At 45.0% G+C, this 461,373-nt stretch carries 405 protein-coding genes, 5 pseudogenes, 3 riboswitches and 2 other annotated features (1 of these 415 running past the window's edge); of the genes and pseudogenes, 83 read left to right on the top strand and 327 right to left on the bottom strand.

Features of this window, described 5'->3' with window-relative positions; all coding sequences use genetic code 11:
• The 3 genes in view from MHI12_RS17090 to MHI12_RS17100 are tightly spaced (at most 30 nt apart) and all read right to left on the bottom strand, a layout consistent with a single transcriptional unit that may run on beyond the window.
• On the bottom strand, positions 1-339 hold the 5' portion of the coding sequence (locus MHI12_RS17090; RefSeq protein ID WP_405169843.1) for an NAD-dependent epimerase/dehydratase family protein. Its footprint begins 555 nt before the window's first position; 339 of the gene's 894 nt are visible here — the first part of the coding sequence; it begins with the start codon at positions 337-339; the stop codon falls past the left edge of the window.
• A 15-nt stretch (positions 340-354) separates the two neighbouring features.
• Positions 355-1,125 carry an SAM-dependent methyltransferase gene (locus MHI12_RS17095; RefSeq protein ID WP_405169844.1) on the bottom strand — a complete coding sequence of 257 codons (771 nt, stop codon included), beginning with the start codon at positions 1,123-1,125 and terminating at the stop codon, positions 355-357.
• A gap of 30 nt (positions 1,126-1,155) precedes the next feature.
• Entirely contained in the window at positions 1,156-2,136 is a 981-nt protein-coding gene (locus tag MHI12_RS17100; protein ID WP_405169845.1) for a Gfo/Idh/MocA family protein, read from the bottom strand.
• A 192-nt stretch (positions 2,137-2,328) separates the two neighbouring features.
• Here MHI12_RS17100 and MHI12_RS17105 point away from each other — a divergent pair, with 192 nt between their 5' ends.
• Both MHI12_RS17105 and MHI12_RS17110 read left to right on the top strand, forming a co-directional pair.
• Positions 2,329-2,913, top strand: coding sequence for a bifunctional transcriptional activator/DNA repair enzyme AdaA (locus tag MHI12_RS17105; RefSeq protein WP_405169846.1), 585 nt, complete (start codon positions 2,329-2,331; stop codon positions 2,911-2,913).
• Complete coding sequence (locus MHI12_RS17110) at positions 2,910-3,728, top strand: radical SAM protein (RefSeq protein WP_405169847.1); 819 nt, start codon at positions 2,910-2,912, stop codon at positions 3,726-3,728. Before MHI12_RS17105 ends, MHI12_RS17110 begins: the two co-directional genes overlap by 4 nt.
• Before the next feature lie 168 nt (positions 3,729-3,896).
• Here MHI12_RS17110 and MHI12_RS17115 read toward each other — a convergent pair whose 3' ends face one another.
• From MHI12_RS17115 to MHI12_RS17140, 6 genes are all read right to left on the bottom strand, one after another.
• Positions 3,897-5,003: a Gfo/Idh/MocA family oxidoreductase gene (locus tag MHI12_RS17115; protein WP_340935750.1), complete on the bottom strand. Its 1,107-nt coding sequence runs from the start codon at positions 5,001-5,003 to the stop codon at positions 3,897-3,899.
• Positions 5,004-5,099: 96 nt separating this feature from the next.
• Positions 5,100-5,825, bottom strand: coding sequence for a ThuA domain-containing protein (locus tag MHI12_RS17120; RefSeq protein ID WP_249912529.1), 726 nt, complete (start codon positions 5,823-5,825; stop codon positions 5,100-5,102).
• A gap of 69 nt (positions 5,826-5,894) precedes the next feature.
• Entirely contained in the window at positions 5,895-7,067 is a 1,173-nt protein-coding gene (locus tag MHI12_RS17125) for a Gfo/Idh/MocA family protein (protein WP_036613779.1), read from the bottom strand.
• A 54-nt stretch (positions 7,068-7,121) separates the two neighbouring features.
• The gene (locus tag MHI12_RS17130; RefSeq protein WP_405169848.1) at positions 7,122-8,171 is read right to left on the bottom strand and encodes a LacI family DNA-binding transcriptional regulator; all 1,050 of its coding nucleotides are present in this window, start codon (positions 8,169-8,171) and stop codon (positions 7,122-7,124) included.
• 469 nt (positions 8,172-8,640) lie between these two features.
• Complete coding sequence (gene glpX / locus MHI12_RS17135; protein WP_405169849.1) at positions 8,641-9,723, bottom strand: class II fructose-bisphosphatase; 1,083 nt, start codon at positions 9,721-9,723, stop codon at positions 8,641-8,643.
• Positions 9,724-10,414: 691 nt separating this feature from the next.
• Complete coding sequence (locus tag MHI12_RS17140; RefSeq protein WP_405169850.1) at positions 10,415-10,933, bottom strand: GNAT family N-acetyltransferase; 519 nt, start codon at positions 10,931-10,933, stop codon at positions 10,415-10,417.
• A 123-nt stretch (positions 10,934-11,056) separates the two neighbouring features.
• On the opposite strand from MHI12_RS17140, the gene MHI12_RS17145 reads away from it, so the two are divergent.
• The gene (locus tag MHI12_RS17145; protein ID WP_405173014.1) at positions 11,057-11,701 is read left to right on the top strand and encodes a YitT family protein; all 645 of its coding nucleotides are present in this window, start codon (positions 11,057-11,059) and stop codon (positions 11,699-11,701) included.
• A gap of 82 nt (positions 11,702-11,783) precedes the next feature.
• On the opposite strand, the gene MHI12_RS17150 is transcribed toward MHI12_RS17145, so the two are convergent.
• The 19 genes from MHI12_RS17150 to MHI12_RS17240 form a co-directional block, all read right to left on the bottom strand.
• Complete coding sequence (locus MHI12_RS17150; protein WP_405169851.1) at positions 11,784-14,363, bottom strand: X2-like carbohydrate binding domain-containing protein; 2,580 nt, start codon at positions 14,361-14,363, stop codon at positions 11,784-11,786.
• A 363-nt stretch (positions 14,364-14,726) separates the two neighbouring features.
• Positions 14,727-15,245 (bottom strand): (2Fe-2S)-binding protein, encoded by a 519-nt coding sequence (locus MHI12_RS17155; RefSeq protein WP_405169852.1) that lies wholly within the window; start codon positions 15,243-15,245, stop codon positions 14,727-14,729.
• The gene (locus tag MHI12_RS17160) at positions 15,242-17,767 is read right to left on the bottom strand and encodes a molybdopterin cofactor-binding domain-containing protein (RefSeq protein WP_405169853.1); all 2,526 of its coding nucleotides are present in this window, start codon (positions 17,765-17,767) and stop codon (positions 15,242-15,244) included. Before MHI12_RS17160 ends, MHI12_RS17155 begins: the two co-directional genes overlap by 4 nt.
• Before the next feature lie 32 nt (positions 17,768-17,799).
• The gene (locus MHI12_RS17165) at positions 17,800-18,714 is read right to left on the bottom strand and encodes an FAD binding domain-containing protein (RefSeq protein ID WP_405169854.1); all 915 of its coding nucleotides are present in this window, start codon (positions 18,712-18,714) and stop codon (positions 17,800-17,802) included.
• Between the two features lie 290 nt (positions 18,715-19,004).
• The gene (locus MHI12_RS17170) at positions 19,005-19,652 is read right to left on the bottom strand and encodes an NTP transferase domain-containing protein (protein WP_405169855.1); all 648 of its coding nucleotides are present in this window, start codon (positions 19,650-19,652) and stop codon (positions 19,005-19,007) included.
• Positions 19,618-20,904, bottom strand: a complete 1,287-nt coding sequence (locus tag MHI12_RS17175; RefSeq protein WP_405169856.1) for an XdhC family protein — start codon at positions 20,902-20,904, stop codon at positions 19,618-19,620. Before MHI12_RS17175 ends, MHI12_RS17170 begins: the two co-directional genes overlap by 35 nt.
• 50 nt (positions 20,905-20,954) lie before the next feature.
• Positions 20,955-22,277 (bottom strand): 5'-deoxyadenosine deaminase, encoded by a 1,323-nt coding sequence (locus tag MHI12_RS17180; RefSeq protein ID WP_036613764.1) that lies wholly within the window; start codon positions 22,275-22,277, stop codon positions 20,955-20,957.
• Positions 22,278-22,414: 137 nt separating this feature from the next.
• Positions 22,415-24,010: a gamma-glutamyltransferase gene (gene ggt / locus MHI12_RS17185; protein ID WP_405169857.1), complete on the bottom strand. Its 1,596-nt coding sequence runs from the start codon at positions 24,008-24,010 to the stop codon at positions 22,415-22,417.
• A complete protein-coding gene (locus MHI12_RS17190) occupies positions 24,004-25,245 on the bottom strand; it encodes a pyridoxal-phosphate-dependent aminotransferase family protein (protein WP_405169858.1) in 1,242 nt (413 codons plus the stop codon). The genes ggt and MHI12_RS17190 overlap by 7 nt, the downstream gene beginning before the upstream one ends.
• Positions 25,246-25,251: 6 nt before the next feature.
• Entirely contained in the window at positions 25,252-26,559 is a 1,308-nt protein-coding gene (locus MHI12_RS17195) for a Zn-dependent hydrolase (RefSeq protein WP_405169859.1), read from the bottom strand.
• The gene (allB, locus tag MHI12_RS17200) at positions 26,556-27,959 is read right to left on the bottom strand and encodes an allantoinase AllB (RefSeq protein ID WP_405169860.1); all 1,404 of its coding nucleotides are present in this window, start codon (positions 27,957-27,959) and stop codon (positions 26,556-26,558) included. Before allB ends, MHI12_RS17195 begins: the two co-directional genes overlap by 4 nt.
• A gap of 42 nt (positions 27,960-28,001) precedes the next feature.
• Entirely contained in the window at positions 28,002-28,379 is a 378-nt protein-coding gene (gene uraH / locus MHI12_RS17205; protein WP_047843326.1) for a hydroxyisourate hydrolase, read from the bottom strand.
• Complete coding sequence (gene pucL / locus MHI12_RS17210; protein ID WP_405169861.1) at positions 28,379-29,884, bottom strand: factor-independent urate hydroxylase; 1,506 nt, start codon at positions 29,882-29,884, stop codon at positions 28,379-28,381. Before pucL ends, uraH begins: the two co-directional genes overlap by 1 nt.
• Positions 29,885-30,123: 239 nt before the next feature.
• Entirely contained in the window at positions 30,124-31,746 is a 1,623-nt protein-coding gene (locus MHI12_RS17215; RefSeq protein ID WP_405169862.1) for a PucR family transcriptional regulator, read from the bottom strand.
• A gap of 426 nt (positions 31,747-32,172) precedes the next feature.
• A complete protein-coding gene (locus tag MHI12_RS17220; protein ID WP_405169863.1) occupies positions 32,173-34,917 on the bottom strand; it encodes a CHASE3 domain-containing protein in 2,745 nt (914 codons plus the stop codon).
• Positions 34,918-35,094: 177 nt separating this feature from the next.
• On the bottom strand, positions 35,095-36,483 hold the full coding sequence (gene fumC / locus MHI12_RS17225; RefSeq protein WP_074095411.1) for a class II fumarate hydratase: 1,389 nt from the start codon (positions 36,481-36,483) through the stop codon (positions 35,095-35,097).
• A 132-nt stretch (positions 36,484-36,615) separates the two neighbouring features.
• On the bottom strand, positions 36,616-37,626 hold the full coding sequence (locus tag MHI12_RS17230; RefSeq protein WP_405169864.1) for an aldose 1-epimerase: 1,011 nt from the start codon (positions 37,624-37,626) through the stop codon (positions 36,616-36,618).
• 179 nt (positions 37,627-37,805) lie between these two features.
• Positions 37,806-38,615 carry an MBL fold metallo-hydrolase gene (locus tag MHI12_RS17235; RefSeq protein ID WP_036673769.1) on the bottom strand — a complete coding sequence of 270 codons (810 nt, stop codon included), beginning with the start codon at positions 38,613-38,615 and terminating at the stop codon, positions 37,806-37,808.
• Positions 38,616-38,794: 179 nt separating this feature from the next.
• Positions 38,795-39,067 carry a hypothetical protein gene (locus tag MHI12_RS17240; protein ID WP_047843332.1) on the bottom strand — a complete coding sequence of 91 codons (273 nt, stop codon included), beginning with the start codon at positions 39,065-39,067 and terminating at the stop codon, positions 38,795-38,797.
• A gap of 210 nt (positions 39,068-39,277) precedes the next feature.
• On the opposite strand from MHI12_RS17240, the gene MHI12_RS17245 reads away from it, so the two are divergent.
• From MHI12_RS17245 to MHI12_RS17260, 4 genes are all read left to right on the top strand, one after another.
• Positions 39,278-40,510, top strand: a complete 1,233-nt coding sequence (locus tag MHI12_RS17245; protein ID WP_405169865.1) for an aminopeptidase — start codon at positions 39,278-39,280, stop codon at positions 40,508-40,510.
• A gap of 90 nt (positions 40,511-40,600) precedes the next feature.
• The gene (locus MHI12_RS17250; protein WP_036613751.1) at positions 40,601-41,833 is read left to right on the top strand and encodes an aminopeptidase; all 1,233 of its coding nucleotides are present in this window, start codon (positions 40,601-40,603) and stop codon (positions 41,831-41,833) included.
• A 247-nt stretch (positions 41,834-42,080) separates the two neighbouring features.
• Positions 42,081-42,671, top strand: a complete 591-nt coding sequence (locus MHI12_RS17255; protein ID WP_074095416.1) for an RNA polymerase sigma factor — start codon at positions 42,081-42,083, stop codon at positions 42,669-42,671.
• Positions 42,649-43,602 carry a hypothetical protein gene (locus MHI12_RS17260; RefSeq protein WP_405169866.1) on the top strand — a complete coding sequence of 318 codons (954 nt, stop codon included), beginning with the start codon at positions 42,649-42,651 and terminating at the stop codon, positions 43,600-43,602. Before MHI12_RS17255 ends, MHI12_RS17260 begins: the two co-directional genes overlap by 23 nt.
• A gap of 2 nt (positions 43,603-43,604) precedes the next feature.
• Here the strand turns inward: MHI12_RS17260 and MHI12_RS17265 are convergent, their stop codons facing one another.
• Entirely contained in the window at positions 43,605-44,117 is a 513-nt protein-coding gene (locus MHI12_RS17265; protein WP_405169867.1) for a hypothetical protein, read from the bottom strand.
• 233 nt (positions 44,118-44,350) lie between these two features.
• Here MHI12_RS17265 and MHI12_RS17270 point away from each other — a divergent pair, with 233 nt between their 5' ends.
• Positions 44,351-45,001, top strand: coding sequence for a hypothetical protein (locus tag MHI12_RS17270; protein ID WP_405169868.1), 651 nt, complete (start codon positions 44,351-44,353; stop codon positions 44,999-45,001).
• 70 nt (positions 45,002-45,071) lie between these two features.
• On the opposite strand, the gene MHI12_RS17275 is transcribed toward MHI12_RS17270, so the two are convergent.
• The 25 genes and pseudogenes from MHI12_RS17275 to MHI12_RS17395 all read right to left on the bottom strand — a co-directional run bounded on the left by MHI12_RS17275 (position 45,072) and on the right by MHI12_RS17395 (position 67,832).
• Positions 45,072-46,388: a hemolysin family protein gene (locus MHI12_RS17275; protein ID WP_341007829.1), complete on the bottom strand. Its 1,317-nt coding sequence runs from the start codon at positions 46,386-46,388 to the stop codon at positions 45,072-45,074.
• A 606-nt stretch (positions 46,389-46,994) separates the two neighbouring features.
• Complete coding sequence (locus MHI12_RS17280) at positions 46,995-47,519, bottom strand: hypothetical protein (protein WP_405169869.1); 525 nt, start codon at positions 47,517-47,519, stop codon at positions 46,995-46,997.
• Positions 47,509-47,931: a MerR family transcriptional regulator gene (locus tag MHI12_RS17285; protein WP_405169870.1), complete on the bottom strand. Its 423-nt coding sequence runs from the start codon at positions 47,929-47,931 to the stop codon at positions 47,509-47,511. The genes MHI12_RS17280 and MHI12_RS17285 overlap by 11 nt, the downstream gene beginning before the upstream one ends.
• Before the next feature lie 231 nt (positions 47,932-48,162).
• Complete coding sequence (locus MHI12_RS17290; RefSeq protein WP_405169871.1) at positions 48,163-49,743, bottom strand: sigma-70 family RNA polymerase sigma factor; 1,581 nt, start codon at positions 49,741-49,743, stop codon at positions 48,163-48,165.
• 227 nt (positions 49,744-49,970) lie between these two features.
• Positions 49,971-50,429: a spore coat protein GerQ gene (gerQ, locus tag MHI12_RS17295; protein WP_036673979.1), complete on the bottom strand. Its 459-nt coding sequence runs from the start codon at positions 50,427-50,429 to the stop codon at positions 49,971-49,973.
• A gap of 75 nt (positions 50,430-50,504) precedes the next feature.
• On the bottom strand, positions 50,505-50,927 hold the full coding sequence (locus MHI12_RS17300; RefSeq protein ID WP_074095421.1) for a cell wall hydrolase: 423 nt from the start codon (positions 50,925-50,927) through the stop codon (positions 50,505-50,507).
• A gap of 160 nt (positions 50,928-51,087) precedes the next feature.
• On the bottom strand, positions 51,088-52,773 hold the full coding sequence (locus MHI12_RS17305) for a hypothetical protein (protein WP_405169872.1): 1,686 nt from the start codon (positions 52,771-52,773) through the stop codon (positions 51,088-51,090).
• A gap of 204 nt (positions 52,774-52,977) precedes the next feature.
• Positions 52,978-53,727: a glucose 1-dehydrogenase gene (locus tag MHI12_RS17310; RefSeq protein ID WP_017688133.1), complete on the bottom strand. Its 750-nt coding sequence runs from the start codon at positions 53,725-53,727 to the stop codon at positions 52,978-52,980.
• A gap of 147 nt (positions 53,728-53,874) precedes the next feature.
• Complete coding sequence (locus tag MHI12_RS17315) at positions 53,875-54,267, bottom strand: DUF2500 domain-containing protein (protein ID WP_017688132.1); 393 nt, start codon at positions 54,265-54,267, stop codon at positions 53,875-53,877.
• A gap of 208 nt (positions 54,268-54,475) precedes the next feature.
• Positions 54,476-55,045 carry a hypothetical protein gene (locus tag MHI12_RS17320; protein ID WP_405169873.1) on the bottom strand — a complete coding sequence of 190 codons (570 nt, stop codon included), beginning with the start codon at positions 55,043-55,045 and terminating at the stop codon, positions 54,476-54,478.
• Between the two features lie 253 nt (positions 55,046-55,298).
• Complete coding sequence (locus MHI12_RS17325; RefSeq protein ID WP_405169874.1) at positions 55,299-56,402, bottom strand: collagen-like protein; 1,104 nt, start codon at positions 56,400-56,402, stop codon at positions 55,299-55,301.
• Between the two features lie 316 nt (positions 56,403-56,718).
• Positions 56,719-57,312: a C39 family peptidase gene (locus tag MHI12_RS17330; RefSeq protein ID WP_341007834.1), complete on the bottom strand. Its 594-nt coding sequence runs from the start codon at positions 57,310-57,312 to the stop codon at positions 56,719-56,721.
• 42 nt (positions 57,313-57,354) lie between these two features.
• A complete protein-coding gene (locus tag MHI12_RS17335; protein ID WP_405169875.1) occupies positions 57,355-57,897 on the bottom strand; it encodes a GNAT family N-acetyltransferase in 543 nt (180 codons plus the stop codon).
• A 44-nt stretch (positions 57,898-57,941) separates the two neighbouring features.
• A complete protein-coding gene (locus MHI12_RS17340; RefSeq protein WP_405169876.1) occupies positions 57,942-58,436 on the bottom strand; it encodes an AAA family ATPase in 495 nt (164 codons plus the stop codon).
• Positions 58,437-58,471: 35 nt separating this feature from the next.
• Positions 58,472-59,014, bottom strand: a complete 543-nt coding sequence (locus MHI12_RS17345) for a GNAT family N-acetyltransferase (RefSeq protein WP_405169877.1) — start codon at positions 59,012-59,014, stop codon at positions 58,472-58,474.
• Positions 59,015-59,042: 28 nt separating this feature from the next.
• Positions 59,043-59,789: a class I SAM-dependent methyltransferase gene (locus MHI12_RS17350; protein WP_405169878.1), complete on the bottom strand. Its 747-nt coding sequence runs from the start codon at positions 59,787-59,789 to the stop codon at positions 59,043-59,045.
• Between the two features lie 34 nt (positions 59,790-59,823).
• A complete protein-coding gene (locus tag MHI12_RS17355; protein WP_405169879.1) occupies positions 59,824-60,246 on the bottom strand; it encodes an NUDIX hydrolase in 423 nt (140 codons plus the stop codon).
• Between the two features lie 95 nt (positions 60,247-60,341).
• Positions 60,342-61,412: a CHAP domain-containing protein gene (locus MHI12_RS17360; RefSeq protein ID WP_405169880.1), complete on the bottom strand. Its 1,071-nt coding sequence runs from the start codon at positions 61,410-61,412 to the stop codon at positions 60,342-60,344.
• Positions 61,413-61,531: 119 nt separating this feature from the next.
• Positions 61,532-61,958, bottom strand: a pseudogene (locus tag MHI12_RS17365) (NUDIX hydrolase).
• A 58-nt stretch (positions 61,959-62,016) separates the two neighbouring features.
• The gene (locus MHI12_RS17370) at positions 62,017-62,796 is read right to left on the bottom strand and encodes a phosphotransferase family protein (RefSeq protein ID WP_405169881.1); all 780 of its coding nucleotides are present in this window, start codon (positions 62,794-62,796) and stop codon (positions 62,017-62,019) included.
• Positions 62,797-62,817: 21 nt separating this feature from the next.
• Entirely contained in the window at positions 62,818-64,611 is a 1,794-nt protein-coding gene (locus MHI12_RS17375; protein ID WP_405169882.1) for a serine hydrolase domain-containing protein, read from the bottom strand.
• Positions 64,612-64,679: 68 nt separating this feature from the next.
• Complete coding sequence (locus MHI12_RS17380; protein WP_405169883.1) at positions 64,680-65,714, bottom strand: hypothetical protein; 1,035 nt, start codon at positions 65,712-65,714, stop codon at positions 64,680-64,682.
• 71 nt (positions 65,715-65,785) lie between these two features.
• Positions 65,786-66,007: pseudogene (locus tag MHI12_RS17385) on the bottom strand (class I SAM-dependent methyltransferase); the annotation flags it as partial.
• A 191-nt stretch (positions 66,008-66,198) separates the two neighbouring features.
• Positions 66,199-66,408 (bottom strand): hypothetical protein, encoded by a 210-nt coding sequence (locus MHI12_RS17390; protein ID WP_405169884.1) that lies wholly within the window; start codon positions 66,406-66,408, stop codon positions 66,199-66,201.
• 146 nt (positions 66,409-66,554) lie between these two features.
• The gene (locus MHI12_RS17395) at positions 66,555-67,832 is read right to left on the bottom strand and encodes a YCF48-related protein (RefSeq protein WP_405169885.1); all 1,278 of its coding nucleotides are present in this window, start codon (positions 67,830-67,832) and stop codon (positions 66,555-66,557) included.
• A gap of 336 nt (positions 67,833-68,168) precedes the next feature.
• Between MHI12_RS17395 and MHI12_RS17400 the strand changes: the two genes are divergently transcribed.
• Positions 68,169-69,098, top strand: coding sequence for an L-lactate dehydrogenase (locus tag MHI12_RS17400; protein WP_076217081.1), 930 nt, complete (start codon positions 68,169-68,171; stop codon positions 69,096-69,098).
• A gap of 176 nt (positions 69,099-69,274) precedes the next feature.
• Here the strand turns inward: MHI12_RS17400 and MHI12_RS17405 are convergent, their stop codons facing one another.
• The 7 genes from MHI12_RS17405 to MHI12_RS17435 form a co-directional block, all read right to left on the bottom strand.
• On the bottom strand, positions 69,275-70,483 hold the full coding sequence (locus MHI12_RS17405) for a hypothetical protein (RefSeq protein ID WP_341007841.1): 1,209 nt from the start codon (positions 70,481-70,483) through the stop codon (positions 69,275-69,277).
• A 64-nt stretch (positions 70,484-70,547) separates the two neighbouring features.
• Complete coding sequence (locus MHI12_RS17410; RefSeq protein ID WP_405169886.1) at positions 70,548-73,394, bottom strand: hypothetical protein; 2,847 nt, start codon at positions 73,392-73,394, stop codon at positions 70,548-70,550.
• A gap of 165 nt (positions 73,395-73,559) precedes the next feature.
• Positions 73,560-74,492, bottom strand: coding sequence for a tyrosine-type recombinase/integrase (locus MHI12_RS17415; RefSeq protein WP_341007843.1), 933 nt, complete (start codon positions 74,490-74,492; stop codon positions 73,560-73,562).
• 277 nt (positions 74,493-74,769) lie between these two features.
• The gene (locus MHI12_RS17420; protein ID WP_405169887.1) at positions 74,770-75,849 is read right to left on the bottom strand and encodes a hypothetical protein; all 1,080 of its coding nucleotides are present in this window, start codon (positions 75,847-75,849) and stop codon (positions 74,770-74,772) included.
• Between the two features lie 256 nt (positions 75,850-76,105).
• Complete coding sequence (locus MHI12_RS17425) at positions 76,106-77,542, bottom strand: amino acid permease (RefSeq protein ID WP_405169888.1); 1,437 nt, start codon at positions 77,540-77,542, stop codon at positions 76,106-76,108.
• Between the two features lie 531 nt (positions 77,543-78,073).
• A complete protein-coding gene (locus tag MHI12_RS17430; protein ID WP_405169889.1) occupies positions 78,074-79,444 on the bottom strand; it encodes an amidohydrolase family protein in 1,371 nt (456 codons plus the stop codon).
• A gap of 120 nt (positions 79,445-79,564) precedes the next feature.
• A complete protein-coding gene (locus MHI12_RS17435; RefSeq protein ID WP_405169890.1) occupies positions 79,565-80,116 on the bottom strand; it encodes a CGNR zinc finger domain-containing protein in 552 nt (183 codons plus the stop codon).
• 145 nt (positions 80,117-80,261) lie between these two features.
• On the opposite strand from MHI12_RS17435, the gene MHI12_RS17440 reads away from it, so the two are divergent.
• The 6 genes from MHI12_RS17440 (at position 80,262) to MHI12_RS17465 (ending at position 86,325) form a co-directional block, all read left to right on the top strand.
• Entirely contained in the window at positions 80,262-80,762 is a 501-nt protein-coding gene (locus MHI12_RS17440; RefSeq protein WP_405169891.1) for a DinB family protein, read from the top strand.
• A gap of 84 nt (positions 80,763-80,846) precedes the next feature.
• Positions 80,847-81,000: riboswitch (FMN riboswitch) on the top strand.
• 144 nt (positions 81,001-81,144) lie between these two features.
• Positions 81,145-82,125 carry a DMT family transporter gene (locus MHI12_RS17445; RefSeq protein WP_405169892.1) on the top strand — a complete coding sequence of 327 codons (981 nt, stop codon included), beginning with the start codon at positions 81,145-81,147 and terminating at the stop codon, positions 82,123-82,125.
• Positions 82,126-82,474: 349 nt separating this feature from the next.
• Positions 82,475-83,971, top strand: coding sequence for an amidase (locus MHI12_RS17450; protein WP_405169893.1), 1,497 nt, complete (start codon positions 82,475-82,477; stop codon positions 83,969-83,971).
• Between the two features lie 135 nt (positions 83,972-84,106).
• Positions 84,107-84,715, top strand: coding sequence for a DUF1989 domain-containing protein (locus MHI12_RS17455; protein WP_074095440.1), 609 nt, complete (start codon positions 84,107-84,109; stop codon positions 84,713-84,715).
• 139 nt (positions 84,716-84,854) lie between these two features.
• Positions 84,855-85,481: a LysE family translocator gene (locus tag MHI12_RS17460; protein WP_017688112.1), complete on the top strand. Its 627-nt coding sequence runs from the start codon at positions 84,855-84,857 to the stop codon at positions 85,479-85,481.
• 82 nt (positions 85,482-85,563) lie between these two features.
• Positions 85,564-86,325, top strand: coding sequence for a YqcI/YcgG family protein (locus MHI12_RS17465; protein WP_341007849.1), 762 nt, complete (start codon positions 85,564-85,566; stop codon positions 86,323-86,325).
• A gap of 61 nt (positions 86,326-86,386) precedes the next feature.
• Here the strand turns inward: MHI12_RS17465 and MHI12_RS17470 are convergent, their stop codons facing one another.
• The 4 genes from MHI12_RS17470 to MHI12_RS17485 all read right to left on the bottom strand — a co-directional run bounded on the left by MHI12_RS17470 (position 86,387) and on the right by MHI12_RS17485 (position 90,719).
• Positions 86,387-87,733 carry an amino acid permease gene (locus MHI12_RS17470; protein WP_405169894.1) on the bottom strand — a complete coding sequence of 449 codons (1,347 nt, stop codon included), beginning with the start codon at positions 87,731-87,733 and terminating at the stop codon, positions 86,387-86,389.
• Between the two features lie 622 nt (positions 87,734-88,355).
• Complete coding sequence (locus tag MHI12_RS17475) at positions 88,356-89,249, bottom strand: aldo/keto reductase (protein ID WP_405169895.1); 894 nt, start codon at positions 89,247-89,249, stop codon at positions 88,356-88,358.
• A gap of 128 nt (positions 89,250-89,377) precedes the next feature.
• Positions 89,378-90,151, bottom strand: a complete 774-nt coding sequence (locus MHI12_RS17480; protein ID WP_127550538.1) for an SDR family NAD(P)-dependent oxidoreductase — start codon at positions 90,149-90,151, stop codon at positions 89,378-89,380.
• Between the two features lie 79 nt (positions 90,152-90,230).
• Entirely contained in the window at positions 90,231-90,719 is a 489-nt protein-coding gene (locus tag MHI12_RS17485; protein WP_036613700.1) for a GNAT family N-acetyltransferase, read from the bottom strand.
• Between the two features lie 177 nt (positions 90,720-90,896).
• Between MHI12_RS17485 and xerS the strand changes: the two genes are divergently transcribed.
• On the top strand, positions 90,897-92,003 hold the full coding sequence (xerS, locus tag MHI12_RS17490; RefSeq protein WP_076210138.1) for a tyrosine recombinase XerS: 1,107 nt from the start codon (positions 90,897-90,899) through the stop codon (positions 92,001-92,003).
• A gap of 245 nt (positions 92,004-92,248) precedes the next feature.
• On the opposite strand, the gene mobB is transcribed toward xerS, so the two are convergent.
• Both mobB and glp read right to left on the bottom strand, forming a co-directional pair.
• Complete coding sequence (gene mobB, locus MHI12_RS17495; protein WP_405169896.1) at positions 92,249-92,782, bottom strand: molybdopterin-guanine dinucleotide biosynthesis protein B; 534 nt, start codon at positions 92,780-92,782, stop codon at positions 92,249-92,251.
• A gap of 7 nt (positions 92,783-92,789) precedes the next feature.
• Entirely contained in the window at positions 92,790-94,079 is a 1,290-nt protein-coding gene (gene glp, locus MHI12_RS17500; protein WP_405173015.1) for a gephyrin-like molybdotransferase Glp, read from the bottom strand.
• Between the two features lie 194 nt (positions 94,080-94,273).
• On the opposite strand from glp, the gene MHI12_RS17505 reads away from it, so the two are divergent.
• On the top strand, positions 94,274-94,570 hold the full coding sequence (locus MHI12_RS17505) for an HNH endonuclease (protein ID WP_341007855.1): 297 nt from the start codon (positions 94,274-94,276) through the stop codon (positions 94,568-94,570).
• Positions 94,571-94,682: 112 nt separating this feature from the next.
• On the opposite strand, the gene MHI12_RS17510 is transcribed toward MHI12_RS17505, so the two are convergent.
• From MHI12_RS17510 to MHI12_RS17530, 5 genes are all read right to left on the bottom strand, one after another.
• Positions 94,683-95,423 (bottom strand): DUF4247 domain-containing protein, encoded by a 741-nt coding sequence (locus MHI12_RS17510; RefSeq protein ID WP_017688102.1) that lies wholly within the window; start codon positions 95,421-95,423, stop codon positions 94,683-94,685.
• A gap of 11 nt (positions 95,424-95,434) precedes the next feature.
• Positions 95,435-95,941: a DUF4178 domain-containing protein gene (locus MHI12_RS17515; RefSeq protein ID WP_340935671.1), complete on the bottom strand. Its 507-nt coding sequence runs from the start codon at positions 95,939-95,941 to the stop codon at positions 95,435-95,437.
• Between the two features lie 23 nt (positions 95,942-95,964).
• Positions 95,965-96,366, bottom strand: a complete 402-nt coding sequence (locus tag MHI12_RS17520) for a DUF350 domain-containing protein (protein WP_036613690.1) — start codon at positions 96,364-96,366, stop codon at positions 95,965-95,967.
• A gap of 95 nt (positions 96,367-96,461) precedes the next feature.
• Positions 96,462-97,133, bottom strand: a complete 672-nt coding sequence (locus MHI12_RS17525; protein WP_405169897.1) for a PspA/IM30 family protein — start codon at positions 97,131-97,133, stop codon at positions 96,462-96,464.
• 112 nt (positions 97,134-97,245) lie between these two features.
• On the bottom strand, positions 97,246-97,587 hold the full coding sequence (locus tag MHI12_RS17530; RefSeq protein WP_051447323.1) for a hypothetical protein: 342 nt from the start codon (positions 97,585-97,587) through the stop codon (positions 97,246-97,248).
• 154 nt (positions 97,588-97,741) lie between these two features.
• Between MHI12_RS17530 and MHI12_RS17535 the strand changes: the two genes are divergently transcribed.
• The gene (locus MHI12_RS17535) at positions 97,742-98,533 is read left to right on the top strand and encodes a polysaccharide deacetylase family protein (protein WP_405169898.1); all 792 of its coding nucleotides are present in this window, start codon (positions 97,742-97,744) and stop codon (positions 98,531-98,533) included.
• A gap of 119 nt (positions 98,534-98,652) precedes the next feature.
• On the opposite strand, the gene MHI12_RS17540 is transcribed toward MHI12_RS17535, so the two are convergent.
• The 3 genes from MHI12_RS17540 to MHI12_RS17550 form a co-directional block, all read right to left on the bottom strand.
• Positions 98,653-99,327, bottom strand: a complete 675-nt coding sequence (locus tag MHI12_RS17540) for a 3D domain-containing protein (protein ID WP_405169899.1) — start codon at positions 99,325-99,327, stop codon at positions 98,653-98,655.
• Between the two features lie 2 nt (positions 99,328-99,329).
• Positions 99,330-99,525, bottom strand: a riboswitch (cyclic di-AMP (ydaO/yuaA leader).
• Positions 99,526-99,742: 217 nt separating this feature from the next.
• Complete coding sequence (locus MHI12_RS17545) at positions 99,743-100,465, bottom strand: amino acid ABC transporter ATP-binding protein (protein WP_036613682.1); 723 nt, start codon at positions 100,463-100,465, stop codon at positions 99,743-99,745.
• The gene (locus tag MHI12_RS17550) at positions 100,452-101,915 is read right to left on the bottom strand and encodes an ABC transporter substrate-binding protein/permease (protein WP_081746001.1); all 1,464 of its coding nucleotides are present in this window, start codon (positions 101,913-101,915) and stop codon (positions 100,452-100,454) included. The genes MHI12_RS17545 and MHI12_RS17550 overlap by 14 nt, the downstream gene beginning before the upstream one ends.
• A 183-nt stretch (positions 101,916-102,098) precedes the next feature.
• Here MHI12_RS17550 and MHI12_RS17555 point away from each other — a divergent pair, with 183 nt between their 5' ends.
• Together MHI12_RS17555 and MHI12_RS17560 are read left to right on the top strand one after the other, a co-directional pair.
• On the top strand, positions 102,099-103,274 hold the full coding sequence (locus tag MHI12_RS17555; RefSeq protein ID WP_405169900.1) for a M20 family metallopeptidase: 1,176 nt from the start codon (positions 102,099-102,101) through the stop codon (positions 103,272-103,274).
• Positions 103,275-103,694: 420 nt separating this feature from the next.
• Positions 103,695-105,461: an alpha-glycosidase gene (locus MHI12_RS17560; RefSeq protein WP_405169901.1), complete on the top strand. Its 1,767-nt coding sequence runs from the start codon at positions 103,695-103,697 to the stop codon at positions 105,459-105,461.
• Between the two features lie 139 nt (positions 105,462-105,600).
• Here the strand turns inward: MHI12_RS17560 and glgA are convergent, their stop codons facing one another.
• The gene (gene glgA / locus MHI12_RS17565; RefSeq protein WP_405169902.1) at positions 105,601-107,043 is read right to left on the bottom strand and encodes a glycogen synthase GlgA; all 1,443 of its coding nucleotides are present in this window, start codon (positions 107,041-107,043) and stop codon (positions 105,601-105,603) included.
• Positions 107,040-109,046: a 1,4-alpha-glucan branching protein GlgB gene (glgB, locus tag MHI12_RS17570; RefSeq protein ID WP_405169903.1), complete on the bottom strand. Its 2,007-nt coding sequence runs from the start codon at positions 109,044-109,046 to the stop codon at positions 107,040-107,042. Before glgB ends, glgA begins: the two co-directional genes overlap by 4 nt.
• A gap of 193 nt (positions 109,047-109,239) precedes the next feature.
• Between glgB and MHI12_RS17575 the strand changes: the two genes are divergently transcribed.
• Positions 109,240-110,466, top strand: a complete 1,227-nt coding sequence (locus MHI12_RS17575) for a glucose-1-phosphate adenylyltransferase (RefSeq protein ID WP_074095458.1) — start codon at positions 109,240-109,242, stop codon at positions 110,464-110,466.
• 123 nt (positions 110,467-110,589) lie between these two features.
• Here MHI12_RS17575 and MHI12_RS17580 read toward each other — a convergent pair whose 3' ends face one another.
• The 5 genes from MHI12_RS17580 to MHI12_RS17600 form a co-directional block, all read right to left on the bottom strand.
• Positions 110,590-112,089: an ATP-binding protein gene (locus tag MHI12_RS17580; RefSeq protein ID WP_405169904.1), complete on the bottom strand. Its 1,500-nt coding sequence runs from the start codon at positions 112,087-112,089 to the stop codon at positions 110,590-110,592.
• Positions 112,086-112,784 (bottom strand): response regulator transcription factor, encoded by a 699-nt coding sequence (locus MHI12_RS17585; RefSeq protein WP_017688086.1) that lies wholly within the window; start codon positions 112,782-112,784, stop codon positions 112,086-112,088. The genes MHI12_RS17580 and MHI12_RS17585 overlap by 4 nt, the downstream gene beginning before the upstream one ends.
• A complete protein-coding gene (locus tag MHI12_RS17590) occupies positions 112,777-114,096 on the bottom strand; it encodes a hypothetical protein (RefSeq protein ID WP_143781232.1) in 1,320 nt (439 codons plus the stop codon). The genes MHI12_RS17585 and MHI12_RS17590 overlap by 8 nt, the downstream gene beginning before the upstream one ends.
• 22 nt (positions 114,097-114,118) lie before the next feature.
• A complete protein-coding gene (locus MHI12_RS17595) occupies positions 114,119-114,844 on the bottom strand; it encodes a phosphonate ABC transporter ATP-binding protein (protein WP_405169905.1) in 726 nt (241 codons plus the stop codon).
• Positions 114,845-114,927: 83 nt separating this feature from the next.
• Complete coding sequence (locus tag MHI12_RS17600; RefSeq protein ID WP_341007862.1) at positions 114,928-116,118, bottom strand: MFS transporter; 1,191 nt, start codon at positions 116,116-116,118, stop codon at positions 114,928-114,930.
• Between the two features lie 391 nt (positions 116,119-116,509).
• Between MHI12_RS17600 and MHI12_RS17605 the strand changes: the two genes are divergently transcribed.
• Both MHI12_RS17605 and MHI12_RS17610 read left to right on the top strand, forming a co-directional pair.
• Positions 116,510-117,430, top strand: coding sequence for a helix-turn-helix transcriptional regulator (locus MHI12_RS17605; protein ID WP_036613670.1), 921 nt, complete (start codon positions 116,510-116,512; stop codon positions 117,428-117,430).
• Between the two features lie 49 nt (positions 117,431-117,479).
• Positions 117,480-118,244: an HAD family hydrolase gene (locus tag MHI12_RS17610; protein ID WP_405169906.1), complete on the top strand. Its 765-nt coding sequence runs from the start codon at positions 117,480-117,482 to the stop codon at positions 118,242-118,244.
• A gap of 35 nt (positions 118,245-118,279) precedes the next feature.
• On the opposite strand, the gene MHI12_RS17615 is transcribed toward MHI12_RS17610, so the two are convergent.
• The 9 genes from MHI12_RS17615 to pdhA form a co-directional block, all read right to left on the bottom strand.
• Entirely contained in the window at positions 118,280-120,619 is a 2,340-nt protein-coding gene (locus MHI12_RS17615) for a DNA topoisomerase 3 (protein ID WP_405169907.1), read from the bottom strand.
• 125 nt (positions 120,620-120,744) lie between these two features.
• Positions 120,745-121,236: a Fur family transcriptional regulator gene (locus tag MHI12_RS17620; RefSeq protein ID WP_036613667.1), complete on the bottom strand. Its 492-nt coding sequence runs from the start codon at positions 121,234-121,236 to the stop codon at positions 120,745-120,747.
• 231 nt (positions 121,237-121,467) lie between these two features.
• The gene (locus MHI12_RS17625; protein ID WP_036673826.1) at positions 121,468-122,955 is read right to left on the bottom strand and encodes a glutamate synthase subunit beta; all 1,488 of its coding nucleotides are present in this window, start codon (positions 122,953-122,955) and stop codon (positions 121,468-121,470) included.
• Between the two features lie 617 nt (positions 122,956-123,572).
• On the bottom strand, positions 123,573-124,061 hold the full coding sequence (locus MHI12_RS17630; RefSeq protein ID WP_405169908.1) for a dihydrofolate reductase: 489 nt from the start codon (positions 124,059-124,061) through the stop codon (positions 123,573-123,575).
• Between the two features lie 50 nt (positions 124,062-124,111).
• Positions 124,112-124,906 (bottom strand): thymidylate synthase, encoded by a 795-nt coding sequence (thyA, locus tag MHI12_RS17635; RefSeq protein ID WP_036613661.1) that lies wholly within the window; start codon positions 124,904-124,906, stop codon positions 124,112-124,114.
• Positions 124,907-125,208: 302 nt separating this feature from the next.
• Positions 125,209-126,624, bottom strand: coding sequence for a dihydrolipoyl dehydrogenase (gene lpdA, locus MHI12_RS17640; RefSeq protein WP_036613658.1), 1,416 nt, complete (start codon positions 126,622-126,624; stop codon positions 125,209-125,211).
• A 3-nt stretch (positions 126,625-126,627) separates the two neighbouring features.
• Complete coding sequence (locus MHI12_RS17645) at positions 126,628-127,944, bottom strand: dihydrolipoamide acetyltransferase family protein (RefSeq protein ID WP_405169909.1); 1,317 nt, start codon at positions 127,942-127,944, stop codon at positions 126,628-126,630.
• A gap of 176 nt (positions 127,945-128,120) precedes the next feature.
• Positions 128,121-129,098, bottom strand: coding sequence for an alpha-ketoacid dehydrogenase subunit beta (locus tag MHI12_RS17650; protein WP_074095465.1), 978 nt, complete (start codon positions 129,096-129,098; stop codon positions 128,121-128,123).
• Positions 129,099-129,199: 101 nt separating this feature from the next.
• The gene (gene pdhA / locus MHI12_RS17655; RefSeq protein WP_017688072.1) at positions 129,200-130,267 is read right to left on the bottom strand and encodes a pyruvate dehydrogenase (acetyl-transferring) E1 component subunit alpha; all 1,068 of its coding nucleotides are present in this window, start codon (positions 130,265-130,267) and stop codon (positions 129,200-129,202) included.
• A gap of 256 nt (positions 130,268-130,523) precedes the next feature.
• On the opposite strand from pdhA, the gene MHI12_RS17660 reads away from it, so the two are divergent.
• Positions 130,524-131,258 carry an alpha/beta hydrolase-fold protein gene (locus MHI12_RS17660; protein ID WP_210108456.1) on the top strand — a complete coding sequence of 245 codons (735 nt, stop codon included), beginning with the start codon at positions 130,524-130,526 and terminating at the stop codon, positions 131,256-131,258.
• Between the two features lie 164 nt (positions 131,259-131,422).
• On the opposite strand, the gene MHI12_RS17665 is transcribed toward MHI12_RS17660, so the two are convergent.
• On the bottom strand, positions 131,423-131,893 hold the full coding sequence (locus tag MHI12_RS17665; RefSeq protein WP_339193715.1) for a low molecular weight protein-tyrosine-phosphatase: 471 nt from the start codon (positions 131,891-131,893) through the stop codon (positions 131,423-131,425).
• A 1-nt stretch (position 131,894) separates the two neighbouring features.
• The gene (locus MHI12_RS17670; protein ID WP_341007866.1) at positions 131,895-132,596 is read right to left on the bottom strand and encodes a trimeric intracellular cation channel family protein; all 702 of its coding nucleotides are present in this window, start codon (positions 132,594-132,596) and stop codon (positions 131,895-131,897) included.
• A gap of 182 nt (positions 132,597-132,778) precedes the next feature.
• Between MHI12_RS17670 and MHI12_RS17675 the strand changes: the two genes are divergently transcribed.
• Positions 132,779-133,420 (top strand): thiamine diphosphokinase, encoded by a 642-nt coding sequence (locus MHI12_RS17675; RefSeq protein WP_341007867.1) that lies wholly within the window; start codon positions 132,779-132,781, stop codon positions 133,418-133,420.
• Positions 133,421-133,716: 296 nt separating this feature from the next.
• Positions 133,717-134,217: a C40 family peptidase gene (locus MHI12_RS17680; protein ID WP_405157375.1), complete on the top strand. Its 501-nt coding sequence runs from the start codon at positions 133,717-133,719 to the stop codon at positions 134,215-134,217.
• A 109-nt stretch (positions 134,218-134,326) separates the two neighbouring features.
• On the opposite strand, the gene MHI12_RS17685 is transcribed toward MHI12_RS17680, so the two are convergent.
• From MHI12_RS17685 to metH, 26 genes are all read right to left on the bottom strand, one after another.
• Positions 134,327-135,031 (bottom strand): winged helix-turn-helix domain-containing protein, encoded by a 705-nt coding sequence (locus MHI12_RS17685; RefSeq protein WP_405169910.1) that lies wholly within the window; start codon positions 135,029-135,031, stop codon positions 134,327-134,329.
• Positions 135,032-135,150: 119 nt separating this feature from the next.
• Complete coding sequence (locus MHI12_RS17690; RefSeq protein ID WP_341007870.1) at positions 135,151-136,200, bottom strand: ThiF family adenylyltransferase; 1,050 nt, start codon at positions 136,198-136,200, stop codon at positions 135,151-135,153.
• The gene (locus MHI12_RS17695; RefSeq protein WP_341009873.1) at positions 136,197-136,964 is read right to left on the bottom strand and encodes a thiazole synthase; all 768 of its coding nucleotides are present in this window, start codon (positions 136,962-136,964) and stop codon (positions 136,197-136,199) included. Before MHI12_RS17695 ends, MHI12_RS17690 begins: the two co-directional genes overlap by 4 nt.
• A 2-nt stretch (positions 136,965-136,966) precedes the next feature.
• Entirely contained in the window at positions 136,967-137,170 is a 204-nt protein-coding gene (thiS, locus tag MHI12_RS17700; RefSeq protein ID WP_341007871.1) for a sulfur carrier protein ThiS, read from the bottom strand.
• Positions 137,167-138,339, bottom strand: a complete 1,173-nt coding sequence (gene thiO, locus MHI12_RS17705) for a glycine oxidase ThiO (protein ID WP_405169911.1) — start codon at positions 138,337-138,339, stop codon at positions 137,167-137,169. The genes thiS and thiO overlap by 4 nt, the downstream gene beginning before the upstream one ends.
• 17 nt (positions 138,340-138,356) lie before the next feature.
• Positions 138,357-139,019, bottom strand: coding sequence for a thiamine phosphate synthase (locus tag MHI12_RS17710; protein ID WP_341007873.1), 663 nt, complete (start codon positions 139,017-139,019; stop codon positions 138,357-138,359).
• A 224-nt stretch (positions 139,020-139,243) separates the two neighbouring features.
• Positions 139,244-139,353, bottom strand: a riboswitch (TPP riboswitch).
• Positions 139,354-139,428: 75 nt separating this feature from the next.
• Positions 139,429-140,979 carry an ABC-F family ATP-binding cassette domain-containing protein gene (locus MHI12_RS17715; RefSeq protein ID WP_036613631.1) on the bottom strand — a complete coding sequence of 517 codons (1,551 nt, stop codon included), beginning with the start codon at positions 140,977-140,979 and terminating at the stop codon, positions 139,429-139,431.
• A gap of 138 nt (positions 140,980-141,117) precedes the next feature.
• Complete coding sequence (locus MHI12_RS17720; protein ID WP_405169912.1) at positions 141,118-142,101, bottom strand: hypothetical protein; 984 nt, start codon at positions 142,099-142,101, stop codon at positions 141,118-141,120.
• Positions 142,088-142,639 carry a hypothetical protein gene (locus MHI12_RS17725; protein ID WP_405169913.1) on the bottom strand — a complete coding sequence of 184 codons (552 nt, stop codon included), beginning with the start codon at positions 142,637-142,639 and terminating at the stop codon, positions 142,088-142,090. Before MHI12_RS17725 ends, MHI12_RS17720 begins: the two co-directional genes overlap by 14 nt.
• Positions 142,636-143,034: a hypothetical protein gene (locus tag MHI12_RS17730; protein WP_341007876.1), complete on the bottom strand. Its 399-nt coding sequence runs from the start codon at positions 143,032-143,034 to the stop codon at positions 142,636-142,638. Before MHI12_RS17730 ends, MHI12_RS17725 begins: the two co-directional genes overlap by 4 nt.
• Before the next feature lie 16 nt (positions 143,035-143,050).
• Positions 143,051-143,536: a hypothetical protein gene (locus MHI12_RS17735; RefSeq protein ID WP_062834890.1), complete on the bottom strand. Its 486-nt coding sequence runs from the start codon at positions 143,534-143,536 to the stop codon at positions 143,051-143,053.
• Positions 143,537-143,598: 62 nt separating this feature from the next.
• A complete protein-coding gene (locus tag MHI12_RS17740; protein WP_405169914.1) occupies positions 143,599-145,665 on the bottom strand; it encodes a hypothetical protein in 2,067 nt (688 codons plus the stop codon).
• Complete coding sequence (locus MHI12_RS17745) at positions 145,655-147,481, bottom strand: ATPase, T2SS/T4P/T4SS family (protein ID WP_405169915.1); 1,827 nt, start codon at positions 147,479-147,481, stop codon at positions 145,655-145,657. Before MHI12_RS17745 ends, MHI12_RS17740 begins: the two co-directional genes overlap by 11 nt.
• 7 nt (positions 147,482-147,488) lie before the next feature.
• Positions 147,489-148,319 (bottom strand): hypothetical protein, encoded by an 831-nt coding sequence (locus MHI12_RS17750; protein ID WP_405169916.1) that lies wholly within the window; start codon positions 148,317-148,319, stop codon positions 147,489-147,491.
• On the bottom strand, positions 148,316-149,029 hold the full coding sequence (locus MHI12_RS17755; RefSeq protein WP_340914263.1) for a hypothetical protein: 714 nt from the start codon (positions 149,027-149,029) through the stop codon (positions 148,316-148,318). The genes MHI12_RS17750 and MHI12_RS17755 overlap by 4 nt, the downstream gene beginning before the upstream one ends.
• Before the next feature lie 77 nt (positions 149,030-149,106).
• The gene (locus MHI12_RS17760) at positions 149,107-150,126 is read right to left on the bottom strand and encodes an SAF domain-containing protein (RefSeq protein WP_405169917.1); all 1,020 of its coding nucleotides are present in this window, start codon (positions 150,124-150,126) and stop codon (positions 149,107-149,109) included.
• 26 nt (positions 150,127-150,152) lie between these two features.
• The gene (locus tag MHI12_RS17765) at positions 150,153-151,631 is read right to left on the bottom strand and encodes a serine/threonine protein kinase (RefSeq protein WP_405169918.1); all 1,479 of its coding nucleotides are present in this window, start codon (positions 151,629-151,631) and stop codon (positions 150,153-150,155) included.
• A gap of 227 nt (positions 151,632-151,858) precedes the next feature.
• Entirely contained in the window at positions 151,859-152,908 is a 1,050-nt protein-coding gene (locus tag MHI12_RS17770) for an SAM-dependent methyltransferase (RefSeq protein ID WP_405169919.1), read from the bottom strand.
• Positions 152,909-152,914: 6 nt separating this feature from the next.
• A complete protein-coding gene (locus MHI12_RS17775; protein ID WP_405173016.1) occupies positions 152,915-153,688 on the bottom strand; it encodes an ABC transporter ATP-binding protein in 774 nt (257 codons plus the stop codon).
• A 2-nt stretch (positions 153,689-153,690) separates the two neighbouring features.
• Entirely contained in the window at positions 153,691-154,008 is a 318-nt protein-coding gene (locus MHI12_RS17780; protein WP_074095486.1) for a thioredoxin family protein, read from the bottom strand.
• Positions 154,008-154,346 (bottom strand): cyclic-phosphate processing receiver domain-containing protein, encoded by a 339-nt coding sequence (locus tag MHI12_RS17785; RefSeq protein ID WP_017688046.1) that lies wholly within the window; start codon positions 154,344-154,346, stop codon positions 154,008-154,010. Before MHI12_RS17785 ends, MHI12_RS17780 begins: the two co-directional genes overlap by 1 nt.
• Positions 154,347-154,365: 19 nt before the next feature.
• Positions 154,366-155,214: a deoxyribonuclease IV gene (locus MHI12_RS17790; RefSeq protein ID WP_405173017.1), complete on the bottom strand. Its 849-nt coding sequence runs from the start codon at positions 155,212-155,214 to the stop codon at positions 154,366-154,368.
• Complete coding sequence (locus tag MHI12_RS17795; protein ID WP_405169920.1) at positions 155,204-156,025, bottom strand: Fpg/Nei family DNA glycosylase; 822 nt, start codon at positions 156,023-156,025, stop codon at positions 155,204-155,206. The genes MHI12_RS17790 and MHI12_RS17795 overlap by 11 nt, the downstream gene beginning before the upstream one ends.
• Before the next feature lie 6 nt (positions 156,026-156,031).
• The gene (locus tag MHI12_RS17800) at positions 156,032-156,841 is read right to left on the bottom strand and encodes a TIGR01457 family HAD-type hydrolase (RefSeq protein WP_405169921.1); all 810 of its coding nucleotides are present in this window, start codon (positions 156,839-156,841) and stop codon (positions 156,032-156,034) included.
• 356 nt (positions 156,842-157,197) lie between these two features.
• A complete protein-coding gene (gene rnz / locus MHI12_RS17805; protein ID WP_405169922.1) occupies positions 157,198-158,136 on the bottom strand; it encodes a ribonuclease Z in 939 nt (312 codons plus the stop codon).
• Positions 158,137-158,213: 77 nt separating this feature from the next.
• On the bottom strand, positions 158,214-161,654 hold the full coding sequence (gene metH, locus MHI12_RS17810) for a methionine synthase (RefSeq protein ID WP_405169923.1): 3,441 nt from the start codon (positions 161,652-161,654) through the stop codon (positions 158,214-158,216).
• 179 nt (positions 161,655-161,833) lie between these two features.
• Between metH and MHI12_RS17815 the strand changes: the two genes are divergently transcribed.
• A complete protein-coding gene (locus tag MHI12_RS17815) occupies positions 161,834-162,379 on the top strand; it encodes a cupin domain-containing protein (RefSeq protein ID WP_047843398.1) in 546 nt (181 codons plus the stop codon).
• Between the two features lie 96 nt (positions 162,380-162,475).
• On the opposite strand, the gene MHI12_RS17820 is transcribed toward MHI12_RS17815, so the two are convergent.
• From MHI12_RS17820 to MHI12_RS17855, 8 genes are all read right to left on the bottom strand, one after another.
• Positions 162,476-163,150: a GntR family transcriptional regulator gene (locus MHI12_RS17820; RefSeq protein ID WP_091020712.1), complete on the bottom strand. Its 675-nt coding sequence runs from the start codon at positions 163,148-163,150 to the stop codon at positions 162,476-162,478.
• Between the two features lie 102 nt (positions 163,151-163,252).
• On the bottom strand, positions 163,253-164,887 hold the full coding sequence (locus tag MHI12_RS17825) for an extracellular solute-binding protein (protein WP_405169924.1): 1,635 nt from the start codon (positions 164,885-164,887) through the stop codon (positions 163,253-163,255).
• A 100-nt stretch (positions 164,888-164,987) separates the two neighbouring features.
• Entirely contained in the window at positions 164,988-165,860 is an 873-nt protein-coding gene (locus MHI12_RS17830) for a carbohydrate ABC transporter permease (RefSeq protein ID WP_036613592.1), read from the bottom strand.
• Positions 165,861-165,872: 12 nt separating this feature from the next.
• Positions 165,873-166,802, bottom strand: a complete 930-nt coding sequence (locus MHI12_RS17835) for an ABC transporter permease subunit (protein ID WP_339177159.1) — start codon at positions 166,800-166,802, stop codon at positions 165,873-165,875.
• A 590-nt stretch (positions 166,803-167,392) separates the two neighbouring features.
• Entirely contained in the window at positions 167,393-168,184 is a 792-nt protein-coding gene (locus MHI12_RS17840; RefSeq protein ID WP_405169925.1) for an HAD family hydrolase, read from the bottom strand.
• Positions 168,185-168,212: 28 nt separating this feature from the next.
• Positions 168,213-168,722 carry a hypothetical protein gene (locus MHI12_RS17845; protein ID WP_017688037.1) on the bottom strand — a complete coding sequence of 170 codons (510 nt, stop codon included), beginning with the start codon at positions 168,720-168,722 and terminating at the stop codon, positions 168,213-168,215.
• 125 nt (positions 168,723-168,847) lie between these two features.
• The gene (locus MHI12_RS17850) at positions 168,848-169,057 is read right to left on the bottom strand and encodes a DUF896 domain-containing protein (RefSeq protein ID WP_017688036.1); all 210 of its coding nucleotides are present in this window, start codon (positions 169,055-169,057) and stop codon (positions 168,848-168,850) included.
• A gap of 95 nt (positions 169,058-169,152) precedes the next feature.
• A complete protein-coding gene (locus MHI12_RS17855; RefSeq protein WP_091020706.1) occupies positions 169,153-169,530 on the bottom strand; it encodes a LysM peptidoglycan-binding domain-containing protein in 378 nt (125 codons plus the stop codon).
• Positions 169,531-169,826: 296 nt separating this feature from the next.
• Between MHI12_RS17855 and lexA the strand changes: the two genes are divergently transcribed.
• Positions 169,827-170,453 carry a transcriptional repressor LexA gene (lexA, locus tag MHI12_RS17860; protein WP_017688034.1) on the top strand — a complete coding sequence of 209 codons (627 nt, stop codon included), beginning with the start codon at positions 169,827-169,829 and terminating at the stop codon, positions 170,451-170,453.
• A 105-nt stretch (positions 170,454-170,558) separates the two neighbouring features.
• Here lexA and MHI12_RS17865 read toward each other — a convergent pair whose 3' ends face one another.
• Positions 170,559-171,860, bottom strand: a complete 1,302-nt coding sequence (locus MHI12_RS17865; RefSeq protein WP_405169926.1) for an aldehyde dehydrogenase — start codon at positions 171,858-171,860, stop codon at positions 170,559-170,561.
• Positions 171,861-172,452: 592 nt separating this feature from the next.
• Here MHI12_RS17865 and MHI12_RS17870 point away from each other — a divergent pair.
• Positions 172,453-172,932: a hypothetical protein gene (locus MHI12_RS17870; protein ID WP_405169927.1), complete on the top strand. Its 480-nt coding sequence runs from the start codon at positions 172,453-172,455 to the stop codon at positions 172,930-172,932.
• Between the two features lie 924 nt (positions 172,933-173,856).
• Entirely contained in the window at positions 173,857-174,198 is a 342-nt protein-coding gene (locus MHI12_RS17875) for a hypothetical protein (RefSeq protein ID WP_405169928.1), read from the top strand.
• Between the two features lie 90 nt (positions 174,199-174,288).
• Here MHI12_RS17875 and MHI12_RS17880 read toward each other — a convergent pair whose 3' ends face one another.
• Complete coding sequence (locus tag MHI12_RS17880; protein WP_405169929.1) at positions 174,289-174,633, bottom strand: hypothetical protein; 345 nt, start codon at positions 174,631-174,633, stop codon at positions 174,289-174,291.
• A gap of 91 nt (positions 174,634-174,724) precedes the next feature.
• On the opposite strand from MHI12_RS17880, the gene MHI12_RS17885 reads away from it, so the two are divergent.
• Positions 174,725-174,946 (top strand): hypothetical protein, encoded by a 222-nt coding sequence (locus tag MHI12_RS17885; RefSeq protein ID WP_405169930.1) that lies wholly within the window; start codon positions 174,725-174,727, stop codon positions 174,944-174,946.
• 263 nt (positions 174,947-175,209) lie between these two features.
• Here the strand turns inward: MHI12_RS17885 and glnA are convergent, their stop codons facing one another.
• From glnA to MHI12_RS17985, 20 genes are all read right to left on the bottom strand, one after another.
• Positions 175,210-176,538, bottom strand: a complete 1,329-nt coding sequence (gene glnA / locus MHI12_RS17890) for a type I glutamate--ammonia ligase (protein WP_340962918.1) — start codon at positions 176,536-176,538, stop codon at positions 175,210-175,212.
• Positions 176,539-176,667: 129 nt separating this feature from the next.
• Positions 176,668-177,081 carry a MerR family transcriptional regulator gene (locus MHI12_RS17895; RefSeq protein ID WP_017687924.1) on the bottom strand — a complete coding sequence of 138 codons (414 nt, stop codon included), beginning with the start codon at positions 177,079-177,081 and terminating at the stop codon, positions 176,668-176,670.
• A gap of 82 nt (positions 177,082-177,163) precedes the next feature.
• Entirely contained in the window at positions 177,164-178,417 is a 1,254-nt protein-coding gene (locus tag MHI12_RS17900) for a methionine gamma-lyase family protein (RefSeq protein WP_341007897.1), read from the bottom strand.
• A gap of 83 nt (positions 178,418-178,500) precedes the next feature.
• Positions 178,501-179,787 (bottom strand): GTPase HflX, encoded by a 1,287-nt coding sequence (gene hflX / locus MHI12_RS17905; RefSeq protein WP_341007898.1) that lies wholly within the window; start codon positions 179,785-179,787, stop codon positions 178,501-178,503.
• A gap of 124 nt (positions 179,788-179,911) precedes the next feature.
• The gene (locus tag MHI12_RS17910; RefSeq protein ID WP_036613563.1) at positions 179,912-180,883 is read right to left on the bottom strand and encodes an AAA family ATPase; all 972 of its coding nucleotides are present in this window, start codon (positions 180,881-180,883) and stop codon (positions 179,912-179,914) included.
• 110 nt (positions 180,884-180,993) lie between these two features.
• Positions 180,994-181,557, bottom strand: coding sequence for a DUF402 domain-containing protein (locus MHI12_RS17915; protein WP_036672757.1), 564 nt, complete (start codon positions 181,555-181,557; stop codon positions 180,994-180,996).
• Between the two features lie 300 nt (positions 181,558-181,857).
• A complete protein-coding gene (locus tag MHI12_RS17920) occupies positions 181,858-184,518 on the bottom strand; it encodes a PBP1A family penicillin-binding protein (protein ID WP_405169931.1) in 2,661 nt (886 codons plus the stop codon).
• Positions 184,519-184,688: 170 nt separating this feature from the next.
• Positions 184,689-184,931, bottom strand: a complete 243-nt coding sequence (gene hfq / locus MHI12_RS17925) for an RNA chaperone Hfq (RefSeq protein ID WP_017687918.1) — start codon at positions 184,929-184,931, stop codon at positions 184,689-184,691.
• A 373-nt stretch (positions 184,932-185,304) separates the two neighbouring features.
• Positions 185,305-186,261, bottom strand: a complete 957-nt coding sequence (gene miaA, locus MHI12_RS17930; protein WP_036672759.1) for a tRNA (adenosine(37)-N6)-dimethylallyltransferase MiaA — start codon at positions 186,259-186,261, stop codon at positions 185,305-185,307.
• Positions 186,242-187,027, bottom strand: coding sequence for a class I SAM-dependent methyltransferase (locus tag MHI12_RS17935; RefSeq protein WP_340905269.1), 786 nt, complete (start codon positions 187,025-187,027; stop codon positions 186,242-186,244). Before MHI12_RS17935 ends, miaA begins: the two co-directional genes overlap by 20 nt.
• Positions 187,028-187,044: 17 nt before the next feature.
• Complete coding sequence (gene mutL / locus MHI12_RS17940) at positions 187,045-189,261, bottom strand: DNA mismatch repair endonuclease MutL (protein ID WP_405169932.1); 2,217 nt, start codon at positions 189,259-189,261, stop codon at positions 187,045-187,047.
• A gap of 21 nt (positions 189,262-189,282) precedes the next feature.
• Entirely contained in the window at positions 189,283-192,084 is a 2,802-nt protein-coding gene (gene mutS / locus MHI12_RS17945) for a DNA mismatch repair protein MutS (protein WP_405169933.1), read from the bottom strand.
• A gap of 385 nt (positions 192,085-192,469) precedes the next feature.
• The gene (locus MHI12_RS17950; RefSeq protein ID WP_405169934.1) at positions 192,470-193,720 is read right to left on the bottom strand and encodes a putative amidoligase domain-containing protein; all 1,251 of its coding nucleotides are present in this window, start codon (positions 193,718-193,720) and stop codon (positions 192,470-192,472) included.
• A 201-nt stretch (positions 193,721-193,921) separates the two neighbouring features.
• Positions 193,922-194,482 carry an outer spore coat protein CotE gene (locus tag MHI12_RS17955; RefSeq protein ID WP_017687912.1) on the bottom strand — a complete coding sequence of 187 codons (561 nt, stop codon included), beginning with the start codon at positions 194,480-194,482 and terminating at the stop codon, positions 193,922-193,924.
• Between the two features lie 75 nt (positions 194,483-194,557).
• Positions 194,558-195,535 (bottom strand): aromatic acid exporter family protein, encoded by a 978-nt coding sequence (locus MHI12_RS17960; RefSeq protein WP_405169935.1) that lies wholly within the window; start codon positions 195,533-195,535, stop codon positions 194,558-194,560.
• Between the two features lie 132 nt (positions 195,536-195,667).
• Positions 195,668-195,817, bottom strand: coding sequence for a hypothetical protein (locus MHI12_RS17965; RefSeq protein WP_167544411.1), 150 nt, complete (start codon positions 195,815-195,817; stop codon positions 195,668-195,670).
• A gap of 67 nt (positions 195,818-195,884) precedes the next feature.
• Positions 195,885-196,676 carry an ABC transporter permease gene (locus tag MHI12_RS17970; protein WP_405173018.1) on the bottom strand — a complete coding sequence of 264 codons (792 nt, stop codon included), beginning with the start codon at positions 196,674-196,676 and terminating at the stop codon, positions 195,885-195,887.
• A 38-nt stretch (positions 196,677-196,714) separates the two neighbouring features.
• The gene (locus MHI12_RS17975) at positions 196,715-197,509 is read right to left on the bottom strand and encodes an ABC transporter ATP-binding protein (protein WP_405169936.1); all 795 of its coding nucleotides are present in this window, start codon (positions 197,507-197,509) and stop codon (positions 196,715-196,717) included.
• A 29-nt stretch (positions 197,510-197,538) separates the two neighbouring features.
• Positions 197,539-198,543, bottom strand: coding sequence for an ABC transporter substrate-binding protein (locus MHI12_RS17980; protein WP_341007905.1), 1,005 nt, complete (start codon positions 198,541-198,543; stop codon positions 197,539-197,541).
• Between the two features lie 159 nt (positions 198,544-198,702).
• Positions 198,703-200,217 carry a carboxypeptidase M32 gene (locus tag MHI12_RS17985; protein ID WP_405169937.1) on the bottom strand — a complete coding sequence of 505 codons (1,515 nt, stop codon included), beginning with the start codon at positions 200,215-200,217 and terminating at the stop codon, positions 198,703-198,705.
• Between the two features lie 350 nt (positions 200,218-200,567).
• Here MHI12_RS17985 and MHI12_RS17990 point away from each other — a divergent pair, with 350 nt between their 5' ends.
• From MHI12_RS17990 to MHI12_RS18005, 4 genes are all read left to right on the top strand, one after another.
• A complete protein-coding gene (locus MHI12_RS17990) occupies positions 200,568-201,143 on the top strand; it encodes a carbonic anhydrase (protein WP_100527356.1) in 576 nt (191 codons plus the stop codon).
• A gap of 174 nt (positions 201,144-201,317) precedes the next feature.
• The gene (locus MHI12_RS17995) at positions 201,318-201,884 is read left to right on the top strand and encodes a PadR family transcriptional regulator (RefSeq protein WP_036613540.1); all 567 of its coding nucleotides are present in this window, start codon (positions 201,318-201,320) and stop codon (positions 201,882-201,884) included.
• Positions 201,885-201,982: 98 nt separating this feature from the next.
• Complete coding sequence (locus tag MHI12_RS18000) at positions 201,983-202,480, top strand: hypothetical protein (protein WP_036613538.1); 498 nt, start codon at positions 201,983-201,985, stop codon at positions 202,478-202,480.
• A 5-nt stretch (positions 202,481-202,485) separates the two neighbouring features.
• Positions 202,486-202,764, top strand: a complete 279-nt coding sequence (locus MHI12_RS18005) for a YxcD family protein (RefSeq protein WP_017687903.1) — start codon at positions 202,486-202,488, stop codon at positions 202,762-202,764.
• A gap of 156 nt (positions 202,765-202,920) precedes the next feature.
• Here the strand turns inward: MHI12_RS18005 and tyrS are convergent, their stop codons facing one another.
• From tyrS to MHI12_RS18045, 8 genes are all read right to left on the bottom strand, one after another.
• Positions 202,921-204,183 carry a tyrosine--tRNA ligase gene (tyrS, locus tag MHI12_RS18010; RefSeq protein WP_036613950.1) on the bottom strand — a complete coding sequence of 421 codons (1,263 nt, stop codon included), beginning with the start codon at positions 204,181-204,183 and terminating at the stop codon, positions 202,921-202,923.
• 116 nt (positions 204,184-204,299) lie between these two features.
• Positions 204,300-204,527: a binding site (T-box leader), on the bottom strand.
• A 99-nt stretch (positions 204,528-204,626) separates the two neighbouring features.
• Positions 204,627-205,076, bottom strand: a complete 450-nt coding sequence (locus tag MHI12_RS18015) for a DUF4375 domain-containing protein (protein WP_405169938.1) — start codon at positions 205,074-205,076, stop codon at positions 204,627-204,629.
• 20 nt (positions 205,077-205,096) lie between these two features.
• Positions 205,097-205,540 (bottom strand): Imm63 family immunity protein, encoded by a 444-nt coding sequence (locus MHI12_RS18020; protein WP_405169939.1) that lies wholly within the window; start codon positions 205,538-205,540, stop codon positions 205,097-205,099.
• A gap of 90 nt (positions 205,541-205,630) precedes the next feature.
• Complete coding sequence (locus MHI12_RS18025) at positions 205,631-207,100, bottom strand: protein adenylyltransferase SelO (RefSeq protein ID WP_405169940.1); 1,470 nt, start codon at positions 207,098-207,100, stop codon at positions 205,631-205,633.
• Between the two features lie 300 nt (positions 207,101-207,400).
• Entirely contained in the window at positions 207,401-208,717 is a 1,317-nt protein-coding gene (locus MHI12_RS18030; RefSeq protein WP_076328508.1) for a nucleobase:cation symporter-2 family protein, read from the bottom strand.
• Between the two features lie 311 nt (positions 208,718-209,028).
• Positions 209,029-209,808 (bottom strand): NRDE family protein, encoded by a 780-nt coding sequence (locus MHI12_RS18035; protein WP_405169941.1) that lies wholly within the window; start codon positions 209,806-209,808, stop codon positions 209,029-209,031.
• Positions 209,809-209,854: 46 nt separating this feature from the next.
• On the bottom strand, positions 209,855-210,154 hold the full coding sequence (locus tag MHI12_RS18040) for a Dabb family protein (protein WP_341007911.1): 300 nt from the start codon (positions 210,152-210,154) through the stop codon (positions 209,855-209,857).
• A gap of 54 nt (positions 210,155-210,208) precedes the next feature.
• Complete coding sequence (locus MHI12_RS18045) at positions 210,209-210,790, bottom strand: TetR/AcrR family transcriptional regulator (RefSeq protein ID WP_076317587.1); 582 nt, start codon at positions 210,788-210,790, stop codon at positions 210,209-210,211.
• Between the two features lie 223 nt (positions 210,791-211,013).
• Here MHI12_RS18045 and MHI12_RS18050 point away from each other — a divergent pair, with 223 nt between their 5' ends.
• The 3 genes from MHI12_RS18050 (at position 211,014) to MHI12_RS18060 (ending at position 214,142) form a co-directional block, all read left to right on the top strand.
• Complete coding sequence (locus MHI12_RS18050) at positions 211,014-212,129, top strand: NADH:flavin oxidoreductase (protein WP_405169942.1); 1,116 nt, start codon at positions 211,014-211,016, stop codon at positions 212,127-212,129.
• A 226-nt stretch (positions 212,130-212,355) separates the two neighbouring features.
• The gene (locus MHI12_RS18055) at positions 212,356-213,207 is read left to right on the top strand and encodes an AraC family ligand binding domain-containing protein (protein ID WP_405169943.1); all 852 of its coding nucleotides are present in this window, start codon (positions 212,356-212,358) and stop codon (positions 213,205-213,207) included.
• On the top strand, positions 213,204-214,142 hold the full coding sequence (locus tag MHI12_RS18060; RefSeq protein ID WP_405169944.1) for a DMT family transporter: 939 nt from the start codon (positions 213,204-213,206) through the stop codon (positions 214,140-214,142). Before MHI12_RS18055 ends, MHI12_RS18060 begins: the two co-directional genes overlap by 4 nt.
• Positions 214,143-214,212: 70 nt before the next feature.
• Here the strand turns inward: MHI12_RS18060 and MHI12_RS18065 are convergent, their stop codons facing one another.
• The gene (locus MHI12_RS18065) at positions 214,213-214,914 is read right to left on the bottom strand and encodes a pseudouridine synthase (RefSeq protein WP_405169945.1); all 702 of its coding nucleotides are present in this window, start codon (positions 214,912-214,914) and stop codon (positions 214,213-214,215) included.
• Positions 214,915-215,118: 204 nt separating this feature from the next.
• Between MHI12_RS18065 and MHI12_RS18070 the strand changes: the two genes are divergently transcribed.
• The 5 genes from MHI12_RS18070 to MHI12_RS18090 all read left to right on the top strand — a co-directional run bounded on the left by MHI12_RS18070 (position 215,119) and on the right by MHI12_RS18090 (position 220,764).
• Entirely contained in the window at positions 215,119-215,751 is a 633-nt protein-coding gene (locus tag MHI12_RS18070) for a hypothetical protein (RefSeq protein ID WP_405169946.1), read from the top strand.
• A 342-nt stretch (positions 215,752-216,093) separates the two neighbouring features.
• Positions 216,094-217,302 carry an MFS transporter gene (locus MHI12_RS18075; protein WP_405169947.1) on the top strand — a complete coding sequence of 403 codons (1,209 nt, stop codon included), beginning with the start codon at positions 216,094-216,096 and terminating at the stop codon, positions 217,300-217,302.
• Positions 217,303-217,391: 89 nt separating this feature from the next.
• Positions 217,392-218,630 carry an aspartate aminotransferase family protein gene (locus tag MHI12_RS18080; protein WP_076328498.1) on the top strand — a complete coding sequence of 413 codons (1,239 nt, stop codon included), beginning with the start codon at positions 217,392-217,394 and terminating at the stop codon, positions 218,628-218,630.
• A 275-nt stretch (positions 218,631-218,905) separates the two neighbouring features.
• Positions 218,906-219,955, top strand: coding sequence for a zinc-binding dehydrogenase (locus tag MHI12_RS18085; protein WP_405169948.1), 1,050 nt, complete (start codon positions 218,906-218,908; stop codon positions 219,953-219,955).
• A gap of 71 nt (positions 219,956-220,026) precedes the next feature.
• Positions 220,027-220,764 carry an HAD family hydrolase gene (locus MHI12_RS18090; RefSeq protein ID WP_405169949.1) on the top strand — a complete coding sequence of 246 codons (738 nt, stop codon included), beginning with the start codon at positions 220,027-220,029 and terminating at the stop codon, positions 220,762-220,764.
• A gap of 144 nt (positions 220,765-220,908) precedes the next feature.
• Here the strand turns inward: MHI12_RS18090 and MHI12_RS18095 are convergent, their stop codons facing one another.
• Positions 220,909-221,091, bottom strand: a complete 183-nt coding sequence (locus tag MHI12_RS18095; RefSeq protein ID WP_405169950.1) for a YjfB family protein — start codon at positions 221,089-221,091, stop codon at positions 220,909-220,911.
• A gap of 162 nt (positions 221,092-221,253) precedes the next feature.
• Between MHI12_RS18095 and MHI12_RS18100 the strand changes: the two genes are divergently transcribed.
• A complete protein-coding gene (locus tag MHI12_RS18100; protein WP_405169951.1) occupies positions 221,254-222,360 on the top strand; it encodes a hypothetical protein in 1,107 nt (368 codons plus the stop codon).
• Positions 222,361-222,473: 113 nt separating this feature from the next.
• On the opposite strand, the pseudogene MHI12_RS18105 reads toward MHI12_RS18100, so the two are convergent.
• A pseudogene (locus MHI12_RS18105) lies at positions 222,474-223,001 on the bottom strand (HAD hydrolase family protein); the annotation flags it as partial.
• Between MHI12_RS18105 and MHI12_RS18110 the strand changes: the two are divergent.
• Positions 222,998-223,621 carry an HAD family hydrolase gene (locus MHI12_RS18110; RefSeq protein ID WP_405173019.1) on the top strand — a complete coding sequence of 208 codons (624 nt, stop codon included), beginning with the start codon at positions 222,998-223,000 and terminating at the stop codon, positions 223,619-223,621. The pseudogene MHI12_RS18105 and the gene MHI12_RS18110 sit on opposite strands and share 4 nt — an antisense overlap.
• A 143-nt stretch (positions 223,622-223,764) precedes the next feature.
• On the opposite strand, the gene MHI12_RS18115 is transcribed toward MHI12_RS18110, so the two are convergent.
• The 11 genes and pseudogenes from MHI12_RS18115 to MHI12_RS18165 all read right to left on the bottom strand — a co-directional run bounded on the left by MHI12_RS18115 (position 223,765) and on the right by MHI12_RS18165 (position 251,706).
• Positions 223,765-223,947 carry a YjfB family protein gene (locus MHI12_RS18115; RefSeq protein WP_405173020.1) on the bottom strand — a complete coding sequence of 61 codons (183 nt, stop codon included), beginning with the start codon at positions 223,945-223,947 and terminating at the stop codon, positions 223,765-223,767.
• A gap of 561 nt (positions 223,948-224,508) precedes the next feature.
• On the bottom strand, positions 224,509-234,330 hold the full coding sequence (locus tag MHI12_RS18120; protein ID WP_405169952.1) for an amino acid adenylation domain-containing protein: 9,822 nt from the start codon (positions 234,328-234,330) through the stop codon (positions 224,509-224,511).
• Positions 234,331-234,365: 35 nt separating this feature from the next.
• A complete protein-coding gene (locus MHI12_RS18125; RefSeq protein ID WP_405169953.1) occupies positions 234,366-246,248 on the bottom strand; it encodes an amino acid adenylation domain-containing protein in 11,883 nt (3,960 codons plus the stop codon).
• A 272-nt stretch (positions 246,249-246,520) separates the two neighbouring features.
• On the bottom strand, positions 246,521-247,726 hold the full coding sequence (gene fabD, locus MHI12_RS18130; RefSeq protein ID WP_405169954.1) for an ACP S-malonyltransferase: 1,206 nt from the start codon (positions 247,724-247,726) through the stop codon (positions 246,521-246,523).
• 325 nt (positions 247,727-248,051) lie between these two features.
• The gene (locus MHI12_RS18135; RefSeq protein ID WP_405169955.1) at positions 248,052-248,273 is read right to left on the bottom strand and encodes a hypothetical protein; all 222 of its coding nucleotides are present in this window, start codon (positions 248,271-248,273) and stop codon (positions 248,052-248,054) included.
• A gap of 18 nt (positions 248,274-248,291) precedes the next feature.
• Positions 248,292-248,474: a hypothetical protein gene (locus MHI12_RS18140; RefSeq protein WP_405173021.1), complete on the bottom strand. Its 183-nt coding sequence runs from the start codon at positions 248,472-248,474 to the stop codon at positions 248,292-248,294.
• A 6-nt stretch (positions 248,475-248,480) separates the two neighbouring features.
• Positions 248,481-248,555: pseudogene (locus tag MHI12_RS18145) on the bottom strand (hypothetical protein); the annotation flags it as partial.
• A 41-nt stretch (positions 248,556-248,596) separates the two neighbouring features.
• Positions 248,597-249,556, bottom strand: coding sequence for a YncE family protein (locus tag MHI12_RS18150; RefSeq protein ID WP_405169956.1), 960 nt, complete (start codon positions 249,554-249,556; stop codon positions 248,597-248,599).
• Between the two features lie 180 nt (positions 249,557-249,736).
• Positions 249,737-250,594 (bottom strand): Cof-type HAD-IIB family hydrolase, encoded by an 858-nt coding sequence (locus tag MHI12_RS18155; RefSeq protein WP_405169957.1) that lies wholly within the window; start codon positions 250,592-250,594, stop codon positions 249,737-249,739.
• Positions 250,595-250,668: 74 nt separating this feature from the next.
• Positions 250,669-251,127 carry an SMI1/KNR4 family protein gene (locus MHI12_RS18160; RefSeq protein WP_036613499.1) on the bottom strand — a complete coding sequence of 153 codons (459 nt, stop codon included), beginning with the start codon at positions 251,125-251,127 and terminating at the stop codon, positions 250,669-250,671.
• 57 nt (positions 251,128-251,184) lie between these two features.
• Positions 251,185-251,706 carry a GNAT family N-acetyltransferase gene (locus tag MHI12_RS18165; RefSeq protein WP_341007924.1) on the bottom strand — a complete coding sequence of 174 codons (522 nt, stop codon included), beginning with the start codon at positions 251,704-251,706 and terminating at the stop codon, positions 251,185-251,187.
• 220 nt (positions 251,707-251,926) lie between these two features.
• Here MHI12_RS18165 and MHI12_RS18170 point away from each other — a divergent pair, with 220 nt between their 5' ends.
• The gene (locus tag MHI12_RS18170; protein WP_341007925.1) at positions 251,927-253,084 is read left to right on the top strand and encodes a S8 family peptidase; all 1,158 of its coding nucleotides are present in this window, start codon (positions 251,927-251,929) and stop codon (positions 253,082-253,084) included.
• Between the two features lie 120 nt (positions 253,085-253,204).
• Here MHI12_RS18170 and MHI12_RS18175 read toward each other — a convergent pair whose 3' ends face one another.
• The 11 genes from MHI12_RS18175 to MHI12_RS18225 all read right to left on the bottom strand — a co-directional run bounded on the left by MHI12_RS18175 (position 253,205) and on the right by MHI12_RS18225 (position 267,076).
• A complete protein-coding gene (locus MHI12_RS18175; RefSeq protein ID WP_341007926.1) occupies positions 253,205-253,603 on the bottom strand; it encodes a RidA family protein in 399 nt (132 codons plus the stop codon).
• A gap of 314 nt (positions 253,604-253,917) precedes the next feature.
• The gene (locus MHI12_RS18180; RefSeq protein WP_405169958.1) at positions 253,918-255,360 is read right to left on the bottom strand and encodes a 6-phospho-beta-glucosidase; all 1,443 of its coding nucleotides are present in this window, start codon (positions 255,358-255,360) and stop codon (positions 253,918-253,920) included.
• Between the two features lie 34 nt (positions 255,361-255,394).
• Positions 255,395-257,308 carry a beta-glucoside-specific PTS transporter subunit IIABC gene (locus MHI12_RS18185; protein ID WP_341007928.1) on the bottom strand — a complete coding sequence of 638 codons (1,914 nt, stop codon included), beginning with the start codon at positions 257,306-257,308 and terminating at the stop codon, positions 255,395-255,397.
• Positions 257,309-257,753: 445 nt separating this feature from the next.
• Positions 257,754-259,691: a beta-glucoside-specific PTS transporter subunit IIABC gene (locus tag MHI12_RS18190; RefSeq protein ID WP_405169959.1), complete on the bottom strand. Its 1,938-nt coding sequence runs from the start codon at positions 259,689-259,691 to the stop codon at positions 257,754-257,756.
• 167 nt (positions 259,692-259,858) lie between these two features.
• Complete coding sequence (gene licT, locus MHI12_RS18195; protein ID WP_074095537.1) at positions 259,859-260,701, bottom strand: BglG family transcription antiterminator LicT; 843 nt, start codon at positions 260,699-260,701, stop codon at positions 259,859-259,861.
• A gap of 224 nt (positions 260,702-260,925) precedes the next feature.
• Positions 260,926-261,231 (bottom strand): hypothetical protein, encoded by a 306-nt coding sequence (locus tag MHI12_RS18200; RefSeq protein WP_405169960.1) that lies wholly within the window; start codon positions 261,229-261,231, stop codon positions 260,926-260,928.
• Positions 261,232-261,288: 57 nt separating this feature from the next.
• Positions 261,289-261,849: a shikimate kinase gene (locus MHI12_RS18205; RefSeq protein WP_405169961.1), complete on the bottom strand. Its 561-nt coding sequence runs from the start codon at positions 261,847-261,849 to the stop codon at positions 261,289-261,291.
• A gap of 165 nt (positions 261,850-262,014) precedes the next feature.
• Positions 262,015-263,103, bottom strand: coding sequence for an acyltransferase (locus MHI12_RS18210; protein WP_405169962.1), 1,089 nt, complete (start codon positions 263,101-263,103; stop codon positions 262,015-262,017).
• Positions 263,104-263,243: 140 nt separating this feature from the next.
• A complete protein-coding gene (locus MHI12_RS18215) occupies positions 263,244-263,783 on the bottom strand; it encodes a GNAT family N-acetyltransferase (RefSeq protein ID WP_405169963.1) in 540 nt (179 codons plus the stop codon).
• The gene (locus MHI12_RS18220; RefSeq protein WP_405169964.1) at positions 263,758-264,231 is read right to left on the bottom strand and encodes a putative immunity protein; all 474 of its coding nucleotides are present in this window, start codon (positions 264,229-264,231) and stop codon (positions 263,758-263,760) included. Before MHI12_RS18220 ends, MHI12_RS18215 begins: the two co-directional genes overlap by 26 nt.
• 115 nt (positions 264,232-264,346) lie before the next feature.
• Positions 264,347-267,076 (bottom strand): family 78 glycoside hydrolase catalytic domain, encoded by a 2,730-nt coding sequence (locus tag MHI12_RS18225; RefSeq protein WP_405169965.1) that lies wholly within the window; start codon positions 267,074-267,076, stop codon positions 264,347-264,349.
• A 134-nt stretch (positions 267,077-267,210) separates the two neighbouring features.
• Between MHI12_RS18225 and MHI12_RS18230 the strand changes: the two genes are divergently transcribed.
• A complete protein-coding gene (locus MHI12_RS18230) occupies positions 267,211-268,095 on the top strand; it encodes a helix-turn-helix domain-containing protein (RefSeq protein ID WP_405169966.1) in 885 nt (294 codons plus the stop codon).
• Between the two features lie 9 nt (positions 268,096-268,104).
• Here the strand turns inward: MHI12_RS18230 and MHI12_RS18235 are convergent, their stop codons facing one another.
• The 4 genes from MHI12_RS18235 to licT (MHI12_RS18250) all read right to left on the bottom strand — a co-directional run bounded on the left by MHI12_RS18235 (position 268,105) and on the right by licT (MHI12_RS18250) (position 273,259).
• The gene (locus MHI12_RS18235; RefSeq protein ID WP_036613472.1) at positions 268,105-268,671 is read right to left on the bottom strand and encodes a 5' nucleotidase, NT5C type; all 567 of its coding nucleotides are present in this window, start codon (positions 268,669-268,671) and stop codon (positions 268,105-268,107) included.
• Between the two features lie 168 nt (positions 268,672-268,839).
• The gene (locus MHI12_RS18240) at positions 268,840-270,303 is read right to left on the bottom strand and encodes a glycoside hydrolase family 1 protein (protein ID WP_405169967.1); all 1,464 of its coding nucleotides are present in this window, start codon (positions 270,301-270,303) and stop codon (positions 268,840-268,842) included.
• A 49-nt stretch (positions 270,304-270,352) separates the two neighbouring features.
• Positions 270,353-272,272 carry a beta-glucoside-specific PTS transporter subunit IIABC gene (locus MHI12_RS18245; protein ID WP_405169968.1) on the bottom strand — a complete coding sequence of 640 codons (1,920 nt, stop codon included), beginning with the start codon at positions 272,270-272,272 and terminating at the stop codon, positions 270,353-270,355.
• A gap of 132 nt (positions 272,273-272,404) precedes the next feature.
• Positions 272,405-273,259 carry a BglG family transcription antiterminator LicT gene (gene licT / locus MHI12_RS18250; RefSeq protein WP_405169969.1) on the bottom strand — a complete coding sequence of 285 codons (855 nt, stop codon included), beginning with the start codon at positions 273,257-273,259 and terminating at the stop codon, positions 272,405-272,407.
• 272 nt (positions 273,260-273,531) lie between these two features.
• Between licT (MHI12_RS18250) and MHI12_RS18255 the strand changes: the two genes are divergently transcribed.
• Entirely contained in the window at positions 273,532-274,554 is a 1,023-nt protein-coding gene (locus MHI12_RS18255; protein ID WP_405169970.1) for a hypothetical protein, read from the top strand.
• A 168-nt stretch (positions 274,555-274,722) separates the two neighbouring features.
• Here MHI12_RS18255 and MHI12_RS18260 read toward each other — a convergent pair whose 3' ends face one another.
• From MHI12_RS18260 to zwf, 4 genes are all read right to left on the bottom strand, one after another.
• Positions 274,723-275,826 (bottom strand): metallophosphoesterase, encoded by a 1,104-nt coding sequence (locus MHI12_RS18260; protein WP_405169971.1) that lies wholly within the window; start codon positions 275,824-275,826, stop codon positions 274,723-274,725.
• 246 nt (positions 275,827-276,072) lie between these two features.
• Complete coding sequence (gene gndA / locus MHI12_RS18265) at positions 276,073-277,491, bottom strand: NADP-dependent phosphogluconate dehydrogenase (RefSeq protein WP_105599284.1); 1,419 nt, start codon at positions 277,489-277,491, stop codon at positions 276,073-276,075.
• A gap of 60 nt (positions 277,492-277,551) precedes the next feature.
• On the bottom strand, positions 277,552-278,217 hold the full coding sequence (gene fsa / locus MHI12_RS18270; RefSeq protein ID WP_341007942.1) for a fructose-6-phosphate aldolase: 666 nt from the start codon (positions 278,215-278,217) through the stop codon (positions 277,552-277,554).
• Positions 278,218-278,253: 36 nt separating this feature from the next.
• Complete coding sequence (zwf, locus tag MHI12_RS18275) at positions 278,254-279,777, bottom strand: glucose-6-phosphate dehydrogenase (protein ID WP_339297188.1); 1,524 nt, start codon at positions 279,775-279,777, stop codon at positions 278,254-278,256.
• Between the two features lie 112 nt (positions 279,778-279,889).
• Here zwf and MHI12_RS18280 point away from each other — a divergent pair, with 112 nt between their 5' ends.
• Positions 279,890-280,774: a LysR family transcriptional regulator gene (locus tag MHI12_RS18280; protein ID WP_036672843.1), complete on the top strand. Its 885-nt coding sequence runs from the start codon at positions 279,890-279,892 to the stop codon at positions 280,772-280,774.
• Between the two features lie 96 nt (positions 280,775-280,870).
• Here MHI12_RS18280 and MHI12_RS18285 read toward each other — a convergent pair whose 3' ends face one another.
• The 7 genes and pseudogenes from MHI12_RS18285 to MHI12_RS18315 all read right to left on the bottom strand — a co-directional run bounded on the left by MHI12_RS18285 (position 280,871) and on the right by MHI12_RS18315 (position 289,010).
• Positions 280,871-282,886 carry a chemotaxis protein CheW gene (locus MHI12_RS18285; protein ID WP_405169972.1) on the bottom strand — a complete coding sequence of 672 codons (2,016 nt, stop codon included), beginning with the start codon at positions 282,884-282,886 and terminating at the stop codon, positions 280,871-280,873.
• 14 nt (positions 282,887-282,900) lie between these two features.
• Positions 282,901-283,326, bottom strand: coding sequence for a chemotaxis protein CheW (locus MHI12_RS18290; protein ID WP_017687852.1), 426 nt, complete (start codon positions 283,324-283,326; stop codon positions 282,901-282,903).
• A 24-nt stretch (positions 283,327-283,350) separates the two neighbouring features.
• Positions 283,351-284,940, bottom strand: coding sequence for a methyl-accepting chemotaxis protein (locus MHI12_RS18295; RefSeq protein WP_405169973.1), 1,590 nt, complete (start codon positions 284,938-284,940; stop codon positions 283,351-283,353).
• A 548-nt stretch (positions 284,941-285,488) separates the two neighbouring features.
• Complete coding sequence (locus MHI12_RS18300) at positions 285,489-286,169, bottom strand: hypothetical protein (protein ID WP_341007947.1); 681 nt, start codon at positions 286,167-286,169, stop codon at positions 285,489-285,491.
• A 207-nt stretch (positions 286,170-286,376) separates the two neighbouring features.
• On the bottom strand, positions 286,377-286,973 hold the full coding sequence (locus MHI12_RS18305; RefSeq protein ID WP_341007948.1) for a cupin domain-containing protein: 597 nt from the start codon (positions 286,971-286,973) through the stop codon (positions 286,377-286,379).
• A gap of 138 nt (positions 286,974-287,111) precedes the next feature.
• Positions 287,112-288,068 (bottom strand): annotated as a pseudogene (locus MHI12_RS18310) (aldo/keto reductase).
• A 135-nt stretch (positions 288,069-288,203) separates the two neighbouring features.
• Positions 288,204-289,010, bottom strand: a complete 807-nt coding sequence (locus MHI12_RS18315; protein WP_341007950.1) for a helix-turn-helix transcriptional regulator — start codon at positions 289,008-289,010, stop codon at positions 288,204-288,206.
• Positions 289,011-289,171: 161 nt separating this feature from the next.
• On the opposite strand from MHI12_RS18315, the gene MHI12_RS18320 reads away from it, so the two are divergent.
• The 3 genes from MHI12_RS18320 to MHI12_RS18330 all read left to right on the top strand — a co-directional run bounded on the left by MHI12_RS18320 (position 289,172) and on the right by MHI12_RS18330 (position 292,360).
• Positions 289,172-290,710: a hypothetical protein gene (locus MHI12_RS18320; RefSeq protein WP_405169974.1), complete on the top strand. Its 1,539-nt coding sequence runs from the start codon at positions 289,172-289,174 to the stop codon at positions 290,708-290,710.
• Positions 290,711-290,981: 271 nt separating this feature from the next.
• A complete protein-coding gene (locus tag MHI12_RS18325) occupies positions 290,982-291,590 on the top strand; it encodes a type II CAAX endopeptidase family protein (RefSeq protein WP_341007952.1) in 609 nt (202 codons plus the stop codon).
• Positions 291,591-291,613: 23 nt separating this feature from the next.
• Entirely contained in the window at positions 291,614-292,360 is a 747-nt protein-coding gene (locus tag MHI12_RS18330) for a MerR family transcriptional regulator (RefSeq protein WP_341007953.1), read from the top strand.
• A gap of 243 nt (positions 292,361-292,603) precedes the next feature.
• Here the strand turns inward: MHI12_RS18330 and MHI12_RS18335 are convergent, their stop codons facing one another.
• From MHI12_RS18335 to MHI12_RS18365, 7 genes are all read right to left on the bottom strand, one after another.
• Positions 292,604-293,950: a glucoamylase family protein gene (locus tag MHI12_RS18335; RefSeq protein WP_405169975.1), complete on the bottom strand. Its 1,347-nt coding sequence runs from the start codon at positions 293,948-293,950 to the stop codon at positions 292,604-292,606.
• 289 nt (positions 293,951-294,239) lie between these two features.
• Positions 294,240-294,731 carry a hypothetical protein gene (locus MHI12_RS18340; protein WP_405169976.1) on the bottom strand — a complete coding sequence of 164 codons (492 nt, stop codon included), beginning with the start codon at positions 294,729-294,731 and terminating at the stop codon, positions 294,240-294,242.
• A gap of 87 nt (positions 294,732-294,818) precedes the next feature.
• The gene (locus tag MHI12_RS18345) at positions 294,819-295,190 is read right to left on the bottom strand and encodes a hypothetical protein (RefSeq protein ID WP_341007956.1); all 372 of its coding nucleotides are present in this window, start codon (positions 295,188-295,190) and stop codon (positions 294,819-294,821) included.
• 86 nt (positions 295,191-295,276) lie between these two features.
• Complete coding sequence (locus MHI12_RS18350) at positions 295,277-295,657, bottom strand: hypothetical protein (protein ID WP_278294514.1); 381 nt, start codon at positions 295,655-295,657, stop codon at positions 295,277-295,279.
• 18 nt (positions 295,658-295,675) lie between these two features.
• The gene (locus tag MHI12_RS18355) at positions 295,676-296,419 is read right to left on the bottom strand and encodes a hypothetical protein (protein WP_405169977.1); all 744 of its coding nucleotides are present in this window, start codon (positions 296,417-296,419) and stop codon (positions 295,676-295,678) included.
• Positions 296,419-297,726 (bottom strand): SPFH domain-containing protein, encoded by a 1,308-nt coding sequence (locus MHI12_RS18360; protein WP_405169978.1) that lies wholly within the window; start codon positions 297,724-297,726, stop codon positions 296,419-296,421. The genes MHI12_RS18355 and MHI12_RS18360 overlap by 1 nt, the downstream gene beginning before the upstream one ends.
• A gap of 283 nt (positions 297,727-298,009) precedes the next feature.
• Positions 298,010-298,279, bottom strand: coding sequence for a DUF6809 family protein (locus MHI12_RS18365; RefSeq protein WP_405169979.1), 270 nt, complete (start codon positions 298,277-298,279; stop codon positions 298,010-298,012).
• A 252-nt stretch (positions 298,280-298,531) separates the two neighbouring features.
• Between MHI12_RS18365 and MHI12_RS18370 the strand changes: the two genes are divergently transcribed.
• Complete coding sequence (locus MHI12_RS18370; protein ID WP_405169980.1) at positions 298,532-299,518, top strand: serine hydrolase domain-containing protein; 987 nt, start codon at positions 298,532-298,534, stop codon at positions 299,516-299,518.
• A 91-nt stretch (positions 299,519-299,609) separates the two neighbouring features.
• Here the strand turns inward: MHI12_RS18370 and MHI12_RS18375 are convergent, their stop codons facing one another.
• Entirely contained in the window at positions 299,610-300,632 is a 1,023-nt protein-coding gene (locus tag MHI12_RS18375) for a serine hydrolase domain-containing protein (protein ID WP_405169981.1), read from the bottom strand.
• 148 nt (positions 300,633-300,780) lie between these two features.
• Entirely contained in the window at positions 300,781-301,374 is a 594-nt protein-coding gene (locus tag MHI12_RS18380) for a TetR/AcrR family transcriptional regulator (RefSeq protein ID WP_405169982.1), read from the bottom strand.
• Positions 301,375-301,558: 184 nt separating this feature from the next.
• Here MHI12_RS18380 and MHI12_RS18385 point away from each other — a divergent pair, with 184 nt between their 5' ends.
• A complete protein-coding gene (locus tag MHI12_RS18385) occupies positions 301,559-302,497 on the top strand; it encodes an alpha/beta fold hydrolase (RefSeq protein WP_405169983.1) in 939 nt (312 codons plus the stop codon).
• 140 nt (positions 302,498-302,637) lie between these two features.
• Here the strand turns inward: MHI12_RS18385 and MHI12_RS18390 are convergent, their stop codons facing one another.
• Both MHI12_RS18390 and MHI12_RS18395 read right to left on the bottom strand, forming a co-directional pair.
• On the bottom strand, positions 302,638-303,366 hold the full coding sequence (locus tag MHI12_RS18390) for a DUF1361 domain-containing protein (protein ID WP_405169984.1): 729 nt from the start codon (positions 303,364-303,366) through the stop codon (positions 302,638-302,640).
• A gap of 29 nt (positions 303,367-303,395) precedes the next feature.
• On the bottom strand, positions 303,396-303,932 hold the full coding sequence (locus MHI12_RS18395) for a hypothetical protein (RefSeq protein ID WP_405169985.1): 537 nt from the start codon (positions 303,930-303,932) through the stop codon (positions 303,396-303,398).
• A gap of 323 nt (positions 303,933-304,255) precedes the next feature.
• Here MHI12_RS18395 and MHI12_RS18400 point away from each other — a divergent pair, with 323 nt between their 5' ends.
• Complete coding sequence (locus MHI12_RS18400; protein ID WP_405173022.1) at positions 304,256-304,897, top strand: spore coat protein; 642 nt, start codon at positions 304,256-304,258, stop codon at positions 304,895-304,897.
• Positions 304,898-305,137: 240 nt separating this feature from the next.
• The gene (locus tag MHI12_RS18405) at positions 305,138-306,091 is read left to right on the top strand and encodes a hypothetical protein (protein ID WP_405169986.1); all 954 of its coding nucleotides are present in this window, start codon (positions 305,138-305,140) and stop codon (positions 306,089-306,091) included.
• A gap of 100 nt (positions 306,092-306,191) precedes the next feature.
• Here MHI12_RS18405 and MHI12_RS18410 read toward each other — a convergent pair whose 3' ends face one another.
• Both MHI12_RS18410 and MHI12_RS18415 read right to left on the bottom strand, forming a co-directional pair.
• On the bottom strand, positions 306,192-307,127 hold the full coding sequence (locus MHI12_RS18410) for a sigma-70 family RNA polymerase sigma factor (RefSeq protein WP_405169987.1): 936 nt from the start codon (positions 307,125-307,127) through the stop codon (positions 306,192-306,194).
• A 34-nt stretch (positions 307,128-307,161) separates the two neighbouring features.
• Positions 307,162-307,608 carry a carboxymuconolactone decarboxylase family protein gene (locus tag MHI12_RS18415; protein ID WP_405169988.1) on the bottom strand — a complete coding sequence of 149 codons (447 nt, stop codon included), beginning with the start codon at positions 307,606-307,608 and terminating at the stop codon, positions 307,162-307,164.
• A 408-nt stretch (positions 307,609-308,016) separates the two neighbouring features.
• Here MHI12_RS18415 and MHI12_RS18420 point away from each other — a divergent pair, with 408 nt between their 5' ends.
• Positions 308,017-309,063 carry a Rieske 2Fe-2S domain-containing protein gene (locus tag MHI12_RS18420; RefSeq protein WP_405169989.1) on the top strand — a complete coding sequence of 349 codons (1,047 nt, stop codon included), beginning with the start codon at positions 308,017-308,019 and terminating at the stop codon, positions 309,061-309,063.
• 467 nt (positions 309,064-309,530) lie between these two features.
• On the opposite strand, the gene MHI12_RS18425 is transcribed toward MHI12_RS18420, so the two are convergent.
• Both MHI12_RS18425 and MHI12_RS18430 read right to left on the bottom strand, forming a co-directional pair.
• Positions 309,531-310,340, bottom strand: coding sequence for a cupin domain-containing protein (locus tag MHI12_RS18425; RefSeq protein WP_405169990.1), 810 nt, complete (start codon positions 310,338-310,340; stop codon positions 309,531-309,533).
• A gap of 151 nt (positions 310,341-310,491) precedes the next feature.
• A complete protein-coding gene (locus MHI12_RS18430) occupies positions 310,492-311,562 on the bottom strand; it encodes a leucine-rich repeat domain-containing protein (protein WP_405169991.1) in 1,071 nt (356 codons plus the stop codon).
• 80 nt (positions 311,563-311,642) lie between these two features.
• On the opposite strand from MHI12_RS18430, the gene MHI12_RS18435 reads away from it, so the two are divergent.
• Positions 311,643-311,978, top strand: a complete 336-nt coding sequence (locus tag MHI12_RS18435; protein ID WP_405169992.1) for a hypothetical protein — start codon at positions 311,643-311,645, stop codon at positions 311,976-311,978.
• 102 nt (positions 311,979-312,080) lie between these two features.
• Here the strand turns inward: MHI12_RS18435 and MHI12_RS18440 are convergent, their stop codons facing one another.
• The 7 genes from MHI12_RS18440 to MHI12_RS18470 are packed head-to-tail and all read right to left on the bottom strand — an operon-like array spanning position 312,081 to position 317,128.
• A complete protein-coding gene (locus MHI12_RS18440; protein ID WP_405169993.1) occupies positions 312,081-312,686 on the bottom strand; it encodes an SMI1/KNR4 family protein in 606 nt (201 codons plus the stop codon).
• Between the two features lie 21 nt (positions 312,687-312,707).
• A complete protein-coding gene (locus MHI12_RS18445) occupies positions 312,708-313,130 on the bottom strand; it encodes a hypothetical protein (RefSeq protein ID WP_405169994.1) in 423 nt (140 codons plus the stop codon).
• A gap of 32 nt (positions 313,131-313,162) precedes the next feature.
• Positions 313,163-314,464 carry a hypothetical protein gene (locus MHI12_RS18450; protein ID WP_405169995.1) on the bottom strand — a complete coding sequence of 434 codons (1,302 nt, stop codon included), beginning with the start codon at positions 314,462-314,464 and terminating at the stop codon, positions 313,163-313,165.
• Positions 314,465-314,485: 21 nt separating this feature from the next.
• Complete coding sequence (locus MHI12_RS18455) at positions 314,486-315,220, bottom strand: SMI1/KNR4 family protein (RefSeq protein ID WP_405169996.1); 735 nt, start codon at positions 315,218-315,220, stop codon at positions 314,486-314,488.
• A 45-nt stretch (positions 315,221-315,265) separates the two neighbouring features.
• Positions 315,266-315,826 (bottom strand): hypothetical protein, encoded by a 561-nt coding sequence (locus MHI12_RS18460; RefSeq protein WP_405169997.1) that lies wholly within the window; start codon positions 315,824-315,826, stop codon positions 315,266-315,268.
• Positions 315,823-316,473 (bottom strand): hypothetical protein, encoded by a 651-nt coding sequence (locus MHI12_RS18465; RefSeq protein WP_405169998.1) that lies wholly within the window; start codon positions 316,471-316,473, stop codon positions 315,823-315,825. Before MHI12_RS18465 ends, MHI12_RS18460 begins: the two co-directional genes overlap by 4 nt.
• Positions 316,474-316,519: 46 nt before the next feature.
• Complete coding sequence (locus MHI12_RS18470; protein WP_405169999.1) at positions 316,520-317,128, bottom strand: hypothetical protein; 609 nt, start codon at positions 317,126-317,128, stop codon at positions 316,520-316,522.
• A gap of 277 nt (positions 317,129-317,405) precedes the next feature.
• Between MHI12_RS18470 and MHI12_RS18475 the strand changes: the two genes are divergently transcribed.
• Positions 317,406-318,398 carry a multicopper oxidase domain-containing protein gene (locus MHI12_RS18475; protein ID WP_405170000.1) on the top strand — a complete coding sequence of 331 codons (993 nt, stop codon included), beginning with the start codon at positions 317,406-317,408 and terminating at the stop codon, positions 318,396-318,398.
• Positions 318,399-318,454: 56 nt separating this feature from the next.
• Entirely contained in the window at positions 318,455-319,156 is a 702-nt protein-coding gene (locus tag MHI12_RS18480; RefSeq protein WP_405170001.1) for a Crp/Fnr family transcriptional regulator, read from the top strand.
• Between the two features lie 130 nt (positions 319,157-319,286).
• On the opposite strand, the gene MHI12_RS18485 is transcribed toward MHI12_RS18480, so the two are convergent.
• Positions 319,287-320,009, bottom strand: a complete 723-nt coding sequence (locus MHI12_RS18485) for a ZIP family metal transporter (protein ID WP_405170002.1) — start codon at positions 320,007-320,009, stop codon at positions 319,287-319,289.
• A 177-nt stretch (positions 320,010-320,186) separates the two neighbouring features.
• Here MHI12_RS18485 and MHI12_RS18490 point away from each other — a divergent pair, with 177 nt between their 5' ends.
• From MHI12_RS18490 to MHI12_RS18515, 6 genes are all read left to right on the top strand, one after another.
• Positions 320,187-320,888, top strand: coding sequence for a Crp/Fnr family transcriptional regulator (locus tag MHI12_RS18490; RefSeq protein ID WP_405170003.1), 702 nt, complete (start codon positions 320,187-320,189; stop codon positions 320,886-320,888).
• Positions 320,889-321,190: 302 nt separating this feature from the next.
• Positions 321,191-321,424: a DUF2249 domain-containing protein gene (locus MHI12_RS18495; RefSeq protein ID WP_036613358.1), complete on the top strand. Its 234-nt coding sequence runs from the start codon at positions 321,191-321,193 to the stop codon at positions 321,422-321,424.
• Between the two features lie 17 nt (positions 321,425-321,441).
• Positions 321,442-321,816 (top strand): hypothetical protein, encoded by a 375-nt coding sequence (locus MHI12_RS18500; protein WP_405170004.1) that lies wholly within the window; start codon positions 321,442-321,444, stop codon positions 321,814-321,816.
• Positions 321,803-322,408, top strand: a complete 606-nt coding sequence (locus MHI12_RS18505) for a DUF2249 domain-containing protein (RefSeq protein WP_341007981.1) — start codon at positions 321,803-321,805, stop codon at positions 322,406-322,408. Before MHI12_RS18500 ends, MHI12_RS18505 begins: the two co-directional genes overlap by 14 nt.
• Positions 322,409-322,421: 13 nt before the next feature.
• Complete coding sequence (locus MHI12_RS18510) at positions 322,422-323,654, top strand: hypothetical protein (RefSeq protein ID WP_405170005.1); 1,233 nt, start codon at positions 322,422-322,424, stop codon at positions 323,652-323,654.
• Positions 323,655-323,685: 31 nt separating this feature from the next.
• On the top strand, positions 323,686-323,985 hold the full coding sequence (locus tag MHI12_RS18515; RefSeq protein ID WP_036613395.1) for a metal-sulfur cluster assembly factor: 300 nt from the start codon (positions 323,686-323,688) through the stop codon (positions 323,983-323,985).
• A gap of 228 nt (positions 323,986-324,213) precedes the next feature.
• Here MHI12_RS18515 and MHI12_RS18520 read toward each other — a convergent pair whose 3' ends face one another.
• The 9 genes from MHI12_RS18520 to MHI12_RS18560 form a co-directional block, all read right to left on the bottom strand.
• On the bottom strand, positions 324,214-324,555 hold the full coding sequence (locus MHI12_RS18520; RefSeq protein ID WP_405170006.1) for a cupin domain-containing protein: 342 nt from the start codon (positions 324,553-324,555) through the stop codon (positions 324,214-324,216).
• A 143-nt stretch (positions 324,556-324,698) separates the two neighbouring features.
• Positions 324,699-326,657, bottom strand: a complete 1,959-nt coding sequence (locus tag MHI12_RS18525; protein ID WP_341007984.1) for an ABC transporter permease — start codon at positions 326,655-326,657, stop codon at positions 324,699-324,701.
• Positions 326,632-327,402: an ABC transporter ATP-binding protein gene (locus MHI12_RS18530; protein WP_341007985.1), complete on the bottom strand. Its 771-nt coding sequence runs from the start codon at positions 327,400-327,402 to the stop codon at positions 326,632-326,634. Before MHI12_RS18530 ends, MHI12_RS18525 begins: the two co-directional genes overlap by 26 nt.
• 189 nt (positions 327,403-327,591) lie before the next feature.
• Positions 327,592-328,590, bottom strand: a complete 999-nt coding sequence (locus MHI12_RS18535) for a sensor histidine kinase (RefSeq protein ID WP_405170007.1) — start codon at positions 328,588-328,590, stop codon at positions 327,592-327,594.
• Positions 328,587-329,300 (bottom strand): response regulator transcription factor, encoded by a 714-nt coding sequence (locus MHI12_RS18540; RefSeq protein WP_405170008.1) that lies wholly within the window; start codon positions 329,298-329,300, stop codon positions 328,587-328,589. Before MHI12_RS18540 ends, MHI12_RS18535 begins: the two co-directional genes overlap by 4 nt.
• An 83-nt stretch (positions 329,301-329,383) precedes the next feature.
• A complete protein-coding gene (locus MHI12_RS18545; RefSeq protein ID WP_405173023.1) occupies positions 329,384-330,358 on the bottom strand; it encodes a sugar kinase in 975 nt (324 codons plus the stop codon).
• Between the two features lie 71 nt (positions 330,359-330,429).
• Positions 330,430-331,473, bottom strand: coding sequence for an SPFH domain-containing protein (locus tag MHI12_RS18550; protein WP_405170009.1), 1,044 nt, complete (start codon positions 331,471-331,473; stop codon positions 330,430-330,432).
• A 444-nt stretch (positions 331,474-331,917) separates the two neighbouring features.
• Complete coding sequence (locus MHI12_RS18555) at positions 331,918-336,297, bottom strand: glycosyl hydrolase 53 family protein (protein WP_405170010.1); 4,380 nt, start codon at positions 336,295-336,297, stop codon at positions 331,918-331,920.
• Positions 336,298-336,555: 258 nt separating this feature from the next.
• Positions 336,556-337,272, bottom strand: a complete 717-nt coding sequence (locus tag MHI12_RS18560; RefSeq protein ID WP_405170011.1) for a YceI family protein — start codon at positions 337,270-337,272, stop codon at positions 336,556-336,558.
• Positions 337,273-337,464: 192 nt separating this feature from the next.
• On the opposite strand from MHI12_RS18560, the gene MHI12_RS18565 reads away from it, so the two are divergent.
• The gene (locus tag MHI12_RS18565; protein ID WP_036613325.1) at positions 337,465-338,151 is read left to right on the top strand and encodes a response regulator transcription factor; all 687 of its coding nucleotides are present in this window, start codon (positions 337,465-337,467) and stop codon (positions 338,149-338,151) included.
• Entirely contained in the window at positions 338,136-339,602 is a 1,467-nt protein-coding gene (locus MHI12_RS18570) for an ATP-binding protein (protein ID WP_405170012.1), read from the top strand. The genes MHI12_RS18565 and MHI12_RS18570 overlap by 16 nt, the downstream gene beginning before the upstream one ends.
• Before the next feature lie 105 nt (positions 339,603-339,707).
• Here MHI12_RS18570 and MHI12_RS18575 read toward each other — a convergent pair whose 3' ends face one another.
• Positions 339,708-340,520 carry an AAA family ATPase gene (locus MHI12_RS18575; protein WP_405170013.1) on the bottom strand — a complete coding sequence of 271 codons (813 nt, stop codon included), beginning with the start codon at positions 340,518-340,520 and terminating at the stop codon, positions 339,708-339,710.
• 345 nt (positions 340,521-340,865) lie between these two features.
• On the opposite strand from MHI12_RS18575, the gene MHI12_RS18580 reads away from it, so the two are divergent.
• Entirely contained in the window at positions 340,866-341,018 is a 153-nt protein-coding gene (locus MHI12_RS18580) for a DUF1540 domain-containing protein (RefSeq protein ID WP_076209985.1), read from the top strand.
• A gap of 202 nt (positions 341,019-341,220) precedes the next feature.
• A complete protein-coding gene (locus MHI12_RS18585; protein WP_405170014.1) occupies positions 341,221-342,678 on the top strand; it encodes a 4-hydroxyphenylacetate 3-hydroxylase family protein in 1,458 nt (485 codons plus the stop codon).
• Between the two features lie 20 nt (positions 342,679-342,698).
• Here the strand turns inward: MHI12_RS18585 and MHI12_RS18590 are convergent, their stop codons facing one another.
• Genes MHI12_RS18590 through MHI12_RS18600 form a run of 3 tightly spaced genes read right to left on the bottom strand, consistent with a single transcriptional unit; the run spans position 342,699 to position 344,582 of the window.
• Positions 342,699-343,265, bottom strand: a complete 567-nt coding sequence (locus tag MHI12_RS18590; RefSeq protein ID WP_341007993.1) for a nitroreductase family protein — start codon at positions 343,263-343,265, stop codon at positions 342,699-342,701.
• 52 nt (positions 343,266-343,317) lie between these two features.
• Positions 343,318-344,124: a hypothetical protein gene (locus MHI12_RS18595; RefSeq protein ID WP_405170015.1), complete on the bottom strand. Its 807-nt coding sequence runs from the start codon at positions 344,122-344,124 to the stop codon at positions 343,318-343,320.
• 5 nt (positions 344,125-344,129) lie between these two features.
• Positions 344,130-344,582: a flavodoxin gene (locus MHI12_RS18600; protein ID WP_017687802.1), complete on the bottom strand. Its 453-nt coding sequence runs from the start codon at positions 344,580-344,582 to the stop codon at positions 344,130-344,132.
• Between the two features lie 292 nt (positions 344,583-344,874).
• Between MHI12_RS18600 and MHI12_RS18605 the strand changes: the two genes are divergently transcribed.
• The 3 genes from MHI12_RS18605 (at position 344,875) to MHI12_RS18615 (ending at position 347,010) form a co-directional block, all read left to right on the top strand.
• On the top strand, positions 344,875-345,738 hold the full coding sequence (locus MHI12_RS18605) for a class I SAM-dependent methyltransferase (protein WP_017687801.1): 864 nt from the start codon (positions 344,875-344,877) through the stop codon (positions 345,736-345,738).
• A 2-nt stretch (positions 345,739-345,740) separates the two neighbouring features.
• Entirely contained in the window at positions 345,741-346,472 is a 732-nt protein-coding gene (locus MHI12_RS18610) for an RluA family pseudouridine synthase (protein WP_405170016.1), read from the top strand.
• Between the two features lie 193 nt (positions 346,473-346,665).
• Positions 346,666-347,010 (top strand): MGMT family protein, encoded by a 345-nt coding sequence (locus MHI12_RS18615; RefSeq protein ID WP_036613313.1) that lies wholly within the window; start codon positions 346,666-346,668, stop codon positions 347,008-347,010.
• A gap of 106 nt (positions 347,011-347,116) precedes the next feature.
• Here the strand turns inward: MHI12_RS18615 and MHI12_RS18620 are convergent, their stop codons facing one another.
• The 28 genes from MHI12_RS18620 to MHI12_RS18755 all read right to left on the bottom strand — a co-directional run bounded on the left by MHI12_RS18620 (position 347,117) and on the right by MHI12_RS18755 (position 387,677).
• The gene (locus MHI12_RS18620) at positions 347,117-348,628 is read right to left on the bottom strand and encodes a DHA2 family efflux MFS transporter permease subunit (protein ID WP_405170017.1); all 1,512 of its coding nucleotides are present in this window, start codon (positions 348,626-348,628) and stop codon (positions 347,117-347,119) included.
• On the bottom strand, positions 348,625-349,071 hold the full coding sequence (locus MHI12_RS18625) for a MarR family winged helix-turn-helix transcriptional regulator (RefSeq protein ID WP_405170018.1): 447 nt from the start codon (positions 349,069-349,071) through the stop codon (positions 348,625-348,627). Before MHI12_RS18625 ends, MHI12_RS18620 begins: the two co-directional genes overlap by 4 nt.
• 275 nt (positions 349,072-349,346) lie before the next feature.
• Entirely contained in the window at positions 349,347-349,787 is a 441-nt protein-coding gene (locus MHI12_RS18630; RefSeq protein WP_105599342.1) for a MarR family winged helix-turn-helix transcriptional regulator, read from the bottom strand.
• Between the two features lie 228 nt (positions 349,788-350,015).
• Positions 350,016-352,478, bottom strand: a complete 2,463-nt coding sequence (gene gyrA / locus MHI12_RS18635; protein ID WP_405170019.1) for a DNA gyrase subunit A — start codon at positions 352,476-352,478, stop codon at positions 350,016-350,018.
• A gap of 12 nt (positions 352,479-352,490) precedes the next feature.
• Positions 352,491-354,470: a DNA topoisomerase IV subunit B gene (gene parE / locus MHI12_RS18640; RefSeq protein WP_221820406.1), complete on the bottom strand. Its 1,980-nt coding sequence runs from the start codon at positions 354,468-354,470 to the stop codon at positions 352,491-352,493.
• A 76-nt stretch (positions 354,471-354,546) separates the two neighbouring features.
• Entirely contained in the window at positions 354,547-355,536 is a 990-nt protein-coding gene (locus MHI12_RS18645) for an ABC transporter permease (protein ID WP_036613298.1), read from the bottom strand.
• On the bottom strand, positions 355,529-356,494 hold the full coding sequence (locus tag MHI12_RS18650; protein WP_105599344.1) for an ABC transporter ATP-binding protein: 966 nt from the start codon (positions 356,492-356,494) through the stop codon (positions 355,529-355,531). Before MHI12_RS18650 ends, MHI12_RS18645 begins: the two co-directional genes overlap by 8 nt.
• Complete coding sequence (locus tag MHI12_RS18655; RefSeq protein ID WP_405170020.1) at positions 356,495-357,367, bottom strand: GDSL-type esterase/lipase family protein; 873 nt, start codon at positions 357,365-357,367, stop codon at positions 356,495-356,497.
• A 290-nt stretch (positions 357,368-357,657) separates the two neighbouring features.
• A complete protein-coding gene (locus tag MHI12_RS18660; RefSeq protein WP_405170021.1) occupies positions 357,658-358,473 on the bottom strand; it encodes a CAP domain-containing protein in 816 nt (271 codons plus the stop codon).
• A gap of 259 nt (positions 358,474-358,732) precedes the next feature.
• On the bottom strand, positions 358,733-359,191 hold the full coding sequence (locus MHI12_RS18665; protein WP_017687788.1) for a GNAT family N-acetyltransferase: 459 nt from the start codon (positions 359,189-359,191) through the stop codon (positions 358,733-358,735).
• Entirely contained in the window at positions 359,181-360,368 is a 1,188-nt protein-coding gene (purT, locus tag MHI12_RS18670) for a formate-dependent phosphoribosylglycinamide formyltransferase (RefSeq protein WP_047843517.1), read from the bottom strand. Before purT ends, MHI12_RS18665 begins: the two co-directional genes overlap by 11 nt.
• 252 nt (positions 360,369-360,620) lie before the next feature.
• Entirely contained in the window at positions 360,621-361,643 is a 1,023-nt protein-coding gene (locus MHI12_RS18675) for an NAD(P)/FAD-dependent oxidoreductase (protein WP_405170022.1), read from the bottom strand.
• Between the two features lie 62 nt (positions 361,644-361,705).
• Positions 361,706-362,695, bottom strand: a complete 990-nt coding sequence (locus tag MHI12_RS18680; RefSeq protein WP_405170023.1) for an ABC transporter substrate-binding protein — start codon at positions 362,693-362,695, stop codon at positions 361,706-361,708.
• Between the two features lie 131 nt (positions 362,696-362,826).
• Positions 362,827-364,467: an AraC family transcriptional regulator gene (locus MHI12_RS18685; RefSeq protein ID WP_405170024.1), complete on the bottom strand. Its 1,641-nt coding sequence runs from the start codon at positions 364,465-364,467 to the stop codon at positions 362,827-362,829.
• Between the two features lie 210 nt (positions 364,468-364,677).
• Positions 364,678-366,528 (bottom strand): ABC transporter ATP-binding protein, encoded by a 1,851-nt coding sequence (locus MHI12_RS18690; protein WP_221820399.1) that lies wholly within the window; start codon positions 366,526-366,528, stop codon positions 364,678-364,680.
• A complete protein-coding gene (locus MHI12_RS18695; RefSeq protein ID WP_405170025.1) occupies positions 366,525-368,297 on the bottom strand; it encodes an ABC transporter ATP-binding protein in 1,773 nt (590 codons plus the stop codon). The genes MHI12_RS18690 and MHI12_RS18695 overlap by 4 nt, the downstream gene beginning before the upstream one ends.
• A gap of 271 nt (positions 368,298-368,568) precedes the next feature.
• The gene (locus tag MHI12_RS18700; RefSeq protein ID WP_405170026.1) at positions 368,569-372,309 is read right to left on the bottom strand and encodes a dynamin family protein; all 3,741 of its coding nucleotides are present in this window, start codon (positions 372,307-372,309) and stop codon (positions 368,569-368,571) included.
• A gap of 308 nt (positions 372,310-372,617) precedes the next feature.
• Complete coding sequence (locus MHI12_RS18705; RefSeq protein WP_017687779.1) at positions 372,618-372,890, bottom strand: hypothetical protein; 273 nt, start codon at positions 372,888-372,890, stop codon at positions 372,618-372,620.
• Between the two features lie 23 nt (positions 372,891-372,913).
• Entirely contained in the window at positions 372,914-373,609 is a 696-nt protein-coding gene (nth, locus tag MHI12_RS18710; RefSeq protein WP_036607558.1) for an endonuclease III, read from the bottom strand.
• Positions 373,610-373,772: 163 nt separating this feature from the next.
• Positions 373,773-376,511 carry an S-layer homology domain-containing protein gene (locus MHI12_RS18715; RefSeq protein WP_405170027.1) on the bottom strand — a complete coding sequence of 913 codons (2,739 nt, stop codon included), beginning with the start codon at positions 376,509-376,511 and terminating at the stop codon, positions 373,773-373,775.
• 72 nt (positions 376,512-376,583) lie between these two features.
• The gene (locus MHI12_RS18720; RefSeq protein ID WP_036671957.1) at positions 376,584-377,264 is read right to left on the bottom strand and encodes a GerMN domain-containing protein; all 681 of its coding nucleotides are present in this window, start codon (positions 377,262-377,264) and stop codon (positions 376,584-376,586) included.
• A gap of 35 nt (positions 377,265-377,299) precedes the next feature.
• Positions 377,300-378,709: an N-acetylmuramoyl-L-alanine amidase family protein gene (locus MHI12_RS18725; RefSeq protein ID WP_341008007.1), complete on the bottom strand. Its 1,410-nt coding sequence runs from the start codon at positions 378,707-378,709 to the stop codon at positions 377,300-377,302.
• Between the two features lie 258 nt (positions 378,710-378,967).
• Positions 378,968-380,374, bottom strand: coding sequence for an N-acetylmuramoyl-L-alanine amidase (locus tag MHI12_RS18730; RefSeq protein WP_405170028.1), 1,407 nt, complete (start codon positions 380,372-380,374; stop codon positions 378,968-378,970).
• Between the two features lie 597 nt (positions 380,375-380,971).
• Positions 380,972-381,574 (bottom strand): 3-isopropylmalate dehydratase small subunit, encoded by a 603-nt coding sequence (gene leuD / locus MHI12_RS18735; protein ID WP_036607574.1) that lies wholly within the window; start codon positions 381,572-381,574, stop codon positions 380,972-380,974.
• Between the two features lie 31 nt (positions 381,575-381,605).
• On the bottom strand, positions 381,606-383,027 hold the full coding sequence (leuC, locus tag MHI12_RS18740) for a 3-isopropylmalate dehydratase large subunit (RefSeq protein ID WP_036607575.1): 1,422 nt from the start codon (positions 383,025-383,027) through the stop codon (positions 381,606-381,608).
• A gap of 372 nt (positions 383,028-383,399) precedes the next feature.
• On the bottom strand, positions 383,400-384,857 hold the full coding sequence (locus MHI12_RS18745) for a glycoside hydrolase family 1 protein (RefSeq protein WP_405170029.1): 1,458 nt from the start codon (positions 384,855-384,857) through the stop codon (positions 383,400-383,402).
• A 45-nt stretch (positions 384,858-384,902) separates the two neighbouring features.
• Entirely contained in the window at positions 384,903-385,742 is an 840-nt protein-coding gene (licT, locus tag MHI12_RS18750) for a BglG family transcription antiterminator LicT (RefSeq protein WP_405170030.1), read from the bottom strand.
• A gap of 36 nt (positions 385,743-385,778) precedes the next feature.
• A complete protein-coding gene (locus MHI12_RS18755) occupies positions 385,779-387,677 on the bottom strand; it encodes a beta-glucoside-specific PTS transporter subunit IIABC (RefSeq protein ID WP_405170031.1) in 1,899 nt (632 codons plus the stop codon).
• Between the two features lie 367 nt (positions 387,678-388,044).
• Between MHI12_RS18755 and MHI12_RS18760 the strand changes: the two genes are divergently transcribed.
• Positions 388,045-388,965, top strand: coding sequence for a LysR family transcriptional regulator (locus MHI12_RS18760; protein WP_076318119.1), 921 nt, complete (start codon positions 388,045-388,047; stop codon positions 388,963-388,965).
• Between the two features lie 234 nt (positions 388,966-389,199).
• On the opposite strand, the gene MHI12_RS18765 is transcribed toward MHI12_RS18760, so the two are convergent.
• The 4 genes from MHI12_RS18765 to MHI12_RS18780 all read right to left on the bottom strand — a co-directional run bounded on the left by MHI12_RS18765 (position 389,200) and on the right by MHI12_RS18780 (position 393,192).
• Entirely contained in the window at positions 389,200-389,385 is a 186-nt protein-coding gene (locus tag MHI12_RS18765) for a hypothetical protein (RefSeq protein ID WP_017687767.1), read from the bottom strand.
• A gap of 91 nt (positions 389,386-389,476) precedes the next feature.
• On the bottom strand, positions 389,477-390,298 hold the full coding sequence (locus tag MHI12_RS18770; RefSeq protein ID WP_405170032.1) for a carbon-nitrogen family hydrolase: 822 nt from the start codon (positions 390,296-390,298) through the stop codon (positions 389,477-389,479).
• 73 nt (positions 390,299-390,371) lie between these two features.
• Complete coding sequence (locus tag MHI12_RS18775; RefSeq protein ID WP_405170033.1) at positions 390,372-391,994, bottom strand: ABC transporter substrate-binding protein; 1,623 nt, start codon at positions 391,992-391,994, stop codon at positions 390,372-390,374.
• 202 nt (positions 391,995-392,196) lie between these two features.
• On the bottom strand, positions 392,197-393,192 hold the full coding sequence (locus MHI12_RS18780) for an ABC transporter substrate-binding protein (RefSeq protein WP_405170034.1): 996 nt from the start codon (positions 393,190-393,192) through the stop codon (positions 392,197-392,199).
• 261 nt (positions 393,193-393,453) lie between these two features.
• Between MHI12_RS18780 and MHI12_RS18785 the strand changes: the two genes are divergently transcribed.
• The 7 genes from MHI12_RS18785 to MHI12_RS18815 all read left to right on the top strand — a co-directional run bounded on the left by MHI12_RS18785 (position 393,454) and on the right by MHI12_RS18815 (position 400,880).
• Entirely contained in the window at positions 393,454-394,662 is a 1,209-nt protein-coding gene (locus tag MHI12_RS18785; RefSeq protein ID WP_405170035.1) for a pyridoxal phosphate-dependent aminotransferase, read from the top strand.
• A 64-nt stretch (positions 394,663-394,726) separates the two neighbouring features.
• Positions 394,727-394,941: a binding site (T-box leader), on the top strand.
• 82 nt (positions 394,942-395,023) lie between these two features.
• Positions 395,024-396,127, top strand: a complete 1,104-nt coding sequence (proB, locus tag MHI12_RS18790) for a glutamate 5-kinase (RefSeq protein WP_340963084.1) — start codon at positions 395,024-395,026, stop codon at positions 396,125-396,127.
• A 57-nt stretch (positions 396,128-396,184) separates the two neighbouring features.
• The gene (locus MHI12_RS18795) at positions 396,185-397,432 is read left to right on the top strand and encodes a glutamate-5-semialdehyde dehydrogenase (RefSeq protein WP_405170036.1); all 1,248 of its coding nucleotides are present in this window, start codon (positions 396,185-396,187) and stop codon (positions 397,430-397,432) included.
• Positions 397,433-397,468: 36 nt separating this feature from the next.
• The gene (proC, locus tag MHI12_RS18800; protein ID WP_339783023.1) at positions 397,469-398,329 is read left to right on the top strand and encodes a pyrroline-5-carboxylate reductase; all 861 of its coding nucleotides are present in this window, start codon (positions 397,469-397,471) and stop codon (positions 398,327-398,329) included.
• Positions 398,326-399,549 (top strand): 2,3-diketo-5-methylthiopentyl-1-phosphate enolase, encoded by a 1,224-nt coding sequence (locus MHI12_RS18805; protein ID WP_405170037.1) that lies wholly within the window; start codon positions 398,326-398,328, stop codon positions 399,547-399,549. Before proC ends, MHI12_RS18805 begins: the two co-directional genes overlap by 4 nt.
• Entirely contained in the window at positions 399,546-400,223 is a 678-nt protein-coding gene (locus MHI12_RS18810; RefSeq protein ID WP_405170038.1) for a 2-hydroxy-3-keto-5-methylthiopentenyl-1-phosphate phosphatase, read from the top strand. Before MHI12_RS18805 ends, MHI12_RS18810 begins: the two co-directional genes overlap by 4 nt.
• 3 nt (positions 400,224-400,226) lie before the next feature.
• Positions 400,227-400,880 carry a methylthioribulose 1-phosphate dehydratase gene (locus MHI12_RS18815; RefSeq protein ID WP_036607600.1) on the top strand — a complete coding sequence of 218 codons (654 nt, stop codon included), beginning with the start codon at positions 400,227-400,229 and terminating at the stop codon, positions 400,878-400,880.
• A 152-nt stretch (positions 400,881-401,032) separates the two neighbouring features.
• Here the strand turns inward: MHI12_RS18815 and MHI12_RS18820 are convergent, their stop codons facing one another.
• The 25 genes from MHI12_RS18820 to MHI12_RS18940 form a co-directional block, all read right to left on the bottom strand.
• Positions 401,033-402,334, bottom strand: coding sequence for a multi-tm2 domain protein (locus MHI12_RS18820; protein ID WP_405170039.1), 1,302 nt, complete (start codon positions 402,332-402,334; stop codon positions 401,033-401,035).
• A 28-nt stretch (positions 402,335-402,362) separates the two neighbouring features.
• Entirely contained in the window at positions 402,363-402,815 is a 453-nt protein-coding gene (locus tag MHI12_RS18825) for a hypothetical protein (RefSeq protein WP_405170040.1), read from the bottom strand.
• Positions 402,808-403,308: an RNA polymerase sigma factor gene (locus MHI12_RS18830; RefSeq protein WP_405170041.1), complete on the bottom strand. Its 501-nt coding sequence runs from the start codon at positions 403,306-403,308 to the stop codon at positions 402,808-402,810. The genes MHI12_RS18825 and MHI12_RS18830 overlap by 8 nt, the downstream gene beginning before the upstream one ends.
• A 246-nt stretch (positions 403,309-403,554) precedes the next feature.
• Complete coding sequence (locus tag MHI12_RS18835) at positions 403,555-404,259, bottom strand: DnaD domain-containing protein (RefSeq protein WP_081745877.1); 705 nt, start codon at positions 404,257-404,259, stop codon at positions 403,555-403,557.
• A 20-nt stretch (positions 404,260-404,279) separates the two neighbouring features.
• Positions 404,280-405,575: an asparagine--tRNA ligase gene (gene asnS, locus MHI12_RS18840; RefSeq protein WP_017687752.1), complete on the bottom strand. Its 1,296-nt coding sequence runs from the start codon at positions 405,573-405,575 to the stop codon at positions 404,280-404,282.
• Between the two features lie 101 nt (positions 405,576-405,676).
• Positions 405,677-406,882, bottom strand: a complete 1,206-nt coding sequence (locus tag MHI12_RS18845) for an acetate/propionate family kinase (protein WP_036671987.1) — start codon at positions 406,880-406,882, stop codon at positions 405,677-405,679.
• Entirely contained in the window at positions 406,879-407,751 is an 873-nt protein-coding gene (locus MHI12_RS18850; RefSeq protein ID WP_017687750.1) for a 3-hydroxyacyl-CoA dehydrogenase family protein, read from the bottom strand. Before MHI12_RS18850 ends, MHI12_RS18845 begins: the two co-directional genes overlap by 4 nt.
• Positions 407,752-407,884: 133 nt before the next feature.
• The gene (locus MHI12_RS18855) at positions 407,885-409,387 is read right to left on the bottom strand and encodes an AAA family ATPase (RefSeq protein WP_341008021.1); all 1,503 of its coding nucleotides are present in this window, start codon (positions 409,385-409,387) and stop codon (positions 407,885-407,887) included.
• Positions 409,380-409,907: a hypothetical protein gene (locus tag MHI12_RS18860; RefSeq protein ID WP_017687748.1), complete on the bottom strand. Its 528-nt coding sequence runs from the start codon at positions 409,905-409,907 to the stop codon at positions 409,380-409,382. Before MHI12_RS18860 ends, MHI12_RS18855 begins: the two co-directional genes overlap by 8 nt.
• Before the next feature lie 302 nt (positions 409,908-410,209).
• The gene (locus MHI12_RS18865; RefSeq protein ID WP_341008022.1) at positions 410,210-410,740 is read right to left on the bottom strand and encodes a DUF5590 domain-containing protein; all 531 of its coding nucleotides are present in this window, start codon (positions 410,738-410,740) and stop codon (positions 410,210-410,212) included.
• 37 nt (positions 410,741-410,777) lie between these two features.
• Positions 410,778-412,085, bottom strand: a complete 1,308-nt coding sequence (locus MHI12_RS18870) for an amidohydrolase (RefSeq protein ID WP_405170042.1) — start codon at positions 412,083-412,085, stop codon at positions 410,778-410,780.
• Positions 412,072-412,725 (bottom strand): redox-sensing transcriptional repressor Rex, encoded by a 654-nt coding sequence (locus MHI12_RS18875; protein ID WP_405170043.1) that lies wholly within the window; start codon positions 412,723-412,725, stop codon positions 412,072-412,074. The genes MHI12_RS18870 and MHI12_RS18875 overlap by 14 nt, the downstream gene beginning before the upstream one ends.
• 218 nt (positions 412,726-412,943) lie before the next feature.
• Positions 412,944-415,805: an ATP-dependent DNA helicase DinG gene (gene dinG / locus MHI12_RS18880; protein ID WP_405170044.1), complete on the bottom strand. Its 2,862-nt coding sequence runs from the start codon at positions 415,803-415,805 to the stop codon at positions 412,944-412,946.
• A gap of 142 nt (positions 415,806-415,947) precedes the next feature.
• Positions 415,948-416,595 (bottom strand): tetratricopeptide repeat protein, encoded by a 648-nt coding sequence (locus MHI12_RS18885; protein ID WP_405170045.1) that lies wholly within the window; start codon positions 416,593-416,595, stop codon positions 415,948-415,950.
• A gap of 93 nt (positions 416,596-416,688) precedes the next feature.
• The gene (gene panD, locus MHI12_RS18890) at positions 416,689-417,072 is read right to left on the bottom strand and encodes an aspartate 1-decarboxylase (RefSeq protein WP_017687742.1); all 384 of its coding nucleotides are present in this window, start codon (positions 417,070-417,072) and stop codon (positions 416,689-416,691) included.
• Positions 417,065-417,961: a pantoate--beta-alanine ligase gene (gene panC / locus MHI12_RS18895; RefSeq protein WP_405170046.1), complete on the bottom strand. Its 897-nt coding sequence runs from the start codon at positions 417,959-417,961 to the stop codon at positions 417,065-417,067. Before panC ends, panD begins: the two co-directional genes overlap by 8 nt.
• A complete protein-coding gene (panB, locus tag MHI12_RS18900) occupies positions 417,958-418,836 on the bottom strand; it encodes a 3-methyl-2-oxobutanoate hydroxymethyltransferase (protein ID WP_036607625.1) in 879 nt (292 codons plus the stop codon). The genes panC and panB overlap by 4 nt, the downstream gene beginning before the upstream one ends.
• Positions 418,837-419,179: 343 nt before the next feature.
• Entirely contained in the window at positions 419,180-420,157 is a 978-nt protein-coding gene (locus tag MHI12_RS18905; RefSeq protein WP_036672005.1) for a biotin--[acetyl-CoA-carboxylase] ligase, read from the bottom strand.
• The gene (locus tag MHI12_RS18910) at positions 420,144-421,442 is read right to left on the bottom strand and encodes a CCA tRNA nucleotidyltransferase (RefSeq protein WP_405170047.1); all 1,299 of its coding nucleotides are present in this window, start codon (positions 421,440-421,442) and stop codon (positions 420,144-420,146) included. The genes MHI12_RS18905 and MHI12_RS18910 overlap by 14 nt, the downstream gene beginning before the upstream one ends.
• Positions 421,443-421,504: 62 nt before the next feature.
• Complete coding sequence (gene bshA, locus MHI12_RS18915; RefSeq protein ID WP_076209934.1) at positions 421,505-422,665, bottom strand: N-acetyl-alpha-D-glucosaminyl L-malate synthase BshA; 1,161 nt, start codon at positions 422,663-422,665, stop codon at positions 421,505-421,507.
• 99 nt (positions 422,666-422,764) lie between these two features.
• Positions 422,765-423,463 (bottom strand): bacillithiol biosynthesis deacetylase BshB1, encoded by a 699-nt coding sequence (bshB1, locus tag MHI12_RS18920; RefSeq protein ID WP_405170048.1) that lies wholly within the window; start codon positions 423,461-423,463, stop codon positions 422,765-422,767.
• A complete protein-coding gene (gene mgsA / locus MHI12_RS18925) occupies positions 423,460-423,900 on the bottom strand; it encodes a methylglyoxal synthase (RefSeq protein WP_017687735.1) in 441 nt (146 codons plus the stop codon). Before mgsA ends, bshB1 begins: the two co-directional genes overlap by 4 nt.
• Positions 423,901-423,911: 11 nt before the next feature.
• Positions 423,912-424,715, bottom strand: a complete 804-nt coding sequence (gene dapB, locus MHI12_RS18930; RefSeq protein ID WP_036607633.1) for a 4-hydroxy-tetrahydrodipicolinate reductase — start codon at positions 424,713-424,715, stop codon at positions 423,912-423,914.
• An 80-nt stretch (positions 424,716-424,795) separates the two neighbouring features.
• Entirely contained in the window at positions 424,796-425,320 is a 525-nt protein-coding gene (locus MHI12_RS18935) for a tetratricopeptide repeat protein (RefSeq protein ID WP_405170049.1), read from the bottom strand.
• 50 nt (positions 425,321-425,370) lie between these two features.
• A complete protein-coding gene (locus MHI12_RS18940; protein WP_017687732.1) occupies positions 425,371-425,700 on the bottom strand; it encodes a nucleotide pyrophosphohydrolase in 330 nt (109 codons plus the stop codon).
• Between the two features lie 171 nt (positions 425,701-425,871).
• On the opposite strand from MHI12_RS18940, the gene MHI12_RS18945 reads away from it, so the two are divergent.
• A complete protein-coding gene (locus tag MHI12_RS18945) occupies positions 425,872-426,741 on the top strand; it encodes a YitT family protein (protein WP_221820340.1) in 870 nt (289 codons plus the stop codon).
• Between the two features lie 118 nt (positions 426,742-426,859).
• Here the strand turns inward: MHI12_RS18945 and MHI12_RS18950 are convergent, their stop codons facing one another.
• From MHI12_RS18950 to mtrB, 32 genes are all read right to left on the bottom strand, one after another.
• Positions 426,860-427,729 (bottom strand): sporulation protein YpjB, encoded by an 870-nt coding sequence (locus MHI12_RS18950; protein ID WP_405170050.1) that lies wholly within the window; start codon positions 427,727-427,729, stop codon positions 426,860-426,862.
• A 66-nt stretch (positions 427,730-427,795) separates the two neighbouring features.
• Positions 427,796-428,422 (bottom strand): DUF1405 domain-containing protein, encoded by a 627-nt coding sequence (locus MHI12_RS18955; protein WP_091018277.1) that lies wholly within the window; start codon positions 428,420-428,422, stop codon positions 427,796-427,798.
• Between the two features lie 112 nt (positions 428,423-428,534).
• Positions 428,535-429,419 (bottom strand): menaquinol-cytochrome c reductase cytochrome b/c subunit, encoded by an 885-nt coding sequence (locus MHI12_RS18960; protein WP_237174715.1) that lies wholly within the window; start codon positions 429,417-429,419, stop codon positions 428,535-428,537.
• Positions 429,420-429,440: 21 nt separating this feature from the next.
• Entirely contained in the window at positions 429,441-430,112 is a 672-nt protein-coding gene (qcrB, locus tag MHI12_RS18965; RefSeq protein WP_017687726.1) for a menaquinol-cytochrome c reductase cytochrome b subunit, read from the bottom strand.
• A gap of 15 nt (positions 430,113-430,127) precedes the next feature.
• Complete coding sequence (locus MHI12_RS18970; protein ID WP_036607648.1) at positions 430,128-430,667, bottom strand: ubiquinol-cytochrome c reductase iron-sulfur subunit; 540 nt, start codon at positions 430,665-430,667, stop codon at positions 430,128-430,130.
• 192 nt (positions 430,668-430,859) lie between these two features.
• A complete protein-coding gene (locus MHI12_RS18975; protein WP_405170051.1) occupies positions 430,860-431,282 on the bottom strand; it encodes a DUF2487 family protein in 423 nt (140 codons plus the stop codon).
• Between the two features lie 154 nt (positions 431,283-431,436).
• Positions 431,437-431,616: an IDEAL domain-containing protein gene (locus MHI12_RS18980; RefSeq protein WP_017687723.1), complete on the bottom strand. Its 180-nt coding sequence runs from the start codon at positions 431,614-431,616 to the stop codon at positions 431,437-431,439.
• A gap of 23 nt (positions 431,617-431,639) precedes the next feature.
• A complete protein-coding gene (locus tag MHI12_RS18985) occupies positions 431,640-432,146 on the bottom strand; it encodes a gamma carbonic anhydrase family protein (protein ID WP_036607653.1) in 507 nt (168 codons plus the stop codon).
• Positions 432,147-432,190: 44 nt separating this feature from the next.
• Entirely contained in the window at positions 432,191-433,309 is a 1,119-nt protein-coding gene (locus MHI12_RS18990) for a hypothetical protein (RefSeq protein WP_405170052.1), read from the bottom strand.
• A gap of 237 nt (positions 433,310-433,546) precedes the next feature.
• Entirely contained in the window at positions 433,547-434,146 is a 600-nt protein-coding gene (locus MHI12_RS18995; protein ID WP_074095634.1) for a histidine phosphatase family protein, read from the bottom strand.
• A 43-nt stretch (positions 434,147-434,189) separates the two neighbouring features.
• On the bottom strand, positions 434,190-434,825 hold the full coding sequence (locus tag MHI12_RS19000) for a hypothetical protein (RefSeq protein ID WP_341008031.1): 636 nt from the start codon (positions 434,823-434,825) through the stop codon (positions 434,190-434,192).
• On the bottom strand, positions 434,822-435,415 hold the full coding sequence (locus tag MHI12_RS19005) for an RNA polymerase sigma factor (RefSeq protein ID WP_036607662.1): 594 nt from the start codon (positions 435,413-435,415) through the stop codon (positions 434,822-434,824). Before MHI12_RS19005 ends, MHI12_RS19000 begins: the two co-directional genes overlap by 4 nt.
• 726 nt (positions 435,416-436,141) lie before the next feature.
• Positions 436,142-437,236, bottom strand: a complete 1,095-nt coding sequence (locus MHI12_RS19010) for a prephenate dehydrogenase (RefSeq protein WP_017687717.1) — start codon at positions 437,234-437,236, stop codon at positions 436,142-436,144.
• 26 nt (positions 437,237-437,262) lie between these two features.
• On the bottom strand, positions 437,263-438,363 hold the full coding sequence (hisC, locus tag MHI12_RS19015) for a histidinol-phosphate transaminase (RefSeq protein ID WP_405170053.1): 1,101 nt from the start codon (positions 438,361-438,363) through the stop codon (positions 437,263-437,265).
• An 86-nt stretch (positions 438,364-438,449) separates the two neighbouring features.
• Positions 438,450-439,256 carry a tryptophan synthase subunit alpha gene (trpA, locus tag MHI12_RS19020; RefSeq protein ID WP_076328309.1) on the bottom strand — a complete coding sequence of 269 codons (807 nt, stop codon included), beginning with the start codon at positions 439,254-439,256 and terminating at the stop codon, positions 438,450-438,452.
• Positions 439,253-440,452: a tryptophan synthase subunit beta gene (gene trpB, locus MHI12_RS19025; RefSeq protein ID WP_047843556.1), complete on the bottom strand. Its 1,200-nt coding sequence runs from the start codon at positions 440,450-440,452 to the stop codon at positions 439,253-439,255. The genes trpA and trpB overlap by 4 nt, the downstream gene beginning before the upstream one ends.
• Complete coding sequence (locus MHI12_RS19030; RefSeq protein WP_076210319.1) at positions 440,449-441,150, bottom strand: phosphoribosylanthranilate isomerase; 702 nt, start codon at positions 441,148-441,150, stop codon at positions 440,449-440,451. Before MHI12_RS19030 ends, trpB begins: the two co-directional genes overlap by 4 nt.
• 35 nt (positions 441,151-441,185) lie before the next feature.
• A complete protein-coding gene (trpC, locus tag MHI12_RS19035) occupies positions 441,186-441,974 on the bottom strand; it encodes an indole-3-glycerol phosphate synthase TrpC (RefSeq protein WP_405170054.1) in 789 nt (262 codons plus the stop codon).
• Positions 441,964-443,004: an anthranilate phosphoribosyltransferase gene (trpD, locus tag MHI12_RS19040; RefSeq protein ID WP_091034830.1), complete on the bottom strand. Its 1,041-nt coding sequence runs from the start codon at positions 443,002-443,004 to the stop codon at positions 441,964-441,966. The genes trpC and trpD overlap by 11 nt, the downstream gene beginning before the upstream one ends.
• A gap of 68 nt (positions 443,005-443,072) precedes the next feature.
• The gene (gene trpE, locus MHI12_RS19045) at positions 443,073-444,641 is read right to left on the bottom strand and encodes an anthranilate synthase component I (RefSeq protein ID WP_405170055.1); all 1,569 of its coding nucleotides are present in this window, start codon (positions 444,639-444,641) and stop codon (positions 443,073-443,075) included.
• Positions 444,642-445,332: 691 nt separating this feature from the next.
• A complete protein-coding gene (gene aroH / locus MHI12_RS19050) occupies positions 445,333-445,710 on the bottom strand; it encodes a chorismate mutase (protein WP_047843558.1) in 378 nt (125 codons plus the stop codon).
• 5 nt (positions 445,711-445,715) lie between these two features.
• Complete coding sequence (aroB, locus tag MHI12_RS19055) at positions 445,716-446,810, bottom strand: 3-dehydroquinate synthase (RefSeq protein WP_047843559.1); 1,095 nt, start codon at positions 446,808-446,810, stop codon at positions 445,716-445,718.
• A 1-nt stretch (position 446,811) separates the two neighbouring features.
• On the bottom strand, positions 446,812-447,981 hold the full coding sequence (gene aroC / locus MHI12_RS19060; protein ID WP_017687707.1) for a chorismate synthase: 1,170 nt from the start codon (positions 447,979-447,981) through the stop codon (positions 446,812-446,814).
• 179 nt (positions 447,982-448,160) lie between these two features.
• A complete protein-coding gene (locus MHI12_RS19065) occupies positions 448,161-448,955 on the bottom strand; it encodes a protein-glutamate O-methyltransferase CheR (protein WP_047843560.1) in 795 nt (264 codons plus the stop codon).
• Between the two features lie 25 nt (positions 448,956-448,980).
• On the bottom strand, positions 448,981-449,424 hold the full coding sequence (ndk, locus tag MHI12_RS19070; protein ID WP_405170056.1) for a nucleoside-diphosphate kinase: 444 nt from the start codon (positions 449,422-449,424) through the stop codon (positions 448,981-448,983).
• 154 nt (positions 449,425-449,578) lie between these two features.
• On the bottom strand, positions 449,579-450,553 hold the full coding sequence (locus tag MHI12_RS19075) for a polyprenyl synthetase family protein (protein ID WP_017687703.1): 975 nt from the start codon (positions 450,551-450,553) through the stop codon (positions 449,579-449,581).
• Between the two features lie 343 nt (positions 450,554-450,896).
• Positions 450,897-451,517 carry a UbiX family flavin prenyltransferase gene (locus MHI12_RS19080; RefSeq protein WP_017687702.1) on the bottom strand — a complete coding sequence of 207 codons (621 nt, stop codon included), beginning with the start codon at positions 451,515-451,517 and terminating at the stop codon, positions 450,897-450,899.
• Positions 451,518-452,384 carry a UbiA-like polyprenyltransferase gene (locus tag MHI12_RS19085; protein ID WP_341008036.1) on the bottom strand — a complete coding sequence of 289 codons (867 nt, stop codon included), beginning with the start codon at positions 452,382-452,384 and terminating at the stop codon, positions 451,518-451,520.
• On the bottom strand, positions 452,377-453,105 hold the full coding sequence (locus MHI12_RS19090; RefSeq protein ID WP_036607690.1) for a demethylmenaquinone methyltransferase: 729 nt from the start codon (positions 453,103-453,105) through the stop codon (positions 452,377-452,379). Before MHI12_RS19090 ends, MHI12_RS19085 begins: the two co-directional genes overlap by 8 nt.
• A 15-nt stretch (positions 453,106-453,120) precedes the next feature.
• The gene (locus tag MHI12_RS19095) at positions 453,121-453,984 is read right to left on the bottom strand and encodes a heptaprenyl diphosphate synthase component 1 (RefSeq protein WP_253501387.1); all 864 of its coding nucleotides are present in this window, start codon (positions 453,982-453,984) and stop codon (positions 453,121-453,123) included.
• A gap of 101 nt (positions 453,985-454,085) precedes the next feature.
• Positions 454,086-454,637: a hypothetical protein gene (locus MHI12_RS19100; protein WP_076209915.1), complete on the bottom strand. Its 552-nt coding sequence runs from the start codon at positions 454,635-454,637 to the stop codon at positions 454,086-454,088.
• 121 nt (positions 454,638-454,758) lie between these two features.
• Positions 454,759-454,980 carry a trp RNA-binding attenuation protein MtrB gene (gene mtrB, locus MHI12_RS19105; protein WP_017687697.1) on the bottom strand — a complete coding sequence of 74 codons (222 nt, stop codon included), beginning with the start codon at positions 454,978-454,980 and terminating at the stop codon, positions 454,759-454,761.
• Positions 454,981-455,127: 147 nt separating this feature from the next.
• On the opposite strand from mtrB, the gene MHI12_RS19110 reads away from it, so the two are divergent.
• A complete protein-coding gene (locus tag MHI12_RS19110) occupies positions 455,128-455,289 on the top strand; it encodes a hypothetical protein (RefSeq protein ID WP_341008037.1) in 162 nt (53 codons plus the stop codon).
• Between the two features lie 66 nt (positions 455,290-455,355).
• Here MHI12_RS19110 and MHI12_RS19115 read toward each other — a convergent pair whose 3' ends face one another.
• The 5 genes from MHI12_RS19115 to spoIVA form a co-directional block, all read right to left on the bottom strand.
• The gene (locus MHI12_RS19115) at positions 455,356-455,628 is read right to left on the bottom strand and encodes an HU family DNA-binding protein (protein ID WP_024630670.1); all 273 of its coding nucleotides are present in this window, start codon (positions 455,626-455,628) and stop codon (positions 455,356-455,358) included.
• A gap of 217 nt (positions 455,629-455,845) precedes the next feature.
• Positions 455,846-456,832 carry an ABC transporter permease gene (locus MHI12_RS19120; protein ID WP_017687695.1) on the bottom strand — a complete coding sequence of 329 codons (987 nt, stop codon included), beginning with the start codon at positions 456,830-456,832 and terminating at the stop codon, positions 455,846-455,848.
• Positions 456,829-458,346, bottom strand: coding sequence for a sugar ABC transporter ATP-binding protein (locus tag MHI12_RS19125; RefSeq protein ID WP_341073528.1), 1,518 nt, complete (start codon positions 458,344-458,346; stop codon positions 456,829-456,831). Before MHI12_RS19125 ends, MHI12_RS19120 begins: the two co-directional genes overlap by 4 nt.
• A 112-nt stretch (positions 458,347-458,458) precedes the next feature.
• A complete protein-coding gene (locus MHI12_RS19130) occupies positions 458,459-459,556 on the bottom strand; it encodes a sugar ABC transporter substrate-binding protein (protein WP_074095648.1) in 1,098 nt (365 codons plus the stop codon).
• Positions 459,557-459,773: 217 nt separating this feature from the next.
• Positions 459,774-461,252 carry a stage IV sporulation protein A gene (gene spoIVA / locus MHI12_RS19135; RefSeq protein WP_017687692.1) on the bottom strand — a complete coding sequence of 493 codons (1,479 nt, stop codon included), beginning with the start codon at positions 461,250-461,252 and terminating at the stop codon, positions 459,774-459,776.
• Positions 461,253-461,373: the final 121 nt, after the last annotated feature.

The following is a 461,373-nucleotide window of genomic DNA, read 5'->3' on the forward strand; positions in this document are numbered from 1 at the left end:
TTCCTTAAATCCAGGTCTGGGATCACCGTACACCGAAAGTGTGGATGTCAGAACGTATCTTTTGGTTCGTCCTGCAAAAGCGTCACATGCCGCTTTCGCCGCATCTGGGGAATAACAGATATTGTCGTACACAACATCCCACATGTCTGTCTGCGCAACCTGTGCCAGAGATTCCGGGTCTTCACGATCCATCTTGATTCGGTTTACTTCGGGTCCGAAGTCAACATCCGTTTTACCACGAGTTGCGACTGTGATCTGAGACTTCCCTTCCCACAGCAAGTGATCCACCAGACGTTTACCGAAAAAACGTGTACCCCCAAGTATAAGAACTTTATTCATCCAAAAAACCTCCTATCATGTTCGATTATATTTAACAATTTGAAGCATGGTGTGAGCATTCCGTTGAAACTCATATGAAGTTGGTTCTTCGGATACCGTGCACCCACGCTCTTCGAGTATTAATTTTAACTCATCCATGTGCTTGTAACGTTCGCCAGACAGATCCACTGTTGGAAAAATGTGAACCTCTCGTTTGCTCACACGCAGCAGCTCCATTATGGTTGCAATATGAAAATCAACATCCAATCGATCTGCATACGTAAACAGGAAATGGGCGGATAACGTCAGATCGAATTGTTCATCGGCAAAGGGTAGATCCGGGAGCACAGACGCCACATAACGGTCAGGAATCTTTCTCATATCTGCGATGCAATCTGTGATGGCATGAGTTCGCTCTTCCTTTAACCCCTGGATTGATCCAAATTGATCCCACACATATATGCTTTGCACCGGTTCCATCTGTTTCATCGTATGCTCAATGTCCTGAAATCCCTTTACTTCAAGCTCGTCGATCTCGTATTTGTATGCCATATCCACGGCCACGGGATCAGCACCCAACTTGCGCGCTTGGCTACTGAATGAACATGCTCCGCCGGGACAATCCAAAATGGACTTGCCTGTAAGATCCTCCACCGTTAAGTTGAACATCTTCATATATTCCTCGAAGGTTCTCCCGATGAATACAATCTGTGACAGTTCCAAACCGCCATAATTGTTGAACCGATTACCTTCTCTGCTGTTCTTCTTCTTCTCTACTCTACTGTTGCTCTGCTCATCTCTACTCATCTCGTCTCAGCTTCCTTTCCTGCGCTTGAATCAATCGTTAGGGAACACAAGCCCAATCTGCTTCCGAATCTGATCCATAACCTGCATCGTCACATAAGAGCGTTCATACGTGTTCATGTCAGACTCCTTTTGGCCCTGCTCAACCAGATTCACGAACTCCTCCACTTCATAATACATCGCCGGATGGTTTTGTTCGACTGTGAGCTGCTCCACCGTACCGTCATTGTAACGTATCTCTGCATGTTCCGGTGAACCAATCTTATCAATGATGATGCTTCCCCGTTCCCCCATAATTTCGCTTGGTAGATGAGAGTTTGAGATTTTGGAGTATGTAACGACCGCATCCATCCCATCATAGTCCAGCAACACACTGCCTTGTCCATCCACGCCAGATTCCAGCATCATCGCTTGGGACTGAACCCGGTTAGGTGCACCGAACAATGTAATCAATGGATAGAGACAATACACACCGAGATCCATTAACGCACCATTGGCGAGTTCAGGCTTGAACGCGTTCAGGACAATCCCCTCTTTGTACTTGTCGTAACGCGAAGAATACTGAGAGTATCCTGCTACGTATTTGCGGACAGGACCGATTTTATGCAGGCTCTTCTGCACCATTTTGAACTGGGGAACAAGGGTAGATTTCATCGCTTCCATGAGCAGAACCTGATGTTCTCGTGCTGTATCGATCATACTTCTAACTTCCGCGCTATTCGCAGCCAGAGGTTTCTCACACAATACATGTTTGCCGTTTCTCAGAAAAAGTTCAGCCTGCTCCGCATGAACCGTATTCGGTGTTGCAATGTAGACTGCATCAATCACATCACTTGCGGCCAACTCTTCCAGATCGGTGAAACGGTGTTCAACATCATATTTATCTGCAAATGCGTTAGCCTTATCTTCAGTTCTTGAATACACCGCGGTTAATTTGAATCCTTCAACCTGTGCTGCAGCTTCAAGAAGCCTTTCCGTAATCCAGTTGGTACCCACTAAGCCAAAACGAACCATGCCTACCTACCTCTTTCATCTATAAATTTCATCTAAGTTCAAAACCTTTATACCATCTTGTATATTGTAGCTCAAATTTCGTTCAGATTGAAGGAAGGGGCCATATCCCCAAATATTGATATCTTGCTTTTTAAGTTGAAACTTCGTCCATCCCTTGGAATCAAGGGTATAATTAGAGATGAGGTGATCACCGTGGAAAGTCCAGATCAAGATCGCATACTGCCCAAATCTATAGATGAAAAATACTGGCATGCCATCATCAACAACGATAATTCTTATGATGGAACGTTCTTTTACGGTGTGCAGACAACGGGTATCTTTTGCCGACCTTCCTGTAAGTCCAGAGCACCCAAAGCTGAAAATGTGCTGATATTTCAACATGTTGAAGAAGCATTGGCACGAAAGTTCAGACCCTGCAAACGTTGTAAACCTACAGGCGAGCGGGTACCTGATCAGGAGTGGATATACGGGATCACGGATTACATCGAACATCATTACGCCGAACCTCTAACCTTGGATGTCCTTGCCACTGTAAGTCATGGCAGTCCTTATCATCTGCATCGTGTGTTCAAGCGGATTACAGGCCGCACACCGGTTCAATATATTCAGGATAAACGAATTACCGAAGCCCGGAAGTTGCTTGAACATACCAGACTTACCGTCACCGATATTGGCCGCCATGTCGGTATACCTAACTCAGCTTATTTCATTACTGTATTTCGCAAACACACAGGTCTCACACCTGCACACTACCGCGAAAGGCATGAGAACTTATGAAGACAAATCTTACTTACAAAGTACCCAAAACGTTACTCAACAAGGGGACAGGGTTCCTTAATGGATATACACATACGCTGAATCCTTACACAGGCTGCGCCTTCGGTTGTTCCTATTGTTATGTCAGACAGATGCCTGTCTCCCTCTTTCGCAAAGAGGATTGGGGGAGCTGGGTGGATGTGAAACAAGATGCCTCCCGAGTGTTCGCCAAAGAGTTGCAACGTGCCCTGAGGAAAGGGAAAGTCACTCTTTTCATGTCATCCAGTACCGATCCATATCAACCCGCTGAGTACAAGGAGTGTATCACGCGTTCATTACTTGAAACGATGGTACAGCATCCTCCAGATTTCGTATTAGTCCAGACCCGCAGTCCACTCGTTACCCGGGATATAGATCTGCTACAGCAGTTAGGTGACCGGGTTCGGGTCAGCATGACGGTAGAGACGGATCTGGACGATATGCGCAAGCATTTCAGTCCTTCCGCTCCCCCAATTGCAGGCCGATTACGTGCACTGGAACAGTTGCGGGATGCCGGAATACCCACGCAGGTTGCGATTGCTCCCGTATTACCCAGCAGTGAACAGTTTGCAGCCATCTTGAGACCTCTGGTTCAGCGTGTATGCATTGACGATTATTTCATGGGTGATGGCAGTGAGGGCAAGCGCACCCGCCGACTCGGTATGGAGTCGCTCTATCAGCAAGTGGGGATGGAGCATTGGTATCATCCAGATGCGTATCAGACTGTAGTTCAGCGGATGAAAAACGTTTTTGCCGAGGATGAGATCTGGATCAGTCAGGCGGGATTTGAGCCATAAATGGCTATATAAGTTGGACTAAAGAATATTTACACTGGACACTCCAATGACAGAACAACCCTCCGATCGCTGTTATTCCCAGATTTTTTTGATTTAATAAAAAACAGCCCCTTTCCTTGTTCAAAGGAAAAGGGGCTATTTATCATGACATAAGCCATAATGGCTATCTTATTTATCCAATGTATACAATGGCAGATCCACCGGCAATGCAGCTGGGCGCTGACACGAGCTTTTCATCTGGTAGAACGTCTGTTCATCTGATGAATCATGGAATGCCCACATGGCCTCAAGTACGTGGTATGCCAGTTCCCCACTCGCCCGGTGTGCACGTCCACTATGTGCTGCATAGGCCATATCTGCCACACCGATGCCGCGTGTATTTTCCTGATATCCTGGGAGAAGCGGAACTTCCGTCCATTCATGTTCACCCAGCAAGCGATAACGAACCGGACCACCAAAGGTGTTGGGGTCAGGTACCTGCAACGTACCGTGCGTGCCATATATCTCAATCGGTGGCAGTGCACTTCCGCCAAATACGTCAAAGCTCGTAATCAGCGTGCCAATGGCTCCCTGTTCAAACTGCAACAGACCCGTGACGTGAGTTGGAATTTCGACGGGAACCACCTGGCCTCTCTTTTTCTCACTCGTAATCGTCCGTTCGTTCATGGCTTTACCTGTCATACCCGCAATCGACTTGATCGGTCCCATTAGTTGAACCAATGCGGTGAGATAGTACGGACCCATATCAAACATTGGCCCACCGCCTGACGCGTAATAAAACTCCGGATCTGGGTGCCAGTGCTCATGACCACGACTCATCATAAATGCGGTCGCCGCCACCGGCTTGCCGATTACCCCTTCTTCCACCAATTGAAGTGAAGTCTGGATGCCTGAACCAAAGAACGTTTCTGGTGCACAACCCACGAGCAATCCTTTACGCTTCGCTGTTTCGAGCACGGCCTGCCCTTCTTCACGGGTAACAGCGAGTGGTTTTTCTACATAAACATGTTTGCCAGATTCAAGCGCCCGCAAGCATACATCCGCATGAACGGAAGGAATCGTCAGGTTGATAATCAGCTCAATCTCGGGATCAGCCAAGATTTCGTCGACGCTGTATACGTTAGGCACGTTATAGGCTGCTGCCTGCTCCTCGGCACGTTTACGGTCGAGATCCGCAACAGCAACAAGTTCCAGCACCTCGAACCGGTGACAGTTTTCCATATAAATACCGCTGATTTTACCGCAGCCAATAATGCCTACTTTCATTGTTTTCATACCTGGGGCTCCCTTCGCCGTGGATCAGAAATGGTTTATCCATTGAGGATGAATGGTTAACACTGAAGTTACGTTTGCAATTCAACTACAATCTCATTAGTTCTGGTTGTCCGCCATACCTGTGTACACTTCGGTTGCTGAACTTACTCGACTCTTGGCAAGCTCTTTGCCTGCTGCTGTCCATTTGAATCCACTGCGCATCATTTCAGTCACGGGTTTCATGTCTACAATGTCTGCATGGTGTCCCAGTGAGTTGTAGAATACCCGCCCTGCGCCCCATCGTTTCGTCCAAACAACAGGCATATCTACGGGGCCATTCGCCGCATGCGGACCAGTCACCACTGGAAAACGAGTTGTTGCCAACACTTCCACTGCCGGGTCTACGTGCAGGTAGTACTGTTCACTTTTCACCTGAAAATCTTCAATATGATCCAATAACGGGCTAGAGCCACGCTTCATGTTCACCATATACTCCACACCATCATTGCCTGGATGAGCAACCCATTGTCCACCCGTCATAAACTGCCAGTCTACGTTATTTCGGAAGGCATCACACATCCCGCCATGAAGACCAGCCAAGCCTACACCGCTCTGGACAGCCGCTGATACGTTGTTGACCAGTTCCTGCTCAATCTGTCCCATCGTCCACAAAGGCACGATCAGATCCAGACCCATCAGCTTCTCTGCATCCGCATAAGAATCCAACGTATTCGAGACTTCAACCTCAAACTGCTCTTCCTTCAAAATACGCTCAAAAATCGCTGCTACCTGCTCCGGTTCATGTCCATCCCAGCCGCCCCATACAATCAGTGCTTTACTCATCGTTTATTCACTCGCTTTCGCCTAGTTTTATGTGTTCAACCTTATTTCTGACGTCACTGTCTTGCTTGCTCACATCTCTTCAAGCGTCACCCAGCGTCGCTCTGTCACCGAACGTTCTACCGCTTCCAGTACAGCCTGACAAGCGACCCCGTCGTGGAAACTCGGTGATGGTTGGCGTCCTTCAGAGATCGCTGTTACCAGCTCCAGCATTTCATGGGTGAACGTGTGCTCGAATCCAATCGTATGTCCGGCAGGCCACCAGGCTTCGGCATATTTATGTGCCGGATCGGTTGCCAGTACACGGCGGAATCCCTGTACGTCCTCTTCATCCTTTGTGAAATAGACTTCCAATTCGTTCATCCGTTCAAAATCAAATCGTACACTGCCGAGACTGCCGTTAATCTCAAACGAGTTCGTACTGCGATGCCCCGCTGCAAAACGTGTAGCCTCGAAGCTGCCCAGCGCCCCTCCTGCGAATCGTGCCAGGAACAACGTAGCGTCGTCGACGGTCACTTCTCCTTTGGGTGCATCCGCATTCGAACTGCCCTTGGCACTCAGACCGGTCATCTCGGCTGCAAGCGGCCGTTCTTTGATGAAAGTTTCGCTCATGCCGATGACTTCCTGGAATTCACCAACGAGGAAACGAGCCAGATCGATTAAATGCGCGCCCAGATCCCCGTGGGAACCAGAGCCAGCCACTTCTTTTTGCAAACGCCATACCAGCGGGAACGAAGGGTCCATAATCCAGTCCTGAAGGAAAAATGCACGGAAATGATAGATCTTACCCAGTCGTCCGCTCTCCACCAGATCCTTCGCTAACTGCACCGCTGGTGAGAAACGGTAGTTGAACCCGACCATATGTGCGACTCCAGCATCCTCTGCTGCCTGAAGCATCTCACGCGAATCCGCAAGCGACAGAGCCAGTGGTTTCTCACAAAACAGATGTTTGCCCTGACGAGCTGCTTCCAACGCAATTTCCTTATGGGCATCACTTGGCGCGTTAATATCAATCAGATCGATATCATCCCGCTTCACCAGTTCGCGCCAATCCGTTACACTTTCGGACCAACCGAACTGATTCGCTGCCTCCTGCACTCCCTGCTCGTTACGTCCACAGATCACAGACATCTCAGGCTGCAACGGAGCAGACGGGAAAAACATCGGCAAACTGCGATAGGCATTACTGTGGGCCTTCCCCATAAACTTGTATCCAACCATTCCGACACGAAGACGATTTGACATGGTCATTTCCTCCTTTGGAATAATAAAAAGTCTTTCAATATGTGTACCAATAAACTATTGACGGATAGAAGAAGCACGGATGATCAGTTCGGTAGGCAACAACGCTCTCGCTGATTCGGTTACCGCTACAACAGAGTTATTCGCTTTATGTGTGTCATCCACAGACCCATGCATAAGCTTCGATGCTGCAAGTTCACCCATCTCGAAAAATGGAACCCTGACGCTGCTCAGCGGCGGAACCGCCATCTCGGCGGCATCGGAGTCGTCATAACCCACAAATGCCGGAAAATCCTCCACCCGGATTCCCCGCTCACGCAAACCATGCATGACACCAATGGCCATCCGGTCATTGGCCGCAAATACAGCATCAATCTCATGTAGGCGATCTGCTACAATCGCTGCCGCCTCAATGCCACTTCTTCTACTATAATTCCCCTCAAGCAACAGACTCGGGTCCAGATCCATACCTGCTTCTTGCAAGCCAAGACGGACACCTTCCATTCGCTCCTGGCTGTTGGAATAGCTGTCTGGACCATTGAGAAAAGCGATTTTGCGATACCCCTGATCCGTAAGATGACGTATGGCAAGCCTGCTTCCTTCCACATGATCCGCATCCACTTCCGTGAACGATTGGCCCTCAAAATGCTGATTCATGACACAGAACGGGTGTCCTTCCCGGTGAAGCTGCTGCATAGCCGCCAGTTCTTCATGATCATCTCTTGCACCAAGGATAATACAGGCGTCCACTTTCTGACGCCGAAACAGATCCGTATAATTCATCACTTCACCGGGTGTCCGAAACATAACCAACAGGTCCATGCTATTGTCTCTGGCTTTGCTTCCAATCCCGCTCAGCATTTCCGAGAAAAAATACGCCGAGAACAGATGCGCCTTCGGAACATAAGGTAATACCACACCAAGGTTCCCGCTTTTACTTCTGGCAAAACTGCGAGCAAGAGCGCTAGGCACATAGCCTAACTGTTCGGAAGCTTCGAGAACCTTGCGGCGTGTCTCTTCTTTAATTGGACCTACCCCATTAAGCACCCGGGAGACCGTCGCCTCGGAAACACCCGCAAGATCAGCCACTTCTTTACGAGATGCCATGAATTTCACCCCCTTTTATATAAGTTGAACTAAAGGTTATTTACAATGACACTACGATGACAGAATAACCTTCCAATCGCTGTTATCCCCAGATTTTTTTGATTCCCTTTTCTTAAGGGAAAATCCGGTGATAAAGGCGAACGCTTCGCTTTTTCAGGTTTTTTCTATCCTCTCCGTTATCGTGCAAATGATTAGTTCAACATATATAGCTCATCAATAAATCAAATAGTAATTAAAAATCAATATTTATGTACGCGCGTACATTTTCTCATGCCATGTAACCGTTGTCAATGCTTTTAACACAAAAAAATAATGAGGGTTTGGGTTAATCCAAGCCCTCATTATTATCTTACCAGAGATGGTACTTTCATTAACTCCATGCCCTGTAACCTTAGGGGTTCAAGTTACTTATCAAACTCACTACAAGGATTTCAATTGATCCTGTTTGTTCAATTATGGGGAGTGCAGCTCACAACGTCGTTGTAACGCCAAGATCAACGGAGGATTGACTAAACTCAGCCTGCTCCATCGTTTTCGCATGACTCAGAATGCGATCCGAGGGTTCTGGCGTGGATTGGAGCTGTCTTACTTTGTGCAGCACTTCTTTGTTAGGCAGGAAGTGTTGGGAACGAATGAATCGAATTGTTTTGGTTTTGGCACGCATAACAATCGAATCCGTCTCGGCGCGATCATCCGCAAGATACCGTACCCCTCCCAAGATCTCACCTGGCGTCACACCTGTTGCTGCAAAAATGACGTCCTCCGTGCCGATCATATCCTGCATCGTTAACACTTTGTAAGGATTATCAATTCCCATCTGCAAGCAGCGCTGGAATTCGTCTGCGTTGGCAGGCATCAGACGACCTTGAATCTCACCCCCAAGGCAAGATAGCGCTGCGGCAGCCAGCACACCTTCTGGCGCTCCTCCAGATCCGACGTAGAGATCGATACCCGCCTCCGGGAAGGCCGGTGCCATCGCCCCAGCAACATCACCGTCACTGAGGAACTTGATCCGCACTCCGACCTTGCGTAGCGTCTTAATTGTGCTCTCATGTCGCACACGATCCAGAATCATCACAGTAAGGTCTGAGATGTTTTTGTTCAATGCGGCAGCGGCTTTCTCCAGTGTGACTTCAACCGGGTCTTCAATGCTGACCTTGCCTACAAGCGCAGGCCCTACCGCCAGTTTCTCCATATACATGTCCGGTGCGTGGAGCAGGTTACCTTTTCCCGCCACTGCAATAACCGATAGAGCGTTGTTTAGTCCTTTGGCCACGATTTCTGTACCTTCGAGCGGGTCTACAGCCACGTCAACCTCAGGCCCCTCAGCGTTGCCCACTTCCTCGCCGATGTACAACATGGGTGCTTCATCCATTTCTCCTTCACCGATTACCACCGTGCCGCGAATAGACACGGAATCGAACATGGCGCGCATGGCCAAAGTAGCCGCTTCATCTGCACTGTTCTTGTCGCCTCGTCCCATCCAGGGTGCTGAAGCTAACGCAGCCAATTCTGTTACTCTGACAATTTCTAACGCCAGTTCGCGTTCCATTTTTCCCACTTCCTTTCCAATTTCCAAAAGCATAACGTGAAAGCGGTACTAAATCCATCGCAAATCCATATGAAATTGATCTATAATCGGCGTAGTAGCGCCTTTTTAACGATTAATCCCTTATTTATCCAATTAATATATCGATCGATTTCGCTCCTTTTTTCGGCTGGTTTAAAGAGTCCAATCCTCCTGATTTCTCACCTGAAATATTAATTTTTATTTCCATTTTCCGCTCTAAAACTAAATAATTCAACATGGTGGATTAACACATCCGTTTCATTCGCAAAAAGTTCTTTTAACATGAGGTATATACAACTTATTTACTGATTATTAAGAACGTAACGCTATCTAACAAAATACGAACGAAAACGATTTTCGGCTGACTGTCCAAACGTAGAAATAAACTAATAAATTGTATTGGTGATCCTTGAGATCAGCCTATTACCTTCACGATTATTGAGCAAAATTATACTGCTAATTATGTATTAATCAGGCCTTTAACTTTTACTAAAGCCATAGATGCAGCTTATGAAGGTCATCGAAAATAATAAGTTTACATAATATTTATTATGTATTAAATTTCATCGATTTCTTCATTTTATTATTCAACGGTTCTGGCAAAACATAAAAAAGCTCAAAAGAATTCTGCTCAATAGCATTTTTCTCCCAAGCTTTTCCCTGGATGATCCAGTTACAGTAGCATTTTGGTCATTATAAAATCAATCTGTTCCTCATCTCCCATAACGAAAGTGTGAGCTCCTGTCTGTACAAACCCCATCTTTTCATAAAATGCGATGGCATTTTCATTTTTCTCCCACACGCCTAACCAAATATTCGTTTTTTGATGTTCGGTTGCCATCTCTATGGCTTTATGGAGCAATACTTTACCAAGGCCATGTTTTTGGAACTCTTTCTTGATGTATACCCGCTCGATCTCAAGGGATTCCACACCCACCTTCTCAGACTGAGCATCATTGATATTTACCTTCATGTACCCTGCCACTTTGTGGTTGACATAAATAAAAAGAAATTGTGAATCCGCAAGGGACAGTTCCGTTTCTAATTGCTCCCGATTAAACGCCTTTTCCAGATAAGCTTTCATATTTTCGGGTGAATTTTGCGCTTTAAACGTTTCATCAAACGTCTCATAACTAATCTCCTGCAGTTCACATACATGTTCAATGGTACATATCTCTATACGAATCGTCATCTATATTCACATTCCTTTAACAAGTTAATCGTTTGTTGCAAATGCAATAAAAAAGGGTTACATTGAATTTAGCTCAATTTTGTTGTATTTGCAACATAATATTAAAAAAGAGGTTGAATGAATTTGAAATATGTACTTTTTGTCGCAGGTATTCTAATCTTAACGCTTGGCATTTTCCTTACCATTCAATCTGAACTGGGTACCTCACCGTTTGATGCACTTCTGGTAGGGCTGTCACATCATGTAGGGTTAAGTGTAGGAAGCTGGGAGGTCATCATTGCTTTCCTATTAATTGGATGTAATTCGCTTTTGAAGCAGCAAAAACCCGAGTTTTTGGGGCTCGTCACCGCATTCATTACTGGTGTCGGGATTGATATCTGGCTTTATGTATCTGATTCCTTGATCACACCCGAAGTTTGGTACAGCAAATTAATGACTTTTGTCATTGGTTTAGTGATCATAAGTATTGGCACGGCAATTTATTTACAGACCAATTTTGCACCCATTCCGATTGACCGCTTAACATTAATCTTGCATGAAATCACTCAAACGCCCTTATTTGTATCGAGAACATTCATTTACCTTGTATTTTTAATTCTGGCGTTTCTGCTCAGTGGGCCAATCGGGCTTGGAACGTTGATAACCGTATGTTGTGCAGGTGTACTTCTTCAGTTCATCATGGGCCATACGAAAAAGATAATAGATCGCATATTAACAGACATGGATACATCGTCACATACTAAAAGTGAAAAAGAACATTCGGTCTAATCGGTGTACTCCTTCTACACCATAAAAAGGCTGGATCAGAGGTTCAATCCCTGATCCAGCCCATTAAACGTGCTACCTACCTTTACGGCTCAATTCCCCATACCAGCTGACCGTTCACATACCCGGTAACCTTATCATGGTTTGCGAACTGACTACCGGATGCCTTGAACGAGTAATCATTAGTCTGTGTGTAATTCGTCCAATTGTTTTTGGAAAAGCGTGTTTGAACCTCTGCGCTCTGGCCCGCATTCAGTGATCCCGCCGCACTTGTAAAGCCCACTTCAAGATAATGATCCGCTCCGGCAACTGGAGTCGCTAGTTTAACGAAATTGCTCGTTACATTCGCACTGCCCATACTGGCCCAGTCGGACCAGAAACTCTGAGCTTCCTCCCCGTCAATTGTATAGTAATACCGGAGTTTTACATCACTCAACGGAATAGCCGAATTGCCTGAGTTGACCAATTTGAACTTGGGTGAGACGCCGTTGGTGGATGCACTTGTATTGCCGTTAAAAGCTTGAATCGTCAAATCCCCTGCTGGCACAGTAACCGTGCTATCTACGACGTTCACTGTTAGCACAGCGTTATTTCCTCCATTGAAGTGAAAGGTCAATACGTTCTGGCCCAGCGGAAGCGTAGCGAGATAGGATTTATTCAGAACTACAGCAGAGCTGGATGCTGTATAATTCTGACCTGATACAAGCGTAACATCCCCCTTTGTGATGCTTGTAAGCTGACGGCCGTTTAAGGTGAGAGATACGGTAACATCCTGCGCGGGATTCGTCGCTTTATCAAATGTTGCATTTACAGGAGAAATTACAGCATTTGTACCCGGTGTTGAATCCACAATTTTGACTTTTAACACAGGGTCCTGACCTTGATTAAAATCCAGAACAATCGAATGCTCGCCAACTGGCAGGGTTGCCAGATAAGCTTTTTTCAACAGCAATGTGCTTCCGTTCAAGGTATAATCCGTCGTTGCGGTCAACGCATTGTTGCCTGCCCGGAGAGCAGTTAGCGTATTGCCGTTTGCATTCACAGTTACGGTTTTGTCACTTTGATTGGGTGTGTATTTGTCAAATTCAACGTTTCCAGGTGTGATGGATGCACTGGGGTTGGGATTGTTAACTTTTAGATTTGGCAGCTCATCCAACGTAATGACATAATCACTTTGATAAAGCGTTTTCAATGTTGCCGGGTAATTAAAAGCAGAACTCATCAGATGCTCGCCATACCAAGGACAGAAGTACAACCATCCTGATTTCTCCTCTGTCAGATTTTTCACGCTTGGAATCGTGTCGTTCTCCGTCATGGCTACCATTTTCGTACCGTTCGTCAACTCAACAAGCTTATAGAAAATCGAGGTAATTGCATCCTCATTCGGTACGCCGGACAAGCCGTCATAACGGTTGTAGATCGTATTGTATTTATCATATCCGACGAGATCTACCTGATCATCGCCCGGATACCAGGCAGGAGAAGTACTGTATACGTAGCTGTTGTAGGTCCAGATCAGATTGTGCAAGCCATACGTCTCAGTCAGTTCGGTATAAAGCAGATCCCATAGCTCTTTGTACACTTCTGCGCCTGCCGAAGCCCACCAGAACCATGCACCTTCCCCGTTCAGCCCGCCGTTGCCTTCTGCTTCATGATACGGACGGAACAGAACCGGCACGTTGTTGTCTTGCAAAATCAATAATTGTTCTGCCAGATCCTCGATGGTCATCATCACGTATTGATACTCTTTCGTACCGGGAATTACCGCATTTGCTGTATTAAAATTCGTTTCGGTTGGCTTGTAAGTAGCCTCTTTCCAATCCACAAAGTCCCCAAGCTCATACGTATTGAAATTACGAGGTACATTGATATGCCAGGAAGCTGTTGCAATACCTTCACGGTTATTCACCCAATCAATCATGCGATCGGTTGTACCGTCCTCCCAACCATACAACGGATTATAATTCATCAGATCAAAGCCACGGATTGCAGGATACTTTCCGGTCAGATCATGAATCCATTCGAATTCAAGCTCTGTATCTCCGTCATTCCCTCCTCCATAGATCTCTTGCTGACCAGAAATAATGTTGTTTCCGTATACCTCCGTTAAATAATTCATCAAAATTTGAGTTTCCGGTGTAGCTTCAGGATCAGTGAGAACTGGCTGCACATTCAAGGGATCCAGATCAGCATGATCCACTGTAAAAGTATCAAAATACGCGAAGCCCCAGCCAGCCTTCAGCTCAATCGTGTTGGCACCCTGATTCAACTTGTGAAAGCCAAAATCGAAGTCTGACCATGTTGTCGTGTAAGGCAGCATGTAAGCACCTTTCGTAACACCATTCACGATTAAATTTTGTGACCTTCCATCTGCACTGAGCTCCTGCATATATCGTGTGGAGATTGCGTACATGCCGGTTTCCGGGACAGTTACTGTGAAGGTTAATGTGCCAGAGTTCTGCATCCAGACAAATCCGGCCCCTGAGAATCCGGGCTTGGGTTGTCCATAGATTGAAGTAACCACTTGAAGATCCGGGGTGAGCTGCGCATCTTCGCTTTCGATGGTGAACAACGGTGTGTCTGCATGAACGGGCGCTGTCATTAATCCAATCAGTAGGGCCAATGCCAGCATCATTGCGGTTGCCTTTTTGAGCAAATTTTTCATCAATTCCATCTTCCTTCCCAAGTGAAATATGATAATGAAATGTCAATGAACCCATTCATGATGGCGCTTTCATTTTAAACATAGCACGCACGCCAATATTTGTAAATATATGGTGAATGAGAATGTTTGAAATTCTTTTGTACCAGTACTTTGAACATTATATCTCCTTTCTCTCATCCGAATTGATAATTGACGAAAACGGTTCATAATCTAATCAAATTTAGCGTATGAAACTTCATCTCACATTAGATGTGTACTTGAAAGAAAACTGATAAACAACAAAAAAAAGCATTCCTATTCGGATGCTTTTTCACGTATGTTTCTTCAATTGCCCTTGCTTATATCTTCGGCCTAGGTCCCGGCTCAACTTACATTTTCCTCGGTAGACGTTTCTTTTACCACACAGCGTTCCCCCGCCTTGCGTACCGCCCGAATAATGCCACCGTAGCCGGTACAACGACACAGATTCCCGCACAATCCCGTTTCAATCTGTTCTTGAGAAGGCTCAGGATGTGCATCCAGTAATGCCTTGGTTGAGATCACCATGCCCGGAGTACAGTAGCCGCACTGAAAGCCACCTTCCTCTACAAAAGCCTGTTGAATCGGATGCAGAGTGCCTTTCTCATCCCCGTGCAGACCTTCAATGGTCATAATGTCACTGCCTTCACATTGATAAGCCATGACAAGACAGGAATTCACAGGCTCTCCATCCATCAGAACCATACATGCGCCGCAGCGACCAACTTCGCAGGATACTTTGGTACCCGTTAGCTGCAAATGAGTCCGAAGCACATCGACAAGTCGGGCCGTTTGCGCGATCTCCAGATGTTTCTGTTCGCCATTCACAACGGCTGTCCAGTGATTCTCAAGTGGCTTACTCATGATGGACTCACTCCTTCCTGCAAAGGTACATTTAAAGGTCTGACCAGTTGTTCCCTCGGTACAGGAAGACGGTTAACCCATACGCCTGTCGCCTGATGAATTGCAGCTGTTATGGCCGGCGCAAGCGCAACGGAGCCTATCTCACCGATCCCCCTAGGGCCAAACGCATCACCTTCGGGTAAGTCTTCAATAGCCTCAACCTCCAGATTGGTATGAATATCCTGAATGGTTGGGATCAGATACGTGTCGAGGTTCGTGGTTACATAACGGCTGTCCTGCATGACCGCATCCTCCGTTAACGTGAATCCAAGTGCCATGACACTGCCGCCTTCAATCTGTCCAATGTAACCCATAGGATTGATAACTGGACCTGCCGCAACAACATGGCGCGTATCAAGAAGCTTGGTTTCTCCGGTCAAAGTATTTACTTCCACCTCTGCCGCAACCGCCGCATACGTATACAAATAATGCCCGCCTACCACATTGTCCGGCGTAGTTGGGTAATCAAACTTTGTATCAAAAATCCATTCATCGGCTTTGCCCTGCGTCACGAGTTCAGCATACGAGATCAATAAGCCTGATGAAGCTCCCTCTTTCGCCAAGTATGGAGATGCACCTAAATAACTTTCAGCATTTTGATCACTTTCAGTCCCTCCAGCAACGATCTCAGCCACTTCAATTCTTTCAGCCTTCTCTAGTTTTCCTGCTTCTTCAGACGTTTGATTTACGTCTTCCAGAGCCAATACTACTTCCTTCTCGCTCTTTCCCGTTCCTCGCACATCTGTTTCCACTTCTGAACTTTCGGCAGGAAGCTGGCCTTTGCGCCATATACCACCAGGTCCTGTTACCAGTTCATCCGCCGGAATGCCCGACATTTCAGACGCAACAGCGAGAACACGGGAACGAAATGGAGACTGCAAACGTTGAAGAGCCATCCAGGCCATCGTTGTTGAACGTGAAGCTGTACTTGATCCGCTGTGTGGTACACGATCCGTGTCTCCAATGATGATACTGAGATCCGATGTACTGCATTGAAACAGATCACATAACATAATTTCCAGCGTTGCAATAAGCCCCTGACCAAATTCCTCGTAGCTGAACGCCACCTCAATCTTGCCTTCGTTATTCAGAGACAGGCGGCCTCCCGCAGGGTCTGGAATGCCATAACCCAGCCCTGCACCGTGCATGGCGATGGCTGCTCCGACTCCGCGTTTGATCCACGGCGGCAGAGTAGGATCTGCCGGGGGACTCTGATGTTTTTGCCACAGTTCGGAGCGATCCAATGCCTCCCATACTTGGGACAGTCCATCCGTAACCAGAATGCGTTGATTTAGCGGTCCGGGATCATTCTTTTCCCTCATATTACGTCTGCGGAACTCCCAAGGGTCCATGTTCATGATTGCTGCAAGCCGATCCATCTGGCCTTCCATCGCAAAAATCGCCTGATTCCCGCCAAATCCGCGAAACTCACCTGACAGCCCGTTATTCGTATATACAGATACGCCTTCCACATCCACATTTGGAATAGCGTACGGTCCAAGGCAATGCTCGGTACAGAAGTTCAGTACGGGTGCACCAAGTGTGGCGTACGCTCCGGTATCTGCTGTTATACGGACACGATGCGCTTGGATGATGCCTTCTCGACTCATGCCGGTCTGCATTTCAATCTTCATTGGGTGCCGTTTCAACCCTGCACGCACGGATTCTTTACGTGAATTATGCATTTTCACAGGACGTCCGCATCTTAAAGCCAGTAATGCACCATAGGGCTGTACGTTGAGTTCATCTTTTCCGCCAAATGAACCACCAATCGGTGAAGACACCACCCGGATATCTTCTTCAGAGCAACCAATAATGCGCGCAAGCTGCATCCGGTCTTTATAACCGTGTTGCGTTGCCGCGTATACATTCAGCCTTCCCTCTTCATCCGGGACAAACAGGCCACCTTCTGTCTCCATGTACGCATGCATCTGACGAGGCGTATAATACGTCTCTGTCACGATATGATCACACGTGGCAAAAGCTTGCTCGACATCTCCACGTTTAATCTCCGTCCGATGTAACACATTACCTGGACCATGCTCATGCAGCTCTGGTGCGCCGGGAGCCAAGGCAGCGTCTGTACTATTCAGCGGAGTAAGTTCCTCATACTCTACGCGAATCGCATCCAGCGCAAGTGCCGCACGTTCTGGAGAATCCGCAGCAACCGCTGCAATGGCGTCACCGACATAACGAACGATATCCTCGCAGAACACAGGCTGATCCGGAGTCGCTATGCCAAAACGATTCAGACCAGGCACATCTTTGGAGGTCAGAACCGCATAGACACCTTCCAACGCCTCAGCTTCTGAAGTATCTATAGACAGAATGCGAGCATAAGGATATTCGCTTCGCAATACTCTGCCATGAATCATGTCAGGTAACGTCATATCCGTCAGATATTGAAGCTGGCCTGTTACTTTGGGTGCCCCATCTGGCCGCAGGTGCCAGCGTTTCCCGCTCTGTTTCCGATTCAGCAGCATGATCCCTCTCCCCTTTGCTTGATTCCATTTATCTATTCGTGAAGTGCCTCCCATAGCCCGGCGCCAAACATGTTGCCTGCGGTCTGCTTGCGATAATGTTCTGTTGCAAATGCATCGCCATACGTCGTAAACTCTTCAACCACAGCAGCTGCAAGAGTTGCCGCTTGCATGAAAGAAGCTTCGCTACCAAAAAGCCGTTGTTCCGACTCCAGAAGTCGCATCGCCATGCCTGAGCCTCCACCAGCCGCAATCGCAATCTTGGTCCAGCATTTATCCGAATTAATCTCTCCATACAACGCAACCGTCACCAGCGATGCACTGAACGTCTCCCGTCGACCCAACTTGCGGTAAAAGGAAACTTCTCGTGCAGCAGGCTTGTGCCCACTGTCCACATCAAGCAGAGAGGACGATCTCATCGGGATATGAATCGAGATTAATACATCCCCTGGATTACGGCTTCCATCCCGTCCACCCTGAAGCCAGGAAGACACACTGCGGATCTCAATTCCGCTATCCGTCAACCAGTGCAGCTCCGCATCATATACAAGCAAAGCAGGCAGCGTATCCCCTACTCCGGACACAATGTTCCCGCCAATGGTTGCCACATTTCGAATGGAAGGAGCAGCAATTGCGTTCACCGCTTCTTGCAGGATCGGCAGTTGATGCAGCAACGCTTGTGCAGCACATTCCTTTAATCGGGTCATTGCGCCAATGACCATCTCATCTCCACGAATAGATATACCGCTCATTCCATGAATACGAGCCAGACTAATCATGTGTTCAGGCACTGGAACCAAGCCGCCCTCCCACTGGGTTCGTAGCAATGTTCCACCTGCCGTGAAACAACATATCCCCTTGAGTCTACTTCTCAACGTTTGCAGTTCTTGCAGGTTCTCAGGCTGCCATACCGATGGCATGGCTCCAGAACCGTATGCCGGTGTTACCATCGCTGCATCCCCTTTCTCTCTCTTCCTTGGGCAGGAAATTCAACCGTCTGATCCAAATAATTCTTCAAATCATATGAGAGTTCAGCAGCAACGTCAATTACCTTTACATCGTTTTGGATAAATGTATAAAACCTGCGTTTTATTTGTGCCTGATGCATCACGATCTATTGAAATCTAACACAGACTCTCTTTCATCACATGATAAAAGAAGACAAACAGGCCAACCAGACTGCCTGGCTGACCTGATCATGTCATTAAATTATACATAGTCATTAATCTTCTCCTGTTATTTAGTCTGTCTGCTGCGATTCATATACATGATTCAGAATACGTTCCAATTCCGGTTCTGTATCCGCATCCCAGAAACTAGTCTCAGACAGTGGTACATGTACACCTGAATAGTTAGCGCTGCGCATAATCTTGCGCGCCCCCTCATCTCCATGCAAGGACAACAGAGGTCCGAACATGTGAGAGCGAAAAGCAACGGGCGGTTTACCTCCCTCACCGTCGGTAGCTGCGACATAGTCACTCAGCTTGTGGGTAGCCAGTGCTGTGGTCACTAGATTGATATCCTGTGCTTGTAATAAAGGCTGATCCCCCAGAAGCATGAGGATGCCCTCCGGTTTATACTCCATGGCGGACAATACGCCAGAATGAAGAGAATTAGCCATACCGCAGGCATAGTCAGCACAGACCACGATACGAAGTCTTGCTGTGGGATGATAGGCATACGTGGCGGAATCAAACCATTTTACAGGCAGCCATGTCAACGAATCTTCCGGTTTGACCACACAGACCACTTGATCTAGCTTCGAATTCAACGCAGCTTCCAATGACCATGCAGCCAGTGACCTTCCGTCAGGCATGACAACCGAGAGTTTATCTCGACCAAGGCGACAACTCTTACCTGCTGCCAGAACTATGCCCGTCATTCGCATGTGCAACGCTCCCCTTCTGCACATCGGAACTCAAAGAAGAGACCTTATGTTTACATGCGATCAATTCCGCTGCAATGCTGATGGCAATCTGTTCGGGACCGTCTGCTCCGATGCTCAAACCAACGGGAGAATGCACATATTTCAACGGTGGTAAGCCATCCAGCAGACGGGCTGTTCGTGTTTTGGAACCCATGATGCCAAGATACGCGTACTCACAGTCCACTAACATCTCTAACAGTTCACGTTCGCGGGGAAAATTGTGACTCATTAAAATCAAATAATCTCCGTTGTGCACGTTTAACAAAGGCATGATCTCAGATGGGAAACCCATTACCAGTTCAGCTTCTGGGAACCTTTCCGAGGTGCATAAGGACTCTCGCCAATCGGCTACCACAACACGGAATCCTGCGGATTGGGCAAGTCTGGCAACAGGAATAACATCATTCCCGGCTCCGATGATAATCAGGCGAGGTTTAGGCGTGTACAGCGAAGTAAGTTGCTGCGGAAGCTCCCAGGGATTTGTTGAAACCGTGTTGTTTGTCGCTATTTCAGCATCAGCATCAGAGAAATGTTGTGAATCACCGGATAGATGGGAAGAGTGAGATTCGTTTGACGTAGCAGTTACCATTTCAGGCACAGGCACAAGCGTAAGGCGAGGTATGTCGGGAGAATGTTGTTTTGATGCCGAATGTTCATGCTTGATATTACCACTGCTGTGCTGTACATCAACCTGCAATGAAGTTAGATTATAATTCGCCACGCGATCATGAGGAGGGACGAGCGAAGGACGCAAGATTGGCTGGCGCCGAGTACCCGTTGGTTCAATCCGTTTCCAGCCATATTGAACCTTCGTGTAATCATCTTGGAACGTTCGGGTTAACGCTGTTGCAGCGCCGGATTGAAAACAATCATACATCTTCTGCAACGTATACCGGAGTTCATCACACACAGGTTCAAGCAACACAACAACGAGTCCGCCGCAGCCAATAGTCTCACCCCAGGACAGATCATCCTCGGGACGCATGTCGTATTCCGCGAATTCCATCTGGTTTGTATCCAGTACATGGCTCACCCGGGCCTGAAGATCACTCTCCAGACATCCCGGACTGATACTGCCAACCATTTTGCCATCCTCGGTCAACAGCATAGAGACTCCCTGCTTACGGTAAGCATGACCCTCTACCTTAATCGCTGTTGCGAGCACGCAGCGCGGTTCACGGGCTGCAATTGCACACAGATCATGCATTTCCATAGCGGTCCCCATCCTTTCTGGAATTACGGAATTGCATAAACTTCCTTCGATCAGATACGTTTCATCAATCTCGCAATACTTTTATCCGACTCACGCAGCACAATGCCACGATCTATCGTCTGAATCTTACGATTTTTGAGCACGATACTCCCGTCAATAATAACGGTATCCACACAACTACGTGTTGCGGAATACACTACGCGGGAATAGACATCCGTCTCATAGGAAGGGTACGTGTGGAAATCATCCAGATCCAGCAACAGCATATCTGCCTTTTTGCCCACTTCGAGACTGCCAATTTCTTTTGACAAGCCAAGCACCTCTGCACCACCCATAGTAGCCATGCGCAATACGGTCCGGGCATCCATCACGGTTGGACCATGAGGAATCTTCTGCATCAGCGCTGTGAGGCGCATCTCCTGAAACATATCCAGATTGTTGTTGCACGCCGCACCATCAGCCCCAATCCCAACCGCGATCTGCCGATTCAGCAGATCCGGAATATCCGCTACCCCGGAAGAAAGCTTCATATTCGATCCAGGACAGTGGGTGACTTTGACTCCGCGCTTGCGGATGATCTCTTTCTCTTCCTCACTCAGCCATACACAGTGGGCCAGCACCAATCTTGGGGTAGCCAGACCAATATGATCGAGGTATACGATGTTGCGCATTCCGCGTTCGTGTTCTACCAGCTCGATCTCTCCGCGATTCTCGGAGGCATGGGTATGGACTTTGACATGATATTTATTGGACAAGTCGCGCACCTCTACCAGCAATTCTTCGGTACACGATACAACGAAGCGTGGACAGAAAGCATATTGAATGCGACCTCCGCCAAACCCGTTCCATTTCTCCAGCAGATCCACACTCTGTTGCAGCGAAGTTGCTGTATCCTCACGCAGGGGTTCCGGAACCTCGTCCCCATGATCCATCATCACCTTGCCAGAAATGACCCGGATGCCGCTCTGTGCCATCGCCTGAAACGCCGAGTCCGTGTGATGTACCGTCTCCATATCCAGAATGGTTGTGGTTCCGCTGGATATCAATTCGCCCAATCCGAGCATTGCTGAATAATACACGGACTCCTCATCATGTGCTGCTTCCAACGGCCAGATACGTTGACGAAGCCAATCCATCAGTTCCAGATCGTCTGCACGTCCACGGAACAAGGTCTGACACAGATGAATATGCGTCTGGATGAAACCTGGCAATAGCACTTTGCCACGAGCATCAATGACTTGGTCAGCTTGCACGTCGATGTGCGCTGCAATCTCCTTGATTTTATTATCCTCGATCAACAGATCTCCGATGAACACTTCCTCTTCTGCATTCATCGTCACAAGCTGTGCGCCCTTTAGCAGGATCGTTCCCATGCCAATCTCCCCTATCTGTGTCTGTCTATATCGTTCAACTCATACCTATTTACACCTGCACTCCGATTACAGACTAATCTTCCGACCGCTGTTATCGTGTAAATATCTAGTTGAGTTTATAAGTGTTCTTATAGCTGTTACCACCCAATAGCCATGCCATCGCCTCTCGGATCTGCCGCGCCGCTAATCATGCCGTCCTCACGAATGACAATGCCTTGCGACTGCCCCATAATACCGTCCCACGGCGCTCTGGCTTCAACGTTATGTCCCCACTGGGCAAGGGTTGCACATACGTCATCATGATATCGGTTCTCCACACGCATCGTATCGCCTTCTTCACCCCAGGTACGTCCGTACACCCAACGCGGCAGGCTGATCGCTTCCTGGATGTTGAGCCCGTAATCAAGAACTCCGGTAAGCACGGATAATTGCGTCTGCGGCTGACCTTCGCCTCCCTGCGTGCCCACGAGCATATAAGGTTTGCCATCTCGTGTAACGAGGCCCGGCATGAGGGTATGAAATGAGCGTTTATTCGGTTCCAGCACGTTGGCATCTCTCGGATCTAAGGAGAAAAACGATCCCCGGTTCTGCATGATAACCCCCGTATCCCCTGGAACATAGGCTGCACCGAAGTCGAAATACAGGCTTTGGATGAATGAAACGGCATTGCCTTCGCTATCAACAACCGCTGCATACGCCGTGTCCTGACCTATTGTTTTGGACAAAAACGGTTGTGCCACAGGTGGAGCAGACTGAATCTCATTCCACAGTTGGTCTCCATAACCCTTGGATAACAGATGATCCAGCGGAATGTCCCTGAAATCCGGGTCCGTCAGATAACGGTCACGATCCCGAAACGCCTTTTTCACCACTTCCGCCATCAGATGATAGAATTCCGGTGAGGTACGTGCTACAGAGGACAGATCCGTATGCTCCAGCATATTTAACATCATCAGCATCGAGAATCCCTGTGAGTTGGGCGGCATCTGATGAACTTCATAGCCACGATACCCCGTACTAACCGGTTTCACCCACTCGCCCCGATGCCCTGCAAAGTCTGCTGGTGCAAGCATGCCCCCATCCTCACGAATAGCCGAAGTCAGACGATCCGCAAGCTCCCCTGTATAAAAAGCATCTCGCCCTCCCGTCTGAATCAGACGAATGGAGGCAGCAAGATCAGGCTGGACCAGCAGCTCGCCTTCCTGCAAAAGTGTACCCAAAGGCGCAAATACCGCTCGCAGCGGTGTATGCCCCATAATAAAGTCTTCATCTCTTTCCATCCATAAGCGGAGATTTCGGGATACAGGGCATCCTTTTTCCGCATACTGCGCGGCAGGTTCAAGCAGTTTCTCCCACGGTAACTTGCCGTACCGGGACCAGACTTCCCACCACGCATCCACCATTCCTGGAACCGTAATGGCACTAAGCACTCCGCGCTGAGGGATGGCACTCATGCCCATCGCTTTGAACGTATCGGCATGAATGCCTGCGGCTGAGCGGCCACTTCCGTTATAGGCGGTAATCTCACCGCTGGCTCCGTCATGAATCAGGAAGAAGGCATCCCCTCCAAGTCCGGTCATATGCGGATATACCACACCCAGTGCTGCACTGACCGCAACAGCAGCGTCATAAGCATTCCCGCCTTGCTGGAGGATGGAGCTTCCCACTGCACTCGCCAGATAATGAGGAGTAGTAACCATGACTTCTCTGGAGATTGGCATCTGATTTAACATAAAGCGCCCTCCTTCCCAGCATACACATCCATTGCTGCCTGCACCGCTTCACCGGCAGGTAGTACATGACGATGACGTAATAGAACAGCTTCCAGTGCTCCCAGCACATGAAGTACGTTCTTGCGTTGGCAGCTGAATCCCATTGTACCGATCCGCCAGATTTGTCCTTTCAACGGTCCGAATGAACTGGCAATCTCAATGCTGAAATCGTTCAGCAACATGCTGCGCACCGACTCACCATCAATCCCCTCCGGAATCGTGATACAAGTGACCACCGGAAGTTTACTGGACATATCCCCATACAATTGCAGTCCCATTCCCTGAATTCCAGCGACCAACGCACGTTCATTCACCAGATGTCTCTGGAACCTGGCCTCTAATCCTTCTTGCAGCAGAATGCGTAATCCTTCGTGAAGACCGTAGAGCATGGAGGTGGCCTCCGTATGGTGGTTCAACCGTGCTGAACTCCAGTAATCCTGCAATTGGCTCAGGTCAAAATAATTACTGGCAATCGTGCGGCCTTCTGCCCGCGCACTGGTTGCATCTCGCAGTCCGCGTTCAACTGTTTTGCGACTCATCAATTTCTGTTCCACACGACTGTTGTACGTGAGAGGTGCCATCCCTGAAGGAACGGACAGGCATTTCTGCGTACCACCCATTACCGCATCCAGATGCCAGGCATCCGTCTCCACCGGAGTCCCACCAATGGTAGCCACAGCATCCACGACGAGTAAGATATCAAGGTCACGACAGGCTTTGCCAATCTCGGCAAGGGGCTGCATCTGTCCGGTGGAAGTTTCACCGTGAACCATCGCAACCAGACTCGGTTTATGGGTATGGATCGCCTTGATCACCTCTTCGGGATCAAATACCGTTCCCCATTCCGTTTCAAAAAAGACAACCTCGGCACCACAGCGTTCCGAGATTTCAACCAGCAGATGTCCGAATCGTCCATAGATTGGGACGAGAACTTTGTCGCCGGGCTGGATCAGACTAACCAACACCGCTTCAATGCCTGAACGGGATGTACCATCAACTGGATAACACCACTCATTATCTGTCATATATAACTCCCGCAGCATTGCCATCGTCTCGTTCATTAAGGATGTGAACTCCGGGTCAAACTGACCCAGGATCGGAAAGGATAATGCTCTGAGAACACGTGGATCAACTTCAACCGGTCCCGGGGTCATAATGGTCCGCAAGGACGGAGATAATTCTTTATAGTTGGACATCTACATTCAACTCCCGTAACCGTATTTATAGAGTAGCCGGACCAGAACCTGAAAACCGTGCATCAGGTCTGCTTCAGCTGTATATTCAAGTGGATTATGACTAATACCGTCCTGGCTCGGCACAAAGATCATGGCCGTCGGACAAGCCGGCTGAAAAATCTGCGAATCATGTCCCGCGCCGCTTGGCATTGGCCAATAGGACAATTGCTCCTGCTCACAGATATCTTGAATGTCCGAGATCATCTCTGCATTCATAGGAATGGGCGTCACTGACAGATGTTCTTCCCAGTCCAGTCCGAGCTGCTGCTCGGCTGCGATTCGACTAAAAGCCTGAAGCATATCCTGCCAGCAGCGATCAATACTTTCCTGCCGAATATGGCGGATATCCAGTGAAAATACCGCCCGTGCTGCAACCACATTTCCAACACCCGGATCAGCTGTGATTCGCCCAACTGTGGCTACCAACGGTTCTCCTGCTTCCAATGCGATATTCCTTACTGCAGCAATCATCTCGGCTGCTCCGGCAAGTGCGTCTTTGCGCCAGGACATCGGCGTCGTTCCTGCGTGATTCGCTTCCCCGCTTACGGTAATATTGAACCGCTTCTGACCTACGATATCGGATACAACTCCAATCGAATGTCCAAGGCGTTCCAGAACCTGACCTTGCTCAATGTGAAGCTCAATAAAGGCACCGTAATTTTTCGCGGCAGGTGTATATGCACTATCAGGTCCAAAACCCGCATCCCGGATCGCTTGTGCAAATGTAACGCCGTCTTGATCCTTCAAATGCTCTACATCTTCCAGAGACGTTATTCCAGTTATACTGCGTGAACCCCAATACGCAAAAGGAAAGCGACTTCCCTCTTCTTCACATAACGATACCACTTGAAGTGTGCGCTTCGGTGCTCCGAAATTCTTCTGCAAATACTCCAATGCCAGGACTCCCGCCACCACACCGTAAGCACCATCATATTTGCCGCCATACACCACCGTATCAATATGCGATCCTGTCACTATCGGTAATTCTTCAGCACCAGCCGCTGATTCCTTACCCTCGGCTTTGAGTGTTCCATACAGATTACCAGACTGGTCAAATTCGGGAGACAGCCCTTTCTCCTGCATTTTGGCTGCAAGGGCAACCTGTGCTTCACACCAAGCCGAGTCATACAACAGTCGTGTAACGCCACCCTGTGCATCCGCACCATATGTCGACAGCCAGTCAAGCATGGCTTGCAACTCCACCTGTTCCACATTCGGCAAAGGAAGTGGGGCATTGTTTGTACCGGATGACCGGTATACTCCAGATTCTGTCATGGCGTCTCCCCCGTTCTCGCCTCGATGGGACTAGAGGAGTGGGCTGCAATGTGCTGTCCGACAGGCACAGGAGATAATCCGGATTCCGAGTTGTAAACACGCTGCCCACGGCAAAATACGTCTGCAATCTGACAGTTAAATGTACGTCCCACATAAGGGCTCTGTTTATGCGTATAGAGCAGATCCTCCGTGTTCAGGATTGTGCTCTTCTCCCAGTCAATCAGGACCAGATCTGCATCCTTGCCAATGGCAATCTCTCCTTTACTCTCCAGACCAAGCCTTATGGCAGGTTGCAGGGAGAGAACTCTTCCGAGCAACGGGAGGTCGATATTACGCCGAAGATGTCCATCCTCCAGCATGATTAGCAATGTGCTTTGCGCACCGGATATACCGCCCCAGATTTCGAAGAAGTTATCGGATTGTTTCATGGATGGCGGACACGGAGAATGGTCTGAGGCAATAACGTCAATCAATCCCGATGTCAGTGCATCCCATAACTGCTGCTGTTCGGAAGAGCTACGAAGCGGTGGAGCGCATTTCGCTACAGCACCCAATCGGACCACATCCTGATCGATCAGCGTCAGATAATGAGGGCATGTCTCCGAAGTGACGTCTTGCCCACGCCGCTTGGCCTCTGCAATCAGATCCAGCGCTTCCCGGGTGCTAATGTGTACAAAATGCAGCGCACACCCAGTCTGTTTGCCATATTGCAACGCCCGGGCAACGGCAATGACTTCAGCTTCTACAGGTCGGGACCGGACATAATCCATCGGTTCAGTCCTTCCCTGCGCAATGCTTTTTGCACCGAGTTCGGCAACGATGCCTTCGTCCTCTGCATGAAGTGCCAGCACGCGGTTTAATTTGGCAAGTTCATTCATCCCATCCAGCAGTGTATGGTCATCGGCTCTGGCAAAGATGTCTTCCCCTTCGCCACCCGGCTCAGACATAAATGCCTTGAATCCGGCAGCACCCAACCCTGCCAGTGGAGCAAGATCACCACGATTGCCGGGAACCAAGCCCCCCCAGAAGGCATAATCAACATACGATTGGTCTGTTGCTGCTTTCATTTTCATTTCCCATGCTTCCGGCCTTGTGGTTGGCGGTACGCCGTTAAGTGGCATATCGACATAGGTCGTGATTCCCCCGGCCGCAAGGGATGCCGATCCAGACCTGAACCCCTCCCAACTGGCGAGTCCGGGTTCATTGAAGTGTACATGAATGTCCACCACTCCCGGCATCACTGTAAGGCCTTCAGCTTCTATAATGCAAGTCGCTTCACCAGCGGTCAGCCGCGTGGATAGTTCCGTTATTTTTTCACCAGTAATGCCAATATCCAGTTGCTCTACCCGATCTCTCAGCACCACCCAGGCCCCCCGGATGATGGTATCAAATGTTGTCATGTGGATGACCCTCCCCTGAATCAGAACCGGATGTGTGCATGTTCAGCTTCCCCGGTATGTACTGTAACCTCCTGGAGCAATTAATAATGGAATATGGTAATGGCTTGAGGCATCAGATACGGCAAAACGAATCGGAACAATCGTCCATAATGCCTGCCCCAGTTCCTCCAACGAACGCTGTGCGTAATAACTCTCGACATGGAATTGAAGCTCATATATGGCTGGCTCCAACTTGCCTCCATCCAGCAGCGGTGCATCCAAACGCCCATCCGCATTTGTCACCGACTCAGCCACTTTTGTCTTGCTTTCCTGTTCTCCATCCCTCTTCAGGGTATACAGCTCGATCCGAACACCCGCAGCAGGCACGCCTTTGGATGTATCCAGCACATGTGTTGTAATTCGTCCACCAGATATTGACATTAGACGCCACCTTCTTTCCCGAAGTCATGGCCGTCTGTTCCCAGATCATCCCTTGTCATCGAAAAACCCTGGAATCCATAAGGTGGTCTCGGCTCGGTAAATACTTTGCCTTCTCCCTCTTTCACTTCCTCCAGCACTGTCTCCCAAGTCCGATTGTTGGACTCAAATGAAACCTCACTCAGTTGCTCAAATCGACTTAACAACCTTCGTCCAATCTGGTAGATCAGATGTTGAATGGAAGCGGATCGACACTCATGAAATACCGCAGCAGCCAAATCTCTGACCTGTTCCGCCGCTACATACCGTCCACGTTGATCATCCATGCCATCTCTCGGATCTTCATAACGCCAATTGATGTTCAGGAAAATAAATAATGGTCGATCCCATGTCTCTGGAAGAGTGGTATATTCATCCTGCATAAATCCGGCAAATTCACTGCCTTTGACCTTGATCAGTCTCAGATCGGCTACACCACTGAAATGGTTGCTGAGTTCAATCGAGTCTCCTGTTCGTTCCGCTTCCACGGCAGCTGTCGCACGATCATTCTGCGAATAACGAAATACGAGCGCACTCGGTCGATAACTCCCTTCCAATCCAATCGGTATATCTTCAAAAGGAATCTGGTCCGCTGTCATCTGAACCTTGCTCATCTGCGGATACGTCTCCAGAAAACGCCGACTTACCAGCGCAAGAAATCCTTCCACCGTCGCTCCTGTGTAATCCGCTGCATGTTTGAGAATGAAATTTTTCATCGAATCGGTTGCGACCACCAGCGAATTATCCCCTTCTGCAAAAGAAGGCAAGAATTCATCCCCCTGCACAGCCACCTTGATGTTCAATCCAAACAGAATATTGCTGCGTCCGATAAAAGGAGATTCCGGAATGGACTGTATACCCGTCAACGGTTTGGCGTAGGAACGGTACATCCACACATCCCCTTTGCCGTAATACATCGTCCGCTGCTGCACTGCGGCTGGCTTGCTCACAAACTCATGTTCATGACCGATCTGTGCGAGCCACTGCTCCAAACGAATGCCCGCTATCTTGAATACTTCCTTCAATGCAGTCTCGAATTCTTCTTCCCTGCCTCGGCGATGACGTTGCCTCATGGATTCGAGGATGGAGCTTGCGGTATGGCCTTTAACGGCCAATATGAAAGGAAAGCCAAATTGGCTTGTATATACTTTGTTTAATTGTTGAAGTTCGTTGTATTGCTCCTGTGAGAGTGAATCAAGCCCCGCACCAGCCTGCTCCTGAACGGAGTTGCTGCTCATGCTGATTCGTGCTCCAAGATCCGGGTGATTTCGAAGCAACTGCAACTTCACCTGGTCATCCGATGCCTGAACCACGTTTTTCATCACTTTCATCATCTGTTCAAATGAATCGAAAGGTCGTAAAAGCCCGGCCCGCTCAGCCACCCATGGTGATTCCTCAAATAAGCCGCCAAACGTATGCACAAACTGTGTGATAGACCAGTTGTTAACAAGTTTAATTAAGTCGCTCATGTTAGAACCTCCGGTCTGTTGTGGATTATTGTTCTTCATTCTAAGTGTCGTTCAATGTCGCGACAACAATATTTACGCAATTTTGTAATATAACATAACATCAGAGTTGCGATTTGTTTGCTGTGCACGGGAAATTCAGTTTTTGTTGCCCTAGAACATGAAAAAACCGCATTCCATTAAGGGAATGCGGTTCTTGGGGGTCTGACCCGGTAGCATTGTCATGTTGCACAATGTGTGGTCTAGAGTTGGACATTGTGGGGTCTTGCAGCTGCTTTGTCCCGTACAAACTTGCGGAAGGTGAATACCAGCTTTAACTTAAGCAGATCATTCGTTTTCTTAAAGTCCATTTGCAGCAAGCTGCCGACTTTCTCCATCCGATAAGTGACCGTGTTGCGATGCACAAACAGCTGTTTGGCAGCTTCATTGATCAGTCCATCATTTTCGATAAAGGACTCCAATGTATTCATCAATACCTGATTGGGGTCACCGTCCCTGGCAAGTAACGGTTCAAGTACTTTATTGCAGTAATTCTCCATGATGTTATCCGGTACGTGCTGGAACACATAGGCAAATTCAAGCATTTCAAATTGCAACGCACGGTCTTTCATGCCGAACCGACGAGCCAGTTGTCGAGTATCGAGACACTCCTGGTATGCTTCACGGAGCGATTTGGGTTCATGTTTCATTTTGCTGATCCAGAAACGCGGAGCCGGTGCTCCTTTCGCTTCTTGCGCTGCCAGAACATCACCGAAACGGCTCAAGAGAAAACTTGATAGCTCCTCTCCATAATCTCGCCCTGTTGGGCAGGTGTAGATGGACAGAATCCCATCTTCGATCTGAAAATGCTGTGAGGCCGTGAATTGCATCAGCGGATTGTACTGCAACTCACGATGAATCTGTTTAAGCAGCTTACCCTCGGCAAACAGAGTCGGCTCAAGCGTGATCAACACGCACTGATAGGTTCCCTGGAACAGATGGATTCCTTTGTTTTCACTCAAGGTGGTCAATTCCTGAACAGTCATTTTGTTATCCAGATACTGTGACAGTAGTGTTCGCATCTCATCTTGCACGGTCGGATTAATATGCTCACGATAAGTCATATCCATATAAAATGCTAGTACATCGGCAGCCTGTTGGAACAGCTCTTCCTCCGCCCGAAGCGACAAAGCGGAATCCGTAAACACAAGCAACGATCCGTATTCTTCATCATTTTGCTTGATGGGTACGCGATGACAACTTCCCTGATTCCATTTCACTCGGTGCATGACGGATTTCCAAGGCCAGCCTTGAGTTACCGCATCTCCTGCAATGCCTTCACTACCATACAGTACATGCCCACGTGAACCAATGACGGCAAGCGGATAGTTCAGCACCGTGGCAAGTTCGGCAAACACATTCCGATGTGGCTGCTGTTGCAGTGCAAACTGCATTAATTTTTTCTGCTTTTGCACGACCTCATGCAGCAATCGGTTGCTACGTTCATGTTCAGCCTTGAACAAGGCATTCATCTGGTCGGAGAAGGTGAATTGGAAAGGGAGCTCAAGCAGCGGCAAACGAAGCCGATCAGCTTCCTCAACAATGCCTTGGGGAATGGACTGCCAGAAACGTCCCAGTTTGATGCCGAGTCCTGCACAGCCACGTTCATTCAAACGTCGCATCAAACGTAATGCATCTGTTTCACTGTCTTTCATAATAAAAGCGGTGGTGAACAACATTTCTCCGGATTTGATCCAATCCGCGATATCAGGAGCGTCCATGACGTTAACGGATTTCATCATCCGTGAAGTCCCTTCTCCACCCGCAACCAGTTTGGCCTCTGACAACGGGTACACCTGTAAAGCCTCTTTAACCGTAAGTTGCATGGACACTACCTCCCATATATCTAACACAAAATTGTGTTATTGTCGTTTCCGTAGACTCTATTCTGGATTATACTTCTAATTAAATCTATATTCATCCATTTAACTTTGTTTATTGTTAAGTATTATAACATCAATTTTCTAAATAAAGCTTACACGGCAAAAAAATAAAACCTATGACCTAATTACAGCGCAATTTCCTGTAATCGGCATAGGTTTTATAAGTTACTATGATCCACATAACGTTGAAGTAATCCATTTACACGATAACGGAGAGGGCAGAAAAAACCTGAAAAAGCGAAGCGTTCGCCTTTATCCCCGGATTTTCCCCTTTAAAAAAGGGAATCGAAAAAATCTGGGGATAACAGCGATTGGAGGGTTGTTCTGTCATCGTAGTGTCAGTGTAAATAACTTTTAGTTCAACTACGATCAGATTTCCATGGTTTCGTGATTCATCCATAATTTCATACGGGATAATACCTCTTTGATATTCAGTGGTTTGCTGAGATAGTCCGAAGCACCTGCTGCAATACATTTCTCCCGATCCTCTTTCATGGCCTTGGCTGTCAGCGCAATAATTGGAAGCTGAGTCATGCCAAGCCGTTCACGGATCTGGCGAGTTGTCTCATAACCATCAAGTTCCGGCATCATAATATCCATCATGATGATATCAGGCTTGACTCCTCCACGCTCCAACAATTCCAGACACTCGTACCCGTTCTGCGCTGAGATGACATTCATACCGTATTGCTCAAGGGCGTTAGCCAGGGCATATACATTACGTATATCATCATCAACGACAAGTACTTGGCGTCCGCTGAGCAGCGCTTCTTCCAGAGGTGTCAATAAAACATCGGATTGTCCGGAAGTTATTGAAGGAAGCTTATTGACCTCAGGTGTAGTGGTAGCCACCTCATTCAGGAACAACCGCGATGCATTCATAGTCTCAGGTTCATCTCTTCGCAGTGGTAGGAACAGCGTGAACACACTGCCATGTCCTTCACGACTTGTAGCCGAGATTGACCCCCCCAGCAAATTCGCAAGCGATTGAGAGATCGACAGGCCAAGTCCTGTTCCGCCATATTTACGTGCGGTAGCCCCATCCGCCTGTTTGAATGCATCAAAGATCTGTAGAAGTTTGTTTTCCGCAATTCCGATCCCTGTATCACTGACGGAAAAAGCAATCACATCGGTCTCTTGATCTTTCAATTCAGGATGAGCCAGACTCATTTTGGAGATGGTTAAAGCAACTTCACCCTCACTCGTGAACTTGAATGCGTTCGAAAGCAGATTTCGGAGAATCTGGTGCAATCTCATCTCATCCGTCACGATGGTTTCCGGTAAAGGACTTTGGAGCTGAATCCGGAAGTCTATTTTTTTCTGTTCCGCTGTTTTCAGGAAATACTGGTTCATGACTTCAGGAACACTGCCCAGATAGACATCATCGAAATCCACTTCCATCTGTCCGGCTTCCACCTTGGATAGATCCAAAATATCATTGATCAGATTCAGCAGATCTTTACCTGATTTGTGAATGACTGAAGCATAGTTCTGCTCTTCACTATTCAAGTGTTGGTTTTTATTCTCAGACAATATTTCGGATAAAATCAGCATGCTGTTAAGAGGTGTCCGCAGTTCGTGGGACATGTTTGCCAAGAATTCGGATTTGTACCCTGAGCTTGTTCGTAACTGATCTGCCACAACTGCAAGTTCATTGGCTGATGTCTCAGCAGCACTCTTCTGTATTTCCAGGCGATCATTAAGCATATGAAGCTCTTCGGTCTGCATTTGCAGTTCCTCCGTCTGAGACAGCATCTCTTCGGTCTGAGCCTGAAGTTTCTCCGATTGTGCCTGTAATTCTTCATTCAGAACTTGTGACTCATCATATAATTGCTGTAATTCCATGCGAGTGACGGTCGAGTGTAGTGAAACACCAAAAATGTCCGTCAGTTCTTGCATCAGCTTCATATCATTCTCTTGCAATGGCTTCATCGAAGCAAGCTCGATTACCGCAATCGTTCTGCCTTCGAACAGGATCGGTACTACAGTAAGTGATGTGGCAGATGTATACCCGAGTCCCGAAGAGATTCGGATATAGTTCTGGGGCAGATCATTCATGCGTAGAACTCGCTTCTCGACAGCACTTTGACCTACAAGCCCCTCACCCGGGGCAAGCGACACTTTACCGAGCGAACGTTCTTTCTCTCCATCCCCAGCATATGCAGCCACGAGCAGCAGTCGATTGTCTTTCCAGTAATATAAGACGCTATATGGAACTTCAAACAACTTGGCAAGCTCGTTCAGGAACAAGCGGGACAATCCTTCCAGATTGGTCGGGTTCTGTAAGAGTGTGGCAATGCCTGTGATCTGGTCCTTGACCCGATTCTGTTCCTGTACTTCATCCAATAATTTGTTGGTTTCGTGGCCCAGGTCTCCCACTTCATCATGTGTACGCACCTGAATCCGCTGCTTCAGGTTTCCACCTTTGGAGATATCACTGATGGTTTGCATAACATCTCGCAACGTTTTGACGATATTTCCTGATATCACAATCGCGGCTGCAATGGATAATGCTGCAATAATACCCCACAGCGTGTACATAATCGTCAGCAGTGTGGAACTGCGTCTGGCAAGTTCAGTCACCCTCGCCTCGGTCAGAGCGATCTCTGTGTTACGGAAGGTTGTAAGTTGAGAGCGCAGTAAATCAATTTCAGTTTTACCCGGATCAGATTCGAAGAATGCAACAACTTTCGCTTGATCCCCTTGCTTTTTCAAGTCCACCGACGGCTCCCCAGCAATCTCAATCCAGCGTGTAATATGAGCTTTGATGTTTTGCAGACTCTGCTGCTGTGAAGGATTATCGCTAATGAGAGCATTCAACTGATCATAGTTGGAACTCCACTGGGATAGGCCTTGGGAATAAGGCTCCAAGTAACTTTCATTGCCTGTAATCATGAATCCACGCTGTCCTGTCTCCATGTTCAAGACATTTTTTTCAATCGCGTTGGTCAGATTATGTACTTCCAGATCATGATGGGAGATAAAATCATTTTCCTTCTGTAACACATTAATTTGGGCCGTAAGCACTAGCAGAACAGCACCAAACAAAAGCACAACCACAAGATAGCCCAATAAAATTTTGGAGCGTATCGTAAATCTTCTCGTTTTTGACAACGCGGAAACCTCCAAATATATACGTATCCCATTCAATTAAATTAAAACGGTGCATATGTAGTTTATATGTATACGTATAGTCTGACAAGCTTTAAGTTCATCGGTAAGCATGAGAAAAACGACCTGCTTGTGCAGGTCGTCCTCTTCATTGATCTATATTGCTCATTTTGGCTGATTTTAGGCCTTTGGAGCGATCATTTTGGCTGGATCGACATATTGATCAAATTGCTCTTCGGTAAGCAGGCCCGTTTGTAACGTCGCCTGTTTCAAAGACAAGCCTTCTTTATGTGCAAGCTTCGCGATTTTGGCTGCATTCTCATAACCAATATGCGGGTTGAGCGCTGTAACCAGCATAAGCGAGTTGTTCAGATTATGTTCAATCTGATCCAGGTTAGGCTCAATGCCTACGGCACACTTGTCATTAAACGCAATAATGGAGTCCGCCAGGAGTTGCACGGATTGCAAGAAGTTATAGATGATAACCGGTTTGAATACATTCAGTTCAAAATTACCCTGACTTGCCGCGAAACCAATCGCTGCATCATTACCCATGACCTGCGTAACCACCATAGTAATGGCCTCGCTCTGAGTTGGGTTGACTTTCCCCGGCATAATGGAGCTGCCTGGCTCATTCTCAGGAATACGGATCTCGCCCAATCCACTACGTGGGCCACTGGCCAACCAGCGGACATCATTGGCGATTTTCATCAAATCAGCTGCAAGCGCTTTAACGGCACCGTGCGCATACACAACTTCATCATGACTTGTAAGTGCGTGGAATTTGTTTGGTGCAGATACAAAATCTTTCCCCGTATGTTTGCCAATCTCCTTGGCAGTGAAGTCTCCAAAGTCCGGATGTGCATTAATGCCCGTTCCGACAGCCGTACCGCCGATCGCAAGCTCCTTCAGGTACTGTACACTTTCACGGATCATACGCTCACTCTTGCCCAGCATGGCTTCCCAACCACTAATCTCCTGGCCAAGCGTAATTGGTGTTGCATCCTGGAGGTGGGTACGTCCAATCTTGATAATATCCTTGAATGCCTCCGACTTGTCTGCAAAAGTGGCTTTCAAGACCGCAATGGCCGGCAAGAGTTGATCCTCAACAGCCAGAACACCTGCGACATGCAGAGCCGTTGGGAATGTATCGTTGGAGCTCTGGGACATATTCACGTCATCATTTGGATGCAGACGCTCTTCCTTGCCCTTTTGCTCTAGCAGTTGGTTCCCCAGATTGGCAATCACTTCGTTCACGTTCATATTGGATTGTGTTCCGCTTCCAGTCTGCCACACGACCAGTGGGAAATGGTCATCAATTCGACCTGCAATAATCTCGTCTGCTGCATAAGCAATAGCATCGGACTTCGCCGCAGATAATTTACCTAATTTATGGTTACTGGCCGCAGCACTTTTTTTCAAAATGGCAAGGGCACGGATAACTTCCATCGGCATATGTTCACTGCCAATCGGGAAGTTTTCCTTGCTGCGCTGCGTCTGAGCTCCCCACAGCCTGTCGGCTGGTACTTTCATTTCGCCTAACGTATCTCTCTCAATGCGGTATTCCACTTGCTTGTCCTCCTCCAAAAAGATGGTTTGGGTCTCTACAAAGCTTGTGTATCTCGTCATATTATACATGATTTGCGAGCAGGTTTTCACCTTTTCGACAAAATTGTAAGCGTAGCGCAAAACGAGCGTGAATTATTTTTGTGATGCAATTGGATACAATCGGCTGCTTTGTTCGAATAGTTCACCTGGTTCCAGACCGACCAATCCGATTTCTTCTGCCGGGATGCCTTCAACATTAGGAGCGTTAACCAGGTTCATCTGTGGTTCAGGACAGAAGAATTCGCCACCCATGTTATTGTTCCAGATCATCCAGTGTTTGTACGATGTACCCACATCATATACCAGTTTGTCTCCAGTACGGTTGTCCGTAAGTTCCATATAGTTACGTCCATTCTGCGGTTCCGCAGTGTAGTGATTATCCATCGCAGCAAAGAACGGACTAACCCCGTCTTTCTTCAATTGTTCTTCCTCAGGTGTAAGCGGTTGAAATTGTCCTGTTGGCAGAGAACGCTCATTCAATTCACGTCGTTGTCCAATCGTAACTTTGGCCGTGTAATCCGAGGCTTGACTGTCCGGTGCAAAAGGTACAGCAATCGCTGTGTGGAAAGCAAACAAATTCGGCATGTATTCAGTCCCGTTGTTGCGGACGGTCAATTGCTGCTGAAGTCCTTGGCTACTCAATGAGTAACGAAGCGTCACCGTGAATGTAAACGGCAGGTACTGATGGAATGTATGTCCTTCTCTCACGTCCTGGCTAAGCAAGACATAGCTCTCCAGCTGGTCAGAACCGTATCCCTCGACCTTCCACTCGGCATCATGCAAAAATCCATGCAAATGGTTACCTGTAGCCGGTTCGTTCACAGGCAACTGATAGACTTTACCATTCCAAGGGAAACGTCCATCCTCATAACGGTTCGGTGGAGAAAGAATCGGAATTCCATAGACCGCTGGTGCAGCCATAAACTCATCCATCTGATCCTGATTCGGCTCTCTCAAGTAACGGAAACCCTTTTCTGTATCACGGAAAGCAACAAGGTTGGCACCCACGCTTGGAATAACTGCCGCTTCAAACTGATTAAAACGAAGCCAAACGGCCGGTATCCCTCCAAATTGTTCTTCAAATGCTGCATTTTGCTGTGTCATCGTTATATGTACCTCCTGCATACTAAGGTTATATTATACGGCTCGACTATATCATGCCCGAGCGCAAAATACCAATCTATGATAGAGAACAAATTCATAATAGAAAAACAAAAAAGACAGGAAAAAGACAGCTGCAATGCGCTACGGCTGTCTCTGCTGTCTTTCATATGATAGTTCAATTAATCCACATATTTGCCATGATCCGGCACAGTGCTCTCTTCAAAGTCCAGATCAAGCCGCTTCAAGGATTCACTCAGCATATCTCCGCTCAAGGCATGCCCATGCCCGGTAATTGCAAGTTTCGGCTCCAGATGCCTGATATGCTGGACAGATTGATGAGCAGCCTGCCAATCGGTTGTGAAATAAGATGGTGGGCCATGCAACTGTTTGTCCTGAAGCAACACACTCCACAGCGACTCCTGCTTCACTGTGATGATTGCGTCTCCCGCAATTAACAAACGGTCTGCTTCTCGAAACAGCGACACATGTCCAGGCGTATGACCTGGCGTGTGCACCCACTCCCATCCTGATAGACCTGGCACGGAATGATCTTTGGGTAAACTGAATATCCGATCATCCAGATTGATTGCCTCATTGGGATAAGCGAATGACAACCTGGACATTAGACCTCCACCTACCGAAGGGTCCGCTGGCGGGTAATCTTTTAATCCCGTTAAATACGGAATTTCAAGCGGATGGGCATACACTGGCACACCCCAGAATTGTTCCAGCTCAATAACCGTTCCTACATGGTCGAAGTGACCGTGTGTCAAAATGATCGCAGACGGCGGACCTTGAAATCGTTCTGTTGCAACCTGAACAATATGATCTGTGAACCTCGCCATTCCGGTGTCCACGAGGACCCAGTTCCTGCTTCCTGGCTCTCCGATGAACACGACATTAACGAATAGTGTACGTAGACTGAGAATATCGGGCGCGACTTCTTCAAGTCCCGTCAACCCTTCTGTAATCAGATTGTCAGATGCCATTCACGGTTACCTCCCATTAGGCGGATTGTCTCTCTGGTTCCATCATCTCGTAGACTTCCCTTTTCTGGATCATCTATTCAACATTTCCAATAAAATAGACGGTATACACCCTGTTTCGGGCATACACCGTCTAGTATAGTCATCGACACAACACAATAGAACAAGAACATCTCGGCCAGTTAAGCCGGAAATGCCTCCAGAGCAGCATCGAGCAATTGATTGTACAGATCGTCATCATTCTCAAGCAGCTCGTCCATACGCAGTAACTCTTCTTCATCACCGGATTGCTCCGTGAAATGTAAGCTATAGTCCCAATCTTTTCCGTTCTTGCTCATGAAGGTAATCTCATATACTGACTTTTCGCCTTCTGTGCGGTAAACGGTATTTCCCACGTATCCTTTTTCACCTTCACGGCGCATTTCAGCACTTATAATTTCAATATTCACAATCATTCTCTCCTTTAATCTTTCATCTACAGTCGGTCTCCAACATTTCTGGTAAACCTAGTTTGGTAATTATTATTGGTTAATTGTACAATATATAACGTAGCAACGTATACCTTATTCAATGAAGGAACCATTCTGAGTCCTTACATAGTTGTAATGAGGACTATAATAGCCAACAAGCTACGATATTATTATCACATTGGAGGAAAAAATAGCATGAATACTTTTGAAACGAATCTGCAGCAATATGCTGAATTGGCTGTACAAGTCGGTGTCAATGTCCATCCTGGACAGACACTCGTGGTTAACGCTCCAATCTCGGCAGCACATTTTGTACGACTGATTGTCAAAGCAGCTTACGGTAAAGGTGCGAAATTGGTCAAAGTAAACTGGAGCGATGAAACTGTTACACGTCTTCATTACGATCTTGCCCCTGATGAAGCCTTCTCCATTGAACCAAAATGGTTTGCAGCTGAAATGACTGAACTCGTTGAAGAAGGTGCCGCTATTCTGCACGTCATCGCTGAAAATCCGGATCTGCTGAACGGTGTAGCTCAGGAACGGATTGTTACTAGCCAAAAAGTGCGCGGCAAAGCGCTCGAAAAATATCGTTCTTATCAGATGGCTGACAAATTCAGCTGGTCTATCGTAGCCGTTCCTTCTCCGGAATGGGCAGCTAAAGTGTTCCCGGATCTGCCGGAAGCGCAACAAGTGGACCGCCTGTGGGATGTCATTTTCAAAACAGTACGGATCGGTGAACAGGATGCTGTTGCCGAATGGAAAACCCATTTGCAAAACCTGGATTCCCGCGCTGATCTGCTGAACAACAAGAAATACAAGAAGCTTCACTATACAGCTCCAGGCACAGACTTGACCATCGAACTTCCAGAAGGCCATATCTGGGTATCCGGTGGAAGTGTGAATGAGCAAGGGCATGTCTTTATTGCCAATATGCCTACGGAAGAAGTATTCACGGCTCCGCTGAAAACGGGTGTTAACGGTACAGTTCGCAGCACGAAACCACTGAGCTACGGCGGCAACCTGATTGACGGATTCTCCCTTACATTTGAGAACGGTCGAATTGTTGATTACACCGCTGAGCAAGGACTGGATGCACTCAAAAACCTGATCGAGATGGATGAAGGTGCACACTATCTGGGTGAAGTAGCCCTCGTTCCACATCAGTCCCCAATTTCCGATACCAATATTCTGTTCTACAATACTTTGTTTGATGAAAATGCCTCCAACCATTTGGCGATTGGTAATGCCTATGCCTTCTGTCTGGAAGGTGGTAAAACGATGTCCAAAGAAGAGCTGATTGAACGTGGCATGAACTCCAGCCTCACTCATGTAGACTTCATGATTGGATCCGGAGAAATGAACATCCACGGAGTGACCTCCGAAGGCTCGGAAGAGCCGATCTTCCTGCAAGGAAACTGGGCATTTTAATCCCGTTTGATGTGATTTAGGAGAGAGGAGATTACTCCTCCCTTTTCCTGCGTCAACAGGTCACCAATTCAACAATTGGAGGGAACTCATATGTTAAGTTTTGAACAAAAACTGGATCGTTACGCCGAACTTGCTGTAAGAGTAGGTGCTAACGTGCAACCAGGACAAGTATTTGTCATCTCTGCGATGATTGATACCGCTGAATTCGTACGTTTGCTGGTACGTAAGGGATATGAAGCTGGAGCCAAGCAGGTGATTGTAAAATACGGAGATGAAACCGTCAATCGATTGCGGTTTGAGATGGCCCCTGAAGAATCCTTCCAAGAGCCGCCGAAATGGCATGCAGCGGAGCTTGAAGAACTGGCAGCCAATAATGCAGCCTTCCTGACCGTATTGTCATCCAGCCCAGACCTGATGAAAGGTATTGACCCGGAGCGGATTTCCACTCATCAGCGTACATATGGTCAGGCGATGGCTAAGTACCGTCAGTATCAACAGGCGGATAAAATGAGTTGGACGGGTGTGGCTTGTCCTTCCCCCGATTGGGCAGCCAAAGTATTCCCGGATCTCCCGGCAGCTGAGCAGGTTAGCCAGCTGTGGGAAGCCATTTTCGCTGCGGTGAGAGCCGATCTGGAGGACCCTGTAGCGGCTTGGGAACAGCATATCGAACGACTGGAGACCAAAGCCGTTGCCCTGAACAACAAGAAGTATCAAGCATTACATTTCCTCTCCCCGGGGACGGATCTTACTGTCGAGCTTCCAGAAGGTCATATCTGGGCGCAGGCAGGTAGCGTGAATGAGCAAGGCACCCCTTTTGTCGCGAATATCCCGACAGAGGAAGTATTCACCGCTCCAGCCAAACATGGCGTTAATGGCAAAGTGTCCAGCACCAAACCACTCAGTTATGGCGGCAGTATTATTGATCGTTTTTCACTCACATTTGAGAACGGACGTATCATTGATTTTCATGCTGAAGAAGGTCAGGATACGCTGGAAAGACTCATTTCCATGGATGAAGGATCTCATTACCTCGGCGAAGTCGCTTTGGTTCCCTTCCATTCACCGATCTCTGAGAGTGGCATTCTGTATTACACTACATTGTATGATGAGAATGCGTCTTGCCATCTTGCGATTGGAAGCTCCTATGCATTCAATATCGAAGGTGGCAAAACGATGTCTCCTGAAGAGCTTGCAGCTCGTGGCATGAACACCAGCATCACCCATGTGGACTTCATGATGGGCTCTCCCGAGACGGACATCTACGGTATCACGGCAAACGGCGAACGTGAAGCCATCTTCCTTAAGGGAGACTGGGCATTCTAACTGATTACGGAGAGTTATCTCCCGTAATGTATTTTCTCTGAACAGTCGAAAAGGCTGTCTTGCAACCATGTATTCATGGTTCGCGAGACGGCCTTTTATTAATTTTCAGCAAACTTTCCCGCATGTTATACACACTTCCCTCATCTGGTTTTTCCCGGACCAACCTCCCATTGTACCGTTTCCATATTATGTTGTAAAATGTAATGATACCAATGTTTGTGGATTGTTCACCAGAAAGGAGAACATCATGGCCAATCGGCTCCAGTTATTACTAGCCTCAGATTTCCATAATTTAGGCTCTGCACTTCAAGAAGAAGTGTATTATGAATATTATAATATGGTACATGGTCTTATCGTTTATATCATCAAGGAGCGTGCTGCTGCAGAAGATATTATTCAGGAAGCTTTTATCAAAATCATTAAAAACAAACCCATCTTTGAAGACGAGGTCAAACTGAAAGCCTGGCTCAAGGTTGTCACACGTAACACAGCTATTAATTATCTGAGAAAAAATAAAAATAACCGTAACCAATTGGATACGGATAGTGTTTTTATAGATATGGAGACGATGAATCAGACCGCAGCTTCCGTGGAAAGCATGGTAGAAACGCAGATGATGGAAGAGTCTATTGAATATTATCTCGGACAGCTCAAACCGGAATATCGTGTACTTGTTGAGTTACGGTGGAAAAAAGGTCTCTCTTACCGAGAGATGGCCGAACTACTGGATACCTCCGAAGACATTGTGAAGCAACGCTTGTTCAGAGCCCGTGGCAGTATCAAGAAGAAATTACATAAGGAATGGGGTGGAAGCATTGAGCAAAGGCAAGTCCGATAAAAACGTGGAGCGATTCGATTCAGAGCTGGAAGACGAATATTTCGACGCTACGTTTGACCTGGCTTTTGATGAAGCTTTCCATCAGGCCGTCTCTGCCCCTTCCGCCTCCCATACCGAATCCATGCAGCAATCCTGGCAGAAGGTAAACAGGGAAATTAACAGAATCGGTTTACGTAAAAAAAGAATACGTACCTTGCGACTTTCAGTCGTCGTAGCTGCGTCCGTGACCATCGGGGCCGTTATTTTCAGCCTGCCGTCAGGTACGCAAGCGGTATCCCCTTTTGTGCAATCCATCAAAGATTGGGGTAATGGCATGAAATCCGTTATCATTGAGGATCGCACGACCCAACTGGGGGCTGATCCGTCAACAGCCAAAACGCCTCCACCACCGGAAACCAGCTTAGACGACATTCTTAAAGTACAAGAAGAAGAAGCTCTTAATACACCTTCGTATGAGTTATCGAGCCATCTGTTTCGTCCAGTACTTGTTACGGAAGAGATCGCACGCGAAGGGTTCATGGGTGACTTTCTGTTATCCAATGCCATTCCCGAGCGATTCAACAAGGTCAAATTCGAACTCGTGCTTGATACTGAAAACCCTGTGAATCCAGACGATTATTATGAGTCCACACAAATGAGAGTTCAATATACCAGTGAAGGCAAGAGCATAGAGGATGAGATTATCCAGTTTGATTATGTCCATGTCATGCCTGGGGAGAAAATTGAAGGGGCCATGCTTCGTGACATGAGCACCGTAAAGCTGGCGGATGGCTCGGAAGCACTGATGTATATCGGCCCACCCTATAACTCCTTTCAGTGGATGATGGGTTCCAACAATATGAGTCTGTTTGGCACCCTTTCGGAAGAAGAAATGACTGCTATTGCCAACGATTTTCAAGAGCAGAAGTTTCCGGGCAGCACCCGTCGATAAGATCAGAATAACACGGTGCCAGAGACATGTTTGCTTGTTTCCGTGGTACTTCCATCATACGCTGTATGAATACTGGTAACGCGATAATAATATCCTGGCATAACGGTCCAATCCGATGCGGCATTCAGTAAGTTTGTATTCGTTGCATTGTTGGAATTCGTTTTAAAAGTTACCCATGCTGTTCCTGTCCAGCGCTCAAGTCGATAATCTACGGAAAGTGTCTTCATTGCTGTATATGTCATGGTCTTGGTATTGACGATAGCCGATAGTCCACCCCCAGGAATGACTGCACCGACCGCTTGATAGATATGTCCAAGTTCTCGAGTGTTAGCAAGCGAGTGGATGGATGGTTCCGGCGGAGGTGGGGGTGTAAGGGCACCAGAGGACACGTTGATCATCGGGCTTGCAACGGCTGGTTCGGACGTAGGTATAGCCAGCATTGTTGGCACCATTAACAAGGCAACAAAGGCTATTTTTAGCATAGATGCTGCACTCTTCGTTCTCATTTTCCGCATATTGATCCATCCTCCGCTTCCATACTTGATTTTGTGTAAGGGTATAAACGGACGGATCGGGTGACAGGTTTCAAAAAAAAATTAGACGCTCCGATGTTTCTGTCGGCAGCGTCTTTTATCTTTGCATGCATCTCCAGCATGGTTGAAACCTAAATTATTCCAGCCCGTATGTATTGGGTAATGAATACACGAAACCATATTAACCAACCAGATTTGCAAATGAGGTGTGTAACTTGAGTAAATTTCAATCCAAATCCAGAAGGCATCGTCACAGCTCCAATCCGAATCAACTACATATCGAAGTTTTCGGCTCGTTCAAACGTTGGCTTGTTATCTTGGTGAGTGCACTTACCGCAGGGACCTTAATATATTTCTTGGCTACAGCTCGGGAAAGCTGGATAAGTATGGGGATTGACCGCTATGTATTGCCCTTTATGATCTGGGGACTTGTACTGTCCCCCATCCTTGCTTTTCTTTTCCTCAAGCAGAGCGGACGAACCCTTTCCCATGTCAAATTTTTACGTGTTTTCGGGATTGCTTTCTGCCTTCTGCCTCTGGTACTTCTGTTTTATGTGTTACCCGTAACACTCGGCATGGTGAATGATCACCTGACCCAGTTTAAGCAAAATCCGGTGTTATCCACCACTAAGGTGGGGGACTACAATTCTTACGAGGTTACTTTTGTCGATACGCCTATGTACGCCATCATCACCATTAAGACACCGACAACAACCCAATCCACTCGAAAAAAGCTGAATATTCAGTATGATCTCGCTCCTGGAGAGAATGTTTACGTCACTTATAAGCGAATTTCTATCGAGAATAGCTTGGTCACGGAGAATCGTTACGCCGATGTTGTCATTCATGCACCCAAAGAATCATGAGCATGCAAAAAAAGCTGTACGATGACCATTACGTCACCATACAGCTTCATTTGTTACAATTTCGATCCGGCTACGCGCCTTCTTCTTCAACCAACAGTTCCAGCTTAATCACATTTACTCGGGAAATCCGCTTATGTTCTGTCTCTTGAATGACAAATACATAACCCCCATACTCAACCGATTGACCAACCTCAGGTGGAATGGCATCTACTCTGGAGTATAACCAGCCCCCGATGGTATCATAATCGGCACGATCCATCTCCAGTCCGAATCGTTCACTGACTTCTTCAATCAGCATCAATCCATCAATAGAGTATTCCATCTCATCCACTTGTTCAATGACAGGACGCTCATGGTCGAATTCATCCTGAATCTCGCCTACGATCTCTTCCATAATATCTTCAAGTGTGACCAGCCCGGAGGTTCCTCCGTATTCATCAATCAGTATAGCAATCTGTGTCTTGCTACGCTGCATTCGCTTGAGCAGATCACTGATCAGGGTGGTATCTGGCACAGCCAGGATGGGCCGGATTACGGAGATGGTATCCGTAAGCTGGGATCGCATCAGATCCTTAATGTGAATAAAGCCGATAATATGATCCTTGTCTCCGTTATATACCGGATACCTTGTTCGCATACTTTCACTGGCAATCTCCAGATTCTCCAACATGGACTCATTGGCATTCAGACAGATCATCTCCGTCCGCGGAATCATAATTTCACGGGCGGTTGTATCCGTAAAATCAAATATATTATCAACAAGTGCTAATTCAGTGTTATCAATTAAACCGCTCTTATTGCTTTCTTTCATGAGAATACGTAATTCATCTTCACTATGCGCGTCGTCCATCTCCGAAGCTGGTGCCATTCGGAACAGTCTCAACAAGCCGTTAGCCATACCGTTCAGTGCCCATATGAATGGATACATTAACTTGTAGAAGAACGTTAGCAAAGCCGCAGACCACAACGTGATCGTCTCAGACTTTCGAATCGCCATCGTTTTGGGAGCAAGTTCTCCCAGTACAATGTGCAAGATCGTAATAATCACAAATGCAATGGCAATAGAGATTCCATGAACGTAGACTGGTCCCAGTCCAAATGCGGTAAACATGGGCTCTAACAGATGTGCAATTGCCGGTTCTCCCAGCCACCCGAGCCCCAGTGAAGCCAAAGTTATACCTAGTTGGCAAGCTGACAGATATGCATCCAGATTACGTACGATATTTGAAGCATAGATGGCATTTTTGTTGCCTGTTTCCACCAAAGCCTCAATCCGACTTCCACGAACCTTCACCATCGCGAATTCCGCCGACACAAAGAAACCATTCATTAATACAAGTAAACCAATGATTACTAAATTTAAAATACTCGGTAAGGGGTCACTCAAATTTTCATCCTATTTGCCGTCATTCTTCGGCAAATAGGTCCACCTCCTTCGAAAATGTAGGATATTTGCCATTCTGCCGTTCATATGCAATTTCAACTTCCCAATGCTTCCACCTCCACCTTGTTCTGTCGAATAACAAAGATATGCTTCTTTTATTATATAATTCTACACTACACAGTCAATCCGTGTCCTATGACAACGAAATGGCACAAACGCCTTTTTTCTTTAACGAAAGTCTCGATTACGCTGTTTCCCGGAAATAATTTTTACTCAATACGCCGTTATGCTTCCTATTTTCTCAGTTGTATTGATAAGTGATTAACTTTGAGTTCATTAGATAGTTAATCACTTATCATTTTGTGTAATACGTGTGACTGCTCGAACTACAACATCAGGATAGTTATTTTGAATGATAATTTTGGCTTCAGCTATACTTTCAGCTCTCAATTCTCGAGTGTATATGATCCCATAAGAATCTTGGAATTCTACGGAATATTCGATTACCTCTCGGTCCATTTTTATCACCTGCCCATTGTTATTGTGCTTTACATATCACATTATCAATAAGTTTACGCATTCGTAAAATACGTTGAGCGCTCCCTTCCACTAGTAGTTTATTCGATAGTCCTTTTCAAGATAAGCATATTCACTGTCCCTTATTTGATACGTCCTTGGTCTGATAACTAATAATTCCTTATCTGAGCCAGCCTTGTGAGACGAATTAATTTCGAGTTTCATCACTCGTTCAATGACTTGATGGTCGATATGCTCATCTTCTACATCTTCTTCGTCTACAAAGCGAACTGTTATGCCCTGTTTTATTGCTTTCCAATTATGATGACTACTTTGATAACATAATTCCACATTAATCAATGCCTCATCACAATCTATTCCGGACTGTGTGTAAAACTCAATAAATACGTCTTTATCTTGTGAACCTAATTTTATTTCATCTGTTTCTGTTTCAAAATTCCCATTCAAATTCAAACCTCGATAAAGGCCTTTTGGGAGATGAATACGTAATAATGCATTTTCAGTTAAATTATTGGCATAGGTGAGCTCAATCCATAAATGGTTCATTCCTTCTTCTTTTTCCATCTTTTTTTTAGCCAGCCGTAGATTAAACATCATTAGATTCCCCCCTTAAAACCTGTGAAACAGAATCAATAACCTTCTGTTTTAATTCGGCAGAAACTCGAGGACTTAATGTAATTGAAACATCATCTGTTATTGTCAGAGTTTCGTTTTCCAAGACACGGTCTGGACTATATAAACTCATCAATTGGCCGATTTTTTCCACTTCATCTAAAGAAAGAGAATTTAATTTTTCTTGGATGGACGCTAAGTTCTCACCAGTTCTTGATAAAGTTATAATTGCTCGAAAATAATGAATGTGTTTATCGGTGTATACTCTTTTATTTCCTACCAACTCTAACGGAGGAACCATGCCTATTTGTGTATAGTACCGAACCGTCCTCAGATTCATCTTAGTATCATCTTCTTGAAGAATTTCTGAGATACGCTTTGCAGTGTACTGATTCATAACCTCACTCCTTTACACTTTAGTTTATACCTGTACAGTAAACTGTAATATGTACAGTTTACTGTACAGGTATACATCTAGTCAAACAAACTATTAAAAAAGGAAAAATCATTTTGAGAATCACAACTAATTCCTAAGCAAACCAAAGAGAGCATCCTCGCTCATGCTTCCGCATGGCTGGATACTCTCTTTTTGTAATACGTTATTTTCTCAGATTCTATCCGTTAATTCCTATGTCGACTCAATCTCCACTACGGTTTCCGAAGCGGGGTTCCAGCGCCACTTGGCTTGTTTCCCGCTTGCGTTATGCAATCCACCGATCCAAAATTCATCCTGCTTCAGCAGTGCCCAATCGACTTCTTCATTCAACACCTGAATTCCGAGTTCCGTTAGCGACAGGACTCCGTCACGGAATTTTTCATCATGCTGCTTGAAATTAGGGAAAGTTGTTGCACCGCTCATCTGAAGAAGGGCATGAGGTCCTTCTGTCATCCGCTTCAGATGTGCCCAGTATTCTAGATCACCCATTCCGAGAATGTGCAGCTTGTCACCTACCTCGCGAAATAATGGATACGGACGCTCTACCCCTGCTCTAATGGTCTCCAGTGTGGTCTGCTCAATCAGCCCCAGACCGTTCGATACAGATGGCAGACGGGACAAATGTGCCTTAAAGGCAGCTTTCGCAAAGGGTAGCGCAGAAGTGTCTGCCTGCAAGTAATCCAGATGATGCCGGAAATCAGTCGACGTATAGGCTTCCCAGAACTGTGCACCAGCTTGTAACTCGTTTTTCTCAATCACATGCCAACTACCGGACAGACGTTCAATCTGTGTGGAGGTAAGCTGTCCCAGTCCTCTAAAGTGCTCAATCTCTGGATACGAGTCAATGCAGAGCAGATTCAGTTTTGTATTCTGGAGTGCTTGTCCTTTGAAATAATGCAATAGATACGATAACATCGTCTGATCATAGAGATCGTATTCAAACCATAAGACAATTTCTTTGTATTGTTGAAACGAATGCAACTTGCGTTCAAGTTCCTCAATCTTCAAGTATTCCGCCTGTGGAATGCCCAACTGTTGTTCTAACACGGATGCCCGATTCTGCCGCTCCTTCGTATCTCCCATCTCTTTGGCTACCGGGCCGAACGTGTACAACTCTCTCCATACCAGGATGTCTCCCTGAATTCCACTCTCTCTTAGACGATTGGCAGCGTGATCCCCATTCATAATGTGTAACAATCCTTTTCCCCCTTCATACAAGTCACTGAATACAGAGACCAGATCCCTTACTGGCATAGAGCGCTTGAGTTTGGATCGGGCATCGAACAGTCTTTTCTTTAATGCAGGTACCTTCACCCCGAGGAAATCCGATATTTCCTTGAGCGAGTATCCTTCCAAATAAAACAGTTCAACAGCAATCCGCATCGATGATGGCAGTATTGCAATGGAATCACGAAGCGTACGATGCATTTCATTTTGCACCGCTTGTTCTTCCGGATTATGCGCCTGATCCTCTTCATGGAATACATGCTCCAGCTCCTGAACTGGAATCATGGTATGCTGCTTGCGTCTTAGCCAGCGATAACACTGCCTCTCCACGATTACCTTGAACCACCCAGGAAAAGCCTCAGGAGCTTCCAGCTTGGACAGATTGCCAAAAGCTTCAGTAAACGCCTCCTGCACGACATCTTCTGCCCAAAATGTATCCCCCAGTCGGTGGTAGGCAACAGCAAGTGCCATCCCGCGATATTGAGACATCAGTTGTGCGTAAGCTTCGGTTTCGCCCTTCATCGCTCCTTCAATCCATGAATTCAATGCTATGGACTCCCTTCATATAAGCATGCTGCTTGTTCTATTCATGTATAAGTGCCATGTTATCGCCAAAAGGTTACGTCTGACTCTAAACCTAGAGTAACCTCCGTATATATGTTTATGTAAAAAACTGTCCTGTTTGCGGATTACCTCCACATTCAGGACAGCGAAGTAAATTCAGTATGTGTTAGACATGTCAGTTATCAATCAAAATGATGAAGTGCCAATGATTATCTGCTTGGAGCTTGCGGGTAATTGCCTACTACGCCCGGATATTGATACAACAACGGCTCATCAAATGTAGCATAGTCGAAGTTGACCATCAACAGCATGATTCGTCTACCTGTCTTCGGATCACTGATGATAATATGATCACGGCCCGCTGCTTCAATAATACCTTGGAATATGCGAGCGTTCCATTCTTTGTTGCCTTCATATGTCATGTAGAATGTACCGAATTTACCAAGATTCAAACGTAAAATATTCTCAATGTATGACTGCTCAAACTGTGGAGCTGTTGTTGTAATCACTGCACCTGTTGGTGTCATTGGGCTTCCACTGGATACAAGTGGGGGTACACTTGTGGAGCTTGGTGATACCATCCCTGGCGTTGGTGACATGGCAGGCATTCCGTTACCGATTTTGTAAGACGTACCTTGAACCTGAGAATTGGCTTGTTGACCCATCACAGAATTTGCTTGCTGACCCAGTGTTTGAGTTGTTGGTTGATAAGGCTGATTAATCATGGTGATTCCTCCCAAAATTTAATATACTTCCGGACAGTCATCGCCTGTCGGACTGAAGAAACAATGCGCTTTGAAACGTCCTGTATTTTGCTGGTCATACCACGTTGGTGGGCAGTCGCCCACAGGTCGGAAAAACCACAATGAATTGCTCGCTGGCCAGATGCGCTCTCCATTGATCACCCGTTGTGCGAGACGAATCTCGGACTGTCTTGCCCGTTGGTAGAAGTACCCCTTCTGTGTTGACTCGTAGCCTCCTGGATTCTGGAATACCATACGATTGATATCGCGAATATCCTTAAAATCCAGACAATCCACCAGCACCCGGTTCACACCTACATTGCCCACAAGCAACATACCCTGTTCGCCGTCACCTTCAGCCTCTGCCCTCATGAGCCTAGCCAGCAGCTTGACGTCCTCTGAGTTGGCTTTAATAACAGCCATAGTCTGTTTCCTCCCTTGTTTCAGCTGTTCATCACCGTACATCGTATTGTGCAGGAGCCCATTCGGTGACACGATTCCATCTTTTTTCCATAAAAAAAAGCCCGGAACCTCACCCAAGGTGAAATTCCGAAGCAACTTGTTTCTTATAATACTCGCCTGTTTAAGGCTTGGCTTCAATCCAATAATCATAGGCATGAACAATGTTGCCTTGGTAAGCCTGATGTTCGGCCAGAAGATCCGGAAGCTTGGCAAGCTGAAGTTCCATCTCCGCTGCCCCTTTCTCATAAAAAGAAATATGAGGACCTTCATGGTTCTGCTTCATTTCTACCGAAATCATTAACCTTTTTCCCAAACGATCCGCGATCTCCATCTCCTGGCTCACAACAGCAGCAATGCCATTGGAACCTTCTGCGTTGTTACGGAAAGCCATCAGCGACACATGATCGAGTGTACGGATCATAAATTCAGCCACAGATGTATCCTTTCCTGGCAACGCGAAGCTATCCAGCCATACAGCAAGGTCTGCGCTTGTTTCGAGATCACTGTCCTTCTTTGTTTCTTCCTGGAAAAATGTAATGTTGGCAGCCCATTCCGTCAACAGGGCGTCCCGACTATTCTCCCACTCTGGCAAAGTGTACGGCTCAATATCCAGATGGATGCCTTCAAATCGTTCATCCGGCTCGGATTCAGCATTATAGTTTTTCACATAATCAATCAATCGCTTAATGCGTGGACGATTCTCCTTTTTGCCCCAGATGGGATGTCCACCCATCGCATGGATCTCAATGCCCTGCGCTTTTGCCCGTTTCACAAAACTGCGATAGCTGGAATAGGGTTGATCCAGATCCAAACGGACATACAACCAGTTAATATTCTGCTCTCTAGCAAACGCTAGTATGTGCTCTCCCCCGTCATTCGTCACCTGAGAGGCCTCCCAGATATACGTTCCCCGAATCTCAGGCTGATTGGATGGAATCTCCGGTGATGGCAGTTCCGACGGCTCCAGTTGTCCCCAGTATACGATGTCATGTACAGCAGAACCTGCGTAGGAACTATGCTCGCTGAATGCGGAGGCAACTTCTTCAATAACGCTTTCCAGTTGCGCTGCACCTTTCCCGGCAAATGACGTGAACTCCTCGCCAGGCATGGGCTTGGTGTTCAACCCAACCGTGACGCTCACATTGCTGGCATCTGCCCAGTTCATTTCCTGTTCAATCAAACGTATGATACCATTGTTCCCTTGCGCATTATCACGGTAAGCGAGTAAAGTGACATGATCCACTTGGTCAATGAACCAACGTGACAATGGTTCGTTATCTGCATCTTCAGAAACTCTATTTCCTGTAACGGTATAGGAATCCAGCCAAAATGGCAGGTCAATATTCACTCTAACTGCGCCATCCTGTCTTACTTGCTCAAATAACAGATTCATATTGGCTACCCAGGATTGTACCAGTGGCTTAGCATCTTCTTTCCAGGATGGTAACACATAGGGCTTGATATCCAGATGTATGGCATCAAATTGCTCGTTGGTTTCAGCAGCTTGATTGTAATCACTTACCCACGACGCTAATCTGAGCATGGGGCCTTCACGACCACTGAGTGCCCAGGATGGATCGCCTCCCAGCGCTTCAACCGCAATACCTGCACGGCTTGCTTTGGCTATAAACGTCTGGTATACCTCCTTGGACAGCGTCATGTCTACATTCACGTACAGCCTGTTTATCTTATGTTTAGCTGCATTGGCCAACAGCTCATCTCCGTTGCTAACAGACTGTGCCTGCCATACCCAGGCCGCCCGTATATCTGCGCCGTCTGCTTCAGCAGGTGACTCATTCCCTATCATTATCATCCCTCCGATCAGCAGTAACAGCCAAAATACCTTCCGGGATTGTTTCCCGAACATATACTCCCTCCATTCCTCTACTGTTGTAAAATCACATTTATTATAGCAACCGAGTTATTAAAAACAAATAAGCCCAAGTGCTTAACTTGGGCTTATTACTCTTATGTTGGATAATCTTAGGGCTTGCCCGAGTCAATCCCGGTTCTAGTCCTCATATATCATTTTTCGGGTCATGCCTCCATCAATAACGAGGTTGGTCCCTGTGACAAAGGTATTGCTTGGGTCAGACAAATATAGACAAGCACGGGAGATATCCGAAGGAACACCCACACGACCGGAGGGATGCTGTTCATGATCCTCCTTTTTGAGTTTTTCCACGTCACCTGTCTCAATCCATCCCGGACTGATACAATTGACCCGAATTTGGTCCTTGCCCAGTGAGACCGCCAGCGCATGTGTCAGAGCTACAATCGCTCCTTTGGATGCGGCATAAGCTTCGGTATCCGGCTCAGACATCAGCGCACGGGTAGAAGCCATGTTGATAATGGCACCCCCGTGTTCATTGCTTTTCATATGTTTGGCTGCTTCCCGACTCGCCAAAAAGCAACTTCTCACATTGGTATTGAGTACATCGTCCCATTCTTCCAGTGTTAACTCATAAGGGGACTTCCATTTTGCAAGTCCTGCGTTATTCACCAGAACATCGATTTGCTTGAATTCTTCCACGGTTGTACGAAAAAGATTCGTAATATCCTGCTCGCTGCGAACATCACATTGAACAAAGATCGCTTCTCCGCCTTCATTGCGAATGGAAGCTGCAGCTGCCGCCCCTTCTGCTTCCTTGTAGTCGGCAAGTACAACTTTGGCTCCAGCGACTGCATAAGCCTCGGCCACGCTTCGTCCTATTCCCTGAGCGGCCCCGGTTACAACAACGACCTGATCTGTAAATGACATATTGATTGCCTCCTCTATGGTAATGATCCTATGATCATAATCTCATTAAGCCTCTTCTTATATAAAAACACGTTAGCCCCATTAAGAAACGCTTGTCCAGCAAATAATCAAAAAAAGCTCACGCCACCCTGGCGCAAGCTGCTCAGTTTAACCACGTAGGCGTTCAGAATATACGCGATTATATCGCTCGAAGCCTACATAACGTGTTCCTTTGAACGAGAGCCGTCCTTCATCCCCCTCAGCACACAGGCCATACTCTTCGCCATTGACTTTGAATTCGAGCCGATCTCCGCTTTCTACTTCAAAGGTGACGTAGTATAACGTTCGTGCTGTACTGCCCGGTTCAGATTGCGACTGACTCATCTTCATCCGTCTGCTGGTGATTCGTGAAGGCACGGTCAATAGGGGCTCCGAGTTGTTGCGTCCCCACCTCCATACCTCCTTTCCCATCGACAGAAGAACTATACCTATAATCAGAACAAATACAACCGGAAAGACGGTTCCAAACAAATCAAACATCCAGGATGATTCAATGCCCATGTCTCTCCCTCCGTTCATACAACTTAGGACAGCCGGAGTCTTGACCCGTCTCCTGTAATGTATATGCACGTAAACAAGGAACTTGTTATCCGGATTGAAATCCAACGATGTGAAGGGAAAAACCCTCCGGCAGAATACCGAAGGGTTGCTTCATACGAAAATAAATACTATTTCATTATCTAATACCCTGCTGCCTGGCAGCCATGTTTTACTTAAAGGTTGTTGCAAATCGTTGATCCGACAATATAACCTGATTAACCTGTCCCTCTTTTGTCAGCATGAACGATGCACGATAGATAGCCAAATCATCTTTTTCCGCTTGCAGCGACTTCTCATCCAGGAATGTTTCCTTCTGAATATGATAGGCATAATCGATATTACGTTCAGACTCGACTAAAACATGTTCCTTGCCATGCAGATCGAGAATCTCTTGATGTGTCATCCCCGCCTCTGCCCCGCGAGCCGTCTTAAAGTGCCCTTTCGAGTCCTTATTCAAGATGATACTAACGACTTTGGCATCCCTATAGCCAATCGTGATCCCGTTATTGTATTGATAGGATTGACCCACACCGGTTGATGTTCCCTCACCGAGGATTTTCTCCGCTTCTTCCTGACTCATTCCATACGCAATCTTATCCTCACTGTCGGTTTTCGTCACAGCCAGATCCTGTTTTGAAAATTCGTTTGGATTGAACTTGCTATTGCTGCAAGCCGTGATCATGATTAATAATAATGCCGCAACAACCCATGTAATTTTTCTCCAGTGTCCATTCTTCATGCACTCACCTCTGATGTTTTTCCAATATTTTATCATATTAACTACTGAAAAAATAATTAGTGGTGAAGTTTTTGCCATTCCTCACAAAATAAAAAGGGTATCAGATATGTAGTTACTCCTGTACCATTATCCGCTCCAACTGAGATAACAGCCTCAGGTAAAGCACTGTTATCTCAGTTCAAGCAAACCCATGTTACCGTTGTGGATGCATATTTAATAAAGTTGAGGAGCGTTTGCTAGCCTCTTAACGGATTCACGCTATTTGTGTGATCACAAGATGTGCCGATACAGGTCTTGTTCCGCCTGCAAGAGGCGTCATGGTTAATGCAGTGGAATTACCGGCTGGATTTCGTATGGTTAGAATTGAATTAATTACTGTTGTTTGCACGAGAGCCATTCCTGGCATCTGACTTGTACCTGTTGCCCGTCCCACTACTGAAGTGGAAAGATCAGCACCATTGAGTGTTAACATAAGTTGCCCAGCTTCATTCATACTCCCCTGGAACATAACTAAATACGTACCAATAGCTGCCAGATTGAATGAACTAGGGCCCGTGCGAGAGATCGTCGTTCCACTTGTTGGACCATCTTGAGGGAAGTTAACATCTGCACCTGGAGCAACCGTTGCAGCATTATCAGGTGGCATCAGCGCGAAAAAGTCAGCAAACCCCAGTACGCCTCCAGCTGCTCCTGTCGCACCTGTAACTCCCGTTGCTCCAGCAGGACCCGCTACTCCTGTCGCACCTGTCGGGCCTACTGCTCCAGCAGTACCTGCCGCTCCTGTTGCACCGGCTGGGCCTGCCGGGCCTACTGCTCCAGCGGGTCCTACCGCTCCTGCTGCACCGGCCGGGCCTGCCGGGCCTACTGCTCCTGCAGCTCCTGTCGCACCCGTCGGCCCAACAGCTCCAGGAAAACCTTGAGGCCCAATTGCTCCAGCAGGTCCGGGATTACCTTGCGGACCTTGTGGCCCTACAGCCCCTGCTTCTCCCGGAATCCCCTGTGCTCCCATAGGTCCAGCAGGTCCGACCGGACCTTGAGAGCCTACCGCTCCAGCAGGACCAGGCTGTCCCTGAGGTCCTTGTGGTCCAGGTGGCCCCCCCGCTGGTCCTTGAGCTCCAGGTGGCCCTTCAACCCCTTGTCTACCTGGAATACCTTGTACGCCCTGTACGCCTTGTATACCTTGGGGTCCTGTTGGGCCAACAACAGTAGGGGTAGATATATTCACTTCTGGAGGCGGACATTTTACTTGAACAAACTTTTTGACCACTTTTAATCGGCGTTCTTTTCTTTTAACTTTACACGGATGTAATATTGCCTTTTTTCTCTTCATACCTTTCTTCACTTCTGAATGACTCACAGTGTGGACACCTCCCTATAGACATAGTTTAATGTACGTATGTAGATGAAAAGATGCGTGGACGAACAACCATTTTAGTAAAAAACTCAGCTAATTCCCAGAAAAAACAATAAAATGGATATCACACCGCCCATACGGTTGATCTAAATTGTTCATAACCATTAATTGAGGCGAGCTGGTTTGCGTAGCGATATTTGTTCAAAAAAACTCATGCCATTTGGGCATGAGTTTCATGGTTTAACCACGCAGACGTTCCGAATAAAGCAGATTAGTTCGTTTAAAGCTAATATTTCATGCCCCTTGAAAGAGGGTTGTCTTAAATCTGCGTCGGATGTACGACGATATAGGAGTTTTGAGAAAAGGGCAACCATGACCTCCATAACGTGTTGAGTTCACTTATGCTGATTTTTCGATTGTAATATTCTTCATCACAATTAATCTTGTGATCTAAAGATTCAGCCAAGTAAAAATGCGTTTCATCATAACCAACGACGGGAACAAAATGCAAATAACGTTGTTTGGGATGTACTCTAATAAATAAAATAACAGGTACACCCTGGCTGATCTGTCTTTTCAACGTATTCTCATTACCACGTAAGTACATTACCTGATATCCTAGCTTCCTGAAAAAAACAACGACCGCTTTGGGATATACCGTCCCATCCAGTAATTTGCGAGGATAGGTTTCATAAAGCTTTGTTCCGTTGGACTCCAAACCGAAATGTCTTAAGACAAACGCACTGGAAAATGCAGCGCATTCGTAGTTTTTCTGAATATCCAACCGATTTGAAGATTGAATGTAATATGTGCTTGGCACATTGACTGTGTACATGCGATCTTTCTTAGGAAAGCTGAAATAAAGGGAGATCACCCAGAGAATAATCAACCAAAGTAATACATTGAGAAACAATTCGTGACCTCCTTCGTCTCATCAGACGATGTACTCTAACGTTTAAGTATGCCATTCACTAGACAGCAGACTATACGTCACAATATTCTCATAATGATCGTAAACCCATTGAGCTTCTCTGGATGTACCTTCATATGAAAATCCGATTTTCTCAGGTATAACCCTGCTTTTAAAATTGTTTTCTGCACATTGAATAATGACACGATTTAACTTCAACTCGTTAAAGAGGTAATTAAGCAATTGCTCTATTGATTTCGTAATGATTCCTTTGCCCTGTGCTGACTCAGCTAAAAAATATCCAATGCTCGTTGCTCGATTATTCCAATCAATATAATGCAACCCTAACATCCCAACCAATTGTTCATTGAACCATATCCCGGAATCAAAACCGTTTTTCTCTTCATAATTATGTGTCCATACTTCTATTACAGAATCTAAATCGCTGGGCGATTGTCTTTTATCAACCCAGAGTAACCACGCTCTCAAGTACTTTCTGTTCTCATCAATTAACGCATACAACTCATCTCTATCTCGAGATTCGATCAGCTTTAATACAATAGATTCATTCACTTGAAAAGGTAACATCCTGTTCCTCCCACTCAATCTAACTATGAGGTTAGTTTAGGTGATTATTCCTCACACCAATTTTTTAGAACCCATTCCTTGATATGCTCTGCTACGATTTCAACTGTCAGTTCAGTGGTATCCAAGTTCAGCATTGGCGGGTCAAACGCAGTTTCTGAATTCTGGAGTAACCAGTTGGCAAAATTCTTGTGATCTTCAACCAGGTTCTCGTCCCACCCACGGGCTCTTAAACGCGTCTCGCGAGTAACATCGTCACAGTGCAAATTCATATATAGAATTCGATCAAATCGATCGATGTAATCGGACGATGCAATGTTTTCCGGCACCATCGTTCCACATAAAACAGTCCCTCGTCCACTTAGCGATATGTTATACGCAATCCTCAACCAATTCTCTTTGGCAATCTGCCAATCCACGTTATCGATGATATCCATATCAAAGACGTCCAATTCGGGAAGTTGCTTGCGAACAAGCGAAGAGATCGTTGTTTTTCCTGTCCCACTTGCGCCTGTCACTACAAACAGCGGTAATCTTCTCATAACTAGCTCCTTTAGTTAAAATAAAATTTGATTTATTACGCTCTCCATTGATCTGCTTTCAACCCATAAATAATCCTGTTTAAATATGCACCGTTAATATATTCGTAATCTCTTAATTCACCTTCACGTTGAAAGCCTAATTTTTCAGGAATTGCGCGGCTTTTGAGATTGTCTGTTGCTACGCCAATTTCAACTTTATTTAATTCAAGTTCATCAAATGCGTGAGCAATTAACACTTTAATCGATTTTGTAATAAGTCCCCTACCCTCATATTCCTGACCTAGCCAATATCCTATTTCAGTCTTCTTGTTTTCTTGATCAATGTATAAGTATCCAATAGAACCAGCAAGCTCGTCTCCACACCAGATTCCTAACCAATAACCATCATCTTGAGCATAGCGTATACGTGTTCCCTTGATGAAATTTCTTGAATCCTCTTCTGTTAATGTCATACTGGGGAACTTCAACCACGCTCCTATATGATCCCTGTTTCGATCGATCAGATTATATAATTGGGGTGCATCTTTCATTGCCAATAGCGATATATAGGTAGCAGTATCCACTTGATATTTAAACATAGCCCACTCTCCGATTCATTTCATTTAATCACCGTTTTCTTGCTTTAATCACAAAGGATACAGGTAACATCTTTGCTCTTTTAAGGAGACTATCGCTATTATTATGTAATTGCATGATATCCTCATCGGATTCTTCTATCATTTGTTCAATGACAAATCCCGCTTTCGCTAACGCATTGACATAGGTTGATAGTTGACGATCAGCCAAGGTTAATTCACCCTGACAAAAATCAGGAGATACCGCATACCACGATTCATCAGAATATGGCTTATTGAAGACAAATCTATCATTTTCTTCAACGACACATCTATGAATTGGATGAGACCAACTGAAAATAAAAATACCATCTTTCTTTAAATAAGAAGCGATTCGGCTGAAAGTACCTTCAAGATCGGTTGTCCAACCTATGGCATAAATCGAATACACAGCGTCAAAATAATTAGTAGGAATACCACATCCCTCTTCCATGGGTGAACATATCAATGTTGCAGGAATTCCGTATGTCCTCAAGTGTTGTTGTGTCTTTTCTATCTGTTTCTGGGATATATCCATACCCCACAGTTCACCTGCTTTGCGGTCTCCATGATACTGCAAGGATTGACCATTTCCACAGCCCACCTCTAACATCTTTAATCCTGAGACATCACCAAAAAGTTGGTGTTTTTCTTCTGAGATAAATGCTCCATAATGTGGAAGCACGATTGCTCTCAAAAAGTCATTCCCTTTTGTATCCCAATAAAAGCTGTTTGTTTCATAAACACTGTACTTGTTCATCTGATAGCCTCCTTTATACACTACATTCAGAACATTACTTGTTACCTTCGTTGAAATATGTAATCTCATTGCCATTAAGTAAGCTTTTAAAGCCGTTCTTGTAATAAGGCATAAGCTCATCTGCCTGTGTTATATCCAACCATGCAATTTCAGAGATTTCATCTGGTCTTGATATCTCCTCATTGCCTCCGACGATTTCCGCTCTGAATGTGATAAAAATGGTATGTTCTTTGAGTTCTTCAAATTTACACTCGTTTATTGCTACAATTCCGTGGACGCCAACATCAAGTCCTGTTTCTTCTTTGGCTTCCCTGATTGCTGCTTGTTCCCATGATTCATCGGCTTCAACAGCTCCGCCAGGCAGCGACCAGCTTGAACGCCCTACATTTCTTACTGCAAGCACTTTAGATTTGGATGGATTGGTTAGTAGTGAGTATACAACATCGACTCGTTTCATTGATTGAACTTCCTTTCTGATATTGATCTTCCTATGTTTTTGATATAAAATTCATAACCTCAAGATACATAAACTAGCACACCCATGTATATCAACTAAGTTGGTCTATACTCTCCTTGAAAATTAAATTGATAGCTTTCATCTACACGGATATATCCGAGAATACAATGTCCTCTTTCTCTGTATAAAACGCTAGAGTAGTTTTTATTGTCTGTGTTCCCCTCTGCAACCAATAATTGATCACCGTCACAGGCCAAAACAATTCCAATGTGATCGTGAGAATTATCCGTTAAGAGTTTCTCATAAATGACTATATCACCACGCTCTGGTTCAAATCCTTCTTGCATATCCTGATAAAAGAATTCTGTTTCAGCTAGCTGAGCCCAGTCCAACCAAGCACCCACCCCAGCTAATCGATACATTCGATTAGGATATCTAATAGGGAGTTTTATTCCAACTTTCATACAACAATGATATACGAATGCGGCACACCAATTGGCTTCAAGTACTTTACAGATATCAGAATCCGGCCAATACCTGCAAATTTCCTGATATCGTTGATCCCCTGAAGTACCAATAATATTTTGCCTTGCCAGCGTTTCTGCTAAATCAGCTAACTTAGAACGCCGCTCTTCAGTATTTATGTGAACTGTTTGCACATTAACATTAACGTCTGCTTTTATATTCTCCTTCGAAATCCCCAATTCAGTAAATACATTCTGTATTCTACTTATCTCTGCCTTTGATAAGTTTCTATTTGGATTCTGGAAGTATATCTGAAACAGTATGGCATCTTTAATAACTTCTTCATATGGGCCATGAACTAGATGTGTATCTTCCTGATAAAAGATTGATTTAAGAATGATAGACAATTCATCTGTCGTAAAAATTTCAGCACTGCGTAATATCGGTCTAACAGCATCCGCACTATTAGGACCAGGAAAGTCTTCGATTCCTGTTTTGTAGAAATAAAAACCGTGGAGTAACCCTGCAATCGCAGTAATTTCCGAATCCTGTACTCTTTTCATAGCAAGCATGGAAGCAAAATTAGAAACCCCATAAAGATGAACCAACATACCTTCCTTGTTATTACTTTCCTCAAGAAGCATTTCATGAACGAGACTACGAACAGTGTCCAGCCGTTTAGATTTCTTTCCTGAACTCAAACTTTGGCCTCCCTACCTTTCTTGACTGGGTCATATTCGGCTTTATTCCTAGACCCATATCTATGATGAATCTGCAATTAAAAGTAATATTAGAGAATACACTGTAATATGTAACACGCTTAAATATTATTCTTATCACTGAATTCAATGCAAAAAGGTTGCATCTCAGGTTTTAAACAATACTCTATTCTTTCTCTGAAGTTTTTCCATTCGACTTTTAAAATGGCTTCTTCGATTGAAAAAAAACCAGACTCTAAGCTCTCCGATGATGTCGTTAATTCTCCTCCTATTGGTTTGGCTAGAAATAATGTATTACATATTGAATTTTCGATATTTTGAAATATTCCACAAAATTTGATGATTTCAATGTCGATTCCGGACTCCTCTTTCGTCTCTCTGATCGCAGCTTGACTTAGGGATTCTCCTTCTTCCACTTGACCACCTGGCATTTCCCATCCTCTTCGGGGTCCTCTAATTAAGTAATAATTCATTTTTGTCGTTTATCACGATTGCAGCGGCAGATAAGATATGTTTTGGAGGGCTCATTTATTCGACTCCTTCTAGAGAGATTGGATATACGTTTGAAGAACAATTTTTAGCCAGACTAAAAGAAGTTATATATCCCATCTTCAAAATAATTATATTCTTCATCCGTTATTCTTAACTTTCCATATCCGTTATAAAATATATCCCTATCTTTTTCATTATCAAACGCATTATGTTTCGGTCTAATGGCTAATGCTACATCATATCTTGGATCGCCATAAGCTGCTCCTGCCCAGTCAATAACTCCAACAATATTGCAATCATTAACTAGCACATTATCTATAGTAAAATCTCCATGAATGAAAGTGTTCTCTATTGGTTTTGGTCTTGCTTCTTTTAACTGTTGAAGTAGTTCTGCTGATCCGTCTACAGCAAAGTGAGTTAGATTATATTCTGCTTTGTTAAGCATTGTATCTAACCAAGGACTGTTATTGTTCAATAATTCAACAGGACAAGAGCATTCATGTATTTTCTTTAAACAAAGCCCAAAGTTAAAAATCGTTTTTTCTTTACTTTGGAGGTCAGGCATCTTAGAGAGAAATTCTCTTAAACTTATTCCGTCAATATAATCCATCAGAAGCCATCTCGATGTGTCCTCAGTATGAAATGAATATACCTTTGGAACAGGGAGTCCCGTACGGTAAAGGTATTGGAGCACCTTATATTCATCTAATAACCATTCATTATAAAGATCGTTTTCTGTCTTCTTAATGATGTACTTTTGGCCGAACGTATCCAGAATAGCCACAGTAGAAGTATGACCTTGCTTAGGAAAAGTGATTTTCTGAACTTTCCCTATATGTTCTTTTATTTCAATTGGGAGATCCTGAATATTCATGGTTTCATCCTTTCTACCGCTCTAAAAGTACAAATCCCATCCCATAATAAAAGCAGCAAATAGGAAAGCCGACATGCCAGACATGATGTATACCGCCTTTTGCTTTTTACTATAGCTTCTTTTCAGCAGTTTGTAGAACAACAAGACAAGATACGCCACAGCTAGAATCACATAAATCAGGTTCAAAATGAGATGTATGCGCAATGAAGAATACGGGGAGAAGCCTAAGGCGCGCATAAACAATAGGATCGTATTCAAAATTAATGCCAGACTAGCAATATTAATAACAATATGATATTTATCAAATCCCGTACCGGGCCTTTCCCAGTTTTTTAATTTGTATTTGGATAACCGAATAAAATAGCCGATTATCGCTCTCAAACTGAGCAGGATCGCTATTGCAAGAGCGATAAAAGATGCTTTGATCAAGGTTATCGTTAAGTTGGATACGGGCAAAAAGTCATTATAAGGGATGGAGACCTTCTCAATAGCACCGTTACTCTCAACAACATTTGCAAAGTTACTAAGGTCAAATGTTGTATACTTCTGCAGACTTAACATTGAATACGCCTTCGTAAAACCGGAAACGACCCGTCGCGCAGGCAGATAATATCCTCCACTCTCAGATTCAACTGAATTCGTGCTGAAACTACTTCCAAACACCTTCTGGACAAGACCAACGTTATAAGCCATTTCATTTGACTGGTTTGTCATGACTACTAACCCAAAATTAGACTCCGGGTCAAAAACAAATTTACTTGAAAATCCCGCCGTACTTCCAGCGTGTTCTAATGCAGGCACCCAGTACTCTACTTCAAATAAACCATGTGCAATTCGTGGAGTAGAAGTCCCATCGTAATATAGACTTGTTGACAGCATCTCGTCTAACGTGTCTTTGTTCTCAAACAATAAATTGCTACGATCCACAGGCATCAAGGCTGCGAGAAATTTAGCTGCATCCTCTGCTGTGCCAATGGCGCCCCCCGCAGGGTATAAGCTTATGTATGCTCTGTTCTTAGGAATTAGTTTCAGATTCGTAGTGTATCCTTGAATCTCATTTCTTCGTTTCAAGACGTTTAGATTATCATACTGTGACGGGTGAATCGATGTGTCTTTCATGTTCAGTGGTTTAAATATATGTTCGTTGACATATTTGTAAAAGGGTTGTCCGCTTTGCACTTCAACGATGTAAGCAGCCATAGCCGTACCATAGTTTGAATAAGCAACAACACTCCCAGGTTTATTGATCTGCCTTGGTTCAAATTTTTGTGAAGCTTCACCTAATTCCACAATATCACTCTCGGATGAATACCATAAATCGATCAATCTATCCTCCCATCCTGCGTTATGATGCATAAGGTTCATTAGGGTAATGGGAGCATCGTATTCAAGCTTCTTTAGAAATCCTTCCGGCAAATAGTCCTGAATATCAGTATCCAAATCAAGCTTTCCCTGTTCTACAAGCTGCATAACACTCGTCCAGACCAATAGTTTAGAAGTTGAACCCCATTCAAATACAGTAGAGGTGTCTGCCTTTCTCTGTTGCTCAAGATCTGCGTATCCATAGGCCTTATTCACAATAGTCTCACCGTTCTTGATAGCTACAACCGAAACGGCAGCGGTGTTCTTCTGATTAGTAGCCACATATGAATCAATCGTTTCCTCTAGCGAAGACAATGCAATCCTAGAGGGCGTAGTCTCCACATTCTCTACCTCAGCGTGCACAGGTACCGCACATGTCATAATGAGAAGTATGAGGGGCATAACACAAGCGATTGCTTTATTAATATGGTGATATCTTCGATTAATCTTCATTAGCCACTCTCCTTCAGATTTTTTATTCATTGTAGATTGTTAGTTCTATGGGTTAAATAGCGCTTAATTCATTTGTTGAAATGAGGAAGTCTCAACCAGTTAATTACCAAGTAAGAAGTGGTGAAGTACCAAAGCTTGAATAACTTAGTAAACTGCTGATCGGTCGGAAATATGCCGTTTTTTCTCCAATCTGTAACAATATCTTTACAACTAACATTTTCTTGTGTGTTTATTCCGTTAATACTTTTGATTTGGTGACTGCTGTGACGTGAATAAGGACCAAATAAATCAGAAGCATTGAACATACCAAAAAAGCACCCCTTATAATGAGAATTACTATGAATTTGTTTATCTAGCGAATATACCAAACGGTTTACTTCAGGTCTGGTAGACTTTTTATCATATAAGCTTTTGTTTCGAGTTATATCCATATTTATGGTCTCTAGAATATTGCTTAGCCTTTTAATAAAATCAGATTGTGTGTAACTATATAAGTTAGCCCATTCATACAGTACTACGCTAATTTCTTTTTTTACTGTTGCACCCTTAAACAGATAAGAACTATTGAATATGTCTTTATTATTGATCGTAACTTTTTCAAATGCGGACAAATTATATGTTCGAAGAAGCTCGGTCATCTGAATTGCCCATAAATACTCTTGAAATGAATTTGCTTCTACGTAATGTTCTTTTCCTTTGTTCATGATATGATTTGCATACTTCAAAGCTCTTGAATCAGCGATTTGAACATCTTTTGTTTCTAGCACATTCTCTATGTCGCTTATATTAATATGCTCCCCCTTTTGTACAATTTCTTTAGTAACCTGATGACTCCAAAGGTGTCCTAATTTAGAGTGCGCTTCATAGTAGCTTAGGAACACGCGATGTAATGAAAAAAAATTACTTTCACCTACACTTGAAATCATGTTATCCACATCTTTATGATGAACCCGAAATAAGCGCTTTTGCTTGGTAGCGTACCCATCTTCTACATTAATTGTTTCTCCATCCTCAAAATCAATATAAAAAGAATTTAACGCAGGTAATGTATCAAAATGAGCAGAAACAATAAGTCCGGAATTTTCTGAAGATAATCTATGCAAGTTAATTTCTCCTTTTAATTCGTAAATTCAATTCCAAGTAGATTCAATTCATTTATACTAACTTCATGCCCCTATAGTTTTCGTGCCTTTATCACAAAGGTTACAGGGAGCATCTTTGCTTTATTGGCAAAGTCATCATTTTGCAGTTGCAGCAATTCATCATCAGATTCCTCAAGGACAAATCCTGCTTTTGCCGACGCATTCACATAGGTCGATAGTTTACGGTCTGATAATGCTAGCTTACTTTCGCCAAGAGTTACCGAGTACCAAGATTCATCAAAGTAACACTCTTCTCCTTGTGATCGTTTCCAAACTAAGAGTCAATAAACAATTCCACATTTTGAGTAATTTACCTTAATTATTTCTATAATAACCCATGCTGCAATATTTGCGAAGTAAATTTAAAAGCGCATACATTTCTCTCCAAATTAAAAAGAACCCTCCCGCAGGAGCGTTCTCCGTGATTGATCCGTGTATCATTAGCCTATGCGTACATTAGATCTATAAACCCTCGAGTTACTTCCCCACCTTCGGCTGGTTCGGGCTGGTCTGCATGTGCGTGTTCTGCCATGCAAGCCTTCACTGCTTCCTCTGTTGTACAACGATTCGCATCGTCACATGTGTAGCATAATTGAAGCATATATCTGGTTAATTCATCCGCCTGCGTGAATTGAGTTTGACCGTTGGTTCTCATCTTCATCACTCCTTCTCTTGTTGAGTTAAATATATCACCTTCTAGTGGATTTATTTGTGATTTATTTCACAAATCAAGCAAAAAAGAAAAGGAACCCTTAGGCTCCTCTCCTTTCTCCTATCTATTCACATCGATAACACTCTACTTTAGAGTACTTTCCAATGTCCACCGCCATCTACTGTTTGCAATAACAACGATCTTTTGGCATCTGTATTTTCAACCAATATCCAGCCAAGCTTGGGGGTAACCATCTGCATCTTCACAATTTCCGGATAATCTTCGAGAATTTTCTCCAGTACACTGCTTGCAGGAAGAGCGCTCCACGTTTTGCCCGCATCCTTGGTGTGGTAGGTTATGCCCTTTTGCATCGCCCAACCTTCCGATGCGTTCAGAAATACCGGTGAAAGGTTACGATTCGGACCCGTTTGTTTGTTTAAAGTGAAATTGGACAGCTTCCAGCTCTTTCCGCCATCGGTGGTAAAAAATCCATTGAATGTCGTGCTCTCCCCTTTAGAACAGGACATTGACATCCAGGCTGATTGCGCTTCACGTCCAAAAAATTGTGGTGAACTAACACTGAAATTCCCACACCCGTTGAATTTGTTTCGATCAAAGAAAGATGGTCCAGTATCCCAGTTCTCTCCACCGTCTGATGTTACATACAGCTTCGGTGTACCGAACTCAAGCGCTGTTAAGAAACCATGCTTTGGATCCGAGAAAGTCATCCCCGTGGTGTACCCACGTTTGGAAATCTCTTCTGCTTCCTGTTTGCCGTCTTCATTACTCGATGACATGCGGTTCCAGGTGATTCCACCGTCCTCGGTAAAGTAGAGTTTCTTCTCCTGTTTACCAATAGCGGTATCGACCGTAGTGAGAATCCAGCCTTTTTCAGGAGATACAAATGAGATCGCAGTCACTTTATCCGTCTTGGACAGAGAAGACAGACTCCATGTTACGCCCCCATTGTTGGTGCGAAGCACCATGGTATCTGTTCCACCCATGCCTTCACGAACAATCCAACCGTGCGCACGATCTACAAAATAAATGCTTTGTCCATATTTAGGGTTAGCCGGAAATTGTACATTTTCCGAAGGTGAAATATTGGTCCAGGTCTTTCCCTGATCCTGAGTGTAGTACAGGCGCAGCGCATTCCTCGTCACACCCCACGCCAATCCTCCGTTGTCATTGAGCAACTGAAAATCGGTCAAACGGGTCTGTATTTGGTACTTGGCCATATCTGCAGATTCTGTACTGTTCACAGGGGGAACGACAGTTAACGTCTGCCCTGTATTCCCGGCGTCCTCCTGCTGCTGCGGAGGTTCTGCTACCGGAGGTTGATCTGAGTCGGTGCATGCAGCCAATACAGCTGCTATACCTATAGACAGCAATGCTGTCTGCGCGATTTTAATCCATTGCGAACGCAAGTGGGTTCCACCTCTCTCATCCAATATACAGGCGCGCATGCCTGTCCTATGGCGTTTTATTTACGATTCATCAGAATCCACTGCTCCTATTCTACCACAAACCTTATGTAAAAGGCTCATTGCCCACTCATGGTCGGCCCGCTCCCTTTTTCCAGCTCATACTCTGGGCTATAGGTCGCACACATATTACCATTAATTTTATCCTAAACTGTTTTTCGACGGAATAATTGGTAAAAAGACATGAAATGTGAACTATTTTATAGACAACACTCGCTTTATATTCTCTAATCCCTTAATATGGATGGGAGTATAACCCAAAAAGGAGAGGATATGAACATGACAAATAGTGCAGCTCTGAAACCAAGTCGTGTCGTGATTGTAGGCATGGGTGCGGTGGGAACAACAACGGGATACACGCTAATGTTGAGACAGCGTTCGTCCGAGTTGGTATTTGTGGATGTGAATCATGATAAAGCAACCGGCGAAATGCTGGATATGAACCACGGTCTTCCATTTACGGGAGGCGTGAAAGTATGGGCTGGCGATTATTCCGACTGCAAAGATGCAGATATCATTATTATTACAGCCGGTGCTTCCCAGAAGCCGGGCGAAACTCGGATTGATCTGCTGAAGAAAAATGCAAGCATTTTCAAAGATATTATTGAGCGCATTACTGAAGTGAATTCTCATGGTATTTTACTGATTGCAACCAATCCTGTAGATATTTTGTCCTATACTTCATGGAAACAAAGCGGATGGCCTGCTTCCCGTGTCATCGGTTCAGGTACATTGCTCGATAGCGCACGTTTCCGTTACCTGATTGGTAAAAATAAAGGGATCGACCCGCGTAGTATTCACGCACACATTATTGGTGAGCATGGAGATTCCGAAGTACCGGTATGGAGCCTGGCTAACGTTGCAGGAACAGATCTGGAATTGGATGAAGAAACACAACAGGATATCTTCGACCGCACCAAAAATGCAGCGTATGAGATTATTAATGCCAAAGGCGCGACTTCCTATGCAATCGCCCTTGCTCTGGACCGCATTGTAGCTGCAATTCTCGGCAACGAAGGCTCCGTTCTGAACGTATCCACGTACCTTGAAGACTACAATGGTGTATCGGATGTTTATCTGGGTGTTCCATGTGTCGTAGATCGCAACGGTGTGCGCGAAATTCTACCTCTTCCACTGAATGAATCCGAGAAAGTGGCTTTCCAGGCATCTGCTAACAAATTAAAAGAACAAATCGCTGGATTGGAATAATCCAAGTATAAAAAATAACCACCTGTATTCCTGTATTAAGGAGTACTCAGGTGGTTATTAGCTTTCTAAATTTCATTCAGTTTACATAACATTTGTTCCGTTAATATTTATCTTTGAACATTTTTTAATTCAAAATTTTGAATCATTCGATGTCGATCGTTACAGTGTATTACTAATTACCAACTCTCCGTTACTCTAAATACCACATCAACTGTGTTCGAGCCTGGACCACCAATATTCGATACGGCTAAAGTTACAACCTGATTTTCCGGAAGAGTGAAATCCAAAAGTTCTGAAGAAGCCAATATTTTGGTATTCCCTGCTCCCCCTCCTGTAATGCCTTGAAACACCACTTCTCCACCTGTAATTGTTGTAGAGGTATTGTTGACTAGCAGTGCGGTCTCGCTATCAGGAATAATCGTTGTAGCTGTGGGATAATTAACAAAAGTTCCATTTAACGTCCCTCCCACAAGCACTTGGTAACTTAGATCTACGGATGAAATAACATTAATTTCTTCCAAATTCACCTGTACCGAATTCGTTCTAGCCGAACCCGCTGGAAACACAGCTTTTCTTGTAAATGAAATGACGGGTGTTAATGTTGATGTAACATTTGTTATTCTTCTTCTTTCGGAAGTGACTCTATAGGTTGGTTCATATTTTCCGATAATACTATATTGTCTTCCACCCACAAATATACTATAAGCAACACCGGTTCCATTATTGGCGACTTGCGCTCTTAAGGGAAGATTTGGATCAACAAAGCTTGTTTGACCTGTTGGGGAGAATCGATGAACGGTAACTACCTCTTGGGCTAACGTTACGGGATCAGGGATAACCACTCTAAATTCGATCACTCCGTAACCATACCATGTAAACACAATTTGGTATATATTTCCTTTTGATAAGTTTAGTGTAGCTCCGCTTGGTCCTGTCCCGTTTAATGGATCTACATTCCATAAGCTTTGAGGAACTGTCGTATCAACTCCTGCTCTACGTACGGTTACAAATACCGTAGTACTGTTCACTCCAAAAAAGGCTCCGTTTTGAGTATCAAATAATCCCCATTGTGCCACTTGGTTACCTATGGGCAGAGAAGGAATCCGTACGCCTATCCCCGCCTCTCCTGCATATCCCGGTTCATATCGTCCTCGCAATACACTTTCTAAAACGGCCGAATCTACGCCACTGGCAGTGTTGCTCAAATTATACTCAGTCGCGTTATTTGTAACCGTGCCAGCCCCAGTAGTCGTAACTGCATCTCTAAGGATCGATAGACCATACACAGAGGTTAGCTCCACAATTGGAGTTTTTTGTGCTACACGCAACTCATCGAATTGCGAACTGACATTTGGTCCAATATTGGAGATGATAATATCTGACAATGTTTCTCCTCCTTTGCAGAAAGAGGGAGAAGAAGTGAATATTCTTCTCCCCGCTTTTTATTGACTACCATTCTTCAGTGACACTAAAGGTTGCGGTGACAGAATTCGTACCACCACTTAAGTTAGCTACAGCCAGCGTGACAAATTCAGTGTCTGGTAATTGAAAATCCAATAATGACGCAGAAGCTAAAATTCTGGCACTGCCTTCTACGCCAGCTGCTAAGCCTTGTAGTAGTACTTGACCTCCAGTAATGGTCGTTAGCGTACTATTTACTAACAGACCTGTCTCCGAGTTTGGAATATTCGTCGTTGCCGTTGGATACGTTGCAAAGGCTCCATTAATGGTTCCGCCTAATATGATCTGGTAGTATATATCGTCTGAGGTTACAAGGTCGATTCCTTCAAGTTTTACACTGACTGAATTCGTTCTGCCTGAACCTGCCGGAAAAGTTGCTTTTCTTTGGAAGGCCAAAATCGGTGTCAGAGTCCCGGTTGCAGTTACAGTTCTTCTTTCAGAAGTAATTCTGAATACCGGACTATATCTGCCCACAATGCTATATTGTCTTCCTCCAACAAATAAATTAAGTGCAGATGCTGTTCCACTATTCGAGATTTCAGCACGAAGAGGAAGATTAGGATCGGCCAAACTTGTTTGCCCGCTTGGTGAGAATCGTTGAACGGTGATTACTTCTTGCGCTAAAGTCGTAGGATCAGGAATAACGACCCTAAACTCAATGACCCCATAACCGTACCAAGTAAATAAAATTTGAAATATATTCCCCTTAGCCAGACTAAGCGTAGCTCCGCTAGGACCGGTTCCATCTAATTTATCAACGTTCCAGGAAGCCTGAGGAATAATCGTGTCAGATCCTGCTCTTCTGACTGCTATAAATATTCCGTTTGCCACACTCTGGCCAAAAAACAAACCATTTTGGTCATCAAAAAGTCCCCATCTCACCACTTGTGTTCCAGTAGGGGCAACAGGCAATCGCACACCGATCCCTGCTTCTCCAGCATACCCTGACTCATACCTTCCCCGTTCTGAGCTTTGAAGTATTGCCGTATCTGCTCCAGATGCTGTCGTGGTTAATTGAAACTCTGTGTTGTTGGTTCCAACCGTTGCAGCACCCAAAGTAGAGACGATGTCTCTTAGGTTAGATAGACCATATACTGAAGTCAATTCAATAATCGGCGTTTTTTCACTTGCTCTTAATTCGCTAAATTCAGAACTAACATTTGGGCCTACTCCCACTATAGTTACGGTAGGGTCTACTGTACCAGTTACTCCGGTTGCTCCAGTTGCACCAGTTACACCAGTTACACCAGTTACTCCGGTTACACCAGTTACACCAGTTACTCCGGTTATACCAGTTACTCCAGTTGATCCGGTTGCTCCAGTTACTCCAGTTGCACCAGTTGCACCAGTTGCACCAGTTGCACCAGTTACACCAGTTACTCCAGTTGCTCCAGTTACTCCAGTTACTCCAGTTACTCCAGTTACTCCAGTTACTCCAGTTACTCCAGTTACTCCAGTTACTCCAGTTACTCCAGTTACTCCAGTTACTCCAGTTACTCCAGTTACTCCAGTAGCTCCGGTATCTCCAGTAGCTCCGGTATCTCCAGTAGCTCCGGTTACACCAGTTACTCCAGTTGCACCAATAACTCCAGTCGCCCCAGTTTCTCCAGTTACACCAATAGCTCCGGTTACACCAGTTGCTCCAGTTGCCCCAGTCACTCCAGTTTCTCCGGTTGCTCCGGTTGCTCCGGTTGCACCAGTTATTCCGGTTGCACCAGTTATTCCGGTTACACCAGTAGCTCCAGTTTCACCAGTTACTCCGGTTGCTCCGGTTGCTCCAGTTACACCAGTTACTCCAGTTGCTCCGGTTGCTCCAGTTACACCAGTTACACCAGTTACTCCAGTTGCACCAGTTACTCCAGTAGCTCCGGTATCTCCAGTAGCTCCGGTATCTCCAGTGGCTCCGGTTACTCCAGTTGCACCAGTCACTCCAATTACTCCGGTTACTCCAGTTACTCCAGTTACTCCAATTACTCCGGTTACTCCAGTTACTCCAGTTGCCCCAGTCACTCCAGTTACACCAGTTGCTCCAGTTGCTCCAGTTACTCCGGTTACTCCGGTTACTCCGGTTGCACCAGCTACTCCAGTTTCACCAGTTACACCAGTTACTCCAGTTACTCCAGTTGCACCAGTTACTCCAGTTGCTCCGGTATCTCCAGTAGCTCCGGTATCTCCAGTAGCTCCGGTTACTCCAGTTGCACCAGTCACTCCAATTACTCCAGTATCTCCAGTTGCCCCAGTCACTCCAGTTACTCCGGTTACTCCGGTTACTCCGGTTGCACCAGTTTCTCCAGTTACACCAATAGCTCCGGTTACTCCAGTATCTCCAGTTGCCCCAGTCACTCCAGTTGCTCCGGTTGCTCCAGTTGCCCCAGTCACTCCAATTACTCCGGTTACTCCAGTTGCACCTGTTGCACCAGTGGCTCCGGTTACACCACTACTTCCAGTAGCTCCAGTCACCCCGGTAACTCCCGTGGACTCATTTGCACCTAACAATTCTGAAGATACAATACGATGGGGCGTTACAAGCTGCCCAGCAGAATTTTTTCCCCAAACTGATATTTCTACTTGCTGCTCTGCGAGACCACTTGTTGTAAAGATAAATTCAAATACATCCAGGTTTGCAAAGTAATTCTTCGTTATTGCTTGATTCGGACTTATACTAATAAGTTCAAGTACATATAGAGTTCTGATTCCATTCAGATAATATCCTTGAATTAAGATGCTCGCATTATTGACCAGATCTCTATTATCGATCTTAATCGTCAACTGTTGTGTTGGCCTCACGCCACTAACTGGATTATTCTCAATCGGTCCAGTTGATAAAGTAGCCATGTCATCCCTCCCCTCACATGCATATTAATTTTTGGCATCACCTAACTTCTTTACATAAGGTATTCCAATTATTGCTTAGGGTGAGAGTGATCGCATAATTCAGTATTTGAGAACTCAAAAAGCCTGTCACTTGGACAGGCTTCTCTAAATCTAATTATTCAATAGCTAATTGTTCAACCCAAATGCGGGAAGTTTAACGTCCAGCAGAGCCATAGCCTCTTCTTTCTCCCGGCTGGTTACGTGAGTGTACACGGTTGTTGTTTGAATCGACGCGTGACCAAGCAGCTCCTGCACGGTACGCAAGTCGGCTCCACGCCGTAACATCATGGTCGCAAACGAGTGACGTAGCTTATGACTGGAGTAATTTTGACGTTGATTAGCCGGTGATTCCTGCTGGAAACGTTCAAAGGTTTCTGTAGATATGAGCTGGATGCTGCGAATCGACAGCCTCTTCCCTTTCTGCGAGACAAATAGTGCTTCCTCTTTTGGCCGCCAAGGATCGAGACGCTCAGCCATAGCTTGAGATAACACATCCGCCACGGTCTCTGGTACAGGGAGCGAGCGCCATTTACGACCTTTACCGAATACGTCCAATGTACGCCGCGCCGCGTTATAGTCTTTGCAATCCAGAGCATGCACTTCTCCAACCCGTAATCCCATATATCCCATCAATAGAAAAACAGCCAGATTACGTGTGCGATACTTCCCATCTACCGACTCCAGAAAACGTGTCAGCCCACTTTCATCAAGGAAAACGGGCGCACGGTTTTTCTCGGTTTTGGATTTTTTGATCCCAAAAGCCGGATTATTGGTTAACAATTCGAGTTCAATGAGGGACTTGTAAAAACAGTTCACCGCCGCATGTTTGCGATTTCTCGTGGCATCACTAACCCCACGCTCCCGAGCGCGGGACAGAAAAGACAGCACATGCAACTTTTTGACCTGCTCCAGTGATTTTCCTTGAATGGAGACCAGGAATTCCACCACGTCACCCGTGTATGATTTTACCGTATGGCCTGTATATCCGGCGTCCTTCATCCATATGTGAAAAGCTTCTAGCTCGTCCGCATATTGCTCCTGGATCTCCTCAGTCATCATCTGTCTACGTCACCTCGATTCGATTCTTTATAAATTGACTAAGATTATTTACACGGGCACTGCGATGACAGAACAACCTTCCAATCGCTGTTATCCCCAGATTTTTCTGATTCCCTTTTCTCAAGGGAAAAATCCGTGGATAAAGGCGAAGCGTATGCTTCCGAAGTAGCTTTCTTGCAGAAAGCTTTTAGCTTCACTTTTTCAGATTCTTTCTATCCTCTCCGTTTTTTCGTGTAAATGATTAGTTAAATTTAAAAATTTATTATAAACAGTGCTCCTATGCTTCATCCACAATGACAATGTCAATCAGCGGAATGATCGCTTCGGGTTTGCCTTGACTACGGGTAAGTACAAACGATGGCAATGGATTCTCGTGCAGCCCATTCACGGATTCGCAGATCTGAGTATACAAATCCATCTGCAACGTCTCGCCTTCGCCCGCCACATCAATAACAGGCCAATCGTTCTGAACGCAGGCAGGCCAGTAAGCTAGCTCATTCGCAGGTACGATACTTAATTGCTGAATGGACTGATCAAGACGGTAAATCCCTTTCCGTTCAGGTTCATCGCCCAGCTTGTCCACGGCAAGTATTCGAGCAGACTGCTCATCTGGTGCAGAATAGAGTGAATAACACCACGGAGTCACGCCCCAGGCAATCGCCATCAGTCCCTCTTCCAGCAACGTATCTGACAGATTGCCTTCGGCAAATTGCTCGATCAGATTATGGTTACCTGGTCCAATCAGCTCTTCCACACGCTTAGCGAGCCTAGGCAGGTCAGCAAGAATGAATCCTCCTTTGCCATAGGAGTCAAATACATGATGGTTTCTGCTCCACACAGCTTGGGATGGCGAACTCAGCGACGCTGCTTCTGCCGGGAAAAGCGATATATATACGGTAATCACCTGCGCGTATTTAACCATTGCAAGTTGTTCAGGTTCAAGCGTGCCTTCAGCGATACGAGGTGTTTTCATATGCAGGGAGATTCGAAGTTCGTATTCTCCTTCTGCCAATGCTGACCAACCAAGATCTATAGGCTGTTCAACGCCTTCAATAGAAGCAATGGAGATCGTGCTATCCGGTTTCAGTTTGACAGCATATTGTACGTATGCTAGCTCCTGACCATAGATGATATTGGCATCTTGACGATCAACGGGTGATTCCAACTGTTGTGCAATGACAGATACTTTACGTCCATCCTTCAGAAGGCGCTGCGGATCAATATCCAACTGTAAGGTTTGTGAATCCTCTAATTGTGAAACAATTAACTGCGCCTCGGCAAGTACAGCTGAGTCAGCCAGCGCAAATCCAAAAGCTGCATTTTGATGATCTGAATTCGTATGTAATGGTGTGTTCATGATACATCCCCTCTCTTATGTATGATGGCATGTCACATCCCCAAATATATTTCATATTTGGCTTAGCCGCAACCCCGCCCCCGTGATTATGTTCGTCACGCCCCTTATTACTTACCCATATATGAAGAAAATTCCAACCTTCCCCTGCTGTTATCATCCTTTATCTTTCTATATAAAAAAAATCCCCATCCCGCTTCGCCTAAGCGATACGAAATGAGGAAAAATGAAGATGTTCTCGGTTAAAGACTCGACTAATCTATTTATCCTTCGCTCTGAAAGCACTCGAGATCCGGCGTGCCGGATTCAGATGACTGTAATGCCGTCCATACGCAAAGTAAATGATCAATCCGATGATCAACCAAGCAAAAAACGTAATCCATGTCAGAGCCGCAAGGCGTGTCATCAAGTATACACAACCCAATGCACTCAGAATCGGAATCAGTGGCACAAGTGGAACGCGGAATCCGCGTTTGAGATCCGGGTTATTTTTACGCAACACAATAATGCCCAGACTTACGACTGCAAAAGCAAACAACGTTCCGATGTTCGTTAGCTCCGCCAGATGTCCCAGCGAGATGAACCCGGAGAACAGAGCCACGATAATTCCCGCAACCCATGTCCCTACCGCTGGTGTCTGACTTTTGCCACTAACCTTGGAGAAGACTGGCGACAGCAGTCCGTCACGAGACATGGAATAGAGCAAACGTGTCTGACCATACATCATGACCAGCAATACAGTCGTAATGCCGGCAATCGCTCCAAGAGATACAATCCAGGACAAACCCTTCAGTTGAACAAATTCAAATGCAAACGCAACCGGATCACTTACATTCAACATGTTATACGGCACGATCCCTGTCAGGATTAACGATACAACAATGTAGAGAACGGTACAGATCGCCAGTGATGCAATAATTCCGATTGGTAAATCTCGTTGTGGCCGCTTAACTTCTTCTGCCGCAGTGGAGACCGCATCAAATCCGATGTAGGCAAAAAATACGGTAGCTGCTCCCGCAGTCACACCTGAGATGCCAAAGGGTAAGAATGGCTGCCAGTTCGTTGGCTCTACATAGAAGACACCTACACCAATGAAGATCAGTACCACAATGATTTTAATCGCAACCATGATGCCGTTTGCACGAGCCGCTTCCTTCACCCCTCGGGTAAGCAGGAAAGTGATGATTAACGTAATGACCGCAGCTGTGATGTCAAAATAAGTACCCTTTTCCGGACTGAACGCACTCGTTAGCGCATGAGGTAACTCCAACCCAAATCCGGATAATAACGTTTGGAAATATCCTGACCACCCACTGGCTACCGCCGCACTTGCGAATCCATACTCCAATATCAGATCCCATCCCAGAATCCAGGCAATCACTTCTCCAAAAGCCGTATAGCTATACGTGTACGCACTACCCGATGCCGGTATGCTTGATGCAAATTCCGAGTAACACAATGCCGCGAAGGCACATATGATACCTGCCAGTAAAAATGACAGTACAAGGCCCGGGCCAGCATACGTTGCGGCAGCTACACCGGTCAGCACAAAAATCCCGGTACCGATAATAGCTCCTACGCCAAGTGTGGTTAAGTCCAACGGACCAAGTGCCCGTTTCAATGCACTGTTGTTATCGCCCCCGGTGGCAATTGGTTTTTTACGAAATAATGAAGATCGTTGTTCGTTCTCACGCATAGTCATGTTCCTCTCGTCATGAATCTTGAATGTGCAATATGTGCTATGGATGTAGCAGAGATTGGATGGCTTCCCATCTGTTCTATGAAAAAGTCATTTGTTCTATCTTATCGATCACCTATAAAAACTTATCGAATTCTACACGTTATCGCGTTGCTTGGTTAAATTTATTTTTGGAGATCACTTATTTTGTTCTTTTTTCGCGAAAATTATCATGATCTGTTGCACGTGGTTGAATATGAAAATGGATTTAAAACAAAACTGCGTATAATTTATATTATGCGCAGTTTTTATGAGCCTTAATTTTCGTGAAAAACACTTTATCAGCCTTGTTATCTGAAGTTAAGAAAAAGAGAGCTCTTTTCGTCTTTTTCCGCTGTATCTTCCTCCCTTATCCTGTCTAATTCGACGATATGCAAGCATGTAAAAGAGCCACATCGCATGATATGGCTCTTCCTTTCCTCTTTATACAGCTAGAGGTGTATATGAAAATACGAACTGATCTTATATAGGCTTTTATGAAAAAGTAAATTATGAGAAAGCAATTCTCTCTGCATCTGACATCCGGTATTGGGATAACAAATACTCTTTGCTCTGCATCGCCGTATGACGAATCGCATCCAAATCAACATGCAACAGCTTACCCTCTCGCTTCACGAGTCTACCTGCCACAAAGACCGTATCCACATTGGATGGATTGGCAAATTGCACAACAGCGCCGATTGGATCATGAACAGGGAACATATTCAGATCGGTGGTACGAATCATGATCAGATCTGCTTCCTTCCCTGGGGTCAACGTACCCACCTTCTGCTCCAATCCCAATGCTTGGGCACCAGCCGAAGTTGCAAATCTCAGTACTTGGCTGGACTGCAAGTTCAACTCACCAGGCATCTCACCCTGCTGCAAAAGTTGTTCATTGGCTCTGGATCGTTCAGCCTGAAGTGCAAACTTCATCTGCGAGAACATATCTCCGCCTGTGGACGTTACCACATCTACACCAAGTGTAGGGGTTCCCCCATGTTCAAGAAAATAGCCGGTGGCCGGATATCCATGACCCATCATCATTTCAACCTCAGGTGTGACCGACAAGGAAGCACCGCTATCGGCCAGCATTTTGTATTCATCCATGCCCATGGTGTTACCATGAACGATATTCACTCGTGGACTTAACAGCCCCGCTTCGTACAATTGACTAATGGAACGATCCACAGACCCCCAACTGCCAAATCCGGCATGCATGGAACAGATCGCATCCAGCTCTTGTGCTAGTTCGATCTCTTTCACGGTTGTATCCCAATGACTGAATTCCGGACCACGAATGGCAAGCCCATAAGTAAGCAATTGATCCCGTGATGAAAAATAACGTTCTTTGACTCTTCTCACATCATTATTCGAATACGTGAGTTGGCTATCCCGATTCCAGTAGTTCGTCTCACCAGGGACTCCGTGAGCAAATACCGCCCGAATGCCAGCATCCTGAAGTCCACGAATCAGTTCATCCGTATGGTCAGGTGAATACGGCATGCTCCAATCCAACACCGTTGTCACTCCTGCATTAAGCGCTTCCAAGGAACCGAGTAAGTTGGCAATATAACTATCTTTTGGACGGAGCTTGCTTCCCATCGCACCATAATAGAGATTTTGCAAATAGACTGGCAAGGACCAGTTGGTTCCCGCTGTTTTGACCAGTGATTCCCACACATGCCGATGTGTGTCCACCAGCCCAGGCATAATAATCATCGATGAAGCATCAATGATCTCCGCATCCGGAATATCCAGGTCGGGCTGGATAGCCATGATCAGTGAATCCTGAATCAGAACGTCCGCCCTCTTATACTGTCCAATTTTAGCATCCATCGACAACACACAGCCATTTTTCAACAGATAACTTGTCCGCACAAGAAACATCTCCCATCTATTTTGGTTTGAAAGACGATCACATCCTGCTTACGAATCTGTACTGCTTCTGACTATTTTTTCGCTAGTATATATACATTATATAGTTATTGTTAGTATTTATCAATTTTGGGATTTGCGTTTCGCCCGAAATCTTCTGACCTTCATCAGATTTCCACACATCTTATCATCACAGTACTTCTGTGTTCTGCTTCGGGTATCATCATAGAACATCCAGCGACAATCCGAATTATCACAGATCCGAATCCTGCCCCCTTCTCCCTCCACCAAAGTCAAAGCAAAATCAGCAGCTACTTCAGCCATAACTTGATGCCAATGCGCTTCCACAGCTACCAGTTGGAGTTTCAGTTCCTGATCAATTGTATTCAATTTTCTTCTCACATGCCCTGCTTCCATAACGCCATTCAACCATTGTTTTTCTATATCCGTTAATGATGTTCCTGAAGACAAGCGGGCTCCAAGAGCCATCAATTCGTTCCTGAAGTTTCTCATCGACAACTCATCTTCTGGAGATGCAGGGACAGAAGCGTTAAGTTGCCATCGATCCAGAAAGTCTTGCTGCCAGCTCGCCTTCCCTAGCCTGTCCTCCGATCGATCTCCCCCACGCCAGTCATGATAATCGCTGTTCACAAAATCGGTCCATAACCTATCCATATATATACCTCCGTTTATTGTAACTATCTAATTTAACAAAGAAGGTTACAACTCATCTTTGATGTGTTATATTAAGTGTAACCTCATTAATCAGTTTTAGCTAGTTACATCACAAATCACAATTATACGCAAGGAGGAAAAGACAATGACAAAAACAACAGCACAAGATGTGTTACTTATTCAAAAGGATGATACTTGGGATCAATGTAATTGGATTGTACCTTTGTCGAAATCCTTGGAGGGTCTTACAGCAGAACAAGCAGCCTGGATTCCACCCTCAGGGGGATTAAGCATCTGGCAGTTGGTTAACCATATGTATTATTACAACCATCGCTTATTGTGTCGCATGCAAGGTAAGGAGCCTACCCTTCCTGCTGTAGACTCCAATGAGTACACATTTGGGAATCCGGGAGATGCAACGGACGCAGCCGGATGGAATACACTGCTACAGGGTACAACTCGATTAGCCCAACAGTTGCGAGATCAATTGGCTGCACTACAAGAGTCTGATCTTGAAGCCGCATATATGGACTCCGGAGAGAAATGGGCACACGAACTAGCTCGCTGGATACTCCATGATGCGTATCACGCAGGTCAGATCGTGCTCCTTCGCAGACAGCAAGGAAGCTGGAAAATCATTTTCTAAAAAAAATGCTTGAACTGCTAGCGCTTACAGGAATAAGATGAACTTATTAATGTTACAGCTTGTTCAACACACTATATAATTGAATAGGATCTTCGGGGTAGGGTGCAATTCCCAACCGGCGGTGATGTTCTTCGGAACCAGCCCGCGACTCGCTATATGTTCTTAACGAAGGACATTTAGCGACTGACTTGGTGTGAATCCAAGGCCGACGGTACAGTCCGGATGAGAGAAGATCAACACATTGACATGCCGTTCACGGAAAGGCCTCTTTCCTGACGCATGTCCTTGGATGAGCCCCCGTTTATTTGGTTTATACCAAAACGGGGGCTTTTGTCGATTTTGCCAACTGAAGATTCCGTGTTCTGACGAAGGAGTCCTGAATATGGAAAAGACATCAGCAGCATCACCTGTTTACCGCAAGGAACGAAGTAATACCGGATTCTGGCTTGTAGTTCTCGGCGCCGCTTTATGGGGTGTCGACCCACTCTTCCGCATTATTTTGCTAAATACGATGACATCCACGCAGATTGTACTGGTGGAACACATCATCGTCAGTCTTATTGCCATTCCCGTACTGTGGAAATTTCGAGCTGATCTGAAAAACCTGCGTGCTCGCCACTGGATTGCCGTGATTTTTATTTCATGGGGAGGATCAGCACTCGCAACGGTATTGTTCACCATGGCACTAACACATAACGATCCGAATACGGTGCTTTTATTGCAAAAAATGCAACCACTCTTCGCTATCGTGCTGGCTAAACTGTTATTAAAAGAAACGTTACCACGCCGCTTCGGTGGATTGTTCTTCATTGCATTAGCAGGAACCTACCTGCTTACATTTGGCTTCACATTGCCATTAGGTAACTGGGACAACTGGATTCATGCTGGAAGCTTGTTATCCCTTGGGGCTGCTGCCTTATGGGGAGGTTCAACCGTTATGGGCCGATTGATGCTGGGGCAGGCGCGTTATGAAACGGTAACCTCCCTGCGCTTTGTCGTTGCTCTCCCGCTCCTGATCTTTATGACGTGGAACGAAGGTGCGGCATGGACATTTCCGTCCGGAACGGGTGAACAGTCTGCTGTCATCCTCAACATTCTCGGTCAGGCATTGTTGCCAGGTTTGCTCAGTCTTCTGTTGTATTACAAAGGTCTGTCGTCAACCAAAGCCTCTGTTGCAACACTCGCAGAACTTAGCTTCCCGATGGCGGGTGTGTTGGTGAACTGGATTGCTTTCCGTACACTGATTACATGGGAGCAGCTGCTTGGTTTTATTCTGATCTGGGTGGCCCTCTTCGCCATTTCCAGACAGCAGGAAAGATCATCAACTGCGGCCGATGCTGCACCGAAGCTGCGTACAGAGTAAGTGGATATATCTGAGGTTCACATATAAACAAATAGTCAAATATAAAATAAAACCATTGCACATCAAATTAGATGAGCAGTGGTTTTTTATTTCCATGACTCGATATTACTCGTTCATTTTCTCAATTAGCAATATGAGCTATTAACCCTTTGCTTTATCTCTATTTCGCAAATGCAAATCCCCCTCTTTTCCCTCCAACCTCATAACGAGTATGCATATCATCGCACTACGTCTCTTCTATCTTTTGTCTTTTGTCTTTTGTCTTTTGTCTTTTGTCTTTTGTCTAATCCGGTGGTACGATGACATATGGAATAAACAGATGAAATATATTCAGAGAGGAACGATCATAATGTCTTCATTCTCATATACCTCCTACGACGCCGTAGGTTTGGCTGAACTGATCCGATCCCGGGAAGTATCCCCGGTTGAAATGCTTGAAGCGGCGTTTGCACGCCTTGAAGAAGTGAATCCGCAACTTAATGCGGTTATTCGTACATATGAATCTCGTGCACGGGAGGAAGCCGGTTTGGTTCGACCTGGAGAACAACCTTTTGCCGGTGTTCCCCTGCTCCTGAAAGATATCTCGCAATCCTTGGAAGGTGAATTTCTGACTTCAGGCTCCCGTTTGTTCAGCGAGCATCGTGCATTACGCAATTCCAATTTTGTCACTCGACTCCGTGATGCAGGCTTTATCTTCATAGGACATACCAATACGCCTGAATTTGGTTTGAAAAATATTACCGAGCCCCGTCTTCATGGTTCCACTCGCAATCCATGGAATATCAATCACTCCCCGGGTGGTTCAAGTGGTGGTGCCGCTGCTGCTGTAGCTTCGGGTATTGTTCCTCTTGCCGGAGCCAGTGACGGAGGAGGTTCGATTCGTATCCCGGCTTCCTTTAGCGGATTGTTTGGGTTAAAGCCAACCCGCGGGCGCACACCTGTAGGACCGGGAGTTGGTCGTCAATGGCAAGGCGCATCGATTGATTTTGCCCTCTCTCGCTCGGTTCGGGACAGCGCTGCATTGCTTGATACGTTACAAGTCATTCAGCCCGAAGCTGCGTTCCATGCTCCACTCTTTCCAGGCAGTTACTTGGCTGATATGAGCTATCCACATCAACGCAAACTGAAAATTGCATACACAACGGATTCGCCCGTGGGAACACCTGTCAGCGCAGAAGCCAAAGAGTCTGTATACAAGCTCGTTCGCTGGTTGGAAAATCAAGGTCATCATGTTGAAGAAAAGCTGAGTCCCGTCAACGGAGTTCGGTTGATGGAGAATTATTACATGATGAACAGCGGTGAGATGGCTGCGATGATCTCTTCCATGGAACGATCCATGGGCCAGGCTCTGACCTCCGATGATATGGAGATCGAATCTTGGGTTCTGGCTGAAGCAGGCAAAAAGGTGTCCGCTGCGGAATTTGTACATAGCTTAGCTGAATGGGATGTAGCTGCAGCTCAGATGTCCACTTTGTTCGAGCGTTATGACTTCTACGTCACACCTGTTAATGCTTTTCCTGCGCCTAAGATTGGTGAATTAACGCCTCATGACAAACAGATCCGTAATCTGATGCGAATTAGTGAATTGGACAAGACCCAGCAGCAGCAACTCATCTATGAAATGTTTGAGCCAAGTCTTACGTATACACCGTTCACCCAGCTTGCAAATCTGACAGGCCAGCCTGCGATAAGTGTACCTCTGCATATGACACCTGAAGGTTTGCCAATGGGCGTTCAAGTGATGGCAACCAAAGGACGCGAAGATTGGTTATTACATCTGGCTGGACAGCTTGAACAATCAGAGCTTTGGATTGGAATGAGAGGTAATCCACTGTTCCCTGCATAAAGGCATATAATGTGGTTTGTGTTTAATTTCATCATTAGATGTTTCTGCCTGAGTAGAGTACGTCGCCATAACAGTGAATGAAAGCTTCATCTGCTCCGCATACTGAAAGCAAACAGTAGCGGAGGAATGTGACAGATGAATACAAATCAGCGCCATAAACAATCTTATCGTATCCCTGCCAAAACGGGATATGCCCTGAAAGTAAACAAGGGTTCTTTACTACGCATAACGGATCTGGAGGGACAACAAGTCATTGATTTTGTGGCATACGATGCAACAGATGCTAACCATCGCTTGGACCCCGGCGTGACAATGGACGTATTGCGTACTTACCGAATTAAACCAGGACAGTTTGTGTATTCCAATCAATATCAACCTTTACTCAAGATTGTCCGTGACACCGTTGGGGTACATGATTTCTTCAACTCTGCTTGTCGTCCAGAGATGTATGAGGTGTTATATGACAAAAAGGATCACGCCAGTTGTTATCACAATCTGAACACGGCACTGGAACCCTTCGGGATTCTACCACCCGATCAACACTATCCGTTTAACTTGTTTATGAAGTCCGTTGTAGACAGTGAAGGCAAGATTGATGTTGTAGCTCCCGACTCTCGTGCAGGTGATTATATCGAGATGGAGGCATTAATGGATCTCACAATTGGACTCTCTGCCTGTCCTTGTGAAGAAAGCTCATGCAACGGATACAACTGCACCCCAATTCAATTGGATGTGGAACTTTAACAGAATAACAAGGCCTTGACGCAGTATGAGATAAAAGTAGTTTGTTCTAATTCACTCCTTGCGGGAATACGATGACTTGTACCCATTTTCTGTGACGACTGGTACAATTCATCGAACCCGTTAAGGAGTGAACGTGTTTATGTCTGTACTGTTCAGTTATATCATTCTGGGAATATCATTGTCCGCTCCAATCGGTCCGATTAACGCAGCTCAACTCGACCGTGGAGCCCGACATGGATTCATGCATGCCTGGATTCTAGGACTCGGAGCTATGTTTGCAGATTTGGTGTATATGCTGCTGATTTATTTTGGAGTTGCCCATTTTCTGGACACGCCGTTCATGCGCTCTTTTCTCTGGTCATTTGGCAGTTTTATTCTGATTTACACGGGAGTGGAAACGCTCTCGAAGCTAAAGCAAGGCATTCAAGGTACATCAACTGCGGAAGCGACTGTTCGAAAATCGTTTATATCCGGATTTTTGATGGCCCTGTCCAATCCACTGAATATTTTATTTTGGCTGGGGATCTATGGCTCTATTCTCGCGACAACTGTGAAACATACGGATACCGCTCATTTGCTGCTCTACAGTTCTGGCATATTCATTGGTATTCTGGTGTGGGATGTCATTATGGCTGGCATGGCCAGTCGATTCCACAAACATAGCAGTGAAAATGTATTACGCTGGATCTCCATCATATCGGGAATCTGCCTGATCGGATTTGGTTTGTATTTTGGGTATGAAGCTGTACGTTCCATTTTTTTCTGACAACAAAATCAGACTGGACAGTCACCCAACTTCCCCCACATTAATACTGTAACGGTATCATGTGGAATGGAGTTGGGAATCAATGGCGGAGCTGTATAGTGCCGACGAAATAAACACCTTGTTTGAGCGTCTTCCATCTTGGCAGCAGGACGCTTATTCGCAATTTGGTAAAATGATCGCCGACGAAGATAATACGTATCCATGTGTACCTGGACGAATGGGATTTCTGTCAGGACATTTGAGGTACGGCTTTACGTGTGACCCCCGATCTGAAAATGCTGCCGAAGATATGGCCGATCTGCTTAGACAATATGGTCCTGTCTCCAGAGACACTGGTCATTACGCTTCCATGGTTGTGATCTGTGAGACGCCAAGTGATCTGAAAGATCATACAACGGTAGAGCAATATCAGACGTTATTCTGGCAAATGCTTAATCGGGTAAGTTCACACGATACCGAGCCGTGGCCGGAACATATTTCAACCGATCCTCATGATTCATCATGGGAGTTTTGCTTTGGCGGAGAGCCTTACTTTTGTTTCTGTGCAACTCCTGCACATGAACTCCGAGCCAGCCGGCATTTTCCTTATCTGATGTTTGCTTTTCAACCACGGTGGGTATTCGAATCCATTAATGACAACACCCCTCTTGGCCGTAAAATGAAAACCTTAATTCGCAAACGTCTTGCTGCGTATGATGCTGTACCTGCTCACCCTTCGCTGATGTGGTATGGTCAGCAGGATAATCTGGAATGGAAACAGTATTTCCTGCCTGATGATGAGCAGACACCTTCCAAATGTCCATTCATGCGGATGAAGCAAGCCTTAGGCAAGTTGACGAAATAATCTTAAAGCACTCATTAATCCGTTATACGACCTCCACAAGAGTTGCTGAGAAGAGAGTTGCTTATGGTTTGGATGGTGCTGACTGCGGTGGTTTCGAGCCACGTACCTTATGAACAACATACGTGATGATCCCAAGGAACACCACAAGTCCCATACTTGCCAGCAGGCCCGTTCTGCTGGCTTTTTCCATCGCTGTCCCAGCCACAGCAGCCACAATTAATACTATGGCAATCCACACTTTGATGCGATTCCACTTCACAGGCTTCATTTTTTTAATGTACGTGATGCAGATGAGCAGCCATGTATACATTAATACCAGACTACCTGCTGTCGTCACATATTCAAACAAACTCTTGGGCATCCATAATGCCATCAACGTAGACAGGACTAATCCAGCCGCTGTGCAACACAATGCCTGAAGTGGCATGTCCTTTTTTCCCCAGGTCTTCGTGAACAGCTTTGGTGCATCTCCATCTTCCGCGAGTTTCACCAACATGGACGTAATGGCATATAACGAAGCCACCATCGTCGAGAAACCGGCTATAATCAGAATCCCGTTGAGAATGTGGACCACAACAGTGAATCCAATGGTTGACATGGCTTTGACAAGCGGACTTTCATCTGGAGTTAACTGAGCTGAAGGCACAAGCAACAGGATCAACGCAATTGCAATCACATAGAGTGTACTCACCGATAATAGCATCACTCGACCTGATTTCACTGCATCTTTTGGTTCTTTCAGGTTAGCTGCCATCAAGCCCATAACCTCTATCCCGGCAAAAGCAAAGAATGCATAGATGAAACCGGTCCATACGCCTTTACCTCCATGCGGGAACCATTCATTCTTCAATTGCTCTGGTGTTACTTTTACAGGTAACCAACCCAGACAAGCCGCTCCTGCTATAGCTATAAATGCAACCGTTGCAGCAAGTTTGATTACAGCAAGAACATTCTCCGTTTTGGTTAATCCCTTCGCTCCCAGTGCAGCGATGAACAGACCTATAGCGGCATAGATCGCAACAAATGCCCAAAGTGGAAACTTGGGAAACCAGAATTGAGAGAACAGCCCAAGTGCCGTTAATGAGCTGCCCATGATGAGCATTTCAGAGAACCAGTACATCCATCCACTACCAAAACCAGCCCAAGGTCCGAATGCTTCGCCCGCATACGTTCGAAAAGCGCCTTCCTTAGGATCTTCTGCCGTCATCTGTGCCAGCGCACCAAATACAAAGTAAGTACCTGCCGCCGCCAGCACCAACAATATAAGTACGGATATGCCAGCCCAATGAATCGCCAGACTGGTCCCTAGAAAAAATCCCGTTCCCAGTGTGCAACCCGCGCCAAACAAGGATAGGCTGAACCAACTTAGTTTTTCGTCGTCGTTTTTACGGTGTTGCTGACTTTTCATGAAGCTCCTCCTTCTGCCTTATCCCCTTACGATTTACAGGTCATGGAGGTTTTATGTCTGTATTGCCAAAAGAATTATTATTTGTTTACATAATAATTAATATGTTAAAACTATTCTGATGATGAATTTAAGCTGTATGCTTTTTAAGCTTTATTCATAAAGATATATTTTCAATTTGATTTAAATCCGCAAAAAAAGGGGTTGACTTCAATCGCTTAAAATGGTTTTCCTTTTAAACTTGGTGGTGCGTCAATGTGGCTATATGAGAGATGGTAACTAAGGTGAGAAAAGGATCTTTCTATTGTGAATTTTTCATATATTGAAATATTATAACTAAGTCGTTATTTCTTTTAAATAGAACGTAGATTTCCTATTTTTCGTATTTTCTCAATATCTTCGTCGTTTTTTATAAATTTAGTCGCTTATAAGAAGGGATATTTCCTGGGATTTTTCCTCTTTCATCCTTCACCCGTTTCGGACTAAGCTGACATATAGGTATTATTCCCTAAAATTTTTCGCAGCCCCTGATCCGAAAGTTGTTGTGAATTTTTCATATGTTGAAAATATTTTATGTTTGTCATAAAAAAAGCCGCCATATGGCGGCCTCGCTAATATTTCTGATTTAAGTCCGGCCAGTCCAATCTGCTCCGGCGATTTCTTTCCATCGTGCTCTAATCTCATCATATATTTCCTGTGGTAATGCGCCTTTAGCCACAAGGTCGGCATTTTGCTGCCAGCGATTGGGCTTGGCTGTTCCTACAATAGCCGTATCTATACCTTCCGTACTTAGCGTAAAACGCAGTGCTGTCTCCACCGCTGCCTGGGCATCTTCACCCAGAAAACCATAGTTAAGTTCGCTTAAGCGCTTCCAGTATATAAATGGATAAGCCTCTTCCGAAAGTGTTTCATACATCCAGGCCGCATTGGCAATAGGTCTTTTGGCGATTACACCCATGTTTCTCTTCCTTGCCTCAGGCAACGTAAGATCAATTGCTTCCTGATCTGCGATATTTAATGAAGTCTCCAGGCTGTCAAATACTCCGGTCTGAATCGCATATAGCGCATCTGTTGTATCCCCACTGTATCCGATAAATCTGGTCTTACCTGATTCTTTGGCACGCTGCAGTACTTCGATCACTGCTCCTTGTCGGAGTACTTCTTCCGAGCAGCTATGCAAATGGATAACATCCACATAGTCGGTTTTCAGCCGTTTCAGACTACGGTCAATCGTTTGCTCCAGTACTTTGGCATCCCAATCCGGACCTTCGATCCCGGCAGCATGTCCACATTTGGTGAACAAATAGTAGTCATCACGCCGATGTGACAGCACCTCACCGATTAATTCCTCGCTGTCACCGTAACATTCAGCCGTGTCTATCACGTTTAATCCAGCATCCAGGGCACTATTCAGCAATGTCGCTACATCCGTTTTGGATACATTTTTGCCTATTTCCGCTCCGCCAAATCCAAGTGTACTTACGTTCATGCCAGTATTACCGTACTTGCGCGTTTCCATGGTTATCTTCCTCCAAGTTCAGTGAATTGGGTACAGATAAATAGAAATATTGATTAACTTTCCCTATGTTATTACCCATGAGTGGGTTATGCCACCCACTTTTCCAAAATGTAACCAACTTCATTTATTTAAAATCCATAAATGGACATTCCACCGTCAACCAATAACGTCTGACCCGTTATGTATCCCGCTGCATCTGATGCCAGAAATACAACCGGCCCTACCACTTCTTCCAGTTCTCCCACTCGCTGTAGCGGTGTGCGGCTTACAATTTCCTGCAAATACTGGGGATCATCCAGCAGTTTTTCAGTAAGAGGTGTTCGGAAATACCATGGCCCTACTGAATTGACACGGATTCCATACTTGCCCCATTCCAGCGCGAGCACTTTGGTCATATGAATTAATGCAGCTTTGGTCGCACCATATACAACCCCGGTCCGCAAAGCCGTATGGCCGCCTACCGAAGAGATGTTAATGATCTTCCCGGTCCCACGTTCTTTCATATGCTGACCCGCCAATTGCGAAGCGAAGAAAGCCGATTTTAAGTTTGTCTGCATGATGGTCTCCCACTGCTCGTCCGTTACTTCAAGTGCTGGTGTCCGTATGTTCATACCTGCGTTATTCACCAGAATGTCCAGACTACCCATCTCCGAGATCGCCTCTTGAAACGTCTCTTCCATTTGTTCTTTTGATGTCACATCCGCAGTCAGAGCGAGCGCTTTACGCCCTGTCTGTTCATAGATGTAGGCTGCTGTCTCCTCAATTTCTTTCATCGTTCGGGATACAAGGACAACGTCACTGCCTGACTGGGCAAGTCCAATCGCAATTGCTTTTCCGATTCCTCTCCCCGCACCTGTCACCAGTGCTGTCTGTCCATCGAGATGGAATGTGGGTACGTTCATGTTACTCACTCCCTTTATCAGATTCTTTATTTCAGCATTCAAGCAGAATGCTTTATATGTAGGTAAACCCTGATGGGAATCAGGTTACAAAATACTGGCTTGGATTGCCCAGTTCCGGATGGAACTTTTCTCGAAAACGGCCTCCGGTATAATCCCCTATAATTTTTCGCCAGAACGCTTGGGCAATAACATTGTTACGAACCTGGGTCACTTTCCATCTTCCAGGAAAACGTTTGAACAGCTCATAGGCTGCTCGAGTGCCTACTCCACTGCGCCGATATTTTTGCATCACAAAAAACTCAGTCAAATAGTAGTCATTATCCTTACTACCAGGCTCCAATTTCTCCACCAGAGCAAACCCTGCAGGTGCCCCATCACTTGTAATCAAAAAAGGAAACTTGCGGTCCTTTTCTGCCCAGAATGCCTCCAGACCGGGATATTCCGGAAAAATGCCGTTACTGTCCACATCAATATTCAGGTATTTGGTAAAATCATATAAATAAAATTGCATTAAATGCCGAATCACCTGACTGCGTTCCCGGGGAACCAGTTCTATTTTCATATTCATCCGGTTCACCTCCTCTGCTTTACGTATACTAATTACTTTAAAGGTTTACGCGCCGAAGGGCAAGGAAGCATACCCTATTACTGACTACTTCCGTGAACAAGCTGTGAGCATGTAAATTATGGTACACTAGAGCATAGAATACTAGCACATTGAATATTAATTTTATATGTTTTTCACATGGAGGTGTCGAACTTGACCAACGTGCAAAAAGAGATTGATCGACGCAAGCTGGATGACAAACTACCTTCCATGCCTTGGTTCGTTCAGCAATTCATGGACTACAAGCTGCCTGACCTGTCCCCCTCTACCCTGCTCGAATATCTGAGAGATTACGAAGCTTTCTTCGGATGGTTGCGAGCAGAAGGGCTGTCCGAGGCAAGTTCTAATAAAGAAGTTACGTTGACTGAACTGGAAGTCCTACGCATGGATTCAGTTACCGCCTATCGGTTATTTCTCACAACCAAACGGGAAGGAACCAATTCCAGAATCACCGTCTCTCGCAAACTCTCTTCCCTCCGCTCCCTTTTTCATTACCTGAGCCAGATTGCGGAAGATGAAGACTTTTATCCTTTGCTAAAGCGGAACATTATGGCCAAAATTGAGATCAAGCGTACCCATAAACCCAAGGACACCGCTGCCAAACTCAAAGGTAAAATCCTGGAGGAAGAGGAACTGCTGGAATTTATCGGCTATATCCTTGAAGGTTACGCGGTCGATATGGAAAAGAACAAACAGGCACTGTATTCCCATGAGCTCAATAAAGAACGGGACGCCTGCATTGCCAGCCTGATTCTGAATTCCGGTTTACGGGTTTCGGAAGTTGTGAACCTGAACGTCGATGATCTCGATCTGAACAACAAACTCCTGTATGTTTATCGTAAAGGTAATAATGATGAGACGTACAAAACACCCGTTTATTTCAGGGAACAGGCCAAGGACGAACTCGCAACTTATATGAACCTGCGGCAATCACGTTACCGCACGCCCAAGCGGGAGAAAGGTCTGTTCATTGCTTTGCGTAACGGAGATTCAGAAGGAAGTCGAATGACCAAAAGAGCGATCCAGGCCATGATTATGAAATACGCCAAGCGCTTTGGCAAACCATACTTAACTGTGCACAAATTACGCCATTCATTCGCAACCGATTATTATTTGCAAAATGATATTTACAAAACGAAGGAGCAGCTTGGACACGCTTCTACGGAAACAACCGAGATCTATGCTCACCTTACCGACAAAACGATGTCCGAAGCCATCGAACGTCGTACTGATGACGGGATGTAACATCCCGAACAACATAAAAGCAGCAAGCCACATCAAGGATTTCGATCCGAGAAAGGTCTGCTGCTTTTTTGTTTTTTGCATCATTCAAAAAGAAGAACATAAGTAGAATTAATTATAGTTTACATAATAAATATTACGTTATATTTAAAAAAGAATCAATCACGCTCTCTGTACATTCAATCATGTGTAGCCACCATAATATCCCACTTCTTGACGTTTCCACGATTCGAATCCACGATTCTGCCTTACTCGCTCTCAACCATCGCTAACAACGCTTTGGCTATATCCTCCGTTTCATGAACCGAGTAACATGTTATATCTCTGCTTACGGTGCTCCGCTCTATAAACTGCTCTGAAGGTAACCATGAGATCATACCGATTACCCCTTCAAGCTGATCAACCAAGGTCAGATCTTCCTCTTCTCGAACCATCACGAATTTGGGATAAGAAGCATCCTTGAATCCTTCAATGACAATCCAATCATAACCGGACAGATGACTTAACATATCCTCCAACTTGGTTGCCTGTCGCTCCATAATCGCAGTACGTTTCTCTGACATGACAACCACCGCCGAGGCCCCAGCCTCTCCAAATTGATACGAATCCGTTCCTTCTTGATCCATCTCAAAATGGTCATGTCCATCATGCTTAATCGCAGCTACCTTAAGTCCCAAGGAAGAAAAGTGCCCGATCAACGCGGCTGTCAGGGTTGTCTTGCCCGTGTTCTTGTATCCAACAATCTGTATGATATGTGGTTTTGTATCACTCATTGTAGTCATCTACCAACTACCTCACATGACCTGTGGGAAGTTTAATAATACGTACCTGCTCACCCGCAGGAATACCTTTTTTCTCAGGTGGAACAACAATCAGGCAATCACTGTCCTTAATGGTGATCATCACGCTGGATTCATCTACACGGGCGGCAGCCGGTATCGCGTACACCATGCCGTTGCGGATCTCTGTGCGTCCACGAACGAATCGTGTAAAATTGTTCACTTTGGTGTACTCTTCTTCCAAGATCGCAGTCCATTCTTCCAAATAAGGATGAGCATCCGCCTGCATGGAACGAATGGTTGGACGAACAAACAAACTAAAGCCCACAAAACAAGCCCCAGGGTTACCGGAAAGTGCAAATAGCAATTTATCTTTATATACAGCAGCTGTGGTCACACTGCCTGGTCGCATCGTCACTTTGTTAAACAACATCTCCACATGTTCTTCCAGCACAAGTTCGCCCATAATATCATAATCCCCGACGGATACACCACCTGTGGTCACCACGATATCATTATCTTGAATGGCTTCTTCCAATTTGGCCCTTGCTGTATTCACATCGTCTGCAATGGAACCATACATCACAGGCTCTCCTCCTGCTTCAACAACCAGAGAGCGCAGCATGTAACTGTTGCTGTTTCGAATCCGACCTGGTTGCAATGGCTCATCTACATCAAGCAATTCCGTGCCGGTTGCGAATATCGCCACCTTTGGACGTTGAAATACGGGAACTTCTGCTATGCCAAAAGTAGCTAACACGGACTGCTCTCCTGCCCTGATGATCGTTCCTGCTTCGAGCAGTTGCTGTCCCTCTTGGACTTCCAGTCCAATGGGGGTGATGTTAGCACCCGACAATATGTGCCGTTTCAATGCAATCCATTGTTCTCCATTCTCTACCTTGCTCTCGGTCATCTCCATCATAACTACCGCATCCGCACCTTCCGGAACCTGTGCACCGGTCATGATGCGAGCCGTCGTACCTGAAACAATGGTGTGATCCGAGGTGTAGCCGCAAGGAATTTCGTCAATTACTCTAAACCAAACTTGATGTTCGCTGGATGCATCTATGGTATCTGTACTTAGAATAGCGAATCCATCCATACCCGATCTCCGGAAGAATGGATACGGATGAGGTGCCTGAATCGTCTCTGCAAGTGTGCGGCCATGTGCAGATTCAAGATGAACTTTCTCTACGGAGCCTACAGTAACTCTTGCAGCTATTTTGGCTTGGGCATCCGCTACCTGTACAGCTGTTCGATTGAATTTGGCAGTTGTCATATCATGTGAATGTGAGTTCATTTTCAAAAGTATTCTTACCTCCTAAAGACTATCATCCTTTAAGAAAGTGTAGCCCGAATACTGTAAGATAACAAGTACATCACTTATTGAATCCTGTGACAAAATCTTATTTCTTACAGGTGTAACATTCCTTGATCTATATTCAACATGAAAGGCATCTTGTCTGCCCATAATATAAGTGACAAAGGGAGGCGATGATCATAAGTAATCGATGTGAATTATGCGGAAGAGAACCTGTGAACACGACCGTTCATCATCTGACACCCAAAGAAATGGGCGGAACATTTCTGCCAACGGCCAACCTGTGTATCCCCTGTCACAAACAGATTCATTCGCTATACACCAATCGCGACATTGTAACCCTTGGTCTCACGGATCTGCAATCCTTGAGACAGGATGAACGAATGATTCCATTTATCCGCTGGATTCGCAAACAGCCTGCTTCAACGATTCCCCGCGTACGCAAGTCCAATCATGTTCGCAAATCGTAAACCAAAAAGAACAGCTCCAAGGTCATGTGCCGGCGAGGTGAATCCGCCTTCCCTTGTCACTGTTCTTAAATGAACTATGCGATTGGCAGCCATCCTTATGATTAGATGTTTATTATCTTCGCCTCTTAATTCGGCCGCCGCCCACTCTGGTTTTTGGTTTTTTGTAGGATTTCTTAGGTGAATCAAACAACCCACCACTGCTCTTGTTGCGATCAATAGTTCCCTTGCTCTGATCCTTGTTGCGGTTGAATAATCCTCCGCCAGATCCCACGCTTGAATCTTTATCGCTTCCGCGCCTTGTAATCGTACCTTTCCGATCAACAGTAATAGGTGGAGCAAGCTTCTTGTCATTACTTGTTGGTGCACGATAAGATCCTGCACTCGGTTTATACGTATCTTTATTGGTATATCCCCGATAGTTGCCATAACCTCGCCCGCCAAAAGAATCGAACAGATTACCAATTAATGTAGCGGTGAGGTAACCTTGTAAAAAAGATGAATCGTAGTTCTGCCGAACATATTCCTTGGAGTCCACCTCAACCAAGGTATCCTCCGGCTTGTTCGGGTCTTGTTGCAGGTGATAATACTCGTCCTGATAGACGAGGAACATACGCTCTGTGTTCTCTGCCGAGATCTGATCCGGTTGCCTCTGGTCAGACAATTCCTGAGCCACTTCCGGAACGGTACGGTCCGAAGCCCGGTACACATAGGACGTTGAGTTACCACTGCCGTTAACCGATTCAAGCGGATATGTGTCCTGAACAGAAGGTGCTGCTCCGCACGCGGACAACAGAGACATCACAAGGCTGAGGACCAGCATTAATTTTAATCCATGTGCCAAGCGTTTTTTCATTGGAACCTCTCCTAGCTCGAACGAATCACTTTGATATCCGCAGGAAGAATGGACTCACCCTCATACAGTGTAAATCTTCTGTCTTGCCACTCCACCCGAAGAAGCATATTATCATCCGACTGATACTGCCATACCAATTGTTCTCCAGCCTGGCCATATGGAGTTCTACCTGACGTTGATACCATGCCTCCATACTCTTCCTCCAGATGATATGCGCGTCCATCCAGGTCCAGCAATGTGGGCACCTCATCAGGTGCATCAAGCCTGCCATCAATTGGTGTATATAGGGCGTAACGTGTGAGTTCCCGTTCTTCGATATGCAAATATCGAAATGCGGTACCATCCTGCAGCGTGAGCACAACTGCATTTCGAGCACGATTTTGTACCCGACCAACGACTTCATAAGTGACCAGAGAAACCTCACAGATATCACCAGGTGCAAGCTGAAGCATCGTTTTTTCTGCCTGCGGTGGTTCAGGTTTCGTTAGTATTCCTTTAATTCGTTTCCATACACTCATGAGAATTACTCCTGTTCCTTATCTTATAAACAAGCTGCAATAATCAGTGCGCCCACGATATGTAAAGCGCCAGAGAACAAACCGTAACCTGTCTTCCCTTGCTGAATTCCCGTATCCAGATCCAGATTGGCCCATTTGCGAATCATAAAGTGTACAACACTCTCCAGAATTAACAAAATGATAAAGGATACAACGGAGACCAGCAGTGCTTCTCCCAGGTGACCAGCCGTAGAAATGGACGTAGCGAGTACATATCCTTGTGCAAATAATTTCATAACCATACGTGTAGTAACGGCCATATTGCCAGCCTTAACTTCAGCAAAATCCTTATACTTCGTAAACAGTGAATCAACATACATCAGGACAAACAGCAAAACCGAACCAGATCCGGTCCAGACCAGCATCGCCAAAATGTTCAAATCCATTTACACAGCCCCCACATATCAACATGAACCGCATTTAAAAGCGAAGGAGAAATACTCTTCTCCTCCGCTGGTTAACCTTGCTGACAACCAAGGTATTAGTTCTTATTATCGTACTGTTTCATCAATGCTGCGAGTTCGTCTTCAACTGCCTGATCTTTACCCAACTTCTCGAACTCTTCATCCAAAGATTTTCCTTTGGAAGACATTTCGTTACTTGCTTCGGCCTGTGCTTCCATCTGCATCATTTTCTCTTCCATACGCTTCATACCAGCACTTGCAGTATCGGAGCCAAACCCATTCAACGCTTTGTTGATTTCCGTTTGGGCTTTTGCTGCATTGTAGCGGGCTACCAGTGTTTCACGTTTGTTCTTCATTTGAGTCAGTTGCTTACGCATCTCGTCGAGCTTGCCACGCAGGTTATCTGCAGAAGCCTTATTTTGGTCATAGCTGGTTTTGTACTCAACCATCTTCTCTTCAGCAGCCTTTTTCTCTTCCAGGGCACGCCGAGCCAAATCCAGATTCTGAGCACGTGCCGCCGTATGCGCCTGCTCTTCACGTTTCTTCACAAGTGCTTCCTGCTCTTCGAATAACTGCTTGAACTTCTTCTCAATGGCGATCTGTTGAGCTACTGCTTTCTCCGCATCTTCCAGATCCTCTTGCATGTCACGGATATATTGGTCCGTCATCTTGATTGGATCTTCCGCTTTGTCAATAATGGCGTTAACGTTAGACATGGTTAAATCACGCAATCGTTTGAAAATGGACATTATGTTATTCCTCCTAGTCGATATTACATCGTATATAAACATACATACGTAACAATCTACAACTCGTTTCAATTTTAGCAAATAAAATCAAAACATGCGATTGCTCTTTATGTTAGGAAGATCGTTTATCCTTGTTCAGATGATCCTCCATCAGCCTCTCTGCAGTCTGCACGATTTCGTCGATCTGCATCCGCGTGATGGAATCAAAATGAATACCCATGATCACCGTAACGGTTACTTTCAGCTGCAGGGCAGCCTTTCGGGCAAGCCGCTCACACAGCTCTTGTTCCTTATGCCCAGGAATATGTACCGTCGTCCCGCTTACGCGCTCATGATCCACGTAGAACGTGGCTACGGCGCCAATATGCGCCTTTCCTCCGGTAACGAGAAAAACCTTATCCTCTCCTGCTTCAATCACCTGTAAACGTATGGATTTCAAATCATATGTACTCATATCCTATCCACCTATCCTTTTCTATATGTTATATATGGAGGAATTATGGCTGTCATAAGCTAAATCCGCAATGAAACTTCTCACACTACGCATATTTTATGGAACCCTCGGGCATACCAAGGAGAACGTCATTTTGGAAAAGGAGGCCGTTATTATGCGCGTACGCCTCATTATGCTGATGGTTATCGTTATTTTTCTCGGGGGATATCATGCTCCAGTTTCATCGCGGGATGTTTCAGGCCCGTCAATTGAATCAGTATCAGGTTCGGATTCTGCGGAAGAAGAACAACTGACATTGGGACAGTTACGTCAAAAATATGCGGATACGTTCAAAACCAATGGTCCTTCAACCAAGAAGGTTGCACTGACTTTTGATGATGTACCTGATCCACGATTTACTCCACAAGTGCTGGATGTATTGAAGAAATACAATGTCAGAGCTACATTCTTCATCGTGGGTAGTCGTGCTGAGAAACATCCGGATCTGGTGAAACGCATCGTTAAGGAAGGGCATATGGTTGGTAATCACAGCTACAATCATCCTGAATTCAGTAAGCTGTCGATGAATGCCTTTCGCAAACAAATTTTACATACCGGGGATATTATTCGACGTTTGGCGGGATATACGCCCAAGATGATTCGGCCACCTTATGGAGACATTAATGAAGAACAGCTGAGATGGGCTGCCAAACAACACTATAGCATTGTGAACTGGAACGTAGACTCCCTGGACTGGAAAGGCCTCTCCAAGGAAGAGGTGAAGGATAACGTCCTATCTGCCGTGAAACCTGGCTCCATCGTTCTGCAACATGCAGGAGGCGGTGTGGGATCTAACCTGAACGGTACGATTGAGGCATTGCCTGAAATAATTGAAGAACTGCGTAACCGGGGATATGAACTGGTCACCTTGGACGAAATGCTGGGATTGCCAAAGGCCAAAGATTAGGATGACCGTGATAACAAATAATGAGAATATTAATGAGAATATTAAAAGGGTGCTGTTCAATCGCAAATTAGCGACTGGCAGACACCCTGTTTGAATTCATTTTAAATGTTATTTTCTCTCTACTTCAGAATGTACAGTTCGACATCCTGAAAACCAAATGAGCTTACAGACTGTTTGCTACCCGGGATAAAAATATCAATCCGGTGACCCTTGATTGCACCGCCCACATCACGTGCTGTGGCTACAAAAGCCTGTTTTGGCAATCCTGGATGGCTGTGACCAGTTACCAGTACTTTGGTTCCAAGTGGAATTACACTTGGATCAACTGCAATCGTACCCAGTTCAAGGTCATTTCCGAAATAATCGACTGCACCCCAGCCTCCATTTTCAGACGGATCTGCTGAGTATGCCGTTGCTTTCACGTTCACAGCTTTGCTGTAATCGAATGTTTTACCCCAGGCTTGAACAACTTTGTTATCTGCGTTAACGTCCAAGCTCGCTGTAGTAACAGTCTTCGCTTGGGCCTTGCTCTCCGTTGCCGCAGCGGCTGCAACATTGTTTGCCTTACCGGGAATCGTAATTTTCAAACCACCATAAATGTTGTAAGCCGAAATGTCGTTGTTTGCTTTAACCAACGTGTTGAGTGCTACTCCATATTGTTTCGATAAGGTGTAGAAGGTATCCCCTTCTTTGGCCACATGAACTGAATCGGCGTGAGCCGGAACGGCTTGAATGAGCATTGCTGTTGTCATTAATGCTACTGCTGTTTTGGCTATACGTTTCTTGTTAATCATGGTCTTCCTCCCTCATTGTGCCTGCGAAGTTAGTTGTCGGATTCGGATGAGGAGCCCACCCTATAGGTTCTTCGTTACATCTGAAACGTTATGTACCCTAATTCACCCCAAGCAGTGTGCCGTAGATCTTCCCCCTGCACAATCTGCATCGTTACATCCCCCACACTCCCTGTCCGGAAGTTTCGGCAGAGTTCAATATATCACAATTTTGTAACCTGAACTTGTAGTAATTCTTACCAAATGGTTTTTAGCATGTCATCATATTTAAGAATACTGCATTCTTTAGAATTATTGGATGACCTGATTCCTTTACATCTGGTAACAGAATAGTTACTTTTCAAATCTATAAATGATTAATACGCACAAAAAAATAGCGTTACCGACTCGATGTCAGTAACGCTATTTAATCTTTCATTTAGAGTACTTTGGCAAGAAAATCACGTGTACGTGAATTTTTGGGTGCTCCAAACACCTCATCAGGTGTTCCCTCTTCCACAATAACCCCGCCATCCATGAACAGGATGCGGTCTCCCACTTCACGTGCAAAACCCATCTCATGTGTCACGATGACCATCGTCATCCCGCCTTCTGCAAGACGTTTCATGACATCCAGCACTTCGCCGACCATCTCAGGGTCCAGTGCTGAAGTAGGCTCGTCAAACAGCATCACATGCGGCTGCATGGCCAATGCTCTAGCAATGGCGATCCGCTGCTTCTGTCCACCTGACAGCTGATTCGGGAATGTATCTTTTTTATCGTACAAGCCCACGGTGTTAAGCAGATCAGCGGCGATTTTCTCCGCTTCCTGAGTGGATTGTTTCTTCACTTTAATCGGAGCAATCGTAATGTTTTGCTCTACCGTTTTGTGTGGGAACAGGTTGAAATGCTGGAACACCATACCCATCTTCTCACGAGTCGCATTGATGTTGTGCTTCGGATCGGTGATTGACACGCCTTCAAAATCAATCTCACCCGAGGTAGGCTGTTCCAGCAGGTTCAGACAACGTAAGAATGTACTTTTACCCGAACCGGAAGGACCGATAACCACGACAACCTCACCTTTGCCAATCGTCACGTTAATGCCCTTAAGTACATCGTTATTTCCATAAGATTTGTGTAATTGTCTAACGTCTATCACTTGCACTCAACTTCCTTTCCAGTCGTCCCAGCAGCTTGGACAAAATGAACGTCATTACAAAGTAGATGGCTGCTGCAATCAAAAATGGACTCAAGCCTTGGTACGTAATGTTTTTGACTACACTTGCCTGATACATAATATCCACCATACCGATAACGGAGATAATGGAGGATTCTTTGATGATAGTTATGAATTCATTACCGATCGCTGGTAATACAGCTTTGAAGGCTTGTGGCAATATGATATAACGCATCGCGGCGCCTCTTCCCATACCTAATGAACGCGCTGCCTCCAACTGACCACGATCCACACCTTGAATACCCGCACGGAAAATCTCTGCCAGATACGCACCACTATTAATGGAAAGCGTGATGATACCTGCCTGAAGGGCAGTGAAGTTAATGCCAAAGGACAGGGAGAAACCATAGTAAATAATCATCAACTGTACCAACATCGGTGTGCCACGGATCACTTCAACGTAAGCAGTACCGATCCAGCGCAAGATTGCAGCGTCATGCAAACGGAACAAACAGATGATCAATCCAATAATTACCCCGAAGATAACCCCAAGTGCAGACAACAGAAGTGTGTATCCTACACCTGTAGCATAGAAACTTTTGTACTCCCAGAATACTTGGAAAATATTTTGTGATTTGTTCGCTTTATCCGCCATCAAGAGGCTGGCGTCCGTCACCATCTGATTGATTTTATCTTCACTTTTCAGTCGCTCCAGTGTTCCATTTACTGCAGCTAGCAGCTCGGTATTCCCTTTACGAATCCCGATTGCCGCTTCTGCTTGCTCTTCGTCCGGAACAGCAGCAGCAAGTCCAATGATATCGTCCAGATAACCTGCAGCAACGGTATCTTCAACGATTGCCGCGTCAATGCGTTTTGTTTGCAGTTGAAGCACGATATCCGAGATTTTATCCAGCGCAGTAAGCTTCGCTCCTGGAATACTCTGTCCGATCGTTTCCTGAATGGAGCCTTTCTGAACGCCAATCTTCGCATTTTCAAGTTCTGCCATAGTTGGATATTTGTCTTTATCCACATTGCGAACCATAATCACTTGTTTTGATTTATAATAGGTGTCGGAAAAATCGATACTTTTCTTCCGCTCATCCGTTGGCGTCATACCTGAAATCACCAGATCAACACGCCCGCTCTGCAATGAAGGCAGAAGACCGTCGAATCCCATATCCTCAATCACAAGCTCAGCGCCAAGATCTTTGGCAATCTCTTTGGCGATCTCAATATCGAAGCCGACGATTTCATCTTTGCCATTAATCACTTTATGGAATTCGTATGGTGCAAAATCGGCACTTGTACCGAGCACCAGCTTTTTACTGCTTGAATTATCTGTAGTTCCACTTGCAAGTGCCACAGGAACGGCAGTCGTCAGCAGAATAACAAAGGTCAACAGCATCATGGTGTAACGACTTATTAATTTCAACCTTTTTCTCTCCCCTTACAATACTTTGTATGCTTCTCATGTTGATGACTGAGTCATTATAAAGTACAATGCATGATTATGCAATGCATTTTGACATTACAAATCTTGACTTGTTTCTGAAAAAATGAAGCAAACATGATATAATCAATGAATTATTTTCATTTTTGCATAAGGAGTACACTAATGACATCTAACAAATCACAAATTCTGTCGGTTATTGATCAATATGCTTCCCGTTTTAAAGCCATTTCATCATATATCGGTGCCAACCCTGAACTGGGAAATGAAGAGTATCTCGCTTCTGCCCGTTTGAAAGAAGAACTGGTCTTCCACGGTTTCACTGTAGAGGCTCCAATCCTCGGTCTGGAGACAGCCTTTATCGGAACCTATTCAGCTGCCAAACCCGGCCCTACCATTGCCTTATTATGTGAATATGACGCCTTGCCGGAGATCGGTCACGCTTGTGGTCACCATCTGATCTGTATGATGAGTCTTGGTGCTGCTGTTGGGCTGAAATCCATTCTGGATGAAGTAGGTGGAACCATTAAAGTGTTTGGTACCCCCGCTGAAGAGACACGTGGTGCTAAAGTACCGATGGCGGAAGCAGGGTTGTTCGATGACTGTGATGTCGCTCTCATGGCGCATCCGTATTATGCCTACGAAAAGTCAGGCAGCTCACTGGCTATTGATGCTGTGCAATTTGAATTCCATGGCCGATCTTCACATGCTGCTGCAAGCCCGCACGAAGGTATTAATGCACTTGATGCCGTCATTCAAACGTTCAACGGAATCAATGCATTCCGGCAACAAGTGAAAAGCACCGTTCGGATTCATGGTGTGATCAACAACGGAGGTCAGGCAGCAAATATCATTCCTGACTATGCTTCTGCGCAATTTTATGTACGTGCAGCAACTCGCAAAGAACTGAATATCCTCACAGAACGTGTGATTCAGATCGCTGAAGGCTCTGCTTTGCAGACAGGTTGTAAGCTCGTGACATCCAACTATGAAACATCCTATGACGAGATGGTTACCAATGAAGCATTCTCAGCTGCGTTTAGTCAAAATCTGATGGAACTTGGTATCCCGCAAGAAGAGATTGTGAGTGGTAATGATCACGGATCTATGGACATCGGTAACGTTTCCCTGAAATGTCCTGCAATCCATCCCTACATTCGTGTTGTAGACGAGGTGCATACCCTGCACTCCATAGCCTTCCGTGACCTTGCACTACAGGAGCGTGCGCTGGATGGCATGATTCTGGGAGCAAAGGCACTTGCAACAACAGCCTATGACGTACTGAGCCAGCCAGAGCTGCTTCAAACCATCCGCACGGAGTTTGAGCAAGCTATTCGCTAAAATTTGATTTTATCATGTTATATAGGGGTGCCCTGAACAATCTTGAATTCCAAGCTGTTCAGGGCACCCTTTTTTCTAAATTAGCTGTAAGTATATTCAGCACAAAGCTGGAAATGCTGTGAAAGAAACCTTTGAAAACGATGAAAATAATACATTTTATTACAGTAAATGTGATTCGTTTGCTGGCTAACTTGGTTAATTATAACTATAAGTGCATGTTCAAAAGACCGGTTTTCAGTACCGAGAAGATGGGATGAAGCTAGAAATGGAGTAGCGGAGCGTAGGCAAAACTACGTGAGCAACGGACATTTCGGCTGAATTCCATATTCGATGCCAATGATGCCGATAGGCATCACTTGTAATCAAAAGCGGGCTTTTGAACAACCTTTATAACTTATCCTATATTCAGGAGGTGCTGTCATGCTGCTCGAAGCCATGTATCATGTTCCTCGTGACAAATGGGCTTATGCTTATAATTCGTCTACCATACATCTGCGCGTACGAACCAAACGTAATGATGTACAATACGTGACTGCACTGACCGGAGATAAGTACGATTGGAATGGAACATACAAGGAAATTCAATTGGAGAAGGCTGCTTCGGATAACATGTTTGATTATTGGGAGGCTGCCGTCAAGCCACAATTCAAACGTCTCACTTATATATTTCGGATAACTGCCGGTTCAGAAGATGTGTTTCTTGCGGATAATGGAATTCATTATGAGACCCCCTATCCAATTGGAGGATATTATGAGTTCTCGTATATACATGAAATTGATGTGTTTAAGGTGCCCGAGTGGGCCAAAGAAGCCGTCTTTTATCAGATCATGACGGAACGGTTTGCTAATGGAGATCCCAAGCTCAATCCAAAAGAAACCCATGATTGGGGTGGCAAACCTGAGTTAGACAATTATTTTGGTGGAGATCTGCAAGGTGTGCTGGATCATCTGTATGACCTAACTGAACTTGGCGTGAACGCCATTTACTTTACCCCGTTATTCCAGGCCAATTCCTACCACAAATACGACACGATTGATTATAAAAAAGTCGACCCCCATTTCGGTGATAATGCCCTGCTCAAACAATTGACAGAAGAATGTCATCGCCTGGGTATACGTGTCATGCTTGACGCGGTGTTTAACCATTGCAGCGAAGACTTCCCTCCTTTTCAAGACGTTCTCCAGAATGGAAAAAACTCCAAGTATGCCGATTGGTTCCACATCAATGAATATCCGGTTCAGATCAAGGACGGTATACCAACCTACGATACATTTGGTTTCTATGGCAACATGCCCAAGTTCAATACAGCCAACCCTGAGGTTAAGGCATATCTACTTGATGTGGCTGAGTACTGGATCAAGGAAATCAAGCTGGACGGCTGGCGGCTGGATGTAGCGAATGAAGTGGACAACCATTTCTGGCGTGATTTTCGCAAGGTTGTGAAAGCAGCGAATCCTGAAGCCTATATTGTTGGTGAAGTATGGAGCGACTCCTTGACCTGGCTTATGGGAGATCAATTCGATTCGGTCATGAATTATCCTTTTGCCGACAAAGTGCTTCAGTTCTTCTGTGGATCAATGGATGGTTATAACTTTGCCAACGAGATGGGTTCACTGATTATGCGCTATCCGCAACAAACCAACGAAGTGATCTTTAATATGCTGTGCAGCCACGACACCCCACGACTGCTCACCCGGTTAGGAGAAGACAAACGCCGATTAAAGTTGTCGGTTGTATTTCTTTTCACCTATATCGGTACACCTTGTATCTTCTACGGCGACGAAGTTGGGATTAGTGGTGATGCTGACCCGGATTGTCGAAAATGTATGGAATGGGACCCGGCCAAGCAAGACAGAGAATTGTATGATTTCTATCGTCTGATGATTGATTTACGCAAAAGTAATGAAGCCCTGCGCAAAGGACGCTTCCGATTCCTCAAGGCTGATCACAATGATCCCTGTATCGTGTACGAACGTGTGGATGACAACCTTCACTTTACCGTATGGATGAACAATACACCTCAAGATCGAACGCTTTCTCATCCCATGGAAACAAAAGACTGGAAAGATGCATTAACTGAAGAGCCTGTGTTTCCAACCGATGGAATGATGAATATTAAGCTTGACCCCTATGGGTACCGCATTTTGTACAGACAACTTGATCCGGCAACTATCCAACACAACTGAGGTTTAAATCAGACAGTCATATTAAAAAAATAAAAACACTTCCACCGTCTCAGATGATACTTCATTCTGAACTTTGGAAGTGTTTTTTTGGATGAGAAAAAGCCACAGCATCATATGCTGTGACTCATTCAAGACTACATCATTTTAGAGGGTCAAGTGTGATCCGACGATAAATGTCCATATATTCTTCAGCTGAGACGTTCCAGCTGTATTCTCCGCCCATTGCATTTTTCACGATTTTCTTCCAGTGTTCTGGCTGTTTGTAGATCTCCTCAGCACGCCGAATGGTATTCATCATGTCATGTGCATTAAAACTTGTGAATGAGAAACCATTCCCTTCTCCAGTAAACTCATTGTATGCCTGCACAGTGTCGTTCAGACCGCCTGTTTCCCTTACGAGAGGCACACTACCGTACCGCAGAGCCAGTAGCTGACTAATACCACATGGTTCGAACCTCGATGGCATCAGGAAGATATCACTGCCTGCATAGAAACGGCGGGATAACCCATCGTTAAACGTGATCTGGGCAGACATTTTGAGCGGATAACGATTAGCGGCTTCACGGAACCAGTGTTCATACATAGGCTCTCCTGTTCCCAGTACCGCGAATTGAATGTCATCATAGTACAGCAATTCATCCAGGATGCGGCAGACCAGATCAAGTCCTTTAGAGTCCACGAGCCTTGTCACCATCACCATGAGTGGTACATCAGGACGAACAGGAAGTCCAAGTTCCTTTTGCAGCTCAATTTTGTTCTCCGTTTTCTTGGACAGACTGGTTCTGTATTTCACTGGAATTTTGGTGTCCGTTGCCGGGTTGTAACTCTTGGTATCAATCCCGTTCACAATCCCGCTGAAACGATCTCCAAGTGAACTGAGCAGTCCGTCCAGTCCGTATCCATAATAAGACGTTTGCACTTCCTGTGCGTATGTTGGGCTTACGGTTGTCACATGGTCAGCATACACAATTCCTGCTTTCAAGAAATTGACGTTACCGTAATATTCGGCTCCATCCACGGTGAAATATCGATCGTCCAGCTCAAGGATATCACTGAATAACTCATGCGGGAATACCCCTTGGTACAACAAGTTATGTATGGTGAATACCGTACGAATATCACTGTAGAATGAATCATGTCTGTAGTGGGCTTCAAGCACCAAAGGAATCATTCCTGCATGCCAGTCATGACTGTGCAGCACGTCAGGCTTGAAATCAATCTGTGGCAACACTTCGAGAACTGCACGGTTGAAGAAGGCGAAACGCTCGCCATCATCCATATAACCGTACACTCCATCACGCCCAAAATAATACTCATTATCCACAAAATAGACTGGAATCCCATCATGAACCAGCATTTCTATTCCACAATAGGGTCTGCGCCAGCCAAGAGGCACATCCGTTGTAATTACGGGCTGTAACGCGTCTTTATACTCATCGGGAATCCCCTTGTACTTAGGCATAATCACCCGCACATCTGCCCCGCTCTTCTTCAAAGCAAACGGGAGAGCACCGATTACGTCAGCAAGGCCTCCTGTTTTGATAAATGGATGTACTTCAGCAGCAGCAAATAGAATATTCATGCCTTTGTCCTCCTCTTCGGTTTGAGCGTGTTGCTTTCATTTTTATTCTTCGTTTTTGAACTGACGGAAGTTATACTCGCAGGTGATTCATCCGTTTTCCGACGTGTGTTCTTTTTTAGAATCACGATGCTCAGCGGAGGCAATACCAAGTCGAGACTATGCGGATGCCCATGAAAAGGAATCTTTTCGGTAGGCAGTTGCATATCATTAGTAATGCCTGAACCGCCGTAAACGGAATGGTCACTGTTCAGTACTTCGGTATACATACCGGGACGCATGACACCAATCCGGTAACGCTCCCGCTTGACCGGCTGAAAGTTAATGAGCACAAGGAGTGTATCCGCAGGTTTTTTTCCTTTGCGTACGTATGAAATGACACTCTGGTCCTGATCATCCGGGGTGATCCATTCATAACCGTCCAAGGAATGATCAAGCTCCCACAAAGCTTTTTCACTCAAGTACAGGTTAGACAGCTCACGCTCAAACTTATGCAAATTGCGGTGACTGTCATAATCCAGCAAGAACCAATCCAGTTGATCCTCATCTTTCCATTCGATGAACTGGCCAAATTCTCCACCCATAAATAACAGCTTTTTCCCTGGGAAAGTCATAAAATAGCCCAGAAAAGCACGCATGCCGGCAAATTTCTGCTCATAGGTTCCTGGCATCTTGTCGAGGAGCGACTTTTTGCCATGAACAACCTCGTCATGTGACAGAGGTAGCACATAATTTTCAGCAAAGGAGTATACGACCGGGAAAGTCAGCAAATGATGTTTGGAAGGACGCTCATGAAAATCAGATTCCATGTAATCAAGCGTATCGTTCATCCAGCCCATGTTCCATTTGTAGTTGAAACCCAGACCACCTTCATCTACAGGCAAAGTCACCATTGGCCATGCACTGGATTCTTCAGCCATCATCAACGCATAAGGGAAATACTTGAACACCGTCTCATTCAGTTGCTGCAAAAAAGCTACAGCTTCCTTGTTCTCAAGACCACCTTCATCATTGGTACGATATTGTCCTGGCTGCTTCTCAAAATCAAGCCGAAGCATACTCGTAACCGCATCAACACGGAGTCCGTCAAAATGATACATCTCCATCCAATATAATGCATTGGAGATCAGAAATGAACGAATCTCAGGTTTCGAGTAGTCAAAGCTGAGTGTACCCCAGCCTGGCTTCTCTGCTAACATCGGATCTGCATACTCATACAAAGGCGTACCATCAAACATACGCAACCCATGAGCGTCTTTGGCAAAATGTGCAGGTACCCAATCCAGCAATACGCCAATCCCAGCCTGATGTAGTGTATCCACTAGATACATCAGATCTTTTGGATGCCCATAACGACTGGTTGGCGCATAAAACCCTGTGTTTTGGTAGCCCCAAGAAAGGTCATATGGATGCTCACTAAGGGGCATCATTTCAACATGTGTATATTTCATTTCTAATAAGTAAGGAACAAGCAAATCAGCCATCTCGCGATAACTATAGAGGCTTCCGTCTTCTTTGCGCTTCCAGGTTCCCATGTGCATTTCGTAAATATGTAGAGGTTTGTTATACATGGCACGTTGTTTGCGTCTCCAGGCTCCATCATTCCATTTGTACCCTTCGATTGAACTGGTGACAGAGGCTGTCTGAGGTCGAACCTCTGCTTGAAACGCATATGGGTCCGCTTTGAGCAATTCTGTTCCATCTTCCGTTAATATACGGAACTTGTATAAAGTTCCTTCGCTGATTTCCGGAAAAAAACGACTCCAAAATCCTGATTCGGGTATCTTATATAAAGGTTCCTTTTCGCCTTTCCATTCATTGCGGTCCAGAGCCAGTCCTACTTCTACGGCATTTGGTGCCCACACGGTAAAGCGATACCCCTGAAGGCCATCGCAAGTCTCAGGCTGCGCGCCCAACATTCGATAACTGTGATGAAGATTACCTTCATGAAATAAATAAATATGCTCCGGCAATATGTCCGGGTGTGCTAACGGTTGAATGGCCAAGAGATCACCTTCTTCTCAAGAAAATAGATATAACAGTAACCATTACCCCATTCTAGCCAAGTTGAAAAGAAAAATGCGGTGAATTAGAAAATGTTGTACATTTTCAGAATTTTTACAGTAACAATCGTTTCATTTGCTCTACTTTGCGTTAATGATGTACTACAATGCACAATATTTTGGGAGGGAAACGATTATGTTTAATAAAGATTGCATCGCTATGCTGTTGGCGGGAGGAGAAGGGAAGCGATTAGCCCCTTTAACCTCGAGTATCGCAAAACCCGCTGTACCGTTTGGCGGGCACTACCGGATCATCGATTTTCCTCTCAGTAACTGCGTAAACTCAGGGATCGATACTGTAGGAGTATTGACGCAGTACCAAGCGGAATCTTTACACGATCACATCGGTGGAGGAGAACCATGGGGACATGGTAACTCAAGTGAGGCAGGAATCTCCTTGCTTCCATCTTATCATACAGGAAATGACGAATACTTGGGAACGGCGGATGCTATTTATAAAAATATCGACTATATTGACCAACAAAACCCCGAAAATGTTCTAATTTTGTCGGGTGACCATATTTATCATATGAATTATCGTGATATGTTGGAGGCTCATCAAGCCAATAATGCCGCAGCAACGATTTCAGTTATGGAAGTTCCTTGGGATGAAGCACATCGCTTTGGGATCATGGCTGCCGATGCTGATTTGCGTGTAACCGAGTTTGCCGAGAAACCGGCTGAACCAAAAAGTAATCTGGCTTCAATGGGCATTTACATGTTCAAATGGGATTATCTGAAACGCCATCTCTTGCAAGATGCCGCTAACCCTGAATCCAGCCATGACTTCGGTAAAGATGTTATTCCTCAAATGTTGAACGAAAATAATCCCCTCTTTGTCTATAACTTTAATGGTTATTGGAAAGACGTAGGTACGGTTAAGAGCCTTTGGGATGCACATATGGATCTGTTACACAACGAGGAAGACTGGAGTCTGCAAAAAGAAAACTGGCCGATGTTTACTCGCGACTGGCGCTCCAAGCCAAGTGCTTACAAAGCAAGACATACAAAGATCGAACATGTTACTTCCATGATTCACGACTCTTGTGCAATCGAAGGTCGTTCAGAACGTTCCGTTATCTTCTGCGGTGCTGAAGTGGGTAAAGGCTCTGAGGTTAAAGACAGTGTCGTTATGCCTAACGCACGCATAGGCCGTGGGGTTCACATCGAACGTGCCATCATCGGTGAAGGTGCAATAATCAAGGACGGTGCAATCGTTAAAGGTACGGCAGATGAAATTGTGGTCGTTGGACCTAACGAGATCGTCTCTGCCAAACCGGCTGTCCGTACGCAACCTGTTCGTATGTTGAAAGAAGTATATGAGAAAAGTGGGCGCCTGCGCGCTGGTGAACTTTCTTCATAATGAAGTAAACATAAGATGAAAAAGGCGAGCCTCAGATGGCTCGCCTTTTTTTGTGTTGATATGGATGTTATAAAGCGTACATGCTCGATCATCAGGTAGAAAAATCTCTTATCTTTTAAAACCTTAAGACTTTTCTAGATCCGATTTAGCATCGCTTGCTGTTCGCGCATCTGTGACTTCAGCATCACCAGACGCGGTTACAGATTCTTCTGGACCCATCTCCTCAGACACAGCCGGTAATGTAACCGTAACGGTTGTACCAGATCCAAGTTCACTCTGCATCGTGATGGTTCCCTCATGCAGTTCTACCAGTTCCTGCGTAATCGCAAGCCCCAGTCCCGTTCCCCCATTTTGATGATTTACCTGGAAGAAGCGGTCCCGTACTTTGATTAGGTGTTCTTCACTAATTCCGATACCAGTGTCCTGAACAGCTGCAATGATCTGACCATTCTCCTCTTTGACGGACAAGAAGATCCAGGAATTCTCATGTGAAAATTTGATCGCATTATCCACAACATTCAGGAAGACTTGTTTCAGTCTGTTACCGTCTCCATGGACATTATAAGCACGAGTCTCGTCAGTCTCCAACTTGAGATGGACCTGTTTTTGTTCCGCTTTGGCCCAGACATTCAACATCGTTTCCTGTACAATTTCACGAATGTTGACGGTTCCTTTGACAAGCTTCATCTGATTCTGCTGCAATTTGGAGAAATCCAGCATCTCTTCAACAAGTCCAATCAGCCGTTCGGTTTCCTTGGAGATAATACCCATACCGATACGGGTTTCTTCCGGATCATAACCGCCTGAATCCAGTGTCTCGCTCCAGCCTTTGATACTGGTCAGAGGTGTTCTTAATTCATGTGAGATCGAAGAGATAAAATCATCCTTGATCTGATTACTGCGCACAATCTCATGTGCCATGAAGTTAAGTGTTGATGCCAATTCGCCCAGTTCGTGCTTATAATTCCCTTTAACCCTGACATCCAGCCGTCCTCTAGCCATTTGGGCAGATACTGCGGTGATGTTGTTAATTGGACGTACAATGGAATTTGCCATACCAATACTGATGATCAACACTATAGCAAGCACGCCAACACCGACCGCAGCGGCAAGTAGTCCCATATTTAACAGCTTTGAATTCACATCTTCGAGTGATGTCAGATATCGAATAACATAAGTATTTTCGCCGCCCAGATCAAACTTGTGTGAAACGGCCATGACGGATTCTCCAGTACCTGGTTGTCTTCCAATCCAGCGTCCCATATCCCCATTCAGAGCCTGCATAATATCACTGGTTTGCAGCACAGCCCGGTCAGATTCGAAAGCAGTTGAACTCGCCAATACGCGCCCGTTCAGATCCAAAATTTCCAATTCAGTATTGGACAATGCCAAGTTCACAAGGAGTCTGGACAGATTATTGCCATCCTCTGTAGTATTTTCACGGGCAATCGGCTCGAAAAAATCCTTTGAATTAGAAATGTGGGTACTAATCGTATTGTAGATACTCTCATAATAATACCTTTGAACTGCCAACATAAATACGAATTCGACCAACAGCAGAGCGAGAAATACTACAAAGAAATAATGTAGTACGATCTGCCGAGTAATGCCTTTTTTAATCATTGCTCCCGGCCCTTCCATTTGTACCCGTGACCCCATACTGTCTGCAGGTATTCGGGCTCGGAAGGATTGTTCTCAATTTTCTGACGCAAACGACGAATGTTGACATCCACAATTTTGGGATCACCCATGTACTCTTTTCCCCATACGTGATCTAACAATACATCGCGGCTGAGCGGTGTATTTTCTTTTTCCAGGAAAAACTGAATCAGGGAAAATTCCGTTGGAGTTAATTCAATCGCTTCATTCTGTTTTTTGAATTGCTTCGAGATCAGATCTAGGGAAAATGGCCCTGACTGGAACGTAACCTTTGCCGCGGTTTCCCGATGCACGTTCACTCGACGTAATAAAGACTGAATACGCGCAATCAACTCGGTAGGGCTGAAAGGCTTGCTGACGTGATCATCTGCACCAACGGAGAGTGCGTACACTTTATCCTGTTCCTGCACTTTCGCGGTCAAAAAGATGATGCCCAGACGTTCATTGGTTTCACGGATCCGTCGACACACCTCGAATCCATCAATACCTGGTACCATGACATCCAGCAGAGCCAGATCAATATCCGGTACTGTCTGCAGTATGCGAAGCGCTTCATGACCGTCACCTGCTTCAAGCACTTCGAATCCGTTTCTCTTTAAATTAATCACTATAAAACTGCGGATGGATTCTTCATCCTCAAGAATAAGTACTTTACTCATTAAGTTCTCCCTTTCTATTCAGCTGAGAAGTATTGCTCAGTGCATCTTTACCCGCCTCTGATTGTGCTACCCGTGAAGCAATAACCCGATCTTTGGTACGCGTAATTTCCTTCCAGCTTTTACCCTTCTCCTGTTCCCACTTGGAAAGGGTGAAATATTTGATCTCTGCTACGGTTTCGTCCGTATCAATCATTTTAAATCGAATATATTTTTCCTTTTCCGATTTGGTGTCAATAGTGATCTTACCGTACCACTCTGGCTTGAGATTTAGATGGAATAAATCAGCATCATCCCGGAATTGGAATGAGACAAATTTCTTGCTGTCTTTACCATCCCACTGATAATAGGTGTAAAACCACAACCGAGAGTCAAATACGTAATGCTCCCAACCTTTTGGAGTCTCTTTAAGTCCAAACTCAATAATACCATCATTATCGACATCACCGCTTAAAATTTTGTCATCTCTATACGTTTGATCCGGTGATTTGAAAGCATTGACTAACTTGTTATCTTTAACATACATAATTTGCGAGAAGGAACTCCGATCATCCAGCTCGGCATCCAGTACAATGCCCATCTGTCCTTTGGCGATCTCTCCGCCCAGAGCATTATAAACTTCTTTAACGGTATAATCGGTCTGCACCCGATCAACTTCCTTGAAGCTGCCATCTTCGTACTGGTATAACGCAATCGTTGCAAAACCGCTGTTGTTCAGCGAAATGATAACAAAATCACTCTTACCATCTCCGCTCAAATCCAGCGTGTTCCCCTGCGCATCATCAATGATATATTGATTATACGGAACTCCACCCAAGACCTGCTCCAGTGCCCCGCCCTTGTAGGAATATGCAGTCAGGGCCTTCTGCTCCTGCAGACTTACACCAAGAATAATATCCGGATTTCCGTCATTCGTAATATCCAATACTTTAAAGGATTGCAACTCATTTCCCGGCACATCAAATGTAAGTTTTTTAACCCATGTGCCTCCCTGCTCTTCCAAAATCATGCCATGGATTCGCACATTCTCATTAGGTGTCTCATAAAAAACAATCGCTTCCCGAGTTCCATCCCCATTCAGGTCTTCCACCCGAATCATGCTGGTATTATTCATATCCTTGGGACGAATCAATGTACTCTCTGGCGGCAGTTTAACCTGTACCACGTTGTACAGTTTCTCCTTATCGGTGGACATCATTGGTTTTCTCATCAAACCCTTGGGGTCACTTATGACTGTGCATCCGCTTAGAACAGAACCAAGCATAATCGCCATAGTTCCTGCTGCTACAAAGCGTCCCCACCGTGAATTAAACAATCTCATCACTCTTTTCAATAGTTTAAATCTGGTTTTTTTCTTGCTGTGTCAGTCTTCGTCCACGAATATCAAAAGCAATCTTGCCTTCTGCCAATCCCCAGATCCGTGTGGCATGTTTCTCAGCAAGTTCAATAGGCAGTACTGCAATGACTGTTGCACGTTCTTCTTCACATAATTTGCGCAGCGTTTCCAGCACCGAATCTGCTGTGTGAGGGTCAAGACCAATCACTGGTTCATCGGCCAAAACCACTTTGGCACCATGAGCAAGTGCTCTTGCAATAGCAACACGCTGCTTCTCGCCACCACTGAGCTTCTCTGCTATTTGATGTGCTTTATCAAGTAATCCCAATCCTTCGAGATAATCCATAGCACCCATATAATCATCAGAACGTACCATGCCGGTCACCATTCTCCATACGGGAGTCTGACCCGATCGTCCGATTAATACATTTTTAAGAGCCGTACGTCTAGGAAATAATTCTGGATTTTGTTCCAAGTATGCCCATTCCCGTTTGATTTTCCGTTTTCCGGACCAGCCTTCTTTCAAAATCTCTGCACCATCCACCGTAAACCGGCCGGAATCCCATTTTTCCATCATGGCCAAACATTTAAGCAACATGCTTTTACCGCTACCGCTTGAGCCAACTACAGCTATCATTTCACCCTGTTGCATATCAAATCGAATATCCCGTAGAACGGGAACGTGGTCCACGCCAACGGATTTACTCAAGTTCTCTACTCTGATCATCGCGATGTCTCCTCTTGTCCATGTTTTTCCCTACCACTAGTGTACTCGGAAATGGACATCAATTTCCATGCGAACACCAGCTTCTATTTTAACACAGATTCGAACTCAGGTTTACGACGAAATAATATACCTGCCACGCCGAAAAGAAGGTACAGGATTCCGAGCAAGGTGAACATGCTTCCGGGTGAAATCCAGTTGATCATCTGACCCCCCAGATTCGGCCCAATAATACTTCCAATTGTGAAATGAAAGGATGCCACAACGTTGGCTGCAGGCAGCAACACTTTAGGCAAAATGTCTGCGGCATAGGCCAGGCCCAATGAGAAAAAGGAGCCAACCAAGCCTCCCGCGATTGTTAACAATACAAGCGTCCACCAGAAATGCGTACCTGCGACTGGAACCAGCATGAAGATGATTCCCCCGCTGATGCCCGCAAACATCAATATCTTCTTCCTACCGTATCGGTCACTCAACATCCCGAGTGGCAATTGTAGGAACAAACCTCCAATCCCGATAAAAGGAAGCAACGACGAAATCTGATTGGTATCGAATCCAATACGCAGCCCATACACGGGGAAGTTACTATTCATACCTGCTTCCATATATCCGTATAAGAGTGCTGGTAAAAGTGCATACCAGGCCCATGCCAGACTACGACGGAAGCGACGTTCCGGCAGTTGGCCATGCTCTGCTTTTTCCGGTTTCGTATCCGGAAGCTTCATTAATACAAGCATAAGTACTGCTGCGATACATATGAACAAGACCCAGAAAGGCACTGCATCACCGAATCCAAGCAGCTTAATTCCCAGCGGTCCAATACTGAATCCCAGCCCGTAGGACATGCCATATAGTGATATGTAGCGCCCACGCTTTTCAGGTGCAGTAACGAGCAACACCCAGAGCTGAGCCGCATAATGAAGTGCACTATCTCCTATTCCAACGACCAGACGCAAAATGAACCATATTTTAATATCTGGTAAGTACGGAAACAATATTAAAGGGACCATGACTAATATCAGGCCGCCCACTATAAGCTTTTTGAACCCGAGTGCTCCCAATAGTCGCTCCGCAACGAGAGTCATGGCAAAAGAGCCAATGTACAACGCGGCGGCGTTTAATCCGTTTAAACCTGGTGAAACTCCTTTTTGCTCCAAAAAAATCGAAAGCACAGGCAGCAAAAGCCCCTGACTTATTCCCGCCACCACAATAACCGTAATCAAAATGAGATAGTTGGCTGTCGAGTGTGATAGTTTGGGACGAGTAATCGATGACACGAATTCAATCCTCCTGCGAGCACACAAAGAAAAATCGCCATCGCTGACGACTTTTGTATGGTATACATATGGTTTTAAACTGCTATTCAAAGATCGGGGCTTTGCCCCGGACTTGAACATTATAGTGGACAACGCCCTGCAAAACAAGCCATAATAGAGGTTGTTCAAAAAGTTCACTTTTGATTACGAATCATGCCTAGTGGCATCATCAGCTTCGAAGATGAAATTCAGCCGAAATGTCCGTTGCTCACGTAGTTTTCCTACGCTCCGCTACTCCATTTCTAGCTTCATTCCATCTTCTTGGTACTGAAAACCAGACTTTTTGAACACGCACTAATCGTACTTAAGTCGCTGCGTACATTTAGATGTGACGGGAGGATTCTGCAACATTATGGCTTATCATGTGAAAATTGATGTTTCACCGATATATGAAATGCTTAACAGCTTTCTGGTTTATGTCACGAAAAAATGGATTCAGCATCTGGATATTGGTCCTGAATGGATTCTGGAAGTGGAAGGCAAACTAAGTTCCAATGTACGAGCTGCGCTCGCACCTGCTGCCACTTGGCCTTTTGATGATTTTGATGTTTTGTTTGCATGGGCAGCTTATCAAAATGATACATCGGAGAATCGTGATTTCCTGGACATGCTTGCCGGAATGACAGCGGAAGACCTGTTTGCACGTGTGTCTCCTCTTCTGCCGGCTCTTACAATAGAAGAATCTACGCGCATTCGGAACAGTTATGTCCCATTATTGCGACTATGGGATGAACACTACTGTCAGAATATGAGCGAAGATCAGCGTGTGTGGCTGGAAGAAGATGCCGAAGAAAAACGCATTTTGCTTGATAAAATGGGCTCTGAACTGCTTATTGAATATGCTACAGCGGGCGTTCTTGTTGAACCGATGCCGGGACTGAACGAAGTCATCCTCTTCCCAACGGTGCACAATCGTCCTATTAATATGTACTGCTTCTATGAGGGGATGATGATCATGCAGTATCCCGTAGATGCACCTGAAGAGAATGAAGACCAGCCGCCAACATGCCTTTTACGTTTCACCCATGCGTTGGCTGATCCCGAAAGACTTCGCCTGCTTCGTTACGTATCGGATGAACCCAAATCCCTCGCTGAGATGTGTGAAGAATTGGGTAAAGACGAAGACACGGTCAAAGACCAGGTTATGGCGCTACGCATCGCAGGTCTGCTACGGACCCATCTGCTCGGAAGTAACCGTAAAGAGAAATACAGTATTCGGCCAGATGGCGTATCTGAATTGAATATGTTCTTGGAATCCTATATTCGCATTTAATTTAGTTGAACCATTGTGGATTTACTGGCTACAAGGAGTGAGTTAGATCATGAAAATAATGAAACAACATATTTTGTTTGACCTTGATGATACACTCGTATATTGCAACAAGTACTTCAACCTGATTTTGGGAGAATTCTTTGAGAATATGCAAGAGTGGTTTGATGGACATTCTCTGACAACACAGGAGATTCGGGAAAAACAGCTGGAGATCGATGTAACCGGAGTGAACAAGCTTGGTTTTGCGAGTCATCATTTCCCGCAATCCCTGATTGATACCTATCGTTATTTCTCCGGCAAGTTCGCTAGATTAACCTCTCCAAGAGAAGAGTCTTATCTGAGCAAGTTGGGTATGAGTGTGTACGATCAGGAGGTTGAACCCTACCCTCATATGGTTGAAACGCTTGAGAACCTCAAAAGTGCTGGACATTCCCTTTACTTATATACCGGCGGCGAAACCGTGATTCAGCAGCGCAAGATTGATCAGATGAAACTCTCGGCTTATTTTGATGATCGGATCTATATCCGACAACACAAAAACGTCGAGGCACTGGAAGGCATTCTGTCTAATGGTCCGTTTGATCGTCGTGCAACCTGGATGATTGGCAACTCACTACGCACAGATATTATGCCTGCGGTAAAAGCCGGAATTCACAGCATTTATATCAAACAACCGAATGAATGGCAATACAACATCGTAGAACTTCAACCTAATCCGGAAACGTCAATGTATACCATCACTGCACTGGAAGAAGTACCGAAAGTGATACACGAAAATATACAACAGCAGCAACAGAAAAGGACCCTTGGATAAGGGTCCTTTTGCTGTATGTTAACTGTTAACTAAGATCAAGCATCCTGCTTCTCGCCAGATAATTTGCCTGTTACTACGTCCTGCAAAATAATACGTGCTTTCACCGTACTCCCGTCTTTTCGTTTGAACGACAGTACTTGTGTACTCCCCTTCTCAATCAGCGATTTTAACATCGTACTGGTGATTTTCTTGCCTGCATACTCTTTCCAGACCACAAATGAACAGCCTTCCTTGAAACGTGAGCATCCATAACCCTTCTTGCCCTCTATAATCTGACCCGTACAGCCGGGAGAAGGGCAAGGTGCCAGTAACTCTCTCACTCCGGTTGGGCTCACAGTTGAAGATGGCGCCTTGGTGGCCGTACTTTTCCCACTGCCAGCTCTGGACGAAGATGCCGAAGTCTGACGGGACGTTTTTACAGTTGAACCACCACTAGCCGTCTTGGCAGATGTCCTTGTGTTCCCGGCCTGGGTTCTGGCTCCCTTGCCTTTCCCTCTGCCCGCACGTGAATCTTCTCCAAAAGCATCTGCTGGAGCAGGAGCTTGTACACGCACTTTCTCAATGATGGACAAGGTGAATTTCTTGACGTTCTCCATGAACTTGTCCTGACCCGCCTCACCTTTGGAAATCTGATATAACCTTCTTTCCCATTGCCCGGTCATCTCAGGTGAAGTTAACAGATCTACACCCGCGCGACGAATCAACTCAATAGCCGTTCTGCCTTTGAGCGTTAACTGCATTTTCTTCCCTTGCAGCGTAATGTAACCTACATTTTTGAGGCGCTCAATTGTAGCCGCACGTGTAGCCGGAGTACCCAGACCACTATCTTTCATCGCATCTCGCAACTCTTCATTCTCGATCTGTTTGCCTGCACTCTCCATCGCTTTCAGCAATGTTCCCTCGGTATAACTTTTGGGAGGCTGGGTCGCCTTCTCCTTGAACTCACTCTTCGTACATTGAACAGGCAAGTCGGGTTGTACAGCAAAAGCTTTATCCGTCCATTCTTCAGCTTCCTCTTCCTCATTGCCGTTTTTCTTGCTCTTCTTCTTGCCTGCACCGCCCTGTTCCTGATCTCCAGAACCGAGAACCACTTTCCATCCGAGGGACAGCAGCTCTTTGACAGATGTCTTAAACTGATGTTTCTCCACTTCGGTGAGCACGGTATGTTGCTTATACTCCGCCGGAGGATAAAAGTGAGACAAGAAACGTCTGACAATCAAATCATAGATGTTCTGCTCATCCTTGGATAAGGTACCTGGTCGCTTCAAAGTAGGTAGGATCGCATGGTGATCCTCAACTCTGCTCGGATTACATACCCCTTTATTATTCTTATGAACAAGCTCTGGCTTGGCCCCTTGCGCAAGCTCACTATAGGTACCATTTTTAAGCAGGTTTAGTGTTTTGTGCATACCTTCAATATTCTGTTCTGTAACATAGTTGGAGTTTGTCCGCGGATACGAAATCACCTTGTGTTTTTCATACAAGGCCTGTGCAATATCCAGTGTTTTTTTGGCACCATATCCAAACTTGGCATTGGCTTCACGCTGTAAAAGGGTCAGGTCATACAAACGATACGGATACTCCTTCGTCTGCTTTGCTTCGTATTTGGTAATCTGCCCTGTCTTGCCCTTCACACTGGCTGCAATGGCCTCTGCTGCCTCCGCATCGGTCAACTTATCTCCCTGACGCAGTCCCCGGTACTCGACACCTTCCTGCCGAAACCAGGCGGCTACTTCATAAAAGGTCTGTGATTGGAACGCTTCAATCTCTATTTCCCGATCGTAGATTAGCGCGAGTACCGGCGTCTGCACACGGCCTACAGACAACAATGCATTATGACGGGTTGTAAACGCACGTGATGCATTCATCCCAATCAGCCAATCGGCTTCACTTCTGGCGCGAGCAGCATGGGTCAAATTTTCAAATTCAGAGGCATCCTTCAGACCATCAAAACCACGTCTAATGCTCTCTGCTGTCAAATCCGATATCCATAAACGCTTTACAGGCTGACGCAGCTTCAATTGCTGTTGTATGAGGGCGAAGATGTACTGACCTTCTCTCCCTGCATCACAAGCATTAACGATCGCTGAAGCCCGTTTTGCCAGTTCTCCAATCATTTTAAGCTGATCTTTAGTCCTCGGATTGGGTACAATCTTGAACTGATCGGGTATGATCGGCAGGTCCGCTATATTCCAACGCTTGTACTTTGTATCATAGGCATCCGGTTCAGCCAGTCCAAGCAAATGCCCTATCGCCCAAGTGATGATGTAATGCTCACCCTCCAGATACGTGCGATTGTTCTTGGCCTTTGGTTCTATGACGGCGGCAATGGTTCGACCCATGTCGGGTTTTTCCGCTATAACCAGTGTCTTCATCCGTCCATCTCTCCTCCTTCACCGTCCGCATGACGGCAAAAAGGGGCATTCCGCCGACGGAAGCCCCTTGCTTCTGAAACTCATTATATCAGATTTTGGATTCGGGAGCACCTTCCCGAAATGAATTATCCTGCTGCCTGTTCTTTTAATACATGCTTTTGTCTGCACTCTTTGCATACACCCTGGAAATCCAGACGATGATCCGTAACAGCAAAGCCATACTGACGCTCGATTTGTTGTTCCAAACGAAGCAGACCATCTTCCATAATCTCTTCCACTTTACCACATTCTGTACAGATCAAATGATGGTGGTGATGGGAACCGTCTGTACTTCGCAGATCAAAGCGCGCAGCGCCGTCACCAAAGTTAATCTTTTCAACGACCTGAAGGTCACTGAGCAGTTCGAGAGTGCGGTAAACGGTAGCCAATCCAATCTCAGGGAACTGCTCCTTAACCAGGAGAAATACTTCCTCTGCGCTAAAATGATCCTTTTCATGTTCAAGCAATACACGTACAGTAACTTCCCGTTGTTGTGTTAACTTATATCCTTTTTCAACCAATTGATTTTTAATGTGAAAGATCTGTTCTGAAATGGACTTGTCCCGGTTACTTGCCATAGCAGGTCGCACCTCCGATTTATATTCATTGAAATTTACTTTTATCGTACGGATTCATGGTTTCAGTTAATCCTTATTTATAATCATTATAATATAATAATAAATCTTTATCACTTAAAAAGCAATGATGTTGCTCACACTTACATGAAATATGTAGTCAAATTGGTTAAAATAACAGCAAACAACCCTCGCTGATCGCGAAGGTTGTCATTTATATCTTGTTCTATACTTTTACACCAGAACCGAAGCACCCATCAAGTATTTGTCCACTTCACGAGCAGCCTCACGGCCTTCATTAATTGCCCATACAACCAAGCTTTGACCACGACGCATGTCACCTGCTGCAAATACTTTATCCACATTGGTGTTGTATTTGCCGTAACGTGCCTTAACGTTTGTACGACGATCTGTTGCAAGTCCCAGTTGCTCTACCAACGTTTGTTCCGGTCCATCAAATCCAATCGCAATCATGGCCATTTGAGCCGGGAATACACGCTCTGTACCTGGAATCGGCTGATAAATCTTGCGACCAGTCTCATCCACAATACGCTCGATCTGTACGGTATGCAATTCTTTGAGGTTCCCCTCATCGTCTCCGACAAATTTTGTTGTCATGATGGAGAATTCACGCGGATCTTGACCAAACAACGCTTTGGCTTCCTCTTGCGCATAATCAAGTGTGTATACGTTCGGGAATTGCGGCCAAGGGTTGTTAATGCGATCACGCTCCATAGGCGCTTGTGTATGCGTACCGAATTGAGTGATCGTACGACAACCATGACGCAACGATGTAGCCACACAGTCAGATCCTGTATCACCGCCACCAATGACAATAATATCTTTATCCTTAGCGGACAGATATTGACCATCTTCCAGATTGGAATCCAGATAACTCTTAATGCTACCATTGAGGAAATCCATGGCGTAATGAACGCCTTTCAAGTCGCTGCCTTCAATATTGAATTCACGCGGCTTCGTTGCACCACCGCACAATACAACAGCGTCATATTCATCCACCAGTTGTTGTGCTGCGATATCTTTACCAATCTCGGTGTTCGTAATGAATTGAATGCCTTCTGCTTCGAGCAGATCAACACGACGTTGAACTACGTTTTTATCCAATTTCATCGTTGGGATACCGTACATCAGCAATCCGCCGACACGGTCCGAACGCTCATATACGGTTACCGAGTGTCCTGCTTTATTCAACTGAGCCGCAGTAGCTAATCCCGCTGGACCTGAGCCTACCACAGCTACACGTTTACCCGTACGTTTTTCAGGAGGTTGGGGAACCACCCATCCTTCTTCGAAACCTTTTTCAATAATTGCTTCTTCAATCGTTTTGATGGTTACAGGCTGACCAATTAAGCCAACTGTACAAGATCCTTCGCAAGGAGCTGGACAGACGCGACCTGTAAACTCTGGGAAATTATTCGTTTTGTGAAGGCGCTCAAGTGCTTCTCTCCACAGTCCGCGATATACAAGATTATTCCATTCTGGAATCAGGTTATGCACGGGGCAACCTGACGTGCCGCCAATCATATCTATACCTGTATGGCAATACGGGGTACCACAATCCATGCATCGTGCACCTTGTGTTCTGAGCTCTTCTTCAGCCATATGTTTATGAAACTCTTCCCAATCCTTAATCCGCTCCGCTGGCTCACGATCTGTTGGCAGTTGACGTTTGTATTCCATAAATCCAGTAGGTGTAGACATCTTACGTTTTCCCCCATCCGTTCTTGTCTTAATCCCTTCATGTGCATGGTTCTATATGAAATGGATTACTCATTACTTGAGTTTTTGTATATTGTATCACAAAATCTTCTCGAAGATATTTCAATTATAGTAGCATTTACTGTGCTGAATATTAAATGGATTATCCGCATAATTATTTGTATTTTATACATCATATCTTTCAAGTCTACCCATGGTCAATACCCTTATTTTGGTGTTAAATGTGGTTTTGAACTGCGAAATCTGGTGTGTGTTAAAGAAACAAAAGATCGAAACGTTAAGTAAATGTAAGATAATTTGTCATCAAATTCAACATATTTTGCTATAAATCGTTCTCAATTCCGAATATCAGACCTGTTTTAGGGCTTCACAACGTTAAAACCCCAAAACTTTTACACTTTTTTACTGTTTAATGCTTGGTTACATGTATATTATACATAAATATTAATTATTAATGTTATATTAATGTTATATGTATTCCAATCTAAACAAGTGACTCATTTTTTTTATAAAAGAAAAGACGCTGTTCACGAATATTTCGCAATCAGCGTCTCTCATTATACAAATACGACCCAAGTCAGGAATTTCTTATGCCATATTTACCGTTTACGTTCGTAAAATTCGAATGTATACGCATGAACATTTTTTTCATCCTGTTCGCCTTCAATCTGTTCAATCAGTTGCCATTCGGACCACTCCACTTCAGGGAAAAACGTATCTCCCTCAAAATTCTCATGAATTTTGGTCACCACAAGACGATCTGCAAGTGGCAAGAACTCGCGATACACTTGGGAACCCCCAATTACACACAGTTCCTCACCTTTGGTTACACTCAGACCCTCTTCAATCGTATGTACGATTTCGGCCTGTTCCACCTTGTAGTTCAGATCTCTAGTCACCACAATATTACGGCGCTGAGGAAGCGGCTTACCACCAAAAGATTCCCACGTATTACGGCCCATGATAATCGTTTTGTTTAACGTACGTTGTTTGAAAAAGGCCATATCTTTGGGTAAACGCCATGGAATCGAATTGTTTAATCCGATCACACCGTTTTCTCCCATGGCCCATACCAATTCAATACTCAAGGATAATACACTCCTTCAATCCAAGTCTCTTATCGAGATTGAACACGTAATTAGACTGCAATTGGAGCTTTAATGCCCGGATGATGCTGATAGTTCTCAAACTCGAAATCTTCAAACTTATAATCAAAAATAGAATCCGGCTTACGCTTGATTACCAGCTTAGGTAAAGCATAAGGTTCACGCTCCAGCTGAGTTTTAACCTGATCTACATGGTTAGAGTAGATGTGAACATCCCCTCCAGACCAGATGAAATCACCCACCTCAAGATCACATTGCTGGGCAATCATATGAGTCAAAAGCGCATAACTCGCGATGTTAAACGGCAATCCGAGGAACGTATCCACGGAACGCATCGTAAGCATACATGATAATTTACCCTCTGCAACGTAAAACTGAAACGCAAAATGACAAGGTGGAAGCTTCATATTGTTGATCTCAGCCACATTCCATGCGCTGACAAGGTGACGACGCGAGTCCGGATTATTTTTGATCGAATCAATGACTGCAGCGATCTGATCAATTTTTTCTCCGTTTGGTGCTTCCCATGTACGCCACTGCGAGCCGTATACCGGACCGAGATCCCCATTTTCGTCCGCCCAGTCGTCCCAGATCTTCACACCGTTTTCTTTTAAATAAGATATATTGGTATCGCCACTCAAAAACCACAACAGTTCATGAATAACCGATTTGAGATGAATTCGTTTGGTTGTTACCAGCGGAAATCCTTCGGAGAGATCATAACGGAGTTGTCTGCCAAAGACAGATTGTGTTCCTGTTCCTGTACGGTCTCCTTTATGCACGCCGTTGTTCAGAATATCCTGCAATAAATCGAGATAGTTTTTCATGTTGATATCCCCTCACACTTTTTTTCGTAAGTATAAAAGTTTAACTTAAATACTAAATACATAGACCGTGATTGGCTTGGAGCCACATCATGACTGATCATTACTACAGTGTACCACAATTGAGTTGTTGGATAAAATCAATTCACTGAAACTTATGAGCGTGTAACTTTTCATCATGTCACATACACGAGCATCTTAATTTCTCGGCTCTTGCTCAGAAAAAAGAGACGAATAACGCGTTAGCGTCATTCGCCTCTTCTCATATACGTATAATGCCGGACGAATCCGAAGCCTAGATGATCTTAACGGGAGATGATGTGGATCGGGTGACCCATAACCAATTCCGCAGCTTCCATCACGATTTCGCCCAAAGTTGGGTGAGCGTGAATTGTAAGAGCCAGATCTTCCAAAGTTGCGCCCATCTCAATTGCCAAACCAAGCTCAGCAATCAAGTTGGAAGCTTCCAGACCTACGATTTGGCAACCCAATACAAGGCCGCTTTCTTCGTCAGCTACGATTTTCACGAAGCCTTCAGCGTGGTTCAAAGATACAGCACGGCCGTTACCCGCATAAGGGAACTTGCCTGCTTTTACTTTGTAACCTTTTTCTTTAGCTTCTTTTTCAGTGTAACCTACGCTGGAACACTCTGGATCTGTGAACACAACAGCTGGCATACATTTGTAGTCAACTACAGATGGTTGTCCTGCGATTGCTTCAGCAGCCACTTTACCTTCATAAGAAGCTTTGTGTGCCAGAGCCAGACCAGATACGATGTCACCGATAGCAAAAATGTGAGGAATGCTGGTACGACCTTGGTGGTCAACTTTGACAAATCCACGCTCGTCAACGTCAACACCAATCATGTCAAGACCCAGTTCTCCATCTGTGTTTGGACGACGTCCAACAGTTACCAGCAGGTAATCTGCAGTTACTTCTTTGGACTCACCATTTACAGAGTACTTAACAGTTACATCTTTATCCGTTTGCTCAGCACTTTCAGCTTTTGCACCCGTTACGATTTCGATGCCTGTTTTCTTCATGTTTTTAGCCACGAGGCTAGTCATGTCTTTATCGAAACCTGGCAGTACTGTATCCAGACCTTCGATGATTGTTACTTTTGCACCGAATTTGGAGTACATTTGACCAAGCTCAGCACCGATATATCCGCCACCGATAACGATCATGCTTTTTGGTACTTCAGGCAAGTTCAGAGCTTCTGTCGAAGACAGAATGCGTCCGCCAAACGGGAAAGGTTTCAGTTCGATTGGACGGGAACCTGTTGCAATAATTGCATTTTTAAATTTATAACGTGGAGACTCGTGGTCATTAAATACACGAGCTTCGTTTTCGTTGATGAACATGCACTCACCGTTGAAAACTTCAACTTTGTTGCCTTTAAGCAAACCAGCTACGCCGCCAGTCATTTTCTTAACAACGCCGTTTTTGAACTCTTGAGTTTTGCTGAAGTCCACTTTTACGTTCTCAGCAGAGATACCAAAAGCTTCACCGTGAAGTGCAGACTCATATTGGTGTGCAGCAGAGATCAGGGCTTTGGATGGAATACATCCACGGTTCAAACAAACACCGCCCAGTTCGGATTTGTCTACGATCAATACGCTTTGGCCCAGTTGAGCAGCGCGGATGGCAGCTACATAGCCGCCAGGACCCGCACCAATTACTAATGTGTCGATATTGAGAGAAGCGTCGCCTACTACCATATCTTACACCTCCATAACAAGCAGCTCAGGGTTAGCGAGCAGCTGTTTAATGTAATTCATAAAGTTTTGTGCTGTTGCGCCATCGATGATACGGTGGTCAAAGCTCAGGGAAAGAGCCATTACAGGTGCTGCAACTACTTCGCCGTTTTTAATCACTGCTTTTTCGCTGATACGTCCTGTTCCGAGAATAGCAACTTCAGGGAAGTTGATGATTGGAGTGAAGAACATACCGCCAGCAGAACCGATGTTACTGATGGAGATTGTGCTTCCTCTCATTTCATTCGCGCTCAATTTGCCCTCACGACCACGAGCAGCCAGATCACGGATAGAATCAGCAATCATCCAGATGGATTTACGGTCAGCATCTTTGATAACAGGAACGATCAAGCCGTTGTCTGTATCTGTAGCGATACCGATGTTGTAGTATTTTTTGTAAACAATTTCGTTAGCTTCTTCATCAATCATAGCGTTCAGAGCCGGGAATTGGCGGGAAGCCGCAACCAGTGCTTTAACGATGAATGGCAAATAAGTAACTTTTGTTCCTTTTTTCTCTGCAATTGGTTTCATGCGAGTACGGAAAGCAACCAATTCAGTTACGTCCACTTCGTCCATGATTGTAACGTGAGGTGCTGTGTAAGCCGATTTAACCATTGCATTCGAGATCGCTTTACGGATACCTTTGAATGGTACGCGCTCTTCTTCAAGGTATTGATCAGCTGCTGCTGGTGCTGCGGATTTTTTCTCTTCTTGAGCCGGAGCTTCGGAAGATGCCGATGCGGAAGAACCGCCACCGTTTTTGAAAGATTCAACATCTTCTTTGGTTACTTTACCGTTGTTGCCAGTGCCGTTAACTTGAGCGATGTCTACACCTTGTTCGCGAGCAAATTTGCGCACGCTTGGTGTTGCCAGAACGTCTTTGGCAGGTACTGCCGGAACGCTGTTATTGCCGCCTTCTTTAGCTGCATCCGTGCTGGAAGCTGCTGCAGAAGAACCGCTTGTGTCAGCTCCGCCTTGAGCTGCATCTTTCTCTTGCTCGCCTTGGTCGCCAGCAGGAGCGTCGTCTTGCTCAGGAAGTTCGCCTTCTGCATCGATGATCGCTACAACTTCACCAACGTGGCAGACTTGACCGTCTTTAGCGAATACTTCTGTAACTGTTCCGTTAACCGGACAAGGTACTTCTACAACCGCTTTGTCATTCTGTACTTCCATGATGATGTCATCGTCAGTTACTTTGTCACCGACTTTGATGTGCATCTTGATGATTTCGCCTTCGTGTAGGCCTTCGCCCAATTCAGGGAATTTATATTCAAATTTAGCCAACTGAAAAACCTCCTTGATTATGTGCTCAATCCTGAAAACAACCCTTAACTCCAAGAAACAACTGTTACTGCTAATGCAAATAACTGTTACTCAAGGGGCTAATGGCTGTTTACAGTGCAGCTTGCGCTGCGGTGTGAATCACCATACTGCGCCTTGCGGCATGTCAGATGATTAAATTAGAAATTTACGACTTTATTAACCGCAGCAACGATACGTGCTGGGTTAGGCAGCCAAGAATCTTCGATTTGTGCAAAAGGATATACAGTATCCGGACCAGCTACACGCAGAACCGGCGCTTCCAAGTGCAGGATTGCTTTTTCATTGATTTGGGCAATGACTTCAGCTGCAACACCTGCGCTCTTTTGAGCTTCCTGTACAACAATTGCACGGTTTGTTTTCTTAATGGAAGCAACGATGGTATCGATGTCGATCGGGCTAACCGTACGAAGGTCGATAACTTCAACTTTGATTCCTTGTTTTTCGAGTTCTTCTGCTGCTTTCACAGAAGTGTGAACCATCATACCGTAAGTAATGATCGTTACATCGGAACCTTCACGAACAACGTTCGCTTTGCCCAACTCAACAACGTAATCTTCTTCAGGCACTTCTGCACGGAAAGCATGGTACAAGTTCAAGTGCTCCATGAAGAATACAGGGTCGTTATCGCGAATAGAAGCGATCATCAGACCTTTTGCATCGTAAGGGTTAGAAGGAACAACGACTTTGATACCTGGTGTTTGCGTGAGCAGACCTTCCAGGGAATCTGTATGCAATTCTGCCGCTTTTACACCGCCACCGAATGGTGTACGGAATACGATTGGAGAATTGTATTTTCCACCAGAGCGGAAACGCATACGAGCAGCTTGCACTACCATTTGGTCAAGTGCTTCGAAGATAAAACCAACGAATTGGATCTCAGCAACCGGACGGAAGCCTTGTACACCCAGACCTACAGCCAGACCACCAATAGCGGACTCAGCCAGTGGTGTATCAAATACACGCTCTTCGCCAAACTCTTTTTGCAGACCTTCCGTTACACGGAAAACGCCGCCTACATTACCTACGTCTTCACCGAAGAGCAGAACGTTAGGATCACGTTTCAACTCCACGCGAAGCGCATCACGGATTGCTTCTTTCATGTTCATTTGTGCCATTTGCTTCATTTCCTCCTTAAACATTGACAGTTCACATTTGAATTCGTACATGTATACCGGGACATTAAAGTCGCGGATGTTTATGCTTTATCGGAAAAAACTTATTGGAAATCAGCTTTTTGCTCTTCCAAGTGCTTAGGCGTTTGTTCGAACATGCTGTCGATCAAGCCTGAAATCGTCATTTTCTCGGTTTTTTCCGCTTTTTTGATTTCTTCATTTACTTTAGCTTTTGCTTCTTCTTTCACACGTGCTGTATCTTCTTCAGTCCAAAGACCTTTTTTCTCCAGATATTTAGCGAAACGTGCGATAGGATCTTTAGCAGACCATTCTGCCTCTTCTTCTTTTGTACGATACTTGGAAGCATCATCCGAAAGGGAGTGAGGACGGAAACGGTATGTTACTGCTTCGATCAATGTTGCGCCTTCTCCGTTACGTCCGCGCTCAGCAGCTTCCTGAACAGCTTTGATAACAGCGAAGATGTCCATACCGTCAACTTTAACACCTTTGATACCTGCTGCTACCGCTTTGTGAGCGATGGACAGAGCTGCTGTTTGTTTAGCAAAAGGAGTTGTGATGGCATAACCATTGTTTTGTACGAAGAAGATAACAGGCAGTTTGTATACACCAGCGTAGTTCAGACCTTCATAGAAGTCACCTTCAGAAGAACCGCCATCACCTGTGTACGTGATAACAACTTGTTTTTGTTTCTTCAATTTGTAACCCATAGCGATACCCATTGCATGCAGAATTTGTGCACCAATGATGATTTGTGGCATCAATACATTAACGCCATCTGGAATTTGTCCACCATGTTGGTGTCCACGGGAGTACAAGAATGCTTGATAAAGAGGAAGTCCATGCCATACGAGTTGCGGAATGTCACGATAGCCAGGACATACAAAGTCTTCTTTTTCAATTGCAAATTCACTACCAACCATTGTCGCTTCTTGACCAGATACTGGAGCATAGAAACCAAGACGACCTTGACGGCCCAGGTTTACTGCACGGTCATCCCAAGTACGGGTAAATACCATGCGGTACATAATTTCTTTTAATTGATCATCGGAAAGTGTAGGCATCATGTCTTTGTTAACAATTTCGCCGTCAGGAGACAGCACGGACAGAGCTTCTACATCCTCTGTATACACTTCATAAGGAACCTTGCTCATTTTTTTCTTCACCTCAACAAAAAATTTGAATATCAAGTTCCGCTGTTATAATATTATTATACACCTGTTTCACTCCATACGTCAAAGAAATCCGTAATTTTTTTATGTTTCCTGCCGGATTGTATGTATAACAGGGGCTTAATATTGGTATAACAGCATAATACATGATTGCGTGTTTGACCTAACCCCGCACAAGGGTAATCTTACCGTATTGCGCGGTCGAATGCAAAAAATTAACCGAGAAAGGTGACGTTTTATGACGGATTCCCGCTATTTGAAACGCACGATTGTGAAGGAAGAGATTGAAAGTCGCTATCTCGAAGAGAAGCGAACACTCCGTATTTACCTTCCTCCGGGCTATAACGAATTACTTAGCTACCCTGTCGTTTATTGTCAGGATGGCGAAGAATTTTTTAATTTCGGACGAATTGCTACAACAGCTAACCAAATTATTCTGGACGAAGGAGCCGAACCTTTCATTATTGTAGGGGTTCAAGTCGATGTTTCTGTGAGAACGCAGGAATATGCTCCATTTGGAGATCGGTTCAAGGCATATACCGCTTGCTTCGCTGAAGAGATTATTCCCTATATAGAAGAGAAATATCCTGTGCGCCGTTCTCCGCAGGAACGCATTCTTGCCGGAGACTCGCTCGGTGGCAGTGTTTCACTTCATCTTGCTCTGTTATATCCGGATCTGTTCACACGTGTGATCAGCATGTCTGGCGCCTTCTACTCTGCTTCTCAGGAAATCTATGCCGCAGCTGAAGATCTGTCTTGGCTCTCGATCTGGATGATCGTTGGTTTGCAGGAGACTGATTTTGAGGCAGACACGGGTACGTATGATTTTGTTCAATTAAATCGGGATACTCGAGAATTACTGGAAAAACGTGGTGCCCTCGTCTCCTACCAGGAGAAAGACGGAAAACACCAATGGGGTTTTTGGCAGAAGGAGTTGCCCGAAGCATTACTTTATTTTCTCCAGGAAAGATAAAAGACCACATTAACAGGCGGCTGAAATGCCGCTATTGTTTTTCATTTTAATGATACCGCTTACAATTGTAACCTGAAAAAGAAGCAGGATATCCTGCTTGCTTTAAGTGCTCTAATCCTGCTTCTTTGTCGAATTACAAATTAAGCATGAATTTCGTTTACTTTTTAGGCTAAGGAATGTTCCGCTTCAATCTTACTCAACAGAACATCGCAGCCTGCGTTAACCAGCTCGTACACCTCTTCAAAATTGCCCGTGTAATATGGGTCAGGTACTTCTCTGAGTTTTTCCTCGGGAAGCATGTCCATGAACTTGATGATGTCCGCCTCAGCTCCGCCTGGAACGTTGCGCACATTATCTGCATTGGAATTATCCATACACACAATGTAATCAAATTGAGTAAAGTCTTCGCTGGCGAACTGTCTTGCTGCCATGTTGGCATAAGAAATCTGGTACGAATCAAGCAATTTTCGAGTCCCTTCATGCGGAGGTTTACCAACATGCCAGTCTCCTGTACCCGCTGAGTCCACACGAATCTGGTGTTCAAGCCCCTTCTCCAGGACTTTGTGACGCAAAACGGCTTCAGCCATTGGTGATCTACATATATTACCCAGACATACAAACAAAACATTAATCATATTAATCCCCTTTGCTTAACGTACCTTGAAGTACCGACGATGTTGGCTGTGTCACAATGTTCTCCGGCTGAGGACTGACGTTTCCGGTCTCAGATGGTACGAGCGAACGACGTGGCAGTTTCCATTTATAATGTACAGAACACATCCGGAAGAACACAACGGCCGCAAAACAAAATAATAATCCGGCATTCGTTGTTAACCAGCCCATACCTATAACAAAACCGGCTGTCATTGCCCATACAGCATAAATTTCGTCACGCAATACAAGCGGTTTACGTCCAGCAAGCACATCACGAATAACGCCTCCACCAATACCGGTCATTACTGCTGCAACGATAACTGCGCTAATGGGATGTCCCATGTTCGCCGCGTACAGTGCCCCTTGAATTGCAAATGCTGCGAGTCCAATTGCATCAAACAACGCCTCTGTTCGCTTCCAGTGACTAATCCACTTGAGAGGCAATATAAACGCAACCGCTACAGATACTAAGGCTAACATAATAAGTGATCCCTGACTCCACAGTGTCGTTACAGGTATACCTATAAGTACATTCCGGATAATCCCGCCTCCGAATGCCGTGACAAGTCCAAGCACTAGTACACCCAGAATGTCATACTCCTCTTCCATTGCCACGAAAGCGCCGGACATTGCAAATGCGATAGTGCCTATAATGCTGAATACTTCAAAAATGTGTAAGTCCAACCTGTTCAAACCTCACTTTTCAAGTCATCTCCATGTCGCTCTACCCATTGTATCCGCGAGCACTTAAATTGTGCAACCACATTTTGTGGATTATACTGGTTTGGTGAATATATTTGTACAGGTTCCAACATTATGTTTGGACTATGAACTATTTTTCTCTGAATTAGGAAGGATGAAATAAAATGACGGCGAAACGGATTGTTATTTTTACAGGCGGAAACTTATCTGTAGAATTACTTCAGGAAATACGAGAAGATGATATGATCATCGCGGCCGATCGCGGTGCATTATTTTTAATTGAACACGGCATTCAGCCACACATTTCAGTTGGAGACTTCGACTCCATTAATGAAGAGGAACGTATCATTGTAAGTAACAATAGCATTCGATTCATTACATGTGACCCTGTTCATAAGGATCTTACTGATACAGAAATGGCTTTTGAGACAGCGCTAGATTACGAACCTTCTCACATCTTAATGTTAGGTGCTACAGGTACACGTATGGATCACACACTCGCCAATGTACATATCATGGTTCGCGCGATGCAGCATCATATCTCCTGTGCCATTCAGGACAAGCACAATTACATGACACTGACCACATCCAAAGCTGAAGTTGAGCACCGTGACTATAAATATGTTTCTCTGCTCCCCTTGACTCATGAAGTTACAGGAATAACTCTAGAGGGTTTTATGTATCCGCTAGATCAAGCCACCATACGCATGGGACAATCCTTGGGTGTAAGCAACCAGCTCTTAGGTTCCTCCGGTACAGTCACTATCGATAGCGGCTTATTACTGATTATTCAGAGCAAAGATTGAATCTATTCGAATGCTATATAGTTATTTATTACGTTTTTGTAACCAGTGATTCAATGAAGAAAATAGGTTCACACATAATAAAGACCCTTGATATTCAAGGGTCTTTGTTGTTTCATCATTATTCTTCATCCGTCAATGATTAATTTTTTGACATTTTTAATCATATTTTAATAAACATACCCAAACCATTGTGGCGCAAGGGATTACACTCCCCTATCCAATTTCTAGGTTGTTACAAAGCTGTTATACTCGCTCTAGCAACTTAACGAAAACGAATTTTGGAGGTACTAACTAACATGAAAACAAACATCTTTGTCCAAAAGGCCGTAACCGTCGGGTTGTGCGCTACACTAGGTTTTGGAGCTGTATTAATGACTAACGCACCTGTTGCACAGGCAGCAACTGCTTCTGTATCCACAGGTCAACAGATTGTTAACTATGGTAAACAATTTACTGGAACTCCATATAAATTTGGTGCTTCAACTACAACAACCAAAGTTTTTGACTGCTCTTCTTTTATGAAATATATTTTCAAAAAGTATGGTGTAGATTTGCCGCGCACTTCCGTGAAACAATCCAAAGAAGGCACAGCTGTGTCCAAAGCTAATCTGCGTGTCGGCGACCTGGTATTCTTCTCCAGCGGTAGCCGTTCTACCGGTTCCAATGTCACTCACGTAGGCGTTTATGCGGGAAATGGTAAGATTCTGCACACGTACGGATCTCCAGGCGTAACCCTCTCTGATCTGGACTCTGGTACTTGGAAGAGAACGTATGTTAAAGCCCGTCGTGTACTTTAGAATTCTAAATTGCTAATAAGTAAAGGCCGGACGATATGTTCCGGTCTTTTATTTTTACCCTCTTTTTGCCACACTTTAAACTGGTGATTCATGGAACTAACTTCGTAATCTAATTTTTATCATGCAACATATAACCGATCCCACGCACAGTATGAATCAGTTTCACACTTCTTCCCTTATCCACCTTAACCCTTAGATGTTTGATATACACATCCACAACGTTGGTATCCATCGCATACTCATATCCCCATACTTCCCGCAAAATATCACTCCGGGTACATGCTTCATTCACATGCAGGGCCAGAAATTCCAGCAATTCGTACTCTTTTGGTGTTAATGTCAGGTATTCACCCGCACGATTTACCCGTCTTGAACGTAAATTCACTTTAAGATCATGAACTACAATTACTTCTTCGCCCTCTGGTGTTGCATTCGCAAAAACACGCAATAAGTTTCGTATTCTGGCAAGCATTACGGTCATGTGGATAGGTTCCTCCATCACGTCATTAGCTCCATAATCCAGCCATTCCACGATGAACTGAGGAAATGCATTTGAAGTAATAACCAGTAGAGGTATAACCTGACCTTTATCTAACCATCGTTTTAATTCTAATTTCTGATCCTGGCCACAATGTTTCGTCCCCTCTTCCCGGTCTACCAGGATGATCAGATTAATATGCAACAACGAAGGCTCGACGGATTGGTTTAGTTCGGACCACTCCATTCGTTGCACCTCATACCCTTCGCTACATAAAACATCCTGAATAAGGCTGACCTGCTCTCCTGCTCCAATCAGCAAAATGGCTGTTTTCACTCTTTTTCACCCGGCCTGTCTCTATCCCCACTGCTCGCAGCAATGGTTGGTACAGTTAGCATGCCGTAAAATGAAAAAGTCCATTCCCTCAAGGGAACAGACTTTGCTTCTTTCTTGCTTTAACCAAAGTAACGATGGACGAGCGTACGTGCTTCAGCTGTGTCTTTTGTTCCGTGTACGAGGACACGTCCATCTTGGAAAATGACCATTCTATGGACTCCTGTTGTAAAAGAAACCAGAAACGGATTGGATTCCACTTTTCCTTCTTGAAGCCTGTTCAGGCGATCTGCTGTATGTTGAAGATCCAGATTCATGCGCCGTGCAGGTCGGATCTGAACGGTGTCCCTGCCACACAACACATCTGTTTTCTCCAGATTGGACGCAGAAAGATATGGATACGTTGCCGAAGTACCGCAGGAAGGACAGTCTTGCTTTTTCGCACCATCCACATTGATGGATATGTATTCGTTCCTCCACACGTCAAATGACAATAACTTACGTCTCAATGCATTTGCATTGCCACTAAGTAACTTCATCGCCTCTGCGGTCTGATTCGCCGTTACCATCTGTACGGCTTGAGGTATGATGCCAGACGTATCACAGGTATCTCCACCCAGAGGGACTTCACCCAGCAAACAATTTAAACATGGCGTATCTCCAGGCATAAACGTATAGGTGATGCCGTAACTACCTACGCATCCACCATAAATCCAGGGAATACGGTGCTTCTGTGCCATATCATTAATGAGTAATCGGGTATCAAAATTATCCGTTGCATCCATGATCAAGTCTGTATGCTGAACGAGTTCTTCCAACTCATCTACTCTGACGTCCAACACTTTCCCTTCCACATGAACCGTGGAATTAATGGCAGATAAACGTTTTTCCGCCGCCATTGCCTTCGGTATCCGCTCCATCGCGTCCTGTTCTACATATAATTGCTGCCGCTGCAGGTTACTCCACTCCACATAATCACGATCCACAATCGTTAAGTGTCCGACTCCTGAACGAACTAACGTTTCTGCAATTCCTGTTCCGAGTGCGCCAGCGCCTACAATTAAAACTCTGCTGCCCTTTAATCTGGCCTGGCCTTCCTTGCCAAGTGGCGCGTACCGTTCCTGTCTGGAATACCGATCGGCCTGCTCGGAAGATGTTATTTGATCTGTCATGTATGAACCATTCCTTCCACCGGACTACTGGCTGCTGCATAACGCTTTACGGGAATCATGCCTGCCTCATATGCCAATCTACCCGCTTCTACCCCCAATCGCATCGCTTTAGCCATGTTCACTGGATCCCCTGATCCGGATACGGCTGTATTTAACAAGACGCCATCGGCACCAAGTTCCATCGCATAAGCAGCATCTTTTGGGGAGCGCAATCCTGCATCTACAATTACAGGAACAACGGCCTGCTCTATGATGACTTCAAGGTTATATGGATTGATGATGCCTCTGCCAGCTCCGATGGGAGAAGCGCCAGGCATTACAGCATGTACGCCAAGCAATTGCAGCCTTTTGGCCAGAATGACATCATCCGAAATATAAGGCAATACCGTGAAGCCCTTTTCAAGCAAAATTTCGCAAGCCTTGTACGTTTCAATCGGATCTGGGAGTAACGTCATTCCATCTCCGATGACTTCGACTTTTATCATATCACAAAGTCCTGAAGCCCGTGCAAGCTCGGCAATCCGCACCGCCTCTTCCGCAGTGGAAGCCCCCGCCGTATTCGGAAGAAGTGTGTATTTATCCAAATCCAACGTATCCAGGAAATGCTTCTGATTACGTTCCTCCAAATTCAGACGACGAACAGCAAAGGTCAAAACTTCCGTTTCAGATGCTTCCACAGCCTGACTTTGCACTTCCAGATCCGAAAACTTGCCTGTTCCGAGCAACAATCTGGACTCAAACGTATATTTACCAATGTTCAACATCATCAACCGCCTCCTACAAAATGTACAATCTCAATTCGATCGCCTTCTCTTAATGCTGTCGTTTCATGATACTCGCGGGTTAAAATATGCTTGTTCAGCTCTACAACTACAGTCTTGACTTGCAGATCTAAAGATTGAAGCAGTTTATCCACACGATTCAATCTGTCTTCAATCTCCATCCGTTGACCATTAACGATGATATTCACTGCACCACTCCCTTTCTGTTCAATCGCTCAGGGCTCAGCGCCTCAATTCCGAGCTCTTCTGAGCTTTTGCCCGCGAGCAATTCAGCGATAAGCCTGCCAGTTATCGCACTAAGCAAGATACCGTTGCGGTAATGTCCAAAGGCGGCAAACAGCCCGGGAACACTTTCGCAAGCACCTATATAAGGCAGACCATCCGGAGTTGCCGGTCTTACGCCTGCCCACGCTCGTATAAATTCTGCTTCTTTCATCCCAGGCACCCAGTGGGTAGCCGCTGTTAGCAGCTTCTGAACACCCTGTACAGAAACGCTCAGATCCGTTCTGCCTGGCAGACTGGTTGCCCCGAGCCAAACCTCTCCATTGGCTTTGGGAACAATATAGATATCCTCTGCATACACCGTTCTATCAGGTCTGTACCCTGCATGTTCATCTAAGAACTGAACGGCGGCTATTTCACCTTTTACCGACCACACAGGCAAGCTCAGATTCACATGTCTCATCAGCTCTTCACTCTGTAATCCAGCCGCTATAATGACATGTTTGCATCTCATCTCACCGATCGATGTGGTGATCCCCTGCACGCCGTGTTCGTTTGCTTGCACACGTATATCCTGTATGTCCTCCATAACCCGCGCTCCCAGTGCTTGAGCGGATTCAGCATATGCCTTCGTTAGATGGACGGGAATAACCTCACTCTCGTAAGGTTTGTAGTAGGCCCCATACGTATCTCTGTTAAGCCATGATGCCTCCTGTTGCACAACGGAACGATCCCACCATACCTCATCAGCAGAAGCAGACAACGCAGACTTTCGATTGTCCTTGTAACTACTTAATTCACTGTATGAACGAAAAGGATTTAGGAATCCCTGACGTTGCAGACCAACCTCTACCTCACTGAGTGTAGCCATTAGCACCTGTTGCTCAATAAGTAACTGTCTACTCTGCCTGGCGAGCTTAGCCATCAAAGGATGAGCAAAAGCCTCACTATCTGCCGCCAGCATTCCAGCCGCCGCGCAAGAAGTGCCTCCTGCAATCGCCGAACGCTCCAGCAACAGCACATCCTGTCCACGGGAAGCAAGCTCATACGCAATGGCACAACCAACAACGCCTCCGCCTACAATAATCGTTTCTGCATGAATCTTATCTGGTCTATCTGTAATGATCTTTTTCATCCTCTCATCTCCTTGATTCAGCGACTCAGACTTTCTGTAGCAACGATAGCCTGCCTTAATAATGCAGCCGCCCGATCCGGGGAATCGCTCGCCCATACATTCGAGATCACAGCGACTCCCTGTGCGCCTGCAAAGCGAATAGCGTGAATGTTTCCCGGTTCGATGCCCCCAATCGCCATGACAGGAATGGAGACACCAGAGCACACTTCAGCCAGAGCATATAATCCTCTTGGTTCAAGATCCGGCTTACTGTTGGTTGAGTAGACATGCCCGAAGAATAGGTAATCGGCTCCCCGTTCTTCAGCGAGTTTTGCCTCATCGATTGAATGAACAGATATACCCAGACGAAGGCGTTGCACATTGCTTATAACAGCAGGGTTATAGTTTCGTATCGCATCTTGCCCCCAATGTACACCGCCATAGATGTCATTCTGTGAAGGCAGCTCTGAACCATTGATAACGATACGACAAGATGGAACGCCAACACCACGCAGACTTTCAGCCCAACCGATCTTTTGTTGCCACGAGAGTTGTTTCTCTCGTATGTGAATATAGTCCACCCATGGCCAAACGTCCTTTGCAGCTTTTACAAAAGATGCTTGATCCCCTGCACCCGTAGATACAACATGCAATTCAAATGATTCTTGAACATGTTCATGAGAAATTACCGTACTGTTCATCTCCTTCCATGCGTGAATGCTATGAAAACACAAAAAAGCCACTCCCGTAGGGGAGTGGCTGCGTATTAATTATAGGACCAGATGACTGACTGATACATACAGTTCATTTCGTGCAATAAAGCTATAGACCCTATAGCCTTAACGTTATACACGCAACTGCATGTTTCAATTCGTTAAACAGACGGTTGAATCCTTCGAATTGCCGTTTGCTCAAGTCATTCACTGAAACGCGCTCGCCACTTCCCTACGCTGGTATGATCCAGATCAGGTGCAAAGGGTCCAGAATCGCATTCTTCCATCTCAGCCGCATCGTGCGGCCCCCCTAGTGTTCATATGAAGTTGTAGCCTATATTACCATAGACGGATTTTTTTGTCACCGTTCATTTCTATTAAGCATTGCTTGAATTGTCTAGTTTTTCTCAGACCATTCTTCAACATTCCATGTTTTGGTGACCCAACCCTCGTAGAAATCAGGTTCATGAGATACCAGTAACACCGTTCCCTTGAATTCTTGCAAGGCACGCTGCAACTCCGCTTTGGCTGTGACATCGAGATGGTTTGTCGGCTCATCGAATAAAATCCAGTTGCTTTCACGCATCAAGAGTTTGCATAAACGAACCTTGGCTTGCTCTCCACCACTCAGCATGTTAAGCGGACGGGTAATATGCTCATTTTTCAACCCACAGCGAGCGAGATGACCACGGACCTCATTCTGGGTCAAATGTGAAAACTCATTCCAGACATCCTCAATCGGCGTGATATTCCCAGCACGAACTTCCTGCTCAAAATAGGCCGTTTCCAGATAATCTCCCAAGAAAGTCTTTCCACTGAGTGGAGATATTTTTCCCAGGATGGTTTTCAACAGCGTCGATTTACCCACACCATTACAACCTACGATGGCAATTTTTTCACCACGTTCAATCGTCATTGTCATTTTAGGCAGCAAAGGATACGTATATCCAATTTCAAAATCAATACCCTCAAAGACCGTTTTGCTACTCGCGCGGGCATCCTTGAATTTGAACGTTGGTTTAGCTGCTTCATCTGGGCGATCAATACGTTCAATTCTGTCCAGCTGTTTCTCCCGGCTCTTCGCTCGACCTGAAGTTGAAGCACGTGCCTTGTTACGCTGAATGAAATCTTCCTGCTTCTTGATGTACTCTTGCTGCTTCTCGTATGCATCAATATGCTGGGCTTTATTCATATCAGCCATCTCGAGGAACTTGTTATAGTTCGCTGCATATCTCGTTAATTTGGCAAATTCCAAATGATAAATGACATTTACGACTTCATTCATGAATTCCGTATCATGAGAGATTAAGAGAAACGCGTGCGGGTAGTCCTTCAGGTAACGTGACAGCCATTCAATGTGCTCTACATCCAGATAGTTGGTCGGCTCATCCAGCAAAAGAGCTGTAGGTTTCTCAAGCAGAAGCTTGGCAAGAAGCACCTTGGTACGTTGTCCACCACTTAGAGCTGCGACATCCCGATCAAGACCAATTGCGGACAAACCAAGACCATTGGCCATCTCTTCCACTTTTACGTCAATCAGATAAAAATCGCCCTGCTCCAGTTGTTCCTGAATATCGCCCATCTCTTCCAGCAACTGCTCCAGCTTATCTGGATCTGCATCTGCCATCTGGTCCGTAATATTCATCATTTCTTTTTCCAATTCAAGCAACGGAAGGAATGCATCTTTAAGCACGTCACGTATGGTTTTGCCTGGCGTAAGCTTCGTGTGCTGATCCAGATATCCATAACGGACCTTAGGTGTCCATTCCACTTTTCCACTATCTTTAAGCAATTTACCGGTAAGAATGTTCATTAATGTGGATTTACCCACACCATTGGCACCAACAAGTCCTACGCGCTCTCCGGCAAGTAAACGAAACGATACATTTTTAAATAACGTGCGATCTCCAAAATTGTGACTTACGTTCTCTACTGACAATAAACTCATAAGATGAGGTTGCTCCTATCTATTAGACATTACTTTTGTGATTGTTCCGAAACCCTATTCTAGCACAGGTCCCGTCTTTTCTGAAAGTAATGTAAACAGTTCAGGAACCTCTTCCATAATTTTGTCATACAGGGTACCCTAACGGTTAGAGCATTTATATTCGAAATAGCCTTGTGCAGCTGCTTGTCTCGCGTCTGTGAACACCTCTTCAGCACGGTAACCATTACCACATGTGGAGGGGTAGTAGTACTTGATACCCGTTAAAGGATCTACCCCACCTACTATCGCCGTTTTCTTCACAAGTCTGCCTCCACCAATTGCGTAATTGTTGATCTTCTGGTCACCCACAACTATACCTTGGATAAAGGCCATAATCCCTGTATCATTTATGGAGTTGTACCAATCTTCCTGCGCAATCAGGGGCATCGTAAACGTATAGGAAATACCGTTCTTTCTGGCAAACTCATTATGGCGGTTAATCACATCAGCCAGATCATCCTGCACCGTAGTCACAATCCGGCTTTGTCTAACTTGCTCAAATACGCTGGTATTCTGAAGTAAAGGAATCTGTGTGCTTGAAGCCAGTTCTTTTTGGAATCCCTCAATCCATCTCCCTGCACTTGCATCAAAGGCATATACGTAGTCATCCAGTGTAAAGTTAATACTGTTACCATTAGAATCTGAATATGTATAAGGTTTCTTGGGGCTCCACACTTGCCTTAAAGAATCTTCACGATTACCTGTCAACTCTGTTTCTGTGGACAACATATAATAGCCGTCATAATCCAGAATAACCACGGCAGGAATGTAATTAAACATGTTTCGAATAGCTGCGGGATCATCCTGAATCCCCATATTCAAAGCCATCGTCTGAGTGAATGTCAACAAGGCAAGCTCTTTGTCCGCTTTAACAAACTTGGTTGAATCATAACCTGCTTCATCATTTTGTTTCTCATTCTGATGCATGACTGCGCCTGCATCCATGACTGCGGTTTGAAGTGCAGATCTGTATCGTTGACCAAGATATTGAGCCTCTTCGGCATCTTGGGTATGGAGTGAGATGATCCAGAAGAGCGGGAAAAAGATCAGCACGAATACAATGGATAGCTCAGTAATCTTCATTGAGGACCATACCTCCGTATGTTACAAATACCGCTGAAGCCTGAGCCGTACCACTTAACCATTCACGGATGAGCATGGAAGGTGTACGATTTGTATTTTGGAGCGTCACGGTGAAAAAATCCCCTGTCGTCAACGTATATCTTCGGCCAGGATCATCAACCGGTATCACACCTGAGGATGGGAATAGTCTTTCTCGAATCTGAGCTGCATAATATCCATCCTGCACTACCTCATAGGTCCCGTTAAAACTGTTATTGTCCATCGGGTCTGTATAATGAGGTACATATTTCTTATGCAAATGTTCCATCGACACCTCATACAGATTGCCCGTCTGGGCCAGTTGCTCCTCAAACTCAGCCAACATTCGAGGTGAAATATATCCTTTCGTTCGGACAGTATCAACAAAGCGTGTTACATTCTGAACAGCCGTCATACGTGCTATATCATCCTGCCGATCGGCTGTTTCAGCAGCTGGGTACACATAGAGCAAAAGGACTGCGAGCAATACGGCAAGCAGCTTGGATGCGGCATTAATCAATTCACACTGGTCTCCTTCCAAAAAACAATCTTGAGCAGTTCTCCAGTTTCATTTCGTATAAACTCCGGTCTGTAGGTGGCATCGAGCTGGACAGGAATAGTCGCTGTTTTGCTGACAAGTGGATCGATCACATACGAAGTTCCATCTACCTCCACAGGGATGCCTGTACCTGTCATCTGTCTAACGGTATGCAACACTTCCGCACCACTATACTGATACGGATTGGTGGTATGCAGTGTTGTTGTCAGCCGACCTTCCATGCCTGCTGTTGTCTGTACTCTGTCGTTCAATGAAGCTGATAAAAGCTTAACATTCTGTTGCCCGTACAGGCAGGCTGTCACAAACAGGACAACCGCCGTACAAAACAACATGAGATGCTGGGTATTCCGGGACATGTTAAACCAACTCCTGTCAGGATTGCTGGAAGATCAGCCCTCTTACCACGTTGGAACGGTCTTTTACGATAATGGCTTTGAATTTACCACTTGGATTGACATATTGATTGTCTTTTTCACTCATGGTCTGGTTAATAATTCCCACTTTATCGTCAGGTGCAATAACCGAGCCATAGTCCGCATTATTGAGATCCTGTGAAATGTTTAATTGATTGCCATACCATTGACCCGCTTTATTTTTACCTGTAATAACTTGAATACCGAACTGATCTTTGTCCGCGTATTTACGCAGCGCATTCGTTACCTGTGATCCACTGATGGTTGTTCCGTCATACACCGTAAATGCTGCTTGGGACAACTCGGTTTGGATATCAGCAAAATTGTTCTGGGCCGTCTTGGTTGCCTCCTGAGCCGAAATAAACAACAGAACTACAATTGTGATCAGAGCGATTGTTAAGAATATCCCTGCTGCCACCTTTAAAGCGCTTGATGCATTGTTCATGATAAATCCTCCCAAGTTATAAGTTATTAAACTATTTCAGACTGTCACACAGATGAATTGTGCTACAGTTTCTGAATTTGCTCATAATAAATGTTCATCTGCAAGAAGCTCATACCGACCAATGGAATAACCAGATACAAAAAGATGAGGGCATACATAGGTGTAAATCCAATAGTTCTCCCCCATGATGCTTTGACATCTATCATTTTGCTGTACTCCTGCTTGCGTTGTTCAAAATAAAATGCCATCATGCTCTCGAGATCATCGAAGGCTTCACGTATTGAGATTTTGCCAAGGGCAAGCTGCAATTTATCAACCAGTCGCTGGAACTCGGGCAAGCCCGCCTCTTCCTTTAATTGTTCAAGTGCAAGCTCTGGCCCATGTTCAAAATGCAACAAACATTTTTGCAGCGGGCGCTTGAAAATGACGGCAAATCGATTTAGCCACTCCAATATCTCCTCGACTGACATCCGGTCCATCTCACGCAAAATGGAAATCACTGTCTGGAATTGATATATTTCATGTCGCATATCCAACCTTCGCATTTTCCGCTGAAATAACATGAGCCATACGGGCATGTAGTACCCAGCTCCACCCATAAGAATGGCTATAATCATTTCCCACCAACGTACATATTGCTTGTTATACACCTCAAGTTTCTGCATAATGCGCGTGATGGTCTCATTCTGGGTATCAAGGTCCATCTGAACGGGAGATAAATGCTGTAATGCGTTGGCGACTTCTTCGTATGTAGCTCCTCGGTTCATTTCTACACTTTTCAGCACGGATTGATCCAATGCTGTTTTTTCCTCAGCTTTCCTGAGATCCGCTTCAGCCATTGCACCAAACATTCGATCATCGCGAATTGGATCATACAAGATGTGGTTACGTTCAACCTGATGCAACAGCAAGATGCAACCCATTGTAAGAACCAAACAACCTGCGAATAACATCACTCGTCGAATGGCAAGCCATTCGTATTTCAACTCTGAGCTGCTCTCCCTCATGAGCCGTATCGTTTGACTGTACTGTGCACTACCAGGTTTTGCTGCAAACAACATCGCCAATTTCCGTATGAAGGTCTGCCTGTACAGAAACTGATCCAACCATGAATGCTTATGCCCTGACCGGTAACGTGTCTCATCGTATTGCTGGAGCCTTTGCAGAAGCAAATAGGCAAGGATGATGATCACATAGATTGATATTTTGGTAACAAAACCGATTTTACTGCGATAAAATTCATCCATCGTTGGGAAACTGACTCTGGCCCAACGTTCGATTGGAGCGGTGAACAATACCGGAGCTAGCGCGATGATATTAAGTCCTTTGAGCAGGTAATCCAATTTATCACGCCGCAAAATCTCCAGATGGATCTCCTGAGTCAGGTTACCAAGTCCGTTAAGATAAATAGAGCCTTGTGCTCTGTCCTTATCCCCAAACTCCATGACCATATAGGAAACGCCGGCAAATCCTTTGAGAAAACGGTTGGGAGCCACTTCATAATAACGTTCAAGTGCTTCATTCGGATCTGGAGAAGTCAGAGCTTCGTAGATCAGTCTTACTTGTTCTGCTGCTTCTCCTGTACCTGCTTCAGCGGCTTCATAGAGCGCTTCCTCAACCATGCCATGCTGATGATACCGATGCCTTACATCTGCGAAGAGATCCAACATCTGCACCAGCAACCTTTTCTCCATACGACTGAGGCACATATCCAATACCAGGCTGTTTAGTACCACAGCACAGAGCACGGAAAGTATTACAAAAGCGATACCCGGCTGCAGAAGAAATAGAATGACACTTATGCCTCCATAACCTCCAAGAATAATCAGAACCACTGTCATCGTCAGCCTGCGAAGTGAAGGCTCATCCCCAACATGGCGGAATGAAATACGTTTTTGCACCTGTAGAATATAAGCTGATAGCAGTGGCACTTTCATTCCAAAACGGTAGGACTGCAACAAGAGTGATCCCAGTCCCTTGAATCCCTTCCCGCCGGAAGTTAAAATAACGCCGGATTGACTTGTTGAACCACCTCCTCTGTGACGTAACATACTTAAAACCAGAAGTGTGATCAGCAAACCTCCTGCACAAATACTTAATACGAGGAGCAAAATCCATTTAATTGTCATGCTGATCACCCCAGTATTGCTTCATAAACTGTTCAAACTCCTCGGCATCCTTTAATGTCATCTGTTCTCGCATATCCACCATGCTTCCAGAGGAGATTGGAGCTGTTGCAACATACGCTCCATCTCTGTACTCCACAACATTACGAAATGTAAAACCTGCCCTCTCTTCCACGCTATCACCTTGATTCGCACGAGGAAGACACTCCGTAATTCGTTCGATATATCTTCGTCCCTCAGCATCTTTCTTCATATGAACATCGAAGTTGATTACACTCACAACCTGCTCCTCAGCAATATGCTCATGCTGGAACATACCTGTCTTGAGCAAGGAATTACGGAGGGAGAAGACCAGATCACGAAACGTTTTGGCATGGTGGGTAAACAGGGTGAACAGACTGGCAACCTGAGACATTTGAATCATCCATGCGGCCACCTCATCACTCGCAACCTCACCGAGAATATTGACGGTACCATCCGTTTTTTTCTGCAAATCAAGCCCTTGTTGACCTGAAATGTGTTCAGTCTCTCGGAAACTCAAAATATTACGTCGGCTATAGATCCGTCTTAATTGAAGTTCAAACGCCATCTCCTGCACCCGAAGGGTGTACGATGCATAGATGTGTTTGACCATAGCCATAAGCAACGTTGTTTTACCAGAACCTTGGGCCCCGGTTACAGCTGTAATCCGGCTTCCTTTCATCAGGTATTGAAGCAATGTAATTGGCAGTTCTGCGTTGTTACCCGTAATCAATTGTTCAAGTGAAGCATTCGGAATATCGAACTTCCGGACGAAGAACGCCCATGATTCTGCAAAAGGAGGACGAACAACAACAACACGGGAGCCGTCTTTCATCTCGTTCACCTTGTATCCACTTGCTTCCGACAACTGTCCCGGATAATTGTATTTGTATATATTCTGGCATACCCTTTTTAGTTCACGGATGCTTCCGAATGACAGAAAGGATAGATGAATGGACTTACCTTTATAGAAAATCCAGACACTTTCCATGCCGCTAAGCGGTTCTTCATGTGCATCATCCTCCAGTCCTTGATCCAGCAAATCATTCCATGATGCCGGTTTTCGAAGTCCCATATTATGAACAGCATCAAGCATACCGCTGACACCACCACTAACGCCGTCAATACGTTGGTCCCTTATCTCATCAACAACCGAGAACCCTTTATAATGCTGATAGATACGTTGCACGATGATATCCGTCTTTTCTCTGAATCCAAGCTCTCGATATTCGCACTCGAAAACATACTGAATGTCCTCCTCAGAGATATAATAACTTCCTCCATCGTCCGTACTTTCCTCCATTCTCAGTCTGCCAAGATCGTAGGTATCAATCATGCGGGAGAGTGCATCTACACCGAATTGCTGTCGGTACAGATAAAACACAATTTCGAATCGGTCCTGGATCGTCAACAAATCTGGTTCTGCAAACAAAATAACTTCATCTACATTTGATTTGTTCAGCCCTATGCTTCGGGTAAGCAGATCCCCTATCAGATTTTTGACATACGTTTTGTCGCTGATACTGCCTGAGACACAGCCCTTCAGTGCTTTTCTCATCTCGGCACGTTGATTAATTCTTCGACGATATTCTTCTTCGTGCAGACCTGCATCCGCGAGTTGACTATGACTAAGCTCATGAAGTGAGTTCTTCACCTTCTCAATCAACATGTCTATCGTGAATGATTCCTGTTCAGGAACACGAGCATTCTTTTCACGAAGAAACGTTCTATACTTGAACCAGATATAAGTCAGGCATAGAATCAAAATTAAACTTATCCATATGGTATTCCAGAGCATCGGAGGTTCAGGCTCCCCTTTCCAGCCTCTTCAGAACTGTGCGCATACCTGCACCGTCCATAATCAGGCGAGCGAGTTCGCTCATGCTTGCAGCAAAGCTCCCTTTACGAATATCCTTATCCTCAGTCAAACTCTCCAACTGCAAGTATCTAGCGACATCTCGCCGATTCATTGCATCCAAGTATCCGGTTGTATACGGTATCGCAGATATCGTGCCTTTGTATTTGAACTGGCGCCGAATATTGGAAAGCGTTGCACGGGAATGCAAATCGTATTTGTTAATGACAACATGTATATTCTTATTGTTCATTCGTTCTGGCAGGATCTCTTCAAAGAACAACTCCAGATTTCGCATATTTTGATCGAGATTAATTACAACATAGTCCGCCTGTTGCAGCTTGAGCTGTGAATCAACACCAGCATGATCCGCATCCAGAAGAACCAGATCATAATACTCGTTAGCTACATTTAGCAGCTTTTTCACTGTCTCACCATGTTCCTGCGGGGAACGTTCCATCTCATCAATTCTTCCGGTTAGGAAATCAAGTCTTTCCTTCAGAAGTGGCTTGGTATAATCCCTGAGATTGTGCTTATTCAGACTGCCACTCGAATGCAGCCGTTCAATCGCATCCCAGCCACCCTCTTCAAAGGAGAACATAAAATCCGCTGAATCCGTATCTTTGGATGGTAGAGCAGCTTCTGTGCCAGTTCCGGCAAGGCCTGCATTAACAAGTAACACTCTTGTCCTGTAGTGAAGTGCCATCGCATAAGCACTAATTAATGTGCTTGAAGTGCAACCTGTTCCTGCAAAAGGGCTCCAAAAGGTAATGGTGCTCATGCTCTCATCCTCTCTGCTTCTTTCATCGCACGGCGACTGCGAACACTTTCCCAACCTGTTAACTGCTCGACCACGCGACACAATGATTTTTTGTAATTTCGTGACAAAGGTCCAAGATGAACTCGGCGATGATGCTCATTCTCAAGTTTAACCGCAGCTGTTAACTCATCCCACGGAAGCACTAAGGATTCTCCTGTCCACACAAACGGACTGCCCTCCAGATACGCCCACAGATAACGAGCTTCAAGCTTGCAGTCAACCCCGTTAATTAAGAGCCGCTGAAATGACAGCTCACCCGGCAATGACTGTTCTTCAAGCAACCGCTTCAACCAGCCCTTGCCACGTTCCAGATTGTAACGCTCATAATCACTCACCCAGACTCTTACATCAGCGGTTAGCCAGAGATTACGTGAAGCAAAATGTGAAGTCTCCATGTCATATAACACATAATCATAACTGTCCAATCGCTCTCCATTTACTTCAAGATGATTCTCTACAGCTGCCGAAGTGACAAAATGACAAGCGATATCAAATCCTTCAAATTCCGTAATTCGCAAAGACTGCTGACCGTCACCTACACCGTACCCATACTTCTGTTGTAAGGTTCCATCTACGAGCAAGACCTTGTTGCCTGTCGAAGCCAATATCTTGCAAAGATATAACATCAGATCATTCTTCTCACATAAACCCGCAAAGATCCATGTATGCATAGATGTTACAACTCCTTTCTGTTTCTTTAAACCTTTGTTATCTGAATTATCTTAATGTGAAAACCTTAGATTAATCTCTACTCTCCACCCGTTAGCAAGCTCTGCTGTTCTGTTTGTGAAGCTTCAGCAGGATCATTTACGCTTCCAGAATTAGCTCCTGCTCCGTTTCCTGAACCATCATTCCACATCACTCCACCCGACGTTGCCGAATCATTTGATGATGGACGACTGTTATATGTAACTGAGGATTGGGCCACATCCTGTTCAACCCCTTTTGACGGTGCTGTCACGGAGGCGGCCAGTGAACTTTCAAGCGAACTTCTCACCTGTCTGGATAACTCCTGTTCGGCTCGTCGGACAATATTCGGATCACTCTCCAGCAGTTTTAACACTTCTGAATTGGCAGGATACGTCGCGATTGCAGGTGTCTGAAACTGTGGTTCTACATAGGTTAAGGCATAGATTGAAGCTTTATGTAAATAGGCATCTACAATTGCACTTGAGAGTGACAGAATCTCTTCCTCCGTCATCGTAATCCATAAGGTAGCTGCATTGAGTCGTTCCACTTTTTTCTTCGATAAGAGAACATAGTCTTGTCCGGTAGGGAATTGGATACGAACATCAATAATATCTCCCTTAACAAGTGAGGACGGCAGTAATACAACTTGCAGCTCTCGATTTCTTAAATCAGGCGGAGCCGGTACATCCTCATACACCATCTCGGTGGTAATTGCTGTTCCTTTTTTCAACTCTATTTTGGCAACTTGGCCTTCCATCTGCTTCGTACTGGACCAGAGGTTTCGCGGTGCTTGTGCATCCGGAACAGCAATGAGCTTCAGATCCTCCGCTAATATCGGTTCACCTGCTTCAATATCCCGAATCGTAACCCATCCTTGTGCTCCCGAATCCCATTGTTGCTTTAATTCAGCTTCCTTTTCCTCATATGCCGATAAATAACGGGCTTCTACAGCTGACCTGACATCCCCCATCGTTTTGACATTGTAAATAACATATCCTCCGAACACCAACCCTACAGCTCCTGCTCCGATAAGTCCGGCATAGATCAGTTGACGGCTTTGTTTTCTTAATTTAGACAAAAGAGGCTCTCCTTTCGTAATCTCTTCTAATCATGTACTTTCCTTCGTGAAAAGAACGAACGTTTCTTGGGCTGCTGTGCCATCATATGCATTAAAATATGAGAAAACACTTTATCCATCTGTGCGTCCTTGTCAAAAGGGTCGATATGTAACGGCAGACCATATACACTCGATGTATCCAGAGCTTTCCGAATGCGTTGAACTGCTTCACTTGCTGCAAGGGGCAAACAATATATCCATTTCTCTCGTGGATACCGATGATGTGATCGAACAAAAACGCCAATCTCCGCCTGTCTCCATTCGGCACCTGAGCCTATCACAATAGGCAGATCTGCACGAAGGAATTCTTCCAGCCGGTTCTGGTCCTGACCACTACCGAGATCCATCACAATGAACTGATAACTCCCCCCAAGCAAAGACAAAATATCCGCTCGCCCGGATTGTTTCCAATAATGCACACCATCCACTGCAAACTGTCTGCCTGCCGGCACCGGTTTACCCGCTTGAGCGATTTGTTGAATTCTTGCAAAGGATTGAGAGCGAGGTGACATTTCAATCACAGCTACTTTGAAGTTTTGCCTTTCGAGATAATGACTGATAGCTATAGCCGTGTGGGTAACCCCTACACCAGATGAAGCACCAGTCAAGGCAATAACTCTTGTTCCGCCATTCAAGGTCATGGTTGCATCCCCACCAGGCGTTGTTCCACCGGGTATTCGGAGCAGTTCCTTCCGCACCTCATCGGCAGATTGGAATCGCTCTTCGGCATTATATCTTAACAGTCTCCTTGCCACAGGGATGTACGTCCGTGGAACATCACTCCGGATAGAGCTTTCTACACCCTGAATCCATTCCGTATAGGCCCCACTTGTCATAAGATACAGCAGCAATGCTCCGAGTCCATATAGATCTGAACGCGCATCGGTCTGACCCGAGCCATATTGTTCTGGAGCGGCGAAACCAGCTGTTCCCAGCTTAACGGTATCTTCGGCATTTTGCGGTTTGTGACTCCTTGCGATGCCAAAATCAATTAATCTTACTTCATGTTCCGGAGTGATCATGATATTTGATGGTTTCAGATCCCTATAGATGACAGGTGGATTTAGATTATGCAGATAACTCAACACATCCAGCAATTGTAGCATCAGCTCCGTCAACTGCTCCATCGGGATCTTCCCACGACACTGCTTGAAATACTCACTGAGCGTTAACCCGTCGATGTATTCCATCACCAGGTACGTGTACCCATCTTCATCGGGGACAAAAAAATCAACAATTTGCGGCAATCTTGGATGGCGAAGTGATGTCAGAAGAGCGGCCTCCGTCTCCATACTGCCTTCATATGGCATAATCGTTACGCTTTCTTTAATTGCCCATATCTTGCCCGGCAACTTCAGATCCTCCGCCTCGTATACATGGCTCATTCCGCCTGTTCCCAGAATGGATACGATACGATATCTACCTCCCAGCAGGCTTCCGCGTTCCAGCCTGGCCGGATGTCTCATATCAATTCCTCCTTCAATACACAACAAAAAAGGGAAAGCTTCACCGAAGAAGAACAGACCGGATATCCGGTTTTGTTCGCTTCGGGATGCTTTCCCTCAGATTTGTTATGGTTAATATTGGTATCATTATAGTACAGGCAGGAATAGATTGTAAAGCACAAAAATTAATGAGCTTAATCGAATCAATTTCATAATACCTTTAGCAGCTTTAATCAAGGCTAGATCTCTTAATATTTGACCATATAAAGTGTAATCTCTTCCCGGTTATGGAACAACTGCTTGGAACGTTGAATCTGCATCCGCGAACGCTCAAACGTATCGATAACATCCTTAATGAGTGCGAGCGGTTTTTTATGCAATAACTTCACGGTAACAATCGCTGTTCCCCCAGGCTGAAGGCTATATAGAAGATCCGACACAAGTCGGCTCATCAGCTTCGGACTCCAACTCATATCACATACGAGCAAATCGAACTCTCCTTCGCGGAAGCGCACATCCCCTGCATTCTTTTTCAAGAAAGTCAGTTTGGGTGATGCCAGCAGTGTCGCATCCATCTTCGCCGGATCTACCGCCGTTACTTCAAGCCCGCGTTCAAGCAGGAACGAAGTCCATCCACCTGGTGCAGCGCCGATATCAAGTGCTTTATGAAATGAAGTAAAGTCAATGCCAAACGTTTGCTCGGCTTCAAGCAATTTGAATTTGGCCCGCGAGATCTGCCCATCTTCTTTTTGAAAACGTACGGCTCCCCCGCTCCAGTCTGACAGGTTCTGTTCAGGTCTGGATATGCCAGCATACAACATATCATTGGCAGCAAATACAGAAATGACATATTCAGCATCACGTACAACCCATTCACAGCCTAGCTCATCCAGCTTTTCAGTCAGCAATTGCTTCAATGAGGCTGAATTTTCTTGCCAAAAAGCCCCTTCCGTCTTCCGTACCTGCAGTACGACAGAAGCACCGGTCAGTTCCTTATGATTCAACACAAATGCAATCAATCTCTCGATAGATTGCTCTGAATCTTCTGTATTCTCTTGAAACTGAACAGGCTGGATATGACGTAAAAACGTTGGATATTCTTCCAACAGTTTACCTGCAACTTCTTCCTCTGCTACAGGCAGACCCGCAAGCAAAATTTCTCCTGGTACGAGTACTGTGCTCTTAACCGCACCAAACGTACGGCGTAATTCTTCCTGTGCATAAGGAGCAAAGCCATGATTGGCTGTGCAGATAAAACGGGAGAAGTTGCCTTCTTCCCAAGACGATTGTGTACTCAAATTGTGTTACCCTCCAGAACGTACGCGTATCCACGGACGACCGTCATCCCACTGGATATCGACCGGGACATCGTACGTATGCTTAATTGTATCTTGTGTCAAAACTTCATGCTTAGGGCCAGCCGCCGCAATACGTCCATCGCGGATCAAAGCCACATGCGTAAATAAAGGTACGATCTCTTCAACATGATGTGTTACATACACAACTGTAATGTTACGCTGGCGCAGACGATCAATCTCAGCCAGCATCTTCTCACGTTCATATAAGTCTAGCCCGGCACAAGGCTCGTCCATAATCAGCAATTTTGGCTCAGCCATTAATGAACGAGCAAGCATGACTTTTTTGCGCTCCCCTTGGGATAATGTTCCAAGCGGGTTGTTAGCCAGATTGGCAAAGCCCATATCATCTAACAAACTCATTGCCTTTGCTTTGACTTCATCAGGAATTGTCTGATAAAAACGCAAAAAAGCATAAGCTCCTGTAGCGACGACCTCCCATACCGGATCCCTGGGTGTAAGTTTCTCAATCAACGTTTGGCTGATATAACCGATTTCCTTACGAACTTCCCTGACGTCACATTGTCCATACAGATTACCGAGTACTTCAATGCGCCCCTGGCTTGGAAACATATATCCATTCATCATTTCCAGTAACGTTGTTTTGCCAGAACCATTCCGGCCCAGAATAACCCAATGTTCGCCTTGTTCGATGCGCAAATGTACATTATCCAAAATCTGATTATCTTCTCGTCTAAGTGAGACATGTTCCATCGAGATTATACTCATTTCAGCACCGCCTTCCGGATCTCCGAGAGCAAATGCTCTACAGAGCTCATCCGATAAACCATTTTTGGAACATCTAACTGGCCATCAAAGAGCATCACTGCTGGAACGCTTGAAATTTTAAATTGTTGTACAAGTTCAGGAATGTCATGAATGTTCATTTCGAATAAAATACCTTCTGGCAGCATGTGCTCAACGACCTCTAACATACGCCGTGCTGCCGCACATGTTCCACATAAAGGGGTATATATAAATACAGCCTGTGGCATGCCTTCCCATACACTGCGCATTAACATTTTGGATGTAATTGGCTTCATTAACTTTCTTCTCCCGCGGCAACACGCAGCATGACCTCACCTGTCATTGGTCCATTATGAATGGTTACCGAATCCGGTTTATTGCTATATAACATCTCGTACATCTGGCGTTTCCCAAACATACTGGACGTATGCAAATAAATCTCACGCGGAAATAAACCTTCTCGTACAATGGATGCCGCAACCTCTCCGCCATTAGGCGAATCCGGACCAAGCTCATAATCCAGAGACAAAATGTCCACGTCGCCTTCTCTTAGCAGCATAAGGCACTCTTCTGCATTCGTTGCCAGAACAAATCCTTTCGGACATGCCCGATAGTCATCCAAAAAAACATGCATACAATCGCTCCTCTCCCCATTATAGCCAGGAACGCATGAGCGCTATATCATCACGGTGCGTTCCATCTTCGCCCGTTTCTGTCTCGAGCACAACAACCGCTTTTTGGAACTCAGGCGCAGTTAACAATACTTTCATTGATTTATTTCCAATATATCCCTGTCCAATCCTCGCATGTCTATCCTTACACGAACCAGATGCATATTTGGAATCATTAAAATGTACAGCAGCAACATTATCCCAGTATCCGAGCATCCTGCCCTTATCAAGCATCGCCGCTTCGTTGCCTGACGACCACAAACCTGAAGCAAAAGCATGGCATGTGTCAAAACAAAAAGCAATATGCTCCGGATATCGGCTCAATTTGCGAATCTGTATCATTTCTTCCATTGTCGTGCCCATCGGGCCATGATCACCTGCCTGATTTTCAATCAGCACCTTCGAATGTCCATTCCAATTCTCCAAGGCGGTATCCAGACAATGAATGAGATTCTGATAACCCTCCAGCGGATCGTTTGTTTTGATATGTCCAAAATGGACTACCGTCCCAACAGAACCGCAAGCATCCGAAATTTCAAGATCATTGCGTATAGAAGCTATTATAGCATGAAAGCCCGCCTCTCCACGGGTCATGCCCAACACCGGATTCGTAGGATAGGGTGAATGCGCAATCGAAGCCAGTCCATGCTGTTCACACCAATCCCTGCACTGCTCAGCATCCTTGAGATCTAAATTTTTCAGACCAAGACTACGCGGGTTCTTCGGAAAATACTGAAACGCCGTTGCCCCCATCGCATGTGCTCTCTTGGCTGCCTGAAGAAATCCACCTCTCGTGCTGACATGTGCCCCAATTCCGGTGTTAGGCCTCATGCTGGCATTTCGGACAGAAGAATGCCTTCTTGCCCGTAATTTCCACTCGTTCAATCGTTCCCCCGCAACGTGGACAAGTCTCGCCTTCCCGGTCGTACACCCGACATTGCTCGTCAAAGCTTCCGGTCTTCGTATCCCCTTGCATCAGTGGCATTTCCATATAACCACCCTCAGAAGCTGCTTCGCGCAACACGGACTGCATCGAATGGAACAAGCGCTCCGTCAACTCAGGTGAAGTCGCGATGTTCTGCGTTTTGGAGCTTGGTCTCAGACCAGCAGCAAAAGCAATCTCATCCGAATAACAGTTGCCAATCCCTGCAATGATATGCTGGTTCACCAACGTTGTCTTAAGGGTACCCCGACGACCTTTCAACAGGGAAGCAAAACGTTCCACGTTCATCCGTCGATCCAAAGGTTCAGGTCCAAGATCAGACATCGCCTCTTCGGTTTCTTTTGAAGTAAGCAGATGTAAATAACCCAAGCGCAGTCCAATAAAGAATAAAATGTGATCCCCAAACTGGATTTCCACCTGTGTGGAACGATTAGGGCGCTCCTCTTCGGTACCCCAGAAAATCATACCGCCCAACATGAGGTGCAGCACCAGACGTTTGCCATTAGCCAAGTGGAAAATCAGATGCTTCGCTCGGCGCTCAACAAATATGATGCGATTACCTGTAAGTTCATTGATAAACAGATCAGGCTCCGTATTTATCGTTTTATCGCGATTAATCACAACACCTGTAATCGGTAGATCAAGTATTTTCTCGGACAGCAAGGTCCGGTAATTTTCCATTTCCGGTAGTTCCGGCATCGTACATTACCCCTTTTTGGAAGTTTGGTCTGCCTCTTGTGACAGCCACTCCATCAATTTATGCAAATCTTCAAACACATGATCAGGTCGAGCCTTCGCTGCTTGTATGTGTCCATCCATATTATCTCGTGTTGTTACACCGGTAAGTACCAACAGCGTCTCACACCCTGCTGCCACTCCAGCTGCAATATCGGTTCGCATATTATCTCCGATCACTGCCACTTCATGAGACGCCAGGTTTAGCCGGCTAATGGCTGATTTCATTATAACACTCGATGGCTTGCCTATAACGGTAGGATGAACTCCGGTCGCGGCTTCAATTGCTGCTCCAATAGTCCCCGCCCCAGGTGTCAGCCCATCATCGGAAGGAAGCTGCAGATCCGGGTTGGTCATGATGAATTTTGATCCCGCATTAATCCACCTTAACGCCTTAGTCAGCTTATGATAGGAAAATTCACGGTCAATCCCCTGTATCACGTAATCTGGTGCATCTTCCGTCAGCTGTAGTCCCGCTTTTTCTATGGCTTCCAGCAGTCCTGCTTCTCCAATACATGCCACTTTTGCACCTGGGGACTCTTCAGCAACATATTCAGCAGCCGCCACAGCAGAAGTACATACTTGAGACGCGTCGGCAGGTATGCCCATCCCGTTCAGATGATCTGCCACACCTTGTGGTGTACGGGAAGAATTATTTGTTACGAATAAATACGGCTTTCCTAGCTCTTGCAGTGTTCGAATAAGCTGATCGGCTCCTTCGATACGATGTCTGCCATGATAGAGCGTACCATCCAAGTCAATCAGATAGGCCTTAATCACACATAGCACTTCCTTTCTTCATTCCATTAACGTTTCATGTCCTTAATCATTTACCTCGAACTTGACCGCGAACCTATGTATTCAGGCAAAAAATAATGGCTTGCTGACATATGCACGCAACAAGTCGAACCGGATCGAACACCGACGGTTTAACTCGCGCGTCTTCTGTACAAGCTTGTCATTTCCTGCGCTTTCCCGGAAAATAATTTGAATCATTTCCCTCTTCATATTGCCCATCCTACACGCTTTCTGACCAGATTGCAAAAGGGACCGTGGGAGTTCCTCTCCCTCAGTCCCGTGCAATTACCCGGATCTTTATATGACGTGTTTAACCGTGCACTGGTTCGCAATCCGGGTTAAGATTCTTGCTTGCGATGCACGACAGGAATAAGCTGGTGTTCGTTTGCAAGTCTGGTATTCGGGAATACGGACTGCGCCTCTTCCAAAAGTGGCTGAAGTTGATCCTCATCCTTATAGCGTGAACTGAAGTGAGTCATGATTAGTTGCCCTACATTGGCTGCTCTAGCCGCTTCTGCCGCTTGTTTAGAAGTACTATGATAGTACTCATGCGCTGTATCGGCCAGATCATGCATGAATGTAGCTTCATGCACAAGTACATCTGCATCGATGGAAAGAGGCTGTACATTGTCACATGGACGTGTATCACCCAATATGGTGATCACCATGCCTCGTTTTGGCGCTCCCAATACATCTTCTGGACGAAGCGAATCACCGTTATCCAGCGTAATGGTTTCTCCACGTTTCAGCCGGCCGAACAATGGGCCTGGTTTCAAACCATATTCCGCCAGTTTGGCTGGGTCCAGGCTTCCTGGACGATCTTTTTCTGTGATCCGGTATCCATAACTGTCAATCCGATGCTCAAGCAAAGCAGCTTCCACGATAAAACTGTCATCCTCGAACAGGACGCCGCCCGTATGTTCCACGATATTCAGATCATAGTTAACCCGGGATTGGCTCAGCTCCATTGTTGTACTGATCATTCGTTCCGTACCTGGCGGACCATATACGGTTAATGGTGTGGTGCCACCTTGATAGGCTCTGCTCGAAAGCAGTCCTGGAAGTCCAAATACATGATCCCCATGCAGGTGAGTAATGAATATTTTCTCCAATTTGCTTAGTTTAAGCGGAGAACTTAAAATCTGGTGCTGCGTTCCTTCCCCGCAGTCAAACAACCACAAAGCTCTGCGCTCATCCAACATGCGTAGCCCAATGGAAGTTACATTCCGTTGAAGCGTAGGTACACCAGCATTAGTTCCCAGGAAATATAGTTCCATTCTGGATCGCACCTCTTTCTGTTGCCAGCAAAAAACCTCCGACAATGCGGAGGGCTTTGCCTGACACTCTACTGAATTTATGCCTTCTCTACATTAAAATACTTAGCTTGCGGATGGCTGAATACCATCGCTGATACGGAAGCTTCAGGTTCCATCATGAAACCTTCCGTCAATTCCACACCGATATCCTCAGGCTGTAGTAACTTGAACAACGGCCCTTGGTCTTCCAGATCCGGACAAGCCGGATATCCAAAAGATACCCTGATCCCTTGATAACGTGCACCGTGACGTTGCTTCATGGTCATCTGGGCAGAATCCGGGAATCCCCATATATCTCTCATCATATGATGCACACGTTCAGCTAATCCCTCTGCTACTTCAAGCGCTACGGATTGCAGAGCATGCGAGCGAAGGTAATCCCCTTGATCTTTCCACGCAGTGGATAGTTCACGCACACCGTGTCCGGCCGTAACAACCATGAAACCAACGTAATCCATCTGACCGGATTCAACAGGTTTCAGGAAGTCGGACAGGCACAGGAACGGCTCGACTTTTTGACGTGGGAACGTAAATGTATGCAAAATATGACTGGTGTCCTTTGGATCATAGATAATGACGCTGTTACCACTGGACTGAGCCGGGAAGAAACGATACATGGCATGTGCCTGAATAATCCCGTCACGAACAGCCTCTTGCATGATATCATCCACGACTGCTTTCAGGTCGGTAGCCTTCTTATCACCTGAAGCAAGCAGTTGTTCTACTGAACCGCGCAACCCCAGATGATGTCCAAGCAACATCTGCATGTTCACGTATGGCAGGATATGTGATAAAGGATAGTTACGCATCGTATGCCGCTCCAGATCAGGCGGTACAAGAACCGGATGATCTACAGCAATATCCGAACGCTCCACTCGCGTAAGCTCTGGAAGAGTCTGAATAGCTACAGCACCTGAAGCATCAGCTTCTTTTTCTGCTTCCATCTCCAGTTGCATCACTTCACGTGAAACGGGATTCATCAATTTATTCGCCAGATCCAGACCATCCATCGCATCTTTGGCATATACAACCATTCCGTTATATTCAGGACGGATACGATTTTTGGTGAATTTACGTGTTAGCGCCGCTCCGCCAACCATAATAGGCACATCAATACCTGCTGTTCGCAAATCCTGAGCGGTAAGAATCATCTGCTGCGCTGATTTTACCAATAGACCCGAGAGGCCGATCGCATCGACTTTTTCTTCTCGGTATGCCTCAATGATACGTTCTGGTGGTACTTTTATACCCAAATTAATGATCCGGTAACCGTTATTGGACAGGATGATCTCAACCAGGTTCTTCCCGATGTCATGCACATCGCCCTTAACCGTGGCGAGAATGATCTTACCTTTAACTGATGTCTCGTTCTTCTCCATGAATTGCTCCAGATATGCTACAGAAGCCTTCATAACCTCCGCACTCTGCAACACCTCAGCTACAATTAACTCATTGTTGTTAAAGAGACGACCTACTTCCTCCATCCCCCGCATCAGTGGACCGTTAATCACTTGAAGTGCTGTATATTTGGCAAGTGCCTGTTCGAGATCCGGCAGCAATCCCTCTTTGCTTCCTTCCACAACATATGAAGCAAGACGCTCTTCTAATGAAAGGTTCGAGATTTTTTCCTTCTTCTCAACCTTCTTGTTACGGAACGCCGCTACGAATGCCGCCAGAGTGTCATCATTCGTGTTATATAAAAGCTCTTCCGAGAGTCTGCGTTCTTCTTCCGGAATGGACGCATAACGCTCCAGTTTCTCTGTATTCACGATGGCATAGTCGAGACCTGCTTTGGTACATTCATACAAAAATACAGAGTTCAGCACCTCACGGCCTGCTTCAGGCAGTCCGAATGAAATGTTACTAATCCCGAGGATCGTATGACATTCAGGCATCGCTTCCTTAATCACTCTTATACCTTCAATGGTTTCTTTGGCTGAACCGATGTACTGTTCATCTCCCGTACCTACTGGGAACACTAACGTATCAAAAATGAGGTCTTCTGGTTTGAGACCATATTTGTTCACCAGCAAATCGTAAGAGCGCTTGGCTACGTCAAGCTTGTCTTCCCGACTAATCGCCTGACCCCGTTCGTCAATCGTTCCGACAACAACTGCACCACCATATTTATGAAGCAACGGTGTGATCAGCTCAAATTTCTCTTCGCCATCCTCAAGGTTAATGGAGTTAATTATCGCTTTACCTTGCGAGTACTGGAGAGCCAGATCAATTACTGAAGCATCTGTCGTATCGATCATGAGAGGAACCTTAACTTTTTTCACAACCAATTCAAGGAACTTCACCATGTCTTCAGACTCTTCGCGGTCTGGATCTTGTACACACACATCGACAATGTGCGCTCCATTTTTCACTTGAGCACGTGCAATTTCCGAGGCTTCTTCATATTTGCCTTCTACAATGAGGCGTTTGAATTTCCGTGATCCCAGCACGTTCGTACGCTCACCAACCATATATGGACGATTGTCCTGTTCAATATAGATTGGTTCTATACCAGACAATGCTGGTGGATGTGTTCCGTTCATTTCTCTTGGGGGGTACTGGGCAAGTGTATCGCGCATAGCCCGAATATGTGCAGGGGTAGTCCCGCAACATCCACCAGCAATATTCAACCAGCCCTGTTCGGCAAAAGCACCAATCTTCTGTGCAAGCGAGTCTGGTGACTCATGGTAATTACCATTCTCATCCGGAAGACCCGCGTTCGGGTAACAACTAACGGCAACCGATGCCATAGCGGACAGTGAACGAATGTGATCACGCATGAACTCTGGACCCGTAGCACAGTTTAGTCCTACCGAAATTGGGTTAAGGTGTTCTAAGGATATATAAAAGGATTCGATGTTCTGACCTGCAAGGGTCGTTCCCATCGGTTCTATCGTTCCTGATATCATCAGGGGCAGTGTAACACCACTCTGTTCGAAGGCATGCTGAATTCCAATGCTGCCTGCTTTTACATTGAGGGTATCCTGTGAGGTTTCGAGTAGTAGCGCATCAACGCCTCCCTCTATTAAAGCAAGCGCTTGCTCCAAATAACTGTCGATAAGTTCCTGGAACGTTACTCCCCCAGTTACAGACAGTGTTTTGGTTGTTGGTCCCATCGCACCTACCACATAACGTGGAGATTCAGGTGTAGAGAAACGATCAACCGCAGCTTTCGCAATTCTGGCTGCTTCCAAGTTGATCTCGCGTGCCCGATCCTGAATATCGTACTCAGCAAGCACAACGGATGTGGCACCAAATGTATTGGTTTCAATTAAATCAGCGCCCGCCTCCAGATATTCTTCATGAATGCGCTGGATCAGTTCTGGACGAGTAAGCACTAACATTTCATTACATCCATCCAGATCTTCGCCGCCAAAATCTTCGCCAGTCAGATCAACTTGTTGAATCATGGTCCCCATTGCACCGTCGAGGATTAATATTCGTTGTTTTAATGCATCGTGTAGACTAATCTTATCCAATATCTTCACCCCCGCAAAACGTTAGCTCTTAGTTTAACAGAAACTAACTTAATGTGAAAGATCGGGTTTGGTCCCGAAACATGGCGGGTTTGCACGAATATGAACGGAATTTGAGAATCGACAAAAACAAAGCAATCCGATATAATTCAATTAAACCAAGTGGAAAAGAGGGAAAGAACATGGCTGAAATTGTTATCCGAAATACGAACGAACGCATCACTGGTGACGAAAATGTTCGAAATTTCTTGAACAAATACGAAGTATTATATGAGAAGTGGGACGCATCCAAACTGAACACTGATCTGCAAAATAACTTTGGATTAACTGATGAACAGAAAACCGAGGTTTTGGAAACTTACGATTATGAAATCAGAGATTTGGCTGCACGTCGCGGATACCAGATCTGGGATGTCATCACGCTGTCCGAACAAACACCAGATATCGAAGAAAAGCTGGCCAAGTTCGAAGAGATCCACACCCACGCTGAAGATGAGATCCGTGCAATTGTTGCTGGTAAAGGAATCTTTGTTATCAAAGCTACAGATGATGTGGGCTACTTTAATGTAGAACTGTCTCCTGGAGACGTTATCTCTGTACCTGAGAATACACCGCACTTCTTCACTTTAATGGAGAACAAACAAATTATTGCTGTACGTCTGTTCATCGAAAAAGATGGCTGGATTGCAGATCCATACCCTGATCCTACTTTTATCAAACAAGCCTAACTCTCTCGTGTTACAACTTGCTTAACCAAAACCCCTGTTCAATTGAACAGGGGTTTTCGCATATGCATATGGAGAGTAGTATACAACATCGGTGCATTATATAAAATAATGCGGGTATTTCGCCTTAATCGATTCCTGTTCAATAACAACTAGTCTAAGATGAGCTTCCATCACCTGAACAGCTTGCTCGGTCTGACGCTCTGTGATAAGACGATAAATCTCTTTGTGTTGGGAGATAATGACCTCCAGGTTGGAGTCCTCGGCTAGACGTAATAAACGCAATCGATTAAACGGGATATTCAGTTGTTGCAACATTTTCCATGTTCTCAGCTTACCCGTGCCCTGGAACAAAATCTGATGAAACTCTTCATCCAGTTCAAAAAGCCGATAGAAATTGTTTTTTCCTATACAGACTTCCTGCATTGCAATGTTGGTTTCAAGTCGAAATCTGAACTCTTCAGGAAAAGAAACACAAGCCAAAGTCACGATTTCCTTCTCCATCTTCTCCCGCATAAACCTGCCTTCTTCCACATGCTCCAGATTAATATGAGAGACGATCGTTCCACTCTGGGGAATAATGTCCAGCAGTTCTTCTTCAGCAAGCTTCATGAATGCTTCTCTAACGGGTGTTCTGCTCACCTGCAGTTCATCTGCAATCTCTTTCTCTGAAATCTTGGTGCCCGGCTTAAGTTCCAGGTGAAGAATTCGTTCTTTTAACAGGTTATATGAATATGCCCGGGTCGAGCCTCTAATTTTTTGATTAAGTGACATGCCTAGACCTCTTTCTATCAGCCGTATTCATTCATCTTAGCACAAATTACCGTTCCACTTATATATCGGTGTGAAACGGTAATCTGGCCAACATCAACTATATTATTTCTTGTTTTCTTTGTAAGCTTTGTACGTATCATTTGCCAGCTTCAGATAATTAGATAATCCTTGACTCTCCAGCTCTTTGGCAAACGTATCGAATTCAGACAAGTCCCGCTCACCCAAGATAAATTTAAGTGTATTTTGATCCGAATAGTCTTTCAGTGGTGTACTCAGAAGTGTCACCCGTTCACGGTCCTCTGAAGAGTAAGGAATTGGTGGTTCTGCCGGGATCACTTCCTTGGTATCCTTCATGTCTTGCTGGAATTTCAACTCTTCTTCACTAAACATCGATTGCAGCAGATCTGTGGTACCCCCGTAGGCAAATACTCCACCAGAGAAACCAAAGTCAATACGCAGATCCTTCGTGCCTTTAGGATTCAAGCCATTGTAGTTCACATCTTCTACCAATTTACGTTTTCCGCCCTCTTTGGTAAATGTTTCGCCTTCAACGCCCCATTTAGCAAACTCTTGACCCTCATCACTGTAGTATAACCAATCCACAAATTGCATAATGGCTTTGAAGTTTTCGTTTTTTTGAATTTTCCCGGATATCATGACACCGTTTTCAAGTCTGGAGCCAGACATTAATTGCCCTTTTGGCCCACCAGGAACTGTAATCTTCGCAACAGAGTATTTACCTTCTCCCAGCGTTTTGTTCATATCATTTCGGTGCAGCACCACCGTTTGGGAATTACCATTAATCATGAATGATTTGCCGGATACAAATTTCTGTACAGCCTGATCATCATCCTGTGTGAAACTTTCTTTGTCCAGCAATCCTTCGGATACCAACTTGTTAAAGTAGGTTAGCATTTCTTTGTATTCTGGTGTTGTAGCCGTGTATACAAATTCATCCTGATCTTCCTTATACGTCAATCCGTTACCAAAACCCCATCCAGCCTTGGTACCAAAGCCAGTAGCAGCGATGTTCAACGTACTATTAAATTGGAATCGGTCCGAAAACGGAATGGAATCCGGATAAATCTCTTTCAGTTTCTTCGCTGCATCATACAATTCGTCCCATGTCGTCGGAATCGTGATGTTATTTTCTTCAAAAACATCCGTTCTTACGAGTAGTGTGTAATCTGGCCATACTTCTTCATGCAGACCCGGGAGTACATAGTATTTCCCATCTTCCTGTCGAAGTCCTTCAAGTTCATCTTCCAATCCCCATTTTTCCACTTTATCCTTGAAGTTTGGCATCAAATCAATATAATCACTAATTGGTAAAATCGCACCGGAGGACACAAATGCAGACTCTTCACCTGGATACGTTTTAGGAATAACCAGTGGTGCATCACCGGAGCTAATCAACAGAGATCTCTTCTGAGGATAATCACTCATGGGTACAATCGTTGGCTCAAGCGTAACACCCGTCAGTTCGGTAATTTTATCAAAAAGTAACCAGTCTTTTTTATATGGATAACTAGGTTGATCACTATATAGTATGGAGAGATTAAATGGCTCGGTCGCCTTGAATGTATCCCCTACATTGTACGTCTCCATCGCTGCCTTGGTTTGAACTTCTGTGACGTCACCTCCAGCTCCGGTACCGCTGCTACATGCTGCCAGAACAACGGTCATCATTGATGCCAACACCATTTTACCAACAAACTTACGTGGCTTTTGATTCATTTAGGTTATCCCCCTGAATTTGGTTTAGGTTGACCTTGCCTTAAAACTTTTTAAACAACCTCTAAAAGTTAATCATGTGAATCAATTTGTCTGGTACGCATTACTGTTTGACAGACCCCAACATGATACCGGTTACAAAGTATCTTTGGACAAATGGATATATGGTAAGTATCGGCAAGATGGTTAATACCATCGTTACTGACTTAATATTGGCAGCAATCTGTGTCAGGTTATCAGCTGAGGTTGCACCGGCAGATGCCCCACTTGTCGCTCCTGCAATCATATTGCGCAAATAAATGGTGACCGGGAACAGTTCTTTTTTGTCCAGATACAGAAAGGCTGGGAACCAGGAATTCCAATGACCTACTGCGTAGAACAGCACCATGGTTGCCATAACTGCTTTACTAAGCGGCAATATAATGCGTAACAAAATCCCGTATGTGTTCAAGCCGTCAATGGAGGCAGCTTCCTCCAGTTCTTCAGGCATATTTTCAAAAAATGACTTCATGATCAGCATGTTATATATGCTAATTGCGCCAGGAACAACAAGTGCCCACATGGTGTTGTTGAACCCAAGGGAATTAATCAACACATAGTTTGGAATCAATCCACCACTGAAGAACATGGTGAATACGGCAAACATCGTCAGAAACTTGCGACCCATCAACCTCTTTTTGGATAGGGCATATGCGAAAATGGTCGTCATGAACATTGAGATTAACGTACCTACTACAGTGTAGATAATCGTATTTTTATAATTCGTCCAGAACATGCTGTCACGTGAGATGGTTTTGTATGTCTCCACATTGAATCCTCTTGGGAACAAACTAACCTTACCCGAATTAATATAGGACTCACTGCTGAAGGATTGTGCCACGACATTTAAGAATGGATAGAGCGTTATAAATACCACGAACAGCAGAAAGATGACATTGAATACTTTAAATACCTTGTAAGATCTGGATTCCTGCATGATGCTCCTCCTTTACCATAAGCTTCTTTGTGTCAGTCTGCGTGAGATGGCATTTACGGAGAACACCAGAATCAGACCGATCAGCGATTCGAACAAGCCAATTGCGGTAGCATAACTGAAGTTACTCGATTCCAGTCCGACCCGATACAGGTAAGTGGAGATCACATCAGATGTCTCATAGATAAGCGGATTGTACAAGAGTAAGATTTTTTCAAATCCAACTGCCAGGAAGTTACCCATGTTCAAAATCAATAACGTCACAATCGTTGGCAAGATCCCTGGTAACGTTACATGAATCGTTTGCTTCCACCGATTGGCACCATCGATACGTGCAGCTTCATACAAAGAATCATCAATGGTTGTCAGAGCAGCCAGATACAGAATCGCTCCCCAACCCATACCCTGCCATACCTCAGAAGTGATATAGATTGTTCTGAACCACTCAGCCCGCTGCATAAAAGGAATATTGTCTCCGGTGAAGAAAGCCACCAGTCCATTAATGGAACCATTCACTGCTGTCAGCTGCAGGATCATACCCGCAACGATAACGATGGACAGAAAATGAGGCAGATAAGACGCGGTCTGTACAAACTTTTTGAATCGTTTACTCTTCACTTCGTTAAGCATCAAGGCAAAAATGATTGGAACCGGGAATGTAAAGAGCAATGCAAGTCCGCCCAACATCAGCGTATTACCGAATACTCTCCAGAAGGTAGGGTCCTCAATGAACATTTTGAAGTACCTTAATCCAACCCACGTTTCTCCAAATATACTTCCCCCGGGAACAAAACGTCTGAACGCAATCACATTACCGATCATCGGCCCATATTTAAAGATAAGTAGATAGATGATGGGAAGGATTAATAGTGAATACAACTGCCAGTCTTTGCGGAACAAAGTTGCTGCCGTTCGTAATCTGCTCTCTTTACGTAAAGATGTCATGGTTAACGTTGTTTTAGCGGTTTCCGACTCCATGTGTTTTCACTCCGATCCAGGACTTGATAAGTAAGAGTAATTCAGGTACATTTCCCATCGTTTCTCCTCTTGTAGAAGACAACAACTCCTTTAACTTCACCCCCACTACCAAATAGATAATTGCTAAAATGTAAGCGATATCAATTTGATGTATTATGTAGAATCACACAATCCAAGGTGCTTCACATCATTAATTAGCACTTACTAAGTGGTGTGATCTCCAAATCGAAAGAAGCTTTTTCAAAATATTAAGCGCTTACAATCAATCGAAAATAATAAGCAATAACTCCCTGCTTCCATTTTAATGAAGTAAGTCAAAAAGGAATTGCTTTAGGACAATCTAAATACTAGTCATACTAGTATGTTAGTTATATTCTAATCCAGCTTCCCCCTAATTTCAATAACTTTTAGCAAAAAAAATGGAGATCTCATTTAACAAGGTAATTTAGTCAATAAGTTCAAATAAAAAAACATTGGTAACTTCAAGAACGACATCATCGTTCATTGAAGCTTCCAATGTTTCAGGGTGCTGAGGAAAGATGTTATAGCTGATCTGCTTAGAAATTAGCAATAAGCTGATTTAATTCCGATAAATGTGTTATTTCATGGTCTGGCGCATACGTTTCATTGTTGGTCTTATGCTCACGGTTAATCCATACGGATTGGATGCCAGATGATAAAGCACCACGAATATCAGTCGTTAACTTGTCTCCAACCATCATGCTCTCTTCGGGTTTAACACTCAGTTTACTCAAAGCATGTTCAAATATCGACGGATCTGGTTTTCCTTTTCCGAAGTTACCCGAGATAATAATCTCATCAAAGAATGGAGTCAATTCAGGTACACCATCCAACTTCTCTTGTTGCAAAGCAGGACAACCGTTCGTTAACAGCAACAGTTTGTACTTTCCTTGTAACTGACGCAAGGTATCCATCGTTTCTTCGTATACATGAGGTCTGGATCTCCGTTCTACTCCAAACTGCGCGGCCAGTTGTTCAGCAAGATCTTCCCGATCTATACCCAACTTCAACAAGCCACGACGCCAGGATTCTTTACGGTATACTGGAGCAAGTTGTTCCAACTGACGGAATTCGGGTTGATCCCCACCAGTAAAGTTCGCCCATAGGCCTTCAAACGGATTGATTCCAATCATTTTGGTAAAAGGAAAGGTTTCATATGATTCATACAGTCCACGTGCCTCATTACGCACAGCTTCTTCAAGTTCTTCTGGTTTGACCCCAGTCTCTTGCGCTGCAATTAGACAAGTCTCATGAAAAGCTTCTCGAACACTACGCTCATCCCACAATAAAGTATCATCTAGGTCGAACAAAATCGCTTTTAACGCCATTCCGATCATCTACCCCTTTATGCAATAATTACTTTTCGACGGTTTCCACGGTGATCTGGTGTGCTTTTGCAAACTTCAGTAAACGTTCTGCAATCGCATCTGTATCGTAACGGTTCAATAACTTGGTAAACACCCATCTTTTCCCGCGACTGTTATGTTCGATTACAACCGTACCTGGTTCAATTCTGAATTTAACGATATCGTCAACCCCAATTGAACGTTCACGATTACCCTTCGTCGTTATAATCCGATTACTGCTAATCTTGATGTATGGACGGCGAAGCATGAAGATGACTGCCAAAAATACGTAAAGCAGCATGGTCACCCAGTCCCAAGTTGTCATTGGAGCTTGCACAAGGAATGTGCTCATAAACAGATACAAAAAGGCGAGACCGATCAAAAATATTGGGAACAACAAGCTGCGTCCCTTAAAGACTTCTTCACCTGGTGTACCAGTGATTGGTTGACCACTTTTTTTGCGTTGCTGATTTAACTGCTTGGAATTTTTCTTAACCGTTCTCTCGAACGAACGCGACATGAGAATCCCCCTTATGTGTCTTTGTATCGGCTTACATAACTGTAAACCAACATTTCCCCCTATAAATTGCACACTCAAAATAACAGGAAGAAACCTAAATATCATAATGATATCATTAGGTTTCGTTAGTGTTTGAGTTTGCCTTGGTGGCCTTTGTCATTCTCATCATCAACAATCTCAATGGTATCCAGTTGTTGTCTGAAATTGCTGCGAATATTGCTCAAATAAATCTCTCTTAGCTCGGCACGTTCAGCAAGTTCTTCCTCCGACAATCCAGTGGACTTTTGCTTACGAGCCAATTCGTTAATGCGTGCTACCAGACTATCTATATCCAAGCTTGTCCCCTCCAAAAATACAAAGTCATATTAACTTTGCCATGATAAAGGCAGCTTGTCAAGCTGACACGCGCTAACACTCATTGATGTGCATTTTATTCTGCAAATTGCGGTAGAGCTAGTACTTGACCCACTTGGATGGAAGTCGTATGAAGTTGATTCACTTTCTTAATTGCTTCTATATAAATACGTGTATCCATATTCGTCGGTTTATGTTCCAAAGAAATACTCCATAAGGTTTCCCCTTGTGAAACGGCAATCTTCCCTCCAGGCAGAACATCATTCTCATTGCCAGCAAATACAGTTAAAACAGTGCTGCATCCAATAAATATAATCAAAGAGGTAATGGCTACCTTTAACATCCATGAAGAAATCTTGAAACGCGCTAAAACCTTCTTGTAGTTCCCTATGTTAGACTTCACCAGTTCCGAATTCATCGGTTCATAAATGCTTTGATAAGTAGAATATCTCATTAAATACCCGCCTCCAAACGTTTGTTCCTATCTGTTGAAATCAATATAACACGAACACTTGTTTTGTTCAATAGATTTTTAGAACAATTGTTCGCTTCTTTTTTGAAGGAGAAATATCTTCATTGAAGTTCTTTTGCAAAGTATTTGCAGTATTATGCTCTGCCTTTTGGACAAATTCGGTTCTAAAAGTTAAAAAACACTGATTTAATGCTATTTTATTTAGAACTTATGTTTGTACGAACGGAGGTTCTATGTTATAATTTTCCCAAACGTTACTAAAATGGGGTTGATACGGTATGTCGAAGATATCCAGCAGGCAGCAGGCTATTCTGGAGTTTATACGAAATGAAGTCCGGTTGAAGGGGTATCCTCCTTCCGTACGGGAAATTGGTGAAGCTGTTGGACTGGCTTCCAGCTCAACAGTACATGGACATTTGGATCGTTTGGAGAAAAAAGGTTTGATCCGACGCGACCCTACCAAGCCAAGAGCCATTGAGCTTTTGAGCCAGGAAGAATCTGAGCATTCTCATCAATTTGCTCATAGCGTTGCACGTATTCCTGTCGTTGGTAAGGTCACAGCCGGGGTTCCAATCACTGCAACCGAGAACATTGAAGACTACTTCCCTCTTCCTACACATTATGTAGGCGAACAGAAAGTGTTTATGCTTTCAGTAGTGGGAGATAGTATGGTGGAAGCTGGAATCGTTAATGGAGATTACGTTATTGTCCGTCAACAGCAAACTGCTGATAACGGTGATATCGTCGTTGCAATGACTGAAGACGATGAAGCTACAGTGAAAACGTTCTATAAAGAGAAAGATCATATTCGCCTTCAACCGGAGAATGCGACCTTCGAACCTTTACGTTTGAAACATGTTAGTATTCTGGGTAAAGTCATTGGCCTTTTCCGAGATATTCATTAATATTTAACTTGAGTAACAAAACTAGATGTAATGAAATACGAAAGAGGTTGCCCTGATGAACAGGACAACCTCTTTTTTTCATGTTTATGTTATTTTAGCGGCTAATTATTCACTGCGTTTCAGAACACTTTTGTGATGCGAGAACACATCAAAGCTCTGTTGTCCGTGATATGAGCCCATCCCACTCTCTCCTACACCACCAAACGGGAGATAGTGTGAAGTCATATGAGAAAGTGTGTCATTAATACATCCCCCACCGAAGGACACTTGATTCAGAACCTGCTCCTGCAGTTGCTCATCTTGTGTGAAGAGATATAGCGCCAATGGTTTTGGCCGGCGAACAATCTCATCCAGCATTGGGTTCAGGTCACTGTACGTAAATACAGGAAGAATCGGACCGAAGATCTCTTCTTGCATGACAGCTGATTCCCAGTTCACATCTCCAAGTACAGTCGGCTCAATGAGCAACTGCTCACGTACAGAACGTCCACCAATCAGCGTTTTGCCATCTGTGAGGAATCCCGACAACCGATCAAAGTTACGCGCGTTAACAATATGCGGGAAATCAGCGTTCAATAACACATCATCCCCAAATTTATCTTTGATCTCTGCGCCAATCATATCGATCAGTTCATCATGAACTTGTTCATGCACAAGCAAGTAATCCGGAGCAACGCATGTTTGCCCCGCATTGAGGAACTTACCACGAACAATCCGCTGGGCCACCAGCTTCAGATCTGCATCGTTATGGACAATAGCAGGACTCTTACCACCCAACTCAAGAGTTACAGGAGTCAGATGCTCCGCAGCTGCCTTCATAACAATGCGACCAACACCCGTGCTTCCTGTGAAGAAAATATAATCAAACTTCTCTTTCAACAATGCGGTGCTGGCTTCAACTTCCCCTTCCATAACGGCAATATACTCCTGAGGGAAAATCTCATGAATCAGATCATACGTCAGACGAGATACGGCTGGTGTTAATTCAGAAGGCTTGATAACTGCACAGTTACCGGCTGCAATTGCTCCAATCAGTGGACCAAAGGCCAGTTGGAAAGGGTAATTCCAAGGTGCAATAATAAGCGCCACTCCGTATGGTTCCGGATAAATGGTGCTCACCCCATCCGGCATAGCCGAATTGGTTGGGACTTGTTTAGGTGCAGCCCATTCCTGCAGGTGTTCTAATGCAAAATCCAGTTCACCCAAAACAATACGAATCTCTGAACCGTAAGCTTCCGCCTCTGATTTGTTCAAATCTGCCCGAAGTGCATCTTGAATCCGTTGCTGATACTTTTCAATTCCTTTTCTAAGCTGTTGAAGCGCATTAATCCGATACTTGATATTTTTAGTTTGTCCTGTATAAAAAAATGTACGTTGTTCTGTCACTAGTTGTTTTGCTTGATTCATATTAACATCTCCAATTAATTATTTAAAATTAAATTGCTCAAAATTTAATTAAAGTATACCTCTTCTATATGAAACTTTCAACATACAAATGAAACATTGATTTGTATGTATTTGGACGATGTTTGCAATTTTAAATGTGTGAATGCTAGAATTCCTTTCTATCTCGTGGCTTTCAAGTTGCCTTATGAGGGTGCTATGTAAGTCTTTCATTCTATAGACAGTATCAGCTTACTGCGATAGTAGGTGAGTTTTGGTTTTAAATTCAACAGTCTCATGGAATACATCTATTATCGTAGCAGGTTATTCTAATATCTGAGTAAAAGGATGAATGGCTAAGGAGAAATGAATAAATGTTCAGTCGTTGCCTGATAAGAACAACTGAGATGTCTAAAGACAAGGTGCCGCAAGAAGTTAGAAGTTCGCGACTATTTAGGACAGACTGACTGATACAATGACCTTTATTAAGGTTTATGAGAGGCTATCCTCTTCTAGTTGCGACTCCACATGTATTAGCTTTTCCTCTCATTTACATAGAAAAATATACCTAGGTCTGATAGACTATATGCAGAATACATATATTGGAGGAATCATCTTGAAAAAAGCATCACTTTTATTGTCAGCCTTAATGTTAACAATAGCAATAACAGCTTGTGGAAGTGAGACAGAAAAAACAGCCAATACAGTGCCTGTGAAATCAACTGAAACAGAACTAGTAGAAACGAATGTATTAGTAGACACTGAGCAAGCAAAAGAAGAAACTAAGCAAGATGAAGTAGCAGAAACAGTTGAAGCAATCGAATATGAACTTGATGGTTTAAAAATATCGGAAGTGTCCGTCAAAGATGATAATGGGATGTGGTCTTTAACAGCCTCTATTGAAAACACTGATAAAGAATTCGAAGTTGCTTTGCTCAAAGCGACCATTAACGACAAAGACGGAAAACAAATCGGTACAGCAGACGGTACGGCTGACTTCCTGGGAAAAGGTGAAAGCAAAACGGTTGAGTTTTACTCAATGGATGATCTTACGGGTTACGATTCTTTCAAATTTCAGATTGACAGTAAAATGTAATGAAGATCGGATTGTGAAGCCCAGCCTGAAAGAGCATTTGCCAGCTCAAACCAATATAAATAAGTCATCGTTCATCTAACTGGATATGGATAGCTATGAAATCCGAAATGGGCATTTTATAACTAAGTTTACCATCAGACGAAAATCGACATTGTTAAGAAAAGTCTAATTAAATGAAAATAAGGCCTGTCAGCTAAGTGCTGATAAGGCCTTATTCTATTTCTAAACGCCTGGAAGTATCTCTTATAAAAATTATCTACATTTAGCGATAAAGTAGCACTCATAATTTTTCAATTACTTAGTAAATTACTCTGAAAAATCTCTTTGATTGATCTTGTTAATAACTATTTTTGCTCATTTATTTCGCACAAATAGTGAACTTTTGTGGGCAATTTGGTTTTTGATTAAGTATGTTGAGAATTGTCCACAAAAAGAAAAACCCCTCAGCGCTAGAGCACCAAGGAATTTAGCTATTAGTACAACTTGATATATTGATCGCGTTCCCATTGATGGACTGGTATGCAGTTTATGTACGATCGCTTCATATTATAGTTTCTTTCAATATTTATGCGCTATTTACGAAATAGAATAGGAACTAAAGTTCGTAGTCGATCATAGCTTTTCACGACATTGGGGACATTTAGGAGACAATTTGGGGGATGTCCCACAAACTTTAAATGAACCGTCAGTACAGCTCCAATGGATCATAATCATATATCAGAAACACCCCTTTATAATAAGCGGTCTGGCGATGCCGATTGCCACACTCAAAAGCATCGACTAAAAGGTTAGCGAGTTTTCTTATTTATCAAAACAAAAATAGTAGTGTAAAAACTTAAATTTTTAATTATTGTATATATTTTCCATATAAGGTATGATATATTTACCGATCGGGATAAAATAACTAAAGGGAGAGTAGATTAAATGAAAAAGAAATTACTTGCTGGATTATTAGCTGTATCTGCATGTTTTTCAGTTGGATCCACGTCCTTCGCTGCTGATGCAACTATTTCAACACCTAATTCTTCACCATCGGAAATGTCCCAGGTGATAGCACCTCATGCTTTTTTTGAGCGCGATATTTACCTAAAAGTAGGCCAACCTGGACAATGGTATAGCGGCTACACTTATGATGTAATCTATAGCGATGGCGCTTGTGATATTGGCCCTGACTTTTTAGTTACTCCTATTCAACCTGGGCTTACAGTTGTAAGTGCAAACCACGGTACTTATACGATACTTTTCAAATTCCATGTTAGCTATTAGTATCAACGAACAATGACAAACTTTAGTGCACCCATGCCAGATGCACTATAATAACAGGCGCTGTCAGAAGTCCCTCCGACAGCGCCTGTTTTAAATCGAACTGGTTTTTCCTATTCTTTCATTACGATAGTTAATAACTAACAACCTCCAAAAATCATAGAAACCTATATTATCATCTATGCAGTCCTTGTAATACTCATAACCTTCTTCTGTCCATTTAGGATATTCCATGTTCTCCTTTGCCTTCTGAAGTGTAATCCACTTGGTCTGCGATTTAACAATGGCCTTCAGATCCTCCAACTGTTTCATCACTTCTATCGCCATAGGCTTCTCCCCCTTCACGGATTTAGTCTTTAGTCCCAGGTATGCCACAACACCATGAACATGACCGTCAATAATCGCATCAATCAACGAAGCCTGCTTGAGACGATCCAAAAAGGAAGTCCACTTTATTGATTCCGATGATATACCATTGTTTATGCAAAACTAACGTCATTATGGTTATGTATACTGGATATTTTTCCGAGTGTTAATTGAAACTGGTATGCGAAAAGGCGAAGCAGTTGCTCTAAAATGGATCGATATTGATTTTGATAATCATTTCATTACAATTGATGAAACTCTAGATTTTACAGCGAAAAACAAAGAAGAATTTTTCGGTGACACCAACAGACAGTGGCAGGAACATAACAAAGGGATACTTGGGGATAGCTACCACCATGACCTTGATCTGATTCTATGTAGGTAAGATAGAAACTTTATGCCTAAATCTTCATTATCTCGCGCATCACAAAACTTTGTGGTCTCCTATCCCTCCCCATTCACTCTCTCCGACATACCTGCGCGGTGCTTTTACTTGACTCTGGGGCACAGAAATTCACTGAGGAAATTTTCGATTAGAAAAATATTTTGTGGGCATTTTGTGGGCACTCTGGTTTTTCTCTAAATATATAGGTACTTGCCCACAAAAAGAAAAACCCCTCAGCGCTAGAGCGCCAAGGGATTGAGCTATTAGTACAACGTGATATATTGATCGCGTTCCCATTGGTGGACTTGTGTGCGGTACATATCCCACTCAATTTCTTTCAGCTCATAGAAGTGAGCCAAGGCGTGGTCGCCGAGAGCATCACAGATGACTTCGCTGCGGATCAATTCATTCAATGCTTCTTTCAGATCAGCTGGCAAGCTTGGAATGCCTTCTTCCACACGCTCTTCTTCTGACATGATGTAGATATTACGGTCAATTGGAGCTGGTAAGGAAAGCTCACGTTTGATTCCGTCCAGACCTGCTTTCAACAGAACAGACAAAGCCAGGTAAGGGTTAGCAGCCGGATCCGGGTTACGAACCTCAACACGTGTACTCAGACCACGGGAAGCTGGAATACGAATCATTGGGCTACGGTTACTAGCAGACCATGCTACATAACAAGGTGCTTCATAACCTGGTACAAGACGTTTGTATGAGTTCACAGTTGGGTTAGTAATTGCTGCAAATGCACGCGCATGCTTCAGAGTTCCAGCCATGAAGTGACGAGCAGTTTTGCTCAGACCCAACTCGTCCGACTCATCAACAAATGCGTTCTCATTGCCTTTGAACAAGGATTGGTTACAGTGCATACCGGATCCGTTCATACCAAACAACGGTTTCGGCATGAATGTAGCATGTAAACCATGCTGACGTGCAATCGTTTTAACAACGAGTTTGAACGTTTGGATCTGGTCAGCAGCTTTCAGAGCATCAGCATATTTAAAGTCGATCTCATGCTGACCTGGAGCTACCTCATGGTGGGAAGCTTCGATCTCAAAGCCCATTTCTTCAAGTGTGATAACGATGTCACGACGACAGTTTTCACCAAGATCCGTAGGCGCAAGGTCGAAATAACCACCTTGGTCATTCAATTCGTTAGTTGGGTTTCCTTTTTCGTCTGTTTTGAACAAGAAGAACTCGGGTTCAGGACCAACGTTAAAGGAAGTGAATCCCATATCTTGGGCTTCCTGCAGGTTTCGTTTCAAGATGCCACGTGGATCTCCTGGGAACGGATTACCATCCGGAAGATATACGTCGCAAATCAGACGTGCAACACGGTTCTCTGCAACCCATGGGAAAATAAGCCAAGAATCTAGATCTGGATAGAGGTACATGTCGGACTCTTCAATACGTACATAACCTTCAATGGAAGATCCATCGAACATCATTTTGTTATCCAGAGCCTTAGTCAACTGACTCACAGGAATCTCAACGTTTTTGATAGCTCCAAGCAAATCAGTAAATTGCAATCGAATGAATCGTACGTTTTCTTCTTTCGAAATGCGGAGAATGTCTTCTTTTGTATAACTCACTATAACCTCTCCCTTTCTTATCTGCGTATTTGGCTTGCCTGTTATATTTGTACATTAGAAAGTTCCACGGGTCAAGGAGTCTCACACCAAAAGTACGTGTTTTCCCCTCACTCGCCAAGTTATGCGAATTTAATTTTTATTAAAGAATCGGGAAAGCTCTCCCTGAATGAGAGATACTTGTCCTGGTCTCTTACCTGATACTAGCTGCTGCTTCAGCAAGCGGTGCAACTGCGTATCGGACAGCTCTCTGCGTTTAACTTCAGTATCTGGCGTGATCACTGTAGCTTCCTCGGATTCTTTTGAAACAGGATTCATCACTTGTTTGATGCCCGCGATGTTAACTCCTTTTTCAATCAAAGCCTTGATCTCTAGCAATCTCTCTACGTCATTAAAAGAGAATAACCGTTGATTACCTGACGTTCTCGCAGGAACGATCAAGCTGTGCTGCTCATAGTAACGAATCTGACGTGCAGACAGATCCGTAAGTTTCATTACAATACCAATTGGGAATAAGGCCATATTTCTGCGGATTTCATCACCCATGTTCATCAACCTTCCAGTCATCTATTCTTCACCCTATTGTACATTTAGTTATTACCAAGTGTCAATGACGTGTTAGATAAACTCACAATAATTTACGATCTTTCATCGTCTGTAACGCCATCAAAACGCCATATTTGACATGAGAGTACGTTAATCCGCCTTGCATATACCCGATATACGGCTCCCGAATAGGCGCGTCGGCTGATAATTCCAGACTTCCACCCTGAATGAACGTACCTGCCGCCATAATGACAGGGTGCTCATAACCAGGCATATCCCACGGTTCAGGAACCACATGACTATCCACAGCTGCTGCACGCTGAATCCCCTGCACGAAGGCAATCAGATGCTCGGCAGAGCTAAACTTAACAGCCTGGATCAGATCTGTGCGAGCTTCATTCCAGGCGGGTTTGGTTACAAATCCGGATTCAGCAAACATCGCAGCAGCAAACGTACTTCCTTTGATAGCTTGTCCTACAATTGTCGGTGCCATGTAAAGTCCTTGGTAGATGCCACGTGTTGTCCCCAGCATTGCTCCAACCTCTCCCCCAATTCCAGGGGCTGTTAGACGATAAGCTGCCAGCTGTACGTATTGTTCCTTCCCACATATGTATCCACCGGTTTCCGCAATGCCTCCACCAGGATTCTTGATGAGTGATCCGGCCATCAGATCAACTCCGACTTCTGTCGGTTCAAGTTCCTCCGTGAATTCACCGTAACAATTATCTACGAATACGATGACATCTCCCTTAAGCGCTTTAACACGCGTAACCATGTCAGCAATCTCAGCAACACAGAAGGAGGAGCGCCAGTCGTAACCACGTGAACGTTGAATTCCAATGACTTTTGTAGCTGGTGTAATGCTTTTTTCAACTGCTGTCCAGTCCACTCCACCTTCATCAGTTAAGGCCGTCTCACGGTAACCGATGCCAAAATCGCGTAATGAACCTGTGCCATCACCGGGTTTGCCAATAACTTTATGCAATGTGTCGTAAGGCTTACCCGTGATGTACAATAATTCGTCACCTGGACGCAAAACTCCAAAGAGAGCTGTACTAATCGTATGAGTACCTGAAGCAAAATGAGGACGCACCAACGCGGCTTCCGCGCCGAATACATCAGCATATACTTCATCAAGCACTTCACGCCCACGATCGTTATAGGCATAACCTGTTGAACCTGCAAAGTGAAAATCACTTACTTTTCGCTGTTGGAAAGCATTAATCACCTTCCATTGATTGTGATCTGTGATCCGATCAATCTGTTGCAGTTGTCCTTCAATCTGACGCTCCACTTGACGTTGAAGTTCAGATATTTCTGAATCAAAGCTTACCATCTTACTTCATTCCCCTTCATAGCACGAATCTGACGTCGAATATCCATTATCGTGTAACTTATCACATCAATATGTCATGAATATTACAATTCAATGAATTCTTCAAGCATATAACCAAATTTCTCATATTCACCTTTTTGCAATTCAACTTCATAAATGACATCATTCTCTTCAAAGCTGGTCTCCACAACATCACCAATTTTATAGAGTACCGACGTAAGATCACCACGTTCTGCTGGAATACGGAAGCGCTTCGTATCACCTGTCAACTCTGTCTGAATGAATTCACGGATTTTAAGCAGATCCTCCGAGTCCAATGCGCTTACTTTAATATGGCCTTTATCCAATGGAAGCATCTCAAGCTGCTCTGGTGTGCACGCATCTTTTTTGTTATACAGGACTAACTGCGGCTTGTCCCCTGAACCAAGTTCTTGCAGAATCGTATTAACCGTCCGCATCTGATCTTCACGCATAGCTGATGAGGCGTCCACAACATGCAGGATCAGGTCTGCTTCATTCACTTCCTCCAGCGTTGCACGGAATGCTGCAATCAGATCATGCGGTAGATTTTGAATAAATCCAACCGTGTCGGTAAGTACGATTTCTTTTCCACTTGGAAGTTCCATCGTACGTGATGTGGGATCCAATGTAGCGAATAGCTGATCTTGAATATACACATCTGCAGCCGTCAACTGCTTGAGCAAGGTTGATTTGCCAGCATTGGTATAACCAACAAGGGCTACCTGAACAATACCTGTTTTTTTACGGCGTTCACGATGCAATTTACGATGACGAGTCAATTCTTCCAGATGACGCTTCAGATCATCGATACGACCACGAATGTGACGGCGGTCTGTCTCCAGCTTGCTTTCACCCGGGCCTCTTGTTCCGATTCCGCCCCCGAGTCTGGACAGGTTCTTACCATGACCCGACAACCGTGGCAGCAAATAGCTATGTTGAGCCAATTCCACTTGAATGATACCTTCTCTAGTGTTGGCACGTTGTGCAAAGATGTCCAAAATCAATTGGGTACGGTCAATAATTTTGAGGTCGAGTGTTTCTTCCAGATTACGAACCTGTGCACCTGACAATTCCTGATCAAAAATAGCCGTAGTTGCTCCCAGTTCCTCTGCAATCGCACGGAGCTCTTCCACCTTACCTTTACCAATGAACCATTTGGTATCACGTTTTTCCCTGTTCTGAGAAAGTACACTTAGCACTTCCACTCCAGCTGTCTCGGCAAGTTTCACCAGTTCCTCTAAAGAGTACTCAGGGTTGATACCTGTACGTTTTACATCATCCGTAACAAGACTCACCAAGACGGCACGATCTTTTTTGACCATATCTGTATCATGTGTACCATTTGTCATGTATATGTTCACTCCCTCTAATTACTAAATTAATCCATTGATCTACATTGCCACGAATATGCCATGGCATACCTTAAGCCGAACCGGTTGGCCCGGCCGGCTGGTGTAAAAACTATATTATCGCTTACTTTCGCTCAAAGTTCAAATCCTCTGTACGGATTGTCATCAGCTCCAGTTTTCCTGGACTGCCTTCCGAGTATTGTTCCAACAAACGAACCGCCTGATGCCTGATCGAACGCTCAATGGCATTACGAACGTATCTGGCGTTACTGAACGCATGCAGCGAATCATTTTTTTCCTGAAGCAAATGCTGCTTTAGTTTGAGTATGGTCTGTGGCATTAGAATATAATCGCGCTCTTTGGCCATAATCTCAGAGATTTGAATCAACTGATCAATGCTATAGTCTGGAAACTCCACTTGAATGGGAAAGCGGGAAGGTAATCCGGGATTGGTCTGGAGAAAAAAATCAATTTCATCTGAATAACCAGCCAATATGAGGATAAATTGGTTTTTATTGTCTTCCATTGATTTTACAAGCGTATCAATAGCTTCCTTTCCAAAATCTTTCTCTCCACCGCGGGCCAAACTGTAAGCTTCGTCAATGAACAATATCCCACCGAGTGCCTTCTTAACCAGATCTCTTGTTTTCTGCGCCGTGTGACCGATATATTCTCCAACCAGATCTGCACGTTCTACTTCAATAAGATGACCTTTACTTAACACACCCATCTTCTGAAAGAGTTTGGCAACGATCCTAGCCACGGTGGTCTTACCGGTTCCCGGATTGCCTTTGAAGATCATATGATACACGTGCGCACCACTAAGTAAGCCTGCTTCGGTACGCATCTGAGCAATCTGTAGAAAAGCATAGATCTCAAACACCAAGTCTTTGATATTTTCAAGTCCAACCAGTTGCTCCAATTCACCCTGTATCTCTTGGAAGTGCGCATGTTTGGTTATACTCTTGGCTGCCTGTACTGCCGCTGCTTCATCTTTGACCAACATCTGAGGTTCCTGGTTACGCAACACAATATTAATTTGTCTGGATGGTCTGCCTCCTGGTTGCTCTCCTGCAGCCATGACCCGTCCGTTCATTCGCCATCACCTCTATTTTATCGGGCTGAACTCTCCTGATTATTAATGTATTCTATCAGGTGCTCCAATATTAGAAGGATCATGAAGAATTCTACGGATAAGTAGATGTCTCAAATCTGAATGTTTTTTCGAAACTCTCCGTTCTCAAACAAACTCGGCCTATGCTTCAGTGATAACTGAAAGTATGGGAATACATGTGCATCAATGGCATGCAGCAGTTCCTTAGCCGTCTTGTTAGCCAAGTCATAATCACCCGTTGTAATATGCTTCCGTGACAGTGCGTCTTCAAGCTCATCTTCATCCAGCAAAAATACTTCTCCATCTTTCAGTACAACGACATCCAGATACAGGTCATCAAACCAAGGAACACCCTGATCGGTTATCCCCTGACTACGACATGTATCAATATACCACTCTACAATTCGTTCCTGATCGTCAAACATCGCTGTAACAACAAAGTGCTCTCCCTTCGGATAGTATTGCAGCCAGGAATAACCTTTATCTGCGATACAGAAGGTACTGCCTCCATATGTTTTCCACAGAGGTTCTTTCAAATCCTGTATGGTGTACAACGTAATATAACCTGTGAAAATTTTGGATTGAACGAACCGGCATGTGAATTGTCGGTTCGTAATCCGGCGCCAGTTCGCGCGATCCCCGAATTTCCGTTTCATACGAACCCCTCTTTGCCGACTACAGGTCCGTGACCTGCTCTGATGTTATTGGTGAACAATGTAATAACGTCCGCCTGATGGATTCCAGCGCTCTGGGCCCGCCCTTGCACAACGTATTACGAATAGCTACAGCTTACCATATTTAAGGTTTACACTCAAAATCAAGCTTTGTCCCACCTATTCATCAAATCAGCTTCCATTACAGTTGGTTCCGTATAACACAAAAAACTGCTTCACCGGTTTCCCGGGAAGCAGTTTTTTCAATGTAGCTATAATGTAGCTATTTAGTGATTCATTCGCTTAGCCGCCGGTGCCAGCTTGAGAATCTGCAGGTGCATCTGTCCCTCCAGTATCCCCACTTGTTCCGCTGTCCGGAGTTACAACCTCGCCTGGCGTTGTTACGGCCCCATCATCGGGACCTTCACCATTTCCGCCAGGATCTGTTGTGCCCTGACCAGGCGGGGTCGTATTGCCTTCCCCAGGTTGACCGTTTCCGCCGTTATTACCACCGTTGCCATTGTTTCCGTTATTACCATTACCATTTCCGTTGTTGCCATTTTCATTTCCATTACCGTTATTACCGTTCGAGTTGCCATTATCCGGTGAACCATTGTCCGGATTCTCCGTACCTGGCTGCTCAGGATCTATCTCTGTTCCAGGGTCTATACCAGGATCAGGTTCCTCCGGCGGCATTTCCTGTGCTTCAATCATCAAGGAAATGGTGTTGGAAGGATCCGTCTCAAGTCCTGATGCCAAGTCGTAAGCTGTCACATAGTACTCATAGGTTAGACCAGGCAACGCACTTAAATCTTGTGCATTGGTCGCTCCTATTGCATCAATGAGATGAGTGAACTGGGCTTCAGATGTTTCTTTCCGATAAATCCGATATTGCGTACTCGCGTCACCCGTTCCAGTCCAACTCAGGGAGACGGTTTGTGCATTTGGATCGTACGATCCACTCAGCCCACTAACGGACAGAGCCGGCTTTTCTGGTTCTTCTACTGGCGGAGGTGCCTGCCCTCCAGCTGGTGCTTTGAATTGCTTCACTGGAACGCCTTTTAAAGCATCTCCCATGACTTTGGCAAAGAAAGCTGCTGACAGCTTACTGCTGTTCTTAAGCATATGATTGGCATCCGGATTGTCATAGCCCATCCAGACTGCGGCAGTCCATTCCGGTGTGTATCCAACAAACCATACATCACGGTTGGCACTGTTGCCAGAGATACCACTTTGAACTGTTCCTGTTTTACCCGCTACCGGACGATCCAGACGCGCTGAACGCCCTGTACCGTCATTAACAACGTTCTGCAGCATCTGTGTAAGCTGATACGCATTTTGCTCGCTCATGACACGCGTTGTGTCCGAGTTATCGTGTTTGTACGTGGTTTTGCCTGCGCTATCCTTGATTTCCTTAATCGAATAGGCTTGTCGGTATTCTCCGAGGTTGGCAAATGCACTGTAGGCTTGCGCCATTTCCAGTGTATTTGTACCTTTACTTAGACCACCGAGGGCAATCGCCAAGTTTTTGTCTTCATCTGTCAGCTGTATACCTACACTCTTGGCAAAATTAATGCCTGTGTTAACGCCTATTTTATCAAGGAGCCAAACCGCAGGAATATTTTCCGATTTCGTAATGGCATCCGTCATACTGATCGTTGAAGAATATCCATGCAAGTTACCAGGGCAGTAGTTACCAAAACATTGCTTCGCATTACTCAGCGACGAGTTGGCACTGTAATTTCCTGATTCAAGCGCCGGTGCATAAGATACAATCGGTTTAAAAGCTGAACCCGGTTGTCTGCGACTCTGCGTTACACGGCTATAACCCTTGGTCTGATAATCCCGTCCGCCCAGGAGGGCAACGAGGCTACCATTCTCATGGTTCATGATAACCATGGAGCCTTGGACTTGTTGATCGTCTTTGCTTGCCTCGAACAGATTATCATCTGTGAAGGCAGTTTCCATGGCTGTTTGAGCCTGAGCATCCATAGTTGTATAGATTTTGTATCCGCCGATATTCAGATCATCTTCCGTTTTGCCTGTTACACGTTCAGCTTCACGGAGAACATAATCAATAAAGGCTTGATATTTCTGGTCTTTTTCTGGTCGCTTGTAGTTATAATCTACCGCTTTAGCTTTATCCATCTCTTCCTTCGTAATGTAGCCTTGATCATACATTAGTTGGAGAACAACGCCACGTCGTGCCTTGGAATCGTTCGGATTGCTTACAGGATTGTAGGCAGAAGGCCCCTTGGGCATCGCTGCTAGTGTGGCAATTTCCCACAATTCAAGTTTATTCAGATCTTTTTCTCCAAAATAAAATTCAGATGCCGCTTTAATCCCGTAACGCTGATGACCGAAGAAAATCCGGTTCAGATACATCGTCAGGATTTCGTCTTTTGTGTACTTGCGCTCTAATGCCATGGCAATCGATACTTCCGTTGCTTTACGGAAGAACGTTTTGTCACGGGACAAGAACATGTTCTTGGCAAGCTGTTGGGTTAATGTACTACCACCTTCCACCATGGAACGAGCCATGACGTCCTTAACCGCCGCACGCCCAATGGACCAGATATCCACACCTTGGTGATCATAGAAGCGTTTATCCTCCGTCGCAACAAAGGCTTGCTTCACCAGCTCAGGAATATCGTCTTCTTTGACGGGGTCCAGCTTCTGAATGGATAGCTCCCCCATTAATTGGCCATTGCGATCATATACTTTTGAAGTTTCATTAATTGTGGTTTTGTCCTTATTGGCTTTGAGCAGATTTTCACCACTCACCATAATAAATAAATATCCGCCTAGTGCACAGAATATGGCGATTGCCATTGTGAAAAATAGTGTCCATCCAACGCGTTTACCCGTAATTTTTTTCTTTTTAGAGGTCTTTGGCTTCGCTTTTTTGGGTGACTTGTTATTGTTGTTGCGATTGTTAGACCTCGACAACGGATCGTTTGGCATGTTACCTCCTGACTCCCTTTCGGTTGCATAATTTCTAATCGTCTATAGGCTCAGGCATAAATTAAACATATTTTGCCCGGAATGAAAAGAACAACCCTTTATTCAGGTTGCTCTGTTTCAATACCTATACTTGTAGACGAAATGGTTGGTGAAAAGGTTTCGTAATTTTTTTAAGCTTCGCCGCTGTTATCTTGCTGCATCAGCGATACGCTGCGTTGCGGCGTGAACGTGGAGATGGCATGCTTGTAGACCATTTGCTGGCGTCCGTCGCTGTCAATGACGATCGTAAAATTGTCAAATGCCTTGATCGTCCCGCGGATTTGGAAGCCGTTGGTCAGATAGACCGTAGCAGGAATATTTTCTTTCCGCAGTTGGTTCAAGAACGTATCTTGGATGTTGATGGACTTGTTCATTAGCCGTACCCCCATTGGTTCATTTGAATTCGTGTTCAAGTAATATTCAATATCGCTGAGTAGCTTTCGTGCTATTATATCATGAACAGTTTCATATAATCCACAAAAACCCCTTGTCTGCTATTTTACCCCCATTCTTAGCGAGGTGAACAAATAGAAGACTTATCCATTATACACCGCTTGTCTGTTTTGCAAAAGAGGGACAAATTCTTCATTTTAAAGCACATTTATTCGTTGTTTGCCGAATACTTAATCTCTACCATCTGTTCTAGTGATAAATAAAAACCTCTATCCTTTTGATGACTAAAAGGTAGAGGTTTACATATCTTGATCTAATCGATGCCTGTCAGAAGAATACTAATCATCGCTCAAATCAATCAAATTTCCGTGTAATCAATTCACTTATCTGCTTGTATTTCCCTTCAAAATCCTGGGTATCGGTCATGTCCACCCATTCAATATCCTTCATATGGCGGAACCAGGAAAGCTGCCGTTTGGCAAACCGACGCGTATCCCTCTTCAACCACTCCACCGCAGCTTCCCAACTCACTTCCCCTTGCAGGAACGCTGCAATCTCCTTATACCCCAGCCCTTGCATGGAAATATGACCTCTGGCCACTCCGCGTTCCAACAGGGACTTCACTTCATCCACCAGACCTTGTTCGATCATCAGATCAATCCGCTCTTCTACCCGGGCGTACAACTTCTGCCGATCCATTGTCAAACCAACAATAAGAAGGTCATATGGCGACTCTTTCTTCTGTACTGCCAGCTGATCCGACCACTTCTCTCCTGTGAGATGGTGGATCTCAAGCGCACGTACAATTCGCCGTTGGTCATTCGGATGCAGACGATCCGCACTAACGGGATCAACTTCCCTCAGTCGATCATGAAGGGCCTGAGCTCCATTTAACTCAGCATAGCTGAATTGTTCCTCTCTGAACGCTTCATCTGAACCGCTATCCGAAAATTGGAAGCCGTAACATACCGATTCCACATACAGACCGGTGCCACCAACAATAAAAGGCATTTTACCGCGTTCATGGATTTCACTAATCAATCGTGTACAACTCTCCTGAAACTCGGCCACAGAATACGGATACTCCGGTTCATGGATATCAATGAGATGATGAGGTACACCCTTCATTTCTTCAGAGGTAATCTTGGCTGTTCCGATATCCATTTCACGATATACCTGCATCGAATCGCCTGAGATAATCTCACAATTGAAAGCTTGTGCAAGCTCGATGCTCATTCTTGTTTTGCCTACTGCTGTTGGTCCAACCAACACAAGCAGTTTAGGTTTTGGTTTAACTTCCACTTTCAACATTAATCACTCCGTACAGGGTTTTTGCATTCGCCCGATCAAGTATTTCAAATCCGAGCCTGTCAAACTCCGCGCTGCCGCGCTTTTCTTTCATGACTACCCGTTTACGGGCAACCCGTTTTGCTTCCATAATGCTCTGTTCATCCAGCGCATGAGCATTTGCATAATCTCGCAAGGGCTGTATAGCACTTGAATCCATCATTGGTTCACGGAACATGGGGTCAAAATATACGGTGTCGCAGCTTCGATCCGGCAACGATCGAAGCAAATCGAGATGATTCGCATGATGCAGCTCAATACGCCGGAAAGCTTCATTTACCGCTGGCTTGATCGTCTCATATTGAGACATCCCCTCCACTAGTAGTGTATATAGCGGAAGAGAGCTCTCACATGCAATCACCCGTCCACTTTTGCCCACTGCAACCGAGAACACCAGTGCATCCGTGCCCAGTCCGGCTGTACAATCGATGATGGTATCCCCTTCATTCACCGCCCCCGCCTCCAGCAGTGGATCAGGTTCTCCTCGCAATATACGTTTGGCACGAACAAATCCCATGCTGGGGTGGAACTCCAGCAACGGTGAATCCTTCCGAAATAGACGCACTTTACCCTGGAGTACAACCAGAACCTCCTCCGCCTCATAGTGTTCAATCATCATGGGCAGAGACATTTTATTACGGCGCACGTAAGTACCCCCTGTTGTTTCAGCAAGGTTTCGGGCCCGCTCCACAAGTAAAGCCGCTTCCTTTTCACCGGTTGTAATATACATAGATTCCTCCTAAATAGCTACATAACACGTTTGAACAATTTTTCCAGATCATATGTTGAAAATGAAATCACAATCGGCCGCCCATGAGGACAAGTGTAGGGCTGACGACATGAACCCAGACGCTGAATCAACACTTCCGCTTCCTGATCCGTCAACTTTTGGTTTGCTTTGATGGACGCCTTGCAGGAGCACATAATGGATGCAGCTTCTCGCATCTTGGCCACATCTATGCTGCGTTCACTAAGAACCCATTCGGACATTTCTTCGATAATGTCTTTCTCGTCCCCTTTGGGGAACCAGAACGGATGGGAGCGCACACGGAACGTCTGTCCACCAAAATGTTCCAAATATACACCCGCCTGTTCGAACCAGGCCAGCCTTGTTTTCAGTTTTTCCGTCTCCGAAGGTGTAAATTCGAGCGTAATAGGCAGCAGTAACTCTTGTGAGGCCTGGGCAGGGTTACCAAATTTCTCGTAATAGTACTCATAATTCACGCGTTCATGAGCGGCATGCTGATCAATCAAATATAAACCTTGGTCATTTTGCGCAATCAAATACGTACCATGATGCTGTCCGATCAGACTCAGCTCCGGAAATGCGGGCATGGAAGCATCCGATTTAATGGCAGCAGCAAGTTTAGTAGCATCAGGCAGACCTGAAGTTTTCCACGTCCGTTCACTTCTCGGAACTGAAGACGGATTATACGATGAACGTGCTTCCCTAACCCGTGAATATACGGATTCGGAGCGATACGTAGCTGGTTTACCTTCAGCCAACGGTTTTTCTGTTGCTCCACGATCCCCACCATCTTGAGAAGAGAGGTCAGATTTGGGAACAGTTTCGGTAGAACTTGTACTTACATCCTTAGTGCCTTCTTGCACGTTAACAGATGTCTGCCCCCCGTCATGACTAGCAATCTTCTGCAAAATATCCCCGTTCCAACTTTCTAACTGCACAGGGGGATGTGTAATCTCAGGTGGAGCTTCGGGCAACGGCACCGACTGACCCTGTTCAGATACTGACTGTGCTGTGGACACATCCGCCGGAGCATCCAAATCCAGATCATCATCTTCGGCAGTCAACTTCAGCGGTGCAACAGTAGGTTTCCCGAGTGGACCTTGTTGCCCATATGCTTCTGCATCAGATGCATCTTTCAGCGGACCACGTGGAAAGAGGAATTGCTCCTGAATAAAGGAACTATCGTCCCCACGTCGAATCTGCTGTTTTTTGACCTGTGGAATCAGTACCTCCTGCCGGAGTATACCCCGCAACGTCGTCTCTATAAATTCATACAGTTCTGGTTCCTTGCTGAAGCGAACCTCCAACTTGGCCGGATGCACGTTCACATCCACAAGAGAGGGGTGCATCTCCAACTGCACCACGACAAGTGGGAAGCGATTAATGGGCAGCAAGGTATGGTAGGCTTTGAGAATCGCCTGATTGAGACCGTAATTGCGAACAAATCTCCCATTAACAATCGTTGACATACCATTACGATTCGCTCGTGTCCATTCTGGCAGGCTGATCAGCCCGCTCACCCGGTAATCCAGACTTTCTCCCTGTATGGGAAGCATCGCTTTGGCAGCACTTGTACCATAGATCGCTGCAACCACTTGCAGCAGATCGCCGTTGCCCAACGTCTGAAGCAACACATTCTCATTATGGCGCAGTCTGAACGAAATATTTGGGTGAGACATCGCCATCCGGTAAAGGACATCGGATATATGTCCCAGTTCCGTCTGGATCGTTTTCATATATTTAAGTCTGGCTGGTGTATTGTAAAATAGCTCTCTCACTGCAAAATCTGTACCTTGGGGTGAGGTTGCATCTTCATGAGAGACAAGGTTCCCGCCTTCAATCACGATGCGGCGCCCCCGCCCATCATTGTCACTTGCCGACAATACCTCTACCTTGGATACTGCGGCAATACTCGCCAAGGCTTCGCCACGGAATCCAAGACTTGTGATCTGGAACAGATCTCGGCCATGTGCTATTTTACTGGTCGCATGACGATAAAAGGCAGTTTCCATATCCTCTGGCTCGATACCTGAACCATTGTCTTTGACACGAATACTGAGGAGTCCGCCCTCTTCCACCGTCACTTCAATCTTGGTGGCGCCTGCATCCACCGAGTTTTCGAGCAACTCTTTGACAACCGAAGCAGGCCGTTCGACCACTTCACCCGCCGCAATCTGGTTGGCAATATGTTCATCAAGCACATGTATTTTCGCCACAGGTTTTCCCCTCCCTTATACTCAGGATAATTGCTGTGCCTTCAATTTGAGTTCATTCAATATCTGCATCGCCTGAAGAGGCGTCATATTCATGACATCGATATCTTTCATCGTACGGATGAATTCTCGCGCTGGTTTATCCACCGCAACTACATCCGGTTTCGTTGCCACACTTGGCTCATCATCCCCAAAGATGGACAGTTGAACCACATCCGAATGGTTTGCGCTGGACTGTCCTTTGCTGTTTGATTTCTTGGTATGCTGCTTCCCGGCCGACTCTTCAATAGAAGGTGTGTACTCTGCACTCTCCACAATCTCATGCTCACGGATCAATGGTGCTGAATCCGTGTGTTGGAATTCTACACCTTTTACGTTCAGGCCCGCTTCCTGCTTTTCGTTTCCGATATATTCACTGCCCACCGCTACCTGAGCAGCCGCATGTTCAAACCCATGCAATAGTCCATTCGCCCGCTCAATAATGCTATCAGGCAGACCTGCAAGGCGTGCACAATAGATACCATAACTGCTGCTGGCTGCCCCGGCAATCAATTTGCGCAGGAAATTAACTTTGTCACCACTCTCCTGTACCGCCATCGAGTAGTTGGCCAGCTTGTCCAGACTCTCCTCCAGATGAGCAAGTTCATGGAAATGAGTTGATACAAGGGCTTTACAGCCGATAATATCATGTACATATTCAATAACAGACTGAGCAATCGCCATACCTTCGCTGGTCGATGTCCCACGTCCCAATTCATCGATAATAATCAGACTGCGTGGTGTGGCTTTGTCCGTCATGACCTGAATGTCGGCCATCTCCACCATGAATGTGCTTTGTCCGCCAATGAGATCATCCGCGGCACCGATCCGTGTGAAAATGCGATCCATGATCGGCACTTCCGCCTGACCCGCAGGTACAAAACAACCCACTTGTGCCAAAATGGAGATTAAAGCGACCTGTCGCATATACGTACTCTTACCAGCCATATTTGGTCCAGTAATCAGCAGAATACGTGCCTCTTCCTTGGTCATTGCGGTGTGATTGGCAATAAATGCGCCATCTCGCATGACCGCCTCAACGACCGGATGGCGTCCTTCTTCCACAACCAGATCATAACCGTCGGTCAACGTAGGTCGTACAAAGTTGCGCTCAGCACTGATCACCGCAAAAGATTGATACACATCAATTTCTGCTACCTGTTCGGCCAGCTTCTGCAATCTTGCAATCTCTTTATTCAACCGCTCGCGCAGCTTTGCGAACAGCCCATACTCAATATCAACCATTTTGTCCTGAGCTTCGAGAATCAGCGTCTCTTTTTCCTTCAACTCCGGCGTAATGTAACGTTCTGCATTGGCGAGTGTCTGTTTACGTTCATAACGTCCCTCTGGCAACGCGGACAGATTGGACTTGGTGATCTCGATATAATAACCAAATACTTTGTTATATCCAATCTTCAGTGATCGAATGCCTGTCGCCTCACGCTCTCTCGCTTCAAGCTCCGCAATCCACTGTTTCCCGTTAACCGAAGCCTCACGCAATTCATCCAGACGTTCATGGTACCCTTCACGGATCAGGCCTCCGTCCCTTACCGATACCGGCGGCTCGTCCACAATGGCTTGCCCGATGGCTTCACGCAGATCATTGCAATCATCCATCGTTTCGGCAATATGCTGCAATGTTGCGGAAGATGATCCTGCGCAATGCTGACGAAGTCCTGGAATTTTCTCCAGCGATGACTTGAGCGCATTCAGGTCACGACCATTGGCATTACCAAACGCAATCCGGCCTACCAAACGCTCCAGATCATAGATGTCTTTAAGTTCTGCCCGCAGGTCCTCACGCAATATAAACTGGTTGTACAGCGTATCCACTGCTTCAAGACGCTCATTAATCTTCCCTTTTTGCAATAATGGCTTATCGACCCAGCGACGCAGCATTCTTGCACCCATGGACGTCTCCGTCCGATCAAGTAACCAAAGTAATGAACCTTTTTTGGAGCGTTCACGCACAGTTTCAACCAATTCCAGGTTCCGGCGGGTAAACGGGTCCAAGATCATGTAATGATCGGGCTCATACGTTGAGATTTGAGATAATTGCCCTAGAGAACGTTTCTGTGTCTCACTCAGATAGGAGAAAAGACGTGCAATGCACGCTTGACGTTCAGGCTCTAATCTTGCCCAGACAGCCTCGCCAAACTGTTGGCGAACCAGATCTTCCTTATTCTTTGTCCACGACGTGTAGACCACAGGGCGACCGATTGGAGACGCCTCGGCTTCTACCGTTTCAAGCAGCGCTGCATCCCCTACCAGCTCTGATGGTTCGTAGATGCCGATTTCATCTTTAAGCCATTCCTTGGAATAGGGCACCGATGTCACATACAACTCACCCGTTGACAGATCACAGGCCGCCAGCGCCAGCGTATTTTGATTACCTGTAAGACAGACCATGTAGTTGTTGGACTTGTCACCGAGTGTCTTGCCTTCCATTACCGTTCCCGGTGTAACCACACGTACAATTTCACGTCGTACCATGCCTTTGGTTACACTTGCATCTTCCATCTGTTCGCAAATTGCAACTTTATATCCTTTTTCAATCAGACGCTGTATGTAATTGTCAGCCGAATGATAAGGTACACCGCACATCGGAATTTTGTCATCCGTGCCTCCGTTGCGCGCGGTCAGCGTGATCTCAAGTTCACGAGCAGCATTAATCGCATCCTCGAAGAACAGTTCATAGAAGTCACCCAGTCTAAAAAATAGAAAAGCATCTTGTGCTTCGGCCTTCACTTGCAAATATTGTTGAATCATTGGCGTATACTGAGCCATGATGAATATCCTCCATCCTGTTCCTATAATGTCAGGAAGAAACGCGTCCTGGAAGGACAATAAGACGGTCAGGCACTGTGTTAGCGCCTCCGCCTTATGTGTTGGCTATTCGCCACTTCCTTCAAGGGTTGCTGCTCCATATCTTCCGTAGCTCTCACTTATAAAGGTTGTTCAAAAAGTCCGCTTTTGATTACGAAGGATTCCTAGTGGCATCATCAGCGTCGAATATGGCATTCAGCCGAAATTTCCGTTGCTCACGTAGTTTTCCTACGCTCCGCTACTCCATTTCTAGCTTCATCCCATCTTCTCGGTACTGAAAACCGTTCTTTTTGAACTCGCACTTAAAAAGACTTGTTTCTTATTATATCAAAAAAACGTCCGTACTTCATGAACCTGCCCGAATATTCCAGAGTTTACGAATATCGCGGCTCTCATCCCAAGTTCTTCCCAGTTTTAATTGAAGGATTAACGGAGACGCATACCGTTCATAACGTGCATATCCATCCAACCTCTTCAGATCATCTACGAGAGCTGGAATGTGTTCCTTAATCACTTCACGCTTTCCTTCATAAAAAGCGGTATGAACCTCAGCTTTCGCCAACGGACGCTGCCGTAATTGAGTATACCCGCTCGCGATCAGACCTGCCAAGGCCACAACACCTTTTGCAACAAGGGGCGACACAAGAAAGCTGGGTAACGTACGATACTCAAACCCACCATAGGATTTCAGGCGAAAATCACCAAGTGCTCCATAACGGGGTCGTCTTCCCGATCCACGGGGGTCTTGCAGAAATGCCAGTGGCAATGCCAGATAATTGTCCAGTGCACGAAGCAGTTCCCCGGTAAGATTCACCCCGCTAAAATGAATATGACCACCCAGAGGTAACCCCCGTTGTGGCATTCCTCCTGCCTGCCAGATGAGCGAGTGATCACTGATGCTGCGGGAAGCGGCTGCGAATGCCCTCATCAGATGGGCCAGCAGTTCTCGTGGTTCGGAGCTGGGAGCCGGTCGCAGTTCGGCAACCGGATATATGCGCCGTCCACCAATCGTCACGGAATCACAGCCTGCCATTCCTGTACGTTCAAGAAATCTAGAGGCGGGTACGATTTTGGATTCCGGCATCTGCACCAGAAGAAACTCCGGGTCCATGCCGAGTATTGGAATGGGTCTGTGACTCACTTCCTCATCCAGCAGTTCCTGATGCTGCTTCCAGCTTTCCCTATAGGTAGCAGCAAGGTTGGTCACCCCTTTCCAGGGACATGGATCAATCGAAATCACTGCACAACCGCCGTTCCCTGAGGATTCCATTCGAACAGCTCCATGATCCAGTCCTAGCGTATACAGCGTTTTGATCGCAAGTCGTTCTATGCGCTTGAATAAGGTTGAACTCGCTTCACGCTCCAACAGAGTTTCCTGTGCCCCTCCCATGCCACTAGTATCCTTGCGTTTGATCCGAATCGCCTGCAGACAGCTTATCTCTACGTCATAGCGTACACGCAAGCCTGGTTCACGTTTGCGCCGATCGTGCAGTGACAATACTTCAATGCCTGCCTGTTTCAACCGTTCTGCACGTTCTCCAGAAGTCATCCTTTCATATCGGCGCAGCGCTTCCTCCGCTTGTTCCATCACATTCATTACGTCCCCCCTCCCGGATCATGCAACTAAAATAAAAATAACCCCGCAATGCGGAGCCTTCCCGTGAAAGGTATTCCAGGCACATTGCGAGGCTCGTTACCACCCATTTTTTAATATTTAAGAAGAAAGAGGGCTCACGCCCTCTTCACCGCGCCTTCTGGCGCATATGATACCTTAGGTTATCAAATACAGGCGTCAAACTCACAGCTCATCGTCGAGCAGATCGGGATCGAGATCGTCATAATCTCCATCGGCACTGCCAAAGTCATAGTCCTTGTCTTCGTAGTCACCGCAACCATCTGTGCAGACCTTCACACAAACTTTGGTTTCGGCAACGAGTTCCACAGCGAATTCCCGTTCTACCCGGATAATTACACTGCTTCCACCTGCTGATACTGTGGCTTCCACACAGCTAGGTTCCTGCGTTGCATCCGCAGATACCTCCACTGTGGAAGTCCGGTGTTTCGGGTCCAGATAGGACAAAGGCACATGTTCTACATACGACACCGTTTCTTTGGCTACATCCGTCTGCGAATTCTTGTCATAGGAATACCAAATGTTGATATCGTAAGTACCAATAACTTCAATTCCGTCACCCGCTGATACGGCTTCATATTGGTGGTTGATAATCCAAGCCCCCAAAATACTTGTCGGACCATTTGGCGGAGTCACGGTATGTGTTACGGTAGAGAACTTACGACCTTTGCCGCAGATCGCCTTCGTGATAATCTCTCTACATTGATGTTTATGACTCAATGACATCTTTAAACCTCCTCCATACAATCATTCACTACAAGTGTATGCAGGGCATTCGTCTAGGGTGACAACTATTTTCTATTATTCGTTTGTAGATTGGGACCGGTCCGAGATTGGGGACGGCGCTTTGTCCTTCTTCGCGACTTTCAGATACAGCGCGAGTTCACGGCACAGCTGGAGAATTGCGGAACGAATCTCGAATTCTTCCCTTGTATCCGGCAGCTCCATACGTTTGAATTCTTCTTGCACATCTGCAAGAAGTTTTTCAGTTCGTCCGGTGTAAGATTCAGTAAGTACATCCTGACTAAGCTGATCGAACAGCTCCGAGACCATTTCCGCATGTGGCATCTTCTGATAGATCTGGGACACCAGATGCATCATGTGCTGGATGGAGTCCAGCTGCGTTTTGCGCATATAGAAGTAGACACTCCATTCCTCATTCGGATGAATCACCTGATTCTCCAGAGAACGCTTGGCAGCATCAATACCGCCAAGTATTGCTTTATCTGCTTCAATCAGCTCTCTCCCCGCCCACGCTTCATTGGGATTACGCAGCGTGGCTGCAAATTCCTTAAAAATCTTCGAGAAGAGTTCATCAATTCGTTTGCGAATGCGCAGCATCTGTGGATCTGCTGCCGGCATATAGGCCAGGTTCACCGCCATTGCGGAACCAAGACCAATCAGTAACAAAGCAATTTGTACGAGGACAACATTCACGTCCATCTCTCCGCCGCTGAATACCCGAAACACAACGACTGAACCTGTTACAATACCTTCTTTGAAGCCTACCCGGACAATAGCCGGGAATGCGATCAATATGTATACCGCCAGCACCCAATAATGGAAGCCTAGAAAGTGAAAAAGTACACTTGCAAATAAAAGTCCAACCACGGAAGCAAAGAACCGCGCCGATATGGTGCGAATACTTCGTTTTCTCGTTACATCCACGCCAAGAATGGCAAGCAATCCCGCTGATGTTGGTCCCGGCAAGCGACACCAGTCTGCAATCAATACAGCCATTAATGCGGCGATTGCAGTTTTAATTACCCTAAAACCCATTTAACATTCCAACTCCTCTAAGCTACAAAAAAAATTCTTAGCCAGCTCGTCGCCTCATTCATTTATCATGACTAGTATGTCTCATCCAAATATAAACTAGACGACATCAACCGACATGCGCATGCATGCCGGTCACAGCAACACGCCCCGAATGAGGGACGCTGGCAAGTTAGATCGTTGCGACAGAACCTCAAGGCCCTCTTCTCCAATCATCGCATTCATTCCGGATCTGCGCGGAATAATCATACTAAATATGGTACTTGATTTTACGGTATCGGGCAACGTGACACCCCTTGTGAAATTGTATACATATCATACCCGGTCACATTTCGAGTAAAACACGTCCGAATCACCTGCGGCCAGCCAGCATTTTGCGTTCTGCATAGACAACAAGTTGGTACATGGCTGTTGCAACTGCAGCAATAATTAACAGACTCGATAATACAAGTGTGAAGTTGAATACCTGGAATCCGTAGATAATGAGATAACCAAGCCCTTGTTTGGCGACCAAAAACTCACCCACAATTACACCCACCCAAGCCATGCCAACGTTCACTTTCAAAGTGGATACAATCGCCGGAAAAGAAGCAGGTAATACAACTTTTGTAAAAATCTCGGAACGGTCTCCACCAAACGTACGAATGACTTTAATATAATTGGGATCCACTTCATTGAAGCTGTTATACACGACCAGTGTCGTGATAATGACCGTGATGGACAATGTGGTCATGACAATCGCTGTAAAACCCGCGCCGAACATCACAATAAAGATCGGGCCAAGTGCTACCTTTGGCATACTGTTGAACACAACCATATAGGGGTCCAACACTTTGGACAAAAAAGGAGACCACCAAATTAAAACCGCAAGCAAGGTTCCCACCAGAGTTCCGAGTAAAAAACCAACTGCCGTTTCCCCCACGGTTACCCCAACATGTGCCCACAAATCGCCACTAGCGATGTCCTTGCCAATCTGGGCAAAAACCTTACTCGGATAACTGAATAACAGTACATCAATCCAACGGAGTCTGCCTGCGACTTCCCATAGCAAAAACATACATACTAGCATAGATAACTGTACGGCAAGCACTTGATGTCGCCATCTGGCCACCTGCTGAATATGATTCCGATGCAGCTGCCCCATCCATTCGTCACGCTTTTCCTGCTTCGGATTCATTGGATTCACGCGTCTTCCTCACCTCCCCCGGACTGATCCAGTTCACTCCACAACGCCTGAAACAACGCATTGAATCCTTCTTGCTCCCTGGCATGGAAGGGCTGAGCCTTCCGAATTTCATCGGGGATGATAAACTCACGACGGATGCGGCCGGGATTACGATCAAGCACAATAACGCGGTCACTGACCGCAATGGCTTCAGACAAATCATGGGTGACGAGAACAGAGGTTTTTCCAAACTGTTTTAACGTGTCCGAGACCAGATCCTCCAGTTGCAGCTTGGTTTGATAATCAAGTGCTGAGAATGGTTCATCCAACAATAAAATTCCCGGGTCGGTTGCCAACGTGCGCACCAGAGCCACTCGCTGTCTCATACCCCCTGAAAGTTCTGATGGGTACTGATTCTCCGTTCCGGCCAACCCCATACTTACCAGCAGTCCCCGTACACGCTCACGGCTCCGTTCATCCAGTCTGCCTGTCAGTTCAAGACCGATCAAGGCATTATCCAGAATGGTCCGCCATGGAAACAGATAGTCCTGTTGAAGCATATAACCAATCTGTGCTGAGGGGCCGCCAACGAGTTTGCCTTTAACCTTAACCTCTCCTCGGGTGGGTGTGAGCAGCCCGGCGATGATCGACAACAATGTCGTTTTACCGCATCCACTCGGTCCAACCAGACTGACGAACTCTCCTTTTTGGATCTCCAGACTCAAGTCCTCAATCACCAAGGAAGCTTCCCGCTCGCTGACGTATACTTGAGAGATCCCCTCCAGTCGGATCACACTTTCGGATTCAGGCATTCTGCTCACTTCCTTTCCTGAATACCCCATTACTTTGATTTCGTAACTTCTTCCGCATAGGCATTATCCACAATGGCATTCAAATCCACGCGTTCTTTCAACTCTCCGGCGGCACTCATGACATCAAGCAGATTGTTCCACTCTTCCTCATCAATGATTGGGTCCGTTGCATAGCTGCCCTGTTCCTTATAACGATTCACACTGCTTACCATAATGGCTGGATCGATGTCTTTGAAAAAAGGAGAAATGACTTCAGCAATCTCTTCAGCCGTATGGGAATCCACCCATGCCTGCGCTTTGTGCAGACCATTCGTAAACTTCTGTACGATATCCTTATTGTCGTTAAGATAACTCTGTTTCGTCATGAAGACGGTGTAAGGCAGAAGACCACCTTCTGTGCCAAACGATGCAACAACCTTACCCCGACCTTCTTGTTCAAAGATGGATGCCTGGGGTTCAAACAGTTGAACATAATCCCCCGTGCCTGAGGCGAAAGCAGACGCAATGTTGGCAAAGTCCACATTTTGAATCAGCTCCAGATCACTTTGAGGATCAATGCCATGTTTGTTCAGTGCGAACTCCCCTGCCATTTGCGGCATGCCGCCTTTGCGTTGACCGAGAAATGTGGAATCCCTCAGTTGTTCCCAATCGAAGCTGCCTTCTGTGTTACGAGCGAACAGAAATGTACCATCCGTCTGGGTGAGCTGGGCAAAGTTAATGACCGGATCTTCCGCTCCCTGCTGATAGACGTATATGGACGTCTCCGCTCCTACCAGTGCGATATCCACCGAGCCTGCGAGTAATGCCGCCATCGTTTTGTCACCACCAGCAGTCGTTTGAATATCCACCTCAAGTCCCTGCTCTTCAAAAAAACCTTGAGCCACAGCCACATACTCCGGTGCGTAAAATACCGAACGAGTCACTTCGCCAATCGTAATCTTGGCTTCATTCTCTTCCTTATTACAGCTGGTGAGCGCCACAATGATAATCAGCAGAATAACGATTCCCCGGACGAACCATGGCGTGTATTTCATGTTGTTTCCCTCCTTCACTGGTTTCAGCAGTTTCTCTCTATTATGGATATGCCGATGCCCAACAAAAGGTTAAGAACTTAAATGCAAAAAAGAGCCGGGCAATGATGCCCGACTCTTCAGCTCTTCGAAATGTTATTCAATATGTTATATATGGGATATCTACAGCTTGTAAATCTCGGCATATTTGGCTTCCAGATAATCAGCCAGATAATCCGGGTTCAATTCTTCACCCGTTACGGCAACAATCAATTCGGACGGTGTGCGACTTCTACCATACTGGTAGATCTTGTCTGTAAGCCATTCCTTGATTGGAATCAGATTACCTTCGGCAATGAGGGTATCAAACTCCGGCATTTCCTTGCGCAATGTATGTAGAATTTGAGCTGCATACATATTACCCAGAGAATACGAAGCAAAGTAACCAAAGTCACCACCGGACCAGTGAACATCCTGAAGAACGCCGTCTCCATCATTCATTGGCATAATACCGAGGTATTCCTTGTATTTTGCATTCCAGGTCTCTGGCAGGTCTTTCACTTCCAGACCATCGTTGAATAACATTTTCTCGATCTCATATCGGATAATAATATGCAGGTTATAGGTTAGTTCATCCGCTTCAATCCGAATGAGTGAACTCTCCACCCGGTTGATTGCACGATAGAAATCTTCCAGTTCAACCTCGCTCAATTGCGGGAAATGCTGCTGCAAATCTTTGTAATAACGTGTCCAGAATGGCAGGCTGCGACCAATCATGTTTTCCCATAGACGGGACTGAGACTCATGAATCCCCATGGACGTTCCTTCGGCAAGAAGGGTACCCGCCAGACTGTCATCAATATTTTGCTCGTATAGGGCATGTCCGCCCTCATGCAGTGAACTGAAGACTGCGCTTGCTACATCATCTTGCAGATAATGTGTTGTGATCCGCACATCACCCGGGTTAAGACCCGTTGCAAAAGGATGAACACTCTCGTCCAATCGTCCAGCTTCAAAGTCATAGCCCATTTGTTCCAGGATGAACAGACTGAATTTTTCCTGATGTTTGGTGTCAAACAACTGATTCAGGAACTCTGTATTTGGCTTGTTTTCTGAAGCATTAATCTTCTCTTGTAGAGGCACCAAACGTGCTTTGAGGCGGGCGAACACAGCGTCCACTTTCTCAACCGTCAGATCCGGTTCATACATATCAAGCAACGTATCATAACGGGTATCCTTCACACCCCAATAATCAATAAACTCCTGTTTGAGCTTAACGATATCTGTCAGATAAGGCGAGAAACCTGCAAAATCACTGTTATGCTTGGCATCTTCCCATGCCGTTTCAGACTTGGCTGTTAGCACGGTATATGCTTGTACTTTTTCCGGTGGTACGGATTGACTGCGATCATATTCTTTCTTGCAATCTTCAACCAGACGACGATCTATATCTTCGAGCTGTTCCAATACTGCTGGAGTCGTTAATGCATCCAGGTAAGTCTTCATGTCAGCCGAGGTTTGCAGCTTGAATGCTTCGGTGGACAACATACCCAGCGTCTCCGAACGAGTCGGAACGCCTTTTTTCGGCGCACCTGTACGCAGATCCCAGTGAAGCAAACCAATGGCTTCATGATAGCTCTTAATTTTACGAGCCAGATTACGGAAGGATTCCAAATGTTCCTGTGTTTGTTTATCCATTGTTATCGTTCACCTCTTCAAAAAAAATGTTATACCCTATTGATGATACTTTTTGCATTGCGTATAATCAACTTTTAACAGATGAAAAATGCATTGTTCTCCTAAAGATACGTGTTCAAAAAGTCTGGTTTTCATTACCGCGAAGATAGAAATGGCGTTCAACTTCGATGCTGATGATGCCCTCAGGCATGATTTGTAATCAAAAGTGGACTTTTTGAACAACCTCTAAAGGGTTGGAGTAATGCCATCTGCTGACCGTGAAATACTATTTAAAGCAAAGGCGCGTAGGACAAGCTGCATCATATGCAAGTGGCCGTGCTCGTCGTATTGGATAACAGGAGGCAATGGACATGAACAACATTCAAGAGATTTTGGCTTACAACAAATCATTTGTCGAGACCAAAGAATACGAAAAGTATACGGCTGGCAAGTTTCCAACCAGAAAGATGGTTATCATCACTTGTATGGATACACGTCTTGTGGAATTGCTGCCCAAGGCCATGAACCTGAAAAACGGTGATGTGAAAATCATCAAAAACGCAGGCGCAATTATCTCTCAGCCTTTCGGGAGTGTAATGCGTAGTGTACTTGTCGCCATCTATGAACTGGGTGCAGATGAAGTCCTGGTAGTGGGGCATACGGAATGTGGTATGGCTTCCCTTCACGCTGAGACCATGATTGGACATATGGTTGAGCGTGGCGTATCTGAAGAAGTCATGACAACCCTGGAGAATTCAGGCATCCGTTTGCAAAAATGGTTGCGCGGGTTTGACAGCGTCGAAGAAGGGGTAAAACATACTGTGGAAGTGATCAAGAAGCATCCTTTACTTCCTCCCAATGTACCCGTCCACGGCATGGTTATCGATTCTGCCACAGGTGAGCTTGATCTTGTCGCTGAGGGGTATGGACAACAGGCATCTCTCTAAATGGTTTGGAGTGCGGACCTTATGGTTCGCACTTTTTTTTGTCTAAATTAAGGCAGTTGTTCTGTCAGGTTGTCAAACCATACAGTTTCAGTGTACACTTTTTATGAAAGCGGTCAAAGAAAGTAAAAACGATTGTTCTCTCTGACCTAGCCCTAATATTAAGGAGACATGTGCATGAACATACTTTCCTACGGATTGCTCGGGCTGCTTACCCGCGAGGAGTCATCGGGCTATGATCTGATGCTGAAGATCCAGCCACATTGGCAGGCGAAACACAGCCAGATCTACCCACTCCTGTCCAAGATGGAAAACGATGAGTTATTGGCCTCCCGCTGGGTACAACAGTCTGACAAACCGGACAAGAAAATGTACGCAGTTACGGAAAAAGGCATTGAAAAGCTCTTGGAATGGATGATTACTCCTGTTACCGCACCGGTTACACGCGATGAATTTAATTTGCGTATTTTGTGTGTTGGCATAGCGGAAGACGGAAGCATGAGACGCATTCTTAACGAGCGTAAAAGCTGGTTTATGGAACGCATACGTTATTTCGAGGATCTGAAGTCACGTATACCTCAGGATAATCTTCGTGTAGGCAACCGAGATTTTGGAAGCTACATCCTGGTACAAAAAGGGTTAATGCACGCACAAACAGGCCTGGAATGGTGTCATTGGGTTACCCAATTGCTTGATGGCCAAGCTGCAATTCAAGACCCAAGTCCAAGCGTTTCAGAAATTTAATAAAATTTGAAACGTTCCTGCAAGTTGACCGTATTACATGAGTAAGGCCCATTTTTGGGCGATTCAAACAAATTAATCGGGGGGTTACGATCTTTACAATGAAGAAAAAATTCGGAGTTAAACATCTAATGATGGTATTTATGGCCTTTACATTATTGTTCGCAACAGTGGGAGTAACGAATCCGGATTCTGCAGATGCAAGACGTGGTGGCGGATTCAAATCCGGTACAAAAAGTTATAGCAATACACCTAAGAAATCCGACAGCAATGTAAGCAAATCGAATACGAATAACAACTCCAGCAATGGAGCAGCTACAACGAACCGTGGCGGATTCTTCGGCGGTGGCGGCGGATTCATGAAAGGCATGATGCTTGGTGGTCTTGCTGGTATGATGTTTGGCGGATTGTTCGGTGGCATGGGCGCTCTGGGTAACATCCTTGGATTGCTCGTGAACGTTGCAGCAATTATGTTGATTGTTATGCTGGCTATGGCACTCTTCAGAGCCATCTCCAATCGTCGCAAACCTGCAGCGGATGGTCGTTATGACCGTCGCAATGATCGTGATGATGACCGTAACAGAAACGGACGGTACTAATCTCTATGGTTCTGAGCATGGATGAAATTGTGAATGCAATCTGTATTCATATGGCAGAACGTAAGGGTGTACGTCCAACGGATGTGAACGTAGAACTGAGCTGGGAAGAAGATACAGGTTATTCCGCTGAAGTTTGGATTCAAGGCCGTAGTCAATATCTGGTGGAGTCCAATATGATTGAAGCGATTCTTCGTTACCTGCACAGTGAATACAACATCCGGGCGTACCGTGAGAACGTACGACTTGATCTGGATGAAGAGATCACAGCGATCGTTAATCAATAAGATAGGTCACTCACTGGCCTGATATACGAAAGACCGCCTCCCCTCTGTCGCCTGACAGAGATGGAAGGCGGTCTTTTTGTTTCTGTATTTGTAGCTTTATTTGTGCGTCTATTGTAGTCTCTATACGTCTCTGTGTTACGTTCTAATTCTTGGAAACTACGATTGAAGTTTAACCAGGCTGTAGTTCTTCTTACCTTTACGGATAATGATGAATTTACCGCCGATGGCATGCTCTGCCGAGACTGTGAATTCAAGCTCTGTGATTTTCTCACCGTTCATGGAGATAGCGCCTTTAGTGACATCCTCACGCGCCTGGCGTTTGGATGGTTCCAGACCCAGATCTACGAGCCAGTCCACGATATTTTTGGCTTCGCCGTCCGTTTCGAATGTTGGCATTTCCTTGAAGCCCTGCTCGATTTCATCTGCTGTCAGGGAACGAATATCACCACTGAACAGCGCCGCTGTAATACGCTTAGCCTGTTCGAGCATTTCTTCGCCGTGAACAAATTTTGTCATTTCTTCCGCGAGTGCTTTCTGTGCTTCACGTCTGTGCGGTTCTGTCTCTACCTTTTCAGCCAAAGCTTCAATTTCTTCTTTGCTCAGGAAGGTAAAGTATTTCAAGTATTTGATCACATCACGGTCATCTGTATTTGCCCAGAACTGGTAGAATTCAAATGGTGTCGTTTTGTTCGGATCAAGCCAGATTGCGCCGCCAGCTGTTTTACCAAATTTCGTTCCGTCGGATTTGAGCATGAGCGGAATAGTCAGACCGTACGCCTTCGCTTCAGATCCTTCTTTTTTACGAATTAGATCAAGACCACTCGTGATATTCCCCCATTGATCGGAACCGCCGATTTGAAGCTGTACATCTTCGTTCTGGAACAGGTGCAGGTAGTCGAGTGATTGAAGGATCTGGTAGGAAAACTCGGTGAACGAGATTCCGCCTTCCAGTCTGCTCGCAACTACATCCTTAGCCAACATTGTATTGAGGTTAAAGTTTTTGCCGTAGTCACGCAAGAATTCAATGACATTGATTTTGTGCGTCCAATCGTAGTTGTTCACCATGCGAACCTGATTATCACCGTCTGTTACAAACAACTTCTTCATCTGTGCTGTCAGTGCATCCACATTCTCCTGCACTTGCTCCATCGTTTGCAAAGAACGTTCTGCCTGCCGACCACTTGGATCACCAATCGTACCTGTAGCTCCACCAATCAGAATGACTGGACGATGTCCTGCCAGTTGAAAACGTTTCAGCATCATGAATGGAATGAGATGTCCGATATGCATGCTATCCCCCGTAGGGTCAACGCCGCAGTACAGTGAGATTGATTTGGTTTCAGTCAACTCACGCAGTCCCTCTGCATCTGTCTGCTGGTTAATGGCGTCACGCCACTGTAGTTCATCAATAATATTCATTTGTATAACCCCTTTTCTATCCTCAAGATTCAGTCATGATCTACGTTAAATTACGAAATAACACCCTGGAACGGCTTTTTTGGACACAAAAAAATCGCCTCCTTGTCTTCATTAGACACAGGGACGATTATCATAACCGTGGTACCACCCAAATTGCATGGACAACACGTGAGCTTAACACGTTATCCATACCACTTTTGGCAATATATCGTTTGCCCATCCGCTTGGCATTACCCAAGTACTCCAGAGTGTAATTCGCAGCCCTTGTATGTATCAGGTTCCATCAACCCCTGACTTTCTGTAACAGGGACAAAGCCGCTACTGCGCTCTATCAACGTGATTCATGTATTCAATTTATAGCAAGTATAGCCGAACGTTTCAGTCATTGCAAGACCAAGTATGCAATCTTTGAACAGAAGATCGGATGCATAGTTGAAACCAGATTATATAATCATCATGTTCAATTTTCCGTGATAATAACCATAGGCTTTCTCCGCGATCTGATCCTCATTGTTCCAAAACTGCTGATCCAGCGCATCTAAATGCTGCTCTTGTTCCTTGGTCAAGAATTTAGGAATATCCCACAGTTCGGTAAGCCTTTCATCCTCTTTCAAGTGCTCAATACAGCCGTATGCCAACGTTATAATCTCCACGACTTGAGTCGCATCAATGATATGTAATGCCCGCAACGCGTAACGGTATACCTCTTCCCCCCAGTTACAGAAAAACTGAATAAAACCGCCGTTAAAGATATCCGCCTCTAACAGCCATAAAGCAACAATGTCCTGCTCGTTCGAAGTCAACGAAGCCCAGCCCTGTTCAGATTCATTCTTTTTTTTGACAAATAACACAGCATAGTCATACCATACATCATTAATATCTTGCTCGCTCATGTAACACACCTCATTTTTATTTATTTCATGCCCTCTAACTCCTGACGTTTACCCGTCTGATGCCAATGTAAATACGGATTACCGATCTGCTGGAAGGCTTCCAGAACACCCCTGTTCAGGTCCTTCATCACATCATTTGTATAGTTCAAATGCGTCTCTTTATTATCCACACCATGTCTTTCCAACAACCCTACATGCGTCGCAGTGAAAATAATATCTTCCAGCAACCAATAGATGACTTCATCTAGATGTTTCACCCGTTTCTCCAATGAGACGAGACCACGTTCGTATATTCGAACGATATACGTATCTTCTCCACTCTCTACATAGGGCACCCCATCCCATTTAAAGCTCTCAAACAAGCGGTTAACATAGTTCTGCATCTGTTCCCTAGGGAAAGACGTACGCTCTAAAAGCTGTAAAAGGATGTCTGCCAATTGTTGTTTGCTTAACATGTTGGACATGAATGCACCTGCCTCTATAAAGTAACATCGATGACAGAATGAAAAAATGAAAAAGCTGCCGAAGGCAGCCTCTTCTTCCGTATTGTTCAATCAGGTCCCACAAAAAGTTTGGTACGAAGTATTGCATTGTGCAGGTAGTTCGGCATATTCAGCCTGCTCAGGTGAGTGCGCGAACGGATCTGAAAGAACTGCCAAAAGCTTCTCCATCACGCTAAGGTCTCCGTGATTCTCCGCTCGCTCAAGGGCTTCCTCTACCCGATGATTGCGGGGGATGACGGCTGGATTGCTTGTTCTCATCAACTGTCGAGAGACTTCCTTCTCCTCTTGCTGTCTGTCCAATCTTGCTTGCCACCGCTCATTCCATTCAGCAAATTCTGGCGTGCCAAACAAAGCTGTCCCTTCCAACCTATCAAAGGTCAATGCCAGGAACGTATTGGTGTAATCTGCACTATGTTTCTCCATGAGTTCAAGAAGATCCTTAATCAGCGCTTCATCTTCGGCCTCTTCATCCAACAAGCCCAGTTTGGCACGCATTCCCTTGAGCCAATGATGATGGTACAATTCAGAAAATTGTGCGATAGCATCCTGAGCGAGTTGCACAGCCTGTTCTTCATCTTCATGCAACAACGGCAGAAGCGTCTCGGCAAAACGAGCCAAATTCCACCCGGCAATATACGGTTGATTACCATAAGCATAGCGACCTTGCCTGTCAATGGAGCTAAATACCGTTGACGGATTGTAAACATCCATAAAAGCGCATGGACCATAATCAATGGTCTCACCACTAATGGCCATGTTATCCGTGTTCATCACACCATGAATGAAACCAACACGCTGCCATTGGGCAATGAGAGCCGCCTGCCGCTTAATCACTTCCTGAAGGAGCAAAAGATAACGATTCTCAGCTTGAGCAACATCAGGAAAATGTCGATGCAACGTATAATCAGCCAACGCCCGAAGATCGTCGATAGACCCCCATCTGGCTGCATACTGGAAGGTTGCTACCCGAATATGACTGGAAGCCACCCGGGTCAATATGGCCCCAGGCCGCTCTGTTTCGCGGATAATGTTTTCTCCTGTTGATACCACCGCCAGACTGCGTGTCGTTGGAATACCTAGTGCATACATCGCTTCACTAATAATATACTCTCGCAACATGGGCCCTACAGCAGCACGTCCATCTCCTCCACGAGAGTAGGGTGTTCTCCCTGAACCTTTCAGCTGGATATCCACTCGCTCGCCCTGTGGCGTAATCTGTTCACCCAGAAGCAAAGCGCGTCCATCACCAAGCATGTTAAAATTGCCGAATTGATGTCCTGCATAGGCCTGAGCCAAAGGCTCGGCCCCTTCCGGAATCAGGTTACCTGCAAAAATTTCCGCTCCTTCATCACTGTCAAGAGACTCCACATCCAGACCCAAGCTGGATGCAAGCAGTCTATTGAAAATAATCAGCTTTGGTGATTCAACAGGCACTGCGCCCTGACTTGTAAAAAAGGGTTGCGGCAACTGCGCATAACTATTCTCCAAGTTCCACCCTTTGTTCAACGTTTCTTGTTGCATGGTGATCACAACTCCTTTTCTGTACCCAAGGGATATCCCCTGGTTTTATTTTAGCCTTGTGAACCGATGCTCATTTATGTAGTCGCATGGAAATTCAATGTAGGGAACATCTAAAATGTTCTTGATGAAACTTTAGCATATTTGCATGCCTTTTGCATTCCTCATGAATCGTAAGCACCAAAAAATCCAAGAGGTTTCTTTGCCAAGTGGAATCATTGTCTTGCATTCCACTTCCCAGAAAACCATCTTGGATCTATTCCGCTTACTTACTACCAGATGACACGTCTGTTATTACAAGGATTACGTGTGTGCTTCCTGAGCCTGTACAGGCTGTACTGGCAAGCTCTCTTTTTTCCAAGCAAGGTTAAAGAAGACATTAAGCAGGATCGCTGACAGGCTTCCCGTGATAATACCATCGCTAACAATAATCCGAATACTTTGAGGAAGCTGGGCAAACAGGTCGGGTACAGCAGTAACACCGAGCCCAAGTGAAACGGAACAAGCCACGATTAATAGATTGGATTGTTTGCCAAAGTCGACGTTTTGCAGCATTTTGATCCCGGATGAGACGACCATTCCGAACAATACGACTGTCGCTCCACCTAATACAGCACTCGGAATAATCGTTGCAAAAGCAGCAACCTTGGGAATAAGTCCGAGAAAGACCAGAATGCCTCCGGCTGCAACTACAACATTGGTCGTTTTCACTTTGGAGAGCTGAACCAGACCGACATTCTGAGCAAATGTATTGTATGGAAAAGCATTGAATATGCCGCCAAGGACAAACGCGAGACCTTCTGCACGATATCCCCGTGCCAGATCGTTTTCGTTGATCGGTTGATCACAGATTTTGCTCAAAGCCATAAATACACCTGTAGATTCGATGATAACCACCGTACCTACAATAATCATTGTAATGATTGGGCCGATTTCGAAGGTAGGCCATCCGAAGTAAAAGGGTTGGGGCAAATGGAACCAGGAGGCTTCCTGTACAGAGGCAAAATTCACTTTTCCCATGATGGCTGCGATGAGGGTTCCCACAATAATACCAAGGAGAACAGCCAGGGATTTAACAAACCCGCGAGCATATCGATTCAGGATTAGAATGAACAGTAATACACCAAATGAAAGCGCCAAATTGTCCAAACTTCCGAAATTCTCGCTGTTTGCTCCACCCGCCATGTTTTTAATGCCGGTTGGGATTAGCGCAAGACCGATAATGGTTACCACTGTACCGATCACAACTGGCGGAAACAATTTGACGATTTTGCTAAAAAATACGGCAAAGATGACGATAAATAACCCCGCTGCGATGATCGACCCATATATGGCAGGAATTCCGTATTGCGATCCAATCGCAATCATAGGTGTCACCGCTACAAAAGAACTTCCGAGCACCGCTGGCAAACCAATACCCAGATACTTCCCTTTCCGAGCCTGAAGCCATGTTGCAATCCCACACGTTAACAGGTCAATGGATACCAGATACGCCAACTGCTCTGCAGTCAGATTTAGTGCTCTGCCCACAAGCAAAGGCACCAGAATTGCTCCCGCATACATCGCGAGTACGTGCTGAATCCCCAGTGAAAAAACTCTCATCTTTTTGGTTTCTTTCATCCCACGTTGCCCCCCTGAAATTAGAATCAACAGAACCGCTGCAAAATCATGTTATGTTGATTCACATTATATAAACTATTCAGGGAAGTTCCATGATTCATAACATAGAATTGTGATAAGAGATAAAGAGCCCAACTAAAATTGGGCGTGTTATACAAAAGGTACTCTCAAACGGTTTACGTCGCGTTATATTAGTTAACACAAATAACGAAAGTACTCTTTACACTCAGAAGCAATGAAACATGAACTTTGGATTTAACTTCAGTGATTCATGTAAATGCATAATGTCAGAACATCAAATTTTCCTATTCTCAGCTTGTCGAGTTAAGAGGTTTGATGTTAAAACGTTGCTCCATTACCTCTCCGTTCTGGTGAACCCTCTCCGTAAAAAACACTTCTTCTCTGTTCATCAGAACAACGGATGAAGCTCTGGTCCCATAGTCGAATTTCTCACTTTTAACGAAGATGGGAGAAAGCAAACGTTCCCATTCCAATGGAACACCTGTATGGGGTAAAAGCTCATCTACTGAAGGGTCTGCCATTTGCAGCAAACCTAATATTTGTTCTGTCAGGGTAGCTTCGTCCTCCCCTTGGATGATTTTCTCCAGCCCTTCTTTCCCACGTTTCACCTTCGGCCAATCCGTATTAATCAAGTGATTACTAATCCCGTATATTCCCGGTTCCAACTTCATCACAACATTACCTACATTAGAATAATAATAGAGGTCGTCAGGATCACCCACTAACAAATTGTAGCCAGGATAATCATTTCGGCTTTGCTCCACATGTTGCATATATTGCTTGGGTGTGGACGTTCCCTTCAAAAAATCAGCAACCAGATCTCCTCTTGAGCCTATGGCATGTACATCTTCATTCGGATCACGATAATTCGTGACAGCAGCCAGACGCCCCTCTGTGGTTACGCCCATCCAGGTTCCCATTTTCAACAAATCCCGACCAGCCAATATATGAGGATGATCTTCCCAATAGTGTGCTTGAGCCGTAGGTCTATGAAAGAATTCATCCCTATTTGATCCCAATATAAGCGGATACTTTGGATGCATGTTGTAAGCAAATAAAATTAAACACATGGGAATCTTCAACTCCTATATTCGTTAAACCTCTAATTTCGCGCCTTTATATCGCATAGTCAACTACAACTACATCTTCCACCCAACCATCCAGGGAAGCTACAAATGCCTGATGAGCAGGATGTGGACCATAGGCGCGCAATGCCTCCTGATCTTCAAACGTCACTCTCAATCCAATGGTATAACCTTGAATACGGTCCGTTTCTTCCGTTGTATTGATCCCTGCAGTCAGCGCGACAATCCCCGGGATTTGTTCCTGTAACGCGAGTAATTGATCCACCAATTCCTGCTGTTTGGCTAGTGTAGTTTTATCGTTAAATTTAAAAACAACCAAATGTTCAAACATCTTTTTATTCCTCCAATGTCCATTCGAATAGTAAGGCAATTTCGTTAAATGAAGTCAATTCAACAATTCCAATCCGCCCATCATATAGGGGACCACTCTGTTGGCTAATTCAGCAGGGGATTCCTGCCCGCCTTCAATATTCCATCGATAGGTCATTCCATAGATCGACCAGCTTAGCATGGTTGCCGTAATTTTCAGCGTTTTGGGATCTACATCCCCCGCTACTTTGCTCATTAATTCAAGAAGGAATTGCTCCAGTTGAGTCTTGATGTTCTCTTCAATAATTGGTGCAACCGTCTCATATTTTTTGATGCATCCATTACTTGAGACGTGATAGTCACATAATGAAAATATAAGCTGCTGTATGGTTTCGGCTGATAACCGGGCATCCGGGTCCACCCTTTTCGTTACATATTCCATAAAAGCATCCGATAACAAGGCTTCAAGCAGTGCATATTTATCCTGAAAATGGGCGTAGAATGTAGCCCTGTTAATTGTGGCTTGCTCCGTAATGTTTTGAATCGTAATGCTGTTGAAATTTTTAAGATTCAATTGGTTTAAAAACGCATCAAGAATTAATTGACGTGTGCGAATCACACGCGGATCATTCGAGTTTGGAGACAATACACCAGACATGTACCAATCCTCCTTTGTACACAAAATATTTGGTTAGACTCCTTCATTATAGATAAGTGTTATTTGTTCAACAAGTGAAAGTAAGTACAAAGACACCATACAATAATCCGTGTCTTTCGCTTAAGCAACAAAATGCTCCGATTGTTGGTTGAGCATGCCTATAGACCTTGTTAAGATTGCACTCGTACCCGCTTGATGGTGCATAATAATGGAGGTGCTTAGTTTGAGTAATCAACAACATAATGTTATTTCTACGGAGTTTCTGTTCCAACCATACACTGTTCAAAAATTAACCCTGTCCTCGCGCATCGTTATGTCCCCCATGGCTCGTGCCTTCTCCCCGGATGGTGTCCCGGGCCCCGATGTAGCCGCATATTATCGCCGACGCGCCGAGCATGGTGTTGGACTCATTATTACAGAAGGTGCGACGATTGAGCATCCATCAGCATCAAGTGAGCCTAGAATCCCTCATATGTATGGAGAAGCAGCTCTTCAAGGCTGGGCTGAAGTGGTCAAACAAGTCCATGAAGCCGGCGGCAAGATTTTCCCGCAAATCCTGCATATGGGCATTGTCCGTCCTTCAGGATCTCAACCTCACCCGGAAGCCGCGTCGCTTAGTCCATCAGGACTCGATATGGAGGGTACTCAGGTAAGTGCACCTATGACGGAGGAAGAGATCACAACAGTGATTCAAGCTTATGCCGATGCAGCGGCCAATGCGCAAAGCATTGGTTTTGACGGAATTGAGCTTCACGGTGCGCACGGTTTTCTGATCGATCAGTTTTTCTGGAAAACAACGAATAGGAGAACGGACCGCTATGGCGGTGACCTTCAGAAACGAACTCAATTTGCAGTTGAACTTGTAATGGCAGTTCGTGCTGCGGTAGGTCCTGATTTCCCTATTGCGATGCGGATTTCCCAATGGAAGATGAATGATTATCAAGCCAGACTGTTCGACACCCCCGAACAATTGGAACAATTCCTTCGTTTGTTAGTTGATGCGGGTGTAGATATCTTCCACTGCTCGACACGACGCTTCTGGGAGCCCGAGTTCGAAGGATCTGAGCTTGGATTTGCAGGTTGGGTAAGAAAACTGAGTGGTCAAACCACAATTACAGTCGGTTCTGTGGGCATGCCAGATGAGTCTGAAGCTGGAGCAGATAAAACAACACATCCAGGTATGGGCGAACTCATGAAGCGATATGAGCAAGCGGAATTTGATCTGGTAGCTGTGGGACGTGCACTCCTTGGTGATCCGGCGTGGGCTGCCAAAATACTCGAAGGCCGCATATCTGAGATACAGGCTTTTACACCTGAAGCACTCGCTACGTTACACTAAGAACAATTACTTATTGTTCCAGAGATTTTTTCTCCCCTATATATAGGTTTGAACTCATGAATCAACTATACTAAGCAAAGGGCTCGCTTTCCCTCCGGGATTGCGGGTATTTTGTTTTTTGGAGATATCTGTCCGATCAGACACTTCGAGCAATAGCAATATCGTTCAAGAAAATTCCTTCTTTGCAACCTATAATGATCTTAACTTACCAGAAAGAAGGTGCATCATGACTCGGGAAGTCCGGACTGTCGTTTTTGATAGCGATTTACAGCTAGAAGCTTATCAATTTGAAGGCATTATGCAGAAGTTTCCCAATCATTTTCATGACTATTACGTCATTGGATTCATTGAACAAGGCAAGCGACACCTCGTCTGCAACAACGAAGAATACATTCTGAATAGTGGTGACATGATTGTCTTTAATCCACATGATCCTCATGCCTGCGAACAGGTCGATGGCAGAACCCTCGATTATCGCTGTATCAACGTCCAGCCTGAGATTATGCGAGAGTATGCAAAAGAGATTACTGGACAAGCTTACTTGCCACGGTTCACATCCCCCGTTCTCTATCAGAGTGAACTTGTGGGTTCCCTGCACGAGCTTCATCAGATGATTCTGGAGGAGCAATCGGATTTCTGCAAAGAAGAATTGTTACTCTTTCTGCTGGATCAATTAATGCGAGATTATTCGGATGCTGAACCGCCTGTTTCCACACAGGATGTTACCTTGGAGATCAGACGCATATGTGATTACATAGAAGCTCATTACATGGAAAGCATCTCGCTGAACGAGTTAGCCGATTTGACGGAGATGAGCAAGTATCACCTGCTGCGTTTATTCACCCGCCAGAAAGGGATATCACCTTACCGTTATCTGGAGACAATTCGCATTAATCAAGCCAAACGTCTGCTGGAACAAGGTCTGCTTCCGATTGAAATAGCCGCACAGACAGGATTCAGTGACCAGAGCCATTTCACGAATTTTTTCAAAAAACTGATCGGGCTGACGCCGAAGCAATACAGACGTATCTTCAACCATGATTCGGAGTTGAAACGAACCATCGACAACCTCGTATGACGAGTCATCATGGTCATCAAAACACTAAAGCCCCTACCGGACATCTACTCGCTTTGTTTACTATACTGATCTGGGGAACTACGTTTGTCTCAACCAAGGTTCTGTTGATTGACTTTACTCCAGTGGAAATTCTATTTTTCCGTTTCCTGATCGGATATTTGGTACTGTTATTGATCTATCCACGTTCACTGCGGATCGCCTCATTCAGAGAAGAATGGTTATTTATCGGGGCAGGACTATGTGGGGTGACGTTATATTTTCTTATTGAAAATGTAGCACTGGTGTACACAACGGCTTCCAATGTGGGTGTTATTGTCTCCATTGCACCGTTCTTTACTGCCGTACTCGCACACTTCTTCTTAGATGGTGAGAAGTTAACGCGCCGCTTTATCATCGGATTCGGGATTGCCTTGAGCGGCATCCTACTTATCGCCCTGAACGGCAGTTTCATTCTGCAACTGAATCCGATAGGTGATCTGCTTGCTTTCATAGCACCTGCGGTATGGGCGATCTACTCTGTGTTAATGCGGAAAATTGGCCAGCTTCGTTATCACACCATTGGCGCGACTCGTAAAGTGTTCTTCTATGGCCTGATCTTCATGCTGCCAGCTCTATTCCTGTTTGAATTCCATTGGGGACCCGGACGCTTCACAAACATGACCAATCTCTCCAATATTCTATACCTCGGTCTGGGTGCCTCCGCGCTGTGTTTCGTGACCTGGAACCGGGCAGTGAATCTTCTCGGAGCTATCAAAACGAGTGTATATATCTATCTGGTGCCTGTCATTACTGTTGTGTCATCTGCACTGATTCTTCAAGAGCAGATAACCTGGGTGATTGTACTCGGTGCGTCCTTAACCCTATTTGGCTCTTACATTTCAGAACAAAAAGGACACAAGCTTAACAACAAAAACACTAATCCGCATAGGGGTTAGTGTTTGCTTCATTTTTCACTGATAAAACTGAACATCGTGGTTGACCACCGTTGACATGCGCAGAAGTCATTCATTTTATCTCATTTAATTGAGACAGCAGAATCTCCAGTTCCTCTTGCTCCAAATGACGCCATTGCCCCCGCTCGAGTTGATCCAGCGTAATATTCATAATTCGCACGCGCTCCAGCTTCAGGACTCGGTACCCTAAGGCTTTGCACATTCTGCGGATCTGCAGGTTGAGACCTTGTGTCAGAATAATACGAAATACATTGTCACTTTGCCTATACACTTCGCAGGGCTTGGTCACCACGTCCAGAATTTCAACGCCATCAGACATGGACTTTACGAATTCGTCAGTTATGGGTTTGTCTACAGTCACTACATATTCTTTATCATGATTATGCTCCGAACGCATCATCTTGTTCACAATGCCTCCGTCATTCGTAAGCAAAATCAACCCCTCAGATGCCTTATCCAACCTGCCTATCGCAAATATGCGAGAAGGATAATTCATATATTGAATGATGTTCCCCTCCACATGTTCTGCTGCTGTGCAGACAATACCAATGGGTTTGTTCAGAGCAATGTAGACAGGTTCGCTGTCATTACGAGGAATCTCCTTGCCATCAATGAGGACCACATCGGTAGGCTCAACTTCCGCCCCTTTTTCACATACCCTGCCATTGATCGTTATACGTCCAGCTGCAATTAAACGGTTCGTTTCCCTGCGGGAGCAGAATCCCGTTTCACTTATGTATTTGTTAATTAACATGTGTCACCACTTCTCATCTGTAATATTTCTGGTGGTTCATTGAATTAATGATACGTTTATTTACTTCAAGCAAGAGTTAGTACCTTGTACTGATTCTCATTCCACATCATCTCATTTATACTGAAACGAAGCAATGAATGGTTATATAAAAACACATACAACGTTACATAGGAAAGCCAAAATACACTCTGAAAGGAGTTTCTCATGTACAAAGTTACTCGATTTACAGTTGATCCCGATGATCCAAACCAAGACTCTGGCATGTGGATTGGTGGAGAGACTGCATACGTTTCCGACTGGCCACTCAACCCTGAGGGTCAGCCTTTATTACATCTGTTCTCCATCAATTGCAATACACTTTCACAGCAGGTCCATATCCCATCTTTACCACAAGATAAATATATCTCGGTCTTCTCAACCTACTCTGCCTCCGAATATTTTCTGGATCAGGTAACCTATACGGGAGATGAGCTGGAATGGAACGAGAATATTGTTGCCGGATGCACTTATGTCTCGGTATCTTCGCATCCACTCACTTCCGTATGTCCCGTTCCACCCATTCCGTTAAGCGGCGTACGTTTAATTGAGATGGAGTTAGACGATCAGGAGTTCCCTGCATTTTCATTTTTCTCTCCCACTGTACCAAACGGTGTGAAAGGAATTGACCATTTGCTAGAAGAACATCAACTGGTTTGTCAAATATATTCCGGAGATTTTCCTGAGCCTTATCGGGATATATTGGGTCTTCCCGATGCAAACGGTTATTTATTTTTGCGAAGGGGTCCCGCGTCTGCTCACGCACCATTCGATGGAATTTTCTTTGTACAGACTGCTTAATAGCGATACGTGGAAGTCAGGTTCATCATATAGAAAAATTAATTAGAACGTTTCCCGTCTACTCAGACAGGGAACGTTTTTTATATATGTACGTGTTACTATCTTCGATCAATACAGATACCAAACACTGTTAAAAAGTCATATGGATTGAATCATATCTACCCTTTCGACACGAAATCGTTTTAGAAAAAAATATAACACAATAAATATTTTCAACCTTCAAAACTTAACATTATTTTACAATAAAAAGCATGTACATTTGTTCATTTATGGTATAAGTTATATATGAAATAAACATTAATTACATAATATAAAATTTTTATCCAACTAGGAGGCGGGCTTTTGAAAAGAATATTCGCTCTAAGCTGCGGTTTTTATCTGTTAATCGGCATAACCAGCGTTGTGCTCGGTGCACTTCTCCCTGTTTTATTGTCACATTATGAGCGCGGTTACAGTGATGGCGGATTTTTGTTATTTCTGCAGTTTCTTGGATTTCTTGTCGGTGTAATCGCAGCTCCTGCCCTGACAGCCCGTATCGGAAGAAAAGCGATGCTGACCCTTGCTCTGATCTGTATTGTAGCCGCCTATATAGTACTCGGTTTTCTGCCATCTTGGTCTGTAGTTCTTCTTCTCACAATTATCGTAGGTTTCGGTTCAGGTATCATCGAACCCTCTGTAGGTGCATTCACGATCGAATTCACTGAGAATCAAAAGGCGGTCGCCATGTCCAAGCTGGATGTCTTCTTTGCTCTTGGAGCACTTCTCATCCCGGCTGTCGCTGCTTTATTCATCTGGATGGATCTGTGGCATCTTACTTTTTATACGGTGGCCGTGTTGTCACTGGTTCTCATGCTGCTGTGGATCACTATGCCCCGGCCAGCCGCACTGTATCTGGAGCAGGCTGGCGAGAACACAGTGGCACATGCAGCAGGTAAAGCCCGATATTCAAGAAAACATCTGGGTCTGCTGACAATCTTCGTTATCTTCTTTTTCATCTACATGGGATTGGAATTGGGATTGATGAACTTCCTGCCCTCCATTCTCGTAGAACGATTGCACCTTCAGGAATCTGTCGCATCGCTGAGTGTCTCCATCCTCTGGATTGCGATGATCATCGGTCGTCTTTTCTCCGGGAAGATAGCCGAATCCGTCAACTATATGCCATTCCTGATCTGGAGTACGGTTGGCACGCTTTTGTTTACGGTCGCTATGGTATTTGTAACTGGACAGTGGACAACGTATGTACTCATTTTCGGAACCGGTCTGTTCATGTCGGGGCTGTTCTGTATCGCACTGGTCTATGCAAATGTTCTGATTCCCGGTATGACCGAGCGGACAACCAGTATCCTGATCGCATCGGGGGGTATTGGGGGTGCCATCTTGCAGTATGTGACCGGATGGAGTATGAGTACATGGCCTGTCGTGAATACAATCTGGATTTTGGCCGGATTCTGTCTGATCCTACTGCTCACATTGATGATCTCTCATCTATGGACTGTAAAAAATAATGCAGTACGTACTGCTCTCGCACAACATAGCAAGGAAATGTAAACATCGTTTCTTAAGGGAGGTGATGCCCGCATCATCCGGATTGTTGAGCTTCGTTCGAGCTAGTACACCATTATATTGGAGGAAATCGTATGCAAACTTTAACCAACAACCGCTTCATAGCCGGAAAAGGGATTAAGTTGATTGACGATTCAGGTGTTGAATACCTGGATGGCGTGTCGGGCACGTTCAATCTGTCACTGGGCTATAATCACCCACATGTTGTCAGCAAAATTCAGGAACAAGTCGGCAATCTGACGCATATGTCTTCCTCCTTCACCGAACCGTACGTAAATGAAGTACTTGATCACTTAATCGAATATGCTCCAAACGACATTAATGCCGGATGGATGCGGGATATCACTGGTTCAACTGCCAACGAATGTGCAACCAAAATTGCACAGAAGTATACCGAATCAACAGACATCATCAGCCTGTATCTGTCCCATCATGGGCAGACCCAATTTGCCACCGGGATTTCGGGAAATGCCTTCCGGCGGAAACGCTTCCCCAATTCGGCTGTTGCTAACGCTGTCCATGTACCTGCCCCATACTGTTATCGCTGCCCATTCAAATCCTCAAATGGAGACTGCGGCTATCAATGCGTTGAAGCTATATCTGATGCGATAGAATATGCAAGTTCCGGCTCAGTCGCATGCATGATTATCGAACCCATTCTTGGAAATGGCGGCAACATCATCCCTCCCGCCGGGTATTTCAAACGTCTGCGTAAACTGTGTGATGAGTACAATATTATTCTCATTGCCGACGAAGTGCAGACCGGAATCGGTCGTACCGGAACCATGTTTGCCAGCGAACTGTTTGATATCCAGCCTGATATGATTACCCTTGCAAAAGGTCTTGGCGGGATCGGCGTACCTGTTGCTGCGGTGTTAATGCAATCCCGGCTGAATGTGCTCGAAAAGCACGAACATTCCTTCACCTCAGGAAGCAATCTGATCTCCGTAACTGCTGCCAAATCCACCTTGGAAGTGGTATCCGAACCCGGGTTTCTGGATGCGGTGAAACGCAAAGGTGAAATTTTGGGTGAGTTGCTGCATGAATTGGCTATGAAATACCCAAGTATCGGTGAAGCTCGTGGTGTCGGGTTAATGTGGGGGTTGGAGATTGTAGGTGACGGTAATGAACCGGATACGCTCAAAACCAATGCCATTGTTGACCGCGCTTTTACAGATGAGCATCTAATCTTGAGAAGTTCAAGATATGGCTTCGGCAACGTTGTTAAGGTCCGGCCTTCCCTGACCACAACCGAAGACGAACTGGTTGAGATTGTGGAGCGGCTGGATTCAGTGCTCGCCAGCGTTAATTAAAACATTTCAATGCAACTGTTCGAAGTGGTCGTTTCGGTTACGAATCGTTCTTATGATCGCTGTTATCCACGGATTTTCTTGATTTCCCTTTCACAAGGGAAAAATCCGTTGATAGCGTATGCTTCCGAAGCAGTTTTCTTTCAGAAAGCTTTGAGGCGAACGCTTCGCATCTCCAGAATCGATCTCGTCCCTTCAATAACTTCTTATCTCGTCTGAAACTATTTTAAGATGAATCGCTATTTTTATATTTTTTATAATTACAAGGAGGTTATATCATGCTTGCATTGGTATACAAATCGGCTTGGGATGTGGCTCTTGAGGACCGGCCTGTTCCGGAAATTACAAGAGATAATCAGGTGTTGGTTCGTATTCGGGCGACAGGTGTATGTGGTACCGATCTCGGTATTGTCAGCGGCAAATATCATGCGGTCCCTTCTGTCATTCTCGGTCATGAGTCTGCCGGGGAAGTCATTGATGTTGGCTCTGCGGTAACGACATTACAACCGGGCGACCGTGTTGTGATCGATCCTACCTACTATTGCGGACAATGTGACATGTGCAGAACAGGCAGACAAAATCATTGCATACATAAGTCTGTTACCGAGACAGGTGTGAGTGCTGACGGAACATTTACAGATTATTATGTGACCGAAGATCGCTTTTTGTACAAATTGAAGGATCATGTGAGCTATGAAGAAGCAACTTTGACGGAACCGCTCAGCTGTATGCTGACGGGGATTAATCAGATTCATCTACTGCCGAATTTCAGAACAGTCATCCTGGGTGCAGGCCCGATTGGCATTCTGTACAGCTACGCGCTCGCTTCCAAAGGGGTTACCGGCTGTCTGGTCGACATCTCCGAAGAACGCTTAGCCATTGCCGGTTCCATTGCACCTGATCGTTGGGAAGTTCATTCATCCTTCGAAAATGCAATAGAATCACTGTCACCCGCAACCCAGCAAGTCGATATGATTGTGGATACAACTGGCGTTGTGGGCACACAAGTACTTTCCCAGCTCGCCAGCGGCGGTTACCTGATGCTGGTTGGTCTGAGAGATGGAAACACATCCTTCAATCCCAAGGAAGTTGTGGACCGTAGTCTAAAAATTATTGGTTCCATCGATTCTCTGGGAACATTTGCAACCGCACATTATATGATTGAACAAGGGATTATTCCGGCAAAAAAAATCATCACCCACTCCTTCCCGTTGGAGGATTACGAAGAGGCATTCCGTACACTTGGCTGCGATATTCAGGGGCGCACACTTCAAGCCTCTTCACATGCCATTAAAGTTGTGCTGCAATCCAGCGGTTCCAGTTTCTAAAGTGGAAGGTTAACCATGAATGGATTACATTAGAGATATATGTATACACAATCCTGGAGGAGGAATACAACATGGCAGCAAACAAAGAATCTAACGGACTGGGAGCGCCCAATGAAGACATCATTCAAGCAGTCATTTTTGACATGGATGGTGTACTGATTGACAGCGAACCGATTTATTTCGAGATTGAGCGCAGCTCTTTTGCCCATTTTGGAGCAAGGGTGACTGATGAAGAACATCATACTTATGTTGGAGTTACACTGGAATCCATGTGGCAGCAAGTATTGGACAAACATCAGCTGACCGCTACGCTGGAAGAAATATTTGCTTATCATCAGCATAATGTGATGCAAACCATGCTTGCCCATCCGAATCTGACGGCAATGCCTTCCGTGGAACGCTGGTTAAGCTGGCTGCATGAGCAACACGTACCCATAGCCGTTGCTTCTTCCTCTCCACGTGCACTGATTGATTTGATCATGGACAAAACCGGACTTGGACAATACTTTGAGGTGCGAATGACAGGTGAGGAAGTTACAAACGGCAAGCCGGCACCAGATATTTTCCTGACCACAGCTGAGATGATTGGTGCATCTCCTTCGAATTGTCTGGTGATCGAGGACTCGCGCAATGGTGTTCAAGCCGCCAAAAGTGCAGGCATGCGCTGCATCGGATATCGTAATCCGGGATCAGGGAACCAGGACTTGTCCAAAGCCGATCTTCAGATTTCCAGTTACGATGAGTTATGGACATTGAAGGATACGCTGCCCTTTGAAGGCAGATTGCCAAGTTTGTCGAAGTTGCGCTGAGAAGATCGTAATAAAAAGATCGTAATTTCGGAATGAGAATTTAGAAAAAAACAACCCAAACGGCTTCAATTCATTTGAATTGGAGCTGTTTGGGTTTTGCTTGCTGCAATGGGTGTTACATAAGGACACATGCTGTAATTTCAACTAAACCGAAAGATCGAGACTTCCACCCAGATTGGGATGAGGAGCAGGCATTGACTTCAACATTTCCGCCATCTGCTGCCCTTGCTGCTGTGCCATGTCTTTCGTAATCGACATCACCTGCAAACTCGCCGATTGTGCTACGGATGCCTGGCTCATGGCCATTGATAATGCTGCAATATCCATGCTATGTGCTCCTTTCTCTATCTTATCATTTGGGCGTACTTAATATATATCGGAAAGTGAGGATCAAATGTTGAGCAGCTCAGATCAAGCAAATAATTACCTGTTATGGCTGTTAGCTTCATGCTATAGTTTTAAGGTAGAAAAATAAAAGGAGAATCTTTAATGAAAAGTCTTAGGAAATTGACATGTATTTTTATTAGTTTTAGTTTACTGTTCGTATTACTTCCGCCTCACATGTTAGCGGCTAGTAATCCTCTAGCTGAGTCTTACCGAGATATTGAATACACTATATTCATTGATGGAAAGCTTGCGAGTTTCAACAATCAAGCATACCTAGCGGATAACGATACCGTCTACATTCCTATCAAAATGTTCAAACAAATCGGTTCACTTATTGCTGTAGGAAATGGATTTGAAGTCAAAACCAAATTAAATAAAGAACAAGTAAGTAAGAAAGACACCATTTTGTACAAAGGAATAACCTACATATCATTCGAGAAGTTTCTAAAGGTTTCCGGTTACTCAGGCAGGAATGAAGATAATTTAATGGTAGCATTTATATGGGGAGACGAGGACGGAGCAACACGGACTAAGAAATTAATGAACGGAGTCCTTAGTGTTCCCAAAGCATATCGTTCCGTTTTTGGATCAAAAGTATACTCTTATGCACTAGATCAACCTGGCTGGATCGTCAGCATGACCCAACTTTATCAACTCACGGAAGTAACTATACAATCAGCAAATGGAAAGACCGTCACAGAATACATATATAAGGACATTGGATTTTCGAATTTTTGTTATTATTTTGATTACGAATATTTCATACATATCGCTTTTAAGGGGGGCGAATATTGGGCTAACAAAAATAATTTACCTTCTTCAAATCCGCTTTATCATTTAGAAAAAATAAAAATTCTTTCCGTTGATATTAAAAAAAATAATGTAATTGTGAAAGCCAAAAGAGCTAGTGGGAAGTCGATTACGTTCAAGTTGCCTGTTACAGACGATCCAAATGATTTTATTAATGGGTTGTTCTATGACAGTGATCCTAAAAAAGATTACCCAGGCTGGTCTTCAAATGTCTGGAAACTTATTAGTCAGCAAAAGATCAAATTAGGGATGACGTTTAATCAAGTGTTACTTTCTTGGGGGAGTCCAAATAGCACCAGTAACTCTACTAGTTCATTAGGTTCTATTGATATTTGGGTCTATGGAAATACTTACGTAACCTTCTACAATGGACAGATATATTCATGGTCCGATTACTAAAATTCGAGAGCAACTAGGTTGCTCTCTTTTTATTAGCTGTTCATTAGTGAATCCGTATGCACTTACCCTTCAATCAATCCATACTTCACAAAACTATGATACAATCCATCTTCCTATACTGTTCCAGTAATATCATCTGCAATGGCTTTCAGTCCAGGCTTTGCATTACCCATGGCAATTCCGATATTACAAAATTACAACATCTCGGCATCATTCATGCCATCACCGATGGCGAATGTATCTTCTTGGGACATGCCCAGTTGCTCCAACAAATCGGCGATCGCAATCGCTTTGTGAATGCCAGGGATCATTAGCTCACCACTTCCTTCACCAAAGATCGGCACAGTGCACTGAATGACTTCGAATTTCCCTTCAAACTCTTGCTTGATCCGCTCAAACGGGATGGCTGAGCTCTCCAAGAAACATACTTTGTTCACATCATCCTTATACAGGTCGGCCTCTCCATACGTTAATCCGGCAATAAACGGGTGCGGTTTCAGCTCCTTCTTCTCTCTGGCTACAGGGTCATTCTCCACATCACCATAGATGCGGCGTTCCAGGTGAGGTTGAAGATTGCTACTCGCATACAGAGCCGAATTGAATTCAAGGTAGAAGTCAATGCCGTTTTTATTTCGAGATTGAACGCAGCTCTTTTGCCTATTTTGGCGCTGTGGTGACTGATGAAGAACATAATACTTATGTTGGAGTTACACTGGAATCCATGTGGCAGCAAGTATTGGACAAACATCAGCTGACAGCTACCCTGGAAGAAATATTTGCTTATCATCAGCATAATGTGATGCAAACCATGCATGCCCATCCGAATCTGACGGCAATGCCTTCCGTGAAACGCTGGTTAAGCTGGCTGCATGAGCAACACGTACCCATAGCCGTTGCTTCTTCCTCTCCACGTGCACTGATTGATTTGATCATGGACAAAACCGGACTTGGACAATACTTTGAGGTGCGAATGACAGGTGAGGAAGTTACAAACGGCAAGCCGGCACCAGATATTTTCCTGACCACAGCTGAGATGATTGGTGCATCCCCTTCGAATTGTCTGGTGATCGAGGACTCGCGCAATGGTGTTCAGGCCGCCAAAAGTGCAGGCATGCGCTGCATCGGATATCGTAATCCGGGATCAGGCAATCAGGACTTGTCCAAAGCCGATCTTCAGATTTCCAGTTACGATGAGTTATGGACATTGAAGAATACACTGCCCTTTGAAGGCAGATTGCCAAGCTTGTCAAAGTTTCGCTGAGAAGGTTGTAATAAAAAGATCATAATTTCGGAATGTATTTAGAAAAAAAACAACCCAAACGGCTTCAATTCATTCGAATTGGAGCTGTTTGGGTTTTGCTTGCTGCAATGGGTGTTACATGAGGACACATGCTGTAATTTCAACTAAACCGAAAGATCGAGACTTCCACCCAGATTGGGATGAGGAGCAGGCACTGACTTCAACATTTCCGCCATCTGCTGGCCTTGCTGTTGTGCCATGTCTTTCGTAATCGACATCACCTGCAAACTCGCCGATTGTGCTACGGATGCCTGGCTCATGGCAATTGATAATGCTGCAATATCCATGTTCTGCACTCCTTTCACTTTCTGATTACATAGATGTACTTATTATATATCGGTCAGAAGGGAGGAATTGTTAAAAGGTCGATCAAAATGTATACGGAGGATTCTTTCGTTTCCACGATTTGTTGAATGAACTTCCGCAGTTTCAACAGCTGATCTGCCTCGCTTGTGACATCACAATGTTGATCCGACCACGTAAGAATCTTTATTTCTCCATCTACAGTAATTTTCCAGCTATCATCATTAACAGAGCACTAAAAGGGGCGTCCCATAAGTCATGAGCATGACTGAGGGCACCCCTTTTTAACGTTATTTTATTCTAATGAACCTGGCACACGCTATTCACTCTGATTTGCACAGGTCTGTGGTGTAACGAATCACAGAGACGTTATTTCATCGATTGGGTCGTTTTTTAGGATCTGACACCCTGATATGATGAAATAACGTTACTGAGGTTCGTTAAAGATTGCTATTCAAGTCGATCTACCTCTTAAGACGCGTCAGATTCGTTAGCGCTTTGAGTGAGGAGAAAACTCACTTTTGGAGCGGCCCATTACTTGTCCATTAATAACTGTTCGATGTACTCAACGCAAGTTTGTTTATTTTAACTTCCGGGTTACTTACCACCTGTTGAATCATGGAAATAAAGTGTTTTTGTATCTGTTCAACGGTAGATGGATCATACACATTGGCATTGTACATCAATATGATCTTCATATTTTCATGGGGCTTGACGATCAAAGTAAAATCAAAACTATTGTGTTCTGTACCCCCAACATTGATAATCTCAAGCGGTATTTCACCTTTCTGACCCAGACTCTCCATTCGATGATCTACCGGGAAGTTCTGATATACAACAACATGGTTAATCAGAGATTGTTTTTGCTTGGTCAGATTTTGAATATCATATAACGAATACGTATCATATGCATGTGACTCCACAGCTTGTGACTGATTCCTTTTCATTAGAGATATAAATGACTCATTGGCCTGAGCCTGGATACGAACAGGAATCGCATTAATAAATAATCCAATCATGCTTTCGATCCCAGGAATGACAGGCGGTCTGCCCGATACAACACTTCCGAATACAACATCATTGCTTTCATTATATTGCTGCAACAATACACCCCAAGCAGTCTGCACTAACGTATGGAGCGTTACATGCTGCTGTTCCGCAATCTGTTTCATCTGCTCGATTAGCACATCATCCAAATAACAGTTTAGCGTTCTGGAATCCTGTCTTTCATGTTTCGGTTTGATTTTCTCTCCAGGCAATTTCGTTTGCCCTTCATAACCTTCCAGGTAATGACTCCAATACGTTATTGCACCTTGATGATCTTGCTGTTCCAGCCATTCAATGAATTGACTATAAGGTGTTAATAGAGTCACTTGAGGTTTTCTATTTTCCCGAATCGCAAAATAATTTTCAAATATCTCTTTGCTTACAAGAGACATACACCAGCCGTCCATCAAAATATGGTGAAAACTCCATATGACGCGGTATTCCTCAGGCTTTATTCGTAAAACAGACATACGTATTAGCGAATCTCGTTGTAAGTCAAATCCTCTCGCCTTGTCCTGCTCGATATACTCGTCAACATACGTTTTACGTTGCAGCTCACTTGTGCCAGCTACAACTTGATAGTGAAATTCAAATTTCTTCTCTTGATACACGATTTGAAGAGGGATATCCACGAAATCACTGTAAAAATTAGTTCTTAATATCGCATGCCTTTGCATTAATTGATCCAAACTTTGCGCAAAAGAGGTAACATCCAAATCTCCACGCATGTCAAACATAATTTGTACAAAATAAGCGCCCGAAATTGGATTCCGTTCACTTTCGTACAACATTTCCTTCTGTAATGGTGTAAGTGGGTACACATTTTCGATTCGACCGATGTGCTCGGTTTGTTCCACGATTTGATCCAATTGATCAATGGTTAATGACTTGCATGAAATATCACTTGGTGTAAGTTCGGTTTGCTCCTTCGTTACACAATGTTCAACGACTCTATTAAGACCTTCCTTATAGAGACAAGCCAATTGCTCCATCGTTTCCCGGCGATATTGTTTTGAACTATAGTTAATGGACAGCGACAACTGCCCCTCTTCAACAATGCCATTGATATTAAGTACAAATGGTCTCTTGTTGTTCTCACTTACGGATGGCCCGCTGGAATAAGGCGAGAATTTAATGCCATCTTGGCCCGAATCCTGATTCACCTGTCCCATATAGTTGAAACTAATTTCAGGATTTTTCTCTAACCTGAATGCTTCATTTCCATGTGACAAATACCTCGAAATTCCGTAACCAATGCCCTTGGTTGGGATCTGGCGCAGTCCTTCCTTGACGGTCTTAATCTTCCTTGATAAGTCAGCCCCGGACTCCATCGTAATCATAACGGGGTACATGCTCGTAAACCATCCCACTGTACGCGTAATGTCCAGCTCTGGCAGGATGTCTTCTCTACCATGCCCTTCCAGATTTACGAGGATTTCTCCCATGCCTGTCCAATCATGAACAGCCATTCCTAATGCCGTTAGCAATATATCATTAATTTCCGTATGGTACGCATGATGTGTCTGCTTTAATAATTGCTCGGTTTCCGCAGCGGTCCAATGAATGGTGATCGTTTCACTATCTTTGCCAATCGTCTCTTCACAATCCATATCTTTAGGCAGCGGGCTTAGCTGGGCCTGCTCCACACGGCTCCAGTATGGATTCTCTTGCTTCATCGCCGGGCTGTCTGCAAACGTAGACAATTGTTCTGCCCATTGTTTAAACGAGGTCGTTTTTTGGGGAAGCCGAATTTCTTCACCTCTTAAGAACTGGTCTTGCCCTGTCTGAATATCTTCATATAAAATACGCCATGATACCCCGTCTATCAACAAATGATGAATGGCAATAAGCAGGTGATCCCCTTCAGCACATTGGAACAAACCAAGTTTGATCAAAGGTCCGTGAGACAGATTCATACCACTCTGAATTTCTTTTGCTTTATTTTCAATGAACGATGCAGGATCTGCTTCTGTTTTGAGGTCAATGATTTCAAGGCTGTATAATCCATCTTCGTCTGCCCCTCGATTCCACGCTTCATATCCGCCTTCAGGCGCTTGTCGATAAAGGATGCGGAGAGCATCATGCTGTTTCACGATCTTATCCATGATGCTGTGAATGAAGCGGACATCAAATCCTTTTTCACGAAAGAACATCATTTCCTGATTGTAATGATGTGGGTCCACCATATGTTGTTCAAAGAACCAGCGCTGAACAGGTGTCAGCATCACTTGTCCCGTAACTTCCCCTTGGTCAAAAATAGTGCTCACGGATGTAACGTGTTCACTCAACTCTGCTACTGTCGGATAGGTGAAGAAATGCTTCATTTCCACTTTATACCCTGCTTGAAGCAGTCGTGAAGAAACTTGAATACATTTAATCGAATCGCCCCCGAGTTCAAAGAAATGATCTGATGTGCTAACCTTTTGAACACCAAGCACAGCTTCCCAGGCAGAGACGATCGCTTGTTCTACAGCGTTTTGTGGTGCCATATACTCGGTGCCTTTTTGCATATGTTCTTGTGGAGATGGCAATGCCTTTCGGTCAACCTTTCCATTGGATGTTAATGGTATATGCTCTAATTGAACAAAATAAGACGGGATCATATAATCCGGAATTTCATGAGATAATGCCATTCTGATTTTCTTCGCTGTCAGTGAGCTGTCGCCTTTCCAATACGCACACAACTGCTTCGAACCATCCTCATGTTCACGGGCAATAACGACTGCTTCCTGAATGGAGTCTATTTGCAAAAGTGCAGTTTCCACTTCGCCAAGCTCAATTCGGTAACCGCGGATTTTCACTTGATGATCGATTCGTCCCAGATATTCAATATTTCCATCAGGCAGCCATCTTGCTGCATCTCCTGTGCGATACATTTTCCCTTCTGTAATCCAGGGGTGATCCACAAATTTCTCTGCGGTTAAATCAGGCCGGTTCAGATAACCTCTGGCAAGGCCCTCACCTGCTACAACTAATTCTCCCTGAACACCGATCGGTTGAATGCGTTGATGTTGATCCAAAATATAGGTCTGCAACGTCGGGATTGGTTTGCCAATATTGCTCTTTCCAGCATGTATTTCAATGTCGGTTATTTCCTTATAAGTTACATGAACCGTTGTTTCGGTTATCCCATACATATTAATTAACTGGATCAATGGATATTTCAGCTTCCAATCCTTCAATAACACGGGATTGAGGGCTTCTCCTCCAAAAATCACTTTTCTTAATTTCAGATCTGCTGCATGACCTCCCAGTTCTTCCTGAAGAAGATGATAGAAGTAAGTCGGCGTTTGATTCAATATCGTCACTTGCTCGTTTTTTAACAATTGTAGAAATTGTTTGGGACTTTTTGCCGTCATTTGAGGTACGATAACCAGTTTTCCGCCATAGAGCAATGCCCCATACATTTCCCATACCGAAAAATCAAAACAAAAAGAATGGAATAATGTCCACGTATCTGATGCATTAAAATCAAACAAATTTTTACTGTTGAACAACAATCGCACCACATTTTTATGTTCAATACATGTCCCTTTTGGTTTACCTGTCGTTCCTGAAGTATAGATCACATAGGCCAAGCCTGTTGGTGCAGCAGTCATTCCCAAATCGGAATGATCTTCATGATAGGACTCAGGTTGATCCAGGCAAACGACCTCTCCTGCAAAAGAGATGCGTTCTTGCAAATGACTTTGCATTAATAATACATGTACACCCGAATCCTCAAGCATGTAGTTTATACGATCCTCCGGATATTCAGGATCAATCGGCACGTATGCGCCACCCGCTTTCAAAATCGCAAGGATTCCTACAACCATGTCTAGCGAACGATCAGCGATGATCCCGATTAACTGATCATTTTGAATACCTTTGGCCTTCAGCGTTCTTGCCAATTGGTTGGCTTTCTCGTTCAGCCCTTGATAGGTCAAATGTTGATCCTCAAATACAACCGCAACGTGTGCAGGAGTCCTTGCCGCCTGTTCCTCAAACAGTCCATGAATCGTTTTGTCCATTGGATATTCAGCCATAGAATCATTAAATTGTTCCAAAATTTGTGTTTTCTCCTGTGTTGTAGTCAAGTCAATGTCATGGATCGGAATATTCGGATTGTTGACCACTTGCTTCAACATCTGAATCAAATGACCTTGAATGCGTTCTACGCTTGCCCGATCATAGACGTTAGCATTGTAATAGAACATACATTTCATGGATTGGCCTGGTTTAATAATCAGATTAAAGTCATAGTTCGTTTGTTCATCTGCTTCTATATTCGTAATCCGAAGAGCTGTCTCCTCCTGATCCCCAAACTGTTCCATAATGCCCTGTACAGGATAATTCTCGAATATCAGGATATGATCAATCAAATTTTGCTTTTGCGATGTTTCCGCTTGAATCTCGTATAACGGATACGTGTCATGTGGATGAGAAGCAACAGCATGTTCCTGATTCCGCTTCATAATCGCTGCAAATGTCTCATTACCTTGAGTCTGAATGCGTACAGGAATGGTATTGATGAATAAACCAATGATTCGCTCCACTCCAACAATCGCCGCAGGTCTGCCCGACACCACGCTTCCGAATACAACATCCTCACTGTCGTTATATATCTGTAGCAACATTCCCCATGCTGTCTGCATGAACGTATTCAGCGTCACCTGATTCTGACTGGCCACTTGTGCGATTTGTCCGGTTAATTCCTGACTAAGTGTACAAATCATATGCTCTGAATGATATTCATCACTCTTCGTAATTGAATGTTCTTTTGGCAAAGTGGTCTGCTCATCATAACCTTGCAAATAGTCACGCCAGTATTTAAGGGACTCTTCATGATCTTGGTTGTCCAGCCATTCAATATAGTGTTTATATGGAATCGTACTCTTTGTCTCCAGTTTTCGTTGTTCCTGAATTGCAAAGTATCCATCAAACAACTCCTGGATGACAAGAGACAGGCACCAGCCATCCATCAAAATATGATGATAATTCCAAATGAAACGATAGGTTTGGTCATGCGTTTGCAAGATCGAAATACGCATTAACACATCCTGAGACAGGTCGAAACCTTTTATTTTATCTGCTCTTGTATAGTCTGCCACGTATGCTTCACGATCTTTTTCATTCATCTCACGCAAATCTTCGTATATAAGCCCATTCCGTTTATGACGGTATACCACTTGCAGAGGTCCATTCTTCCATTTGCTATGAAAATTAGTTCTGAGAATCGAATTACGCTGCATCAACTGATCCAGACTCTTCGTAAAAGCTCCCACGTCTAACGGACCATGAAGATCCAGTGTGGTTTGAAGGAAATACGCTTCCGATTTTGAATGAAGCAAATGATGAAAGAACATCCCATTTTGCATCGGTGATAAAGCATATATATCTTCGATTTCACCAATGCGTTCCGATTCTTGAACAAATCCTTCTAATTCTTCAATCGTAATTCCTTTTAACGTTAGATCACTTGGTGTACATTCCGGCTTCTCTTTTGTCACACAATGCATCACTATTTCTTGCAGATGATCTCTAAAATATGTTACCACTCGCTCCATCGTTTCTTTTTGATATTGGGTGCGACTATACCGAAGGGACAACGTCAATTTGCCTTCCACAATTAAGGCATTCATATCGATAAGAACATTTCTTCTGTGATTGTCGCTTGCTGTTGCTCCGCCTGGATAGGGAGAGATCTGCATCCCACTATTCTGAAGATCCTGATCAAATTGTCCCAAATAGTTAAAACTAATTTCAGGATTTAAGGTATAGGGCGTTTCTTGCTGATGTGCACTTAAATATCGTAAAATACCATAACCAATCCCTTTTTTAGGAATTTGACGAATCATTTCTTTGTTTGTTTTGATGAAAAGAGACATATTTGAACTTGCTTCCATATCAAGTACAACCGGATACTGGCTCGTAAACCATCCGATCGTTCGTGTAATATCGAGATCCGGTAAAATTTGTTCTCTTCCATGTCCCTCCAGATTGACCAGCACTTGATCCATGCCCGTCCATTGGTGAATAGACATGCCTAATGCATGGAGCAGCAAATCGCTAATCTCCGTTTTATACGCACGATTCGCTTGTTTTAATAATTGCTCCGTTTCTGCCGCTGACCATTCCATCATGATTTCTTCACTGTCTTTTTCCAGTGCATGATCCGCTTTAAAATCTGTAGGTAACGGCTTATAGGTTGCTTTTTCAATTTCATTCCAATATGCAATCTCTTGCGTTATCGCATCACTGTTCGCATACAACTGGAGCTGTTCTGCCCATAATTGGAATGAAGCCGTTTTTTGCGGTAGTTGAATCGATTCTCCCTCACTTAATTGTTCATATCCTCTCGATAGGTCTTCAATCAAAATTCGCCATGAAACCCCGTCGATGATGAGGTGATGAATAACGATGAGTAAATGATCTCCGTCTGCACATTGAAATACGCCCAGCTTCATCAAGGGTCCACGTTCCAAAGTGAACGTGCTTTGCATTTCATTTGTCTTCTTCTCGATTTCTTGAGACGGATCTGCTAATGACTTAAAGTCCATCACTTCAAGTGTATATAAGGATTCCTTTTCCTGCCCTTCATTCCACGCTTCATACCCCCGCTCCGTATGGCGATATACCATACGAAGTGCATCATGATGCTCACTCAGTTTATCGAATACACGGCGAAGTGTGGCTTCGTGAAAACCTTCTTTCCGATACAACATCACGGACTGATTATAATGATGGGCGTCCACCTTGTATTGCTCAAAAAACCAATGCTGGATTGGAGTCAGCATCACTTTTCCAGTGATGATTCCCTGTTCTGACATGGTACTTATGGGTTGGACATAGGGAATCAAGCTTGCTATGGTTGGATTTTTAAACAGATGATCCATCTGCACCTGGTAACCTGCTTGATATAATCTTGAAGAGACTTGTATGGATTTAATTGAATCTCCACCTAGCTCGAAGAAATTATCCAAAATCCCGATGTTCTCTACCCCAAGTACCTCTTCCCAGATCGATACAAGTTGTTGTTCCACCATCGTTCGGGGTGCTTCGTACTCCATGCCCTTCAACATATGTTCTTTGGGAGTAGGCAAAGCTTTGCGATCGATTTTCCCGTTAGACGTGAGCGGCATCTGATCCAGCTGTACAAAATAGGACGGAATCATGTAGTTTGGCAGCTGCTGGGACAGCGCCTCCCGCAGTTCCCCGATCGTGATTGCATCCTCTCCTACCAGGTACACACATAATTGTTTGGTTCCCGTTTCATCTTCTCTGGCTATGACGATGGCCTCTTTTATCTGGGTACTATTTAGAAGAGCCGTCTCCACTTCACCAAGTTCAATCCGGTGTCCACGAATTTTCTCTTGATGATCTACCCTTCCTATATACTCTATGTTCCCATCGGGCAGCCATCTTGCGAAGTCACCTGTCTTGTACATTTTTGCTCCCGAAACAAATGGATCATCCACGAATTTCTCCGCAGTCAGATCTGGACGGTTCAAGTAGCCTCTGGATAGCCCTGCTCCGGCTACACATAATTCTCCCTGAACTCCAATAGGCTGCAATTCATTCCGTTCTCCTAAAATGTAGACTCTATTGTTCGCAATAGGCTTCCCGATTGAGATATTTTGATCTACCGACTTGATCGACAGAACTGTGGATACAACACTATTTTCAGTTGGACCGTATTCATTACACACTTCGATGCGTGGATTGATGCGCTGCAATTTGTGTATTAAGGCAGGAACAATCTTCTCTCCCGCAGCCACCACATTTTTCATGGATGCCCAATCTTCCGCGCTTACTTGTTCCAATAGGGTCATCAAGAAACTGGGTGGACTTTGGATGTGCGTGATTTGCTGTTTTTTGACCATCGTATTGATGGCCACAGCATCTTTACACTGTTGCTGGTTTAACAAATACACTGTCGAGCCAGATATCATCGGACCAAAGAAATGAGTAATAAATGAATCAAAAACGAAAGGATTCAGCATTAATACCCGATCATCTCCGGTAAAATGATAAAAATCGGATTTCCATTGCAGGGAATTCACAATGCTGGCATGTTCAATCATTACGCCTTTGGGATGACCTGTTGTTCCAGACGTGTAGATCATGTATGCCAAATCACTGGAGGTCGCTCCATCTACCAAATTTAAATGATCCTCATAGTGATTTATTTCAGAATCCAGAATGACACATTCCCCTGCAAAATGTTCAGGTTCCTGTATATGACTTTGATGCAGCAGCCAATCCACTTTTGAATCCTCAAGGATATAGTGAATACGGTCTGCCGGGTATTCCGGATCGATTGGAACATAAGCTGCCCCAGCTTTTAAAATCCCGAATAAACCTGTGATCATCTCAAGTGAGCGCTCTGCCATAATCCCAACGAATTCACCCACTTGCACCCCCTTTGCTTGAAGCAATCGGGCCATTTGGTTGGATTTTTGATTTAACTCTCTGTACGTTAACTGTCTATTCTCAAATACGACTGCCGGATGGTCCGGTGTTCGTTCCACCTGTTCTTCAAATAATTGATGCATCGTCTTGTTCTGTGGATACCCCACCCTTGTATCGTTAAAGTCAAATAACAGCTTGTTTCGATGAAACTCCGATAACATATCGACATGACTTAACTCCAGATCAGGTTGGTTCAGCACAACGGATAACAATTGGTCAAGATGTTCTACAACTTGGACCATATACTCTCGATCATAACGATCATCATCATAAACTAATCTTAACTGAATGGAGTCGTTCTCCAGATCAAAGTGGAACATCGTCGCCGCTTTCACATGATTTTCATCAAGGGTGAGATGAATTTCATTCAACGAAACCAAGGTATGAATTAGAGGTACATGGTTCGAATCATACTGAACATTTAAACGTTCAACCATTTTTCTGAAAGGGATTCGTTGATGCTGAATGGCTTCGGTTAAACTGGTCTTCACTTGATTAAATAAGGACTTGAATGACATCGCATGATTGATATTATTTTTTAAGACAAGAACCTTATTCGAGAGCGATAGATCATTGTTCTTTTCTTCCATCGTTGGTATGCCAATAATCATCTTGGTTTCATTCGAGTATTTATATAACAGACACTGAACTCCCGTTAATAAGATCGTATATATCGCCATAGGAGCATTTCGCGACATGGACTTGATTTTATATGAAACATCGGCTGACAAAGACTTATATATATCATTCTGGTGCTGCGTATCGTCTGGGTGTTTGGAGGTTGTCTTGCAATAAGGCAAATGAACAAGATGATCATCATCTTCAAATCGGCTTGCCCAATACGATTCCTGTTTCTTAAAAATAGACATACGGCACCCCGATCATTTTGTATTTTTAGATTATTTTAGAAATCTACTTCAATTAGATCAGCCAGCGTATCCCCATCTATTAATTCTTCAACCAATTGAATCTTGTTGATTTCAATATGAGGGTCGTTGGCAATGGATGTTAATATGACCAATAGATTTTGTGACATCGCTTCAATCGTTGTTTTCTCAAATAAAATCGTACTGTATTCAAAGGCCACTTCTAACTTGTGTTGCAATTCGGTAACATACAACGTTAAATCGAATTTGGATACTCTCGTATTTGGAGCATAAGGCTTACAGGTTACTCCATCCATCTGAATCTCTGAAGCATCTGTATTCTGCAATACAAACATGGTGTCAAACAACGGATTCCGCCGAGCATCTTTGATTACATTCACTTTCTCAATCAATTCTTCAAACGGATAATCCTGATTCTCATATGCGTTCAACATATTTTCTTTCACTTCCAGCAGATACTCCGTAAAAGTTTTATCCGCCGAAGGATAATTTCGAATAGCCAGTGTATTCACGAACATCCCCATAACCGGCTCCAGCTCGGCATGTGTCCTTCCTGCAATCGGCGTGCCCACGATGATATCTTCTTGTCCGCTGTATTTGGACAACAGAATGGTATAGGCGGCTAATAGAATCATGTATAACGTTGTTCCTGTCCGTGCTTCCATGTTTCTCAAGCCTGGAAGGATGTCTTCCTGCAAAACAATGTCCAATACATCTCCCGCATAGCTTAGCGTTTCAGGTCTTTCGTAGTCTGTTGGCAGATCCAATAGCGGGATAGTCTCATCAAACACAGTAAGCCAATACTTCTCCTGCTTTTTCATCCGCTCACTATGAAGCTGCATTTGCTGCCATTCAGCATAGTCCTTATACTGAATTCGAAGAGGAGATAGCTCCTCTCCCTTATAGAACTGGCTAAGTTCAGTCATCAGAAGATGCACGGATAGTCCGTCTGCAATGATATGGTGGAGATCTACCAGCAATACATGACGCTCCTGCTGAAGTTCAATAAGTCCCACCCTCATAAGAGGTGCTTGCCCGAGATCAAATGTGCGAACAAACTGTTCAATTCGATCTTCGATCTCTTCTTCCGTTGACTCGATCAATTCAATTCCAAAGTTAACTTTAGGGTATACGATCTGTTTCGGTTCTCCGTGTATGACTTTGAATCCAGTCCGAAGCGATTCATGACGATGAATCAATTGTTGGAATGCTTCTTCCAATCTGGTCCGATCAAGCGATCCTTCCAACATAAACATACCTGACATGTTGTACATGAGTTCCTTGCCAGCTTTGATGCTCATAATGTACATTCTCATTTGCGCCGAAGAAATAGGATAATATTCTTTTTCCTCCACTTGAGGAATGGACACTGATACTTCCTGTTCCATTTGTTCAATAGATTGAGCCATCTGTTCAATGGTCTGCCATTCAAAGACGTTTCTTACCGATATGTGGATATTCAGCTTTTGATTGATTTTGGCGGCCAGCTTGGTCGCACGTAAAGAGTTGCCTCCTACATCAAAAAAACTGTCTTTTACACTGATTTTTTTCACGGCAAGCACATCCTGCCAAATAGGCAGCAACTGTTTTTCCACCCCAGTTTGGGGTTCTATATATTCACTTCCCGTTTGTATGTTCTCTTCTGGACTCGGAAGCGATTTGCGATCGATTTTCCCGTTCGCTGTGAGAGGCATGTGATCCAATTGTATAAAGTAGGCTGGTACCATGTAATTTGGCAACACCTTAGAGAGGCTCTGTTTTAACTCTCCCACCGTCAGCGTGGAATCCGCTGTAAAGTATGCACATAACGATTTGTCCCCATGATCATCCTCATGTGCAATGACGATAACTTCTTTCACACACTTTAGATCTAACAACGCCGCTTCGACTTCTCCTACTTCGATCCGATATCCGCGAATCTTAATCTGGTGATCCATTCTTCCCAAATACTCGATATGGCCATCGGGAAGCCATCTCACCAAATCTCCCGTTTTGTACATTGTCGCTCCCTGTACATACGGATCACGCACAAATTTTTCTGCTGTCAGCTCAGGTAAATTCAAGTATCCTCTACCAACCCCATCGCCAGAGATACATAATTCCCCTACGACGCCTACAGGCTGAACTTTGCCATGTTTGTTCAATACATACAGGCGATTATTTCCTAATGTTCGACCAATCGGTAGGTGAGCTCGTTGATTCGCTGTATCCAGGTGTTCTGGAAGTACAGGGTATGTCGCAACATCCACACAACATTCTGTTGGACCGTACACATTAATTATGGTTGGAGGCGTTATATGACTGAGAGCAAATAATGATGTGATTTCATTTACACTTTGCTGAGAAAGAGCTTCACCGCCAATGAGCATGTATTTTAGCGATATGCCTTGAACGTTTTTTGCCTTCGAAAGCAATTTCAGGTGCGCAGGTGTTCCGTCCGTCAAATCAATTTGGTGGTGCTGATAATAATTCATTAAATCTTGTCCATCCAGTACCGTGTCCTTGTCTACAATAAACAAAGCATGTCCTGATAACAGTGCGCCAAAAATCTGCTTCACAGATGCATCGAAATAGTAAGGCGCAAGTAGAGCGACATGCATGCTGCTATGCTGATCATCTATAACTTGACTGTACAACGCTTTAACCAAGTGATGAACCTGACGATGTTCGATCATTACACCTTTTGGCATGCCTGTTGTGCCTGAAGTATAGATCACATAAGCCAACTGCTCGGAATCCCCGGCCGGTTCCAGATTCGAAAGATTAGCTGCATAGGTTTTTTCATCGTCCAAATCAATCATTTTTCCATTAAACGATACCAACTGCTTCAAATGCTTTTGCGTGACTAACAACGTTGCCCCCGAATCATGCAGGATATAGCGGATACGCTCTTCAGGAGAATCCGGATCAATCGGTACATACGCCCCGCCTGCTTTTAGAATGCCAAAGATGCCAACGATCATCTCAATTGAACGATCTGTCAGAATACCTACAAATTGATCCTGCTGCACTCCCTCAGCTCTCAGCGTATATGCCAACTGATTCGCCCGTTCATTCAATTGACGATACGTCCATTGCTCATTTCCAAAACTAACAGCCAATTGATCAGGTGTCCGTTCCACCTGTGCTTCGAATAACTCCTGAATGGTCTGATCCCGGGAATATTCTAAGTTGGTATCATTAAAGTCATATAAAAGAACGTTCTGCTCATGTTCAGACAGCATTTGAATATCGGACAAGGCAATATCAGGTTCGATCACAATGTCTCTGAGGATGTTGAACAGATGTGTTTTCATTCTGTCGATGGTATCCCGTTCAAACAGCTCCGTCTTGTAATTAAAGTGCATTTCCAGACACTCGTTATCATCCTCAACGATGAACATCAGATCATACAACGATACACCGACATTTAATTCTCTAACTTTAAAGCTGCAATCCTGTTCTTGCCGTTGATTCAACGCGGTATTTAAGAAGATATACATCGTATTGAAAAGTGCTGTCCCGGTTGTATCCCGATGCGTGTTTAATTTCTCTACAAGGTTGTCAAAAAGATAGTCCTGGTTATCCAATGCATCTAGGGATTGTTTTTTAATTTCCTCGAGATAGGATCGAAACGACTTATTTCCCACCGGCTGTGATCGAATTGCTACCGTCTGGATAAAGACACCTATCATATTCTCGACATCCGGATGGTTTCTTCCAGATGTTGGCGTGCCTACAATCATATCTTCTTGATCCGTATATTGATGAAGCAGCACATTATACGCTGCCAATAACACCATAAACATCGTAGTTCCCGTTTGTTTCGCAAGTTTCTCCAGCGACTGCTTCAAGTGTGCGTCCAACACAAATGACAATCTTGAACCTGCCGAAGTCAAATGAGGTGCCCGAACAAAATCAGTAGGCAGATTAAGGTTTGGGAGTTCTCCTTTGAATTGATCCAGCCAATATTTTTCTTGCTGCTTATAAGACTCCCCCGCCAGAAATTCTTTCTGCCAAGCTGCAAAGTCTTTGTATTCAACCTCAATGTCCGACATGCTTCTTCCGTCATACGCATCAATCAGTTCATTCGCAAGAATGCCAACGGAATATCCGTCCGATATAATATGATGCATCTCGATGAGAATCTCTGCATGATCATCGTTTACACGAATGAATTCGGCACGTATTAATGGCGCTTTGGAGCAATCAAATGGTTTGGCAAACGCCTTAACATGTTGTTCGAATGAAGCAGAGCTTTCCTGAGAACGTTTCACTTCAAAATCAATCGTTGGAGCAATACGCTGGTAAAGCTCTCCATCCATCAGATGGAAACTGGTGCGAAAAGCTTCGTGACGGTGCACGATTTGTTCCAATGACGAAATTAGTTTAGCTTCATCGATTTTTCCTGTGACCGTGATATGACCGCACATGTTCTGAAACACACTATTCGGCTCAAATTGATCCAGAAAGTAGATTCGCTGTTGTGCAGCTGACGTCTCATAGAACTCATTCACGTCCAATGCCTTGATTGGAATGAATGTTTCCTCGTTCTCGCCTGTAATCAGACTGGCAAGCTCTTTCAGACGTTGGTTTTGGAAGAATTGAACGATTGAAATTTTATGTTGAAACTGCTCATGTACCTTGGATAGCATTACAGTCGCCTTGAGCGAGTTACCTCCGAGATCAAAAAAGTGATCATGTCTCCCCACTTGATCGAGGGATAATACGTCCTCCCAGATCAAAGCCAGCTTTTTCTCCACGTCATTAACTGGAGGCTCGAACATGGCTGCATGATTAACGTGAGGAAGACGCTCTGTAACAAACCGAGTATACATTTCCTGTAATTGGTCCTGTTGCTCGGATGAGAACAACGTCAAAGACGAAATTTCAGCCTCTGGATGACTCACCATACGCTGCAGCAAACCTTTAAATCCTTCAGACCACAGTTTCATCATCTCAGGTCCAATGAGATCGGTATTGTAATCAAAATCCAGGTACAATTCATGACTAACATCCGTAATATTAAGAAACAAATCGTAAGAAATATGTTTAATTGGATAAGACATGAATTCAGTCTTGATATTTTCAAATTGGAGATGATGAATGGTTCTGTCCATATTGAATAAAATCCGGGTATCCGGTGCAGTCATATGAGCAAGCTGTTCGGATACGAGGGTCAATGGAACATGCTGATGCTTCATGACAAGAGCCAGCGTTTCCTTGAGCTGAAGAAGATGGTCTACAACGGATTGCTTCGTTAATAAGGCATGTTGAACAGGTACAATATTGACACAGTTGCCAATCAGCGCATTTTTTCGCATATGAGACTGACCCGCTGTAGGCACGCCGATGACAAGGTGAGACTGCCCTGTTAGTTGATGCAAATATAAATGAAACGCTGCAAACATCGTTACAAATAAACTGCTCTTATTATTGATGCTTAACGTTCGCAATGACTCTGTTAATTGATGATCCAGCTTGATGGAATATCTTTCTCCGTCATATCCCTTAGGCACATCATAGGACGATGCCGTTGGAAATGTAATGTTGGGATAGGATAAGGAAAACTGTTCTTTCCAGAACTGGACTCCTTCGGTAAATGACCCTTTTTCATGTTCAAGTCGTTGCCATCTTAAAAATTCACGGAATGGAGTGGCTTCAGGTAATTGAACCGGAACTCCTCGGACCAGAGCAGAATAGGTATGTTCCAACTCTTGAATGAATACAGCAATCGACCAGCCATCTACAACAATATGATGAAATGTCAGTACCATAAGGTATTGATCGGCTTCCTTTTTAAGCAAGGTGATTCTAAATAGAGGTTCCCCAGACTGTAAATCGAAGGCTTCATTTGCATCGGCAGATAACCAATTGGAAATTTCCCGTTCTTGATAATCACCCGCATATGCCGAGAAATCCAACCATGTACATTGAAATTCCATTACGGATCTGATTTGTTGTGTTTCACGATCAGCATGAATGACTGTTCTCAGGGCTTCATGACGGAATGCGATCTGATTCACGGCCTGATCCAGTGTGGAAGGCTTTATTCCGCCTGTCATTTTTAAAATAACACTCTGGTTTAATGCAGCATTCGCATCTTCCCCATGTAATGAAGTTAACAATAATTGTTTTTGCTCTAAAGAGAGCGGATATTCCGAAACAGGCGATTCACCAGGGATAAACCCCCACTCGCGTAGTTCATGGATCGTCTCTTTCACGATTCTGATTATCGTATCCATGTCACCCATGGAATGCACAGTCGATATAAAACAGTTACGGCCTTCCCAAATATATAAACCTTTATAAATTAAATGGTAGAAGAATAATTCCATATCTCCAAATGATATAAATCGAAATAAAGATCCATAGTTCACCATTTGCATCGGTACATTCGCTGTTTTGAAAAACGCATTTAATTCTTTAACAAGATAATCTGTTTTTTCATTTAATTCCTTATATAAAGTTCCTGCTTCGGATTGAAGATACTGCAGTACCGTTAACGTCACTCTCATCGTAAGAGGGTGTGTACAGAAGGTTCCACCGACAAACGTTTTCTTATCTGCATCGGAAGGGTAAGAATCATCACCAAAGTTCCAGGTTCCACCATCTACCGGATTCATAAATTCAGCTTTACCCGCGACTATGCCAATAGGCAGCCCGCCACCGACCACTTTCCCATACGTAACCAAATCTGCTTGAACCCCAAACCAATCCTGTGCTCCACCCAGACCAATTCTAAATCCAGTGATGACTTCATCGAAAATAAGTGCAATGCCAAACTGTTTCGTGATCTCTCTAAGTTCCCGTAAGAATTGTGTTGGCTGCATATCAGGTCTTCGACTTTGCACCGGCTCTACAAGCACAGCGGCCAATTCATCACCCAGGTTCTGAATCATATCCAGTGATTGCGGATGGTTATAATTAAGAATAATCAAATCATCCATAGCGCTTTGTACAATACCAGGAGCCATAGGCAGCGCAGACGATAAAGCATCCCCAGGATTCGCTACACCCAACACGCCGTCATGTGTACCGTGGTAAGATCCTGAAAATAATACAACTTTGGAACGCCCTGTTGCTGCCCTCGCTAAACGAAGTGCAACCATGACAGCTTCTGTTCCTGAATTATAAAATGCGACACGTTCTACACCTGTCAGCTCGGAAATTTTAGCTGCGACATCACCTGCCAAGTCTGACATAGGGCCCAATGGAGGCAATTGTTCCTGGAGGCTGTCTGCTATTATATTTTGAATAAACGCTGGATTATGGCCAAATAGATTTACACCAAATCCCATCGTCAGATCCAAATACTCATTCCCATCCATATCCCATAACTTTGCTCCCTCTGCACGCGTTGAAATAATCGGATACACCATTTCCTTCCAATACGAGCGAAATCCGGATACATTGCGATTATTCGCATGAACTAAACGTGTTTGGCCTGTTTTTAATTTGGAGCCTTTGGTTCTTGCGGTATACTTGGCTATAAATTGTTCAACATACTGGTTCTGAAGCGGTGATAATCCGCTCTCTTCATAAATTTTCAACGATTGATAGGGTATAAAAGGTTTGGCTTCCTTCGAATCCGAATTGGGTTGGATCTCTTTGGTTGGTTTGGTTTCATGATGTTTCATTTCCAAAAGCGGGGATTGAACAGCATTCATTTGCTCGCCTAACAGCACATTCAAACTTTTTAATTGGGATTCCATGAGCTGAATGGCAGACATCACAATTTGCTCCGACACATTCCCTGATAATTTTGCCGTATTTATATTGTTCACAGATGCCAGATTTTGTTGTTCAGTATGCTCCTGAACTGTTTGATTGTTTATGTTTTTAGATACATCATGATGCTTGATATTCTCTGACACATATTTAACTAAGGAATTAATATTTGTAAGGGTTTCAAAAAACATTTCCATCGGGATATCCAAACGGAACAGCTCTGAGATCTCCTTCTGAATTTGCACAAGAATGATGGAATCCAATCCCATCTGGAGAAAATGAGCTTGATGATCCAGCTCTTCCAACTTCAAACCAGATGCACGACTGATGCTTGTTTTAATCTTTAATTCAATATCGTTTGTATTCATCTCCATTTGAACCTCACTCCTCCCAGACCTATGCTCCTCTGGTATCGGCTGTTTAACTTCAATCCAACACCGTTTCTGTTCAAATGGGTATAACGGCAATGGAATTTTCGAAATGACTTCATGGTTATAAAACCTTTCCCAATCAATCACTGCCCCAAGTATAAATAACTGACCGAGTTCATTTAAAGATTCTGCCTTTCCCCGAGCATAGAGATGATCGCTAACAAGCATCTTGTCTTTTTTGGCATAACCAAAATAAACATTTGGCAGTTTACCTTCTCCGCTTGCAATTCGTTTCAATTTTTCATGTAATTCATGTGTACTCGTGACTACGATGGCAAGCCGATAATCCAGATTAGCCCTTCCCGTACTGACTGTATAACAGATTTGTTGAATGGAAACATCCGTATGATCGGTTAGATATTCATGATACGTTCTGACCAATTCATCCAGCGCCCGTTCCGTGGCAGCAGACAGAACAAATAGATTAGGCTCTTTGGACATCCTTTTATCTACTGTCTGGGAGGGAACATATTCTTCGAGGACCACATGCGCATTGGTACCACTAAAACCAAAAGAACTAACCCCGCATCGTAATGGGCCCTCTTCTTCACCAAAAGCCATTAATTCCTGATTCACATAAAAAGGTGAAGCTTCAAACTTAAGCAGGGGATTGGGCTTGTCAAAGTGAACTAATGGTGGAATCTTTCTATGTTGAAACATAAGAATAGATTTAATTAATCCAGCGATCCCCGCTGCTTCAAAGCCATGTCCAATGTTAGCTTTGGCAGATCCGATTGCACAAAATTGTTTCCGATCCGTATATTTCTCAAAAGCTTTACGCAAAGCATTGAACTCAACCGGATCACCTAATTTTGTCCCTGTTCCATGTGCTTCAATAAAGTTAAGCGTATCAGGAGAAATGCCGGCTTCTTTCCATGCCTGTTCGATCACATTGGTCTGTGACTCCGGGTTAGGTGCTGTGATTCCTACCGTCTTGCCATCCTGATTAATCGCACTCCCCTTAATCACACCATAGATATGATCCCCGTCCTTAATCGCTTGCTGCATTGGCTTCAACATGACCGACCCAACACCTTCACCAAATCCCGTGCCGTTGGCATCTTCGCTAAACGTTCTCGTCAATGCATCTGGAGATTCCATATCCAGTCCGATACTAATCGGTAATAATGCTGTTCGAATGCCTCCTGCGATTGCCATTTCGCAGTCTCCAGCGAGCAATCCTTTACATGCCATGTGAACAGCAACAAGTGAGGAGGAACAAGCGGTATCAATCGTTAAGGCCGGGCCTTTTAAATTCAAGAAATATGCAATTCTGCTCGCAAGTACAGATGGTAAATTTCCAATGATATAATTTTTGAGTTCTGCGGGGTAACTCGCCGTCACGAGCCGTTCGTAATCATATCCAACTTTGGAATACCCCACGTAGACGCCCACATTTCTTCCATTAATTCCTTCCCCTGCATAGCCAGCATCTTCAATCGTATGCCATGCCGTTTGCAAGAACATCCTTTGATTCGGGTCCATAAATTGTGCAGTTTTTGGGGTTATGCCAAAGAAAGAATAGTCGAATTGATCAATTTGATCCAAGTAACCACCCTTGATCCATTGAATTTCGCTCATTTCACTTTGCATGGATTGTATATAATCCGCTGCGTCTTTTATCCGACTTTCCGGGTAGTCCCGAATGTTATGCGTTCCATTTTCCAAAACACGCCAAAAATCGCCTGCATTTGATGCACCAGGGAGATTCAAAGACATACCGATAATTGCAATATCTTTAGATGGCGTATGATCCTCTTGAGTTTTGTTGACTTGCATGGTCTCGCTGTAGCCTCTAGCCAGATATGCTGCCAGTTCAGTTATCGAGGGATAGGTAAAGAGGTCCGTAACAGCAAGTTCTTCTCCGTATTTTTGTTCTATACGTTCAGCGATTTGGGCCAACTGTAATGAAGTTGCACCCATATCAAAATAGCTATCCTCAAGTTCAACCTTTTTCCCAACCAGCACTTCAGAAAATAGTGAAGATAATTCACGTTCTATGACTCGAACCGAAACAGCAGCCTTTTCTTTCGCCTTGTCATTGTCATTCTTGATCCAGTCATGGATGAAAGCAGATTCTGTTGAGAATTTGCCTGCTTCATACTGCTTGGCTAACTGATACCGCTGGATTTTCCCACTTGTTGTTTTGGGTAATTTTTTGATGGGCAGTACCTCTTTGACACTCCATCCTCCCTGTTTATATAGGTGTCTTTTGATTTCTTTAACAAGAGGCAGGAAGTGTTCGATCTTTTTTTTGTACACGACAAACACAATAATTTCTTCACTTTGACTATTCGAATCATACACACCACAAGCAGCAACTCTTCCAAGTTCAATATCATGTAATTGTATGGCAACACGTTCAATGTCATGGGGATATACATTTTTACCATTGATAAAGATAATGTCTTTTTCTCGCCCTGTTACAACCAGTTTTCCATTCATCATGAAACCCAGATCGCCTGTATTCACCCATCCGTCGTGCGTTAATAACTTCTCCGTTGCTAGTGAATTATTATAATAACCTTGGGTGACGTTATCCCCCTTGATTTGAATTTTTCCAATAACCAAATCGGGAACACTGTTCATTTCCTCATCGCAAATTCTAACATGGCAATAATCAACTGCCTCGCCAACGGCAACAAATGATGCCACATGTTCAGCATGTTTCTCGACTTCGATGACACGCTCCCCTAAGTTCAGATGATCCCGGTGAACGTACACCGCAGTAAATTCTTCTTCCACCTTGGGAAAGGAAACAGCAACAGAGGCCTCTGCTAATCCATATACGGTAAACATGGCTGTTTTCTTTAAGTGATATGCTGACAATACATTTAGGAATTCATCACACACTTCGGGTAATATAGGTTCCGCCCCATTATAGATGACTCTGACAGATGACAGATCCCATCCCTCCGCTTTGTCTTCGCGAAAGAAATTCAGGAAATATTTATAACCAAAGTTAGGGGAAGACAGTATGGTTGCTTTGTGTTCATTTACTTTTTTCATCCATAGAATCGGTTTGCGGATAAATAATTCCGTTGGGAGCAAGTACTGATGAATTCCTGCCACAAGGGGTACGAGATGAAATCCAATCAAACCCATATCATGGGTAAGGGGCATCCAGGAGAGAAAACTATCTTTTGAACTAATTTGTGTGCCATTAATAGCAGCACTAGCATTATAAATGAGGTTTCGATGGGTCAGCATAACGCCCTTGGGGTCGCCGGTTGATCCGGAAGAAAATTGAATAAATGCAAAGTCATCTGGCTTAGGCTCATCATATTTTACAGATTTATAATCATATACGTGGTCTTGTATCATTTCCGTTCTAGACTCTAGTTGATGATGCAAATCCAGTAATTCATGTTCTAAAGCGAACTTTATCAGTTTATCCAGTACCTTTTCAGATGCAATCATGAAGGGGTTATTCAGTAATTCCCATATACGGCATACCTTCAAGTTTTGTTCTTCATCTTCACCAATACTTACAGGTACGGGGATCATTCCACCTAGTAAACAAGCCCAGAATGCGACTAAAAAGCGTTTGTTCTCTTGGATCTGAAAAATAATCTCTTGTTTAGGTTTAATTCCGATGGCTTGTAGATAACCTAAATACCCATGTGCTTCAGTAAATAATTGATGATAAGATATAAAAGTTTCACGTTTGTCCGCATCGATAAAACGAATACCGTGGTCCGTTATTTTACCTCTGTCGCGGATCACATCCACTAATGTTTGAAACTGGCTAGTATACATATCTCTCCTCCAAATATATCTTCTCTATCATGCTTATCTAATTATTTACACATATTTCAAGCAAAATTTTACCATAGAAATATATGTAAAATCAATCAATTTATTGTTACTATATGGTAAAATATAGAGATTGAATAGCTCATTTTTTTACATATTGATGACAAAACGTCTGAATATTCAACAACTTCAGAGCGTATCCAACGACAAACAGACCACCTCATAATGAGACAGCCTGGAATGTTCTAGAGGTCTTGTGAGCAAACAAAATCGTACTAAATTGCATTAATTAACGCAGTTTCATCTATTGAAATTTGTTTCGCTGTAAGAATCGAATGACATACCTGTAGAGCATCATTTATCTCTTCTTCGCTAAGTTTGTATCCATTCTTGTGTATTTGTTCCTTTACCCGTTGTAATTGATGAAATAACGGCTCAACCGTTTGGGTATATGCTATCGAATCTTGGTTATAATTCCGTGAAATGAGTGCGGTTACCATTAGTTCTGATAACAACTTTTTACGAATCGTTAACCGCTTATTTTTCCTTTCTTGTGTATTTGTAAGCATTAGTAAATCGGAAGGCTGACCAAGGGAATAAGGTACAGTACGCTTCGTTATTTTACTCATAAGACTAACTAACACATGTTTAGAACCCAACTCTATAACTTCAGTAACCCCATTTTCAACCAGATAAAGCATGGACTCTGACCATCTTACAGGCATCGTCATCTGCATGTTTAAGTAATCCACGACAGATCGATCACACTCATAGGGTGCTGCTGTAACATTTGAAATAATCGGGTATTTTGCATGGGCATATTGATATCGATCCAATTCAACTTTGAATTGTTCTGCTGCGGTTTGCATCATGGGAGAATGATAGGGACCACTTACATTTATATAAGAATGTTTCGTTCCCAGGGATTCTGTCCTTTTAATAATTTTTTGTATAGAGTGCCGATGTCCCGAAATGACAAACTGTTGGTCAGCGTTCATACAAGCCACACAGGCAGGGTGTTTTTTTGTTGAAACTTCTTCGCATATGTTTTGAAGTGTGTCTAATTGAATGTGTGAAATGGCCACCATGGTCCCTTGCTGATGCGGGTCTGCATTGTGCATAATGATCCCTCGTTGTCTCACAAGTTTAATAGCGTCACGAAAAGATAGAACACCAGCGCATACCAGAGCCGAATATTCTCCCAAACTATGCCCAGCCAAATATGTGGGTCCCATCCCTATTTCTTGCATATAAACTTGATAAGCAATGACACTTACAGTCAAAAGTGCAGGCTGCGCGTTCATCGTCATTGTCAAATCATTCAGACTGCCTTCAAAACAAAGTTTTCTTAAATCGAAAGAAATAGCATAACTGGCTTCTTCAAATAGCTTTTTAGCTACATCGAAGTTATTCCAAAAGTCTCTACCCATCCCAACCACCTGAGAACCTTGTCCAGGAAACAACAGAGCTACATTACTCATCCAGCATCCTCCATGTATCAACTTTATATTCCATGCACTTCGACAAATTAAAACCAATAAATTCCTTGTTTGCAAAATTTATAATAAACTTTCATTGGGAGTTATGCAATAATAAAGTCAAAAGGAGGGTCATCTATATCTATGAACGGAAAAAAATTCGTGATTCTTTTTGGGCTCCTCGTTGGCCTCTGTGTTGGAACATTTAGTGTTGTTCTTTACTGGATCTTGTCTGTAGTCTGAGTACTAATGCAAATAGACACCTCCATTGAGGAGATGCCTGTTCCATTCTGATCTGATCATTCAAGACTCACGATTCTCCTTATCCTCAGAGAAACGGATTCCTCTTTATTTCAGATCCGATTTTTTCGCTCACTTCGTTCTCTTTATCACTCAACATCTGATCTGAAGATGGCACAGTTGAATAGTCGTCCTGTAATACAATTACATACAGCCCATTACCTGGAATCCTAACTTGACATACAGAATTTTCTTTGTTCATGTTGATCAGCTGCTCCATTAAGTCTGAAGCCGTTATAACTTCTTTCATCCGAATCCCCTCACCTTTCTACGGATTTACACCTACTGCGAACGGACGTGCCCCCACCGGAATGGTAGCAATCACAGTATTCGTTTCGCCATCGATCACAGAAATGGTATTGTCATCTTGATTGCTTATATAAACTCGATTGGTTAACGGATTGGCGCCCGCTCCGTTTGGATTAATTCCGACAGGAACAGTAGCAATCACCGTATTGGTTAATCCACTAATTACTGAAACATTATCCGTATCTCGATTTGGGACGTAAATGGCGTTTGTGGAGGTATTCACCGCTACTTCAGCTGGCGTAACGCCGACCGGAATGGTATCAATTAGGTATTCGTCACACCATCAATAACGGAAACCGTATTACTGGTAAAATTCGATACATAAATACGGTTGGTGGCTGGATTGACCCCTACACGGAATGGATTAACCTGAACGGGTATCGTAGCAATCACCGTATTGGTTACTCCATCGATCACAGACACAGCATCAGAATTAAAATTTACTGCATAGATCCGATTGGTTAAGGAATTGACGCCTATACCCGTTAAAAAATTGAGTCCCGGAATAGTGATAGTATCAATCACCGTGTTTGTCAATCCATTAATAACGGTTACATCTTCAGTTGTATCCAATGAATTAAAATTTGCCGTATAAATAGCATTGGTCGCTATATCGACCCCTACGTCACTTGGCTCGCTCCCAACAGGAACAGTAGCAATCACAGTGTTGGATACACTATTAATGACGGAAATGGTATTGCTGCCTCTGTTTGAGACATAAATACGACTCGTTAATGGATTAACATCAATCCCTGCAGGATTCGTTCCCACAGGAATCGTAGCAATCACCGTATTGGTTTCGCCATTAATGACGGAGACATCGTTACTATTAAAATTCGCAACATAAATGCGGTTGACTGGTGTGTTATCTCCCTCCATTTCAAGTTCAGAAGAGACTAATCGATGTGCGGCAACTAGCTGACCAGTTTCATTTTTGCCCCACACGGAAATCTCCGTCTGCTCCATAGCTACACCTTCAACTGTAAAGACAAATTCAAACGCATCAAGATTGGCAAAATAAGTTCTTGTCACTACCTGATCCGGAGCAAGTGAAATCTGCTCGCTGACATATAAAGTCCTCGTAGCGGTCAAATTATACCCTTGTATCAAAACAACGGATTCATCCAGAGAATTCCTGTTATCAATTTTAACGGTAACTTGTTGTGTTGGCCGTACATCACTGACGGCATTATTCTCAATAGGTCCGGTTGATAGAATGGCCATTTCGATTCTCTCCTTCACTTAGATGTTATGGTTTGATTAGAGAACCCTTTTGTAAAAATATAAATTGATCTGTTTAAACCAAAATAAAGACCCTGCAATAATATATGCAGGGTCTTAAATAAGGTTTGGGACAAAGGATGTACGTATTACCCGTTTTTATCTCTCACCTTGTTAACTTTATCAAGTGATCAATCCATACTTCACAAAACTATGATACAATCCATCTTCCTCTACTGTTCCAGTAATATCATCTGCAATGGCTTTCAGTCCAGGCTTTGCATTACCCATGGCAATTCCGACGTTACAAAATTCCAACATCTCGGCATCATTCATGCCATCACCAATGGCGAATGTATCTTGCTGTGACATGCCCAGATGCTCCAACAAATCGGCGATCGCAATCGCTTTGTGAATGCCAGGGATCATCAGTTCACCACTTCCTTCACCAAAGATCGGCACAGTGCACTGAATGACTTCGAATTTCCCTTCAAACTCTTGCTTGATCCGCTCAAACGGGATGGCCGAGCTCTCCAAGAAACATACTTTGTTCACATCATCCTTATACAGGTCGGCCTCTCCATACGTTAATCCGGCAATAAACGGGTGCGGTTTCAGCTCCTTCTTCTCTCTGGCTACAGGGTCATTCTCCACATCACCATAGATGCGGCGTTCCAGGTGAGGTTGAAGATTGCTACTCGCATACAGAGCCGAATTGGATTCAAGGTAGAAGTCAATGCCGTTTTCATTGAAAAAATCGACCATATGTCGAACATCTTCCGCTGTTACCCTTTTGTGATATAACACGTCATTGCCAAACTCCACATAACCCCCACCTGCACCAATCAGACCATCGAATCCGACATCCCAGATGGAATCATAAATTTCTGCTTTGGATCTGCCTGTACATAAATAGAGCAGATGTCCGTTCTCTCTGGCCTGTTTACAAGCCTTCTGTGCTGACAACGGAATACTTCCGTCATCATCTACCAGTGTGCCATCAATATCAATAAAAACAATTTTCCGCTTCGTTTCGTTCATCTGCCTAGCCCCCATCATGTATGTTGTCTATGTCTAAACGAGCGAGTGCCGACAGGCATTTTCCTTATACAAAATTACCTATTCCGTGGTGTTCGCTGATCGATCAACTTCTCCAAAAATTCGGCAAAAGAATCCGCGTATACTTCAGGTTCCCCATTAAAGTAATCCAAACGCATCACTTTGTACTCTCCAAGGTGATCTGCCGTCCGCGTATCAAAATAGTAATATTCATCTTCGTCCGGTACAAACAGTTCCAGCTTCCCTTCCTTCTTCGCGTCTTCGTCGGCAAGTCGGTATCTATACAAAATATCAGTGTCCGCATACTCTCGGTGTTCTGGAGGCGATATGGTCAGAATTCCGGTTCCACTTAACATCGCTATACCATAATTCAGAAGCCACCAGCGATAGGACGGAGGTAAAGGAAAGCCCAACTCCTGTTCAATTTCGGTAATCCAGCTCTCTTGAACTTGATGATTCGGGAACCAGCGTATAACCTCGGTATGCTCCAGTTTCTCAATCAGACTTGAATACATGGATAGATCTCCCCCATTACCATCATAATGTCATTTTCCTTCAATAAATTCCAATGGTTACTTACATGCCAACTTGTCCATATGTACGGTTTGCCAGTCATCATCCTGCTCAGCAATAACCGTAAACCCTTGGCGTTTCCAAAAATCTACGGCTCCTGGCAAGAAGCGATGTGTATGCAAATACAGCGTCGTATAGTGCATATCCTTTACCACGCTCTCCAGTTCGTTCATCAACATCGAGCCAATGCCAAACCTACGATACGCGGGATCTACATAACATTTTACTATTTCGGCAGCCGATTGAGCTGCATATCGACCTTCCACAGCTTCAATACGTCCATCATATGGTAATATCCCAATAGAACCGACGATCCCCGCATCCCCCATCATTGCAACAAGAAAGATCGAACCATCTGAGTCCAGATAATGTTCTCTGAACTGCTCGAAGTCCACAGGCAATTTCGTATGATCCATCATCGGAAACACTTCTTTGCGTACACGCATGGCAAAATCAATGGCATCCTCAATCTGGTGTACCTGAACTGGTGTGACTGTCGGTATATTCTGAAGTTGTGTCAATGAAACCACATTCCTTATCCTCTGTATTAGGAGCCACCTCTCGGCCCTGCCTTAAATCTTGTTCATGCCAAAGCGGCTCTCTTCATATCATCTTACCGAATTTATCCCTTCCTATCAATCTATCTACACTACTATCCAAATTGCAAGAGTGCCCGCGCAGTCTAATAGAGTTCGCATACGATAAGGCGTGTCACAATTCATATTGGAGGGATAAACGCTCATGTGGTTATGGTTAGGTGTTTTTGCTTTCATTTTGCTAGTAATCGGGTTCGTGTATCGTTATCTGGACCAACTTGCCGAGAGCAAGTTTCACCCTCACGCTCCCAAGCAGCTCTTAGTCAAATTCAAGGAAGGGACAACCGAGGATGAGATGCACACCCTTCACAAAAAAGGGAGATGTAAAGTCGCTGAGACCTATGAAGATTTAGGCTGGTACCGTGTGGAATCCCGCAAAAAAATGCACAGAATGCTGAAACATTACAAAGATCATGAGCTTATTGAACATGCAGAGCCGAATTACCTCGTTGAAGCATCCTTCACTCCTAATGACCCTTTCTTTCCTTATCAGTATAACCTGTCCAAAATCAATGCACCCGCTGCATGGGATATTACTCAGAGTAACAGCTCTGTCAAAATCGCCATTATCGACACCGGTGTACAGCTAAACCACCCAGAATTGGCTTCCAAGCTCCTCCCCGGTTATGATTATGTTGATTATGATAACATCCCTGAGGATGGGAACGGCCACGGCACCCATGTAGCCGGGATCGCTGCCTCCGTTACCAACAATGGTGTGGGCATCGCAGGCGCTGCACCACTCGCATCCATCGTTCCGCTCCGGGTACTGGATAACAACGGACAAGGAACGATAGGTAATGTCGGTAACGGGCTTGTCTTTGCTGCCAATAACGGTGTACAGGTTGTTAACCTGAGCCTTGGTGGGCCGATGGGAAATGCTTTCCTTCAAGCTGCCGTACAGTATGCTTGGGATCGTGGAGCTGTGATTATTGCCGCAGCTGGTAACGACAACACTTCATTCCCAATCGTACCCGCCTCGTATCCCAACGTGATTGCTGTCGCTTCAACCAATCCCTCCGATCTCAAATCCAATTTCTCCAACTATGGCTCTTGGGTGGATATGGCCGCACCGGGTGATACCATTCTATCCACATACGTGGGTGGTTCCTATGCCTACCTTAGCGGTACGTCCATGGCTGCCCCTCATGTGGCTGGAGTAGCTGCACTTCTTGCTGCACAAGGAAAAACAAATGCTCAGATTCGGGATGCGCTGTGTTTCGCTTCTGATCCGGTATCAGGCTCCGGGATCTACTGGACATATGGTCGACTGAATGCTTATCAGAGCTTGCAGGTGCCATAATACACCTACTATCGCTCATAATTGCACACATGGCATATCCTTTCCATTTTTCACAAATAAAAAAACGAAGGGGCATCTGTAAGTGAGATGCTCCTTCGTTTGGTTAGAAAGTATTCGATGTTACACTTTTGCTGCCCAAAGCTCTATTTCAATTTTAATCTCTGGTAGACCTAATGCCGTAATATATCCAATCGTCATTGCAGGATAATCCGTACTAAATAATTGTCCCCACTCGGCATATAAGAAATCCCAATCGATTTCCTCGGTTGCCCATACGTTCACTTTGATAATATGTTCAGCATCTAAGCGCTCAGATTCGAGCACTGTTTTAATATTATTAAATGTATTAATGACTTGCTCATTCAGACTCTCTGGAAAGAGTCCATTATGATCTGCTCCAATTTGACCCGAAGTCACAAATAATTCTGCATTCCTCGGGATTCTTGTAATATGCGTGTACTGACCTACAGGAGCTGGCATATTTTCTGGATTTGTTCTAGTAATTTTGTCAATATTCATCTGGATTACCTCATCATTCTTAAGATTTTTCTGCGTTATTTCCTAGTTTTCCTCCGATTTTGGGCAGACTTCACCCTTGGAATAGATTCTAGAAAAAGACAGCAGTGGAGTATCCATATCCCGAAGATATAAACGCAAGTGATTTTTTCTTCATGAGTGGATGCTCCTCCCTTCTTAAGTGACAAGATTCTCTTAATCTCTTTATTATATCTGAAAGCCACATCATGGGTCAAATTCATCCCCTCATAAACAAAGAGCAATCCCGTAATAACGAGACTGCTCTTTGTCTATTCTATAGCGCCGGAGACCTTGTATCAGAAATATTGTGCGCCATTACTCGCAATGACATCTTTGTACCAGTGAAAACTCTTCTTTTTCACTCTGCGAAGTGTGCCCGTACCATCATTATTTCGGTCTACATAGATATAGCCATAACGTTTCTTCATCTCTCCGGTACCCGCACTGACCAGGTCAATCGGTCCCCAGCTTGTGTAACCTATGAGCTCTACACCGTCTTGAATCGCTTCAGCCATCTCGGCAAAATGACTATTCAAATATTCGATGCGATAGTCATCTTCAACAGAGTCATTATCTAACAACACATCGGTTGCCCCAAGTCCATTTTCTACGATAAACAACGGTTTTCCATAGCGGTCATGAAGCTGATTACACGTAATCCGAAGCCCCTTCGGATCAATGGTCCATCCCCACTCGGAAGCTTGCAGATAAGGGTTCTTCACCGAACCAAATACATTGCCTTCTGTCGAATCTTTCAAAATCTCAGGGTCCGTACTGGTGCACCGGCTTGCGTAATAGCTAAAACCGATATAGTCGACCGTGTTCTGCATCAAAATATCTGCATCTTCCGGTTGCATGTCAATCCAAATGTCATTTTCTCTGAAAAATCTTTTTGTATAACCCGGATATGCTCCCTTCGATTGTACGTCGATGAAGAAGAACGATTCACGATCTTTCTCCATAGCCTTCCACACGTCATCCGGGTTAGAGCTGTATGGATACACCATTCCAGCGGCTAACATACAACCAATCTGTGCACCCGGAATGATCTCATGACAAGCCTTAACAGCAAGCGCACTCGCTACCAATTCATGATGTGCTGCCTGATACAGGACCTGATCTTTGTTTTCACAATCCTGCAGAACAATACCCGCTCCAATGTACGGGAGATGCAGCAACATATTGATCTCATTAAACGTCATCCAGTACTTCACTTTATTCTTGTATCGATTGAATAGCGTCGTCGCATATTTCTCAAAGAAACCAATCATCTTACGATTCTTCCAACCGCCGTAAGTCTCGACCAGATGTACAGGTACATCGAAATGGCAGATCGTTACCACAGGTTCAATGTTGTATTTTAATAACTCATCAAAGACATCATCATAAAATTGCAAGCCTGCTTCGTTTGGCTCCGCTTCATCACCATTAGGGAAAATCCGTGCCCAGGCTATGGAAAGCCTGAGGCACTTAAATCCCATTTCTGCAAATAACGCAATATCTTCCTTATATCGATGATAGAAGTCAATGGCTTCATGTGAAGGATAGAATTCCCCTGTTTTTGGTTCATACGAATCCAGGTTACCCAGAGCAATATTCCATCGATTGGCACCAATCGGAATCAGATCTACCGTTGTTAAACCTTTTCCACCTTCCAGATAAGCACCTTCCAATTGATTCGCTGCGGTTGCTCCTCCCCAGAGAAAATTCTCCGGGAAGGCTGTAAACTTTTCATTCATTGAGGAGTTCCTCCTTAACCATCCTTAGTTTCAATTAGCTTAATACCGTGATCAATTTATCTTTCTCATGAACGGATGCATCTTTTGTTCCTACAACGTCCAGATAATTTGAAGTATTAGTCACAATGATCGGTGTAACCGTCTCATACCCTGCATCCTTAATGGCTTGCAGATCAAACTCAACAATCAGGTCACCTGCGTTAACACGGTCTCCATCTTTCACATGGGTTGTAAAATGTTGACCTTTCAGCTTGACCGTATCCTGTCCAATATGGATCAGCATCTCTACACCATCATCGCTTACAAGACCAATGGCGTGTTTGGTACGATATACGGTTTGAACAACACCTGTGATTGGAGATACCACTCTACCACTGGTTGGACGAATTGCAATCCCTTTACCCATGTGCTCACCTGCAAACGTTACGTCATTAATTTCATTCAGTGCAACAACTTCACCAGCCATTGGGCTGACGATTTCGTATCTGCTGTTCGGATTTGGATCAAGTACTGGTGCTGGAGCTGGTGTAGCTTCTACTTTGTCTTTAAATCCAAACACGTACGTCAAGACAAAACCAACGATGAATGCTACCAATACTGCAACGATGGACATATAGAATCCGGAATCAGGACCTGCTTCTTTGTTGATAAAGCTTGGAATACCGAAGATACCCAGTCCACCAAAGACGTAAAGCTTTGAGCCTGCCCATCCTAAAATACCACCACCGACAGCACCACCAATACAACTCATGATAAACGGCTTTTTCAATGGAAGAGTTACGCCATAGATTGCCGGCTCAGTTACTCCGAATATACCGGAAATAAACGCTGGAATGCTTAATGATTTCAACTTGGAATTTTTTGTTTTGAGCAGAACTGCAAGTACTGCACCCGTTTGGGCAAAGGAAGCGCCGAAGGACATTGCAAGAACTGGATCAGCCCCCGATGTACTTAAGTTAAGAAGCATAACTGGTACAAGTCCCCAGTGAAGTCCAAACAGTACTAGCACTTGCCAGAATCCGCCGAGAACCAAACCTGTAATAATCGGACTCAATTCATAGATACTTGTTGTACCTGCACCAACCAATTGACCTGCCCATGTGGCTATTGGACCAATTACAATGAAGGTTACCGGAACAATCACGAGCAAAGTGAAGAATGGAACCAAAAATGTGCTAACGACTTTAGGAATGATGTTTTTGAAGAATCTTTCAATCTTAACAGCGAAGAACGTAGCAATAATGATCGGAATAACCGATGTTGAGTACGTCATCAATATAACCGGGATACCTAAGAACGTAATGTGAATCGGTGATTCAAACAATGTACCTGTGAACAAAGTGTATAGTGGATCTCCTGCAGTCAAACCGGACAGCGTAGGATACACTAACGAAGCACCTATCGCCATACCCAGGAACGGTGAACCCCCAAATTTCTTGATTGCCGTGTATCCAAGGAAGATCGGGAAGAAGTAGAACAGTGAATCACCAAGTGCATTCAGCAAATGGTATGTTCCTGATGTATTTTCGACCCATCCAAATGCTACAAACATGGCTGTGAAACCTTTGATCATACCTGTAGCAGCAAGCAAACCGAGCAGTGGTGTGAACACACCGGAGATCATGTCGATAAATCGGCTGAACAATCCTACTTTTTTGCCTGAGTTGTCCGTCTCCTCTTCAACTTGTCCCTCACTTGGGAAATTTCCTACTTTAACGACTGCTTTATATACATCCGGCACTTCGTTGCCGATAACGACCTGATATTGTCCACCACTTTGCATAACGGTAATAACACCTGGCAGATTTTTAAGTTCTTCTGTTTTGGCTACGCTTTCATTTTTCAGTTTAAACCGCAGTCTTGTTACGCAATGGAATACACTATTTACGTTCTCGCGACCACCTACACGTGCCAGAATGTCCTTAGCCAATTGATCGTAGTTGCTCATTGTAATTCTCCCTCTCTAAGTAGACTCCCCATGACTTTTGAAACAAATAAAACCTGAACCACTGAACATACACAACATACCGGATCGTCCGGAAATCAGTCGTGTTATTCAGCAATTCAGGTTTTGCCCTTAACGGTTGCAACCCTGTAAGGCTGTACACATTGGTATTTAATTATTTGGATAACGAAAGTAAGTTACATTCCATACCCTCTGAACTGAGGATGGTCGGCATTGCCTGATTGAACAGTTACAATCCGATTGATGTATGCGCTTACTTCTTGAACTCATCATAGTACATCTGAACTACGTTTGCAACACTTATTTTTATTAATTTCACAAATACATTGGAGTGACCGAAAATGAAAAAAAGAGACCACTCCGAAAACATCAAAGTGGTCTCTATAAAGCTAATGTTCAGATTAATAAAATACGCACTAAAGCAGAATTAACCTATAACCGTAACCAATTTATCCTTTTCTTGCACTTCACGATTTGTTGTAGCAACCACGTCCAAATAATCAGCCGTATTAGTTACAATTATCGGTGTTACGGTCTCATATCCCGCCTCAATAATGGCCTGCAGATCAAATTCAACGATCAGATCGCCAACACTCACACGATCTCCATCTTTCACATGTGCAGTGAAATGTTGACCTTTGAGCTGTACTGTATCCTGACCGATATGGATCAGAATCTCTACACCTTGATCATCTACAAGACCAATTGCATGTTTGGTACGGTAAATCGTCTGTACCACGCCATTAATCGGGGATACAACTCTCCCACTGGTTGGGCGAATAGCAATTCCTTTACCCATATGTTCACCAGCAAATGTAGCATCGTTAATTTCTTGCAAAGGAACCACCTCACCCGTCATCGGGCTGGCAATTTCGTAACGATTGTTTGGATTAGGCTCAAGTGCAGCCTTCTCTTCTTTTACTGGCTCTGGAGCCTGTTTGGCAGCCTCCGGATTAGCAGGATCTTTGAATCCTACAAAATAAACGAGAACAAAACCTAGTACAAAAGCAATGATAGTGGCAATCATGGCCATCCAGAATTCATAGTTAATCCCTGCTGTCGGACTAATAAGCGCTGGAACACCAAAGATGCCTGAAGCAAATACAAACATTTTGGAACCTGCGAATCCAATAATACCACCAGCTACTGCAGAAGAAATACAACTCATAATAAATGGTTTTTTCAGTGGCAAAGTAAGTCCATAAATAGCAGGCTCAGTAACACCAAAAATCCCGGACACAAAGGCAGGAACCCCCAGTGATTTGAGTTTGGTATTTTTCGTTTTAAGCATAACGCCAAGAACGGCACCAATCTGAGCAAAAGAAGCAGCAAACATCATGGCCAGAATCGGATCTGCTTTCAGAGTGGACAGATTCAGCAACATGATGGGTACGATACCCCAGTGTAACCCGAAGATCACCAATACTTGCCACAATCCACCAACAACAATACCGGTTACTAACGGACTCAAGTCATAAATGCCCGATACCCCGGCACCAATCAGCTGACTTGCCCATGTTGCGATTGGACCAATCAAGAGGAATGTTACAGGTACAACAATCAGAATTGTGAAGAATGGCGTAAGGAACGTTCTCACAACAGAAGGAATGATCTTTTTGAAGAACGCTTCTACCTTTGCTCCAAAATAAGCAGCAATAATAATCGGAATGACGGATGAGGAATAACTCATCAAGATAACGGGAATACCCAGGAACGTAATATGAATCGGTGATTCAAACAATGTGCCTGCAAACAGCGTATAGAGCGGTTCCCCACCACTAAGACCGGATAAGGTCGGATATACAAGCGATGCTCCGATGGCCATCCCGAGGAATGGAGATCCACCGAATTTTTTCATAGCTGTGTAACCCAGGAAGATTGGGAAGAAGTAGAACAGACAGTCTCCTGCAGCATTCAACAATTGATATGTTCCTGAAGCCGGGTCCAACCATTCGAGAGAAGTAAACATGGACAGGAAACCTTTGATCATCCCTGTTGCAGCTAGCAATCCGAGAATTGGTGTAAATACACCTGAGATCAAGTCGATAAACTGACCCAAGAGACTCTCTTTTTTACCGGAAGATTCTGAATCATCACTTGAGACCGGTTCATCCGCATTCATATTACCCACCTGTAACAAGGCTTTATACACATCAGACACTTCGTTACCCACAACTACCTGGTATTGCCCCCCACTTTGCATTACTGTTATGACTCCAGGCAGATTTTTGAGTTCGTCTGTTTTGGCATTATTGTCATTTTTTAATTTGAAACGAAGTCTGGTCGCGCAGTGCACCACGCTGTTAATGTTCTGTTTTCCACCAACACCAGACAGAATGTCTTTGGCTAATTGCTCGTGTTTCATGAAGTCTTTTCTTCCTTTCTGGCTAGACACGGATTCAAAGCATATTGGAGAGAATAAAAAAACCTGAACATCTGAATGTATGGAACATCCGGTTAACGGTATGTTCTGTCATTCAAGCGTTCAGGTTTTGCCCTAGTGGTTGCAACCCTGCAAGCTGATCTATGGGATTATTCAGAAGTTGCATTCACAACTCTCTCAATATGAATCGTTAAGTACATTAATTCTTCGTCAGTTAGTTGATACGTGTAGTTGCTTTCAATGAATTTCTTAATTTTCTCCGAGCACTTATGCGCTGCTGGATACTTTTTCTGAATCATCAGGAACAGTTCATCATCGTTGTTGCTCTTGTAATGTTTTCCCTTAACCAAACGTTGGGCGAAAAACTTCAAATGCGTCACAAAGCGATAAAATGTCAGTGAGTTTTCATCAAAATCAATCTTGAAATGATACTTGATGATTGTCAAGATTTCCTGCATGACCTGCGTCATACTCTTGATGTTGGGCATTTCTTCGTTCAAAGCTGCATTGACAAAATGAAGTGCCATAAAACCGGCTTCGTCCTCGGGCAAGATCACACCAAACTGATCACAGATCATATTGAGCGCTTCCATTCCGACTTCATATTCCTCTTTGTATAACTGCTTTGTCTCCCAGATTAACCCGTTGCGTATGGGCAGATTCTTGCGATACCGCTCAATGGCAAAGTGAATATGGTCTGTGAGATGTAAGTAAATGCTCTCATTTAATTTCTTGCCAAGTTTTAATTTGGCGTAAGCGATGATTTCCTCGGATACTTTCATGTATTCCAGAGGAATGCTTGAGATTAATGCCTTGAAGTTTTCCTGAATATCTTCATTCTGTAAAGTAAATATCTTGTCGATATGCTGCTCGGAAACCATATCACCCGCCCGCTTCTGATAAGCAATCCCCCGGCCAATGATAATAACTTCCTGTTGTTCGTCATTCATCGCAACTACAGCATTATTGTTCAGCACCTTCTCGATTTTCACTTTATCACTCCAATATACAGAAAAAGACAAACCAATCCCTTTTCTCAAGGTATACGGCTTTGCCTGATTCAACAGTTACAACCCGATATGTTGTACGCGCTTCCCTCATATTATTACAAATTTCTACACAGTGCAACAAAAAGTTAATATCGTATTAGCATGACTCCCGATCTAGGTAAATATACTCACAGGAGTGAGCAAATCAAGAATTATTTTACAGGAATTCACGGTTTATTGTTTTTGCTTTCTTTCTCCAGTTCCGCTTCAATTCTTCGATTAATCATGTCCATTTGTTCTGAATCCAAACGATCAACTTGAGTGTATTCTTTATCCAACTCGTACTCTTGCGCCTCGCCTTTGTTCATTAGCCCCAGATGATTCTTGATGTCTCGGATATCTTCACGCATATGTATCGTCTGACGGTATTGGTCTACAACAAGTGCAAAAATAATGCCCCCGGCCACTATTGGACCAAATGGGATCAGATAACATAAAACAAGTCCTATGAGCAAAAATATAACAAAGTACATGATGTAGTGCCCCTCTCATATAAAGTATCTACTTTGCTAAGTTAGACGTTTCTCAGATTACAAATTAAAGCGTTCCTGGATTAACTGTGCCACTTCATCCGGGCTCTTGTGCGTGTTATCAATCCGTATGTAGTGCTCATGCATGATTTCCCCCGGTTCCGAATTCAATCGATAAAGCTTCATCGTATCAAGCAACTCTCGCTCAGACCACGCGATGTCTCGCTTTGTTGGCTTATGTAACAGGCGATGCGGACTTTTATTGCGCTCCAATCTTTCCGATGCATCGGCTTCCAGTTCCACATAACAGACCTGACCCCCATTAGATTCGAATAACTCGCTGATCTTACGGATGTACTCTCCGTCTTGCTTCAGGTCAAAAGCCCATACAAACGTAAAAATTAGACCCGGTAGGTCACTCTTCGCCACTTCTTCAAAAATCTCCTGACGGAACAGATTAACCAGTCTTTTTCCCTGTGGTGTACCATAGCTGAAATAAGGAGACACCAATTCAATGGTCATATGGTTATGAAACAATTTAAGCTTTGTTATCTTCTCCAGTTCTTGCCCAACCGTCATTTTGCCCACAGCCTGCGGACCAAAAATAATCACCAATTTCATTCGATCACTCCTGACAAGGTAGTGTTCATTCCATTAATTCAATTTTATGGATATTAAACTCTATAATACCTTCTTTAGAGCAAATAAAAAAGAGGTTTCAAGTGATTCTCTCAACGGGTGAGGGCTTGAAAACTCTTATCTTTAATTAAGTAAATTTATTTTAACTTAACGTCCGATCAGTACCCATCCCCACTTCATCCGCCGCAATCCCATCGCGCAGATCCATGAGATCAGGAGCGCCACAACATAAGATAGAATGATGCCCACACTGAAGTGCCGAGCCAGTTCATCTGTGAATTCACGTCTCCAGAAGAGCAGTACGAGTGGATGCATTAAAAACACACCGAACGCAACTGTACCCAAGGAGTCCAGAACACGCGTAGCTTTCCGAAACTCGGTATGTTTTCCTGTGCCCATTCGTTCACTGAAGATCAACAGGAGCAAGCAGGCTGACAACGTAAACAGATTTCGGAACAAGAACAGCACAGTATAGGTTACCACCGGGTATGCAGCAAAAGCGGTTTTGATATAAGCATTACCATATATAAAAATGGCACCTCCACCTAACAACGCAGCTATGAGCACATAACGGTGAGTATACAGTTTGTTCAATGCCCACTCAAAGTTCAACCCAACCCATGCGCCAAATCCAATCACGATCAGATAACTGGGTAACAAACTTCCTGTCCGTTCGAAGTGAAACTGCAAATGTAGTGCATAGAAGATCGCTTGGCCAGCAATAAAGAATAATGGCAAGTACCGATTAAAAAAACGATGGCGTGTAAGGGACAGAAGCCATGGAAAAACGATATAGAATTGAAGAATAATCAGAAAAAAGTACAAGTGCGTATGAGCGGTTCCCATCACTAATTGTTTGGCAAATTGAACACCATGGGTCAAAGGTTCTTTGCCCGCAAGCAACTGTTTAATGGCAAAGTAGATAAGGGACCACACCACATAGGGTACAAATACATTAAATAAACGCTTCTTATAAAAAGTGAGCATCCAACCCTTCTCATTCACCTTGGAGCTGTAGTTGTAGAACAAGACCAGGGAGGACAGAAACAGAAACGCTGGAACGGCAAATTGCAAAAACGTGTTCCAGAAATAATACACATCATGATCTAATGTATGCTTGGGGTAATGCGCGACTGCTGTTGAAGTTGCATGAATAGCTACCACTGCCATGATGGCAAAAGCACGATAGAGATCCAGATACTCAATTCGCCGGGGCCGATTAACCGGTTGATTCATAAAGATAACCTCACTTGTGCCTGATATGGGATGATAGTTTCCGGCCGCAATCCAGATTCTATGCTTCATTTTAATCAGCACACGAGGGTAATACAATCATAATCCATATTATTTTCGTTATATTACATCATTATTCTGCATTATTCGACATTTTCTATCCAGAATCGTTCAACAATGTTGCCATTGGACTCCACATAGTCTTCATCCCGAATGCCACCATTTCGAAGGATAACCCTTCTGGAAGGCTCATTAACCGCATCGCATACGACCAATACTTTGGAAATTCCAAGCTCTCTCGTTTTCTCCAAAGAAAGCCTGAGAATTTCGGAACCATAGCCATTGTGCCGCTCTCCTGGACAAATACCATATCCAATATGCCCTCCACTGTTGAACAATTTATCGTTAAGCTCATGCCTTATATTCACAGCACCCACGATTTGTTGACTCTCCGTGACCAGCCAATATGTACTGTCTTTGACCCAGCCCTCCGGGATGTCGATCCCTTGTTCATTACGCTGCAAAAACGCCAACATCTCATCGAACGCATAAGGATCTTTGGAAATGACCCAAGGAACCATCAATTCTCCACTTCTGACCCAGTCTTCATAAAATGCCAAATACGCATCCTTATAGGCTTTTGATGGTTTAATTAATCTAACGTGTTCTTTCCCCATGATCATTACATCCTCCCAACAGATATTGATACTGCCACGTTCTCTCTTCTAGGACACGACGTTCTTGCTCTTCCATCAAACAGTCATAAAAGACAGCTTTCACTGCATACGTTGCGGCATGCACCGCATGGCCTTTCACATGTGCCGTTGCTGCTGCGTGCCCCGCCGCACGAGATGCAGCAGAGGCAGCGACATGATCGGCTTCCCGTGCAGCAGCATGAGCTGCAAAAGCCGCCTTTCGAGCATCAACCATGGCAATCTCTCCACGGATCCAACCTCTTCCTGCGTCAATGGCATCACGGGCGCGGAGATCATCCGTCTTCTTCTCAAATATATACAAGACACGTGCCGCACACTCCGCAGCCCAACAGGCCAATGTATGGTGATCCTGTTGCTTAGCCAAATTCTCTATTTCACTACGTAAAGGTGCATCTTTGAATGCAGGTTTTGCCATGGTCATGCTCCTTTCATTGTTCAAATACTACAAATTCACTCTCAGACAAGTTCGAAAAAGGACCTGCGTGTGTGCAGATCCTCTTCAAGTGTACCTTTTACCGCTTATTCTATCATTATACGGACTCTGTCAATTCAGCCTCCTGAACATCCCGATCCTTTTTAGCATCCGTGTCTTTGTACGTAAATTGGTAACTTCCAGATCCAAGTGTGACCTCAACATCGTCTCCAATGTTTTGAATATCCTGAACTCCACTTATCTGATCCAACTGATCCAACGGTTTCCCTTGTTCCAGCACGATCTGTGCACCTGCTCCAGGAAGACGTACCGTACCTCTCGTGTTGGCGGGAATATGCACCCGAATCTCCATTTCACCCTCCGCCAGCCGGTGCCAGCTTGAAGCAACTTGACCATACATCGTCTCCAGACTCGCTTCCACCCAATCCAGTCCAGGTCCGGGTTGCGGCTTGATATGCACCATTCGGAATCCTGGCTGATGTTCATCGGACCGAATGCCGGCAACGTAACGATACAACCATTCTCCAATCGCTCCGTACGCATAGTGGTTAAATGAGTTCATATCAGCACTCCAGAGACTGCCATCCTCTTTGATCCCATCCCAATGTTCCCAGACGGTCGTTGCGCCTTGAGTCACCTGATACAGCCAGGACGGATAATCCTCTTGAAAAAGTAATGTATATGCCAGGTCGTGAAGACCTGCATCACTCAATACCGGATTTAAATAAGGTGTGCCCACGAAACCTGTAGTAAGATGATTGCCCGCCTCTTTCACGAGTTTCGTCAATTGTTCAACTGCACGAGTTCGGGCAGTGGCTTCCAGCAGGTCAAACTGGAGTGCAAGAACATGCGCTGTTTGCGTTGGGACAGCAATTTTCCCAGCTGGAGTCACGAATTCATCTCGAAACGCATGAACAATGTTGGTATGCAACTGCTTGTAATATTCAGCATCATCTGTCTTTCCAAGGACTTCAGCCGCTTTTTGAGTTAACGACACCGAATAGGCATAGAATGCAGTCGCCACATAATCCGTGTCTGTTGCGCCGACATAACTATTGGGCTTGGAATCCAGTCCCAACCAATCGCCAAAGTGGAATCCCGTGTTCCACAGATATGGATTGTCACCCTGTACGTGAATGTATTCAATCCACCGCTTCATACTCTCATATTGCTCGGCCAGTAACCTGGCATCTCCATACATCTCATAGATGGTCCATGGACAGATGACTGCTGCATCCCCCCAAGCCGCAGAAGAATGACTGGTGTCTCCCCATCCTTCTGACGTGGAACTTCTCAGATCGGGAACGAAGAATGGAATACCGCCATCTTCTCCCTGATCCGCTTCCAGATCCCGCAACCATTTGGTGAAGAAGGGCGCCGTGTTCATCAGGTAAGAAGACGTGCGGACAAACATCTGTGCATCCCCGGTCCATCCGAGTCGTTCATCTCTCTGTGGACAGTCTGTCGGCACGTCAAGAAAATTCCCCTTTTGCCCCCACAATATATTGTGATGCAGTTGGTTCACCAGTGGACTAGAGCATGAAAACTGACCTGTTGGCTCCATATTCGAGTGCAGCACTATTCCGGTGAATTCATCCAGACGAATGTGTTCCGGGAAGCCAACCAGCTTAACATAACGGAACCCTTGGAACGTAAAATGCGGTTCAAATGTTTCCACGCCATCCCCCTTGCACGTGTAGCGAATACACTGCTTAGCGGCGCGAAGATTATCGGTGTAAAAGTTGCCTTCATGATCCAAGATCTCAGCATGGTGCAGCTCAACCGTCTGACCTGCCTCACCTTGAATGCTGAATCTCACCCATCCCACCATATTCTGCCCCATATCTATTACACGATCTCCCTGTGGGGTTGTCAGCAAAGCAATTGGATGTAGCTGTTCTACTTGGGTGACGGGTACGTTCTCCTGTGCAACGATGATATCTTTGGGATGCTCCAGTACATTCACGGGTGACCAATTCGTCTGAGATGAATCCGACCAATCGGACTCCATTCGTGCATCATACGTCTCCCCCATATAGATGTCCGACATACGAATGGCACTAGGAGCAGCGGTCCAATCCCCATTGGATAGAATACATTCCTCTGATCCATCTGCGTATTTCATATGCAGTTCCAGCAGCAATGCGGACGTTGAACCAAATATCTCCCGTTCTTTGTTCCAGCCAAGATATCCTCGGTACCAGCCATCTCCCAGATTAACACCTAAAGTATTCTGTCCATCCTGAAGCAGGTGGGTAACATCATAAGTTTGATATTGTAATCGCTTACGATAAGAGGTCCAACCAGGTGTAAAATAATCTTCTCCTACTCTTGTGTTGTTCAGATGCAACTCGTATAATCCAAGTGCTGTTACATATATTCTGGCAGAAGTAATCGCTTGTTTCACATTAAACTGCTTACGCATACGCGGGCAAGACGTATCTCCACCATCTGATGGTTGAGCTGTGATCCATTCTGCTTGCCACTTGTTATGACTATCCATAAGCCCCATCTCGAAATAAGCCATTTCAGACCAGCCCGAATCACTTCCTGCATCATCCCATGCCTGAATCCGGTAATAGTATCGCGTTTGTGGAGAAGGCTGAAAATGGTTTAATTCCACATGTATGGATTGATCCGTACTTATCTCGCCAGAATCCCATGCAATTCCATCAAAATCTTCCGTCAATGACAGCTGAATCTGATAAGCGGATTGCATGCAGTTCCGACGATTGGATTGCAGCTGCCAGCTTAATCTCGGTGATTGGACATCAAGGCCTATCGGATTGATTCTATACTCGCAGCGAAGGTGACTTACGTTGAACATTAGCAGATCGTCCTTTCCATCTTGGCTTCCCATTCGGGGTTACGATATAATTATATCGATCCTGTTGCCCTAAATACCCGGTTTTCAGGACTATTTCACCCGGTAATTCAGCCATCTGTGCGAGGAGGTTGCTTGTGAATTCATCTGTACAACTCATGAAAAGCGAATACTTTCTGCATAATCATCTGCAACTTTTTGTCAATCGTTGCTCTGAAGATTTTGTGCTTCCTTTTCACGCACATGATTTTATTGAGTATAGTTATGTTGCCGAAGGAAAGGGCTTTCATCATATCGGTGAAGATGTCATTCCGGTGACAAAGGGGATGCTGTTTGTTATTCCTGTCGGCGTTCCTCATGTCTTTCGTCCTGTGAGCACCAACGTAACCGAGCATCCGTTAATTCTATATAATTGCTTATTTAATGCTGAATTGATCCACACGCTGACAGCAATCATTCAGGAAAAAGAAATCATTCAACATCTGATGGATCTGGCACAAAATCAGGTTCCTTATATATCCGTTGTGGATCACAACGATCGGATTGAAGAACTAATGGTGAAGCTATATCGTGAATCCTCCGTTCAGGGGATAGGTTCGTCTACCATGTTATACACCTTGGTAAGCCAGTTGGTACTGATGACCTACAGACAACTTTATCAAAAGGAACATGATGAAGAGCATCATTCCACCGGTTTTGATTACATTCTTCATTATCTCAAACAACACGTAAGCAATCGTATTCGGATGTCTGATCTGGTCCGTGTATCAGGCTGGAGCGAGAAGCAAATTGGACGAATGTTTCTGCGACATACCGGCCAGACCTTTAGCAGCTACCTTCAACACCTGCGTATACAAAAAAGCTGTGAACTGCTTAAGAGTTCACAGCACAAAGTCAGCCTGATTTCAGAACTGGTCGGATATCGGGATATGGATTCATTCTATGCTACATTCAAAAAAATAACAGGCGAAACACCTCTCGCCTATCGCAAAAAATCCAGAGCACAGCACTCTGGACAATAAGATTTACTTTCAGACACCAACAACTTGTAACACTTCATCTATGTATGCCTTGGCCTCTTTCCATGAAGACATCAACGGAAAGTTGTATCGCTCACGCTCCTGTATATTCCACGGATGTGGAATACAGATGACCTTTTTGCCGTCCTCATGCGCGGGAATCAGGTTATGTGCTCCATCATCAATGAGCAGATCGAAACCGAGCAAGTTTTTTCTTTTGCATGTAATAAACTGTTCTGCGGTTATAAAAGGCATATGCTGCTGAAGCCAGTTCCACTTCTCAACGACTGTTCTTGGTTCTGCTGCCGTCACAACAATAACATCATAAGCATCGTTCAGCTTTCGCATCTCATCTACAACATATTCGTCGTATAACTCCAATTCCTCGAACAGACCCGGCCGACCATAAAATACATCATGCGTGCTCTCTGGATGACGCAAATGGGATGTATCCCAATGAATCATATCCTCGTAGCGCAACGGATGGGTCGGGAAGTTGAGGTTGTTGTGATATATAGCCCGCTTGACCAGATGACATATCGTGTCATCCATATCTACAGCAATAATAGGCTTCTTCATGGTTATCCCTCCCCCAATACGATCACAGTATACCATCCAGAATGTTATGTAGTCATCTTTTTTACCTTGAAATGCCAATAGCGTTGATGAGAATTCTACCTGATTATATTAAAAAGGCGCCCCGGCGCCGTAATACCAGCTACGCCCGGGGTGCCTTTATAGATTAATCTATTCCAAGTTCTCGCCATTTGAGGCAATGACTTTTTGGTACCAGCCAAAGCTCTTTTTCTTATACCGATTCAATGTGCCTTGTCCGTTGTCATCCTGATCCACGTAGATCACGCCATAACGCTTGGACATTTCCGAAGTGGATGCACTGATGATATCAATCGCTCCCCAGTTGGTATATCCCATCAGGTCCACACCATCCATAACGGCTTCTTTCATTTGTGTAATATGTTTTCTCAGATAATCAATCCGATAATCATCGTTGATGGAACCGTCTGCTTCAACGGTATCTTTGGCACCAAGGCCGTTCTCTACCACAAACAATGGCAGTTGATAACGGTCATACAGCTCTTTCAGTGCAACGCGCAGACCGATCGGATCAAGCTGCCAGCCCCATTCCGTACGCTCCAGATTCGGGTTCTTAATCGTACTGTACAGGTTTCCTCCAGTTACTCCATATTCCTCTGGGTTCACTGCGGACACCAAGGATGTGTAATAACTGAACGAGATGAAATCAACCGTATGCTCACGCAGGATCTGCTCGTCCCCCGGTTCCATGGCAATGGTAATTCCGTTCTCTGCCCAGTACCGAGCCATGAACGTTGGATAACTACCACGAACTTGTACATCTGTATGCAGCAGGTTCAGCTGATTATCGATCTGTGCTTGCAGCACATCCTCTGGCTTCGATGTCGCCGGGTAATGAATCATACGTGCAAGCATACATCCGATCTGGAAGTTCGGGTTAATCTGACGTGCTTTTTCTGTCACCAGGCTGCTAGCTACAAATTGATGATGAAGTGCCTGATAAGAAGCCTGCATTGTGTTCTCAACCCGGTCTTCAATAATACCGCCACCTGTGAACGGTTCAATAATGGTTGTGTTAATCTCATTAAACGTCAACCAGTATTTAACCTTGTCCTTGTACCGGGTCATCACCGTTTCCGCATATCTTACAAAATGTCCAATCACTTCGCGGCCAGCCCAGCCGTTGTATTTCAGAACAAGTGCCATAGGCATCTCATAATGCGAGAGGGTTACAAGTGGTTCGATATCGTTTTTCCGGAGTTCATCGAACACTTCGTCATAGAAACGCAATCCCTCTTCATTTGGCTCGGTATCATAACCATTCGGGAAAATACGCGGCCAGTTGATGGACAGACGGAATGTCTTGAAGCCCAGCTCTGCGAACAGCGCAATATCCTCTTTGAAACGGTGGTAAAAATCAATCCCGTAACGCTTCGGATAACCTGCTGCACTGTGATGTGCCATTGCTTTCTCAACCGTTGCACTGGTAACATGCATTAGTTCTCTAAGGTTGGTGTAGTCCTTTTTCTCAAAATAAGGAACCATGTCGGCTGTTGACCACCCTTTGCCGCCAGCGTCGAATCCACCTTCAGCCTGGTTGGCGGCAATAGCGCCGCCCCATAGAAAACCTTCCGGAAACCCTTGTCGATTAATCATTCGAATCTCTCCTTCTTTTGTTGATATTGTTAGTCCTAAGACGGACCGTTTAGATCTCAGCTTTCAAGACGTCTTCACCCATCGTGATTTCGCCCAATTTCACAGGTAAAACCTGCTTGTAATCAGCCGTATTGGTAACAACCATAGCGGTTGTGATGTCGTATTCTTTTGCAATCTCGGCCAGTTCAAATGTGAGTAATTTGTCTCCAGCCTGTACACGTGCTCCTGTAGCAACATGTGCATCAAAATACTGTCCACGCAGCTTCACCGTGTTAATTCCAACATGAATCAACAATTCCATTCCGTTATCACTGCGGACAACGATCGCATGTTTTGTTTTGAACACATTCATGATGGTACCTGTCACTGGAGATACCAATTCGCCCACCGTTGGAACAAATGCCACACCTTTACCCATCAATTCATCACCAAATGTTGGATCGTTGACTTCTTTGAGCGGGATGGATTTACCTGTCATCGGTGCAACAGCTACTGCATCACTCGTTGGTGTTGGATCGCCCATGTCGTCTACATTTACGGTTGCAGCATCGTTAGAAGTTACTTTCGCTGGTGCTGTAGAAGCACCCGGTGAGAATTGAGCCAACGCCTCTGCGTCTCCTTCTTCTTCCTTGATACCAAATATCGTAGACATGATTGCACCCACGATAAAGGCCAAAATCATACCCCCAAAGGAATACCAGAAGGTCTGTCCGATCAGGGAAGGAAGTCCTGGGAGACCACCGTTACCCGCAAGTACATACGCTTTCGCGCCAAAAGCAAGTGCAAATCCGCCACCCACTGCACTACCAATCATCGCTGCGGCAAATGGTTTTTTGTATTTCATGTTTACACCGTACATAGCTGGCTCCGTTACACCCATCAGAGCTGTAAAGCTCGTGGACAATGCCACCGTTTTGAGTTTTTTATCTTTTGCCCGGAAGAATACGCCGAGTGTTGCACCAGCCTGACCCATATTGGAGATAAAGGTCAATGGCAAGAATTTATCAAAGCCCAGTGTAGCGATATTACTCAGGATGATCGGCACAAGTGCATAGTGCATTCCTGTCATAATAATGAGTGCCATCGCGCCGCCAAGAACAATACCTGCAATCAATCCGCCTTCATTCAGCAGCCAGTTGATACCGCCAGACAATCCGCTACCTACAAATGTACCCAATGGACCGATCGCAATCAGCGTTACCGGAACCATTACAAGCAAGGTAATCAGTGGCACAAGCAATAGCTTGAGCGCAGCAGGGATAACACGGTCAACCCATTTCTCAACATAGGACATCAACCATACTGCAAGAAGAATCGGGATAACCGATGAAGCATAACTTACTGCTGTAACCGGGATTCCCAAAAATCCAACCGATTCACCGCTAGATAACAATGCTGTCATGTCTGGATACATGAGTGCCGTACCTAGTGCAATCGCAACAAACGGGTTACTGCCGAATTTACGAGCAGCGCTGACTGCAATCAGTAAAGGCAGGTAGTGGAATACGCCGTCACCAATGGCTGAAAGAATACGATACGTATCCGTTCCAGCAGACATCCAACCTACGGACACAAATAGTGCAAGTAATCCCTTGAGCATACCTGCCGCAGTAATCGCTGGAAGCATCGGAGCAAAGACACCTGCGATTGTTTCAAAAATTTTCAGCACGACATTTTGTTTTTTATCCGACTTTGGCTCTTTCTTTTCTGTAGTTTGCTGGATTGCCGGATTTTCCTTCACCATGGCATCGAACACTTTTGCCACATCATTACCGATAATGACTTGGAATTGGTCGCCGGAAATATTTGTTCCCATGACCTTATCCAATTTCTTGAGTGAGCCATTATCGACTTTATCGTTATTCTTCAAATCAAAGCGTAGTCGAGTAACGCAGTGATAAACTGAGTTAATATTGTTTGTTCCCCCAACGGCTTTGATGATTTCCTGCGCCGTTTCCTGATGTTTCATGATGTTTTCCTCCTCATTTTTCCAATAAAAAATACCCGAACGAATCTAGCGCACATTGATGGCGCCATCTCATTCGGGTATTGCCTGATTGAACAGTAACAAGCCCATAGGATATCCAGTTGTAATTTGATTCTATTGCGCGGACTTCTCGTCCCGCTTGGTTTTCATCAAACGTTCCAGATGGAGCGTTAGATATAACTGCTCAGAGTGAGTCATGTCATACTGATAGTTCTTATGGATAAAAGTCTCGATCTTGCCAATACATTTGAATGTCTCCGGATAGTTTTTCCGAACCACTTCATATAAATACTCCTCAGCATCATCATGTGAAGAATGAGTAATGACACGCTGACAGAAATATTTCAAATGGGTGATGAAGCGGAAATAATTGACGCTATCTTCATCCAATTCGACGTTGAAGTGATATTTGATGATATTCATAATCTCCTGCAACAGCTGCATCAGATGGGTGACATCGTTCATGGAATCATTCACTTCCGCATTGATGAAATGTAAGGCAATATTACAGATTTCATCTTTTGGAAACTCAATATCCAGTCTTTCCTTCAGCAAGGTCAGTGCTTCTCTGGCCACATCATACTCCGCCTTATAGAAGTGCTGAACTTCCCAAGAAAGTGGATTACGAGTAATCATTCCTTTTTCCAAGCGTTGAACAGCAAAGTGAATGTGATCAGACAGCGAGACATAGATCCCGTCACTGATGGTTTTGTTCAGTTGCGTTCGTGCCAGTGTCACAATATCATCTGTTGCCTGCAGAATCTCAATCGGCACTTCAGCTACGATGGATTTGAATTTCTCATAAATCGATGCATCCTGAAGACGAAATACCTTCTCAATCCGCTCTTCATCAATCTCATCGCCTGCTTTGAACTTAAATCCGATACCCCGGCCGAGGATCAGTAGTTCCTGATTTTTGTCATCCACGGTACTGACAATATTGTTATTAAATATCTGTTTAATAATCATTACGGACCCACCTGGTTTTTTTTGAGGAATAAAAAAGGGCAAAACCAAAACAGAAATAATAAAATCATTTCCATAGTGGTTTTGCCCGCATTACCGGTAACAAGCCTCGGATCTAATTTATCATAACCTGAAAACGGTGTCAACCCAAAAATACTACCGCTCTATTCCACTTTTTTAGGTCATATGAAACATTTACCTTTTATGTTATTTTGAAATGAGATATAACCTTTGATATTTAATAATATGACCCAATCTAATCAGGAGGATTCACCTTGAAAAAAATCACTTCGTTTACCGCCGTCATTGCTGCCATCTCGCTATTGTTATCAGCGCCTCCCACCTTGGCCGCAAAATCCAATGAACTCTCGTTAATAGAGAATTACGAGTCCGCCGACCAGCTGGATCGGAAGACACAAAAACTTTTGAATGATGAAATAGTTAAACTCGTGGGGAAACAGAACATTCAATTCATCAAAATAGACACATCATTTGATCCGTGGGTCATTAACGGAACTATAGATGGAACTGGATTCGCAGATTTCACACAAAGATACGATCCTGATACAAATCATGTCGCGTCCACCCTTATCATGTATGATACCGCTGATCTCAATAAAGTCATGAATAATGCGCTACGCCTGAAGCTTGATGCCTTCTTAAAAACGTTTGAGGATGAAGATATCTTCATTAAAAGTGGATTTTTGCGTTTCAAAGCCAATGATCAGGACCATGGACATTTACTCCAAAACTACTGGGTCATCTTTGGACCAAGTCAACAACTTTACATCGATGTGGACAAAGATAATCAAATGTCGGCAATTCTGCAATATAAAATCGATGATTCCTATGCCTGGATGACAAACATAGCACGAAATTCACTCAAAACACTTGGAATACCCACAGTAAAAGCTTTTGATTACACCTTATTTACCGTAGAAGGAAAAGATATGTTATGGCAGTATCGAGATGACGACAATCTAAATTACGTACATATCGGCAGCAAGACCGGAAAGGTATGGAAAGTCACCAACGAACTAGGTATTAACTGGAAAAACGATACTCATTTCAAGAAGTTTTTTGCCAAGCCCAAGCTCAGCAAAAACAAAGCACTATCTATTGCTATACCTACAGTCAGATCTATATTTGATATTGAGCTAAAAGGTTATTCCGTTCGTATCCAAGAGAACGAGTACACCTTCACGAAAAAAGGAGCCACAACGCTTATCGGTAAAATCAATACAAAAGGCGCATTTTATTCGTTTGAAGCCATTCCTTCAAAAGGGGTAAGAAACTAACTTACATATTAAAAAACAAGCTGCTTGAAGCGCCGATTTAAAATTGCATAAGAAATACTCCGCTTTATGACGACAGTCGATTTGATCTTGTCATCATACAGCGGAGCCAGTATCATCAATCTACGCTTGACGTGCTTATAACGAGCCCTTTTCTCGAAGGGCCTTTCATCATTGCTGGAAGGTCACATTAATCTGTACAATCTCCGAACGACTACTAGTACGAATTGGAGGTCCCCAGAAGCCAAATCCTGAGGTTACGATGGAGTGCATAGAACCCTTTTGCAGATAACCCCAATCATTCTCGTAAATCGCTTTTGTGATGAACTGAGCCGGCGCAATCTGTCCACGGTGGGTGTGACCGGATACGACCAGATCTACATTGTTCTGCTCCGCAATATCCAGATCATACGGTTGGTGATCCATCATAAATACCGGTTGATTCAAGTCAGTACCTTGCATTAAAGTAGCTACTTCTGCACGATCCTTCTCTGTTCGGTCTTTCCGACCAATGAGGGTGATCTTGTCGTCCAGTACAATCTTGTCATCGTACAAAACTTGCATGTTGCTCTTCTCCAGCGCAGCAATCAGATCTTCAATCGGACCATCGAACTTATCGTGATTCCCGAGTGAAGCATAGACGCCGTATGGAGCCTGAATGTCACTGATAATATCAGCAATTCCGCTATTGAGGTACATATCCAGATTGTCATCAATAATATCTCCAGGGTACAGCACCAGATCCGGCTTCAGAGCATTAATCTCTTCCACCATGCGTTTGGCATGAGCAGGGCCAGATAGAAGTCCGAAGTGCATATCGGCAGCCATGACAATGTTGAGCTTGTCTATACCATCTACTTTTTTATCAATCTGGATATTATATGTTCTCACTACCGGGCTGTAAGCGTTGAAAATTCCATAACTCATTGTAGACACTAACAATACCAGTGTAACAACACCTGCCCATTTCTGAGTGTGATGTCTCGGAATACGGGTTAATCTCAGCAACCACATCGTCAGGTGAACGACGGGCAGGATTAGCAATAACAACGAGAAGATCGCCAGCCAGTAAGAACCGATGATACTGAGAAACGAGATACTTCCAAACACACGTGCCAAAATGAAGGAAACAGCAAGGAATACAAGCGCTATAATATAAAACCATCGAAATCTGGCGGACACGACTGGTTTCATCCAACTCCAACCGCTCCAGCCTATGTAGAACACTAATAAACCGTATACGACCAAAAACAATATACCTGCTAATACAAACATGCCCGGTCTAACCTCCACGTCAATAAGTTGTATTCTGAATTTTCATCACGGATGTAGTTCCGTCTGAACAAGTATAACGTAGTTGAAGAGTCAGATCACCTGTTTGCCAAACCCAGATTCGTACATTTTATTACAATTTGATAATATTTAAATTCAAACCATTAACCAGAAAAAGCATTCCCGCAGCCGCCCTGAATAGTTAAATTCAAGGACAACTGCAGGAATGCTATAATTTCGGAATTAAAATTACTCGTTTGTGTCCATCCACTGGAAGTGGAATGAACCTTCTTTGTCCACACGTTTGAATGTGTGAGCACCGAAGTAGTCACGTTGAGCTTGCAGCAAGTTTGCTGGCAAACGCTCTGTACGGTAGCTGTCGTAGTAAGAAAGAGCGCTGGAGAAACCAGGTACTGGAATACCTTGTTTTACAGCAGCCGCTATAACTTCACGCCATGCGCCTTGATAAGATTCAACGATGTTTTGGAAGTAAGGATCCAAGAGCAGGTTTTTGAGTTCTGCATCTTTGTCATATGCTTCTTTAATGTTTTGCAAGAACTGCGAACGGATGATGCAGCCGCCACGGAAGATCATGGCAATGTTGCCGTATTTCAGATCCCAGCCGTATTCATCGGAAGCTGCACGCATTTGTGCAAATCCTTGTGCATAGGATACGATTTTACTTGCAAACAATGCTTTACGCACGTTCTCGATGAACGCTTTTTTGTCGCCAGAGAATGCTTCAGTTGCTGGTCCGCTAAGGATTTTGCTAGCTGCTACACGCTCGTCCTTCATGGCAGACAGGAAACGGGAGAATACGGATTCTGTGATCATGGACAATGGAACGCCGAGATCCAGCGCACTTTGGCTTGTCCATTTACCTGTTCCTTTTTGTCCAGCCGCATCCAGAATAACGTCAACCATTGGTTTTCCTGTTTCTGGATCGTATTTGGAGAAGATATCTGCCGTGATTTCGATCAGGTAGCTGTCCAGCTCCCCTTGATTCCACTCGGTGAAGATTTCATGCAATTCTTCAACGGAAACGTTCAATACGGATTTGAGCAAGTGATAAGCTTCACCAATCAACTGCATATCTCCGTACTCGATACCATTATGCACCATTTTCACATAGTGTCCGGCACCGTCTGGTCCGATATATGTGCTGCAAGCGTCATCGCCAACTTTAGCGGAGATCGCTGTCAGGATCGGTTCTACCAACTGATAAGCACTTTCCTGACCGCCTGGCATGATTGCCGGGCCTTTCAGTGCGCCTTCTTCACCACCGGATACACCTGCCCCGATGAAGCGGAAACCTTTTTCTTCCAGTTCTTTACTGCGACGTTGTGTGTCAGGGAAGTAAGCATTACCACCATCGATAATAATGTCGCCTTGATCCAGATGAGGAAGCAGTTGCTCAATCGTTGCATCTGTTGCTTTTCCTGCTTGGACCATGATCAGAATTTTACGCGGAGACTCCAGGGATTCCACGAATTCTTCAATGGTGAACGCACCTGTCAGGTTTTTACCTTCTGCTTCTTTCAGAAGATCGTTCGTTTTCTCCGGGGAACGGTTAAATACCGCTACCGAGAAACCTTTGCTTTCAATATTCAAAGCCAGGTTTTTACCCATTACTGCCAATCCAATAACACCAATCTGTTGTTTACTCATTATGTCCTCCCAATACTCCATTATTTATATAGTAAGTTGAAACGAATAAATGTTCAGTGATTATTGTACTGTTTTTTTCCAGTCCGCTGCAAATTTGTCCATACCTTGATCTGTCAGTGGGTGTTTGGAGATTTGTTCAATGACGGAGAATGGAACAGTAGCGATATGTGCTCCCGCCATTGCTACACGTGTAACGTGATCCGGATGTCTTACAGAAGCCGCAATAATCTGTGCATCCAGGTTATGTGTACGGAACAATTCAGCAATTTTGGTAACCAATTGTACGCCATCTTCGGAGATATCATCAAGACGTCCCAGGAATGGGGATACATATGTCGCACCAGCACGAGCAGCCAGAAGCGCCTGGTTCACAGTGAAGATCAACGTTACATTGGTTTTCACGCCTTTTTTGGTCAAGTAACGGCAAGCTTCAAGTCCTGCAAGTGTCATTGGCAATTTGATCGTAATGTTTTTGTCGCTGTTGTTAATTTTGATCAATTCGTTCGCTTGCGCGATCATTTCTTCAGCAGTAAGGGCATCTGGTGTCACTTCCGCAGAAACGGACTCCACTTCAGGTACCAAACGCAAGATTTCTTCAATACGATCTTCGAATTTCACGCCCTCTTTGGCTACCAAAGATGGGTTTGTTGTTACACCAGACAATACGCCGATTTTGTATGCTTTTTGGATATCTTCCACGTTAGCTGTATCGATAAAAAATTTCATGATTTAATTACCTCCAGATATATTTTTTATTTTGGTTTAGAGATTCGCATTAACCGCCAAGGGTATGCTATTTGTAACTACAGACTCCTGATCCGCCGGCTCATCAAACCACCAGTGGTGACCTTCTTCTTCAAGCATAACATCTGATTCAGCCGGTCCATAGCTACCCGCAGGATACAGGTGAAGTGGCAACAGATTTTCCTGGAATGCATCCAGAATTGGCTGCACCCACGCCCATGACAATTCTACTTCATCCCAGTGGGCAAAGAATGTTGGATCACCCAGCAAAGCATCACGAATCAGATTCTCGTAAGCTTCTGCGAGGTCACCTTTATCCGGAGAAAGATCGATGTGAACCGGTTTGAATTCACCTTTATTCTCAGGATCACTTGCATTCAGTTGCAATGTCATACTCTGATCCGGACTCATCTCAATGACGAGCAGGTTTGGCTTGGAACCCTTGTTTTTCAGCACATTTGTCTGTCCTGAAGGTTCTTTGAATTCAATCACGATACGTGTTGATTTCTCCTTCATTCTTTTACCCGTGCGAATGTAAAACGGAACACCACGCCAGAAGAAATCATCAATTTGCAACTTGGCAGCAATGAATGTGTCATTCATCGTATTCTCGGCTACACCCGGTTCAGCAGTATAAGCATTTACCGGTTTACCTTGAATATTGCCTTCTGCATACTGTCCACGGATGATGTTTGCGCCCACAGTTTGTTTTTGTAACGGCTGGATCGATTCCATAATGTGTTTTTTCTTCAATCCAACTTTTTCGGAAGTACTGTTGTATGGAAGCTGGATCGCCATCATCATGAGCAATTGCAACATATGATTCTGGAACATGTCTCGCACTGCACCAACATGATCATAATAGGATGCACGTTCTTCGACACCTACAGTCTCATTTGCTGTAATTTGCACATTGGAGATGTAACGGTTGTTCCATAACGCCTTCATGATTGGGTTACTCTGATGCAACGTCTCCAGACGCTGTACCATCGGTTTGCCCAAATAGTGGTCAATCCGATAAATCTCTTCCTCCGTGAACGATTCGCTTAATTTGCGATTAAGATCTCTCGCGGACTGTAGATCGTGACCAAATGGCTTCTCGATGACGAGGCGTTTCCAGCCCTCTGTGGAACCCAGTCCACTTTCTTGAATGTTCTCGGCAATCGGTTCGAAAAATTCCGGACCAACCGAGAGATAAAACAAGCGATTGGACGGAATACCAAGCTCAGCTTCTCTTTGTTCAACTAATCCCAACAGCTTTATATAATCTTCCTTATGGCTTATATTCAATACACTGTAGCGGAAAGCTTTCACAAATGACTTCACAACTTCAGGATCAGCTTGGCGTCTGGAAAATTCATTTAATGATTTTTCCACTTGTGCCTGAAAGAATTCATCAGACCACTCTCTACGCCCCAGACCAATCAATGAGAAGGTTTCAGGAAGCTTCTGCTCAAGATATAAGTTATATAAGGCAGGATATATTTTTCTTTTGGCTAAATCGCCAGTAGCACCAAATAAAACAATGGTAGTTGGTTCCATCTCACCGTTCTCCTTCCAAGTAACTCTGGTTTCTTTGTTGTAGTTACACTATAATACGTTTTATAGCTATACAAGTAATTAATATATTTCACAGGAGCTATAGACCACATCTATGACAACAAATTACGAACTATATAAAGTCTTTTACTGGGCCGCCAAAACGGGAAGTTTGACACAGGCTGCAAAAGCACTGTATATCACTCAACCCAGCGTCAGTCATGCCATTAAGCAATTGGAAGAGAGCTTTGGTCTTACCTTGTTTTATCGAAATTCCAAGGGTGTAGCGCTGACACAGGAAGGTGCCAGTCTGTACTCCTATATTGAACAATCCCAGATTCTGATCTCACTTGCAGAAGAAAAAATGGCCGCACTGAAGAATCTCGACAATGGTGAACTCCGGATTGGTGGCAGTGACTCCCTGTTCAAGCATTACATGCTGGCGTATCTAGAGGAATTCCACACCTTGTACCCTAACATCAAGCTACATCTGAGTCATGGAACTACGCCGGAAGTAATTACCTTCCTGAAAGAAGGCAAGATCGATCTTGGTGTTGTTCGGATGCCCATTGTTGATCCACAGCTAGAAGTCAGGGAAAGTATTCAGTTGAAAGACTGTTTTGTAGCCGGGGAACGTTATGCTCAGTTGAAGGGTAAAGTCATGACACTTGAGATGCTTCTGGAGCATCAACTGATCCTTTTCTCTCGGAACAGCCGGGTTCGGATGGCTATAACCGAGTTGTTTAACAGCTATAATTACACGTTGAAACCTGAGATTGAGGTTGGTAGTGTTGATCTGTTGATTGAGTTTGCGCGTCGAGGACTGGGGATTTCCTATGTCACACGTGAATTTATATCCAAAGAACTGGAGGAAGGTTCTCTCTTCGAAATTCAGCTTGATGTCCCGCTCCCCCCTTCCCATGTGGGGATTATGACCAAACGCAATATGCCGATTTCTCTGGCTGCCAACCGGTTTATGGATCTCATTTTCAAATCCTAAGTGGTCATAATGCCAAAAGGTACAATGAAGAGCCCCACCGTCCAGTTATGGATGATGAGGCTCTTTGGCCTGCCTAAAGTTTGTGTTATCTAACGATTAAAGACTCACCAGATAGGACGCGTCCAATATAAGAGCAACTTTACCATTGCCGAGGATCGTTGCTCCAGATAGATGGTTCATCGCTCCCAGATACGTACCGAGTGTCTTAATAACGACTTCCTGATTTCCTATAATCTCATCTACTGCGTAAGCTGCAATTTTATCAACGGAACGCACGATCACCAGTGGAATGGTCTTGGATTTGCGGTCTGTTCGTGGATAGTTGAGCCTGTCGCACAGTCGGTGAAAAGGTACAATTCGTCCATGATTCAGGATCGCTTGTTGCCCCTGGATCATCTGAATATCTTCAGGTGAAATTCGAACAATCTCAGCAACATTATACATTGGCAAGATCAGCACACGACCTGATACTTTGACTAACAGACCTTTAATAATCGCCAGTGTGAGCGGTAGACGAATCGTAAACGTGGTACCCACACCAACCTCCGTATCAATATCAATTATACCGTTGAGTCGCCCGATCTGACTACGCACGATGTCCATTCCAACACCGCGTCCTGATACTTCACTGACAGAAGAAGCCGTCGAGAAGCCAGGTTCAAATATGAGATGTACAGCTTCCTGTGTTGTTAGGCGTGCAGCCTGTTCTTCACTAATGATACCTTTGCCCAAGGCTGAAGCTTTGATCTTCTCACCATCGATACCTTTGCCATCATCCGAATAACGAATGACGACATGGTTTTCTTCATGAAATGAAGTTAAGGTAATACGTCCTTTGGACGGCTTACCGTTCTCCGCCCGAACCTCTGCACTTTCAATGCCATGATCTGCACTGTTGCGGATGAGATGGATCAGCGGGTCACTCAGTTCTTCAATAATCATCCGGTCAAGCTCAGTCTCTCCACCTTGAATAACCAGTTCCAGATCCTTACCCAGCTTCTGTGATAGGTCACGAACCAATCTCGGGAAGCGACTGAATAGTTGATCAATGGGTAACATCCGTGTCTTCATTACACCTTCTTGGAGTTCCTTGATTACCCTGCCCATATGATCGGATACACCACTAATACTCCGGATGAGTGTTGAAGACTCCTTACGCGCACCCGATCCACTCAGATCTGCAAGGGATGTTTGATCAATTAACAGTTCACCGACCAAATTCATCAAATGGTCCAGACGCTCAACACTCACACGAACTGTAGGTTGAGCAGCTTTCACTTTCTCATCCGGCCCAGTTGTATTCACGGTAGGCAAGCTTTGTTTCGATTGCTCTGTTTCAGAGATTAATTCAAGTGGTGCAGACGTCGCTGCAACCTCATTGGATTCCAGCAGATATGGATCAATCTCCAGCATATGAATATCCGAGTCTGAAGACAGCTCTGCCTTAAGCTGCTGTGGGTCCTTCGACGTTGCTACGATGATGATGAACTGACCATAATGATCATCTTCATTTTGCGCGCCCGGTTGACTCTCCATGAGCGAAGTAGCGACAACCGTACCACAGATGTCCTCGATACGTTGTCGTAAAATATGATATCTGGCCGCTTTCATCATGCACTTCTGCTCCAGCACGATATGAATGGACAATAACTGCTTGCCTGACACTATAGCCACCTGTGCCATAATCGATTCTGCTGGTTGCAATTGAGGTACTTTAAGTTGCCCGACTACTGCCGGGGTCTGAATTAAATCCTTTATTTCTCGTACTACTGCTCGAAAGTCTGCATAGGCTTCCCCACGGATGTACTGATCACGAAGCACCTTCATGGCGTCCAAAGAGCGGAACAACGTATCAATTAGCTCAGAAGTCATCTCCGGTTTTTTCTCCCGGACCCATTCAAGAGCATACTCCACTTCATGCGTGAGGTCGCTTAATTCTCGGAAATCCATAGTGGATGCCGATCCCTTGATGGTATGGGCTGCCCGAAACAGCGTCTGAACTAGTTCTACAGAAGGCGAAAGCTCCAATGCCAATAAAGACTGATCCATACGTTCCAGTTGATCATTCAGTTCTTCGATAAAGATGTCACGGTAGGCAGACAAATCCATCATTCGTATATACCTCCCTAACCGCCCAATATTTCGTCCAGTTTCAAAATGCCCACAAGCTTGTCTTCCTGTTGACCCACACCATGGAATAAACCTTCACGGTTACGACCATATCCGCCTGTTGGCGGATGAATTTCCGAATATGTGGTTACCTTGTTCACGCGATCCACGATCAAGCCAATATATTCTTCCTGATGCCGAACTACGATAATTCGAGTCGCTCTGGTGTCCGGTTCATCCGGCATACCCAGCAGGTTCCGCAGACTCATCACACATACAACCTTGCCACGAAGATTAACTACCCCTTTGATCTCTGGGCGGCTGAATGGAATATCTGTAATGCTAAGCATTTTAATAATTTCGTGAATTTCTTCGATTCGAATGGCGCAAGTCTCTGCACCTACAGACAGTTCAATATATTGTTCCTTCTGAAGTGAAGACATCAATTCACCCTCAATTCAATTTTATTAATTTGTTTTGAAGGCCGCTGCCGAATTCGCCAGTTCTTCCGCCAGATGTGCCAAAGACTGGCATGTTGCCGCTGTCTCTTCAGACGCTGCAGCGGATTCCTCACTGGAAGCCGAGATGGATTCAACAGAGCTCATCACCTCTGCAGCTTGGGCTGCTTCTTCTTCACATGCAGCAGCAATTTCGTTTACTTTCTGTGAAGAGTTATTGACCATATCAATGATCTGATCAAACGCCTGTCCAGTCATGGAAGACTGCTCAACACTGGCTGCTACGGCTTGCACACTTTGTCTCGTGTTTTCCTGCATTGCTTTGATGATGGCTGTAATTTCTTTGGTCGCCTCGCCACTTCGTTCGGCAAGCTTCCGGACTTCATCTGCTACTACGGCGAATCCTCGTCCTTGTTCTCCGGCACGTGCCGCTTCAATTGCAGCATTCAGCGCGAGCAGATTGGTCTGCTCAGCGATATCGTCAATCACTTCAATGATGTCACCGATTTTACGAGAATCATCTTCAAGCTTGGTCATTTTTGTATTAACAGCTTGCATACCTTCCAATGAAGTCTGTACAACAAGTCCACCTTCACGAGCAGTCTTCACCGTATCGTTGGATAGTTCAGCCGCTTCTTCCGCACTTGCAGCGACGGAGTTGATGGCAAGTGAAAGCTCCTTGAACAATTCGGAGATATTTCCCGCCTCACTGGATTGGCTTGTGCTGGTGCTCGCAATTTCCTGTGTGCTGGCTGAGATCTGTTCCGAAGAAGCAGCAACACTTTGGGAGTTCATCACGATATTGTTAATTAACTCTTTCAGATTATCGACCATTCGATTCAGTGCCGCGGCTAGTTGACCCACTTCATCTTTGCTGGAGATGTTTGATTTAAGGGTCAAATTTCCGTTGGCAACTTCCGTAGCTAGACCCAGCATGGCCATGAGTGGCTTCGAAATGGAGCGAGAGATGATATATCCAATGAGAATACTGAAGAGTACGGACAGAACCACAAGAATTATCGTTACTTTAAATGCTTGTGAATAGGCAGCCTGAGATTGTATATTCGCCTGTTCAGCCAAACTTTCATTAAGGTCGATCAAATTGGTAAGGAGGTCAACAATTTTGTCCCCTTGTGGTTTAAGTTCAGATTTAAGGTAGGTATTAAAGGCACTTTGATCATCTGCGAGAGCCAGATTAGTTGCTCGTTCAAACATTGTTAAATATCCTGGATATTCCGCATCAAAATTACGGAGTAATTCTATTTCTTCAGGGGTTGTTGCAAGCGGACGATAGATGGTCAGGCGATCATTCACACTCTGACGGATCGAAGCGATGTTCTCCGTGATCCGAGTTTTTTCGGTTTCGACGGTTTCGAAGCTCAAATCACGCACGTTCACACGCATTCTTTGATAATCAATCTGAGCAGAGGATAATTCTTTGACAGAGATTAGATTGTTGTTATACATCTCTTGCATTCGTTCATTCGTACTTCTCAATGTTACTACAGAGTAGACGCCAAGCGCCGCAAGGATTATCGACACAACTAAAAACGCTGAGATAATCTTTGTTGCTGTTTTCAAATTTCCAAACCACTTCATGTAATCTCCTCCTAGGCATCGTAGTGTCCAGTTATGTATATAACGCTTGGTAAACCCTTCTCTTGGTCGCGCTCCAGACAACTTACGATCTATTTCGACATAAATATATTAAAACTGAATAGGAGATTTTTATTTCTATAAATTTGCACTATTACGAATTTTTATTTCAGATATAAAGAATCTTCTTTTAAATATAATTTATACTTTTTACCTATTAAATTGTTATTTTCATTTACATATATACGTATATTGAACATTCTGCATTGATTTCAACATACATTCTCCATACAAATTTTCATGTGACATGGTTTTCTTATATTTACATAAGAAGTTGTATAGTTCTTACGTCTAACACATATCATTTTCATGCAAAAAAATTATGTATTTTGCTGTACACGCTCCACATTTCAAGACTTAAGTCTAATAAATGTTTAGCTATACTGAGTCCATTTTCCCATTAAAAAAACCAAACCCGAATCAACAAAGTTTGGTTTTGAAGCGAAAAAATACACTTTAAATTAACACAAAATCCATTTAAAACTAATCACTTATGTGTTATATAACTGCTCCAGTTCCATTAAGCGGTCCTTAATCCTGAGTGGAATAATACTAAACAGGTTATTCCACGTCATGAACATCTCCGGTTTTAGTAAATATTCTTCGAACTCCATGGTAGGTACAAACGCTTTGGTCTGCAGATAACGCTCCACCTGAGCATCGATCTGTTCATTTGTTTCAAAATAATCTTGAAACAACTCATTCACAAGTAGCCCATCACATCCAGCTTCGGCACCTGCTGCACTATACAGGTTTGGCAATAACTCAAATACAACCGGAAGTGGTGAGAAAGCATGTTTGCCAGGCTGTGAGTACAGACATACATGATGTCCAACCACATTGACCCGTTCCTTCAATAATCCACGCAGCACCTTCCCATGAAAGCTGGCTTCACAGTCTACTACCTCTCCGTCATGACCCACATAAACCCATACATGCTCCATTTCATACAGATGTCCAATCTCATAATCCCACCAGATTGCATATTCAATTACATATTGTACTACCTCGGTCGGAAACTTAATGTCCCTTCTGAACGATGGTGAAGGCCCAGTTTGATGCAACACAGAAATGCCAATAAAATCAGGATAAAAGGGTTCGGCTCTGTCAAACATCAAAATAGGTGCATAACTCATTGCAGTTTCAAGCGTTTTCATTTCTGACATGTTCATTCATGAGTCCTCCGTTTTGGTTGGATGTTCATACTATACTAACAGAGAACGTAACACACTGACTCAGGCATTTTGAATTTTTTTCTAATATAATACCAACCCCTCCATGGACTTCATAAGATTATTACATCGACACATCAAAAAGCCTGCAACTGATATTCTCCAGTTACAGGCTGTGTACTTTGATAATAAATAAGGAATCTTAAATTAAGATTTCAGCTTATTGGATGGTGACACGGACGTCTTGGAAGGTGAAGTCGATTGATCAGAAACCTGCGTATCACACCCTATTGGAGGGCCCAGAATCGCATCATTTTTAATGGAAGCAACAGCTCTCGCATATGCCTCTTCATCCAAACAGTACGCGCGGTGAGCCACCTCCGGCGGTGTAGCTGCCAAGAAATCCGCTCCAAATACAATATCAGGCGTTGGTTGATCAAAGATTGTTAAGACATATACATCATCTGTCTCAGCGACAAACCAGTGAAACCAGCCTTTCGGAAATACCACAACCTGACCTGGTTTCAGACGATATGTCAATCGTTCACGCGTAAACGGATTGAAGACTGACGCTGTAATTTCACCGGTGATAACCACAACCATCTCCGTGACATTGGTGTGCCAGTGCGGCTGCACAATAATTCCTTTGCTTAAGTGCACGTTGAAGAAACCATTCGCAATGGTCGGCAGCTGTTCTCCAAACAACTGGGTTACATAGTTGCGTGAATCCCTCTGATAATTGACAACCGCATTGGAATCGGCTGCCAGCGGAACATTCGGGGCTTGTAAAATCGGATTCATCATACGATCATTTCTCCTCCTTGGGCATACATCTCATTGTTGTACTGTATGCCGGAGAATAGAAAGATAATACCGTTGACACATGTTATATATTGTTTTTAATCCTGAACTTTAGGTTTCTTAGAATCATGTATAAACAAACTAGACTTGACCAGGGAATCTGCCTCCGGCTGCAATGCCCTGGGGTGATATGCGATCGATCTGGTTCATCTCATCATCCGTAAGCGAAACCTGTAGCGCTCCCAAGTTCTCGTGAACTCTTTCCAGATTGCGAGTCCCCGGGATCGGAACGATATGTTCTCCCTTTCCAAGCAACCAAGCCAGAGCAAGTTGAGAGACCGTACACCCTTTTTGCTTAGCCATCTCTTGGATCAATCCAACAACCTCCAGATTTTTCTGAAAGTTCTCACCTTGGAAACGCGGATAGTGACGACGATAATCATCTTCCGGCAGATCGTCTATAGATCGGATCTGACCAGTCAGGAAGCCCCGCCCCAAAGGGCTGTATGGAACCAATCCAATGTTCAATTCATGCAGGACAGGCATAATCTCATCCTCAAGCTCTCGACTCCATAATGAATATTCGGTCTGCAACGCTGTAATCGGATGAACAGCATGTGCACGTCGAATGATCTCTACTGGCGCTTCGGACAAACCAATATATCAAATCTTCCCCTGTTGAACCAGATCGGCAAGTGTGCCTACGGTCTCTTCAATGGGTGTATTCGGATCAGGACGATGTTGATAATACAGATCGATATAATCCATTCCCAGGTTGTAGAGACTCGCATCTACTGATTTTTTGATGTAGGCTGGATCTCCCTTGGGGCCCTGCGTGTGTGTTATACCAAATTTGGTGGCAACGATTGCCTTGGATCTTCGACCCTTAAGCGCGCGTCCAAGCAGCTTTTCATTCCCTCCAAATCGCTGTTTTTCATACTCTCCGTACAGATCCGCCGTATCAAACATGGTAACTCCTGCATCCAGGGCACCCTGAATGGTATGTACCGATTCGTCATTATCCGGCATCATCATCACACCCAAGCCAAGCGCAGATATTCGTAATTTATCATTTCCCAGTGTTCTTGTTTTGAGCATGTGGCTCCCTCTTTTCATCTTGAAATAGAAACGTTAATTAGATACGTATGAACTTGAGTTCATTCTATTTCACTTCCGAGACCCCAACCACACTCTGTTTATGCTAGTAAAGAAATTACCAGTTTGATTAACTTTCTATATGGCAACAGGAACGTAAATACAACAATGAATGCCTGATTGGCTGTTCAGATTATTCATGGAAAAGATATCGTATGCATGCACAACACCATCTGCCCGATCCGTCGTTTCAAGCAGGACACGATTGACTTGTTTGAATTCAACTTGGTGCAGATTCCAGATCGTTCGGAAGTCTATACTTTCTTCACTCAATTGTTTCACGATTCTGCTGAATTCGGGGTCACTCGGATACTTGTCATAATACGTACGGAATACGGCTACCGAGTGCCGCGCGAATTCCTCCCAATTGTGCATACGCTCCCTGAGCGTTGCATCCAAGAATAGAATCCGCATCATTAGACGCTCATTCATATTCATCGACGAGAAGTTAAAGATGTTCGTATCAGCTGCTTCATTCCAGGCAAGAACCTCAGAACGTTCATTGGTAATAAAGGAAGGATGCGTCAACTGCCCAATAATACTCTGCCAACCTGGCTCCAGTTGTGAATACGAAGCAAGGAATTCATGTTCCGTATTAGGGTCCCATAAGTCAAACAGATGACTCTTCTCTTCCAGTGTTAAACGGAGCGCATTCGCTATACTCTGCATCACTTCTCGTGAAGCCGCCAACTCCCTCCCCTGTTCGAGCCACGTGTAATACGTTGCACTGACACCAGCCAATACCGCTACTTCTTCCCGCCGTAGACCAGGTGTTCTTCGCTGTCCATAAGATCCTGACAATCCAACTTGTTCCGGTTGAATGCGGCTTCTCCGCGATTTCAAAAACTCACCCAGTTTTTTGTTACGGCTCATACTTGTATCCATAGACATCGTTCCTTTTTATAAAAGTATTCAAGCCTATTCGACTCTATCCAAAATGGTAGTCTCTGAATGACTCTGATATAATCCATCTATTATTAGTTCTACAGAATACTTGGTTTACAAGTAGCTTAGCATCGATTGATACAGAGCGAAAGGAGCATAACATGATTCCCAATGTTGGAGATGTGTACTGCGTGTACGTCGAAAAATTACAACAATATACAGCCTGCCAGGTAACTGGACTGAAAGAAACAGAGGGTAAAACTTCTGACACGCTTGCCTCCGTCCTTCAGTTGGATTGGACTGGTGATCAACTGCCTAATGAAATGCAGCTTCATCAGATGAAACCACTGATCTGTAATTTTTATTTCTGGAATGATCGACTTGCCCATAGTTTCGTGAGTGCTAATGTTCCTTCACAGTATGTGCTTGCAGGCAATATCCCTCCGCTCTACACCGAGGAAACGAATACGTATGGCGGAGGCTGGCCGATCGGAGAAAGTCTCTATCTCCAGCGTGAATGGGAAGGTATCGATGCGATCCGAAGAGCGCAGTTCAAACAAGCTGCGGATGATGACGAAGAAGTCATGGTTGGCAATCGTGTAGTGCGGCGCAGTACGAGTACACTCCGCAATTTCAGCCCTAAATCTTCTGAAGATGTAGTCGAACTCGCAAAGCTACCTTGTCTGACACATATTGAAATGGATGGTTATACGGAATCAATCTTTCCATTTATAGAGGACAACCCGTTCATTAATGAACTTCATATCTTACATCATGGTCAAACGATGCTCGATATCAGCAAGAGTCGCCTGACCAAACTTATCGTGGATGTCAGCGGGTTGAAGGAGTTAGTTTTAAACACAAAGATGAAAAGTCTGAATTTCACAGGAGAGTTGTCTCCTGATCTACGTATCGTGGCTTATGAAGACGGTAAATACATCACTCTCAATGTTCCATCGGGCCTGCCACAGGTTACGGGTATCTCACGACTTGAAGGTCTGTATATCAGAGATATCACGGAGCTCAATCTGGAGCCACTTGTGCAGTATTATCCTGAGCTTTCAGAGTTGCGACTGTGGGGTAAACCCGGCAATGTATCCCATATAGAGTCGATTCAGCATTTGGCAAATTTGCAAACCTTCACTACATATGACCTGTTCGGCTTCAAAGGTGAACAATTCCCTGATCCAGAGCAACTTCCAAAATTGGCTAGGCTGTGGCTAACCAGCCTGCCTGTCGATGCAGCCAAATCGATCAAAACAAGATATAAGAAATTCGCCGCTGCCGGACTTGATATAGAAATCACCAAAGCACGCAAACCGGAATGGCTTGCGGAGAACCTGAACAATCCGTTTCGGGATTGGGATGGGCGGGACCACATCAAGGCAGCACATGCCAAAAAAGCAGCTCAATTGTACAAGCAGTGCTTGAAGGAAATCCGCCAATTAAGTCAAGATTTTAACAATCAGGAAGCTATGCACAAACAGCTCGTCTCCATGGTTGAGAACTACACACAGACCTTCAACAAGATGGATGCCAAGACCGGTTTTATTGAAACTGTTGAGCGGGAAGAGATTTATGTTGTGCTAACGGAGTTACTGAATCAGTTACAGGAGAATTTGGAACTGCGTCAAGATGATTTGATTAAGGTCAATCACGAGGATTTATATGAGATATTTGATCGTTTGAGGGATTTCTAGGTTACTCAAAAAGGGTCCTGTTATGAAAATGACAGGACCCTTTTTTGCATGAATAGAATTTCTTACACTCTATTTTCCCCTTAATTCAAATTTAATAAGATATCAACGAGTATAAAGCAGTGCTAGGAAGTGGAAATTTTAAATGCAGTCTAGTCTGTTGCACGATATGTCTAAGTAACTGCTGATCAATATTCTGATAAAAAAAAGCTGTTGCGGGGGACGCTGCGTCACAATCTATAATGAAAAAAATATGATAGAAAGAGTTTTCATTATGTCTGAGCCCCATGCAAAGGAACAGTATAAAATACTGTTGATCGCATTACTAACGCAATCAGCTTTTCTATTTATTGGATTGATTTTTATTGGGTTATTTAAGTGGGGAGGAATGTTACCATTCATAGCTTCCTTATTCATGCCAAACGAGATTAGTATGTTACCCACAATCATCATTGGTCTTATTTTTAGTTTTTTTATTACTACAATAGCTCTAATTACATTCATCAGAACAAGAACAGAACTCCCTACGACCGAGGGGTCAGATATGATTAAAAAAATAATGATCAGACCAAGTGGTATAGCTTTAACCGCGATAGGTGGTATGTTTGAAGAATTCTTTTTTAGAGGTGTCCTGATCGGATTATTTATTGGATATTCTTTCGTCGTGGATTGGCTCGTCATTCTAATAAGCACTTTTCTATTCTGGATAATACATGTTCCTCAATATAAAGGAGCTACGGGTATCCTTATCGTTGTGTTTGTGAATGGTTTGATTTTTGCACTACTCTTTTATTTTACGGGGTCGTTAATTCCACCAATCCTTGCTCATGTGATTTATAATATTTCTATTGGAATTTTTCTGGAAAGAAAGTACAAGAACTGATTATTTGAAAAGAGGGACGTTAGATGCAATTAACCGTGAGTAAGTTTGCTAAGCTGGCGGGCACAACAGTTCGTACGTTAAGACATTATCGACAACTTGGCATATTGGTTCCCTCACAAAAGAACGAAAATGATCATCATGTATATATAAATGAAGATTTTAAAAGGCTGCATGAAATTCAATTATTGCAGAGTCTAGGACTTTCATTAAACGAGATTAAAGCCAGCTTGGATAATCCGCAATATTCTTTTGATGAAATAGTTAGAGTTCAAGAACAATCGCTTAAACATAGGAGAAAAGCTATTGATTGTTCTTTAGCATTAATTAAACGAATAAAATGGTTAAAGGAAAAAGATCAATTCAATGAATTAAACTCAGAATTGCTCATGCTACTTATGAACTCGATGCGTGTTGAGGAGGACCAAAAAAAGCTGCTTCAAAAGTATGTTTCTACGGATATTATTGAGAAGGTGTTCCCAGAGGATATCTCTAAGCAAACTTACTTGGATGAACAATTATTCAATTTGGTATTGCTTGTCCATCGAGCTACCATACACGATCTTAAACCAGATCATCCTTCCATACAGCAACAGTTGAAGGTTATCATTGCAAATACCCAATTAAATCACCTGATTCTCCATGACGAAGAAAAGAACGAAGAACTTTATAAAAACGTAAAACCCTATGAATCGTTGATACCTAAGCATACCATAGATTTTTTGACAGAAGCATTTGAGGTATTAAATACGAAGAAGCAATCTTCCATATAGGATCGATAACTACCATTAAAAATCTGGAGGTCACGGACACCATTCATGAGAAAAACCACTCCTTTCACCTAGCCTAAACATCTCAAGTTTACCGGGAGGCTCTTGGTGGTTCTCGCTACGGATACGAGGTTTGATCTCTTGAGCTGTACCTAAGAGGCGGTTCGTTAAACGCAAATGGAACGAAGCAGAAAACACGCTGCTTCGTTCCGGTAAAACAATCGATATGGCAATTTTTTCTCCCCTTCATTGAATAGAAAACACTTCTTTTTTCAATAATTCTTCTGGCGTCTGCCCTATCACATCACTGTGAAAATAATCGCGTATAACGCCATCTTGAAGATAGTTGGCGATCGATACCATAATCATCCCTTGATCCAGTGCCAGATAAGCTTTTGCGAGTTCTCCCGTTTCAACATTGACTGAGTCATAGAACCCATACTTGCCAAACATTTTGAAGTTCTTTAAAGCTTTAATGTTCTTTCGAACAGCTTCAGGGGCATAATCCAGGGCAAGGAATGTTGCGTGTGCTGTTACCGTTGCTCCATCTTTGTAACCTGAGGTCCCTAACGGCGTTGCTGCAAACTCACTGTAACCTGTCGGAGTTGCAGAAGGTGAAAAGCCCCATGCGGCATACCCTTTTTCTTTGGCATATTCGATTTGCAATTCAACATGACGCTGGTTGTTCAAGCCCAAAGCTTGAGTACCCAGTTCTTGTTCCTTTATAACCATCCCGGGCATAAGAGCTTCAAACATACTTCCTCCCCAGCTTGGTACGAACTTTTTGTCCTTGTATACATAACTTCCTTCAAACACATCCACTCCATCGTACTTAACGGATTTGCCTTGAGGAATCTGAGCTTGCCAATCCCATTCTTGAGGTAATGTGCGATACATCTTCCACCAATGATCTTGGGGAACATCACCTTTCCCAATGGCAATATAGCTGCCTACACGTGGTTCCGTATAAAACATTCCATAATGGTGGTCCGTCAACGCGCCTTTAGCCACATCATAACCTCCGCGGAATTGGCCGACTTCAGGATCATATAGCGGAGTATAATTCATATTTTTAACCAGCTTGCTTGTTTCCCCTTGAAGTTCTTCATAGGCTTGCCCAACAACAATTAAACCAGCGGATAACCAGCCATTATCGACTTGGGAAATAAATTGTCCCCAATCTTTCTTCACTGAACCGTCATCTGTGTTATACCAGTTATAAAATAGACCGTTCCACTTTTCTAACTTCTCGAGGGAATGTATAGTCGTTTGCAGGCGATGTACAGCTTCTTTCTTTGAAATAATGCCCAATTGTTGCGCTGAAACAGTACTCATCATATACATTGCGATGTTTGTGGGCGAAGTACGTTTAGCTTCTTCTGTTCCGTTTTCAGTGTGCCGTACTTCATCGTAAGTCAAGCCAGTGTTCTGATCCGTATAGTCCTCAAAAAACGTATAAGTCTTATATGCAATCGCTTTCAATTCTGCTCGAAATCCATTGTTTGAGCCACCTGCTGAAGCCATAGGAATTAAAGCTAGATTAGCTAACAGACAAAAAGTTAAAATGAAGCTGAGTTGTTTTACTTTTTTCATGATTTTCTCCCTTCAAATGGATTCGAAACGTTTCGTGTATATGTTATCATAAATTTCCCATTTCCGTAAACAAGAAAATGAAACGCTTACAAATTCTATATATATTATGGATCAACGATAGATATTAACTCGAAACGTTTCATTATTGAGGCAACATGAGAGTAGCACACGCAGGATAATATGACGTATTAGTCCGTATGAAGGTCTGTTATATTCTAAATTGAAAAGAAAAAAGCCTGACTCCATAGGAATCAGGCCTAATCCTTTCTCGTACCCATTCTGAACCGTCCTATGTTGCTACAACTATTGTTCCACAATACTCGCAGTCCGTTGATTGCTTGGGAAGCACTTTTACCTTCGCCCCACACCCCGGGCAACTTACTGAAATAGGCCTTTGTGGCTCTTCTACTTTTTCTTCGACCTTCTCTTCAGCGTCTTGCTTATCTGAAAAATTAATCTCTGTATAGTTAATGGTATTATGACTACTGTAACTCACGGTGTTGCTATTGTAGCTTGAATAAGTATGCGGATTCGCATTCTCGCGATCAAGATGACCGCCATAATCTCCCCCATAAAACTTTCGTTCAGGGACATGCTTTTTCTTAACACGTTTTTTCCTAAGCAATTTAATGCCAAAAAACACAAATAAAAATTCAACGATTAAAATTTCAACGACAAGAACTATATTCAATTGATCTACGATATTATCTTCCATAAGTATTCGTATGGGTATAGCTATCGCATAAAACATAAAAAACAGTCCGAAAAACTTCCTTAACAACACATTTCCTCCTTAAAACATCACACTCTACCTAGCAGTGTATATTACAACTATCCGTAAAAGAAGTCATTTAGTCAGCTACACGGTTTACGAGATCCTCATCGTTGTTCCGCAATATTCACAATCCGCAGACGAAGTAGGATATACCCTTACCTTGGCTCCACATCCTGAACAATTCACGGCTACAGATTCGTGAGGTGCCTCGTCATATTTCACACGATGCTGATCTTCCTGATCTTGCTTATCATTAGAATCGTAATGCTGATATGGATTAGTCTTAGAATGAGATTTAGGTCGACCACACATTTTAATGCCTGTAACAAGTACGATAACACCAGGGATAAAAAGAATAATTGTACTGATAATGGCCGTTTCTGTTCCTTCGGATATTAATATTAAAGATAACAGGATCGTCACGGACGAAAGGATAATGAATAAAATGCCAAAAAATTTCTTCACCGCGTTTCCTCCTTAAAACATCATACTCTACCTAGTAGTGTATATTACAAGCATCCGTAAAAGAAATCATTTAGTCAGCTACACATTTACGAGATTCTCATCGTTGTTCCGCAATATTCACAATCCGCAGACGAAGTAGGATATACCTTTACTCTAGCTCCACACCCTGAACATATTAAGGATAAAGGTTCTTGAGATTCCTCGACTTCTTCATACTCCTCGTGATAGTTACCTCGGTCATATTGCACATTACTACTAGAATCGTCATCATAATGTTGATCGGCTTTAGGTTGAAATTTAGGTCGACCACACATTTTAATTCCTATTACAAGCAAAACAATTCCACTAACAAAAAGTACAAATGCATTAATAATTGCCACATCAGTTCCCTCAGATAGTTCAAATAAAGAGAACATAATTGTTATACATGAAATTATAATAAATATAATCCCAATTTTCTTTTTCAAAGTTTATCCTCCTGCAATTTATGATTTACTTATCAAGATCTGTTGATTGCGCTCTTTCAAACGGAACTTTAACTGGGATAGTTGCGAAGCAAAACGTTCACTATTTACCAATTCCCCTGCTTCGTACTGATTTGCAAGTTCACTGTTCATCAATTCAATGTCCATCAAGATCTGGCGGTCATTTTTCTCAAGGGAATCCGGTGTGATCGGGTCACTATACTTTACAAGTTCAATTAATGATTCAACGCTTTTGCGCTCCTCTTCCACAGTTAGGACGGGATGTTGCACCATGGTATGAAGCAATTGTTGTAAAGCTTTTTCGATTAATTGTAAGTTTGCGATTTTTGTATGTTCATCTGTTTCATGACGGCGCGCACTCTGAATATAGATCATAATGATTCCGCACAAAATAATTGCGATCGCAATCGTTACCGTGTGTAACAATACGAACCAACGAAGCGCATGATCTGCTGAACCTGTTAATAACGTGTAGATCATCACACAAATCAGATAAATAACCAATACTACTCCTAACGCTGTGTAACCTGGAACAAACCGTTTAAACCGATCCATATTTTGCATGATGAACCGTGCGTAGATCCAAATAGCCGTAATCGCTACATAAGAAGCAACGAGATTCATCCAAAAAGAAAACGATAGTAGCGCATGATTAAACAGCGTAAAAGAAACGATCGACGATACTAACATGCATATTAAATAGACGACATCCAAAATCAAGAGATTGCTCCGTTTTACCATCACTATGCCTGTCCTCCTTCTTGCAGATTGTTTCCGCAATCGAGACAGAACTTCTGGCCTAGTTTTACTTCATGTTGGCACCGACTACATTTCAAGCTCAAACTTGTGCCACAGTTGCCACAGAATTTTGTATGACCGGAATTCATATGGTTACAATTTGGGCATGGGCTAGGCATCGGTTGATGACATTGGATACATTCCAATGCGTTCTCCGCATTATCCGCCCCACATGAAGGACATGCATGGTATTTGTCACCACAGTTAGGACAGAATTTGGTTCCCTTTGGCAAGGCATGTCCACAATTGTTGCAATCTGTTGTTGCTACCGATTTTTCGGCTAATGGATTGCCACATTTGCTGCAAAAAGAGCTGTTCTCCTGGTTCGGATGATGACACTGCTTACATATACTTACTGCAGGCGTTTCCTTAGTAGACATCACTTTAGACATCTGGGACATCTCGCTACTGAAAGAACCCCCCAGACCAACCCCCATGCCCATACCAAGCCCTGCGCCCATGATGTCTGACTGCATGCTTCCTTCATTCTTCGCTGCACCTTCAAGCGTATCAAACGAACGTTCTTGCTGATATGTGTAGCCAATGATATCCATCTCAGCTTTGCGTGCCAACGCTTCTCTTAATCGAATGACGGAAGGGTCTTCTTCGGGCAGATTGACATTGTGAATATACAGGTTAATTAACTCAATACCAAATTCTTCAAAAGTAGAAGCTACCGTATCTGCAAAATGTCGTGATATCTCGGCGATATATGCATTGATCTCCAAAACACTTACTTTTCTATGTATTAGATATGATGACAACATGGAGTTAATATTCATGATAATCAACCCACGGAAGTAATTAATCATATTAACTTGGTTAAACTCAGGCAGTGTTCCCACAAGTTTGACCAAAAATTTTCGTGAATCCGAAATTTTAATTCCCATTTGTCCAAATGTTCTTACGGGAACAATAATATTATACTTGGGATCCTGGATCTGAATTGGATTCGCCGTTCCCCATTTAACATCCAATGCACTTACTTGATTGACATACCAGACTTCTGCTGCAAAAGGTGACTTTCCTCCGAACGGAAGGTTAACGAGTCGGTTCAAGATCGGGATATTCGCAGTACTCAGCGTATGCCTTCCGGGTCCAAACATATCAAGTGCTCTTCCATCCTTAAAAAGAATTGCTTGTTGAGATTGATTCACAATTAACTGGGTCCATGTTCCCAGTTCAGTCTCGGGATGTTTCCATGCAAACACATCAGGTGAGCCATCATACTTAATTACGTCAATAATCGCCATGTTCAATTCCTCAATTCAGTATTAGATTACTATAATTTACTAAAAAGTTCTTTTGCTAAAACACTGATTCTACAATATTTCCTATATTTAATTATCTTTCATCTACTTGTTCCATGTTTAGGCATTGATATTTTACCATTTCTAACCTTAATACGCACTAACATAGTTCATTTTTCATATGATATTTTTCCTATATTGGCATGTTCATAATGGTAAAAACCTCTTCCATATGTTCATAGGAAAGAGGTTAACTATATAACTACAAGTTGTGAAAAATCAAATATTAGCTTGAGTATCCACTCTCGATCATAATCAACGTCCCAATTTTGAAACCACTCGCAAAAGCCTCTTTTGAATGTATAGAGTGAACTTGATCCATCATATCAAACAATACCTCCAACTGTTTAAAGTCATCCTCCGAAAGCTTTTTCTGAAATTTTTCGATATAAACTGTAATCTCCTTATTAATAGATCGATACTCCGAATCTTTAGGAACAATATTCTCCTCTGGTCTCAGGTTACCGTAATATAATTCTTCTATTATATTTCCCACATCACAGCCCCCTTTCTCTTATACATGTCTGGTACTCTTCTCCTGACAATTATATAAGATTGACAGACAATACTGGGGATTTATGCGATATTCGCATGGGTTTCTTATCGCTTTCATCGAAAATCGCATTTTACATGCTTGCTGTAACATAATAATGTAGCGCTTGTTGAGCCCTACCTCGGGAGTATGCTACGATATGGACACCTATTTCTACAAAATCCTATAACAAATCAACCGCACAGAAAGGACACTATGAATCCTCCATCACTGTCATCCAAGTTACAACAGATCGTTCCACCGCTGGATCTGCGAAGCTGCCTCGTCAGCGTACGCGGTGAGATCATATACGAACACTACCGCAACCAAGAGGCTGCGACCGATATTGCAAAAATCAATTCATGTACCAAGAGTGTGCTGTCCGCACTCATCTGTATAGCGATGGATAAAGGCTTGTTGCCAGAGGCATCAACCCCAATCTCCACCTTTTTTCCACAGTTGACATCCGATCCTGATCCTCGCAAACCAGCGATCACACTGGAACAACTGCTTACCATGACAGCTGGATTCAACTGGGACGAGTTCGGCGGGCAGAATTCATTCCCTCGCATGACCCGCACCGATCATTGGGTGGATTTTGCGTTGGAACAACGCCTAAGCCATGTACCCGGTACATATATGGAGTACAACTCTGGAGTATCACAGATCCTATCCGCCATCCTGATGCAAAATGCAGGTATGAACGTAGCCGAGTTCGCAGAACATTATCTTTTTGACCCGCTGGGAATTAAGGATTATGAATGGGAAAGGGACCCTCAAGGTGTACATACTGGCGGATTTGGTCTTAAGATGTTACCCGTAGATCTGCTGAAATTCGGTCAGCTCTTTCTACAACAAGGGATGTGGGAAGGGCAGTCTCTCATTTCAAGTGATCTCGTATCCCGTTCTACGCAGCCTTTCATTACGGTCACTCCACCAAATCACGGCAGTTATGCTTGGCATTGGTGGGTGGATGTCTATCCAAATGAAAAGTCTGCCGCTGAAGATATTGCTGCTGTAGACGACAAACCCAATCTCCATTATTATTACGCGCGAGGATTTGGTGGTCAGTATGTATATATTGTCCCAGAGCTCGAACTTGTTACGGTGTTAACCAATGACAAACGAAAGAAAGAGAAACCTCCGCTGGATGTTTTCCCTCGTTTAATCGCTCCTGAACTATGGAAAATGTTATACATGTAAGCCGTACTTTAATCTTGTTCGACCCATGGTTAGACCAATGAACCCTCAACCTGTTGTAGGATAACCAACCCATAGGCTGAGGGTTTATTCGTCATACGAATGCCTCTTCGATGGCAACCGTGATTGGATACGGACCAGACTCTTGATTCGAGAGCACAACCAGTTGTAGATCATAGTCTGGATACACGGAAGACATAAACGACACCCCTGGATCAAAGCCCATGACATGAAATTTGAAAATCTCTTCCCCCTTGTGATCAATCCAGATCCCCTGCCCATAGTGCTCTTCATCCTCTTGATGAGCGTGTGGAGTTAATAACTGCCGTGTTGTCTCTTCATTCAACAATTGGTGACCCCGCAAAGCATCCCAGAATCGAATCATATCCGGTGCTGTAACATAGGCTCCACCATCTGATCCACCTTTGACAGGAATGGAGAACATATTGGTGTTCCAGGAGCCGTCTTCATGATCGATATACCCTAAAGCTGTGTTGCGCGGAAGCTGATCTGTTACGAAATAACCGGAGTCCTTCATGCCACAACTTTTGAAAATATGCTCTTCCACATAATCTGTAAACGACAGTCCTGAATGTTGTTCCACGATAAGCCCCAGCACAATGAAACCCGCATTATTGTAATGAAAACGTTCACCCGGAGCAAACTTCATTGGCAGATGCTGAAACATGGGCAGAAAGTCACTTAATCGCCGCATCGCGTAGACGGGTCTGTCTTTCCACAATTCTGAAAAGTCATCCATCACTTCTTCATCGAAATAATCTGGAATGCCTGCTGTGTGGGTTAACAACTGCTGGATGGTGATCCCTTCGTCCCACAGTGGAAACTTCACATCCAACACATCATTCAGCTTGGAATCAGCAGATAACTTACCGGCTTCAATTAGTTGGCATATACTCACTGCCGTGAAGATCTTACATCCTGATGCAATGCCAAAGCGTGTATCCACCTGATTGGCCAGCTCTTCACTACGATTCGCATAACCACGTTTCATATTCAAAAGGGTTTTCCCGGCTTGCTGGAGCAATACTACACCCGAAAAATTCACGCGTTCCATGACTTCTTCTACTTTTGTTGTCAGCTCTACTGCATTTAACATTTTGTTGTTCACCTACTTGTCTATGTATTCATCACATTACATTCTCATTCTTAATTCTTCGTCATATCCTGCATACCTGCCAAATTTTCATAAAAAGAAGGATTACCCCCTTATAAAAGGAAATAACCCTTCTTCAGACAACGTAAGATTAAGTTTGACAAAGCATACTCAAATGCTGTTCGATCACTTGTTCCACTCGTTTTACCGTAAGTCTATCTGGCTGCATTAACATATGAATGGCGAGTCCATCCACAAGAGCATATAACTTCTCTATCTCCATCTCGGCATCCAGTTCAGGATGTGTCATCCCCTGCTTCTGCAACTCCTGTATTACCCATTGAACCGATCGATACATCCCCTGATGCATCTGATCACTTAACTTTTTTAATTCGGGGTACACCAATAATTTGGCTGTAAACGAAAACCAGACCTCCATTTCCATCATTCTATCTTCGTCCAACGGGAGAAATTGCAAGAGCAGATTCTTCATATCCTGCAGTACAGATCCACTCATCTGTAACGCCTCCACCCTTTTCTGTACCCGCTCTGCAAAAAGATTCATACAAAAGGTGAACAATTCGGCCTGTGTGGCAAAATAATGACGCATGGAGCCTACAGATAGTCCAGCTTCCTTCGCTATATTCCGAACTGTAGCATGCTCCAGTCCGTGCTCTTGTATGACCCGGATTGCTGCATCAGCAACGATTTTCCTTTGAGCTTCATGATCTACGATTTTTGGCATGACAACATTATACACCAAACTTCTCTTTTAGTAATACACTGTGCCATAATACTTTTTAATACATTGTACTAAATAAAAAAACAGCTGTAGGAGAGGAATTCATAAGACCATGCATACAACTATCCCCGCCTCAAAACGTAAGAAATTCAAATTTTCCATCTTCATAATAAGGCTGTTCTGCACAATGCTACTACTGATAGGTGCCGCTTTCCTCTATGAGTGGTTTGCTTCATCACAGGCCAAAAAGGACTTTCCACCTCCAGGTACGTTAGTTCAAGTCGACGGTTACCAACTACACATGCATAAACAAGGCAATGGTTCACCGACCATACTCATGGAGGCTGGAAGTGGTGAGACCAGTTTGTCGTGGAGGGACATTCCTGCGGAACTAGCCCAACATGCAACGGTAGTCACGTATGATCGCGCAGGATATGCCTGGAGTGAATCTGCACCCACAGAACGTACAGGTGCAAATATCGTCAAAGATTTACATGCAGCTCTGGAGAAGGAGAATATCCGCGGCCCTTACATTATGGTAGGTCATTCCCTTGGGGGTATGTATGCCAGACTCTTCGCACAGACTTATGCAAATGAGGTTCAGAGCCTTGTCCTCATTGATGCGAGACCTGAGGATGATGAACGGGATACAAAGGCTTTGTTGGAACAGGCTCAGTTTCAGGGAAACCCGCCTGCCTCCTTATTATCTTTACTGAAGGTATCTGGCACTTTCAGATTATTTCCAGACTTTATGCTTGATGGTCTGGTTGCCAAGCAAGATCGGGATACTTTTGTTAATGTGATTGCTACCCCCTCCTATTTTCACGCCAAAGAAGAAGAAGCCCTCCACGCCCATTCAACAGAAGATGCGATTCGTGGCCAAAGTCTTGGATCGATCCCTGTACGTATCATTGCACGCGGCCGTCCTCAAGACTATGCTCAAGCAGGGATTCCGGTTGAAATTGGGCAGAAGCTCGAATCCTTATGGCAATCGGGACAGCGTAATATGTTGAATATATCGAAGGATAGTCAGCTCATCATGGCCACCCGCAGTGGTCATATGGTTATTCATGATGAACCCGAACTGGTTGTGAAGACAATCCTTGATTTAATCTCTGATAAGTAGAAGTATTTTTCTTCAGAACATCCTGCGCTCGATACAATGTTAAAGGGCTGTTCCAATAGCCATGAATATGACTTGGAACAGCCCTTTAAGCAATATACATTAAGATTAGATCGAATGAGTTCGGCCTTAAAAAACATACGTTAGCGTAACGCTTGCAGGTCTGACTCAGGACTTCCTGCACTCTTCTTCATTTCACGGGGAGCCCTCATATTGATCAGATAATACAAAGTGGCGTAGATTGTAGTAATAAACGTGCCAAAAAACAGGCAAAACGCCAGAGACGGGCGGCTAACACTTTCGTGCATCAGCTCAATCAGCGTCTCGCGATTCGTCAGTGCATCCCAACTATTCAGTCGATATACACGTCCAAGCAATACCCCATAACTCCCCAAAGCACAGCCAGCCAGTACAAAGATCCAGGATGCCCAGCGTCCAATTCGGTGATAGATCACTTCCTGAAGCTGATACATTGACAGGAAGCCAAGCAAGAGTCCAGTCCAGACAAACATTAATACAACACTCAAGTCGTACCAATATGTGTAGTCCACTCCGTTCCCACCATAATACCGGGAACTTCTCGCTGTCAGATGAATCAAATCCGTAACAATATAAGAAGAGTTCGGGAAAAATAGCAACCACAGCAACCCACTTGCGACTGCAAGCCATGCGGCACCTTTCCATTTCACATCACTTAGAAGATAGGCTGCATAAGAGAACACAAAAGGAATCCAGCCCAAGAACAGATTCCAGATCAGGAAGCGGAAATAACGCTGATCCAGCCAATCTGCGGCTACATAGTACAAACCAAGCGTTACTATTGTGACCACACTTAGGAAAATAAATATGCGAATATAATTCAGTTTTCTCAACGTTTCTGCCCTCACTTGATAAAATTCAATTAGTTTCGAAAATATCGGATGATTTCTTCTTTATTCTTTTCCACACGCAAATTCAATCCTCGTTTATCCTTTAATCCATACTGCTGTAATTCATGGCCTGGATCAAGCACCAACGGTTTAGTCGCCACATCAACCAGCAAGTCCATCGTCAGTTGATAGGTTTCCCGTAACTTGTCCATAGGCAGAGAAGATTCATACCGTTTGATCAGCTCAATCAGACGTTCAGCATACACAAGACGAACCATACTGTCCGCACTCTTCAACTGTCTTGAAGCAAATGCTGTAATGCCCTTAATTATACTTGGTTCTGTCCGATGTTTGGCAATCAACGCAAGTTCATCCACCGCATCCCAATTCATGATAGACAGCTCGGAACTTAATTGTTGAATCCGCTCCCCTATCCATTGTTCCTCTAACTCTTGGGCTACGTCCCATCGCTTATAGTCGGCATATACGCCTTCTCGATGCATCTGTATAGCGCTCCCGTAATGTTTGACGAACAACTCCTTTGCTACACCCCAATCGGTCTCTTCCATCTTAACCACCACCATGCCTATTCCTATTTGTGCGTATACTCCTAACATATTACATAAACTTACTACTCTCCAAGCATACTATAGAAGTTGAACTATACATTTGCACGAGAACGCAGAGGACAGAAACAAACTACAGAAGCGAAGCGTTCGCATTTATCACCGGATTTTCACCTTTGTAAAATTGAATTAAAAATCTGGGGATAACAGCGATCGGAAGGTTGTTCTGTCATCGGAGTGGCAAGTGTAAATATTCTTTCGTTCAGCTTATATAGAATCATACCATTTACCAAAGGAGAATCAAATTTACAATGAATCCAAATTCCATGAACCCTCAGAATGCAGTACAACCCACATTGAACACCAATCCAAATATCAGTCCTAACATGAATCATGGTGGTCATGAGATGTTCGATGTGCATGAGATTCTGTCCTCCACCATTAACGTGCTGGACCAATATATGATCTTTCGTACATTTGTGCAGAGCCAGGAATTGATTGGTATTCTGGACCGGCAGTACAATTTCATATTATCCCAGTACAATCTCACAGCAGAGTGTTTTGCATCCGGACAGAAGCCTCATCAAGAGACGGCAACCTATATGATCCCCAACATCGTACCACCGGTATATGGCCTTAAGCCATCAGCACCAAAAAAACCAAACCAGAGCTTGGCCGATGTAAAGGATGCCGGGATTAGCGCTCATATGCTGGGACTGATCAAGTCACATGCGAGTCTGCTCGGCATGTCCTGTAGCGAGATCACAAATGGAACGGTTCGCCGGGTCATCGCTTCGCAGATCCAACATTTTATCGAGATGGCCTATGAAATTTTCATGTTCCAGAATAAAAACGCGTATTATCAAGTACCTCAGCTCACTCTAAGTGATACACAACAGATGCTTCAGGCATACATTCCAGCAACCGGAGCACCTCAGATGCCTATTAACAATAAACCACTCCATTAATTAGAAAATAGAGTGCGATTTCCCAGAACAGTCTCTTCAACCCACCAGGGGTATAAGGGGCTGTTTTTTTTGATTATTTGCAATCATTTTCCTACTGAAGACTCTTGATTCGCTTACCAGAAACTGGTTTAATCAAAGACAGAACTCATATTCAACATACGGATCATACATATAAAATACGGTAAAATGCAGTTATACGAGAATTCAAATGGCTTTTTATTCATTATGGGAGGTATACGAATGAGATGGAAGCAACCTGCTAAACTTGGTTTACTTGCTATGGCTTTGGGCTGTACTGCCATTGGCTCAACACTTACGACCTCAGTAACACTGGCTGCACCTGTCCCCGATTCCAAAGCGGTGTATCATCAATTCCAAACCTATCGAACAGAAGCAGTGAAGTCCACAGAAAGTCTGGTTAAAGCACGTAAATACCTGATGAATCATATCGATAAAGTCGGCCCTTGGCAGGCCACACTAATGACGCTGCAACTGGAGAACATGCAGAACTTGAAGCTGGCTGATATGGATCAGAAAATGTATACGGAACAGTTTCAACAAGCCTTGTCTCAAGCCCATGAACAACTTGGTTACGAACAAAAGCTTACATTTAGTCGTCTGCTGAAAGAAATTAAAGATTCGACCGTGAAGAAACTTCTGCAGGAAGCATCAGATCTCGGGTTCAAACTAGAAACCAGTGAAGGCTTGTATTACCCCATCATCAATTATGAGATATATCAAAAGTTCAAACCTTTTGTTAAGGCTGATATTGCTGCATACATTGATATTATGGCTACCGAGTCCAACCAAATGACAACTTCAGATGGGGGTATTATCATCCCTTGGAACGAATTAATCCAGCGTGCATTGGAGAAAGAAGCCTTTTTGAACAACTTCCCGAATTCCAATCGCACATCAGCAGTGAAGCAAGGGTTATTTGTGGATTATCTGTTTTACGGAAGTGACAACACGCCTGCATATGATTGGTACACGGACGAAGAAATCCGCACCATGGACCCTGAGGTGAAAAAGGCTTACGAGAAAGCTTTGGCTAAGCGCGAGCCCAATACGGAGAGTGTTCTTCTGGACACTATGGAAAAGATTTTACTGGTTCTCAATCAGAACAATGATGAGCTTACACCTGAAGTCAGAGCAATCATTGAACCAGTTCAACAACAATTTGCTCGTGAATAATCGGATGCTTAATCGCAAAATGTGAATGCAAAAAAAAGCGGCAGTCCTCAAGACAGAGGTTGCCGCTTTTAAATTTACATATCAAGTCCTTACGTTTGAATCAAAGAGTTGAAGCGACTATTGATGTAAGTTTGTTCGGATTTACGACGAGATACACGCCCTCAATCCGCTCTCCAGAAGCGTCCAACTCCAAACAGAGTACCTCAGACAACTGCCCTTCTTTCAGCAATGCGAGTTGAAGCTCGCCATTGATCCACATGGGCACCCATTCTCTCTCACGCAATCGCGTAAGGACTCGCCGTGAGGTCAGGAGTGCAAGCACACCTTTGTGAACTTTCATTGTTCTCATAACCGTATGCACAACGCCACCGCCATCTGCTGTAAATACAGGCTGATCTGCCAGTAACTCCAGCATGGCAGAGACGTCATAACGAAGGAAAGCCGTTGTAAAACGACTCAGTAATTCACCTTTAGCTATCATATCCGCATCACTCTGCTCAATCGGCGGAAGTCTTTCGGGCAGATTTCGTCTAGCGCGGCTAAAGATTTGACGGCAGTTACTCTCCGTTTTGCCCAGCCAATCCGCTATTTCGGAATAATCATATCGGAACGCTTCACGAAGTACAAAAACAGCCCGTTCCATGGGTGATAGACGCTCCAACATGACCAGATAGGCATAGGAGATCAGTTCTTTTTTCTCCATCGTTTCCTCTGGCATATTCGACTCTTCACTATCACCCATCGGCTCTGGCAGCCACTCACCAACATAACTTTCCCGCTGATTACGGGCGGAATTTAGCAGATTCAAACTTCGATTCACAACCAATCTGGCGATGTAGGACTTGGGATTACGAATATCCTGAGCAGACGTGCTCTGAATTCCCGCAAAGCAATCCTGCACAATATCTTCAGCTTCTACCACACTGCCCAGCATGCGGTAAGCTATTGAAAATGCATATTTTTTATAAAGAATATACAACTCACCAACATCCAGAGAAGACACATCTGGCTCATTGGCGTGGAGATTGGAATTCATAAGAATGGCCCCCTCTGGCATGGTGCGTGTATTTTTAGTTAAAACAACCCGGATACATCCCAGTTGTAATCGCAATCCGGTTCCAGTTATTAATCGTGTTAATGGCCAGGATCAGATCCACCAGTTCGGATTCACTGAAATGTTCACGGACCTTATCGTACAGCGCAAGGGGTACACCGTGCTCCGAGATTCGGGTCACCGCTTCAGCCAGCTCCAGCATAACACGTTCTTGATCCGTGAAGAAAGGCACTTCACGCCACACACTTAGCAAAAGAATATGATCCGCGTAATCTCCCAGTTTCATCAGATCTTTGGCATGCATATCGAGACAAAAGGCACAGCCATTGATCTGGGACACGCGGATTTTCAACAACTCGTATAACACTTTATCCTCAAATTGCCCGGATATATATTGCTCCATCGCCATCATCGCTTTAAATGCGCCTGGACTCGCTACTCTGTAATTCGTTCTTAAATTCATTTCTCATTCGCCTCCGTCATTTGGTTTACATACTGTAGACAAACGACGGCCGGGATCTGTGACATTCTTTGCGAAAATCTTTTTATGCCCACAAGAATGGTTGCTCAACTAACGAGTATTCACACTGAGATTCTGATGTCAGGACAACCTCCATGGAGTCAATAATCAGTAATGGAAAAACATACTGAAAGGTTATTCTCTTTTCTACAATTAACATCTAACCTAAGAAAAATCCGCGTTTTTCCGTATTCATGTACGGTTTTTGCTGTACCGTTTGTGATTTCAACCAAAATTAGGTTGGATATATTGATACTTTGACCAAAAGAGTAGTAACATACGGCTAATCAAGTTAACTTTTCTGACATATAAAAGCGAATCGTTCATCCATATCAGCAAGGAGTGTTTCCTATGATAACTTCCAACGCAAACCATACAATGACTTCCGAATTACCTAGAGGGTGTACGTTCACCGATGAAGACTGGCATGTATTATCCCAATATTGGTACCCGGTAGCCCAAGCAACCGAAGTAACAGACAAACCCCTGGCTGCTCAATTACTCGATGTGAAGCTGGTTCTCTACCGCAGTAATGATCAGGTTGTGGTAGCCAAGGATCTTTGTTTTCACCGCGGGGCTCCACTTAGCAAAGGCTGGGTAGAAAATGGTGAGATTGTCTGCCCTTATCACGGTTTCCGTTATAATTGTGAAGGAAAATGTACCGCAGTACCTGCGCACCCAAGCTCCAAGATCTCGCCTAAGCTCAAACTCATTGTGTACCCGGCAGTTGAACGTTATGGCTTGATCTGGACCACTTTAGCGGGAACGGAAGAACAGATCCCCTCCTTCCCTGGATGGGATGATCCCGATTATATCAATATTTTGCCACCCAACTTTGACATTGCTGGTTCCTCTGGACGACAAATGGAGGGTTTCCTGGATGTATCCCATTTTGCCTATGTGCATACCGAAACGTTTGGTGACCGAAACAACACAGAAGTCCCCCAATACAAAGTGAAACGCGAAGGTAATGAGTTACTGGCCGAGTATTGGAGTACAGTGAGTAACTATGGCAAAGGGCAAGATCTTGTTGCACCTGAAGGTTTCCAATGGCTGCGCGAGTTTCGAGTGTTCCCACCTTTTGCGGCTTCTCTTACGGTACATTTCCCAGGAGACGACAAGCTGAATATTCTGAATTGTGCTTCGCCGATCTCTGCCCGTTATACACGTTTATTCTGTCCCATCACACGCAACTTCGATAAAGATGTTCCGATTGAAGACACGATCAAGTTCAACTTACAGGTATTTGAAGAAGACCGCGAGATGGTCGAGTCACAGAAACCGGAGGATCTCCCCCTTGATCTGCATGCCGAGGCCCATATTCCCGCAGACCGTACTTCAATTGCTTATCGTCAATTATTGACGGAGCTTGGTTTAGGACGAAATTACACATCGTAAATTAAATAGCTGTTCTTCTTCAACCTCAGGCAAATTATCGATGATGGATGTCAGCGCCTAAAAAGTCTTGAAGTACCATCCTGCGGACTCTGGGGAAGGGTAGACCCTTTTCTAAGGAACACAAGGCGTCTTATTAGGCCGTCATGTTCTCTTTTTAGATTGTAAGGAACCTCAGACATTTTATTTCCCAAAATCCCCCGATAAAAACACTTCATACGGCTGTTTATTCTGATATAACGTGTCTCAGATTCTTTAGATTTCTGAGCACGCCTCAAATCCTTGATTAAGACGCCTACGATTCGTTAGCACTCCATGCTCCGGACACGTCCAGGTATGCATCGGCTTTCAGCAGGTTTGAAGACACCTTTAATCAACAAAAGAAGCGTTCCTTTGCGGACGCTTCTTTTGCTATACCTAATTTAACTGAAGTACCTATGTGTATTAGATAATACCTTGCCTCATAAACGTCATCTTTCCTCTTGATTATTCGCATTCACAGGAAGCTCTCTATAATACGGACAACCCGGCTCATGAATAATACGTGGATCAACCCAAGTGCCCCAGTACGGAAGACGGTTTACGTAAGGTTGCATGTTTGGTTGGTTGTTGGGTTGCATGTTTGGTTGTACATTGGGTTGTGTGTTTGGTTGCATGTTTGGCTGTACATTGGGTTGTACATTAGGCATTACGTAAGGCTGATGATTCACATTTGGAGCACCGTTAGAGGCAGGAGCAGTTGAAGGCTGGCAATCTGCCGGCGGGCCAATAATCACTGTTTTTTGAATGGGAGCAAGCGCTTCTTGAACTTTTTTCTCGTCCAGACAGTACGTATACGCCAAAAGTTTTGCAGGTGTAAGACGCAAGGTGTCTGAGCCAAATATCGCTTCAGGAACCGGAGCATCAAAGATTGCGAGTAAGTGCGTATGATCAGCAATAGCCACTTCATAGTGCCACCAGCCTTGAGGAACGTTAGCCACCTGCCCCGGAGTAATCGGGAAATGAAGAAGCTCGTTGGTAAATGGATTAATGAGGGAAACAACTGCCGCACCGCTGATGCAGTATACCAACTCCGTTGCATTCTGATGCGTATGTGGTTCAACCACATTGCCCGTGTTGAGGAAAATATCCAGTAAAGAAACATTGCCCAGTGTGTTTAACTGCTTGATGGAAAGAGCGTTAATATAGTTGTTCTCATCCTTCTTGAATAACGGGTTATTGCTCAAATCGTAAGTAAATTCGGTGGTTGGTAAAGTGTAATCCATGTATGAGGTTGCCAAAATAAAACGCCTGCCCTTCGCTCTCGGTTTAGGTCATAACCTATATGCCAGCTTATGCCCAGCGCCCAGATACGTGAGCCCATTTCCGCCAAGTTATTATCGAACAACAAATAGCCCTGACTCGGACATCCCGAGCAGGGCTCATTGGCTATTAAAATTCTTCTTCGTCGGAGATGTCCTCCCAACTAAGTCCTAATGGAGTACTGTTCAAATTTACACTCTGAAGCCAACTCATTCGCTTGACCATGTCTGGCGTTCCCTCGATCAAACCATTTGTTACACTCAAATAACGTAGTTTCTTTAGTTTCTCCAGTTCAGGCGGAAGCTCACAAATACCCGAGTAGCCTATATCCAGAGTTACAAGTTCGCTCAATTCACCAATCTCAGCTGGAATATGTTTCAGACCAAGATCCGACTTCTCCTTTGGCTTCCACCCGGTAGGAACATGATAAGAACTACCGCAATAAATTCTAAGCTCTCGAAGTTGTTTCAATTTTCCAATGTCTTGGTGAATACCTTCCAAATCCGCCGTCATGATCTCCAATTCTTCCAATGATGTCAGTTCAAAAAGGGCTGGAGGAAGCGTATAAACATCCTGTTCAAAAATCGTCAAACGTTTCAAGTGCTTTAATTCCCGAATACGTTCCGGAATCTCTTTCAAGTAATGTGAACTAATATTCAGCACATCCGTCTGATGTCTAATCGCATCGTCCAGTAAGCAATGAATGTCCTGATGCCGATCTAATCTAAAAAATAACCCAGTGATTCGCTCCATTAGCTCAATCGCTTCTTCTTGTGTAATATGCATGCCATACATATTCTCATGAGCAACAGTGTAGAAGTAGTCACTTCCATCCTCTTGCAAAAAACAAAGATCATCTGGCATTGAGGGATATAACCAGTCATGAAAGCGGTTGGCTTCCTCCTTAAGGATCTGCCCTGATTCCGGCGTGCAACGATATATGTAATAAATCCCCTCTGAATACATGGCGCCACTTTTCATCATCATTTCTTCCATCGTACTGCTTTCAATCAAATACGGATCCAATCTCCGTAACACTGTGGTAACTCTTTCAGGTGTAGCTTCCTCAACATAATTTCGGTCAACCAGCAAAAAACGATCTGCCTTCTCGATCAATTCGTCAATCAACAGTTCATAGGCAGTTCCTCTTGGATCGGTGTGAAAAGCTACGGCTACCATATGTTCCCCCTCATTACTCATTATTCTTCAATCTGCTGTATCACCTGAAACCATTGTGGCATAGGCTGATATCATCAATCCAGTTATTGGAGGCTTGTTACATGGCATACGGCCCTGGTTCAGTATCATCCCCGCAACCTGCGGGTTATCCTTACCCTTATTATCCATCACCTCCGCCACCCTCACCGTATCCTTACCCTTATCCGTATCCATACCCGCCCATCGTTCCTGTTCCACTACCATATCCAATTGGCGGTCCTTGGTGGCATGGTGGATATCCCGGCGGTGGTTACCCCGGTGGACACCCTGGTCATTTCCCAGGAGGTGGCTATCCCGGTGGACCTCACGGAGGTGGACCTGGCGGTCCGGGTGGTCCAGGTGGACACGGAGGACCTCCAGGTGGAGGATTTCACGGACATCGTTTCTTCCACTGGTAATCCGTAATCATTAGACTTCTTCAAAGTACTGGTTCATATCAGATAAAAGAGCTGCTTCGGCAGCTTCTTTATTATTGAAAGAATTGTCTAATCGTGTGGGATTTAATACGTGATCTCATCCATCATCTTCAGATTACGGTTCGACATGCTGAGGAGATCCGTGAAGGTAGGTGTAAGGTAATAGACAAAGTCCGGATCGTGAACGTACATAATAATCTGCCCATACGTCCCTTCATCCGTTGGATCAAAATCGAGCATCAGATACAGTGAACCTCCCGCGATCGTTGCAAAAGGAATCCATGGTTTATGGAACAGGTATGGCTTGATCTCCGGGTCCAGCTGGCTGAGCTCTTCGGCAGAATAATACTCTTCAAGCTTCTCATCCACTTCACAGAAGTATTGTTTGGTCTCTCGAATCTCTTCCAATGACATCAGATAAAAGGGTGTACATCGGCCCTTCTCGGCATCACCCGGGTACAGCACATGCAACCCGTAGCCACTGCCGTCTTTTCTTTGGTAAAAGGTGCGGAAATCGCCAGGTAGCCGGATTCCATACTCCTTTTCGAATAGATCCATACTTTCCTCGGATGCACCTTCCAGATGTTGATATTCTTCAAACAATTGCCGAATCTCGTGATCCTGTATTCTCTCACCCAGCAAGCGATTCAGCTCGTCCATTAGCACGTTTAATGATACATTTGGCTCCAATCTCACCACACCTCCCCTAACTCAGTTCTTCTCTTCGTGTAGATATTGATGATATTCCCAAAACGCTTCTTCCTCTCCGCCGCCTTCAAGCAGAATCATGGCTGCATAAGATAACAAATTAAGCCATTGTTCCATCAACGCCACCTGTTCGTCCGAAATGAGGTTGTTGCTGCGAAGCATACCCTCAGGTTCAACGGCCCAGGCACGTGCCATATGAGTAATTCCCCATAGACATGCCATGACTTCCCGATCCAATGAAGGCTGTGCAAGTTCTGGTGCCAGAACCCGCAGTATCTCCATCAACTCATGAAAATTCTCCTCAATCAAATGTCCACGGAAAGGCCGCAGACTGCCAATAAAACCGTTCTCCATCTTGGGATGACTCAGATCATCATAGGAAAAGGAATGACATTTTAATAACGTTACAGCCTCTTCACGTTCCATTCCTTCACCCCTTTGCAGGTTGTAATACGAACTTACCAGCGCAGAGGTTCTTCTCCACGCCACAACACATATCGCTCCAACTCACGAAGAGTGCCTGTACCGATCCCGTACTCGTCCATTTCTTTGGAACGAAGATCAAGCACATGCAGCATGCCACCATATGTACCAACTGCCAGCTTGGACTGCTCTGGTGATACGGCGAGAGAATAGATCGTACTACCTACAAAATGGCGCCATACTTCCTCTCCCTTGTTATTCACACAATACAGATAACCATATGCATCCCCAAGCACCATGCCCGCCTCTATTTCCGCTGCTGCATACACACGTGCATTCTCATCCATCACTGGCCAATCTTCCTTCGTTTCGTTGCCTGCAATTGATTCCAGCGGGACCTGTATCGTGACCCCGTTATAGAAATGACATGCGTTAAACCAGACGTTCTGGTTATCACCGGTGAATGCTGCATAATGAGGGTAGCTCGATTCTGGATAGAGAGAGTATGTCTTGTTCAGCCGACGGTCCATCACCATATGATTGCTTCCTTGGCTGCCATAGGCAATCCATCTACCATCCCTTGATACAGCTGCATGTCCCATATCTATCTGTGTATCCTCTAGCTCATACTCTTCGATCTCTGCCAGATCGGGATGAAGCAAGGTCACCTGATCTTGCGTTACAAGATATATCCCGTATCTTGAATGAATAAGTAGTGCTCTGCCTTCATCCATAGGTATAAGTCCTTCAAGTGTCCGTTCGGGATGCTCACAGTCCGCAAGTGATTCAATCCGAGGTAATGCCGACTGTATCCGGGCTTGAATATCTTCCCATCGATATGTCGCTATCTCCTGTCCTTCCAACTTGCGATCTGGCTGACGAATGATATGAATCCCATCCGGTCCTGCAAGCGCATAGTCAAGTCCATCCGATGAGCAACCTGCAAAAGTATATGGAGAGATCAACTGCCATCTGTGCCGATCCATCGTATATATCTGACTATTCTCCGTGAAAATCCCCGTATGACATACAATCGTTTCCTCGTTCAGATAACCTACAACTTTGACCGCTTGCATGGAAGCCTGAAACGCCTCGTTCAATGGCCACGTCGCTGCGGGTAGCTCATGTCGAAGCACCTCCACATCACCGTGGAGATTGGCCTGTCTCACCATATGGAATACTTCAGTACTCATTCCGCTTCTGGAGTCTCCCTTCAACTCGGATTCATCCGGTTGCTCTCCCTGCATACTTCTCCGGACAAATGCATTGACATCCCTTGCATAACGCTTGCCTTCATTGCGCCATTGTTCCGAAATGTCTTCCTTTAACCAACTCATCTGTTCCCCTCCACTCTGCCTCTATTCATATGCCGTACAATGATGTGCCTGCAAGAACATACTGATTTCGTTATCCGTCGCCTCCTCCGCACCATTCTTTTCTTCATAGAACAGGGCAACTTCTCTCCCAGCTGCATAGTTAAATCGTAGATATCCTCCCATCGACACCATGAACATCTTGCACATGTACTCATTCTCCAACACAGCGTCCCACTTAAATTCTGTTTTGCATGTATCGGCGAGTTCCTTCATGGAGCTTCCCTGTTCCGTCCCTGAAAAATGGTAAAACGTATGTTTCCGCAACTCATTCCACGGTTCAAAGTATAGTGGAGTTATTGGTTTATCCTGATGGTAAAAACCACAATAGATCCGGTCCAGCGTTTCGCCAAATTCAGTCTCCGTGCATGTCCATAAGGTGATATTCTCATCATGACGCGGTAGCCACAACAGCCCCTCAACTTCCGGATGAACAGCAAGGAAATCTCCATCTACAGAACTGCCGATGGAGATGCACTGCTCAAGTTGCTGCTGACTTATAGGCGAATCATCCGTATGTATCCAAAAATCATATTCCACAAAAGGCTTCAACACTTCCGGGTCCGGTCTCTGCACATTCATCCATCCCGTGTATGTACCTTCCCCATATTGTTCAATCCAGGTACGGTATGATAAAGGTAGCGAGATGGCGTGCTGTTGTTCAAAGTGATCCAGTTCCTCCGCTGGAACCGGCTTAAGTACACGGGATACAATATACATTTTTCGACATCTCCCATCTCAGTTTGGTTCATTCGTTTTCAGAATCTAAGCCAATTCTTCCTGCACAATTCCAGTCCATACTCCTTTACGATTCAGAATGCGAATGGCAAAGGCATCATATCCATCACGCTTGACCTGATCAAAATCCATGCGCTCTCCCGTAATCAGTTCATACGTACCATGCTCATCTACATCTTCGCCAAACTCATCATCCCAAGGCACATTGTAGTAGGCCGTCAACTCTACCTCAAAGATGTCCTCTCCTTCAACATCCAGATAAGGGCGAAGGGGTCTGTCATGTAGTGCTTCTTCCGAATAAGTCTCACATAACATGGCATCATATCCGTGCTTAGCGGCATCAATGATCAGGTAGCGTTCACCCGTGACAGTATGCTCCGCATATACAAGAAGCGGTGTCGAATCATGCCAGGTAATCAGATCATCTTCCGTCAAGTCACCATAATAAAAGATATGGAATTTATCATGTCCGTCACTCGATTGAAGTTTGCCTTTCCACTCCACTTCATCGGATTTAATGACTTCTTCCTTCCTAATTAATCCTTCCAGATAAGCAGGTCCGTGTTGTACACCATACGCATTCATCATCTCGCCTCCGATTTGTTCATTCGAATGGTAACCACTTTGTGTTCCTCATCCACCGTCAGTTTCACATCAATGTTAAGCTTGTCGCGAAATAACGCCGTAATATTGATATACGGATCGCGGGCAGCTTCGCTACTACCGCCACTATTACGGCTCATTCCCTGATGAATGATGGATTCTACCAGCTGTTTATCTCCCTTGCCGGTATTATCGTAGGTGTAGATCACCTGCCCATCCTGATCATACAGATTTAAGACCGTTGCAAAATCATTGGCGTTCTCATACTTTCTTTCAGTCTGCACATAGTTGTGATCCGTATGTTGATAGTTTACAGTACCAGCCAGATACGGATTGTCCCCGCCTGGCTTCACATCATACTCCTTATAAGCCAGATTAAACAGGTATTGGATATGATTCATATCAATCCGGTAATAAAACTGACGGTTATCTTCCTCTTTGTCCATCGCTGCAAAACTGTTAATCAGCGGCCAAGCCCCATAGGACTTTCCATTAACATCAACGGCCAGAGCATAGTCAGATAATACTGTCTCTTTTTGAAATACACCATAAGTCTGTAAAATAAAATAAGCCGGAATCATCAACATACCCAGAATGATTGCAAAAATGCTAAGTTTAACTCGTAGTTTCATGTCTTCTCTCCCTTGCAGCTTTAATGCTTCATCTTCGCTTTCAGTCTCATCCAGTCTTATGCTGAAGCTTCGACAGTGTACGCACAACCATATCCCTGTTCTTTGCATCTTTAATATAAGCCGGAATACTATGTGAAGCTGTTCTTAAAGGCATATTTCTAGGTTTCTCACGCAGATCTGCGGAAACATAACCAATGAGATAATTCAGGTGCTCCCGATTCACAGCCCATATGATTTTTCCTCTGAACTCATCCAGGAAGTATAACTCCAACCCGAATACAGGATCTTTCCCTGCACGAATCTCGGAAAAACACCTTCCGTATGTCGATTTGGCATGTAATTCAACCTGATTAACCGCACCACAATGCGGACATTCCACATGCGTTGATCGGTGAGAAGTCTTCTTCCCGTCTGTGACTTCCACGTTAAACCAACGTTCACATACAGCACAATTCCCCTTGGCTTTATATTGATATACTGGTTCTTCAAAAGCTTGAGCGTAACATTCGTAACATTTCCACCCCATTTGACCATTCCGTTGATCAATCGAAGCGTGCCCACCGCATTTGGGACATTTCACATCAATCCGCTCTCCCCGTCGAAGAACCGAATAGAAACTATACTTATACGCACCTTCATCTTCGAAACGTTTCATCCTGTATCTACCCCTTTCCTGAAACTACAACGCACCGCGTCATAATACTCAACATTTACCAATCCATCTCTCTAAAATTATATGAAACTCCGTTCCTCAGCACAACAATTGAAGACAGATTGTTGGAAATGCCTCTAATACGACATACCCAAGTGTGTGCCTCATCACACCCGTCCCCACCTCAATAACGTAATCTATAACTAAATAACTACTGAAATGAAAGAAAACCTGCTTTTTAGATTGTGAAAAACATCACTTGAGTAAAGGTTGTGCATCTATGTTTTCCTTACTGAATGTATATAAATGGTTACTCGTATTCGCCATATTTACAGCAACTCTCTTTCACTGTAGTTCAACCGATACGGTTAAACCTGTTCACCACGATGTAGTCTCCTCCTCCTCTGCGGTCAATCAACCCCCGGTGGACCCGATCATTCGCAGAGAAGGTACTACGGTATATATTGAAATGACGGCCCAGGTTACAGATATCGAAATCTCCGAAGGAGTGATATACAACGCTTGGACATTTAATGGTACCGTTCCCGGACCCGTCCTACGAGTGAACGAGGGAGATACCTTGGTGTTCACGTTAAAAAATAAAGATTCCATCCTGCCTCACTCCATGGATTTTCACGCTGTACATGCTTCTCCCAGCAGCAAATTTATTGATGTGATGCCAGGCGAGGAAGGCACGTTCACCTATCCAACCTCCTCACCCGGTGTATTCATGTATCACTGTGGAACCAAACCGGTTCTTGCCCATATCGCAAACGGGATGTACGGCATGATTATTGTGGAACCCAAAGCAGGATACCCTTCTGATCACTTGGTTGATCGTGAGTATACCCTTGTTCAGAGTGAATGGTACAAAGAGCATGATTATGAAGCTTTTTTGAACGGGGAACCGGATTATGTCGTATTTAACGGCAATGATTATGGATTAGTAAAACATCCCCTGTTAGCCAAAGTAGGAGATACGGTTCGGATTTATGTCAGTAATGCCGGACCCAATGAAGTCTCATCCTTCCACGTTGTGGGGACCATTATGGACCGTGTGTATACCGATGGGAATCCACGCAACATCCAGTATGGAATACAGACGGTTATGCTTCCCGCAAGTGGTGGAGCTGTCGTAGAGTTCACCGTGACCGAAGAAGGCGATTATGCGATTGTAACCCATCAGTTCAACCATGTAGCCAAAGGCGCTGCCGCTGTTCTGCGTGTGACCAAGGATGGAACTGATCATGGTGGACCCGCGATGTCTCACTGAGACATGACAATAGATAATGGCTATACCTATCCTGAACAATTCGAGGTGATTAAACGATGATCTGTACACACGAAGCGAAGGATGCCTGTTTCTCCAAAGTATCTCTGTTCCAGCATCTTGATCCATCCGAAGCTGCCTTGTTAATCTCCCTTCTGCATACCCGCAAATATAACAAAGGCGAAGTTGTCGTCCAGGAGGGAGAACGCTCAGATACGCTTTATGTGGTTCATCAGGGATGTGTGAAGTTATCCATATACAATGAAAATGGCAAGGAACATATTATTCGGTTTCTGTTTCCCGGCGATTTCTTCGGACAAGATTCCCTGTTACACCAAAAACCACATGCCGCGAACGCCGAAGTTCTGGAGCCTTCAGCCATCTGCTCTATTAGCAAGCATGACTTTGATCAGTTACTCGAACATGATCCAAAGCTTGCTTATCATTTCCTGCTTGCCATTACCAATCTTCTCCGTGAAACCGATGAATGGAACCGCTCGCTCAGTGCGATGACAACGGAACAGAAGATTGCCAAGTTGCTTTTGTATTTTCATACCCGAAATCATGCAAAGCATGAGATCCGCTTGCCTGTTTTCAAAAAAGATATGGCGCTGCTGCTCGGGATCACACCCGAAACACTTAGTCGCAAACTTACTATGATGCAATCTCAGGGACTGCTTCAGGTTACAGGGAACTGTATCCTTATTCTGCAATTGGAGCAGCTTAGGGAAAAAATTGAACCACCTGCCCGAAGCCAATGAACTGGGTAAGAAAGCTTGCGGATGCGAGGAAGCTGTGCTGGCAAAAAAAGAGTATCCGATCAGAAACTACTCTGTTCGGATACTCTTTTTATATAAATTCAACTCAGCGATCGGAAGCTTATTCTGTCATCTACAGATCCAACAACAGCGACACAAGCAATCCCATGGATGCAATCAAACCCACTACAGGTCCACCCTCTTCAAAGGCTTCTCGCATCATCGTCGAGCAGATCATGGCAATGATTCCACCACCTGCAAATGCACCAATCGCTGCACCCATTTCCTCTGGAAGCTGCTCCAGAAACAGATATCCACCCAGTGCTGCAATCGCGGAGATCAACAGTACACTCAGCCACATTAATATGATTTTGACACGACTGTACTTGCCCTGTAGTCCAACCGTACTGGACAGACCTTCAGGAATGTTGCTGACAAAGATCGATACTACCAGGACCACACTAACACCGTTACCGGCCAGCAAGCTGGCACCAAGCATGATGGATTCCGGGATAGCATCCATTACTGTTCCTGCAAAGATCCCAAGCCCGCTTTGGTTCGAGTCTCCCGACTTTGCTGAACGTTTACGCCCTGCGCCTCCCTTTGCCGAAACGAGCAGGTCAAACAGGGTGTATACAACGGCACCCGCCGTAAATCCAATGGCGGTAGGTATAATTCCTCCATCATTCAGCGCATCTCCGAGAAGTTCAAAGGTCGCTGCACCAATTAATGTTCCTGTCCCAAACGCCATGATCCAGCCAATAACTCGTTTGGGAATCTTCAGAAACAAGGCTGCGAGTGCGCCAATGACAACCGCTGAGGCAGAGATGCCGCCCCACATGAATGCAGTCCACATCCGGGCCGACCCCTCTCTTGTTTAATCATATTCTATCATTCCATTAACCCAGGTTGAGTAATCAAAAACAGTGATATGGCTTTACGGTGATCTATATCACCTGATGTGTTTAAAAATCACGTTATGATGAAATAATGTCGTCGTTCAGATCTATGAACACAGAGAGGAGAGATTCTCATGAGTAGGGTAAACAAAGATACAACAGCAGAGTTTCTACAACAGTTCCCCATCTTTCAGGACCTTAGCCCCGAGGAATTAAAACAAGTCGAAGATATCGCCATTTCCAGAAGCATTCAGAAGAGATCGGTTATTTTCAGCGAAGGAAGCGAAAAAGAAGCTGTCTTTTTTATCCGTACGGGCATTGTAAAGGCCTATAAAACCGATGAGAACGGGCATGAACAGATTGTCTCTTTCCTCAAAACAGGAGATATGTTCCCACACACCGGCTTTTTTAACGCGCACCCTTACCCGGCTACCGCAGAAGCCATTACCCCTACCGAACTACTAGCCATACCTGTCCGACTTTTCGAACGATTAATGCTGAGTACACCCTCCATTGCGATCAAAATTATGCGTGTGCTCGGTGATAAAATAAGAGAATTACAGGATAAATTGCAAGTGCTCTCTGGTCAGGATGTACGCAATCGTGTGCTTTCTTTCCTTCTTATGCTCGCAGAGCAGCACGGACAAATGCATGGGGACCAGATTATCATCAACCTGCCCATGACACATCAGGAGTTTGCCAACTCCATTGGAACGACAAGGGAAACAGCGAATCGGCTTTTAAACCAGCTTACAAAAGAGAATTTGCTCGAAGTGGATCGCAGCCGGATCATCATTCATGATTTGCAGGCTTTGAAGCAACAAAGAGATGCGTGACCACCCTGCACCCAGATACACTGTTTTCTCCTACGCTATTACATTAAACTGTGTGTGCACAAAGAGACCTTAACGACCGTAATCGATGTTAAGGTCTCTTTCGCATGCACAATTAGCAATATACGTATCAGGATATTGTTAGTTTTGGCTTGCCCATGGCACTTTTTCCATACAGGATTCTGACTTAAATAAGGCGAGTCTATGACATTAAAAAAGGTGTGAGCAGGCTCACACAGCCCCCTCTTCACGTTTTCTATAATCAAATTGCAACACCACACTATCCCTATATGGAGGAATGACACATGAACACATACGCAGCAACCATTAATGCCACGGAGTATCCACCGCATTTGAAACATAAAGTTATTTTCGAAACGTTTGATCAGTTGCAACCACAGGAATCCATGCTACTCATTAACGATCATGATCCTAAGCCACTTCGATTCCAATTCCAGTCCACACATCCCGACGGCTTCAACTGGGAGTATATTGAGCAGGGCCCTACAACCTTCCAAGTCAAAATCAGTAAATTATAGATTGGAGCTGAATCGCTATGGCGCACGTTGAAATCATTGACGATACTACACTTCGCATCACGCTGCGGCTGGAAGACGCCACAACCATGGTTCAATTGGCACAGCGTGAGCAAGCAGAATATGCGCAAGAGATTATCACCATTTACGAAAAAATGCCTGTGTTCGAATACACTCATTTCTGTTTTTACGCCTATGACAGTGCAAGACTTTTTGAGCGTGTGCTCGGGATGGACCCCAAAGCCTATCTGTCCTTCTCCCTCGATGCGCCGGAGTCATTCTTCTATGCGCTGTACGGTGGAATGGCAGCCCTGTATGAATCATCTCTGCAGTTGGTACAGCGGGCGGATGTAGCTAGTGCAGGATCGGATGTGAACGCACATGTCTGCATCTGATGTCCATATTGTTGAATTGGATGTGCGTCCTCATCTGAGTAAAAAGTTGGAGCCGTTTCAACTGATCATGGACACGGTCAAAAGCCTTCAACATGAAGATGTGTTTGTACTACATGCTCCATTCAAACCAACGCCCCTGCTCGGTATTCTCAAAATGAAAGGATACTCCAGCACATCGGAACGAAAAGGTTCAGATCACTGGGTTACCACGTTTGTGCACAAAAAAAACAAAACCGGTGCCAAAGCATGTTCTGCAATGGTTTTATCTGGATCGGAAGTCGATTCTGAGCCCGGTTCAGACGAAGAATCAGCTTCATGCAAAGGACATCCAGAGGAGCAAGCTGTCGCGATTGAAAACTTTGAATCCCTACAGGCGCCCACCGTTATACTGGACAATCGCAGATTGGAACCGCCACAACCCATGATGCGAACACTTGCCGCACTGGAACGTTGCAAACCTGGGGAAGTCGTACTGATTCATAATGACCGTGTGCCAGTCTTCTTGATTGAAGAGTTAAACAATCTCGGTTGCCCCTTCACGGTTGAGGATCAAGCCGATGGTACGGCCAAAGTGAGAATTGAAAAAGGGTAAGGAGGCAAAGGCCATGTCCAGATTGCCGTTTCTTTTTATCATCACGGGCATCTTTGGATTTGTAATGTATCACGCATTCTCCCTGCTCTCGCTGACAGGCTGGCTTGGTGATGAACTCAGAGGACCCGAAGGCTGGTTTCATGCCCATCTGTTTGTACTCGGTTGGGCAACCATGCTGGCTATGGGTGCAGTTTATCAGTTGATACATGTTATTTTGCAATCCAATATCTACAGTCTGTTTCTTGGTTATTGTCATTATTTCTTGTTCAGTATCGGAATCGTGGGCATGTTATACGGCTTCATCCGTGCAGATGTCATCTGGATTGCGGGTTCTGCTACACTCGCGCTCTCTGGCATTCTGTTGTTCGGATGGAATATGGCCGTTACCCTCCTCCGTGCCTCACAGTGGAATCCGGTAACGATCAGTGCAGCGTGTTCCTGTCTTTATCTGGTTTTAACCGGGCTTTCCGGTATGCTGATGGGTCTGAATTTTGCCTTTGGTGATTGGAATGGTCTGCATGAACGATTATTCGGTGCACATATCTGGATGGGAACACTCGGCTGGTTTGGCATGTTAATTACCGGCTTCAGTTACAAAATGCTTCCGATGTTCTACCTGTCGCACGATTATTCCATTCGACTGCAAAAAGTGGTCTTGGTTCTGTGGAATGCAGCTGTAGTTACAGGTGTTGTCGCATTTCTGACAGGTATTAAGGGAGGCCTGCTCTGGCTTGCGCTCCTACTTCTAACCGCAGCCCTTCTGTTCTATGTGTATCACTTGGAGCAAATTCAGGAGAAACGGCACAAAAGTAACCCAGGTCCGGGTATCCGCTGGTCTGTGTATGTAAGCCGTGCGTTTGCTGTATATGCTGTTGCCCTACTGATCTATTCCTCGCAAGGGACTGAACTGCTGCTCCATCCACGTGTTGTTCTGCTGTCTGGATGGGTATATCTCGGGGGTTGGGTGTCTCTTAACATACTTGGCTATGCCTCCAAAATCGTGCCTTTTCTATGGTGGACCCACAAATATGGCAAGCAGGCAGGCAGACCCGGAACACCGCTGATGGCAGGTATGCTGAGTGAACAGTATGTCAATTGGGGTATGCTCGCCATGGTCGCTGGAAGCCTTTTGCTTGTCAGTGGAATTCTGATTAATCTGGCTGAGGTCATGATGGTTGGAGGGACGATCTTGTCTCTTGTCTCCATCGTTTATATAACAAATATTGCTTTGGTATTCCGACGTTAATATTAATAAGGTGGACTGGAGAGTGAACATGATGGAACAAACCACGCATTTGCTAGAATGTCTCAAGGAAGTGTATGACCCTGAATTAGGAGTCAATATCGTTGACCTGGGTCTGGTGTATGAAGTAAGGGAAGAGCCTGAACGGGTACATGTACGGATGACGCTGACTACACCAGGTTGCCCGCTGCATGATACGATTGTCGGAGCGGTAAAATGGGTTTTGCAGGAAAATACAAATAAGACTGATATTGATGTTCAAGTCGTCTGGGAGCCACAATGGTCTCCACAGCTGATGTCGAATGAAGCCAAGGAAATGCTGGGATACTTCTAGGCAGAATGAACAGTGACCGGATGAATGAACAAATTGCTGCCGGAATACGAAAAAGCATACTTAAGATCTGATGTTCTCAGACCCAGGTATGCTTTTTGTTTTGCGATGGGAACATACTCTTGATCAAGATATTCTTGAATAAAAATAAATAAGGAAACTCCAGAATAGAGTTTCCCTTATATTAGTGCCTATCAGTGTATCATTACATCAATTACTTGATATTAAATGTTAGATGTCCTTTGCATAGGATGCTGCTGGTACTTTATTTAACACCACGAACAAACGGACCTCCCGATCTCCTGTATTATGGAATGCGAACTCGACCTCACCGCCGCAATGAATCACATCCTCTTGTTTCACCGCTTGTTCTTTTCCATCCAGAATAAGTGTGCCTGTGCCTTCGAGTACCAGCAAAATAACGTCTGTGCCCGGATGTTTATGAACGGGAAGCTGCTGACCTGGCAGAAAATGAAGGACAAAGGTCACTCCTCCACCCTGTTGGAATAAAACCCGTTTCGTGAAACGGTCCTCGCTGAACGTTTTGACTTCTTGCAATGACGTAATACTCATGATAATCGTCCTCCTCGATAATATAATCTGTGAATATATTCATCTTATCGCAAGAAAACCCGCGTTTCCTTGATCTGAATCAAGAAAATGCGGGCAATAAACAAATCATGGTCGGTCCTAATGACCGTTTGTTTTTAAGATGGTTACACCATCATTTTGCGCAGAGAAGCGATATATCTCGAACGTATAATGATGAAATAAAACGTCTGTGCAAGTACAAAGGCACCAAATACAGTCAATACCGGCATCGTATAATTGGTAATACCGAATTCAGTAAGAAATGGCTTAACTACGACCAAAGTTTCAATGATAGCTACTCCGATCGGTAAAAAGAACAGGATAGCAATCTGAACGGTGGATGATCGTTTCATCTCTTGGAAACTGAGACCCATTTTCGAAAGAGAATGCACCATTTTTCCATCCGCTTCAAGATCGGTATGCAGTCTGAAATACAAAAAGCTTGCGGAAGAGATGGAGAAGATTAATCCGATAAATATACCCAGAAAGGTAAAGAGTGCTGTACCCTGTCTGTATCTCTCAAAATCTCCATATCGAGTGGTCAGAAATCCGGAGTAATTCTCATCCGAAGCATTATCGCTTCGAATGGTATCTGCGGACGACAGTAGCTGATCGCTAACCATGGCTTCCGAGGAGTGCCGGTCAGGTACAGCATGACCCCATGCCGGAATCTGATACAGAACTTTGCCTGATAACCTATTTGCATTGATCTGTTGTGTGATCTCTTCAAACTTCTCATCTGGGAGAACGACTACACCTGTAGAATAGATCAAGGTTGCGAAACGTGGTTCTACATCCGTAGCTGTAACTCTTGCTTGCAATGAGCCATCCTCCAGATTCAGAGTCAAGGTGTCTCCTTCCGCATAATTGCGAAACCTGTTTCGATCGATCTGATCCTGATCCTTCTCATTACGCGAATCTACGAATAATGCTGATGCTGAATCCAATTGGAACGTCTTTTTTCCTTGGATCGCATTGAATCGGTTGTAATGACTGAGCGGCATAACCGAGACAGCACTCTGATCCGCATCAGACCAAAAGTACTCCAGATACACTTGCTGATAATTTAAGCCTGCTGCTTCAAGTGTCGAATCAATATAGCTCATATCCATTTGATCGGAAGGAGTGTACACATTGTATTTGACTGGAAAATCGTTGTTTGTAAACTGCTCCCGGTTCTCCTGATCCAGTGACAAAATTACAACTGCACTCATTGAAGCAATCGCAATCACCACGGTCACCATAAAGAGCATGCGGGCATTATCCTTCATTTTATAGCTCATCTCTGAGATCCATAACAGACGTGTACCATGCCATACCGTTTTACGATTACGCTTCAATAAACGGATGATGAGCACGGAAAGTTGTGAGTAGAAGAAATACGTCCCGGCTATCCCTGTTACTGCTGCAAGCATGATTGTTCCGCCATTTAACCCGTTACGGAGTACCACAAAACCTACTGTAAGTAATGCAAATCCAAGAAGGGAGAAGAACCATGAAGCTTTGGGCTCTTTTTTAGGTTTGCTGGTCCCCGTCAAAAGTTCTAACGTCCGTTTGTTTCCGATAAAAACCAATGTGAAGAGTGAAATGCAGAAAAATAATAACAGAAAGGCCCCGATCGTAATCAGAATCGCTTTCACGGGAAAATAAAAAGGCAGATCATCCATCCCTATAAAACGAGTGGTTAACATCAGGAACAACTTGGACAACAACATGCCTCCGCCGATACCGGCAATAATGGACAGGCAGCCGATCAACATGTTTTCCAAAATGACCAATCTCCGAATCTGTGCGGGTTCTGCACCAAGTATGGTCAGAATGCCAAACTCCTTGTTCCGTGATTTGAGGAAAGCACTGATGGAATACATAACAAAGAAAAATGCAAACACATACACGATAATCGAAGCGATCTGCATGCCCGTAGCGGTTGTGTCACCCATTGGCAACTCTGCCACATATGGATGATAGATAAATACCGCATAAGCGAAGAAGATCATGACCATAAACACACTACTTAGAAAAAAAGCAATATACGCTCGCCCATTACGGCGGATGTTATTAAACGCGAACTGAGGAAAGCTCATGTGAATTCCCTCCCCAGAAGGATAAAGTATCAATGATCCGTTGGAAAAACGTCTGTCGATTATCTCCGCGGTGTACCTCGGCTGCCAGTTTTCCGTCCTTGATGAACACGATGCGGTTGCAATAACTTGCCGCAAGCGGGTCATGTGTGACCAACATAATGGTCGTTTTCTCCTGCTGGTTCATCTGTTCAAGCGACTCCATGACCGCCTGAGATGAGGTAGAATCCAGCGCGCCGGTTGGTTCATCTGCCAATACAATTGAAGGCATATTGATCATGGATCTCGCAATGGCTGTGCGCTGTCGCTGTCCGCCCGAGATTTCGTAGACTCGTTTATCCAGAATGTGATCAATCCCGAGCTTGGCTGTAATGCGTTGTAGTCTACTCTCCATCTCCTTCAGTTTGACCTTGTCCAGTGTCAATGGAAGTACAATATTCTCAGCAACAGTCAGCGTGTCCAACAGATTGAAATCCTGAAAGACAAATCCGAGTTCCCGACGTCGGAACATGGCAAGTTCTTTCTTTTTCATATCAAACGGGTTCATGCCATTAATGAGCACCTTGCCCGAGCTGGGTTCATCAATGGTGGAGACCATGTTTAACAATGTAGTTTTGCCACTGCCCGACGGGCCCATAATACCCACAAACTCACCTTGCTTGATTGTCAGATGAATATCACTAAGGGCTTGAGTCTGCACTTTGCCCTGATATACTTTGTTCAGTCCTGATACCTGTAACATTTCCATGCGTAATTCCCTCCTGATCCATCATTCTTTATACGTTATTTCTATTCTTATCCTAACTGACCTCCCGTAACGGTGCTATCGAATTACCTTAAACTTCCCTTACAACGCGTTTAAGGTTTTGTTCCCCTACCTTCTCGATTACACTTCTGTGCATTAAAAAAAGCACCTCGCCCATGGGCAAAGCACTTTTCACTTCGGATATTTCGTATGAACCCAGCTGAATCTGAGCAACGTTCCCTCATTGGGCTCCGAAAACAACTCAACACGGTTATCCAGGCGGGCACTGATCTCACGGACTAGATATAATCCCATTCCCGTAGATTCATGGTATTGTCTGCCCCGTTCACCTGTAAAATAGGGATTAAACACCCGATGAATATCTTCGGACGAGATGCCGATCCCCTCATCCTGAATGTCCAGGATTGTACGCTCTTCCTGCTTATAGCCTGTAATGATCACTTTTTTGCCTGATTTGCTATCGGAATAATTCACGGCATTGGTCAAAATCTGGGTGAACATGAACCGCAGCCACTTGGAGTCACTGTAGATCTGAGGGTCGCCCTCCATACGGATATCCGGCGTAATGCCTCTACGAATAAATAAACGTCGGTTTTCCGCTATACTGCTCCGAAGCACCTCATGCAAGGATAACAATTCCACCCTGAAATCCCCTTCGAACTGTTCAAGCCGTGATGAATGCAAGACCATTTCAAGTCCTTTGCGCATTTTATCCAACTCATCCTGAATACTGCCCGCCGTCTCATCGTCCACATCTTCCAGGGTTAGCTGGATAATGGACAAGGGTGTCTTCATCTGATGAACCCAACGATTCATGAATACCACCTGTTGTTCCTTACTAGTGCGTAATTGACTTATCTCATTCTGCCGATTACGCTCCAGTTCATGTAACAATTCCTGGATGGCTTCCGCCACGACCGAATTTCCAAGCGCTTGGAAAGGCTCGTTTACCAGTTTGCGTGGTTGTTGAAGCAGACGGTAATATGCTCGCAACTGGAAGTAACGAGTGACCAGATAAACCATCAATACCACGGTACTGATCAGCATGCCATAGAGAACAATCTTCATCGGACGGCCCTCACCAGAGAGCCAGTAGACACACGGAACCAGCAGCATCTGTAACACATAAAATCCGACTAACATCTGGTGGTCTTTCAGGAAAAGTCTCATTTCCCTTTCCCCTGTGCGGACGAGTCCAGATCCAACACACGATAACCCGCTCCGCGTACCGTCTCCAAAATCTCTTCTGCACCCAGCTCCTTCAACTTCCGGCGAACACGTGTAATATAGACATTCAACGTATTATCATCAATAAAATGCTGATCTTCCCACATCTGTTCTAGCAATTTTTCTCGGCTGACCACTCGCCCTGCCTTCGCCATCAGCGCTTCCACCAGTATCGCTTCCTTCTGTGTCAGCTCGGTAGAACGCTCATCATATTCCAATACAAATCGCTCAGAATAAAGGATCATGGGACCGTTCTTCACCTTTGCTTCCTGCTGCACAGCAGCGTAAGAACCATAGGCTCTGCGCAGCTGACTGCGGACTTTGGCAAGAACGACTTCATATTGAAAAGGTTTTGTAATATAATCATCCGCCCCATGTTCCAACGCCATAATCTGATCCATACCACTATCCCGAGCCGATATGAATAAAATGGGACATATGGAATGTGTGCGTATCTGTCTGCACCAATAGTAGCCATCATATTGAGGCAAGTTCACATCCATCAGCACAAGGTCCGGCTTCACTTCCACAAATTCATCCAGTACATGACGAAAATCATCTGTGACCTGTACATGGAATCCATTTCGGGTCAGATAAGCCGCCAGCAATCCTGCTAACTTGGCATCATCTTCAACCAACAATATCGACTGCATCGTTAACCCTCTTTCCGTTTCCTGACGTCAGTGTATCACATCTAGTTACCCATTCTAGTCGGAAACGGCTTGAAAATAAAGGTTTAGACCACGAGACGCCCCCTTTTCTCTGCCAAACCAATGATAGCTTCCACCCCTGAGTTAAACTCAAGAAAGTCCTGCTCAACCCCATCGCTGAATATAACACCATCCTCTGGCATCTGGGATACAATGTGCAATGGTTGCTTTGAATTAATCTGTCCAAACACCAGATTGGCAGCTGTCGTCCGGCTCGGAAACGGTTCACGTACTGAAAAATATAAGTACGGCGCATCCCAGTTAAAATGATTCAGCTCCTGCCTGCTTCCATGAATGGATGCGGATGCTGTAGCGACCTCAACTTCGGAATTCATGTTCTGCCATGCCGCCGATCCTACAATGCCGGTAGCTCCCGCCAGCACACTTTTGAACCAGCCAGTCGATCCCATGCCTGTGGAGACAATGATACCACTGGAAGATTGTTGTTCTGCGGATGAACCCAAACGCACTTCATAACGGGCCGATACATGCGTCTTCCGACCAATGAACAGATCGTTCACACCATATAGATACTGCCCATCATTGAGTTCCACTTTAGCGAGAGTGACTTCTTTTAAGGTTCGTTGCCTACGAATGACATCAGGGACAATAAAGCTCAGATCCTCCACGGTAAAAGGTAATAACACGCCATCCCACCGCATCGGGTCCGGGTTCACCCCGATGAGCGGCTGCTCGGTTACGTATTTGAGGGTGTTGGCTACAAGCCCATCCTGTCCAACCACGACCACGATATCTTGCTCTCCAAAGATAAAATTGGGCACATGTTCTCGATCAATCGTCTGAACCCGTCCCAATTGCCCTAGTTGCTGCTGCGCCTGCTGCACAGATAGCCGATAACGACGGTCTTCCTCCATATAATCACTGAAGTCAGCGCCCAGACGTTCAATATAGAACTGAGCTTGCTGCACCGTGTTATATCGAACCACCAGCTCTTCCAGTCTGGTCCGGCGTTTCACCAGAATCAGTTTATGTTCGCTCATTCGATCATCTGCCGCAGGCTGCTGACGTACAGATTTCCCTGCCTGCTCTGCTTGCTCTCTTCTTCCTAATCTCATCTCGCTCGACCTCCCTGATCTCTGCCTGGCGCAGGAGACATTAATCCCTGTAACAGATCCGGCGAGATATTAAGCTGCCCAATCTTGCCTGCATTTTCAGCCAGTTCCTGGAACGCGAGTGCGATCAGCTTATCGGAATTCATGCCCATATTCGCCATTGCTTGCAGTACATTTGGCTGTACATTTTGCAATGAGTTCATCACGGCAGCAATCTCATACGCTTTAGCATCTGCTTCGGCATTGTGATTGGCAATGGTTAACTCAATCAGTTGCTGCTTACGTTCCTCCATCGCTGTATTAAACTGAAGCTGCTCCTGCTCCATCTCATTTTGTTTCTGTTTCACCGAGCGTTCTGTCTGCAATTGGGTCTCACGAATTTGCTGTTTTTTTGTCTCTACGGCAATTTCAGTGTTCAGTTCGTTCTCTTTCACTCGTCTTTCCTGTTCAATGGAGGCATTGCGACGCACATAGAGCGCTTCATCTGCCTGACGCAAAATTTCTTCCCGCGCTTGAGCTTCCAATGCACGCATCGTCTCTTTATTAGGCAGAATGGCTAGTATCGATAGACTCATCAACTCAACACCCAGTTTCTCCAACTCTTCACTTTGCACAACTTCGCGTTTCATGCTGCTTGCCAGCCGTTCACTGGATTGAATGGCCTCCTTCAGCGGCATTTGCTCCAAATGTTTCTTAGTTAGTACTTTCGCTATGGTGATTACCCGTTGGTCCAGCTTGCCGGGGTCGTCGGAGATATACCGATTTTTGCGCAAATTGTACGTGTAATTCAGGCTCTGGGTTATTTTCAAATAATCCACTATGCGATAGCTTAGCTGCCCTTGCACAGTAACCGTCTGATAATCCGCCGTAATCTCTTCGAACATGAACGGTACATCCACCGAGGATACGGGTAGAACCACTACCGATGTGGTCGGCTCATAATAATAGAAGGACAATCCTACACCTTGTCGTTGTACCTCACCATTTTTCACTTTCATGACATATTCACTGGGTTGAAATTTCGCAAATCGGAATCCAAACATAACTCATTCCCCATTTCTTAATATTGTCGTTTTGATATTATCGAAATGATAACAAATGAATTCGATATTGTCAATACGACATTAATGAAATGTTTAGATGCCTATTTAAAGAAAGCGGGTCCGTTCTATATAAGTTAACTAAAGATTATTTACACTGACACTCCGATGACAGAATAACCTTCTAATCGCTGTTATCACCGGATTTTCCCTTTTCTAAAGGGAAAATCCGGTGATAAAGGCGAACGCTTCGCTTTTTCAGTTTTTTCTGTCCTCTCCGTTATCGTGTAAATCAATAGTTAAACTTATATAATCTCTTTTCACAAAAAAATAAAGAGATCGAATCCTATGATTCGATCTCTTTACCTGCTACGTTATTTTCTATTAATGCATGCTGATGATGCACCAGGCATCCTTCATAATAAAAACGGACTTTTTGAACTATCTCTAATACAGTTGTTCCATCAGTCTCGCAATTGCAACAGCACCCTGTGCACGGTTCGCTGTTTCTTTCGGAGCAAACGTGCCATCAGGCATGCCGTTCAGCAGTCCAAGTTGTTGCATCGAAGCTACAGCTTCTTTTGCATACCCGGCGATCTCGGCGTTGTCTACAAATAAAGTATTTCCTTGTGCAGCATTGTTCGCATCCTGATCACGTTGCACAACCTGCAGTGCTCTGTTCAGCATAACGGCCATATCTTCTCGTGAAATACGTTCATTGGCTCCAAAGCTTCCATCCGCCCGGCCTTGAATAATATTCATTTCAATGCCAAGTCGTACTGAATCGGCATACCACTGCCCTTCCTTCACATCTGTTGGGATCGAAGTAGATGGATCGGGCTGGCGTGTATCACCAATACCTTTAATAATCATTTGCAAAAATTGTGCTCTGATCAGTTCACCTTGTGGGGCAAAACGTGTTGCACTCATCCCCGTAATAATTCCCTTCCCGTAGAGGTTCTGCACTTCTTGGAGAGCCCAATTGTGATTTTGCAGATCATGTAATGGCACTTCAACTTCTGCAATGACATAACTGCCGGATTCCAGCGGTTTGAACGCCATCGTCTTTGTCTTGTCATCGTACTTGGAATACGTAACAGGTTTCATTTCACCACTTGGAGATACGGAATGTACAACCATAACTACATCATTCTTTTTAGGTTGCTCCACATTGGATAGAGCAACTTCAACCGCTCTGTTTGTCCATTGCAATGGCTTATTGTTCATTAACAAACTTACATCAACAATCGCATGATTACCGATCGCTGCTTTTTGCGATGTAGTCAGTGTATCTGTCGATCCTTTTGCCACTACGATGTCGAACGTTCCCGCAGTCTCCGCAATATTTAGCGGGAGTGATTTTAGAGGAACACGAACGGTAGTTTGTCCTACGACTACATCCAGGGATTTCACTTCCTCAGAACGAATCCATGCTGCCAGTTGACTTGCAGCCAACTGGAATGTGACTGTCTTGGCTGTGTCAGGCACATCTGCAATCAGCTTCAACGTACGATTTCCTGCATCCATGGATTGCAGTGCCTGAGTTAATTGGGATGCATCCGGACGAATAGAATACTTGTCATCCCCGGTTGCTGTTCCGTTTACCGTTATTAGACCTTTCGCTGGCGGATTACCAGGTTCAACCGGTGGTGTTACAGCCGGATTCCCCGTTGAAGGAGCTGTTCCCGGGTTGGAAGGTTGTGATGGTACACTTGGTTGGGATAGCTGGCCAGGGCCAGGTGTTAAATCTTGACGTACAAGCTTACTCACGGCATCTTGTAACGCACGATCCGCATTGCTTACATCTTGCGTTGAAGATTCAACATCCAGAATGAATGCCTTCGCTTCAGAAAGCGCCTTACTAAATACATTCCAGCTTGAAGTCGTGTATTCGGTTTGCTTTAATTTCTCAGCGCTAACTACAGTAGCTTGCAGTGCAGATTTGTCCGCCGGGAACGTACCGTATGCTTCAAATTCCATGAATCCTACCCATGTGGGACCTGTTTTAATCGTTACCCGAATATAACGTCCCTCCGTGCCTTCTGGAAGTACATGGCTAGGTGCGGTCGATACAACAACATCACTTGTGGTGTCCACTACTTTCACAAATTTTTTGTTATCATTGGACACTTCGATCGTATATTTGATGCCACCACTCCACATCGACATTTCGATTTTGCGGAGGTTAGCAACCTGACCCAAATCCACTTGCCACCAGCTATCCTTACTCTGGTCTGTTCCCCATGAAGTGTTCGGGTTGTTGTCAATTGCACCTTCAGGAGAGTTGGCTTGATTGCCTCCAGTCCCTGCACTGCTTGAAGCCGTTGCCGCTTTGCCCGTCGTTAAAGCCTCCAGAGAGACCAGACTAGTAAAGGCTTGTTTCAACGTATTCAGTGCTGAATTCACCTCAGACTGAACAACAGCATTGTTATCTCGGACCTGAATCGCTGCCTGCAAAGACTGTTCCAATACAGACCAGCTCCGGCGTGTATAGGAAGATTTAGTCTGCTGCTGCATTTGTTGAATGTACTGGTGCAGTTGTGTTTTGTCCACATTGGATAGACCTTGAATGGCATCATGCAAACGTTTAACTGCTGTATTCGCATCCGTCTGTGTTGCTCTTGGATCATTCAAGACCTGTTCAGCGCCTTCCAGCACTTTGGTCAATACCGCCCAAGTGGCCGCAGACCAGTCAGCCTGCTGATACGTACGTGCTTCCGATATTTTGGCTCTGAGCTCGTCAAGCTGCGGGGGGACAACCTGCATCTGCTGCATCACACGTTCTAGTGCTGTTGTCGCTGCATCTGTATCCGCTTGAGTCACCCCACCCGGCGTGTATGCCTGTTTGTATACGTCTTTCGCTGCCGAGATTGCCGGAGCCAGAGTCACCCAGCTTTCCGAAGTAAAATCAGTCTGTACCAATGATTTAGCTCTTGTAAGTGCCGCATCCAGTTGCTGGCGGTCTGCGGGCAGAAGACCCAATCCACGTTTGTACACATCAAGGGACCATAACGCTCTGCCTTCATACGAATGCCCGCCGTTGGCCGGAAATTCATCGTAGTCAAACATCGCTTGGTTCTCCCACGCATTCCCTTCAGATGCAATCCAGCCTACACCGGCCGGAATCCATGCTGGCTCCCAGTAGAAGAAACCTGCACCATGATTATTCGGCACATTTGCAATCATGTCCATAATGCCAGCGATGGCATCATATTGACCTTGAACGGTTGCGGGGAAGTCTGCTCCCCCTACATGAAGCGCTTCGTCCGATCCGATGATATTTCCATGAGCGTCCCCGTTTTTGTAGGAAAACGGATAGGACGTTTCAGCGATAATGACATCTTTGCCAAACTCGGCTGACACTTCATTCATCGTTTCCTGTACATCCGCAAACGTCCCATGCCAGAACGGGTAATACGATAGTCCGATAATGTCATAGTCCAATTCGCCTTTACTTAACTCTTTAAAGTACCATTTGAACGTATCCACCTTACCACCTTCAGCCAGATGGATCATAATCTTCACCTTATCCGCGTTATCGGTGATCTCTCCTTCTACTGCACGTACAGCATCAACTCCGCTTTTTAGCAATGCAACATTTTGCTCGAAATCCACGTCACTGCTCAAGCCGTTCAGAACACCACTGTTGATCTCATTACCGATCTGCACCATATCAGGCATGGCGCCCTCTGCTTTCATTTCTCCCACAACTTCAACCGTATAATCGTATACGGCTTGCTTCAGCTCTTCAAAGGAAAGACCTTCCCAAGCTTTAGGACGAAGCTGCTGTCCCGGATGAGCCCACTCATCGGAATAATGGAAATCAAGCAATATCTTCATACCTTTTTTCTTCACCCGCTTGGCCAAACGAATGACATCTTCCTTATCGTTGTATCCCCCTGATTTCTGTGGATCATTCCACAGACGAAGACGCACATAATTGACACCGCGATCCTTGAGAATATCAAGCAAATCACGCTCTGTACCGTTGCTGTCCACGTATTTTCCGCCTTTGTCCTCAATGGCAGTCAACGTGGAAATATCGACACCTCTAACATAGTCTTCACGATATCCCTCAACGATCACCGTAGCTTTAAGCTGAGGCTCTGGAGGCGCACCATATACTGCACCTGTCACGGTAAAGCTGCCCGCATGTGCGTACTCTGAAGGGTCAATACTGTCCCATTCCACTGGAACCATTCCTGATTTTCCATTCTGGTACCATGCTTTTACCAGATTAGGCAGAATTGGCGCACTTCTTGTCACCGTTCTCACTTCGATCTCATCATATCCTTTAATATTGGCTGGTTCAGTTCCTTCTGCTTCTCCCCACACTTTGAACTCCAATATTTCTGGCCAGACTCCCTCACCCTTGTAAAAGGAGATGTTCAATCTGATGTATCGCACATCATTCTGCTCAAACGTCAGATCAGCGATCTGTTTGGGATCGGCATTTTCACCTTGATCAACAACTTTGGTCCATGCCTGCTGGTCAGCAGAGGTTTCTACCATATATTTCACAACCGTGTTTTCTCTCCATGTTATTTCCGCTCCGGACAGATTGTAGTCTTCACCCAGATCAATCATGACCCACTGTGGTTGTTCCGTTGTCACTCCCGCCGTAGCAGTCCAATGCGTGTCACTTTTACCATCAACCAAATGGTCCTTCTTACTTCCCCACTCCAAATATTCTGTGCTTACCTTAACGGCCTTGTTAAGTGCCACGTTCACTTTTGCATCTTCTGCAGCCGCTGGACGAACCATCAGTCCCAGATCACAGAATAGCATCAGTAACACCAGACACCCGCTTATGTACCTTTTGTTCACTCTTGATCTCCCCCTTTTTGTGTTTGATTGTGCATGGATCAATGAATGTTATGAATCCTCCTCATTGTAAGCGCTTAATAGTGATAGGCGACACGGCATAATCCAAAGGAAACAGCAGTTATTTTAACAATGTGCTCCTGTGACAGTTACATTTGAGCTATATTAATCACACTATCTTGCAACAGAAAGCAAAAAAATCTGTCCGTCCACCGGAAGGTAGAACAGAACAGATTTTTAGGTATATGAACGTTACTACACTTATTTGGTAAGTTTCAATTCAAGCTGTACCTGAATGTCATTTTCAGTCGAGAGCACCACGGAGTGCGGATTTTCCATTCCGAAATCTTCGAACGTTACCATGGATGTTGCCGACAACAACACTTCGTTATTCTCATAAGCGGCTTTTGCATCGAATGTCACTTCTTTTTCAATACCTTTAACCGTAATGGTACCATTCATTTTGATATCAACCGTTTGACCGACAGGCCATTCCGCAGGAACCGCTTCAAATGAAGTTGCTGTAAATGTAGCTTGTGGATATGTAGCAACGTCGAAGAAATCGGCTTGCTTCACGTGACCATCACGCTGTCCATTCCCGGAATCAATTCCGTCCATCTCGATCTGTCCTTCTGCCTTCATCTGAGAAGCATCATCTACATTAATTGTCCAATTCCCTTTTACCTGCTCGTCCACAAAGTTAACGGTCTCCTGCGATGTAGTTACAGAGAAATATACTTTGGAACTTTCGCTGATGCTCCAGTCTCCGTTCAGTTGCTCTGCTCCAGCAGTTTCATTGGCTACAGGCGTTCCTGTGCTATCTACAGCTGTTGTGGAAGTTGCTGCGCTGGCAGGAAGCACCTGTTCAATCTCCACGTTGTTCCCCAAGTAGCTATTTGCGAGATAGTAACCACCGCCACCAATTACGGCAACCGCCGCCACACCTGTAATAAGCCATGCTTTTGCTTTCTTGTTCATCTGTATGTTTCCTCCAGTATATTATTGTTTAAGTTGCTTGTTGGAGTGAATCATATCAATTGAATGTGTCAGGAAGAAGTCAAGATAAGACAAGTCCCATATTTTTTTCAAATCCGTAATACAGGATTGGCTTTACGCTCTAGCTCATGTAAAATCAGTACAAGTTTACTCAGCGAAAGGAGAACGCTTTTCTTGAAATCCATACTTATCGTCGAGGATGAACAAGCTATTGCACGAGTACTGGCTGCTTATCTGAGAAAAGCAGAATTTGAAGTTCATCATGCAGCAGATGGACCGACTGCACTTACCCTTTTTGATACCGTAACGCCTTCCCTTGTATTACTTGATGTGATGCTGCCAGGAATGGACGGATGGGATCTGCTGCGGATTATTCGTGAAAAAAGTGCTTGTCCCGTGATCATGCTAACTGCACTGGATGACATTTCAGACCGTCTCAACGGACTAAATGCCGGTGCTGACGATTATATGAGCAAACCTTTTGTACCGGAAGAAGTGGTCGCCAGAGTTAATGCGGTGTTGCGCCGTAATCCACATTGGACCTCTGGTGGCGAAGAGAAGCGTTCCTTTGGAAATCTCGTCATTGATCTTGCTGCCAAGCAGGTGCTGCTGAACGGTGCAGAGGTTGCACTCACACCTCGTGACCTGTCGTTACTGTTCTTCCTGTCCGATTATCCGAATCGTACATTTACCAGAGATCATCTTATTGAACAGGTATGGGGGATGGACTACGATGGCAGTGATCGTGCTGTGGATCTTTCGATTAAACGACTACGTCAAGCCCTCTCCCACTGGTCGCCAGAGACGGGAGAAATTCGGACGTTGCGAGGAATGGGGTATCAATTTTGGATCGCCAACTGAAACAGAAAAAAAACAAACGGACGATATCCATTCTGTCACACTGGACACTGCGATATTTTCTCATTTTGTGCATTGGTTTCACGATTATTGCGGCCGGGGCACTCTACTGGATTCGAACAACTTCTATTGAAAAAAGCCTCAAAACCGCAGAACTGCTTGGTCTGGAGATTGCCGATCATGTGACCAGTGAAAATAATATGCTTCGGGTTCCACCCGATCTGGACAGACTGGTAACCAAGCGAGAGAAACTATTTAATACAGATCATTATTTTTGTGTCATGATCTTGGACAATAACAATCAATTGATCTTTTCCCAGCCTAAAATGGAGCAAAAAGATGTGCATTATCGACTGTCAGACGACTATCTTGAACCGCGAAACAACAAATATGCAGGTGTAACGGTCAACATATCCGAGGGAGATCAAACCTTGGGTAAAGTGTGGGTTATGCAGTCCAAACAATCCATTACATTTGGTCCAGAGACGATATGGCTCGTGGCTCTAATCCTCGGAGGACTAATCCTCTGTGGATGGTTTACAATCTATCTCCTGTCCAATAAGTTATCCAGACCTATTCGTCAGGTCGCCTATGCCGCTGAGCAGATTCGAGGTGGCAATTATGATGTGAGCCTTGACTTGAATACACGAGAACGTGAGATCAATGAACTTGTAAATTCATTTCGAGATATGGCGACTCGTCTCCGACAACTCGAAGAATGGCGTACACTCTCGCTGGCAGGGGTCAGTCATGAACTCAAGACACCGGTAACTTCCATCAAGGGGCTCGTTATGGCAGTACGTGACGATGTCGTGAGTCCACAGGAAGGGAAAGAATTTTTGGATATCGCTTTGAAGGAGTCTGAACGTATGGAGCGTATGGTCGCAGATTTACTTGACTATAACGCCATGGCTGCAGGAAGTGTTGCTGTTCGCAAGGAACGGACGGATCTGAAGCTGTTGGTCGGTGAGATCATCTATCAGTGGAAGATTGCCTATGAGGACAAAATGCCAGAGGTTCAGCTGCACTCCCCTCCAGTCAACTTCTTTACCATGGGGGATGCTCTGCGCATTCAGCAGATCATTGTTAATCTGCTCAATAATGCACTTCATGCCACAGCTCCTGAACAAAAGGCTGTCTTCAATATTTATCTACACGCAGAAGAACAGATGCTGTACGTTGATGTCAAGGACAACGGCACAGGTATCGCGGCTGAAGACCAACCCAAGATCTTCGAACGCTTCTATCGTGGAGAGCTCAAGAAACGTCGTAACCGCGGCTTGGGGCTAGGATTAACATATAGCCGGCTACTTGCTCAGGAACAAGGCGGTGAGCTGACACTTGTCTCCAGCAGCCCGGAAGGCAGCATGTTCAGATTAAGCCTGCCACGCTGGACTGCAACACAAGAAGCCATGAATACAGAAAAAGCATACGGAGCAGCCGTTAAAGTGTAACGCAACATGCTAACATGACAAATAGCCCAGGATTCCATTCAGGAGACTGGGCTATTTCAGCGTTAATCCTTGTTGCTTTATCCAAACTATCAAAAATAGAAGCAGTCAACACTCTAAGACACGTGGCCTGTATTCATCGTAAGCATCCGAGATCAGTTGCTTATGAAGTGTACTACTGGCAATGATTGCTTTCCGCTTTGCTTTCAAAACGATCTGCTCTATATCCGCATAACTGCACCCTGCCAAGCGTTCACATATGTAATCTTCCAGCCGGGTCTCCTGTTCAAATGATCCCACCAACTTGCTGATATACAATCTGCGACTTGAATCATCAGGCATTCCATAGGTCATCTTCGTATCAAAACGCCGCCAGATGGCATGATCCAGTTGGGTTTCCAGATTCGTCGCAGCGACCAGAATACTGTCCCCATCGAATTCGTCCAGACATTGCAACAACGTATTGACGACACGCGCCATCTCTTTCACTTCATCATTGCTCTCACGCGTACGGCCTATGGCATCAAATTCATCCAGAAATAACAGACAGGGATTCATTCGTGCATATTCGAATAACTTGCGTACGTTACTCCCCGTCTCCCCAAGATGGCTATGTATGATCGCATCTAATCTCACGAGAACCAATGGCAAATCCAGGCGCTCCGCCAGATGTGATGCCGTCAATGTTTTTCCTGTACCGGGAGGCCCGAACATGACCATTTTGTTGGGGATTGATACATCATGCTCTCTGAACTTCTCTTTCATGCCCAGAATGGTGACAAATTCATTAATGATGCGTTCATTTTCAGCGGAAAATACAATATGCTGGGCTTTGCGCCTACACTCTTTCGGCGTGTAAAAAGCAGCCATATCGATTCCTTTTGCGCGGGGAATCCGGTTCATATGGTTTATTTTGCTCATGTATACACATGCTCCTTCATTTATGGTTTCGTGTAAATGTTTAGTTCAAGTTATATAGAATCAATTAGACTTTTAATCGTAAATATTACTATTAAATAATAACATACTACTGCCTTTTTGCAAATATAACCACAGCACGTCCACTATTTTGCCACAGATGGGGGCATTTGGTTGCAAGCTTCAATAAAATTTGCTATTCTAAGTATGCATCGTTGTGTATAACGCAAAAAAGCCCTCCAAATTTCGTGAGAGCAACAAAATCTTCCAGATTGACAAGCGGCAACTTGTTATATCCGGATTCTTTATACCAACGACTGTAATCCAATTAAAGTGAGGTTAACAATCATGGCAAAAGACGTATTGTGTGAAGTTAATTCCTGTCGTCACTGGGCTCAAGAGAACAAATGTAACGCTTCTTCGATCTACATCGTGAGTCACAGTAACAAAGAAGCAAGTCAGTCTGCTGAAACAGACTGTAAGACTTTTGAAGTAAAATAAGTAAACTCATGTGATCCACTTAAAGGAGCCCTTACCGGTTCCTTTTTTCTTTGTCTATTGTAACAAGAATGATAATTATTATCAAGCCCTATTCTGTAAAAATCCTTCTCACCTCTTCAATGCACATTGGACAGATGACCTACGTACACTACGTAAGAAGTCAGTATGCCCATGAACGATTAGAACCAAGAGGTGAATAATAATGCCTGTTAAAAGTGGCACACAGTATCGCGAACGAATTGATGCACAGTCCGTCCCTTGCTGGTACAAAGGTAATCTTATTACTGGAAAACGCTCTGAACATGTAGCATTTGCTGGTTTGATGGAGACTCAAATGTACATGTATGATCTGCAATCTAATCCTAAATTTGCAGAAACGATGACGTATGCCTCCCCGGCAGACGGCAAACCTGTGGGCATATCCTTCCTGCCTCCAACCAGTGCCGACGACCTCCGTAAACGACGGGAAGGGATGAATATCTGGGCAAATGTGCATCATGGTTTTCTTGGTCGCTCACCCGATTACATGAATACAGCCATAATGTCCTTTTACACAGGTGCCGATCTCCTGAACGAACTATCTCCCCAATATGCAGAAAATCTCAAGAATTATTATGCCTACTGCCGCGATCATGATATTACGCTATCCCATGCCTTCATTCAGCCATATGCCAGCAAAATGTCAGGGCAATTGGATGCCACTGAGGATGCTATTGCCGCAAAGGTCGTCGATCGTACCGAAGAAGGTCTCATTATTAGCGGAGCATTCATGATGGCTACACAAGCGGCCACTTCGGATGAGATTTTTGTCTATCCGTCACCTTCTCCTGCCCCATTTGATGACGAAAACCCATTTGCATTCTCTTTTGCTGTCCCCAATGATCTCCCAGGAATCAGTCTGGTATGCAGGGATACCTACGCAGCCGAATCTCACACTAACTATCCTCTGAGTTCCAGATATGAAGAAATGGACAATATCGTCATCTTTGACCGGGTGCTTGTTCCGCATGAACGGATATTTTTTGCAGGAAGTGAGGAAATGTCCTCGCGTCTCTTCAGTGGTAGCAACTTTCATATTCACGCAGGTCATCAGGTATTGTGTCGTTATATTGCCAAGACGGAATTTGTTCTCGGTACAATCCAGCTTCTCACGGATACGCTGGATCTGAATACGGAAGCACATGTTATAGAGAAAACTGCACGTGTGTTCGCAGGTCTTGAATCGTTAAAAGCATTAGCGTTGGCCGCGGAGGCAGGTGCAATACCAGATGGAAGAGGATTTGTATTACCTGCACCCAAACCGTTGATGGCAGCCAATCTCCTTTTCCCGAAACTTTATCCTGAGATGATTGAAATTCTGCAGCTCTTGGGTTCGAGCGGGGTGATTATGATCCCTCAGGAAGAAGAGTTTCAATCCGATATCGCTCCTTCACTGAATATATATCTGAAAGGGAACGATATGGCTTCTCACGAACGCAACGCTCTGTTCCGCCTGATCTGGGAGCTTGGGTCTGGTTCATTCGGGGGCAGACAGACCCAATTCGAACGATTCTTTTTTGGCAATGTCCTTACAGTATCCAATCGCTTGTTCTCCGTCTACAACAAAGATCAGACGAATCGTCAGCTCGTTCGTGATTTTCTATTTAACACAAGCAAATAAGAGAACTAATGAATCTTTTTTTATACCAGATGGTCATAAACCGTCATCAGTTCAGAGGCTGGTCTGCTTGCATCCATATCCCGCAATGCAGGCTGGTCTCCGTAACCGATATGGAATACCCCCAGCACCTTCTCTTCACTTGTCAAACCCATCAAATTCATAAACACAGGATGTTGTTGATAATCATTGATCTTCCAGACAGCATTCAACCCCTGTTCCGCAGCCAGAATACTAAAGCGTTTGCTCCAGGCTTTGGCCGGCAGAAGATCATCCTCACGGGCATTTCTAGGCGCCACGACAACCAGATGGGTTGGAATTGCTTCCGTGTATTGATATGTAGCCCAATCGCCGTAGCGATCAGCCAGATGGGGTGGATAGCTCTGTCTGACCGCTTCCAGATAAAGCTGTCGTCCTTCGCCTGCAAACAACATAAACCTCCAAGGTTCTGAACACATTACATATAATGAAGGATCTGCTTCATCAAGCAACTTTCGTATAACCGACTGGGGTACTGGCAACGGACTGAATTCGCAAGTTCCTGCACGTCTCTTGCCGCTGCTTATATCTTGACTTAGACCGGTAGACATGGCAACTTCCCCTCCTCTATGTGTATGATTTATCATTATCCTTCGACTGTCTTCACATCAACCATGTTTTCTTCGGTTCAATGGCTTCCGTTCTCCAGCGGTCTACCTCTTCGTGTATGCGCGCTTTATCACGCGTCGTAAACTGTTCTGACTCCACCACTTCTGCTTGCGGCATGCTGTCACGTATCAATCGAATGTAGTCCATGGAACGTATCAGAGACTGGCGTCCAGGGATGTACCTGATTTTGCGTCCTTCCAACAAGCAGTATATCTCGATCATACCCGGTAATTTCCCGAAGGCTTCCCAGCAGCATGCACTGACCATATGCTGAAACGCCTCAACTACGTTTGGATCATGGACAACCATATATTTCTGAATAAGCAGCGAATCCCAGCCTTCTGGTTGCCAGGCCGCCTGAAATATCATCGACAAATGCATGGATAATGAAGGTAACTCCGTTCTCCACTGTTCAAAAAGAATGGCTGGGTGCTTCAGATCATCATTCATTGCAATGGCGAGTGACAATTCATCCGTAATCTTGTTCTTCACATCCCAGTAATGGAGAACAGATTCGAAACCATCCGCCTTTCTGGGCCACCATTTCTCAAGTAAATACTGTACGGGTACCTCTTTGCGAACATCGGGGTCGAGACTGTAAAAGGCATTGACCGCATGGCTCACCGCATATTGTACACGGTGCCTCCATTGCAGTGGAGGACGCTGCTCAGACACGGGTTCAGGGCGGATGAATCGGTGTGGGCTGCGCAGCATTTCTTCCAATCTGTAATCTTCAAGCAGACGTCCAGGAAGGTCATTCCTTCCGACTGGCATCGCTGCCTGAACATTATGTCTTAACATGATCTTTAGGATACCTGTAATCCGGCAGCAGCGAAGCGTTTGCCAAAGTCACGGCATGTTTCTTTCTCCTGCTCAAGCGGACTATATTCAATTTTCAACATCTCTGGAGATACCTCCGCCCCACGTTCTTGCAGCTTGGCAGCCGCGAGATCAACTGCACCACAGAACTGCTCATACGAGGTGTCACCACTACCAAACACCGCAGCCCTCTTACCGCTCAGGTCAAGCTCATCCAGCTCCTCATAGAAATCAAGGAATTCATCTGGCAACTCCCCGTCTCCCCAGGTGTACACACCGATCATGAATCCGTCATAGTCCAATACATCAGATGCATTACAATCCGTTACGGATTTCAGGTCTGCCTCGTGGCCTCCCTGTGTAATTCCTTCTACAATCAGTTCTGCAATTTCTTCTGTATTTCCTGTCATGCTCGCATAAGCCACTAACAATTTAGCCATCTATTTTTCCCTCACTTTATTTGATCATGTTATATTCTCTCTATGAAGAAAGAATGAATTTTTGATTAACAAAATCATATGTGATAATGATTATCATTGTCAAATTAAATTTTTGGTTATCTTTGTTTTTCAGTATATGGCGCACCTCGGATTTCAACACAGCTAAAATACTTCATCCTTTAAGGTCAGATGTAATAGCTTCCTCCTATGATCCCGTCCCCCAACTGGCGTACAAGCCCTTTTTTGTTGTACAATAGTATCCAAATGACTTTTGAAGGATGGATAAATCATTATGTACGTAGCTAAGAATTGGAAGGACTATGAAGTAATCGATACAGGAGGCGGCGAGAAACTGGAGCGTTGGGGAGATGTGATTTTACGCAGACCCGATCCACAGATTATCTGGCCCCTTGAGCAAGAAACCAATGAATGGCGTCAGGTGCACGGTCACTATCATCGCAGCTCTTCCGGTGGCGGTAACTGGGATATGAAAAAGCCCATTCCCGAGCGCTGGACGATCGGATACGAAAACCTGAAGTTCCATATTAAACCTACCAGCTTTAAGCACACTGGCCTGTTCCCTGAACAAGCTGCCAACTGGAGCTGGATGATGGATAAAATCTCCAATGCTGGACGCCCTATTTCTGTCTTGAACCTGTTTGCCTATACAGGCGGAGCAACGGTAGCCGCAGCTTACGCAGGCGCTTCTGTTGTGCATGTGGATGCTGCTAAAGGCATGGTTCAATGGGCCAAGGAAAATGTTCAATTATCCGGACTGGCTGATCGCCCTGTTCGTTTTATTACAGATGATGTTTTCAAATTCGTACAACGGGAACAACGTCGCGGAAATCGTTACGACGCCATTATTATGGACCCTCCTTCTTATGGTCGTGGCCCTAATGGAGAGACATGGAAACTGGAGGAGAACCTATATCCTTTCCTGAAGTCATGTATGACGATCTTGTCGGATAATCCATTATTCATGCTGGTTAACTCCTACACTACAGGCATTTCCTCTACGGTTCTGCGCAACATGTTGACCATGACGATGTCTGCTCAGTACGGTGGTGACATTACAGCAGGTGAAATTGGTCTGCCGATCACACGCAGTGGTCTGGATCTGCCTTGTGGTATTCTGGGCCGTTGGGAGTCTTAATCATGTCAGAACATCGGCATGACCACGATGCAATTCCTATTCTGTTCGAAGACAACCATCTGTTAGGCATTACGAAGCCGGTCAATGTACCTACCCAGGAAGATTCATCAGGTGATCCGGATTTGCTTACATTGCTGAAGCAGGATCTGAAAGAACGATACAACAAACCTGGCAATGTTTATCTCGGGTTAGTACACCGACTTGATCGTCCTGTTGGAGGGGCAATGATTTTTGCCAAGACTTCCAAAGCAGCTTCTAGATTGTCCGAGACTGTGCGGGGACGCCATTTCCGTAAAATATATGCGGCTGTTGTACACGGCAAGTTGCCTGCACAGCAGGGAACGTTAAAACACACGCTCCTGAAAGATGCACGTACAAATACCGTTACTGTTGTGCCTAAAGGTACGGCTGGCGGTAAGGATGCCGTTCTGGATTACCGTGTTATCGGCGAGACAGACCGTTACAGCCTCGTCCATATCGAACTGCACACCGGCAGATCTCATCAGATTCGGGTGCAAATGAAAGAAATCAGCTGCCCTCTGTACGGGGATCAGAAGTACGGCGCAAGCGTGAATAAACCCGGGCAACAGATTGCTCTATGGTCTGCGATTGCTGCTTTTCCTCATCCAGTTACCAAGGAAGAAGTTATTCTGCAATCTTTGCCTGCAAGAGAATTCCCCTGGGCAGAATGGCCCGCTGCCGTGTACCAAAAAGCTTTTGGACAATCTCTATAAGTACGTGTTCAAAAAGACTGGTTTTCTGTACCGAGAAGATCGGATCACAAGCATTTTTATCGAACAACCTCTATAAGTGCACAGGATCAGGTTACATCTGTCCATACAACGTGTCGTTCAGATTCTGTATCTGAACGACACGTTTTCTTATATTTTCAGCTATATACCTAAGATACAGAGAGGAGACATCATGATGACCCCATTTACCAAACAAGTCGTTGCGATCATCGCGGCGATTCCTGAAGGTAAAGTGATGACTTACGGTCAGATTGCAGCCCATGCCGGAAGTCCAAGAGCCGCGAGACAAGTCGTACGTATTCTGCACTCGATGAGCCGCAAGGAACGTCTGCCCTGGCACCGTGTCGTCAATGCAAAAGGCGAAATCTCCATACCGGACGAACACTCGCGCATGATGCAGGAAACAGAACTGATTAGCGAAGGTGTGGAGTTTCAACTGAACGGAACCATTAATCTCAAACAGTTCGGTCATGAGCCCGATCCTGTATTTCTTATCGATCCAACGATACAGCCCGAATAATAAAAGTACTATCTCCCTATCGCTCGCACCAAAAAAAGAGAACTCAGGCAGTTAGGGTTACCCCTTCGACTGCTAGAGTTCTCTTTTTGGTTTTATCTGATATTTGTTATGCTGTAGCCGTCGCTTTTTCCTGTTCTACAGTAACAGGCTCAACAGCTGGTTTTGTTTTCCGAATAAAGAACGCCATGATCAAAGCAACCACGGTCATTCCGGTAGCCACGATGAATGCATAGTTAACACCGTAAATCGTTGCATCTGCTGTAGCAGCTATCATTGCTGTCTTATCACTAGGGTCAACTTGGCCAGCAGCCACTGCATCCGCCAGATGTGTTTTGAGCTTACTACTCATGATGGTAACCAGAATGGCTGTACCGATCGCACCGGCAACTGTACGTAATGTATTGGACATCGCTGTACCATGCGCGTTCAGACGTTGAGGCAGTTGATTCAGACCTGCTGTCTGGATTGGCATCATCAGCATCGACATACCGAACATACGAGCCGTGTAGATAAACATCATGTAGCCGTAGGTAGTATCGATTGCCAGACGACTCAGTCCAAAAGTTGTAATCGCCGTAATGGCAAGACCTGCAACTGAAAGCCAGCGTGCGCCCACTTTATCAAATATGCGACCTGTAATTGGAGACATAATCCCCATCAATATCGCACCAGGCATCATCAGAAGTCCTGATTCAATCGGTGAGAATCCACGAATGTTTTGCAGGAAAATAGGAAGCAGGATCATACCTGCAAACATCGCCATTGTCACGAGCATGTTGATAATCGTTGTTAATGTATACATGTTGTACTTGAAAATACGGAACTCAAGGAGCGGATGATCTGTTGTCAGTTGACGAATAACGAACAGAATCAGGGATATCGCACCAACGACGAGACATCCAACGACAATTGCACTGCCCCATCCATCAGTACCCGCATCACTAAATCCGTAGAGCAAACTACCAAAACCTAGTGTAGATAAAATAACGCCTGGATAATCCAGTTTAGGTCTGGATTGACGTGTTACGTTTTTGACAAAAGCAATACCAATTGCCGTTGCAATAATAGAGAATGGCAAGATGATGTAGAACAACAATCTCCAGGAATAATGCTCAACCACATAACCTGAAAGTGTAGGCCCAATCGCAGGAGCCAGAATCATCGCGATCCCCATGGTTCCCATGGCCTGACCACGTTTCTCGATCGGGAAGATGGTCAGGAATACAACAGTCATGAGAGGCATCAGGATACCTGCACCTGCCGCTTGAATGACACGGCCTACCATCAGAATGGTGAAGGTTGGACTAAGACCACAGACTAATGTACCTATGGTAAATAGAGTCATGGCTGTAATGAAAATTTGACGCGTTGAAAATTTGGCAATCAGATATGCCGTAATCGGAATCAGTACACCGTTGACAAGCATATAACCCGTGGTTAACCATTGGGCTTTGTTTGCATTGATCGCGAGGTCATCCATAATTTTTGGAAGCGCTACGTTCATCAGGGTTTGGTTCAGGAATGCCACAAAGGCACCAATTAACAATGCCGCTACAATCGGGCCTTTCTTGATGTTGTCCATCGCTGAGGATGGAGCTGCAGCAGTAGTCGTACTCATATGTTGTTCATCTCTCTTCCTTCTAACTTTTCAATCATTTGACTATGAATTCTAAGTAGGTGCTCAAGGTCTTCCTTCGATATATCCAAAATAGGTGACACTCTTTCCATCCACAAATAATGCGTTTCCTGTTGGGCCTGTTCCCCTTTATCCGTAATCTGAAGCTTAACGGATCGGCGGTCAGCATCCGAACGAGTCCGAACGATATACTCGCCTTTGACCAGTCGCTCCACAACAGCGCTCATGGAACTGCTGCCCATATGACATAGCTCAGCCACTTCATTGATGCCAATGGAAGGACGCTCCCTCAGGATGGATAACACCATAAACTGGATCGAAGTCAGCTCGATCTCCTTGTTTTCATTCCAAAATGCTCGAAAAAGCATTTGATTCACTTGGCGGAACGAATTAATAATATAGAATACTTCATGCGTATCAGTCATTGTTTCACCCTTTTACTTTTGGGATATAATATTTCGTACACGAAATATCAGGGGAACAATTATTTATTATAACAAAAATATTTACATAGTCAACTCTTTACATATGAATTCACAAAAATAATATTAGGACATACTAACTGTGTAACATCCATGCCTTTACCCAACTAACCTGGACACAGTGTGTAGCATATGTAATTTGTAAATAAAATAACCATAGGGCTCCTGCATGAAACGAGCAGGCACTCCTATGGTTATTCAGAAGAATCAGCATGGTATCATACCGAAGTAGATAAGGCAGGCTCCTTGGCCTTGGGTGTTGTCATTTTGCCTAACAGATATACCAGCAATTGTTGATTGTGCATCGAAATGTTACTGAGAACAGAGTTCATGAATTCATTACGAATGGTGATTCCCCGCTCTGTCTCCATTCTTCCTTTCTCTGACAGAGATACCCACACAATGCGTCGATCCTGATTATCCCGATTCCTACGAATCAGATCATTCTTCTCCATTCGATCGAGCAGCATGGTTACAGCAGCTGGTGTAGTCGACAGATAAGGAATCAGATCCGAAGGTTTCATCTTCTGATGATCTTCAAGTACCTCTAGAACAGCCAGCTGAGCCTCCGTTAATGAGGGTGCCAGCTCTTGATCCATATGCAATTTATAATCTTTGGTCAACCTGGACCAGCACTTGGCAAAATCGGAATTATACATCTTCCATCGCTCCTCTCTGCAACCGGTTATCACTTCACCTGCTTAAGTTTTCGCGCTTCAAAGCCGCATTCCTGCTGCCTTTTTTCAATTTCCTAGCGATCGACCGTAATCGACGAAGGTTGTTAAACTTCGCATGAATGCCCTCTTCTAATCCGCCTTCGAACAACAAAAAAAGACTCCTCGCATGACAGGGTTAGCTGTTCTGCGAAAAGTCTCGTTTGTTTGTTTTTATGAAGATGCTGCTGGTTGATTCTCATTGAAGTCCCTTAGAAGTTCAACGATCTCGTCCTGTTTGTCCACATGAACGATCAGCTTGCCAATATGTTTGCGCTCTGTAATCGGAACACCTTCCGAAGAGATCGGGAACACTTGGCCTTCTTTGGTCATTACAGTGATTTTACGTTGCTCTTTGCAATAAAACGCTCCAACAATACGGCTACCATTCGGTTTCACACGTTTGCCTTCTTTGAACTCGAATGTGGCAAGCCCCTTGCCTCCACGGCTCTGTATAGCGTAATCCAGAAGTAATGATCGTTTACCATATCCCAGATCGGACAACACGGCAACCTCACCTTCATCTCCTTCTACCCATAGAGCCGATACAACTTCATCTGTATCTCTTAACTGAATACCACGAACACCACCGGATACACGTCCCATTGGATTAACCTCATCCTCTCGGAAACGAATCGCCATGGCTTCTTTTGTAATCAACATAATATCTTGACCACCTGTACTTAGATGTACAGATAACACTTCATCGTCCTTGCCCACTTTACAAGCCGCAACTGCACCGGAACGCTTGGTAACGTAATCCTTCAGCTCCGTTCGTTTCACCTGTCCTCTTCGCGTAACGAAGACCAGACTGTGATTTGGCTCTTCAAAGGATTTCACAGCAAGCACACTTGCAATACGGTCATCTTTCGCAAGGGGAATGACATTCACAATGGCTGTGCCTGGATCTTTCCACTTGAATTCAGGTACCTGGTGAACAGGTAATAGGAAGTACTGACCTTTCCTCGTAAAGACAAGCAAGTTCTCAAGCGTATTTACTTCCAGAACCTGAGCGATATAATCACCGTCTTTTACACCACTTCCACTCCGTTCACCACCAGAACGTGTAAAGGACTGCATGCCTGTACGTTTCACATATCCCTCTTTGGATAACGTAACAAATACATCTTCCGCATTCACAAGTACTTCGAGATTAACCTTAAGTTCTTCCACTTCACCCTGGATCGCAGAACGACGGTCTATGCCGTATTTCTCACGAATCTCCATCAATTCCTTGCGGATGACTCCGATGAGCTTGCGGTCACTATCCAGAATGGATTGTAATTGTGCAATCTTTTTCATCAGTTCACCGAGTTCCTTCTCAAGAGAATTGATCTCCAGATTCGTCAAACGGTACAATTGCAAAGTAAGGATGGAATCCGCTTGGCGTTCCGTGAATCCAAACATCCACATCAGGTTATTTTGAGCATCTTGACGGTTCTTCGACGCTTTGATGGCCGCAATGACCTCGTCAAGGATGTTAAGTGCTTTTACCAAGCCCTCGAGCACATGCGCACGGTCTTGCGCCTTCTCCAGCTCAAACCGGGTACGGAATGTTACAACCTCACGCTGATGGGCAATGTAAGCCTCGAGGATCGATTTCAATCCTAATTGGTGAGGTGCTTTATTCACAATCGCAACCATATTGAAATTATAGGTGACTTGCAGGTCGGTTTTCTTCAGCAAATAAGCCAAAATACCTTGTGCGTCTGCTTCTTTTTTCAACTCAACCACGATTCGCAGACCTTCACGTCCGCTCTCATCACGCACTTCGGCAATACCTTCAACCTTCTTCTCAAGTCGGATGTTCTCCATCGCTGTAACTAGACGAGATTTCACGACCTGATAAGGAATTTCGGTAATGACGATCTGCTGTTTGCCACCGCGCATATTTTCAATCTCGGTTTTGGACCGGATATAGATCCGTCCCTTACCTGTGCGATAAGCATCCAGAATGCCGTCACCGCCCATAATCAATCCGCCTGTTGGAAAGTCAGGACCTTTCATAAACATCATGATTTCGTCCAGCTCAATCGACGGTTTCTCCATCACAGCGATTGAAGCATCAATGACTTCACGCAAATTGTGTGGAGGAATCTCCGTTGCAAATCCGGAGGAAATACCGCTGACACCATTAACCAGCAAGTTCGGATAACGGGATGGCAATACAACCGGTTCTTTGGCCGTATTATCAAAATTATCCTTAAACAGAACCGTCCGTTTCTCGATATCGCGAAGCATCTCCATCGCGATGGGCGACAAACGGGCCTCCGTATACCGCATCGCCGCTGCCGGGTCATCATCCTGTGATCCCCAGTTACCATGACCGTCCACGAGCATATGGCCCATTTTCCATGGCTGAGCCATCCGCACCATGCCCTCATAGATGGAGGAGTCACCATGTGGATGATAATTACCCATTACGTCCCCAACGGTTTTGGCAGACTTGCGGTAAGTCTTGTCAGGCGTATTACCTGAATCGTACATGGCGTACAGAATACGCCGTTGTACTGGCTTCAACCCATCCCGGACATCCGGAATGGCTCGATCCTGAATAATATATTTGGAGTAGCGACCGAAACGGTCCCCAACGACCTCTTCGAGAAAGGCCGGCATAAATTGTTCTGATGGACTCATTCCAAGCACCTTCTATTCTTCGTACTCTGTAAAGTCGACGTTCTCTACAATCCAGCGTTTCCGCGGATCAACCTTATCACCCATGAGTGTAGATACACGACGTTCTGCTTTTGCTGCATCAACAATCTGTACCTTCAGCATCGCACGAGTTTCCGGATTCATTGTGGTCTCCCACAGTTGATCCGGGTTCATTTCACCTAGTCCTTTATAACGTTGAAGCTCAACATTATTACCGAATTCCTTCATATAATTCGCCAGTTCTTCATCCGTCCATGCATATCGAACTGTCGCAAGCTTACCAGACTTACGAGTAAGTTTGTACAATGGCGGCTGAGCAATATATACTTTGCCTGCATCAATTAAAGGCTTCATATAACGATAAAAGAAGGTCAACAGCAGCACCTGAATATGTGCGCCGTCCGTATCCGCATCGGTCATAATGATAATTTTGGAATAATTGCTGTCTTCAACTGCAAATTCGGTTCCTATGCCCGCCCCGATCGCCGCGGTAATGGCACGGTATTCTTCATTTTTGAGAATGTCGGCCAGCTTTGATTTTTCCGGATTGAGCGGTTTTCCCTTGAGTGGCAGAATAGCCTGAATCTTCGAGTCACGTCCCTGTTTGGCAGAACCACCTGCGGAATCCCCTTCGACAATAAATAACTCATTTCGGGTAAAATCCTTTGATTGCGCCGGCGTTAGTTTGCCGTTCAGGTTGGAACTCTCACTGCGTTTCTTGCCTGTACGCATATCATCACGTGCTTTGCGAGCTGCTTCTCTGGCTCTGGAGGCTTGAACCGCTTTGCGAATTAACGTTTGAGCTACCTGCGGGTTTTCTTCCAGAAACCTTTGAATATTTTCGGACACGACCGAATCCACTGCACTTCGAGCGGAAGCGCTGCCGAGCTGATCCTTCGTCTGACCTACGAACTCAACATCTGACATTTTGACACTGATGACGGCCATCATACCTTCACGCAGGTCATTACCTTCGAGGTTTTTGTCTTTTTCCTTAATCATGCTGGTACGCCGTGCGTAATCATTCATTACACGGGTATACGCAGCCCTGAATCCGGTCTCATGAGTACCGCCGCCCCGAGTAGGGATCGAGTTCACGAATGAAGCAAGTGTTTCCGTATAACCCGCGTTATACTGGATTGCCACCTCGACTTCAATGTCATCCTTCTCCGCATAGAAGTGAATAACATCATGCAGCACATCTTTATTTTCGTTAAGAAAAGCAACAAACTGGCTTGCTCCGCCTTCATACATGTATTCATCCTGATTGCCCGAACGTTCGTCCTTGAGCACAATTCTCAGACCCGAATTCAGAAAAGCAATCTCCTGAAGACGTTCTGCCAATGTATCATAATTAAATTGAATACCGCTCTGGAACACCCGAATATCCGGTTTAAATGTAACTTTTGTACCTGTTCGATTGGTATTGCCCAACACTTCGAGACCGGAGACCGGTTCACCGACATGTTCAATCCCTTTTTTGTCCTTCCAATACTCGAATCGCTGACGATGAATCTTGCCATCACGGAAAATCTCGACTTCAAGCCACTCGGACAATGCGTTTGTAACTGACGCACCTACACCGTGCAAACCGCCTGATTTTTTGTATCCTGATCCACCGAACTTTCCGCCTGCGTGCAAAATCGTAAACACGACCTGGGGAGTAGGAATCCCTGTTTTATGTATACCTGTCGGAATTCCCCTTCCGTTATCCTGAACCGTAATAGAACCGTCCTTATGCAGCGTGATATCGATTTTGGAGCAGAATTTGGCGAGATGTTCGTCGACAGCGTTGTCGACAATTTCCCATACCAAATGATGTAAACCTGAAGTGCTGGTGCTGCCGATGTACATCCCCGGCCGTTTCCGTACCGCTACCAACCCTTCAAGTACTTGAATGTCGTCCGCGTCGTAGCCTGAAGACCCCTGTCCTCCGCCTGTCGAACCTGCCGACATATCGATTTGCTCGACCATTCATGCTCCCCCTTCTTAACTTGCAACTAAAAAAATGCCTAAAATGCAAACAGATGTTTTCTTATCCTTGTCCATTTTAATTCAAGATATCCCGTTTCGTAAAGACAAGGAATGACACAATGAGTGATGCAATGCCCCAAACACTAAGCACAATAAGGGAAAAACCTAAATTCATACCCTCGATTGGAGGTAACCCGCCAGACAAATAATTCGGAAGTTCGAGGTTAACCATGAACAAATACTTCGCGGTCTGCCAAGATGCTGCCATACTGGTCAAGATTGTTCCTGCAATCAAAGCGGCCATCATGATAACAATACTTGCAGCAGTACTGCGCACAAGCACAGATACCATAAATGCAAGCATAGCCACAATTACACTCACAAACCAGATCAGTCCTGCCTGCATGAGCATATACAGCCACTGGTCTACAGCATGCACTGCCGACATATCGACATCTGTTCCCACAACTTTGAATCCTGTGAAGATTGGCATGTTGAAGCCTTTATAACCAAAGACTGCACCCGATATGACATAACATATAATGTAGGCTGATACCACTATGATCGAAACAAACATAATCAGCGTAATTAATTTACTCAGAAGCACTTTCCAGCGTCTAACCGGACGCGTTAAAAGCATTTTAATCGTCCCTGTCGTACGTTCACCAGAAACAAGATCTGAAGCAATAGCCATGATTAACAGTGGAATAAACAATCCAACCGCGTTGTTCATGAACTCCCGCGTAAAGGTAACACCACCCGGTTCTTTGGGATTGATGTCATTTTCAAGATAATACTGCATCTGTTGGATATATACTGTTCTATATTTTTTGTACTCTTCAGGTACCCGATCGCTACCGAGCGAATTTTGATTGTCTGTGATGGCCTGTTGCAGTTCAAGACGCCAATCGCCGCCAAACTTGTCGCGATTATTCTCCGCAGATTTCATCTGGGCATACGTAAACATCGGTACGAGGACCGCAAGTACAATAAATATAATATAAAGCCGTTTTTTCTTCACCATCTTAATCGTTTCATTGCGGATCAGCGGCATGATATTACTCAATGGATTCACCTTCTGTCATTTTTAAGAATAGTTGTTCAAGCGTAGGCTGAATCCGCTGTACCCCTTCAACCTGAATACCTGCTTGAACCATCTGCTGCACCAGATCAGGAATTCGATCTTCATGCATCTCGGCAACCACAGCGTTGGGACCAAGTCCCGCAACAATGGTATCATCCATCACATCCGCAGGTCGACCTACCAGAGCAATGCCTGCATCCTGTAACATCTTTTTGCCTTGCTCCAGTGGTGAAACATGCCATATGGCTAACTTGGAATGATCTTCAATCAGTTCGCTTACACCTCCAACGGCAAGCACACGTCCAGCACTGATAATGGCTACTCTGTCACAGAGAAGCTGGATCTCACTTAACAAGTGACTGCTGACAAATACAGCCATACCTTCACTGGCAAGTTGCTTAATAAAGACACGAAGTTCCTTAATACCTTTTGGATCAAGGCCATTCGTCGGTTCATCCAGAATGAGCAGACGCGGTCGCCCAAGCAACGCTTGTGCAATACCGAGCCGCTGACGCATACCCAATGAGTATGTTCTGACTTTATCGTGAATGCGCTGATCCAGACGCACAATATCTACAACTTCCTGAATGCGCTCGTTGTCCACACCTGGTTGCATGCGGGCAAAATGCTCCAGGTTCTCCCACCCTGTCAGATATGTATATACCTCCGGATTTTCAACAATGGAGCCTACATACTTTAAAGCTCGCTCAGGGTCCCGATTCACATCATAACCACAGACTTTAATTTTTCCTTCTGTCGGTTTGATCAGATCCACCAGCATCCGTATCGTTGTTGTTTTTCCGGCACCGTTGGGACCGAGAAATCCGAAGATTTCACCAGGTTTTACGTCAAATGTAACGTCTTTAATGATCCACTTGCGTCCGATCCGCTTTTTCAGATTCTGTACAGATAGGACGGAATCATACTGCTGCTCTGCCATTTAATTTCCGCTCCCTTCTGCCGGTGTATCTGCCTGGAATTCCTGTGCAATCCGAACTGCAATTTGTTCATAACCTTGTCCGTTGGGATGGAAATGATCTGACGAGAGATACTCCCCCAGATGATTTTCAAACAAATCGAATGTAGGGACCAGTGTCATCTTGTCCTCATTGTTCAAAATAGCCAGTGCAGCATCGTTCCATGCAGCCACCACTGCATTACCCGGCTTCTCCAGTTCCTTCACATCGCCAAACGGATTGTACAACCCTATGTACGCAATCTGTGCATCGGGATTAATTTCTTTGACTTTCTTCAATATCTCTTGAAGGCGCTTCGACGTTTCCGGCAAAGCCGATGCCAGCTGCTCTGCTGTTGGCGGATCTTCCCCCTGGAGAACTTGTCCTCCCTGGAACAAATCATTTGCGCCGATCGAGAGCAAAATAAAATTGGATTGTTGCAGGACGTAACGCACGCCTTGCTCATCGAGTTTTTCCAATAAAGCATCTGTTCTCAAACCGTTCACACCCAGATTATTAAGAACCTGAACGTCATATCCTTTATCTTTAAGCAGGTTCCCTGCACGTCTCACAAAACCAAGTCCTTCATCATCCCCCGTGCCTCTTGCCAGGGAATCACCGATGACGGCCATCCGAATCTTGCCATCTTCCACGACAGCCGGTTCCCCCTCGTTCTCCTTAGATGGAGCAGTTGCCTCCTGGCCTGTCGTTAATGCGGAATCTCCCTCGGGGAAAATCACGTCTTTTATGGCGTATCCAAATCCAAATAACAACAACAAAGTTGCCAAGATGGATACTGTGCTGACAGTTCTCCATATCCAGGGTGCTGAATCAAGGCTTTTTTTCTTTTTCATCATCACATCTCCGCTCATGTACACCAGTCCGGGTGCTTTATAATTTATAATGACTTTATATTAAGGCGTGTCTGAAAATCCGCTTCCTTCGGAGTTTTCAGACACGCCCTGATGATGCTATTCCTAAATAACATAAATGTTCTGTCGTTAATTTGCAAATTTTGGCGCTATATTCGCAGAATTCATTTTTCTTATGTCATTTTACGGAAAAAAGGTTATACCATACACAGATTTGAACTGTGCTGGCATAACCTTGTGGAAAAGAAAATCATACTTTCTTCATTATAAATCGATTACTTACCGATAAACTCTTGTGCCCAGTATCCGTTGTAGAAACCTACACCGATATGCGTAAAGTTTTTGCTCAGAATATTGGCACGGTGACCTTCACTATTCATCCAGGCTGTAACCACTTCCTGTGGTGTTTTTTGTCCTTGGGCAATGTTCTCACCTGCATAGCTGTAAGTTACTCCGAATTGTTTCATCATATCAAACGGAGAACCATACGTAGGTGACTGGTGATCAAAATAGTTATTGTTACTCATGTCTTTTACTTTAGCAACAGCTACTTTGTCCAGAAGTGCATCTGAAGTCAGGGCGTTCAGACCTGCTTTAGCACGCTCAGCGTTCACAAGTTTTACAACTTGAGTAGCAAAGTCGGATTGTGTGCTTTCGCTACCATTATTACTTGTATTGTTACCTGTATTACCTGTGTTACCCGTGTTTGAAGGATCTTTAGCCGGTGTAGTTTCCGGTTTTTCTTCTTGAGCTGGTTGTGTTGGTTTAGTCGGTTGCTCAGGCTTAGTTGTAGGCTCAGCAGGTTTTGTTGTTGGTTGAGTTGGTTTTGTTGTCGGCTCAGCAGGTTTCGTCGTTTGATCAGGCTGCGTAGCAGGTTTCTCTACAATTTGCCCCTCGGATACGGTGTATCCATTTTGTTTGAGCCATTTCTCAATATAAGCTTTCAAGCTGTCTGTGCTTGTAATTTTGTACGTTGTGACAGTCTTATATGTTGAATCTGCAGCAGACGCGGAAGCAGGAAGCATTACCCCTACGGCCAGTACGGCTGTCAGACTACTCGTTACGACAGTTTTCATCCATTTCTTTTTCAAATTCATTCATCTCCTTAAGATTAGTTATTACAACTTTGTAATTAATACTCTAGCAGTATATCAATTCAACAGGAGATTGTGAACCTATAAAATATGGAAAAGTAACTTTTTTGTCATTTTTTAGCCATAAAAAAAAGACATTCGAACTAAAAATGCTAGTCGAATGTCGCTTCACCATCTATTTATCATTCACCACACCAGAATGTGCAGATCAGGATATCATGAGAATTTCCATGCAATAGAAGAAACTTTTTTTATACTATAGAAGAACTTTACTGAACCGATAACCTCTCTTCTGAAAACCAATGTGCTCATAAAAAGAGTACGTTGTTGAAGTCACTTCACGGTTTGCACCCGTGACAAACAGTTGTTTACCACCTTGCTGTCTGCCCCAATCTTCGGCACGAGCCATCAGACGACGGCCAATCCCACCACCACGATGTTCTTGACCTACAATCAGGGAAGTAATTTGTGCGGCAGGTTCTGGATAGGCGTGACTTTGCACACATTGCAAGCCAATCACACCAATAATTTGTTCATCCACTTCGGCAACAAGCATGCATGCGTTTGGATTGGTTTCCAAACATTCAATACGTTCTTTCATGACATTGGTTGTTGTCGGATAGCTGACCTCTCGCATCAGTCCCGTTACCGCTTCAGCATCTCGTAGCTCACACTCTCGGATCATCAGTACAGGGGCCTCAACATTATTGGACATGATTTACCTCCACTTTCAGCATATTAGCGGCTTGCACCGCTGTTTTACGAGCTTCTTCCACATCTTGACCAGCACTTAAGGCTACAGCCATTCGGCGTCCTACTTTGGTCTCAGGTTTGCCAAATACACGAATCTGAGTACGAGGAAGAGCCAGTGCTTCTTCAATCCCGCCTACAGTAAAGTCAGATGTTTCATCATTAGCCTTCAGCGTTGCTGAAGCTCCCGGTGTCAACAGATGTACACCTGTGACCGGAAAACCAAGAATTGCACGTACATGCAGCGCAAACTCGGAACTGTCTTGCGTCACCATTGTAACCATACCTGTGTCATGTGGACGAGGAGATACCTCGCTGAACACAACACCATCCGATGTGAGGAACAATTCCACTCCAAACAGTCCATACCCGCCAAGTTCATCTGTGACGGATTTGGCAATATGACAAGCTTGCTGCCATTGCTCAGGAGTCATTGCATGAGGCTGCCAGGATTCGACATAATCCCCATCCTTCTGAATATGACCAATCGGAGGACAAAATACGGTGCCTGATACAGACCTAACGGTAAGTAATGTAATCTCACTGTCAAATTGCACAAAGCTCTCCACAATAACACGAACGGATTTGCCACGAGCCCCCGAAAGAGCAATGTTCCAGCAATCCTCCACGTCGCCCGGTGTTCGGCATACACTCTGCCCTTTGCCGGAAGAACTCATTAATGGTTTAATGACACAAGGTGTGCCAAGCTCACGTACGGCTTCCTGAAGTTGTTCCAGGTTGTCCGCAAAAAGGTAATCAGCTGTCGGAAGTTTCAATTGTTCGGCTGCAAGCCGACGGATGCCTTCGCGATCCATCGTTAGACGTGCAGCTCGGGCAGTAGGTACTACACAAAATCCCTCTTCCTCAAGCTCCAGTAAAGCTTCTGTTGCAATAGCTTCAATCTCAGGTACGATGTAATGAGGTTTTTCTTTACGGATCAATTGTTTCAAAGCTTCGGCATCCAGCATGTCGATGCAGTAAGACCGGTGCGCGACCTGCATTGCAGGTGCGTTCTCATAACGATCAACAGCGATCGTCTCTACTCCCAGTCGTTGGGCCTCAATAACGACCTCTTTTCCCAATTCTCCACTGCCTAGTAGCAGCATTTTTTTGGCTTGAGCCGTAAAAGGAGCACCCCACATGTTCTTTCCAATCCTCCCAAAGAGAAATCTTCTATATCTGTCTCTCTATTTTCGGGGTTTTGGTTAAAGATTGCAAGAGTGCTCCCTATTTTTCTTGTGAATTTTACAAGATTTTTTGTGTTTTTTCGATCAAATTTTACAATTACCGCTCACAGATTCGATACTCCTTCCATTCCTCCCAAAATTAAGGAAATGTTAAAAGAGCATAATTCAATACTCCAGCGAATCGAAATACGCAAACAAATCCCAAGTTTAGAACCTTGGGATTTGCTTGTTTTTTTCTCTGAAAATTTCATTATGGGAGGAGACGTACGCCATCATGGGAGCATCTGGAGTCAAGTATTTTTTCGCACTATTTACAGCTAAAATCGCATCGTTGAAGGCTCCAGCAATAAGTCTGACTTTGCTATCGTGAGTTGCACAATCCCCTGCAGCAAAAATACCCGGGAGGTTCGTATGCGCATGTTGGCTCATTAGAACCATTCCATCGTCCATTTCTAAGCCACAACTGGCAAGATCACTTAAATTGCTTTTATATCCATGACTAACTACGACTTCATCCACATCTAACAATACATTTTCCTGACTCTCCATATGCGTAATTACAACCTGATGGATACGTTCACCATGATTATGAAGCCGTGTGATGCTATATGGTGTTCTGACATCCGTTACATTGTTCATCTCGCTAACATTGCGTTCCATTGCACGAAACTCATTTTTTCGGTGGACGACCACTACGCTCCGTGCAAGTTGAGCAAGTTCAATTGCCCAATCTACTGCACTGTTGCCTCCACCTGAAATGAGCACACGTTTCCCGGAAAAATGTTCTGGATTTTGCACGGTGTAATGAAGATTCTCATGCTCATATTGAATCGGCTCCTGAAGCTCCAATTTCTGAATTTCTGCGATACCGCGGCCTACTGCGACAATGATTGTACGCGTATAGTGTATGTCACCTTCAGCAGTATACAGAGCCAAAATCTCGTTGTCCAGTCGAGCGAACCGATCTACTTTGCAATTCAATTCAACCGTTGGATTAAAGGTATTCGCCTGCTGAACCAGATACTCAATCAACTTTGAACACTTCATTGGTGGCAGGCCACCCACATCCCAAATAATTTTTTCGGAATAGGTATGCAGAAAACCACCAAGTTGGTCTTTGCCGTCAATGATCTTAACTCTCATATCACGCATCCCGGCATAAAAGGCCGCATATAATCCTGCCGGTCCGCCTCCAATGATGGTTACATCATAGATCTCTTCTTCATTCATTTTGGACACATCCTGTTATTTAGTAGTGAATTTAAAGATATGTGTAACATGAACCGTTTGCCTTATTTATTTTTCTCTTCAAAAACAGCTACAATGTCATCAATAACATACTCGTCAGCCAGTGGAGACATTCCCAGATTGAGCCATTCTTTACCACCAACCATGTACACATGATCATTTTTGACTGCTTTCAGATTTTTCCAAAGTGAAGTTGCCAACATCTCTTCAAATTTCTTCTTAATTTCAGGATTCTTATCGTCATCCAGTTGAACGATCAAGTGATCCGCATCGTATTCAGGCAACACTTCCATGGATACGGACATGGCAACTTGATCTTTTGGGAAATTCGGGAGCGGATTCATACCCAGACGCTTGTGCACGAAGTTTCCACGGTCAAGGTTCTCCCCGTGAAGGACGATTTCTTTTTCCATGACTCGAATATAGAGAACTGTTTCTTCTCCAATCATCTCGTTTAATTTGTCGGCTGCAACTTTTTCCTTCGCTACCAAATCTTCAATAACCTTTTCTGCCTGTTCTTCTTTGTCCAGAATTTTGGCAATATCCCGCAATTCGTCCCGCCAATCATCACGTTGTGGAAGAAGTACAGTCGGTGCAATCAGAGAAAGCTGATCATAATCCTTTTCGGACCACCAGTCAGGAGCTATAATCAAATCAGGCATTGTCTCCATAACCGCTTCAAAATTCGGCGTTCGTGCAATGCCCATTTTCATGGTATTCGCGAATGGCTCTTCCAAATAAGAAGGATGATCCTCGTGATAATTCTGCACAGCAACAGGTACGATGCCAAGTGCATACAAAAACTCAGGATATACAAGGGACAGACCCACTACTCTTTGTGGTTCAACCGGGATTTCAATTTCTCCCATCTTGGTAGTCACTTTTTTTACCTGACTCGTTTCTGTTGTGGATGTATTGGCAGAACCAGTCTTCTGACTTTCGCTCGTAGCCTCATCTTGCCCCGCTGCACCGCAAGCCGAAATAATGAGCACCAACATCATGGTGCATAGTACCGTTAACCATCTGTATCTCATTCTTTATGTACCCCCTATATGGCATTTAGTTATGACAACGTCTAATTAATAATAATTATCATTATCATTTGATATAGGAGTAAGTATATTAAAATATGTTCAGGTATGATATTGACTATTCAGACTTTTTGCTATGGACGATCTTGCCATAACTTTAATATTTCATCCAACATAAGCTCATGGGTAAACGCAGTGTAGTCCAGCAGGACGCTCGACAACAGGATATCCATTCTGCCATTCTGTACCGCTAACAACGCAAGCCATTCTTCAGACTTACGCACAGCAGACCATGTCTGCCTGGATGTCTCATCATCACCCACAATCAGTAATATTCTTTCCACGTTGAGAACAGACAACTCCCTAATGGTTACTGTGCCCCGTTCCCAATAAGTCTCAACTCCTTCGGGACCCTCCATTTGCATATCAACGTAAAAAACGGAAGCAATGCTCCTTGGGCCTAACATCTGCAACGCTTCACCATAAACTTTGAGTACAACTAATCTGTCTTTTCGTATGAAATCCTCAAGCTGGTCCTTTATGGTCGTTGCCTTCTCTTCATATCTTTGAAGCCATACCTCTGCAATATCCGACCTGTCCAAAAAGCTTGCAACATATCTCAAATGTTCTCTCCAATCGCCTTTTTCCCACGGGAGGTCACACACAGGAGCAATGGATTGAAGCTGACTTTGCGAATCCTCAGACTCGGTCCCAATCGTAATAATATAATCAGGTTTAACTAATCGAAGCTGTTCCAGCCAAGTGGTCTCACTCTCTGCGAGTGGCATAACTTTGTCCGTTTCATATTTACGTCTATAATAGTACGTCCATGGATGACTTGCCGGCGCTGCACAGGGAATGATCTGCAATGCAAGCAGTATACCAATGCTCACAGAATGAATTGCAGCAATTTTTTGTTTGCTATTACGTATAAACGCTGCTGGTGCAATGCCAGAGATTTGCTTGAATTTACGCCGGAAATACGTCTCATCCTGATAACCCACGTACGATGCCACATCCTTGAGTCGATAACTGTGATCATTTCTCATTAAGATCTGGGCTTGTTTAATTCGGTATAGCGTTAAATAGTCCACTGGACTGTAACCATACCTTTTCTTGAATAAACGCATGAAGTGTCGAGGGCTCATTCGTGCCACATTTGCTAATTCCTCAATGGTTAACCTCTTCGAATAATTCTGCTCCATGTAACCTTTGACATGTTCAATTGGTGAAGCCAGATCCGTCTTTTCGGCACAGGCCACGTCGTAAAACATGGTATACAATAGTTCTTGAAAACGAATCTGACCATAGTACCTTTGCAAACCATCCTTCTTCATTGTGTGGTGGTAAATCATCTGACAGATCACGCCAACAGCAACGGGTGAAGATGAGCTAACCTCGCCATTCACTTCATTACGTAAAAGTTGCTTCATCATATCAAGGGCTGTTCCACCCTCCTGCTCCAGTGCGTACATGACATCAAAACTCATGTGATACACGCCTCGTTCATCCAACGAATGCACATTTGCCTCAACCAGTTGCCCCGGGAAGCCTACATACAGTCCGCCCGCCTTTAATTCAATGAAACTGCCATCTATCTTTAACCACCCTTGTCCACTGGCTACAAATATTAACATGTATGTTTCAATGAAGTGTTTCCTCAGAAGCCACTCCGTCGCAGGATCACTCGTATAATTCACGTGAAGGAGCCTAAAATTCATATGATCCAGGTGATCCAAATGCTTTAAATTTATTTCGTTGTTGTCCATCTGCATTGATCTCCCTCCAGCCATGAACGATTGTATTGATTTCATTCTTCAAAAATATAACATACCACACTAACGAATAAAAAAAACACTCCGGCTATCCTCTAACCTGTCTTCAATGAATAAGATGCACTTATTATTGAAGGATCAGGCTAAAAAACACCAGAGTGTTATAAGTTCATATGTGTTCAGACGCTTCACAGGCGTCCAAAGGTTTCATCACAAAAATCTGTATTGAGCTTCTATTAATCCATTATAGACGCCTTGTTTTTGGATCAGCTGCTCATGGTTCCCCTCTTCTTTAATTTCACCATGATCCAGGACGATAATGTTATCTGCATTCCGGATGGTTGAGAGACGGTGAGCGACCATAAAGGACGTTCTTCCCTGCAACAGCACCTTCAACGCTTCCTGGATTTTGAGCTCTGTCTCCGTATCAATACTGGCTGTAGCTTCATCCAAAATCAGTATGCGTGGATCAGCAAGCAGCGCACGGGCAAAGGATAACAGTTGTCGCTGTCCCATGGATAATACGTTCCCGCGTTCCTCTACTTCAGTATCATATCCGCCAGGCAGCTTCATGATGAACTCATGTGCATTGACTGCTTTGGCTGCATCCTCCACCTCCTCATTCGTTGCATCCAGTCGTCCAAATCGAATATTGTCACGAATCGTACCCGAGAAGATGAAGGTATCCTGTAATACAATGCTGATCTGGCTGCGTAAACTCTCTACCGTTACATCCCGCACATCCTGTCCGTCAATGGTGAGACGTCCGCCGGATATATCATAGAAACGACTGATCAGATTGATGATCGTACTTTTACCTGAGCCCGTATGACCAACAAGTGCAATCGATTGTCCCGCAGCCGCCGAGAAGCTGATTCCTTTCAGCGCCTGTCTGCCCTTCTCGTATTCGAACACCACATTTTCGAATGCGATATCTCCTTTAATAGAAGGAAGTGGCTTGGCACCTGGTTTATCCGCAATACTTGGTTTTTCATCCATGAATTCGAAGATACGCTCCGATGATGCCATCGCAACCAGCAACTGATTGTACATCTGTCCCAGACGGTTGATTGGGTCCCAGAAGTTGCCGACATAGTTGGCAAAAGCAACAAGTAATCCCACAGTCAATTGATCCTGTTGAATCAGATAGGCACCGAACCAGAAGAGTATCAATGTACCGAATCCACCGGTAATCTCAATCAGCGGTCCAAAGCCCTGGTTCATCGCTGATGCTCTATCCCATGACTTTTTGCTGGACAGATTCATGTTGTCAAAATACTTCATGTTCTCTTTTTCCTGTGTGTAAGCCTGAGTCACTCGAATCCCCTGAATGGATTCATTCAAGTGGGAGTTAATACGAGAGTTCTTCATGCGCACATCCTGCCAAGCACGGCGGATCAGCACCCGCAGTTTGGTCGAGATGATAAACATGATTGGCACCGTAATAATTACGGCAAGACCCAGTTTCCAGTTAATCAACAGCAAGATTACAATGATCCCGAGCAGTTGCACGCAGTCGATCATGACGTTCACTGCACCGTTGGTGAATAGATCCTGAAGGGAGTTAATGTCATTCGTAACACGAACCAGTACCGAACCTGCCGGTCTTTTGTCAAAAAAGTTAAAGGACAGCTTCTGGATATGCTTGAACAGATCCGAGCGAAGATCATAAATAACGCGTTGTCCGATAATGTTTGTCAGTTTGATCCGGTACGTATTGGCTGCCCATTGAATGAGATACAACACAAATATGGAACCTGCAATAAGATAAAGCATAGTCATGCTTGGCAACCCTGTCGCCGGTGCGATGGCACGGTCAATCGCCAGACTGATCAGAAAAGGTACGGACAATTTCGTAATGGTACCCAAAATCATCATTAGAATAACGAGTGGTAACAGTTGTTTTGCATAAGGTTTCATGTATGCAAATAAACGTCCGAACTCTTTCCAGTTAAACGGTTTTTCAATAATTTCATCATCCTGATACACAAATCGTTCATTCAGTTTCTTCTCAGAGGCCACTTTTGCCTCGCGCCTGTCTGCTATCGTTTCGGCACTCATGAATTCACCTGCTCCCCAGCCTCCCGCTTACCGCGGGCAATATAATCTGCATATTGAATTTTATAAACATCCTGATATGGTCCAGGCACTTCAATGAGTTCGGTATGTTTACCACGTTGTACCACGCGGCCTTCATCGAGCACCAGAATCTCATCTGCATGTCGTAGCGAAGATATCCGGTGTGCAATAATAAATGTCGTTCTGCCGCGCATAACTTCCTGGAAACCGGACTGAATTTCGTGTTCCGTCTCCATGTCCACGGCGCTGGTTGCATCATCAAGTACCAGAATTTTCGGATTTTTCAGCAAAGCCCTTGCGATCGCGATCCGCTGTTTCTGTCCACCCGATAAACCCATACCGCGCTCACCAACCACCGTGTCATATCCGTCCGGGAACTCCATAATGAAGTCATGAGCCTTGGCCAGCTTGGCTGCACGGATGATCTCATCCATGGTGACGTTCTTAAGCCCGTAGGAAATATTATTGCGAATACTGGATGAGAACAGGAATGTTTCCTGGAAAACAGAAGCGATCTGACTCCGCAAACTGCGGATACCTATATCTTTGATGTTTTTGCCATCCAGCTTGATCGTTCCCGAGTTCACGTTATATGCACGCATCAGAAGCTGAATGATGGTCGATTTACCTGACCCTGTACCCCCGAGGAAACCGATTACAGAACCGGGTGCAGCGTCAAAATTAATATCGGTTACCGCTGGCATTTTGTTGCCGTAGGCAAAGGTAACGGATTCAAATGTCACATGGCCGTTCACTTGGTCTGCCTCAACAATGACTGGATCTTGCGTTTCTTCCACATCCACTGGCGTATTCAGCAGCTCGAGCACCCGTTCACCTGAAGCTTTGGATTGCGTATAGTTGTTGATATGGAACCCAAGGTTCCACATTGGACCGATTATGTACCAGATCAAACTGAAAAAGGCAACGAGTTCACCGAGTGTCAGCGTCTTCTGTATAACCATTCTTCCACCGATCACCAGCAACAGCACGATACTCACCGAAGCAAGAATCTCCATGATCGGAAAATAGCGACTCCACAATGTTGCGGCATGAATCTGATTTGTCTTGTAACGCTCATTACGTATGGAGAATTTCTCCACTTCATATGGCTCACGTGCAAAGGATTTTACCGTACGTACGCCAGTGATATTCTCCTGTACCGCTGTTGTCAGTGAACTGAGCGCCAGCCGCATCTCCTGAAACGCAGGGTGAATTTTGGATTCGAATCTCAGCGCAACGAAGGCAAGTAATGGGATGCATATGAGCGTGAACAGCGTAAGCTGCCAACTCATGGTCATCATCATGATTGCGCCGAATACGACCATGAAAACCATGTTAAGAATCTGGGCGAAACCAAATCCGATAAAGTTACGGATGGCTTCCAAATCTCCCGTGAGGCGGGACATCAGATCACCTGTCTTGGCCGTATCATAATAACGGAAGGATAAAAATTGAAGCTTTTCATAACATGCGTTACGAAGTCTGTACGCCAGGAAGTTACCCAAGCGTCCTCCAAAAAAGCCATGTAAAAATTGCATTCCCGCTTTCAAAATCACTACACCTAACACAGTCAACGCAATTATGGGAACGTCTTCAAAAGTGCGCGGAACAATAACATCATCAATCAGTATCCTCAGCATGTACGGATACACCAACCCAAGTGCGGTCGCTAAGGCGAGGAACAAGATTGATACAAATAAATACGTTCGCTTTTCCCAAAAAAAGGTTTGCAGTTGCCTAAGAACATCCATGTTTCTCCTCCTCTTATGTCGTTCAAAAATACTATGAACATTTATGAAGTTTATCACCGTACCCCATTCGCGGCAAAGCGAATAACAGACCATATTCTGCCTGCTTTCAGCTTATTGACGCATTAACGAAGGTAAATACCCACCTTTCAATCAAATGTTTGAATATTCTCTTTATTTCAGGTTGTTCGTACCAAAAAAAGGCTCCCTATATGCCTTTTCGGCAGGGGCCTTTTTGGGTTGATTTTCGCAACATTTTCAATGTGTTGCTGTATCATTCATTTTGTTTTACAAAGACTTCCAGAGAATACGCGTTATGCCGTGATTTTAACTGCGTTTCAATCTGTTCCAGTTGGTTAGACAAGCTGGTCCATTGCTCCGCCGGAATTCCACTCTCCAGTGTATCTTGAATTCCACTTACCGCCTCTTCCAGACGTTCTTCCAACTGACGGGATTGGTGTTGCAAGGATTGACAGAGCTGGTTGTCATAAAACTGAATCAGTTTTTCTTGCGCAGCAGGAAGAACTTTAATGATCATCTGTTTGAGGACCGGATCAAGTGCCTCCTGTAACCGCTGACGTCCATCCCCTTCGAAGAACTGCTTCGGATTACGGAAATAATTCAAATAGCTTTTCCATCCAGATGGTTCTTCCAGACGAACTTCTTCAAGCACAGGTGTACTCCAGCGTTCGTTCAGTGGCAGTGACACATCCACGCCCCCTGATAACTGTCTCACCTCATCTATACAATCCGTAACTTGCTTCATCAGCCAGGTCTGACCTGCTTGTTCAAGTCTGAGGGTGGTAGCGAGCAGTTCCTGCTCCAGTTCAATGGCAATCATGCGTAACAGTTCACGTCCACAGGCTGCAAAAGCCGCCTTCAGATTGCCTCGATCCTCCCGAAGTACGGATGGATGGAATGCTTCTGCCATGAATAAACCAAGGCGATAGGCAAGCCGCTGCCGCACATGGAAGAGCAATTCTGCTGTTTCCTGTGACAATTCTTCCTTCATGGATCTTGCTGCAAGTTGCTGTATGCGCTGGCGTGACTGTACCTGGATGGTCTCCAGTTCATCCCGCCGTTGCTGCAATACTTCCTCCCCCTGAGCCGCATCTTCCGCACGCTTCTTCAGCCGCTGAATGACACGTGCCATCTCTTCGGAAGCTCCACCTACAGCAAGATCGGCTAATTCTCTGCCTGCAAATTGGTTGAATTCTTCCTCAAAACGGATAAAACCGGATTGCTCAAGCAGCTTCGAATCACCTGCCATCTTGCCTTCCATTGCCAGTATGCTGGATACCGGGAAGAGTCGTGGTGCCCGAATTCCATTACTGCGCAGTTGGGTGCTCACATGATCGAGAACCTGCTCCAGCTCTTCCTCAGAGGAAGACAAATCACTGGCATTCACAACAAAGAACATCTGATCCATGGCAGAACTATCCTTGACACGTCCCAACTGATTCAGGAACTGACGATCTCCTTGGGAGAAAGCATGGTTGTAATACGTTACAAAAATGAGTGCATCCGCATTCTTCATATAATTGAAGGTTACACCCGTATGACGAGCATTCACGGAGTCCGCTCCTGGTGTGTCTACCAACACAATTCCTTGTTCAGTCACATCGCAACTGTAATACAGATCGATACTGTCTACAAAACAGGACTTCTTCTCGTTTGCGACAAAGTTACGATAACCGTCCAGATCCACCAGCACATCCTGACCCAGCTGGTCCGCTGTCTCTTCCCAACCGGATGCTGCCGCTTGTAAAAAGCTGTAATGCGGGCGCCCCGCAGGATGCACATCCTGTGGTGAGAGGGAACGTACTCGCTTCTGCCACTCCGCTCCAGGCTCGCCCAGTCCGAGCAATCGGAAGGAATAGCCGAGATCTTCCTGGAAGGCGTCCCGGGTCTTCATGCGGACCCGGGCTGTACCATGCTCCGCGCCCCCGGCAGGAGCCATAATCCGGTTAATCGCCGCTGTCGTTGGATGCGGCGAGACGGGGAGTACAGCTTCGCCCAGCAACGCGTTGGCGAAGGAGGATTTGCCGGCGCTGAATGCTCCGAACAGCGCCAGAGTGAACGTGCCGCCCGCAAGCGAAGCCGCGCGTGCACGCAGATCCCGTACCGCCGACCCCATGGCGGGGTACGGCTCTACCAGCGCAGCAGCGGCCTCAAGCCGTGCCGCTGCTGCGTCCAGGCGTCGGCGGCGTTCAGCACCAGCCGCCGACGATGGCCCAGGCACTGCCGCTGCGGCTGCGCGCTGCTGCGGCGGTGCCTCTGGCGTCTGTGGCTGCACAGCCACAGACGTTGACGTGCCCGCATGCGGACCGGGTGCTTCGCCCGGTTCAGGCACCGCGGGCACGTGCGGGCCCTTCACCTCCGGCAATAGCCCGGAGGGGAGGGGGCCCGCATGGGGCAGCAGGCTGCGCAGCCCTGCTGCCTCTGCGGCGGCACTGCGCTGGAGCGCCGTGTAGCGCGCCGCCGCCGCGGATTGCGCCAACAGCGCTGCGCGGCTGGCGTCCAGCGCCTGGAGCGCGGCTTCGCCTCGCGCGCCCAGCGCCTCCAACATGCGGTCGGCCAGCATCATGGCCGACTTGCGATAGCGGGCCTCAATCTCGCCCCGCACATCTTTACTGAACTGAATCACATATTCTGGAGATACCTCTGCACTGACACTGCGTTTCATCTCCAATAGTGCTTCATCTACAGCAGGCAGCTCCGTATTAAGCGCCTGCTCCCACTCCGCTCCCCATAGCTGATGGGATTCACCCAGCTGTCTAAGCATCGTACGAATATGTACCTCAACTTGTCCGGAAGCCTGATCCTGTAACAGTCTGACCAGCTCAGAAGCACGACGTTGTTTCTCCTGCTCGGTTTTTCCACCTGAGAACAATAAACCTACCCTGAAACCTGGTTTGCGGCTCTCCAAATAGGCAGCAGCCGACGCACGAATATCCGCAGGAGTAAGATTTGCATTCGCCAGAAGAGGTTCAAGCTCCGCCCGGAATTTCTCACGCACTCGCGAAGGCCCGTTACGAATGTCTGCTGCTTGTTGATCAAGAAGCTCCAGCTCTCGTTCCAAGCGTTCAATTCCTTCCTTGCCACCAATTTCATCCAGCAGGGAATTCTCTTCGTCTTCACGTTTCTCGGCTTCTCTCGTCAAGTGTTGCTCCGTTACATGACTGGCCGAACTTGCCAAACTGTGCGTAATTAACGCTTCCTTCTCTCGCATCATGTGTCCAATGAGTTCCGGAAGCACATCCCACTGGTTGTAGCGATGCTGCTTGTCGCGTAGGGAAGTAAACAACAGTCCGTCATATCTGACTTCCCAGGCCGCAAATATAGCTTCGACACCTTCGGTATATTGGTCAAAAGAGAGCTCACGCTCCCGATGCTTGTCGATCTGGTTCACGATCAAAAACAACGGTTTGCCCCAATCCGACAGACTCTTGGCAAATGAAAGGTTTGTCTCGGACTGGACATGGTTATAGTCCATGACATAGAACACCACATCCGCCAGATGGAGCGCTGAATGGGTTGCGAGACTATGTCCGCGATCTGTTGAATCCACACCTGGTGTATCCAGCAGGACAGCATCATCTTTCAGCAGCGGAATATCATCCCATACCTCAATTGAGCTGTAAGCTCCACCATTTTTGCAATACTCCTCCAATTCCTCTGGAGAAACTTCAAGTGTTCCTGCCCCATTGTCAGCGCTTACGTTTGGAGTAGTATAAATAAGCGCTCTTGGCTTACCATTACGTATGGATACCACATTTGCACTTGTTGGAACGGGACTTGAAGGCAGCACCCGCTTACCGCATAAACTGTTGATGAGACTCGATTTGCCTGCAGAGAAATGACCACAGAACGCAATCGTCAGATGTTTCATTTCCGCCTTGCTGATTAAATCCGTTATAGCCTGTACAGCCGTATGGTCCCCTGTCTGCTCCATCGCTTCACGCAGCGGAAGCAGAGGTTTGGCCATTTCTTTTGGGTAATCTGTTCTGGACATGACTGGCCTTCCCCCTGGCTCCTCTAATTTGACATCCGTTTCGACGCCTATCTCTTTTACAACATTTATTTTAACATTATCAAGTTTGAATTTGAACGGTTGGAATTGAATATACATAAATGAACGTATAAGTTCTATAATCTAAAAAAAATAAAACCGAACAAGTCGGTTTTATCTGTAATACGTTTTATACTCGGTATTTAGCAAATGCTTACGCCAAGGGTCTGTTGCATGAATGCGATGCGATCACCTTAACCACAACGATCCTCATCACATTAATACAACAGAACCAATAGTGTAATCACTTCTTATGAAACTGCGTTCTCCATGGAAGGCAGCAAGATTTCAAATACTTGTCCATGTTGCAGAATTGTAATGTCTCTGCCTTTGTCTCTCATAACAACAACTTCGGGTTTAACGGACATACGCTCCAGATAATGTTCAGGCACGTCGCCAGAGTGGCTTACTGTGATGCCTTCTACTTCTTTTTCTTCATTTTCAGCCATTTCCTGTTCAACGATTTGTTCAAAGATATCGGAGAAGGCCTCAAAATTGTCAGTGTACACGGAAATGCATTTCATGATTATTCATCCTTTTCTACTCATTAATTTATTTTGCGTTTTCGGGTGGTGACACGTTCCTTATCTTTCCTGATTTGGGACGTTTTCATACGTTTTTTCCCTTCCCTGCATATGTCCAGCAATGGACAGATATGACACGCAGGGTTCTGTGCCTTGCAATGGTAGCGTCCAAAAAATATAAACCGGTGGTGAGTTAAAGTCCACTCGTCCCGGGGTACGCGCTTCATTAGTTTCTTTTCGACTTCAAGTACGGAGTCATCCCAACCTGCAAGCGCCAGCCGCTTGGATACACGTTCAACATGAGTATCTACCGCAATTGCCGGTACTCCAAACGCATTGGAAACAACTACATTCGCGGTTTTCCGCCCGACACCTGGTAGCGTCACAAGCTGATCATGTTCCTGCGGTACATCACCGCCATACTGCTCTATTAAAATTCGGCACATGTTCTGAATATGCTTGGCCTTGTTCCGGTACAAACCGATTCGCCGAATATCCTGTTCCAACTCTTCGAGAGGAACTGCCAGATAATCTGCTGGGCTTCTGTACTTCTGGAACAAATCTGCGGTTACCTTGTTCACCGTTTCATCGGTGCACTGGGCAGACAAAAGGACAGCTACCGTCAATTCAAATGCATTGCTGTGATTTAATTCGCAATGTGCATCAGGAAACATTGCTTCCATAGTTTCGAGTATATGTCTAACCGTCGCTGCATTCATGAAGAGCTACCTCCCACAAAATGACTCCACTCTGCGGAGCCTTACTTCGAAGCTTCATCCGAGTACTTTGCGGGGACCTCAAAAAGCTTGCAAAAAAAACGTCTTGATGCGGGAAAGATCCCGTATCAAGACGGTCATTCTTTTGATCCTCGAAAAGAAACGATTACTGTTTTTGAATCTCCAGAATAACATTGTTCAGGAGATACAATACAATATTATCATTATCTCTGAGAGATTGCACGCTTAAAGTATTGTCACCCTGGTGAACAAATACACTTGATCCGAGTGCAAAACGATAGTTTGTGTCTGCTGTCGTTTCCCGTTTAACCAAAATCTGGTTACCAACGCCATCATAAGACCAGAATTGTTTGCTCATGACAGTTAGTACTCTGAAACGTGTGGAATTATCCGTATCTTTTGTCATTTCCACACGATCTCCTACCGTAAGACTAGACAATGAAGTTAATGTGGAGCCAGATTTTACGACTTTAACCGAACCGCTAACAGGCACGGTTTCAGTCTGGCCGTTAAACTGTTTGAGCGTTACAGATGAAGCATCCACCGCTGTAACTTCAGCCAGCGTACGCTTCACAACTTGAACCGCTTTTGGCGTAGCTCCTTCAAACGTTACATTAATCAGGTTACCTGCTGTCAGTTGTGAAGGCGTGATCGTCTGACCACTCTCTCCTGTCAGTACGGCTTGATCCACGTAGAACTGACTTGTCAACAGATCGGATTTTACTCGAATACGACTATTTGCTTCCAAGGCAACCACTTCGAATTGAGCCACAGTGTTCAGTGCAACCTTCTGCACGACATCCTGATTTGCTCCAAGCGTTACGGTCACTTTGTCACCAATCTTCAAATCTCCCAGACTTGCGCCCGATTTGTTATAGATCTCAACCGTAGGTGCTGTAGTATAAGGCACTGTAATCGTCTGATTACCAGACAACACACTGATTTTTCTGCCCGTTGTGTCAATGTTGCTGATCGTACCTTCATACTTGTAAATCACTTTAACGGACAACGCACGTGTTCCCACATAGGTCAGATCCAATTTGCGACCATCATTTAAAATCGACTCCAGACCAGCGAGTGTAGGTTTGGTCGTATTGTAATCCAGTTTGGTTTTCTCATCCAATGTAAATACAAACGGTTTTTTGTTGTTGTCCAACACGGTAAGTACCTTTGTTTTGCTGTTGTAAGATACAACCGTTACTCCGTTCATAGGTTCCATTTGACGTCCAATCACCTGAATACGCGTTACCTGATCGTCAGAGTTCAATGACAACTCCACCTGATCCCCGTTCGTTGCATCCGTGATGAGATCATTCAGCGTTGCATCCTGAATGCCATTGATAATGACTTCCGGCTTTTCAGTCAGCAATTTCGCCTCAAGGGAACCCCCTTCACGTTTGAACGTTAACGTGGACTGGTTGCCACCGATCTCAACCAATGTTCCGCGCACAGATTGCTCCACACCTTGAGACAATGTGATAGTTTGCAAAACACTGTCCTTTACGGTGTATTTCACGGCACTGCCGGCTTTGAGATCAGCCACTGACATGATACGGTTTTGATATGTGATAAGCAGATTGTCATTGTATGCGAACTGTTCTGTAGCACCCGCTGCATTGACAAGTTTGATCGTTTTGCCAGAAGTGGATACTTCAGCAATTACGCCACTGTCACTCTTGTTAACAATGCCGGATTTCACACGAATAGCGACTGTTTTTTTGTCAGCCGAGAACGTCTCACGCTGTACTTCGATGATGCTATCTGCCGTAATATCGGACAGTTTGATTGCATTACCATTCTGATCGATGAATGCAGTTGCCTCATCATAACTGTACGTTTCGTAATTCTCGCCCACAAAGATACCAATTTTATTACCAGACAATGAACGTGCAAATGTACCTTCAACACTTTCCACCTGCGGTGTAGCATCAACAACTTCCACATAGGAAGCCACACCTGCCGAACCTACAATCATAACTTTCGTATACAGCTTCATATCTGTGGCGGAAGCACGAGTTTCACTGTCTTTCGTAAAGTAAGGCGTACTGCTGTTCACTGCGAAGTTAACGGCTTTGCCGTCCACAACCAGCGTGATCTGCCCATCTTTCAATCCTGTCACATAACCCGTGGATGTGTTCGGGTACGTTGTATCCGTTAACGATTCACCACGACTGAAGAAGGTAGCCAGTTGAGCACGGGTTACGGAACCAGTTGGATTGAATTTGTTGCCTTCCACACCTTTGGCCAGATCCAGGCTAACAGCCAGATTGACATAACCTTTACCACTTTCGGAAATACTTGCATTATCAGCAAATCCGGTAGATTGATTGTTTTGTGCCTTCGCTTCAGCATCCTTGTCCAATGAACGGATTAACAATTTCGTAATCCATTCCCGTGAAGCCGGTTTTTGACCCCAGGAGGTCTTGGATACATCCACCGTTGATTCTTCCGTTTTGTCAATCAGTCCCAGTTGAAGTGCCAGCGCGACATATGGCTTGAAATAATTTCCCACTTCCATGTTTGTCGGTAATGCCGCAGCCGTGTCGGTATTCAACTGGCCCTCTTGATTCATAAAACGGATTGCCATCGTTACAGCTTCTTGCTGTGTTACCGCGTCTCCTGGACGGAACAGGCCGTTGTTACCGAGAAGAATACCTTGATATGCCAGTTTGTACACATGTTTTTCAGCCCAGTATCCGACCTTGATGTCACTGAACAAACCAGTTGGTGCAGCCGTATTTGTTATTGCAGCAGTCTGACCCTGCCCCGTTTCTGTTGATTCTGCTGCCATGGCAGCTCCGCCGGCGCTAAGGGCCATCATGCCTGCAAGCACGGCTGATACTACTTTTTTAGAGTGTGATGTATGGTTATATTTAAAAGTCACCTATGATTCCCCTCTCTCATGTAAAACGACCCATATTCCGTGGATTCACGGTACAACAGCATGCTGTACATCCTATTCGGATCTTGTCATTGGATGTTCAAGATCCACATGGCCCATCAGACTCTCCGTCTGCTGACCATCCACCAGTAAATCAAGTGATTTTACTTCATCAAACTGGAAGAACGTTTGTTTTAGAGCATCCAGCGCATAAGATTCTCCACCTGCTCCAAGACGTGCCGTATCTGGCATATGAATATCCAGCGTAAGAGCTCCATCCTTGAACTGAACAGACTTCAATTCAATTTCTTTAGACCACAGCGGAACAAGTTTAGCGTCTTTGCTCTGTTGCAGTGATTCAAAGGCAGCTTTATATTTGGCATCATCCGATGCGTATGAAATCTCTGCCGAAGCTTTGTGCAACTCCAGTTCTTCTTCATCCGTATAGAATACAGTGATCGTTTTCTTTTCATTACTTTCGGAAGTTGCCGGCTTCTCCGTAGACGTTTCGCTTGGCGGAGTAGTTGTAGTCGCTTCCTCTGAGCTGCCTTCCTCCGTGGATTCTGTAGGCGTTGTATTCTCTTCAGGCTCAGCAGTTACCGGTTCGGTAATTGTTTCACCTTCAACCTCGGTTACATTGTTTTCAGTTCCTGCGCCTTGCGTCTGATTCGGAGCAGCTGTTGGCTTGCTTCCACATCCAGCAGCAACTGCCATAACCGTTACCAGCAAGGCTGCAATCCATATTTTCTTGTTCATTCTAACTCCGCCTCCTCAACATAAGGGCTTGTCCCTTATTTAATTCCCAGATACTCCTTGATTCCTGCAACAATCCCTTTGGCAACACTGTTCTGGAAACTCTCAGTGAACAGGGCTGCTTCGTCGCTCTTATTGCTAAGGAATCCACCTTCCAGCAGAACTGCTGGCATTGTCGTTTCACGGGTCACATGGAGACTTGCCGTTTTCACTCCACGATCCTTCAGTCCGGAAGACTGTAAAAGATACTTGTGCATCACTGTAGCAAGTGCTTTGCTGTTGGAGCGTGTATAGAATGTCTCTACACCGTTCGCAGCAGCAGGGCCACTGTTAGCATGAATGGAGATGAAGATATCCGCTTTTATGTCTTGTGCAATCTTCACACGTTCTTTCAATGCCAAAAATGTATCATCGCTGCGTGTTAACACAACGTCAATTTTGGATTCTTTTTTCAACAAGGCTTCCACTTTCAGAGCCATTGCCAGATTGAAGTCTTTTTCGCGTTTACCAGTTACACCGATTGCCCCAGGATCATGATCTCCGTGACCTGCATCGATAACGACAACTTTTTTGCCATTATTACCAACTGGAGGAGCAGGTGTACCACTTTGATTGTCGAGGTTAATCATAACCAGTCCGGAATCATTTTGCACACTGTACCCTTTTGAACTGGACAGATCGATCACAAAACGAATTGTAGATGGACTGTTGCTGTATAATGAGTAACGAATCTTCGACACATCCGGATAACCGCTAACGACGAGTTGTCCATTCTGGTTGCTGTCTAGAGCCTGTCCTTCACTGAATGAATCAGCAAATGCGGTATTCGGCAAGTCTATAACGATTCGATCTGGTCCTGTCATCGTGAAGACGTTCGGCTTCGTACTTCCGCTTGTTGCAATCATGAAGCGGTTGTCGCTGAAGCTGATGCCGTTCACCAGTACAAGACCTTCCTGATCCGATCCTCCGCCATTATTGCCAGAGTTCGGAGGAGTGGTTGTCCCGTTTCCGGAACCTGAATTCTGGGTAACTAATGTTACCGTCTTCGTGGTGTTGTTCCAACCCACCTTAAGACCCATTTCCTCACCAATAAATCGGAGAGGCACAAGTGTAGTACCGTTTTTAACGAGTGGCGGGGCATCCAGGTTTACGTTACTGCCGTTCACCGTTGCCGTCTTCTGTCCAACAATCATCTGCATGGCAGTGTTGTCTTTGCTGATAGTCACCGTTTGCGTTTGCTGCTTCCACTCCACGCTATATCCAAGATTTTCAGACACAACCCGGATCGGAACCATCACCTTGCTGTTGATAATTTCCGCTTTTGTATCCGATGGCTGTACGATTTCTTTTCCGTCTAGGATAATTTTCGTGTCTGTTGCTGCGTGACTATAGCCCGGGAATACGAGCCCAAAGACAAATAACAGTACCAAAAAACCGAACTTCTTCATCCTTCACCCCTACCATTCTCATATTTTTTTGCCGCATGTTGTCATTTTCCAACTCCGACTGACCGTTTGGGCATTACCAGACACCTATTAGACGCCCCTCGCTCTCAAAAGTTGCGAATATATTCCAACATAACAGAAAAAAAACGTTGTCAGATCAAGCTTTTTTTACATTTTAATGTCTTCTTTTTTCCTTATTTATCAAATATACATCTCTAAACAACGTACTACCCTAACCTTCATATTTGCGCACAATTCAATTTACAGTCCCAAAAATTCAACAATTCCGTCCACAATCGCCTGTGCACATTTGTCCTGGTATTCTTCCGTGAGCATGACTGCTTCATCTGTAGGGTTACTTAAAAAACCAAGTTCAAGTAACACAGCAGGCATGGTTGTTTCACGCGTCACATGCAGACTAGCCGTTTTAACCCCACGATCCTTGAGTCCTGTTACCGGCAACACATATTTGTGAAGAGTGTCAGCCAAAGTTTTGCTTTCTTTACGACTGTAGAGCGTTTCAATGCCGTTTGGTACCGGTGTAGTGAATTTGTTTCCATGAATGGATACAAAAACATCTGCCTGATTCAATTCAGCAATATCCACACGCTGTTTGAGCGAAAGTTCTGTATCATCCTGGCGTGTAATGACCGTTTGAATATTTGAGTATTTTTGAAGGATTGCCTGTACCTTCAGCCCTACAGCCAGATTGAAATCCTTCTCATAAGCTCCTGACAAACTCACTGCACCCGATTGACGACCACCATGTCCCGGATCAATGACCACAATCGTTTTGCCATCATTGGTAGGTACTGCCGGTTGGCTTGTCGGTTCTCCACTCGTGGCTGTCAGGTCAACGAGCAAGACATTGTTATCTCCAACAGACCATTTGGCTGTAGCCTTCTGACTCAGATCTAGAACGACACGAACGGTAGAAGGCGATTTACTGAACATGGCATACCGGACTTTGGAAACTATTGGTGAATCCGTAACGAGAATCTGTCCACTGCCATCCGGGTTAGAGGCTTGTCCCTGAATGAATTCCTGAGAGAATTTCGCTGAAGGCAGATCAACAATAATTCGGTCTGGCCCACCAATACTGGATACTTTGGGGCTAATATTACCGTTTGTTGCTACAATCAAGCGATCTCCGCTGAAGCTGATGCCTTGAAGTTCTGTCAAACCATCCGGGACAGGTGCCTCGACGGGGTCACTGTCACCTTCCGTTTCAACTACGGGAGGAATACTAAATAGGCTTACTGTCTTGGTTCCATTGTCCCAGCCAACACGCAGACCCATGCCTTCCCCAACAAAGCGTAACGGAACAAGCGTAGTTCCCTGTTTGATCAGTGGGGGCGAATCCAAGTTCACCACGTTTCCATTCACTGTAGCTGCATCTTTGCCAGCTGTCATTTGAATCGTACTGTTTCCTTTTTGAACCTGGACTGACTGAGTTTCCTTCTCCCACTTCACCTTATAACCCAGGTTCTCGGATACAATTCGAATGGGAACCATGACCGTTTTCCCGATATTTTCTGCAGGTGCACCCGTCTGCTGGTTAATGGTTACACCGTCGAGTACAATCGAGGGAGTGGTGTCTGCATGGGCCATGACTGGGAATAAACATAGGAACAGAAGAAAAACGACTGCTGCCGACCATTTTTTCATACCTCATCCACCATTCTTTTTGTCTTTTGAACATCCGACCTGATTCTCTGCACAGCATAACATCAATGAGCCTATGTAACCTTCCATAATCTACTAATCAGTTTATCAGATATTGTCCCTTCATCCGGTTACAACGTTGTCATATTCAGTCGGAAATAAGATAAAAAAGCAGATCACATTTAAGAACATAATCTCTTTTACATGAATGTGTATCGATTTCGTATCAGTGATGTCATAAACTGATGAAATTCATTTATTAATGTAACTTTAAAGTATACATATATCGGAATAGGAAGTATTACAAAAAAACGGATCATTAGTTCAACGTACTCTTTAAGATGGAAATGAATACTCACACAAGTGTGCTCAAAGATAGACGCGTTTGGATTATACTCCAATCAAAATTGCTTCCCTAGAACTGAATAATGGCGAAGATTACATGTTGAAATATTCCACCAAGAAGGATCAGGACTTCTATGTATAGCTGACTTATTAAGCTAATTTAGCTTCTGAAATTACAAAAAGCTTCTGTCTCACCGATGGGAACAAGGTCCCTTGGGCGAGGCAGAAGCTTCCTGCTATACGATACTTTAACGATTAACCGAACAGTTTTGCCGCGTGGCGTTGTTCGTAAGCAGCGATTTCATCATCATGTTGAAGAGTCAAACCGATATCGTCCAATCCTTGCAGCAAGAATTGGCGACGGTGCTCATCCAGATCAAAATCGATATGCAGTCCGTATGCATCAGTAATCGTTTTGTTTTCCAGATTTACATTCATCTCATAGCCTTCATGTGTCGCTGTACGTTGGAACAAGTCTTCAACTTGCTCTTCTGACAACTTGATTGGCAAGATTCCGTTCTTAAAGCAGTTATTATAGAAGATGTCTGCATAAGATGGAGCGATGACACAACGGAATCCATAGTCCAAAATCGCCCATGGTGCATGCTCACGGGATGATCCACAGCCAAAGTTGGCACGTGAGATCAGGATGGATGCCCCTTCATAACGAGGTTTGTTCATTTCGAAGGAAGCATTATTGTTGCCCTCTTCATCAAAACGCCATTCATAGAACAAAAATTGTCCAAATCCGGTACGTTCAATCCGTTTCAGGAACTGTTTCGGAATGATTGCGTCTGTATCTACATTGACCCGGTCTACCGGTGCAACGATGCCTTGTAATGTTTTGAATTCTTCCATATTAAACGTTCTCCCTTCTGTCTGTTATAGATTAGATCGCTGCTTCTGTTTTGAAATTCCAGTCCCGTACGTCCACAAAGTGACCCTTAACCGCTGCTGCTGCTGCCATTGCCGGAGATACCAGATGCGTACGTCCTCCACGTCCTTGGCGTCCTTCAAAGTTACGGTTGGACGTCGAAGCACAACGTTGTCCTGGCTTCAATACATCCGGGTTCATCGCCAGACACATACTGCATCCCGCATCACGCCATTCAAATCCGGCTTCCGTAAAGATTTTATCCAAACCTTCTTGTTCAGCCTGAATTTTAACACGTCCTGAGCCTGGTACAACAATTGCTGTAACCTGACTGGATACCGTGTGACCTTTTGCCACTTGTGCTGCTGCACGCAGATCTTCGATCCGTCCGTTGGTGCAAGAACCGATAAATACATAATCAATTGGAATCTCGGCGATTGGTGTTCCCGGTTCAAGTCCCATATATTCAAGCGCTTTTTCAGCCGCTTTGCGTTCGTTTTCTGTAGGCAATTCAGCCGGAACAGGAACTTTCGAAGAAATGTCGGTTCCCATGCCAGGACTTGTTCCCCAAGTTACTTGCGGAATCAATGTCTCCACATCGATTTCAACCACATGGTCGAACTCGGCTCCTTCATCTGTTACAAGCTGTTTCCAACCTTCTACAGCTTCATCGAATTTCGCATCCGCTGGTACGTATTCACGTCCACGCAGATATTCAAATGTTGTTTCATCCGGAGCGATCAATCCTGCTCTTGCTCCACCTTCGATGGACATGTTGCAGACCGTCATACGCTCTTCCATGCTCAACTCACGGATGGATTCGCCTGTGTACTCAATAACATAACCTGTTGCAAAGTCTGTACCGTATTTGGCAATGACTGCGAGGATCATGTCTTTTGCGGTTACACCCGGGTTACGTTTGCCGACAAAACGAACTTCCATCGTTTTAGCTTTTGCTTGTTGCAAACATTGAGTTGCCATAACATGCTCAACTTCACTTGTTCCGATTCCGAATGCCAGTGCGCCAAACGCACCATGTGTGGACGTATGACTGTCACCACATACAATCGTTTTACCAGGGTGAGTCAGACCCAGTTCAGGTCCCATAACGTGTACAACGCCTTGATCAATCGTGTCCAGATCATACAATTTCACGCCGAAATCACGGCAGTTTTGCGAAAGTGTATCAATTTGTTGTTTGGAGATAGGATCTGTAATGTTGAAACGGTCTTTCGTTGGAACGTTGTGGTCCATTGTTGCAAATGTCAGTTCAGGGCGACGAACTTTACGTCCGCTGAGACGAAGACCTTCAAATGCCTGTGGAGAAGTTACTTCGTGCACCAGATGCAGATCGATATACAGAATGCTTGGTTTGCCTTCTTCTTGATGAATTACGTGATTTTCCCAAATTTTCTCAAACATCGTTTTTTTACTCATCATTTTCACCTCATTATAAGTTCGGTCCTTGGAAGAGCCTCGTGTTTTCTTTAAAAAGTGAAGCTCTTGAATGACATAAATATATCACCCTGTCCTTCATTGTTCCAAGATATAATATCTATAGATGTAATAGGTTTAACCTATAATGAGAAAAAGACAAATAAACCACTGCTCGTCGCAGAGGTTTCAGTTGATAACAATTATCATTATCAGATAAGTCTTATACTACGTTTCCGCTGCTTCGCTGTCAATGCTTTTTATCTAGAACATAAAAAACAGCCCTGAATCCAGAGCTGCTTTGCTAGTTTCTGTTATGAAATGAAAATTATCATATCAACGCCTTCTATAGAGAGTATTTGTCCGACTACTGTATTACACACCGTTATTCGCAATCACATCTTTGTACCAATAGAAACTCTTCTTGCGTTTTCTCTCCAGTGTTCCATTGCCGTCATTATCCTGATCTACATAAATAAAGCCATATCGTTTCTCCATCTCTGAAGAAGAATAACTGATCAGATCAATCACTCCCCAACTGGTGTAGCCCAGCAGTTCAACACCGTCCAGAATCGCCTCATGCATCTGTTCAATGTGAGAGCGGAAATAATCAATACGATAATCATCCTGAATGCTACCATCAGCTTCAATCGTGTCTACCGCTCCAATTCCATTTTCAACGATAAACAAAGGCACCTCGTAACGGCTGTACAGTTCATTCAGTGAGATGCGCAGACCTACCGGGTCAATCTGCCAGCCCCAATCATTTGTTTGCAGATACGGGTTCTTCACCCCTCCAGTTGTATTGCCACTCACCTGCTCCAATCGGTCGCCATCCACACTTGATACCAGGGACATATAATAACTGAATGAGATAAAGTCCACAGTGTGTACTTTCAAAATCTCTTCATCCCCCTCAAGCATATCCAGGTTAATCCCTTTTTCGGCAAAAAATCTCTTCGTAAAGTACGGATACGCTCCACGCACCTGTACGTCCGTAAACATAAGATTGAATTGATTATCCCGGGAAGCAACGAGTACGTCTTCGGGATTACATGTATGAGCGTATGTTGTCAGTTTGGTAAGCATACATCCAATCTGGGAACCGGGAATGATCTCATGACAGTATTTCACTGCGAGCGCACTCGCCACAAATTGATGGTGCAACCCCTGATATACGGCCTGCTCCACATTTTCAAAACGCTCCGGAACAATACCACCACTCGTAAACGGATGACGAACAATGCTGTCGATTTCATTAAATGTAATCCAATACTTCACTTTGTCCTTATAACGGGTGAACACGGTTTTGCAAAAGTGAACAAAGTACTCGACGACTTTCCGATCCGTCCATCCACCATGGTGATTCACCAGATACATCGGCATCTCATAATGCGATAACGTAATCAATGGTTCGATCCCTTGTTTCAACATGCCATCAATAACGCGGTCATAGAACTGTAAACCGGCTTCATTCGGCTCTGTTTCGTTGCCATTTGGGAAAATTCGAGTCCATGCAATGGATAGTCGCAACGTTTTGAGACCCATCTCCCCAAACAGGGCCAGATCCTCCTCATAGCGGTGGTAAAAACCAATGCCTCTGCGTTTCGGATATTCTCTGTCCGAGGTAGACTCCATCGCAGTTTTGATCTGTTCTTCATTGATCGCATTATGTTTTTTATACTCACTCTTGGCCACACCTTTTCGATAGATAGCAATGTCGGCTGTAGATAGACCTTTGCCATCCACATTCCACGCTCCTTCTGCCTGATTGGCAGCAATCGCTCCTCCCCATAGAAAATCTTCTGGAAACGTTCTTGTTGTATTGGTCATTGTGTATTCCTCCTTGGATTATCTCTGTGACTCTTTCATTCTTGCTCAATTGCGACTCATGACCCGATTGATATGAATAATCAAATACATCATCTCTTCATTGGAGATCGTATGTTCAAAGCGGGCTTCAATATAATCCTTGATTAGCAGTACGCAGGCTTCTTCCTGCGGATATTTATTCGCGATCTGCTCAAAGAGCTCATGATCCTGCGTGTTTAATGTTTTATGTTCAAAAAGCCGTTGAATGAAAAACTGCAAATGGGTCAAAAAGCGTGAATAGTTGATGCTGTGTGTATCCAGCTCCACTTGATAGTGAATTTTGATAATATTGAGTACATCCTTGACTGTATTGGTCATCATCATGACCTGATTCATATTGTCATCATTCTGCTGCGCATTAACGAGATGAAAGGCAATATTCGCCGCTTCCTCTTCAGGCAGGGAGAGTCCAAGCTGTTTTTGAATGAGAGACAGGCCATGCAACCCGATACTGAACTCCTGCGGATAGAACTTTTTCACTTCCCACAACATTCGGTTCTGGATCGTCATATTGTCCTTGAATCGCTTCATGGCCATATACAGGTGATCTGTTAATGCGACATAGAGATGATCACTCAGATGGCGGGACAATGTATGTTTGGCGTGGGAGATGATTTCATCAGCCAGAATCAGATATTCTTTTGGCGTTTCCTTCATCAGGGCGGTGAGATCAGAAGAGATCGTTTCATTTTCAAGGACATAGATCTTCTCGATCTCATCCTCCCCCACGACATCTCCCTGTTTGCTCCTGTAGCCGATGCCCTTTCCCATCACAATAATTTCCTTGTCATCCTCACCACGTCTGGCAAGAACAATGCTCGAATTCAATATTTTTATGACTTCCATATCAGGCTGCCTGCCTTTCATTCATATTTCAGCGGGTTATAACACCGTAATTAATGGTTTCCCCGGTCCTGTTGTCGCCGAAGATTCATTGCCCAGCACCTCCAGATAATCCGATGAATTGGTCACAATTACAGGGGTCGTGGTGTCATAACCTGCGGCTTGTATAGCTTCAAGATCAAATTCAATCAGGAGCTGACCATGAGAGATCTGTTCTCCTTCATTCACTTTTACATCAAAATGCTGGCCTTTCAGTTTCACCGTATCCAATCCGACATGAATCAGAAGTTCTACCCCCTCTACCGATCTCAGACCGATGGAATGTTTGGTACGGAACACCGTCTCAACGGTACCATCAAACGGAGCAAACACCTTGCCAACACTTGGCTGAATGGCCATACCTTGTCCCATGGCTTCTTGCGAGAAGGCCTCGTCCTTTACCTCTCTTAATGGCAAAACTTTACCTTCCAATGGAGCAAAAACGATCTTTTTCGATTTGATCCCTGTGGATGGCTGGATTTCAGATTCGCCTCTCGCTTTGTTTGTAGGACTGCCTGCTATCGGCACTGCTGTTGGAACAACATCCTGAAATCCAATGACATATACGGCGACAAACGCGACAATGGCAGAGATCAGCATGGTAATAATCGCATAGATAATATTCATATGATCTTCACTGATAAACATAGGCATAGATGCAATCCCTGGACCCACGGCAGCATATGCCTTGAGATTCACAATACCTGCGAACAACCCAGCGACTCCGGCGCCGATCATGCAGGCAAACAGCGTTTTCTTGAGCCTTAAATGTACACCGTACAGAGCAGGTTCCGTGATACCGAATACACCTGAAATTCCTGCAGACAAAGCGACTTGTTTCAGCTTGATGTCTTTGGTTTTGAATGACACCGCCAGTGCGCCTGCTCCCTGCGCCATATTGGATGCCAGCATCGCGACCAGCACCAGTGTTTCATATCCAGGTGAAGCCAAGGCTGCGAAAATAATGGGATAAAATACTTTATGCATACCAAACATGACAATCAGAGGCATCAGTATAGCCATAATGACAACGGTCAACCATCCAATCTTGTCCTGAATCCAATAGATCAGGTTGGACATTCCCGTTCCGAGATACATTCCCAGAGGTCCAAGTACAATCAGGGCAACTGGAGCAACAATGAGAATAACAATCAAAGGTTTAAGGAAAATTTTGACCGGTCCTGGTGAGATCTTGTCCGCGAACTTTTCAATGTAAGACATGAACCAGACCGTTAAAATAATCGGTACCACGGATGTCGCATATTGAACGGATGCAACAGGTATGCCAATAAAGGACACCGGATCTTCACCGCCAAGCAGACCAATCATATTCGGGTGTAACATGATTCCACCAAACAGAACGGCAACAAAGGGGTTCGTTTTAAATCTATTTGCACTTGAGTAGGCCAGTAGAATCGGAAGAAAGTAAAAGGCAGCATCAGACATGACACTCAAAACGGTATATGTCTGGCTCTCTTTAGACATCAGGCCGGTCACGGTCGCCAGTAGCAAAAGTGCCTTAAGCATGCCCGAGGCAGCAATGGCTGGGATAATAGGTTGGAAAATGCCTGCAATGACACTGGCAAAAGTATTAAACAGACCTTTGGGGCTATAATCCGCTTTTTGTTTCTCCTGAATCTCGTTTGATTGCCGAGTATCCATCCTCTTGGCCAGTTCATTGTAGACGTACGCGACGTCATTACCGATAATAACCTGATATTGCCCGCCGCTATTCACTGCGCCAATAACACCATCGAGGCTCTTAATTTCTTGGGTCTTCGCCATATCCGGATTCTTCAGGGTAAGTCTGAGCCTGGTAGAGCAATGAATTAACGTGTTGATATTATCATTGCCACCGACCAACTCCATAATCGATTGGGCTAATTGTTTGTGATTCATAACGACACCTCCGCCATTTCTTCATGATGGGAACAAAAAAAGACCTAAAAAGGGTAGGAAAAAGAAACTCTTCCCACCCAATCTAGGTCTTGCCTGCCGAACAGTAACACGCCATCGTTGGATGAATGTTATTCAATTATATGAACGAAAAAGAATATGAATATTTGAAATGATTCCATACTAACACTTGAAACTGGCACACATGAAAACGTTGATTTTGTTTTACCCGGGTAAGTGGTTCTTATTAAGCGTTTTCAAAATCAGTATATCAACTCTTTTGATGGAGTGCAAGCGGTTAAGCGAAATTAATGATTTCTACATCTGTAATGATATAATGGTGGCATAACGAAAGGAATGACCAATGACGATGGAATTCAGACAACTTCAATATACGTTGCAAATTGCGGCCGAACGCAATTTCTCCCGGGCAGCAGAGAAGCTGCATATTGCCCAGCCTTCATTAAGCCAGCAATTATCCAAATTGGAAAAAGAATTGGGAGTACTCCTTTTTCAGCGTAATACGAGTACCGTGGAGTTAACCCATGCCGGTGTTACGTTTGTCGAGCAAGCCCAGAAGATCGTAGATGCCGTGGAGCTATTGCGTCAGGAAATGTCAGATATCTCCCAGCTTCGCAAAGGTAAAGTCGTTGTAGGCAGCATGCCGATCACGGGCTCACACCTGCTCCCACACGTGCTTCCTGCGTTTCAACAAGCTTATCCCGAGATTGAGGTTACCTTATTGGAAGACTCCGGGCTTACGCTTGAGAAATTGACAGCAAGCGGCAAAGCAGATCTCAGCCTGTTATCTCTTCCTTTACAAGAGCCAAGTCTCGCCTATGTTGCCATTGGAGAGGAAAAGATTGATCTGGCCGTTCCCCCGAATCACCCTCTAGCACGCAGGGCAGATCCGGAACATCCGCTTCCTGTGCGAATTGAAGAGCTTCGTGATGAACCGTTTGTTGTATTGAAAAAAGGACAGGGTTTCCGCAAACTTACATTTGATCTCTGTGAGCAGGCCGGTTTTGATCCCCAAGTTGTGTTTGAAAGCACCAATATTGAAACCGTTCAGTCGCTGGTCGCCACAGGTATGGGTATTACCCTGGTTCCACGCTTTATTGCCCGTGCGCCGCGCAGTGAGTTCGTGCCTGTGTATGTGCCACTTGCTGAGCCTACTCCCAGCAGAACACTAGTTGTCGCTTATCGTCAAGGCAGAGTGCTGTCGAAGGCAGCCGAAGCATTCATCCATACGTTTCAACAAACCGTGACCGAACTGTCAAAGGGAGACTAAAAAATTTCTCCTATGAGTATGGGTACATTTCATACTGAAACAAAACAAAGGCTTGACCCTTGTGGGCCAAGCCTTTGTCATATACTCGTTTCCCGCATCCGCAGGATAGAGTTCTTACATTGCAATCACAGTAACTGGTTACAGTACAATGTTGCTTGTTAAGTTGTTTAACTACAATGCTAATTTATAATGTTAACGTAGAAACGTACATAAGAAAACTTCATGTTTGGCGGTTTATTTACGCAAATTACGATCGCTTGTCAGCCTGTTTTGCTGATTCATTACACGGCCTTCGTCCTGAACAGTTGAATCAGGGGGTGATAGCCCTCCTGCTCCATTCTCTAAGAATGCCCTTAAGTGATCTTCCCTTGTGTTATCCTGTTCCAGTCTCCTGAGCGTATCTTTCACATGGTTGTCCATTGATTGATCATCTCCTTGGTAACGGGATAGTTATCATTACCCGCGTCCTGGAAGAGTAAACACTTTCTCTGCAGAATTTATTTCATTTTTTTTATTTATCGCCAAAATACACGCCAGGTCGACGGTCTTCAAATACGGGAATCCGTCCGCGAACCTCATCTACCAGAGCTGGACGAATAATTCCGGTCACGATCTCTTCCTCTTCGCCACCTTCAGCCACAATCTCACCCCAAGGATCAATGATGAGGGAATGTCCGAAAAATTCGGTCTCTCCCCCTTTACCTACACGGTTACAGGCGATCACATACATCTGATTCTCAATCGCTCGTGCGGTAAGCAACGTACGCCAGTGGTGCAAACGAGGGTTCGGCCATTCAGCAGGAACAATCAATGCTTTGGCCCCGTTGAGAGCAAGGGTGCGGGCAAGTTCCGGAAACCGGATGTCATAACAGATCGAAGCACCCGCTGTAAGACCGTTCTGCAATTCAAAAATTTCAGGTTCCGCACCTGGCTGTAAATATTTCTCCTCGTCCATCAGACGGAACAAATGTAATTTATCGTATCGTGTTACCTGTTTTCCTTCCCGATCATAAGCGTACATTGTATTGTATATTTGACCATCCCGTTTCTCGGCAATTGAACCGCCAACGATGGATATTTGATGTTTTTGAGCAAAAGCAGACAGCCATTCCCGAGATTTCTGGCCTTCCGGGTCAGCGAGTTCATGAATTTGCGTCAAAGCGTATCCGGTATTCCACATCTCAGGTAACACAGCCAGCCCCAGATCCGGATATTGTTCTACCGCACGCTCAAGCAACGTCTGCATATGTTTATGATTGGCCTCAGGGTCTCCGAGTTGAATATCGCCCTGAATCAGGGCTACACGCATTTCTCCCTGTTGTTTTTCTGTCATGACAAGCACTCCTCTGAACCGTAATACCTGCTATCATAGCTTGATCCTCTTGAGGACTGCAAGCCTGTTTTTATTATGAACTTGCACACAACAACTCAGGGAGCAGGGTCAACAATCGATCACTCGTGAGTGCATCACCCACATTCCAAGTTGATTCCTCCACAGGGTATACCCGTCCATTCTGCACAGCCGGAAGGGCCTGCCAACTGGGACTTTTCATCAGCATCTCTGTAGCCTGTCTTGCCACAACTTCCTCAGGCAGCATAACAAACACATGATCTCCCGCGTACTGACGTACCGCTTCAGCCGAAATTTCCTTATAGGCTCTGCCTGCCGCAAGTGCTTCCTTCACTTTGGTAACTGGCCTGAATCCCATTGGATGATATAACATAGGCGCCAGACCAATATTGCCCATAACAAATAATCTTGCACCCCGATGGTATGTAAATACGGATGCCGTTTCCCCCTCTTCAATTACAGTATGGATCTTCGCCCACATCGCCTCAGTACGCTCCGCATAGGAGGTTAGCCATTGTTCAGCCTGCGGTTGTCTGCCAAACCAGCTGCCCAATCTGTGCATTCGTTCTTCCAACGTGGCATGTGAATTGTAAGCAAGCGTCGGTGCAATCCGGTAAAGTTGTTCATACTGCTGTTCATTGCTGCTATCAAAAATAATCAAATCCGGCTTCATGATAACAGCGGCTTCCACATTAACCGGGGCGACCGCGTCATATGTCCGATCTTCCAGCAACTGAATACCCAGCATCAGCAGATCCCCAGCAGAATCTCCATAAAACATAATTCGCTCTGGGTTAACTGGAATATTCACATCATGACCCAACCAATCTTGTACTAACGTCTGCTGCTGAATCGATCTGTTATATTGACGAGGAGATAATCCCGTCATTTGGCGAAAACGCCTGCTGAAATAGTACTCATCCTTAAATCCCACGCGGCTCGCTATATCCCGAAGTGGTTCATCTGATTTGCGAAGCCAGTCCTTGGCATGTTTGATGCGTACATGATTCACATAATCGAGCGGCTTGTGACCCGTGATTTGTCTGAAAAGGGTCGTATATTGTACAGGTCTGATCCCCGCAAGACGTGCCAGTTTCTGTACAGTGATTTCTTCAGCATAATGGTCGTCTACATACTGAATCGTACTGTGTAGTCTTGCTTCCATACTCTGTTCCGTCTTTGGAGAAGTGTACCGGGTAATGATCATCTCCATCCATTTTTGGAACTGTGCATTCAGATGACTGTATTCGGCATCTGTTTTATAATTCCGAATGACATACATCTGCTCCAGCAACCCACTTAACGGAGCATAGGGATAACCATTCAATTGGTTTCTGTGCTCAAATACAGCGCGGGTAAAGAGTTCGGTATCACCCGTCAACACATGAATAACATCAAAAGCCATTATGATATATTTCAATTCCGAGTTATTACGATGTTCAATCTGGTACCCCTCTCCCGGAGAAAGCGGATAAACACATCCCGTAGTAAACGGAAACTGTTCATGTCCAATATATAAACGCCCATCCCCTTCTTCACAGATCAGGAAGGCATGTTTCTCGCAAGCAACTTCCAGCATCACCTGTTCAGGTGGTTCAATTCGACGTACCAGATGATCCAGCCGAAACATGAATGCTGAAAAGAACAACGTTCCCCCATCGGCATCCAAAGCCTGCATGTCGGTTCACCTCGTTTTTCTAAAATGAGAATAATTATCAATCATTCTGTATGGTCTGATTATAAGCGAGCGATTGTTAATAATCCAGATATGAGTTTAATCAGCAAAAAAGAGCATTCAACGAAATGTTGAAGGCCCCTTTTACTTTTTTTATAACTGCATTACTCAAAGGTGTTACTGCTGCCTCACTAGCTCATCACCATTATTGAATCATCTGTTTTGGCAGCTCTTGTAACAGCCATTCCCTCGAAAGAGCATCACTAGAAGCTTTTACAATATTAAAACGATATACTTTTCCTTCTTTCACCGCAGGCAGGTTCTTCCAGATTGTACTATCCAGCAATTCCTTGGTGGATTGCTTTGCATCGTCGGTCACAGGATCCAGAATAAATATCCGATCACCGGCAAATTCAGATAATTTTTCAGTCGAAATCTCTACAAATCCCATGTCTTCATCCAATACTTTCTGGATTTCCGCGGTTGGCTTCAGCCCGTCTTTTCCGTATAACAACTGTGGCAATCCTGCACCCGCCATGACAAACAGACGATTCCCGGGATACATGGTGAATACTGAAGCAGTCTCCCCTTCTTTTAATCCGTTCTCATGAAGTTGCGTCCACATCTCTTCCGTCGCTTTTTGATGAGCCGTAATCCAGTCCTCCGCTTCTTGCTTCTTGTTCAACAAGTCGCCAAGGATACGCATACGATCTTCTATTGACCCGAACGAATCAAATGTAACCGTGGGTGCAACCTTCGCGATCTGATCGTATTGTGCCTCATCACTGTTCGAGAAAATGATTAGATCGGGATTCAAGGCTAGCGCCTTTTCCACACTGATAGGAAACCCTATATCCTCTGCCTGAGCAACCTGATCATCAAATACGGTTCCCTCTTGACGAAGTATGCCGACAGGAACAACACCAAGAGCGAGCAGATCCCCTGTAACTTCTCCATGATAGATAACTCGCTTCGGATTTACAGGGACCTCAACCTCATGGCCAGTCCAGTCTTTGAATATCCGGGTCTCGCCTTCATTCGTTTCTTCCACTGCAGTCGGGGTCTCTGTCGTTTCTGTGGCTACTTTGGAATCATCTGCGCCAGCAGCAGGTGTTGCTGCCTGATTTCCACAAGCCAGCAGCAGAATGGATAACCACGTAACCGTAAATAATACTGCCGTATTTCGAATGCCCTTTTTCATTTCTATTTCTCCCCCCTATATCATGTGCGTTGTGCAATAATTTAATGATATTGATTATCATTATCGGATATTATCATAAAACAAGGTATCTCTCATCTCAATGGACAAAACTAAATGAGCACTTTCAGTTTTGTACAATACTCCGCTCTTTGCGCCTATGTACTGTATATTCAAGTGTATTTCCCTCTATACAGCTCGGGATTTGCGTGATAAATTAATGAGAACTATTTGCCATTTTTAATAACCGGAGTGATGAATCTAATGACCCATTCAGACCATATAACTGCTCGTTCAGCCTTTACGATACCAACTTCTGATGTGATGGCACAGCTGCCAACGCAATTTTTTGCTACCCTTGTTCAAAATGTAAATCGTGAAATCGCAAGTGGACATGACGTGATTAATCTGGGTCAGGGGAACCCGGATACACCTACACCACCTCATATTGTGAAAACACTGCAAGAGTCGGCTGAGAATCCCCTCTACCACAAATACTCCCCTTTTAGAGGGTACTCTTTCCTGAAGGAAGCCGTCGCCAAACGTTATAAGGAAGATTACAACGTTGATCTGGACCCCGAGACCGAAGTAGCCATTCTGTTCGGAGGCAAAACCGGATTGGTTCAGTTACCTCAGGTCCTGCTAAACCCCGGCGACACCGTTCTCGTTCCAGATCCCGGCTACCCGGATTACTGGTCTGGTGTTGCACTCGCCAAAGCAAACATGTCATTTATGCCTTTGCTGGAGTCCAACGCATTCCTGCCGGATTATGAAGCTGTTACAGCCGAAGATCGGGAGAAGGCCAAGCTGATGTTCCTGAACTATCCCAACAACCCAACGTCAGCAACGGCACCCCTTTCGTTCTACGAAGATACGGTTGAATTTGCCATTCAAAATCAAATCGTCATTGCCAGCGACTTTGCTTACGGTGCGATTGGATTTGACGGACATCGTCCCGTAAGTTTCCTGCAAGCCCCTGGTGCCAAAGAAGTGGGCATTGAGTTCTATACATTATCCAAAACGTACAATATGGCTGGATGGCGTGTTGGATTCGCGCTTGGCAACGCAGAGATTGTCTCTAAAATCAATCTGCTTCAGGATCATATTTATGTCAGTCTCTTCGGTGGAATTCAGGCTGCGGCAACGGAAGCACTTACTGGCTCCCAGGAATGTGTTACTTCGCTGGTTTCACGTTACGAATCCCGTCGCAATGCATTTTATGACTCTCTTTCCTCGATTGGCTGGCAAGCTTCGAAACCCGCAGGTTCATTTTTCAGCTGGTTGCCTGTACCTGCCGGTTATACCTCTGCTTCATTTGCAGACTTGTTACTGCGAGAAGCCAAGGTGGCCGTAGCCCCAGGTATTGGTTTTGGTTCACATGGCGAAGGCTATGTGCGCGCGGGACTGCTAAGTGATGAAAACCGATTACGCGAAGCTGTGGAGCGGATTGGCAAGCTGAATTTATTCAAGTAATTTACAGGATCATAACCCCTTTGCATATGCCAAGTTTCCATGGTATGTTATAAGAAATATTGAACGAAACGTGATGACGGGACCAGTAAGAGAATATCAGTCGCGCCCAGAGAGTAAATTCCACCCTGCTGAAAGAATTTACCGCGGCTCTTCTCTGAAACCTACCCCTGAGCGGCCTGTTACGTGCAGGACAGTGCCTTCTGTTACAGGGCATGAAGCCGGATGATCTAATCATCAATAAAGGTGGTACCGCGGAAGTAACGAACTTTCGTCCTTTTTAACTAAAGGGCGGGAGTTTTTTTTGTACCCGCTAAAGCCTGCTCCAGAAGCACTTATTAATCATGTTTAAGGAAGTGAAACCATGACTTCACGTATTGTAGTTAAGATTGGAAGCAGCTCGCTTACAACGGAAGAAGGCGGTCTGGATCGCAGTTCGATCACTTTTTTTGCCGGAGAAATTGCAGCATTGGCTGATCAGGGCCATGAAGTACTCCTGGTCACCTCAGGAGCGGTAGCGGCCGGATTCCGGGAGATCGGTTATCCTCAGCGGCCCAAACAGTTGCATGAGAAACAAGCTGCAGCGGCCGTTGGGCAGGCGTTACTGATGCAGGCATATCAACAGGCTTTTGCAGCGCACCGCGTTACTACGGCGCAAATTCTGTTAACTCGTACAGACTTTCACAGTCGTAAACGCATGGGGAATGCAGGTATGACCGTAGAGGAACTGCTTAAACAACGAGTGATTCCGATTTTTAATGAAAATGATACGGTATCGGTGGATGAATTGAAGTTTGGTGATAATGATCTATTGTCCGCATTGGTTGCGAACCTGGTGAAGGCACAGCATCTGATCATTCTTACCGATACCAACGGGCTGTACACCGCAGATCCGCGCAAAGATCCTTCTGCCGTGCGTTACGACCGTATTCCCGAAATCACGGCTGAGATCTACGCTTTTGCCGGCGGTTCAGGTTCGGCGGTTGGCACAGGCGGAATGCGATCCAAAGTTGATGCAGCCAAGGTTGCTACACGTGGAGGCGTACCTGTATTCGTAGGAAGTGTGAAAGAACCAGGAGATATGCAGAAAGCCGTTGATGGCACGGGCAAAGGAACTTACTTTGAGACACGACTCGCTTCGCTATCCCGTAAAAAGCAGTGGCTTGGCTTCATGTCTACTCCGCTGGGAACAGTCGTTGTGGATGATGGTGCTGAAGAAGCCCTTGTCCATGGGGGGCACAGTCTTCTACCTGTAGGGGTCAAGCGGGTACTTGGAACTTTCCATGCCGGAGACGTCGTGGAGGTCATTGGCATGGATGAAACCTTGCTCGGTCGCGGTATTGTCAATTATGATGATGACCAGCTTCGACTCATTGCCGGACTTCCCAGTGGCGAAGTGATGAAACAACTCGCTAGCATCCACAGACTCGAGGTTATTCATAGAGACGAATGGATTACGTTAAAATAACTATGAAGCTATATAGTGGTTAAAATTTTAACTTTATATATATGAGGAGGAATTACGATGAGTGAAGTCAGAGAAAAAGCCAGCAAAGCCCAAGCAGCGGTTCCACAGCTGAACCGATTGAATACAGAACAGAAAAATACGGCCCTGCATGTCATGGCAGATGCTTTAATTAAGGAGACGGATTCCATCATTACGGCAAACGCCGAAGATCTGGAACGCGGCAGAGAACAAGGTACGCCGGAATCCATGCTGGATCGGCTCGCACTTAATAAGGAGCGCATTGCTGGCATTGCTGAAGGGTTACGTCAGATTGCAGATCTGCCTGATCCAGTCGGTGAAGTGTTAGAGACATTCACCCGTCCAAACGGATTACATGTTGAAAAATTAAGAGTGCCGATTGGCCTGATTGGCATCATCTACGAAGCTCGTCCTAATGTAACTGTAGACGCAGCCGGATTATGTCTCAAAACAGGTAATGCAGTGCTTCTGCGCGGCGGCTCCTCTGCCCTGTCTTCCAATCGTAAAATTGTGGAGGTGCTGCATCAGGCACTCACAACGACAGACATGCCTGCTGATGCTTTGCAACTGGTTGAAGATGCAGATCGTGCTTCCGTAGATGAGATGCTTAAGTTGAACGGACTGCTGGACGTTATCATTCCACGCGGAGGAGCTTCCCTCATTCGTAATGTGGTTGCCAATGCAACCGTACCTGTCATCGAAACTGGGGCGGGCATCTGCCATACCTATGTGGATGAATCAGCCGATCCAGTTATGGCAGCCGAAATTGCCATCAATGCCAAGGCACAACGTCCATCCGTATGTAACTCCATGGAAACGTTGCTGCTGCATGCCGCATACGCGGAAGAGCATCTGCCTACTCTTGCCGAGCAATTCCGTGAGGCCAGTGTGGTCTTGAAAGGTTGCGACACGGTGCGCCGTCTTGTTCCTTCTGCCCTTGAGGCAACCGAGGAAGACTATGCGACCGAGTACAACGACTATATTTTAAATATCCGGGTGGTTGAGAACCTGGACGAAGCGATGCAGCACATCGCACATTATGGAACCAAACATTCCGAGTGTATCGTAACCCGGGATACAGCCCATGCAGAGCGCTTTATGCATGATGTGGATGCAGCAGCCGTCTATCACAATGCGTCCACGCGTTTCACCGACGGGTTTGAATTTGGCTATGGAGCCGAAATCGGAATCAGTACCCAGAAACTGCATGCACGAGGACCGATGGGACTACCAGCACTGACGTCAACCAAATATCGGATTACAGGCAATGGACAGATTCGTCAATAATATCCCAGCACCAGTTATATAGGAGGAACGATAAATATGAGTCAAGAGCAACAGACGTTACTACAACAGAAGATTACTTTCCACGGAGCAGGCGCGATGGCTGAAGCCATCGTGCGCGGACTGATCTCCCGCCTAGTCGTTCGTCCTCAGGATATTACGATGCTGAACCGCAGCAACCAGAAACGTCAGGAGGAGCTCAGTACCCGTTATGCAGTACATACCGGAACTGCCTCACAATCTCTGGATCATCTCGCCTCCACTCCGGTCATTGTACTCTGCATGAAACCCAAAGATGCTGCCGCGGCATTGCGCGAACTGGGTCCGTTGTTATCACCTGACCAATTGATCGTATCTGTCATTGCCGGTTTATCGATTCGCACGATGCAGTCCTTGCTTGGTCGTAAACAGCCAATCGCCAGAACCATGCCGAATACATCCAGTACCATTGGACTCGGTGCAACTGGTCTTGCCTTCTCTGCGGAGATTACGGATGAACAGCGCAGTATAGTGATGACCATGTTTGAAGCGGTTGGTATCGTGACTATCGTACCTGAAGATAAACTCGAAGTGCTCACTGGGATTTCCGGAAGCGGCCCTGCTTATGTATACTATTTAATGGAGGCCATGATTGCCGCAGGTATTCGTGGTGGCTTATCTAGCCAGCAATCTCGTGATCTCACTGTTCAGACGGTGCTTGGCGCGTCACGTATGGTACAACAAACCGGTTTGGAACCGATGAAGCTTCGTAGTGATGTGACATCCCCGGGAGGGGCAACCCAGGCAGCACTAAAAACGCTGGACGAAGGAGATTTCTTTGAAAATGTAATCGCAGCCGTCAACCGCTGTGCAGAGCGCTCACGGGAGATGGGAGCTGCTTTGGAAGGGGATTTAAAATGAATAACATGTGCACAGCCACATATCGTCTGCATGATGATCATGCAGACTTTCGCAAGAAGGCTCAGTCTATCGCGATTGGCATGACCGTTGGTAGCTGGACTGAGTTGCCGCAAGCCCAGCGTGAAGCGATGCAGAAACATCTGGGTGAAGTAATCAGCGTAGAAGTCCATGAAACTGAAGGAATGGCTGCAGGTGAGCGTTACGCCGATATTACTATTGGATATCCTGATGTTAACTTCAGCCGTGATATCCCTGCCCTGCTCGTGACGGTCTTTGGCAAAATCTCAATGGATGGCCGGATCAAATTAACAAAGCTTGGTTTCTCGGATGGCTTCCTCAGTGCATTCCCGGGACCAAAGTTTGGACTGAATGGTGTTCGTGATCTGCTTGGTGTGCATGATCGTCCACTGTTAATGAGTATCTTCAAATCGGTTATCGGACTGGATGCAGATGAACTGCGTGAACAATTTATTCGTCAGGCTCTTGGTGGCGTTGATTTGATCAAGGACGATGAGATTCTGTTTGAGAATAAATTGACACCTATCGAAAAAAGAGTCGAGGTCTGCATGAAAGCTGCCGAACAGGCACGCCAGGAGACCGGCAAGAAACTTCTGTATGCAACCAATCTTACAGGACCTACATCTCGTCTGAAGCAACAAGCTGAACGCGCTATTGGTGCAGGAGCCAATGCCCTGTTATTCAACGTATTGTCTTACGGATATGATGTGCTGCATGAACTCAGCAGTGATCCTGACATCAATGTGCCAATTATGGCTCACCCTGCTCTTGCAGGTGCACTGTATCCTTCACCACATTACGGCATGTCCGCTTCGGTTGTACTAGGCCAGTTGATGCGTCTTGCGGGTGCCGATCTGGTGCTCTTCCCTTCTCCTTATGGTTCGGTTACAATGCCGAAGGAAGAAAATATGGCGATCACGGAGCAATTACTGACAGTCGATCTGCCAGTACGAACCAGTATGCCAGTGCCTTCAGCCGGTATCCATCCAGGCCTTGTACCGCTCATTTTGCGCGACTTTGGCACGGATGTCATCGTTAATGCTGGTGGCGGTATTCATGGACATCCTATGGGCACTGAGGCAGGCGGACGTGCATTCCTGCAAGCCATTGAGGCAGCTCAACGTTCCATTCCACTCGCGCAGTATGCAACCGAGCATCCGGAGTTGAAAAGTGCATTGGATCTGTGGGGTGGCGAACGATGAGAAGTGATAAAAAAACAGTCATTTTCTGTGACTTTGACGGTACGATTACGCTCTCGGACAATATTGTCGCAATCATGAAACATTTCAAGCCTGAGGGCATTGAAGCGATTATGAAAGATACAATTGAGCAAAAAATCTCGCTGCGTGAAGGTGTTGGAGCCATGTTTGCTCTGTTGCCTGCATCGCAGAAAGATGAAATTGTGGAATTTGTGCTTGGACAAGCGGGGATCCGTGAAGGATTCAGCGAATTTCTTGACTACGTTCGCAGCGAAGGGATCGAATTCAATGTGACCAGCGGCGGTATGGACTTCTTTATCGAACCCTTACTCGCGCCATTCGATATCCCTAAGGATCATGTCTATTGCAATGGAGCTGACTTCTCGGGTGAAACCATTAAGATTGAATGGCCGAATCCCTGTCAGCCTCCTTGTGAAAATGGCTGCGGCATGTGCAAAACAACCGTGATTCGTACCTTCCCGGAAGAACAATACAATCGAATCCTCATTGGAGACAGTCTGACAGACTTTGAGGGTGCAAAGATTGCCGATCTTGTCTACTCTCGCTCCATTTTGACGGACAAATGTATTGAACTTGGTGTGGACCATGTGCCATTCGCTACCTTTTACGATATCATCGAAGATATGAAACAGAAGCAAACACAAGGAGTGCTGTAAACGATGGGCTTTGAAAAGATTACATTGGAACACAAACGTCAGGTCCTTGAAGAACTGGCTGATATTAAAGCGTTGTTCGCCAGTCGTAACTGGTTCCCCGGAACAAGTGGCAATCTGTCGATGCGTGTAGGAGATTTTGACCCGGAGCAATTTTATTTTGCGGTTACCGCCTCAGGCAAAGACAAATCTCTTCGCACACCGGAAGACTTTCTTTTTGTGGACAAACACGGCAAAGCGATTGAGACAACAACGTTGAAACCAAGTGCTGAAACATTGATTCATTGCGAAATCTATCGTTTGACGGGTTGCGGTGCTGTATTCCACGTGCATACCGTGTTTAACAACCTGATCAGTGAATTCTTTGGAGCAGATGGACACGTACCGATTCAAGGAATTGAATTGATCAAGGCTTTCAACATTTGGGAAGAAAATGCGGAGATTCGTGTACCTGTCCTGCCTAACTTTGCAGATATTCCATCTATCGCTGAATTGGTGCCAGGTGTACTTGATGCCAACGTACCAGGGATCTTGCTTCGGAACCACGGCATATATGCCTGGGGTAAAGATGCTTTTGAAGCGAAACGTCATCTGGAAGCGTTTGAGTTCCTGTTCGAAGTGATGTACCGTCAACTTCTGTTGAAGGGCGCCACGAAATAGCAATCATTTATTCGAAATCAAAGCTGCATAACCAAAAAACACGCCAGAGGCTGATATACGTAGCCCTTGGCGTGTTTTTATGCTATGGGATAACAGCGATTAGAAGGTTGCTCTGTCATCGTAGTGTCAGTGTAAATAATCTTTAGGTCACTCTACAGTCGATCATCCCGATCCTTGAATAAAAAGAGACTGTCTGCTCCCTCATCATTTCGATGAGCAGCACTTTGGATACCCGTCCCCCGTTGCTTACCAAATAGCAGTTTCAAACCGCCAAAAATGAGTAGCAAGGATACAATGACGGTGTTTAAATAGGAACGTATCTCATACGTCATAAATGCATTAGGGAAGAGCTCATTCAGCTGTGGAATGACAAGTCGGATCGTCAGGTAATATAGACCCAGCGCGGCAATCCCGAATCCAATCAGACGCTGATGGCGGGCCCAGTCCTTGAAGATCGGTTGATCAACCAAAGGCTCGCGTCCATAACGACTGGAGCACTGGAGCCCGTCAAAGAAGCTGTAGAACCAGACCAGTGGAATCATGAACAGAAACACAGATAAGTGAAGCAGGTCCAGAACATAGATGCTGCCCAGGAACAGGAACATCAATTGCATGCCTCTTTTTTGCAATCCCAGATAGAGATGACCCGCACCTGGAAAAGCGGAAAGCAGCGTTGCAAGCACTTTGCTACGTCGTCCGGCTACTCTGCCCATCTCCAATTCTTCGAATAAAGTCCGATCCTGTAACACCTCACCAGCCTGCTTACGGTGGACATGTTGCACCGCATCAAACATGCAGTATACCCATATTACAGGCAGTATGAGCAGGAACATTAAAAATACGGATTCATTGGTGATCGAAGCCACAAAAACCATCATGGCAAATGAACCAAAGAACGCCATCAGAAACGACAACCCGCGATGCAACAATCCCAGATGAAGGTGGCCCAATCCCGGAACAAATGAGAGCAAAATGGTGAAGAACCGTTCACCCTCACTGCCTTTTCGATACATGGGTTGACCATAGGGACCCTCAGGATGGCCATATTCACCACCTGGATGTTGATGTAGCTCATCTTCATTCATCTGCTCCATAGGCCCTTGCTGACCCATGTATGCTCCCTGGTAGGCTGCTCCTTGGTGTGGAGGAGATCCATAAGGCGCACCGTATCCCCTATAATGTGCTTCTCGGGCAGAAGGTGTACGGAGCAGAACAATAACCATATCCAGCATGCTGATCCCCCAGAAGAAAGCAGCAAAAAGTGCACCGAAAATCAATAAATCTCGTTCATTAGTGACCATGGCTAACATGAATGAGCCAACAGCTGTTCCGAAGAAAAGCAATGGATAGATCACAGCCCTTGCAGCCCGTCCCCAATACATGAAACCGAGACCTGGTATCAGGTTTAATAGAAATGCGAGTAATTTGTTACGATCTGAGTGCACAGTCGTCATCCTTTCTTTTCAGGCAATGCGAAACTATTTATGGTTTAGGCTTGAGGTTATCCAGCCATGAAGTGGCTGCCTCCGTCCATTTCTCGGTAAATGACCCTCTGTGGTCGCCATCCTGGAACTTGTGATAGGGTGCTACCTTGTCAAAAAGTCCAGACGAGAGGAAGATCAATGTCAAACAGGCCGCTACCGCGTAATGGAACACTTTATGATCAAGCCAGCGCCGGTTTCGTCCAGCACGGGATTTGCGTTGTACCTTGGGTGATTGAATGCCCTCAATCCGATGCATGACTGAATCCGCAAACCCTGTTGGGTCATGTAGCAGAGGCAGTTCTCCATGTATACCAAGCGCTTCCAGATAGATGTCCATCGCATCCGGATCTTCCATCAGAAGCTGTTCCATTTGGTTCGCTTGAGTTTCACTCATATGGCCTTCAATATAATCAGTCCATTGCGCAGCGGTATACTTCTCCTGTTTACTCACGCCATTCATCCTCCTTCCAATGTTTTCGAATCCACTGCCGTGCACGATACAAGCGGGATTCCACAGTCTTCACAGCCACCTGTGCATCACTGGCAATCTGCTCATAATTTTTTTCGACTAGATAATACGCAGTGATAATGTCACGATGCTGAGCAGGCAACTGATTAATTCGTTCGCGAAGTTTATCCTGACGTTCTTCACGAACGAGACGGGTAAGAACGTCTTCATCCCGTCCGGGCATATTGATTATTTTTTCTTCTCCACCCAGATCCTCAGCAGTTCGTCTGCCCAGCTTGCGTTTGGCATCAATCGCTTTGTGAAAGGCAATTCGGGTTAACCACGTCTTGAAACCTTCAGAACGGTAGTCGGGGAGAGACTTATACATCTGTATGAACGCCTCCTGAGCTGCATCCTGTGCTTCCTGATCGTTCCTGAGTACGGAATAGGCCACATGGTATACATGCTGGCTATACTTATCAATCAGAGTACGCATCTGGGATGTATCTCCTTGACGGATTTGTTCGATTACGCGCGCTTCATCAATAACTCTCCCCTCCTCTCCAATACAATAGACGACAGCTTGTGTGTTAACCCCTGCGTGATCTATCAAATTTTTGTAAAACAAAATGAATTCATTGCCTGAAAGGTTGATGTTGCTGATCACTCATCCAATCTTTAATCCAAAAAAACAGGCACAGAATGACTTCTGGCCTGTTTCTTGTCCCTGCCTACGCTGGAATTAACGTCCACCATTACGAAACCGCTGCGTGTACGCCTTCGCGTCTTGAACGGTCTTGACACGATTGCGACTCCACTCAAGCAGAATTCGATCGATATACCGGAAATGTACTTTGCCTGCAAAAACCGCTTCCTTCAGAGCCATTAGAATCAATTCCTCTTGATAACGGTCCTGATCCAACCAGCCGGATATCGTCTCGCACTCCATTGGAGAGAGCGGACGTCCAAATTCTTTTTCAAAGATGGAGAACATATTCCGTTCTTCCTCTTCTTTTTGAACACTGTTCGAATCTTGACGTGCTGTATTGCTACTCTGCTGCTCCGCACGGAATGCGGCTACTTCTTCAGCAGTGCACGCTGCAAGCTTGGCATATAATCCATGTAAATCATATCGCTCGTACTGGATGTCCCGTTCTTCGTCACGGTGCTCGTCAATAGCAATATACCCATCCCTCATCAGACGTTGCAACATTCTGGCAATACCTTCAGGTGCAAGTCCCATGCGCGCCGCAAGCTCTTCAAGCGTGGGAAACTCATTGAACTCTGCCTGACGGAACCCTAGCAGTTGAATCAGAAGAAGCACTTCTGCATCTGATAGACCAAGCTGGTGATAAAAACGTAACAAGGCATACGGCAGATGAGCTGTACCCGAAGTCATGCCATAAGCTGCTCCATCCAACCAAGCTTTGGATGTGGTGTCTTCCATAGACGCTCCTCGGTTAAACATTAAGGGTACAGACGATAGAGCATACGTGGGAATGCGATTGTTTCACGTACATGATCCAATCCACAGATCCATGCTACCGTCCGCTCCAATCCCAGACCGAAACCGGAGTGAGGAACCGATCCGTATTTACGTAAATCCAGATACCATTGGTAAGCTTCATCCGAGAGATTATGCTCCTCAAAACGTTGTTGCATCAATTCCGGATCATCGATACGCTGCGAACCGCCAATAATCTCTCCGTAGCCTTCTGGTGCAATCATATCCGCACAGAGAACAACTTCTGGACGATTCGGATCTGGTTTCATATAGAAAGCCTTGATTCCAGCAGGGTAATGCGTGATAAAGACAGGTGTATTGTACTTCTCAGCAATTGCTGTTTCGTGTGGTGCACCGAAGTCTTCTCCCCAAGGAATATCAAAGCCTTGTCCATGCAGGAATTCAATCGCTTCATCATACGTAATACGCGGGAATGGAGCTACGATGCCTTCGAGTTTGGATACGTCACGACCGATAGATTCCAGTTCTGCACGGCAGTTTTTCACCACGGATTGAACGACATGAGCGATAAATTTCTCTTGTACGCGCAGACTTTCCTCGTGATCTACAAATGCCATTTCCGGCTCAATCATCCAGAACTCAATCAAGTGACGACGTGTTTTGGACTTCTCTGCGCGGAATGTTGGACCAAAGGAATATACTTTGCCCAGTGCCATGGCTGCGGCTTCCATATACAATTGACCACTTTGTGTCAGATAAGCATCTTCATCAAAGTATTTGATGTGAAAAAGGTTCGTTGTTCCTTCCGCAGACGATGGTGTCAAAATCGGAGGATCAACTTGTGTGAATCCGTTACCATCAAAGAACTGCTGAACAGCGCGAATAATCTCTGCACGAATTACCATAACCGCACGTTGCTTCGTAGAACGAAGCCACAGATGACGATGGTCCATCAAGAAATCAACACCGTGCTCTTTAGGCGTAATTGGGTAGTTTTCAGTCAGGTGAATGATTTCAACCCCTGTAACAGTCATCTCGTAACCGGACGCACTGCGAGGTTCTTCACGAATAATACCCGTAACATACAAAGAGCTTTCTTGAGTCAGGCTCTTGGCATTGTTCCAGATCTCTTCACTAACTTCACTTTTCACAACAACCCCTTGGATATATCCGGTTCCATCACGCAGCTGCAAAAACTGAATTTTACCGCTGGAACGTTTGTTGTTAATCCAGGCACCGATTGTTACGGTTTCGCCCACATGCTCGTTCACATTACGAATTACACAATTCGTATTCATGCCCATATCTCCCCTTGGTTCCTGAATTTGAAAATGCAGCGGGCAGGCTTATGCCTGTCCTCTGCACTTCCTTGTCATTCTATATTTACTTTACAGTTAGATTACTGAGAATTCAATACGATTCGGTGTGTATCACGTGCAATTACCAATTCTTCGTTTGTTGGCACAACGAGAACTTCCACTTTGGAGTTCGCTGTTGTGATCCGGCGTGGTTCGCCAGAACGAATGGCATTCAGCGCTTCATCCAGTTCAACACCCAGATAAGTGAGCTGCTCACATACTTTTTGGCGAAGTACAACAGAGTTTTCACCTACACCAGCCGTAAAGACGATCACGTCTACACCGTTCATTGCAGCTGCATATGAGCCGATGTATTTACGCAGACGGTATTCGTACATTTCAAAAGCAAGCGTGGAGTTGGCATCGCCATTCTCCATACCTTCTGTAATCTCACGCATGTCACTGCTGATTCCGGAGATCGCAAGCAATCCACTGTGTTTGTTCAACATGGAGTTCACTTCGCTTACGCTCAGTTCTTCCTTGTTCATTACATAAGGTACGATGGCTGGGTCAAGGTCACCAGAACGCGTTCCCATCATCAGTCCCTCTAGAGGAGTCATGCCCATCGAAGTATCAACGGATACGCCACCTTTAACTGCTGTTACACTTCCGCCGTTACCGACGTGACAAGTGATAATTTTCAGATCTTCCACTGGACGATCCAGATATTCAGCAGCTGCCTTGCTTACGAAATCATGGGAAGTACCATGTGCCCCATAGCGACGTACTTTATATTTTTTGTAAAGTACACGCGGAATAGCATACAGATAAGCTTTTTCAGGCATCGTCTGATGGAACGCTGTATCAAAGACCATTACCTGAGGCACACCTGGCATATTTAATTCAGCCGCACGAATACCCATCATTGCAGCAGGGTTATGAAGTGGAGCCAAGTCGAACAAACGACGAATTTCAGCTTTGGCAGCATCATCTACCAATGCAGATTCTTTAAATGCTTCACCACCGTGAACAACACGGTGTCCAACAGCTTGAATTTCACTTACAGAATCCAGTACACCATTTTCTTTGTGAGTCAAAATATCAATGACTTTACGGATTGCTGTTGTATGCTCCAGAATCTCACTAACTTCTGTAACATCCTCACGGCCTGTCGGTTTGTGTGTCAGGATGGAGGAATCCATTCCGATCCGTTCTACCAAACCTTTAGCCAGTACAGATTCGTCAGTCATATTATACAGTTGATATTTGAGCGAGGAACTCCCCGCATTAATTACGAGTACTTTCACAGTCGGTCACCATCCTTGTCGTACTTGAAGAATCCTTCGCCTGTTTTGGCACCCAGGTGTCCTGCACGCACCATTTTCTTCAGGACTGTAGAAGGACGATATTTCAATTCTCCGAATTCACGGAACATTCTTTCGAGTGCAGCTTCAACAGAATCCAATCCGAAACGGTCAGCCATTTCGAGTGGTCCATGTTGGAAGTTGTATCCGATACGCATTGCATCATCGATATCTTCAGCAGATGCAACACCTTCTTGCAATACATGCAACGCTTCGTTAATCAGCAGGCAGATCAGACGGGAAGTTACGAATCCAGGGGATTCATAGATCATGACTCCTTTTTTGTCAGCTACTTCTTCAACAAAACGTCTGGTCTCTTCGAATGTTGTATCCGAAGTTTTCAGTCCACGAATAATCTCTACAAGATCAACCCGGGATACCGGGTGAATAAAGTGCATACCAATAACACGCTCTGGGTATTTGGTCGAGCTTGCAAGCTCGGTCAAACTCAGCGTGGATGTATTACTTGCCAGAATGACATTGCTTGGACAAACTTGGTCCAGTTGGCTGAATACTGCTTTTTTAGCATCCAGATCTTCTGAAATCGTCTCAATGACCATGTCGCAAGTTCCAAGTTCAGCTAAATGAGCTACCTTGGTAATACGGGAAAGAATCAATTTCTTCTCCGCTTTTGTAATCGCCCATTTCTCCAGTTGTTTATCCAGATTGGTTTCGATCATGTCATATGCATGATCCAGCTTTTGTGTTGTATGCTCCACGAGAAGCACATCAAGTCCTTTGGCTGCGAGCATCTGGGAAATACCTTGCCCCATCGTACCGCCGCCGACAACTCCTATTTTTTTGAAAAACATGGTTCTGCTCCATCCTTTCGGTTCTCTATTTCTCTATTGTACCCTGTTCGCCGAAAATTACAAATTTCGACCCAACATATAATAATATCTTAGCACGAGTGAAATGTAAAAAAAAATAACCAGCATAAATAAATTATGCTGGTAGAAGGGCACTGTCACGAAATTGACAACGAAATTGCTCGCCAGATAAAACTTCCTCACGAATCAAGATGTCGAGTGAATTGTCGAAAATTGTCCGTTGTTCTTCAAGCAACTGCTTTGTCTGTTCCATCAGTTCTTGCAGAATTAATTTATTCTCTCGCATCAGTTCCTCGGTTGTGACCATATCCATGTTCACAATCCCAAGTGAAGTCAACCCCGAAGCCATCATCGTCTGTACAACATTGGTTGCCTGATCAAAGTCATTGCGTGACCCTGTGGAACGACCACCGTAGTACATTTCCTCCGCAGCTGCTCCTCCGAGTGCAATCATGATCTGCTCTTCCAGAAAGCGCTTCGTATAGAGGAACTGTTCCTGTTGCGGGTTATGACGTACATATCCCAGCGCCTGACCACGCGGACTAAGTGCCACCTGACTAACACTGCCTGGACGAACGAGTTCTGCCATAATGGCATGTCCCAATTCATGAATGGCGACCCTTTTCTTCTCTTCCACACTGGACTCACGGTCTGTCTTCTCACCCATCATGACTTTATCAATAGCCAGGGACAAATGCCGCTGTTCGATATTTAACAAGCCGTCTCTCATGGCGTATATTGCTGCTTCGTTCATCACACTTTCGAGCTGTGCACCGGAGAAACCATAGGATTCTTCCGCTGTTTTCTCCAGATTAACTTCCTTCATCAGAGGTTTGTTCACCGCATGCAGTTCCAGAATATGCTTTCTGCCCTTTTTGTCAGGCAAGTCCACTTGAATGTGGCGGTCAAAACGTCCCGGGCGCGTCAGAGCGCTATCGAGCATCTCTTTGCGGTTTGTTGCAGCGATAACCAGAATTCTTGGCGTATCCGAAGAATATATTCCATCCATTTCCGTCAAGAGCTGATTGAGGGTCTGATCATATTCACGCTGTTGACCACCTTCACGTTTCCCCCCGATGACATCGATTTCATCGATAAAGATAATAGCGTTTTCCTTATTTTCCTTGGTGGCACGGGTCCTCGCGTCCTTGAACAAATCCCGAATTCTGCTGGCACCCACACCAACATACATTTCAACGAATTCACTACCCGATGCTGCTACAAAAACAGAATCGGTGTAATGGGCAGCAGCCTTGGCCATCAACGTTTTCCCTGTCCCTGGAGGACCCGTCAGCAAGATCCCTTTTAACGGGCGAATCCCGAACTTCCGAATTTCTTCATGTTTGATGAGAAAGTCAAGCGCTTCACGCAATTCCTGCTTGGCACTGTCCTGACCTCCAATTTCTTCAAAAGTAAGCTTGGAAGGTCCTTTTTTCTTCCGTTTACGTTCCTGTGCAGCGCCTACTGTAATCCCGCCACGCATTTGCATCATGAACAGCAAAGCTCCGACAAGCACCGCTGCAATAAGAATCGGAACAATATTAACACCAGTAAAAGCAAGAAAAATAATCAATACGGGAAAAAATCCGATGGCAACTTCTTTTGTCCACTTAGGCATTAGGCCACACTCCTATCTGACCGGGCACACGCGGCAGAATAATAAACTTGCTGGCATCTCCGTCTCTGAGACTGACATATACATTGTTGTCATCCATCGCTGTATTTACCTTAATTCCATTCGTCGCCATCTTTGACAACGTTGGTGTAATCTCGGTGTATTGCTTGTTCTCCATCGCCTGAGCTACGGTGAACATCGCATCACCCCACCAACTTTCCAGTGCTTCACTGGAATGATCCACAACATCCAACTTTAGTGAGCGTGTTCCAATCAGGGTCTGTCCTTCTTTGTGAATATATTGTACCAGTCTGCCCAAATCAACATCAGGTTGCAGATCCAGTTTCAATTGTACGTCATTGCGGTTAATAGTTAATTGAACGTCATTGACTCCATCGTACTGGGTTACCATTTTTTCAATCGGATTCTGCACAGCCACCTGACGATATACAAACCAACCTCCAAACAACACAACGGCTGAAATGACGGCAGTTAAAGCAATAGGCAATACTTTTAGCTTCAAGTGAATTACCCCTCCCAGATTTTGGCCCAACCTACTGGCTTATTGGTATATACGAATATGTGCACATTGACTCCTGCGATAATTTCGACAGGTTTATTTGTTATTGAATGTAACTTTGAGTACATAACTGAGTATATCACATCGTATATACAATTTCGAAGGCGAAAATATGAATAAATTATTAATTTTAACTATTTAAATCAAATATGTTTACAGGCAACACAAAGAACCGGTTCAGTCGGATATCCGTCTGCCGGTTCTTTCATTTCTTTAAATTCTCTAGTTATGTCGCTCTATTTGTTCTAGCTGTTCGGGAGTGTGTAGACAAGGTCCACCTGTTCTCCATTGCTAAAACGATAAAAGCGATAGTGGTTATGCGTACCGTCTTTATAATACACTTGCCACACATATATTCCATTCACAACTCCGGGCATGATTCGTTTAATCTCACCGGCAGGAACTTCGGAACTAAAGCGATTGCGTATCTGCGCTTCGGACATACCATTTTGCAGTAGCTCACTGTGTACAGCGTTTGCACCCTTAGCCGGTTGATTGTTTGCGTCGAACTTAACCCAGACCATAACATCCTGGTTATCCTTGTTTTTGCCGATCAGGGTCCAGTAGATGTTGTCAGAGCCTTCTTTGTCTCCCCAGATGTACTTGCGCAATTCATCATAGGATGTAATGCCCAGTTGCTCCTGTGCTGCTTGTATAGCGAGCGCTTCTTCCTTGCGCTGGTCCTGAGTGACATAGACGTAATAACGCTGAAGTCCAAACAGAATCAGAACCAGTGCAAGCAGCGAAATCCATATCCACTTCTTTTTTTTCTTCAAAAGCCGAACTTCCTTTCCCTATGATGCTGTCCTGCAATTAACGAGCAAGCAGACCATCAAATGCCAATTGAGACTCACGCAAAATGCGTTCTTCATCCAGCGTCAGACATTCGCCATGTTTCACCACTTGTTTTCCATCCACCCATACGTGCTCAACATCTTTGGCAGAAGCCGAGTAGATTGTATGTGAGATCAGGTCTGTATGTGGATAGAAATGTGCCTGTTCAATGTCCAAGGCGATAAAGTCAGCCTTCATGCCGACCTGGAGTGCTCCGGTATTGTTCAAGAAGATGGATTTGGCACCGTATGACGTTCCGAGTAATAACGCTTCGCCTGCTGGCACTGCCGTCGGGTCACCAGATACACCTTTGTGGATCAATGCAGCCAGTCTCATTTCCTCGAACATATCCAGGTTGTTGTTGCTTGCCGGTCCGTCTGTTCCGAGTGACACGGTAACTCCTGCTTTCAGCAACGCAGGTACCCGCGCAACACCGGAAGCGAGTTTCAGGTTACTTCCCGGGTTATGGGATACAGCCACATCATGACGGGCCAGAATCTCAATCTCTTCGTCATTCAGATGCACCGCATGTGCAACCAGGGATGGACGAGAGAAAAAGCCCAGTTTTTCCAGATGTGCTACAGGACGCAGTCCATAATCAGCCACGTTCTGCTCGACTTCACGAAGCGTTTCCGACATATGTGTATGAAGAGGAAGGTTTAGGTCGTTCGCGACCTGCACAAGCTTCTCTATGTAGTCAGGAGGGCATGTATATGGTGCGTGTGGCGAGATTACGGTTGTAATGCGACCATCTGCCTGTCCATTCCACTCACGCGCAAACGCAGCCGACTCCTCCAGCTTCCGCAATTGCTCTTCTTCCGAGCACAGCCCGATTACACCACGTGCCAGTGCTGCTCTAACGCCGGATTGCTCCACAACTTTGGCAACTTGATCCATGTGATCGTACATGTCCAGGAAAGCTGTAGTTCCGCCTTTCAACATTTCAAGCACTGATAGCGAAGTTCCCCAATATACGTCTTCTGAAGTCATTTTCGCTTCCATCGGCCACATTTTTTCCTGCAACCATACTTGCAATGCAAGATCGTCTCCGTGCCCTCTGAGCAACGACATCGCTGCATGACCATGCGTATTGATCAGACCCGGCAGGAAGAACAGTCCTTTTCCATCCACTTTGGTACAATTTTTGTCTTCATCCGGCAATGTCTCACCAATATGCACAATCTTGTCATCCTCAACAACCATGTATCCTTGAACCACGTTCCATGTTGTGCCGCCTTCATTAACGGCAAATTTGCCGTTGTGAATTACCCATCTATTTGTTGTCATCTTCCTCGTCGTCCTTTCCAGTCTCCAAGTAATAGGCCAAACTAAGCAGATCCGTTGTAAAGTCAGCATGGTGAATGCGGATATGCGGCGGTGTTTTTAGAATGGTTGGTGCAAAATTAAGGATCGCTTCGATTCCGGATTCAATAAGCTGATCCGCTACATTTTGGGCTTCTGTATCCGGAACCGTGATAATACCGATGCGGATGTTTTCCGTTTTAACCGCTTCCGTCAATTCATCCATTGGTTTTACCGTCAAACTGTTGATTTGACTACCAATCTTCGGTCCATATGCATCAAATACAGCAACAATCTTCATGTTGTCTTTCAGATATGCGTTGTAGTTGGACAAGGCCTGTCCGAGGTTACCCGCGCCTACCAGAGCTACATTAATTTGCTGATCAATTTTGAGAATGTGACGAATTTTCTCGATCAAATAGGATACATCATACCCGATCCCTTTACGACCAAAATCACCGAAGTAAGCCAAGTCTTTACGAATTTGGGCCGGATTCAGATCCAGCCTCTGTCCAAGCTCTTGAGAAGAAACCGTAGCCACCTCACGCTGATGCAACTCGCTCAAATAACGCAAGTAAACAGGCAGACGTCGTACCACCGCTTCCGAAATTTTATCCGATTTCATTCTTGCTCCCCCTTACCAAGGCCACGATTAAATAATAGATGAAAAGATGAGCATTCTGTATAAACTCAAAGATAAACGTGACATTTTATACAGAATGCTCCTTGTAATTTAGGTTATAAGTTCTTACGTGCAACTGCTTTAATCGGATATGGAAATATCTAATAAAGTTTAACGCCAAACGATAGTGTCATGCAATGATATAACGAACAAAACAACCATTATTTTTGTTCATTAGCAGGTTTTTCCAACCACTCGGTGATTCGTGGAACCATCTGCTCCGTGAGCATATGCTCCATTTTGGGACCTGGTAATGAATATAAAAAGAATTTGCCATAGTACGCTTCAATCACACGTGTATCATAAACAATGACAATTCCTCTGTCCTGCGCTGTACGCACCAATCGGCCAAATCCCTGCTTGAAACGAATGACCGCTTGCGGCACGGACAGTTTCATGAACGGATTTTTCTTCTGTTCCTGAAGCAACTCACTCTTGGCTTCCACCAACGGATGATTCGGTGGCTGGAAAGGCAATCGCACAATAGCGAGACAGGTTAGCGCCTCTCCAGGGATATCTACACCCTCCCAGAAGCTGCTTGTGCCCAGAAGTACCGTAGCTTTGGCATCTTGGAACCTGCGAGTCAATTTGGAACGACTTCCACTATCAACGCCTTGCCCAAGCAACGAGATGTCGTTGCCAGACAGAGCTTCTTTCAGCGGATCATAGACCTGTCGCAACATCTTGTATGAAGTAAACAGAACCATCATGCGTCCACGCGTAGCAATTGCCGTCTCTGCGAGTGATTGCACCAGCATATTGACAAAGTGCGCATCACCCACACTTCCCTTCACACTTGGGAAATCACGCGGAATCACCAGAAGTGCCTGATCGCGATAATTGAAAGGTGATGGCAACATAGACGTTAACAGCCTATTGTTCTCGGCGGCTTCCTGCAAGCCAAGCTGTTCAATCATGAACTGGAATGACTTATCTACGGAGAGCGTAGCCGATGTAAGCACAACACTTTTCTTTTTGTCAAAAAACAAATCCTTAAGTTGTGCACTGACATCTACAGGTACGGCATACAGCTGGAGAGATTTGCTGCGGAATTGGCCGCTGGCTTCCATCCAGTACACCGTTTTGGCGTCATCCATACGCATGAAGAAACGTAAATTTTCCTTCAATGTGGTCAGATCTTTCAGCAGTCCTGTGATGTCCGTGATCAGACTATCCGATTGATAATCATCCTGATCTTCTTTCACCTCAAGCAGCAATTTGTCCCCTTTGCGAACCAAATCGCCCAGAGTCACATAGATCTGGTTCTCCAGATCCTGCAACTCCTGCCATTTTGCAGGTTTCTGAGATGCTTTCAGACGCAGTGAAAATTGCCCCGTCTCTCCCGGTGAAGCATCACTTCGTTCAGGCAACAGACCAAACAAGGCATCGCTCATACGATCCCACAGCTCCTTAACTTCAAGAGCGAGCGGGAACATCTGATCCACCATGGAGCCCCATTGCACCGAATTTTCATGCCCGGATAACTGCGACCGAAGCATAGGCAGCTGACCATTACGACTGTCTTTAAACAGGCGGGTCAGTGTATGAACCAAGGTGAAATATTTCATATGCATTCCAAGATGTTTACCAGCGACATCCTCCAGATGATGTGCCTCATCGATTACAAGACTCTCATAGGCTGGCAGCAGCTGATGCGCGGCTTTCACATCCGTAAATAATTTGGAGTGATTGGTGATTACGATATCAGACAACCCTGCTTCATGTTTGGCACGATGGTAGAAACATTTACGGAACCATGGACAGGATCTTCCCAGACATGATTCGGATTCGCTCTGTACCGTCTCCCAGAAGTCCCCTCCGCGTCCGCTAAGGTTAAGTTCCTCATCATCTCCGGTTTCGGTCTGCGTAAGCCAGACAATCATCTGAGCAGCTGTGAAATAATCCTCTTTGGGTGTAGCGAACTCACGTTTATTGATTTTGTGTTCAAATTTGCGCAGGCACAGGTAATGTCCACGTCCTTTGAAGACAGCAGCCTTAAACGGGAACGGAACCACTTGAGTCAGCATAGGAATGTCCCGCTCTCTCAATTGCTCCTGCAGATTGATCGTATGCGTGCTGACCATAACTTTCTGTTCTTGCTTCACACTTTCGTAAATAGCAGGCAACAGATACCCTAGAGATTTACCGGTACCCGTTCCAGCTTCGATCAAAAGATGTTTCTCTTCATCCAGGGCTTGCCTTACACTGCTGAACATCTGAGTCTGCGCTTCACGCTCTTCGTAATGATCCAGTGTATCCTTCAGGTTCTCCCGAACCTGGTCCATAAACTGTTCGAAGCTTACACCATCTAGAGGGTTAGCCTCCCGCTCATCGCGTGGTGCACCAATATCGGTCCAATCACTTACATTAAGAGCAAGCTGACGATAATAGGTATGTCCGTCCAGATCCTGAATCGGCTCTGCTTCCTTCTCACTACGCATCCCGTCCAAAAACCAACCTAAGTCACTGTCTTCTGGTGCAAACAGGTCACTAAGGCGCTGAATCGTTATGAGCGGTAATTCCTTTAACTCATCCAGACACTTGAGCAGCACATAGGCTGTCGCCAGTGCATCACTGTCTGCCTGGTGAGGGCGATCATGTTGAAATCCAAATTCGGAAGACACATAACCGAGTTGATAAGAACCCAATGATGGGAATGTAATCTTCAGAAAATCAATCGTGTCCAGAATGCGGCCAGTGAACGGCAAATAACCGCAACGGTCGAGAGCATTCTGCAAAAAGTGAAAATCAAAAGCGACGTTGTGTCCAACAAGCACCACATCATTAAGCAGCGGAACCATCTCCATCATCATCTCTTCGAGTGAAGGAGCGTCCGCCACATCTTCATCGGTAATACCCGTCAACCCCGAAATAAACGGGGGAATCGGTACACCAGGGTTCACATAAGAACTATATATTTGAGTTATGCTGTAGTCATGATCTATGATGGCAAGTCCGGCCTGTATAATCTCACCGTCGGACTGCGTGCCGGTTGTTTCGAAATCCAATACGGCAAATTTCATTGCAATGTACGGTCCCTTCCATTCCAGTCTATGTTACAGCATAGCAAAAAAAAGGGGATTTGAAAATTAACTGACAAAAAAGCGGTGTCCCCGCCGCTATGCCAAAGGAGGGAACACCGTTTTTTTGTCGCCGAATTCCCGCTTAATGAAGGGTCGTCAGCTGATTAGCATATTGCAATTTTCCCCTGTTCAACCTGCAAGCTTCCATGTTGTACAGTGGTTCGGTCAATGTCGGGTCATACTGAAGGGCCTGTGCAAAGAGTGAACATGCAGCTTCGGGATTCGCAAGCTTGGCTTGAATACAGCCCAGGGCGTTACATACAAGCCCTTTTAAGCGAGGTGAACCTTTAAGGTACATGATCTGCTGCAAATGTGTCCCGGCTTCCGCTATTTGTTCCAGATTCAGATACGCGAGCGCCAGGTAAAAACGAGTTAATGCACTCTCCGGATGGTCGGTCACAACCCGGGAGAACTGCATGATCGCCTGCGGATACATCTGTAATTTGAAATAACCCTGACCTCGACTGAAACATTCCAGATGGAGTTCAGGCAGAGCGGTAACAGCTTCCTGTTCCGGTTCAAGGGAAGCAGGCTTATCCATCTCCCGCTCCCTCACCTGGCTCATCTTTTCTTCAAACATCAGCCATTCATCCAGCATTCCGTCACTCATCCGCTTAAGCAAGTTCCACTTTTGCAGCAATTCCTGTTTGTTCAGGCCTTCAGCGGAAGGATAGCTCTTGATAATTTCATCTAACATGTCGTTCATTTCTGCGAAAACATGCTGGAACATCGATGCATCCCCACCCTTGAAAAAATGGATTAGTGCAGTGACCTGTACTCATTTTTTGCTTCAAGGGCCGATTTCATTCTCCTTACCAGTCGATTACATAATTGTTGCGTGGACTTCCTGTTTCATCGTTTGTACAGGTTTATTCTGTCCATCTACAAATACAACGGTTGGTTTGTGAGTATTTGCCTCTTCTTGCGACATCATGGCGTAAGAAATGATAATGACGTTATCTCCAGGCTGCACCAGACGTGCAGCTGCGCCGTTAAGACATATGACCCCGCTTCCGCGCGGTCCTGGAATCACATAAGTTTCCAGACGTGCACCATTGTTGTTGTTCACAATTTGCACTTTTTCGTTTTCCATCAAGTCGGATGTTTCCATCAAATCTTCATCTATGGTAATGCTACCCACATAGTTCAAATTGGCTTCCGTTACCGTAGCCCGGTGAATTTTGGATTTCATCAGTGTTCTAAACATGGGACAGTACCTCCGATTTTTGCAACCTTATATTGTCAATCAATCTTGTTTTTCCGAATTTCACCGCAAGTGCGATGAGCAGATCATCACGTCCTTGAACTTCTTCCTGATCTGCGAGTGGCTCCAGACTTGGAAAAGCCTGAATCTCGGCGTAGTCGATAACGGCAAGCGGTGAGCTTGCAATGTGCTCGCGCAGAATACGACGGATATCTGCGGCTGTAGTAGCTACACCTGTATCTGCGGCTTCCTGAGCTGCACGCAGTGCCTTCGACAGAACCAAGGACTGTGTACGCTGTTCTGCGCTAAGATAGACATTACGTGAACTGAGAGCAAGACCATCCTCTTCGCGAACAATCGGACAGGGTACAATTTCTACAGGCATATTCAAATCATTCACCATCTGTTGAATGACCGCAACCTGCTGAGCGTCTTTCATTCCAAAAAATGCACGCTGTGGCTGTACGATGTTGAAGAGTTTGGAGACTACGGTCGTTACCCCGTCAAAATGTCCTGGACGTGAAGCGCCACATAAGCGCTCCGTCAGTTTTGAGACAGATACCGTCGTTTGTGTTGCCTGTAGATACATCTCTTCAACAGAGGGAATAAATACGATATCCACTCCTTGTGAGCGTGCTGTTTCCACATCTCTGGCTTCATCCCGCGGATAGCTGTCAAAATCTTCATTAGGGCCAAATTGAATTGGATTAACAAATATGCTTAATACCACGATATCGCTCTGTTGTCTGGCTGCCTGCATCAAACTTGCATGACCTTGATGAAGATAACCCATTGTTGGTACCAGACCTACAACGGATGCAGTGGACCGAATCGCTTGACGCTTCAAGCTTAGTTCCTGTCTTAACTCTGCGATAGTCCGTAATACTTTCATGAGTTACTCCCCACCTTTTCCTTGCGTTGTCCGCCGTACAGTTGATCCAGAACACCATCCGCAGCATTGAATACATGCTCTTCGGCCGGGAACGAACGATCTTTCACTTCTTTCACGTAAGCTTCGATGCTGGTTCTGATTAATGTTCCCACATCTCCATAGGTTTTGACAAACCGTTTGGGTGTATACGGAGAGGCGTATTGAACCACATCGTGGAATACCAGTACCTGACCATCACAGCCTCGTCCTGCTCCAATTCCGATGGTAGGGATGGACAGTTCCTCCGAGATCGCCCGTGCAACTTCTTCCGTAACCAGTTCAAGCACAATACCAAACGCACCTGCAGCTTCCAGGGCTTTGGCTTCGTCCATCAGACGTTTCGCATCCGCTGCATCCTTGCCCTGAATGCGGTAACCACCAATCTGATTAACCGATTGAGGTGTAAGTCCGATATGGCCAAGAACAGGCACGCCTGCTTGCACGACTGCTCTAACGGTGTCTGCTATCTCGACTCCGCCTTCCATTTTAACGGCATGGGCATGCCCCTCTTGCATCAGTCGACGTACACCCTTAAGCGTCTCATCCACGCTGCCATGATAGGTCATAAAAGGCATATCAGCCACAATAAATGTCTTCTCAGCTCCGCGCACTACGGAACGTGTGTGGTACACCATATCGTCGATGGTCACCGGAAGCGTCGAGTTATAACCCAGTACTACATTGCCGAGTGAATCACCAACCAAGATCAGATCAATACCTGCTTCCTCTGCGAGAAGCGCTGTTGGATAATCGTAAGCCGTGATCATACTAAGCGGCACGCCATCCTGCTTATATTTTTTCATTTTCACAATATTCAACGCTTGTTTGTTCGCCATTTTTTTCATGGCTCCTTTCTTCTTTTCAAATAAACGCAACAAAAAAACCTTTTAGTTTTCCACTAAAAAGTCCCGAAAAGTCAAAAAAGAGTCACTTGCGATCGTCCCTTCTGTCTCGGTCCTCTTCGGCTCAGAGCAGAATCCAACAACTCACTTAAACGTATTTCATTCTTGCACTGCGGTCTGCTTATATAAAACACATCAAAGCAGAACAAAGGTTACTGTTACGGGAGTGCAATTCGGTCTGCATTAGCCGATATCGCCTCACGAACACAGTATACCAAAGTTCTGCTCAAACTTCACGTCTTATGTTCATTTTACCAGTGAAAATTCGACAAATTGTTTATGATTTCCAGGAAATCTCACCAGAGATGATTAGTGTATGTTCTCCATCGTGCTTCTCCACGATAAGTGCTCCAGATGGGTCAAGACCGATGGCCTTCCCTTCAATGACACCATGAGGATTCGTCACTGTAATCTCTCGATTCATCGATACGGACAGGGCCTCCCATAGAGCTGAGATCACGCCAAATCCTTCTTTTTGATACAAAAAATACAATTGTTCAAGCTCCGTCAAAATGGCAGCCGTTAGTTTAGTACGATCAACGGATTGCCCCGTCTCCATCTTGAGTGAAGTAGCTATAGTTGTAAGATCTTCCGGATAATCCTCGGGATCAAAGTTCACGTCAACCCCTATACCTGCAATACAGTATCTGACTTCATGATCTTCTACCGTGGATTCAAGCAATATGCCACATACCTTGCGTCCGTCAATCAACACATCATTTGGCCATTTGATGCCTGCATCAGCTCCTGAACAAGCTCGAACGGCACGACATACAGCCACTCCTGTTAATAAAGTTAGCTGCGGCGTATGCTGAAGTGGTAGATCAGGGCGTAACAGTACACTCATCCAGATTCCTTTACCTGGAGGAGAGAACCACTGTCGACCGAAACGTCCTCTTCCTCCTGTTTGTTCTTCCGCAATGACCACAGCACCTTCCGCCTGCCCTTGCTCAGCTAGCTTGAGAACATCCCCTTGCGTAGACAGGGTCGAAGCCAACAAAACAGCCTTACGGCCAAATACGGTTGTATCCAGAGCCAATTGGAGGCCAGTAGCGTCAATGCTATCCGGCTTCGTTACTAGACGGTATCCTTTGCGGGATACCGCTTCAAACTCATAACCCATGTCTCGCAACTTGTTCACATGTTTCCACACAGCGGTCCGACTGATGGACAGATTACGGCTGATCTCTTCACCCGATACGAATCGTCCTTCTGCATTTAATAACATATGTAACAGATCTTCATGTTTGGTCATCTTGAACCACCCGCTTCACTTCTGCACTTAGTGCTTCATGCTGATTCGCTATCGTTCCAATCGCCGTTTCTCGTAACAAATGTTTCATTAGTTGCCCCAGCCAAGGCCCGCCTTTGCGCTGCACCATTTGTAACACTTGTTCCCCTGTAATATCCAACTCTTTCAAGTCATGCACAGGGATCGATTGACTCCATTCGGCTGCAAGCTCTTGAACCAAAACAACCTGCATTTCTGCCTGTTCGGATTGATTCCGCCATCCTGCTGGCAGTGTAGACTGTATTCGAAGCCAATCATCCGCAGCCTGAACGCCGCAAGCCAGAACAGTAACGATCCAATCAGAACGGAGACTGACCGTATCCTTCTGCTCTTGAACGGAAGTATGAATCAACTGTTCCACCTGAAGGACCCCTGTTATACGAGAACGATGTTCATTGGAAAATGTCCACTGACGTAATAATACATCTGCTTCATCCTTGCTATATCCGCCAGCAATCAGGATGAGTGACCAGCGGAGCAACACATGCTCACCTGACAATTGTTCCAGATTAGATAACAACGTCTTGTTAAAACGCGCCGAGCTAACCGCCGCTTTGATGTGCGCAAGGGCATCACTTCTGTATAACAGCTCCAACCCTCTTAAAGGATGCGGTCCCGACATCATTTTTACCATCTCGGTACGTACCCGTTCCATTGCTATATGTTGAAGCAGGTCTTTCTGCTTTACAAGACCTTTCCACGTGTTATAGGCAATTTTAAAATCAAATACGGAAGCAAACCGGACACAGCGGAGCATCCGCAGTGCATCTTCTCCAAATCGTTCCATCGCAGAACCCACACATCTGACTCGCTCTTCTTTGATATCTGCCTGTCCACCGAATGGGTCAACGATTGTCCCAGTGACGTCCATGGCAAGAGCGTTCATCGTGAAGTCACGCCGCTGTAAGTCTTCCTTGATATCTTGAACAAATTGAACCGCAGCAGGTCTGCGATTATCCTGATATTCGGATTCTGTTCGAAATGTGGTCACTTCAAAGTAATAACCGCCTGAACGAACGGTAACCGTACCGTGTTGTAAACCTGTAGGAATACAATCGTCAAACAGTTCCATGACTTGCTCAGGAGAAGCAGATGTCGTGATATCCATATCATCTACAACTCGTTCCAACAATTCGTCACGAACGCAACCACCTACCCAATATGCCTTGTAGCCATGTTTGTTTAATGTTGTGAGTACATTCTCACTTTGCATTGCCATTTCACGATCTACCTGTGTCCATTGAACCACCACATATCACCTCTTCTCTTGCCTGTTGTGGTATGCACAGTATGATTTCGTCAAAGAAATGATTAACCGCAAACCGGCTTCAGATTCGGAACTTCCCTTCCCAAAACCCGGTAATAAATTTGTTCATATTCATGCCGAATAGCATCATTGCAAAAGTCGTGATGCGCGCGCTGAAGACATGCTTCCCTGAACTCAGCAGCCAAACGATCGTCCGTCAATAAACGGATGGTGTTCTCGGCCATGGATTGTGTATCCCCGATCGCGGATAAATACCCCGTCTTACCATGTAAGACCAGTTCCGGAATTCCTCCGGCCTGTGAACCGATCGTGGGTACGCCACAAGCCATTGCTTCAAGCGCCACAAGTCCGAAACTTTCCTTCTCCGATGGAAGCATCAACACGTCTGCCATGGAAATGACCTGAGCAATGTCATCCTGTTTGCCAAGGAAATGAACTTTATCATTCAAGCCGAGATCATTAATTTTCCATTGCATCTTCGGCAAATCAGGTCCTTCACCGACAAATAACAGTTTGGCAGGAACCTGCTCCTGTACCTGACGGAAGACCTCTACCACATCCTGAGTTCTCTTCACCGGTCGGAAATTGGAGATGTGCATTAATATTTTTTCGTCGGGCGCAGCAAAGTCTCTTCGCAGACTGGCAGCATCCCGCGGATAATATATTCGTTTATCAATAAAATTATAGGTCAGATCGATTGGGCGCTGAATATCCAGCAATTCGACCGTTTCTCGAATCAAATCTTGTGATACGGCAGTAACCGCGTCACTTTCATTAATGGCTAGACGGATCAGATCCTTCAGAGATTCATCCTGAGCCAGAACCGTAATATCCGTTCCATGTAACGTGGTAACCACTTTAAGGCCGTCCCCTACCATTTGTTTCGCAAGAAAGGCACATACTGCGTGTGGAACGGCGTAATGAACATGCAGCAGATCCAGCTGCTGTGACTTAGCCACCTGAGCCATCTTTGTTGCCAGTGACAGGTCGTAGGGTGGGTAACGGAAAACATAATAATCATTTACTTCAACTTCGTGGTAAAAAATATTTTTCTGGAACGTACCCAGTCTGAACGGGATACTGTTGGCAATAAAATGAACCTGATGCCCCTGTTCGGCAAGTAATTTGCCCAGTTCCGTTGCGACAACGCCAGACCCGCCGAGGGACGGATAACAGGTGATGCCGATTTTTAGCTTTTTATCCATCCTGTGGACGCTCCTTTGATCTCCCGCTTCATGCAGGTTGATATAATGCAATGGAATAATGAAACCCTTCGTTTCATTAAACGTAAAATGTGAAATCGCTTATTGGGCACCCGGGCCAAATTGATGAACCACGTAAGGTGTAATTGTAGCAAAACCTTCTGCAAACGGGATGAGACTGCGTTGTCCGAGCAAGGAATCACGGGCTCTTACACGTTCAATATACCCTTGATTCAATGGTGTCGAGACCGCTCCGTCTCCCAGTTCGAATTGGGAACGATAAGAAAGTAATGATGCTTCTTTTTGCTCATAGTGTTCCGTAATATCAACAATCAAATCCGTAGGACCGATGTCATTAATAAAGTAAAAATAAAGTTCCTTCACCTGCACGGCAGGCATGTCCGGCATGTAGTTGCGAAGCTTGGCGTTAAATACAGCCTCCTGCACAAGCTTACTGCAATTGACATGATCCGGATGACGATCTTCCCAATACGGAGCAAACACCATCCGAGGGGCATGACGCCGTATCTCAGCCGTCACCGCCTGTACATGTTTAGGCGTAAGATATAAGCCACGATCTGGAAGACCCAGATTCGTTCGACACGAAAGACCGAGGACGCGGGAGGCTTGCTCCGCTTCCTCGGTTCTGCGCTCTACTGTTCCGTTGGAAGACATCTCAGCACGAGTCAGATCACACACGCCTACTTTCAAGCCGGCAGCGGTATGTTTGGCAATCGTTCCACCCATACCAATCTCCGCATCGTCTGCATGTGCTCCAAAAATGAGAATATCCAGACTCATTCGGAATCACCCGAATTCAATCCAGCCTCCGGCTTGTATTTATGTACCAGCTCTCTCCAGGCAAAATCGCCACGATCCAGAGCCTTAACCAGAATCTCAGCGGTTGCGATATTGGTGGCAAGTGGAATTCCCTGCACATCACAAAGACGTAGCAACGCATTAATATCCGGCTCGTGAGGTTGTGCCATCAATGGATCGCGCAAGAAAATAATCAGATCCATCTCATTTTGCGCAACCAAAGCTCCAATCTGCTGATCTCCGCCCAATGGGCCTGATTCGAATCGATGAATCTTCAGGGACGTTCCTTCCATAATACGAAGGCCTGTTGTTCCTGTAGAATATAATTGATGGTCCGTAAAAACAGGCTCATATGCCGTCACGAAGTTAACCATCTCTTCTTTTTTACGATCATGGGCGATAAATGCTATTTTCAACATGACAATCTCCTTTAGTCGATAAAGTGGTCAAATCCGTAGATCATTCCTGTATATTCCATAACCTTTTGCACACCAATCTTAACACCAGGCATATAACCTGCGCGCTCGTAGGAGTCATGCCGAATTTTGAGTGACTGTCCATAGTCTCCGAAAACAACTTCCTGCTGCGCGAATACACCAGGCAATCGTACACTGTGAATTCGGAAGCCATTGTAATACCCGCCTCGTGATCCTTCAATCGTTTCTTCCTCATTTGGATTACCTTGACGAAGTTCTTCCCGATTGGCAGCAATCAGTTCCGCTGTTTTGATCGCAGTTCCTGAAGGAGCATCCAGCTTCTGATCTCCGTGATATTCGATGATCTCCACATTTGGCATATGTTTGGCAGCCTGTGCTGCGAATCGCATCATCAGAATGGCACCAATCGAGAAGTTAGGTGCAATAAGCCCTCCAATTCCTTTGTCCTGGCACTGCTTGTCCAACTGTTCGATCTGCTCCGGCGTGAAGCCGGTAACACCCATGACAGGTCTGACTCCATGACGGATCGCGATCTCAGTATGTGCAAACGCAAATTGTGGTACTGTAAAATCAACCATAACCTGAGGTTTTGTTTCGGCAAAAGCCATTTCGATATCATCAGTCACCAGCACCCCACACTCTGGCAAACCAACAAGGGTTCCTGCATCCGTGCCTGCTCCGGAGCGGTTGACAGCCGCTGCAAGCTCCAATTCCGGGTCCTGAAGTACCAATTTCACAACTTCACGGCCCATACGGCCAGCCGCTCCGATCACGGCAACTCTGATTACTTCACTCATATTGACTGCATCTCCTCGCTATGTTGGATCATATCGTTGAATCCATTTCTACTCAAAAGAAATCTTTGCAAAATGAATTCTTATTGAATGGATTTCATACGTTGCTTGATTTCCTGTAACATCTGATGCAGTTGCCCATTCTGCGGGTCCAGCAAAATTGCCTCACGCAGCGCCTGAATTGCATAGTCAAATTCATTCAAATCACTGTAAGCCAGCGCAAGCATAACATGAGCTTCCACTGAGAGCGGATCAAGTTTGACCGCTTCTTGCAGAAGCGTAGACGCTTCCACATAGCGCTCCTGTGTTGCAATACCCGCCTGCTCCAACAGCAACTTCGCTCTGGAGGTCAATTCTTTTGATTCCAACGTCTGCAGATGCAAAATATACTCTTCTGTTCCTGGCGACAATTCAACCGACTTGCGCGCATATTCAAGTGCCGGAACCAGATGTTTGCTGCGCGCGTGTGTAATGGAACAGCGATAATATAACTCCGCATGTTTTGGATGAGCATGAATGGCTGATTCGAACCAACGAATGGCCTGCTCAAAATCATTTTGCAATATACAGCGATAAGCCTGCTGCATATATTCTTCCGGTTTCATCATCAAGCTGCCCCTCCCCGATCGGGTGATGGTACAGCATATGTAATCTATGCCTAATCGGTGTTTTTGGGAGTCCACCGATTGGCATCGCGGGTGTTAAATTTATGCATGACTTTATCGTGCGCCTCAGCCAGATCAATTCCCAGTGAGTTCGCAAAACAAATCGTGATAAATAAAATATCTCCAAGCTCAAGTTCAATGGAATTGGCTGCTTCGGAAGATTTCTTCGGCTTCTCGCCAAATTCATGATTCACTTCCCTGGCAAGCTCCCCAACCTCTTCAGACATCCGGGCCAACATGGCCAGAGGACTGAAATACCCCTCCTTGAACTGGGAGATATACTGATCAACCTCACGCTGCATTTCTGCGATGCTTTTCTCCATGAGAACGGATTCTCCTTTGAAATGATGTCGTATTTGTTCCTAATAATATCAGTTATTTAGATTCACTTCCACCATCATCAGCGACAAATCATTTTTAAAGAATCAATAAACAGGTATACTAGATGGGAATGATTGCTTCTTCATTCTAATTTATCTACAGCGAGGGATCTTATGAGCACTGCCAAAACCTGGGTTCAAGTTAAACTGGTTCTTCCCATCGTGCTGGGTACAGCCTTATATGCCTTTGGGCTCCTCTATTTTATTATCCCCAACCAGCTTATGGAAGGTGGCCTCACCGGGGTTACGGTGCTGATCAATTACGCTTTTGGCATCTCACCTTCACTTACAACCTTGATTCTGAATGTTCCCCTCTTTCTGATCGGGCTCAAAATTTTGGGCGGCAGACAGATGATCTATACGGGTATCGGAATCGGGGCACTGACTGTTTTTCTGTGGTTGTTTGAGAAGTTGATTCATCTGGGCTGGATTGAACCATTACATACCGAGAATGACTTACTGTTAGCAGCACTATATGCAGGTGTTACCCTCGGAGCCGGCCTTGGTATCGTATTTCGTTGGGGTGGAACGACGGGCGGTTCAGACATCATTGCCCGTATTCTCAACCGCAAGTATGGATGGAGTATGGGCCGAGTATTACTGGGCATCGACTTTGTCATTATCGGGCTCTCTCTCATCTACATCCCCAAAGAAAAAATTCTGTATACGCTTGTAGCTGTATTCATCGCCTCCAAAGTCATCGACTTTATTCAGGAAGGTGCATATTCTGCCCGGGCATTTATGATCATTAGTGACCATGCACCCGAGATTGCGGACCAGATCACACGGGATATGGATCGTGGCGTCACCCTCATTCCAGCCATTGGCGCGTACTCTAAACAGGCCAAACACATGGCCTACTGCGTGATCTCCAGGCAAGAGTTCAGGCGATTGCAGACCATTGTACGTTCCATTGACCCGAGAGCTTTTGTCATCATCAGCGATGTTCACGATGTACATGGCGAAGGTTTCAAAGAAAGCTGATATACACAGAAACTACAAAAAAACCTCTTTTACATGAAGAGCCGTTAGCGTGGCTACTCATGCGGAAAGAGGTCTTTTTTATATACCACTTATAGACCAGGATCAAGTTCATGTTCTATTAACGCCGAAAAGGAAAAATCCCCTGCTGCTGCGCACGATATTTACGATATCCGGCGTAACTTAACGTCGCCACAATGACCGAACTAATGAGCAGCCCGGCTGCCCTGCGATCGGGACCCTGTACAAACGGTACAAAGGCACTCTCGTCCTTCTCGCGACCAAACAACTGGTTAACCAGTTCCTCCCCATGGCCAACCATGCTCTTTAATTGAGCCAGATCAGGTTGCTTGGCAGTGGTAAGCCCTTTGGTATGAGATAACCAGGCGTCCATCTGAGCAATTTCATACGGTTCACGGCGAATCAGTGCGGCAGGACGAATCGTCTCATAATGCTCCTCCAGAACGGTGTAGCGGTTTGCCAGTACGGCCGCAGTTTGCCCTTGATTTGTAGCAGCGGATAAAGCGTCCAGATCGTTTTTCACGATTTTATAATACTGAAGCCATAAAGGCTTGGTTGGATTCGCGAGACTATCTGCTGCAAGTCTGAGCTTGGCTGAGGACTGCTGAAGAGAAGCATCGTCATTTTTCACCTTCACAACGGCTTGTTTCACTTCAACTATGGTTTCGGAAAAGGCGTGAATGCCCTCGACTGTTGTTTGTCCCTCAAAGGAGATATGCTCCAGACTTTTACTGATACGCAGAATGCTTCCGCGCACTTCTTCAATATTATTCTCGAGCGCCTGACGATACAATATGGCTGCTTCCTCATTCAGTTGTGCAATTGAATTGCTTGTGGACACTTGCTGATCTGAATTCGAATTCAATGCTTCACTTTGCGCGGATACACGATATGCTAAGTTCGTCCAAAGCATTAGAGCCATGAACGATACCACCAGTAAGCCAGTTTTGATCCCAAACGTTCTCTTCATGGACATCCCTCCCACCACCAATGTATGGCGGGGGACAGTTCATTAGAACAAGCTCAAGATCGGATATCAGGTTCGTTTCGCCTGTCTTAAGGCCAGCCACGCGCACAGAATGCTTACCAGTGTCAGTCCGAATGTGAAATTACGCACACCATCTACATGATCATAGAGGGAAGCGGGTAACCAAGGGTAAATATCATATGTATAATCCATCGTATCGTTCAACAGTGTCCAGAGACCTGCAACGACAAGGGAAGCCCAGCGGAAGCCGAAAAAGCGTACATAAATTAGAGCTTCAATGGCCATCGCACTATGCGAAGCAATCAACATCCAGTCTTGCCAGTGCTGTGTACCACCTTGCATCCAGCCAGCGAAAATAATGGATACGGCCCACACGCCATATTTCACAGATGTGACCACGGCAAGCGCCTGAATCACATGTCCGATCCGTTTGATGATGATGGACCGTGGTGGGTACAAGACCCATAACAACGCTAAAGTAAAAAACAAACTCGCTGTTGGACTATCTGGCACAAATACGATCTGCCACACCGGCTGCTCAGCCAGCGTCAATTTCATTTGCTCTCCGTACCAGATGTATCCGTATACCGTTCCTACCGCATTACACCAAAATAATAGCCACAGGAAATAACGATTGGTTAGAAATTCCCTACTCCAGAAATACGATAAAGCCACATTCCCTGCCCCTTCCTTCATCAATATTGTGCACGATACAGTGCTGTCCAAAAAAAACACTTCAAAAAAACCTGACCGCATAAACGATCAGGTTTCATTGGTTATTTCGATTTTACTGTTCTGCTTTCTGTTTCGCAAGCCATTCGGTCAGATGAGTGATCTCTTCATCCGTGACACCTTGAGCGATGGCGTTATTGTACTGAGGAGGCATCTCGTTATAACCATCTTTAATGATGGTCAGAATCTCTTCCTGGCTGTGCTTGTCACCCACACCCCGAAGTGAAGGTCCACTTGCGCCCTTCATATCAGCAGCATGGCAGCCAATACATCCGGCCTTCTTGTACGTTTCCATTGCAGGATCATCCTGTTCCACGATCGCAACCTCTTCTTGCTGTCCAGGTGCATTGGAAACGGGTGGGAGCCCCTGTTCACGCCTCTCCAGCGCTTCTTCTTCACGTTGAATATGTTCAGGTTTCTGTCCACTTGCTTCCAACTCATGCTCGTAGTGCGTCCATGCTACATTCGTCAGGTAGAATACAGAAATGACCGACAATATCATCAGTGATGAAGCAATTGGGCGTTTATAGAAACGCCGCTCCTTGCCTGTATCCAGGAATGGTGCCAGCAGCAAAGCTCCAAAAGCGACTCCGCTGACCCCCAGTACCCCGAGCAGAACGTAATCGCCCGATGCGTATGGATACTTCAAGTACTGATACAGAAAAAGGAAGTACCAGTCCGGCATGGGAATTACGGATGCGCTCGGATTGGCCGGATAGCCTAAAGGTGCAGGTTCTGAGATCGTGAGAACCAGAATCCCCACCAATACAACGACACCAACCATCCATTCTTTCAGCAGGAAGTTGGGGATAAAGGCTTCTGATTTGCCGGGATACGCCGTGTAATCAGGAGGGGTAATGAAACCCGCCCCTTTACGGACCCGTGAATCACCGACAAAGATAACCTTTTCCTCATCATCCTTCTTATGTCCGTGAGCCATTGCGATTCCTCCCTTCTCAGTTTATAGTGGTCCCGAAATGCCCTGTCTGCGGATCATGATAAAGTGTCCGACCAGAAGCACCAGAAGCACAGCGGGGAGGAAGAATACGTGCAGGGCAAAGAATCGGGTTAGTGTCTGTGCACCAACAATCGTACCGCCTTGCAGGAATTCTTTAATAATCGGTCCCAGCCAAGGAACCGTATTGGCAATCTCCAGTGTTACTTTTGTTGCAAAATAGGCTTTGTTATCCCATGGCAACAAGTACCCTGTAAGCCCCAGGCCCAACATGACGAAAAAGATCAGCATGCCGACAACCCAGTTCATTTCACGCGGTGCCTTGTAAGAGCCTGTAAAGAACACACGCATCGTATGTAAGAACATCATTACGATAACCAGACTGGCTCCCCAGTGGTGCATGCCGCGAACAATTTGGCCGAAGGCTACTTTGGTCTGCAGGTACTCCACGCTTGCGTAAGCATTGATAATATCAGGTACATAATACATGGTCAGGAACATGCCTGACAGAATCTGAATAACAGTAATAAAGAACGTCAATCCACCAAAGCAGTACACGAATGCGGAAAAGTGATGAGCCGGATTTACATGCTCTGGAACTTCATGATCCGCAACGTCCCGCCAGATTGGCGTGATGTCAAGACGCTCGTCAATCCAGTCATAGACATTTTTAAACATCTGCGTTCACGCCTCCTAATTCACTCGGGTGTTCGGAACAATGTCGCCCAGATATACCCAACCCTGCTCTTCCTTGACTACATACTCATCCAGCGGTTTGGGGGCTACGGCAAGATTCTTCCCTTCCTTGTCATAGTGCGCGCCATGGCAGGGGCAATGATACTCATCAGGGTACTGCTTGTCACTATTCCAGCCTACTGTACATCCCAGATGTTTACAGATAGGTGAGAGTGCATAAATTTTACCCTGCTCGTCTTTGCGAATCCACGCCACTAACGATGCATTACTCAGATACCAACCATCCTGTTGTTTAAGTTCAAAGGTGAATTCTTGAGGCTCATTCGTAATTTTGCTGATTTCAGCTACTTTGACAGAGGTGCCTTCTCCCTTATGTTGCAAAATCGGGTCCACCGCAAAACGGACCATAGGAAGGATTGCACCGGCGGCCATGTAGGCTGTAGCTCCACCAAGCGTGTACGTCAAAAACTGCCTGCGTGACATCTCCATGCGGCTTGGCAATTTCAATGAAGCTTCGTGGTCATGCTCACTGCTCATACTGTCTCCAACCCCCTTTTTCAGCCAACTCTCTCAAACGTTTTCATTTTCATAAATTCCACGACTTACTAGAACATACATAATCATATAGTAGCCCTAGAACACCGTCAAGAATTTGTCACACATTTTTAAGGTTCAATTGTAAGCGTTATTAAAAAATTGTTGTAAAATTGTCACATTTGTCGCTAAAAACTATTTTTTCCACAACTCGCGTATCTTTTCCCCTACAAATCTCGCAATCCCTTCTTCTCCAACCTCATGAGTTAAAACAGACCGACTCAAAACCAGATCAGCAGCTGGAATTTCTACGCCATCCAAATGACCATCTGATGACATAATAACCACATATTTGAATCCCGAGGATTTAAGCTGTGCGGACAAGGAATTTAATGTCATTGACAATTCCGAATTAGCATAATGAAAGGCTGGATAAGTCATGATTCTCCCTTTGAAAGGAATTTCGACCAGATCCAGAAAATCTCTCAGCCGCTCCAACGCCTCGGTAGCTTCAACTGGCGACTGCTCACCGCTAAGAGCTGTGTATGGAATAAGGCATGTATCCAGATAGAGTTGCAGTTCAGCCCAGCTGTCTTGAGTCATCTCACTGAATTTCAATTCCCTATATCCCCTCTCTATCCATTTTATTCCCATATTATATATGACTATATCTTATAAATCCAGACATTCATTTTGGAATTACACATATCAAAAAAAAGGAAACACGCATCTGCGCATTCCCTTTTATCTCAGAAAGGATATATTTAGCTAATCAGTTTATGGTCCTCAGTTCATCCGTCAGACTCCGGAAAGCTACTTCGTCTCCGGTAGCTAACGCTTTATCGATTTCCAAATAGAGCTTCTCGCTGCGCTGTTTGCGAAGCGCTTCGTCCCACACCATCTCAGCTGCCAGCCCCAACATGACTTCATACGTAACTTTCATTTTATCCAATAGGATGCACCTCCAAAACGGATTTAAGAGCTCCTATATTCTTTTCCTTTGGTAACATAACCCAGTGAAGTTCTGGACATCCGCTCCAGATCGGCATCAGTCAGCTCACGTATCACTTTGGCAGGTGTCCCCAAAGCAAGAGTATAGGGCGGAATTTTACTATTCTCAGTAACAACAGAACCGGCTCCAATCAGCGTATATTCGCCAATATCGGCTCCATTCAGCAGAATGGCTCCCATGCCGATTAATGATCCTGTTCCAATACAACAACCATGAATGATCGCTGTATGTCCTACTGAGACATCATCTCCCACGATCAAAGGTTGATCAGTATTGACATGCCCGACAACGTTATCTTGAATATTACAGCGCTTTCCAATGATAATAGGAGCCAAATCAGCCCGAAGGACTGCATTGAACCAGACGGAAGACTCTTCTCCCATTCTCAAATCACCGATCAGTTTTGCACCTTCAGCCATATATACCGAAGGGTGTAACTGAGGTTGTAGACCTTTGTATGGAATTATCATTATTATCACTCCTTAATTTGGGAGTGATTTTAGCAACTTGTCCTTCACTTGTCAAACATAATAGGTGTAATGTCTCCTGAGATGGATCGACAGGATGCAGCAAGACGTGTGCCCCAGGCTGTCATTTGTATAGTCCTGCCTTCCTCATGTTCCCCAATACGGACCATGCCAAGATGCAACATCATTTTAACAATTCTGTTATCATAAATGGCCTCGGCCGTATCATAGTAAAACGGCTGAATGAACGGACCGATCTGACGAAACAGCGACTCGGCGGTTGACCATTCTTGGGCACATTCGCCTGTCCAATACACAATAGAGGACAGATTGGGAATAGCACCTTTATACAATCTTAACCAAAACCTAAATAGCTGTATCATTTCGGCTGTTTTCTCAGCTCCCAGCTTGTCTTCTCCAGCTGGTGATAACTTCAGCGTGCCTTGCTCCTCACGAACCAGCCGATGGTGAAATGCATAGTCGTAGAGAAGTGCGAAACGATCCGGGTAATCCTTGAAGGAACGGCCATATCCGAATCTCCATCCACCTTTGCCCACCAATTCCTCACTAATGTGCAGATGCTCCATAATCTGCTGTTGAGAGCGACGGTACATCATGCCTTCAGCGTTAAGGGCAATTTCGTGCTGCTGGACAAACTGCAGGAACAACTTGAGATCATCCGCTAAGAAATGATACTCATCCCGATACATGGGTGGTTCCGTTGTTTTGGTAATCCCTGCTCGCAGATGTGTGGATAACACATCCCTGAATCTTAATTTCAGATCCTGGGGTACCTGATACAAATACCTGGTCTGCTGCGTTGTCCCATTGAACAACCATCCACTCTTATTGAAGCGAACGATGAGATCACGTGGACTCGCGCCAGCCTCACTCTCCTTTTTGTCCATCGATTGACGGGCTATGGCAATGAGTTCTTCCATACCATAATACTGGCGAGGATCAAACAACAAGTTGTTCAAAAAGCGCTGATCTGCTTGATTCAGTTGACGTACCTGCTGCTCAAAAAAGGGTCTGCTGCCCAATGTAGTGAGAATACTCTGGATGAGTTCATGTTTGGAATTGGGCTTGCATTCACATTGGTAATAGTCTGCTATTCGATTAAGCTGGCCAATATCGGCAAAAGTAAGCATATCCGCTAGATTCATGGGTCCATCGCCTCGCCCGTTAACTACTTCGACTACTGATTCGGAGCCTGAAATAGTTTGGTTTTGTAAACATCGTTGACGGAATTCCCATAATCTAAACCTCTTTTTGGAAATCTTTTATGTTTTAAACCATACTATGCCCCGAGTTGGTCAATCAGAAGAAAAATGAGAGGTTTGAAATCATATAAAGTCTTTATTTCCCCATAAAACGCAAAAAAAAAAACAACCCAAGTTGGATTACTCAGGTTGTTTCGCTGTGTCCAAAGACAGATGTCGTGTGCAATTATATAACAGCGGACTCCAGTCATCACGTTCCTTTTCCAGAATCGTCAGTGACAGGTTTCCAATCCGTTCTGTATACCGATCTTTAAACAAGGCTGTTAACAGGTTAGCTAAGAAAGCTCCGTGAGTGACAATGAGTACGTTTTGGTCCGGATAGGCAGACCATAGATCTTCCAGAAACGCCAGTGCACGAATCTGGATATCCGCTATCTGCTCCTGTCCCAAGTCCAATGTCTCCCAGGCTTGGCCCCAACGAGCAACCCGTTCTTCTGAAGTCAGACCTTCAATCTGACCAAAAGCCCTTTCTTTCAACCGTGCGTCTGGCTCAAGCAAAGGTACATTCAACAGCTTGGAGATAATCTCCCCTGTTTCCTGTGCCCGCGATAATCCACTTGTGATGATATAGTCCCATTGGTATTCTTCCGTCAGCAGACGTCTTCCCAGGCGCTCTGCCTGTTCACGACCTTCTCCATTCAGAGGAATATCCGTCTGACCCTGTATACGGCCCGCCGCATTCCAGTCTGTAAGACCGTGACGAATAAGCCCGATTCGCACTTACATCCCTCATTTCTACACACGGCGAACGAAAGGTTATTACCTATGCACTCGCACCTTGTTTGCGTTTATTCGTTGTTCGATGCATACGTCCAAGAGAAAATAACGCCATTCCTATTGCAAGTAAAGAGAGGGCCATCCAATACTGCGGATAAGCAGGTCCCATGCTTACAACAAAAGGTTCTATGATACTTCCTCTGTCCGCTCCAGTCATGTTGTACTGATACACTCCAGAGGACGATGGTCCGCTTCCGGCAACCCCTGTCTCCAGGATACCCGTAGTAACAACTTTGGTTTGCTCAGCTTCTGATACGTCTGGCTTAAACATTGCCATATACAGAAAGCTGCATAAAAAAATAGCCAGGAACGCGGCAATCCACAAAGACATATGCTTGCGGATCACAGCAGAGAAACGATTAACCTTTGCCTCTTCCGGCAGTAGCCATGGAGACTCCGCATAGATCCGGTCCATAACGTTACGGTTCACTCTCTCTGCTTGTTGTTCTGTCACTGGAACCGGAATGCTGTGCAGCAAGATCTGAGCTTCTTCCCAGACCTCAAACTGCTCGGAGCACTCTTCACAACCAGCGAGATGAGCATGAAATGCAATCCGCTGAGGATGAGTTTCCGGCAAGTCCCAGACCAGTGCAAACAGTTCCTGGGCTTCATTGCAATTCATCGGTTCTTCATCCCTTCATATGGCTCGTACACCGGTTCGAAGAAATAAGGTTCCAATTGAGTTTTTACGCTTGATCTTGCTCTGAATAATAGCGATTTCACAGAACTGACGCTCTGCCCAAGAATATTCGCAATCTCTTGGTAGTCTAGTTGATCATACTCGCGGAGTATAATCGCAGAACGCTGCTTCTCCGGCAAATTGTTAATCGCATCCCTAACCAGCATCACCCGCTCGCTACGTAGTACAGCATACTCCGGTGTATTCTCCGAAGGAGCAACGGGAACAATCCCGCTCTCTTCAAGTGGGACATTTCCGCTGCGCTGTTTGCGAAGCTCACTCAGTACCGTATTTCTCGCAATGGTATATAACCAGGTTGAGAATGAGGCATCCACCTCACGGAAAGAGTGCAGACTGCGGAACGCCTTATAGAAAGTCTCAGAACAGAGATCTTCCGCAAGCAGCTCCATATTGGAACTTTTCAACATATGATATACGAAAGCCAGTATTTTACGCTGATAACGACTCATCAGCTCGGAATATAACTCCAGGTTACCTTCCTTGATCTCTCGAATCAACTGGGAATCCGTCATTTGAGTGCGACCCCTCCTCGCCCATCCATGTGCTTCTCCCCGTTCGACTCTATCCATGTATTACCGAACAGGCACAAAAAAGTTGCGGTTCTCACCGCATATAAAAAGCGTTCAGCGCCATAACTGGCCTTCCCGCCAAATTCCCCTATGTAATGGCAATTTCCCCAACGTTTCTACATTAACAGTATTTATTGTACAACGGTCTGCATCATCCTGGCAAATCCATTGGTATCTACAAAACCCGACCTGTCATTCATATGCGGTCATTTTCACGTTAATGACTTCATTTTGAGCCTTTTTGGTAACCCTTGCTTATATAGACGGACGACATACCGAAAAGGTTACAAAAATGTGATATTTATTTGATCTAAGGTATCCTAACAGATTAAGGAGGGAGATGTAAATAGAGGATATAAGCTTAAGTGTAACTATTAACATATCAATGCCTTTCCCATAACTTTTTAAGACAAAAAAAAGACCGCTTACATAAGCGGCCATTGCTCACGTGGAGCAATACAGTTATTGGATAGGAGTGGAGAGAAACCATACTGTACCCTTATTATATGTATACGTTTTCATTTTGTCAACACTTTCAGTAAAATTGTTTGAATTAATTATATCTTTCGGTAATTCAGGATAATACATCCTTTTTTTCTGTGACTGAAAATCAAATAACAACTCCAATATAACCTCACAAAAAAGAGGGCTTTCGCCCTCTTTCTCGTCTTATATCCACACTTGATAGCCTAAGGAATCCAATAACGTCTTGGCTCGTTCCATATCTTCTTCCTGACGGAAAGACAGACGCATAATGCCCGGCACATCCACCCGGTTCTCGATAATCTCCAAGTTGCTCAAGTTGATGTCATTCGCCCCAAGCTCAGTTGCGATCTTACCGATCATACCCGGTGCATCCTGGACATCAGTATACAGATCAAATAACGGCGAAATCATGCCTTTGCGTCGTTCTGGTAATATACTGCGGAACTCGCGGGCCTGACGGAATGCCTCTTCTATGCCTTCACCGTTCTTATGCTCCAACATATCCGTAAATGCCGTCATCTGGCTATTCCAGTCCTTAAGCAAGCCCAGCAGTACATCACGGTTGCTAAGCAAGATATCTCTCCACACAATCGCATCACTGGACGCAATCCGGGTAATATCCCGGAAACCACCTGCAGCCAGCATTTTATACAGTGGATTCGACTCATTATATTCACGCACCTGATTCACCAGAGCAACAGCAATAACATGTGGCAGATGACTAATCGCCCCCACGATGTCATCGTGCAGCAGAGGTTCCACACGCACGATCTGTGCCCGCGTATACGCAAGCAGCTCAGACAACCTGCTGTAGGCTTCCTCAGGTACATGTTCTGAAGGGGTTAAGACATAGTATGCATTCTCAAATAACACGGCTGAGGCCGCATCTACGCCTGCACGCTCCGACCCTGCCATAGGATGACCACCAATGAAGTAAGCGTCAGTCAACCGCACATGCTCGGCACAAGCGGCAATGGAAGCCTTGGTGCTTCCTACGTCCGTGATGATACATCCTTTTTTCAATGGCAGCTTGGAGAGTTTCTCGAAATAGGATTCTAACAAACCTACAGGAACGCACAAAAAAATAAAGTCGGCATCCTCTACCGCTTCTTCCAGAGAAAGCGTAGCATCATCCACTACACCGCTCGCTATGTACTTGTCCTTCAGTTCATCCAAGTGGGCGTAGCCCATCACGGTTACATCTGGCTTGCCTTTGAAGCAGAGTGCCAGTGAACCGCCGATGAGTCCTACACCAATCATTGCAATTTTTAGTTTCATGGGTCCTCACTCTTTCATCGCCAGTATTAAGGGCGTGCTACCGCCTTCTCAGCCAGCGTGTTCTCCAGTGCCGTGACAAATGCACGGTTCTGTTCTGATGTTCCGACGGACACACGAATGTAAGTTGGGTATACGTGGAATCCTGAGCGAACGATAATGCCTTGTTTGAGCAAGGATTGGAACGCAATTGCTGAAGGCATATTCAGATCAACCATAATGAAATTACCCTGTGAAGGGAAATACGACAATCCGAGCCGTGTAAATTCATTTTGCAGGTAATCCCGATCCGTTGCATTCCGCTTCGAGCACTCTTGAACAAAATCCTGATCCAGTAGTGCAGCGGTTGCCGCAACCTGTCCAAAACGGGAGGTGTTAAACGGTTCACGTACACGGTTAATCAAATCAATAATTTCGGGACGTGCAATACCATATCCGATCCGAAGCGAAGCCAAACCGTAAATTTTGGAGAATGTCCGCAGGATGACCAAGTTCGGATACCGTTCGATCAATGGTATACTTTGCGGGTATGCTTCATCGGTTACGAATTCATAATAAGCTTCGTCCAGTATGACCATCACATGAGCAGGCACACGGTCCATAAAGGCTGTAAGTTCCTGCTCGGAGATAATCGTACCTGTTGGATTATTTGGATTACAAACCCATACTGCTTTGGTTTTGTCGTTAATTTGCGCGAGCATCGCGCTCAGATCATGCGTGCCATCTTTCAGAGGCACTTCGATGGACACGCCACCCTCAATATCTGCATTGCTTTTATATACAGAAAATGTCTGATCTGCCATGATGGTCTCGTCACCCGGCAAGAAGAAAGCTCTCGTGATCAAAGCAATAATCTCATCGGAACCACAACCAAATATTAAGTTGTTCCGTTCAACGCCAAGATGCTTGGCAAGAACTCCCGTCAGCTCAACCGAGCTACCGTCTGGGTATATGCTTATATTAGTCATTTCTCTCGTAATGGCTTCCAGGGCGGCAGGAGAACTGCCGTACGGGTTTTCGTTGGAGGCCAGCTTGATGACTTGTTCAAGCCCCAGTTCACGTTTCACTTCTTCAATCGGTTTGCCCGGCTGGTACACAGGCAGATTGACAATCTGGGATTTCGGTTTCAACCCGACCGCCTCCTGTTATTGAAATAATGTTAGACACGAATCAGCGTGCACCTCATGCGTCCAAAAGATGTCCTTTCAGGACACCTCTATCCCTTTAATTGTGCCACAAAGTTGCGAATTTGCAACAGTCCCGTTGCACGCGTATCCGGATTTTCAAGCAGAGGAATCGCATCTTCCACTTGACGAACAATGGCACTACCTACAACAACGCCATCGCAGATGCGGGAGAAATGTGCCACCTGCTCATGACTGGAGATACCAAAACCTACCGCTACAGGGAGGTCTGTCAGACTTTTCACCGTCTCAATGAAGCTTTCAACGCCATCAAAGAAAGAAGCTCTCTCTCCGGTTACGCCAAGAGAAGATACACAATAGATAAAGCCACTCGCTCCCGTTACAATCCGCTCAATCCGTGCATTAGATGTAGGTGCAACAAGCGGCACCAGATGCACACCAGCACGATTTGCGCGTTCTCGCATCTCTTCCGCTTCCTCAATTGGCAGGTCCGGAATGATCATGCCACTAATATCGTGTTTGACCAATTCATCAAAGAATACATCCAGGCCTGTCTGCAATACCGGATTATAATAAGTGAACAGTACAAACGGCAGTTTCACACCTGCCTTACGAGCTTTTGCAGCGGTTTCCATCACAGTACGAATGGTAATCTGGCTTTTCAGCGCACGTTCGGAAGCGCGCTGAATGACTGGGCCATCTGCAAGCGGATCGGAATAGGGAACACCCAGTTCCAAAATATCCGCTCCAGCCTGTTCAAGCTCCTTGATGATATCAATCGTTGTGTCCACATCCGGGTCTCCCACGGTTAAAAATGGAATAAGTGCCGTACGATTCTGTTCCTTCAATTGCTGGAAGGTCTGGTCCATCAGATTCATCCCAAGTCACCTCCCGTGTATTTCATGATGGATTCAACATCCTTGTCTCCACGTCCCGACAGACAAATGACTACAATATCATTTGCTGTAAGTTCAGGCGCCAGTTTGACAACTTGGGCAACCGCATGTGCAGACTCCAGAGCAGGAATGATTCCCTCCGTCCGACATAGGAGTTGCAGGGCATCCAGTGCTTCCTGATCCGTGATCGGTACATATTTTGCCCGTTCAATATCCTTGAGATAGGAATGCTCCGGACCAACACCCGGATAATCAAGTCCGGCCGAGATGGAATGCGCTGGCTGAACCTGTCCATACTCATCCTGCAACAGGTAACTCATAGATCCCTGGAATACACCATGCGTGCCTTTGGTCATCGTTGCAGCATGATACTCGGTTTCGACCCCTTTGCCTGCGGCTTCAACACCAACAAGCTTCACATCCTGATCACCGATAAATGGATAGAACATACCGATCGCATTACTTCCTCCACCAACAGCGGCTACAATTACATCCGGCAAACGCCCTTCGATCTCCTGAATCTGACGACGGGTCTCATCACCAATCACACGCTGGAAATTCCGCACCATCATCGGATATGGATGAGGACCAACCACTGATCCGAGCACATAGAATGTATCCTCCACATTGCTGACCCAGTAGCGAAGCGCTTCATTACCAGCATCCTTCAGTGTCCGTGTTCCGGACGTCACCGGAATGACTTCTGCTCCGAGCAGCTTCATCCGAAATACGTTTAACTGTTGACGCTCTGTATCTTCTTCGCCCATAAATACTTTGCATTCCAATCCAAGCAATGCAGCTACGGTTGCCGTTGCAACGCCATGTTGACCTGCACCTGTTTCGGCAATAACTTTCTTTTTGCCCATCCGTTTGGCAAGCAAACCTTGTCCAATGGCGTTATTAATTTTGTGCGCACCTGTATGATTGAGATCTTCACGTTTCAGATAAATTTTCGGTCCGCCCAATCGGCGTGACAATTGCTCTGCATGATACAATGGCGTTTCACGTCCAGAATACTCGCTTAGCAGATAGTTCAGTTCCTTGTTGAATTCCTCATCTTCAGAGAAGTGGCTATATGCCTCCTCCAACTCTATGAGTGCGTTCATTAGTGTCTCAGGTACAAAGCGGCCTCCGAAGTGACCGAAACGCCCGTGTTGATCCGGCAATTGATGTGTCATGCCTGCTTCACCCTTTCTACGAATGCTGTAATTTTGGCAATATCCTTCACACCTTCAGTCTCCACGCCGCTGGATACATCGACGCCGAAAGGTGCATATGTCTGTATTAGTTGTTGTACATTGTCCGGCTGCAAACCTCCTGCAACGAACAGAGCAATTTCGCGACTTTTCGCCCATTCAGCATAGGCAGGGATTCGCTCCCAGGCAAACGTTTTCCCGGAGCCCCCTCCATATAGAGGATCATGGGTATCAAGCAATATCGCATCCACGAATTTATCGTAAGTATCAAGAGCCCTTATGGCTGCATCATCAGCTTCCGGTCCCGTTTCATCTTTGGGAAAAGAAAAAACTTTGAACACTTTGGCATTCCACCGCTGCTTCACCTGCTGGCAAAATTCCGCAGTCTCCTGTCCATGCAGTTGAATAACATCCAGCTGAGCAATGTCCATAATGTGTTCCAATTCTTCGAGCGTAGGATTCACAAATACACCCGCAAGCTTCGGCCGATCATAAGTAGACCATTCGAACAACACCGTTCTTAATGCAGCAGCCTGCTCGGGTTCGATTCGGCGGCGTGATTTGGCAAAAACAACACCAATGTAATCCACAGGCAAGTTTATCATCGATTTTAGCACTTCAACGTCCTGAAGTCCACATATTTTTACGGCCGCTGGCAGCGGGTTTCTCAGTTCTGACATACTGTCGCCTGTGCCATCGTGTATGGAAGTATTCATCATTTGGGTCCCATCAGATCATATACAGCCGCCTCGACATCATCCTTGCGCATGAGATGCTCACCTACGAGAATACCATGAACACCGGCCTGGATCAGAGGTACTGTTGATTCTGGTCCGTCAATACCACTTTCGCTAATCAAGGTAACGCCACTTGGAATCAATTCCATCAAATCCAGTGTTGTGTTCAGACTGGTTTCGAATGTTTTCAAATTACGATTGTTGATGCCCACAAGTGTTGCCTGCGGAATCTCCAATACCTGCTCCAGTTCTGTTCGATCATGGACTTCAATCAAGGCATCCAGCCCCAAACTTTTGGCGAATTCCAGATATTGACGAATCTGTTCAGGTGTCAGAATACTGGCAATCAGCAATACCGCGTCCGCACCCAGTAATCTTGCCTCGGCAATCTGTCGTTCATCTATAATAAAATCCTTGCGTAATAGCGGAATGTTCACTGCTTGATGGATTGCCTGCAAGTACTCGTTGCTGCCTTGAAAATACGACACATCTGTTAATACGGAGATGCAGTCTGCACCCGCTCGTTCATAAGCCGCAGCAATCTCTACCGGATGAAAATCCGGACGGATCAATCCTTTGGACGGCGAAGCCTTCTTCACTTCAGCAATAAGGCCGAGTTTGCGATTGCGTCCGCTTGATAATGCTTGTTCAAACCCCCGGGTTGCGGGTAGTTGTTCGATTTTTTGGATAGCTTTATCCATGCGAAATGTCTGTGCCAGAACTTCAACTTCTTTATGTTTGGTTGCAACGATTCGATCAAGATACATGACTGTACGCCTCCGTTGTATGAATTAACTGTTCAAGCTTCCCGGCAGCTTTGCCCGAATCTACCGCTTCTGCGGCAAGTGTCACCCCTTCAGCAATGCTATCTGCAAGACCGGATACATAGATGCACGCTCCGGCGTTCAACAGAACGACATCACGATAGGCACTCTGCTCACCCTGGAAGATCCTCTTAATAATTTCGGCATTCTGTGCCGCATCTCCTCCAAGTACCGCTTCAAGCGGATGCAGAGACAATCCCATGTCACGTGGATCAATATCATAGGTGTGCACTTCGCCATTGCGAAGTTCAGATACCTGAGTTGGTGCCGAGATACTGATTTCATCCAGACCATCATGGCTGGCCACAACCAACGCTCTTTTGAGACCAAGACGATTCAGTACTTCAGCAATCATCGGCGTCCGGGAACGATCATACAGGCCAAGCAATTGGCGATCTGCTCCCGCAGGATTCGTTAAAGGTCCGAGCATGTTGAAAATGGTACGAACACCCAGCTCTTTTCTTGGTCCTGCCGCATGTCGCATGGAAGGGTGATATACCTGGGCAAAACAGAAGCAGATTCCGATATCATCCAGACATTGTCTGGCCTGCTCCCCGTTCAGATGGATATTTACACCGAGTGCCTCTAATACATCTGCACTACCCGCTTTGCCTGAAGCTGAACGGTTGCCATGTTTGGCGACCCGAACCGAGACGGCCGAAGCAATGATCGCGGATGCTGTGGAAATGTTGAATTTGTGAATACCCGATCCACCTGTCCCACAAGTGTCCAGCAATCCGCTGCCATCCGTTAGAATTCGTCCGCCCTGACCACGCATGGCTTCAGCAAAACCGGTGATCTCATCCACCGTTTCCCCCTTCATCCGCAGCGCCATCAGCAAACCTCCGATTTGAGCCGGCGTTGCCTCACCTCTCATAATCGAGTACATCAAATCTCTTGCTTCGGCTTGCTCCAGATGGCTGCCCTCTAGAATCTTCGCCAGGCCATTCTTCATGCCTTCCTCACGAGTAATCTCAGCAATGGGGGTTACAGGGTTCTCATTCATTATTGGGTTTATGTTCATCTCCGGTCTCTCCTCTCTCAGTTCTTAGCGGCCGCTGGTGTGACAAAGTAGTCTGCATTCGCCAGTCTCAACGTGCTGTCCTTTTCTTTGGCGGGAAACATTGCTTCTGCTGTTCGAATCGCTTTGAGCAATGCTTTAGCTTTGTTAACTGTTTCCTCATATTCATTCTCAGGCACAGAATCCCATACGATTCCCGCTCCAGCCTGTACATATGCTTTTCCTTTTTTGAAAATAATCGTACGAATCGTAATACAGGAGTCCATGTTACCCGAGAATCCGAGGTATCCGATCGCTCCTGCATAGGCACCCCGTGCCTCTTTCTCCAGTTCCGCGATAATCTCCATTGCTCGCAGTTTCGGTGCTCCGGATACGGTACCCGCTGGCAAGCAAGAGAGGAATGCATCGAAGAAATCCTTGTCTTCTCTAAGCTCGCCCGTAACGTTGGATACCATGTGCATAACGTGAGAATACCGTTCAATCTCCATGAACATGTCACACTTCACACTGCCGAAGCTGGATACCCGGCCCAGATCGTTACGCCCCAGATCAACAAGCATCAGATGCTCCGCGCGTTCCTTCTCATCCTGGAGCAGATCAGCAGCGAGTGCACGATCTTCCGCTTCTGTTGCCCCCCTTGGACGTGTACCTGCAATCGGTCGTGTCTCCACACGATTCCCGTCCACCTTGACCAGCGCTTCAGGCGAAGTACCAACAATAATCTCATCATCCATTTTGAGGTAGTACATATAAGGTGATGGATTCAGGGTCCGAAGCACACGATACACGTGAAGCGGAGAAACTTCCGTATCAATGTGGAAACGCTGGGACAATACCACTTGAAAAATATCACCTGCGCGAATGTAATCTTTGGCTTGCTCCACATTACCGATAAATTGTTCCTTCGTGAGGTTGGAGCGAATATCCCCCAGTTCCACGTCTCCCGGAATAGAACGCGGATTCAGGTTCTCCCCTGGTCCTTGCTGCTGCAAACGTTCTGCGGCCTGCTCCAGCTTCTCCGAAGTCACTGCATACGCTTGACGTATCTCGTCATCCGTTGCACCATCTTTGATGTGTACATTCCCGACGAGCAACATCTGCTGCTTCACATGGTCAAACACGATAATCTGGTCACAGAACATAAAACGAATGTCATCCATATTCAGGTCATCCAGCGCGTGAGCTGGAAGCTTCTCATAATAGGACAGCAGATCATATCCAAAGAACCCAATTGCTCCACCTGTGAATGGTGGCAGTTCATCATCTTTTGGACTGCGATACTTACGCAGCAGTGCTTTCAGTTCTTCGATCGGTTTGCCTGGCAATTCACGAGTCTTCCCTGCTTCTTCTACAACGATCCGGCCTTTCTTGGCCGAAATCATCAGGAACGGATCTGTACCGATGAACGAGTATCTCGCCCATTGAATACCACCCTCTACACTTTCCAGCAGGAATGCCCGATCGTTGTCAGCATAACGGCGGAATATTCGAATCGGAGTCTCCATATCTGCCAGAATCCGCTTGACTACCGGAATCAGATTATACTCATTCGACATTTTCAGTACTTGATTAACGTTTGGCGTTATCATCAGATCACGTCCTTTCAGATTTATATAAGTTCAACTAAAGAGGTTACACTGAGCACTCCAATGACAGAACAACCTTCCGATCGCTGTTATCCCCAGATTTTTTGATTTCTTTTCTAAAGGGAAAATCCGGTGATAAATGCGAACGCTCCGCTTCTTCACGTTATTTCTGTCCTCTCCGTTTTGGTGTAAAAGTTTAGTTGAACTTATAGGGGTAGAAGAAAAGGGTATATGTACAAAAAAACCTCTACCATCAGGTAGAGGTTTGGTTATAAGCTGTATTTAACAGGGTGATGCTTCATAAATAACAAGTCTCTATACTTCGCTGTCGGATTATTCACAGGTCGCTGAATTGATGCATCTCACATCATCCAATTCGGGAAAATAAATCAGTTATAACACTTCAACTACTCATTCCAATATTTTTGTAAAATATAGTAGAGTACATTGATTGTGTTTGTACCAAAATATATTAAAACAAAAGATGTCCTATGACACGTTTGTTTTCCCTGTTCCTGTTACCTATTCCGTAGCACGACGTACCGTGAATCAGTTGACCGGTTTCTGTTGCCCCGGTTACCACCCACTGGACTCTGCTATATACTCCACTAGCTCAGCTGCTCTCAGCTCAATCTCTACTCTACTCAACTGGTTCTCACTATACATCATTATGATCGGTTTGACAACCCACTACTTAAGAGCCAGAAGGTGCTGCCAAATCCGGACGTAATGCCTGTGCACCGTTCAGATACACATGGTTGATTTCATTCTGAGCTTTGTTTGTATTGACATGCACCATGAAACGAATGCACTGCGCCAAGGCACCTTTAACAGGAACCTCCAGTGCACACATTAGTGGTACGAGTTCCCAGCCATCCAGTTGGCGAATAGCTTTTGCCGGGAATGCAGCATCCAGATCCCCAGTTAACGTAATCCACACACTGCAGATATCTTCCGGTTGGATCTCATTACGATCCACGATCTCCTGCAACAATACAGCCGTTTCCTTCAAAATCTGTTCTTCGTTGTTCTGCGTGACTGTTGTAGCCCCGCGAATTCCCCGTGTGACCATTGCTGTTATTCTCCCTTCCTGAGCATTTCAATGACGTCCCGAACTGCCGACACAGGTACGTCCTTCACAATTCTTGCAGCCCCAATCCGATCAGGAATGATAAACACCATATGACCTTCACGGAACTTTTTGTCATGCATCATCGCTTCCATTAATGCATCCGTGTCGAGATGTGCAGGCATCGTTGTTGGAAGGCGAAGTGAACGCAGCATGCGGACCGTATCTTCATATAGCCCTGCTGGCGCACCAAGCTTCTCACCAAGCAATGCTGATCCAGCCATACCGATCGAGATCGCTTCTCCGTGCAGGAATTCTCCATAACCGGCAATCGCTTCAATGGCATGACCAATCGTATGTCCCAGGTTCAACAACGCACGTTCTCCATTTTCACGTTCGTCTCTGGATACAATCTCTGCCTTAATACCACAACCGCGCTCCAAGCCGTATCCCAATGCTTCCGGATTAAGCGCAAGCAACTCCTCCGCATGCTCCTCACACCAATGTGCAAAAGCCTCATCACGGATCAGCCCGTGCTTCAGCATCTCTGACAACCCTGCCGAAACATCTCGTGGCGGCAAGGATTGAAGTGTGTCCACATCATAGAGTACAAGCTCGGGCTGGTGGAATGCACCGATCATATTTTTGGCCAGCGGATGATTGACAGCCACCTTGCCGCCTACACTGCTGTCATGCGCCAAAATCGTTGTAGGTACTTGAACAAACTTGATTCCTCGCATATATGTAGCAGCAACAAAGCCAGCCAGATCACCTACGACACCACCACCTAGGGCCAGAATCGCAGAACTCCGATCCAGTTTGCCTTCGATCGCAACGGTCATCATATCCTGGTACACCGAAAGAGATTTCGATGTTTCACCAGAGGGTACAACCGCAGATACGACTGTATAACCAGCCGTACGCAGCGTTTGCTCCAAACCTGACAAGTATTTGGGAGCCACATGTTCATCTGTAATGATGAGTAACGGACTTTTTTTGGTCAAGCCATATTGCTCAAAATATTGAGGGGCTTGTGCCAATAGACCGCTGCCAATCAGAATCGGATATGAGCGTTCCTCCAACTGTACCGTCAGCTGACGCATATTAGTAATTCTCCAGTTGGGCGTTATAGCTAGCAACATTAGCACGGATCTCTTCCATGGAATCCCCGCCGAATTTCTCCAGGAATGCTTTGGCAATTTCCCACGCTACAACATGCTCCATAACGACACTCGCTGCTGGTACAGCACAAGCGTCCGAGCGCTCAACCTGAGCAGTAAATGCTTCTTTTGTATCAATATCAACACTTTGCAGTGGCTTATACAACGTTGGGATCGGCTTCATTACACCACGTACAACGACTGGCATACCGTTTGTCATACCACCTTCGAATCCACCCAGACGGTTGGTTGCCCGGTGGTAGCCGCGCTCATCCGTATGCATGATTTCATCATGTACCTGTGATCCCCGAATGACTCCGGCTTCGAATCCGATACCAATCTCTACACCTTTGAATGCATTAATGGACATTACGCCTTGAGCGATTCGTGCATCCAGCTTGCGATCGTATTGAACATAACTACCCAGACCAATAGGTACACCTTCAACGATACATTCCACTATTCCTCCGATGGAATCGCCTTCTTGTTTAATCTGGTCGATGTAGGCTTCCATCTTCTTCTCTGTCTCAGCATCCGTAACACGTACAGAGGAAGCTTCTGTCACAGCGATCAGTTCATCAATCGGAAGGTCCTGATACGGAGCTTCGATCTCTCCAATACGAAGTACACGTCCAGCTACCTTGATTCCGAATTCAGCCAGGAATTGACGTGCAATGGCGCCACATGCCACACGTACCGTTGTCTCACGTGCACTGGAGCGCTCCAGTACGTTACGCAAGTCTTTAAGATTATACTTGAGTCCACCGTTCAGATCAGCGTGTCCGGGACGTGGACGATGAACGCGACGTTTCTCTTCGTCACTGCCTTCAATCGGCTCAATATTCATAATATTCTGCCAATGTTTCCAGTCGTTATTTTGAACAACCAGCGCTACCGGAGCACCTGTTGTATATCCGTGACGGATACCACCAACAAAATTCGCCTGATCCTTCTCGATCTGCATCCGGCGTCCACGGCCATATCCCTTTTGGCGGCGGTGAAGCTGGAAATTCAGTTCTTCAAAATCAATCGTCAAATTACTTGGCAATCCTTCAATAATAGCGGTCAATTGGGGTCCGTGCGTCTCCCCTGCGGTTAAATAGCGTAAACTCATAATACGTTCCCCCTTTAAACTGTTAAACTTCACATTGCTAAAATCCCATAATTTCTTTGCTTATTATAGTATAGCTGACCGGCTTTGACAAGAAAGTCGGCTCTTTCTTGTACTTGGTATACAAATAACCGCCTGAAGCACATGTACATGTGCTTCAGACGGCTCAACAACCATTATCATTATTTTTTCCGATAGAAGAATGTCTCTGCTGTCTCCAGACCATATTGTCCCGGGGAGAAGATCTGCTCCGTACTACCCACAAACAAAATACCGCCTGGACGCAAACTTGCTGCAAATTTGTGATACAACAGGTTTTTGGCTTCCTCGGTAAAATAGATCATGACATTTCGGCACACAATCAGATCGTACCCATCGTCAAAACGGTCCACCAGCAAATTTTGTTTCATGAACTTGATTGAATTTTTGAGTTGCTCATCAATACGGTATACCAAGCCATCCTGCTTGAAGTAACGGTTCGCCGTTTCCTTTGGCACATCCTTAAGCGAGCGTTCCATATAACGCCCTTCCTTGGCTTTGGCCAATGCACCTTCATCCAGATCACTTGCCGTAATGGAGCTGTCCTTCAAAATGCCCATCGTGTCCAAGATCATGGCAAGTGTATAAGGTTCTTCACCTGTTGAACAGGCTGCACTCCAAACTTTAGCACGACGCTTGGACCCCAGCAGCTCAGGCAGGATCTCGTCCCGCAGCACTTCCCAACGATTGGGATTACGCCAGAATTCCGACACGTTAATCGTCATACGATCAAGGAACTCGTAGAACAATGATTTATCTTTCTGCATAGCTTCAAAAAAGTTAGAAAATGTATGAAACCCGTTTTTGTTGCGAAGTGTGGTCAGCCTTCTTTTCATCTGGCCTTCCTTGTATTGAGCAAGATCAATGCCTGTGCTCTCTTTGATTTTACGAATGAATCCGGTGTAATCCGGGTCTAGTAGTTGTTCTTGCTCCAGCATCGTGTATCACCCTTTTGGCTAATAATTACAACCAGGCTGCGATGCTCTTGTCGTATACCACCAGTTCATCTGAAGCAAAGAAATTTGCTGCTTCACGGGAAGCACTTTCCGGTGAATCTGCCCCATGAATCAGATTATGTGGTGTGTGGCTGGCGAAGTCTCCGCGAATGGTACCCGGAGCTGCTTCCTTCACATTGGTTTTTCCGATGACGATGCGCGCAAGCGCCACAATATCGTCGCCTTCCCACACCATGGCAAATACAGGCCCCGATGTGATAAAACGAACCAGATCATCGAAAAACGGTTTGCCCTCATGTTCAGCATAATGGCGTTTTGCCTGATCCTCAGACATCTGCACCAATTTGCCTGACACCAACTTAAATCCTTTGTCTTCCAGACGGCTAATAATTCGACCGATCAATCCACGCTGCACACCATCCGGCTTCACCATCAAAAATGTACGATCCATCAGCTCACTCCTCACTCACGGTTCAAAGTTAATCACTATGTAAACGCAATCCCTCTGATTGTAACATACATGTCCAAATCCTCCCAATGAGGAATCTCACAGTTCTGTTCGTCTTTGGGTATGAGTAATCTGAGAGTCGAAGGTCATACATTGTTTAATGCGTACGTTTAACCACAAAATGAGCGATATCACGCAGGTTTTTGGTCGTCTTGATGTTAGGTAGCTGATCGAGAGCATCGAGCGCTTTCTTCATATATCGGTCAGCAAGGGCTTCTGCTTTAGCAATTCCTTGACTTTGGCGAATCATTCCAATTGCATCCGATGCACTTGCCCGTCCTTCTTCATGCTGGACACGGGAAATTTCCTTAAGTAAAGGTTCCCGCAGATCGGATTCTTCTAAGGCATAAAGTACAGGAAGAGTGATATTTCCTTGCTTCATGTCACTGCCAGGTGGCTTGCCAAGTTGTTTCTCAGTACCTACCAGATCAAGTACATCATCTTGAATCTGGAAAGCCATCCCCACATTGTATCCGTATGTATACAACAGGGAAGATACATGCTCAGGCGCACGTGTAGCCAATGCCCCTAACTGACAGCTAACCGCAATTAGAAGTGCTGTTTTGCGGCGAATCCGCAGCAGATAGTTACGAACACTTTGTCCCGTATTGAAAAAGTCGCGAATTTGCTCCATCTCACCAATGGACATCTGTACCATAGCTTTGGCAAGGATACGATGAATAGCTGGATCGGATAATCCGGCAGTCATTTCAAGTGCCTTACCGTAGATATAGTCTCCAGTGTACATGGCAATCCGGTTATCCCATTTTGACTTCACCGTGGGTTTGCCTCGGCGTGTCTCCGCATTATCAATGACATCATCGTGAACGAGGGATGCCGAATGAATGAGTTCCAGCGGAACCGCAACCAACTTCAGACGTTCAATGTCGTATGTACCAAATTTCCCACCAAGTAACACAAAAACGGGCCGCAACCGTTTTCCTCCTGCTTTGAGCAAATGAAGTGACGTTTCACTCAGCAGCTTCTGTTCTCCTCGAACACTGCGATACAACTCTTTCTCAATGTAATCCATGTCCTTTTTTAACAACCCGAAAATATCCAATAGTTTCATTCGTTCACCCGTATCAGCGTATTGTCAGTCCATAAATTCATGCTTACCTTCCCCTCCAGCAAGTCGGGCCTGCAGGCATTACGAAAAACCCGGCTTACCGTTCTTGCTTGTGTTGTTCTATAAGGTAATCTAACGTGTTTTTCTTCTCCGAATGTCATAGCCGACACCCGAAAATTAAACTCTGCGACTTGTTCTGAAACAAAATACAGAAGTTGCCGGAGCATGGGTCAAGACTGTGGTTCATGAAGACTCACCATCAGTGCTCACCAATACCCCGGGATTCGGGGGACAAATAAACCGAGCAACACTTTGGCAAAAAACAGCCTTGTATCGAACTCAGTCGTTATCCCCGTTCATCCGGTTCTCCCCATCTTGTAAACAGTTGATGTGGGATGCGCAAGCTATCCAGCACTTTCCCCACCAAAAACAGAATCAACTCATCCATCGTCTGAGGTTTGTAATAAAAAGCAGGCATAGCCGGTATCATTCGTACACCAAGACGAGAAAGCTTCAGCATGTTCTCCAGATGGATTGCATGAAGAGGCGTCTCACGTGGTACGAGTATCAATGTCCTTCCCTCTTTCATCATAACATCGGCTGCGCGAGACATCAGATTATCCGACGATCCCTGCGCGATGGACGAAAGAGTTCCCATCGAACATGGCATGATAATCATGCCGTCGGCCAGATAAGAACCACTGGCAATGGAGGCCCCTATATCACTCACAGGATGATAGATCAGAGAACCGGCACGGTTGCCGAATTTTTCTTCCAGCACCGCGTCCCGATTCGTCACATCCCAGTCCAATTCTTCTTTCAGTACACGCCACCCTGCATTGGATATGACCAGATGAACGTTATATTCCAAATCAAGCAGCGTTTCAATTAATCGAATGCCATATATGCTGCCACTCGCTCCGGTAATTCCGACAACCAGTCGTTTATTGTCCGGCTGCTGCACCATTTATTTCACCGCCAGATCAATTAGAGTGAACGTAAATACGATTATACTAAGCAAACTGTTCATGGTAAAAAACGCCGTTTGAACACGGCTCATATCATTAGGCGATACAATATAGTGTTGATAGAACAGAATTCCATACGTCACCAACATGCCTGCGCCATACCACCAGCTCAGATCTGTCAGCAACAATAACGCAAGAAAACCAATTGCAGTAATCACATGGAAGAACTTAGCGATCTGCAAGGATTTAACCAGGCCAAAACGGGAAGGTATGGAGTGAAGACCCTCTCCCTGATCGAATTCCAAATCCTGACATGCATAGATAATATCAAAGCCCGCTGTCCAGAACACAATCGTAACGTACAGCACAATCGCTGTCCAATCCATCGTTCCTGTTACAGCTACCCAGCCACCAAGTGGTGCCAAACCAATCGTCATTCCGAGAACAATGTGGCATAACCATGTGAATCGTTTGGTGTACGAATACAGTACCAACATAAACACAGCAATAGGCAACAGCTGCATCGATAATACATTAAGATTGGATGAGGCCCAGAATAACAATATAAATGAGATAATGACAAATATAACAACTTCCCCATTTTTCAACAGTCCTGCCGGGATGGCTCTCATTGCGGTACGCGGGTTTTTGCCATCAATCGCTTGGTCAATAATTCGGTTCAAACCAAAAGCCGCACTACGTGCGCCGACCATCGCAAGCAATACCCACATGATCTGCATCCAGCTTGGGAAGGTATCATTCACTACCATGGAGCCGAGGATGGCCCCCATAAATGCAAAAGGTAAAGCAAAAAGCGTGTGTTCAATCTTGATCATTTCTAAAAAGATGCGAATTTTCCTAAACATGCTGATTCTCCTTGGTTCCAATATGCAGTGCCGCTATACCTCCGGTGAGAGGGTAGGCCTGCACTTGTTGTAATCCAGTTTCTGCAAAAATGTCTGCCAGTTCCTGCCTTCCCGGGAAAATGGCCAGTGAGTCCGGCAGCCATTTGTACTGCTCAAAACTTTTAGCAAACACTTTGGCAAGATTCGGTAAAACCTTCTCAAAATAAAAATAATAAATGCCTTTGAACGGCTGCCATGTTGGCTTGGACAATTCCAGGCACACAACCATACCACCCGGTTTGACCACACGTTTCATTTCAGACAACACTTGTCTGAGATCAGGTACATTACGCAGCCCAAACCCGATCGTCACATAATCAAATGAATTGTCTTCAAAAGGAAGTGACATGGCATTTCCCTGTGTCAGGGTAATCTGCTTTTGACGTTGCACCGCATTGATCTTTGTCTGGCCGACCTCCAGCATGTTGCTACTGAAATCAAGTCCGTGCATGTGCCCCGTTTCACTTGCCTCTGCCATAGCAAGCGTCCAGTCACATGTGCCGCAGCACAAATCAAGACCGGTATCGCCTTTGGACATATTCATCTTTTTCATGGTGAATTTACGCCAAGCCTTATGCCTGCGGAAACTTAGAATATCGTTCATGACATCATATTTTCCGGCTATACTCTGAAAAACCGAATGGACATATTCTTCTTTCGGTTTGGTCTCTCCGCTCCCCATTCGTCTGTCTCCCCCTCAATCTTCCCTTACTGCCGCATGTGAAGGCTGCAAATATGCCAAGTAAGGCTCTAGAATTGCGTGTATCTCATGCAAGCCCATCCGCCCTTCCTCGTCTTGCAACAACAGTTGAATGCGGTGTGTACACTCGCGAAGCTTGTCCAGCAAAACCTCGCCAACCCTATGCTTCAGCACCATAGCGTTCCATGCACGTGCATCCGGTTCAGACTGACGCAACACATTGCGCTCATCGTCATTACCATGCTCGTATATGTGCCAGTATGCATAGCTGTGAAGATATTGTTTTGCGTCATTCATCCGCTTCAGTTCTTCCACGATCGTTTCGCAGGAGCTGAATTCGGTCAACAGGCTGTTCCATAAAGACTCTTCGTTATGTTGAATCATGCCTGTAAATGAAAGAAACAGCTGCATCCTCAGCTGTACCGTTTCACGCAAGTATTCGTCAGCCGAAACGAGAAGCTTCTTCATCCGTTCATACAGCGTCATCTTGCGTGCGTTCACTCCGGATACAGCACCACTGAGTTTTCCAATCATTTCAATTCTGCCCGCTTGGGCAAGCAATTGATAAAAACGGCTACTTAAATAATCCCCGGCGAGTACATTCAACTGACGTGAACGCATCTCCTGCTCTTTCCGCTCACCGGAAATGGTATCGATTCGATCATGCGTATCCATGGCCAACTGAACGAGCGAAGTTGCAAGAGCATATAACTCTTGATGCACCTTTTCGTCTGTGCGGCCCACAAATACCTGCAACAGACGTGCCCGGCTATCCGGAAATGATGGGATTTCCGTATGTTGTCGAATCATGTCGTAATCCGTATATTTCTTTGCTAGTTGGGGTACGCGATATGAATTCATTCTCAGCCTCCGAGCCTTAACATTGTTAAACCATTTCTGCACTACAATCTTATATATTATAGCATATGTTGAACGGGCACGCACTGAATCCTGCTATTCTATTACCCCTGACTTGTCATTTCGAATTGCTTCTTCCAGAGTTCGGTCTCCATCAAATGAAACCAGTCCTTCAATTCATCTGAAAAGGCCGCACTTTTCCAGTTCCGTAATGTTTCAATCGCATACAGAGGCCACTCTCCACGCCGAATATCAGCAGCAAGTAACAGATGTCGTTTATGCATCCATTCATCTTCTGCCATCACACGTAGCAGCACCTGATCCACGTTATCCAGACTCCGAAAGCCCAGATCCGCCACAGCTGCCATGTTCTCATAGATTTCAGTGTAACTTGTACCCGTTCCTTTAACTTTGAGGTCCAGTGTCAAAATGGACTGTTTCCATTCCACTCTTGCAATGGGAGTTGATAGTTGCATGGAACTTAGCACATCAACCAGATTGTCATTCGTTAGCTGAACTGGATGATGTGATGCAGAGGCAGGCTGTACGTTGTCCCCGCCCCATGTACGCATATGTAAGGTTTGTATCGCAACAAGCAGAAAGACCGCCGCAACCGTTGCCAGCATTGAAGCAGTAACAATCATCCGCGGTTTCATATACGCCTCCCTGCCTTTACCTGTTAGTGTAGTCTGTCCGGTAAAGGCTCATACCTCATTGTACAATGAAAAAAAGCAGGCTATGCCTGCAATCTTCATTTGAATGTATTCAATCTGTCCATTACTCCGATTCAATCTGTCCATGCTTGGTAATCAGCGTGGCTTTGCCCCGGATTTTAATAGCTGAAGTATGGGTGGTAAATTGGGCGAACATCACTTCACCTTTGTCCAATTTCTCGGTGTGGTGAAAACGTGTATCCTGACCTCGGGTTAATCCGATCACCTGGACACCATTTTCCTCTGCCTTAATTACAATATAATCATTGCCGGTTGGATGATCCATCACGCATGTCCCCTTCTTTAGTTCGATAGCGTTAATGATGATTAAGATTGTTTCATTTGTCAACCTGCGCCTTATACGAATGAACCGTAAGAATCGGCTACCCTCGGGTCATACTACAGTTGTACAGCCACAGAAAGGAGAATCTGCATGAAGTACACCCCTGCCGCACTTACAGACGAGCATATTCATCAGTTAAAAGAAATCGAACAGCATCTGTCTGCAGCTGCTGGCGAAGAACTGATTCTGGTTGCTTATACCGGGCAACCGGAGGATCCTGAGCACTCGGATAGCCGCAAGAATCATCGTTAAAGGGCAAAAGAAAAGGCCGTGAACAAGTCACGGTCTTTTTGTCGACATATGGAATATGTAGAAATCTTATTTAATTCCGTCTTTGAGCGCTTTACCTGGTTTGAATGCAGGAATTTTGCTCGCAGGAATTTCGATTTCTTCACCTGTTTGCGGGTTGCGTCCTTTACGTGCAGAGCGCTCGCGAACTTCGAAGTTCCCAAAACCAACCAATTGTACTTTATCTCCGCTTTGAAGAGCCTCAGAGATTGCTTCGAATACGGCATCAACCGCTTTCGTTACATCTTTCTTGGACAATTCAGTCGCTTCAGATACGTGTGTAATCAAGTCTGATTTGTTCATTTGTTTTTCACCTCCTGTATCAATGTCCTGAATGTTATACTGTGTTTCCGTTTTATAGCGAAATATACGTTCATACGCAAAAAATCTACGTACATCTTGAGCGCTGAACACAAATCTCCGCCTGCGGTCAACAGTCATTTTCGGCAGAATGTCGTCTGAAACCACTGGCATTTCAGACGCCGAACAAATTTCATACTAATACAGACAGCCCACAATTTCAAGTCCGGTTGCGGTTTAAGACGTAAAATGTAACCGCCAGGGCAAGCACGAGAACCCCACCTTTTACAATATCATGTGTGAAATACTGTACGTTCATCATCGTTAAACCGTTCACAAGTACACCAATCAGAACCGAACCAATGAAGGTTCCGATGACATTGGGTTTACCCGCACCAAACACAGAGAAACCGACAAATACTGCAGCTACGGATTCCATTAACAACGGTGATCCCGCATCAATTTGCCCAGATCCTACTTTGGAAGCATAGATGATACCCCCGATTGCTGCAAACACTCCAGCGGCTACATAGGCGAGTGTACGCACCTTTTTCACCTTGATTCCAGACAACCGCGCAGCTTCCTCATTACCACCTGTAATGTACATCTGGCGACCATATTTCGTATACGTCAAAAAGATATGCACACCTATTACCGCAATAAGTAGCATGATAACTGATATCGGCATACCAAGCCATTTACCCTGCCCTATAAGCAGGAATGTCGGGTCCATCTCTCCCGCAGCTTTGCTCCCGTCAGGGAACTGCATGTGATTGTAAATGGTATATCCCTGTGCATACGTTTTGTGAATACCTCCGATGATGTACATCGTCGCAAGGGTTGCGAGCAAATCCGGAATACGCAATTTTACGATCAGCAAAGCGTTCAGTAAACCAATAACAGCCCCGATAATCAATGGCACGATAATGACGATTGCAAGTGGTTGTTGATACCAAATCATTAACGAAGCAGTAACAACGGTAGTTAATGAGACAGTCGCCCCAACCGAAAGATCAAATCCATCAACAATGAGAGATAACGTAACACCGATCGCTACAAACGTAACGATAGAGATCGAGCCCAAAATATCGGTCAAGTTACTGTACGTAAAGAAATAAGGCAATTTAATGCCGAAAAATGCGATAACACCTATGATGACTATAATCGCCCCGTAACGGAACGCAAAATCCAGTGATTTATCCTTCATGATTGCACCTCTTGTCCACCGCTTGCATAGTATAGCAGCTGTTCTTGGTTAGTCTCGCCTCGTTTGAACTCTTTTACGATAACACCCTCACACATGACAGCGATTCGGTCACCAATTCCCATGCCTTCATCCAGTTCACAGGTGAAATAGATTACACCCTTGCCCGCCAAAGCCAGTTCATTGATGATGCGGAAAATGTCACTTTTTGCCCCGATATCTACGCCTTTGGTTGGCTCATCAAATATAAATACATCCGCATCCGCATTAAGCCATTTACCAATGGCTACCTTCTGCTGATTACCACCGCTTAGATATTTCACTTCCTGTTTCACGGACGATGTTTTAATTCCAAGCTGTTTCACCAATGACTCTGCATTCAGACGTTCCCGCTTGCGGCTTACGAAACCTAATGTACTAAGACGGCTTAGCAAAGGCAGACTTAAATTCCGTTCCACGTTCTCCTGAATCAGGATTCCTTGTTTACGTCGCTCCTCCGGTACAGAAACAATCCCCAGAGCCGCCGCATCCGCAGGCTGAGACAGGCGGAGATTACGGTTGTTAAGCCGGATCTCGCCTCCCTCCAGCCGATCTGCACCAATTAGCAAACGAGAGCTTTCCGTTTTACCCGCGCCTACCAGGCCCACCACAGCGAGGACTTCACCTCGGCGTACAGAGAGGTTAACACCTTTAACCTTCACTCCACGACGAAGCCCACGTGCCTCCAATAACAGCTCTCCCACGGGTGCTTCCGTCTTCGGAAACTCTTCTTCGAATGGTTTGCCCAGCATCTGTGTAACCAAATCGTTGATCGTCAGTCCCTTTGCTTCACCGGTAAATACGTGTTGCCCATCTCTCATAACCGTAACGCGATCACAGTGACCCGTCACTTCAGCAAGACGATGGGTAATGAAAATACAGGCAACGCCCCGATCCTTCAGGAGATGAACAATCCGGAAAAATGCATCCGTTTCTTCCTGGCTCAGCGGTGCAGTCGGTTCATCAAAAATGATGACTTTGGCATCCTGAATCAAAATCCGTGCCAGCAAAATCATCTGTTTTTCTGCAAGCGTCAGATCGGCCACTTTTTGGTGAACGGATATGTCCGCCCCTAATTGCTTCAACGCCTCAACCGCGTGCTGTTGCAGCTTCCGTGGACTTTTCCACCAACCTCCAGCAGATGAAGCCAACTGATCCAACATAATGTTCTCCGCAGCCGTCAGCTGTGGCACCAGTGCCGCGTCCACTTCCTGATAGACACAGTGAATCCCATTTGCCTTCGCGTCTCCCGGAGAACTCAGGTGAAGAGCTTGTCCACTCAATTGGATCGTCCCCTGATCCAATGGATAGGCACCAGACAAAATTTTCATTAACGTGCTTTTACCGGCACCATTGGCACCCAGCAGCGCATGAATCTCCCCGCCTTTTACAGAGAAATCCACATCCTTCAGTGCAGGAATACCTGAAAACTGCTTGTGGATATGTTCCATTTGAAGCAGAATCGGTGCAGTGCTCATGATGTTAACCTCCAATCGTTCCCATACGGGAGTATCCCTTTTTCATCCAGACTACACATATCTTCATTATGGTTAAAAAAGCGCGCCTTGCGGCGCGCTTCCCATACGCTGCTTATTTAGCAGTAATTCCGTATTCGCTCATCCAGTCCTTGATTCCTTGTGTGCTGCCACCCCAACCTTCAACGAACTCAGACAGCTCCGAAGTGGAGATTTGTTTATCTGGCAGAGCTTCACGTTGAACATAGACCGGGTTAAGAACAACTGCATCTTCTGTCTCGTCCCCGTTCAGTTTCTGATAAGCATAACGTACCTGGACGCGACCAATATCTGTTGGATCAACAGCCGCAGAAGCAACCCAAGGATTTTTCGGGTCCTGAATCATTTGCAGGTCCTCGTCACTCATATCAATACCATACACTTTGATCTCATCACGTCCAGCTTGTTGAATCGCACGTGCCGCACCTTTGGCGAACTCATCCCATGCAGTCCATACAGCTGTAATCTCACCTTTTGGATACTGCTTGAGAATAGCTTCCATTTTGGCTTGAGTATCCAGCGCCGGGTTCTGTGCAGAACCGAATGTAGCTATTTCTTTGATGTCCGGATTGGCTTTCATGAATTCACCGTATGCAATCTGACGGCGTTCCATCGGTGCGAAACCAGCTACCCATACTTTGACAATATTACCTTGTCCATTGATATCTTTTTTCATTTGCTCCAGCGTCAGTTCAGCCATCTTCTGGTCATCCTGCGACAGGACTGTGGCTCCTGGAACACTGATAGCTGCGTCAAACACGACCACTGGAATATTCTGTTCTACTGCCTTCTTCACGCCTGGCTCTAATAGGGAATCCCCATGATCCGTGAGAATGGCATCAAATTTCTGGTTAATAGCGCTATCAAGCAAGGATACCATCTTTGCTTTGTCGTTATCGGCAACAAACGTTGTCAGTTCTCCACCGAATTTTTCGATTTCTTCTTTTACACCTTGTACATATTGCTGCGAGAAAGTACCTGTATTAAACTCCATAATAAGTGCGATCCGCTTGCCGCTTAGAGGGCCTGTAACTGCTTCCGTTTTTGGTGTATCATCTGATGCACCCGAAGCAGGAGTGGCTGCCGGTTCTTTTTTGATTCCGCAAGCGGACAGCGCCAATGTAAATACTAATAACACACTCAACCATAGCCATTTTGTCTCTCTTCTTTTCATCTCTGTATCCCCCTGTCCAATCTCTGTGATCTCGATCACAATAGTTGAATATTAATATAACGGCTAATCCCTAGTATGTAAATGGGTTTTAGCAATTTAAAGCTAAAACTCGCTAAGTTTTTTCGAAAGTACTATTCTTCCTATCCATTTCATCCAAAATAAAGAAATCACGTAAAAAAGACCGCGAGGGGATGCCCCCTTACGGTCTTTTGATGTCTTACAGAATGATAGCGATCAAGCCGCCCGAACCTTCGTTAATGATTCTTCCCAGCGTCTCTTGCAATTTGTATCTTGCATTATCCGGCATCATGGCAATTTTGCCCTGAATCCCCTCTCGCACAATGGAGTGCAGCGAACGACCAAACATGTCTGAATCCCATACCTTGATCGGGTCGTTCTCGAAATCCTGCATCAGGTATCTCACCAGTTCCTCACTTTGTTTCTCCGTACCGATGATTGGAGCGAACTCCGATTCCACATCAACCCGGATCATGTGAATGGACGGTGCCGTTGCTTTCAGACGTACGCCAAATTTGGTGCCCTGACGAATGAGCTCAGGTTCATCCAGAGCCATCTCGGCAAGAGATGGAGCAGCAATGCCGTATCCGGTCGTTTTGACCATCTCCAGCGCTTCTGCGAAGCGGTCATATTCTCTCTTCGCATGCGAGAATTCCTGCATCAATTGCAGCAGATGATCCTTACCGCGAATCTCGATGCCAACCACTTCCACGAGAATCTGATCATACAGTTCATCAGGCGCGTACAGGTCAATTTCGGCTACACCCTGCCCCATATTCATGCCACTCAGGCCTGCGCGATCAATGAATTCATATTCCATGAACTGTGCGACAACCCGATCCACGTCACGAAGTCTGCGAATATCCTTGACGGTATCCCGTACGGAATTTTCGTAGTTGCTACGCAGCCAGTGAGTCTCATTGAGCACCATAACCCAGCTCGGCAAGTTTACATTCACTTCATGCACAGGGAACTCATAGAGCACTTCACGAAGTACACCCGTCACATCATCTTCCGTCATGGTCGCTGCACTGAGTGTCATCACCGGAATGTCGTATTTGGCAGCAAGCTCACTGCGCAATTGCAGGGCTTCTTCACTGCGAGGACGAGTGGAGTTGATGACCAGGACAAACGGTTTACCCACTTCTTTTAATTCCGCAATGACCCGTTCTTCAGATTCCACATAGGAACTGCGGGCAATTTCGGCGATTGTGCCGTCTGTTGTTACCACAACACCCAGTGTAGAATGCTCCTGAATGACTTTGCGAGTACCAATCTCGGCGGCTTCCTGGAATGGAATTGGTTCCTCGAACCAAGGCGTGGAGATCATGCGTGGACCATTCTCATCCTCGTATCCCTTGGCTCCTTCCACCGCGTAACCTACACAATCCACAAGACGCACATTGACATCGAGTCCTTCTGCCACCTTGATCTGGACTGCGTTATTTGGTACGAATTTTGGTTCGGTAGTCATGATGGTTTTACCTGCTGCACTCTGTGGAAGTTCATCCACTGCACGGGCACGATCAGCCTCGCTTGCGATGTTAGGCAATACGATCGTTTCCATGAATCGTTTAATAAATGTTGATTTTCCCGTCCGGACTGCGCCGACAACCCCGAGATAAATATCCCCTCCGGTCCGCTCAGCTATGTCCTTAAAAATGTCCACTTTCTCCAATGAAATCCCCTCCCTAAATTACTCCGAAGGAAAAATGCTAAAGAGCATCCGCTTCGTTTTTTCAATCAGAAGACTGAAATCCCTGCAACGGTAGAGCCGCCTTTGTGAGTGCCCGGAAGTC

The organism is Paenibacillus sp. FSL H8-0280, assembly GCF_045040665.1.
Lineage (GTDB): Bacteria > Bacillota > Bacilli > Paenibacillales > Paenibacillaceae > Paenibacillus > Paenibacillus xylanexedens_A.

Coding starts and splice junctions, on each gene's coding strand:
- MHI12_RS17195 (WP_405169859.1), bottom strand. CDS start 26,559: ATGACAGAATCTGGAGTATACCGGTCATCCGGTACAAACAATGCCCCA.
- MHI12_RS18560 (WP_405170011.1), bottom strand. CDS start 337,272: ATGAACAAGAAAGCAAAAGCATGGCTTATTACAGGTGTGGCGGCGGTT.
- MHI12_RS17580 (WP_405169904.1), bottom strand. CDS start 112,089: ATGATTAAAAAAGGCATTACTCGGCAGATCGTACTACATTATTTCTTT.
- MHI12_RS17575 (WP_074095458.1), top strand. CDS start 109,240: ATGTTTAATAAAGATTGCATCGCTATGCTGTTGGCGGGAGGAGAAGGG.
- MHI12_RS18875 (WP_405170043.1), bottom strand. CDS start 412,725: ATGAAATCGGATAAAATTTCGGAAGCGGTGGTACGACGTCTGCCTGTT.
- MHI12_RS17625 (WP_036673826.1), bottom strand. CDS start 122,955: ATGTCTACACCTACTGGATTTATGGAATACAAACGTCAACTGCCAACA.
- MHI12_RS18290 (WP_017687852.1), bottom strand. CDS start 283,326: ATGTCTTCACTTCAGAAGGAACAATATATTGAACTGTCTGTAGGTGCA.
- MHI12_RS18940 (WP_017687732.1), bottom strand. CDS start 425,700: ATGGAGAAAAGCATCGCAGAAATGCAGCGTGAGGTTGATCAGTATATC.
- MHI12_RS18805 (WP_405170037.1), top strand. CDS start 398,326: ATGAATAACATGTGCACAGCCACATATCGTCTGCATGATGATCATGCA.
- MHI12_RS18830 (WP_405170041.1), bottom strand. CDS start 403,308: ATGCGTACTCTGATTGATAAGTATAGCCAGCATGTATACCATGTGGCC.
- MHI12_RS17120 (WP_249912529.1), bottom strand. CDS start 5,825: ATGAGTAAAGCACTGATTGTATGGGGCGGCTGGGATGGACATGAACCG.
- MHI12_RS18305 (WP_341007948.1), bottom strand. CDS start 286,973: ATGATGAATCCGATTTTACAAGCCCCGAATGTTCCGCTGGCAGCCGAT.
- MHI12_RS18820 (WP_405170039.1), bottom strand. CDS start 402,334: ATGACGACTGTGCACTCAGATCGTAACAAATTACTCGCATTTCTATTA.
- MHI12_RS17750 (WP_405169916.1), bottom strand. CDS start 148,319: ATGAGCACCATTACCTTTTGGAGCCCTTTTGCAGGAACAGGTTGCACT.
- MHI12_RS17605 (WP_036613670.1), top strand. CDS start 116,510: ATGGCTTATCATGTGAAAATTGATGTTTCACCGATATATGAAATGCTT.
- gndA (WP_105599284.1), bottom strand. CDS start 277,491: ATGAGTAAACAACAGATTGGTGTTATTGGATTGGCAGTAATGGGTAAA.
- MHI12_RS18625 (WP_405170018.1), bottom strand. CDS start 349,071: ATGACTGATACGCATGAAGTATTCTATATTATTAATTCGTTCCGCCAA.
- MHI12_RS18485 (WP_405170002.1), bottom strand. CDS start 320,009: ATGTGGACTGCATTCATGTGGGGCGGCATCTCTGCCTCAGCGGTTGTC.
- MHI12_RS18580 (WP_076209985.1), top strand. CDS start 340,866: ATGGCAAAAGACGTATTGTGTGAAGTTAATTCCTGTCGTCACTGGGCT.
- MHI12_RS18850 (WP_017687750.1), bottom strand. CDS start 407,751: ATGTTTTTCAAAAAAATAGGAGTTGTCGGCGGCGGTACGATGGGGCAA.
- MHI12_RS18370 (WP_405169980.1), top strand. CDS start 298,532: ATGAATCCTCCATCACTGTCATCCAAGTTACAACAGATCGTTCCACCG.
- MHI12_RS17840 (WP_405169925.1), bottom strand. CDS start 168,184: ATGGCGTTAAAAGCGATTTTGTTCGACCTAGATGATACTTTATTGTGG.
- MHI12_RS17735 (WP_062834890.1), bottom strand. CDS start 143,536: ATGAACAATGCATCAAGCGCTTTAAAGGTGGCAGCAGGGATATTCTTA.
- MHI12_RS18495 (WP_036613358.1), top strand. CDS start 321,191: ATGAACACATACGCAGCAACCATTAATGCCACGGAGTATCCACCGCAT.
- MHI12_RS17895 (WP_017687924.1), bottom strand. CDS start 177,081: ATGGGTGATGAAATCCGCAGAAATATGGCCTTATTCCCAATTGGTATT.
- MHI12_RS17140 (WP_405169850.1), bottom strand. CDS start 10,933: ATGACGATTCGTATAGAGATATGTACCATTGAACATGTATGTGAACTG.
- MHI12_RS17595 (WP_405169905.1), bottom strand. CDS start 114,844: ATGATCAGAGTAGAGAACTTGAGTAAATCCGTTGGCGTGGACCACGTT.
- MHI12_RS18000 (WP_036613538.1), top strand. CDS start 201,983: ATGAAGAAAAAATTCGGAGTTAAACATCTAATGATGGTATTTATGGCC.
- MHI12_RS18295 (WP_405169973.1), bottom strand. CDS start 284,940: ATGAAGTGGTTTGGAAATTTGAAAACAGCAACAAAGATTATCTCAGCG.
- MHI12_RS18540 (WP_405170008.1), bottom strand. CDS start 329,300: ATGCAGTCGATATTGTTGGTTGAAGATGATGCCAAGTTAGCAGGATTG.
- MHI12_RS18620 (WP_405170017.1), bottom strand. CDS start 348,628: ATGAGTACGACTACTGCTGCAGCTCCATCCTCAGCGATGGACAACATC.
- tyrS (WP_036613950.1), bottom strand. CDS start 204,183: ATGAATATTATTGATGAACTACAGTGGCGTGACGCCATTAACCAGCAG.
- qcrB (WP_017687726.1), bottom strand. CDS start 430,112: ATGTTTAAAAATGTCTATGACTGGATTGACGAGCGTCTTGACATCACG.
- MHI12_RS17555 (WP_405169900.1), top strand. CDS start 102,099: ATGACATCTAACAAATCACAAATTCTGTCGGTTATTGATCAATATGCT.
- MHI12_RS18400 (WP_405173022.1), top strand. CDS start 304,256: ATGAACCCTCAGAATGCAGTACAACCCACATTGAACACCAATCCAAAT.
- gyrA (WP_405170019.1), bottom strand. CDS start 352,478: ATGAGTCCATCAGAACAATTTATGCCGGCCTTTCTCGAAGAGGTCGTT.
- MHI12_RS18510 (WP_405170005.1), top strand. CDS start 322,422: ATGTCCAGATTGCCGTTTCTTTTTATCATCACGGGCATCTTTGGATTT.
- hfq (WP_017687918.1), bottom strand. CDS start 184,931: ATGAACAAGTCCATCAACATCCAAGATACGTTCTTGAACCAACTGCGG.
- MHI12_RS18760 (WP_076318119.1), top strand. CDS start 388,045: ATGGAATTCAGACAACTTCAATATACGTTGCAAATTGCGGCCGAACGC.
- MHI12_RS17475 (WP_405169895.1), bottom strand. CDS start 89,249: ATGGAAACGCGCAAGTACGGTAATACTGGCATGAACGTAAGTACACTT.
- glp (WP_405173015.1), bottom strand. CDS start 94,079: ATGAACTCACATTCACATGATATGACAACTGCCAAATTCAATCGAACA.
- MHI12_RS17410 (WP_405169886.1), bottom strand. CDS start 73,394: ATGGCTACTTTATCAACTGGACCGATTGAGAATAATCCAGTTAGTGGC.
- MHI12_RS17660 (WP_210108456.1), top strand. CDS start 130,524: ATGACGGATTCCCGCTATTTGAAACGCACGATTGTGAAGGAAGAGATT.
- mgsA (WP_017687735.1), bottom strand. CDS start 423,900: ATGTTGAAAATAGCATTTATCGCCCATGATCGTAAAAAAGAAGAGATG.
- MHI12_RS17350 (WP_405169878.1), bottom strand. CDS start 59,789: ATGAACAAGTACAGTGTTTATGAAACAAACAGCTTTTATTGGGATACA.
- MHI12_RS17175 (WP_405169856.1), bottom strand. CDS start 20,904: ATGGAAATGCATGATCTGTGTGCAATTGCAGCCCGTGAACCGCGCTGC.
- MHI12_RS18405 (WP_405169986.1), top strand. CDS start 305,138: ATGAGATGGAAGCAACCTGCTAAACTTGGTTTACTTGCTATGGCTTTG.
- MHI12_RS17245 (WP_405169865.1), top strand. CDS start 39,278: ATGAATACTTTTGAAACGAATCTGCAGCAATATGCTGAATTGGCTGTA.
- MHI12_RS19120 (WP_017687695.1), bottom strand. CDS start 456,832: ATGAAGGATAAATCACTGGATTTTGCGTTCCGTTACGGGGCGATTATA.
- MHI12_RS18430 (WP_405169991.1), bottom strand. CDS start 311,562: ATGAGTAATGAGGGGGAACATATGGTAGCCGTAGCTTTTCACACCGAT.
- MHI12_RS18770 (WP_405170032.1), bottom strand. CDS start 390,298: ATGACAGAAAAACAACAGGGAGAAATGCGTGTAGCCCTGATTCAGGGC.
- MHI12_RS19100 (WP_076209915.1), bottom strand. CDS start 454,637: ATGAAACCGCGGATGATTGTTACTGCTTCAATGCTGGCAACGGTTGCG.
- MHI12_RS18815 (WP_036607600.1), top strand. CDS start 400,227: ATGGGCTTTGAAAAGATTACATTGGAACACAAACGTCAGGTCCTTGAA.
- MHI12_RS17485 (WP_036613700.1), bottom strand. CDS start 90,719: ATGAATATGAAAATAGAACTGGTTCCCCGGGAACGCAGTCAGGTGATT.
- MHI12_RS18315 (WP_341007950.1), bottom strand. CDS start 289,010: ATGGATACAAGTATGAGCCGTAACAAAAAACTGGGTGAGTTTTTGAAA.
- MHI12_RS18135 (WP_405169955.1), bottom strand. CDS start 248,273: ATGAAAGAAGTTATAACGGCTTCAGACTTAATGGAGCAGCTGATCAAC.
- hflX (WP_341007898.1), bottom strand. CDS start 179,787: ATGACAAATGGTACACATGATACAGATATGGTCAAAAAAGATCGTGCC.
- MHI12_RS18720 (WP_036671957.1), bottom strand. CDS start 377,264: ATGAACAAGAAAATATGGATTGCAGCCTTGCTGGTAACGGTTATGGCA.
- MHI12_RS18240 (WP_405169967.1), bottom strand. CDS start 270,303: ATGATTAATCGACAAGGGTTTCCGGAAGGTTTTCTATGGGGCGGCGCT.
- MHI12_RS17095 (WP_405169844.1), bottom strand. CDS start 1,125: ATGAGTAGAGATGAGCAGAGCAACAGTAGAGTAGAGAAGAAGAAGAAC.
- MHI12_RS17180 (WP_036613764.1), bottom strand. CDS start 22,277: ATGGGAACGATCCTGCTAAAGGGCGCACAGCTTGTGACGATGAATGCA.
- ndk (WP_405170056.1), bottom strand. CDS start 449,424: ATGGATCGTACATTTTTGATGGTGAAGCCGGATGGTGTGCAGCGTGGA.
- MHI12_RS18170 (WP_341007925.1), top strand. CDS start 251,927: ATGTGGTTATGGTTAGGTGTTTTTGCTTTCATTTTGCTAGTAATCGGG.
- MHI12_RS18855 (WP_341008021.1), bottom strand. CDS start 409,387: ATGCCTAAGTGGACAAAAGAAGTTGCCATCGGATTTTTTCCCGTATTG.
- MHI12_RS18435 (WP_405169992.1), top strand. CDS start 311,643: ATGGCATACGGCCCTGGTTCAGTATCATCCCCGCAACCTGCGGGTTAT.
- MHI12_RS17460 (WP_017688112.1), top strand. CDS start 84,855: ATGTCTGTACTGTTCAGTTATATCATTCTGGGAATATCATTGTCCGCT.
- nth (WP_036607558.1), bottom strand. CDS start 373,609: ATGAATGCAGCGACGGTTAGACATATACTCGAAACTATGGAAGCAATG.
- MHI12_RS19130 (WP_074095648.1), bottom strand. CDS start 459,556: ATGAAAAGAAGAGAGACAAAATGGCTATGGTTGAGTGTGTTATTAGTA.
- MHI12_RS17790 (WP_405173017.1), bottom strand. CDS start 155,214: ATGAGGCCTAACACCGGAATTGGGGCACATGTCAGCACGAGAGGTGGA.
- MHI12_RS18395 (WP_405169985.1), bottom strand. CDS start 303,932: ATGGAAGAGACCGATTGGGGTGTAGCAAAGGAGTTGTTCGTCAAACAT.
- MHI12_RS18035 (WP_405169941.1), bottom strand. CDS start 209,808: ATGTGTTTAATTTTATTTGCTTACAACATGCATCCAAAGTATCCGCTT.
- rnz (WP_405169922.1), bottom strand. CDS start 158,136: ATGGAACTATATTTCCTGGGAACTAATGCTGGTGTACCTACGCTTCAA.
- MHI12_RS17130 (WP_405169848.1), bottom strand. CDS start 8,171: ATGGCATCTCGTAAAGAAGTGGCTGATCTTGCGGGTGTTTCCGAGGCG.
- lexA (WP_017688034.1), top strand. CDS start 169,827: ATGTCGAAGATATCCAGCAGGCAGCAGGCTATTCTGGAGTTTATACGA.
- MHI12_RS17320 (WP_405169873.1), bottom strand. CDS start 55,045: ATGAAGAATGGACACTGGAGAAAAATTACATGGGTTGTTGCGGCATTA.
- MHI12_RS18375 (WP_405169981.1), bottom strand. CDS start 300,632: ATGTTAAATGCAGTAGAGCTGACAACAAAAGTAGAAGAAGTCATGGAA.
- pucL (WP_405169861.1), bottom strand. CDS start 29,884: ATGAGCGACTTAATTAAACTTGTTAACAACTGGTCTATCACACAGTTT.
- MHI12_RS19115 (WP_024630670.1), bottom strand. CDS start 455,628: ATGAACAAATCAGACTTGATTACACACGTATCTGAAGCGACTGAATTG.
- MHI12_RS18835 (WP_081745877.1), bottom strand. CDS start 404,259: ATGGAAGACACCACATCCAAAGCTTGGTTGGATGGAGCAGCTTATGGC.
- MHI12_RS18465 (WP_405169998.1), bottom strand. CDS start 316,473: ATGAAACTACGAGTTAAACTTAGCATTTTTGCAATCATTCTGGGTATG.
- MHI12_RS18120 (WP_405169952.1), bottom strand. CDS start 234,330: ATGTCTATTTTTAAGAAACAGGAATCGTATTGGGCAAGCCGATTTGAA.
- ggt (WP_405169857.1), bottom strand. CDS start 24,010: ATGTTAAATCAGATGCCAATCTCCAGAGAAGTCATGGTTACTACTCCT.
- MHI12_RS17710 (WP_341007873.1), bottom strand. CDS start 139,019: ATGAACAGTACGGTAATTTCTCATGAACATGTTCAAGAATCATTTGAA.
- MHI12_RS18785 (WP_405170035.1), top strand. CDS start 393,454: ATGACCCATTCAGACCATATAACTGCTCGTTCAGCCTTTACGATACCA.
- xerS (WP_076210138.1), top strand. CDS start 90,897: ATGGAGGTGTCGAACTTGACCAACGTGCAAAAAGAGATTGATCGACGC.
- fabD (WP_405169954.1), bottom strand. CDS start 247,726: ATGAGTAATGTAGCTCTGTTGTTTCCTGGACAAGGTTCTCAGGTGGTT.
- MHI12_RS17115 (WP_340935750.1), bottom strand. CDS start 5,003: ATGAAAACAATGAAAGTAGGCATTATTGGCTGCGGTAAAATCAGCGGT.
- MHI12_RS18150 (WP_405169956.1), bottom strand. CDS start 249,556: ATGGCCATTCTATCAACCGGACCTATTGAGAATAATGCCGTCAGTGAT.
- glgA (WP_405169902.1), bottom strand. CDS start 107,043: ATGAATATTCTATTTGCTGCTGCTGAAGTACATCCATTTATCAAAACA.
- MHI12_RS18545 (WP_405173023.1), bottom strand. CDS start 330,358: ATGAGCGAACATAAACTGATTCTGGTGAAACGCCGGACCAGACTGGAA.
- MHI12_RS17315 (WP_017688132.1), bottom strand. CDS start 54,267: ATGGGCATTGAATCATCCTGGATGTTTGATTTGTTTGGAACCGTCTTT.
- MHI12_RS18705 (WP_017687779.1), bottom strand. CDS start 372,890: ATGAAATGCATTTCCGTGTACACTGACAATTTTGAGGCCTTCTCCGAT.
- MHI12_RS17440 (WP_405169891.1), top strand. CDS start 80,262: ATGACAAAAACAACAGCACAAGATGTGTTACTTATTCAAAAGGATGAT.
- MHI12_RS18470 (WP_405169999.1), bottom strand. CDS start 317,128: ATGAAACGTTTCGAAGATGAAGGTGCGTATAAGTATAGTTTCTATTCG.
- MHI12_RS18045 (WP_076317587.1), bottom strand. CDS start 210,790: ATGTCTGGTGTATTGTCTCCAAACTCGAATGATCCGCGTGTGATTCGC.
- MHI12_RS17875 (WP_405169928.1), top strand. CDS start 173,857: ATGAAAAAGAAATTACTTGCTGGATTATTAGCTGTATCTGCATGTTTT.
- MHI12_RS17465 (WP_341007849.1), top strand. CDS start 85,564: ATGGCGGAGCTGTATAGTGCCGACGAAATAAACACCTTGTTTGAGCGT.
- dinG (WP_405170044.1), bottom strand. CDS start 415,805: ATGAAATTTGCCGTATTGGATTTCGAAACAACCGGCACGCAGTCCGAC.
- MHI12_RS17865 (WP_405169926.1), bottom strand. CDS start 171,860: ATGAATCAAGCAAAACAACTAGTGACAGAACAACGTACATTTTTTTAT.
- MHI12_RS17730 (WP_341007876.1), bottom strand. CDS start 143,034: ATGTCCCGGAATACCCAGCATCTCATGTTGTTTTGTACGGCGGTTGTC.
- MHI12_RS19065 (WP_047843560.1), bottom strand. CDS start 448,955: ATGCTGGAGCAAGAACAACTACTAGACCCGGATTACACCGGATTCATT.
- MHI12_RS17995 (WP_036613540.1), top strand. CDS start 201,318: ATGAACATACTTTCCTACGGATTGCTCGGGCTGCTTACCCGCGAGGAG.
- MHI12_RS18795 (WP_405170036.1), top strand. CDS start 396,185: ATGAGTGAAGTCAGAGAAAAAGCCAGCAAAGCCCAAGCAGCGGTTCCA.
- MHI12_RS18450 (WP_405169995.1), bottom strand. CDS start 314,464: ATGAGTTGGTTAAAGGAAGACATTTCGGAACAATGGCGCAATGAAGGC.
- MHI12_RS18180 (WP_405169958.1), bottom strand. CDS start 255,360: ATGAATGAAAAGTTTACAGCCTTCCCGGAGAATTTTCTCTGGGGAGGA.
- MHI12_RS18810 (WP_405170038.1), top strand. CDS start 399,546: ATGAGAAGTGATAAAAAAACAGTCATTTTCTGTGACTTTGACGGTACG.
- MHI12_RS17950 (WP_405169934.1), bottom strand. CDS start 193,720: ATGAATGTGATGGAACAAGCGGAGGAAGCGCTGCGCCGATATGAAAGG.
- MHI12_RS18225 (WP_405169965.1), bottom strand. CDS start 267,076: ATGTTCAACGTAAGTCACCTTCGCTGCGAGTATAGAATCAATCCGATA.
- MHI12_RS17355 (WP_405169879.1), bottom strand. CDS start 60,246: ATGAAACGAGTCGATGTTGTATACTCACTACTAACCAATCCATCCAAA.
- MHI12_RS18600 (WP_017687802.1), bottom strand. CDS start 344,582: ATGGCTAAATTGTTAGTGGCTTATGCGAGCATGACAGGAAATACAGAA.
- MHI12_RS17820 (WP_091020712.1), bottom strand. CDS start 163,150: ATGTCACTTAATCAAAAAATTAGAGGCTCGACCCGGGCATATTCATAT.
- MHI12_RS17785 (WP_017688046.1), bottom strand. CDS start 154,346: ATGCATGTTTTTTTGGATGACTATCGGGCATGTCCGAAAGGATTTGTT.
- MHI12_RS17150 (WP_405169851.1), bottom strand. CDS start 14,363: ATGAAAAATTTGCTCAAAAAGGCAACCGCAATGATGCTGGCATTGGCC.
- MHI12_RS18970 (WP_036607648.1), bottom strand. CDS start 430,667: ATGAGCAGTGAGCATGACCACGAAGCTTCATTGAAATTGCCAAGCCGC.
- MHI12_RS17540 (WP_405169899.1), bottom strand. CDS start 99,327: ATGATTAACAAGAAACGTATAGCCAAAACAGCAGTAGCATTAATGACA.
- MHI12_RS17560 (WP_405169901.1), top strand. CDS start 103,695: ATGCTGCTCGAAGCCATGTATCATGTTCCTCGTGACAAATGGGCTTAT.
- MHI12_RS19125 (WP_341073528.1), bottom strand. CDS start 458,346: ATGAGCACTGCACCGATTCTGCTTCAAATGGAACATATCCACAAGCAG.
- MHI12_RS18125 (WP_405169953.1), bottom strand. CDS start 246,248: ATGTATACTAGCCAGTTTCAAACATTAGTGGATGTGATCCGCGACAGA.
- MHI12_RS18595 (WP_405170015.1), bottom strand. CDS start 344,124: ATGTTAAGACATAATGTTCAGGCAGCGATGCCAGTCGGAAGGAATGAC.
- MHI12_RS17740 (WP_405169914.1), bottom strand. CDS start 145,665: ATGACAATTAAATGGATTTTGCTCCTCGTATTAAGTATTTGTGCAGGA.
- MHI12_RS18055 (WP_405169943.1), top strand. CDS start 212,356: ATGACTCGGGAAGTCCGGACTGTCGTTTTTGATAGCGATTTACAGCTA.
- MHI12_RS18655 (WP_405170020.1), bottom strand. CDS start 357,367: ATGATGAAAAAGAAAAAAAGCCTTGATTCAGCACCCTGGATATGGAGA.
- glpX (WP_405169849.1), bottom strand. CDS start 9,723: ATGGAACGCGAACTGGCGTTAGAAATTGTCAGAGTAACAGAATTGGCT.
- MHI12_RS18870 (WP_405170042.1), bottom strand. CDS start 412,085: ATGACAACAAATAGATGGGTAATTCACAACGGCAAATTTGCCGTTAAT.
- MHI12_RS17935 (WP_340905269.1), bottom strand. CDS start 187,027: ATGTATATTACAACCGGTGAAAAGGAAGCGGCTTTACTTGTGGAGCGG.
- panC (WP_405170046.1), bottom strand. CDS start 417,961: ATGAAAGTATTACGGACTATCGCAGAGTTAAGACAGGAACTAAGCTTG.
- MHI12_RS17170 (WP_405169855.1), bottom strand. CDS start 19,652: ATGCGAATGACGGGCATAGTTCTGGCAGCAGGTAAGAGTTGTCGCCTT.
- MHI12_RS19095 (WP_253501387.1), bottom strand. CDS start 453,984: ATGAATTCATATCGCGTACCCCAACTAGCAAAGAAATATACGGATTAC.
- MHI12_RS17680 (WP_405157375.1), top strand. CDS start 133,717: ATGAAAACAAACATCTTTGTCCAAAAGGCCGTAACCGTCGGGTTGTGC.
- MHI12_RS17415 (WP_341007843.1), bottom strand. CDS start 74,492: ATGATGACTGAGGAGATCCAGGAGCAATATGCGGACGAGCTAGAAGCT.
- MHI12_RS18730 (WP_405170028.1), bottom strand. CDS start 380,374: ATGAAAAAATGGTCGGCAGCAGTCGTTTTTCTTCTGTTCCTATGTTTA.
- MHI12_RS17720 (WP_405169912.1), bottom strand. CDS start 142,101: ATGAAGATTACTGAGCTATCCATTGTATTCGTGCTGATCTTTTTCCCG.
- MHI12_RS18695 (WP_405170025.1), bottom strand. CDS start 368,297: ATGGATGTTCTTAGGCAACTGCAAACCTTTTTTTGGGAAAAGCGAACG.
- MHI12_RS18725 (WP_341008007.1), bottom strand. CDS start 378,709: ATGAAGAAGTTCGGTTTTTTGGTACTGTTATTTGTCTTTGGGCTCGTA.
- MHI12_RS17845 (WP_017688037.1), bottom strand. CDS start 168,722: ATGTCGCGTTCGTTCGAGAGAACGGTTAAGAAAAATTCCAAGCAGTTA.
- MHI12_RS17515 (WP_340935671.1), bottom strand. CDS start 95,941: ATGAGTGTATGGAAACGAATTAAAGGAATACTAACGAAACCTGAACCA.
- MHI12_RS18260 (WP_405169971.1), bottom strand. CDS start 275,826: ATGTTTGTATTAGCAGGTATATTGTTTTTGGTCGTATACGGTTTATTA.
- MHI12_RS18245 (WP_405169968.1), bottom strand. CDS start 272,272: ATGAAACATCAGGAAACGGCGCAGGAAATCATCAAAGCCGTTGGGGGA.
- MHI12_RS17795 (WP_405169920.1), bottom strand. CDS start 156,025: ATGCCGGAACTACCGGAAATGGAAAATTACCGGACCTTGCTGTCCGAG.
- MHI12_RS18935 (WP_405170049.1), bottom strand. CDS start 425,320: ATGATGAAACCGGAAGAATATATGCAGCAGGCTTATCGCTGTATATTG.
- MHI12_RS17955 (WP_017687912.1), bottom strand. CDS start 194,482: ATGTCATTGAGTCATAAACATCAATGTAGAGAGATTATCACGAAGGCG.
- MHI12_RS17815 (WP_047843398.1), top strand. CDS start 161,834: ATGGCTGAAATTGTTATCCGAAATACGAACGAACGCATCACTGGTGAC.
- MHI12_RS18155 (WP_405169957.1), bottom strand. CDS start 250,594: ATGAACGAAACGAAGCGGAAAATTGTTTTTATTGATATTGATGGCACA.
- MHI12_RS18330 (WP_341007953.1), top strand. CDS start 291,614: ATGCAATTAACCGTGAGTAAGTTTGCTAAGCTGGCGGGCACAACAGTT.
- MHI12_RS19000 (WP_341008031.1), bottom strand. CDS start 434,825: ATGAATTGCAATGAAGCCCAGGAACTGTTTGCACTGGTCTGGGACTTG.
- mobB (WP_405169896.1), bottom strand. CDS start 92,782: ATGACTACAATGAGTGATACAAAACCACATATCATACAGATTGTTGGA.
- MHI12_RS17675 (WP_341007867.1), top strand. CDS start 132,779: ATGACGGCGAAACGGATTGTTATTTTTACAGGCGGAAACTTATCTGTA.
- MHI12_RS17510 (WP_017688102.1), bottom strand. CDS start 95,423: ATGAAAAAACGCTTGGCACATGGATTAAAATTAATGCTGGTCCTCAGC.
- bshA (WP_076209934.1), bottom strand. CDS start 422,665: ATGGATAAAAAGCTAAAAATCGGCATCACCTGTTATCCGTCCCTCGGC.
- MHI12_RS17470 (WP_405169894.1), bottom strand. CDS start 87,733: ATGAAAAGTCAGCAACACCGTAAAAACGACGACGAAAAACTAAGTTGG.
- MHI12_RS17420 (WP_405169887.1), bottom strand. CDS start 75,849: ATGAACACACCATTACATACGAATTCAGATCATCAAAATGCAGCTTTT.
- MHI12_RS18215 (WP_405169963.1), bottom strand. CDS start 263,783: ATGATCATGGGGAAAGAACACGTTAGATTAATTAAACCATCAAAAGCC.
- MHI12_RS17585 (WP_017688086.1), bottom strand. CDS start 112,784: ATGAGTAAAGTACTTATTCTTGAGGATGAAGAATCCATCCGCAGTTTT.
- MHI12_RS17125 (WP_036613779.1), bottom strand. CDS start 7,067: ATGTCAAATCGTCTTCGTGTCGGAATGGTTGGATACAAGTTTATGGGG.
- MHI12_RS18690 (WP_221820399.1), bottom strand. CDS start 366,528: ATGAGTGCCGAAACGATAGCAGACAGGCGCGAGGCAAAAGTGGCCTCT.
- MHI12_RS18480 (WP_405170001.1), top strand. CDS start 318,455: ATGATCTGTACACACGAAGCGAAGGATGCCTGTTTCTCCAAAGTATCT.
- MHI12_RS18525 (WP_341007984.1), bottom strand. CDS start 326,657: ATGAGCTTTCCTCAGTTCGCGTTTAATAACATCCGCCGTAATGGGCGA.
- MHI12_RS17480 (WP_127550538.1), bottom strand. CDS start 90,151: ATGAACGTACCCACATTCCATCTCGATGGACAGACAGCACTGGTGACA.
- MHI12_RS18755 (WP_405170031.1), bottom strand. CDS start 387,677: ATGAATCACAAACAATTAGCCCAATCGATTATGGAGTTGGTCGGTGGC.
- MHI12_RS17250 (WP_036613751.1), top strand. CDS start 40,601: ATGTTAAGTTTTGAACAAAAACTGGATCGTTACGCCGAACTTGCTGTA.
- trpA (WP_076328309.1), bottom strand. CDS start 439,256: ATGAATCTGATGGACCAGACCTTCCAGCAATTGAAGGAACAGAATCGT.
- MHI12_RS18335 (WP_405169975.1), bottom strand. CDS start 293,950: ATGAAAAAAGTAAAACAACTCAGCTTCATTTTAACTTTTTGTCTGTTA.
- MHI12_RS19010 (WP_017687717.1), bottom strand. CDS start 437,236: ATGAAACTAAAAATTGCAATGATTGGTGTAGGACTCATCGGCGGTTCA.
- MHI12_RS18380 (WP_405169982.1), bottom strand. CDS start 301,374: ATGCCAAAAATCGTAGATCATGAAGCTCAAAGGAAAATCGTTGCTGAT.
- MHI12_RS18325 (WP_341007952.1), top strand. CDS start 290,982: ATGTCTGAGCCCCATGCAAAGGAACAGTATAAAATACTGTTGATCGCA.
- thyA (WP_036613661.1), bottom strand. CDS start 124,906: ATGAAAAACTATCTCGATTTATTGCAGGATATTCTGAACAACGGCGTG.
- MHI12_RS17255 (WP_074095416.1), top strand. CDS start 42,081: ATGGCCAATCGGCTCCAGTTATTACTAGCCTCAGATTTCCATAATTTA.
- thiO (WP_405169911.1), bottom strand. CDS start 138,339: ATGAAAAAGATCATTACAGATAGACCAGATAAGATTCATGCAGAAACG.
- MHI12_RS17100 (WP_405169845.1), bottom strand. CDS start 2,136: ATGGTTCGTTTTGGCTTAGTGGGTACCAACTGGATTACGGAAAGGCTT.
- MHI12_RS17450 (WP_405169893.1), top strand. CDS start 82,475: ATGTCTTCATTCTCATATACCTCCTACGACGCCGTAGGTTTGGCTGAA.
- MHI12_RS18905 (WP_036672005.1), bottom strand. CDS start 420,157: ATGACCAAACATGAAGATCTGTTACATATGTTATTAAATGCAGAAGGA.
- MHI12_RS17305 (WP_405169872.1), bottom strand. CDS start 52,773: ATGATAGGGAATGAGTCACCTGCTGAAGCAGACGGCGCAGATATACGG.
- MHI12_RS17265 (WP_405169867.1), bottom strand. CDS start 44,117: ATGCGGAAAATGAGAACGAAGAGTGCAGCATCTATGCTAAAAATAGCC.
- licT (WP_405169969.1), bottom strand. CDS start 273,259: ATGATTATTAAACAGATATTTAATAACAATATTGTCAGTACCGTGGAT.
- MHI12_RS18460 (WP_405169997.1), bottom strand. CDS start 315,826: ATGATGAATGCGTATGGTGTACAACACGGACCTGCTTATCTGGAAGGA.
- MHI12_RS18280 (WP_036672843.1), top strand. CDS start 279,890: ATGACAACAAATTACGAACTATATAAAGTCTTTTACTGGGCCGCCAAA.
- MHI12_RS17155 (WP_405169852.1), bottom strand. CDS start 15,245: ATGAGTAAGCCACTTGAGAATCACTGGACAGCCGTTGTGAATGGCGAA.
- MHI12_RS17530 (WP_051447323.1), bottom strand. CDS start 97,587: ATGAGTACATATGATTTGAAATCCATACGTTTACAGGTGATTGAAGCA.
- proC (WP_339783023.1), top strand. CDS start 397,469: ATGAGTCAAGAGCAACAGACGTTACTACAACAGAAGATTACTTTCCAC.
- MHI12_RS18175 (WP_341007926.1), bottom strand. CDS start 253,603: ATGAATATTGACAAAATTACTAGAACAAATCCAGAAAATATGCCAGCT.
- MHI12_RS17240 (WP_047843332.1), bottom strand. CDS start 39,067: ATGATTGTGAATATTGAAATTATAAGTGCTGAAATGCGCCGTGAAGGT.
- MHI12_RS17310 (WP_017688133.1), bottom strand. CDS start 53,727: ATGTCATTTACAGATCAGGTCGTTGTTGTAACCGGGGCCGCTCAGGGA.
- MHI12_RS17505 (WP_341007855.1), top strand. CDS start 94,274: ATGATCATAAGTAATCGATGTGAATTATGCGGAAGAGAACCTGTGAAC.
- MHI12_RS19090 (WP_036607690.1), bottom strand. CDS start 453,105: ATGGGGAGCGGAGAGACCAAACCGAAAGAAGAATATGTCCATTCGGTT.
- MHI12_RS17745 (WP_405169915.1), bottom strand. CDS start 147,481: ATGCTCTGGAATACCATATGGATAAGTTTAATTTTGATTCTATGCCTG.
- MHI12_RS18220 (WP_405169964.1), bottom strand. CDS start 264,231: ATGGCAAAACCTGCATTCAAAGATGCACCTTTACGTAGTGAAATAGAG.
- MHI12_RS19080 (WP_017687702.1), bottom strand. CDS start 451,517: ATGGTGCAGCAGCCGGACAATAAACGACTGGTTGTCGGAATTACCGGA.
- bshB1 (WP_405170048.1), bottom strand. CDS start 423,463: ATGAGTCTGGATATTCTCATTTTTGGAGCACATGCAGACGATGCGGAG.
- uraH (WP_047843326.1), bottom strand. CDS start 28,379: ATGTCAATATCTGGTGGACGAATTACAACACATGTGCTGGATACATCC.
- MHI12_RS18500 (WP_405170004.1), top strand. CDS start 321,442: ATGGCGCACGTTGAAATCATTGACGATACTACACTTCGCATCACGCTG.
- MHI12_RS18680 (WP_405170023.1), bottom strand. CDS start 362,695: ATGAGATACAGATGGTTAACGGTACTATGCACCATGATGTTGGTGCTC.
- MHI12_RS17345 (WP_405169877.1), bottom strand. CDS start 59,014: ATGTTTAAATATCAAGTGGATACTGCTACCTATATATCGCTATTGGCA.
- MHI12_RS18185 (WP_341007928.1), bottom strand. CDS start 257,308: ATGAGCAACTACGATCAATTGGCTAAGGACATTCTGGCACGTGTAGGT.
- MHI12_RS17610 (WP_405169906.1), top strand. CDS start 117,480: ATGAAAATAATGAAACAACATATTTTGTTTGACCTTGATGATACACTC.
- MHI12_RS18190 (WP_405169959.1), bottom strand. CDS start 259,691: ATGAAACACGAGCAATTAGCCAAAGACATTCTGTCTGGTGTTGGTGGA.
- MHI12_RS17715 (WP_036613631.1), bottom strand. CDS start 140,979: ATGAGTTTATTGTCAGTAGAGAACGTAAGTCACAATTTTGGAGATCGC.
- MHI12_RS17285 (WP_405169870.1), bottom strand. CDS start 47,931: ATGAATCAGTACACTGCAAAGCGTATCTCAGAAATTCTTCAAGAAGAT.
- MHI12_RS17340 (WP_405169876.1), bottom strand. CDS start 58,436: ATGAGAAGATTACCGCTGTTTGTAGTGACAGGCGCAAGTGGGACAGGA.
- MHI12_RS17980 (WP_341007905.1), bottom strand. CDS start 198,543: ATGAAATACACGCCATGGTTCGTCCGGGGAATCGTTATTCTGCTGATT.
- MHI12_RS17780 (WP_074095486.1), bottom strand. CDS start 154,008: ATGAAGCCAATTACATCCAAAATGTTAATGCGCAGTGTATGGGAAGGC.
- MHI12_RS18410 (WP_405169987.1), bottom strand. CDS start 307,127: ATGAATTCCAATCTCCACGCCAATGAGCCAGATGTGTCTTCTCTGGAT.
- MHI12_RS17960 (WP_405169935.1), bottom strand. CDS start 195,535: ATGGGTTTTAGGGTAATTAAAACTGCAATCGCCGCATTAATGGCTGTA.
- MHI12_RS18065 (WP_405169945.1), bottom strand. CDS start 214,914: ATGTTAATTAACAAATACATAAGTGAAACGGGATTCTGCTCCCGCAGG.
- MHI12_RS17765 (WP_405169918.1), bottom strand. CDS start 151,631: ATGAGACATCCGGCCAGGCTGGAACGCGGAAGCCTGCTGGGAGGTAGA.
- MHI12_RS18090 (WP_405169949.1), top strand. CDS start 220,027: ATGGCAGCAAACAAAGAATCTAACGGACTGGGAGCGCCCAATGAAGAC.
- MHI12_RS17650 (WP_074095465.1), bottom strand. CDS start 129,098: ATGGCACAAATGAACATGAAAGAAGCAATCCGTGATGCGCTTCGCGTG.
- MHI12_RS18490 (WP_405170003.1), top strand. CDS start 320,187: ATGAGTAGGGTAAACAAAGATACAACAGCAGAGTTTCTACAACAGTTC.
- MHI12_RS18320 (WP_405169974.1), top strand. CDS start 289,172: ATGATTCCCAATGTTGGAGATGTGTACTGCGTGTACGTCGAAAAATTA.
- MHI12_RS18205 (WP_405169961.1), bottom strand. CDS start 261,849: ATGAAATTGGTGATTATTTTTGGTCCGCAGGCTGTGGGCAAAATGACG.
- MHI12_RS17280 (WP_405169869.1), bottom strand. CDS start 47,519: ATGATGTTTAATCTACGGCTGGCTAAAAAAAAGATGGAAAAAGAAGAA.
- MHI12_RS17900 (WP_341007897.1), bottom strand. CDS start 178,417: ATGGTAAGCTTTGATTCAGAAATATCTGAACTTCAACGTCAAGTGGAG.
- MHI12_RS18990 (WP_405170052.1), bottom strand. CDS start 433,309: ATGAATCTAGCGGATATGCTTACTTTTGCCGATATTGGCCAGCTTAAT.
- MHI12_RS17665 (WP_339193715.1), bottom strand. CDS start 131,893: ATGATTAATGTTTTGTTTGTATGTCTGGGTAATATATGTAGATCACCA.
- MHI12_RS18615 (WP_036613313.1), top strand. CDS start 346,666: ATGACCCCATTTACCAAACAAGTCGTTGCGATCATCGCGGCGATTCCT.
- MHI12_RS17370 (WP_405169881.1), bottom strand. CDS start 62,796: ATGAATATTCAGGATCTCCCAATTGAAATAAAAGAACATATAGGGAAA.
- MHI12_RS18385 (WP_405169983.1), top strand. CDS start 301,559: ATGCTACTACTGATAGGTGCCGCTTTCCTCTATGAGTGGTTTGCTTCA.
- licT (WP_405170030.1), bottom strand. CDS start 385,742: ATGGAAGTCATAAAAATATTGAATTCGAGCATTGTTCTTGCCAGACGT.
- proB (WP_340963084.1), top strand. CDS start 395,024: ATGACTTCACGTATTGTAGTTAAGATTGGAAGCAGCTCGCTTACAACG.
- MHI12_RS17165 (WP_405169854.1), bottom strand. CDS start 18,714: ATGGTAACACCGGCATACGGTTCTGGAGCCATGCCATCGGTATGGCAG.
- MHI12_RS17990 (WP_100527356.1), top strand. CDS start 200,568: ATGAACAACATTCAAGAGATTTTGGCTTACAACAAATCATTTGTCGAG.
- dapB (WP_036607633.1), bottom strand. CDS start 424,715: ATGAGTGAAGTAATCAGAGTTGCCGTGATCGGAGCGGCTGGCCGTATG.
- MHI12_RS17755 (WP_340914263.1), bottom strand. CDS start 149,029: ATGCATACATGGATCTTTGCGGGTTTATGTGAGAAGAATGATCTGATG.
- MHI12_RS18775 (WP_405170033.1), bottom strand. CDS start 391,994: ATGCAGGCTTTGGATGCCGATGGGGGAACGTTGTTCTTTTCAGCATTC.
- MHI12_RS18530 (WP_341007985.1), bottom strand. CDS start 327,402: ATGGAAATGTTACAGGTATCAGGACTGAACAAAGTATATCAGGGCAAA.
- MHI12_RS17620 (WP_036613667.1), bottom strand. CDS start 121,236: ATGGCAAGTAACCGGGACAAGTCCATTTCAGAACAGATCTTTCACATT.
- MHI12_RS19005 (WP_036607662.1), bottom strand. CDS start 435,415: ATGACGGATTCCCAGTTGATTCGAGAGATCAAGGAAGGTAACCTGGAG.
- MHI12_RS17230 (WP_405169864.1), bottom strand. CDS start 37,626: ATGACACAGCAAAATGCAGCATTTGAAGAACAATTTGGAGGGATACCG.
- MHI12_RS18020 (WP_405169939.1), bottom strand. CDS start 205,540: ATGTCCAACATGTTAAGCAAACAACAATTGGCAGACATCCTTTTACAG.
- MHI12_RS19075 (WP_017687703.1), bottom strand. CDS start 450,553: ATGAAACTATTGGATATTTTCGGGTTGTTAAAAAAGGACATGGATTAC.
- MHI12_RS17435 (WP_405169890.1), bottom strand. CDS start 80,116: ATGGATAGGTTATGGACCGATTTTGTGAACAGCGATTATCATGACTGG.
- MHI12_RS17695 (WP_341009873.1), bottom strand. CDS start 136,964: ATGTTGAACATTGGTAAATATACGTTTGAGTCCAGATTGTTGCTCGGA.
- MHI12_RS18070 (WP_405169946.1), top strand. CDS start 215,119: ATGTACAAAGTTACTCGATTTACAGTTGATCCCGATGATCCAAACCAA.
- MHI12_RS18605 (WP_017687801.1), top strand. CDS start 344,875: ATGTACGTAGCTAAGAATTGGAAGGACTATGAAGTAATCGATACAGGA.
- MHI12_RS18685 (WP_405170024.1), bottom strand. CDS start 364,467: ATGCAGATGGACAACAACGAAATAAATTTAAAGCATTTGGATCACCTG.
- MHI12_RS17910 (WP_036613563.1), bottom strand. CDS start 180,883: ATGAACGGACGGGTCATGGCTGCAGGAGAGCAACCAGGAGGCAGACCA.
- panB (WP_036607625.1), bottom strand. CDS start 418,836: ATGGCGAACAAACAAGCGTTGAATATTGTGAAAATGAAAAAATATAAG.
- MHI12_RS18590 (WP_341007993.1), bottom strand. CDS start 343,265: ATGTCTACCGGTCTAAGTCAAGATATAAGCAGCGGCAAGAGACGTGCA.
- MHI12_RS17375 (WP_405169882.1), bottom strand. CDS start 64,611: ATGAAGATTAATCGAAGATATCACCATATTAATAAAGCAATCGCTTGT.
- parE (WP_221820406.1), bottom strand. CDS start 354,470: ATGGTCGAGCAAATCGATATGTCGGCAGGTTCGACAGGCGGAGGACAG.
- purT (WP_047843517.1), bottom strand. CDS start 360,368: ATGTGGGGTGCTCCTTTTACGGCTCAAGCCAAAAAAATGCTGCTACTA.
- MHI12_RS18235 (WP_036613472.1), bottom strand. CDS start 268,671: ATGAAGAAGCCTATTATTGCTGTAGATATGGATGACACGATATGTCAT.
- MHI12_RS18300 (WP_341007947.1), bottom strand. CDS start 286,169: ATGAACATGTCAGAAATGAAAACGCTTGAAACTGCAATGAGTTATGCA.
- MHI12_RS18360 (WP_405169978.1), bottom strand. CDS start 297,726: ATGGCGATTATTGACGTAATTAAGTATGATGGCTCACCTGATGTGTTT.
- MHI12_RS17915 (WP_036672757.1), bottom strand. CDS start 181,557: ATGAAACGGAAATTCGGGGATCGCGCGAACTGGCGCCGGATTACGAAC.
- pdhA (WP_017688072.1), bottom strand. CDS start 130,267: ATGAGCAAGGTTCCTTATGAAGTGTATACAGAGGATGTAGAAGCTCTG.
- MHI12_RS18675 (WP_405170022.1), bottom strand. CDS start 361,643: ATGAATGAAGAAGAGATCTATGATGTAACCATCATTGGAGGCGGACCG.
- MHI12_RS18535 (WP_405170007.1), bottom strand. CDS start 328,590: ATGAGACTTTTCCTGAAAGACCACCAGATGTTAGTCGGATTTTATGTG.
- MHI12_RS18420 (WP_405169989.1), top strand. CDS start 308,017: ATGATAACTTCCAACGCAAACCATACAATGACTTCCGAATTACCTAGA.
- MHI12_RS17520 (WP_036613690.1), bottom strand. CDS start 96,366: ATGGATTTGAACATTTTGGCGATGCTGGTCTGGACCGGATCTGGTTCG.
- panD (WP_017687742.1), bottom strand. CDS start 417,072: ATGTTTAGAACACTGATGAAATCCAAAATTCACCGGGCTACGGTAACG.
- trpB (WP_047843556.1), bottom strand. CDS start 440,452: ATGACACATCAATTGCCGGATCAACACGGGCGTTTCGGTCACTTCGGA.
- MHI12_RS18030 (WP_076328508.1), bottom strand. CDS start 208,717: ATGAAAGAAACCAAAAAGATGAGAGTTTTTTCACTGGGGATTCAGCAC.
- MHI12_RS17300 (WP_074095421.1), bottom strand. CDS start 50,927: ATGGCTGTTATTAAAGCCAACTCAGAGGACGTCAAGCTGCTGGCTAGG.
- MHI12_RS18080 (WP_076328498.1), top strand. CDS start 217,392: ATGCAAACTTTAACCAACAACCGCTTCATAGCCGGAAAAGGGATTAAG.
- zwf (WP_339297188.1), bottom strand. CDS start 279,777: ATGGAACCAACTACCATTGTTTTATTTGGTGCTACTGGCGATTTAGCC.
- MHI12_RS18585 (WP_405170014.1), top strand. CDS start 341,221: ATGCCTGTTAAAAGTGGCACACAGTATCGCGAACGAATTGATGCACAG.
- MHI12_RS17975 (WP_405169936.1), bottom strand. CDS start 197,509: ATGCCTGAATCCGAAAGTGTGATCCGACTGGAGGGGATCTCTCAAGTA.
- mtrB (WP_017687697.1), bottom strand. CDS start 454,980: ATGGATCATCCAACCGGCAATGATTATATTGTAATTAAGGCAGAGGAA.
- MHI12_RS18060 (WP_405169944.1), top strand. CDS start 213,204: ATGACGAGTCATCATGGTCATCAAAACACTAAAGCCCCTACCGGACAT.
- trpE (WP_405170055.1), bottom strand. CDS start 444,641: ATGATAACGCCAAACGTTAATCAAGTACTGAAAATGTCGAATGAGTAT.
- MHI12_RS18945 (WP_221820340.1), top strand. CDS start 425,872: ATGAGCACTGCCAAAACCTGGGTTCAAGTTAAACTGGTTCTTCCCATC.
- allB (WP_405169860.1), bottom strand. CDS start 27,959: ATGACAACATTTGATACCATCATCCGGGGGGCCTGGGTGGTGCTGAGA.
- MHI12_RS17525 (WP_405169897.1), bottom strand. CDS start 97,133: ATGTCCATTTTCAAACGATTGCGTGATTTAACCATGTCTAACGTTAAC.
- MHI12_RS17970 (WP_405173018.1), bottom strand. CDS start 196,676: ATGGGGCAGCTGCATCGGAATCATATTCAGCAGGTGGCCAGATGGCGA.
- MHI12_RS19085 (WP_341008036.1), bottom strand. CDS start 452,384: ATGTTTAGGAAAATTCGCATCTTTTTAGAAATGATCAAGATTGAACAC.
- MHI12_RS17160 (WP_405169853.1), bottom strand. CDS start 17,767: ATGCTGCTGAATCGGAAACAGAGCGGGAAACGCTGGCACCTGCGGCCA.
- trpC (WP_405170054.1), bottom strand. CDS start 441,974: ATGTATCTTGATCGAATCGTTGCAACCAAACATAAAGAAGTTGAAGTT.
- MHI12_RS18630 (WP_105599342.1), bottom strand. CDS start 349,787: ATGTATAATTCCGATTTTGCCAAGTGCTGGTCCAGGTTGACCAAAGAT.
- aroC (WP_017687707.1), bottom strand. CDS start 447,981: ATGAGTTTACGCTATTTAACCGCAGGGGAGACGCACGGACCCCAATTG.
- MHI12_RS18200 (WP_405169960.1), bottom strand. CDS start 261,231: ATGTACTTTGTTATATTTTTGCTCATAGGACTTGTTTTATGTTATCTG.
- MHI12_RS18160 (WP_036613499.1), bottom strand. CDS start 251,127: ATGTATTCAAGTCTGATTGAGAAACTGGAGCATACCGAGGTTATACGC.
- MHI12_RS18960 (WP_237174715.1), bottom strand. CDS start 429,419: ATGGCTCACGGACATAAGAAGGATGATGAGGAAAAGGTTATCTTTGTC.
- MHI12_RS18700 (WP_405170026.1), bottom strand. CDS start 372,309: ATGTCCAGAACAGATTACCCAAAAGAAATGGCCAAACCTCTGCTTCCG.
- MHI12_RS17445 (WP_405169892.1), top strand. CDS start 81,145: ATGGAAAAGACATCAGCAGCATCACCTGTTTACCGCAAGGAACGAAGT.
- aroB (WP_047843559.1), bottom strand. CDS start 446,810: ATGCGTCAGCTGACGGTACAGTTGGAGGAACGCTCATATCCGATTCTG.
- MHI12_RS18085 (WP_405169948.1), top strand. CDS start 218,906: ATGCTTGCATTGGTATACAAATCGGCTTGGGATGTGGCTCTTGAGGAC.
- MHI12_RS17455 (WP_074095440.1), top strand. CDS start 84,107: ATGAATACAAATCAGCGCCATAAACAATCTTATCGTATCCCTGCCAAA.
- MHI12_RS18505 (WP_341007981.1), top strand. CDS start 321,803: ATGTCTGCATCTGATGTCCATATTGTTGAATTGGATGTGCGTCCTCAT.
- MHI12_RS17825 (WP_405169924.1), bottom strand. CDS start 164,887: ATGAATCAAAAGCCACGTAAGTTTGTTGGTAAAATGGTGTTGGCATCA.
- MHI12_RS17830 (WP_036613592.1), bottom strand. CDS start 165,860: ATGCAGGAATCCAGATCTTACAAGGTATTTAAAGTATTCAATGTCATC.
- MHI12_RS18515 (WP_036613395.1), top strand. CDS start 323,686: ATGGAACAAACCACGCATTTGCTAGAATGTCTCAAGGAAGTGTATGAC.
- MHI12_RS18550 (WP_405170009.1), bottom strand. CDS start 331,473: ATGTTTGGATTCCGATTTGCGAAATTTCAACCCAGTGAATATGTCATG.
- MHI12_RS18985 (WP_036607653.1), bottom strand. CDS start 432,146: ATGATAATTCCATACAAAGGTCTACAACCTCAGTTACACCCTTCGGTA.
- MHI12_RS17335 (WP_405169875.1), bottom strand. CDS start 57,897: ATGTTACCTTTTCAAGTGAATGAATCTATTGTATTAAAGCTGATCGAA.
- MHI12_RS18415 (WP_405169988.1), bottom strand. CDS start 307,608: ATGAATTTAAGAACGAATTACAGAGTAGCGAGTCCAGGCGCATTTAAA.
- MHI12_RS17190 (WP_405169858.1), bottom strand. CDS start 25,245: ATGTCCAACTATAAAGAATTATCTCCGTCCTTGCGGACCATTATGACC.
- MHI12_RS18665 (WP_017687788.1), bottom strand. CDS start 359,191: ATGTCCAATAATGTTGAGGCCCCTGTACTGATGATCCGAGAGTGTGAG.
- MHI12_RS18210 (WP_405169962.1), bottom strand. CDS start 263,103: ATGAATCAACCGGTTAATCGGCCCCGGCGAATTGAGTATCTGGATCTC.
- MHI12_RS17390 (WP_405169884.1), bottom strand. CDS start 66,408: ATGAGAACCAACGGTCAAACTCAATTCACGCAGGCGGATGAATTAACC.
- MHI12_RS18745 (WP_405170029.1), bottom strand. CDS start 384,857: ATGACCAATACAACAAGAACGTTTCCAGAAGATTTTCTATGGGGAGGA.
- MHI12_RS18610 (WP_405170016.1), top strand. CDS start 345,741: ATGTCAGAACATCGGCATGACCACGATGCAATTCCTATTCTGTTCGAA.
- MHI12_RS18285 (WP_405169972.1), bottom strand. CDS start 282,886: ATGATGGATTTGTCTGCCTACCGTGACATCTTTATCGAAGAACTGAAT.
- MHI12_RS18015 (WP_405169938.1), bottom strand. CDS start 205,076: ATGAGCGAGCAAGATATTAATGATGTATGGTATGACTATGCTGTGTTA.
- MHI12_RS18100 (WP_405169951.1), top strand. CDS start 221,254: ATGAAAAGTCTTAGGAAATTGACATGTATTTTTATTAGTTTTAGTTTA.
- MHI12_RS17690 (WP_341007870.1), bottom strand. CDS start 136,200: ATGACAGATCAAATAACATCTTCCGAGCAGGCCGATCGGTATTCCAGA.
- MHI12_RS18885 (WP_405170045.1), bottom strand. CDS start 416,595: ATGTTCCAGCATGTTTTCGCAGAAATGAACGACATGTTAGATGAAATT.
- aroH (WP_047843558.1), bottom strand. CDS start 445,710: ATGGTCACACGGGGAATTCGCGGGGCTACAACAGTCACGCAGAACAAC.
- MHI12_RS17855 (WP_091020706.1), bottom strand. CDS start 169,530: ATGAGATATTCTACTTATCAAAGCATTTATGAACCGATGAATTCGGAA.
- MHI12_RS18445 (WP_405169994.1), bottom strand. CDS start 313,130: ATGGAACGTGAAGAGGCTGTAACGTTATTAAAATGTCATTCCTTTTCC.
- lpdA (WP_036613658.1), bottom strand. CDS start 126,624: ATGGTAGTAGGCGACGCTTCTCTCAATATCGACACATTAGTAATTGGT.
- MHI12_RS17215 (WP_405169862.1), bottom strand. CDS start 31,746: ATGCAACTTACGGTTAAAGAGGCTTTACAGGTGTACCCGTTGTCAGAG.
- MHI12_RS17920 (WP_405169931.1), bottom strand. CDS start 184,518: ATGCCAAACGATCCGTTGTCGAGGTCTAACAATCGCAACAACAATAAC.
- MHI12_RS17110 (WP_405169847.1), top strand. CDS start 2,910: ATGAAGACAAATCTTACTTACAAAGTACCCAAAACGTTACTCAACAAG.
- leuD (WP_036607574.1), bottom strand. CDS start 381,574: ATGGAAGAATTCAAAACATTACAAGGCATCGTTGCACCGGTAGACCGG.
- MHI12_RS18095 (WP_405169950.1), bottom strand. CDS start 221,091: ATGGATATTGCAGCATTATCAATGGCCATGAGCCAGGCATCCGTAGCA.
- MHI12_RS18765 (WP_017687767.1), bottom strand. CDS start 389,385: ATGGACAACCATGTGAAAGATACGCTCAGGAGACTGGAACAGGATAAC.
- MHI12_RS19110 (WP_341008037.1), top strand. CDS start 455,128: ATGAAGTACACCCCTGCCGCACTTACAGACGAGCATATTCATCAGTTA.
- MHI12_RS19030 (WP_076210319.1), bottom strand. CDS start 441,150: ATGTCAGAACTGAGAAACCCGCTGCCAGCGGCCGTAAAAATATGTGGA.
- MHI12_RS18455 (WP_405169996.1), bottom strand. CDS start 315,220: ATGTATATTGTATCCCGTGTACTTAAGCCGGTTCCAGCGGAGGAACTG.
- MHI12_RS18650 (WP_105599344.1), bottom strand. CDS start 356,494: ATGGCAGAGCAGCAGTATGATTCCGTCCTATCTGTACAGAATCTGAAA.
- MHI12_RS17985 (WP_405169937.1), bottom strand. CDS start 200,217: ATGGATAAACAAACACAGGAACATTTGGAATCCTTCCGTAATCTGGCT.
- MHI12_RS18040 (WP_341007911.1), bottom strand. CDS start 210,154: ATGTTTGAACATTTGGTTGTTTTTAAATTTAACGATAAAACTACACTA.
- MHI12_RS18575 (WP_405170013.1), bottom strand. CDS start 340,520: ATGAGCAAAATAAACCATATGAACCGGATTCCCCGCGCAAAAGGAATC.
- asnS (WP_017687752.1), bottom strand. CDS start 405,575: ATGAATACGAATTGTGTAATTCGTAATGTGAACGAGCATGTGGGCGAA.
- MHI12_RS18780 (WP_405170034.1), bottom strand. CDS start 393,192: ATGAAAAAGGGCATTCGAAATACGGCAGTATTATTTACGGTTACGTGG.
- MHI12_RS17615 (WP_405169907.1), bottom strand. CDS start 120,619: ATGAAGACACTGGTTATAGCGGAAAAACCCGACATGGGTCGAACCATT.
- fsa (WP_341007942.1), bottom strand. CDS start 278,217: ATGAAATTTTTTATCGATACAGCTAACGTGGAAGATATCCAAAAAGCA.
- MHI12_RS18115 (WP_405173020.1), bottom strand. CDS start 223,947: ATGGATATTGCAGCATTATCAATTGCCATGAGCCAGGCATCCGTAGCA.
- MHI12_RS17425 (WP_405169888.1), bottom strand. CDS start 77,542: ATGCGTGAGAACGAACAACGATCTTCATTATTTCGTAAAAAACCAATT.
- leuC (WP_036607575.1), bottom strand. CDS start 383,027: ATGAGTAAAAAAACGATGTTTGAGAAAATTTGGGAAAATCACGTAATT.
- MHI12_RS18950 (WP_405170050.1), bottom strand. CDS start 427,729: ATGAAGAGAACGTTTGGGATCAAAACTGGCTTACTGGTGGTATCGTTC.
- MHI12_RS17535 (WP_405169898.1), top strand. CDS start 97,742: ATGCGCGTACGCCTCATTATGCTGATGGTTATCGTTATTTTTCTCGGG.
- MHI12_RS17235 (WP_036673769.1), bottom strand. CDS start 38,615: ATGGCATCTGACAATCTGATTACAGAAGGGTTGACGGGACTTGAAGAA.
- MHI12_RS18475 (WP_405170000.1), top strand. CDS start 317,406: ATGTTTTCCTTACTGAATGTATATAAATGGTTACTCGTATTCGCCATA.
- MHI12_RS17835 (WP_339177159.1), bottom strand. CDS start 166,802: ATGACATCTTTACGTAAAGAGAGCAGATTACGAACGGCAGCAACTTTG.
- MHI12_RS17400 (WP_076217081.1), top strand. CDS start 68,169: ATGACAAATAGTGCAGCTCTGAAACCAAGTCGTGTCGTGATTGTAGGC.
- MHI12_RS18520 (WP_405170006.1), bottom strand. CDS start 324,555: ATGAGTATTACGTCATTGCAAGAAGTCAAAACGTTCAGCGAGGACCGT.
- miaA (WP_036672759.1), bottom strand. CDS start 186,261: ATGTTGAAAGTGGAAGTTAAACCAAAACCTAAACTGCTTGTGTTGGTT.
- MHI12_RS18025 (WP_405169940.1), bottom strand. CDS start 207,100: ATGCAACAAGAAACGTTGAACAAAGGGTGGAACTTGGAGAATAGTTAT.
- mutS (WP_405169933.1), bottom strand. CDS start 192,084: ATGGCTCAGTATACGCCAATGATTCAACAATATTTGCAAGTGAAGGCC.
- MHI12_RS18005 (WP_017687903.1), top strand. CDS start 202,486: ATGGTTCTGAGCATGGATGAAATTGTGAATGCAATCTGTATTCATATG.